Here is a 382,636-nt window from a genome sequence, read left to right as displayed (position 1 = left end):
TACCATTCGCAGTTTTTATTTTAAAAGTTTTTGAGAACCTAAACTCTCGCCGCTTTTATCCCCCTTCCTTGCTGAAGGGAGCGCAAAGGTAAGAGATCATTGCTGACTTCCAAACGCTTCACAAATTTTAATTTTTCAATTCTTTTTGAGGATTTTCCCTCATCCCTTTTCGCTGCCGTTCGCCTCGTTTGGGAGTGCAAATATCTACCTTTTTATTTTAGAGACAAGGCAAAACATTAAAATACTTAGAGATTCTACCTAACTCTCTGACTATAACTGATAAAGGTTTTGAAGTGATTAAAAGCCCATCAACACATAAATTCTATAGGTACATTCCGTATTAAACGATTTCCTTGAACCAATATACCATGTCAACATGCAAAAACTTAGTATCTAAAGGTAGGGAGGGCGGGATAATGCTTTTCACGGGGGTTTTGAGAAGAAAAAACATACCTCACAGAAACTTCATGCGCACCACCAGAAACCTGCTGTCCAAGCTTTGAAATAGAATAATCAAAGCTATACCCAAAGTCTAAACCAGCGTCTAATTCAATTCCGATCAAACCAATCAAAGATTCGTTATTAGGTAAATTATACTTAGTAGGGAGACCTCTATACCAAAGACCAAGGATCAATGGCTCAAAATAAAACTCTGCTCCAACATCTAGCTGGTCAAATACTCCTTGGGTTTTGTAATTAAAAGCAAATGCTAATGACCTTTCTTGATCCGTGTTATTAAAGTAATCATTGATATTCCCCGGCGCCAGATTAAAACGCACCCCTCCTTGTACTGAATATTTGATTGGCAGTCTATTTGAATTTAATTCCAAATAGCTGATCTGAGGTTTTAACAAATGGAACGCCGAGAAACCAAACCAAAATTTATCTTCATAATATAGGAGTCCTGCATTCATGTCTATTGCTCGCAGTTTGCTATCCCCAGAAAAACCTATACCAGGCTCACCTATAATTACACCTTTATCTATATCTAACTGTGTTCCTAATATCAATTGGTCGAAAAGAACATCTCTTGAGATTAAACTTCCTTGGGTTCCAACGTGAAGAAAACGCTTTTCCCCAAGCTGCAACCTGTAGCTATACACCAATCCTATCTCATCTGTCCTACTTTGATTGAATGATTCTCTAGCTCCAGAAACTATTATCCCTAAACCAGAATTATACTTTTCAGAAAAGTGATCTGCATACGCGCTATAGGCAACGAAACTTTGATCTAAAGCCGGCCATTGATTTCGGAAGTTAACTCCCACCCTAGTTAATCCTGTACTTCCAGCTAGCGCTGGATTAAGATAAAAAGGATTGGCATAAAATTGAGAATACTGCACATCTTGACTGAAAGCTTGAGAAGCAGAAAGTAAAAGGAATACAAAAACAAAGTATCTCCGCATCATCTAATCAATTTGAATTTACCTGCCTTCGTAACTTTTTCTCCATCGGTGGCTACTCCATTATATCTATACACATAAAATCCTGCATCAAGTAGCTTTCCCTCTAGCTTCCCATCCCAGCCAGCGGAGTTTATATCATCCGATTCAAAAATCAAATTTCCCCAAGTATTGAAAATTAAAAGTTGCGCCGAAACTAGTCCTTTGGATTTCGGAACGAAAAATTGATTTTCATTATCTAAAGGAGTGAAGCCGGTAGGAAACATGACTCTATAACTTCGGATAATTGAAACTCTTTTAACCAAAGTAGCTTCACAACCCCACATGTTAGTAAACGTAAGCGCAACATCGAAATCACCCTTCTTCCCATAACTTTGTGTTGGGTTTTTATCTGTAGAACTTGAGCCATCCCCAAAATCCCAGCTCCAGCTCTGAGCTCCATTTGGGGATAAATCTCTAAACTGAAACACATCGTCTGGAAAAAAGCCTCCATCATCCTCTCCTTTTACACCAGTACCTTGAATTTCAAAATCGAAATCTGCCAATAGTTTTTCCTCCGGAATTACAATCTGAAGTGGTTCAGGGGAAGAATAACAATCCAAATCCGCATGCTTAATCTGAATTTCATACGCTCCTGATGAAGAAACCTCTTTCATTTCATCATCCAAATAGATTTTTCCTGCTCCAGTCAACTTATAATCATACCTCACCGGATCGTAATTGGAAATACTTTCAGTCACATCCACTGACTGATCAGGAGTACAAGCTACTACTGGTGAAATTATGTCAAAGTCTGGAAATTCAGGAAAGCTCACCAAAATCGAATTTGAAATAGCCGGGCAATTCTTTCGATTGTATGCTTTGACCAAATAATCTCCGACAGCATTTACGGAGAGTTCATTTGACTCAGCCCCAAGGATGAGTTTATCATCCTTATACCATTCGTAACGTTCGTAGATCTCCCCTCCTTTAGAAATCAACCTCACAGCTTCTCCTCCACATAATCTTATTTCCTCAATTGAGTCAGAATTTCCTTCTTCAAAAATACGTACAGGCTCAGGGGATTCTATAATTTTCAAAGTCATTGCATTTCCAGTGGAGCTTTTACCATAGGTATCCGTGATGGTATAGTAAACAGTGACATTTTGATCGGTAAATCCCTCATTTGGAAAAAAAGTAAAGTCTCCCGCATTTGTGCCTGCTCTAAAAGTGCCTTGTGGCAATATTAATTCTCTATTTTCTTCACGACATTTTCCCTGAGTACAGATGTCATCACTTTCCTCCTCTATATCACTAAATGATGCATAAAATTGCAAACAACGAATCTCACTGTTCTCATTTGGGAGAATCACTTCTTCATCTGTTATGAAGTATGTATTCTCCTGCCCTTCGCAGGAAGCAAAATCAAAAAAATCCACTCCTGAAGGATTTTCCAATCCCTCATCATTAGATACCTCCACTTGCAAATTCCTTATTTCATGGATATTTGTTTCTCCGCCTGTGGAAGCTGCAAAGCCTATTTTCAAATTCTTTGATGCAACATACGGAAATGGAATGCCTGGAAAAATAGTGATAGTTCTTGGTTCATTCGTTACTGTGGTGACCACCATTTCCATTTTCAAAATATACCCGACCCCTGACGGGTTAGGCTCCAATTCCATAAAAACTTTGCGATAGCCTGGTTTAGCAGGGTCAGTAACTCTGGTAGTACCCGCCCCTCCCGAACTCAATGGAAACTGATATTGAACATCAAGTGACAAACCAAGTGAGCCTGATGGTGGATCCAAGGTCATTTTACCATCGACAAACTGATAGCCACTGAGACCTGCCCCATTTTTCCTTATCGAAATACTGTTTGGATATCTTCCATTTGGAGACCCAGAGAAGCCTCCAATTTTACCTTCATTAGAATTACTATAATTCCCAAAAGCATCGAAACCAATTCCTAAATAACCGCCAGTCATTCCAGGCATATTGTCTCTCTGCGTATATCCTAATGCTCCACCAAATCCTCCTGGCCTGAAATTCTGCACATCTGCATCAAAAAGAAATACGGTAAGCCCATCGGCTCCACTACCTCCATACATGAAGTATTCAAAGGACGCTTTTATACCATATGATGGCGAAAATGGAATATCTATATATACGTACCCATTTTGCTCTCTCTGCGCATCAGTCAACCGAAGTACTCCATCCACTAATGTTGCACTCCCCCCAAAAACAGTTTTGGAACTAACTGATCCCTGATCTGCAAAAGTTTCGCAGTAAGGAAAACCTACCTGAGAATAGGTGCTAAATGACACAAAATAAAGTGCCGTTAAGAGGATTAAAAATCTCAATTTTTAGGTAGGTTTATTTAGGGAAAGCTGAAATTCAGCATAAATCTCTAGAAATAAAAAAGCCCTAGATTAAAATAATCAAGGGCTTCTACTAATATATCAATTTGTTTAACGCAGTATTGTTTGTGTACGATCTGGGCCTACAGAAACAAGTTTGATCGGAACATTTAATTCAATTTCCAAATATTCCACATAAGCTCTCAGCTCAGCTGGGAACTCCTCATAGGAATTCATGTTCTCCAAAGAGCAATTCCAGCCTTTAAGAGTTTTGTAAACAGGAATCACTTCCTGCTCCGTAATCTCAAAGCTCAATTTGTCAATTCTTTCACCCGAAGGAAGTTCGTAATGTGTACACACCTTGATTTCCTTGAAGATATTCAAAACATCCCCTTTCATCATAAACAGTTGTGTGACCCCATTAATCATAATCGAATATCGAAGTGCTGGTAAGTCCAACCAACCGCATCTTCTTGGGCGACCAGTTGTGCTTCCAAATTCGTTTCCTTCTTTTCTCATGTCCTCTCCATCCTGATCAAATAGCTCAGTTGGAAATGGCCCACTCCCGACACGGGTGCAGTAGGCTTTGAAAATCCCGAATACTTCTCCAATTTTAGAAGGAGCAACTCCTAATCCCGTACAAGCGCCCGCAGCCATTGTGCTGCTACTTGTTACGTACGGATAACTGCCAAAATCAACATCCAAAAGAGACCCTTGGGCTCCTTCTGCAAGAATTCTTTTATTAGAATCCAGCGCTTCATTTACCACATATTCGCTGTCGATCAAATTCAATGTCTTGAAAAATTCTACTGCAGAGAAGAATTGTTCTTCCATTTCTCCTAAAGCATCCAGAGGATGGTTGTAGAAAGAGAGTGTAGTTTTATGTTTGGCAACAAGTGATTCATATTTCTCCCTGAAATCAGGACTCAAAATATCACCTACTCTAAGTGCGGTTCTACCTATCTTATCCTGATAGGTGGGACCGATTCCTTTTAAAGTAGATCCAATTTTCTTGTCGCCTTTAGCTTGCTCTGAAGCTGCATCTAACAATTTATGTGTCGGAATGATAATCGTCGCCTTCTTAGAGATTACAAGATTTTTCATGTAATCAATAGAGAATTTCCCCAATCCGTCAATCTCCCTCTTGAGGACGATTGGATCAAGAACGACACCATTTCCAATAATATTGAGTATCTGTGAGCGAAATATCCCTGAAGGGATCTGATGCAAAACGTGCTTTATTCCGTCAAATTCTAAGGTATGCCCAGCATTCGGACCTCCTTGGAAACGGGCTACGATTTCATATTCAGGCGCTAATACGTCTACTATTTTTCCTTTTCCTTCGTCTCCCCACTGGAGACCTAGAAGTACATCCATCTTCATTTGATGTGCGATCTTATCTGTTACACTTGACTTTTTGAAGCGTGAAATTTGCGATAAGCCCATAGAAAACCAAGGGATCGAAGGTAAATATTTCGAATCAATCAGATTGACGCGCTAATAATACTCACTTCTTCATGAGCTAAGTCTTTGCCTACTACCTTCTAACTATCGGATTGCATCGCTAATTTCCCTTAAGAAAATTATCGATCTTAATCTACCTGAAATCTCAAACTATTTACTCGAAGAATGTACAGGGAAGCTAAAGCATCACAAACTAGCACACAATTTGGCTAGGAAGCCGCTTGTAATACATCTACTATTCGAATTTTAATACATCTTTAAGAACCTGCATTCCGTTTTATAAACAAAGTTGATCACAAAACAGAAAACCTCCCTTATATTTCCCTAAGAGAGGTTTTCTTCAATTCATATCAAGTTCTCTAAACTCGAAGTAACCGAAGCTAAATCAACAAGTATTAATTTAACTGGACTTATGCCGGCTCCAAACTTTTCTTAGTTTTCCGATATACGTAATTTGAATAAATCGTTCGTTTGAAAAAACGAGTTAGCTTATCACTATTGATCATTTTCTGATAAATAGGTGGTGTGACACCAAAGTATTCGTAAGTCGATCCATCTACAAAAGTGATTTCAAGTACCAAGCCTTTGTGATGATAATCTGCTATACCTTCATTAATAGTCTCATTATAAGCTTCCAAATTTGCTGCTAAAGTTTCTGGAGCTATACTTACCAAAAAATGATATCCATCAATTACTCGACGGCTTTGAACTTCTGCTTCTACTTTCAAAGCATCCCCATCTTGAAATTTATCAGGATGCCACTGCTTTACTAAATCTCGGTAAGTCTTTTTTAAGATCGTTAAGTCGATTTCCTTTTCAACACCAAAGAGTTTCTTGTATTCGTTTATTCGCTTCATGAGACGTATTATTTGCGGGCGCAAAAGTACAGCTTAATTTGAATTTATTTACTATAAGGACTAGGCTTTATACTCACGAGCACTCCAAATCACTTCAAAGCATATTTTAAACTGCTTCTCCAAGAAGATCTCAAAAATTTCAGAAACTAATCATCCGGTCTCTAGGCTTTAACTCACTTTTATCTAGCTGCTTTGCTAGACAAAAATTAGCTTATGTATTTCCTATTTCCATGCCAAAAACTTTCTTTAACGGTAGATTATTTTGAAAGCCTTTTGAGTGAATTACATTTTCTGTTTCAGGTTGGATCTTAATTTCTGGCAATCAGCAAGGCCAATAAGTAGTTATCGTATAAACTTTTAAATCAAAACATGAAGCTCAATAACATACTCCTTGCCATCATCTTTTAGCTGTATCTCATTGCCTTCACCTTGCTCATCACCAATTTTCCACCAGGATGATTCAATATTTCTATTTTGAAATACTTGAATACAAAAGGTAGATGTTTTGTAGCGGTAGTTGATTGTAACAGAAGGCCATTGCTCAGGAAAACAGGGTGTGAATTTAAGCTTATCTATTTGCAGCTCCATTCCCAACAGGGAACCAATGATAAATTGATTCATCCATCCTGCAGACCCCGTGTACCAAGTCCATCCCCCACGTCCTCGGTGGGTTTCATTTGCATATACGTCAGCAGCCATCACATATGGCTCGACCTTATATATTTGCACATCTTCATGATTTAATGCGTGATTGACTGGCTGTATCATACTAAATAATTCGTATGTTCTCTCTCTGTCACCAAGTGCAGCAAAGGCCATCAAGGTCCATATTGCGGCATGTGAATATTGGCCTCCATTTTCCCTTACACCAGGGACATAGCCTTTTATATATCCTGGATTCAAATCAGATTTATCAAATGGTGGGTCCAGAAGCTGGATAATTTTCATATCTCTGTTTACCAAATACTTATATAAGGAATCCATGGCTTGATTTCTCCTATCCTCCGGGGCGGCATTTGTCAAAACTGCCCAGCTTTGAGAGATTGCATCTATGCTACATTCTTCATTTACTTTTGAACCGAGGGGTGTTCCATCATCGAACCAAGCACGTTGATACCATTCACCGTCCCAAGCGGATTTTTCGATGTTTGCTTGTAATTGTATCGCCTCTTGTTTACAAGTTGTAGCAAATTCTAAATCACCATAGTTATTGGCTACTTCCTCAAAATTCAACAGAATATCATAAAAGAAGAATGCTAGCCAAACACTTTCTCCTTTGCCTTCATTCCCTACCAGATCCATTCCATCATTCCAATCACCAGAACCCATGAAAGGTAAACCATGCTCTCCGAAACGAAGGCTATGTTTTATTGCCAAGCGGCAGTGATGGTACAAATCAGCAATTAAACTTCCACTCATTGGCAAATCATAGAGGGAGTCTTCTCCTTCATGCAAGGGTCTAGACTCTAAAAAGCCCGTTTGCTCTTTCAAAATCCCCGTGTCACCAGTCGCATTCAAGTACCTATATAATACAAATGGAAGCCACAAAAGATCGTCTGAACACTTCGTCCGAACACCTCTACCCTCAGGAGGATGCCACCAATGTTGTACATCTCCTTCTTTAAACTGTCGGGATGCATTTAGTAGTATTTGTTCTCTGGCAAGTTCTGGCTTATTGTGCAATAAGGATAACACATCCTGGATCTGATCTCTGAAGCCAAAAGCTCCTCCAGATTGATAAAATCCACTTCTGGCAAATAGCCTTGATGCTATAGTTTGATAAGTAAGCCAACCATTTGCTAAAACATTTAACGCTTCGTCAGGGGTTTGAACTTGTACCTTGTCGATAATCTCGTTCCAGTATTCTTTAATTTCATCAAAAGAATGATTAATAGTTTTTAGGTCCGAAAATTTTTGAATCAATTGATTTACAGCATTCGTGTCTTCACCGCTACCTATCAGGAAAGCAATCTCTCTTTCCTCACCTGGTAACAAATCGAATTTCCCCTGCAAGGCTGCACAGGTATCATGGCCCGCTCCAATTCTCCCTCTGAGATCTACACGAGATAGGGCCTGAGGGTTAGAAAGATTTCTATTTCTCCCAATAAATTTTGACCTGTCAGTGGAGTAACTGTATTTACTTGCTCCTATCAGTTTGAAGAATGCCACTCGATTAGCAAATGCATCATTATACCTATTTCTAAATAATAGCGATTCGTTATGGACGCTGTGCTCTGAAAGAATATGCATATTTGTTTTCGAACGCACATTCCCTAATACTATTTCCATGTATCCAGTACTGGAAATTTTCCTTAATCGATTTGATTTATTTTTCAGAGTAATCACTACAAACTTTATAGGCTCCACTTTGTCCACAAAAACTTTCATGGTAGAGGCAATTCCGTTTTCTATATGTCCATAGCAGGTATATCCATAGCCATGAGTAGTGATATAATTAGCTTCACCTCTCGCAGGAAATGGAGATGGCGACCAAAATACTCCACTTTCTTCGTCACGAAGATAAAAAGCTTCCCCACTGTTATCAGTTACCGGATCATTATGCCAAGGTGAAATTCGGTACTCATGAGCATTCACAGCCCAAGTGTAAGCTGATCCACTTTCTGAAACTACAGTTCCAATTATAGAGTTTGCTATGATGTTTACCCAAGGAGCTGGTGTTGATGAATTCCTATCAGTTTGAATTTTGTATTCCTTTCCATCCGCTGTGAATCCTCCAGTTCCGTTATAGAACTTCATATCACTTGGGAGCAATACGTTTTCAACACCTATTTCAGCATTCACTTGCGGCTTGACTTCTAATAAGGGGGATGAGCCAATCTCTCTGAATCTTCCTGAAACTTGATCTGATAAAGAACCATAACTATCATTAATAATTATTTTGGCAACACTTTCAAAGAGAATTCTGTCCTCTGAGGATATTTGATCCGTAGATTTTACATATATTTTTCCGGGAATATGCCCAGTAATTGTATTTAAGGCTGAGATCATTCCAACAATTTGATCTTGTAATTCATGCCTGTAGGAGCCATGATCTTCGTTCCAGATCATCAGATCTACTGTCAACCCTTTCAGCTGCCAGTATCCATGAGCTTTTATCATTTGGGACACCAAACTCAGATTTTCTTGGTCAAAAATTTGCAACAATACAATTGGAAGATCTCCAGACACGGAATGGCTCCAAAGACTGGATTGCCCTTTGAAATTACTTCTTATTACAGATTCATTTGCGCGCAAGGCTGGATTCGAATAAATAACAGATGCCGCCAGTCTACCAAATAATTGCGCATCAGCCTCTGAAGCGTCAATTTGTCTCAGCAAAACCTGACTATGTGTCCAGGAAAGATCCAGCGCTCGTTTTTTTAAATTTTTATCCCTGTACTTGTTCATTAGCGCTTCACTTGCATCACGACTCTCACCAATCCCATAAATAAGATCTATTGTACCTGTCTTAAAGGGTTTAATAGTAATCCGATACTTGATGGCCATAATTGGGTCTAGCACCGCACCTTCATTACCAGCTAGTTGTCTCGAATCCAGCGCTAAGGGATGCTCTAAAGTTCTTCCTCTACCAATAAACTGCATCCTATCGGTTTCATAAGAAATTTCCTCCACTTCGCATCCATATACATCCATTAAATGGAAAAGATGAGGCGGAATTTCATCTTTGGAGCGGGGTCTCCTTGTACCAAAAATGGCGTTGTATTCACGCTTGATTTCCGTCTGAACGAACAGGTTACTAAAAGCAGGATGTGCCTCATCTGAGGCTTGAGTGGCTAAAACAATCTCGGTGTAACTTGTAATTTCCAACACTTTGTCTACCTGCGATCTATTAGTAATCTTAATTTTCCTTATCTCTACATTATCTTCGGGAGATACTACGATTTGCGTCTTGGTCTCAAACCCAAAATCTTGTCTATGAAACTCTATAGTTCCCTGTGAAAATATTGTTTCATAAGTTTTTGCTGGCTTAAGGGTCGGATGGTGAGTATTTGACCAGAAATGCCCACTATTTACATCTTTGATGTAGCAATAGATCCCATAATTATCTTTAATGGCATCTTCCCTCCATCTAGTTACCGCGATATTTCTCCAGCGACTGTATCCTCCCCCAGAGTTGGTGACCATCACTTGATAATTACCATTACTCAACAATTGTAATTCTGGAGCAGAGGTGTTTGGTGTATTTATAATTCGCAACTGAGAATCTGTTTTTGATGTCAGTAGTTCAGTCACCTTAGCTGTGTGAGCTTGGAAAATGGAGGTCCTTGGAATACGCTCTTGTAAAAGCAATAGTGTAGCTTGAAAGCGTAGCTCTGCAGCAAAACGATGTTGCATTGGCTTGTTCACTAAAACATAGGCAATAGATAAAAATCCCATCCCTTGGTGATGAGCCATATAGGAGTTAATGACTACATGATTTTCCCCACGAGGAACTCGTGTTTTGGTATAATCTATAGCTTCATAAAACCCATATTCGCCTTCAAAACCTAGTTCGGTTAAAAGCTTTAAATTAGAAGTTGCTTTTTTGGGAGAGACCATTAGTGCAAGCATAGTTGCATAGGGTGCTATCACTACATCATCCTCCAATCCACGCTTTAGACCCAATCCAGGGACACCAAAGGCTTGATATTGATAATTTAAACTTGTGTCCACACTGTTGTAGCCGGATTCTGATATTCCCCATGGCACATCTCGTTTTGCAGCATACTCTATCTGCCTTTTTACCATGGCCCTATTTGTCGCATGCAGCAGCGTATTCTCATACGTTGGCATTACTAACTGAGGCATCAAATATTCAAACATAGACCCACTCCATGATAGGAGTACAGGGCCATTTTTTGATTCAGTCAATAAACGTCCTAAAGAGAACCAGCTTTCCTGCGGCAATAATCCTTGCGCTATACCTACAAAGATCCCCAGTCTAGCTTCTGAGGCAAGCATATCATAATAGCTATCATCTCTTCTCAGCTCGTCCACATTATAGCCAATTGAAAGATGACTAGTGTCCTTGTTTAATAGAAAATCATATTCTACTATACTTAACTGCTCTAGTTCCTCCGCTATTACCTCAAATCTTCTAAGTTTTTCCGGAATATAGTGTAGACCTTTTTGTAAGGTAGATTCTACTCTAATCAACCATTCAACGTCTTCCTCTTGGTTTGTCTCTTTTTTATATTGTTCAATCAGTGGAACAAGCTCCACACTTATTTCATGGAGTTGGATAATAGATGGATTTTCATCCATTTTCGACAGAGTAGCAAATGTGTCTGGCACAGGTAACATCTCCAGCCAAGGAATATGACTATATAAATCTTCGCGTATATTTTTAATTTGGCTTTTAAAATTAGTCGCCCACTTACCTATTTCAGTGTGGTTATCAAACTCGGTTATTTTATTGCTTAGCGTAGCTATTTCATCCAAGTTTGCCTTTATCATTGTTAAAGAATTACTTTTTTTGCGAATCGCATCAACAAGTAAAATCTCCAAATCTTCTATTTCTTTACTATTTTGATTTTTGAGTAAATCTTGAAATATTCCTAAAGTAGCATGTATCCCTTTATAGCTTTCTACATTGAAAATAGGTTTGGATTTAAAAGCTAGAATTCCTTGGCGTAAAATCAGAAGATGACCCACTAAGTTTCCGCTATCTACCGTAGATACATAAGCAGGCTTTAGAATTGATAAAGTTCGAGTATCATACCAATTGTAAAAGTGCCCCCTGAAGCGCTCCATCTTATGCAAAGTGCCTATCGTGTTGCTACATCTTAAAAGCACTTCATCCATCACAATATAACCGAAGTCATAGGCTGTCAGATTTGAAAGCAGAGACAATCCGATATTAGTAGGCGAAGTTCGATGTGCAACTACAGGATCTGGGTGTTTTTGGAAATTATCAGGAGGAAGCCAGTTTTCTCCCTCATTTACGAAGTGTTCGAAAAAACTCCATGTTTTTCTTGCCGTTTTGCGCAGAAATATTTTTTCATCTAGGTTGAGATTTGAGGCTCTTTCCTTTTCTGACAGACTTAATCTCCAAGCAAGCGAGGGAGAGAGAAACCATAAAATGAGTATAGGTATGGAAACAAAAAATGCAGGTGAGTTGGAATTTAGAAATAGTATAAGACACAGAAATGCTAAAACCGGCCCTATCCACATTTTCTTAGCAATGAACCATAAGCTATTTTTCGATTGACTGGAAGCCGTGGCAGAGGGTGTCCATTCTAATAGTTTTTTACCACTTACAAGCATTCTCCAGTGGGTCCGAAATATAGCGTCTGTGAAGCGAAAAGCTTCATAGGGCAATACTGCTATACCAAACATAAAGCGTAATAACACATCTTTAACAGAATTACCTACATCTGTAATATGAGCCTTAAAATCTAAATCTTCAGGACGGCGGAATAATTGCAGAAAGGCTGCAGCCATCACAGGCAACAATATTATAATGGTTACGCCAAGTGTCCAGAACCAAGGCTTGGGTAATATAGACCATCCAAGAACCAAGATTAACAGCAGAGAAATAGGCAATAAACTCCTACGAAGATTATCGGCTATTTTCCACCGAGAAATTATAGAGAGATTATTTGCAACCAATTTTCCACTTGCATTTCTTACAAAAGGAAGTACCCATGAGGCTATTTGCCAATCTCCCCTGATCCATCGATGATGTCGCTTTATATCGGCCTCATAATTGGAAGGATTATTTTCATATAACACTACATCGCTTACCAAACCTGATCTTGTATAACACCCCTCTAACAGGTCATGACTCAAAATACGGTTTTGAGGAAATCGATTGCCGAGCACATTTTCAAATATATCTACATCGTAAATACCCTTTCCAATAAAAGAACCTTCTTCAAAAATGTCCTGATAAACATCAGAAGAAGCTCTGGTGTAAGGATCAATACCTTTCATATCCCCCTGCAAACGCAAATAGAGAGAGGTTTGATTCTTTGGGAAATCGGATGCTACTCTGGGTTGAAGAATTCCATATCCCTCCACGACACGTTTTCTACGCACGTCATAGACGGCATGATTGAGAGGATGGGCCATGGTAGCGATCAATTTCCAAGCTGCTTCTCTGGGAAGTTGTGTGTCTGAATCAAGAGATAGTACATACTTTATACTTTTCAGGACTCTAAAATCTCCAACAGTGTGACTGAAATCATCACTCACACCTTCTCTTAAAAGTGCATTTAGGGCAGAAAGTTTTCCTCTCTTACGCTCATATCCCATCCACTTGTTCTCTTTGGGATTCCACTTTCTAGGTCGATGAAATAGATAAAAAATATCCGGACTTCCGTCCAGTTTATATTTCACATTCAATTGCTGAATTTTTTCCTTGACAATATTGACAAACAGATGATCATTGGGCATAGTCTCAGAGTCCGCATCTGTGAAATCCGTCAGAAAACTGAAGTATAAATTCTTCTCTCGATTTGCTAAAAATCGAATTTCAAGAGCTTCAATATTCTCTTCAATTTCATTTTTGCTCGAGAGCATGGTTGGAATAGTCACCAGAGTGCTATACTCGACAGGAATTCCTTTTGAAAAATCCAGCCTTGGAAGAATTCTTGGTTTAACCCAAATAGTTGCTAACCAGTTAGTGAAGGAAATAGCTAGATGTATGCCGCCTGCTAAACATAATGCACCAACCAAAAGCAGAATTGAAACGCTGAAATCTCCATAAATCCAGGCCACTGAAAGCATCCCAAATGAGATGCAAAGTGTTAGAATTGATATTGAAAAAAGGTAAATGAACACTGGCCTTCTCTCCATGAAGCTGGTCAATGTTTGTCTAAAAGTTGGGCGCATTTGCGATTCTTTCCGCAATTGGTCTAATCCTTTACCTATAAGAAAATACCCTACATGCTGTTCTCTAGAAAATCGATCCTTACTTAAAGGATATTGATTAGTTAACTCAATAGTTTTCTCAGCGATTTCAGTTTCGGAAAACGAACTATGAGCAGCTATAGATTCTATCACATGCCTGTACCTATCTCTAGTAGCAAAATCTAATTTGGTATAAATGCCTGTGATATCCTTTCTTAAGGTTTGCTCAACTTTACTTGTAACTTCTACAAATTTGCGCCAATCAGCAGAACCTATAAATCTTAAGGTGACTATACTGTTTTTTACAGATACCTGATCAGCAGCTTGTTTCTGATTTTCATTCCAAACTAAGTCTGCCCCGGCTATGCCTTCTTTGGATAGCTGTTGTTCTAGCCAGCTGATTGGCAATGCAAATGTGGGACCTTTGCCTTGTAGCTTGCGAGTAAATCCAGCAACAAATGGACTGTTCAAAACAGGCTTTGATCTCGCCATATCTGAGATAGTCAATACTAGATCGGCAGGATCCTTCTTGACTGTTTCTATCATTTGCTCACTCCAATAATCTGCTAGATTATTGTCAATCATATCTAAGGCTGTATTTTCTGCTATCCTTCTAAGATTTTCTATTACAGCAAGCTTAAGCATGATCGGGATAGCCCATAATTCTCCCAGCGTGAGAAATTTTTCAGTTTGATAGGAAGACACAAAGCTTCTCAAGCCGTTTGAATCAACATGACCATCACTGTGTGAAATTATCTCTATTGCGATGTCATATACTCTGGGCATCCCTCTAGAATCTCCATTTGCCAAATACGGCAAACCCTCACTATATTTTTTCGGTAAGTGTTTTTTAGCAATTACTATTTGTTCTTCTATTAAATAAAAGTTATCTAAAAGCCACTCTGCAGCAGGTGTAATGGATTGTCCGGATTGAATACTTTCAACCAAGAGATTTCGTACCTCCACCAAAATTTTCTCATTATCATCTAATCTTTTCAGAAGTTTATCCTCCCTTTTGCCTTTCCATATCTGATGAGAACCTGCTACGATTACCGCGTGAGCTTTCATTTGATTGAAATTGTATAACTCTGAGCGTATGGGGTCTGATGAATTTGAATTCAGAAAGGAATTACCTTTCTGAAAATACTCACGCATACTGGATAGCATTTCAAAAACTGTATTGCTTTTAAGCTTCATAGTCAATAAATAATTTATTTCTAGGGAGGTATTAAAAGGTAGTCAAAAAATATATAAAATCTGATAATCATAAGAGAAGCAGTAAAAATTACTACTTAATTAGTTTTTTTCTAAATTTGAGTTGGATTTGCAATGATAGCATCATGATATCATCCCAGAATTCTCATCTAATAGAAAGCTATTTATATAGTGAGTTCGAGGATTGCACAGGTTAACTGCCAAATAGATTATTTTTCCAAGGAAGGAATATAATCGGCAATACTTCCTTATGTTTTGAATCTGAGGAAGGGGAAATATTATTGTAATTTGGACAATGCCAATTAATTGAATATGATCATGTAAACTGGCTGTGTAGAATAATAATTAATAAATACATGTTTTATGAAGATCGGAATAATCCTCATTTCTTATTTTTTATGTTTTCTGAGTATAAACGATCTCAAAGCACAAAGCATAAGAATCATCCCTCAGCCTAATGAGCTGATCACAAAAAATGCAAGTTTCACGCTAAATTCAGAAGTAAGCATAATTGCGTCCTCAATAAGCAACGCAACTGCCCTGACCCTTCAAAAATACCTCCAAGAGGAGTTTGGTTTTCAAAATGAAATCATAGAAGCAAAACTTGCTAACGAAAAAGCCATTGTTTTTAGAATGAAAGCTGACCTTCCAAAAGAAGGATATGAATTGATTATCGACGATGAAAAGCTAGAAATAACAGCTTCCAATTCTACCGGATGGTTTTATGGAGTGCAAAGTCTAAAGCAGCTGCTACCTCAAGCATCTGATGTAAAAAGCAACTCCTCCTCGCTGAAAATTCCCGCAGTAAGTATTACTGATTCACCAAGGTTTGCGTGGAGAGCATTTATGCTGGATGAAGCCCGTTATTTTAAGGGAATGGAACAGGTAAAGATGCTATTGGATGAGATGGCCTTACTAAAAATGAATGTTTTTCATTGGCATTTAGTCGATGATCAAGGTTGGAGAATTGAAATAAAGAAATATCCTCTACTGACTGAAGTAGGATCCAAAAGAAAAAGTACCCAGGTAGGGCCTCTCAAGTGGGCCAGCCCTATTCAATCTGCTGAACCACATGAAGGTTTTTATACGCAGGAGCAAATCAAAGAAATAATCAAGTATGCTCAAGAGAGGCATATTACTATAGTTCCTGAAATAGAAATGCCTGGCCACTCAAGCGCAGCAATTGCGGCCTACCCATGGTTAGGCACCGTGAAAAAGGAAATTGAAGTACCTATCCTATTTGGGGTTGGGACAGATGTATATGATGTTTCTGATCCAAAAGTTTATAAGTTTTTAACGGATGTACTTGATGAAGTGATTGCTCTTTTTCCTTCAAAAGTAATTCATATAGGAGGCGATGAAGTGAAGTATAATCACTGGAAAGAATCAGACGCAATTAACGCTTACATGAAAGAGAAGAACCTATCTACTCCAGCTGATTTACAGATATTTTTCACCAACAGTATATCTCGTTATTTGAATAACAAAGGAAATCGTATGATGGGCTGGAATGAAATAATGGGGCATAACCTACATGAGTATCAAGATGAAGGTGATACAGAATCGAATCAGAGATTGGCTGAAGGCACCATTGTACATTTTTGGAAAGGAGATGAGGAGTTGGTCAACCAAGCTGTCAGCAGCGGATATGAAATTGTCAACTCACTTCATACCAATACTTACCTTGATTATGACTATGGAAGTATACCATTGTCCAAAGCTTATGCCTTTGATCCGATCCCAAAAAATCTTGATGCTAAGTATCACAGTAAAGTAATCGGTACTGGCTCGCAAATGTGGGGAGAGTGGATTCCAACTAATGGACATATGCATTTTTTAGTATTCCCAAGAATCGCAGCATTTGCTGAAGTTGGATGGACTGAAACTGAAAATAAAAATTATGATGCCTTCAAAATCGCTTTGAAGAAGCTTCAAAAGAGCTGGGAGAAAAAAGGAATTTACTACGCACCAGATTCTGCTGTCGGCAAATAATTGATTGAAATATTCAGCGTGATTCTAGCGACCCAAGGGTTAAAATTTAGACTAAAGTTGGCAATCCTTAGTCTCCAATAACGTCGCCTTTCTTATCAGAAAATTCTTTCATTAAACTTGACTATCAATCAAACAATTGACTTTTGGAACCCATAACCCGACTGTATTTATTTCTAGGGCGGAATGTTGAGACCAGAAGAATCCGTGAATGATTCACAATGTTCAGTTTTATTGCTACTCACTATTGCATAGCTAGTTAATGTAGCTTGAATTTGGGAAATTGGCGTAGAATTAGCTAACAGAATTTTACATTTTAAAATAGATCGCTTCCTCCTCTCAATTGATATGATGAACACTAAAACATTTCTTTTCTTCATCCTTTTCATGATTTCAGCATCATTTGGCCATGCCCAAACAGAAATAACTGAGCAAATAAAAACAGACCGAGATAATCAACTCAAGGAACTGAATGAAAAATTGAAAAATAATGAGGAAATAGTTAATCGACTTACGGAGAAACTCGCAGCAACGGACAACAAAACAGCATCCGATAAAGAGAAAATCGAGGACATGGAAAAACTGCAAATTGCCCTTGACACACGATTGAAAATCTTGGAAGAAGCTCCTAAAACGAAGATAAATCTCAACGGCCAATTGGCATTCACTGAACTACTTAGCATACAGCGTGATATTCAGCCACTCGAACTATTTCTTACCTCTCAATCATTTTTTGATCAGCTGGGGAGCATTGGAAAAATCCAACAGTACAAAAGCTTTGCAAACTGGAAAACTGACTTTGACAAATGGTATGAAAAAGATGGCAAAACTGATCCAATGACCGGTTTACTTCAAAACTCCCTGACATTAATATCTTCAGCATCTTCAATCGTCCCACTTTATGGGACCATGGTCAACACCGCAATTTCAGGTGTCACAAGTTTAATGGGTACACTAGGGAAAAAAGAAAAAGACCTCTACGACAAAACTCCAGAAATGCTGAGAATCCTGACTATTTCCAGTCAATTTGAGCAACAAAAATCTATCATAGACCACGAATGGACGCTGATCAATCAAGAACTAGAACAACTTCAAAAGGAAAACACAAGCTTACTTGATGAGCAGATGAGCTATTTTGGAATTGATAAACAACAATTCGAAAGGAGGTATTTAAAAGCTACCTTGGATTCGGAGCGCGAGCAATTTAAAAACGAGAGCCGCAAATCGATTTCTGATAAAATCGCAACTCTTGACAGGTCTGCTGATACTAGGGGGAAATGGCTTGGGCAAGTAGAGACTTATATGTATAAAGTACAGTCCTTGAGATTGAGATTTGGACAGCTGACCACTCGTATGTTGGCAAATATTGACCAATATGATGCACTTTTGAAAAACTATTCTGATTCAGGGAAATTCCCTATAGAGTTTACCTCAAAAATCATCGCGATGAATAGCCCATTAAACAACCTGCGGAATAAATTCTACTCAAGCTTCAATCCTGCTAAATATATAGAAGACTCCGCGGTCATGTACATTGAGAGGCAATAACCTAAATAATTGGATGTAATCACAAGGAATGTAACGGTTAAAATCTGTAATTTCCGCTTACTTCTCATGAACACATATTCGCACCTGATCATTTATTTGAGAATTTCATGCTTTCAGAAACGTGAAAAAATTTATCATACCAGCCATCGCTTTCATTGTTCTTATCATAGGAATGGTTTTTCTATTTATTCCCTTTATACCAATTGGCTGGCTATTAGTAGCCATAGCCTCCTTACTAATGGCACCCTATTTTAAATTCATGCGGAACTTTATAGGCTGGCTTACAAAAATTGACAAGACAGGATTTGTAAAAAAAGCGGGGGAAAAGGCATCGGGTTTATATGAATGGGCTGGAGATCCTAAAGGAGCTGAAAAACTTGAAGCGATTATCGAAGAGAACACTCAAACAGATGAGGATTAAAAAACACAGTTAATTTTCAATACTTCTGACTACTAAACACATCACATGAGATGAGAGTCAAAACTCTATTTTTAAATTTACAGACTACTTTAATTGAATGATATTTGATCCCGCAAAATATCATTAAGCCATTAGTAGGCACAAAAATATCAAACTACATTTCCATATGATCTTGATGTTATTCATCGGACAAATCTTTCACCCAAAATGGCAAAAATAAATTTGTGAAGAAGGTAATTCAGATATCTTCATCCACTGTAGTCTTTCTATAATTTATAAGTTGGGCAGATTAGCATGGGTGGAAATGTAGTCCTTGTCCTAGGCCAAAAAACATTACAATCGTTATTTGGAAGAAGTAAAAGTCACGCTTTGTGTTCTTAATACTGAAACTGGTATCGGTACTTTGGGAACAAATGGAAATGCTGTAGGCAAAAAGCCACATCTGCACTTTGATATTATGACAATGATTCCAAATCTATGGTGTATTAGATCCTTTGAATACAGAATCTATATAGCCATATATTTAAATCCCATCGAATTCCTTAAGAATTAGGTAGGGGAAATTGCTCTTAAAGTTTTACCGCCTACTTTCTATTCTTATCTCTCTCTTCATTATCTACTGTCTCTTCTTGAGGATCAGTCTCGCGATCATTTTCTCGTTGAATTTTTCTGTAATCTTCTTTAGTTGGCGGTTTTGAGTCTCCCGAATCCCCAGGTGTTTTACGAGTTGATCCTTTGTCTACGCCTTCATCTGTTTTTCCAAAAAGACCGAAAGGCAAAATCGCTTCTGAGCTATAATTTGTAAGTAACATATTGGTTTAGTTTTAATTATTAGGTGAAAGCCAAATATCACGCCATCCGCTCACAACAGATTCAAACTCACATTTCTCATTAAATACATCTAGGAATTTCAACAATTAGCATACTTTCATCCCCAAACCGAACAATAAATTCGAGATCGTATAAATAATTAATCAATGCTCAGCTATTGTCCAATTTCTGAAAATAGCCTGTAAAAAAATGCTTAGTGGCCCTCATCAGCACCGTAAAGGAATTCTATAAATTCCTCCTTATCAATTGCTCCAAAATAATTGCTTAAATCAACAGTCTCCAAAGCATTTTCTATTGAAGGTTTATCATAGGGTAAACCTTCTAGTTTTCCTTCTAACTCCGTGACAGAATCTTTACCGAAAAAATCCCCATAGATTTTCAAATCTTCAATTAGACCATGCTCCACAAGTATCCGTACATCGAGTTCACCTACAACAAAGCGCTTATTGCGCTTAACATTGAATTTAGGAGCACGGCCATAGTTCCAGTCCCATGTGTCATACTTTTCAGCCTTTAGCTCTTGCACTCCTTTCCATTCTTCGGGAGTAAGGTGGTAAGTTTCGAATGCTTCGTCTTCGGCATAAAGACCTTTAAGCAGCAATTCTCTAAAATCCTGAATGCTGATTTTCTGCTGAAGAAACTCGCTGATGTTTGCTACCCTGCTTCGAACAGATTTATGGCCTTTGGACTCAATCTTACTCATTTTGACATTCAGTGCATTGGCAACTTCACCCAGATCCGTATCAAACAATAAGGTGCCGTGACTGATCATGCGTTTTCCCGTAGAAAATTGGGCCGCTCCAGAGATCTTCTTCCCTTTCACTAAAATATCATTTCGACCGATCATCTCAGCATCAAGTCCCAGCTCCTTCAGCACATCCACCACTGGCCGTGTAAACTCCTTGAAGTTGTGCAGTTTGGTGACGTCATGCATATTGATAAAACTGAAATTTAGATTACCGTGATCATGATACACCGCTCCTCCTCCACTCACGCGACGGACAACATGGATATTATTATCCTCGATGTATTCTTGATTTACCTCCTCTATGGTGATCTGATTTCTGCCTATGATGATGGAAGGTTCATTGATATAAAAAAGTAAATAATCATGATCAGTATTGAATTTTCTGGCAATATATTCCTCCAATGCGAGGTTCAGACGGGGATCTGTATTCCCCTCATTTTCTACAAAAATCATATGGTAAAGGCAATTTGTGAAGCGTTAAAGTTATTCAACTTAGAGGGAATTGATAGATGTTTGGGCTAAAAAACCATGCTTTCCACCATCAATTCCCTATAAATATTACTTCTACTCCATTCCCTCAATTTCCTCTATCGGTACTCTCTTGATAAATTCATCATAGTAAGGATTATCCTGATCTGAGTATGTTCCATAAGCATTTAAAAGAAAACCTTTTTCATCTGCGTCTCCATGAAGCAAATAGATCACTGCCATATCAGCTGGATCTGATTCTCCCTCGAATCGGTACACCTTAACGATTTTAAGTTGCTCTGGCTGATATATCTTCTCTGAATCATCGAAGCTAGCTCCTGCTCTTTTTATATTTAACTCCTTACCATAGCCTCTTCCTGGGAGGATATTCAATACTTGTGAATAGGTAGTCATTGATTTAGATGTGCTCATGATTTCTATTTTTAGATACAATTAAACAGGAATAGACTCTCTGCTTGCAACGGTAGAGCAAGACCAAGTCCATCTAGCATTTATTCACTAAACAATCCTGCGTACATTCTACCAGAGCCATTCTCTTATTCAAATAGCAGTTTATTTAATCATACATTTAAAAGCGAATGTGGCGAATTTTCCTCTATGTGGGCAGCGTGGCAACTATTTCCACCATAAATATTAGATCAAAATTAGTACGAATTAGGCTTCCTCATCCTTCGTTATTTTATCCACCACCAGTGCAATTGCTCCATCACCAGTCACATTACAAGCCGTACCAAAACTGTCCATTGCGATATAAAGGGCGATCATCAAGCCTATCATCTCCTCACTAAAACCTAGCATAGATTGCAAAACTCCAATAGCCGCCATGATCGCGCCTCCTGGAACTCCAGGCGCGGCCACCATTGCTACTCCTAGCATAAATATAAAGCCGGCAAACATCCCAAAGTCAAAAGGAACGCCTTGAAGTATCATCAAAGCGACTGCACAAGCAGTGATTTTCATAATGCTCCCTGAAAGGTGAATAGTAGCGCAAAGTGGAATCACAAATCCAGCAATTTTTGGCGATACCCCATTTTTCTCTGCTTGCTCCAAAGTAACTGGAATAGTGGCTGCAGAGGATTGTGTTCCCAAGGCGGTGAAGTAAGCAGGCATCATTGTCGCCAGCAACTTAAATGGGTTTTTGTGCACGATGGCTCCTGTAATTACATACTGCAAAATCAGCAGGAAAATATGCATTGCGAAGATTACTCCAATGATATTTAGGAATACCGAAAGGATGGAATATACCTGTCCACTGTAAGCCATATTAGCAAAAATTCCCAAGATAAATAGCGGCAATAATGGCACAATCACATTCTCAATTACCTGCATGATAATCGTTTCAAAATTCTTCACCACTTTCTTCAGCATGGAATTCTCCTGATAAGAAAGTCCTAAACCTATCACAAATGCCAATACCAAAGCCGACATCACATCAATCACCGCAGGAATGACAATACTGAAATAAGGAATTAGATCTTTCCCTCCCTCTGAAATCTCCGCTGCATTATTGATATGCGAAGAAAGGAGTGACGGGAAAATCGTAGATGAAGTGAAATAACTCATGAATCCTGAAAAGATCGTTGATCCATAGGCAATAGCTGCGGTAATCAATAGCATTTTCCCAGCTCCCTTTCCTAGATCAGAAATTGCTGGCATGATCAGACCGAGAATAATTAATGGAATGGCGAAGTTCAGAAACTGACCAAAAAATGAATTAAAGGTTGCGAAAACTCTATTGATGGACTCCGGCAAGTAAAGGCCGAAAACTATGCCCAATACTATGGCAACAAATACTTTAAATAGGAGGTTGGAAAATAGACTCTTCATAGTTATTAACTGTAATTCTGGATTCGCTAGGCTGCTTCGCCTTTTTAATCATTTTGAGTTCGCTAAGATATAAGAATAGGGTTTTAGAAATTAATGGAATTGAATTATTTGATAACTTGTCTTCCTTTATTCTTTACCAAATAATTTTCCTTGAGTGTAAAAAAAACTGCTCAATGGCTAAGTGTTGAGCTAACTACTTCACACCAATCTCACTATAACACGCTATTCATGATTAGACTATTACAGAAAGTTACGCTTGCGCTATCCATCTTAATTATCCCGATTGGGAGTTACTCACAAACCATAAGCTTAAAGTCTGACAATCAACACTTGGAAGAAACCTTTAATTGGGCAGTAGAGAAAGCGTTGAGTTGGAAAATGTCAGGGAAATATGGTGAAATAAATAGACATGAACGAAGTGAAGGCTTAGGATTCAAAGTTGAAGTCCCTTACCTACCATCCTATTGGGCTGGCTATGCGCATCGATCTGCATATTACATTCGAGACTTTGCACATCAGATTGCCGGTGCTCATTTAGTAGGCATGGATGAGGAAAACTATGCGATGATGGAAAAATTCGCTGAATACACTACTACCGATAAGCAATGGTATTCCTGGTGGGCTCTCAATTTTGACGGCAGCGTTTTCACTTTGGACGCTCCAAATCCTCCCGGTACTGAAAGTTACACTGGCTATCCTGCTCACTTTATAAATAAACCCGGCGAATCCTTTGTGAGGGAGATCCCAGCCATGTTCGAATTGGTGGAGAAGGCATGGAAAAGTTATTTATGGACGGGAGATATAAGGTATATTGAGAATAGCGCGCTATGGAATATGTACGAAAAAGTTGTAACTGACTTTGTGACTCTGCACGATGCTAATAAAAATGGTATTCCCGAAGGGCATGGAAATATTTTCGAAGGATCATCCACTTACAACGAAGCTGACATTTATCCTTTAGAAGCTGGCGATGCCATAGGTGCTCAATATCAGGCCTATTTGGCCTACGCTGCGTTTTTGTCAGAAAGAAACCTAAATAAGCAAGCGAATGAACAAGTGGAAAGAGCAGTTACGCTAAAGAAGTATTTTAACACTAACTGGTCCATCGCAGACGGTACAGATTTATATTCTTGCGCACTCACTTCTTCTGGAGAAAAATATCCTCTTTTCAATAAGGAAACGAGTTGGTTTATGCCAATGAAACTTTTGACAGAGCCTGGTAAAAGGAATGACGCTTACTTGGACTTTATCTCTGAACAGCTTGGAGATGGTGTGGGCACAGCCAATCCTAAGGAAGGTTCTCCCGCAAATATCGAAGCCTATACTTATTTGCCCGACACTTATTTCCCTTATGGAAGAGTAGAGGAAGCTTGGAAGTGGATGCAATATATTATTGATCAAAAAGACAAACCTCATGTAGTCAAGCAGCAAGGTAAAAACGGCGATTATCCTGAGGTTTCATTTACCCTAGTAAGCCAAGTGGTAGAGGGACTGATGGGTGTAGAACCAGATGCTGCCAACCATATGATTTCTACTCTTCCAAGAATGCCAAATGAAATTGGTCATTTGGATTTGGATAGGTTGAAAATTGGAGATCATACAATTGCTGTATATCAATCAAACAGGAAAACAGAAATAACACATTCCGTGGGAGATCAACCGTTGACCGCGAAGATCAGATTCTATGGAAACCATGATGCAATCTTGGTAAACAACAAAAAAACTAAAGCCAAGAAAGCATCCCTCAATGGAATAAATTTCAGCTACATAACCGTAAAATTACAAGCTGGAGAAAAGGTGGAAGCTTCCATCTAATCTAAAAAATGCTTTAGAACTTGTAGCGAGGGTTTTCAAAAAATATACGATTCTCCTAGCTACTTAGCTTTCTGAAAAACCATATAATGTTGGATGGGCAGATAAGTCCCGTTTTGGACCAAGTCAAAACCATTAATCTTCAACTCCTTTACAGCTTGTTTCTCAGTCATTTTGTGGAGTGGTTTAATCGCTATACTCGGATCCTCACCTTTGTATTCCAATAGCAAAATCTTTCCATCTGGTTTTAGTGACTTATAAATTGCTGTCAGCATTTCCCGCGGATAAGCCAATTCGTGATATACATCGACCATTATAACCAAGTCAATTTCTCCTTCAGGAAGATTTGGAGATTTCTCTGTTCCTTTGATGGATACTACATTTTTTACTCCCAACACCTCACTTCTCTTTTTGATATAGGATACAGCATCTTCCTGAATATCTACCGCATAGATTTTTCCCTCGGGAATAAGTGGTGAAATACGGAACGTGTAATACCCAGATCCTGCACCAATATCCGCTACTACACTTGAGGAGTTTATCGGTAGATTTTTCAAAGCGGCTGCAATCCCTTCCTCCCGCTCCCGTTCGGCTCGTTCTAGCCACTCTTTTCCCGCAAAACCCATGACTTGAGAGATTTCTCTGCCCTGATAGACTTTACCCGTTCCATCTCTGCTTGGAGTTATATAAGTGTAAGTATCTTCAACGCTTGACTGAGTCTGACAGGAGGAATTAATACTAAAGAACGAAAATAGCAGGAAAGGAAGGATTAATTTTTTCATAGAGTCTTTATATATAACTCGTTTATAACAGGCTTGTTTCAATTTCAATCTCTATACTTTTTCATGAAATAACTCTATAAACCCAAAGTAAACGGAATATAAATTATAGCAGTATTTCAAGATTCAATAATCTACCAAAGAATATCATTATAAGTAAAGCTCTGACTCGACTTTCCCTATTCCCAACTAGAAACTACTTATTTAAGTAACTCATTATCAATTAGATAGTTGTTTCATTAAGTTTTAAAAGTTATATTAAAGAATCGTTTTTTAATTATCCTTATTTCAACTAGTAAATTATTTAACTTAAAATATTTTTATATGAAAGACCTAAATAGTAATTCTCGAAGAAATTTTATCGGAAAAATTGCTCTTGGATCAGCGATCGGAGGGTTTGCTGGGATGGGTAATCCAGCTATTGCCATTCCAATAAATGAAGAAAAAATCTCAATGCATGAAGCAGATGAATGGTTTGAAAATGTGAAAGGTTCTCATCGTATAGTTTATGATGGATCCACTCCTCATGATGGTTTTGCAATTATCTGGAATTGGGTATTTTACCTAACTAATAATCAAACCGATAGTCCCGATTCGGACATTACAGCAATGACAGTTCTTCGTCATAGTGGTGTTGGTTTTGCATTGGAAGACAGGCTTTGGTCAAAATACAAGCTTGGAGAGGCTCTTGGAGTGAAAGATCCAGCAACAGGAACAGCCTCATTAAGAAATCCATATTATGATCCAAAGCCAGGTGATTTTCCAATGCCACAGATACAAGGGATAAAGGATTTGATTGGAAGAGGTGCTATGTTCTGTGTTTGTGACCTAGCATTACAAGTTAATAGTGGAGCGATAGCTAAGAAGATGAATTTGAAAATGGAGGATGTTTACCAAGATATGTTGAGCGGAGTCCTACCTGGCATACAACTAGTACCATCTGGAGTTTGGGCTTTGGAAAGAGCTCAGAAGCATGGATGTGCCTATGTATTTGCTGGTGGATAATAGAAAAACAATTTAATATCTATTCTAAATAATTTAGGTTAGACATCAGTCATGTTATTAAACATGAATTTATCAAAGCTCGAATACAAACAAATCCAGACTCTTCTCAGAATCGGGATTTGTTTTTAGTAAGTTTTTGCCCCGATCTGTGAAGACACAGATCGGAACTACAAGTTGAGAACAAGTGGTCTGTGAGACACAGACCAAGGCTAAGGGCGAAGATTAGTGGTTTGTGGAGAAACAAACCACGGCTGCATGGAAGCAGGACAACAATGGTTCGACAAGCCTGTTCGGCGACTGACGGGCTCACCAACCGTGTCCTCCGCGATCCCGATAGCTCGGTACTCCGCGTCCACTGCGGTTAAAAAAAAATCATTTCCTCATTTTCTTATACGCATTGATCAAGCCATTCGTAGATCCATCATGAGCAGTGATTTCTTCATCTCCACTGAGCTCAGGAAGAATGCCAGAAGCCAAAACCTTACCTAGCTCCACTCCCCACTGATCGAAGCTGAATATATCCCAAACCACACCTTGCACGAATATTTTGTGTTCGTACATCGCAAGTAGTTGACCAAGTGTGTATGGTGTAATCTCCTTCACCAAAATTGAATTTGTAGGTCGATTTCCTTCGAAAACTCTATGTGGAGCAATCTCCTCTATCTGCTCATCAGACTTACCCGCAGCTTTCATTTCTACTTTCACATCTTCCAAAGACTTCCCTTTCATTAAGGCCTCAGTCTGTGCAAAAAAGTTGGAAAGCAGCTTCTGGTGATGGTCCCCTATAGGATTTTGAGAGATCGCAGGAGCGATAAAATCACAAGGAATCAAATGTGTGCCTTGATGGATCAACTGATAAAAAGCATGCTGTCCGTTGGTTCCAGGCTCTCCCCAGATAATCGGGCCGGTTGTATAATTCACTTTTTCACCAGAGCGGCTAACGTACTTACCATTGCTTTCCATATTTCCCTGCTGGAAATACGCTGCAAATCTATGCATGTACTGATCGTATGGAAGGATCGCCTCAGAACTTGCTCCGAGGAAATTGGTATTCCAAATACCGATCATCGCTAGGATAACAGGGATATTTTGATCAAACTCACTTTGACGGAAGTGCTTATCCATTGAATGCGCTCCTTGTAGGAGTTTATCGAAATTATCGAATCCGATGGTGCAGGCAATCGGCAAACCAATCGCAGACCAAAGAGAATACCTTCCTCCTACCCAATCCCAGAACTCAAACATATTGTCGGTATCAATCCCGAATTCAGAAACTGACTTGGCATTGGTAGAAAGTGCTACGAAGTGCTTGGCAACCGCTGCATCATCCTTAGCATGATCCAAGAACCAATCTCTCGCAGAATGCGCATTGGTCATAGTTTCCTGTGTAGTGAACGTCTTGGAAGCGATAAAGAACAAAGTCGTTTCGGGATCTACTTTCTTCAAAGTCTCTGCTATATGCGTCCCATCTACATTTGACACAAAGTAGATTTCAATATCTGGATTCTTAAATGGCTTCAATGCCTCAGTCACCATCACCGGACCAAGATCAGATCCACCAATACCGATGTTTACGAGTGATTTGATTGGTTTTCCAGTATAACCTACCCACTCTTTATTTTGAATTTTGTCTGCAAAAGTCTTCATCTTTTTCAAGACAGCAGAGATATCCTCCATGATATTATGCCCATCCAGATAGACTGATTCATCAGCTGGATTTCTCAGTGCGGTGTGCAATACAGCTCTTCCCTCGGTGACATTAATAGGCTTTCCTGTAAACATATCCTCAATAGCGACATGCAGTTTGCACTCACGCGCCAGATCAAAAAGTGCATCCAGAATATCAGGATTCAGCCTATTTTTAGAAAAATCAACCAAGATATCTTCCGTCGTAATGCTCAATCTATCAAAGCGCTCCCGCTCATCGAATTGAGAAAGAATGGTCATGTCTTTAGTATCTTCAGCAAGTTGCTGTAATCTTGCCCAGGCTGGAGTGGTTGTAGGATTAATTGCGTTCATTGGTTTGTTTTGATAGGAATGAGTCACAAAAATAAGGTTTATCTTCTGGGATGAAAGGCTTTTATACTTCTTACCTATTAGCGCTCCTGAATGCTTGAATACAGAAAAACTATTTCAATTTATAAAAAGATTAATTAGTTTCGAGAAACATACTATTCAAGCCCCAATCATGGTTTTCAAGTGTAAAATACTAATAAGCCTATTCTTTTATACGTCTCTAGTGACGGAATGCCTTATCGCTCAAGAAAGGGTAATCATCAAATTAGATGGAGGAATGACTCCAGTTCTTAATGAAAACTTTGGAACACATAAATACAATCAAATTCTAACCACAGGAAAGGACAGCTCCTCCATTTCCAAAATTTATGATCTCAAAAACCGACTGTACAGTCAAACCACAGAGAAATATAATGAGGAGCTGGGCTATAATGAGGCTATTATATCTAAGTATGACACGCTACAGAATTTAATTTCCAGCGAAATAAAAAATGTGGACAATGGGAGTTTTGTCAGGGTTTTCTTGGATGAAGAGAAAGTAGTTTCGCGATTAGAATATATCTCAGGTCAAGATTATAAATTCTATCTGGCTGATTCGGAAACTCCATTGATTGAGAGCAAGAAAGACCCAATGCAGCTCCAAACTAATTATGAGATGAGTGAATACCATAGATTTCTAGCTCAAAACCTAAAGTACCCTCAACAAGCGAGAGATAGAAGAGAAATGGGTACGGTAATACTTAAGCTCGATGTCAACGAAGCAGGGGAAGTTGTGGAGATTTCCTGCCTCAATGAAGATGATCTTTATAAGCCATTGATTAAAGAAGCCATTCGAGTGGTCGAAGCATATAACCCAAGTTTCATCGCGCCAATTGACATGCATGGAAACAAAACAACATCCATGGTGAGAGTGCCTATTGGTTTCAAATTGAGCTAAATTAAAAAAACCCGTCATTTCTGACGGGTTTTGCATATAAATTCTTCAAAACTAAAGCAGGGAAACTAACACCAGCGATTTCGCTACTCCGGTCTTCGGTCTCCCGTCTTCCAGCTCATTAGTCCTTCAAGAAATCCCTCAACACATAATTCAGAATTCCTCCATGCTTGTAGTAAGCATTCTCTACCTGTGAATCCAATCTGGAAAGCACTTGGATTTTCTTCTCCTGAGAATCAGAAGTGACAATTACCTCGAATTTCTGACCTGGAGTTAACCCTGATTCAATTCCAACAATGCTGAATTCTTCCTTGCCTGTTAAGCCTAAACTCTCGGCTGTTTCTCCAGGCAAGAACTGAAGTGGCAATACGCCCATTCCAACCAAGTTGCTACGGTGAATACGCTCATAACTCTCGGCAATCACAGCTTTAATACCCAACAATGTGGTTCCTTTTGCCGCCCAGTCACGGGAAGATCCTGATCCATATTCTTTGCCCGCCAAGACTACAAGCGGAACACAGGCTGACATATATTTCTCAGAAGCTTCGAATACGCTCATTTCTTCTCCAGAAGGAATATAGGTTGTAAAGCCTCCCTCTTGTTTACTGAGTTGGTTTTTGATCCGCACATTTGCAAAGGTACCGCGAACCATCACTTCGTCATTTCCCCTTCTCGAACCGTAGGAGTTGAAATCTGGTCGCTCCACACCTCTTCCATTCAGGTATTTGCCTGCCGCAGAATCAGGTCTAAATGATCCCGCCGGCGAAATATGATCTGTAGTAATAGAATCACCCAATTTCAACAGAACTCTCGCATTCAAAATGTCTTTTGCGGTTGGCACTTCAGTAGAAATATCTTTGAAGAATGGCGCTTCCTTGATGTACGTACTGCTTTCATCCCAAGGATAAATCTCCCCTTCACCAGATTGCAATTCTTTCCAGATGTCATTGCCTTCGAAGATCTCTCCGTAACTTTTTTGATAGTCATCAGGAGAAAGAACTTTCTTCGCCACCTCGGCGATTTCCTCGTCCGTAGGCCAAATATCTTTCATAAATACCGGTGCCAAGTTTGGATCATAACCGATTGGCTCGTTATATAAATCCACATCCACTCGACCTGCAATGGCATACACCACCACCAGCATTGGCGACATGAGGTAATTCATTTTCACCTGAGGATGAACTCTAGCTTCAAAATTTCTATTTCCTGAAAGCACCGAAGCCACCACTAAGTCATTCTCCTCTACTGCTTGTGCAATGTGTCTGGGAAGCGGGCCTGAATTACCGATACAGGAAGTACAACCATAACCTACGGTATGGAATTTTAGCGCTTCCAAATCTTCCAGCAATTCAGCTTTTTCCAAGTAATCTGTTACTACTTTAGACCCTGGCGCCAAGGAAGTTTTCACCCAAGGTTTCACATCCACACCTAATTCCCGAGCTTTTCTAGCGACCAGACCAGCTCCTATCATAACTGATGGATTGGATGTATTAGTACACGAAGTGATCGCGGCGATGACAATAGAGCCATCATACAGCTCAAACTTATCGTTATGCAGGGATACTGAAACAGTCTTCAAACCATTCTTAATCTTAGTTTTAATCTCTGTATCAGATGGAGCTTTAGTACCAGATTGATCTTCAGTTTGTCCCCCACCTTCTTCTACAAATCGAGCAACCTCTTCTCTTTTATCAATAGGAATATATTCTCTTCCGTGAACTGATTGAAGTAGCTCTCCAAATTTCGGTTTGAAATCACGTACTAAAATTTTATCCTGAGGTCGTTTTGGACCAGAAACGGTAGCTTCAACGGTCCCCAAATCCAATTCAACCACAGAACTATAGTTGATTAGATCTTCGTCTTTTCTCCAAAGCATATTTGCTTTGCAATACTCCTCAACTAGTTTGATCTGATCGGCGGAGCGATTAGTTTTGCCCATGTAATCTAGGGTTCGATCATCTATAGGAAAATAGGTAATAGTACAACCAAACTCTGGTGACATATTGGCAATCGTAGCTCGATCCGGTACTGATAAATGATCCAGACCTGGGCCAAATACCTCCACAAACTTCCCAACCACACTATTTCTTCTGAGTAATTCGGTAATGGTCAAGACCATATCTGTAGCCGTTGTTCCTGCTGGCAACTTGCCTGTCAGTTTTAAGCCCACTACCTCTGGCATAATGAAGTAAATCGGCTGGCCTAAGATTGCAGCTTCTGCTTCGATTCCCCCAACTCCCCAGCCTACTACTCCGATCCCATTTACCATCGGCGTATGGGAATCCGTGCCGACTAGTGAATCCGGGAAAACCAAACCATCGCGCTCGATTACCCCTTGGGCTAAGTATTCTAAATTAACCTGATGGCAAATCCCCATTCCCGGAGGTACTACGGAGAAATTATCAAACGTCTTTTGAGCCCATTTCAGGAACTTATAGCGCTCTGAGTTTCTCTCATATTCCTTCTCTACGTTTTTCTGATAACTGTAATTTGTCCCAAAATAATCTACTTGAACCGAGTGATCTATAACAAGATCTACTGGAATGAGAGGATTGATCGTACTTGCATCCTTACCTTTTCGATGAGCCTCAGATCGCAGCGATGCAATATCCACTACAGCTGGAACTCCTGTGAAGTCCTGCATCAATACTCTGGCAGGTTTAAAAGGGATATCTTTATCAGATGCTTCAGGTGACCAATTGATCAGCGTATCCAAGTGTTCCTTAGTAATCGCGAAATCATCGAAATTCCTTAAGGCATTTTCCAATAATATTCGGATAGAAAAAGGTAAATGCTTTACTGGGTGACCACTTGCTTCTAGTTTCTCTAAACTCCAGTAGGCATGTTCTCCTTTTGAAGTTTTTAGGGTAGTTTTGATCTGGTATGGGTCTTGTTTCATAATAAAAAGGGTCTTTGGTGAAAAAAAGTGCTCTAATATTTAACCTGAATTTTCTGCTTAACATTCCATTTTTGGTATTTGATCTCCAAAGTCTTGCCATTAAACAGGTAAATTCTTCATCTTTAATATAACTTAAGAAAATCAAACTTTTACATGGGCTACATTATACTACGGATATTCAGTGTGTTTTTCATCTTCGCAACATTTTTTCCATTGGTCAAGCTTGACTATTGGTGGGTTCGGATCTTTGATTATCCCAGACTCCAAAAGTTTATCATCATTGTAATTCTAATTTCACTATGGCTTGCGCCTTTTGTACGCTCTCTAAATATAAAAAACTACGTATGGGCCGGACTATTAGGTATATGCGCATTATACCTAGTCGGAAAAGTCCTGCCATTTACAGTATTGAGTAAGAAAATGATTGACACAGTTCCTTATTCTGAAGAAGCTGGTATTAATATTTTAGTTGGCAATGTTTATCAGTATAATACAAATTATCACAAGGCGGTTGCTCTGGTGAAATCTGTAGATCCTGATTTAGTATTCTTTGTAGAGACGGACAAAGCATGGGAAAAAGGCCTCTCGGAAATAGAAAAGGATTACCCAACCCAGATAAAACTCCCATTAGACAATACCTATGGTTTGTTACTTTACACCCGATTGGAAATAGTCCGTCAGGAAATAAATTACCTTATAGATGATGAAATTCCATCACTTGAGATCGATATAAAGCTTCGGAATGGGGAAATAATTACGATTTACGCGATTCATCCTACACCTCCAGTTCCTGGTGAAAATGAAAAAAGTACAGAAAGAGATGCGGAAATATTACTAGTTGGGAAAAAGTCAAAGGAAAACTCTAAGCCTTCGTTAGTGATAGGAGATCTGAACGATGTAGCATGGAGCTATACCACGGAGTTGTTTTTGAAAAACTCGGAGATGGCTGATCCTCGACGTGGCCGAGGGCTTTTTAATACGTTCCATGCAAAAGTGCCTCTTTTCAGATGGCCATTAGATCATATCTTTTTGAGCAAGCATTTCGGTGTCGCTAGCTTAAAGGTACAAGACGGGATAGGTTCAGACCATTTCCCGATTTCTCTCAAAGCAGTTCTCACCCGCGCCAATGATACAGATACGATGAAGGCAAACGGAGATGAAAAACAAGAAGCCCGCGAAAAAATTTCCCGCGGGCTTGAAGATGAAGATTAATCTTAACATAGAATCGGCATTCTTGACAAACACCTTGATTATTTTATTTGAGTAGACAGGCGAGCGTAGACACGTGATTGAAATATCCTAAAACCAAAAGTCTAACTTATTTCTTGCTGCTTTTATATTTCAAGAGACAGATAATTTGCTATTTGTATAGCGTAAGTACTCTTAATTGTTAGCCTTTTCTTCTGCCTTCTGCTTACGTTTAAATCCTTTATTGAAAGGCCAAGTATATTCCAAAGCATCCATTCCACGATTCAAATTATACGTAGCTGAATCAGCATTTTCAAGCGTACTTTTAAGACTTTGAGCAAACTCTGGATCGTTTAAAAGCATTCCTACTGAATTTTTAGGATCGTTAAACTTGTCAGTGATTGCACTCAGCTTTTGAGTCATTTCTTCCGAGTTAGCTGCAGCTTCTTTGAGGCTCTCCATAGATTGTCTCAAATCGGCAGCCATGGTAGTGTCTGTTACCAAATCATTGAATAGATTTCCTTTTTGATTCAACTTAGAGGTAAAACTATTGAGCTCCCTAATCATACGATTGCTATTGACAGAGGCTTGATCAAGATTTCTCACTATAGCTTTAAAGCTTTCTGCAAGTAAAGAATCAGTCAAAGCAGCACCAACCATCCCCTCACCCTCGGCAAGCTTGCTAGTCAGATTTTTAAGGTTACCAGTGATTTCTACTAGATTCTCGTTGTTAACCTGAAGAGTTTCCATCATTTTGTCGGTATCCAGTGGCATTACCGATTCTAGTCTATCACCATCGACTACTGGAGGGGCCAATGTTGTTCCACCGTAAATCACAATGATTTTATTTCCGATAAGACCATCAGAGCTGATAGTAGCTTTGGAATCCTTTCTGATGAATTCTACCACTTCTTGCTCCACGTTCATTTCTATCTCTACTTGAGAATCTCCGTAGAAGTTAATTTTCCGAACTGTACCGATTTTCACACCTGAAAACCAGATGTTATTTCCCGTCTGCAATCCTCCTATGTCATCAAAGACAGCCTTAAGCTGGATCGCTTTTACAAACTTTTTCTGCTGACCCCCTAGAGTCAACACCCCCGTAACGAGGATTGCTATGCCTACAAGGACAAATATGCCTACTAGCACTGATCTTTTATTTTCGCCTCTCATGAGTTGATAAAATTATAATCGTAAAATGATTTTATTCTTGGATCCTCTGCGTTAGGAAATATCTCTTCGAAAGTTCCTACTGCATTAAATTCGCCGTCCAGCAATACAGCTACACGGTCACCTGTATCCTTTGCACAAGTCAAATCGTGCGTAATAACTATAGAGGAAGTGTTATACTCATCTTTTACTTGGTTAATAAGTGCATTAAGTTCTCCACAGGTTATCGGATCCAATCCAGCTGTAGGTTCATCATAAAGCATTATTTCTGGCTCCAAGATTAAAGTGCGTGCTACGCCAATCCTCTTTTTCTGACCCCCAGATAGTTCAGAAGGCATTTGATTAATGGACTGAGGCAAACCTACACTGTCAAGCAAGCCTTCTATTTTCATCGTAATTTCTTTCTTTGACAGATTCTTTACGTTTCTAACTAACGGAAATTCCATATTCTCACGAACTGTCATACTATCGTAAAGTGCTGAGTTCTGAAATGAGAATCCTATCCGCAATCTTAATTCGTTCAGTTCTTTTGTCTTAAGAGTGGAAATTTCTCTCCCCAAAACATTCATTGAACCAGAGTCTTGTTTAAGTAATCCAACCATGATTTTTATCAAAACAGATTTACCCGAACCTGACTTCCCTAAGACAACCAAATTCTCTCCCTTGTACAGCTCAAGATTTACATCTTTCAGTACATCCAAGTCTCCAAAAGACTTCTCCAAACCACGGATTTCTACAACCTTTTCTCTCATAATTAAAATGCTCGAATTGCGTTCACGATTTGAAGTACCAAGAGCTCTTCAATAAATATCAAGAACATGGCCATTACTACTGCAGCGTTGGCCGCACGACCTACTCCTTCTGTTCCTTTGGAAGAATGATATCCCTTGTAGCAACCAACGATTCCAATAGTGAAACCGAATAACAGCGATTTCAGAATTGAAGAAGTAATATCAAGAAATGATATAGATTCAAAAACCTGAACAAAGAAAGTAGTCATACTCACCATTTCATTAGCGTTCACACTTAGAAAAGACCCTATCAATGCAACAAAGTCAGTGTACATTACCAGTAAGGGTATCATAAGGGTAGTAGCAATCACGCGAGAAACTACTAGAAATTTGAATGGATTAGTAGCCGAAACCTCCATTGCGTCGATTTGCTCGGTTACCTTCATAGAAGCTATTTCTGCGCCGATACTTGAACCTACCTTACCCGCTGCAATCAAGGCTGTAACCAAAGGTCCCATAGCTCTCACGACTGCAATGGAAATCAATGATGGTAACCATGATGTCGCTCCGAATTCTGCCAAGGATGGCCTAGATTGATTTGTAAATACAATACCTACAATGAAACCTGTAAGAGAAATCAGTGGTAAGGACTCCACACCAATACGATAGCATTGATGTATGACCTCCTTAAATTCATAAGGAGGAACAAATAATTCTTTGAAGAATCGTAACACAAAATTCCAAGCATCTGCCAGTCCGGCAAAAAACTTATCTATTTTCTTTGAAAGCAGGGGCTTTCTGTCTGCTGCTTTTTCAGTCATATATTCATTCTGATGGCTCGAAATTAATTAATTTATTGTTAAGGATAGGATATTAAACCTCAAAGTCCAAGGATTGATTTAAAGTCAGATTCACTCAGGGGTTTTTCAAAAATATAACTGATTCTTGGATCTGAATTAACGCGCTCAATATGGACTCTTTCGACAGATGCGGATTGCAAAATTATTATGGAATTTGGACTCATTTTCACTACTTCATTTACAAATTCCCATCCACTCATTTCAGGTAAATTTAAATCAACCAAAAGTAAATCAACCGACTCTGAATTCAGAAATTCCAATGCCTTACTAGGAGTATCGAAATAAACAAATTCGAGACCAGAGTCAATTTTTAAAAGTCTTTTCTCAACCAAAATTTTTTGGATTCTATCATCGTCGAGCAGAAGGATTTTTTGAACGCTACTAGCTTTCATTGGGTAAATTTTGATGATAAAAAGGATGAATTGATTTTGCTAAGTTTAAAAAATTCTGAATCAAAAATTCAATCTTCATCAAAGAGGATTCTAGATATTGCTATTCAACTCAGGTGCTGAAAGCCTGAGCAATCGCTAAACTCTTTAAATCAGAAACTAAAAAGTGAATTATAATCGTCAAATAGATCAATTGTCATTTAACTAATTTTTAGACTAGGCTAATTTTTTTAGTCTAATCAAATTATGACAACCCTAAACCAACTTTATAATACACTAAATCAACTAGTTACAACACAAACAATAAAGCTTAGATTACTAATAATAGTGGTGATAAATGAGTCCTCAGCTTAGCTCTAGTAAAACTCAAAATTACACCCTCCATAGAATATTCTGGTAATTAAATAGGCTTGTAGCACCTCAAAACAATTGGGGATTTTGGCTATTTTGCCGCGATTTATTTTTCACTCAGACATGACGGAGCCAAAAGCTAGAAAGAAAAACAAAAACCAATTTATCCGATTTCTACTTTATATCGGAGATCGATTTGACCTACATGAGGGCAAAGAAGACGAACTGGAAACCATAGAATATGTAAGGAAGAACGTAGAATTTAAAGGTGCTAATCTTTGGATTTTGATCTTTGCTATTCTTGTTGCTTCGGTAGGATTGAACGTCAACTCAACGGCAGTCATCATTGGAGCCATGCTCATTTCGCCCCTGATGGGTCCCATTATGGGAATCGGGATGGCAGCGGGAATCAATGATTTCGAACTGCTAAAACGCTCCCTCAGAAACCTCGCAGTAGCTGTATTTATAGCAATTTTAACATCCTCAATTTACTTCGCTTTCACTCCGCTAGATGATGCTCAATCTGAGCTCTTGGCGAGAACTGAACCTACAATTTGGGATGTCTTAATTGCACTCTTCGGAGGACTTGCTGGAATCATCGCTGGCTCCAGAAAAGAGAAAAGTAATGCCATTCCAGGCGTGGCGATTGCCACTGCTCTAATGCCTCCACTCTGCACGGCGGGCTATGGCTTAGCCACGATGAATCCCTATTATTTCTTAGGTGCATTCTACCTGTTTTTCATTAACTCTGTTTTCATCTCTCTATCGACTTACCTCATCGTCCGCTTCATGAAATATCCGAAAAAGGAATTCATGGACAACAAACAAGAAAAGCGAGTTCAGACCTACATTACCATTTTCACTATATTAACAATAGTTCCTAGTGTATACCTAGCCTATGGGATAGTGGTGCGATCATTTTGGGAAGAGCAGGCAAAAACCTTTGTTCAAAGTGAAATGATATTTCCAAAAACTCAGGTACTTAGCTCCGAATTTACCTATTACTCCGATCCTCGAGTGATCAAAATTAATCTGATCGGAGAAGTTCTAGCGGATGAGAGTATAGAGTCCCTGCGGGAAAAAGTAAAAATTCAAGGCTTTGATAATACCCAACTGCAGATCAATCAAAGTGGCAGCCGGGGAACAGACATGAACATCCTTCGCTCAGAAATCCTTAAAGATCTTTATGAACGCAATGAGATGCTTATTCAGAATAAGGATGAAAAAATAGCCATACTGGAAGCTGAAGTAGCAAACTATTCTCAAGTTCGGGCCTTGGGCAATGAAATAGCACAAGAAGCGAAGATCAATCACCCTAGCTTGAAAAAATTTACTCTGAACCGCTCGCTAGTAAGTAATCTAGATTCAAAGACTACTGATACGCTATTAGTGGCGTATGCCGAGTTTACCAAAAAACCAAGCGCTGCCGACACCAATAAATTACTTACCTGGCTAAAATTGCGTACCAAGTCAGATACAGTCGCTTTAATTTTACAGTAACCAAAGCCCCTATCTAATGAGCTAAAGTGAAAATTTAGAATAAAGAAAATTCCAATTTATTAGTCAAAAGCTCCAAGGCTTTAATTGATTTGACGGAATTGCCCTTTTCATTCAGTTCAGGGCTCCAAACTGCAATGCTGAACTTATGTGGCATCACAGCGGCCACCCCTCCTCCTACTCCACTTTTACCAGGAAGACCTACTCTAAAGGCAAACTCCCCTGCTTCATCATAAAACCCACAGGTCAGCATCAGCGCATTAATCCGTCTGGCGTTGCTTTCTGATAGAATCTGCCTTTCGGCAAAAATAGAATAGCCGTCATTGGCAAGAAATGAGAATGATTTAGCTAGATCTACACAACTCATCGCAATAGCACATTGCGAAAAATAAACTTCTAGTACCTCTTCGATGGGATTGTTGAAATTCTTAAAGGACTTTAGAAAATAGGCCAAGGCCGTATTGCGTTCACCATGATTCTTTTCTGAATTTTTGACATCAGGGTTGATTTTCACACAGGTATCGCCAGCTATCTCATTTATAAACTCGGTCAGTTGAGCTATAGGTTTCTCAAATTTGCTGCACAATGCATCTGTAATCACTAATGCTCCTGCATTTATAAAAGGATTTCTCGGAATCCCCTTTTCGTACTCCAGCTGCGCTATGGAGTTGAATGGATCACCACTCGGCTCCACATTCACACGTGACCAAAGTTTTGTATCGAAGGCCTTGAACACCATCGTGAGCGTATGAACCTTGCTGATACTTTGAATGGAAAACTGTTCCTTATAATCTCCTGCTCCAAAAACATTTCCTTTGAGATCCACCAATGCTATTCCAAACTTGTTCGGATCTACGTTGGCAATTTCAGGAATGTAGTCGGCAACTTTTCCTCTAAGGTTCTCTTCTTGTACTTCCTGGTACACTTCTTCAATAAGGTGTTGGTAATCCATTCTAGAAAAGTGCGGAAATTTGGGTGGGAATGAAAGAGTTTGTTTAGATAATTGGCACGATGTCCGATGTCGGGTGACCGTTGAGTGCCGCATCGGACATCAAACATCAGGCATCGGACATCGGGCATCAAACATGCATTAAATCCCTAATACACTCCTCTCTAAAAAACTCCAGTAAAAATAATACCTAAAATTCTTATGTATATAATTTTTCTATATATTTGGTTTAGCTAGGTAATTCAGCGAAACTATGTCAAACAATAATTTAATCAAAGGCTCTCTACAAACGATCATTCTAAAGCTCTTGGAAGAGAATGAACGTATGTATGGGTATGAAATAACCCAACGTGTTAAAGAACTGACTGCAGGTGAAATCAAAATCACCGAAGGCGCGCTCTACCCTGCGTTGCACAAACTGGAAGCAGAAGGGTTATTGAGTACAGAAATCGAGCAAGTGGACAACCGAGTCAGAAAGTATTATAGCCTGACTAAGGATGGACAGAAGGAAGTCACCAGCAAAATGTCTGAGTTGCAAGGCTTCGTAGAAAACCTCCAACGAATCCTGACTCCAGACCTTAAACCAGGTTTCAACATCTAATTTTTTTAATCAAGAAGCTATGAGAAAACTTACAGAACAGGAACTCGAATGGATACATACTCGACTCAAAAGTCTTCATATACGCTATACAGAAGTGTACGAGGAGACCTTTGATCATTACCATAGTGCGCTTGAAAGATGTTCAGTGGCTGACTCAGCAGAGGTTTTCCGAAAATTGAATAAAGATTTCTCTAGAGATGCAGTGAAAAAAATGGAAAAAGAGTTGCGAAAAACATCTCAAAAACAAGTGACTAAGATGCAAATCGAGAGTTTCATGTTTTGGAAATATGATGTTCGGACTTCCATTTCCTTTATCGCTCTTTCAACAGTATCAGTTCTAATCTCAATTCTATTTGGCAAATATCTATTGAGTGCATGGCTCGGGATAGTTATCGTGACAGGTTTAGTATTCATGTTTTCCAAAGACAAATCCTTATTTCACTTCAATCTAGTCTTTTGGAAAAAAAGCTATGTTCGGGCAGTAACCCAAGAAATTTATGGTCGATTTGCGATTTTATCTGGGGTAGGCATATCTTCCATACTGAATATTCCAAATATGAGATTAGAAATTATTTTCCATCAAGCCGGTTTCTTTGACATCAGCAACATTTTCCTTCTGATCGTGCTCATCTATGGTCTTTCATTATTTAGAATTGTACTTTCCCTAGGCTTTTCTACTACAACCAAACTTCACTCAATTTGATACTCTCCCCATCACAAATTACCCAAATTCAATCCTCTCTCTCTAATGGAAAGATCTATTACGAAGATATTAGAGCCGAATTGGTAGACCACTTTGCTTCTGAGATTGAAGGCAAACTAGCGCAAGGAAGGTCTTTCGATTCACTGCTACAGGAAAAATTACGCAGCCTCGAAAAAAGTAAGTACCAGCGAAGTCTTCTACTTCAAACACATGTAGGAATGCTGAAGGCAATTTTCAACAAGATGCTTTCTTTTTGGCTGCTTTTTAAAGTTGTCATTATGACTTGCCTAATTGGCTTTTGGATAAATGTTTTTTCTCACACCACTCCTGATTTTGCAGAGATGGTCTTGAAGATTTCATTTATCATAGCATTCTCATCTGTTGCACTATTGGGACTAATCAGAACTAGACTGCTCAAAAACTCTCAAATCGTAGCTGCTGGCAATACGCTATTCATGATCGCCATATTAAGTCAATTTGTATTGCAACTAGACTGGCTGCAGTGGACTGGACATACCGATCAAACCTTGCTTTATGCGTTTACTTTCTGGTTCTGCTTACTTCTTGTAGCTGGATTCAGAGTGCTTTCTAGCACTGTAAAAAGAGCTCAATTGGCATGAAACTCTCTCCTTCTCAAATCACTACTCTCAAAAAGCTTATCTCCTATAAAGGCTATCCGGAGATCGATCTGCAATATGAGATCTTGGATCATGTGGCCTGTAAGGTGGAAGTGCTGTTGGACGAAAATCCAAATCTACCACTGGAGGATGCATTCCGCAAAGTTCATGGGGAGTTCGGGATTTTTGGGTTTTCAGATTTGGCTGAGTCTTATACCAAAAGTATAGAAAGGCGTTATCGAAGATTTTTCTGGGAAGAGTTTAAAACCATCTTTAAAAGCCTTAGAATCATCTACCCTTTGGCAGTGGGGTATATTCTCTATTGGCTGAGCACGAACAGCAGCCTTTTTGGAGAGCAAGTGAGTTTACCTGTTTGGGGAGGAGCGTTCACTTTAATCGCTATAATCTTCACCATTATTAGATATTGGAACACCAACAAGAATCTTAAAAACTATGTATCCTATAGAAGCTCAACAAATTCATTTGGCTTTTTCAATGTAATGTTACAGTTCAACCTTCATAGTCTGCTGTATTTCGAAAACCCAGATTACACCTTTGCATTTACCGCTCAAAGCATATTTACATGGTTTGGCATTATCATTATGCTCGCGTGCTTTATCTCTATCTTTTTAATCCCCCGTGTACTAAATAAATCAGTCGAAGAAACCAAAAAACTACAAGCAATCTACGAGCTCGCGTAATTGATGATTGCAGTAATCTCAGCGATTATTGAAAGCCTTTTTCATAAAACCCAAAAGTATCGCGCAATTCAAACCATACTTTATAGATCTAAATCCAAGCTTTGAGATACATAACACTAAACTTCACAGGTAGATAACCTTACTCCAAAATTTTATTTGTACTTTTGCAGCCTCAATAAGCAAACCATGCAGAACATTAGGAATATTGCGATTATCGCACACGTTGACCACGGCAAGACCACACTCGTGGATAAAATCATTCATGCTTCTCAGATTTTCAGAGAGAACCAGCAGTTTCAAGATTTGATTCTTGACAGCAACGACCTGGAGCGTGAAAGAGGAATTACAATTCTTTCAAAGAATGTATCCGTTCGTTACAAAGACGCTAAAATCAACATTATCGATACCCCTGGTCACGCCGATTTCGGTGGTGAAGTAGAGCGAGTATTGAAGATGGCTGATGGAGTGATCCTTTTGGTGGATGCTTTCGAAGGCCCTATGCCTCAGACCCGATTTGTATTGGGCAAAGCATTGGATCTTGGATTGACTCCTATTGTCGTTGTAAACAAAGTTGATAAAGAAAACTGTCGCCCAGACGAAGTTCAGGAGTCAGTATTCGAATTGATGTTCAACTTGGACGCAACTGAAGAGCAGCTGGAATTCCAGACGCTTTACGGTTCGGCTAAGCAAAACTGGATGGGTCCAGATTGGAAAAACCCTACAGAAGACATCTTCCCTCTCTTGGACGCTATTTTAGAACACATTCCAGCTCCAAAAATCGACGAAGGTACACTTCAGATGCAGATCACGTCATTGGATTACTCCAATTTCGTAGGTAGAATTGCTATCGGTCGTGTAAAAAGAGGCGTGATCAAAGAAGGTCAGCAGATCGCTTTGATGAAGGCTGATGGTACAGTCAAAAAGATGAAAGTAAAAGAGCTTCATACTTTTGAAGGTCTAGGTAAACTTAGAGTTACTGAAGTACCGGCTGGTGATATCTGCGCAGTGACCGGCATCGAAGATTTCGAGATTGGAGATACTATCTCTGATGTTGAAAATCAGGAAGCCCTTCCTCGTATCTCTATCGATGAGCCTACCATGAATATGCTCTTCACAATCAATAACTCTCCTTTCTTCGGTAAAGAAGGAAAATTTGTGACTTCCCGTCACCTTAGAGACCGTCTGATGAAAGAGACTGAGAAAAACCTTGCACTTCGTGTAGAATCAACTGATTCTGAAGATAAGTTCTTGGTTTACGGTCGTGGTATTCTTCACTTGTCGGTTTTGATTGAAACGATGAGGAGAGAAGGTTACGAGCTTCAAGTAGGTCAACCACAGGTGATTTTCAAAGAAATCGATGGCACTAAATGTGAGCCTATTGAGACCTTGGTAGTTGACGTACCTCAGGAAACTGCTGGTAAAGTGATCGAACTAGCAACTCAGCGTAAAGGTGAATTGGTAATCATGGAGCCAAAGGGTGATCTTCAGCATTTGGAATTCAACATCCCATCAAGAGGATTGATCGGTTTGAGAAACAATATGCTTACTGCTACTCAAGGTGAAGCGATCATGAACCACAGATTTACTTCCTACGAGCCTTTCAAAGGCCCGATCCCAGGTCGTACTAACGGTTCATTGATTTCTATGGATGGCGGGCAGTGTACTGCTTACGCGATCGATAAACTTCAGGACAGAGGAACATTCTTCGTAGAGCCAGGTGACGATCTTTACACAGGTCAGGTAATCGGTGAAAATTCTCGTGACAATGATATCGTGGTGAACGTGCAGAAAGGCAAGAAATTGACCAACATGCGTGCTTCAGGTTCTGATGACAACGCGCGTATCACTCCAGCTAAGAAATTCTCTCTAGAAGAATCTATGGAATACATCCAAAAGGATGAGTACCTAGAGATCACTCCTAAGTCTATCCGAATGAGAAAAATCTATTTGGACGAAGGCGAAAGAACTAGAAACGCTAAGAAAGATTCTTAAGTAAATCTTAGAATCAAGAATATATTGAAATCCCTCAAGCGATAGTTTGAGGGATTTTTTATTGTTTTGACCGTAAATGCCAGAGAGTTCTCGCAGAGAGCCCATTAATTTATTTCATGTAGAGCTAATAGCTTGTCATAACTAGGCGCAGGTCTATTTGCTAGGGCAATAGAGTGAGAATCCAAAAACTAAAACCGTGAAGGAGAATTATTAATAGTTTAGTTTCTCCGTAGTTTCTTAACATGAGAAATGCATTGGAATTAAGAAATGACGAGTGATACTCTTGCCGCTGTTCGGGTTTTAAAGAACAATAATAATATAAGATCCATATCTCTTGAAACTTACCTTCCGCTGTAGCCTTCTCCAGTTTACCACTGCCCATGAACTTCCTCACGGATGTATTTATCATAGATAGATTTAACTCCCTTCATTTGCTCGTCTGACAAACGTGCTAGTTCCCCAGCTAATACATTCGCTTCCAATTGTGATGCTTTCGATGCTCCGGGGATTACAACACTTACCTCATCGTACATCAAAATCCAGCGAAGGGCTATCGCAGCCAAAGCTCCGTCACCTTTGAAAATCTCCCGCAATTCCTCTACTGCCGGAAATGCTTTAACCAACGGCACGCCTGAAAAGGTCTCTCCTTTATCAAAAGCCTTCCCTTCCCGGTTAAAAAACCTGTGATCATCATGACAAAAATTAGTGTCTTTTGTGATTTTTCCTGAAAGCAAACCACTAGCCAAGGGAACACGGATAATTAATCCGACATTTTTTGCGGCAGCAATACCAAAAAGCTCTTCTGCAGGCTTCTGCCGAAACATATTAAAAATCACCTGAACACAGGAAACAATCTCATATTCCATTGCAGATTTGGCCTCCTCCACCTGCTCCACACTTACTCCCATAGCAGCGATTTTACCTTCAGTCTTCAGCTTTTCAAACAATCCGAAAATCTCATCTCGTTGATACACCGAAGTCGGTGGGCAATGCAATTGGATTAAATCCAACCGATTCAGCCCCGTATTGCGAAGACTGTCTTCCACATGACGACGTAGTTTCTCTACGGAGTAGGTTTCGTCTATGTGCGGATGAATCCTTCTTCCGCATTTGGTTGCTACATAGATCTTTTCAGATCTTTCTCTCACAGCTTTACCTACCGCAGCTTCACTTGCCCCAGCATCATATACATCTGCAGTATCAACAAAATTCACACCCTTATCGAATGCCTTATGTAGTATTTCTGAAGCAATTTTAGGGTTAAAGGGATTTCCCCAACCACCTCCTATTTGCCATGTCCCTAGACCTATTTCAGCTACTTCCCAATCGGTCTTACCTAAGCTTCTATATTTCATCGTCTGATGGTTTATTGAAAAAAAGAGAGTTGAGATTTAAAATGAAAGCTAAAAACTGCCTGATTATCTAAAAGTAATTTAAATTTTTATCTTTAGAATCACAGTTAATCCTGATTTTTGTCCGTTAGTAAAAGCCAATAAAAGCCTCATACCAATAATATATTTTCATGAAATCAAGAAGACAATTTATCAAAACCATCGGCGTGGCGAGTGCTACCGCTGTCCTACCTATAACCGCAATCGCTAAAGATATGGCAAAACAAAAAATGATTCATCAAGTATACTTCTGGCTACACGACACCGCCAATACAAAAGAATTCCTCAACGAAGCAGTGCCTATGTTAGGCAGATGTAAGACCGTGGGCAAATTTATCGCTGGCACTCCCGCGGCAACAGAGGACAGAGAAGTGGTCGACCATAGCTTTCAAGTCTCCTGTACGGCTTTCTTTGATAGCTTAGAAGATCAATTGGTTTATCAAACAGATCCGCTTCATTTGGAGTTTATTGAGAAGTATTCTCACATGTGGAAAAAAGTCCAAGTATACGACATCGCCATCTAATACATCTAAAAGCACCTTTCACTCGTAGTTAGTTACAGCTAAGCCTGAATATATGAACAACTCAAAGTGGATTTTCGGATTGTTACTAGTTCTCATCTGGTCTTGTGACCCTAAGGAAGAGATCATTCCCGATCCACAATCTGACAAAGTGAAAGGTGCAATTTTTGAAGCCATGCAAGAATGGTACTTCTGGAACAAGGAACTACCGGCTAACTTGAATACTGCTGATTTTTCCACCAATGAAGACTTCCTTGAAGCCCTTAAATTCAAACCCCTAGATCGATTTTCTTATCTAACAACCCAGGAAGCCTTCAACAACGCGTTTGTCGGAAGAAATGCAGGTCACGGCTTTGGATTCGCCTTTGATGCTACGGAAAGATTGTATTTAACATTTGTCTACGATGATTCCCCTGCGGGAAAAGATGGCTGGAAACGAGGTTGGGAGATCACTGGAATAAACGGAAAAGCAATCGCTCAATATAAAACCAGCACGGGAGGATATGATTTTCAGCTAGGAGCTGCTGATCCCGGCATAAGCAACTCCTTTAGTTTCAAATTACCTGACGGCACCATTACCATGCGTACCAATGTAAAGGCTGAATATCAGTCAAACTCAGTGTTGCATCAGGAAGTCATTGACTTAGCTGGCAAAAAAGTTGGTTACTGGGTCTATCAAAGTTTCAAAGCTACAGCTGGCCAATCCCCCACCAAAAGTTTGGAAGTGGATGAATCTATGAAGTTTTTCGAAGCTGCTGGAATACAGAAACTGATCATAGATCTCCGTTACAATGGCGGAGGATCTGTTGCCGTAGCTGAACAAATTAACAACTACATCATCCAAGCTGCTAACACCAATAAACTGATGTACACTAACAAGCTGAATTCCCTTAAAGCGGAAACTCAAAAAAGCGTGAACTTCAAAAAGCTGGGAAACCTAAACTTGGACAAGCTGATTTTTATTACATCTAGAGGAACAGCCTCTGCATCGGAATTAGTAATCAATTCACTGGATCCTTATATAGCCATCACTTTAGTCGGTGACAATACCTTTGGAAAGCCGGTGGGTTCATTTCCACTTTCCAGCTTTAACAGTACCCTCAAGAATAATAATGTAGAGTTAGTACCCATCACTTTTGCTATTGCAAATTCGGAAGGGAAAGCAGACTACTTCGATGGATTTCCAGCTGACTTTGCTGTAGGTGACACACCACAATTTGACTGGGGAAATCAAAATGATCTTCGCCTAGCTGCTGCTCTTAATGTCCTAGAAAATGGTTCGGTTGGCGGCAGAATTCTAAATACCTTCTATAGACCCAAATGGGAAATGATCGATCAGTTCAAAGGATTGAAACAGGAGTTTCCTGCTTATTGAAAAGTATTCTGAGTTAGATGTTCATTTAAAAAGAATGATTAGCATTAAAAAAATCCTGCTTCTGGAGAAGCAGGACAATTTTTACAATGCTTCCTCTGCATTATTCTCTGGGTGCTCTGCTGTTAAAACTATTCTTACTTTTTCTTCTGAAAGGTAGATTCCATCAAAACCCACGAATCTGGATCCAACAACACTTTTGTAGGTTCAAAGTCAACTGGAAGAGACAATGTATTTTTCTCTTTATCAATTGTAAACGTAGCAAGCAGAGGTTTTTTATCTTCAGACTGATAAATAGCGACCTGAATAGGCATTTCGAATAAACTGCCATCCTCTTGAGTTTGATTCAGTGAGATGTTAACTGCTTTTTTATTCTTATCGTAAGTCCATGATCCATCCAAAATAAGAGCTCCCGGCTTGTACAGCCATTGCTCAAAAAATGCTCCAAGATCCATACCTGACACTTCTTCCATTTCTCTTCTGAAATCAGCTGTGGTTGCATTTAAATCTTGGTATTTCGCATAGTAATTTCGGATACCTTTCCAGAAAACCTCATTGCCAAGCTGGCCACGTAGCATATGCAAAACCCATGATCCCTTATGATAAGTTTGAGAAGTAGTCACCTTACTCATATCTTCCAAGTTGTCATGAATAATTGTATATCCTGGGTTTTCGGCATGGAAAGAGTCGACACGCTTCTTACTCGATGACATTTGCTCTTTGAAAGCATCTTGTCCGTAATGATGCTCGATAAACAGCGATGTGAAGTAAGTAGCAAACCCTTCGCTCAGCCATACATCATCCCAATCGTGCTCAGTCACAGCATTACCAAACCATTGGTGGGCAATCTCGTGAATAACCACATTTCTCCAGCGCTCATTTCTATCTCCTACTACTGATCCTTCAGAATACAAAATCGCTGAAGCTGCTTCCATTCCGCCACTTACACTATTAGATTGAATATTCGCTAGTTTCTCATAGGAAAAAGGACCTACATAATCACTGTAGAATTCAAGTGCTTTTTTGGTAGGCTCTGCAAAATCATAAAATCCTGCATCTCTATCCTGACGATAAACCCACGTCTCAATAGCTTTTCCTTCAAAATTATCTACATGTTGCATCGCAAATTCGGCTACTCCAAGCACATATAACCAAGATGCAATCGGAATGGACTGCTTCCAATGCGTCAAACGATTCCCATTTCCTAGATTCGTTTCTTCGACCCTCAGTCCATTGGACACTACTTGGTAATGATCTGGCGCTGTCACCACGAACTCACTCGTAGCTTTATCATAAGGATGATCTACTACCGCCAACCAATTTCGCGCTTTGTCGGGCCAGTTATCACTGAAGAAAGTGCGATCACCATGCTTATTATTCGCAATCTTGAGCCCTGTAGCAGGAATTCCCGAGTAGGTAATTGTGTATTGAGCTCTTTGATTCATAGTGGATACTACAGGAAGCTTGATTTTCAACGCGTCATCCTCGTGCGTAAAAACCAATTTGTGCTCACCAAGTTTAACTTGGTGAACTGTCATTCCTTTATTCTCAAGTGCTGCAGAAGCTTTTGTCAAATCCAGCCTAAGATAGTCCACACCGGCACCCAGGTAGCGAACATCCACAGTCATGTCGACTTTGATCTCATCACTCGTATCTGACAAATCAATGTTAAACAGGTAATTCAACACATCAACCTTTAGATTTTTGGGATATTTATCCGCAAAAGCGCTGGTAACACTAACAAGCAGAAAGGAAAAAATTAGCAATCCGTATTTGAAATAACTCATTTCAATGGAAGTTTAGTAGCTGGTAAAAAATCAATAAGACCTTTTTCTGAAATAGTTTTTTCAATATCCTCGATGCTGGAGGGCACAAAGGCACTCATATTTTCTACACCATCTTCGGTAACTAAGGCCACATCCTCTACGCGAATGTAAAGTCTTTCTTCACGAATCCAGATCATTGGATCTATCGTGAAGACCATTCCAGGCTGTAATTTCACACCATGAACTTGACCCACATCATGCACAATCATTCCCACAGGATGCTGAAAATGACCGCGAAACTTGATTCCCTCTTCTACTGCTTTTAGGTGGGCTGCCTTCACGAAAGACTTTCCAACCATATACGCTTTCATATCTGTTGCAGCTCGGTCAAGCACTTCATTAGAAGTCACACCAGGTTTGATGTATCGAAAAAGCGCATCTCGGTATTCAATGATAAAGTCATACAATGCACGCTGCTCTTCCGTGAATTTGCCATTCACTGGCCAGATACGAGTCACATCGCTCGAGTAATACTTGTAATCAGGCGCATAGTCCATAAGCACCAAATCTCCATCTACTAGCTTATCTGTCTTTTGGAAATAATGCCCCATATATGCGTTTGTACCTCCACCGATGATCGCAGGGTAAGAATCGCCCATGGAACCATGAAGGGAAAATATGTACTTTGCCACAGCGCCTAACTGATATTCATAGACTCCAGCTTGTGTCGCTTTCATCGCTTCGATGATCGCCAAACCTGCGATCTGAGTTGCTTCTCTGATAATCTCAATCTCTCTTTCACTTTTGATCAAGCGCATTCCATCTAGGATTGGCGACAAGTTTTTTATCTCAAATTGAGGAAAGCGAGAAGTAAGCTTTTGGATAAAATCTGCTTCACGAGAAGCTGACCCATCCCAAGGATCCGACGAGGCCATAATCTGCTTAGCTAGAAGCTCGTCACGACTATCATTTCCACTTTCAACCGGGCTAAATTCTGTGTATAACGATGGAGCCGGAGGCCTTATCAACCCAGACCCAGACAAATCTCTAGCTAGATCTTCAATTCCCTTTACCAGATCGACGCCAGTCAGTTCCTGTACCAATTCAGCATCTTCTGCTGACAGCACCTTCCCCTGACTTCTCTCGGCACCCTCATCTCTGTGAGTTAGGTAGAGCGTCGCTTGCTTATTTTTCCCATTTAGTAATAAGTACGAATGAGGGGATTCTAATCCTGTCAGATAATAAAAGGAATTAGACTGTCGAAATAAGCTCACTCCTGGGATTCCACCTGAGCCTTGAATCACCGCGATAGATTGATTGCCTATCGCTTCAAAAATCTTTGCTCGTCTGGTGGCAAATTCTTCTTTTGTGAAATCGGTTTGGTAGTAGTTTTTTTCTTGTGCAATTGCTGGCAACATAGCGAGCAAAAACAAGAGGACTGTTAGGGTGTTCTTATATTTCATAAACTAGTTGTTGCTAAATTTTAAGCTTAATATAGGCGGTAACATTTATCATTAGAGATCTCGGTCAATATTGTGTTGATATTGGTCAATTAGGTTTCACTATCAATAATGGCACTTTTCGTTCAGCTGAGATTAATCGTTCAGCCACACTTCCTATCAGTAGATCATCTTCATCGGCAATCCCTTTATTTCCGATAATGATCAAATTAGCTTCTTGCATAGCAGCAAAATCATGTATAGATCGACTGATATGATTTCCGCTATCTTCTATGCAAATCAATTCCTCATCCAAGCCTGCCTTCTTTTGAATCTTTTTATAAGTAGCTTCTGCTTTGGTGCGTAGCCTTTTTTGGTATTCCTCCTGATTTTTGAAATAGGGGAAATACTGAAAACCAGCTTTAAGCACATGTACAGGCATCAATTTCGAAAAAAGATTCTTAGACAAGTTCAAGCCTCGCACAATTACCTTCTCTGAATAGTCTGAAAAATCCAGCGCCAATACGATGCTTTTAAATTCTGTCTTGGCACCTTCCGGCACAAACAAGCAATCAGAGTCAGTCAGTCGAATTACTTTGCTGCTAAATACGCCCGTACCTTCTTCCTTGGCTTTTTTCCCGAGCACCAACATATTGAAAGTCTGCGAATCCACCCACTTGATGAGTGCATCCAATTTTCCACCCAGAGCTATTTTAATGTGAATACTGGATTTCTTACCACCAAAAACTTTTTCGACTAACTCCATAACCTCATCTTCCAAGACTTCCTCAAGTGGCTTGGGGAGCTGCTGAGTCAAAGCTGCTAGATCTGCAGAATCGCTGTCTAAGGCTACAAAATGTATTAACGTGAGTGAATCAAATTCAAATACGTCATCCAGCTTTTTGAAATAGTTCAATAGAAACTCATCGGTCTCGCTTAGATCCAGAAAAATTCCAATGTTCTTTAATGGCTTCATGGCTTTTTATCTTTATCGATTTGCTTCATTATTACTTTGGTCAGGCGGTTGGCATAGGATTTTTGGTCAATATCATCTGCCAGTTGCTTCTCCATAGCATATTCCTTTTTCACGCCTTTCAGTAGCGAATAGCACATGACTGTTAATATCACCAGAAAGGGCAAGCCTGTAGAAATAGTCGCCGTCTGCAATGCAGTGAGACCACCTCCGATTAACAGAACTGCTGCTACAGCTCCTTCGGTGGTTGCCCAAAATACGCGCTGAAGTGTAGGTGTGTTTAATTTTCCTCCTGAAGTAATGCTATCGATCACCAAAGAACCTGAATCGGCTGAAGTAACAAAGAAACTTGCCACCAATAAAATCCCTAAAACAGAGCCTACCATTCTCAATGGAAATTTCTCTAGAAAGACAAACAAGGCGGTGGATTCGTCAGATATGATCGCCTTAGCAAATTCGTGATTTCCGCCAGCTAAGGTGTCCTGCATGTCCAAAAAGATAGCAGAACCGCCTAAAGTCGTCATCCAGAAGAAAGTCAAAATACTTGGTGCTAACAAAACCCCAAATATAAACTCACGAATAGTTCTTCCTTTTGAAATTCGGGCAATGAACATTCCTACAAAAGGTGACCAGGATATCCACCAAGCCCAATAAAACACCGTCCAGTCTCCCTGCCATTCTTTATTTACAAAAGCTTCAGTCCAAGTTGACAATTCTACCAGTTCATTGGCATAAACACCCATATTTTGTATAAATGACTTAAACACAAAAAGGCTTGGGCCGAAAATCAACACGAATAATAAGAGTAACCCTGCAATTCGCACGTTCCATTCACTTAGGAACTTCACCCCTTTATCTACTCCCGATACGACCGATATGGTAGCTACGGCAGTGATTCCTGCAATTAAGGCTACTTGAACCCATACATTATTTGGGGTACCAAAGACATGTGAAAGTCCACCACTAACTTGCCGGACTCCGACTCCTAGAGATGTGGCCAATCCAAAAATTGTTGCCATAACAGAGAAAACATCAATTACATCTCCCATCCATCCGTGAATTCTATCACCCAATAAAGGGTAGAAAACCGATCTGATAGTCAAAGGCATATTTCTATTGAAGGCAAAGAAAGCTAGCGATAGGGCGACAACCGCATATATTGCCCAAGCGTGAATTCCCCAATGTAGAAAAGTAAAGTTCATCGCCTGCTGAGCAGATTCTACTGTAAAAGGATCCCCTACAGGAGGTTTTGCATAATGCGAAACAGGCTCTGCTACACCGTAGAAAAGCAGTCCAATCCCCATTCCTGCGCTGAACAGCATAGCAAACCATGCAGAGGTAGAGAAATCAGGCTTGGCATCTTTCCCTCCCAATCGTATCGAACCATATTTGCTAAAGCCCAGATAAAGGCAGAAAATTATAAAAAAGTTAACAGCTAAAATGAATAGCCATCCCGTCTTTTCTGTAACAAATGTTTTGAAAGTATCGAACAACACTAGCATGGGATCGCCGACTAGTATCGTAACCGCCATAAATACAACCAGCAAAATGACCGCTGGGAAAAATACAGGATTATGGATGTCTACGTACTTGTTTTTCATAAGCTGAAAATTCTAATAGTTTAAAAAGCACTTTTAAGTGAATATTGTGCTTATCGATTTATGTAATTATGTATAGCCGATATTGTAAAAGTAAATGTTTAAGGCGACATAGAATCCGGTAAAACCTAGCGAAATCGCTTCTTCGATCTCCCTAGAATTATCGGGACGTCATCGGTCTACCTGCCCGATAAGCAAAGAAATTTTGGGGACTGGCATCATTGCGGATAATCATATCTGTAACTATCTCGATCTAGGGAATGAAATAAAAAGTTAAGGAATTCTACTTAGCACAAAGAAAAAGGGTTGAAATATCTTCAACCCTAGAGCTTTTATAACCTTTACCAAGCTGGCCTTTATCAACAACGACCAGTAAGTATGCTTACTTTTTTTTATGCCTATCGATCAGCACATCCATCACCTCATCCAGCTCATAGCCTTTTGCTTCCAGCAACACTAAATAGTGGTAAAACAAATCTGCCGCTTCACCCATAAACAATTCCTTATTGTCATCCTTAGCTTCGATCACAATCTCTATCGCTTCCTCTCCGACTTTCTGAGCTACTTTATTGATGCCTTTGGCAAAAAGTGAAGCGGTATAAGAAGTGTCTGTAGGATTGTTTTTCCTATCCTTAATGATAGCTCTCAATTGATCGATAAAACCAGTTTTGGAGGAATTTACCTCATCAAAGCAGGTATCTGAACCTGTATGGCAAACTGGTCCGCGAGGATTGGCTTTGATCAAAATCGCATCATCATCACAATCCGAAGCCATGCTTACCAACTCCATAAAATTGCCAGAAGTCTCGCCTTTCGTCCAAAGTCTGTTTTTGCTTCGGCTAAAGAAAGTCACCATCCCGGATTCTTTGGTTTTTGCTACAGCTTCTTCATTCATATAGCCCTGCATCAGTACTTTTCCGCTGATCGCATCCTGCACAATTGCCGGCACCAAACCATCCATTTTCTTAAAATCTATATTCATGTCTATGATAACCTTTGAGGTTTTCAAAACCTCGAAGGTTTTGTATCCTAATTCCTAACCTTTGGGGTTTCTAAACCCCGAAGGTTTTATCTTTATATATCTACTTACTTTAAATTCAACGCTTAGCAAAATCTACTACTCACTTATTAAACCTTCGAGGAGATTTTTAAGTCATTCTACATTTTCTATCGAAACCTTCGAGGTTTAAAAAAACCTCAAAGGTTACTTCCTAATACTCACTCCCTCATTACCCAAATATCCTTTTAACTCAGGAATGCCTATTTCCTTAAAGTGAAAAATACTTGCCGCCAAGGCCGCATCTGCTTTCCCGAAGGTAAACACATCTTTGAAATGTTCCATACTTCCTGCTCCACCAGAGGCAATTACCGGAATCGATAGTGCGGAAGAAATCTCCGCCAAAAGCTCATTGAAGAATCCAGCCTTAGTGCCATCATGATCCATTGACGTCAATAAGATCTCTCCAGCTCCTCGATCGCAAACTTCATGAGCCCAAGCTTGAGTTCTCAGCAAGGTAGCTTTTCTGCCTCCATGCGTATGAACAAAGTCAATTCCATCTACATTTCTGGTATCGATCGCTACCACGATACACTGCGAACCGAATTCAGCAGCCATATCATTGATGATTTGGGGGTTGTGGACAGCGGCCGAATTGATGGAAATTTTATCCGCACCAGCAGCCAAAAGGAATTTGACATCCTCTATAGTCGATATCCCTCCACCAACAGTAAATGGGATATTGATAGCTTTAGCCACTTTTGTTACCAGTTCGGCTAAGGTCTTACGCTTGTCCACCGTAGCAGTGATATCCAAAAACACCAATTCGTCAGCGCCTTCGTCTGAGTAGATTTTCGCTAACTCCACTGGATCACCAGCATCCCGAAGTTCTACAAAGTTCACTCCTTTCACTGTACGACCATCTTTTATATCCAGACAGGGGATTATTCTTTTGGTTAACATGGTATTGTATTCAAAACTTCATTATTCATTATTCGACATTCTTCATTCATTATTATTAATTACGATTTACGATATTGGATTTACGGGTACAATTGAAGTGTCAACCATTTTAGAAAATTTAGCTTTTCATTTTTTTTTCAGAATATGATTATACGCAATGATCCACCAGTAGCCAAATATTCTATAACGAAGAAGATCCGAAGGATTAAGACCATTCATAACCCTCGGCATTGCCGGGGGTAAGGAAAACACTTGGTTAATAAGCCCCGAAGGAGTGCCACTTTAAAGTTTCGCCCTTTCAGGGCTCGAAATGATATCGAATCCCTTTACCCTGCACTTCGTACAGGGTCATGAATAGTTTGGCTCCTTCGGAGCTAATCATGGAATTCTGCGGTTTTAGTTGCGAAAATCAACTATTCTTTTGATTGTTTTTCTGCTGTCAGATTAGCTTATAATCAGATCTCAGAATGTAATGACGATTGAAGTTCAGCTAAATCTCGTAAATCCAAAATCGTAAATCGTAATTTGCAAATCACCCAAACGCTGCTAATTCCTCCAACGTAACTCTCCCCTCATAGTACGCCTTCCCTACAATCGTCCCACACACACCGATTTTCTCCAACTCTTCCAAGTCTGCAACCGAAGAAACTCCACCACTTGCGATCAATTTCACGCCAGGAATTTCTTGTAAAATTTCCTTATATAAATCAACAGAAGCTCCTTGAAGCAAACCGTCTTTAGCTACATCAGTGCAAATCACATAGCTAATTCCTTTGGCTACGTAGTCTTTGATAAAAGGGATCAAATCCACCGAGGTAGTTTCCTCCCAACCTCCAACAGCTATTTTCTTGTTTTTAGCATCAGCCCCAAGGATGATTTTCTCCGAACCGTACTTCGCAATCCAAGCTTCAAACAGTACAGGATTTTTTACCGCTATACTTCCCCCAGTCACTTGATTGGCTCCCAAGCTGAATGCCTTCTCGATTTCCTCGTCCGCCTGAATACCTCCACCAAAGTCAACATGCAGAGAAGTTCCGGCACAAATACGCTCCAAAACTTCTGCATTCACGATCTTTTTAGCTTTGGCACCATCAAGATCTACTAAATGTAAGCGTCGAATCCCAACTCCTTCAAAGCGCTTAGCCATTTCCAATGGATCGTCATGGTATTCTTTTTTACTGCTGTAATCGCCCTGACTAAGTCGGACACATTTGCCTCCGATGAGGTCGATTGCTGGGATGATTTGCATTTTTTGAATTGGAAAATTTGAAAATTGAAAGATTGGAAAATTACGATTTACGATTTTTGAATTACGACATCAAAATGAACTTCAATCGTCAATTCAATTAGGTAAACCTTTGAAGATTTCATTTGAAGTTCCGAATAAGCTCGTAAATCGTACTTCATAAATCGTAAATAACTTGAATTATAGGCTTAGAAAATTCTCCAATATCTTCTCCCCTACTAAACCACTTTTCTCCGGATGTGCCTGAATGGCATAATAATTATCCCGATGTAGAATCCCTGAGAAATCATGAATATAATGAGTTTGGGCAATTGTGAACTCGCTCAACTCAGCATAAAAGCTATGGACGTAATACACAAAAGGATTTGCGGGTAGGTCTTTCAATATTGGATTATCAGCAAGATTCTCCAATTCATTCCAACCTACATGAGGAACCTTAAATTCTTGGGAGTTCTCAGGCACAAAGCGTTTTACTTTCACAGGAAAGATTCCCAAACATTCCGTATCATTTTCCTCAGTATGTTCGCAAAGCAACTGCAAACCCAGGCAAACACCAAGAAAAGGTTGTTTGATATCAGAGATCACTTGATCAAGCTTCCGTTCTTTCAAGTACCTCATGGCAGAACTTGCCTCGCCTTGACCGGGAAATATCACTTTATCTGCGGCTCGGATGAGTTCCGGATCATCCGTCAGTTCTGCATCAGCCCCTAGCCTTTCCAAAGCGTAGAGAACCGACTGCACATTGCCGGAATTATATTTGATTACTGCTATTTTCATTTTGTTGTCGGGTGTTAGATGTCCGATGCCCGATGTAAACACCCAGCATCGGACATCCGTCATCCTACATTTATATTTTCACTTCCTACTTTTCACCTATTAACTCTCACCTACTACTACTTACTTCTCATCCTTCATCAACATCTCCTCCAGCACTTCCTCTATTTCAGGCAATGACTCATAAAGTTGCTCGTAACTCTCGATCACAAAGTACTTATCCTGAAAGCGATCTTTCCAGTATTCCTGGTTCATTATTTTTCGCACATCGTATTCCAGATGCGCCGGTTCATTTGAAAGGCTGAATTTAGTCTCTCCAGCCGAACTTAGGATCCCCGCACCGTATATTTTTAACTCTCCATCTTCTCGAATAAGACCAAACTCAATCGTAAACCAGTAAATTCTGCTTAGCAACTGAACTGCATAAGGGTTGTCAATATGCTTCAGTGCGATTCCAGAAAGGTTTTCCAGAAAGTCCACATAAGGCTGATTAGTCAGAAGCGGCATGTGAGCAAATGCATCATGAAACATGTCTGGTTCCTCCAAATAATCGAGCTGTTCCATCGTGCGAAGCCAAGTCGAGGAAGGAAACTTTCTATTATTCAACAAGCCAAAGAATAGATCATCATCTATAAGCCCTGGAACTACCTGTACTTCCCAACCAGTAGTTTCCATCAAAACCTTATTCAATTCTTCAAAATTGGCGATTCTATCCGCTGAGAACTTAACTAGTTCCACACCTTCCAAATAGGCTACAGAAGCAGCCTTGGGTAGATTTGGCATCTGTCGCTCGAAGAGAATTTTCCAAACACCGAAATCTTCCTTAGTGTAATTTTCATACTCTTGCCTCAGATGTTGCAATCGTTGGTCACTGAAGACCCAGTTTTTTTGTTTTGTGCTCATGGTATTTGGGTATATATCTGTATTCTGGTAACTCTTATGTTCTACTTATGTTGTCCTGCTTGTCCAGAAGTTGGACGATTATAAACTCTTTGGATACTGCTTCTGGAGAAACAGCATATAGGAAATCGATACAAAAAAAGCCTACCCCGATTAGGAGTAGGCCTCTATATTCTTTTTACCAAAAAACCATAGTTATCCTACTCCTTCAACAAAGATGGTAGTGAGAATGATGTACAAAGGTTCTTGGGGTTGGATTCATTTTAATCTTTAGAAATAATGTTTAAAATCATTTCGTGATGCTAAGATAGGCAATGAACTGTCAAAAACAATTTCCCCCAAAAATCTCTCTATATTTTGCGAAGCATCCAAAAAAAAAGAGCCCCCGATTGATCGAAGGCTCCTGCAAGCAAAGAGTGAAGATTATATTACCTCCAAAAATACTAATTATCCCGAATGATAAAAATCATCCACATACTATTTACCATTTACTCCATCCTACTATTCTTCGTGCTACTGTTGATACTTGGGCTTTTTATCGTAATTCCTTTAAGTATTGGCCCAGCGGGTGGCAAAGTCTCATTTTTCCTCATTCGCGTTTGGGCAAGGGTTTGGTCTTTTGGCTCGGGAATACGCTACGAATTCCATGACAGAGTCCTTATTGATCGCGCGCAGACCTACATCTATATTTTCAACCATCGCTCTTTTTTGGATGCAGCCATCATCCCGCTTGCTATTCCTCAGCAAGTAAGAGCTTTGGGTAAAAAGGAACTATCAAATATTCCATTTTTCGGTTGGGTAGTAGGAAAAGTAGCTATCTGGGTGGATAGAACAGATGCCGAAGCTAGGGGAAAAAGTATTGGCAAATTAGTAAGCTTTCTGAATCAAGGGATATCAGCAGTGGTTGCACCAGAAGGAACGAGAAATGACAGTCAAGCCACTCTATTGCCATTCAAATCAGGTGCGTTTCGACTTGCTGTAGAGACAGGTATACCCATCCTTCCTATAGCGGTGATTGGAGCAAATAAAATCATGAAAAAGGGATCGTTTTTGATCAGTCCGGGCAAAGTGAAAATCTATTTTTCTAACCCGATCTACCCTCCTAAGCCATCGGAAATAGCTGTAAATAAACTCTCAGAGAAGTGCCAATCTAGACTAGAAGCTATGCTTCTCACTCATGAATAACTGTCACTTTCGGCTCCTCCACCGCATCGATGGTTAGGTCCTCAAAAAGAATGTAAACCGACAGGTAAGTCATAGGAACAGTGACCAAAAGACCAACCATCAACAAAAGAAACCCAACTATATTAAGTGCCAACAAGGCTAGTCCAAATAGGAAGAATTTCTGCCAATTCGTATGAACTAATCTGCGGCTAAGCTCCATGGAAGTCCAAAAATCAAAACCTCCAAAAATCACAAAAAGCAGGCAGAACATGTAGCCAATCAGCAAGTAAATGCCAGGAAGGATAAAGCATATAACTCCAAGTACGATCACTATAGAGCTAATGAGATTTGTTGATACCAGATTCCACCAATACTTGAACCCTTCAAGATAATTCTGAAATTCAACGTGCTCATTTTGACTTTGGCGATTGGCTACCAAGTAAAATCCACAAACGATTGGAGGAGCTAACAAGATGCTATAGATAAAGGTATAATCAGGTAAATACAACGTGAAACCAGCCTGAATCGCACCAACCAAAACCATGTAACCCACGTGAAACAAAGCCCGGGATTTGAACATCTCCCAAGCTTTTGTAAGTATTTCTTTTATATCAAAATCTACTCCCAAATCAATGATTCGCTGTATTTTAGCTTGATCCATTTAGTTTTTTAATAGTTTTCCTCATTGATGCTATTCAGTTTGCACTCGTTGGTTTTGTGGGCTGGAAGACGGGAGACCGAAGACAGAAGCAACCACAAAATCAATATTGACCTTAGATTATATCGGTTTTCTGTAATAATGGCAAAATAGAAGTGATATAAAATCTTGACTATTTATTGTAAGTATAAAGCCTTATTTATTTCTCGCCTAGCTGAAAGACTTCTCGATATTCTATTAGGAGATGGCAGACCAAAATAGCCTCAAAACTATATTTGAAGCCTCTTCGGTCTCCCGTCTCCCGTCTTCCCGCCTGTAACTCACGGAATTCAAGATACTGATAGAAAATCTATTACCCGTGGCAAAACTACTTCGTGAAAGCCTCCAAAATATCGTGCTTGGTAATGATATGGATTTGATTGTTGGTATCTCGTACGAGTACAGCTTTCTCTTTTTCTACCATTGAGGAAAGTACATCTAACGTACTATCAAGCGCTACGAATTTCATAGAAGCTTCCATCACTTCCGCAACCGTTGCATCTTTCAGCGTTGGCTTATCGATAATTCTGGCAAGTAATTTATTGTCTGTCAGACACCCAACTACTTCTCCATTCTCCATCACTGGAATCTGCGAAACACTGGTCTTATTCATCAAACCGATTGCATCCTTCACCGAGTCAGTTTTCAGAGTAGAAACCAACGTATAAGCACCACTTCGCTGTGCGATAATATCTCTAGCGGTGGAGAACGTCTTGTCTTCCAAGAAGCCGTGGTTTCTCATCCACTCATCATTATAGACTTTGCCCAAATATCGAGTACCGTGATCTGGCAAAATAATAACCATCTGATCACCTTCTTTCAGGTTGTCTTTTGCCCACTCCAACGCGCCATGCACAGCAGACCCACAAGACCAACCAACAAATAAGCCTTCTTCTTTAGCTAATCTTCTCGTCATCACAGCAGAGTCTTTGTCAGTCACTTTGACAAAATGATCGATCATATCGAAGTTCACATTCTTTGGAAGAATGTCCTCACCAATTCCCTCTGTCAGGTATGGGTAAACTTCCTTCTCGTCAAAAACTCCTGTCTCCTTATACTTTTTGAAAACAGATCCATAAGTATCTATTCCCACAGTCACCACATTTGGATTCTGCTCTTTCAGATACATCGCCGTTCCGCACATGGAACCTCCAGTTCCTACCCCAGCTGCATAATGCGTGATTTTCCCATCGGTGTCATTCCAGATCTCAGGTCCAGTGGTCTCGTAATGAGCCGCGGTATTGGACATGTTATCATATTGATTTGGGTAAAAAGAATTTGGGATATCCTCATTCAATTTCTTAGCAACTGAATAATAAGATCTTGGATCTTCTGGAGAAACGTTTGTTGGACAAACTATCACTTCTGCTCCAACTGCTTTTAGAATATCTATTTTCTCCTTAGACTGCTTATCAGCCATGGTGAAAATACACTTGTAGCCTTTTGCAATAGCTGCAAGAGCTAGTCCCATTCCGGTGTTCCCACTGGTACCTTCAATTAGTGTTCCGCCGGGCTTGAGTAAACCTGCTTTTTCTGCATCCTCCACCATTTTGATCGCCATACGATCTTTCATGGAGTTGCCTGGATTAAAGTATTCTACTTTTACCAGTACATCTCCCTTGATGTGTTTGGCAAGTTTATTAAGTCTGATCATCGGTGTATTTCCGATGGTTTCAATTATTGAGTTATAGATCATGGTTGGTCATATTTGGAAGCTCAAAATTACAGGAATTTTCTTGGTGAAGCGACTGAGGCGAAGTTAAAACAGAATAAAATTTGGCTTTTATGCCAACAGTCCTGATCACAAAGACTGTCTTTTGCAACTGCTTTTACATCTCTTTAAATTCCAAGCGCTTCAGTACATCCAGCGTCACATGCATCAGGATAGCTGCTACGAAAAATAAACCAAAAGTTCCGCCAAACAGTGCCCACACGAATTGTTTGGACGCAATAAATGCAACTACGCTGAATGTAAAGGCAGGCACAAATCCGAATAGCACAATTCCTCCAATCATAAATGGCTTAATCAATTTCCTATCCCATCCTTCATCAAGTGCAATTTGAGGAATTATATTAATCCCAAAACCAACCAGATATATCTCTATTGTTGCGAACAAAAACAGCGGAATGATGTACCAATTCAAACCCGCAATCAATACGGATGGTACAATCAGTGCTATGCAAAACAAGGTGATTTGCAATAAATCCAGCTTGATCATATTCCAGAATTTGGAAGCCCATGTAGCGGGAATCAAAATGAAAAAGGGCTTTTTTAAATCACCTACATTGGCCCTACCTATTCCTGCAAAGAAATATAGAAACAACATGATCAATAGATATCCATATAGGAAGTAATGTGAGAACCATTCGAACAAGGAAAGTATAGAAAGCACTATCCCAATTCCAACCATAATCAATGAGTACAATCCAAAGAGTGGATGAAAATCCTGTCTGGAACTGTGCACATAATTTCTCCAATAAAAGGCTTTTGCTCCAGTCCCAAAATCAGGCAAGGCAAGCTTCTTCTTTGTATTCAGACTATATGAACTCTCGCCAACTTGCTTTTTGCCTTTTACTTTCTCCAGCTGCTCTTCATTAGACTTAGTAGCTTCCAGTACGTCTTCATAGTAATAGCCGGCAAAGCGAATCACAAGCTTAAGAATAACGAAATATGAAATTCCATAGAGCGCCACAAACCCAATCGATAAGATCGCATTCTGGTGTAAGATGTAAGTACCTATTCCGCGACTCCATCCTACTATTGGAAAGAAATCAAACCATGGAGAGGTAATCCAAGCAGACATTCCCTGCCAGAATTTCTCTGCCATTAGGCCTGGAATAATAATCATTCCCGAAAGTAAAACAGCCAATATGACCACTCCCATACGAATATATCCCATCACCTCATACTTGGAGTTCAGTGTATAAACCAAGAATTTAATAGGCGAAATAATAAAAAAGAACAAAGCCGCTGCCAGCACTAGAAATATGAAATTCCCAATTGAGATATCATACGTATCTATGGCTTGGCTAGAAAAATAGGCCACAAAAATAATTGCACCTCCCAAGGAAGGTAAAATAGACCTTGCCATGTAGTAAATCAAGATGTTCTCTGGCTTTACCGGTGCGGTGAATAGCAAATTGACATCAGCCATTTTAAAAAAGCTGACATTCTTTTTCGTAGCATTAAAAAGCTGATAAATCAGAACACCCAAAGCCAGAATAGTAACAGCTCCGACGATATTTTGCATCGCAAAATTCACTTCAGGGAGGCCATTAAGGTCTAATTCGGGAATTTCTGCAGCAGGCGCATCATCGTCCCTATTCTTGAGACGCAAGTAATACATGAAAAATATGTAGCCGCCAATTCCCGCATAAGGCAATAAACGCACAGGATTTCTGAGAATTAGCTTAAGGTTATTTATCAGGATTAAAATATCCTTCCTGAACAACAGACGGATTTCATTCATCTTTAGTCATTTCTAAGAATAGGTCCTCTAGCGAAGTGCCTTCTTCCTGTACAAACTGTTGCTTCAGATTTGAAATGGTGTCATTGCCGACGATATTACCATTTTTCAGAATCATCACTCGATCTGCTATAGATTCTATACCATCGATCAGGTGTGTACTCACTAAAATAGTCTTCCCAGCATCTTTCAATTCCTTGAAAATCTTCTTGGTGTTTTTAATCGCTTTTGGATCCAAACCGATCATCGGTTCATCGAAAAATAGAACTTGAGGATCGGGCAGTAATGCGCAGCAGATGGATACTTTTTGTCGCATGCCTTTAGAGAGATCTCTGCCGAGCTTATCTCTTTTATCAGCTAATTCAAATAACTCAAGGTATTCCTCAGCTTTCCCTCTCCAGTCTTTCACCCCATACGCCTGGGCTACAAACTGCATGTGTTCCTGCACCGTCAGCAGGTCATACACGTAAGGCGTCTCTGGGATGTAACTAAAAAGTCGCTTTGCCTCCACGCTCAAATGATCGTGCCCACCTAGTGTGATTTCACCTGAAGTTTTGCGAAGCAAGCCTACGATACATTTCATCGTCGTACTTTTTCCCGCTCCATTTGGCCCAAGTAGTCCGACTACCTCTCCTCCCTGAAGTTCGAAAGATATGTCGTTGACAGCATTCTGCTTGCCATAGGTTTTTACCAGGTTGGTTACACTTAGCATAAAAGTATTTTGAGATTTAACGTGAAGTAATATGAAATCTCAAATTTGAAATTTCAAACCAATTACCCTTTTGTTCCTGCAAGCAAATAGAGTACAGCCATCCTAACGGCGACTCCATTCTGCACCTGTTCTAGAATGATGGAGTGCTCGGAATCAGCTACGTCTGAGCTTAATTCCACACCTCTGTTGATAGGTCCTGGATGCATAATGACGATCTCCTTATCCAGTTCGCTCAATAGCTTCTTATTGATGCCGTAGTATAAAGAGTATTCGCGCAAGCTCGGGAAATATTTGATTTGCTGTCTTTCGAGTTGAATTCTAAGAACGTTTGCGACATCGCACCATTGCAGGGCTTTTTTCACGTCCAGTTCCACTTTCACTCCTAGGCTAGCAATGTATTTTGGAAGCAAGGTAATCGGCCCGCAGACCATCACTTCTGCGCCAAGCTTTTGCAGACAAAAAATATTGGAAAGAGCTACTCTAGAGTGTAAAATATCTCCAATGATCGCAACTTTTTTGCCGGCCACATCTCCTAGCTTTTCCTTGATAGAAAAAGAATCGAGCAAAGCCTGAGTTGGATGCTCATGGGTTCCATCTCCAGCATTGATTATGTTAGCATCTACATTTCGGGAAAGGAAGTGTGGTGCTCCGGGACTTGAATGTCTCATCACCACCATATCCACTTTCATGGAGAGTATGTTATTGACAGTATCCACAAGCGTTTCTCCTTTTTTGACAGAGCTATTGGAAGAAGAAAAATTAACTACGTCAGCAGAAAGCCGTTTTTCCGCAAGCTCAAAGGAGAGTCTAGTCCGGGTAGAATTCTCAAAAAAGACATTGGCAATGGTGATGTCTCGCAGAGAAGGGACTTTTTTGATCGGTCGATTGATCACTTCTTTGAAATTTGCCGCCGTGTCAAGGATAAGTTGGATATCTGTCTCGGTGAGGTTTTTGATTCCAAGAAGGTGTTTTGTGCTAAGTTGCGACATGGTTAAGGGTTAACTTTCTCTATGATCCAAATTGCGTCTTTTTCACTTCCGTTTTCCGCCCATTCCACTAACACATGCTGGCTTTCCAGCGTATGCACACGAATACCATAATAATCCGGCATAATGGGATAATCCCGAGTGAGTTTCCGATCTACCAATACCATAAGCTCTACTTTCTGAGGTCTGCCAAAAGCAATCATAGCATCCATAGCTGCCCGAACCGACCTGCCTTTGTAGAGCACGTCATCAACCAAGATTACTTTTTTACCTTCAATCAGAAAGTTGATTTTGGTTTCATTTGCTTTCAGGGGAAAATCTCTTCTTCGAAAATCATCTCGGTGAAAAGTAGCATCGAGATATCCTGATGGAACTTTCACTCCAGAAATTTCTTCTAGGAGTTTTACGATTTTATCTAACAATATGGGTCCTCTAGGTTGTAAACCCAAAAGTACGGTGGTCTCAAAATCATCATGATTTTCGATCAGTTGGTGACAGAAACGCCTGAGGATGATTTCAATCTGTTCTTCGTCTAAGACAAGCCTTTTTTGCATGGGGTAGATTTGCCGTAAATATAAAAATAAAATCTAGTCCGGGAGGTCTTCTGGTCGATACAAATCCCCATCCACCGCTATTTTGGATAGAAAGTAAACCTCACGAACCTCATCGACTCCCTTATCATTCATAAAACGAACTCGCTGCGTGCCCGAAAGTAAGTAATATCTATCGTACCAATGGATCAATCGCAAACTCTCCCGATTGGTATCTCGGATCCGCTCACCATCATTAACCAAGCCCAAGTCAAACTCCTGATTTTCGAAGATTCTCTCTCCATTTCTGAAAAAACTCAACTTAATTGTCTCATCTTCTACAAACATGTGGTACAGGTCATCTCCCACCACAGCCACTTCCCCAAAGGCCTCAGGGTAATTGGTTACCATCTCATCATAGGAAATAGCATTATCCCAAATCACCTGACCGGTTTTGGCGATTTTAGCAAAATGTGCAGAGACATATCGGTATTCAGGCACGGTCTGATAGCTGCCCGCCATAGGGAATCGATTTGCCAAATAAGGGTCATTAATAATGGTGGTTCCCATCCTACTCCATCGATCATACCGATAGCCCCCAGCTGTCGAATATATCCCATTTTGGTATCCAGATCTGCTATTAGAGATTGTATATTGATCGAAGTAAACGTAGTATGCATCAGGAGTCTGACGCACATCACGGATAGAATATTTACTATTAATTACCGGCACCTTATTTTTATCCAGGTCCTTTTGGATATACCTATCTCGTTTAGCTTTGTTTTTCTCGTTTAGGTAATTATAAAAATTAGGGAAATCCTGAAGCGTGTACAGTTTGAAATCATATTCTCCGAATTCATTAATATTCATGATATACATTCCTTGGTAGTCGTTGCGGCGTGCTAGACCGAAAGCTCCAACCATTGCTTCTTGGTAAGCGCCAGTAGAAACTAAAAGCCCGTCCATTATTTCTTGGCCAGGGTCTGCAAACTCATCTACTTTCAATTCTCGGATTAGATTGCCTGCCATATCATAGGTATTAATGAACAGATCACGGCTTCTATACAATCCCTTTCTGCTCAATACTACTTCCAGTGTCTTCGTTTCAGGCATTTTTCGGATCTGTAAAATTTGGGTATCATTTCCATAAATCCCTTGAAGAGTATGAACGCTCTTGGTTACCAAATCATGGATTTGGAGTACAGGCCTAGTTTCAGAAGTGCCCATGAACATGGCCTTTTGATCTTGAACCAAAAATTCCACCAACTCCATATCCAATACATTATCAACTACAAATTCTTTTCCTTGCTTGGTCTCCAAATTCACCTGAAGCAAATACTTGGGCGCATTCATAGCGAATCCCTTTGTCATAAGAGCAAACAAAAGTTTACCATCCGTATCATATCCCAGCATATCATACCCTTCTTTGACAGGAAACACTACCAATCCTTCTTTGGAATTGAGAGAGGAATCAGTCACAAAATATTGAAAATTACGTCTCAAATTCAGCCCTTTTTCAGGCAAAGTTCTAAACGATACTAAGCCAACATCTGAATCAATCATCTCAAAAAGCGGGTCATTCATATCTGAGGCAACTTCATAGCGCTCGATGAACCTGACCTGAGCGAAGACTTGCTGCCCAAGGGTGAAAAGTATAAGAAGTAAAATATATTTCTTCATGTGATTATAATTTTTTCCTTATGGCGATTTCCTGTTCCCGACCTTGTTTCTGGAGAGTTTCGTATTTAAAATCAAACTTCTGTGATTTGAACTTCTCCAAGCTCGATTTCATGAACCCATCTTGAGGAGTAAGTCAAACTCTTCCTTCCCAACATTCGACACAGATAACCGGGATTGTTTCAGCATAGGCAAACCCGTAAGTCTATCTTCAGCCTTCATTGCTGCCAAAGAAACAGGGTTTTTCAAAGGACGATTTACTCGCAACTTCACAGCAGTCCACTTTTCATCTGTCGGATCGGGAAACTTCTCTTGACTGACTTCAGCTATTCCTACAATGGCCTTTTCCTTTCCACTATGATAGAAAAAGACCAGATCCCCCATTTGCATTTCTCTTAGAAAATTGCGAGCCTGATAGTTTCTAACTCCATCCCATACGTCTTCCTTGATCGCTACGAAATCATCCCAAGAATAGGATTCTGGCTCAGATTTTACCACCCAATAGTTCATACTTTTGATTAGTTCACCGTTAAAAATCTATTCAATTCAAATAACGCAAATACATTCCTACTGTTCAAAAACCAAATAAGGATAATGAATGTCAGCCTATTGCATGACTGCTAAACGTGAAAACTCAATTTTCAATTTTAAGTTAAGCTATAGCCCCTTAAATTGAAACATTATTTCAAGACATTTGTCTGAATAGACTCACACAACCCCAGAAATTTTGGATCACAAGACTCTTCTGAAAAAAATAAAGCTCAGCATTCAGCTGATGGAACTTCACGACGAAAATCCGTTCAAAATTCGCAACTATCAAAGCGCGCTGATTTCTTTGGAACGCGAAGATCAGGATATCATGACGCTGAACGAATCAGAACTGGCAAGTCTTCAAGGTGTGGGAAAAAGTATGGTGGAAGCCATCCAGCAGCTGAAAGAGACCGATACATTCCCTTTTCTAGAAGAATTACTTGTCAAAACTCCTGAGGGAATATTAGAAGTTCTGCAGATCAAAGGCTTGGGGCCAAAGAAAGTGAAAACGCTCTGGGAAAGCCTTGGCATTACTTCCACCCATGAATTGATGGAGGCATGTCAATCTGGAAAAGTCGCCAAAATCAAAGGTTTTGGAGAAAAAACTCAGAACACGATCATTCAAAACCTAGAGTTTATTGCCTCCAATTCAGGCAAGTGGCTCTATGCAGATATAGAAGAAATGTTTGGGCAATTTGAAGACACTTTGCGTGTAATTGCTCCGGACGCTGAACTGGCAATTGTGGGAGATTTTTCTAGGCAGATGGAAATCATCACCGAAGCTGAGTTCCTACTCGCTTCAGATGAACTATCAGCTGCTAAAACTACCATCAAAGCGATGGAATCCATCGAATGGATTATGCTCGAATCAGGTCCGAGAACGCTCAGAGGCAAACTAAAAGAAATCGATCTAAGCGTAAGTATTCACTTTTGCTCCAAAGAGGACTTCCTTTGGAAAAAGCTCTCACTTATTGCTTCTCCCATGCACATGGAAGCTATGGTGGATGAAAAAGAAAGCATTGCCAAAAAGCTCCAAAAAAAGAATTACTCAAGCGAGGAAGAGTTTTTCAGCATCAATAAGCTCCAATTCATCCCAGCGGAAATGCGAGAAGGTTACGGCGAAGTGGAGCTAGCGAAAGAAAACAAAATCCCCGAATTGCTCGGCGAAAATGATCTGAAGGGTATTCTACACAATCACTCCACATACAGCGACGGTAAGCATAGCCTGAGACAAATGGCAGAGTATTGCAAAGAATTAGGTTATGAATACCTAGGAATCTCCGATCACAGCAAGACGGCTTTTTACGCAGGGGGATTGACGGAAGATCAAATAGTAAAACAACACCAGGAAATCGATGCCTTGAATCAAGAAATGGCGCCTTTCCGAATTTTTAAAGGAATAGAAAGTGATATACTTTCTGATGGAAAACTCGATTACGCAAATGAAGTGCTGGCTAGCTTTGACTTTATCGTCGCCTCCGTTCATTCCATTTTGAATATGGAAATTAAGCGAGCGACAACTCGCTTGATCACAGCGATAGAGAATCCTTATACCACTATCTTGGGACATCCAACGGGTAGACTGTTACTTCGAAGACAAGGATATCCGCTCGATCATAAAGCGATCATCGATGCCTGTGCGGCAAATAATGTAGTGATAGAAATCAATGCAAATCCCTGGAGACTGGATCTCGACTGGAGGCATGTTCGCTATGCGATAGCGCAAGGCGTGATGCTATCTATCAATCCAGATGCTCATGCGATGGAGGGATATTCAGACATGAAATATGGCGTACTGGTTGGCAGAAAAGGTGGGCTTACAAAAGAAATGACGCTGAATGCCATGAGTGGTGAGGAGATAGGAAGTTATTTTGATGCTAGGCTGAAGAAGATAAATTGAAAAGACTGTATAATCAGTGACCGATGTCCGATGGACCTTTTCGGCAGAATTAGGAATCAATTTTAGAGATTCTTTAACATGCCAATTATCTAAAAGTAAATCAGAGGCAGTAATACCTAAGACTTGTAACTTGCGACCAAATTATAGATTTAGAAAAAATGAAATGGACTGACCATTCCGACAAGACCTTACTTCAGCGTTCCTTTTTATTTGGAATTACTGGCTTCGTCTTGTGTATGCTTTCGCTTTTAAACACACAATTTCAAGTGCTACAAGCTCCCATGGGACCATTAAATGGCGTTGGACTAGCTTTACAATTTGTGGGCCTGAGCTTGGCGGTGTTGGTAATTCGTAAGCGAAAATTAGATCCTGAAATCAAGGAAAAGGCTAAAAAGATGATTTTGATATTGGCTGTAGGATTGCTGTTTTTCATATTGACTCTGTAAAGTCTAAAACCTAAACTTAAGAGATTCGTTGCACCTTAAACACAAGATCTAGGTAATCAATGAAACCAATGCTATTTGTTTTTCCATTTCTAATAGCCTTAGTATGTTCTACTGCACAGGCCCAGACAAACAGTCAAAAGTCAGAATTTAAAATAATTACTATCATCGAATCAGTTATGCCTAACGACCGCGGAGAATCAAGGATAATCGACTCCGAGACAGTAGTGGATTCGGTTGCCTATGCAACTTATAAAACTGACGGTTCGAAAAGTAGAAACAAAGAAATCGAACGCGAAAAGCTCAGACTGGAGAAATTAGATCAAATAAAGTTACTGGAGCTATACGATGGAATAGACGTAAGTTTTCGAAACGTTGCCTCAAACGATGCCATGATTACATCAAAGATTAATAGCATGCTAAAAGAAGGATGGAGCTTAACTTTTGTCACCACCGCTATCGAGTCAGATGCCGGCAATGATGATTATAACGGTATAGTTATAACTCGTTTATTTTTCTCTAAGTAAAACTTTCATTCGAGAAAGAACTCTTTAAATATACTAATTGAAATATCAATAAAAATAGAGATGGGCGAAGGTTAATTGGTAATTATAGGTTCTAACTTTTCATAGTCTTTAATCTGAACTAGCATCTCTTGCGCTTTCATAATCGGAGTCCACTCATAGCTCCCAAATAAGAATTTGAACCAAGGCTTGTCTCTATTTTCGTATCGGATATTTATAAAGAGCCAGATGGATACTGCTGCAAAAGCAAGTGTAATCAGGGCTTGGATTCCCCAGAAGAAAGGATTTGCTGATCCAATCCATGAGGAATTCAGGAAAAAGGTAGTCCAAAATGGCAGTTGCAACATAAGAATACGTGTGACCCAAAGGGTAGAAGTTGTTAATCCAGCAATTTTCTTCTGAGTACTCATCACAGGTCGATTTATGTTGACTACATAAATAAGGATTAACTGATAAAGGTAGATTCCAACCGCTATTTTGTTTACTAGGGAAATAAAACCAGCAGAAATCAGAAAGAAAAGATTGCCTATAGGTAATAGGTTAATTACTAAAACGTCCAGAAAAATAATCCAAAGTATCCCTAATAAGACCGTAAAAATTTTGATCGGACGCATAGATGTCAACTCACTTTTCACCTTCATTTTAGTAATGTCTGAAGCATTTTTTCGATTGAAGACTAATTGTTCTTCCAGCTTTCGATCGTAGGATTTCCATATTTCTTGAAGTTGTATGTCTTGCATGATTTCTGTTAATAAGATGTGATTTTCTGTTTCAATTGTTGTTTGATGCGAGAGAGTTTTGTTGCCACGTTGCTTTCTGAAATCCCAAGAATTTCGCCTATCTCGGAATATAAATAGCCATCGAGGTAAAGAAGTATTAACGCTTTGTCCACTTCCTTAAGCTCTCTGATGAGACTTTGGAGAAGGTCCCGATTGTCATTTGCCAAGCTTTTATCTTCTGCTAGATATATTGCTGTTTCAGATAGTGGCTGATAAATTTGGCAGCGATTACTTGCTTTGCGGTAAGCAGAAATAGCCACATTCAGAGCAATCCTATACATCCAAGTGCTCAGTTTGTAGTCTGGTTGGAAACTCGGAAAAGCTTTCCAAAGCTGGAGAATAATTTCTTGAACTAAATCGGCTCGATCATCAGCATCCTTGCAGTAGGAATTTGCCACCTTGTAGATGATCCCTTTATTGGACTCAATACTGGAAAGAAATGATTCATTTTCTTTAGACAAGGATTCGCTGGTATATTATAAAACTCTTTCAAGCTATTAATCGCATAGCTTGCTAAAAAAATCACAGACTATGAAAATTAAATGTAAAACATTGAGGAATCGGCATTATACGGAAATAGAATAAAACCTATTTTACTCCTTCGGAGCTCAGATTTCGGCATGTTCACTATTAGACCCAACCTTAGCGAACTGGGTTATGATAAGTCGGACTTTCAGTCCTTCCATGTGATCAAATATAACGTCTTCATTTGCATGGTCCCATAATAATCAACTGACAAAATCTACTCACAACTATTGAAGAGCCTAAACAATCAAAGTATCGAATTGGTCTATGTGGACATAGACTATGGTGGAAAAATAATGAATGGTCCTGCTTCTGCAGAAGCTGGAAAATTGTTATAATTCAAATTAATTCTTTGCGCTTTCTCTGCGAAAAACTCAGCGTACCCTGCGGTTTAAAAAAAAAGCCCCGAACTCATCGCTCGGGGCCTCCAATCTATTCACAATAGCTAACTTCTAATCAGCTTTTTCTTTCTTTTTCACAGCAATGGTAAGTTCTGTGCCTTCACCGTGATAATCTGCAGTGATGACATCTCCTTCCGATAGATCACCTTTCAGGATCTCTTCGGCTATCGCATCTTCCAGATATTTCTGGATCGCTCTGTTCAGTGGTCTAGCTCCATATTGCTGATCATAACCTTTCTCAGCCAAGAATTCCTTCGCTTTTTCGGTCAACTCGATCTTGTAACCTAAGTCAGTGATTCTAGCAAATAACTTACCTAAACTGATATCGATAATCTTATAGATATGCTCTCTGGTAAGTGAGTTGAAAACAACTACATCATCCAATCTATTTAGGAATTCTGGGCTAAATGCCTTCTTCAAAGCAGATTGAATCGTTGACTTCATCACCTCATCCATGTTGTCTGACTTAGCCTGACTGGCAAAACCAATCCCAGCTCCGAAATCCTTCAAATCACGAACTCCAATATTCGAAGTCATTATAATGATAGTATTTCTGAAATCCACTTTTCTACCCAAACCATCTGTCAAGATACCATCATCCAACACCTGCAAAAGAATGTTGAACACGTCCGGGTGAGCTTTCTCGATCTCATCCAGTAATACCACAGAGTAAGGTTTTCTTCTGACTTTTTCTGTCAACTGTCCACCTTCTTCATAGCCCACATAGCCAGGAGGTGCTCCTACCAATCTGGACACAGAAAATTTTTCCATGTATTCAGACATATCTATTCTGATCAACGCATCGTCTTTGTCGAAAAGATAGTTTGCCAGCATCTTGGCTAATTCAGTTTTACCAACTCCCGTAGGACCCAGGAAAATAAATGAACCAATAGGCTTTTTAGGATCTTTTAAACCAACTCTAGTTCTCTGAATAGCTTTAGTTAATTTCTTAATCGCTTCATCCTGACCGATTACTTTACCGGATAAGTCTCCATTCATACTCAAAAGCTTAGCACCTTCTTTCTGAGCGATTCTCTTAGCAGGAATACCAGTCATCATCGCGATCACTTCAGCTACATTATCTTCTTCTACAGTAAATCTCTTAGACTTACTTTCTTCCTCCCACTTGGTTTTTGCTGTTTCCAGCTGCTCAAGTAGTTTCTTTTCCTTATCTCTAAGCTGGGCAGCTTCTTCATATTTCTGAGATTTCACCACCCGGTTTTTCTCAATTTTAATATCTTCTACTTCAGCTTCTAGCCTAAGAATATCCTCAGGCACATGAATATTGTTGATATGGACTCTGGCTCCTGCCTCATCCAATATATCTATCGCCTTATCTGGAAGAAATCTATCGGAAATGTATCTGTCGGAAAGTTTAACACATGCGATTATGGCCTCATCGGTATAATTTACATTGTGGTGATCCTCGTATTTATCCTTGATATTGTTCAATATTTGAACTGTCTCCTCAGGTGTGGTGGCATCTACCATCACCATTTGAAATCTACGGGCCAATGCGCCATCCTTTTCTATGTATTGACGATACTCATCGAGTGTAGTAGCTCCGATACATTGGATTTCTCCACGCGCCAAAGCTGGCTTGAACATATTGGATGCATCCAAAGATCCTGAAGCACCACCTGCGCCAACTATAGTATGTAGCTCATCGATAAACAGAATGACACTTGGAGATTTCTCCAGCTCGTTCATCACGGCTTTCATTCTCTCCTCAAACTGTCCTCTATACTTGGTGCCTGCCACTAGAGAAGCAAGATCAAGCGTCACTACTCGCTTATTGAAAAGCACACGGGAAACTTTCTTCTGAATAATTCTAAGTGCAAGTCCTTCCGCTATTGCAGTCTTACCTACACCTGGCTCACCGATCAAAATCGGATTATTTTTCTTTCTTCTGGAAAGGATCTGTGCTACACGTTCGATTTCTTTCTCTCGGCCTATGATTGGATCAAGTTTGTCATCTTCAGCCATTTTAGTCAAATCTCGACCGAAATTATCTAAAACTGGAGTTCTAGACTTTTCTGCACCCGGCTTAGCTGCTCCAGATCCACTTCCTGAAGAACCGAAAAGTTTGGATCCGTCGTCATCACCATCTTCTGCCTCTGCTTTTGAGCGAGGAGGAGTATCGGAAGACATTTCCAGCATCTCTTTTACCGAATCATAATTGATTTCAAATTTGTTTAGTATTTGAGTAGCTATATTATCCTCATCTCTCAAGACGGACAGAAGTAAATGCTCTGTACCTATCAATTGACTCTTGAATATTTTAGCCTCCAAATATGTGATTTTCAACACTTTCTCTGACTGTCTAGTCAGAGGTATATTTGCCATATTTTTCACATTGTGATTTGCGGTTCCTTTTACAGCACGTTCTATCGCGTTCCGCAACTCATCCATTGGCACTCCCAATTTCTTAAGAATAGATACAGCAACACCTTCTCCCTCGCGAATCATCCCTAGCAAGAGGTGCTCTGTGCCAATGTAATCATGTCCCAGGCGAAGTGCTTCTTCGCGGCTAAGAGAGATCACCTCTTTGACTCTGTTCGAAAATTTTGCTTCCATTAAATTCTTATCTGATTGTTAAATAAACCTGTACGTATGTTACCGAATTTGTTTTGAAAACACAATCCTTTAGTGGATTGTTCATTGTTTTTTTACAGACTTTAAGAGGATACCTTTAGATGCAGGGCCTTCGCAAAACAACAAATCCAGAATGCTGAGGTTAGGATCAAAGTCTAAGCCAAAAAGTTGAAAATAAGACTCTGGGGTATAGAAGTTTCGTTCCGAAAATGGGACTGAGGGCATTAGTTGCCCTCTTATGTCATCAGTATAGGACTGATCTTGCGATGAACTCTGTACCCGCATCTTGACAGGCACACCAAGTAGCTTGAGACAAATTGTCAGCATTTCCCAATTCAACTCCCATAAACTTTCAATATTTTTCTCGAAGACCTTTTCAAAATATGGGAAGTAATATTCGTAGAAAGGTGCTTTTCCATAGGCGCTTTGAATGCCACGCAAGTGAATATTTACCCAACTTTGATCATAGTCGACCTTAATCTTTTCCTGCGAAATTCTAGGTCTCCGACCTTGAATAGGCACACTTAGCGTGCCTACTTTATTAGCAAGTCGAATTTGAGTTCGGTTGAAGAAAGACTGTCTTTGGTACCTGAGTTCAGGAAAAAAAACTAATTCATCAGCTCCTAGGATAGCCGCAAAAAACTCCAGATTCGGGAAATAATGTAGATCAACCGCAATGCTCTTTGTCATTCTACTCTAAGTCCTCCAGTTTACCCAAACCTTCTCTTAAAACTTCTATTTCATCTCTGGTACAGTCCAAAATAGTAGAACCAACATTCTGACCGTATCCACCATCAATCACAATATCGACGAGATGCTGATATTTTTCAAATATTAATTCGGGATCAGTACTATATTCTATCACTTCATCTTCATCATTTATTGAAGTAGTGAGGATGGGATGCCCCAATTCCTCCACCAGCATTCGGGGCACATTATGGTCAGGAACTCTGATTCCCACTGTTTTCTTTTTGCTGTGCAAGATTTTTGGAACCTGATGACTTGCGTCTAAAATGAAAGTAAATGGCCCTGGCAAACCTTTTTTCATCATTTTAAAAACCGGCTTACTTATCATCTTGGTGAACTGCGAAATGTTGCTCAAATCCGCGCATATGATCGAAAAATTGTGTTTTTTAGGATTGATCCCTTTGATTTTGCAAATCCGCTCTACCGCTCGTAAGTTCATGATATCGCAACCCATCCCATAAACTGTATCCGTAGGATAGATCACCACACCTCCATCACGTAGTGTATGAGCGATTTGCCTGATTTTATCTGGATCAGGATTTTCCTCGTATAATCGAATTAATTCAGCTGCCATATCTTATTCTTTTCTCGTGTATCCAACTAGTTGTCTCTGAATATTGTTCCAATTCTCCAACAGCTCATTAACTATTGGGATATCAGCAGGAGCCCAGTTTAATGTTTCCAACTCATCCTTATTCAGCCATTTCACTTCTTTATGTTCAAGCAATGAAATCTCCCCAGACCTCCATATACAGACAAAAGGAATCAATCGAATCACTTTACCCTGAATATAGGAATGTTCATTTGGAAGCAAAGTACTAACCAAACTGATCGAAATAGCCAATTCTTCTTTGATTTCACGAATTAAACAGGCTTCTGGACTTTCTCCTTCTTCAATTTTTCCACCTGGAAATTCCCATAATTCGGGAAGCGTCATAGTCTCAGATCGCTGAGCACAAAGTACTTTTTCATTAGCAAAAATAAGGGCACAGGTGACGGAAATGACCTCCATTAATACCAAGTTTAGACAGAAAGGTATAATTACCTTGTCTGAAGCACAAACTCCTCCTTAGATTTTTCCTTATTTTTGGCCTAAATATGGAAACGGATAAAAAAAGAAAAATAGCACTCACACTGGTCATCAGCTTTTCGGTACTAGCAATTTCCTTCAGCTTTTACTTCTATCAGGTGTTTTTCAGCCCAAATACACTGGTAGATTCCGATCAAAACTACATGCTCAAAATAAGCAGTAATGACACATACAAATCAGTTTCGAACAAGTTATATGATGATTTTGTAGTAAATGATCTGGTTAGCTTTGGCTTCGTTTCTAGAATTACAGGTTATCAGGAATCTGTAAAGCCAGGACTCTATACCATAACCCCAAAAATGACCAATCTCCAATTGGTTAAATTACTTCGATCAGGAAAACAGACTCCTATTCGGGTTACTTTTAATAATGTGAGAACCAAGGAGGATTTGGCTGAAAAAATTACGGCCAATATGGAAATTTCAGAAGATCAGTTTTTAACACTTGTGAAAGACTCTGTTTATATCCGAAAGTTTGATTTTGACGAGGAGACCATCATGAGCATGTTTATACCAAACACTTATGAACTTTGGTGGAATACTAGCTCAGAAGCACTTTTCGACAGAATGTATAAAGAATACAATGCATTCTGGACTGACGAGCGAAAGCAGAAGGCAGCAGCTCTTGGCTTAAACCAAAAACAAGTGAGCACTCTCGCAAGTATAGTGCAAGCGGAAAGTCAGCAAAAAGCCGACGAACGACCAGTAATCGCCGGTCTCTACTTAAACCGTCTCAACATAGGAATGCCTCTTCAGGCGGATCCTACCTTGGTTTTTGCTTCGGGAGATTTTGAATTAAAACGTGTATTGAATGTCCACAAAGAAATTGAAAGTCCCTACAATACGTATAAATACACTGGTTTGCCTCCAGGACCTATCAATCTCCCAGACATCAAATCTCTTGATGCAGTTCTAGACGCGGACAATAATTCCTATTTGTACATGTGCGCCAAAGAAGATTTTTCAGGGTATCATTCTTTTGCCAGCTCTTTGGCAGAGCATAATGCAAATGCTAGACGCTATCAGGCTGCTTTGAACAAAGCAAAAATATTCTAACATGTATACGACCGAAACACAAATACGAGTTCGCTACGCAGAGACTGACCAGATGAGTTACGTCTACTATGGCAATTACGCGATGTATTTTGAAGTAGCTAGGGTCGAAGCGATGCGGAGCATTGGTTTTTCTTATAAGGAAATGGAAGACGAAGGAGTGATGATGCCTGTACTGGAAAGTTATTTCAGATACTTAAAACCAGGCAAGTACGATGAATTACTCACGATCAAAACGACTATACCTACTCTTCCCAGTGCACGAATTCGATTTGAGTATGAAGTCTTTAATGAGCAGCAAGAACTGATCACCGAAGGATGGACCACACTTACCTTCCTTAAAAAAGACAGTCATCGTCCGACTAGACCTCCACAGAATTTGTTAGCTTTATTAAACCAGTATTTTCACTAAGAAGGATAAAGTGATCAAAACAAAAATTCTCAGGTTAGAAGTAAAACTACTTTGGCAAGCTCGGAAGCTGAAGAAAATTCACTTTGGTGACCCTGACAAGAACCTCTTTGATTTAGGTAGGATTTTTTTGATTCAGCTCAAAAAAGATGATATCATTGAGCGTGCTGGATCCATGGCCTTTAATTTCACAATTGCACTTTTTCCGTTAATACTCTTCCTTTTAAATCTTATCCCTTATTTACAGGATATTTTTCCCTATATCACTACACAAAACATCTTGAGCTTTATCCAGGAAATACTGCCTCTAGAAGTATATAGTCAATCCGAGAACACCATTATGGACATTGTTTCAAAACCACGGCAAAGCATGCTTTCTTTGGGTTTTTTCTTCGCTTTGTTTGCTTCGACACAGGGAGTAATGTCCATGATGAATTCCTTCAATTCTGTCTATCAGACTAAGGATAATAGAGGTTTTATGATGAGCCGGGGAATAGCCGTAAGCATCGTGATGGTGCTCGCATTGACAGTAATCACCGCGAGCATAGTTATGATTGTCGGGGGTGTTGTGATTCGCAGGTTAGATGAGATGCAGGTTTTTAATTCTGGCTTTATGATTTTTTTATTCTCTAGCCTTAAGTTTCTGATTCTATTGCTGATGTTTTATATCACCACTGCTTTTATTTTCCGATTTGCGCCAGCTGTCCATGACAAGTGGAATTTCTTCTCTACAGGAGCCAAATTAGCTGGCCTCTTAATCACTTTAGGGTTTTATGGCTTCTCATTTTACCTAAATAATTTTGCCAGCTATAATAAACTTTATGGTTCCATCGGAACGTTGATCGCCCTGATGCTGTGGCTGCTAATCACGTCAATTATAGTGATCGTGTGCTTTGAAGTAAATGTAAGTTTGGACTTGGTAGAGGAGAATAAAAAACGGAAGAACAATAAAAGAATTGAAGATTTGATACAAGAGGAGAAAAAAAGTATAGCCAGCTGAACTTACTTTTTGTAGCTATTTTTCGCATCAATAACACTTCAATTGACTGATCAAGACGTTGAATTTAATTCCTTATATTTCCACGATATAAACTTTCCCTCCATATGAAAACAGGTCTATTAAAGAATTCTTTTGTTCTCTTTCTATGCTGTATTTTTCTCATTAGCTGCACAAAACCTGAAGAGGCTAAAGATTCCACAGCAGAAATAAACAGTTGGTTTGACCAGCAGTATGAGGAATTGCTTCAGATGAGTCCTCTTCAACTTACTACACAAGGCAGAAAAGATCATTACTCAGAAATAGATGACCTCAGCGAGGCGGGAGAAAAGAAGCGCCTTGACTGGATGGAAGCTAGTGTCGCGGAGATGAAGGAAAAATTTGATGAGAAAACTAGTGATCATCAAGCTCAATTGTCATGGAGACTTTGGGAATACCAGTATGAGCAAGCCAAATCAGAGTATGCATTCAGGAATTCTGGCTATGAGTTCAACCAGATGAGTGGTTCACATACTTCCCTACCGAATATGCTGATCAACTATCATAAGGTGGATTCATTAGGAGATATGGAAGCGCTTATTTCTCGCTATTCCGAGCTAGGCAGGGCAATTGGTCAACTTATGGATAGAGCTAAAGCACAGGCTATCGAAGGAAATAAGCCTCCAAAGTTTGCTTATGAATATGTGATCCAGCAAGCAGAAGCACTGATTAAAGGTCAGCCTTTTAGCGATACTGGTAAAAAATCACCGCTTTGGAGCGATGCTCTTTCCAAAATTCAGAAACTCGAAGATGAAGGTAAAATCACGAGTGAAGAGGCAGGAACTCTGAGATCAGAAGCCAAAGAATCTCTTAGCAACTCAGTCAAACCAGCCTATGCCGCATTGGTGGCTTGGCTAAAAGAAGAATTACCCGCCCTAGAAGCTACACCAACAGGCCTCAGTCGACATGAAAATGGAAATAAGTACTATGCTTTCAAGCTAAAAAGTGCTACTACAACTGAACTATCAGCAGACGAAATTCATGAAATAGGCCTCAAAGAAGTTGAAAGAATACAAAAGGAGATGCTTGCTATAAAAGAGCAAGTGGGATTTGAAGGTGACTTAAAGGCATTTTTTAAATTCATCAACAGCGATCCTCAATTTTATTTCCCGAATACAGACGAAGGTAGAAAAGCTTACTTGGATGAATCCACAGCATATCTGGATACTTTGACTAAGCGAGCTCCCGAATTCTTTGGCATACTTCCAAAAGCAAAACTTGAAGTAAGGCGTGTTGAGGCCTTCCGTGAGCAAGATGGCGCACCGCAGCATTATGCTCAGGGCACTCCAGATGGCAGCCGACCAGGCACTTATTATGTGCATCTTTCGGACATGACAGCCATGCCCAAATCCACATTGGAAGGCGTAGCTTATCATGAAGGCACTCCAGGTCACCATATGCAGATTTCTATTCAACAGGAACTTCAGGACATTCCCAAATTCAGAACTCAACTATTCTTCAACGCATACGTGGAAGGATGGGCCTTGTACTCTGAGGCTTTGGCAAAGGAAATGGGTGGGTATAAGAATCCTTACTATGATTTTGGCAGGTTGGTAAATGAGGTTTGGAGAGCAATACGTCTCGTGACTGATACAGGACTTCACTCGAAAGGATGGACCGAGGCAGATGCCATTGCTTATTTCGAAGAGAACTCATCCATCTCGGCTGGTGCAATACAGTCCGAAGTAAGACGGTACATGGTAATGCCTGGACAGGCTACAGGATACAAGATTGGGATGCTCAAAATTCAAGAATTGAGAGCGAAGTCTGAGAAGGAACTTGGAGAAAAGTTTGATCTAAAAGCTTTCCATGATTTAGTTCTTGGACAAGGTGCGCTTCCTTTGAATATCTTAGAGGAGGAAGTTAATCTTTGGATTGCTGAAAAATCAGGTAAAGAGAATAAGAATTCAAAATAATCAAAAAATTAATTACAATACAATCAGAAGGTTAGCAGAAAAAGAGCAGAAGTGCTTTGCAAAAGTTTACTTTTATCTTACTTTTGCAATCCTAATCAGAGATTAAAATCTGGTGAGGACCTAGAGGAATGGCAGAGCGGTCGAATGCGGCGGTCTTGAAAACCGTTGTACTGTGAGGTACCGGGGGTTCGAATCCCTCTTCCTCTGCATAGCGCTAAAGTTTAACGACTTTAGCGCTTTTTTTATGCCTGTTTTTTTGATGGACACCCCGCTCTAACTCTTAACTGAAAAAAATCTCCTTCCTCGGACTCTAGCATTGAATCAGTTTGTAGCTCTCTACTTTTTAAATCATTAACATCTCCCATTGATGCAAGTAAGTCATCCTTCAACTGAATCATTGAACGTAAGACCGACTTCAAACACTCTAATACTGATGTTTCCAATGCAGTTATTATAAGTTCAATCTACTAAAAGGCTAGATTACTTATCACTATTTACAGGCCCATAGTAGATTTTCGCACTCAACAAAGATTAGTTCCTCGACAGATTCCTGCAATTCAACGATAGGTAATCAGCCCTCAACTGCTTTTTTAATTTTTTGTATCGAAAAGCCCCGACATTTATAAAAAAACAAGTTGCAGATTTTACTAATAGAAGATGATTTACTCGAACAAGCCAGATTTAGTCAAACACTAGCACTCCTGGATTTTAAGATCATAATAATTCACGCGGAGGATGGACAGGTAGCATTAGACATCCTAATAACAGCTAAAACCCTCCCTAATTTGATTTTGCTGGACCTCAATATGCCGAGGCTTAATGGAATTAAATTCCTTAAAAAAATAAAAACAATGCCAAACTTAAAATTAATACCAGTGGTAGTATTCAGTACCTCTACTAATCTATCAGACATTAATTCCTGCTATGAATTAGGAATAGCTAGTTTGATTCAAAAGCCATTCAATCATGTACAATATAAAGAAACTATAAAATCTTTGATTAATTATTGGAGTATTAGAACACTTCACACAATAACACCTAAGTAGAAGAGTAAGTTGTTTAACACCCAAGCCTTGCCCCATTATAATGACTTTAAAACCAATCACTAGTATGATCAATACAAATGACATATATACATCTTTTGCACTTCTAGATAACGAAGAGCGAATTATAGATAGCTACGAATTTTTGAAAAGCTTGATAATTGATTTGGAGGGGCAAGGCACTATTCGTTTTAAGCTAAACACCACTTTGCCATTCATTAAAGGCAACCCAAACTATATAAAAAAGACTTTCAAGCAGTTCCTTGCTCAAGTATCTAATAAGCTACAAGAGGAAACTGGAACTATTGAGATCATACATATAAGAGATCGCAACTCATGGATCTTCGGCTTATTAATTCAGAATATAACCGCTGGTCAGATGAGTGAAGAAATAAATAAAAAACACATTGTATCAAAATTCAAACTTATCATTTCTAAGAAAGCAAACACGCAAATCGAAACCTTTCTACCAGAATAAAATCTACTGTAAACAAATGGAACGTCCTTCACTCAAGTATCTTAAGACCCTATCTAACGGCAATGAAAAATTTGAAGTAAAGATACTTCGGATCTTAATCACCGAACTACCGGAGGAATTAGACAATTACAAGAATGCACTGAAAGCAGAAAATTATTTTTGGGCAGCAGAAATAGTCCATAAAATCAATCACAAAATTGCCTTTTTTCAAATGGAGCAAGGTTTTATACTAGCAAACCAGCATGAATTAGATTTAAGAGATGGAAAACTAAATAATCAAGAAGAATTTCTGGAAATCGTCACAAAAATTCTTAATTTTCTCCCAGAATATCCGGAGGAACCACATGAACTGCATAGTAGTTGACGACGAGAGTGTGTCAAGAGAAATTTTAACTTTTTTATGCAACCAAGAACCTAATCTTGAGGTGGTGGGCGCTTTTAACAATGCAATGGATGCATTTATTTTTCTTAACAAGGAACAAGTGGATTTAATTTTTCTAGACATTCACATGCCAGGCTTTTCTGGATTTGATTTCATACAGACCCTAAAAAGTTCTTCACAAATTATCCTAACTACATCTGATAAAGAATCCGCCCTAAAAGCCTTTGAATACGACAATATTGTTGCCTTTCTTATTAAACCAATCGACCCTGAAAGATTTAAAAAAGCTGTTCAAAAAGCAAGAAAAAATCTCCCACATTCTCATAATTTATCGCCTAATATTCCAAATGTAAGTAGTCAATTTTACATTAATATTGATAAAAGATTAATTAAACTTAATTCTGAGGAGGTTAATATGATTGAGGCTAAAGGAGATTACATTTTAATCCACCTTGACAACACAGAATATAGAGTACACACGACCCTGTCCAAAATCAAATCCAAGCTTCCTCACAAATCTTTTTTCCAAGTTCATCGATCATACATTATCAACCTTAGCAAAATCATAGACATCCAAGACAATACGATTTTAATTCAAAAATTTGTTATTCCTATAAGTAGATCGAGGCGCCCGGAATTAATGAAAAAATTAAACCTCGTTTGATCACACTCAATGAGTTGAAGCCTAAAGATCTGGTAGCTAGAGTTTATTGTCGAAAACACTATTCTCTGTAGACGAGTAAGCTATTGTTCTCATACAAAATGTCAACTAATATCCATTTGAAGAAGGTAGAGAATCCTAAAAAAATCATGAAACTGAACTTCCAATCTGGGATGCAGGTCCAAATATACTGCTAAGGACAAAAATCTCAAATAGTGCGCCTACTGAAACACGTTTCATAAATAGCAGCATCCTTTTTTAAATCAAAATTCCGCGAATTTCAGAATCAGTTTTAGCTGAAAAGTTATCAGGAGAAACAGAGTCTAGCAGTTCATCTGTAATTGCAGGATCTGAAAAAACTCCGTAGTTTATGAGCAAAGCACTACTGAAGCATGTACAAACTCTCTAGTATTGGATTCAGGAACCATGGAAAAATCAAAAATATAAAACGTGCAATCATGGTTCTTGACGACTCAAAGGAGGGTCCAAATCTGTTGACCACGAAAATTCGCGAGTATAGCAAAATGGAGATATAACTTTATTTTAACGCTGATTCTATTAAAACAAAGTTAGAAGAACATTAAGCGTCATTAGTGCGATGATTTCCTATCCTTTAATTTTAGGCATACAGTCTATGCAGCAAGAGCGAAAGGCGCTTCCTTAAAAAAAATTTAACGAGTTAGACTTCCTTCTCCCAATATCTCAACTTTCCCTTATTACCTGACTTTACCAATCGGTAACAGTCAGGTATTTCTCTTGCGTCCCCACAGTAGGTTACGATCCTGGTGCCAGCTGGCAAACTTTCAAATTTCTCTCGGATCAATTTGATATAAGTATGATAGAGCTCTAAATTAATGCTCGTGTCTTTATCCAGCTTATCTGTGAGATTTATATTTTCCTCAAATGCATTAAAGAAATAAAAGGCATCATAGCACCCAAAGTCTAGATTTTGAAGATCATCATGAATGAAATTCACATTTTGAAGTTGGTGATTTGCGGCTAGTTTCCTTGATAGCTGTACGAGATTCTCTCGTTGTTCCACGCCTGTGATTTTTGACTTAGAAATTGAGCCGGCAATTAGACAAAATTTCCCAGCTCCAGAACCTAGATCTAATACTGCTTCAACTCCATCCGTATCTAAAAACTGTATAGCTTTTCTCGCTACATCTACTGGGGTCCAATGCGTACCCGAGAGCTTTTTCATTTTGATAGGATAGAGAGAATCAAACTCCTCATCTGTCAGACCCTTTAATTCCATAATAAAATGTCTACAAGCATAGCTTAAATAAAATGTCTCATTAACCACGTGTGTTCTAGTGGTTCTTTTATTGCAAACTGCAATTTACCTCAAAAACGCACGTTTGCCTTTATCAATATTAACAATTCATTCACTTAGAATAATCGCAAGGCTAATTAGCTGACTATTTGAAAACAAGCTAAACCAAAATGCTATTTATCAGTAGATTAACTCACAGTTCTTGAATATTCATTCACCAAAACCCTATTTATGTCAGCTTTTGCGCAAGCTAAAAAAAGCAAGAAGATCAGCCATAAAAGAATTCATTTTGCTTAATATTGAGGTTAAATTACTCTTCTATTAACACCATGGGAAAAATCATTGCCATAGCCAATCAAAAAGGCGGAGTAGGCAAAACTACTACAGCGATGAACTTGGCAGCTAGTTTGGCTGTCTTGGAACATAAGACCCTGGTGATTGACGCTGATCCGCAGGCCAATACAACCTCCGGGCTGGGTCATGATCCCAAATCTATCAACACCAGCATTTACGAATGCATGGTGGACGGAGTGGATGTCAAAGAGATCATTCATAAAACCGACCTTGAATTCTTGGATTTGGTACCATCTCACATCGATCTAGTCGGTGCGGAGGTGGAGATGATTAATTTAGACAATCGGGAAGAGAAGATGAAAGAGGTCATTCATGAATTGAAAGACATGTATGATTTCATCATTATTGATTGCTCGCCTTCCTTGGGATTGATTACGATCAATGCTCTCACTGCAGCCAATTCAGTAATTATCCCTGTACAATGCGAGTATTTTGCTTTAGAAGGCTTGGGTAAATTATTGAATACGATAAAAATCATACAAACCAGGCTAAACCCTGATTTAGAAATCGAAGGCATTCTGCTTACCATGTATGATATGAGGCTTCGCCTTTCTAATCAGGTGGTAGAAGAAGTTAGGTTACATTTCAAAAATATGGTTTTTCAAACGATCATTCCTCGAAATGTGAGACTAAGTGAAGCACCAAGCTTTGGTCTACCAGCTATTTCTTTCGATGCTGATGGAAAAGGTGCAGTTGCCTATATGAACCTGGCAAGTGAAATAGCTCAGAAAAATGACCCTCAAAAAGTGACCACATAACTATGTCAGACCAAAAACCGAATCGTAAAAAAAGTGTCTTAGGAAGAGGTCTTGGTGCCTTGCTAGAAGATAGCCCTGCCAAACACAAATCTGAGGATATTTTGCCTGAGGTAGTTAAAACAGGGATTTTCGGAATTCCACTTGAGCAAATTCAAGTTAATCCCTTTCAGCCTAGAGTTCATTTTGACAAGGACGCACTGGCAGAATTGGCAGAATCCATCCGAGTTCAAGGGATAATTCAGCCTATCACTGTGCGCAAGCTCGACACAAATGAATATCAATTAATCTCGGGTGAGCGAAGGTTTCAAGCGTCAAAAATCGCTGGATTAACAGAAATCCCTGCCTACGTCCGTACTGCTAATGACCAGCAAATGCTGGAGATGGCGCTGATTGAAAACATTCAACGTGAAAATCTGAATGCCCTGGAAATTGCTCACTCTTATCAGCGATTGCTGGCAGAATGTGATTTAAAACAAGAAGAATTAGGGGATCGCGTTGGGAAAAACAGAACTACTGTAAACAATTACTTGCGACTACTCAAGCTCCCTCCTACAATACAAGGTGCTATCCGTGATCAACAGCTCTCAATGGGACATGCTCGGGCATTGATAAATGTAGAAGATGTAGATGTACAACTGGCTATTTTCAAAAAAGCAGTAGAGGAAGAATTAAGCGTAAGAAAAGTGGAAGCCCTGGTAAAAGCCTTGAGTGAAGGCCAGCCAGAGAAGCCAATTAAAGATCAACTTGATCCAGTAAAGAAATATGAGATCAATAAACTTCAACAGAAATTAGCCTCTCATTTTGGGACCAAGGTAGCTTTAAAGTCAAACCCCAAGAATAAAGGAGAAATTAAAATCCCATTTAACTCCACATCTGATCTTAATCGGATTCTAGAAATTCTGGAAATCATCTAACCGTGATGCGGCTCCATTCTCATAACACATGCTACCGTAAAGCCCCACTGATTCTTGTGGGTCTTTTACTTTTATATTTGAACATGAGTAGTGTGTCATTTGCTCAAGAATCGAAACCTCCCCCACCTCCAGTAGAGAAACCTAAGATTCCAAAATCAAAACCTGATTATTCCTTACTTCCTAAGAACCCGAAAAAAGCCACCATCCTTTCAGCTATTTTGCCAGGTGCAGGACAGATTTATAATGGTAAATCATGGAAGGTTCCATTGATATATGGTGGTTTGATCACAGACGTTTACTTTATTAATTTTAACAATCGCCGCTACCAAATTTTCAAACAAGCTTTAGCTGATTTCGACGATGAACTGCCAAATGATTTCCCAAGTTTGAACCGGGATGGATTAGTCCGAAATGTGAATTATTGGCGAAAAAGCCGAGATCTTACCTATCTCGTTTTAGTCGGGATCTATGCTTTGAATCTAATCGATGCAAACGTGGATGCACATCTTTCAGGCTTTGATGTATCAGATGATATTGCATTGAAAATAGAACCTCATTATGAAAGTTTCTCTTCAAACAACAAATCAGTTGGACTCTCATTAAAACTCAATTTTTAAATATGAATATATTACTTCTAGGCTATGGGAAAATGGGACAACTGATCGGTCAGTTGTCTGAAAGCCGTGGTCATAGCATTGCTGGTAAAATCAATATAGAAAATCGTAAGGATTTGGATGTACTGGACCCTGCTACTATTGATGTGGCTATTGAATTCAGTCAACCTGAAGCTGCAGTAGAAAATATCAAGTGGGCTATTGAGCGTGGAATCCCTATCCTCTCTGGCACAACTGGGTGGCTTAATCAAAAGCCAGAGATCGAGCAGCTAACACTTATGAATAACGGTGCATTTTTCTATGCATCCAACTATAGTATTGGTGTAAATATCTTTTTTAAAGTCAATGAATTTCTAGCTAAGCAGATGAATGAAACTACTGGTTATAAAAGCTCGGTAGAAGAGATTCATCATACCGCCAAAAAAGACGCCCCTTCTGGAACAGCAATTACTTTGGCCGAAGGCATCATCAAAAACATAACCGGGTTGAGCAACTGGAATCTGTCCGAGGAAGCGAACGAAATCGAACATTCACTTCCTATTACTTCCAAACGTATAGATCCGGCTCCAGGAACGCATATAATACGCTATTCGTCTGAAATAGACGACATTGAAATCACACACACCGCACATAGCAGACAGGGCTTCGCCCTTGGCGCAATTTTGGTAGCGGAGTGGATTCAAGGCAAGAAGGGCGTGCTTTCTATGGATGATTTTCTATCTTTCTGAACTTAAAAACCAATCATGAGTAAGTCAACAACAAAAAAATCAGCAGCCCGCGAATGGGGCGATGCCTTGATTTTTGCAGTAGTAGCAGCGAGTTTGATCCGTTGGTTACTTCTTGAACCATTCACCATCCCCACAGCGTCTATGGAAAAGTCACTTTTGGTGGGGGATTTCCTTTTCGTTAGTAAGATGCACTATGGGACACGTTTCCCAATTACACCTTTGCAGGTTCCTCTCACGCATCAAAAAGTTTGGGGAACAGATATCCCTTCCTATTCCGACGCTATTGAAATCCCATATTTCAGATTACCGGGCTTTTCAGATGTCAAAAACAATGATGTGGTCGTATTTAATTATCCAGTTGAATTCCAATATCCAACGGATCTGAAGACAAATTATATTAAGCGAGCAATAGGAATAGCTGGAGATGTGATAGAAGTGCGAGAAGGTGACGCCTATATTAATAATGAACTTGCTGATAAGCCAGAAGGAATGCAGTATTCATACGACGTGATTTCAAATCGCCCGCTTACTGCAGATTTCTTTAAAGATTACGATGTTAATGTAGACAGTTATGTGTCATTTAGTGATGGCTCAGGCTACATGGTGTTCGCTACTGATGAAGTAATCAAGAGATTAGAATCAACTTCAGTAGTCACTTCTGTCACGAAGCGAATTGAAAAAAGCGTTGGAAATCTAGATATTTTTCCAGCTGGAATGTCAAAAAGTTGGAATAGAGATAACTACGGACCACTTCAAATTCCCGCGGAAGGCTTGACAATCGAAATGACTAGTGAAAATGTAATGAAATACAGCTTTACCATTGAGAAATATGAAGGTCTTGAGAACGTTGAAGTAAAAGATGGACAGTTATTTATTGATGGTCAAAAAGTAGATAACTATACATTTCAACAGAATTATTACTTTATGATGGGTGACAATCGACACGATTCTTTGGATTCTCGCTATTGGGGCTTTGTCCCTGAAGACCATATTGTAGGTAAAGCTTGGTTTCTGTGGCTTTCACTGGATAAGCATGAATCTATGTTCAGCAAGATTCGCTGGAGCAGAATATTTAACGGAATTGATTAAGGAAAAAGCCCTGAGATTTAATTTCAGGGCTTTTTTTCTCTTAGAAACCCCAAGAAGTTTTGCTTAGAGATGAAATTTATTTGGAAGAAACATATTATTGGAGTTGCTCTTGCGACAAGAAATAAAGTGTAAGGAATTGCGACTGATCACTGACCACTCCTCAGTCCCTCCTAAATTCCCACTTCTTACTTTTTACCACTTACTCCTCACAAAAGCTTCGACTTCTTTACACACTCGTCTGCAAACTAATCTCTGCGACTGATCACTAAGTACGCTTTTTCACCATTCGATCGGTTTCTCCCCATTAGCCTCTAAGTATTCATTTGCCTTGGAAAAATGTTTGCAACCAAAAAAACCACGGTAGGAAGAAAGTGGGCTGGGATGAGGTGCCATCAAGACTAAATGTTTATGTGAATCAATCAGCATTGATTTTTTTTGGGCATAAGCTCCCCATAGCAAAAAGACCACATTTTCACGTTTTTCACTGATCATGCGGATTACTTCATCAGTAAATTCTTCCCAACCTCTTTTCTGATGCGAACCAGCCTCATGAGCTCGTACGGTCAAAGTAGCATTTAATAGGAAAACTCCTTGGTCAGCCCAGCCTGTCAGATCACCAGACCGCGGCTTAGACTTCCCCAGATCAGTTTCTAATTCTTTGAAAATATTTGCAAGACTAGGCGGAAATGGAACTCCTGGCTTCACTGAAAATGATAAGCCATGAGCCTGCTCTGGACCGTGATATGGATCTTGCCCGAGGATCACAACCTTCACTGAATTTATAGGACAGTGATTGAATGCATTAAAAATCTCTTTGGCAGGTGGGTAAACAATTGTAGTGGCATACTCGTTTTTGACAAAGGCAACTAGGTCTTCAAAGCATTTCTGGTTAAACAATTGATTTAAAGCACTTTTCCAGCTTGGTTCTATTTTGACTTCCATATAGATTTATTGATATTCAAACTATAGATTGTATATTTACAGACTTTTAAAATGTTTAATACATGGTAATTGCAGTAACATCAGGGATTCAAGTGAGTGTAGAAGTCACCTACCAATCTGAATTTTCCAGCCCACATCAGCATCATTTCGTATTTACTTACAAGGTAACTATTGAAAACAAAAGCAACCAAACTGTGCAGCTATTGCGGAGAAGGTGGGAAATATCTGATGCCGCAGAGGTAAGGAAAATTGTAGAAGGTGATGGTGTAGTAGGCCAACAACCAATTTTGGAGCCAGGAGAATCTCATAGCTATGTATCTGGGTGCAATTTGAAATCTGGATTGGGAAAGATGAAAGGTATTTATTACATGGAGAAATTATTTGATGGTAATAAATTCGACGTAGTTATACCGGAATTCCAATTGATAGCTAGCTACTTCCAAAATTGATTTGCTAAACAAAGTTTTTCCCCTTCTCTCCTACCTAAGATACTGGCTAAGGCAAGAGGATAAATATTCACTTCAGTCACCTTCACTCTTCCGAACTTATCGAGAGCTTTTCAGCTACATAAAGGCAAGAAATGAAGAAGATTTGGAAATAGAAACTTTTAGAAAAGTACTACTTTCTTCCGATGAAGTGATTGAAGTGGAAGATTTTGGCGCTGGATCAAAAAGCGTGAACACTGCGAAAAGGAAAGTTTCAGATATCACCAAATTCAGCACTAGTAATCGTAAATACACTCAACTCTATCAGTTTTTCTGTTCTTTAACACCTTCGCAAAATGTCCTAGAGTTGGGCACATGTATGGGGATCAGCAGCAGATACCTTTCCAAAGTAACCAAAGGAAAAGTTTATTCCTTCGAAGGATCAAAAGAAATCGCCCGGATCGCTAAACCATTAGAGGGGTTTGAAAACCTCAATCTAATAGTAGGAGAACTCAGCCAGACACTTGTTCCCATGCTCACCAAATTAGACAAAATAGATTTTGCTTTAATTGATGCGACTCATACTTATGAAGGAACTACAACCTATTTTGAGCAACTTCTACCTAAAACTCACGCCAACTCCATTATTGCGATAGGCGACATTCATTGGTCAAGAGAAATGGAAAAGGCTTGGGATGATATTAAAAACAAATCCGAAGTCAAGCTCAGTTTAGATTTCTACGAATGCGGAATTGTGTTCTTTGATTACCCAGGGGAAAAAGCTGAATACATACTAGATTTTTGAATTCTCTAAAATCATAAAAACTTCAGCCCCTAATCGCTCAGGAATCGAATTGTAACAGGGCGCAAATGTTTTGATCACAAAATACTTTTCAAACAAGCTCCTGTATTCTTCAGCATCTCCACCGAATGGTGGGCCTTGGAATTCAAACTCTCTATCAAACCAAACGCCCACCAGTTTACCACCTGGCTTTAAGAGCGATTGCATTTTACTAGCATAATCAGCTCTAAGAATAGGATCAAGGGCGCAAAAGAAAGTCTGCTCCAAAATCAGATCATATTTTCCTTGATGGAGGAAAAAATCTTCCTGGTGAATATTATCAGCCGGAAAATCTGGATTGGAGGCTTTGAACCTATTCAATGGCTCTTCTGAAAAGTCAAGTAAATGGAAATTACACAAACCAGAATGCTTAGCGTAACCTGCTTCATAACCCGAGCCTGCGCCAGGAATTAACCCTTCAAGATCTCTATTTGCAATTTGGTCTAAATATTGCACAAGTGGTGGAGAAGCAAAACCTATATCCCATCCAGTTTTGCCATTAGAATACCTTTCAGTCCAATAATTTTCGCCTAAAAAAGCCATTTTAACTCCATAATTGAATGAATACTGAATTTGAAAAACACACGCCTGAAAAGAAAGACCAAGGTAAAAATATAATTATTATAGTCTTGGTACTGTTAGTGATAATCAGTGGAATTAAACTTTACACAGATTACGTAGATCGCACCAAGAAGTCTGAAGAAATCCTGCTTCTGTCCACAGAAAATAATGATTTGAACAAAAGAATAGACTCTGTAACCTACCAACTCGACCTGAGAATTCAAGAAATTGAAAAGCTTGGTGGTGATGTGAAGTCTTTAGAGGAGGTTCGTGATCAATTAATAGCCGAAAGAAATACCTCGAGGCAGAGAAGTTCTTCGGAAATAGTAGCATTGAACGAAAAAATCAAAAGCTACAATGGCATGATCGTAGAAAAAGATCAGGAAATCCTTGAATTGCGGGCTATGAACCAGCAGCTTTTTACAGAAAATCAAGATCTGAAAACCACCCAAGCAGAAATAGAAGAAGAAGTGGCTCAACTGAATATTCAGAAGGAAGATCTCCAAGCGAAAGTCACTGTTGCTTCTATGCTGAAAGTTGAAAATATAGAAGTATCAGCTGTGAATTCTAAAGGGAAGGAACGCGTAGAAACCACGAAAGACTTCAGGAATCGTCAAATCGAACGTATTAAAGTAAGCTTTAACATTGCGGACAATAAAGTTGCCGAGAAAGGTCCACGAAATATATATGTGCAGGTTTTAGCTCCAAATGCTCAACCAATTTTTGATGTAGCAAAAGGATCTGGCACATTTATGATGCAGGGAGCGGAGCAATTCTATACCGTAAAGCAAGATGTGATTTTTGACAACACAGAGCAGGTGTTAACCTTCTTTTACGAAAAAGGCTCGGATTATGTGTCTGGTGAGCATCAAGTGAAGATCTACGTGGATAATTATGAAGTCGGGTCCAAGACATTCACAGTGAAATAATTAAAGCCTCCTTCGGGAGGTTTTTTTTTGATAATAATCGAATAGAAACGGGTATTTAAGCAGATGAAGCACTGGCACAATTCCTAGTTACTTCAGAGAAAATTAGCTTACCTTCTCTAGTCATCAAACTGGATCTAACAAATACATTCTACAGATAGACAACACTTATTTCTTACCACATTTTAACTTACACGAAGTTACTACTCGGATTTTGTTTCCATTTAAGCTAGGAGCTAAGTAATTTTTCATTCACTACCACTTTTGCTTTAGCTATTTGTTTGGAATACAGTGAGATTTCTTCTACTTTTGCAACCTGTTTATTAAATTCCTTAAACACATTAAAAAAATGTTCCAAAGAAATTACGAGACGGTATTCATTTTAACTCCCGTTTTATCTGATGTTCAGATAAAGGATACTGTCGACAAGTTTGTGAACTTGTTAAAAGAACTGGGGGCAGACGTTATTAATGTGGAAAATTGGGGTCTTAAGAAGATGGCTTACGCTATCGAGAAGAAGACTACAGGTTTCTATGTTATGGTTGAATTCAAGGCCGATCCAACGCTCATCCGCAAATTCGAAGTAGAATTGAGAAGAGAAGAGAAAGTAATGCGATTCTTGACCACTGTTTTGGATAAACATTCAATTGTTTATGCCGAAAGAAGAAGAAAAGGAGAGTTTAACAAAAAAGTTGAAGCTAAGGAGGAAGCCACCAAATGACATTAGTTAACGAGCCAATCAATAGAGGCGAAATCAGAAAAAAGTATTGCCGATTCAAAAAGCACGGCATTAAGTACATCGACTACAAGGATCCTAATTTCTTGTTGAAGTTCGTCAATGAGCAAGGTAAAATTCTTCCAAGAAGACTTACTGGTAACTCAGCGAAATTCCAGAGAAAAGTAGCTCAGGCTATCAAAAAAGCAAGACATTTGGCTTTGTTGCCATTCGTAACCGATGGGTTGAAATAATTCGGTCTTGTATCGTCCAATCACAAAAGATCATTACAAATGGAAATCATACTAAAAACAGACATCAAAGGTCTTGGCTATAAGAATGACTTGGTAGCTGTAAAGTCAGGCTACGGAAGAAACTACTTAATCCCTCAGGGTTTTGCAGTTCTTGCAACTGGCTCTAACAAGAAAATTCTTGCTGAGAATATCAAGCAAGCTGCTCACAAAGCAGAAAAGATTAAAACTGAAGCTCAGAATATCGCTGAAAAACTTGAAGCTCTAACATTAGAGATCAAAGCGAAAATTGGTGAGTCAGGTAAAATCTTCGGTAAAGTAACTACTCTTCAGATTGCCGACGCATTGGCAGTTCAAGGTATCGACATAGACAGAAAGAAAATCTCTATCAATACGCCAGTTGATGGCGCTGGAGAATTCCTTGCTGAAGTTGACCTTCATAGAGAAGTGAAAACTAACGTGAAATTCAACGTGTCAGGAGAATAATCCTAACAAACTGATAAAAATAAAAACCCCGATTAATCGGGGTTTTTTTATGCTTAATTCAATGCATTTTCGAAGCTTTCTACCAATTTCTTAGCTACTGCTTTTGGATTCTTTTCTCTAGCCTCTTTGAAAAGAACTAAAGCTTGCTGACTTTTTTCTATCAGTCCCACTGGATTCTTATCATTCTGGAAGCTCACCCAGCACCAAGAAAGTTCTTCTGCTAATTTCTCCCCCGACTTTAACTTTGATAACTTCTGTATCACCTCAGGTACAATCTTTTCTAATTTCTCAACTTGCATAACAATTAACGGTTTGGTAGTTTTTTCAATAATTTGACAAAAATGATTAAATATTTCTAATATATCAACTTAAAAGCCTCACTGTTAACAATATCACAATTTCAAACCCTCTGAATACACAAATTATAAATATGACCTTTGATACAAATTAAAGAAATCAACAACTAGACTTGGTTTATTTTCTACTATTTTCAGCTGATTCAAAGGCAATTAGCACAAAATGACAAAAATGTTTACAGGCTAGTTTGGAAAAAATAAAGCAAGACTTTACCTTTGTGACACTTTAAGAGAGACCCCCGGGCAATCTTAAACTAAACTGGCTTATGGTGTAACTGGCAACACGTCTGATTTTGGTTCAGAAGAGTCCAGGTTCGAGCCCTGGTAAGCCAACAACTCGTAAAAAAACCGCTGAGCAATCAGCGGTTTTTTTTATGCCTATTTTTCAAAGCTTCAAAAATCAATTCTATCGCCTACTTGCCTCTAATGTCTTTATCAACTTCTCAATATCCGCAGAAGTATTAAACACGTTCACAGACACTCTTAAATTACCTCCACGAATAGAAACAGAAATCTTATCATTCTCCAAATTACTTTTTAACAGATCTGCATCAATATTCTCAGGTAGCTTCAACCCTATGAGATGGTAGGAGGTTTGTTGTTCTTCCTCAATAACAAAATCCCGACTTTTCAAATAGCTATAAAGGGGAACCGTTAAGGCACGACAGTAGCTCTCTATTTCTGGTACAGTCCATTCGTTGATTTGCTTCAAGGATTCATTCAGCATAGGCAAAAGGATAAAATTGCTCATCTCCCCTACATTGTACCGGCCTGACTCTTCAGTATATTCATGATCGTAGTTGGTCAAATTCGAGAAATCCTGTGAGTTAGTTCGATTCATCCACGATTCCTCCAAAGGATAACCCCCGTCAAAGGCAGGCCCGTAATAGGCGATCCCAACTCCGTAGGGCCCCAAAAGCCATTTATAACTCGCACAGATCAAAGCATCAATCTTAAAGCGCTTAACATCCATCTCAGCGGCTCCTGTGGATTGAGTTCCGTCCACTACGAATATTGCCCCGACGGTTTTACATTTTTGACCTATACTTTCCAGATCAAACTTTAATCCATTCATCCAATGTACAGAAGACATCAGTACCACAGCGGTCTCAGCGGTTATACTTTCAAGCAACTTCTTATTCCAGCTCTCACCTGGCGTCACTGCATCTTTATCCGGCCCGACCACTTTTAAAATTGCAGTATTCGCATCACACCATGTTTTCAGAGAAAAGTACCCACTGGGAAATTCATCTTCTAGCACAATCGCATGCTGACCTGGTTCGCAAGTGATATTTCCTAGGGCGGTAGCAAATCCGTATGAACTAGAAGGGATCAAAGCAACTTGAAGCGGATCACAATTCACCAACTCAGCAAATCGTGCTTTAACCTCTTTTGGTAAATTGAAAAAATCTTCAGGTTTGATATTAGTAGGGTTTCTTTCCCGTATCAGCGCATCCATACCAGCTTGCTCTGCTGATTTCAAAAGAGGTCCTTTGTAGCCGCAATTGAGGTAATGAATATCTGGATCAAGGCTGAAAAGGTGTTTCTGAGAATCCATAGCGTTTGATTTTATACGATTTATTTAAAGACTTTCTATAATCAGAAAGGGCACAAAGGTATCGCAAAGTTCACAGTGTTAATTATTGCACCTCCATTTCTTTGCCATAAAGGTAAATTCTATGGCCTGCCTGTCAGGATCATACCAACATCACTCTATCACACGTAATCTATACGCATTCATCGCGTATTTCCCCAAATGGGCCGTTAAGCGGTAGTTTGCAATTGCCCCTACCCCTGCCCCTATGACTGGGATCAGCTGTGCTAGTTTCGCGAGGTCTATATAGTCTCTGTAATCCAGCTGAAAAGTCTTCCAATCAAACTCGTTCAGATCTTTGGGGAGAGTCTCCTTATACTCCTCCCAGTTTTCTATTAGGCCAATCAAATCATTCCTTCTTTGCTGAGAAGAAAAACTAAGCTGGAAAACATACATTAGAAAAAGACGCTCATGGTAATCCTTTGTATCAAAACCATAAAGCGCAGCTATATCAAAAAGCATTTTCATCTTGATCGTCAGAAAAGCGGGGAAATCGGCAAAGCCTAACAAAATCCCACCAGCACCCGTGACTGCGCCTTCCGCAGAAGCCGTATTCCTATACCACTTAATCCTACTTCTTACTTTGATCTCCCGCTCCTTGAATGATAGGCTTACATCTGGCTTTGGCACTATCCAACTGGAACCCGTAATCACTGCTTTTACCATATTCTCTACGGCCATCGTGATGGCTTTGTGAACTTTATCGGGAATCCAGCTATTAATTTTACTCTGCACTCCATTCGTAATTCGTCCGCCTAAACTTGGCTTTTTCTTAAGTTGATATTGCCAAAGCGCAAGCTCTGCATGAGCATAATGTAAATAAGATTCCATCTATTAAATTTAGTTTACCATACTGTCAAACGAATTTCGGCGTAATAGTTCTTGAGCTCATCTTAACCTCTGCTTATTCATCAAAGCCAGGCCGAATGAACAAGGCATAATTAGGAACTAATGCAGCCAGCATTTTTCTAGATTTATCCAAAAGCACCAACAAATTCAAAATTGAATCCTGCTCATCTTCTAGTAAATCGAAGAGTAATTTCCACGCTTGCATACTTCGCTCCATCGAGATCATAGCGATCTTGGCTGAACCGTTATAGCTTTTCTCTTCTTCAGGAAATTCATCCCAGAAGTCACCCAAAAGATCATTTAGAACTCTTTTGGATTTCACATGAACAAAGAACAAATACCAGTGAATCACTTCAAGTGCTTCCTCAATTTTTGCTTTTTGAATCTCAACTTTAGAAACCTCCATCAAACCTAGATTTAATTGGTGAACTAATCCTTCAAAATAATTTTTGATCCTGAGGGACTCCAACCAATCCTTCCCCTCAAATAAATACTGATCAGTAATCACACTGAGTGGATGCTCATCCAGCAATTTATCCTCTTCTTCCAAAGAAGTCTCCTTCTTAGTGTCAGCTAAAATCTGATCCATATCAATCCCTTGCTCCTCAGCCATAGCATGTAGCATCTCCAACGTCTCCTTGAAGTTCTCCGACAAGGAATTCCAAAAATCATCCGGAGAATTAATATCTCTTTCCTGCTCTCGTTCAAAAACTCGACACCGCGCCGTGAAAGAACAACGCTCGCACCATCGATCACACCAATTGTGTATTCCTGAAATAAAAGTAGACTCTTCGTTATCCATGGTTCTATGAAAAAGGGTGAAAAATAGGAATAGGTTTAAGTTAAAAAAGATTTGTGAAATATGGATTGTTCGATTTGGGTAATGAGGACAAGAACCATGAAACTAAAAAGACGGACAACATAAATCCTATAGTGTCCTCTGCGAAAAATTCTCTGTCCAATTAGGTGAAAACAAAAAAACCGCCTCTCTCAAGGCGGTTTTTAATTACTCGAACACAACAAATTTATTTATACAATCCATTGAACAACATTTTAAATGTTCCATGTGATTGCCCTCTGAAAGTAATCTCTGGCCCAAAAGCATAGAATTTACCTTTCCCAATTTGAGCTTCAAAAGCAGTCACTCCATTTTTCAAATAAGACTGACCAAAAGCCCAGCCACTTTTCAAGGGCTCTTCCTCACCAAACCATGCGATTGGTTTCACTCCTTTATTCGCTGCACTTGGAGCCAGTTTAAATACTGGACTTCTATTGAACATGATGTAAGCATTGTCTCCCATACCGTAGTTAATAGGCACAGAATTGTCCACATGCATTTCTAGCACAGAGCCTGGTACATAGTATTTCTCACCACTTAGTGAAGTAGCTTTTCCATCAGCTCCTATTTCTACTAACGCATCTTCAACAGGAAGTTCAAGATGGAAGGCAAGATCTGTAGCTGATCCTACCGAAATAACTTCGCCTCCAGCTTCAATAAAGCTTCTAATCTGAGGCACAGACTCCTTTGCTGAGAAATTGCCTAACATAGCATGATACTTATCATCGATTTCTTCAGCCTTGGGCTGGGAGCGAGAAAACCCATTTGAACCAACTGATGGGATACCGGAACTGATAAACAACATTACATCATATTTATCCTTCAGATTACCTGCATCAATCTCTTCAGGGAAAATAAGTTGATACTCAAAATGGAACTGCTCCAGCATCCAGCGAACCCAACCAGAAGGCATAGATCCGCCATAGTAATCATACAAAGCAATTCGAGCTGGTTGAATCTGTGTAGCTCCTTTAGGCATGGATGCTGGCACTGCATAGACTCCATATTCATTTGCCGCAATTTCCAGTTCTTTTTTGCCCCCACTTACGTAGAATGAACCAACTGGCAGGCCATCTACAGAAGTACTCGTTCTATAAACCTTAACTTTTGCCTTGAGCAAATCATTCACAGCCATGAAGCTGTTATTATTTCTCACATCAAGCAAATAACCAGAACCGTTGGCAAGGTTTTTTGAAGGTGGAGTCTGGATCTCGCCATATGGAATCCGCTCAAAAGGACCTTCAAAGCCTTCGTACAACTTATCAACTTCTACTCCCATCTGCAATGCTAATGTCCAGCCTGCTGCATCATATGGACGAATAGGAGGTCCTCCAGGATAAAGAAAATCATTTGGATGATCTTGTGGCTCAAACATATCTATCACGTGAGGACGGAATGCCTGAGCTGTTTTCACTACAAATGAGTTAGCTGGGTACGTCTTCCCGTTCACAGTAAATTCCGCAGTAGCTTTTTCCACTAAAATTCCTGATTTGATCAAAGCATTCATGAATTTGACAGCAGAAGAGAAATCAGGCTGATCTGCAGAAAGAATATAACCACGAGGGTCTCTATTTGCAGGTGCATTATAGATAGAATCATATAACTCAGTAGGCATCCCACCTCTGGAACCTCCTCCTCCTTTGTTAGATGCTCTGAATGCATCTTCTACAGCCTGAGCATATTTTGGATACATCGTCACATTATCCTGGCTTCCTTTTTCGATGGATTTTCTACCCATCAGGTAGATGTTATATAACAATTCATCACCATGTCGGAGCGCATGGTTGAAGACTGCATAGTTGAGAGAAACAGAATAATCAATAGACCTACGGAAAGGCCAAGCTTGAGGAGTTACAGGATACGGCGTACCGTTATTTGGAATCAATCGACTCGGCACCAAAGGCACGCTGTAAGGAGTTGGATTCCCAACGATCTCTGTCAAAATCCCAATAATATTGTGGTAGTAAGGGGTGGTTCTTAAGCCACCGTTCCACCAAGTAGAGAACACAGAACCATCAAGTCTTGTATAGCCGGGCTTATCTTCCTGATTCATTCTGTTAATCATCGCAGCACCTACCGCATCAAGGCTGGTAATAATCAACGGATCAAACACGTGGTTAAAAGGGTCACGATAAGGAGGCCCAGCTACTACAGCACCCGCAGGTGCGGTCTGATGATGGTTGTAAATAACCTGAGGAATCCACTCCACGTACTGCTGAAGAGACATATTAGCCGCCTCACTCATGTTGTTCATGTAGAAATCACGGTTATTATCATGGCCTACATATTTCTGATAAAGAATCGGAATGTTTTGATTACGTTTTTTCGGATCTTCATTGCTCATGTACCAATCAGACATGATTTCCATCCCATCAGGATTGGCATGAACAAGCAAAATGATCACGTTGTCCAAGATTTTCAGTGTCTCCGCATCATCTCTGGATGCTAATTGATACAAGGTTTCGATGAGCTGATGCGGCCCTACTACTTCGTTTGCATGCAAGCCTCCATCGATCCAAATTACTGGCTTACCTTCGATTGAGAGCTTTTGAGCTTCTTCTTTGGTGATCTCAGCATGAGCCAGCTTCTGAGATATTTCTTTGTATTGTTCTAGCTTCGCAAAATTAGCAGGAGCAGTAACGATCATCATAGGCTGAGACCTACCATATTCTGTTTTACCTATTTCGACCATTTGCACACGATCACTCGCTTCAGCTACTTTCTTGAAATAAGCTTCAGTCTGTGAGAAATTGGCAAGCTGATAATCATCCCCTATATCAAAGCCAAAGTGAGCTTTTGGGGTGGGCACATTCTGGGCAAATACTCCTATGGAAAAGGATATAAGCAGAACAACTAGTGTAATTTTTAATCTCATGAGTATCCGGGTTGGTTTTTCGTGGTCTAAAATAGCACGAAATAAGAGGGTTCCTTTGATAGAAAGTTTCTTTTATTAAAATTTTACAGGACTGGGAAATTAGATAAATAAACTACCTATAACCTAGAGGGGGATTAATGTAAGGCTACAGAAATTATTGCCCGAGGCATTTAGGAAGCATGTGACAATGTGTGACATTACCCACACAAGTACCTCATATAGACATATCAAATTTGTCTTGACATTAGTCATGAATTAGGTACCGGGATCAATAATCCTTTTAGGGCTTCTCCTTCTATTCTGCCTGAAAAGATGAATTTCTACTATTTTTTTAATACCCATTACTATTTTCTGAATTGGTTAAATGCTTTTAGAAATAAATTTTATCTACTGATTCAATACAATTCACCGTAGCCATCCATTCAAAAATCATTACTTTTGGACTTAAATCCATTCCTCATCTTTCCCGAAAAAAACCACTAACCATGTCCGAGGTTAAAATATTTTCAGGCACTAATAGCCAATCACTTGCAGAGAAAGTCGCCAAAAATTATGGTAAAAAGCTAGGCGATCTTACATTATCCAAATTTAGTGACGGTGAATTATCGCCAAGTTTCGATGAATCTATCAGAGGATGTACTGTCTTTTTGGTACAGAGTACTACGCCTCCGGGTGACAATCTTCTGGAGCTTTGTCTGATGATAGATGCGGCCAAAAGAGCCAGTGCTTACAAAGTATGTGCAGTCATCCCCTATTTTGGTTATGCTCGTCAGGACAGAAAAGACAAACCAAGAGTATCAATAGCAGCCAAGGCTATTGCCAATATGATCACTTCCGCAGGAGCGGATAGAATCATGACATGCGACCTTCATGCCGGACAAATTCAAGGTTTTTTTGATATACCTTTGGATCATTTGAATGGATCAGCTATTTTTGTGCCCTATTTGAATTCGCTCAGGCTTCCAAATATGATTTTCGCAGCACCAGATGTGGGAGGAGTAGCTAGAGCCAGGTCTTATGCCAAGCATTTTGAAGTAGAAATGGTCGTCTGTGACAAGCACAGAAAAAGAGCCAACGAGATTGCTTCTATGCAAGTAATCGGGGATGTAGAGGGAAAAGACGTTATTCTTGTGGATGATTTGGTGGATACCGCTGGTACGCTTTATAAAGCTGCTCAGATCGTCATGGAAAAAGGAGCTAATTCAGTAAGAGCCATTGCAACACATGGTGTACTTTCTGGAAAAGCATACGAAAACATCGAAAACTCAGCTTTAGAAGAGTTGGTAATCACTGATACCATTACGCTAAAACAACAATCTTCAAAAATCAAAGTATTGACAGTCGCTGACCTATTTGCAAAGGCAATTCATGCCGTGACAGGAAACACTTCTATCAGTTCTTTATTTATTTAAGAATCAATTTTATAAAAATACAATATGAAATCGAGCCTGGTGAAATTATCTCATAATGGGAATACTAACCAATACGCAAGATTGCATATGACAATTCAAACACAATTAAGCATATGAAAACACTAGAGGTTATAGGGTTTAAAAGAGCAAATCTCGACAGTGCCAGTCTTTCAGAAGTGAGAGAATCAGGTAATGTTCCCTGCGTGGTTTACGGACCTGGTATCAAAGAGCAGATTCACTTCTACTCACCAATCATCCTTTTCAGAGCATTGATTTACACTCCTGAAGTTCACTTAGTAGAGTTGAACATAGAAGGAACAATCATCAAAGCAGTATTAAAAGAAGCTCAATTTCACCCAGTAAGTGAAGCAATTCTTCACGCTGACTTTGTAGCTTATTCTGAAGATAAGCCTATCAAGTTTGAAATCCCGGTGAAAATAGTAGGAAACTCTCCTGGTATCGCTGTAGGTGGTAAATTAGAAATGAAAACAAGAGTCTTGAAAGTTAAAGGTCTTGCAAATGACTTCCCTGATTTCATTACTGTTGACATCTCTAAACTTGAGCTTGGCAAATCATTCAAAGTTGAAGATCTTTCTGTTGAAGGATTTGAGATCCTTACTAGTCCAAACGTTTCTATCGTGACTGTTGGTGTACCAAGAGCACTTAGAGGCAAAAAAGGCGGAGAAGAATAAATTTACTCTTCTATTCATTCAAAATCCTGCCCTTAATCGGGCAGGATTTTTTTATTTTCAGTCTTATACCGCTACCCTAATATGAAATACTTAATCATAGGCCTCGGAAATATTGGGCCTGAGTACGAACTCACTAGACATAATATCGGGTTTTTGACCGTGGATAGACTAGCTGATGCGAATGGCTGCTCCTGGAAAAGCGATAGACTTGCCTTTAAAACAGAATTCAAACACAAAGGCAGAACCATTCATTTGATCAAACCTACCACCTACATGAATCTAAGTGGCAAGGCAATGAATTATTGGATGAAAGAGCTACAGGTAACTAAAGAAAATACCTTAGTGATTGTAGATGATGTTGCTATACCCTTCGGGAAACTACGAATGAAACCTAAAGGAAGCGCTGCTGGTCACAATGGCCTGAAAAACATAGAGGAACTCACTGGAGGTCAAAATTATGCCAGACTCAGAATGGGAATTGGAGATGATTTTCCACAGGGAAGGCTGATCGATTACGTGCTGGGCAAATTCACCCAAGATGAATTCATTGACCTGCCCACACTTATGGACAAAGCTATAGAAATGAGTCTAAGTTTTTGCTCCATAGGAATAGAACGAACCATGAATCAATACAACGATTGATCGAATAAGATTTGGAATTACACAAATCCCGTTCTTTATTTGCATCAATTCAGGCGACTGATTTATAAAGAAGAGGCGAGAGATTAGGCTCTATGAACCTCTGGCAACCATCCCGAAACGGAGAACGGTGCCAATTCCTACCCTTTGTGGAACGATAAATAGGTTTACCTCACAAATAATCCCTTTTTAGTTCATTTAACGACTTTGGGTTTGATTTTCTCAAATCTGCTTGATTAGTATTTTCTAAATCTAAACTGATCTATAAATGAACAAGCACTTCGAAACAGATTCTGTACGGATCGCCTCTTCCAAATCCAGTCAGCGTGAGCATTCCGCTGCAATCTACCTTACTTCCAGTTTTACCTTTGATTCGGCAGAAGAAGCTAGAGCTACTTTTGCAGATGAAATTCAGGGAAATATCTATTCCCGATATGCCAACCCAAATTCAAGCGACCTAATCGAAAAAGTCTGCGCTGCTGAGGGAACGGAAGATGGTTTTGCAACTGCTTCAGGAATGGCTGCCATGTTTGGAAGTATTGCCGCGCTACTTCAGCAAGGAGATCATGTGCTTGCTGCACGTGCACTTTTTGGATCTACACATCAGCTGTTGACACGAGTACTACCAAAGTGGGGCATCACTTCAACCTACGGTGATATTTCGGATTATATGAACTGGGAGAAGCTGGTAAAACCTAACACTAAAATGCTTTTCATCGAGACGCCATCCAATCCAGGGTTGGAGATCATAGATTTAGAATGGGCGGGAAAATTTGCAGCTGCACATAATTTAATCTTGGTTGTCGATAATTGCTTTGCGTCACCTTACCTTCAACAACCCGCCAAATGGGGCGCTCATATCGTGACTCATAGCGCGACCAAATACATTGACGGACAAGGAAGAGTTCTAGGTGGATTGATTTTAGGAAAAGCTGATTTGATGAAAGAAGTTCATTTTTTCGCAAGACACACAGGCCCAGCCATATCTCCCTTTAATGCTTGGATCCTAGCCAAAAGTATGGAAACGCTGGGAGTAAGAATGGATAGACACTGTAGTAATGCATTGAAAGTTGCCGAATATTTCGAAGGGAATGCAGAATTACTTGGAGTAAAATATCCTTTTCTAACATCTCATCCACAATATGAAATCGCTAAAAAGCAAATGAGTCAGGGCGGTGGGGTAATCACCCTAGATCTGAAAGGAGGAGGACAACGCGCTCAGCGTTTTATCGATCAACTTCAGATGATCTCCATCACTGCTAATCTAGGCGATAGTCGCAGTATCATTACCCACCCAGCTTCTACTACGCATAGCAAGCTCTCTGTTGATGAAAGAACCCAGGTCGGGATTACTGATGGACTAGTAAGGTTATCTGTTGGCTTAGAGCATTATGACGACATTATTCTCGATGTAGAAAGAGCGATTGAAGGGTCGAAATGAAGATGAAATAAAAAGTGGTCAGTTGATCAGCCGCATTGATCAATGACAATAGGACTTCGGTTTCCCTAAGTCATACCACTATCAAACCTCTGACAACTGCCCTCTCTGCGAAAAAAAAGTATACTCTTAAGCTAATAAACCAATAAAATGCCCCTTTAAGATTCTCATCTTCTAGGGGCATTCACACTTTTAAAGAAATATTACCAAGTGGTATGTTTCATCGTAGGAAATGCCCGAATTACATCACTCAAGCTGATTTGCCCCAGCAATTTCCCGTCTTTCATTACAGGGAATCTTCGGATTTTATGTTCTAAAAATTGAGACGCAGCATCGAATATTGATAAGTCCGGAGAAAGTGTCAGCACATCGGAAGACATGTGCTCACTCACTTTAGCAGGGAATTTCGGGGTGTTAGTATATTTCCCTTTGATAATCTCTTTGAGGCAGTCCACTTCTGAAATAATCCCAATCAAGGCACCTGAAGCATCAATCACAGGACCACCAGATATTTTTTTCTTCGTAAGCACCTCCATCACCTGATCGATAGTATCGTCAGGTTTAAAGGTGGTAAGGCTTTTACTCATGTACTCTTTGACGAGAATTTGAGGAATTGGGGCTTTTTTTGGCTCTGCCATTTTTACCCCTTGAAAACTTTTTACCATAGATTAAAAATAAAAGGTGAACGAATAATTTACTGAATTTACTTCAATATAAAAAATTATAAACTACTAAATAACCTTATAATACACTATAATTTTAATAAAACTTTGATTTCAGAATTTAATTCGTTCTGTTTTCTAAAAAAATAAATGGTTTCCAATGCTTGGTTGCCCCATTGAATAAATCTTCAAATTCAAAAGATCCTATGAACACATCCAAATCCCCATCCCCATCAATATCTCCAGAAGTTAAGGTCATCATCCCTGTGTCAAAGTTTTGGTTCAATATAAATGGATCAAATCCCCCTGTACTTTTCTGTCTGAAATAAACCAAATCCTGTGTTGACTCTTGAGAACCCTCTGGGTAAAACGCCAATACAAATAAATCTAGATCTTCATCTCCATCAAAGTCTGCAATCTCTATACTGCTAGCTCCGTGTAGAGGATAGAACCAAGATTCTTTAAATTCATTACTTCCATTGTTGAGATAAACACGTACACCATGGTAATTTTTAGGTATGATAGACAGATCAGCATTATCTCCATTTACTATTATGATATCCTTGTGTCCATCTCCATTTATGTCTTCATATTTAAAATCACTTACACCAAATACGGGACTAAAGGTTAATAAAGTCACCTTTTTAAACTGATTTTCCCCTTGATTCAACCAAACATAAACTCCTTCTCTTGCTTGAGCCATTAACCCGAGCACATCCAAATCTCCATCTCCATCGAAATCCACAGCCATAGCTCTTCTAGCTCCAGGTTCTGCGCTCAAGATCACTTCTTTAGGATCAGAAGAGCTGGTTAAAAAAACACTCATTTTCCCGACATGATCTCCAAACTGCGACACTGCTTTATCTTGCAATCCATCTCCATTCCAATCAGCAATAGCAAAGTGAACTGGCCTAATTAAGCGCGACAAAAGTTCTTCATTATGCCAAATTTGACCTTCCTTCCAAAATCTTGAAATCACACCTAAACTATCATTAGAAGGATCCATTACCCCCATCGTAAGCAAATCAAAGCTTCTGTCAGCATGCCAAAAGATATCCACTGGAGCTACGTCTGTGAGAATAGAATCTTTAATTTTGAAACCATTTTTAGAATCTAAAACATACACCCGATTCAGGCGATCCCCGATCCACAAGTTACCAGACTCTGACTCTACCCGTATCATGGTTGTCAAAGTGCTTTTAATGTTGGGGAATTCAGGTCTTGACACCACAAAGCCTGGAATTCCTATGCTAGGCAATTCTTTACTCGATTGAGGCAAGGGACTATCTGGCGAATTCACGATGTAATAGGTCAATATTTTCTCCCAATCCGCTACTTTAATCAAGGGTGTTGCCGAATAAACTCCCTTAGGAAAGCCCATATCCTCCGGAAGCGGCTGCCCAAAATCTTCTGGCAATAGAAGTCCCATCCTTTTTCTCATGTCAGGAAGCACTTTATTTTTCCAAGTCTTTTTATCCAACAGTTCAGGCTCAGGTTTCAAATGACATGAGCCACAATAAACATCAGCCAATTTTTCACCATCTAACTTTAAATTCATACTGGCCAGCCGCTCTAATGATGGAGGCGGCTGCTTTCGCTCTGAAATTGGGTTACAGGAATGCAACAGTACTACTGTCAACATAAAAATTAGGGATCTAAACTTCATTCCCCCAACGCCTCTAAAAACTGATTAACAATCTCCCGATCTATTCTAAGGTGATGCGTAAAGGATTTCGGGTCATCTGAAAATGATACATCCGGGTTGACATATTCATTACTAGTAGCTTTCCAAGTTTTGCAGGAAGCATGAATTTCTTTCAAAAATTTCGTCTTTTTCAATTCCAATATATGCTCTGGCTTAGTCCCGCCACCTGGCATTATGCTAATTCTATTTTCACCTTTCAATAATAGTTCTTTCAAAGTGTCTATTCCTTCAGTCACTGAGTTCTTGCCTCCAGAAGTCAAAACACGAGCAAAGCCACAGGAAATAATTTTCTCCAAAGAATCAAAATAATCAGCGGAGACATCAAAGGCGCGGTGAAAAGTACAGGGCTTTCCAGAGGCTGTTCGCACTAGAGATTTACAAGAATCTATATCCACAAATCCTTGACGGTCCAATGCCCCAAACACAAACCCATCTGCACCCTGCTCTCCCAGCAATTCTATATCTCGCTTCATCACCATCAATTCCTTCTGAGAATAAAAGAAGTCACCGCCTCTTGGCCGAATCATTACGAATATTGGAATATCAATTTCAGCTTTCAAAAATTTAAGCATCCCAGCACTTGGTGTCTCTCCGCCCTCTGGAAAATTGGCACATAGTTCCAATCGATGAACTCCATACTCAGCCGCATCAATCGCTGCTGCCACATTGAATACAGGAGATTCTAAGGTTATTTTGCTCATTTTTTGAAATGTGAACCAGAATCAATCATCTGATTATTTTGTGACGTCGCCTGCGCGAAGTTAAAGCCTGGATGAACCGCAAAAGCCCCAACTTCTCCATCTTTATTCATGGCAAGAAATCCCGCCTGGATATCCTTTATATTAGTATTGTTTTTTGCTATCAAACGCTTCACTGCTTCTTCACACGCTTCTTGCGGTGTGCGTCCCTGACGCATCAATTCGACTATCAAAAAGCTTCCACAGATACGAATGATAGACTCTCCCAAACCAGTTGCCGTAGCGGCTCCAACTTCATTATCTACAAATAAGCCAGCTCCGATAATTGGGCTATCTCCCACTCTACCGTGCATTTTATAAGAAAGGCCACTTGTAGTGCAGCTTCCTGCCATATTCCCTTTCGCATCCATCCCGATCATTCCGATGGTGTCGTGATTCTCGATGTTGATGATAGGTTTATACTGACTGGTTTCTTTCCATTTTAAATAGGCCTTTTTGGCTTCGGGACTGAGCTCTTCTTTTTCTATAGGAAAACCTTCGGCGATTGCCAATTGCTTGGCACCTTCCCCCACGATCAGTACGTGTGGTGTTTTTTCCATAACTACGCGTGCCAAAGAAATCGGATGCTTCACCTGTCTTACGAAAGCTACAGCTCCACAGGAACCATCACCTGACATAATAGATGCATCAAGCGTGGTAATCCCTTCTCGGTCTGGTAAGCCTTGCAAGCCTACAGATAAATTACTCAAATCCAGCTCTGTGTCTTTCACACCAGCTTCTACCGCATCAATAATGCTTCCTCCTGATTTTAGTTTCTCCACAGCAGCAGTATTTGCTGGCAAGCCGTGATTCCAAGTGGAAAGAAATAGAGGTTTCTCTCCTTTGTACAATAACTCTGCTTTTGGTGAAGCAATGCTAGAAACTCCTGGAATAAATAAGGCAGAGCCCATAAGGGATTGCTTAATAAATTTTCTTCTTTGTGACATTCGAGCTAATTTAGAATCAAGTCTCAAATTATTAAAAACGGGGCTATTTTGACCTATTTTCCTTCGTTTCCTTCAAAATCTATTATTTAAATGCGAATGAATGACGGCCTAATTGAGATTTAAAGCCATGTATCGTAATATCATTAAAGCGCAAACAAAATCATCTAACAAAATGAAACCCTACCTATTAGCAGAATCCAACTGGAAAAAACTCGAAAATCACCGCTTTGAGCTTGCCGTATTGCCTTGGGGCGCCACAGAAGCTCATAATTATCATATGCCATACGGCACTGATGTGTATGAAGCTGATGCAGCAGCTAGCGAATCAGGAAGGAAAGCATGGGGAAAAGGTGCTAATATCACCATCATGCCTACTATACCTTTTGGAGTGAATACTGGGCAATCAGATATTTACTTGGACATCAATTTAAATCCAAGCACCCAGATGCTTATCCTTCAGGACATCATCACAGTACTTGATCGACAAGGAACTAAAAAGCTTTTGATCGTAAACAGTCATGGAGGAAATGACTTCAAAACTATGCTGAGAGAGCTAGGCTTGAAGTTTCCAGAGATGATGCTGTTCACATGTAACTGGTTTCAAGCCTTGGACAAAACGAAATACTTTGAAGAAGCGGGCGATCATGCTGACGAAATGGAAACATCGATCATGATGTACCTGCATCCCGAATTAATTTTGCCACTGGATCAGGCTGGAGATGGTGCTGAGAAAAAATCCGTGATAAAAGGTGTGCAAGAAAAATGGGCTTGGGCTGAGCGCAAATGGTCGGAAGTATCCGAAGACACAGGAATAGGCAATCCAAAAAAATCCTCTGCTGAAAAAGGAAAGAGGTTTTTTGAAGATGTTACAGATAAACTTGCTGATCTAATGGTGGACATTTGTAATGCAAAGCCAAGGGAAATGTATAAGTAAGTTAAAAACATTTCAATTTCCCGCAGATTTTCGGAGATCAAAGGCACCGATTCACACAGTTTCCAACGGATATAGTTGGACTCACGCAGCTAGCATCTCAAACTTTCTTCATCGTAAATCTGCGGGACTAATTTTCAAAATATATCAATCCAGCGTATTCATATCCACAGCCTTCACATTCCCTTTGTAATCTTGCAATTGAATCCCTTTAACTCCTTTTGGAAGTACGATTTGTCTTCCAGATTGAGATAAGAACCCTGAACCAAGGCTGGCTTCAATTCGCTGTTTCTTGCCATTTTCAAGCTCTAAGATCACAGCCATCACTTCCTGACCCGGAGTAATTGTTTTGCTTCCTTGGCTAGTTTGAAGCTGAAACATCAGAAGTTTTCCACGGTTTTGGGAGGCAATGATTAAAGGCTCTCCTTGAGCAGAAGCTATTTTCACCAAAGCTTTTCCGTCTCCAGGAACCATAAATCCGCTCTCTTGAGGACTCATTGGCGCAAACCCTCCCTTTCCATCTCCCAATAAGACTAAACCAACATGAGCATCAAGGCGACCGATGAAAATCTCATTTCCGTAGTCATTCCCTACCATCACGACATCAAGATTACCATCGCCATTTACATCTTCTGCTACGAGACCATTCACTGGCGCAACCTGAGCTAATGTTGGCAATCTTTTAACCTTGAATTTCCCGCCTCCGAGATTTTCTATGTAAGCTGTCTTATCATAATTGCCAGTTAGAATCAGCGCATCTTTTTTCTCTTCGTCTGAAAAAATACTCGTTTCGGTACTTAATGCATAAAGCTTATACCGTTCAAATTTCCTCCTGAACATCGTGCTCTGTCCATAGAGGTCTCCCCAAAAATGACTTGGAAAAGAGTTGTAATTACCTTCACTATCCTTATAGTAAGCAAAAGTGATCGGATCAATGCTCCCATTAGAATCAAAATCCTTTGCATAAACCTTCACAGGTCTTTCAGCAGTCGGATGATGTGAGTTATTCTCACCAAGATTCCCCACAATAAAATCAGTATCTCCATCTTGATCATAGTCGCCAGCAGTGATGGAGTTCCACCAACCAAAATGATTTTCAAGACCTGTATTTTCTAGCTTGGTCAGTTTAGCACCCATGTTTTTGAAAATTGAGATCTCCATCATCTCCCCGACTATAACCAGGTCAACCAAACCATCTGTGTCAATATCAGACCAGATAGCATCCGTCACCATTCCTACATTGCGAAGACCAGGAGCAATTTCATCCGTCACATCCTGAAGTTGACCATCGACGTTTTTCAAAAGAAAGCTATTTTCAGGAAGTGGGTATTGTGCTACTGGCGTCCTACCTCCCACGAACAAATCGACAAATCCATCTCCATCGAAATCTGCCCCACGTACAGTTGATCCACTTGCTTTTACGGCTGAAAAATTCTTGTCCAAGGTGAAATTCCCTTGCCCATCATTTAAATACAACCGATCTGAATATTCTTTAGCATTCGCTAGAAATTCGTTACTCCCTCCGACCAGATACATATCTAGATCTTTATCATTGTCAACATCAAAAAGGAGAATCCCCATTTCCTCAAAGGAGTTATATTCTTCATCAATAAATCTCCGAGAAGTAAACATTCCATCCCCATCCTGAATAAACAGTTGAGGTGCAAAGCCAGCGGCAGATCCTACCACCAAATCTTCCAGCCCATCTTTATTCACATCACCAACCGCTAGACTTGGTCCATACTGGCTCAGCTTGTGTGGAATTGTACGCTGAATATTGAAATCAACTTTATCATTTTCTTCATGAAAGTAATCCAAACCTTTGGCAGTGGAAACTTCTGCGAACATAGAGTTGATCGATTCTTTGTTAAGTATAGCTCGGCTGTTCTTTCCTTGCTTAGCCTCCATATAAGCAAATTCCAATAGCTGATTTGGCTTCACATTAGACAGTATGCTTTCTTTACCATCTGGCCAAATCACCTGGATAGAAGTGATTTCAGAAATGTCACCTATACCGAAATGCATCACTTCATCGATTGAGGACATATAGCCCCTTACTACCTGCTGCTCCTGATATAATTGGCTACCATCTGGAAGTGTTAGCAACACTTTTGTACCTAAGCCCTGAGAATTTAGCTGGCTTCCTATCAGTTTAAGTCGGATGAAATTATTCTTAGCTTCTAAATCTGTAAGGGTATTTTCAAAGACGAATGCTGGATCATTTATATTGTTTACTACGTAATCTAGATCCCCATCCCCATCCAAATCCACGAATGCAGCGCCATTTGAAAACGATGGTTTATCTAACCCCCAAGATTTTCCCTGATCAGAAAAAGTCAGATCACCCTTATTCTTGAATGCATAATTTGGAATTTTGACAATTGGGATAGAATCTAAGAGCTGTCTAATAGATGCTAAGCTTCCAACATCTGCTCTATAGTTAGCAAAATCCTTATCAGTAATGTCTCGAGGAAATCCGTTGGTTATCAGTAAATCCCGGTACCCATCATTATCCACATCACCAAATAACGGCGCCCAGCTCCAGTCTGTTTGGTAAATCCCAGCCATCATCCCTATTTCACTAAAGGGGATACCGGATCCATTATTCATGTGAAGCATATTTCGCACATACTGATACTCATATCCCCACTGCTCGTTGCTGATATAGGTTTGGTATGAATTATTTCCTATCGTTGTTTTCTTACGGTAATTAGCCTCCCCTAGCATATCCAAGGTGATGATATCCGGTTTTGCGTCATTATTGAAATCAGAAATATCCGCTCCCATTGAGAACTGACTTTGGTGTCGCAAGATTACTTTGGATTGGTTGGAATATGTACCATCCTGATTATTGATGTATAGTATATCATTAGTCACATAGTCATTACTGATATGGATATCTGGCCAGCCGTCATTATTCAAATCAGCAACCAGCACTCCTAATCCGTAGCCTTCTGTGGTAATACCTGCTTCAATTGTCACATCTGTAAATGTTCCATCGCCATTATTCCGATAGAATCTATCGTTATTGATCGCAGATCCATCAGTGATTTTCTCCCGATAATTACTTGGAACACTTGCTTTTTGTTCATTATTAAGTACATACAAATCCAAATCTCCATCTAGGTCATAATCCACAAAAGCTGCCCACATAGAGTTTCCAGAATCTGCAATTCCATATTCTGAAGCCATTTCTTTGAATGAGATATTTCCTGAAGCATCCTTCCCTTGATTGACAAAAAGCAGATTATTCCGTTCTCCCTCCCCTAGCTTCATCGCTGAAGCAACATATAAGTCCATCCAACCATCACCATTGATATCCACTACTACTGCTCCTGTGCACCATTGATTTGCAGCAGATACACCAGCAGATTCAGTCACATCTGTAAAATTGAATCCTCCAGAATTTAGATACAGTTTATTAGACACTTGGTTTCCTGTAAAATACAGATCAGGAAATCCGTTATTATCGAAATCAGCTACTGCCAATCCAGCACCATTGAAGATATATTCATCGGTAAGAATATTGAATGAGTCAGATTCAACAATTGTATTGTTAAAATCTATCCCTGTCTCACTGGCAGGTAATAATTCAAATAAAGTAGTCTCTTTGTGGCAAGCGGAAAAAATAAAAAGTAAAATAAGTAAAAGGCCAAAATAGGAGAATTTCATAATGTATTGTTTGGGTGCTTGAATTGGTTTGAAATTACCACATTTAGGTCATATGGGAAAAAATAAGGCGCTGTAATAAATTTTTTCAAAAAAAAAGGGAGGCAAAAGCCTCCCTTTTAAATTAAATAACTCAAGAAATTAAAATCCAGGATTCTGGATTAGAATTTCAGGGCCAACTAGATCTATTTGATCTTGTGGGATTGGAACGAATTTATACTTGTCAGTATATTTAGCTCCACCAAGTGCTGCGGTAAGAATAGATCCATCCAAAGCAAAATATGCATCCATTTCTGACTGAATAATATCCCATCTAACCAAGTCATAAAATCTATGACCTTCCATTCCAAGTTCTAATTTTCTTTCGAAACGCACTGCACTTCTAGCTGCCGCAGCACTAGCAAAAGGTGTTGTGTAAAGACCGATTTTATAGTTTGCCGCATCAACACCACCTGTTTTCAGGTTAGAATTCATAGCACGTGTTCTGATCATATTGACATAATCACGCGCTTTTTCTAAGCTTCCAACTTCTACTTCTACCTCAGCAGCCATCAAAAGAACATCCGCAAAACGTATCATCATGAAGTTCATTCCAGTGTAACCAGCAGTCCAGCTAGATCCATCTTGAAACTTACCGATTTCTGCTCTTTGATAGATATACTTTTTAGGAGTATATGGTCCACCGTTCGGCTGATTTCTGATCCATGCAGCTCCTGGATGATTACCCCAATCTAGGTAAGGAAGGTCTCTTCTACCTATAGTATGATCTATACGTGGATCAAGTGGACCTGCGTCAGGAGTAAATACATTCTCTGATGGCTTTAATGGATCAAATGATAGGATACCCATATCATTCTTCACTCGATTAGCCGGAGCATTGTAAGATCCATCAAGTAATGGAAGACCATTCGCATCAGTTCTGAACGAATTTGCAAACGTAAAGCTTGGCTGGAAGAATCCGCAGCATCCTGCAGGACCACCATTGTATGGATAGTTCAAATCAAACTCAGGATTTGCATTCGCTGTTGAACCTGTATTTGCAGCTGCCTGGTAGACCCACACTGACTCCTTGTGGTTATCATTGGCACCTCTATACATATCACCATAATTAGCTACTAAGCCGTATTTATCACCTTTACTTGTCACACCATTTGCGATTACATCATCAAATAATGTTTTAGCCTCAGCATACTTCTTTTGGTATAGATAAACTTTGGCCAATAATGCTTTGGCACCCCATGAATTAATTCTACCTACCTGAGAAGGAACAGCTGGAAGATTAGCTATAGCGAACTTCAGATCAGCTTCAATGAAAGGATATAAATCCTGTGTATTACTGACCTCTTCTAAACCGGAGCCATAATCTACCGTCTCATCTACATAAGGAGTATTTCCATAGTCTCTTTTCAATTCAAAGTAATAATGAGCTCTTAGGAATTTAGCCTGTGCGGAGATTCTTGCCTCGTCGGCAACCGTCACATCAGCAGCTTTATTAGCCATCAATCTAAGGACGTTATTTGCTCTTGCTATACCCTCATAGTCGGCATTCCATTTCGAGCCAACTTCACCTGATGCAGCATTAATTTCAAAGCGCTGAATAGGGTTAATTGTGCTGAAATCTCCTGGATCTGTCCCTTTATTGGCATCACCACCTCTGATACTTCCCCATACCCAATTGGATGGAGAGGCTAATCTATTACCTCTACCGTTCACTTGAGAGTAAGCAGCTATCAAAGATGCCTCAAGTCCCGCTAGGGTTGTTAACTGAGCTTCCGCAAGAGCACCAGTGGCTGGCACATCTAGAAACTCATCGCTACAGCTCACTGCCACCATCATTAAGGCTGATGACAAAAGAACTCCGACTTTTAATTTATAATTCTTCATATTTTTTATAATCAATTATAGTTTCTATAACTCGATTTATCTATTTATCAATACTTAGAAGCTAAGATTAACTCCAAAAGTATAACCCTGAGTAACTGGGTAGTTACCTACATCAATACCGAAAGTTGTATCAGCATTTCCACCTACTGCTGGATCTAGTCCGCTATAGCCTGTGATAGTGAACAAGTTGTTTGCAGAAGCAAATACTCTAAGTCTTTCTAATCTCCACTTCTCTAGCAAGCTAGCAGGAAGAGTGTAACCTAGTGTAACGTTCTGTAACCTCAAGTAAGAACCATTTTCTACATAGAATGAATTCGCCACATCAGAAGTTGAGAAGTTAGCTGTCTTTTCTACAATTGGAATCTCAGCTCCAAGATTCTGTGGAGTCCACGCATCTTTCAAACGCTCAGAGATTGCAGCACCTTCAAATGTCTGATAGAAATCAGTAAACCATCTTGACTGGTTGAAAATCTCATTACCAAGAGAAGTATATAGATAAACAGATAAGTCTAATCCTTTATAACCTACTGTAAAGTTTACACCACCTGTGAAATCAGGTACTGGGCTACCTATGAAAGTTCTGTCATCTGGAGTTATTTGTCCATCTGGCATACCAGTTAGCTCACCATCTGCATCCCTACCTTGAATATCAGCATACTTGAATCGACCTGGAGCTGCTCCTGATTGAGTTGCATGATTGTCTACATCTTGAGCAGAACTAAATAAACCTTCGACCTGGTATCCATAAAAAGAAGAAAGTGACTGACCTACTTGATTTCTGATTGGCTGAATACCTCTATAACTTGGATTAATATCAGTGATGATATCCAAACCTGGAGCTAAAGCTACTATCTCATTATGCAAAGTAGAAGCAGTAACCGTCAAATCGTAAGTAAAGTCACTAGAAAGATTACCTTTTACAGCTACCAAAAGATCCAAACCTGCGTTTTTCATTTGACCAATATTTACGAATGGAGGAGTAGCATTGCTACCAGCCGTCTGTGGGATTGGAAGTCGGAACAACAAATCCTTAGTATCTTTCTGCCAAACATCAAAAATAACGTCTAACCTACCGTTAAAGAAAGTACCATCAAAACCAATGTTTTTGGTTTCAGCAGTTTCCCACTGTGTATTTGGGTTACCAATACTAGTTCTTCTAAATCCTATTAATGCGGAAGAGTTAGATCCGGTTACATCATAAGATGATGCACCAACATTTCCTGCAAAAAGAGAGTATTGATTGGTAGGAGGTACTGGGTTAGAGTTACCCATTTGTCCCCATCCACCACGAATTTTCAATTCATCTATCCACGTAGCTCCTGCAAGGAAGCTCTCAGATGAAACTCTCCATGCTGCAGAGAAAGCTGGGAACGTACCAAACCTAGAGTTTGTACCAAATACAGATGCTCCATCACGTCTAACTACAGCACTAAACAGATATTTGTCATTGTACGTATAGTTCAATCTACCAAAGTAAGAAGAGAAATTTACTCCTTTATATTGAGAAGAATTCACTTGTCTAGTGGACACTGGTAAGTTAGTGATCGTCACGTAGTTTGGATCCGTAGAAAACGGATTTTGACCACCCGCACTAATATTTCTACCTGATCCATTATTCAATGCTTCCTGACCTACGAGCACATCAAACGCATGTTTTTCGAATTGCTTCTTCCAGCTAAGCGTATTTGTAAACGTCCAACCGAAATTAAATCCTGATCCTTCACCATATCCAAATGACGAGTTGTTTTCAGAGTTCTCATACTGCAATCTGCTGTAGTCCCAATAGTAATAGTTATTGTACTGACCACCAATAGAAGTTCTGAATTTTAGGTTGTCAATAATGTCATATTCCGCATACACATTCCCGAAAATATTGGCATTAAAGTTTCTATTGTTAACTAATCCATCTCTGTTTGCAACAGGATTTCTAGGGTTGTTAAACCCTTTTGCAGCAGTACCAGCATAACCACCGAATTCATCATAAACAGGAATTATAGATGGCATACGGAAAGCTTGCAAGATATCATTTTCATCCTGAGCTACACCTTGTCCGCCAGTACCACCTGTTTGACCTAATACCTGACGGTAAGTCGCTTGGAAGTTTTCACCAATTCTGAATTTCTTTGCAACATCAAACTCAGAGTTTGCACGGAAGGTCATCCTTTTGAAACTGTTATTCAACATAATACCCGCCTGATCCTGATAGCCTAATCCTATGAAAAATCTGCTAGTTTCAGATCCACCATTTAAACCGAGTGAATGTCTATTCAATGGGGCATTTCTGGTGAGTGCTTTATACCAGTCAGTTCCTTCGCCAGTTGCAGCTCTTACTACCTGATATACACCACCTTTGGTTCTATCTACGTTGTATTTCTCTCTCTCGGCAGCCAATTGGGCCTCCGTAAATGGCCCAGAAACACCGGATGCACCACCTACATTTATATAGTACGGTAAAACAGGAGAAGTTCCCTTGCCAAATTGTGCATGCTCATACTTAGGCGCTCTGCCGTCCTGCATAGCTTGATTAGTCTCTGCAAGCCAAGTGTATTCAGCAAAATCCTGAGGATTCATCATATCAAGACCATCACCGGGAGTAGTTACACCGAACATACCACTGTAATCGACTCTTAATTTCTGATCTCCTTTACGGCCTCTCTTTGTGGTGTAAATAATTACACCATTTGATGCTCTAGCACCATAGATAGAAGCAGCTGCAGCATCTTTCAATACTGTAGTTGATTCGATATCATCTGGATTCAAGAAATCTGTAGATCCTACAGGAAGTCCATCAACAATATACAATGGCTGATTTCCTCCAAAGGAACCAAAACCACGCACACGAATAATCGATGTTGTACCTGGCTGTCCGTTTGTGATTACCGTAACACCAGAAACACGACCTTGAAGAGCCTGCTCTACGTTACCAGTAGGGATCACTGTCAAATCTTTAGGATCAACAGTTGCAATAGCTCCAGTTGTTTCTCTTCTGCTATCAATGGTATAACCAGTGACAATCATTTCAGTAAGAGATGTCTCATCTGGAGAAAGTTTCACATTAATGATGCTTCTGTTTCCTACAGCCTGCTCATTTTTGGTGTAACCAATAAAAGAGAAAACTAGGACAGCTTGATCATTGGGAACATTTAAAGAATAATTCCCATCAATATCGGTAGCTACTCCTGTAGTAGTACCTTTCACTAGGATTGATACACCCGGAAGACCGGTATCAAATTCATCTAGTACTTTACCAGTGACTGTTCGTTGCGCAAAGGCAGCAGCACTGGTTAGGACTAAGAGCAGTAAAATTGCGCTTAGATTTTTGTAAATATTTTTCATAAACATAGATAGATTGGGTAACAAGATTAATTTCAAAGCTTGTCTTTTATTATGTCATCGCAATCGTTTGCGACATTACTCAAAATAATAGCAAAAGCATATTCCCTGAATTACAGGATACTTTTGCGACTATACCGCGGTTCTGTATAAACCAACTAATTAAAAACCTTTAGGTTTGAGAGCATCTGTAAGTGACGCTGTGAGAGGTAGGCACACTTCTTCTAAAAGGAGTAGGTCATAGGCGTGTATTTTGGGTTACAATAATTGTATTTAAGCTTCAATGTTAAAGATTCTAAAACAGAATTCAAATTTAAATACTAAAATTTTATTTGGAATATTTTAGGCTATACGCACTAATATTGATCTTTTTCGAATAATTCCTCCTAATAATATAATGTCTATAACTTAACCCAAATCTTGCTAAAGTCCAATTAAGTGATTTTACTATCGGTAATTGACTACTTATTAAGAGATTGCTTCTCTTCTATGGTTACAGAAGTTCTGAAAATCTGAAAGAATTCTTCAGAGTCTCTGATTTCTTCAAAAATAGGATCTACTAAGGCCTTCTGATAAATTAATTCACTAGCATGTATTGCTTTGTCTAACTGTAATAATGCAACCTCAATTTGAGCACTTTCTGCAGCGACCATTGCCAGTCCATAAAATCCATATCCATAATTTCTACCTGCCATCACCGACTCCTCAAAAGACAAGCTTGCATTGGCATAATCTCCTGATAGAAAATACGCCAAACCCTTGTTGAAAAAGTCTTTAGGTTCGGTATAAGGATAATCAAATCGTAAAGTTGCAAGCTTGTAATCTCCTCTCATGATATCCAACGCACCACGCAAACTTTCGTTGTATTTCAGGAAATCCTGATTCCGAGTGAGCACTGATGCGTCTGAGAGTTTCTTATACGCTCCCCAAGTATCCCCTTGCAAAACCAAAATCTGTCCTTGATTGTGTAACACGTAGGAATCTGAATCAATTTTGGCTGCCTGTAAAAGTAAAGCATTGGCTTCCTCCCATAGAGCCTCCTTTGACGCTTGATCAAGCGTTCGCTGGGCAAGCCGCATTTTTACTACAGCCAAATTATTATAAGGAATGACAGATCTGAAAAACTCCGTCATTTTACTGTAGATTTTAGCTTTGTCTTCTAGTCTAGGAGTGACTTCCCCTGCAATGGCCCAATCTGCCAAATCCAGACCAGAATTTGAGGTGCTTTCCTGCAATGCCTTTTGAAGTAAGGCAGACTGCGACTGGTTAAGCCCTGGAAGTGGCTTTGCTACTACTTCAATTTTGGCAGCTCTCAGACTTGAAAACAAATCAACAGCTACTTGGTTGAAACCCGGTATCTTTTTTAAGGCTTGCGTTTGGCTTTGGTAGTCTGATCCATCAAGCAGAACTGCATAGTATTGATCCTTTCGCTGAGTGGAGATTTTTTCATAGCCTCGAAGTTGCAATCGAAAATCAAACCAATCGTTCCACCTTGACTTTACTTCCACCAAGTCATCTCTAAGTGAAATATTGGATTGGTGCAAAAGCTGCATAACTGCCTCTGATCTGTCCATTCCCAGTTTACTGCTTTTCCCTTCTGCAGTTTCTGGAGATTGTGTCCCTATGATTTTAAATGATATCAATGAGGAGTTCTCGGTCAAAAATGTTTTTAAATCAGCTATGGTTTGCTTATTTGAAGTGTTCATTTTGACCGAGGACGATCCTGCATCAAATCTGATCAGAAACTCTTTTGACCTTGAAAGATCTGCGTCTATCACTCCTGTAGAAATAAAAAGTCCAATTTGAGGAATTGGCTCATCAGGATTTACATTTCCTATTTTGGCCAATAAGGGGGTAGTGATAACTCCTCTAGCTAAAACTTTCTTCTGAGTCGGTTGTACAAGCTCTTTTTTCCCCTGAAAGAACTGAACTTCTAAATACGAGCCTTCCATCCATGGCTCATAGGCTACTACAAAAGATTTTTTATAAGAATATTCAGCAACACTCTTGATCAGTTCAAAATCATCAAATAGAATTGAATTCTCTGAAGACTTCAAAAGCAATTTGATCGTAGGATTTCTTGGGCTTAGGGCCGATTCAATAGGAATTGTCCCTTTTACCTCAAAGCGAACCGAATCTCTAAAGAATACTAGTTTGCCTGGGTCAACTTTGGAATCGTGCAAAAAATCTGTTTCGGGCACCATTATTGAACTCCCAAAAAGAGGCAATAATAGGAATAGAAATAAAACTGGTATATTCTTAAACAATTGGTCTATCATTCTTATTTGTTAATTCACGAGACTTTTACCTAAATTTACCGCAACGTACTCATCTACTATTATGGAAAAGCTGAAAATATTTTTTGAAGAAAGGGCTTTTGGAGTATGCTCAAAATTGGGAGAAAGGCTCAATTTCCCTATCGACAGCATTCGCTTATTCTTTATATATGCTTCATTCGTCACAATGGGTTCTCCAGTCATTTTGTATGTAAGTATGGCAATGACCATGAAGATTAGAAAGTTTTTTAGGAAAAAGAATAATCCAGTTCTTTTTGATTAAAGCTGATTGAAGCTTTTTTTACCTAAAATCTTCCAATTCCAAAACACAAGATCCACTTTACCCTTCCTACTCACTTCTTCTCGGCCTTCTAATGACGGTTCGAATTTTTCAATTGAATTCTTTTTCATTCTAAAGTCTCGATAGGCATCTAAAACTGCCTTCGAAAACTCCTTCTCTCCTTTACTTGCAAAGCTCAATGCCGCCAAATGCTCTAATAAATATTTGACCGCATAAATCCTGTAGAATCTGTGCCTAGTCTCATTCTTGAAAATCATGCTGAGACTATTCCGGATATTAAGATACATTTTCTTAGAACTTGCTCTATCCAGCGTAGCTCCTCCTAGATGATAAACGACGGAGCTACCATTGTAGCCTATTTTCCAACCAGACTTTCTCATCCGCCAACAGAGATCTATCTCCTCCATGTGTGCGAAAAAATCTGAATCAAAGCCCTGTAATTGATGGAAAACTGATGACTTCACCACCATACAGGCTCCAGAGGCCCAATCCACATCAATAATATCGTTATAGCTACCTATATCCTTTTCAATGCTATCCCAAATCCTCCCCCGACAATAGGGATACCCATAGCCATCTAAAAACCCACCACCTGCTCCTGCATAGTCAAAGCTGTCTTTCTCCTTCCATGAGAGAATCTTAGGTTGGAGAGCAACATAAGCTGGATGAGCTTGCATCCAATTGATCAGAACCGAGTCCCATCTTGCAGTCACCTCCACGTCAGAATTCAAAAGGATATAATAGTCATATTGACCCCTGAGCTTAGCTAGCCCTTCATTATATCCACCAGCATAACCAAAATTCTCATTGAGTTTGATTTGTTGAATCTGAGGATAATTACCCTTTAAAAAATTTAGAGAATTGTCTGTGCTCAAGTTGTCCACCACCCATATATCATGGATGCTATGCATACAAACAGAAGGAAGAAATGTCTTTAACATTTCTTCCCCATTGTAATTCAATATGACGATGGCGCAGGATTTCATTTGATTATAATCGTATTTCAGCGGTTATTTAAAATATCGCATGAATTATTGTCACCTATGTGTAACGGAACTACTCTGCTCATTTTCACCCAAACATACTTCCTAGATCCATTCCAGGGATATTTGGCATCATGCCTTCTGTAGCTGATTTCATTTCTGCTTTGATCTTTATTTCCATTTCTGTCATGGCAATGTTTGTAGCCGCCACAATTAGATCGCTCAGCATTTCTTTGTCTTTAGGAGAAAGTAGCGATTCATCAAAATCTATTTTCACTACTTTCCTATCTCCATTTACAGTCACTTTCACCAGCCCAGCTCCCGCCTCACCAGTTTCAGTGAGATAGACCATTTTTGACTGTGCCTCTTTAATTTTTGCCTGGGCTTCTTTCACTTTACCCATCATCCCCATTATATCAAACATATTTTCAGTATTAAGATCTTATTGATCGTGAGTTTACTTTATTTCAATCGCTCGATTGCCTCTTCTAAGGTTACAGACTCTTGGGCACCGGTCTCCAAATTTTTTAATGCAATAACATTTGCATCTATCTCTGAGTCGCCACATATTCCCACAAATGGTATTGCTTTTTTAGAAGCAAAATCAAGTTGCTTTTTCATCTTAGTCACATCAGGATAGAGTTCTGCTTTAATTCCCGCAGCTCTAAATTTCTTCAACAAACCTAAGGCATATATAAATGCTTTCTGATCAAAGTGAGTTAAGAGAACCTTTGTGCTCTGAACACTATCCTCTGGAAATAAATCCAATTCCTCTAAAACATCATAAAGTCTATCTACGCCAAATGAAAATCCGACGCCCGACATTCTCTCCTTGAGCCCGAAATTCTCAGTCAAGTTATCATAGCGACCACCTCCACTGACGGATCCTATCGACACATGGTTTACTTTCACTTCGAAAATAGCTCCGGTATAATACGAGAGTCCACGAGCTAACATGATGTCCAGATCAACAAAATCTAAGTTTTCACCCATGCTAGTAAGTAGCTGGAAAACCTCTTCCAATTCACTCACACCCTGAAGTCCAATCTCACTCGCCGCCAAGAACTCTTTTAGGTATTCCAGCTTACCGGCTTGATCAGTTTCTAATTTCACTAATGGAGCTAATTTTTCTATAGAACTGTCGGCAAAACCACGCTCGCTCAATTCTTCTTTTACTTTCTCCCAACCAATCTTGTCGAGCTTATCTATCGCCACGCAAAGCGGACCTTCTTTTCCAGCTTCCCCGATAGCTTCGGAGATTCCAGTAAGAACTTTTCGATTATTCAGTTTGATGCTATAATCTGTCAATTTCAATTTCTCAAATACAGAGCGGATCATCAAGATTATTTCTGCTTCGCAAAGTAAGCTATCCGTCCCTACCACATCTGCATCACACTGATAAAATTCGCGGTACCTACCCTTTTGAGGTCGATCTGCTCGCCAAACTGGCTGAATCTGGAAGCGCTTGAAAGGAAAAGTCAAATCATTCTTATTCATTACCACAAAGCGAGCAAAAGGCACCGTCAAATCGTAACGTAGTCCCTTCTCAGAAACCTTAGTCAAAGTCTGTTTTGAACCACCTTGAAAATCTTCAGCAGTGACACTCTTAAGATAATCCCCACTATTCAATATCTTAAATAGCAGCTGATCTCCTTCATCGCCATACTTACCTGTCAACGTATTGAGATTCTCCATCGCAGGAGTTTCAATCTGATTGTAGCCAAAAAGCTGAAAAGTACCTTTGATGGTATCTAGGATATAATTTCTTCTGGCCATCTGAATCGTCCCGAAATCCCGGGTTCCTTTTGGCAGACTTGGCTTTTGCATCGGTAGTTCTTTGGTGATTAGCTGCCAAATTTATTCAAAAAAAAGGAAATGCTCCCTCCATATGGAAAAGTCCAATAATTAAATCTCAAATTATTTTAGGCTGAAAAGAAATGTTTATTTACTTTTGCGACTCGTTTCGAAACAATACTATTAAAAATATACGACCATGGCAGTTACTACACTGAAGAGAAAACTTAAAAGAAAAAGACAATCTCAGACCACACGTGTGATTAAGATCAAGCAATTGACTGCTCAGCCTGTAATCAGAAACGTGGACGTTGAAGAGCTTAAGAAGTCTTTCGCGAAATAATATTTATTTCTGCAAAAACATTAAGGCGATCATTTGATCGCCTTTTTTTTGTGTATGCTTGTTATTTTTTTAACGCGGGGAACGCAGAGTTTCACGCAGAGAACGCAGTTTTTTTCAGCCACTTGGTTAAAGTATAATTTAATTTACACCAGTCAAAGGCCACTTTTCACATCTCACCATTTACGACTTAGATTAAACTCTTCGTCGAAACTGAGTAAACCTTCCGCTTCTTACCTCTTACAAGACTTATAACACCTTCCCCCTTTTACCCAATTCCACCACACGCAGATTCTGCACCTTTCCCCCATCTAAGTCAAAAAGTAGCATCGTTCGCATCACATGAAATCCATGCTGACCAATCGCCCCTGGATTCATATAGAGACAGTTTACCGTTTTATCAAATTCCACCTTGCAAATATGTGAGTGCCCGCAAATAAATAGATCGGGTGCTGCAGACTTGATTTTAGTTTTTACTCCAATAGCGTAGCGGGGAGGTTTGCCTCCGATGTGCGTCATAAGCACCTTCACTCCCTCTAGCGAGAACTCCTGCCACTCAGGATATTCTTGTTGCATAGCCTTATCATCAATATTGCCAAAAACAGCCCGCACAAGTTTTCCTTTTGGTAAGGCATCCATGACATCAAAACTCCCGATATCACCGGCATGCCATACCTCATCCACATCATCTAAGTATTTGATGGTTTTTTGATCTATGTAACTATGAGAATCAGATATGAGTGCGATTTTACTAGGCATTTGAATTTAATCTTGTTTAATTTTCATTTCAATATGGAATAGCAAACTTTCACATCAAACTCATAGTTCATGAAAATTCTAAATATTTTAATTCTTGTACTGACTCTCATCATGGTCAAAATCGATTTTAATTATGCACAAACCTCTCCAGTCAAAAACATTAGCGTAGCAGAATTTGAAGGTTTGATGAAAAACAAAGGGGCAGTGAGAGTACTTGACGTCCGTTCTCCCGGAGAAGTGTCAGAAGGTCATCTGATCGGAGCCATTAACATGGATTTTCAAAATGAGAATTTTAAAACGGAGATTGCAAAGCTTGACAAAAAAAGAACGTACCTAGTTTATTGCAAAGCAGGCACAAGATCTGATCAAGCAGCTAAACTTATGAAAAAAGCTGGCTTTACACATGTCTATGCACTCGAAGGCGGCATTGACGCTTGGAAAGAAGCTGACAAGCCGATAGAAAAATAACTATCGTTAGTCATAACAATTTGCCCAAGTGGAGTATTAATCATTTAGATAAGTACTCTAAGTAGAACTAGAGAAATAGACCGGAATTGAAATATGGGCTTGACTAGGCTAAAAAAGAAACATGTATGAGAGAATGCATGGAATACACCTGTTAAATCAAGTGCAAATGAGTAGCCTTGAATCCGCAGTCAGCCCTCCTTTCCAACTCCCTTGGGACGAGATGAGAAAAGCTTGTTTCAAAATACAATTGGGAGAAAAAAGGATTTTAGGCTTAGTTAATTCAAAAACCGTGTATTTAAGCTAATCAATTAGGCATAAAGCAGTCTTAATTTTTGGTTTTGGGCAATTCCTTTCTATTTTTACGATCCTAAATTTTGTCATAAACTAATGAGAGAAATACAGTTTCGAGAGGCCTTAAGAGAGGCGATGTCTGAAGAAATGAGACGTGATAAAGACGTTTTTCTGATGGGCGAAGAAGTTGCTGAATATAACGGAGCATACAAAGTATCACAAGGAATGCTGGAAGAATTCGGCCCTGAACGTGTCTATGACACTCCGATCGCCGAACTTGGATTTTCCGGTTTGGCAGTAGGTGCAGCAATGAATGGCTTGAAACCAATCGTTGAATTCATGACTTTCAACTTCTCTCTAGTAGCAATAGATCAGATAATTAACTCTGCTGCCAAAATGCTAGCGATGTCTGGTGGAGCTTACAGCGTTCCAGTTGTTTTCAGAGGCCCTACGGGAAATGCTGGACAGTTGGGTGCAACTCACTCTTCCAACTTTGAGAACTGGTTTGCAAATACGCCAGGTCTAAAAGTAATCGTACCTTCCAATCCTTACGATGCTAAAGGCTTGATGAAAGCTGCAATTCGTGATCCAGACCCAGTGATCTTCATGGAATCTGAAGTAATGTATTCCGATAAAGGCGAAGTCCCTGAAGGTGAATATCTGCTTCCAATCGGCGTAGCTGACGTGAAGAGAAAAGGGAAAGACGTAACAGTAATATCCTTTGGGAAAATGATGAAAGTAGCCTTAGAAGCAGCCGAAGAAATGGCCAAAGAAGGCATCGAAGCTGAAGTTATTGACCTTCGTACAGTGAGACCTATAGATTATGCTACTTGCATGGAGTCTTTAAAGAAAACCAATCGCGTAGTAATCGTGGAAGAAGCTAACCCAATCGCAGGTATTTCGTCTGAATTGACATACCACTTCCAACGTTATGCCTTTGACTACCTAGACTCACCTGTGATCCGTGTAAACTCCATGGATATCCCACTTAGTTACTCTCCTGCTTACATTGAAGCAACTCTGCCAAATGTGAAGCGAACTATTGAAGCAATTAAGAAAGTCTGCTACAAGTAGTCCTTTCTCATTTATAGAAAAGCCCGATTTCATTGATTTGAAGTCGGGCTTTTTCTTTTTCAATTGTAGTCGTTCTTCTACACAAATGGAGGATCGAAAACCATTAGGAGACTTCATTGATTATCTCCAAGTCTGAAGACTTCAAACACCTAAGCATCTGTTTATCATTGGACACGAGAGGCGTAGCGTGGCTTCGACTTCTCAAAGTCTAACAAAATAAAAAATCAACATTAGTAATAACAGACATTAAAAAAATTAAATTGAAGCACTTCCGTACTTTGCTCAACGTCCTCGCTCTTTGTGGTTAAAATCATCATGCAAAAAAAACCCACCCTCATACGAAGGTGGGATTTTCTCTTGTAACCCAATCTACTTTATTTTTTTCTATAATTACTTGTTCTGAGTCATCTCACTTGCTCCACCTTCGCTTCCACTCTTCAAGTCATCATTAGTAACAGATTTCTTTTTTCTAGTCTTCTGATCTACGCTTAGCTTACCGATTCTATAGCTAAAGTTGATCTTGAAGTTCATGTTACGCATGATATTGGTGCTATTCTGAACAATTGTTGGTGTAATGATTTCGTTTTTGATTTTAAATTCTTTAGTAAGGAAGTTATCTGCTCCGAAGCCAATGCTACCTCTTTTCTCGTCAAATTGCTTGTTAAGTCCTAATCCATATGCAGCAAATCCTCCAGAAGAACCTTGCAATTGAACTTGACGTCCTCTAGCAAAAGTGAATGCTTGTACCTGCCAATCTTTAGGTAGCGTGTAGTTACCGAATAGTCGACCACTGATCACAAAGCCTTCATTAGAAGCAGCATAAAGAGGGTTTGTAAGTCCATTATCAAGGAATGCGTAATAAGCATCTACACTTCCGTTCAATGAAAATTTATTTCCTATGCTGATATTAGTGAAAACGTTAGTGCCATAGGCTCTCTCATTCCCTATATTGTCATATCCAGTGTAGATCACACCATCCTCCTCCACAGTTCTCACAGATTGAATAGATCCAGTAGTGTTTCTGAAGAATCCACTGAAACTCACCATCGTGCTTTTAAAGAAAGTGCTGTAACCTAACTCATAATTGTCTGTAAATTCTGGATCCAACTCTGGATTACCTTGAGATATCTGAAGAGGATTAGATGCGTTAATATTTGGATTTAAATATCTAAGTGATGGACGAGAAATCCTTCTGTTGTAAGAAGCTTTGATCAAGTTGCCATTAGAAAGCTTTCTGCTCAAGTTCAAACTTGGGACAAACGTACCATAAGAAGGAATATCAGCTACAGAAGATTCTGTTTTGAAATCCGCTGCGATCGTTGTGTACTCGTATCGAATCCCTGGCTTGATCGTATAGTTTTTTAACAAAGTTGCAGTGTACGAAACGTAACCCGCAGTTACATTTTGGTCATAACTAAAGGCATTGGATAAATTTGGGTTTTCACTTTCAACATACGCTCCATCTGCCCCATCTGCTGCGAAGTAAGCGAAATCTGAATATGCCTTTCTTAAGATATTTTTAGCACCGTATTCTAAAATCGATTTCCCATCTTTTCCTAGTGGTTCTACAAAATCAAGCTGAACAGTAAACTCTTCATTTTTGCTTGGATTATCATTCTTCAATCTTGAATTAATAGTGGATAAATCCTCTTCAAAGAGCGTATTCACAAATGAATTTTCACCGTTGTTTCTACTATACAAAGTCAACAAGGATATATCTTTCCCTTTTTTCTCAAAGGTTTTGGTGTAATTCAGACTGATGTCCACAGAATTTGAATTGTCTTTCGTGTCTGTTTCTCTAAGTGCATTTCTGATTAGACTACCATCGATAAAATTCTGAGTAATGAAGTTATCCTGGTCACTGCTTCTATTTCTTATTCCGAAATTAACTGCACCAGTCAAAAAGTTGTATTTGTCGATCTCATAATCCACTCCAAAGTTATATCTACCGAAAAGCATGTTACTTTTAGTGTCAGCAGACTGAATTACTGTAGAGGTAGTACCATCTTCATTCAAAGTCATTTGTGTATTTTCAAAGCTACCAAGAGTATTATAGCCCGCTCTTCCATGTCCACCAAGAGTAAAACCAAACTTACCTTTTCTCGCACTGGCGTTTAAACCCAAATCAGAGCCTCTTAAACCAACTCCTGTACGAATATTTGCGGACATTCCCTGTAAATTATTCTTTTTGGTAATGATGTTGATTACTCCTGAAGTTCCTTCAGCATCGTATTTGGCCGATGGAGAAGTGATTACTTCTACCTCCTTGATTTCGTCAGCAGGAATCTGCTTCAATGCATCCGTGATACTACTTGCAGCGATAGCTGAAGGTCTTCCATCAATCAATACTGTTATATTGCTAGATCCTCTCATGGAAACGTTACCGTCCAAATCTACAGAAAGCATAGGCACTCTTCTAAGCACGTCTGTACCGTCACCTCCTGCTGTGGTTTTGTCATTTTCCGCTTTATATATTGTGCGATCCACACGCTCCTCAATCAAATCTCGCTGACCTTGTACCGTCACCTCTTCAAGCGCCAGTCCTTCGTCAGTCATTTGGATCTCTCCGATATTTACCTCTCCAGTCTTTGAGACAACTTGGATACTGTTGACAGTTTTGGTTTCAAAACCAAGAAAGCTAACTTTCAAATCATAGGTTCCTAGGTCCATACCAGTTATAAAAAATTTACCATCGCCATCTGCAACAGCACCAGCAATATTTGTCTCACTACCCGCTACATATAGTGCGGCAGTAGCATAAGCTACAGGATCTCCTGTTTTTGAATCCATGGCCACACCAACAATTCTAGAAGGAGTAGCTTCTTTCCCTGAAGTCTGCTGGGCCACTACGGCGCTGGAGCTGATTAGAAGAAAAACTGCGATAATGTTAAATAATTTTTTCATTTGTAGTAGATAGTTACTCTGTTGGGCTGATGATACATGGGTTACTTTTAATCTTTGGGAAGTCCTGTAATTGATCACCAGATAATCTCGATTAAGGGCCTCGTGCTATTTGATACCCCAAAACAACGGGGTTTGTTTCGCAGTTTTTCAGTAAATAGACGGTTGGGGTAATTTTATCGACAGACCCCTCATTTGGCCAGACCAAACAAGGTAATTTATCTGTGAATCGATTTATCCGTTTATATAGGCTATTGGTAGTCAGAATTACCCAATTCGTAGATTACATTTTATATAGAGAAGTGGATTGCTTTAGTTTGGTTACTGAAAATCATATTTATGATCAACCTCAATCCCAAAAGTAGAGTTTCTATTCTAGTGCATATACTAGGTTGGGCTATGCTTAGTACCGTGCTCCTTCTCCTTTCACCGCTTTCTTGGCGAGTAGATATCCCATTAGAATTTTGGTTTAGACAGGTACTAATGGCAATATTTCTGATTAGCCTATTCTATGTGAATATGCTTTGGTTTGTGCCGAATGTGCTGTTAAAGGGAAAGCATGCTATATATCTGCTCACAATTATTCTGGGGGGAGTGCTATTCGTAGGCTTACTCATATACGCTGAAAACTTCCTGAATTTGCCTGAGCTAATGCATAAAGCATTCAATCCAGATAAACCATATGTAAATAAAGGGAGAAGAATTTCTGGAGATGTATTTAATATTATGATCTACCTGTTGACTATTGGTATAAGTACATCGGTAGCTTCAGTTCAGAAGTGGCAGAAGGACGAGCTATTGCGTAGAGAACTTGATGAGCAGAGAATAAACACAGAACTCTCATATTTAAAGGCTCAGATCAATCCCCATTTCTTTTTTAACACCCTTAACAACATCTATGCACTGACAAATTTGGATGTTAAAAAGGCTCAGGAAGCACTTTTGAAACTGTCCCGAATGATGCGTTATGTCCTCTATGAGAATCAAAAAAATGAAACGCTGCTTAGCCGTGAGGTAGGCTTCATTAATGATTATATAGAATTGATGAAAATGAGATTAACTGAAAAAGTGACACTCAATATTTCTGTGGAAGAGCCAAAAGATGATCTGGTTATTGCTCCCATGCTTTTACTTCCTTTTTTAGAGAATTCATTCAAACATGGCGTAAGTAGTCAGCACCCAAGTGAGATAATGATCAAATTGGAAGTAATGGGAAGTACCGTGTTTTTTGAAACAAAAAACCATATTTTCCCAGCGTACTCAGATAGTCCTGAAGCCAATGAAAATGGTATCGGACTCGTGAATACGCAAAGAAGATTGAGCCTGCTCTATCCAGACAAGTACCGATTGAAATTTGGAAAAGATGAAGACAAACAGGAGTATTGGGTAAATCTTACGATCAATTTAGAATGAAATCGAGCATGACAACTAGGTCACAAACTGGGATTGCAATTTCCCAAGCAAGATTCTCCCGAAGAAAAATCGGGACAGGCTATCTGACAATCGAAAAATAATAAACAGATGAAACTTAACTGCGTAGCCATTGACGACGAACCTCTAGCCCTGGAGTTATTGGGCAAGTTCATCGAGCAAACCTCATTTTTGAACTTGATTGGTAAGTTCTCCAATGCTATTGAAGCGCTGGGTTTTATCAACCAAAACGAGGTTCAACTCGCTTTTATGGATATACAGATGCCAGATCTATCAGGCATGGAACTAGCGCGGGTGTTAGAAGGAAAAAAAAATTCAGATAAAACTCGAATTATTTTTGCGACAGCCTATCATCAATTTGCCATCGAAGGGTACAAAGTGGAAGCCTTAGATTATCTTCTTAAACCGTATAGTTACGAAGATTTTTTAAAGGCGGCTACTAAGGCTTTTTCCTACTTCGAAAGACAAGCACTAAACAAAACGGAAGTCGTTAAGATCGAAAGCGGTACACCTGAATATATTTTCCTCAAGGTAGAATATCAACTCGTCAAGGTAAATCTGAAGGACATTGCTTATGTGGAAGCATACAAAGATTATGTAAAAGTACATTTACTTTCCAGGCCAAATCCGCTTCTATCTTTGACTAGCTTGAAAAGCATGGAAGAATTACTTCCTTCAGATAAGTTTATGAGAGTTCATCGTTCGTATATCGTGGCCTTGGATCACATAGATTCTGTTTCTAAAAACGTCATACAAATCGGGAAAAACCACATCAGTGTTAGTGACAACTACAAGGAAGCTTTCTTAGAGTTTATGAGCCGGTGGATGAATTGATTGGATTCTTGAAGCCATAAAAAAGCCTGTTTTCGAATATGAAAACAGGCTTTTTCAATAAAGTTATCATTTCAATTAATTTTATTGAAAATAGGTAAAGTAGTGCAAAATGCATTTGATGGGCAAATAAATGAAAGTGCAGAATAATCCTCCGCAATACTAAAATCAGAATAATAGTCATCTACTGATGAAAGTGTTAGATCCGCTTTCGGTAGGTAATTAACATCTTCAATATTCATGTGATATGATTCTTGATAAGTGATAGTGACTTTTCCATTAACGATAGAATAAGTACCTGAAAAATAACCTCTATAACCTAAAATTTTATCCGATCCTAAGTCAGTGGTGTAGCTCTCTCCAGTCACAGTACCATCAGACTTAAACTCCATCACGTCCACAAAATTGAAAGTTTTATCTATCCATGACATATTCCCCTCAGAACTATACCTATACTTCCCTTCTATTTTTGCATTAGGAGAAATTTCATCGTCATCTTTACAGCTAAACAAGATGAAGAACAAGGCGAACAACGGAAACAGTTTTGTTTTCATCTGAAAATTGGTTTTGTGAAATTAAAGTTTTTGCTGAAAAGAATAAAATCAAAATCTTAAACTTTACGTCAACGATCTTCCAAACGCTACTATTTTGGTCCAATATTTTAAGAATTAGTTGAAAACAACTAATTAAGTCTAGCTTCTGGAGAAGCAGGACAACTGCGTTCTCTGCGAAAACTCTGTGTCCACTGCGGTTAAAAAAGTTAAAAAACAAAAAACCCGATCTCTCGACCGGGTTTCAATTTCTATCTTCTTCCTCCTTTTCCCTGTGGAAGCATCTTGCTCATAGCAGCTTTAGCACCGCCCATTTTATTCATTTGCTTCATCATCTTGCGCATATCTGAAAATTGCTTCATGAGATTATTCACCTCCACGATCGTTCTACCAGATCCCGCAGCAAGTCTCTTTCTTCTATTTCCATCGATAATATCTGGTTGCTCACGCTCGGCTGGAGTCATAGATCTAATGATAGCTTCGATAGGTTTGAAAGAATCATCGTCGATATCCATTCCTTTCATGGCTTTGCCCATACCAGGAATCATTCCTAACAAGTCCTTGATGTTACCCATTTTCTTCACCTGCTCTAGTTGAGAAAGGAAATCATCAAAGTTGAAATTATTGGTACGGATCTTCGAGTTGATTCGCTTGGCTTCATCTTCGTCAAAGGACTGCTGTGCTCTTTCCACCAAGGAAATCACATCACCCATGCCTAGGATTCTCTGAGCCATACGATCTGGGTGGAACACATCCAGATCTTCCATTTTCTCACCTGTAGAGATAAACTTGATCGGCTTATTCACTACGTGACGAATAGAAATCGCTGCACCACCTCGGGTATCGCCATCTAGTTTCGTCAGTACGACTCCGTCGAAATTCAATCGCTCGTCAAAGGTCTTCGCAGTATTCACCGCATCCTGACCAGTCATGGAATCGACTACAAAAAGTGTCTCAGATGGATTCAAGGCTTTTTTCAAGGCCTCAATTTCCTTCATCATCACGTCATCCACAGCCAGACGACCTGCAGTATCCACTACGACAGTTTTCTTACCTGTCTTCTTTGCATAAGCGATCGCATTAGTAGCAATCTCCAGTGCATTCTTATTCTCAGGTTCAGCGTAAACCTCTACTCCGATTTGCTGACCCAATACTTTCAGCTGATCTATCGCAGCTGGTCGGTAGATATCACAAGCCACCAACAATACCTGTCTTCCTTGCTTCTTCAAGTGAGCTCCAAGCTTTCCTGTAAAGGTAGTTTTACCAGAACCCTGAAGACCGGAAATCAAAATAACGGCAGGATCGCCAGAGATATTGATATCCTCTTTCTTGCCGCCCATGAGCTTGGTCAGCTCTTCTTGGGTGATTTTGATCAGCAATTGACCTGGAGAAACAGAGATCAAAACATCACGACCAAGGGCTTCGGTCTTGATGGTATCCGTGACTTCTTTGGCTACTTTATAGTTAACATCGGCATCAATCAAAGCTCTTCTAATCTCTTTGACGGTCGTTGCGACGTTTATTTCGGTGATTGTCCCGGTTCCTTTCAGCGTTTTGAAAGCACGGTCTAATTTTAAACTTAAATTATCAAACATTCCTTTGTGTGGCTATTTGGTGCAAAAGTAATGATTTTCATCAGCTAAGGAAAGGAGAAATTCATCTATTCCAGCCAGAGCCTGCCTATTTTTGTAGATGAGGTTTGCCTATAAATACCTAATTTGCGCCCGCATCCATTATCCAAAGTAAAATACTTTTCATGCAGTTGAATTTTAAAAAAGACGTACTTCCCCATTTGGTGGGAATCGCAATTTTCTATGCTATTGTAGTCGTTTACTTCGCTCCTGTAGTACTTCAGGATCAAGTAATCATGCAAGGAGATATTCTAAAATGGGAAGGATCCGCCAAAGAAGCATTGGATTTCCGGGAAGCGACTGGCGAAGAAGCACTTTGGACTAACAGCGTTTTCGGTGGTATGCCAGCCTACTTTGTCAGCTTGGAATTTGCAGGTGACATTACAAATGCATTGGTTTCTGTTATCACGCTAGGACTTCCACACCCTGTAAATAGCCTTTTTCTAGGGATGGTCGCCATGTATGTGTTGATGCTGACTTTCGGAGTCAGGCCAGCTTTCGCCATCATCGCCAGCGTTGCTTTTGCGCTGAGTTCTTATAACCTACTGAGCTTGGCAGCAGGTCACAATGCGAAGATCTGGGCGATCAGCTTGATGCCATTGATACTTCTCGGAATTCACTTGGCTTTCAAAAACAAATTAATTCTCGGCGCGGCTATTTTAGCCCTCGGGCTTCTGCTTCAGTTAAAGTTTAACCACGTGCAGATCACCTACTACACCTTGATCATTTCGGTGATTTATGTGATTGTAAGACTTATCTATGACTGGAAAAGAAAAGGTATTGCTCAGTTAGGGAAAGTTATAGCATTTCTAGCTTTAGGAGCAGCTTTGGCCGTTGGGGGGAATATCGGGCGTTTAGCAACTGCACTCGAATATGCTCCTTATTCCACCAGAGGTGAGGCAACGCTAGAATCTGCATCAGCAGGTCTTGACAAGGATTATGCGTTTTCCTGGTCAAATGGCAAGCTGGAAACCTTGACCTTATTAGTTCCAAATTTCTATGGCGGTGGAAGTAGTACTCCATTAGGAGAAAACACTGCATCCGAAAAGGCGTTGCGAAGTAATGGACTTGACCCTGCTCAAATCAGCGGATTTCTACGAGGCGCTCCGACTTACTGGGGAGATCAGCCTTTTACAGGCGGGCCAATTTATGGAGGAGTAATCTTGGTATTCCTTGCTTTCATTGGGATTTGGGCTGCGCCAAAAGAGAGTCTATACACCTTTGGGGCGATCATAATTCTTTCAATTTTACTTTCTTGGGGAAAAAACTTAAGCTGGTTTAATTACCTGCTTTTCGATATTCTACCGGGTTACAATAAATTCCGAGCAGTTTCCATGGCGCTAGGAATGACTCTATTTGCCATCCCAGCTTTAGCTGCTATTTCTCTGGAAAGAATATACCGAAGCAAAGATTTCAAACCGCTTTACATCGCTGGAGCGTCCATAGGTGGATTATTGTTATTACTTGCCGTTGGCGCTGGAGTCTTCAGATTTGAAGGAGCCGCTGATGCTGGCTTGCCAGACTGGTTGATGGGTGCAATTCGAGAAGATCGCAAGGCAATGCTTTCTGCTAGTGCTTGGAGAAGTCTAGGCTTGATTGCAGCTACTTTTGCCTTAATTTACTTCGCCCTGAAAAACAAAATCTCTGACCTAATCTTGGGCCTTGGGATTTTTGCCTTAGTCACCATAGATCTCTGGACAGTCAATAAGCAATACTTAAACGATACATCATTTCAAGCTAACCCTACCACAGCTTATTTCGCAGAAACTCCGGCCGATCAAGAAATCGCCAAAGATTCAGATTATTTCAGAGTATTAGACCTCACAGAAGGACTAACCTCCACGGGTAAGTCACCTTACAGATTTCACAGTCTTGGCGGATATCATGGTGCCAAAATGCGTAGATATCAGGATTTACTGGATAACAGATTAAACTTTGAGCTGAATGATTTTGTAAAAAAAGCTCAGGAAGGCAATTTTGATTTTGCAGGGATTCAGACAATCAACATGATGAATACGAAGTACGTCATCGCAGGAACTGCCGCCAATTCAGTATTTGAAAACCCTGAAGCTAATGGCCCAGCTTGGATCCCTTCGCAAGTGGTATCTGTGGAGACCAATCAGCAAGAAATGGATGAATTGGGAAGAATTGACACCAAAGCTCAGGCTACTGTAAATACATCAGAGTATGGTGTGATCACAGCTGGGACGGGACAAATTTTTCATACTTCCTATGCGCCTAATGAATTGAAGTATCAGGCAGAGATTACTCAAGAAGGCCTTGCTGTCTTCTCAGAAATCTACTATCCTGAAGGTTGGACCGCTACGATCGATGGCAGAGAAACTGATATTTTACGTACGAATTACCTACTTCGTGGCTTGATAATCCCAGCAGGAACTCATGAGATTGTTTTCAAGTTTGAACCAAAAAGCTACACAGCCACCAAAACACCCATGATCATTTTTCAATATCTTATTGTATTGTCATTGATTGCAGGTGTGTTTTTCACGATCAAAGAAAAGAATGAAAGAGGATAAAGATAAAGTCGTTAGTTTTTATGATCAGTTTGCTGAAAAACAGGAAAAGACAGGGATCAACTCCCGTCACTTAAATATCCTGGACAAGGTCAAAGCTGCTGGCCTTACTGCCAATCATAGTATTCTGGAGGTAGGATGCGGGATCGGTACAGTTAGTCATTTACTTGCCAATCAAGTGCGGTCAGGAGAAGTGTTAGCGGTGGATATTTCTCCAGAAAGCATAGCGAAAGCTAAACTGCTTTGGAAAGAGCAATCCAATCTGAAATTTGAAGTTTCGGATATGTCTGACTTTGATAAAAAAGGAAAGACTTTTGATTTCTTTGTTTTTCCAGACGTATTGGAACACATTCCTGTTGATCAGCACAACCTCCTTTTCCAGAACATCTATAAGCACGCTCACCAAGATTCTGTGATTTTCATCCACATCCCAGCACCTAGATACTTGCAGTGGATGATAGAAAATGAACCACAAAAATTACAGGTTATTGACCAGCCCTTAGACTCTGGTGATCTGATAAAAAGCATCACTTCTAATGGTTTTTACTTAGAAAAAATGGAAACCTATCCGATCTTTTACGAAGAGAAGGATTATCAATATTTTGTGTTTAGAGCTACCAAACCGCTATTTAAATCTACTCCAAGAAGTAAATGGGAAGTTTTAAAAGAGCGTGTAAGCATCCGATTAAAACACGGAATTATTAAGTAAAGCAGGTGTGGGTGTTATTGTCAGCTGACCAATGTCTGATGCTCGATTTAGCCTAAAGCTTCAATAAAATCTACTTGAAAATATTGAAGTCTCTTTTAATCGTCGAAAAATAGAAATAATAATGATTATGAAAATAGCAGAAAACACAGTTGTCGGACTCACCTACGAACTCAAAGTAAGTAAAGAAGCTGACGAGATCGAGTCAGCACCCTTTAGTGTGGAAGTTCGTGATACAGAAGACCCTTTTTACTTTCTTTTTGGAGCTAGTGATTTACCAGCAAAATTCGAGGAGTTACTTATAGGTAAAGAACGAGGGGAAGACTTTTCTTTCATTGTTCCAGTAGCTGAAGCTTACGGAGAGATTGATGAGGATCTGATTGTAACTTTACCCAAATCGCAATTTTCGGGAGAAAATGGCTTTAATCCTGAAATGCTCGAAGAAGGAAACTTTCTGCCTCTAATGGACGAGGATGGCTACCCAATGCAGGCAAAAATTTTAAAGGATATGGGTGAAGATGTTCTTCTTGATTTCAACCATCCATTGGTTGGATTTGATTTACATTTTGAAGGAAACATCGAAGAAGTAAGAGAAGCTACCGAAGACGAATTAGCTCATGGACACGTACATGGCGCTCATGGAGCACATGATGAGGAATAATTTGTAAAAAGTAACTAGTGTAAGAGGTAAGAAGTTAAAAGTTTGACTTCTTACCTCTTTATTTTTTGTTCAATTTTTAATCCTTTCCGATTTGAATAGAAATCTTGTCTTCATATTACTAGCATTTGCTGCCTGCACACAGAAGCCGGTGCAGGAGAACATTAATACTTCCGAAGCCAAAGAGCGAGAATACATTCGCGCTATTGAAGGCGAGGATGAGGATTTAAATCTTGAAGAAATCACGAGAGGTGAAGTTTTGATATCCTATTCTGACTGTGCAGAATGTCACAAAGAGGATAAAAGAGCTAAAGGCCCGGCCTTCCAAAACATCGCAAAGAGATACCCGAATACTCAAGCTTATATTGATTTATTGACGCGGAAAGTAATCTCAGGAGGCACAGGATCTTGGGGTAGTCCGATCATGTCACCCCATCCAGAACTGAAAGAAGAGGATGCAAAAGCGATGGTATCTTATATACTTTCTTTGGAAAAGTAAACGTTAGACTTGCGCATTCTCAACCTCATCTTTTACTTTATCCTTCGCTATTTCCGCCAAATCCTCTTCTAGTACCCAACCCTTATCAAGCGCATATTGAGAAGCTTCTAAGGTATTTTTCACTAAAAGCATTTCCACTCCATGCTCTGCTAACTCTACCCTAATTTTCTCTACCATATCATGCCGGGAAGAATGCACATCACGGATAAAAATCATTAGAATTCGCCCCGGAAACTCACGTACTACCTGAAGATAGATCGTAGGGTCCTCCTGCCCGCTGTCACCGAAAAGCATGAAAGGAAGCTGAGAATAGGTGGAGAGAATCTGTCTGATTTGTGTCAATTTATGCTCAGAATGATCTCCAGATATCAGCTCAGTTCTAGACAGTCCAATATCACGAAGCATCAATGGGCCATTAGGAATATGATGAATCTGAAGAAGCTCGTGGAGGAAGTCATACAAATTCCAAGGACTGCTGGATACGTAAAAAAATGGATTACTCTCGATGCCATCACTGCCTTTTTGGAGCGCTTTATAAAATGCAGAGACTCCAGGAAATGGTACTCGAGTATATGCATTTTTGGCAAAAGTAGTCTTCAACATCTCCGTCATCCGCATTGCTCCAGTTGGAATGATTGTATCATCCACATCGGAAATAATACCATAATCTATATTTCCTACCGGTAAAAATACATCAGCATAAGCGCTGACTTCACCTTGTTTTCGAATTACCTGATCTACCAAAGTCAGCTCTATCTGTTGCCAGCGAGAAGGGAATTCTATCTCCTTTTTAGGATGTATTTTAAACTCAAAATAACCTTCCTCATCAGTTTGAACTAGGTATTCCTCCCCCTGAAATTCGGCTTTCACATTTACCCCTGGTATCACCACGCTCATGAATCTCCTGCGCATTTTACCAATATTCTGCCACACACTGTCCTCGGGTGTTGAATCTCCGATTCTATTATCACGAATTACTCTCCCGACAAGAAGAATTTCTTTCTCATTCCCAAAACCTGCATAGGGAACGATCATGATAGATTTGACCCAGCCAAGTTTGATCCACAACCAAAGTACCGCTTGATTTAGGGCAAGTTTAGTTTCGTAGAGGATGGTGAGTGGTATATTTCTTTTTTGGTTCATTGAAAAAAAGCTAAGGGATCAAAGGCTCATCAATTTTTTCTCATCCCAACTCAGATAGACTCGATCACCTAGATTGTATTTTCGCTGAGTATCATCCACTTCCCAAGTAAGCTCAGTATCTCTTAGTTTCACTTGAAGAGAATTGTAGTGTACCAAAAAGCGTAAGTCAGTGACATGAGCAAGTATTCCTCCTTTGGTACGCAACTTCACATCCGCAGGTCTTATATAGCTGTTTTTTGTGTTTGGAAGCTTATTTATTGGGCTAAAAAGCTGAGCAACATATTTGGTTTTTGGTTTCTCACAGAGCTGTTGAGAAGTACCAGTTTGAGCTACTTTCCCTTTCTGCAAGATGATCAGATTGTCTGTCAATCTAAGTGCGTCATCCAAATCATGTGTCACGAAAATAACGGTGGTTCCCAGCTCAGAGAAAATCTCTTTCAACTCAGAAATCAACCGATGCGTCTGAATCGTATCTAGAGATGAAAATGGCTCATCAAGCAAGAGAATATCCGGCTCTACTGCCATTGCTTTACCTATGGCTACTTTTTGCTTTTGTCCTCCAGATAACTGGCGAGGAAAGCGATCGCGGAAGTCGGTAAGACCCAGAAGTTTCAGCAAATTCTCCACCCTACTTTTAGCGTACTCCTTTTCATAATGAAGAAGTTGCCTGGAGATATTTTCCTCCACGGTAGAATTTGGATACAAGTGAAAATTCTGATGAATTAGCCGTATCTCATCGTAGCCAGAAACTATCTTCTGATTTGGATTGAGAATGGGTAAACTTTCCAAGAAAACTTCGCCTGAATCCTGAACCTCGAGTCCAGCCATTATTTTCAGCAAGGTGCTTTTCCCTGAACCGCTTTCTCCTACTATTGCAAGGAATTTACCCTTCTCCATTTCCAGTGAAAAGGGATGTAAAGCGGGTTGATCATCGTAAGATTTGGAAACATCGGTAATGGAAAAATAACTCATAGGCGGATTTCAGCTTGTAGTTTTTTGGTCAAGCTGTCAAATATAAGGGCGTAAGAATGATCCGCCAATTCCAAAATCAATCGATCGGGAACATTCCCGGTCATACTTACCGAATTCCATTGCTTTTTATGCATATGATAACCAGGAGTAATGCCATCATACTGCTCGCGCAACTCCACAGCTCGCTCGGGATCACATTTCAGATTTACATATTGAAACTCAGAAATGGAGAAAATTGAAAAAATCTTATTCCCTACACGCATACAAAGTGTATCTTGATCAAAGGGGGTATCTTCTGTAGCCCCAGGCTTGGAAAGGCAGTAGTCGCGGAAATATTTTAAGGTCATGGCATTTATATAGGAGTACAGGAATTTAGGAAAAAGTGCGGGGAGAAAAAAGTTGGGTCCAGATGTCAGATGGTACAAATTTGCTAAAGAAGATCTAATCCTAAAAAACTATGATCTTGATTGAAATTGACTTTTAATAAGATTAAAACTGTCATTAGCCTCATTTCTACTGTTAGTACAATGAATGTAGCGCCCTCTAGGAAACATCACGCCTATGTAATTGAAAAACTTTTCTCAATCCTCATAATTCAGTAATTTCCTCGCAAATAATAACTTATGAAGATAAATCTACTTGCAATCACCTTACTCCTATTACTTGCTGGCTGTCATTCCATGACCAAATCAAAAATTAGTAAAAAAGATTTCAAGAAGGACATTGAGCTAGTTACAACAGAAGGAACCATTGTACTTCGTTTGTATGATGACACTCCCCTAAGTCGCAATAATTTCCTCAGGTTGGTCAAAACAGGAATGTATGATAGCATACAATTTCATCGGGTGATTGAGAAATTTATGATTCAGGCAGGTGAACGTGTGAATGAAGCAGCGTTTAAAAAAAATAAGGATTTGCATGAGTTTAATGATCTAATCCCAGCAGAATTCACTACTTCTTATTTCCATAAAAGAGGTGCCCTCGGAGCAGCCAGAGAAGGTGATGATGTAAATCCAAAGCAGCAGGGCAGTTTCATACAATTCTACATCGTTCAGGGCCGAACCTATACAGACAGCACATTAAACCTTGCAGAAAAAAGGATAAATAAATCGATTGCTTATAACCATGTCATCAATGATCCCGCTAACGAAACAACTTTTAATAATTATCAGGAATTGGCAAAAAAGCGTAAGCCAAGCGACGAGGAAGCCATTAGACAGTTAAAGAGCGAGTTAGACTCCTTAGCTGAAATCCAACTGAAAAACATGTCTCTTTTTAGTTATCCAGAAGCACATCGTGAAACCTATAAGACGGTGGGCGGAGCTGCACATTTAGACCAGAATTACACTGTTTTTGGAGAAGTGGTGTCAGGGATGGATATCGTGGATAAAATTGCTGCAGCAGAGACTGGGAATCGTGACAAACCAGTAAAAGACATACTGATCCTTTCAACCAGCTTAATCGATAGAAAGGCGCCTTAAGTAAGTTTTCCACTGAAATTACTCTATTAAACCTTCAGATTTTACACCAATTTTCGCAAAAACCTTCCCTTAGCATAGTGATTGTATAAGATTAGACTTAACCCTAATTTTCATTAAAACCACTAAAACCATGGGAATAGTAAAAGTATTAGAGGTAATTTCTTCCTCGGAAAACAGCATAGAAGACGCGATCCAAAATGCAGTTAACGAAGTATCCAAAACTGTCCACAACATAGACTCTGTCTATATAAAGGATATCAAAGCTCACGTAAAAGATGGTAAAGTCACGAGTTACGGCTGTGTCTGCAAGGTTTCTTTCCGTGTGGATCAATCCAAAGACGTTTAAAAATCAAGAAAGAGTGTGGCAGATGTTACACTCTTTTTTTTATTCTTGGTAAACTAAATATTTTTCATTCGGGTTAGTGATTTGAAGTTAAGCCTAATTTTGAATCCATAGAATTATAATCTTCAACTCACTTACTCATGAAGCTTTTAACCTACCTGCTATTTTTCTCAGCTATCAGTCTATTCAGTTGCACACCCAAAGAGAATGCGACAGATGCAGATGCAAATCCAACTTATCGTACAAACACCCAAAGTGACACGCTGACCAAGCATTTGAAGCCCTTCCGTGAAGATTTGCCTACGATAGGATTGCTGATGTATAATGGTGTACTGACAACGGAGGTAACCGCTGCGGCTGATGTGTTTACCAAGGCTACAGAAGGTGGCGAACAACTTTTCAACGTCATCACCATCACAGAAACCAATGCTTCAATAATTACCGAAGAGGGACTTACTATAATTGGTGACTATACATTCAAAAACTGTCCAAAGCTCGATGTGCTTTTTGTGCCAAGCGCTTATGATATGTATGCGCAAGTTCACAATGAGAATATCGTGACTTTCATCCGTGAAAAAGACAAGGAAACAGAATACACCGTAAGCAACTGCGCTGGTGCTCAGCTAATCGGCGAATCAGGTATAGCTGATGGTAAAAAAATCGTTACTTGGATAGGAGGGGGTGAACAGCTTCAAAAAGATTACCCGAAACTTCTGGTACAGGATGAGAACAAAGTCACCTACATGGAAGACGGCAAGTATTTATCATCCAATGGTAACTTAGCTAGTTACATTTCGGCCTTGGAACTAGTGGAGAAAATGACTAGTCCAGAACATAGGAAATTTGTAGAGTCTTACCTTTATTTAGGCCGACTGCAAAACTGGAAAAAGGTTGAGTGAGAAAATTAGTTCGGCTTACTTCATTGTCTAATATATATTCATTACCACTATTACCTGTCCACCAATTCTAAATAATTGGACTACATACTATTCTACGCTAGTAGACTAATAAGTAATAGAACAAATACATGTTTCAGATTCATTTCATAGACTTTAAGAGAATTTGTCACGTAACTCTAGTCACTTAAATGCAGTTAATCCATATTCACTCTGTGACTAAATTCACATAGTCACACCTTTAAACCACTCATCTTTGCACCATGGAAAAATATTTTAAAGCAATTGCTGACGGCTATTATGGCTACTGGAATTACTTTACTGGAGAGATCCTAAATCCGCATTGGGGTAATTATTTCTACTGGTTAGTGGGGATATCATTGGTGATTTTCAGCTTGGAAATTCTTTTTCCATGGAGGAAAAATCAACCGGTTCTACGTGAGCATTTTTGGCTGGACATCTTCTATATTTTCTGGAATTACTTTCTATTCGCCTTAGTTGCCTACAATGCTTTGTCAATGGTGGCAGTAGAAGGGTTTAATGACTTCCTTGGACTTTTTGGCATCACCAATACTATAGCGATCAAGGTAGATGAGCTACCTGACTGGTTACAATTGTTCATTATATTTATCCTTCGAGATTTTATGCAATGGGCGATTCACCGCATGTATCATCATGTAGGTTGGATGTGGGAGTTTCACAAAGTGCATCACAGCACTCGTGAGATGGGCTTTGCAGCCTTGCTGCGTTACCATTGGATGGAAAATATTCTATATCGCACGCTCGAGTACATTCCGCTAGCGATGATTGGCTTTGGGATTACTGACTTCTTTATCGTGCATATGTTCACATTAATGGTCGGACAACTTGGTCATGCAAACCTTAATATCCCACTTGGCCCGTTTAAGTACATTTTAAATGGCCCTCAAATGCACCTTTGGCATCATGCTAAAGAAATGCCAGCTAGCCATCCCTATGGATTTAATTTTGGAATTTCACTGAGTTTATGGGATTTCCTCTTCCGTACTAACTATTGGCCTTCTGACGATGAAAACCTCCCTATAGGCTTGCCTGATAAAGAAAATTATCCTGAAGATTTTATAGGGCAAACAACCGAGCCTTTTAAACGGATTTTTCGGAAAAAATAGCATTTGAAAAGCCAGTGAGCATATTCTCACTGGCTTTTATTCTTTCATAAAAGGAGTAGTTAAATCACATCGGTCATGTGACATTGGTCAATTTCTAATTTTATCTCCACAAACTTTGTGTGAACAGTTTCATTGTTGAATTAAACTATTTTACGACCGAATGATTTTACTTCCGTGTTTTATCGAGCCACATGAACCAATCCTTTGACGGTTGCTTTTAGACCAATAAGTTCTGAGGCAGAATAGGTTGTTGAAGTAGATTTTGCTTCTTAAATAACTGTGGTCTTACCATCAGAAATCAGCCAGAGAATAATAGCCCTATGACTGCCGTAAGGTCAACATGACCCGAGCTACAGGAGGAAAAACGAGTGCCGTTCCCAAAAATAATGTTCAAAGAGTTGGGTTAAGAGTTTTCATGATTTATGAAGATTATAATTACACTTCAAAAATAGCACAGCTGTCAACCTCACACCGTAAAGCGTAAATCTGATGGATTCCACCGCCATCGATAATAACTCAGTTCATTTCCTGCAGGGAGAAGATTTATATACCTTCGCAACTTCAAATTTAAAATAGATCAACACCTATCCGTGGAAAACTTTCTTGCCTTTACCCTCTCGGTTTTTACAGGTTTTTTTGCGATTATGAACCCGATCGCCAATGTGCCTATTTTTGCGTCGCTAACAGATGACCTAGACAAGGCAACAAAAAGAAGCATAAGTAAAAGAGCTACGCTTACAGCATTTGTGATTGTAGTCGTATTTGTAGTACTGGGAAAATTTATTTTTGAAATCTTCGGAATCACCATTCCTGCTTTCAAAATCACAGGTGGTATTTTGATTTTCTTTGTGGGATTTGAGATGCTTCAGTCCAAGAAATCCAGCGTAAAACACATTAAAGATCCTGAGACCGAAGAAAACATTGCTATTTCACCCCTCGCAATCCCGATTCTAGCTGGCCCAGGCACGATAGTGACCGCTATGAACTTTGCTTCACAAGGCAATTATATCAATATCCTCATTGTCATCGGGGTGTTTGCTGTGATGTGCTTGATGACGCACATCGCTTTCGAACTGGGAGACAAAATTGTAAAAAGATTGGGGAAAAATTTGATCGTAGTGATCGGCAAAATCATGGGTTTGATCATTGCCATCATTGGTACGAATATGATTATCACTGGGATAAAGGCAGCATTTTTCGAATAAAAACTCCTAGTAGTCCATCTTACTTCTTTCGTAGGATATAAAACAAATCAAGCCCTTTTGTTGGGTCATCGACAAGTGGATAGTCTACGTGTGAAATATCGACTACGCTATTCCCCTGCTGCTGATGCAATTTATTTCTATTTCTGCGATTGAGAATTTCATAAGGCATTCTCAGGATCGATGCAGGCAGTTTGTACTGCAAATCAAAAATATCGAAGCGCATGATTTTCTGAACCGACTTGCGGTTAGCCTCGTGATATGCCCAGACTTTGTCATTTCCGCCTACACCTTTTGCCTCCACTGAGTCAAAAATAGAGGAACACAAATCAATCAATTGCTGAGGAGTATATTCTCGTTCATGCCAAGGATTGCGAGAAAGTGTATGATTGATATTTGGAGTAGAGATCACTGCTTTCCCTCCAGGTTTTAGCACACGATAGATTTCTTTTAAAAACAAGCTATCATTAGGAATGTGCTCTATCACTTGAAAACTCACAATTGTATCGAAAGAATTATCAGCAATCCCCTTGAAAGGAGGAATCACAGCTTGCTGAAATTCAACTTTCGGATATTTAACTTTCAGCTCGTCGATTACTTCTTGGATTTTATCCAGACCAAGATAGCTGTCAGCGAGTGGCAAAAGAGTCTCGACTCCACGGCCCTCACCACAGCCTACTTCCAGCAATTTGCCAGAAATCCAAGGCTGAGCAGCAATGTATGCTTTCAGTAAGCGTTGATGAATAGGATTGTCACTGACCAACTTGTCAGAGGCGATTTCCGTAGTATAGGTAGCCATACAAAAATTTACTATTTTGGCAAAAGTAAGGTTAATTTTCAAAACCAGAGATCAACACCCAATGAACTGTAAAACAAGCCGACTCCTGATTTTTTTAATCCTCTTCGCAGGCACAACTTTACAATCAATTGCTCAGAAAACCTTAAGCAGTCTAAATCAGACCCTTCGCTACTCTAGGTACTCTAGACTTTCGCTGAAAATAATCCCTATTAAAGTTTCAGAGACGAGTTATAAAATTCAACTTCAGGTAGAAAAAATCGAAGAAAATCCTGATTATAATTCATTTAGCTTCACCTATTCCATCTTGAATAGCTACGATGAAGAGATTCTTTCAGATAATACGTCTATTCTCACCACCGATGATCTAAAATATGATACGGACAGACATTGGGTGTTTGAAAAGACTATAGAAATCCCCAAGAGCACAGAAACTTCTATTGCTTTTTTCACAGCATTAGACACTAGGCAGGGTGATGAATATTTTTATTCCATAGACATCAAAAGCAAATTTGTTTTTGATCAGCCCAACTTCGGAGCATACTATGCGAATAATGTAGGCTTCGACCAAAACTATTTGAATGTAGGGGAATCTTTACTTTTCAAGTCTTACGGCGGACCAAATCTTCATGGCTTTTATTATCCAATCAGCTTGGAAGTGCCTTATCCACCTATGGAAACCAAACCTTCGTCAGTTCCAAAAGAATTACAAGTGATAGATCAAGGCGATTTTCTAGAATTAATCCCAAAGTCCTTTGATGAAATCGGTTACTATTTCATCCAAAGTGACACAACTGCCGGAGCAGGATTTGTGCTAAAAACGGCTCATGAAGCTTTTCCGAAGGTGAAAGATTGGGACGAAATGGTGGACATGGTCACTTATATTTCTACTAGAAAAGAGCATGAAATGCTACTGGAGGCCGAAGACAAAAAGAAGGCGCTTGACTCATATTGGATCAGTTTGACCAGAAACGCTGATACTGCAAAAGAACTAATCCGTGAATACTTCCGTCAGGTGGAATTTGCAAACCTTTTATTCACCGACTTCAAAGAAGGATGGAAAACAGACAAGGGGATGATCTACATCGTAATGGGTCCTCCACAGGAAGTAAACTTTTATTTGGACAGAGAAGTGTGGAGTTATGGAGGAACTAATGAGAGTTCGAGAATTCGCTTTACCTTTGCGCGGGTTAAAAACATACTTAGCCCACACTATTACACCTTGAACCGCTCCCGTGCTTACCAGCCGGTTTGGTTCAAAAACATATCCATATGGAGAAGCGGAAAGATGGCTTTTTGATTGAAAAAGGCGAACACGAAAAAGATTTTATTTTTGGTACACGAGCAGTTATGGAATCCATCCATGCTGGCAAAGACATTGACAAAGTCCTAGTTCAAAAGGAAATCAACAATGATCTGATCAAGGAATTACTTAAGCTTTGTAAAGCAGAAAAAATCCCAGTAGTCCGGGTACCTGACGCGAAACTAAACAGAATCACCAGAAAGAATCATCAGGGAGTAGTTGCTCAGATGTCTTCCATAGAATATGCTTCTTTGGATCATGTGATCGAGAGCTGCTTCAATGTAGGTAAAGCTCCTTTAATCTTAATTCTCGACCGAATAACTGATGTAAGAAACTTTGGTGCTATCGCCAGAACTGCAGAATGCGCGGGAGTGGATGCGATTGTAATTCCTGAAAAAGGCAGTGCACAGATCAACTCTGACGCAATCAAAACTTCTGTTGGAGCATTGAATTTCCTTCCTGTGGTGCGTGTAAGAAACCTGTTCTATACCTGTAGAGATCTTCAGAAATCAGGCTTAGTCCTCGTAGCAATCACGGAGAAAACAGAGAAAACCATGTACGATGTTGACTTCTCAGTGCCTGTAGCGCTCGTGATAGGATCTGAAGAGGATGGTATCTCTACCGAACTGATGGGAATCGTAGACGAAAAAGTTAAAATCCCAATGGCTGGAAGAATTGAGAGTTTGAATGTCTCTGTATCTGCGGGAGTAGCTATTTACGAAGCTATCCGACAGCGAAAATAATTACAGAAAAAAAAATAAATAAGGGGGAAACTTAGATAAAGTCTTCCCCTTTCTTTTTTGCATTTGATACAAACTCACGAAACTTTTTCTCAGCGTCGAGCTTACAGATTAACAGTACATTATCAGTTTCATTTACTATATAATTATCAAGTCCCTGAACGACCACAAGCTTATCACCATCTACCTTGATAAAACTGTTTTTGGTATCATAAAGGATAGCATTTGCCTGCACCACATTATTATCCTCATCCTTTTCCCTCAAGTCATAAAGGCTATGCCAAGACCCCAAATCAGACCATCCGAAATCTCCAAGAATTACATAAACCTGGCTTGATTTCTCCATGACCCCATAATCAATAGAAATGTTTTTCAGTTGAGCGTAGGCTGTCACCACAAATCCTGCCTCACGGTCTGTACCATAGATACCATTACCCTCTTCAAAAACCTCTGCCAAATCCGGCATATGCTTTTCGAATGCCTTAATTAAGCTCTTCGCCTTCCACACAAACATTCCTGAGTTCCAGACAAAATCCCCACTCTCCAAAAATGTTTTGGCCAGTTTTGCATTAGGCTTTTCGATAAAGGTTTTTACTCTAAAAACGTGTGTATCTGGCTTTTCTATGTATTGAATATAACCATAACCTGTTTCTGGCCTATTTGGCTTGATCCCTAGCGTGATTAATCTACCTTCATCGGCAGCTTCCACAGCCTTTATCAATGTTCGATTAAATTTTTTCTCCTTCAAAATCAGTTGATCTGCAGGAGTGACTATTATGGTAGCTTCAGGATCTAAAGAATAAATCTTATACGTGGCGTAGGCGATGCAAGGCGCAGTATTTTTGCGCATTGGCTCTGTGAGAATTTGATGATCCTTCAGTTCTGGCAATTGCTCTTTGACCAGTGCCAAGTATTTCCTATAAGTAATCACTACAAACTGATCAGGTTTTGCGATTTCTGTAAAACGATCGTAGGTCATCTGCAGAAGTGTGCGACCAGTACCTAAAATATCTAAAAATTGTTTTGGTCGCTTCCTTCGACTATAGGGCCAAAATCTGGCACCTATACCGCCAGCCATAATAAGAATATAAGGTTTATTGTGCATGCTGAAAATTAAACGATTCCTTCTTTCATCAATTCATGAATATGAACAAAACCTGCGATTTTTTCTCCATTCATCGCTACAAGTTGCGTGATATTGTGATCTTTCATCATATTCAGTGCACGAATGGCGTATTCTTGGGTTGAAATTGATTTTGGATTTACAGTCATAATATCCGATGCACTAAGTGATTGTATATCTAAGGATTTCTGAAGCATTCTTCGTAAATCACCATCGGTGATAATTCCTTTCAGATTCCCCGCAGCATCTATTACGGAAGTCGCTCCTAGTCTTTTCCCAGATATTTCCAGAATAACCTCAGCTAATCCGGCATTTTCAGAAACAACAGGTATTTCATTCCCTCCCAACACATCGCCTACTCTTAAATATAATTGCTTGCCCAACGACCCTCCCGGATGATACTTCGCAAAATCAGCTGAAGTAAAACCTCTAGCTTCAAGAAGACATACTGCCAAAGCATCTCCCAGTGCCAGATGGGCAGTGGTACTTGTAGTTGGGGCCAAATTATTTGGACAGGCTTCCTCCCCTATAGTGGCATTCAGGACAAAATCAGCCTGCTCAGCAAGATAACTAGTAGTATTGCTGACTAGAGCCACGAGCTTGGAGCCTAGACTTTTCATCATAGGTACCAGCACTTTAATCTCGGGTGTATTACCACTTTTTGATATACAGATGACAATATCCTCCTCCATGATCATTCCTAGATCACCATGAATCGCATCTGCCGCATGCATGAAAAGCGCTGGTGTCCCGGTAGAATTGAGTGTAGCCACGATCTTATTGGCGATAATTGCGCTTTTCCCGATACCAGTAATCACAACACGACCTTTGGAAGTTAAAATATGCGCTACACAGGCTTCAAAATCACCATCTAAAAAATCAACAAGTTTTAACACCGCCTGCGCCTCGTTTTGCAATACTCTCGTGGCTGTATTTCTAATATTTTTAGCTAAATTCAATTTTACCTGGGTTTATAACTAATTTTGGACCTTGGTATAAATGTAATAAATCATTCCTGTTTACAGGCTTTAGTTACCCTTTTAGCCCCCTAACAAGTGGAAGAAAATGTAAAAGCAGATCTTAAAAAAATCTTTGGATTCAGTCAGTTTCGTGGAAATCAGGAATTGATCGTCGACAACTTGCTTAATAAACGAAATACTTTTGTCATAATGCCTACGGGCGCTGGCAAATCCCTATGCTATCAATTACCTGCTGTAATTCAAGAAGGTACTGCTATAGTAATCTCACCTTTGATTGCTTTGATGAAAAATCAGGTGGATCAATTGCAGGCATTGGGAATCAACGCTCACTTCCTTAACTCTACTCTGAATAAATCGGAAGCAATACGCGTAAAAAATGAAGTGTTAAAGCAGAAAACTAAACTTCTTTATGTTGCGCCAGAATCATTGACTAAAGAAGAAAATGTAGCTTTCCTGAAATCTGCAAAGCTTTCCTTTGTCGCTATAGATGAAGCGCATTGTATTTCAGAGTGGGGACACGATTTCCGCCCAGAATATCGGAGGATCAAATCTATAATAGCGCAGATTGCTCCTGATTTACCTATTATCGCGCTCACCGCCACTGCAACTCCAAAAGTGCAGCAAGACATACAGCGTAATCTTCAGATGGAAGAAGCGGATTTATTCAAGTCTTCTTTTAATAGGACCAATCTTTTCTATGAGATTCGCCCCAAAGTGAAGAATGATTCGAAGAAAGATTTGATCAAATTCATCAAAGGTCATAAAGGAAAATCCGGAATCATCTATTGCCTCAGCCGTAAAAAGGTAGAGGAAATCGCTCAACTCCTGGTAGTAAACCAAGTCAATGCAGCTCCATATCATGCTGGACTGGATTCCTCCGTTAGAATTAAGACCCAAGACGATTTCCTGAATGAAGAACTAGATGTGATCGTAGCGACTATTGCATTTGGGATGGGAATCGACAAGCCGGATGTACGCTATGTGATCCATTACGATGTGCCAAAATCCCTAGAAGGATACTATCAGGAAACTGGCCGAGCAGGTCGTGACGGCTTGGAGGGCCATTGCCTCTTGTTTTATCGCTATGAGGACATCGTCAAACTTGATAAATTCAACAAAGACAAACCTGTCACTGAACGAGAAAATGCTAGAATTCTCTTACAGGAAATGGCCGCATATTCCGAAACAGGGGTGTGCAGAAGGAAATTTATCCTGAATTATTTCGGGGAAACAATGAATGATGATTGTGGCTTTTGCGATAATTGCAAGCGTGAACGTGAGACATTCGAAGGAATGAAGCTAGTGAGCATGGTGCTGGAAGCAGCACAACAAACCAACGAACGCTTTGGACTTGATCACCTTGTAAAAGTGCTTGTAGGTGAAAAAACAGATTATGTTTTGAGCTATGGGCATGATAAACTACCTGTTTTTGGAAAGGGTAAAGAACAATCCGAAAAAACATGGATAGGCGTGATACGTCAGGTGATGATTCTAAACATGCTAGATAAGGATATCGAAAGTTATGGAGTGCTTAAACTCACTCCAAAAGGCAAAGATTATCTTGAATTCCCTTTTAAACTTGATCTACATCATGATCACGATTTCGCCAAAGAAGTGCAGTCAGGACAGGCAGAAATAATCCTCAGTCAGGGCATTGCTTATGATGAGAGGCTTTTCGAACTTCTAAAAGCAGAGCGAAAAAAAGTAGCACGCTCAAAAAACCTTCCACCCTATGTGATCTTTCAAGATCCTTCGCTGGAAGAAATGGCGACTGTATATCCTACCACCCGAGAAGAGCTAGCGCAAATCATAGGCGTAGGTATGGGAAAAGTCGTTAAATTCGGGGCTCCATTCCTGAAATTGATTGCGAATTACGTTGAAGAGAATGAGATCGAGACCGCATCAGATGTAGTAGTTAAATCTTCTGGCACGAGATCAAAAGTGAAAATTTCAATAATCCAGCAGATCGACCGCAAGGTAGGCTTGGATGAGGTAGCTGAAAACCTCAACATGAGTATAAGTGATCTACTCCACGAAATAGAACAGATCATTTATAGCGGAACTAAACTAAATATAGATTACTACATAGAAGCCATCATGGATGAAGATCGGGAGGACATGCTCCACGATTACTTCATGAATGCTACAAGTGATCAAATCAAAGCAGCTTTAGATGAGCTTGAGGATGAAGACTTTGCAGAAGATGAATTGCGAGTCTATCGGATAAAATTCATCTCTGAGCATGCAAATTAACTTGAATTGAGTCAATGAATATACTCTTATTAGGGAGTGGAGGCAGAGAACATGCTTTCGCTTGGAAGATCGTACAAAGCACCAATTGTACCCAACTATATGTAGCTCCAGGCAACGCCGGCACAGAAACCATAGCTTTGAACGTCAACATTAGTATCACTGATTTTGTTGCTATCAGAGATTTTATCATAGAAAAGAACATAGGTCTAGTAATAGTAGGCCCTGAAGAACCATTAGTCAAAGGCATAGTTGATTACCTTCAGACTCAACCTGAGACAGCAGATATTCCAGTGGTCGGCCCATCTCAACTTGGCGCCACTCTCGAAGGCAGTAAGGATTTTTCGAAGCGCTTTATGCAACGAAATAATGTCCCTACAGCGGCTTACGAAACCTTCACCGTTGATCAATTGGATGCTGGCCTGGCCTATTTGGACAAACAAAGCCTCCCTATCGTACTGAAAGCAGATGGTCTTGCAGCAGGCAAAGGTGTGCTTATTTGTTTGACGCTGGAGGAAGCAAAAACTTCATTGAAGGAGATGCTTTTGGACCAGAAATTTGGAGAAGCCTCCTCAAAGGTTGTGATTGAAGAATTTCTTGAGGGAATAGAGTTATCTGTTTTTGTGGCTACCGATGGAAAAAACTACAAGATTTTGCCGGAGGCAAAAGACTACAAACGCATAGGCGAAGGCGATACAGGACTGAATACTGGAGGAATGGGAGCAGTAAGCCCCGTGGTTTTTGCCGACGAAGCTTTTATGGCTAAAGTGGAAGAATTGGTCGTGAAGCCCACTGTTGAAGGACTAGCTAAGGAAAACATTCCTTACAAAGGCTTCTTATTCATCGGGCTGATGAATAAAGATGGTGAGCCGCAAGTGATTGAATACAATGTACGAATGGGCGATCCAGAAACAGAAGTAGTTCTTCCTCGAATTGAAAGTGATTTCTTATCCTTGCTAACTAGCATTGGTACGGGAACACTGGATTCCTATGAACTAGAAATCTCCCCAAATTTCGCCACTACAGTAGTAATGGTGAGCGGTGGATATCCTGGTTCGTATGAAAAAGGGAAAATAATTTCACTTCCTGAAACCATCACTGGTGCAGAGATTTTCCACTCTGGAACAGGAAGAAATGATAAGGGTGAATTAGTTAACCAAGGTGGAAGAGTAATTGCCGTTACCGGAACAGGAGAGTCAATGCAAGAAGCGCTAAGCAATGCATATACCGTGGTGAAAGAGATCAACTGGGATCTGGCTTACTACCGTAAGGATATCGGAATGGATATTCTGAATTTAATGTAATTAAACCCAAAACTAATCAGGGCCAATCCCCTGTCTATATATTATGTCTGGATGTAGCACATGCTCAACCTCCTCAGGAGGTACTGGAGGCTGCCAAAGTAACGGCACTTGCGGCACGAGTGATTGTAATAAAATGAATGTCTTTGACTGGCTTTCTCATATGGGAATTCCTGAAGTAGACAACTTTGATATAGTCGAAATCAAATTCAAAGGAGGCAGAAAAGAATACTACAGAAATGTGGACTTTCTTGCCTTAAATACGGGTGATCCTGTTGTAGTGGACGTTCCAAGTGGGCACCACATCGGTTATGTATCACTTCAAGGCGAACTCGTTCGTCTTCAAATGCAAAAAAGAAAAATCAGGGATGACGATGAGATCCTGAGAATATACCGTGTCGCCAATCAAAAAGACATGGAAAAATGGGGAGAAGCGCAGAACAGAGAAATTCCTACGCTTTACAGATGCCGTCAGATCGTAGAAGAATATGGCCTTAAAATGAAAATGTCTGACATTGAATATCAGGCAGATAACTCCAAAGCCACGTTTTACTACTCAGCAGATGATCGAGTAGATTTCCGTGAATTGATCAAGGCCCTAGCGGGAGAATTCCGGATCCGTGTAGAGATGCGCCAAATAAGTCTTCGTCAAGAAGCTGGAAGAATTGGTGGAATAGGAGTTTGCGGTAGAGAGCTATGCTGCTCTACTTGGCTGGTGGACTTCAAAAATGTAAGTACCTCAGCGGCTAGATATCAGAATCTTTCTCTAAATCCTGGAAAACTTAGTGGGCAATGCGGCAGGTTAAAATGCTGTCTAAACTACGAGTTGGACACCTACATGGATGCGATCAAAGATATCCCAGCCGTGGAACGACCATTGCAAACTGAGTCTGGCCCAGCCAAACTTCAGAAAACGGATATTTTCCGGAGACTCATGTGGTTCAGTTATAATAACGACAACGATTGGCATAGCATCACCTGTGACCGAGTGAAGGAGATTCTCGCAATTAATGAGACCGGTAAGAAAGTTTTCACTCTTACCTATAATGAATCTTCCGACATAGAAGATTTAGCGGCCAAGTCCACGAGAGAATTGGAACTTTTGGATAAGAAGTTTGCGACTGCTGCTCCTAAACGTAAGAAAAAGCCACGTCCTCAAAACAAAAATACGGGCGAAAATAGACCTCAACAAGCTGCTAATAAGCCGACTCCTAGACAAAATCAGTCTGACACTCCACCAAATGCTCCTCAGAACCAAAGAGCGGCTGGAGATCCGCCGAAAAAGCGCAGAAACAATAAAAATAGAAATAAGCTTAGAAAACCAGACGCAAATGCTGGACAGGCCTCGGCTACAAAACCACAGTCTCCTCAGCAACCTAAAGCAGAGAATGCTCCTCCCAAAAGGCAGAATGTTCAAAAGCCAAAAGGGAACGAAGGTAATACAGGAAATGTAAATTCTGGGGATCCTAAGCCAAAACAAGAAGGGAAGAAGAGATTTCCTCCAAGAAAAAATCAAGGGCCAAATCCTAATAATCCTGGAAATGAATAAGGTACAACAATGCCTTTTAGCACTATCAATCCTCGTAGTAAGCGCCTGTACAGATGGGCGCATCTACGAGGATTTTCACAGCCTTCCAAATCAAAGTTGGGGGGCTCATGATAGCCTTATTTTCGATTTACAGGATGTGAAACTGGCTAATTCTCCCAACTTAGTAGCGGTGAAATTCAACGAGGAATACAGCTTTTCAAATTGCTATCTGAGAGTAATCAGCAAAGATTCTGCAGGGATGATTTTGGAAAATAAACTGGTGAATATGATACTTTTCGACCCTAAATCCGGCGAACCGCTTGGAGAAGGATTTGGAAATTCCTACACCCGATATGACACACTCCCATTCTTATTTGATCAGAACACCAAAAGTGTGACGCTCTTGCAATATATGCGGCAAGATCAATTACCTGGGGTAGAAGCTGTTGGGATTAAAATTCTGAATTAACATTTTGCTGGAATTCAGGAGTCTGAAGTGGCTATCCAGTCTTAACCTCCAGTGATTGAGAATGATCTAATCTTTTGTAAAAAGTTAAAAGTGTTAGGTAAAAATAAGCTGGCATTAAATAGCGGTGTTTTCTTTGTGAACCTACACTTATCCAGAGGTTAAAGAACCTTCTTAAAGCAAATACTATTATCCATCCCCCTGTATTGCCCGTAGTTTGGAATTAAGGAATAATCTTGCTTTTTATATAGCGCTACAGCTTCAACCTGTCGTTTTCCTGTTTCCAAAACGCAACTTTTATAACCTAATTCTGCGGCCCATTTTTCCAGCTCCGCCAAAACTTGTGAAGCCAAACCTTTTCCTCTAGCCTCTGGCTTGGTAAACATTCGCTTTACCTCCATAGAGTCAGCATCAAATTGTTTGATCGCGCCGCATGCAATAGGAATCCCACTCTCATAGCAAACCACGACATGTTTTAGCTTATCTATTGTATTGAATTGATTGTAATAGTCATGGTCTCTCCCATCTTTTTCAGCCAAATAAGCATCGAGTAGCGTTACCAAAGCAATAAAATCAGGATTGGAGGAATCAGTGCGGGTAAGTGTGATCATGGAATGAAGATTAATATGTAAGATTATCAGCAATGATGACAGTAGCCTTATTTTCTTTGGTTTACAGGCATGAAGATGGGTGACCGATGTGGGCTCAATATTCAAATTCACCAAATATTATGATGCATTTGTCACCATACTGGAAGAAAAGCAAAAATACAGATAAATGAAAAAGACTAGTTCTCCAGAAATCTGAATTCAGCCTTTTTCAAAATAATTAACTAGAAAAAATACAGCCTGTGACTCCATTATCGATGGGGAAAAACAAGAACTACTTTATATTGCAGGAAGATGAAAAACATGACTAAAAGACGAATCCTATTTACCGGCGGAACAGGAAAAGCAGGAAAGCATGTAGTATCCTACTTACTCGATCAAGGACATCGTGTGATGAATGTGGATCTAAAACCGCTGGATCATCCCGGTGTAGATAATCTAATCGCAGATATTACAGATTCTGGACAGATGTTCAATGCCATGAGTTCCTATGCTGGCTTAGATGAGTTGGAAGCAGGCCATGGCGTGCCAGCATTTGATGCAGTAGTACATTTTGCTGCTGTGCCCAGGATATTAATCAATCCTGATAATGAAACTTTTCGCGTCAACACCATAGGTACTTACAATGTGATTGAAGCAGCTGTTAAGCTTGGAATTAAGAAGATTATTATTGCTTCCTCTGAGACTACTTATGGCATTTGCTTTTCTGATGGCAAAACTGATCCTCAGTCTTTGCCTTTAGAGGAAAACTATGATGTGGATCCTATGGATAGCTACGGATTATCAAAGGTGGTCAACGAGAATACAGCACGTAGCTTCCAGCGACGATCGGGTGGTGATATCTACGCGCTACGCATTGGAAATGTGATTGAACCGCATGAGTACGCCGAACTTTTTCCATACTATTTCAAAAACCCTGAAGTGCGGCGCAGAAATGCCTTCTGTTATATTGATGCACGTGACTTGGGACAAATCGTGGATTTATGTCTGCAAAAAGACGGGCTTGGTTATCAGGTTTTTAATGCTGGAAACGATCACAACGGCGCGATTATCCCAAGCAAAGAACTGGCAGAACAATTTTTCCCTGGCGTGCCAATCACGCGCGAATTGGAAGAGCATGAAGCATTATTTTCGAATCGAAAAATCCGTGAAGTTCTAGGTTTTAAAGAGCAGCATAATTGGAGGAAGTATGTGGAAGGGGAATAAAACGGAAAATAAATAAGTCAATCTTAGAGGTAAGCTCCTTTGCTACTTGTCTAAGAAGACTTTTCAAATCACCCAAGTTAAAACACCTTTTATTATGGTAATTCTCCAGTGTAAAGATCTTTCATTACGAGAATTTTATCGGGGTCTTCGAGTAAAGACTGATCTGAGAACATCATTATTCCTGAGGAAGGAAACTTTGATCCTTCAATCATTACCTTACGAAATTCCTCAGCGCTAACACTTCCAGGATTATTATGAGATTGAACTATAGGCCAAATTTTCAATTTGCCACTTTCCCCTACTCCGAGCGTCTGACCAAGCCAAGACACATACTCTCCTACCCAGCTCGTAGGCCTTCCTTTCATATGATGGAAAAGCATGGGGCTTAGAACATCTACGCGTTCAGCCAAAGCAATCAGATCCAAACCCATGGTTTTGTATAAGGCAGAATCATAGTCGGTCGGATACCATGCACAGTGAAACACTCCTAATTTCGCAGCAGGCTGTTGTGATTTGAGAATCTCGCCCATATCCTCCACCCAACCATTCAGTACACCCACTCTCCACTTTCTCCACTCAGGATCAACATTTTTCAAAATCCACGCTGCTCGCTCTGACACTGTTTCAAATGGAATCTGAATACTTCGAGCTTTTTCGAAAGCTCCTGTACATCGATCACAAAAACAGGTTTCTGGTAAGATCGGCTCTGGAGTTTCAAATTGAGCATGCCAATGCACATAATCCAGAAAAACTCCATCTACCTCATAGTCCCGTAGAATATTTTTTAATTGCTCGGAACGAAAGGCTTTAAATCCGGGATGAGTAGGGCAAATTCCCATAAACCAATCAGCAGGTGGTGATTTCTGCCCTTTTTCATCGGTTGGCCAAGCATCGGGATTTTCGGTCAAATATTCTTTTCCATTCAGCATTGCAAACTCCACAAAAACTTGTACTCCTTGATTTTTGGAATTATTATAAAATTCTTGGTTAAGCGAACCGCTCCGTACAAAAACAGCATTCATCCCAAGAGAATCGAAGGAATAGCCTGCTTTCAATAAGGTTTCCGGATTACCATAAACTCCTTTGATAAACTCTTCTGGAGCATCTTGAGAAGAAGACTTGCATGCAAAAGCGTTAAGAATTAACAGGATTAAAATAATATTACGCATGAATTTATGAGATATTGGAAGTAACTATTTGCAAGCAAAAGAAAACAATCTAATTCAAGAAATTAGATCCACCAAAGTTTAAATGTTCCGCTGAGTGCAAAGTGTATCACTATTCAATTCTTCATGTCTCGCAAAACAATATTTATACAATCGTGAAATTTGATCATAAGAATTAAAATCTTGAGACTAAAACTCGCACCATCCATCTATTAAACTATAACTCCAAATAATAACGCGTTTTATTAGGTACAAATCCTGACTAAATTGAGTTACAATAACTTCGCCTAGATGTATTTACTATCTTGAACTATCAATCTTAATTACCATCCAAAATGATCAAAAAACACCTGCTAGAATCAGCTCTTACAGTTATTCTTTTTTTATCCTCTTTCACCTATATCCTTGCACAGTCTCCAGCCAAACCCTTTGTCTATGGAGATCCTTTGCCAGATGCTCCTGAATTGGCTGCTAGAGGAGTATATGCTGTTGGAGTTCAAACCTTAGATTTGATCAACAAAAATCAGCTTGACATCCTTAACTATGGAAAAGGTATTGACTCCCTTTACAATAGACCGCTTAAAGTAGAAGTTTGGTATCCTGCAGAAGCCGGATCTGACAAATTGATTTCTTATGATGAGGTAATGGGTCAAAACGGATCTCCAAACAGACCGCTTGTCCCTTTCACTTTTCTAGGCAGAGCTACTAGAGATGCTAAACCTGCCTATTCTAAAGGCTCTTTTCCATTGGTAATCGTATCTCATGGATACACTGGTTCACGGTATTTGATGACTTATCTTACAGAAAATCTTGCCTCCAAAGGTTACGTCGTTGTAGCTATAGATCATACAGAAGCAACTTTCAAAGATGCTGCTGGCTTCCAGAGCACTCTACTAAATCGATCACTTGATGATCTTTTTGTGCTAAATGAAATGGCACGTCTAGGCGAGCAAAAAGACTCTTTTTTAAATAACTTGGTTGATGCAGACAACACAGCGCTAATTGGTTACTCTATGGGTGGCTATGGCGCAGTGAACGTTGCGGGAGCTGGTTACAGTCCACAGGCTGCACAGCTTTTTGGTTCAATGGCAGGTGGAAGTACCGCCTTGAAAAAACGAAGTATGGGTAATACAGAATACGAGGCTTCAATCGATCCTAGAATAAAGGTTATAGTAGCTTTTGCACCGTGGGGGATGCAAAGAGGAGTTTGGAACGCCGAAGGTTTAGCTGGAATTAAAATACCTTCCCTATTTGTAGCCGGAAGCAAAGATGATATCTCTGGCTATGAGACGGGCACTAAAGCTATTTATGAAGGTGCAGTAAACTCTGAAAGATATTTACTCACTTATATCGATGCTAGACATAACACCGCTCCTAACCCTCCGCCAGCAGAAGCGCTTGAATCAGGAAGACCTATCGATGAGTACTTGAGATATGCGGATTCTGTCTGGGATATGCGTAGAATCAACAATATAAATCAGCATTTTGTGACAGCTTTTCTAGGCTTTTACCTCAAAGACATGAAGGACTACAAAGCCTATTTAGATGTAAATGCAAATCCAGAAGCTAAAGAATGGCCTGGTTTTAAGCCTAGAACTACTATAGGATTAGAAATGGATCACAAAATGGCTAATTAAAAAAAATAGCCCAGGGTTTATGCCTTGGGCTATTTCATTTTTCTATAAACCGTATTTTTCTCCCATTCCTCGAATTAGCTCATAGCCATTTTCAGCCATATCCCATGGCTCTGAGAAATTCCTCCACACGCCAATGGAATTAGCGAAAGCCGGATCATTTCTGGTAAAGCCCTCAATAGTCAACCAGCCTTTATATTGGATGTCGGCTAGTGCTTTGAACGTTTCGTCAAAGTTCACATGGCCCGAACCTGGCGTGCCTCGGTCATTTTCCGAGATATGAAAATGTCCTAATTGAGGAGCAATAAATTTAATGGATTCAGATAGACTTTTCTCTTCGATATTCGCATGATGGGTGTCAAACATCGCTTGCACATTCGAATGATTAACTTTCTTCAGCAAGTAAGAAAGTTGCTCCATGGTATTGCAGAGGTAGCATTCAAATCTATTTAAAGCTTCTGGAGTCAGTAAAATTCCAGCTTGCTGAGCATAATCTCCCATTGCGTGCAGATATTCTGCTGACCAATTGTACTCTTCTTCTTTTGGCTCGCGCGATGCAAACACAGTGAATCCAGAATGATAGGGTCCACACAGCACCTGAGCATTTAGATCAGCCGCACGGTCGATTACCCATTTGAGTTGCTCACCAGCTGCTGCACGGATTTTAGCATTTTGAGAAATCGGGTTGTGATCTGCTCCCATTACAGTTACTGCAGTCACTTCCAGTCCTATGTCGGCACAATGCTTGCCAACCAGTTTGAACGATTCTTCTGGAGAACCTCCAATGAAAAATTCTGCTCCATCGTATCCGATCTTTTTCAGGCGGTCTAGCACGGGCAATAATTCGGCTGACATCTCTGCCGACCATGCCAGCACATTAAATCCTATTTTGTTCATGAATTTCTCACTCAATTAATTACTTATATCATTCAGAAATTCATTATCCAACATTCATCATTTGATATTCGATATTTTAATGACGAATGATGAACACTGAATGAAGAATAATGAAGTTGTTATCTGCTACTTGAAATCTTCTACTTTCATCCCCTTCCGGAAGCTATCAAAACCAAACATCGTAGGCTCATAGCTCCCTACGATTTCAACAGGAAGTTCTGCGGTAATCACCTCTGACATATCGAGTAGCCAAAAGGTAGAGTTCACGATCAAGCGACGCATATCTTCCACTTCGAAATCAATCGAAGAACCTAGCGTACTACCCATTACCTTTCCTTTTTTTCCTCCATCTAATGAATAGTCTTTTGTCCAAGCGATTGGCATAATGGATTTATCCCACATTAATGGCGCATCAGCAGTCATACCAGCAGTTGACTGGCCAAACAAAAGCACATTGGCTGTTGCTGGCAAATTCTTAATCGAGTAAACGTCCGTAGGTGCCCAGATATCATCCACACCCCTCAAAATTGGGTGATCTGAATCTCGATCCACTCCGTCTATCAAAACTCTGGTTCCTTCAAACTTGTGTTTGCCGTGATGAGCAACCCACGTTTCCCCTACAATCTGCTGACCAAAGCCACCTTCCCAACCTGGCACTTTACTACTCCAAGTCCATTTAGCATAGGGAGACTCTTTGTCCTTTATAGAAAAAGGGTGTGTAGAAGTACGCAGCGCGATCAAAGGTCTTCCAGATTTGAAATAATCTTCCAAATACTTCATTTGATCCATGGGTAAATCACGAAAACGAATCAACATAATGACCAAATCAGCCTTCTTCAAATGCTTCAACCCTGGGATATTATTCTGAAAGCTAGGCACAACTTCACCAGTTTCTGGTTCGATAGGGAAAAGTACGGTTGTATTAAAACCATAATGTGTGGACAGAATTTTTGCCATCATCGGCATGGATTCTTCAGATCTGTATTCGTCATCTCCTGCTATCAGCACGACATTTTTCCCTTTTCCAGGCCCTTCTTTCCCTTCAAATTGAAGGAAGGTTTTTCCATTTTGTGCTGAAACACAGGAAATTGAAAAAACTGCTAACAAAATCAACAAGGCCGTTGATTTTTTTGTGGATGTATTCTTCATGGTTTTTTAGAGAATGAATTGGGAAAATAGTAAAAGTTTTAAGGGTTTTCGTCCTGTAAGCAAAATTCTCTTTCGGTATCGATTCCGTTAATTCTTTGGTCTTTCCACAGAAAAACGGAAAGACAAGCAGTAAAAATTCCCTACTTTCTCACTCCAATACAATTAGTACTCCCAAAAATCCGAACAATTATGAAAACAGATAGAAGAAACTTTCTAAAAACAGGCTCACTAGCTGCACTTGGGCTTAGTGGGATTTCTATAATTCCTTCTACTGCCTTAGGTAAAGCCACAGGACATATCGCTCCAAGTGACAAAGTAAACCTTGCTTGCTGCGGGATCGGAAACCGAGGTGCTCAAATTATCAATGACCTGTACAAGACTGGCCTCTGTAATATAGTAGCACTTTGTGATGTGGACATGGGTGCTCCACACACTACTGCTATCATGAACAAGTTTCCTAAAGCTAAGCGCTTTCAGGACTTTAGAAAAATGTTTGACGAGTTTGGAAACGGTTTTGAAGCGATTACTGTAGGAACACCTGACTTTTCTCACTTCCCAATTACTATGCTCGCTATGTCTGAAGGCAAGCATGTCTATACAGAAAAACCAATGGGTCGTACCTTCAATGAGGTTTCCCTTATGATGGATAGTGCCAAAAGACATAATGTAGTAACCCAAATGGGTAATCAAGGACACTCAGAGGCAAACTATTTCCAGTTTAAAGCTTGGAAAGAAGCTGGCATCATCAAAGATGTAACTGCAGTTACTGCCCACATGAATAGCCCAAGAAGATGGCATGGATGGGATGTGAATATGCAAAGCTTCCCCAAAGCAGAACCAATTCCATCCACTATGAATTGGGATGCTTGGCTTACAACCAGAAGTGCTCACGATTATAATAAAGACTTCATCAATGGACAATGGAGATCCTGGTATGATTTCGGAATGGGCGCGTTGGGCGACTGGGGAGCGCATACGATGGACACTGTTCACAGGTTCCTCGACTTAGGCTTACCCTACGAAGTTGATCCGGTAATGCTAAAAGGACACAACCCATTCTTCTTTCCTATGTCTTCAACCATAGCTTTCAAATTCCCTAAAAGAGGTGATATGCCAGCTTTGGATTTGACTTGGTACGATGGTGTGGACAATGTACCACCAGTTCCTGCAGACTATGGTGTATCTGAATTGGACTCAAATATCCCTGCGGCCAGCACAGGACAAATTCAACCTGCAAAATTAAACCCCGGCAAAATTATTTATAGCAAGGATCTAACTTTCAAAGGAGGATCTCACGGCAGCACACTATCTATTCTTGGTGAGGAAAAAGCTAAGGAAATGGCAAGCAAACTTCCTGAAGTACCAGATAGCCCATCTGATCACTTTGCAAACTTCCTTAAAGGTTGCAAAGGAGAGGAAGAAACTCGCTCAAGATTTGAAATTACAGGGCCACTTAGTCAAGTATTCTGTTTGGGCGTTTTGGCTCAGCAATTAAATACAACTCTAAAATTTGATAGAGAAACTCAAATAATAACCAACAATCCACTTGCGAATCAATTACTCGGTGGTGAGGTACCAAGAAAAGGATGGGAGGAATTCTATACTTTATAATCTTAACTCTTTAAAAAAAACAGATTAAAAAAGCTGGAATGAGAAATCATTTCAGCTTTTTTATTTTCAAACCACGAAGCTCACAAAAGTTTTGCAAAGACTACAGTCCTACTTCCCATAAGATAGACCTCAATTCTTTCCTTTCTATTTAATCAAAAGGATTGAATAGAAAGGAGACTTTGTCAATTCGGGAGCCTCGTCAATCGTAATTCTAAAATCGTAGATTAAAATTTAGGGCAAGGTAGAAGCGTATCTCTTCGCTGTGGCTTGCCTTGATTATTATTAGGCAAAGTCCAAGACAAGCTCAATTCGTGAGCTCCACCAGATTGTATTCCCAACTGTGAAACGGTATAATCAAAACTGTAACCTACATTAAGACCGGAAAGCAGATTAAGGCCTACCATCATCACGATAGCGTCGCGATTACTTTGTTCCTCCACTTTTTTGTAAGGAAGGCCTCTATACCAAAGTCCGAACACAATAGGTTCCACGTAAAAATAAGCACCCACATCGAGTTGTTCAAAGGGCCCTTGCTTTTTGAAATTAATGGTTGGGGTTAAATATCGTTGTTTTCTAATGTGGGTAAAATCTCCTCGCATGGACCCTTCCCCTAATGAAATTCTATAGCCTGCATGTGCAGAGAATTTCACTGGTAAAGGACTGTCTCCATCTATAAAAGACTGATTGGGCTGATTAACATGATGCGCAGATCCTCCTATCCAAAAGTCCTCGGTGAAAAACAAGCCTCCAAAAGAAAGTGAAAGCATATTGACGGGGTCACCTAAGCCTGCGATATCTGAACCTGGGAATATTGGACCGAATGGATCATTAGGATTGATTTGATTGGCGAAAATCAGGTTTTCGTAGAAACCAATTTCTCTCCGTATATAACTAGCCTGAAAACCAGGACGGAAAAACATTTTATCTCCCAATTTCAATTCATAAGAATACAATGCTGAAATAGTAGTGGACCGAAGTTTTGACGCTCCTTCTGTATCCTGCATAACCATTACACCTATCCCCGAGTTGTAATCATTGAGGTAGGTATCGTAATAAGCAGAAAATGTAGTGAACTGCGCATCGATACTTGGCCATTGATTCCTGTAATTGAAACCTACCCGCCCAGTCAGTTCAGATCCTGCAAAAGCTGGATTTAAGTAAAGGGGTGCCGCGTAATATTGGCTATATTGCGGATCTTGCGCGAAGGCATTAGTTCCCAGAAATAGTCCAACCACACAAAGAAAAACAACGTAAAACTGAGACCGTAACAAGTATTTGTTCGTTTATTTGAATATTCAGTAGGCTTCTTCAACGGTACAGAACGTATGTTGTTTTAGAAGCAGTTCGAAAATTATGAAAAGCAGCCCTAATTCCATAAGGTTACCCAACATTTTTACTCTTGCCCTCCTATTTACAACTTTTGTAATTAATACTACGGTCTATTCACAGGGATTTAATGACAATGAGTGGATTTTTGGATATTGTGGTGGAGCTACCGCAAACAATTATTTATCCTTTGGAAAAGGAAATACAGCTACAGTTCAGTCAATTCCAGGTTCGGCAGTATATACCAAATACAATTCTGCCTTAGCCATTGACCCTATAACGGGTCAGCCGCTCTTTGTCACTAATGGCGAGCTGGTGTATGACAATAGTCAAAGACCAATTCAAGGTGTAGAATCTGGGTTGAATGGAAATATCGATGGCATACAGCAAGTAGCAACAGGTTTTTTGGAATATGATCCTGACGGTGCTAGGAGTTTTTACATCTTTTATATCTCACTAAGTGGCGAGCTTCAATACGCGCACTTGGACATGAATGCCGCCGGGCAGGCGACAAGTCAACAACCCGCACTTGGTGAAGTCGTATCCAAAGACATATCCATGGGGTCCGCGTCTGGTGGCCTATTGGTAGTTAAAACATCCGCCTCCCCTTCTTATCTAATTAGTTTCAACGCGGGAAATTTAATTTCCAAAAGTTTGGATTCAGGAGTTGGCAATTTCAGCAACACTGATTCTCAAGCCTTACCGTTTACTCCTGAAAGAATAATTTTCGATGAAGAATCGGGAAAGCTGATCCTTCTCCCCGAAGACAGCAGCGATTTATTTGTTGTAATGGATTTTGACACGAGCAATGGCACTTTCTCTAATTCAACTTCAATAGCTACGCTTCCTGGATCGGGAGATTACGGGGGAACAGAATTTTCTCCTGATGGAAATTTCATCTATTACTCCTTAGGAAATCAACTGTATCGCATCCCATCAAATAGCTTAGATGCCGCTTCAGAATTAATCCCGATCACTGGCCCAGGCACTCCACCTGTAGATCTTTTTGCTATTTATGATATCAAAGTCGGTCCTGATGAAAGCCTATATTATATCTATGAGGAAGTAGACGGTGGTCCTCAATTGATGGGTAAAATCACCAATCCAAATGAGGCAGACATAGCTTTGATCGAAGTGGAAGAAGATCCATTTGCAGGTGTAGATTTTTGCGGAACAATCTTTCCCACATTTGCCCCAAATGCAGATATCACTTCCACAGTAGATTTTACCTGGGCACCGGATGAACCTTGCGCAAATAATCCAGTGCAACTCACCTCTCAATTAACGCCAGAAAACTATAGACCTTTAAGCTTTCAATGGGAGTTTGATCCACCACTTGTAGATTCTGCGGGCAATGAGCTTGCGGTCGATTACTCACAGGAGCATTTCCTGATCCCTGCAGACGCTGCACAAGAAACCACTGTAAACGTGACACTGACGGTGACTTTTGCCGATGGTGAAACTAAAGTCGTTAATCACATTATTCCGCTCACAGAAAATGATCTTACGGCCAACTTTTCTCCTCAAGACACTACACTTTGCGAATCCTGTATTGATATCGGCCCACTACTTAGTGCGCAATCCGGAGAGGAAGATGGCGGTGCCGGAGGTGGTGGCGGAGTCGGAAGTGGCCAGGGTGGAGATGACAATTATGAGTATTTCTGGTCAAACTATCGAGACGAAGGTTGGGGAACAAGAAAAGACAACCTAGTATGTAAGCCGGGATTGTACTGGGCACTTGTGCGTGAGCCGGGTTCATCTTGCTACGCCTACGCAGAGATCCGCATTAAAATGTGGGACATAGATGATCAGACTAATAACATCTGGTACTTCGGTGATGGAGCAGGACTTGACTTCAACCCTGACCCTGACGATCCTGATGCTCCTACCCCAAGGCCAATAGCATCTCGACATCCACAAAATATCCCTGCTGGCACTACGACTATTTCGAGTCAGGACGGTGAAGTACTCTTCTTCACTGATGGACAATCCGTTTGGGATCTCAATGGAAATTTGATGGCAAATGGGGATGATATTGGAGGTGACAATGGAAGCAGCCAGGCAGTTTTGGCAGTACCAGTCCCTCAAGAAGAAACGCTTTTCTACCTCTTCACAAGCCAACTTTCCGTGAATGGCACCCATGAGGCTAAATTTTCGCTAGTGGACATAAAAGCAGAAAATCCGACTGGCGTAGGAAATGTAGTGACCAAGGATAATTTCCTCTTTAGTCCATCTACAGAACACACTGCTGCATTAGATGCCGGTGATACTACCTGGGTGATGTATCATGAGCTAGGTAATAACACCTTCAGGGCTTATCCTGTTTCTGCTAATGGTATTGGATCACCAATATTAAGTTCGGTAGGATCAAACCATTCGTATGGGTCTGGTGCAGGTACGATGAAATTTAATTCAGACGGAGACAAAGTTGCCGTTACGATATCGGAAGGCGGATGTAATAAATTAGAGATTTTCGACTTCGACAGCGATACTGGGCAGATGAGCGAATATGCTCTTATTGACTTAGGCTGTGACGGGGATGTTTATGGATTAGAATTTTCCGAGGACGGAGAGCGCGTACTGGTTTCTTATAGAAATGGAGGACCAGGAATAGAGGAGTTCATCATCAAAGCAAATGAAAATAATGATGCATCTTCCGCCGTTTGCCCAACTTGTTTCAATGGAGCGAGTACAAGATCACAAATAGAATCCTGTATCATCAGCACCAAAAAACAGATCAGCGATACGGCAGGGAAAGACCTTGGTGCATTACAAATTGGACCTAATGGTCAAATCTATGTGGCTGTTGTAGGTGACAATAGAATTGGGCAAATCAATGTAGGTTCGGGCTGTAATTCACAAAGCAGCTTTACTCAAGAGGGCGTAGATGCCATGCCAGGGACATCCAATTTGGGATTGCCATCCTTTGTGCAGAATTCAGGAAGTTCGATACCAGAACCTAGCCTCACTGCTCCATTAAGACTTTGTCTAGACCCTGAACTCGGAGCTGGAGCCTTACTCGAAGGTGGAGGAGAGCCTGATATTGACAGTTATTTCTGGACTATCACCAATAAGGACGATGGCACTATCATACGAAGTAATTACGGTGGGCCTGGAGATGAATTCCAAAACTTAGATCAGATCTTCAATACCCCAGGAACTTATACGGTAGAGCTTAGAGTGGACCGTTGCGGTGATCCTGAGTATTTTCGCTCTAGTACTGAAATTTTAGTAGAAGCGCCACCTGAGCTCACTTTAGCTGATGATGCTACACTTTGTGCCGGAAACCCTGTCACGCTTATCGCGATAGATGGATATGATCCTGCTGAGGGATTATATGATTTTGAATGGACAAATGCTGCTGGTCAAATTTTTGGAAATGAAAACTCGAACGAAATCACTGTTGATGAAGAAAGTATTTACACGGTAAGAGTAAGTTATAGATTGCCAGCCGGACTTTCGGATGACGAAGCGTTGCTTTATGAAACTTGTCCGTCAACTGCAGAAATTTTCGTGGGACCAGCCTTTGAATTTGATCTTGATCAAACGGCTACTGAAGTATGCTATGAAGAGACAGTAGTGACATTCGCTCCTAACACGCCAATTTCAGGTGGTTGGTTCTATGAGCTAAATGGTGATCCAACTCGTGTAGCATTAGGAGAATTCTTTGAATTAGAGCTTTTCATAAACACACTTCCAGGCCCAGGAGATTACGAGATTATATTTGTGACCCAAGATCCTATTTTGGAAGGATGCGTGGTAGAGAAAAAAGTGAATTTGTTTGTGAATGAATTACCCCTTTTCACCACAGTTCAGTTAATTTCTGCCACTGATTGTGCCACAGCCGATGGTTCATTTGAAATCACAATGCAATCGCCTGCAAGTCTTGTTACTATTGTGGGTGAAGGAATTTCTTTTACCAATGTTAATCAAGGCGATGTATTTCCCGTCACTGGCTTACTCCCTGGAGTGTATGCTATTGAAGCTGAAAACAGCTCAGGTTGCTTCTATACAGCTACGGCAACAATAGAGAATAGCAATCCTCCAGTTGGTTTTGAATACACAGTCACGAGCACAGATGAGGTTTGTGGGATTTCAGGTGTTGAAAACGGCTTGCTAACAATAAACTTTACGAATTCTCCACAGTCTGGCTCTTACACAGCGATACGGCAAGGAGACGGGCAAGTGTTCCAAGGATCGTTTGCTAACACCAACCAATTTGACATTACTGTACCACATGGAGAATATGCCATAGAAATACAGGATCCTAGTGGCTGTGCGATACCAGACCCTACCATTTATTCCATAGTTCAGAAATTCGAAGTCATATTCTCTGTGCCTTCAGTATTGACAGCCTGTGAAAGCTTCACATTCACACCTACTTCACCAAGTGCATTGAATTATACGGTGACCAATGCTTCAGGAACTCTCCTCACCCCAGATGCAAATGGAGATTTTACTTTAACTCAATCTGGCACTTACACTGTTCGAGGAGAAGACCCAGCGGGAGTAAATTGTCTGAAGGAAAAAACCATTATTGCTAACATAACACAGGTCATTGATTTTGACATTTCTCCACCCAAAGTAGATTGTCAGGTTGGTATTCAATATGAGGCGATTTTAACTAATGTAGGTCCAGCAGATGTAATTTTCCTTTGGAAAGACAATGCTGGAGTGATTGTGGGTAGAAGGCAAACATTTGTCCCAAGCAGGTCAGGAGATTACACCTTGGAAGTGCAGCCAATAGCAGGGGGCTTATGTCCAGTGGACAAAAAATCTTTTACGGCAGTAGTCATTTCCCAAAAGGTTGAAGTAAGTCTAGACATAGTGCCCTTTTGCATAGACCAAACAAGCACGACCATCACGGTAGTAGCAGATATGACTAATGTGGCAGATATAGAGTGGTATTCAGTGGTCAATGGCACCAGAACAAGAATTCCTGCTTTCAATGGATTACCTATCATCGAAATATCTCAAGAAGGAACATACGAGGCATTACTCAGAAGTGGTGCTGGCTGTGATCTAGGCAGAGCAAACGGTATAGTAATCAAATCAGTAATAATCCCTCCAGTAGTCCCTGACGAATTCATTATCTGTGCAGTAGAAGGTGTAACTCAAACGATAGACCCAGGAGTCTATGACAACTACTCTTGGAAATTAAATGGCGTAGAGGTTTCTACCTCACCCACCTTCACTCCTACCACTGGAGGCAACTACGAGCTGAATGTTTCAGACAATGTTGGCTGTGAATATGTAGCAAACTTTGTTGTAGTCGAAGATTGTTCCTTGAAAATAATCTTCCCAAATGGCGTAATTTTGAATGATCCTAATCGAAACTTCATCCTCTATGCGAATGAATACATTGACGATGTTGAAGTATATATTTACAATCGTTGGGGTGAACTGATTTTCTATTGCTCCCATGAAAACATTGAACCAAATCAAGCTTTCTGTCCATGGGACGGACAATATAGAGGACAATTCGTGATAAACGGAACATATGCTGTGGTAGTCAAGTTTACCAGTCAGGACCAGAATAAATCAGAAAAATTAACCAAAGCGATTACAGTAATTCAATAACATGCTCATCCTCATTTCTCCAGCTAAAACGCTGGATTACAGCACTCCAAATTACAATGCATCTACTCAGCCCGATTTCAAGACTGACACGTTATCTTTAGTTAGGCTTATGAAAAAGAAGTCTGCCAAAGAAATAGGCGAATTGATGCATATCTCTGATAATTTGGCGGAACTGAATGATCAGCGATTCAAAACCTTCCATAAGGATTTTACATCAGAAAATTCTAAGCAAGCACTATTGGCTTTCAAGGGTGACGTCTACACCAAAATTGATGTAGACAATTATGGTAAAGAGGATTTTGAGTTCGCACAGATTCATCTAAGAATCCTCTCAGGTTTGTATGGCCTACTAAAGCCTTTAGATTTGATACAGCCTTATCGTTTAGAAATGGGGATTCGACTGGAGAATAAAAAAGGTAAAAATCTATACGAATTTTGGGACAAAAAAATCACAAGAGCCATCAATGAAGCTGCCCAAGGCCAAACGGTGGTTAATCTGGCTTCTCAAGAATACTTCAAATCTGTTCATTTAAAGACTTTAAAAAGCCCTTTGATCACTATTGAGTTCAAAGAATATAAGGAGGATAGCTACAAAATTATCGGATTCTTTGCGAAGCAAGCAAGAGGAATGATGAGTAATTTCGCGATTAAGAACAGAGTCACCGATCCTGAAATGTTAAAAACTTTCAATGAGGGCGGATATGAATATTCTGAAAAGATGAGTGAAGAAAACAATTGGATTTTTGTAAGATAAGAGGCTTATTAGTGCAAACTTGTTACTTCTATCCTATTTAATTTTTTGGTGGTCGGTTAAATTGGTAGATTGCCCTACTATCTGTACTTCAGATCATAAAAAATGCTGTTAAATCACAACTCACCCGTGAAGAGTGTAAAACGTTTCCCTATATTCATTGCTATAGGCTTAGTATTTCTATTGTTTTTTTCTGGTGGAAAAATCTTTTCCAAGACGGCTAAAACTAATTTACCCACCCTTAATTCCAACGCCTTAATTTCACCAAACCTTATAGGCCCTGAATTCCTTTGTTTTTCATATGGGGGAAAAAGTGTAATAGGTGTATTTTCTGGAGAAGGAGAGCCGGATCTGGATGTTTATACTTGGAAAATATTTGCACCAGACGGAAGCCTGATATCTACATTCACAGGAGGGGGATTACTCCAAAATATTAATTATACATTTTCCTTACCGGGCGTTCACAAAGTTGAGTTGGAGGTAAAACGAGGAGTGATGGTTTTCCCTGCTCAAATATTAAATGTAAGAGTTCAAGATAGACCACAGACTACCTTAAATCCAAGATATTCACTCTGTGGTGATGATCCATTAGTACTTGAGGCTATCTCGTCCAGCACACCTTTCTTTTCTGATTATGTAATAGAATGGAAAAATCAGGCAGGGGTGGTGATAGGCTCCCAAAACAAAATAGAGATTAGCCAGCCAGGAAATTATTCTGCTACTATTGTCATCACAAGCTCTAATGGGATTCAAGAGTGTTCAACAGTACTAACAACTCAAGTCGATGATTCTAACAACGTAATTCTTAAATCAAACAGAAATTCACTTTGTTCTGATCAATCAATTCAATTCGAGACCAATCCTTCTTCCAATGGAAAATGGTTTGTGAAAAAAGTTGGAAGCTCGAATGAAAAAGTATTGAACAATAATGCACCTGGAATTACAATTTCTCCTTCTAATCTTACTGATGGTTATGGAAGTTATGATGTGATTTATGAAGTAATTAATCCAGACGCAGTAAACTGTTTAGTTAGAAAATCTCAGATTATCACTTACAATCCTCAGCCAGATTTTATCCTATTAGAACCAATACCTTCAAGTGGTTGTGAAATAGCAGATGGGGGAATTGTGGTTCAAGCACTTACTGCCATCGATTACATCTACATAAAAGACTCAAAGATATCAACTCCTCCTTTGAGCCCAGGGCAAACGTATACCATAACAGGAGTAGCGTCTGGAGCCTATAACCTGATTTCGGTATTAGGAGAATGTATAAATACCTATGCCTCTGTTGTTCCATTAGGAAACCCTCCACCTGAGTTAGAATTTAACCTAGGTACTATTAATGGAGAAACCTGTACCACGGACGGAAGGTTAAACGGAGATTTTTTAATTGACCTCATCAATGGGCCAGTGGATGGAATTTATAGGGTCCTGGATGAAAAAGGCGGAACGATTTTGGGTGAAACTTTTACAAATAAATCTGAACTCTTAATTTCGGTCCCTGGAGGGAAATACGTTTTCGAACTTTATAATTTAGACAGTTGCTCCCTACCAAAAGAAGAGCTTATAGAAATTCCAGGTAAGTTTCTTGTTGATTACTCCATACCGGGAGATCTTTTAGTTTGTCAATCTTCTGAAATCACGCCACAATCAATCCATAATTTGGAATATGAACTGATCTCCCCATCAGGAAAATCAGATTTTAAAAATTCAAATGAGCCTTTTATCATCACAGAGCAGGGTGAACACAAAATAATAGGCAGAAATCCTGTTGATGATGATTTCTGCCCAGTATCAAAGCTTTTTGAGGTGACTTTAGTAAACCCTGTTGATTTCGATATTGTCTTAATCCAAGAGGATTGTCTTGGTAACAGAATCTATAAGGCAGATTTGATGGGGAAGGACACTACTTCTGTACTTTTCAAATGGTATAATGAAAAAGATGAAGTTGTGGGAACCAGTCAGTTTTTGAACCCCATCAGCACTGGTGAATTTAAGCTGGAAGTACAACCTTCAAATAGTTCTTCATGTCCCATCCCTCCAAAAAGCTTTTTAATTAGTGAGCCAATACTACGTATGGATGTATCTCTAAGTGCGACACAACTCTGCGAGGTGGGCCCTAAAGCAATCATTACCGCAGTCTTAGAATACCCTGACGAGGCCACAGATATTGAATGGAGAAGATTTGATGAAAATGGTGCTATTGAAGAACTTCCACAGTTCGATAACCAAACAGAAATAGAAGTTGATCAGGGAGGCACCTATGAATCAGCCGTGTATAGTATCAAACCTGAAATAGGTAAAAACTGTGATTTGGGCAGAAAATCAATAGTAATTCTTTTGAATACTGATCGCGTGGACTTTACCGTTCCATCGGAAATTTCATTTTGTGAAGAAACAAGCATTACACCAGAATTTGGCCAAGCCCTAGTTTTTGAGGTATTAGCTCCTGACGGCACAACAGCAACATTCAATAGTGGCTCGAGTTTCACTTTAAATCAATCTGGTGATTATGAAGTTTATGCATACGATACCAATCCGAATCCAACCTTATGCCCAGATATTCAAGTAATCCAAGCGACAAGAAATGAGAAGATAATCTTTGAACCAAAGTTTTTAAATCAATCTTGTATGGGAGAGATCACTTACACTGCTGAAATTGGAGCCATAGACCTTAATGACATTACTTTTCAATGGACTAATTCCGTAGGAGATATTGTAGGGACTGATCAGACTTTTACAACTCTGATCCCTGGAACCTATTACCTCAATGTTCAACCTGCGGGGGGTATGCCTTGCGAACAGACACCAATATCTTTTGAAGTTTTATCGCCTGTACTGGCAATTGACGTTGCTTTATTGGCTGATGCGCTTTGCCCAGGCTCTCCCTCGGCTGCGGTTCGAATAAATGCTGACTTAAGCGATGTCACTACTATAGAGTGGTGGTTTGCTTCACCTACAGGTGAACAATCACAATTGGTAGGGCTGCAAAACAAAAAAGAAATCTTGGTAATAAATGAAGGAACTTACGAAGCCCGCCTTTTTAACAAAACCTCTTGTCTACTTGGCTCTGATAAAGTTCTAATTCTCAGAAGTACGGACGACAATCGGCCTCAGGTGAATAAAAGCTATCAAATCTGCACAAAATACGATATTGGACCAACCATTAACCCCGGAAGTTTTGCTAGATATGAATGGTACTATGGAGATCAGCTATTATCAACAAATCCTGTGTACAAACCTGAGTTTTTGGGAAGTTACCAATTGACCGTATATAGTCAAGAAGGTTGTGCTTATCAGGTAGATTTTAGCGCAGAACAAGAATGTGATCTGAAGGTAATGTATCCAAATGCAGTGCAACCTGGAAATCCTACTAAGGAATTTTTGCTATATACAAATTACTTAATCGATGAAGTAAATCTGGCCATATTAAATAAGTGGGGACAAGTGGTTTTTGAATGCTCCCAAACCAATCTTATTTCAGAAGAATCCACCTGCGCTTGGAATGGCCTATATAATGGGAAAGCTATTCCAAACGGAAACTATGCAGTCCGCGTTAATTTCAAAAATCGTGAAAGAAACATTTCCAAGACAGAATTTGGCAGCATTCTTATCATTGAATAATATAGGTTGCAAGACCCAAAGTGGTTCATGACATTTTTTGAATTTGAATTAATAAGTCTAATATTTAATAATTCAGTGCAAACATAGTTTCCATTACATCCTCTATTTTAATTTCATTGAACCTTCAATACCAATTTCCTAGTGGTAAGATTGGGATGATTTTAGTTTGGATTATTTTTAGTCTGACTCCTTTGGCTACACTTGGGAGACAGGTTAAAAATCCACAAACACCTGAAACCACCTATTCGATAGATGCAATCCAAGATTTTACAGGTGATAAAAACCTATGCATTGTAATAGGTGGCGTAATAGGCACGTATACTGGTGGAGGATCCCTGGGTGATGTATATGAGTGGAAAATCACCAATTCAACCGGAGAGGAAGTACTCAACAAAAGTGGCGGCGACCAATTTGAGACAATTCAATTTTTATACTCTGCGGTTGGAGAATACGTAGTGACTTTAAAAATAAGAAGAGGTACAAACACTGATTTTTTTAGCGGAAATTTAACCGTAAAAGTTCAGAAAGGTCCTAATCTAATTCTGAAGTCGGATTATTTGCTTTGCGGTGATGATCCAGTCTTACTTACAGCCTTATCTCCTAACACCCCAAATCTTTCCGATTACACAATTACTTGGAAATCTCTAGATGAAGATGGAAATCAGGTGGTTATTGGAACAGGCAATGAATTCCTAACCTATTCAGCTGGATATCATTTTGTGGAACTATACCTCACCAATCCCGATGGCACAGAGGCTTGTTCTATACAGGGAACAACTTTTGTTGGCCCTCCAATTGATTTTCAAATAATTCAAAGTGCGGAGCAAATTTGTGAGGGGAATAGCATACTAATTGGTACCGACACGCCATTGACCGGTGAATGGTTCATTAAGAAAAGTACAGAGTTAATTAAAAAAAGTCTTGGAAATGCATTTGAAATCACGGTAGTATCAAGTGAACTTACCGGTCCTGGACTTTATGAAGTCTTTTTCAGCGCGGAGGACGAGGAATACCCTAACTGTTCTTCAGTAAGAAAAATCACATTTGAACTATTAGGTTCTCCTAATGTCGACATACAGGTATTAGTATCTCCAGACGATTGTATTTCAGATAATGGCAGCTTCCAAATAACTGTCAACACAGAGGTGGATTCAATTGAAATCCCAGAGCTTGGCATTGTTGAAAGTCCTTTATCATCAGGACAGGTTTTAACATATTCAAATCTAACATCAAAAGTCTACTCTGTAATAATTACCCAAAACAGTTGTAAAACAATCCAATTTGTACAGCTTGATTCTAGTAACGCTCCAGTCGGTTCTAATAATCCAAATCAGATTAAACCTGAAATAACGACTTTTCCTGAAACATGCACCGAAGATGGGGTAGCAAAAGGCAGAATCAAAGTGGACTTTGGGCAAGCAATTGGAGTTGGAGAATATAGATTACTATCAAGTACAAAAGGTCAAATTGAATCAGGAAATATTCCTACTAATGGCCTTTTGACGCTAGACGTGCCATTTGGGAAATATCTTCTCGAGCTGGTCATAGATGGATGCTCCTATCCCACTGAAACTTTCACTATTACCGATCAACCACATGTAAAGTACAGTATACCCGGAGATTTTCTCATTTGTGAAACTTTCGACTTTACTCCAGAAACTGAAGAAAATCTGCTCTTCACACTTACCTATCCAGATGGAAGAACTCAAGCGTTAAGCTCAGGGAACGCATTCACTATTACACAAGGAGGCAATTACATACTCAGCGGAGCGCCGGTCGAGGCCTCTTCCAGTTTATGTTCTCTAGTCGAAAAATTTAACGTATCCGTATTACAAACGTTCACCTTTGAGCCTATTAAAGAAGAAAGAGGATGTTTCGCACCAATTCTATTTGTGGCAAATATTAATGGCTTGCTGCCCGAAGAGACAAGGATACGGTGGATCAATTCAGGAGGCGAAATTGTAGGTCGTGGGGTTGAGTTTTATCCAGCAACAATAGGATTTTTCTCGTTGCTTGTTCAGCCATTATCCAGTGGATTTTGCGACGTACTTCCTGTCATATTTGAGGTAGTTCCTCCTGTAATTTCTGTTCCAGTAGACCTAGAAACTACCAAAATTTGTCCTGAACCCGGATCAGTGCTAGTAACATTGACTACAGATGAACTTGAGGTATTCCAAACAGAGTGGATTTACTTTGATCTAAATAATCAGCGTAAGGAATTGCCTGAATTTGGCGGCCAGTTTGAAATCACTGTATCTGAACCAGGAACTTATGAAGTTGTCGTCTACAATAAACTGCTCTGTGAGATTGGGAGAAATCTGATTTTAGTTGAAGAGAGCACTTTACTCACTCTTCCCGAACTAGTTGAGAGATATCCAATGTGCTCAAAGAAAAACAACTTATCACCAATTGATCCTGGAAATTTCGCAAAATACGAGTGGTTTTTCCAAAATAAATTAGTATCCACTGAACGTCTATATAAACCTGCCCAGATAGGGGAATATCAGTTGCTAGTAACCACAGAGGATGGTTGCGAATTCAGGGATAGCTTTACAGCCTATGATGTATGCGATTATAAGGTAGTCTATCCAAATGCAATGATTCTTGGCAATCCTGATCAGGACTTTAGAGTTTTGATGAGTGAAGAAATCACAGAAGCAGAATTATTTATTTTAAATCGGCAAGGAGAACTAATTTATCACGCAACTGCAAATGATATTAAAATGGAAGTGCCGGTTCTAAATTGGAATGGGAAAGCACACGGAAAAAATGTCCAAACGGGGAATTACGTGGTCGTAATTTTTCTTCGTAATCCGCTTTACGGCATCGAAGAAAAGTTAATTGGAACTCTACTCATATTGGATTGATGACGCAATTCAGAATAATATATTTTATTAGCGGGAAAGTTGAATGCAATATATTTCCTATTTTTCAGTCTTTACAATCGATCGTTCAAAACCCCAAATTCTAAAACCTATCAAATGAATCAAACCATCAACAAAAGTGCGCTTTTCAACGCAAGTTGTTTTGCCCTCATTACCACCGCCTTTACCTTCGCTATTCGTGCGGGAATTTTGCCACAACTAGGCGATACATTTGGACTCAGCGCTGAGCAGCTAGGTTTCATCAACTCCATGTGGTTTTTGGGATTTCCGATCTCAATGATTTTAGGAGGCATTTTTTATCATAAGGTAGGCCCTGCCAATATTATGCGAATCGCTTTTTTGACTCACACCTTAGGTATTTTACTGACTATTTTTGCAGATGGATATACCACACTTCTAATCTCCACACTATTTATAGGTTTTGGAAATGGTTGTACTGAAGCAGCCTGTAACCCTATGATTGCCGATATGTACACGGGAAATAAAATGAACAAAATGCTTAATCGCTTTCACATGTGGTTCCCTGGTGGCATAGTCTTAGGAAGTTTGATTTCAAAATTCATGACAGATCTCAATATGGGATGGGAAGCCCAGATTTGGATCATGATGATTCCTACTGTCATCTATGCAGTACTGTTCTTTGGAAAGACTTTTCCAAAACCATTGGTAGAAGGTGCTTCCTCACTTCAGGAAAACCTCAAAGCAATGTTCAGTCCTGTATTTATATTCCTTTTTATCGCCATGGCTTTCACTGCTATCTCTGAGTTTGGTCCACAGCAATGGGTAGGCTTGATCATGGGTTCAAGTGGAGCTAGTCCTATGTTAATTCTTGCATTAACTACAGGAGTGATGGCTACAGCACGTTTCTTTGCAGGCCCAGTTGTAGCCACTTTAGGTCAAACAGGAGTGTTGTTGGGAGGGGCTATTTTAGCTACTCTAGGAATCTACATGTTTAGTACGGTTACAGGACCGATGGCTTATGTCGCTGCGGTAGTATTTGCACTTGGTGTAGGTTATTTCTGGCCTGTGATGGTGGGTGCAGTAGCACAACGAGTTCCTTTGAGTGGAGCACTCGGAATGTCCATTATTGGTGGAGTTGGTATGTTTTCTACAGCCATTTTCCAGCCGATTATTGGCGGATGGATAGATGGATCAAATGCAGCAATGTCTGCAGCAGGCCTATCTGGTGCTGAACTTGAATTGGCAGCAGGTCAAGAAACTTTACAAAAAATCATGATATTCCCAATAATTCTAATAGTCCTTTTCACAATTTTCTTCTTCTGGCAGAAAAATTCCAAATCCACTAAAGAAGTCCCTGCAACGTCGTATTAATCATAAATTTAAAAAGCAGCCTTAGGGCTGCTTTTTTTATGTCATATATTTGAGTGGCTTTTGGACTATCACCTATGGTAATGAAAATGATTTTTTTGTCAACCAAATAGGTCAGAACTTAAATACCGATCTCCTCTATCACAGGTGATGCAAACGATCACTCCCTCTTTCAAGGTTTTGGATAGCTCTATTGCAGCATGCAATGCTCCTCCACTACTCATTCCTGCAAGTATGCCTTCTTCTCTGGCCATTCTGCGTGTCATCTCAGTGGCTTGTTGCTCACTGACGTCAATAACTTGATCTATTCTGCTTGGATCGAATATCTTAGGCAAGAACTCAGGTGACCATCTTCGGATCCCTGGAATACTTGACCCATCGGTTGGTTGAGTACCTACAATCTGAATAGCAGAGTTTCTTTCTTTCAAATATTTAGAAACTCCCATGATTGTACCAGTAGTGCCCATGGCTGACACAAAATGCGTAACTGCACCATCCGTAGCATCCCATATTTCTGGGCCGGTAGTTTTATAATGAGCTAGGTAGTTGTCGGGGTTGCCAAACTGGTCAAGCATGAAGTAGCCTTCTCTACTCATCTGCTCCGCGAGTGTTCTGGAGTACTCTATTGTCTTGGCTGCGGGAGTTAAAATAACTTTTGCACCATAAGCCTCCATTGAGATCACTCGCTCTCTGGTGGAATTGTCAGGCATGATCAGTGTCATGTCCAATCCTAGAACTTTAGCAACCATCGCCAAAGCAATGCCAGTATTGCCACTCGTCGCCTCCACCAGCTTATCGCCAGATTTGATTTCACCACGCTCTATGGCACTCCTAAGCATATTATAAGCTGCGCGATCTTTTACACTGCCTCCTGGATTTTGCCCTTCAAGCTTACAAAAAATCTTAACCTTCTCGTTTACAGAAATATGTCCCAGTTCTATCAATGGGGTATTTCCAATTAGTTCAAATAACTTCATCTTGATCGTTTTTGAAAACATACATATCAGTCACATCAGAACCTGCATGATACATTTGTGTTTGATAATAGACTTTACTTCCTGCAGCAACACTTTTAGTGAGCCAGACATTTCCACCGATTACACTACCTTTTCCGATTACTGTATTTCCGCCCAAAATGGTTGCTCCTGCATAAATTACCACGTCATTTTCTATGGTAGGATGTCTCTTAATATCCGCATCTGCTTTATCCACACTTAAGGCTCCAAGTGTAACTCCTTGATATACTTTCACGCGATCTCCGATGATAGTTGTTTCGCCTATCACAACGCCAGTTCCATGATCTATACAGAAGTACTGACCAATCGTAGCACCGGGATGAATGTCAATACCTGTGCGACTGTGCGCAAACTCGGTAATCATTCTTGGTATCAGATGAATTCCCTGCCCATGTAATGCATGCGCGAACCTATAGGCTGATATGGCATAGAACCCTGGGTAACTTCTTAGAATTTCTGTCCGAGACTTAGCTGCAGGATCACCTGCATACATAGCATCAACATCTTGATGAATCCAATCAAAAATTTGTTCTAAATTTTGAAAAAAAGCTTCTGCCAATTTCGAACCTACCCCACTATGCAAGTGCGGGTTCTTCTCTAAAATAATGGCTAGCTCAGCTTTCAATCGATCCAATGAAGCCTCTATCTGTGATTTACTATTGATTTTCTCAACTGTAAATTCTGGAAAAAGTAAGCCTAGCAAATCTTCAAAAAACCGCTGGATTACTTTTGGGGAAGGGCATTCAGTGCAATCTTGATGTGCTTTATGAAGTTTTGAAACAAAAGAATCCATGAAAATATGTTTGTTATATCTACAGCACAAAACCAACACGGATCACGTATGGTTCACCATAGGGAGAGCGAAGATTGTCATGAAGCACATTGTATAGAAATGTGAAATTAGCTCCTCCTCTACGTCCGAAAGGGGCAAAATACCCTCCACCGAGAAACAATGCATTTGACCAAATACGTTCAAACTCATTCGTGCCGAAAATATTATTGTCAAAATTTATGCTTTCAAATTCTGCATGAGCAAAAATATTTGGCAGAATATTGTAGCGAGAAAAGACTCTACCACCATAAGACGTAGACTCACCTTCATAGTAATAATTAGTCTTAAAGTATTGGTAGGTAATCCCTACACCTGAAGAAAACTTTGGAGTGATCATAACGCCAACAATAGGAGAAATTTCTATTAAGGTCGTTGATCCAAATTGCATCCCAAAATTACCTCCATAATACAAGCGATCTTTGAATGGAACGGAATCTTCAGCGTATATTTCTCTCTGCGCAAATGAGGAAGTTTGTGACAGGCCTAAAGCAAGTAAAAAAAAGAGCAGGTATTTACTTTTTAACAATGACATAGAGGTCTTCAGTGTTTTTTTTCATTAGGTACTTTTCACGCGCAAATTTCTCCAAGAGTTCTGGATTACTCATTAATTCCTCCCGTTCAACTTTGATTTTCTCTTTTCTCTCCAGATAAAATTCCTTTTGGTCTTGGAGTTGACCTAGCTTACTGCTCAGTTTCACTTGATTAACCACATTGTTAGAATCAATGAAAATCATCCAAAACAAGAAAAAGACAAATCCGAGAAAGTAGAAATTCTTAGTGTACTTAAGGTATTTGCTCATAATCCGATTGTATTTATGCTTCAAGGTACAAAAATGATGCAAAAAAAAGACAGCCCGCTGATGCGAGCTGTACCTTTTACATATAACTTTTATAAAGTTCTACTTAGAACTTACCGTTGAAAATAGCAGCATCACCTAATTGCTCTTCTATTCTAAGCAATTGATTGTACTTAGCCATACGATCAGATCTGGAAGCTGAACCTGTCTTGATTTGTCCACAGTTCAATGCAACAGCTAGATCAGCGATAGTTGAATCTTCAGTTTCACCAGATCTATGTGACATTACCGCTGTAAATCCTGCTTTGTGAGCAAGATTCACTGCATTAATCGTTTCTGTCAATGTTCCGATTTGGTTTACTTTGATCAGGATAGAATTTGCAGACTTCTCTTCGATTCCTCTTTTAAGGAACTTTACATTCGTTACGAAAAGATCATCACCTACCAACTGGATTTTATCACCGATTTTGGCAGTAAGCATAGCCCATCCTTGCCAATCTTCCTCAGCGAAACCATCTTCGATAGAGTCGATAGGATATTTCTCAGTAAGCTCAGTAAGGTAAGCAACTTGCTCTTCTCTACTTCTAATCACACCAGTAGCACCTTCGAATTTAGTGTAGTCGTATTTTCCATCTACAAAGAACTCAGATGCAGCACAATCCAATGCGATAGTAACATCATCGCCAGCTTTGTATCCAGCTTTTTCAATAGCATCTAAAATGCTTCCAAGGGCTTCTTCAGTTCCTCCAGAGAAATTAGGTGCAAATCCACCTTCATCACCTACTGCAGTGCTAAGACCTTTGTCATGAAGAATTTTCTTAAGGTTGTGGAAGATCTCCGTACCCATTCTCATAGCTTCTGAGAAAGTTGGAGCTCCAACTGGACGGATCATAAACTCTTGGAATGCGATAGGCGCATCGGAGTGAGAACCACCATTAATGATATTCATCATCGGCACAGGCAATGTGTTTGCATTTACACCACCGATATATCTATATAGAGGCTGGTTAGACTCCATCGCTGCAGCTTTTGCTACTGCCAAAGAAACACCTAGGATTGCATTTGCTCCTAAGTTTCCTTTATTTGGAGTACCATCAAGGTCGATCATAATCTGATCGATCATATTTTGTTCGAACACGTCAAAGCCAACAAGTTCAGAAGCGATGATGTCATTTACATTAGCAACAGCTTTCATAACACCTTTACCCATGTAGGCACCCTTGTCACCATCGCGAAGCTCTACTGCCTCGTTGATGCCTGTAGATGCGCCGCTAGGTACAGCTGCACGACCGAAAGCTCCATTTTCGGTGTAAACATCTACTTCTATAGTAGGATTTCCTCTTGAATCGAGGATTTGTCTTGCATGAATTGATTGAATCAAGGTCATAGTTTTAAAAGGTTTAAGGGTATTAATTTTTTTTGATTAAAGAAATAAAATCGTCAAACAAGTAACGTGAATCATGAGGTCCTGGAGACGACTCGGGGTGGTATTGAACAGAGAAGGCTGGCTTGTTTTTGAGACGAATACCTGCGACAGTATTATCATTCAGGTGAACATGAGTGATTTCAACATCTGGGTTTTGTTCCGTGTCCTCACGAGAGATATTAAATCCGTGATTTTGTGAAGTAATTTCACTTTTTCCTGTGACAAGATTTTTAATTGGATGGTTCAGACCTCTATGTCCATGGTGCATTTTATAGGTAGAAATACCGCAAGATTCCGCCATAAGCTGATGTCCTAAGCAGATTCCAAATACTGGCTTACCTGTTGCTAGAATATCCGTAGTTGTCTTTACCGCATAGTCCATGACTGCAGGGTCGCCGGGGCCATTAGAGAGAAAATAAGCATTAGGTGCCCATTCTTCCATTTCAGCAAGAGTTGCTTTTGCAGGAAAAACCTTACAATACACACCACGATCAGACAGATTTCTTAGGATATTCTTTTTGATCCCAAAATCCATACAGGCCACTTTGATTAACGCATTCTCATCTCCATAGAAATAGGGGACTTGAGTACAGATAGTGGAAGATAGTTCCAAGCCATCCATATTTGGAACTTTATCTAAACGTGCTTGCAAGCCATCCAGATCATCTTCAAATTCAGAGCTGATAATAGCATTCATGGCACCTTTCGAGCGAAGATGTCGTACTAGTTGCCTAGTATCTATATCTGCAATCCCTGTGACACCATTTTTCACTAGATAATCCTGAAGAGATCCTGCTGCATCGAGCCGTGAAAAAACATCTGAAAAGGTATTTACTACAATACCTCCGATAGTTGGGTGATCAGATTCCACCTCTTCGTCGATCACACCATAATTTCCGATGTGAGAAGTAGTATTCACAATGATTTGTCCAGTATAGGATGGATCTGTGTAGATCTCCTGATAGCCAGTCATTCCGGTGTTGAAGCAAATCTCACCACCATTTGTACCTGGATTACCGATTAAGGAACCGTGAAAAACAGTTCCATCTGCTAAGAGTAAAGTTGCTTTTTGTTTGATCATTTTGCTTAGTAATTGCCCAAAGTTAAAAATTTATTGGGAAGGAAGTTTAATGAAAAGGGTATAAAAAAAGGATTGAACAAATGTCCAATCCTTTCAATATCGTGAAGTGACTGATCAACTTATTTGTTATCAGTTTCTTCCTCAGCAGAATCAGCTGAAGCTTCAGGAGCTTTAGGCTCTTCAGCATCCTTTGCAGGAGCTTCTTCTTTAGCTGGAGCAACTTCTGCTTTTGCGGTTTCTTCAGACTCTGCAGCCTTACCAGTGCCTCTACGAGATCTTCTGGTAGTTTTCTTAGCAGGTTTAGCGTCTTTCAACATCAATTCGTTGAAGTCTACCAATTCGATGATACACATTTCAGCGTTATCACCTAATCTAAAACCAGTTTTAATAATCCTGGTGTATCCACCTGGACGAGTAGCTACTTTAGAGATTACTTCACCAAATAGTTCGATTATCGCTTCCTTATTTTTCAAATAAGCAAACGCCATACGTCTATTGTGTGTAGTATCTTCCTTAGCTCTAGTCACTAGTGGCTCCAAGTACTTCTTCAATTCTTTAGCCTTGGCAAGCGTGGTTGAGATACGCTTGTGAAGAATCAGCGAAGTTGCCATATTAGAAAGCATTGCTTTTCTATGAGCGGCCTTCCTTCCAAGGTGGTTAAATTTCTTACCGTGTCTCATTATTATTTATTCTTCATCAAGTTTATACTTAGAAATATCCATCCCGAAAGTCAGGTTTTTTTCTTGGATCAGTTGCTCTAGTTCAGCAAGGGATTTCTTTCCAAAGTTTCTGAATTTCATCATGTCAGAAATTTCAAGTTTGGCAAGGTCACCTAAAGTCTTCACATCAGCGGCTTTAAGACAATTGAACGCTCTAACCGATAGGTCAAGATCACTCAAAGAAGTCTTAAGAAGCTTTCTCATATGCAAGAATTCTTCGTCAATTGGCTCCGGCTCTGCTACTCCAGTTGAATCAAGGACCATCGTTTGGTCAGAGAATAACATAAAGTGTTGGATAAGGATTTTGGCAGATTCCTGAAGGGCTTTCTCTGGGTGGATAGAGCCATCAGTGGAAACTTCCATGATCAATTTTTCAAAGTCAGTCTTCTGTTCTACACGCGTATTTTCAACACTGTATTTCACATTTTTAATAGGTGTGAAAACTGCGTCAATAGCGATAGTACCGAAAATTTGTTCTTTTGGTTTGGATTCTTCAGCTGGTAGATACCCTCTTCCTTTTTCCATCGTCAATTCGATCTCAAAGTTTTTGGTTTCGTCAATATGACATATAACCAACTCTGGGTTCAAGATTTCGAAAGAAGAAGTGAACTTAGCAATGTCCCCGGCAGTGAAAACAGATTGATTCTTGATTTCCACAGTGATTTTCCCGTCAAATGCGTCATGCACTTTCTTGAATCTCACCTGCTTAAGGTTCAAAATAATATCTGTAACGTCTTCAACTACACCTTCGATGGTCGAAAACTCATGCACTATACCAGGAATTTTGATGGCAGTGATGGCATAACCTTCCAAAGAAGAAAGCAATATTCTTCTCAGGGCGTTACCAATTGTAACTCCATAGCCTTTTTCAAGTGGCTTGAATGTGAATAGGCCATGAAAATCATCGGCTTTTTCCATCACCACTTTCTCGGGCATTTGAAATGCTAGTATGGACATATATCTCGTTCTTTTTTAAAAGCTGAAAATATTAAAATATTACTTAGAGTATAGTTCGACAATGAGCTGCTCCTTGATATTCTCAGGAATATCATCTCTGCCTGGAACACTGACGAATTTGCCGGTCAATGATGTGCCATCCCACTCTAACCAGGAATATTTATTAGCACCTCTACCTGCTAAGCTATTAGTGATTGCTTCTAGAGACTTTGATCTTTCTCTTACAGAAACTACATCACCTGGCTTAAGTGTAAACGAAGGAATATTAACCACCTCACCGTTTACAAGCACATGCTTGTGAGAAACTAGTTGTCTAGCACCTCTTCTGGTAGGGGAGATTCCCATTCTATATACCGTGTTATCCAATCTTGCTTCTAGAAGCTGAAGAAGGTTTTCACCGGTGATTCCAGATTTTCTGGAAGCAATATCAAACATCTTAGCGAACTGTCTCTCCAATACACCGTAGATGTATTTTGCTTTTTGCTTCTCAGCAAGTTGGATTGCATATTCAGACTGCTTTTTTCTTCTACCTCTACCATGTTGACCAGGAGGGTAATTTTTCTTTGCAAGTGCTTTGCTATGTCCTTCAATAGCCTCGCCAAATTTTCTGGCAATCTTTGCTTTAGGACCTCTATATCTAGCCATTGTATTACAATTTTATGATTAAACTCTTCTACGCTTAGGTGGACGACAGCCGTTGTGCGGCATCGGAGTCACATCGATGATCGTAGTCACATCCAATCCTACATTTTGCAATGTTCTGATCGCTGATTCACGACCAGATCCTGGACCTTTTACAAATACTTCGATTTTTCTCAAACCTAAGTCATATGCTACTTGTCCACAGTTTTGCGCCGCCATCTGTGCTGCGTAAGGAGTATTTTTCTTTGAACCTCTGAAACCCATTTTACCGGCAGAAGCCCAAGATATTACTTGACCTGCATTGTTGGTAAGAGAGATAATAATGTTGTTGAAGGACGCTCTGATGTGAGCCTGCCCTACAGCTTCAACCTTTACTACTCTTTTTTTACCCTTTGCTTTATCGTTTCTTTTCTGAGCCATAATCTAAATCAGGTTTTATTTAGTTGCTTTTTTCTTGTTTGCAACTGTTTTTCTCTTACCCTTCCTTGTTCTGGCGTTGTTCTTGGTATGTTGACCACGAACTGGAAGTCCTTTTCTGTGTCTCAAACCTCTATAGCAACCAATATCTTGTAGTCGCTTGATGTTCAATTGGATCTCTGACTTTAATACACCTTCGGTTCTGAACTCTTCCGCGATAATATTACGGATGGAGGTTGACTCATCGTCATCCCACTCACCTGCTTTTTTATCGAAAGAGATACCGGCCTTGGTCAGGATAGCTTTGGCTGCAGATCTACCTAATCCGAAGATGTAGGTAAGTCCGATTACGCCACGCTTATTGTCTGGTATGTCTACACCTGCAATTCTAGCCATAATTTAACCTTGTCTTTGTTTAAACTTAGGATTCTTCTTATTGATGACATACAAAACTCCTTTTCTACGGATTAGCTTGCAGTCAACACTTCTTTTCTTGATGGATGTTTTTACTTTCATCTCAGTCTTATTTATATCGATATACAATTCTGCCTTTACTCAAATCATAGGGAGACAGTTCCAACTTAACTCGATCACCAGGAAGAATCTTTATATAATTCATCCTCATCTTACCAGATATATGGGCGATCAATTGATGCCCATTCTCTAGTTCCACTTTGAACATCGCATTAGACAATGCTTCCTTAATCGTACCGTCTTGCTCTATTGATGTTTGCTTGGCCATATTAGAATTTAAAATTCTCTTCTATGTATTTATGAGAGGTAAGTACCTCTGTTCTATCTTCAAATATCGCTACTGTATGCTCATAATGTGCTGAAGGTTTTCTATCCGCTGTACGAATAGTCCATCCATCCCGCTCTTGGACAATATTTCGTGTACCAAGATTAATCATGGGTTCAATAGCGATCACCATTCCATCTTTCAGCAAAGGTCCGCTTCCTTTCTTTCCATAATTGGGAACCTCAGGACCTTCATGTAGATTTCTGCCTAATCCATGTCCAACAAGCTCTCTGACTACAGTATAGCCTCTCGCTTCTACGAACTTCTGAATGGCATTACCCACATCACCGATCCTATTTCCAAAAACAGCTTGCTCAATTCCAACGTAAAGTGAATCTTTGGTGGCTTTCAATAAAGCTTTAATAGCAGGAGAGACCTCACCAATAGGATATGTATAAGCGGAATCGCTATGAAAACCTTGGTGAAAGACTCCACAATCTATTGAGATTATATCGCCATCTTTCAATTCATATTTACTGGGAAAACCATGTACTACTACTTCATTCACAGAAATACATAGTGAAGCAGGAAACCCATTGTAGCCCTTAAAAGAAGGTACTCCATCATGATCCCTGATAAACTCCTCAGCAATTTTATCTAGAAAAGAGGTCTTTACCCCTTCCTTGACATGTTTCGCTACTTCCCCGTGGGCTTTGGCTAGTATGTCGGCACTTTCTTTTATTAACTTAACTTCCTCAGAAGTCTTGTAATTGATCATCTTAGGCAACTTGGTAATTTGAAGGATTATTCTTCACATTACCACTCTTCATCATGCCTTCGTAATGTCTCATCAACAAGTAACTTTCAATCTGTCTAAGTGTATCCATGATAACACCTACCATAATCAGTAGAGATGTGCCACCATAGAATTGAGCAAATTCACCACCTACTCCAGATATAATAGCAAGAGCAGGAAGTATAGCTACCGCAGCTAAGAGTATAGATCCAGGAAGTGTAATCTTAGAAATAATTCCATCGATAAATTCCGAAGTAGGAGCTCCTGGCTTTATACCTGGAACGAATCCTCCATTTCTCTTCATATCTTCAGCTATCTGCTCAGGATTAACTGTAATAGCAGTGTAGAAGAAGGTAAATAAGATGATCATTAGTGCGAACAGCAGATTGTATTGCCATGATGTGAAATCACTGAAAGTAGCTCCAATGTAGTTAGCAATATCATTCTCGGAAGCCCAGATCTGCGCAATAAGTGCAGGGACGAACATCAAAGATTGAGCAAAGATAATTGGCATAACACCAGAAGCATTCACCTTTATAGGGATATACTGTCTTTGTCCACCATAAACTTTGCCACCCACTACTTGCTTGGCGTACTGTACAGGGATTCTTCTTGTAGCTTCAGTTAAGGCAATAACCCCAACTACCACGAAGAACAGTACAGCTGCCTCGATAATAAGAAGCAACATTCCTGAAGTACCTTTCTCTAAACCTTCAGCTATAATAGCACCAGGGAACCTAGAAATGATACCAATCATGATTAACATAGAGATACCATTACCAATGCCTTTCTCCGTGATCTTCTCTCCAAGCCACATGCAAAACATGGTACCTGCAGAAAGTAAAACCAAAGAACTAAACATAAATAAGACAGGATCTACCATTACTGCTCCTGTAGGCATGATAGTAGCGGAAACATAACCGATACCTTGTGCAACTGTAATCAGGATAGTCAAAACTCGAGTGATCTGGTTGATTCTCTTTCTCCCAGACTCACCCTCTTTCTGCATTTTCTGAAAATATGGTACTCCGACAGTCAATAACTGCAACACAATGGAAGCAGAAATATATGGCATAATGCCTAGCCCGAAGATAGATGCGTTACTGAACGCTCCACCAAGGAATGTATCGATCAATCCAAAGATACCTTCAGGAGCTTCTCCTAAACGAGAAGGGTCCACACCTGGAAGAACTATGAACGACCCCAATCTGAATATGATCAAAAAACCGATCGTATTCATGATTCTAACTCTAAGGTCTTCGATAGAGAAAATGTTCTTAACTGTCGAAATAAACTTTTTCATTAAATTAAATTGTGTTTACCGTTCCGCCCGCTTTCTCAATAGCTGCTGTTGCAGTTCCAGAAAATTTATGAGCAGTTACGTCTAATTTGGAATTCAATTCACCTCCACCGAGGATTTTGATTTTGTCATTCTTAGAAGCGATACCATGAGAAATCAAAGTCTCCATGTTTACTGCTTCAAGATTGTACTGCTCGGCAAGGCCTTGCAATGTATCCAAATTTACTGGTTTGAACTCAACTCTATTCAAGCTTTTGAATCCAAACTTAGGAACTCTTCTCTGAAGAGGCATTTGACCGCCTTCAAAACCTAATTTAGACTTATAGCCTGATCTTGATTTAGCTCCTTTGTGACCTCTTGTAGAAGTTCCACCTCTACCTGAACCTGTACCTCTACCAATTCTCTTTCGATTTTTGGTAGATCCTTCAGCTGGTGTTAATGTATGCAGTTTCATAATTAAGCTTCCTCCACTTTTACAAGGTGATTAACTTTATTTACCATACCGGCAATCTGAGGCGTGTTTTCAACGACAACTGATTTGCTGATACGACCAAGACCTAGAGCAGTAATAGTTGCTTTTTGATCTTTCGGTCTATCGATGGTACTTTTGGTTTGCGTGATTTTGATCTTAGCCATGATGATTATCCGTTAAATACTTTTGACATTTTAACGCCTCTCTGTTGTGAAACAGCGATCGCATCTCTAAGCTGTACCAAAGCTTCTATTGTAGCTTTTACCACGTTGTGAGGATTAGATGATCCTTTGGATTTTGCCAAAACGTCTGTAACGCCAGCACTCTCCAAAACTGCACGCATAGCACCACCAGCGAGAACGCCTGTACCTGGTGCAGCTGGTTTGATCAAAACAAACCCTCCACCGAATTTACCAATTTGCTCGTGAGGTATTGTGCCTTTCAAAATTGGTACTTTGACCAAGTTCTTCTTTGCATCTTCAATGCCCTTAGTAATTGCATCAGTTACTTCACTGGCTTTACCCAATCCGTAACCAACAACACCTTGGCCATCACCCACTACAACAATTGCTGAAAAAGAGAATCTTCTACCACCTTTTACCACTTTGGCTACTCGGTTGATAGCTACTACTTTTTCCTTTAAATCTGTATCTGTAGCCCTGATAGGCTTTCTTCTTAGTTGAGACATAGCTTATTAAAATTTAAGGCCTCCTTCTCTGGCACCTTCTGCCAAAGCTTTCACATTCCCATGATACAAGTAGCCATTTCTGTCAAATACTACGGAGTCTACTCCGTTTGCAACAGCTCTTTCAGCAAGTTTTTTACCTACTTCTTTGGATACTGATACATTAGCGTTAGCCTTTGCTCCCAATTCTTTGGAAGAAGCCTGTGCCACGGTCTGACCTTTAAGGTCATCGATAAGCTGAGCGTATATGCCAGTATTACTTTTGAAAACTGACAAACGAGGTCTGGAATCAGTACCAGAAATTTTTCTTCTGATACCCTGCTTGATTCTAAGTCTTCTGGAATTCTTATTAAATGCCATAACCTATTATTTTTTAGCGGCAGTTTTACCAGCCTTACGTCTAACTTGTTCACCAACGAAGCGCACACCTTTTCCTTTGTAAGGTTCAACCTTACGCAATGATCTGATTTTTGCGGCAACTTGTCCAATCAATTCTTTATCTATCGATTCTAAGGTAATGATTGGATTCTTACCTTTTGCAGTCTCAGCTTTAATCGCAACCTCTTCAGGAAGCAACATAAAGATGTTGTGAGAGTAACCAAGATTCAATTCAAGAATCTGACCCTGGTTAGACGCCTTATAACCTACACCCACAAGCTCCAAATCTTTCTTGTATCCTTCAGACACACCTATCACCATATTGTTGATAAGTGATCTGTAAAGACCGTGAATAGACTTGTGTCTTTTGGAATCTGTAGGTCTAGTGACAACGATCTCGTTATCTTCTACTTTCACTGTGATATCAGGATTAACATCCTGCACCAGTGTACCCTTTGGACCTTTAACAGTCACAGTACCTTTGTCTGTGACGTCTACAGTAACACCGCCGGGTATATTTATTGGTTTTTTACCTATTCTAGACATGATAGTAAATTAGTATACGTAGCAAAGAACTTCTCCACCAACACCTTCAGTTCGGGCTTCTTTGTCTGTCATCACACCTTTAGAGGTGGATACGATTGCTATCCCAAGACCATTAATTACTCTAGGAAGCTCTGGGTGTTTCACATATTTTCTCAAACCTGGCGTACTAACTCTCTTCAGGCTTACAATAGCATTTTGCTTAGTAACAGGATTGAATTTCAGAGCAATTTTGATTGATCCCTGAGGACCATTTTCTTCAAACTTGTAATTCTGAATGTATCCTTTGTCATGCAATACTTTTGTAATCTCTTTCTTGATGTTAGAAGCAGGAATTTCTACGATTCGGTGAGATGCCTTGATGGCATTTCTCAACCTAGTCAGATAATCAGCTATTGGATCAGTCATTGTATATTATAGTCTAGCTACACCCGATTTGGGCGTGCAAAGTTACGAATTGATTTTTAGAATAAAAACTACTGTCGTTTTTTTACCAGCTGGACTTTGTCACTCCAGGGATCTTGCCTGCTGAGGCCATTTCTCTGAAGGTTACCCTGTTGATACCGAACTTTCTCATGTAGCCTTTAGGGCGACCAGTAAGCTTACATCTATTATGAAGTCTTACAGGAGATGCGTTCTTAGGCAATTTGTCAAGAGCTTCATAATCACCGGCTGCTTTCAGCGCGGCTCTTCTATCAGCATACTTGGCTACCAGACGCTCTCTTTTTCTCTCACGAGCTTTGATTGACTCTTTTGCCATGACTATTCTTCTTTAGTTTTTTTAACGAAAGGCATTCCGAAAGCCTTAAACAATTCCAAACTCTCCTCATCTGTCTTAGAAGATGTCACAAAAGTGATATCCATACCAGAGATTCTGTTTACTTTCTCGATGCTAATCTCTGGGAAAATAATTTGCTCCTGCACACCAAGTGTGTAATTGCCTCTTCCGTCAAAACCTTTATCTGAAATGCCTTTGAAATCTCTCACACGTGGAAGTGCGATAGTAATAAGACGATCAAGAAATTCATACATCGTCCGACCTCTCAAAGTAACTTTAGCTCCGATAGGCATTCCTTCTCTCAACTTAAAGTTGGAAACAGAAGTCTTTGCGATAGTCGAAACAGCTCTCTGACCAGTGATCAAAGATAACTCTTCTACACCTTGGTCAACCAATTTCTTATCTGCTACAGCAGCGCCGATACCTTTGTTAAGAACAATTTTTTCCAACTTAGGTACTTGCATTATAGAAGAGTATTGAAACTTCTCTTTCATAGCAGGGACGATTTCGTCCACATACTTTTGCTTGATTCTTGGATTAGCCATTGATTACCTCCCCTGATTTCTTAGAGTATCTTACTAATTTACCATTTTCGCCTGCTTTGCGACCAGTCCTAGTGGCTTCACCAGTTTTTGGATCTACAAGTTTCAGGTTACTAATATGCATTGAAGCTTCTTTCTTATCGATACCGCCTTGTGGCTTAGATGCTGTAGGCTTCACATGTTTTGTGATCATATTAAGACCCTCAACGATTGCTCTGCTTTTTAGCTTATCGACGGAAAGTACTTTTCCTGTCTTGCCTTTATCATCCCCTGCGATCACTTTTACAGTGTCCCCAGTTTTGATATGCAGCTTTGTTTGTTTCTTCACTTTTTTTACCATGATTACAATACTTCAGGAGCCAATGAAACGATTTTCATAAACTGCTTCTCTCTCAACTCTCTAGCAACTGGGCCGAAGATACGCGTGCCTCTAGGCTCGTCGTTGTTGTTCAATAAAACAGCTGCATTATCCTCGAAACGAATATAAGAACCATCTTTTCTTCTTATTTCTTTACGAGTACGTACGATTACCGCTCTTGACACGGTACCTTTTTTCATGCTGCTGGAAGATAAAGCAGATTTTACTGTCACAACGACTTTATCGCCGATTGAAGCATATCTCTTTTTTGTTCCTCCCAATACGCGGATTACTAGTACCTCTTTGGCACCTGAATTGTCCGCTACGCTTAGTCTAGATTCTTGTTGGATCATGATTACTTAGCCCTTTCAATAATTTCAACTACTCTCCAACGCTTGTTCTTACTCAGCGGACGAGTTTCGCTGATTTTAACCAAGTCACCTGGGTTGCAATCATTAGTCTCGTCATGAGCCATAAATTTGGTTGTTTTGGTAACGTACTTACCATAGATAGCGTGCTTTACACGACGTTCTATTAGTACAGTGATGGACTTGTCCATCTTGTTACTTACCACCTTACCAACTCTTTCTTTTCGAAGATTTCTCTCTATCGTAGCCATATTCTTTTTGTTAGCTAGTTATTTGGCAGCCAATGCAGTCTTTAATCTTGCGATAAAGCGCTTGGTCTCGCGGATTCTGTTAGGATTCTCTATAGGAGATATCGAGTGCGCAAACCTAAGTTTGGTTAGATTCTCCTGTTCTGCGACTAGTCGCTCGGCGATTTCACTGTTTGAAAGTGAATTGATTTCTGTATTTTTCATAGTGCTTATAATTCAGCGTAATCTCTACGAACAACAAATCTGGTACTTACAGGCAGTTTCTGCTGTGCAAGTCTCAACGCTTCCTGAGCTGTCTCCAGGCTTACGCCTGTAGCTTCGAAAAGGATCGTTCCTGGCTTGATAACGGCCACCCAATACTCAGGAGCTCCCTTACCTTTACCCATACGAACCTCAGCGGGCTTTTTAGTGATAGGCTTATCAGGGAAAATTCTGATCCAAACCTGTCCTTCTCTTTTCATTGCTCTCGTCATTGCGATACGAGCTGCCTCGATCTGACGGGATGTTATCCATCCTGGCTCAAGGGACTTGATGCCAAAGTTGCCAAAAGAAAGCGTATGCCCTCTTTGTGCAATGCCTTTGACACGGCCCTTTTGCATTTTCCTATATTTAGTTCTTTTTGGCTGTAACATGCGTTCTCACTTATGGGTGAAAATTAGTTATTTCTTTTTCTTCGTCTTGGACCGTCATTTCTCTTAGGACCTGCATTACGAGCGCCTTTAGGCTCATTTGCAGCTCCCTGATTAGGAGAAAGATCTCTTTTACCGTACACTTCACCTTTGAAGATCCAAACTTTGATTCCGATCAATCCATAAACCGTAAGGGCTTCTGAAAGTGCGTAATCAATATCTGCTCTCAATGTGTGAAGAGGAATTCTTCCTTCTTTGTACATTTCAGAACGGGCCATTTCAGCTCCGCCTAGACGTCCAGAAAGTTTAACTTTGATTCCTTCCGCTCCCACTCTCATGGATGCTGCTATAGCTTGCTTCATAGCTCTTCTAAAAGAAATTCTTGCTTGAAGCTGCTGAGCGATTGATTCACCTACCAATTTCGCATCCAATTCAGGACGCTTGATTTCGAAGATATTAATTTGAATATCCTTATTCGTGATATTCTTAAGCTCTTCTTTCAGTTTATCTACTTCGGCTCCACCTTTACCAATTACAACACCTGGACGGGCAGTATGAATCGTAAGAGTGATTCTCTTAAGCGTACGCTCGATAATCACTTTAGAAATACCTCCCTTAGGAATTCTGGCAAGGACGTACTTACGGATCTTCTGATCTTCGTATAGTTTTTCAGCAAAGTCTTTCCCACCATACCAGTTGGAATCCCAGCCTTTGACTACACCAAGTCTAAATCCTATTGGGTTGATCTTTTGTCCCATAGTCTGTTCTTAATTTGCCTTTTCGTTTGTTTCTACTACATCAGCGGTAACAGCTTGGTCGTTGAATGAATCAACTATAAGGGTTACATGATTTGATCTCTTGCGGATTCTGTGACCTCTACCTTGAGGAGCTGGTCTTAATCTCTTAAGCATTCTACCTTCATCTACCATTACAGTTTTGATGAAAAGGTCAGCCTCTTCTAGTTTGGCATCAGGGTTTTTCGCTTGCCAGTTGGCTACAGCGGAAAGCAACAACTTCTCAAGTCGAATAGCTCCATGGTTAGGAGTGAATTTCAATATGCTAAGTGCCAATCCTACTCTCTTGCCTCTGACAAGGTCAGCCACAAGGCGCATCTTACGCGGAGATGTAGGTACATTATTTAATTTTGCTAATGCTTCCATGGTTATCTCTTTCCTTTATCTTTTTTGGCAACGTGGCCTCTGAAATTTCTGGTAGGAGCAAATTCACCTAGCTTATGACCTACCATATTGTCTGTAACAAATACAGGGATGAATTTATTCCCATTATGCACAGCGAAGGTATGTCCTACGAAATCTGGAGAAATCATTGATTTTCTTGACCAAGTCTTGATTACCGATTTCTTTCCTGATTCGTTCTGAGCATCCACTTTCTTCACAAGATGGTGCTCGATATAAGGACCTTTTTTTAATGAACGTGCCATAATTATTTAGATCTTTTTACGATGAACTTGTTTGAATACTTCTTAGGAGATCTTGTTTTCTTGCCTTTAGACAATAGACCTTTTCTTGATCTAGGGTGTCCTCCAGAAGAACGACCTTCACCACCACCCATTGGGTGATCTACTGGGTTCATTGCAACACCTCTTACACGAGGTCTTGATCCGAGCCATCTCTTACGACCGGCTTTACCCAATACTACGTTCATGTGATCACCATTGGAAACAGTTCCAACAGTTGCCATACATGTGTTAAGTATAAGTCTCATCTCACCAGATGGAAGTTTTACAGTCACGTATTTCCCATCACGGGCTACGATCTGCGCATATCCTCCAGCACTTCTTACCATTGCTGCACCTTTACCTGGCTTCAACTCCAAACAATGTACAATTGTACCCATTGGAATATTAACAACTGGCATGGCGTTACCCACTTCTGGAGCAACTTGCTCACCGGAAATCACTGTTTGTCCTACTGACAAACCTTCCGGGGCGATAATGTAGGCCTTAGCACCATCTGCGTAATATAGTAGAGCAAGACGTGCCGTTCTGTTTGGATCATACTCAATAGCTTTCACTACTGCAGGTATACCGAACTTTCTTCTTTTGAAGTCTACTATTCGTAGTCTTCTCTTATGACCGCCACCAATATTTCGGACAGTCATTTTGCCTTCATTATTTCGTCCACCTGACTTCTTCAATGGAGCAAGAAGAGATTTTTCCGGCTTCGACGCTGTAATCTCGTCAAACGCTGGAGCTACTCTGAATCTTGTCCCTGGAGTTACAGGCTTCATCTTTTTAATTGCCATGATATAGATTCAATTAAATTTCTCCGTAAAAATCAATCACTTCACCATCGGCTACTTGCACGATTGCTTTCTTGAAAGCATTGGTAAAGCCTGAAACCACTTTAGCTTTAGTGTATCTAGACTTATGCTTTGCAGCATATCTAATGGTTCTGATAGAAACCACTTTCACACCAAACGTTTTCTCTACAGCATGTTTGATTTCTGGTTTCTTCGCGGTTTTCTCCACGATGAATCCATAAACGCCTCTTTCGTTCATGGCAGAAATCTTTTCTGTAATTAAAGGCTGCTTTAGAATATCCATTGTCTTATTTCGATAAAATGGTTTCCAACTTACTGATAGAACCTTCACAGATCACAAGGTGATCCGCATTAAGAACTTGGTAAGTATTTACATCATTTACAGTTACAACTTTCGCCTTTGGAAGGTTTCTGCTGGAAAGGAACACGTTCGTATTTTCCTCAGGAAGTACTAATAACGTCTTCTTATCTCCTAGAGACAAACCATCAAGCAATGCCATATAGCTCTTAGTCTTTGGAGAGTCAAATGAAATGCTTTCCAATACTGACAAGCAGTTATCTTTCACTTTATAAGCAAGTGCAGATTTTCTGGCTAGTTGTTTTACCTTTTTATTCAATTTGAAAGAATAATCTCTTGGCTGTGGGCCAAAAACTCTTCCTCCTCCTCGGAATAGTGGCGACTTGATAGATCCAGCACGTGCACTACCAGTGCCCTTTTGCTTCTTGATCTTACGAGTAGAACCAGCTATCTCATTTCTCTCTTTAGACTTGTGCGTACCTTGTCTTTGGTTAGCCAAGTACTGCTTTACATCAAGGTAGATCGCGTGATCGTTAGGTACCATTGCGAAGATCTCATCAGACAAGCTGATTTTTCTACCTGTGTCTTCTCCTTTTTGATTAATTACTGCTAATTCCATGGCTTACTTCTCTAGAATAACGAAAGAATTTTTAGGACCAGGTACAGAACCAGAAACCAATAGTAGGTTTTTGTCAGCATAGATTCTCAACACTTTAAGGTTGACAACCTTCACTCTGTCTCCGCCCATTCTACCAGCCATTCTCATTCCTTTGAATACTCTGGATGGCCAAGAACATGCACCAATTGAACCTGGGTGTCTGCCTCTGTTATGCTGACCGTGAGTTTGTCCACCCACACCAGCAAAACCATGACGCTTTACTACACCCTGGAATCCTTTACCTTTTGAAGTTCCGATTGCATCTATGAAGTCACCTTCAATAAATACTTCATCAGCCTTCACAGTAGCTCCTAAATTAACCTGGCCTTCAAACTCAACCCGGAAATCTCTGAACTCAACAACTTTGCGCTTTGGAGTTGTACCAGCCTTTTTAAAATGGCCGATTAATGGCTTAGGCGTATTTTTCTCTTTACGCTCACCATAACCCAACTGCACGGCATTGTACCCGTCTGTCTCAATGTTTTTTACTTGCGTCACTACACAAGGACCAGCTTCTATTAGCGTGCATGCGACATTACGTCCATCGGCACTGAAGATGCTAGTCATTCCAACTTTTCTACCTATTATACCAGACATCTTTTATAAGATAATATAATAACCACGAGCATTTGTCTGCCGGGGCTCCTTTTAAAGGACTGCAAAGTTACGGAAATAAAATTCTGCAACAAATGTGAAATCCTAAATTTTAACTGTTATACAAAATATTTCAATTGTGAGTCAGGCATTTATGACCCTAATCCCCCTTGATGAACATCCTAGAGCAAAAAAAACCTGCTCCGTAAAGCAGGTTTTTAATATATTAATCCAGTTCGATCAAACTTTAATTTCTACATCAACTCCACTTGGAAGCTCGATTTTCATCAATGCATCCACAGTTTTAGAAGAGTTAGAATAGATATCAACCAATCTTTTGTATGTACAAAGTTGGTATTGATCTCTTGCTTTCTTACTTACGTGAGGAGACTTTAATACTGTGAATTTCTCCTTTTTAGTAGGCAATGGTATTGGCCCTACTACTACTGCACCAGTGGCTTTCACTGCCTTTACAATCTTCTCTGATGACTTATCCACCAAGCTGTGATCGTATGATTTTAGTTTTATTCTGATTTTCTGATTCATCGCAAATATTATTTAGTCCTTCTGACCTTTTACTGTAGCAATTACACCTTCGGCAATGTTGTTAGGCACTGGCTCATAGTGAGAGAATGTCAATGAAGCCGTAGCTCTACCTGACGTGATCGTTCTTAGGTCTGTAATGTAACCAAACAACTCAGACAATGGTACGGCAGCCCTAACTACGCTTGATGTACCTTTGGTATCCATACCTCTCATCACACCTCTTCTTCTGTTTAAATCACCTGTGATAGGTCCAGTGTATTCATCTGGAGCCACTACGTCCACAGACATAATTGGCTCAAGCAACTTAGGTTGACACCTTTTAGCCGCATCTCTGAATCCAATTCTAGCTGCTAGTTCGAATGAAAGAGCATCTGAATCGACATCGTGGAAGGAACCGTGAAATAATCTTACTTTCATTGACTCAATAGGATATCCAGCCAAAGGTCCATTTTTCATAGACTCAGCAAAACCTTTCTGAATGGAAGGGATGAATTCTTTTGGAATAACACCACCAACAATTCCATTTACAAAGTCTAATCCAGGTTTAATTTCACCGGTTTCAGGATCTGGATCTTTAGCGCTTAGTTCGAATGAAATATCCGCAAATTTACCTTTACCACCTGTTTGCTTCTTGTAAACTTCTTTGTGCTCAACAGAACCAAATAACGCTTCTTTGTAAGCAACCTGAGGAGCACCTTGATTGATCTCAACCTTGAACTCTCTTTTCATACGATCGATGATGATGTCCAAGTGAAGCTCACCCATACCTCTTAAGATAGTCTGTCCAGTTTCGTGGTCAGTATTTACTACAAGAGTAGGATCTTCTTCAACGAGTTTGGCGATAGCCATACCTAGTTTATCAACGTCAGCTTGAGTTTTAGGCTCAATAGCGTAGCCAATAACTGGCTCAGGGAACACCATAGACTCCAACACAACCTTACGGCTTTCGTCACAAAGTGTATCTCCTGTTTTGATATCTTTAAAGCCTACCACTGCACCAATATCTCCAGCTCTTAGAGCATCGATTTGGTTTTGCTTATTCGCATGCATTTGGAAAACTCTTGAAATACGCTCCTTATTTCCAGAACGGCTATTGAAAATGTAAGAACCAGAATTCAAGATTCCAGAATATGCTCTTACGAAACAAAGACGACCTACAAATGGATCTGTTGCAATTTTGAATGCTAGACCAGTGAAAGGCTCAGATTCATCAGGAGAGATATGCACCTCTAATTCCTCATCGTCAATATCATGAGCAATGATATCGTCCTTATCCATTGGAGAAGGAAGCAATTCCATTACTAGATCAAGCATAGTCTGAACTCCTTTATTCTTGAATGAAGAACCACATACCATAGGTACAATCTTCATATCAATCGTAGCTTTTCTCAAAGCGGCAAGGATTTCTTCAGCAGAGATAGATTCTGGATCATCAAAGAATTTCTCCATCAACGACTCGTCATAATCTGCTACTGCCTCTAAAAGATGCTCTCTCCATTCAGCTACTTCTTCAAGCATGTCTTCTGGAATAGGAACTTCTTCGAAAGTCATTCCGAAATCATCCTCATTCCATACGATCGCACGGTTGTTGATCAAATCAACTACACCTTTGAAGGTTTCTTCTGCACCGATAGGGATCTGCAAAGGAACTGCGTAACTGCCAAGCATTTCTTTTACCTGCTTACAAACCTCAAGGAAGTTTGCTCCAGCACGGTCCATTTTATTTACGAAGCCAATACGAGCAACTTTATAGTTATCCGCAAGTCTCCAGTTAGTTTCTGATTGAGGCTCTACGCCATCTACAGCACTGAAAAGGAATACCAATCCATCGAGAATACGAAGGGATCTATTTACTTCTACAGTAAAATCAACGTGACCGGGAGTATCGATGATATTGATTTGGTATTTTTTCTCTTTGTAATCCCAAAAAACGGTTGTTGCAGCAGAAGTAATTGTAATACCTCTTTCCTGCTCCTGAGCCATCCAGTCCATTGTGGCCGCCCCGTCGTGTACTTCACCTAATTTGTGAGATACACCCGAATAAAAAAGTATCCGCTCTGTCGTAGTCGTCTTGCCCGCATCGATGTGGGCAGCAATTCCAATGTTTCTGGTAAATCTTAAATCTCGTTTAGCCATCTAATTAAAATCTAAAGTGAGAGAATGCTTTGTTGGCTTCTGCCATTCTGTGCGTATCATCTTTCTTCTTCACACCGGCACCTTCGCCTTTGGAAGCAGCGATAATTTCGCCAGCTAGTCTGTCCATCATTGTCTTCTCACCTCTTCTTCTGGCGTAGTTGATCATCCATTTCATTCCTAAGGCAACCTTCCTGTCAGGACGGACCTCCATTGGAACCTGGAATGTAGCACCACCAACTCTACGACTCTTCACCTCAACGGATGGAGAAATATTGGTTAGCGCTTTTTTCCAAATCTCAAGACCATTCTCACCTACTTTTTCTTCAACTTTTTCTACTGCATCGTAGAAAATTCTGTAAGCAATACTCTTCTTCCCATCTACCATTAGATTGTTCACAAACCTAGTTACTAGGGTGTCATTGAACTTTGGATCAGGAAGAATATATCTCTTCTTTGGTTTCGCTTTTCTCATTTTTTCTAAATATTAGATTATTTTTTCTTTGCTGGAGCACCTTTACCCGCAGCTACTGGAGCACCTTTTCCAGCTTTAGGTCTTTTAGCACCATACTTAGAGCGACCTTGCTTACGATCTTTAACTCCTGCGGTATCTAGTGCACCACGGATGATGTGATATCTCACACCTGGTAGATCTTTCACACGACCACCTCTGATCAAAACGATCGAGTGCTCTTGTAGATTGTGACCTTCACCAGGAATGTAAGCGTTCACTTCTTTTCCGTTGGTCAATCTTACCCTCGCCACTTTTCTCATTGCAGAGTTTGGCTTCTTTGGGGTTGTAGTGTATACTCTGGTACAAACTCCTCTACGCTGTGGACATGAATCCAAAGCTCTAGATTTTGATTTGGTCTCCAGTGTTACTCTACCTTTTCGTACTAATTGTTGAATAGTAGGCATTAACTGATAAAATTTAGTTTTCCCGTAAACTGTTAAATTTTGGACTGCAAAGGTAAACAAAGTAATAAGAGTAACAAAGCTAAGCAGTTATATTTTCGCTATGCTTCTCCTGGTGTCCCGAAACTAATCGGAAACTGCGGCGCTCCACCCGATTGATTAATCTGTCCAAATGCTGCTTCATACTTCTCGATGTTATCTTTAAGTGCTGAAAGCAATCGTTTCGCATGGTCTGGGGTCACAATTATCCGTGCCTTTACTTTGGCTTTTGGCACACCTGGCATTAAGCGAATGAAATCAATCACAAATTCTGAATTGGAATGAGCGATCATCGCCAAATTAGAATAAACTCCTTCAGCTACTTCTTCTGAAAGTTCTACGTTGATTTGCTGATCTCCTTTTATTTTTTGATTGTCGTCTTGCATAATTGATATGGATTAAAAAAAGGCCTGTCGTGAAACAGGCCTTTTAAATAAAATTACTCAAATATTAAAGGATTGCTTCGCTAGATCTCTTAGCGTTTCGCTCCATATTTTCAGAAAGCTTGTCATACTCATCTTGAGATCCGACAATTACATGCTCCAATCTTCTCTGACCAGTACCGGCAGGAATCAAGTGACCAACGATTACGTTCTCTTTTAGACCTTTCAACATATCTCTCTTACCTCTAATGGCTGCTTCAGAAAGCACCTTAGTAGTTTCCTGGAAGGACGCAGCAGAGATAAAGGACTCAGTGCCCAAAGATGCGGCAGTAATACCCTGTAGCGTAGGTTTAGAAACCGCAGTCTCTGCATCACGTACTTGTACCAACTTAAGATCTTTACGCTTCAAGCTAGAGTTCTCATCTCTCAGTCTTCTAGCTGACAGAATCATACCTGGCTTCAACGTAGAAGAATCTCCAGCATCCATTACTACCTTACGGTCAAGAATATTATCATTCTCTTCTCTGAAAGCCCACTTATCAACTACTTGATTTTGTAAGAATCCAGTGTCACCTGCATCAAGGATTTCAACTTTCTGCATCATCTGACTTACAATCACCTCGATGTGCTTATCGTTGATCTTTACACCCTGAAGACGGTAAACTTCCTGAATCTCATTCACTAAGTATTCCTGAACAGCAGTAGGACCTTTGATCGCCAAGATATCATTTGGAGTGATAGCTCCATCAGAAAGTGGCTCGCCAGCTCTAATAAAGTCATTCTCCTGAACCAAGATATGCTTAGATAAGGAAACCATATACTTTTTGATCACACCATCTTTCGATTCAATGATGATCTCTCTGTTACCTCTTTTGATACCTCCGTATGTTACTACACCGTCGATCTCAGAAACTACAGCCGGGTTGGATGGATTTCTTGCTTCAAATAGTTCAGTAACTCGTGGAAGACCACCGGTAATATCTCTTGTTTTACCTACAGACCTTGGGATTTTGACCAAAATCTGACCAGATCTAACTTTATCACCTGATTCAATTGCCAAGTGAGCACCTACTGGAATATTGTATGATTTGGACTCTTCACCATAATTTACAATAATCGCAGGGTTCCTAGTTCTATCTTTTGTATCGATGATTACTTTCTCACGGAAACCAGTCTGATCATCGGACACTTCCTTGTATGTAATACCTTCTACGATTGCTTCGAATTCAATTTTACCGTCGAATTCCGACAAAATTACTGCATTGTATGGATCCCATTTACAAAGAGTCTGACCCTTAGTAACTTTCTCGCCATCCTTTACATTAATGATAGAACCGTAAGGTGCGTGATTAGAAATCAACGCTTTGCCAGTCTTCGCATCATTAACTTTGATCTCACCAGATCTACCCATGACAACAGTAATACTCTCACCGTCTTTATTGGTAGTCTCGATCAATCGTAATTCGTCGTCAAATTCAACTAAACCGTCGAACTTCGCTATCACACTAGCCTCAACAGCCATGTTAGATGCAGTACCACCCACGTGGAATGTTCTCAATGTAAGCTGTGTACCCGGCTCACCAATAGACTGTGCTGCAATAACACCTACAGACTCACCTGTCTGTACCATATGGCCAGATGAAGTAAGATTTTTTCCGTAGCATTTGCCACAAACTCCTCTACGAGTTTCACAAGTCAATACAGATCTAATTTCGATTTCGTCAATGCCAGATTGATCGATCAAATCAGCTACTTCATCAGAGATCATCACGCCTGATTCAATGATCAACTCATCCGTTGTTGGATGGTAAATATCATGAACAGAAACTCGACCAACAACTCTCTCAGAAAGTGGCTCTACGATATCGTCATTATCTCTAAGTGGCTGAACCATCAATCCTCTTAAACTACCACAATCATCTTCTGTGATAATCATATCCTGAGCTACATCTACAAGACGTCTTGTTAGGTAACCAGCATCGGCAGTTTTCAATGCAGTATCGGCAAGACCTTTACGAGCACCGTGAGTAGAGATAAAGTACTCTAATACATCCAGACCTTCTTTGAAGTTAGAAAGAATTGGGTTTTCGATGATTTCGCCGACAGAACCTTGAAGGTTTTTCTGTGGCTTAGCCATCAATCCTCTCATACCACCTAATTGTCGAATTTGTTCTCTAGAACCTCGGGCTCCTGAGTGCATCATCATATAGATCGCATTGAATCCTTGCTTATCCTCTTCCATCTGTCTCATGAGATCATTAGTCAAATGAGAGTTAGTACGAGTCCAGATATCAATTACTTGATTGTATCGTTCGTTATCCGTGATTAGACCCATTAAGTAGTTGTTCCAAACTTGGTCAACTTCTTCTTTAGCCTTGGCAATCATCGGCTCTTTTTGTACAGGGATAATAACATCATTCAATCCCATTGACAGACCACCTTTGTAGGCCATCTGGAATCCAAGATTCTTAATATCATCCAAGAACAGTGCTGTACGTGCCATTCCACATACCTTAACCACCTTAGCAATAATCTGCTGAAGTTTTTTCTTGGTCAAAAGCTCATTTACATAACCTACTTCTTTTGGCACAAACTGGTTGAAAATCAAACGACCTGCAACAGTCTCAACGATCTCATCCTTGTAACCTCCATCTTCGGTTCTAAGCTGCACTTTACACTTAATATTCGCATGTTTGGAGATTTTCTCTTCATTCATTGCGATAATCACTTCTTCTACACTATAGAAAGTCATGCCTTCACCAGCAACGATTTCTTCAGGAGTAGACATCTTACCCTTAGTCACATAGTATAGACCCAACACCATATCCTGAGAAGGTACAGTAATCGGAGCTCCATTGGCTGGGTTAAGAATATTGTGTGACGAAAGCATCAAAGTAGAAGCTTCCAAGATGGCCTCATGTCCTAGAGGTACGTGTACGGCCATCTGATCACCGTCAAAATCGGCGTTGAATGCAGTACATACCAACGGGTGAAGCTGGATAGCTTTTCCTTCTATTAGTTTTGGCTGGAAAGCTTGGATACCTAGTCTGTGAAGAGTAGGAGCACGGTTAAGGAGCACTGGGTGACCTTTAAGTACATTTTCCAAAATGTCCCAAACCACTGGATCTTTACGATCCACGATTTTCTTAGCTGACTTTACTGTCTTTACAATGCCTCTCTCGATCAATTTTCTGATGATGAAAGGCTTGAAAAGCTCAGCAGCCATATTTTTAGGAAGACCACACTCGTGAAGCTTTAACTCAGGACCTACCACAATCACAGAACGACCAGAGTAATCCACACGCTTACCAAGCAAGTTTTGACGGAATCGACCTTGCTTACCTTTCAACATATCGGAAAGAGATTTCAAGGCACGGTTTCCATCGGATCTTACCGCATTAACTTTTCTAGAGTTATCGAATAGAGAATCTACAGCTTCCTGCAGCATTCTTTTTTCATTTCTCAAAATCACCTCTGGAGCTTTGATATCTATCAATCTCTTCAGACGGTTATTTCTGATAATAACTCTTCTATAAAGGTCATTTAAATCGGAAGTCGCAAAACGACCACCATCCAAAGGTACCAATGGACGCAATTCCGGTGGAATAACTGGAACCATACGAACGACCATCCACTCTGGGCGGTTTTCGATTCTAGTTCTAGCATCACGGAATGCTTCTACTACCTTCAGTCTTTTCAATGCTTCTGCTTTTCTCTGCTGAGAAGTATCAGTAGCTGCCTGATGACGAAGTGAGTAAGAAAGATCATCCAAATCGATTCTTGCCAATAACATCTCCAATGCTTCAGCACCCATTTTGGCGATGAATTTGTTTGGATCTGCATCGTCAAGCATGTGGTTTTCCTTAGGAAGCTTGTCCATGATATCCAGGTATTCATCTTCAGTAAGGAAGTCCAGGTATTGAACTCCTTCTTCTGCTTTGACACCTGCCTGAACAACCGCATAACGCTCGTAATAGACAATTTGATCAAGCTTCTTAGTAGGAAGACCAAGAAGGTAACCGATTTTATTTGGAAGAGATTTGAAATACCAAATGTGCGCAACTGGAACTACCAGTTCAATGTGGCCCATTCGCTCTCTTCTTACTTTCTTCTCTGTAACCTCTACACCGCAGCGATCACAGATAATACCTTTATACCTGATGCGCTTGTACTTGCCACAATGACACTCCCAGTCTTTGACCGGACCAAAGATTCTCTCACAGAACAAGCCGCCCATTTCAGGCTTATAAGTTCTATAGTTGATCGTCTCGGGCTGGGTCACCTCACCGTTTGAGCTATCCAGAATAGATTCTGGGGAAGCCAAACTAATGGTGACTCTGGAAAAATCATTGTTAAGTTTTTTATTTTTTCTGAACGCCATAGTTTTTTGAAAGATATGTAAAGGGCTCTTGCGAGCCCATTCGCTTTATTAATCTAGGGTAATCTCAAGAGCCAAACCTCTCAATTCATGAACCAATACGTTGAATGATTCAGGAATATTAGGCTTAGGAAGGTTTTCACCTTTCACAATAGCTTCATAAGCTTTTGCTCTACCGACTACGTCATCAGACTTCACTGTCAGGATCTCCTGCAGTACGTGAGATGCACCGAATGCCTCTAGTGCCCAAACTTCCATCTCTCCGAAACGCTGACCACCAAATTGAGCTTTACCACCCAATGGTTGCTGCGTAATCAATGAGTATGGCCCGATTGAACGTGCGTGCATCTTATCATCTACCAAGTGACCAAGTTTCAGCATGTATGCAATACCTACGGTAATTGGTTGATCGAATTTCACACCCGATAGACCATCATATAGGTAAGTACGTCCGTAAGCTGGCAAACCTGCCAATTCCAATTCATGAGCTACTTCTTCCATAGAAGCACCGTCAAAGATTGGTGTAGCATATTTCTTATCGAGTACCTGTCCAGCCCAAGCCAATACAGTTTCGAATATCTGACCAATGTTCATACGAGAAGGTACACCTAGTGGATTCAATACGATATCCATTGGAGTTCCATCCTCAAGGAATGGCATATCCTCGTCTCTTACAATTCTTGCTACGATACCTTTATTACCGTGACGACCAGCCATTTTATCACCTACTTTAAGCTTACGCTTCTTAGCGATGTACACTTTGGCAAGCTGAACGATACCCGCAGGAAGTTCATCACCCACTTCAAGTGTGAATCTCTCTCGCTTGAACGTACCCGCAATCTCATTTCTTGAATTGATGAAGTTTTTCACCAAATGAACAATCAACTGATTGATATGAGCATCGTTTGTCCAATCATCAAGAACGATATCTGATATTAAATTAGCCTCTTCCGGAACATTGTAGTTACTCTCATCTCTGTAAGGATTCTTAGCAGGGAAAAGGTTATTTTCAATGTTTTTCAAATTAAACTTCTGCCCTTTAGTGATGATCTCATCACCAAACTTGTGCTTAACGCCCTGAGAAGTTTTTCCATCCAAGATCGTAACCATTTTATTGATCATTCGAGCTCTTAGACCCAAAAGATCTTTAGAGTATCTGCCCTTCAGTTTTTCAACATCCGCTTTAGATTTTGCTCTAATATCCTTGTCTTTCTTAGGTCTTGCGAAAAGCTTAGTCTCGATTACTACACCATTCAATGAAGGTGAAGCTTTCAATGACGCATCTTTCACATCACCAGCTTTATCGCCGAAGATTGCTCTAAGCAATTTCTCTTCTGGAGTCGGATCAGTTTCACCTTTTGGAGTGATCTTACCGATAATGATATCGCCTTCTTTTACTTCAGCACCAATCGCGATGATACCATGCTCATCAAGATTTTTAACAGCCTCTTCAGAGACGTTAGGAATTTCAGAAGTCAGTTCTTCTTCTCCCCTTTTCGTGTCACGAACTTCCAATTGGAATTCTTCCACGTGAATAGAAGTAAAGACATCTTCTCTCACTACTCGCTCAGAGATTACTATAGCATCCTCAAAGTTGTATCCTTGCCATGGCATGTATGCCACTTTCAAGTTTTTACCTAGAGCTAGCTCACCGTTATTAGTAGAATAACCCTCAACTAATACCTGACCTTTTTTCACTTTTTGGCCTTTCAGCACCAAAGGAGTAAGGTTGATCGTAGTGTCCTGGTTAGTTCTTCTGAATTTGATCAAGTTGTAAGACTTGTACTCATCTGTGAAATTCACTAATAATTCATCATCAGTAAGATCATACTTAATGGTGATACGCTTAGCATCCACATAATCTACCACACCACTTGCTTCAGCAATGATGAGAGATCGAGAATCTACAGCAGCTTTTGCCTCAAGTCCAGTACCTACGATAGGTGCTTCGGCTTTCAACAAAGGAACTGCCTGACGTTGCATGTTGGATCCCATCAATGCACGGTTGGCATCATCATGCTCCAAGAAAGGAATCAAAGATGCTGCAACAGATACAATCTGATTAGGAGCTACGTCCATATAAGTGATTTCAGATGGCTCCAATACTGGGAAGTCACCTTCAAATCTTGCCTTTACTTTTTCATTAATAAACTTGCCATTCTCATCCAAAGGCGCATTTGCCTGAGCAATGTTATGATCATCTTCCTCTTCAGCAGTTAGGAATAAAACATCCTCAGCTTTCATACTTGCCTTGCCGTCCTTTACCTTACGGTATGGAGTCTCAAGGAAGCCCATAGAATTCACTTTAGCATGAACACATAGAGAAGAAATCAAGCCGATGTTTGGACCTTCTGGAGTTTCAATAGTACACAAACGACCGTAGTGCGTGTAGTGAACATCTCGAACCTCAAATCCTGCTCTTTCTCTTGATAGACCCCCTGGACCCAAAGCTGAAAGTCTTCTCTTGTGAGTCAACTCCGCCAATGGATTGGTTTGATCCATGAACTGAGAAAGTTGGTTTGTTCCAAAGAAGGAATTGATCACTGAAGAAAGTGTACGTGCGTTGATCAAATCGACTGGTTTAAAGTCTTCATTGTCTCGAACGTTCATTCTCTCACGGATCGTTCTGGACATTCTAGCCAGACCAACACCGAACTGGCTATAAAGCTGTTCTCCTACAGTTCTTACTCGTCTATTGCTTAAGTGATCAATATCATCGACCACAGCCTTAGAGTTAATAAGTCCGATTAGGTATTTTACGATATGAATAATATCTTCCTTGGTAAGGACGATTTTAGTCGAATCGATGTCAAGACCTAGTTTTTTATTGATTCTATAACGACCAACCTCACCAAGATCATAACGTTTGTCAGAGAAAAATAAACTATGAATAACCTCACGAGCGGTTGACTCATCAGGAGCTTCAGTATTTCTCAATTGACGATAGATAACTTCCACAGCTTCTTTCTCGGAATTGGAGCTATCTTTTTGTAATGTATTATAGATGATAGAGTAATCAGCCACGTTCACATCTTCTCTATGGAGAATGATGCTCTTCGAACCTGAATCCAAGATCATTTCAATGTCTTCGTCTGAAAGAACGGTATCACGCTCTAGCAATACCTCATTTCGATCGATGGAAACTACTTCACCAGTATCTTCATCTACGAAATCTTCTACCCATGTTCTTAGAACCCTTGCAGCAAGCTTACGACCAGCTACCTTCTTCATTGCTGTCTTAGTAGCATTGACTTCTTCAGATAACCCGAACAAATCGAGGATATCTTTATCAGAGCCATAGCCTATAGATCTTAGCAAGGTAGTTACAGGGAACTTTTTCTTACGATCGATGTAAGCATACATGACATTGTTTATATCAGTAGCAAATTCAATCCAAGATCCTTTGAAAGGAATAATTCTGGCAGAGTAAAGTTTCGTACCGTTCGTGTGCTTGCTTTGCGCAAAGAACACACCTGGAGAACGGTGAAGTTGTGAAACAATAACTCTTTCAGCACCATTAATTACAAATGACCCTTTCTCGGTCATATACGGAAGATTACCTAAGAATACTTCTTGCTCAATCGTTTCGAAATCTTCATTATCCTCATCATGGCAAAGTAATCTCAACTTTGCTTTCAACGGTACAGAGTAGGTCAAGCCACGGTCAATGCACTCGCTCACCGAATATTTCGGTGGATCTACTGCGTAATCAATAAATTCAAGAGTAAAATTCTCTCTAGAATCACTGATAGGGAAGTTTTCTGCGAATACTTTAAATAAACCGTCTGCCCGGCGTTTTTCAGCTGGTGTATCCAATTGGAAAAAGTCTTTGAAAGACTGCAATTGAATATCGAGAAAATCCGGATAGCTTTTGACCACCTTAATGGAGGAGAAACTTTTCCTTTCGGTTTGATTCTTGATAGCCAAGGTAGTGTATGTTTATGGTGAAATATTAATAGCGATAAATTACAATTTTCGCTTAGAATAATGCAATTTTGAACCTGTGCATAAACAGGAAAAGACCTGACTAAAATAGTCAGGTCTTAGGTGTGAACCCCAACCTAGAAGTTGCGGTTCAGCAAATTATTTGATCTCTACTTCAGCACCAGCTTCTTCCAAAGACTTCTTCAAGCCTTCAGCTTCGTCCTTAGATACACCTTCTTTCAATGCTTTAGGAGCAGAGTCAACTAGTTCTTTAGCCTCTTTAAGACCAAGACCTGTCAATTCTTTTACAAGCTTAACAACTGCCAGCTTTGATCCACCAGCAGCTTTCAAGATAACGTCAAAAGTCGTTTTCTCTTCTTCAGCTGCAGCTTCACCAGCACCGCCACCTGCTACAACTACTGCGCCTGCAGCAGCTGGCTCGATGCCATACTGATCCTTAAGGATGTCTGTCAATTCTTTAACCTCTTTTACAGTCAAGTTCACCAACTGATCTGCAAGTTGCGTAAGATCTGCCATTGTATTTGAAATTTAATATTTGTTTGAATTATTTTTTTAACTTATTTTTCTTCTCTATCAGCAAGCGTTTTAAGCACACCAGTAATATTGTTCTGGCCACTTTGCAATGCTGAGATAAGATTCATCGCTGGAGACTGTAGCAAGCCGATAAGATCGCCTAACAATTCCTCCCTTGACTTCAACTTAGATAGCAATTCAAGATTCTCTTCACCGATGAAAATATCTGCATCGATAGAAGCGCCTTTGAATGCTGGCTTCGATGCTTTTTTACCTAATTTTTTTCTGAAATCCAGCAATACATTTGCTGGAAGATTACTCGTCTCTTTTGAGAAGATAATTCCAGAGAATCCTTTCAATGCTTTATCAGATAACTCCGAAAAGTCAGCTTCTAAATTTTCCAGGGCTTTAGCCACCAAGGTGTTTTTGTACACTTTGTACTCTACTCCTTTTTCGTAACAAGCTCTTCTGAATGCATTCACTTGAGCTACAGAGAAACCTGATGCGTCAGTGATATAGAAGAAAGGGTTTTCTTTAAATTTCTCAGTAAGACCGTCGATTATTACTTTCTTTTCGTCTCTAGTCATGATTAAATTCCTTGAATGCTACCCTTGTCCACTGCAATTCCAGGAGACATTGTACTGGATAAATGAATACTCTTGAAATACGTTCCTTTAGATGATGACGGCTTCAGCTTAGAAATAGTAAGGATAAGTTCTTTTACATTTTCTTCAATCTGCGCTGCAGTGAAGGATGCCTTACCGATACCTGCGTGAATGATCCCAAATTTATCTACTTTGAAATCAATTTTACCCGCTTTTACTTCTCTTACTGCCTTAGCTACATCCAGAGTAACAGTTCCTGATTTAGGATTTGGCATAAGACCTCTTGGTCCTAATACTCTACCCAATCTACCTACTTTCGCCATTACATTAGGCATAGTGATAATGACATCAATGTCAGTCCATCCGCCTTCAATTTTTGCTATGTAGTCGTCCAAGCCTGCGTAATCTGCACCTGCTTCGGTCGCTTCTGCTATTTTGTCAGGAGTACAAAGCACCAATACTTTGATGTCTTTGCCTGTACCATGAGGAAGCGCAACAACGCCTCTTACCATTTGATCAGCCTTACGTGGATCTACACCCAAACGGATGTCAAGATCTACGGAAGCGTCAAACTTCGTCATAGTAATATCCTTCACGATAGTAGAAGCTGCCTCCAGGGAGTACACTTGGCTTGGGTCGTACTTAGAAAGAGCTTCTTTTTGCTTTTTTGTTAACTTAGCCATTGTTTTTTATTTATACTTCCCAAGGGGCTTTTCCAGATACTGTGATTCCCATGCTTCTTGCTGTACCGGCCACCATTTTCATAGCAGACTCAACTTTGAAAGCATTAAGGTCAGGCATTTTGACCGCCGCTATTTCTCTTACCTGATCCCAGGTAACTGATCCAACCTTCTTACGGTTTGGCTCAGCAGATCCGCTCTTAACTTTAGCAGCCTCAAGCAACAGATTTGCTGCAGGAGGAGTTTTTACTACGAAGTCAAAAGTTTTGTCTGAGTAGATCGTAATCAATACAGGTAACACTTGACCAATTTTCTCTTGGGTACGTGCATTGTACTGCTTACAAAACTCCATTATGTTCAGACCCTTGGAACCAAGAGCTGGACCTACTGGAGGCGACGGGTTTGCCTGGCCACCTTTCACTTGTAGTTTTAAATAACCAGTGATTTCCTTAGCCATTGCTTAGTCTTGTTTTTCTACTTGTATAAAGTTTAATTCGACAGGAGTATTTCGGCCGAAGATCTTAACCATAACATTAAGTTTTTTCTTCTCCTCAAAAATCTCCTCTATAATTCCGGTAAAACCGCTGAAAGGGCCGTCCATTACTTTGACAGTCTCTCCAACAATAAATGGCGTATCCAGTTTCTCTGCAAACTCATCAATCTCTTCAACCTTACCTAAAATACGGTTGATTTCTGACTGACGAAGCGGCTCAGGGGTTTTGGAAGCCCCACCTGAGTTAGATCCTAAGAAACCGATTACTCCCGGAATACTTGTAATTACGTGATTGGCCTCACCGTTTGAAAGATCCGCATTGACTAGAACGTAGCCAGGAAAGAAATTTCTTTCTCTAACACGCTTTTTACCGTTACGCATCTCATATACTTTCTCTGAGGGTATTAAGACTTCAGGAATAAAACTACCAATATCCTCTCTAGCAATTTCATTGTCCAGATAGGTCTTAGTTTTTTTCTCCTGTCCTGCTACTACTCTGAGGACGTACCATTTATGTTCAGCCATTCTGTAATGTCAATTCAATTAGAATAAATCATAAAACCATTTCATGATGTTTTCGAATCCCAAATCTACTACCCCTATAAAAAGGGCGAAGATCAAAGATGCTACTAGCACCAATACTGCACTATTCTGAAGAAATGAATACTTAGGCCATGTGACCTTATTCACCATTTCATCATAAGATTCTAGAACAAAGTTTTTCAGATTCATAGTGTACTTAACTTACTTGGCACGGGCAGAGAGATTCGAACTCCCATCAACGGTTTTGGAGACCGCTATTCTGCCGTTGAACTATGCCCGTGTAAATGAACGCTCCGCTAATGGGAACGCAAAATTAGGTATTGATTGCTTAAGAAACAAATGCGATCCCAAAATAATTCGGGATCGCATTGTATAAATAGTCAATCAGTGATTGAAGATTAGTCAAGGATTTCAGTAACCTGACCAGCTCCAACAGTTCTACCACCCTCACGGATAGCGAAACGAAGACCTTTCTCAAGTGCTACTGCAGATAGAAGAGTTACTTCAATAGTAACGTTATCACCTGGCATTACCATTTCAACATTTTCTGGAAGAGTGATCTCACCAGTTACGTCAGTAGTTCTAAGATAGAACTGTGGACGGTATCTGTTGAAGAATGGCGTGTGACGTCCACCTTCTTCTTTCGAAAGAACGTAAACTTCAGCATTGAAGTGAGAGTGAGGCTTCACCGATCCTGGCTTACAGATAATCATACCACGTTTGATTTGTGATTTTTCAATACCTCTTAGCAATAGACCTACGTTATCACCTGCTTCACCTCTGTCAAGGATCTTGCGGAACATCTCAACACCAGTTACTGTAGACTTAAGGCCTTCAGCACCCATACCGATAATGTCAACTCCTTCACCAGAATTCACAACACCTCTTTCAATTCTACCAGTAGCTACAGTACCACGACCAGTGATCGAGAATACATCCTCTACAGGCATCAAGAAATCTTTATCAACTGCTCTTTCTGGGATTGGAATAAAGCTATCAACAGCATTCATCAATTCCATTACAGTATCAACCCACTTTTCTTCACCGTTCAATGCACCAAGTGCAGAACCTGCGATTACTGGGATATTATCGCCGTCGAAATCATAGAAAGAAAGAAGCTCTCTGATCTCCATCTCCACAAGCTCAAGAAGCTCAGGATCGTCAACCATATCAACTTTATTCATAAATACCACGAGCTGAGGTACACCTACTTGGCGAGCCAAAAGGATGTGCTCTCTAGTTTGAGGCATTGGTCCGTCAGTAGCAGCTACTACTAGGATGGCGCCGTCCATTTGGGCAGCACCCGTTACCATGTTCTTAACGTAGTCAGCGTGACCTGGACAATCTACGTGAGCGTAGTGTCTGTTTTCAGTTGCGTACTCTACGTGAGAGGTGTTAATGGTAATACCTCTTTCTTTTTCCTCCGGTGCGTTATCGATAGAAGAAAAGTCTCTTAATTCAGATAGACCCTTACTAGCCAGAACGGTAGTGATGGCAGCAGTCAAAGTGGTCTTTCCATGATCTACGTGACCAATCGTACCGATATTAACGTGCGGCTTGGAACGGTCGAATTGTGCTTTTGCCATGCGTGAAAATCCTCAGTTTAAGTTTAAAGATATATTTAATTTTTTTTCAATTTAATCGAAATGAGCCAACGAGGGGATTTGAACCCCTGACCCCTTCCTTACCAAGGAAGTACTCTACCCCTGAGCTACGTCGGCTTTAGACTCTATTGCTTCCCCAAGATTTCCTTGGGAAAACAAAGAGCGGGAGACGAGGCTCGAACCCGCGACCTGCAGCTTGGAAGGCTGCCGCTCTACCAACTGAGCTACTCCCGCTTGTAATCTTTCGAGATGAAATCATCTCTGGCCGCTCTACCTCTAAGTATTTATTCTTTCGACAAATACCTTGGAGAGCTACTTCCATTTGGATAGGGAATTAACCTTATCCACTTTCGTCCTGCAAAATTAGAAAAAAATTTTGCATTCCGGCAATGGTGTGGGGGAAATAGGATTCGAACCTATGAAGACTTAAGTCAACGGATTTACAGTCCGTCCCAGTTGGCCGCTTTGGTATTCCCCCAACTAGTGTTACTTTTCCTGCCCATTCTCTTGGGCTTTCCTATCGTAACGGATGGCAAAATTAGAAGCTTTTATTAAAGATTCAAAACATGCTTTTCAAATTTGATGGAGTTTTACCATATTTATTTCCAAACAATTATAAATCAATGAATTAATTTTCTACTTCTAGGGTCTCCAAGAAATACTCATAGTAAATTATCAGCTCACTATCCTTTTCTCGGGACGCTACCTCATTGATTCTCTTCAAAATCTCAGCCTCATCTGTAAATCCCAATAAACTCTGAAAAGCACCCAATCGAATATAACTTCGAGAATCACTTTCCATTTTCCCCAACAGATATTTTACCGCATTCTCTTCACCTTCTTCTGGAAAACGTATAAAATACTCTGCTAGGTAACCAAGATAATAATACAAGCCTTCACCTGACAGGTTATTCGCTTGATCTAAAAACCAATTTCCTTTTTCAGAAATTGAATTCGTTATGTAATAATCTGCAACAGGTATAATCATTCGATAGTTGATTTCACCTGCATAACTTTCTATCACCTGAGGGTCTACCTTTCCTGATTCCACACTTACAAGGCCCATCAAAGCTGATCCAGCAACTAAATAGGATGAGTCTTCTGACAATTTTAAAAACGTAGCATAATAATCATCGGGAGAAAAAGCCGATAGCACATCCAGAGCACCTGCCCTCACTGAATTTCTCTGATCACCCTCTGCCATCCTTTGAACTTTTTGAGCTAATTCAGGCGCATCAGTTAGCCATTCTGGATAACCTTGCAAAATAGATAATGCTGATTCTCTTACAGACCAAAACTCATCCTCCAAAGCCTTAGGAATAATAGATTCTAATTCTGTGACAGCTTCCCATGCAGCCAAACTATCTAATGCCTCATATCTGGCTATCCCAAACTTGGATGTCATGAATTGCTGACGCATTTGACTTGGAGATATTTGCATACTCTTTTCCGCTAACAAGTTTTTCTCTTCATCGATGAATACTAGCTCAACTGGAGTTATGTTTTCCAATTCTAACTTTTGCTTAGCTTTTGAAATGACAAACTGCTTACGCTTTCGTTCACCACCTTCGTACCAGCTCACATCCAGAGAAAGCTGATAAAGTGGTGTAGTATCCAAATCTTGAAGCTGCGATACAGAAATTGTGATGTTTGTAGGATCTGAATAATCAACTTCAAAATGAAGTTGTGGATGGCCTTTAGCTAAAAACCATTGGTTGAAAAACCAATTCAAATCCTCTCCGCTCACTTTTTCAAGCGCTAAACGAAGGTCATTTACCTCTACATTTTCAAATGCATGCTCCGTCAAATAGTATCTCAATCCTTCGTAAAACGCATCCACACCTAAATATTCTCTGAGCATGTGCATAATAGCCCCACCTTTGGAATAACTGTGTGAATCAAACATGTCTTCAGCATTTTCATACTCAAATCGAATCAGGTCAACCTGAGTAATTGCTGCTTCTGAAAAGTAATTCTCTGTCTCTGCAATCAGCTTCAGCTTAGCTTCATCTACACCATATTTGTACTCATTCCATAGGAACTCACTGTAATTAGCAAATCCTTCATTTAGAGTTAAATTTGACCAAGATTCGGTGGTTACATAATCTCCAAACCACTGATGAAAAAGCTCATGAGCTATAATATAATCCATCTCAGAGTCAATTGCCTCGCGCTCCGTCATTCTTAATTCTTCCATAAATATGGAAGCAGTAGTATTTTCCATCGCACCTGACACGAAATCCCGAACTACTATCTGATCATACTTGGGCCAAGGATATCTCACTCCTGTTAGCTCAGAAAAGAATCCAATCATTTCAGGCGTATTCTTGAACACTAGCTCAGCTCCTTTTTCGTATCCTTTTTCCACAAAATAACCTAAGGGAATATCTTCCCAATTTGCTTCCACTTTAGCAAAATCTCCAATAGCAAAAGCTGCTAAATAGGCCGCATGTGGAAGCTTCATCTCCCAATAATCTTTCCTCAAGCCATTTCCCAAATCTTCTTGTTTGACTAACTCACCATTCCCTATAGACACCAACGTGTCGGATACCGTGAGCTTGATCAGCTGAGTGAATTTTTCATTTGGAGAGTCAATTGTAGGAAACCACTTGGAATTATGTGCTGTCTCCCCTTGTGTCCAAATCATTGTTGGTTTCCCTGTAACCGTGTCTAGTGGATCAATAAAATAAAGCCCTTTTGTATCAGTGATAGCTCCGCTCCCACCTCCAGAATTTCGCTCGGGAAAAGCAGTGTAATCGAATTCAATTTGAAAAGTATCTGATCTTGTTAATTCTCTCGGTAAATAAATACGGATTTTTCCCTCCTCATACGCATAGTTCACCGATTCATAACTTCCTTTTTGGGTGAAAAAAATTTCATTAAACTCGAAATCCTGTGCATCAAGGATCAATTCTCTAGTTGGATAAAAATATGGTTTGATAGTCAGCTCAGCTTTCCCGCTGACCGTCTGATTCTCATAATTAAAGGACAGATCCAACTCTGTATGCAGGATGTCGAAACTTTTCTTTAATGAAGGCCTATAACTAGCAATTTCTTGCTCTTTATCGGCAATATGTTTTTGCAAAGCTTCACTGGTTACCTTTTTTAATGGAATTTCTACAGTTTCGTTTTTCATCTTCGCCTGATTAGGCGCTAGGCTTGACTTACAGGAAGTAGCAAAAAGGGATAAAAAAACAATTGAAATTGTCAGCGAGGACTTCCGGAAATCAAGGTTCTTTAAGGTCAATTGATTCATATTTAAAGCGTAAAAAAGTTTCTGTTTTAAGGGAAATTGTATATTCGGCTTCAAATTAATAGGAATGTTTACAGTTACCATCCAAAACAAAAGCTATTCGGTAGAAAAAACCGACGACGCTATCCAAGTTGACAGCAAAATAATCAAATGGGATCTTAAATGGATTTCAGATCGAAAAATCCATCTAATCCATGATAATAAGTCGCTGGAAGCTGAATTGATTTCCATAGATAAAGAGACTAAAACTATTCAAATAAAGCTTGGAAATAAAATCTCAAGCCTGCAGCTTAAGGATAGATTTGATGTGCTCCTGGAACAAATGGGAATGAATAATTCTGCTTCCCAAACATTGAAAGAGATCAAAGCTCCTATGCCTGGACTGATCCTTAATTTAAATGTCACTCCTGGGGATGAGGTCAAAAAAGGAGATGTAATCCTAATTTTGGAGGCGATGAAAATGGAGAATATAATCAAATCACCTGGAGACGGCGTCGTGAAGGCAGTGAAAGTTTCGCTCAATCAAAGTGTGGAAAAAAATCAAGTCTTGATTCAATTTTAACTTTTAAGCCTAGCTTAATGAATTGAAGAAATTATATTTGTCGGATTATTTTGTGCAATTCGGACTAAGTCCGATCCTCTTTCAGTCAATTTGCTAAAGTTTTTTAGCGCCAATCTGAGAATTGTACGCCTCAAATTATTACAACAACAGCGAAAACAACCTCTGAAATTCAATACCAAACATTTGAAATCGAGCATGACGCAGAACGTTACACAGGGGTATGATTTCCCGACATGCGAGATTCCATCTGACCTTCATAACCAATAACTAACAGATGAAATACAAGAGAATATTGCTCAAACTCAGTGGAGAAGCACTTATGGGTGACAAGAATTATGGCATCGACCCAGTAAGACTTCAGCAATACACGGAGGAGATCAAAAAAGTACGTGACATGGGAGTGGAAGTTGCGATTGTAATTGGAGGTGGCAATATTTTCAGAGGCGTGCAGGCGGAGTCATCAGGAATGGACAGAGTACAAGGTGACTATATGGGCATGCTCGCTACTTTGATAAACGCCATGGCATTGCAAAGTGCACTCGAGCAAGGTGGAATGTACACACGCCTGATGTCTGGAATCAAAATCGAAAGTGTTTGCGAGCCTTTTATTAGAAGAAGAGCAATCCGTCACTTAGAAAAAGGCCGCATCGTGATTTTCGGAGCTGGTATTGGAAATCCTTATTTCACTACGGACTCTACTGCAAGTTTGAGAGCTATCGAAGTAGAAGCTGATATCGTTTTGAAAGGAACTCGAGTGGACGGAGTCTATACTGCCGATCCAGAAAAAGATCCAACAGCCACAAAATATAGAACAATTTCATTTCAGGAAGTGTACGAAAAAAACCTCAACGTCATGGATATGACGGCCTTCACCCTTTGCCAAGAAAATAATCTACCAATTATTGTATTCGATATGAATGTAGAAGGAAACCTTAAAAAACTGGTTGAGGGAGAAGAAATAGGAACTTTGATCACTTCACTTTAAGCTTATAAATCATGGAAGAAATCGAATTATACTTAGACGAAGCAAAAGAACTCATGCAGAAAGCGGTAACTCATACCTCTGCTGAACTTTTAAAAATTCGTGCCGGTAAAGCCATGCCAAACCTCCTTGACGGAATTATGGTGCAATATTATGGAGCTAACACTCCACTCAGTCAGGTATCATCTGTCAACACGCCTGATGCTCGAACTCTCTCTATCAAACCGTTTGAGCGCACGATGATCTCTGAGATCGAGAAAGCTATAATCAATTCAGATCTTGGTCTTGCTCCTCAAAACAACGGAGAAGTAATCATTTTGACCATTCCGGCGCTTACTGAAGAGAGGCGTATTAACTTGGTAAAACAAGCCAAGCATGAATGTGATGGTGGGAAAATATCACTTAGAACTGTGCGCAAGGATATCAATGACGAGTTGAAAAAACTACAGAAAGATGGCGCTGCTGATGATGAAATAAAAAGAGCTGAAGATGTAGTACAAAAGTTAACTGATCAGTTTTCGACTAAAATTGATGAGATTCTAGCGAAAAAAGAAATAGAAATCATGAAAGTATAATCAATAAAAAACCCGGTTTTAAACCGGGTTTTTTATTATCTCAATTTTTTCAAATTAGTTGATTTGGATAAAAGTGGCTACTCCAAATCTTACCCCCCCTCTTAGGAATTTTGTGTCCTCAAACCCTGCACCCATTTCCACACGGAACACTCTAAACAGATTATCCAACGAATAACCAACTTCCCAATAATTTGGCGAATTTTCTGTCTTCAAATAGTTAAAGAAAATATTCTCCCTTACTCCAGAAAATCTTAGCATAGGCAATTGTGTGAAAATGAATTTCCTAAACTGATAATGCACTATTCCGGAGAAGTACTTCGAATTCGTACTGTACTTGTAATAGTCCATAAAGCGATAGTTAGACGCTGGCCCAAAGTTGGAGAAAATTGTTCTGTTTCCTCCGAAATGCTGGAAATCCGGAAAATATACCTGCTCATTTGTCAGAAATGCACCTGCAGAAAGATTGAAATCCAGCTTTCCACTGACTCCAAATGTATAACTGTGCTGGACACTAAGTTCCAAATGGTCGAAATCGGCAGCTTTCCCATCACTACTTATCCCTCCAAATGCCTTGTTATAAGCCAGTTTAATTAAAGGAGATCGCTCATTTATAGGATATTTCCTGCCATTACGAATCCCGTATTTGATTCCTGGCCGCCATTCCAATTCAGCATTCAATTTCAATATATCATGATCCCCAAATGAGCCTGGATCAGTATCTACATTCTCTGGTTGATTGGAAGTATATACTCTTTCAGGCTTAGTATACAAGCTGTAATTATTGGTATTGAAAAGCTCTTTGCGATGAGCATAAGTCATATTCACACGATAAGTAATTCCTCCGTTGATACGATGTGCCCAATAGGCTTGCGCAAAGTCCTGCTCATAGAGCTTCATGTAATTTTGTCTGAAAAGCAAGGAGTACAGTGCATTCACTTGCTCATTAATTGGCTCACCACCGTTGAATTGATAAATGTATCTTCCTCCTTTCAGCCCAAAAGTCGTCCCCGAAATAGGCAAGGTGCTAGACCATCTAAAATCAACTTTTCCATAAAAGCGATCACTCGAGAATCCATACCGAAGTTCCGGTTCAATATTGAAACTTTTCCGATTAATACTTACACTATCAGCCAGTTTAACCGATGATTCCTTTCTATAAAACAAACCCATTCCGAGCTTAAACCCCTCCACGGTATTAAATGAAATCTTGGTCCAATTTTGTGTAAAACCCAACGAAACTCCATTACCCATATTATAGGTGCCACCATTCATGATATCTAATGGTTTCAACTTTCGACTCGCCTTTTTAGCTATAGAGTCCACATCGCTCATTTTGGCGGCATCTACCATCGCTACACTATCGTCTCGCTGATATCCCTGAATCTCACTTTCAGTCAACGGAACGGGACGAACACTATCCCAATAAGCTTGATTATACTTTTTGGCTAATGAATCTACTTCATAATAGCTTTCTTGAATCACGTCTGGCTCTGTCTGTTCCTTCTGAGACTCCTTCTCATATTCATTCAGCAACTTACGGTACTCTTTTCGGGTTTTTGGTTCTTCAGACGCTAGTTGCTCCAAGGCAGATACTGACTTACTGTACTTCACCGCATCTTCCGGCACTTCTTGCACTTTCTCGTCAATAATTTCCGGCACCAATTCTAAATCAGGATTCAACTCTATTTCGTATTCTCTAGTAGAAGCTAGGTATTTAAAATCACCCTCAAAGCCCAACATTTTCCCTCCGAAATCATAGGTGTGGGTAAGCGGCATCCATACATTATCAGCGACAGGGGCATATTGTTGCTTGGCTTGAATCTGAAATCCCAAGAGAGAAGTTTGCAGATTCAAGCTATGTATTGCCCACAGATCTTCTATGATGTAGATAAACCCTTCAAAAACCTGCTCACCGCGAGACCTTGGAGTGACTTTAATCTTGCTGACCATTACGTTCTGGTCAAAAAAGCTTCCTTCATATTTAAACTTATAGTACTGAAAAGCTAATCGAGAAAGTGGCGAAATGATTCCGTTTATTTTCTCTTGATAAAAAGTCGTCTGGATATAAGGGGCTGGTGAAGTTGATTGATTATCACCATTTGTACGAATAGAGAGCACTTTTTCCTCCACTTTATTGGGCTGTGTGAAAGTGATTCTAGATACCGATTCAGAGGTGTATGCTTCATTTAGCTTCAAACCTTCTTTTGCTAAGGTTTTCTCAAGAAAAAACGGAGCATTAGTAAGCTTGCCAGTTCCCTTGAGGTAGACCGTCATGCTGTATTTCTGGATCTGAAGCCTATGGTATTTGGCTTTTGCTATCGCTTTGCGCATAATAGTCAACGCGGGATCTTCCGCTCCTGCCCTCACTTCTACTTCATTCAGCGTGTATATTTGAGGCTCTAGAACAAAGTTCATAGTAATCCATTCATCTCCCACTATAATCGTCTCGAGTTGGGATTTGTATCCAAGGTATTGCACCAACACATCATAAACGCCTTTAGGAAGTTTGTATTCGTAATTACCTTCCTCATTGGTAGGTACTCCATCACCAAGATTTCTTACATAGACAGAGGCAAATGCTAGAGGCTCACCATCAGCTGACTTCACAATTCCTTTGATACCTTGAGCTGCGGAGAAATGGCTATTAAATACTGCTATTAATGAAATGCCTATGAAAATAATTAAGCGTACACGTTTTTTCATAAAAGTCGGTTAGTGCCTCAAGTTAAACAGCTTTTCAAAAACGACCTTTTTATACCATTTGTTTTAAGTTGATTTAGTATATATCTGCTAAAATTTAATAGCTAGAAAATGAGAAAATCGAAATGAAATGTCAGCCTAAAATGGATGATTTAGAGCGTTTTTAGCATATAAACCTTGTTACTAATTTTCGGGATCAAAGGCAACTTTAATGAATTTTTCAAAAATGTATTTAAGGAGAAAAAGTTTGCTGGAACCAAAAGAATATTTTTTCGGATTTTTTAAAAAAAAGACGATTTCGTGACTTTTCGAAAAAGGAAAACGATTTCCATTAGCAATTTAACATTGAATGATTAATTCTATTGCTTAATCAGTAAATAAAACATTATTCTGTTAAACCGATTTTTTTAATAACCTAATGACTCAAATGTTAACTTTTGCAAAATTAAAAATATTAGTTCATTTTCGGTACGAGATACTTTTCGGAATTTGTATTTCACTCATATCAAACAATCAAATCCTATGAGAAACTATTTACTAAAACAAAAAACGTTTCTACTTGCCTTGGCGCTAATTTTCTGCGCCACTCTCGTAGCTAACGCCCAAAGTAGAACTGTGACTGGTACAGTCATGGATCCTATCCTTGGAGAATCTGTACCAGGAGCTACTGTCCTGATCAAAGGTACTACTCGTGGAACTTCCACAGATTTAGATGGGAAGTTTTCCCTCGACCTACAGCCAAATGATCAGGTACTTGTCATTTCTTTCGTTGGATATATTGTCCAGGAAGTAGAAATCGGAAATCAAACTGAAATTACTATAAATCTAGAAGAGGATATTCAAAGTCTAGAGGAAGCTGTGGTTATTGGCTACGGATCTCAAGATAAAAAGGAATTGACCTCCGCTGTGATATCAGTAAAACCAGAAGATTTTAACAAAGGTAACATCTCTAATCCGGCTCAATTACTACAGGGTAAAGTTGCTGGTCTTTCAGTAACTAGACCAGGAGGTAATCCTAACGGGGGCTTTAATGTAAGATTGCGAGGTCTTTCTACCTTCGGAGCTAACTCTTCTCCTCTTATTGTATTAGATGGAGTAATCGGAGCAAATCTGGACAACGTAGATCCGAATGACATTCAATCCATCGACGTATTGAAGGATGGTTCCGCTGCCGCAATCTACGGAGCTAGAGGTTCATCTGGGGTAATTTTAATTACAACCACAAAAAAGGGTAGTAAGCAAGGGAGAGCTGACGTATCCATCAATGCTTTTGGTACAATGAACCAAGCGACTAATCTAATCCCGATTCTTTCTGCAGACGAGTTTGTAGCAAGGGGTGGCACAGACTTCGGTAGTGATACTGATTGGAGGCAAGAATTGATCGATGATGCCTACTCATATACCACCAATGCTAGTGTTTCTGGAGGATTCGAAAACACTAATTATATGGCATCAGTCAATTATCGTGATAATCAAGGTATCGTGAATGGCGTATCGAATAAGAGACTAAATACAAGAATCAATCTTTCTCAAGGCGCATTTAACAACAAATTGAGATTCAACGTCAATCTATCATTCACAAATGTAGATTACGAAAACATCAACGATGCAGCTTTCAGATACGCTACACTTTATAATCCTACAGCACCAGTTTTTGAAAACACTCCAGCTGCAAACGAGAGATTTGGCGGTTACTTCCAGCGAGATTTGTTTGATTTCTATAATCCAGTAGCATTAGCTAATCAGCAGAAATTCAATGGTACGAATAAATCATCTTTGACTTCTTACAGAGCTGAGTATGACATCCTTACTAACTTGACTATCTCAGCACAGTATTCAGAAGACAGAAATAACAATCTTTCAGGTGACTTCTGGTCCAGACAGGATTTCCAAGTAGGTTTGGGAGCCGGTGGATCAGCTCAAAGAAGAACTTTTGACCGTTCGCAGAAGATTTTCGAAACTACCTTGAGATATGAGTTAGACGTATCAGACAAATTGAACATGACGCTATTGGGTGGAGCAGCTACCCAAAAATCCTTTTCTCAAGGATTCAATGCTAGAGTGAGACAATATCTATTTGACTTAGGATGGAACAATCTAGGTGCAGGTGCTATCCGATTAGGTAATAATACGGATGTAGCTTCTTTCGCAAATGAAGATCAGCTTAATTCTCTTTTTGGTAGAGCGAATTTCAATTGGGACAACAAAATATTTTTCTCTGCATCTGTAAGAGCGGAGACTTACTCTGGATTTGGTGAAAACAATCAAACTGGTGTTTTCCCTGGATTAAGTGTGGGTGCTGATTTTACTCAGCTATTTGACATGGGAGTCTTTAGCACGTTCAAACCTAGAGCATCATTCGGTATCACAGGTAACCTTCCTCCATCACCTACATTGGCGTTGGGAGCTTATGGAAACGGAAATAGAATAGATCTAGATGGAGATCCACTTACACAGAATGATGTGTTTGTAGGTATTGTGCAGAATTCTAATCCTAACAAAGACCTAAAGTGGGAGACTAAGCAAGAAATTAACTTCGGTGTGGATTTCGGCATGTGGAACAACAAAGTGACTGGAGCTATAGATTACTATGTTAGAAACATTTCTGATCTTCTTTTTAACGTACCAGTAGCTACAGGAGCACCAAATCCATTTGACCCAGGAAGATTCAACACTGCATCATCCACTTGGGTAAACTTGGCAGACCTTAGAGCTGCAGGATTTGAATTTGCTGTTAATGCAAACAACATCAAATTGGGCCCTCTTTCCTGGAGTCCAGGAATGAACTTCACCATCTATGACAAGACTACTATCGAAAGCTTATCTGCTGGAGAATTGGGATTTGATGAATTAAGATTTGCTACACCAGGATCTCCTGGTCAAAATAACAATCCTATCATCTACAACAGAGTTGGTCAAACATTGGGTGATTTCTACGGTCCTAAGCTACTTGGTTATACGGAAGATGGGCAATATATCCTATCTACTGATGATCCAAACGAATACGAGAAATTAGGTAATGGCCTTCCAAAGGGTGAATTTGGACTTGCCAACAACTTTGGATGGGGTGGATGGAATCTTAGCTTCTTCTTCAGAGGAGCTTGGGGATATGATTTGTACAACTCCTATAGAGGATTCTACGAAAATGCTGATGGAGCATCTAACACTTGGAACTCAGTCGTAACTGACAAAACTCCAACGTCACCATTGGTAACATCTACTCCTACCTTCAACAGTTCTTATCTTGAGAACGGTTCGTTCATCAGATTGGACAACTTAGAATTGGGTTATAAATTTAATACCCCAGGCAGTAATTTGAATTCATTCAGAGTTTATTTTGCAGCCCAAAATCTATTCACCATCACAGATTACACCGGTATTGATCCCGAAATCAGACTTACAGATGCTGAAAACGGGAATGGGTTTACGACATCTTTATCTCCGGGTATTGAAAGAAGAAACACATATTTCCAGACTAGATCATTCACGCTAGGAGTAACTGCCAATTTCAAATAATAAATTTAACTACAGAGATATGTTAAAATATATAAGTAAAATTTGTGTCATGGTACCAGCTTTATTGCTGCTGGGATCATGCTGGGAACTAGACCAGGAAGTCCTGGATGGAGTAACCCCCCAAGATGTAGCCAATAGCACTAATCCTCAATTGATTAACGTGTTGAAAGCTTCAGCATATTCTAGAATTGTAGGAGGTTGGGGTGCACACAACGGTATATGGGCAATCCATGAAGTAGCGTCTGACGAAATGGCAATCCCTCAAAAAGGTGCTGACTGGGAAGATGGAGGCCTTTGGCTAAGAATTCACAGACATACATGGGGGCCTTCAGAAGAAGCGTTCAATAACAGCTGGAACTATTGCTTCACTGCAGTGGGTGAAATTAATAACTTGATCATATCATTCCCTGATGTAGAATTATTGGTAGCTGAGCTTAAAGTATTGCGTGCATTACCTTATCTATGGTTGATTGATGCCTTTGGAAATGTTCCTATCATAACTGAAACATCAACAGGAGGAAACCCAACTAATAATACTCGTAAGGAAGTATTCGCTTTTATTGAGAGTTCTATTTTAGACAACATTGATTTGTTAGAGAAAAAAGACTCCAAGACTACAATGAATTATTACACCGCCAAAGCGATGCTTGCTAAGCTGTACATAAATGCAGAAGTCTATACTGGTACTCCAAGATGGGCCGATGCAGAAGCAGCAGCTAATGAGGTAATCAACAGCGGTGTGTATTCTCTATCATTCAATTTTTTCAGTAATTTCTCTACCAGAAATGGGGGTTCTACTGAAAATATTTTGACACTTCCTTATGATCAAAATAATGCGGGAGGATTTAATTTAGCGCAAATGACTTTACATTACTTAAGTCAGAACACGTTTAATCTACAAGAGCAGCCATGGAATGGATACGCTTCATTGGAAGAGTTCTATAACAAGTTCGATGATAATGACGTGCGTAAAGCAAGTTTCTTGGTAGGCCCACAATTCGCCGCAGACGGCACTCGTCTAAATGACATCTCTGCTGAACCAGGTGATCCCGATGGACAACCACTTACGTTCACTCCTAAAATAAATGAGCTCAGTCCAAATGCATTCAGACAAGCTGGAGCAAGAGTAGCCAAGTACGAATATGCTACAGGTGCTGGATCTAGCCTAAGTAATGATTATGTGCTGATCAGATTAGCAGATATCATCTTGATCAAAGCTGAGGCAGCGTTCAGACAAGGTAAAAATTCAGAAGCTTTGGCTGCATTGAACCAAGTCAGAACAAGAGCTTCCTTGCCTGCACTTGCATCAATCAGCGCGGATGATATTTACAATGAAAGAGGTTTCGAATTCTTTGCAGAAGGAATAAGAAGATCAGATCAGATTAGATTTGGTAAATTCAATCAACCTTGGTGGGAAAAGGGTGCATCTCAACCTTTCAGAGGACTGTTCCCAATTCCATTACAGCAAATCAACGCTAACCCTAACCTGACCCAGAATCCTGGTTATTAATAGGTTTTAAATTAAAATTATTGACAGGAAGTGCGCTTAGGTGCACTTCCTTTTTTGTCAAATAATCATGAAAATTAGGAACTATTTCCTACTGCTTACCCTAATCTTTTCCTCTTGTACCAAGGAGGATACAAGTCCAAGTACACTTTTCAAACTGCTGACACCAGAAGAGACAGGCATATTTTTTAAAAATGACCTTGCCTATACAGAGAAAATCAATCCTTATACGTTTCGGAATTTCTATAATGGCGCGGGAGTAGCATTGGGAGATATTAATCAAGATGGTTTGCTGGATATATTCCTGGCAGGAAATCAAACCTCCAACAAACTTTACCTCAATGAGGGAAACCTCAAGTTCAAAGACATTACCGAAGCAGCTGGAGTAGAAAGCAATGACATCTGGTCCACAGGAGTAAGCATAGCAGATGTTAACGGAGATGGACTTCCCGATATTTTTGTTTGCAAATCTGGTCCGTTGGAAGGCGAAAAAAGACACAACGAGCTATTTATTAACCAGGGAAATACCACATTCAAAGAAGAATCTAAGAAGTATGGATTGGATCAAATTGGTCTTTCTCAGCATGCCATTTTTTTTGATTATGATAAAGATGGTGACCTTGATCTCTATCTTTTAAGCAATTCCCCCCGTTCCGTCGGCATATATGATCTGCGCTTGGGGCAGCGCGAAATACGAGATCCAGAAGGAGGTAACCGATTATTCAGAAATGATACAGACCATTTTACGGATGTAAGTGAAGCGGCTGGGATTTTTGGTAGTGCGATTGGCTATGGACTTGGAGTCACTGTGGCTGATCTCAATGATGACTCTTGGCAAGATCTCTACGTTTCCAATGATTTTTTTGAGCGTGATTATCTCTACATAAATAATCAAGACGGAACCTTTACAGAAAAACTTCCTGATTTACTATCTGAGATTTCTATGGGATCCATGGGCGCAGACATTGCTGATCTGGACAATGATTCCAGACCCGATATCTTTGTCACCGAAATGCTACCGAATACCTTAGCACGAATAAAAACCAAAACTCCTTTGGAAGAATGGGACAAATACCAAGCAAACATCAAAGCTGGCTATCATCAACAATTTACCCGGAATACCTTACAGCGGAATCTTGGCTTAAGTCCTATAGATGGTCAACCAATCTTTGCTGAGATTTCCAGACAAACAGAAATGGAAGCCACTGATTGGAGTTGGGGAGCTTTGATCTTTGATGCAGACAATGACGGTTTGAAGGATGTCTTTGTAGCAAATGGAATAGTGAAGGATTTAACGGATTTTGACTTCGTAGATTTCTACGTCAACAATCAAGAAAAAATAGAGGGATTCAGAAAGGACTCTATCCTACTCACTTCCATGATTGATGCTTTTCCATCAAATCCCCAACAAAATTATTGGTTCAAAAACCTTGGAAATTGGAGTTTTGACAATCAAGCTTCTGCCCAGGGATTAACCCAAACTACCTTCAGCACAGGATCTGCATACGGAGATTTGGATAATGATGGCGACCTGGATTTGGTCATCAATAATCTAAATGATTTTGCTTTCATCTATCAAAACACGACTATAGACACTAAAAAAGGGAATTTCTTACAATTGGATCTGGGACAGGCGTTCGGAACTCAGGTAACTTGCTATTCAGGATCACTGGAATTTTATCAAGAATTTCAGCCTGTCAAAGGCTACATGTCATCTGTGGATCCAAAGCTCCATTTTGGACTGGGCCAGATTCAGGTATTGGATTCGGTCACTATAAAATGGCCGGATGGAAATGTCACTACTTTGGAAAAAGTTACGACAAATACCCTTTTGAAACCCACAAAAATCAACACTACTCCCAAGCTAGCTCAAAAGCAGAGCGTCGAAGCCACCTTCTCCACTTCCAACTATCGCCTAGGCTATTCGCATCACGAAAGTAACTTTATAGATTTTGATAGGGATAGATTGCGTTTTTGGATGATCAGTGACGAGGGACCAAAAGGTGCACGGGCAGACCTCAACTCCAATGGGAATGACGAATTATTTATGCCTGGCGCCAAGGGTCAACCTTCTCAATTATTTGGACTTAAGAATGATGGAGACTTTATAAGACTTCAAAAAGAGCTATTTGCAATCGACTCGCTTTCGGAAGATATTACCGGTCTATTCTTTGATGCAAATGGCGATGGTTTTAAGGATTTGATCATTGGAGCTGGGGGAATAGAATTTCCCGCTGGAGCCACACAATACCAAGATCGCCTCTATCTCAATGATGGCAGAGGAAATTTGAACAAAATAGAAACTTATTTTCCAGCTACTCCTACCGCATTTATTCTTGCTGAGGACCTTGACTCAGATGGCGATAAAGATTTGATTTTAGGACAGCGATCTATTCCGTTTGCATATGGCATCCCTGTGGGGATTGTAGTGATGATAAATGACGGATCAGGCAATTATAAAGATATTACAGAAACCCTCAATCCGATTGTCAAAAGTCTGGGAATGCTTACAGATGGAAAATGGGCAGATCTTGACCAAGATGGAAATCCAGAATTAATAGTAGCAGGGGAATGGATGCCCATCCGGATTTTTACCTGGAGCAACATGAATTTTGTAGAAAAAACAGAAGCGTTTGGTTTTGCAAATACGAGTGGACTTTGGAATACCCTGCTCGTCGAGGACATCAATGCAGATGGAAAACCTGATATAATCGGCGGGAATTGGGGATTGAATTCAAGAATTAGATCAACTCCTGAGAAACAACTGGAACTCTATGTCAATGATTTTGATCAGAATGCGACCATTGATCACATCCTCGTAAACACTTCCTCCACTGGAGCTACACCACTCCTAATGAAAAACACCCTAGTCAAGCAAATACCTTCGCTGCGCAAGCAATTACCAACTTATGCCTCCTACCAAGACAAAACTCTGCAAGACTTATTCCCACCTGAGGTTTTGGAGAAATCAATAATTTTGACAGCAGAAACCCTTCAAACCACATGCTGGATCAATGGCGAAGATTCCCGCTTTTCAATACAAGCCTTACCCAAGGAAATACAGTACGCTCCAGTCTATGCCATTGCCCTGATTAAAAACAAAAACGGAGAACCAATCCTTATATTTGGTGGAAATAAAAGTAGAATAAAACCAGAATTAGGAAGTCAGATGGGGAGTTTTGGGTGGAGTCTCAAACAGGACTCATCCAAAAATTGGCAACTCATGTTGCCTAAAGAAAGTGGCCTATTTGTCTCAGGTGAAATCAGAACTATCCTGCCTTTCACCATCCATTCTTCCGACCAACTACTCATATTAAAAAATGATGACAACGCAATTATCTATGAAGTTCATTAATAAATCAATCTTAGTAGTTTTTGCATTGCTTCTATTTTCTTGTAAATCTGATTATCAGAAGATGGAGTCAAAAGCGCTAGAATCTGGAGAAATTCATAATGACTTGTTCTTGGGTCTAGAACTAGGTATGGATAAGAAATCTTTCTATGAAGTCTGCTGGGACTTGAATAAAGAGGGCATTCTTTCAAATGGACCAACAGAGCTTTCGGTAGAATACAACGTGGAGATGCCCTCAGGCAATTCAGCAAAAATGCGTTTTTATCCAAAATTTAAGGAGGAGAAAATATATCTGATGCCTGTGGAATTCAACTATGAAAGTTGGGCGCTATGGAATGAAGAATTAAGTGTTGAAAAATTGAGGATCGATGTTGTCGCGCTTTTTGAAAAATGGTATGGCGCAGGGTTTATAGAAGTAGCCAGTGAAGACCGTTCTCAGATTGCCTATATCAAAATGGATGGTAATAGGAGAATTCGCTTATTTAATAAATCTATTTCTAGCGTCAGAGCAGAAATCGTGGATCTCCCCATCCAAAAAAGTTTAGATCCAAACGAGTTATGAGAATCTTACTAGCATTGGGACTTAGTATTGTTTTATTCTCCTGTCAGGACAATTCCAAGCCTAAGACTCCTACTCTCTTCCAATCATTACCCACAGATTCGACAGGGGTAGCTTTTCGAAATGATCTTGTATTTGATGAAGCTTTTAATGTCTTTACATATCGCAACTTTTATAACGGCGGTGGAGTAGCGATTGGTGATGTAAATGGTGATGGGCTCGCAGATATTTACTTAACTGCCAATCTCCTTCCTAATAAACTTTACCTGAACAAAGGTAATTTCAAATTTGAAGACGTCACAGAAGCAGCTGGAGTAGCAGGCACACGCGCTTGGAGCACAGGTGTGGCAATGGCAGATGTAAATGGCGACGGTTATCTCGATATATATGTATGTAACTCTGGAGATATCTCGGGGGACAACAAACAAAATGAGCTTTTCATCAATAAAGGAGATGGTACGTTCTCCGAAGAAGCCGAAGCTTTTGGCTTAGCTGATCAGGGATTTTCTACCCACGCCGTATTTTTCGACTATGACAAAGACGGAGATTTGGACGTCTATCTGCTCAACAATAGCTATACGGCAATTGGAAGCTTTAATAAAATGCAGAATGAGCGCCCAAAGCGAGATCCTGTCGGAGGTGATAAGTTATACAAAAATGAAGGAGGTCATTTTGTTGACGTAAGTGAAGAAGCCGGTATTTATGGATCTATCATAGGATTTGGCTTAGGGATCACCATCGGAGATATCAATCAGGATTCTTGGCCAGATATCTTTATTTCCAACGACTTTTTCGAAAGAGACTATTTGTACATCAATAACCAAGACGGCACATTTTCCGAGTCATTGGAAACTGCTATGCGATCCACAAGCGCAGCTTCCATGGGCGCAGATATCGGCGACATGAATGGCGATGGGCTTTTGGACATCTTCGTCACTGACATGCTTCCTCGATCAGAAACGAGATTAAAGCAGGTAACCACCTTTGAAAATTGGGATAAATTTCAATTCAACAAATCCCACGGTTATCACTACCAGTATTCCCGAAATGCACTTCATATCAACAATGGAGATGGAACTTTCAGTGAAATGGGAAGACTCGCCAATGTAGAAGCAACTGACTGGAGCTGGGGCGCTTTACTGTTTGACATGGACAATGATGGCAAGCGGGATATTTTCGTAGCCAATGGAATCTATCAGGATATCACAGATTTGGATTACTTGAATTTCATCAATGATGAAGAGACTAAGCGAAAGATCATCACCGAGGAAGGGGTAAACTACAAAGCCCTCATAGACCCCATTCCGGTCAATCCAATTTCAAATTTTGCATTTCAGAATCAAGGAGATTTACAGTTTACTGACAAAGCGGAGGAATGGGGAATCGGAGAAAAAATCCATTCCAACGGAGCTGCTTATGGGGATCTGAACAACGACGGTCAGCTAGATTTGGTGGTAAATAATGTAAATAATACAGCACAAATATTTAGAAATAACGGGCGAAGCCTTCATTCTGATAGACACTTTATTCAGCTAGCACTTCAAGGCAAAGGTTTAAATACAAATGCCATCGGTACCCAAGTTCGGATCATCTCAGGTGATCAGCTATTCTATCAAGAGCAAATGCCTAATAGAGGATTCCAATCTTCGGTTGACCCTAAGCTTACGGTTGGGCTGGGCGAGGCAAAACAGATAGACGAGTTAGCTGTACTCTGGCCGGATGGCTTGGTGACCAGGATATACAACCCTTCACTGGACCAATTATTGACCTTGAAATGGCAAGACGCCACGGCTCCTGAAGCAGATTTCGAGTTTTTCTCCAAACCCAAAAAACCCTTCTTTTCCAAAGAGGAAAATTCTTCCATTTCATTTACCCATGAAGAAAACTTGATGGTGGACTTTGATCGAGATCGTCTGACCTTCCACATGTATTCTACAGAAGGTCCTGCTTTTGTCAGAGGAGATGTAAATGGGGATGGGATAGCAGATTTGTTTTTTGGCGGAGCCAAAGGATTTGAAGCACAACTCTACTTGGGTACTGTGGGTGGAAAATACCAACTAACTACCCAACCTGATTTTGCTCAGGATGCGATCTCAGAAGATACTGACGCTGTTTTTTTCGATGCTAATTCAGATGGGAAACTGGATTTATTAGTAGTTTCCGGTGGAAATGAATCAGGCTTGGCATCATCAGATCTGATCAATAGATTATACCTCAATGATGGTAATGGACATCTGACCAAAAGCATGAATTCTGGCTTAGATTCGGATAGAGGAAGCAGTTCCGTAGTTCAGGTTTTGGATTTGAATAAGGACGGTGCTCCGGATTTATTTGTGGGAGGAAGACTTGTCCCATTCGTATATGGAGCTCCTGCCAGCAGCAGTATCTGGATCAATGATGGTAAAGGAAAATTTACGGATCAAACAGCCACTTTGGCACCTGAACTGACAGAAATCGGGATGATCACCGATGCCAAAGTGGTAGATTGGGACAATGACGGGACACAAGACCTAGTGCTTGTTGGTGAATGGTTGGCTCCTATTTTCATGAGAAACACCGATGGCAAGCTTCAAAGAATTGAAATGCCTGAACTGCAGAACCTCAAAGGCTGGTATCGAACAATAGAGATAGCAGACCTAGACGGAAATGGTTTGCCAGATTTGATACTTGGAAATAACGGATTGAACTCACGATTCAAAGTTTCTGAAACAAATCCAGTCAAAATGTTCCTGAACGACTTTGACCAGAATGGATCTGTAGAGCATATTTTCACACGAACAGAAGGTGAAGTAGAAATACCCTACACGCTAAAGCATGAACTAGAGCGTCAAATTCCTTCAATCAAAAAGAAGTACATGCGCTACAGCAATTACAACAACGAAAAACTCACGGATATTTTCCCAAAGGAGGTATTAGATAAATCGATAGTGAGCGAAGTGAACAATCTTGCTTCTGGTGTTTTAATGAATGAGGGTAACGGCAAATTCACCTGGAAAGCTTTTCCTACGATGGCTCAGCGTTCCTATATTTTTGCTATTGAGGTTTTGGATTTGAACGCCGATGGAAAGCTTGACCTCATTCTTGGCGGAAATCTATTTCAGGCCAAGCCAGAAGTAGGCAAATACGACGCGAGCTATGGTGATGTGCTTTTGGGCAAGGGTGACGGCACCTTCGACTATTGGCCAAATGCTCAACACGGACTTCGGTTAGATGGTGATATCAGAGCGTTCGAATCGTTGGGCAAAGGGAAGCTATTAGTCGTGAAAAACTCTGCTGCTGCTGAAATTTGGAAATACTAAAATGAAAAGATTTTCTACTGCTTTTCTGATTGGAATTGGGCTTCTTTTTTCCTGCAAAGAGAAAAAAATAGCTGACACACTTTTTGAGTTAATGCCATCGGAAAAGACTGGTGTAGCATTTGAAAACACCCTCATCTCTTCAGATTCACTGAATATCCTGGAATACCTCTATTTCTATAATGGCGGTGGAGTCGCTGCTGGTGATATTAACAACGATGGTTTGGTGGATTTGTATTTCGCAGGAAATCAAGTATCCAATCGACTATATTTAAATAAAGGCAATTTCCAGTTTGAAGACATTTCCGAATCTGCAGGAGTGAGCGGCGAAGGTGGCTGGTCCTCAGGAGTCACGATGGCGGATGTGAATGGAGATGGATTGTTGGATATCTACGTTTCTCAGGTAGGTAATTACAAAGGGTTAGTCGGAAAAAATCGTCTCTATATAAATCAGGGAGAGAATAAGTTTGAAGATCAAGCCAGCGTTTATGGAGTAGATTTTTTTGGTTTTGGCACCCAAGCAGCATTTCTGGACTATGATCGTGATGGGGATTTAGATATGTATTTGCTAAATCATTCCGTGAAATCTCCAGAGGTTTTTGCACGAGCAAATCAAAGAAATGAGCCAAATCAATTGGGCGATAAATTATTTAAAAACCTACTTTCTGAAGGTAAAACTGGTTTTGAAGACGTCACAGAATCCTCCGGAATTTACTCGAGCATACTAGGTTTCGGTCTAGGCGTAGGAGTTGAAGACGTGAACGGTGACGGTTGGCCTGATATCTATGTATCCAATGACTTCACGGAGAACGATTACCTCTACCTGAATCTGCAAGACGGCACATTTAAAGAATCTCTGGAAAGCTTGGTCTCCAGCACTTCCCGATACAGTATGGGAAATGACTTGGCAGATTTGAACGGAGATGGTTTACCTGAGATTTTCACCACTGATATGCTTCCACGAGATCCTGAAATTTGGATGAAATCTGTGGGAGAAGACAAAGCCGAAGTTTATGAGATAAAAAAACAATTTGGCTATGCTGATCAATATGTACGAAACCACCTTCAACTTAATCAGGGTGAAAATGGCTTTTCTGAAATCGCATTATTTTCCGAGGTTTACGCTTCTGACTGGAGTTGGTCACCTTTGATTTTTGATATGGACAATGATGGCTTGGCGGACATCCACATCACCAATGGCATAGAGAAACGTCCAAACGACCTGGACTTTATTCAGTACAGTCAGCAGGCCGATCCTAAACTCACTAGAAAAGAGCTCCTCGAGAATCAAATCAACCTACTGCCAACCGTCAAGCTACCAAATCTTAGCTTTCAAAATCAGGGCAACTTACAGTTCTCTGATCAGGCGATAAACTGGGGATTGGATCAACCAAGTTACTCCAACGGCTCCACCTATGCAGATCTTGACAATGACGGAGATTTAGACTTGATCATCAATAACCTAAATCAACCCGCATTTATCTATCAAAATCACTCGGAGAAATCAGGCAATTCGTTCCTCCGAATTAATCTCAAAGCTAAAGGCAATAATACCTTCGGAATGGGTGCCAAAGTCGGCGTATATTTCGCAGGGAAATCTTTATTCCAGCAGTATTCCGGTACTAGAGGATTTCTTTCCGGCACTGCCTCCACGCTGGTTTTTGGGTTGGGAAAAGCACTTGCACTAGACTCAATCTCTGTAAACTGGCCAGATGGAACGGAAGAGGTTTTCCTTAAAAAATCCATTAACCAAACATTCACCCTTAATCAAGGGGAAGGAAAAACAGCTAGTAAAACCGCCATCAGAAGTAAAGAGGCAACTTTTTATCCAGAAATCTCTTGGACACATCAGGAGACAAATACACTGGATGAAACGAAGCGAGAGTATTTGATCCCAAAAAGCTTTGCAAGCATGGGCCCAGCTGTAGCTGTGGGAGATGTGAATGGAGATGGACTCGATGATATTTATCTAGGCGGAGCGAAGGATCAAAGTGGGACCTTATTTCTGCAAAACATAGATGGGACCTTTCTAGAGAAAAAGAGTGAGATTTTCGCACAATTTGCGCGAGCAGAAGACGTGATCGCTGCCTTTGCTGACCTCAATGGAGACGGGCATCTTGACCTCTATGTAGGGAGTGGAGGAAATGAACATTTGAGCGGTGCGCTTTTCAAATTTGATAGAATTTTCTTTGGGAATGGAAAAGGAGACTTCCTATTCAGCCCTATGTCACTTCCTCGATTAGGTGAAAACACCTCTACTCTTGCTATTCACGATGTAGATGGAGATGGTGATTTGGATATTTTCGTAGGAAGCTCAGTAGTAAGTGGAGACTATGGGGCAAGCCCAAAAAGTGTATTGTTAATCAATCAAGGCAATGGAACATTTCAGGATAAAACCAAGGAATGGTTTGGAACTGATATTGACTTCGGTATGGTCAATTCTGCCGTCTGGGCAGATTTGAATGGCAATAGAATAAGCAGTTTAATCTTCACAGGAGATTGGCAGGGAATCAGAATATTTGAAATTATCAATGGAAAAAAACTTCAAGAGCAAGCGATGTCAGGTCTGGAATATTCGGCCGGATGGATTCAAAGTCTTGCAGTTGCCGACGTCAACGGTGATGGGAAATTGGACATTCTAACAGGAAACCTCGGACTAAATAGTAAATTAAAAGCATCACAGGAAAAGCCAGTTTGGCTTTATCATGGAGATTTCGATGAAAATGGCCAGGCAGATCCTATCATCTTTCATTACATGGGAGATCAGCTGGTTCCGTTTGCATCCAGAGATGAACTGATTAAGCAAATCCCCGCAATCAAAAGAAAGCATTCTTCTTACCAGATTTATGCTGAGAAAGCTCGCCCAACAGATTTATTTGAAGATGCCACCTTAGCGAAGATAACCAAACAAGCTGCCTACGAATTCCGGTCCGGCGCCTATCTCCAACAGACAGATGGAAGTTATGTTTATGAGCCTTTTCCCGATCAATCACAACTCTCCCCTATTTTCTCTGTGAGCTGGGATGAATCCAAAAAGTCAGTTTTTCTTGGAGGAAATTTCTCAGGCTTTCGGGTTGACCTTGGAACAAATTTGGCTTCTGCTTTTGGCTCATTTCATTGGAAAGAAAATGCCTGGACTTCGATCAATTTTGGCAATACTATTCCTTCCAAATCTGAAATAAGAAATCTCTCTACAATTAGAGTAAATGGCAACAATTACAGAGTAGCTGCAAGCAACTCAGGACCTCTTTACTGGATCAAACTTGACTAATATCATTGGATACTTGCTTAATTTCCAATAGCTTTAGGCTCCAAATACAAGGGACTTGAAATCCGCTCCCATTAGCATCGCCTCTATTTCAAGCTCAAAACATTAAAAATCACACCATAGCTATGCGTAACCTCAAATTCATGCTTTTTTCAGGAATTCTCCTGATTGCTGTTTCTTGTGCAGAACCCGTAGATTATTCCGAAGCCATCACTGATGGTCAATACATTAACGAAGCACAGGACAGAATCACGGAAGTGATCATTCACGATATTTTCTCCCCACCTGTGGCTGCGAGAATCTATACTTATGCATCCCTTGCTGCCTATGAAGTAGCAGCTTCTGTCGATCCAAATTACGTATCTCTTATGGGGCAGTTAAATGGATCGGAGAAAACCAGCTTCAAACCTTCCGAAAAAGTATATCCACCTCTCGCCTCACTAGCAGCCTATTATTATGTGGGTACAGCAATGATCTTTTCCGAAGAAATGATGAATGAGCATAGAGATGCTACGTTTGCTACTTTGAAAAAGAAGGGGATTCCAAGTGAAGTATTCGAGGCATCAGTGGCCTTCGGCAAAGAAGTAGGTGATGCGATCAAAGCTTATTCTTCCAAAGACAATTATCATCAAAGTCGCTCTTTTCCTAAATTCACCGTGACAGGTGAAGAAGGAACTTGGCAACCTACGCCGCCGGCGTACATGGAAGCAATAGAACCACACTGGAATAAAATCAGAACTTTTGTACTTGATTCAGCCTCTCAATTCAAGCCACTACCTCCTCCTCCATTCTCCACAGATCCTAACAGTAAGTTTTTCAAAGTTGCCAAAGAAGTTTATGATATGGACATCGCGGCTACTAAGGAGCAAAAAGAGACTGCATTATTCTGGGATTGCAATCCATATAAAATGAATGTGAAAGGACATGTCATGTTCGCTGAAAAGAAAATCACGCCTGGTGGACACTGGATGAGTATCGCCGCGATAGTCTCTAAGGCAGATGGAAGAGATTGGAAAGGAGTCGCAGAAGTTTTCGCTTTGACTGGGATCTCACTTAATGAAGCCTTCATTTCTTGTTGGGATGAGAAATACCGAAGCAAGCTTATTCGACCTGAAACTTATATCAATCAACACATCGATGAGCAGTGGGTGCCACTATTGCAGACACCTCCTTTTCCTGAACATACAAGTGGGCATAGCGTCGCTTCTGCAGCAGCAGCTTATACATTAGCTCAACTCTTTGGAGACGAGTTTCATATCGTAGATAGTTCGGAAGTTGCTTATGGACTGCCAATTCGGGAGTTTGATTCATTTTCTCAAGCCGCTGAAGAAGCTGCACTTAGCAGATTCTATGGCGGAATCCACTATCGGCCTGCTATTGAATATGGCATCACAGGAGGTAGAGATATAGCTGCTTACATCTGGACAAAGGTGGATACCAAACCCAAAAACGTAGCTACAAACTAAACCTAAAAGCACTCGACAATTCGAGTGCTTTTTTTATTACTTATAGAATGAGATTTGGCTGAAGTTGGAACTCATAACCCTTGCGTAGGTTTTTTTTTCTAGAGATATTCTGTACCTTCTCATGTCACCTTTTTGATTGGGATTATTCCTTTTCTTGTTTTCAAACCTATTATTTTATGTCAAAAACCATTATCGTTTCCAACCGCCTCCCTATCAGTTTAAGACATCGGAACGGCCGATTTGAGTTCAAACCAAGTGCTGGAGGTTTAGCCACAGGGCTGGGTTCTATTTATAAAGAAGGAGAGAATATCTGGATAGGATGGCCTGGAAATACCGTAGATGATCCTGAGCAACGAGCCGAAATCATCCTTGAACTTCATGAGCTTAAAATGGCTCCGGTATTCCTTTCCAAGGAAGATGTGGAAGAATTTTACGAGGGGTTTAGCAATGAAACTCTGTGGCCAGCATTCCACTACTTCACCCAATACATGGTCTATAATCCGGAGCATTGGGAAGCTTATGTACGCGTAAATAGAAAGTTTTGCGAAGCCATCTTGAAAAAAGCAGGACCTGACGACACAATCTGGGTTCATGATTACCAGTTGCTATTGCTTCCGCAAATGCTACGCGAAGTTCTTCCAAATGCTACCATCGCATTTTTTCAACATATCCCATTCCCTTCCTACGAGATCATCCGTATGATCCCATGGAGAAAAGAGCTTTTGGCAGGAATGTGCGGAGCAGATCTACTAGGCTTCCATACCTATGACGATATGCGTCACTTCCTCAGTGCCGTGGGCAGAATAAATGGCTTGTCTAATGAAAGCGGCTACATCCAGGCAGAAAACAGAATAATTAACGTGGATTCTTTCCCTATGGGAATTGATTACGACAAGTTTGCAAACCAGGCTAAAAGCAAGAAAACGCTGCAATTTGTAGAAGAATTTGGCAAGCAAGTGGAAGGTCAAAAACTGCTTCTCACCATAGATCGTTTGGATTATTCCAAAGGAATTCCTCAGCGGATTCAGGCTTTCAACCAATTGTTGGAGCAAAATAAAGACCTGCATGGTAAAGTATCAATGATCATGATCGTGGTGCCGAGCCGAGACAAAGTGCAGTCTTACAAAGAATTGAAAGAAGAAATTGACCTTCTGGTAGGTAGAATAAATAGTGAGTACTCCACGCTGAACTGGGTGCCTGTACATTATTTCTATAGAAGCTTCCCTTTCGAAGAACTGAGCGCCTTCTACAACATGTCTGACATCGCATTGGTCACTCCACTTCGTGACGGCATGAACTTGGTCTGCAAGGAATTTGTAGCAAGTAAAACTGATCAGACAGGCGTTCTGATCCTGTCAGAAATGGCTGGAGCTTCCAAAGAACTTCAAGATGCTATTCTCGTCAATCCTTACGACCGACAAGGAGTAGTCGATGCGATCTATAATGCACTTTCCATGCCTCATGAGGAGCAAGTTGCTCGAATGAAAAGCATGCAGGCAAGTCTGAAAAAGTATGATGTGTTCCAATGGGTGAAAGTATTCATGGATCGATTAGATCACGTGAAGACCAAGCAGGAGGAACTGACTTCAAAGGATGTGGACGCCAAAGTGATGAACGAGATTCAAGCAAGTTTCAACAAAGCTAAGAAGGCTATTCTATTTCTGGATTACGACGGCACTCTGACAGGTTTTCATACAGATCCCCAAAAAGCTGTTCCTGATGATGAGTTGCGAGAAATAGTGAAAGACCTCAGCAAACTCGCACAAGTAGTAATCATCTCCGGGAGAGATAAGGATACATTGGGCAGATGGTTTGAAGGTCAGAATATAGACATGATTGCAGAGCATGGTGTATGGGTGAAAAAGAAAGAAGATAAGGGCGACTGGGAACTCTATGCAGATGTAGAAGATGGCTGGAAAGATGACATTCGAAAAGTAATGGAGTATTATGTACTCAGAACTCCTGGAGCATTTATCGAAGAGAAGCACCATTCCTTAGTTTGGCATTACAGAAAAGTAGAGAGCGGCTTGGGAGATCTCAGAATGCGCGAACTCTTTAGCCATTTGAAATACATGGCAAGAGGTCACAATTTACAGGTTTTGGAAGGGAATATGGTGCTGGAAATCAAGCGCCCTGACATTAATAAGGGCCGTGCAGCTACTGCAATGATGAAAGGTGTGGAATATGATTTCATCCTAGCTATCGGTGATGACTGGACAGATGAAGACACGTTTAAGGCAATGCCTAAAAACGCATATTCTATCCGTGTAGGCTATGCATACACACAAGCCAATTTTAACATCAAGTCGGTGAAGCAAGTGAGGCAATTGCTTCAAAAGTTAACTTCTTGATCTAAGAAAATCATTTATAATTGATGGAGGGGCGAAAGATTTTTCGCCCCTTTTTTGTTCGACACCCTTCAGGGTCGCTCAAGGATATAAGTTCGAGAACCCATGGTTATTCATGATTTAACCACTTCGTGGTTTTCTGTTTTGCGTATCTCCGAACTAATGATCCCGAAAGGATCAAACAGTGATTATCTTGTCCGTCGTGGCGGAGCCCCGTATGAAATGCGGGGAGCTAAGTGAATTAGAAAAATTGAAATGCAACCGTGAAAGGGTTGAACAATTGGGAAACTTCGAAGGCAACTCAGATCATCAAGGGTCTATTGGGCGAAAGATTTTTCACCCTTACGTCTCGAATAATCCTAATTTTCGTCCTCCGCGTTACCCTCTGCGCGCTCCGCTGCAAATAATCACAAATACTTTTTATAAAGATTATCCAGGATTCTCTTATCCGTTTCCGTCAGTTCTGATTCTATGTCCCGCTGGATAAAATGCAGTTTAAAAGCACGAATAGCAGCTTTTGGATCACTTACATTATAACCTATGATTCTCAAGGCCAGCACCAGGTCTAAGAATTCTTGGGGTAAATCATCTGTACTTTCTATAGGAATAGAAGTGTATTCATGTGCAGAGAGAACAGGAAAAATAGCTTCCTCATCATACCAAATTCCATAGCCTTCCTGAGCTAATTTCCTCCAAGGAAAATAGGTGCTTGGATCAACTTTGCGTGAAGGAGCAATATCAGAATGTCCTATAAAATTAGCTGCAGGAATTCCGAATTTCCACTTCAGCCTTTTTAGCAAAAGCAACAAACTCTCAATCTGTGCTTCTGTGAATGGCTCACTGCCATTATTATCCAACTCAATCCCGATGGAAGCAGAGTTCAAATCTGTGTCGTTTCCCCAACGACCATTTCCAGCATGCCAAGAACGAAGGTAATCATTGAGCATCTGCACGATCTCGCCATCTCTGCCCACTACATAGTGTGAACTTACCTGGGTCCTGCTAAGGGTAAAAGTATTAATCGTCTGCTTCAGGGAATCCTGAGCAGTGTGATGGATGATCACGTAATTGGGTTTTCTGATACTAAAATTGGTCGTCCCAACCCACTCATCGGTGATGCTAAGCGTGTCGTAGTTCAGCTCAGCCTTGGTCTTAGGGATCTCTCGGATTGATGCAGTGGCTTCTTTCACCGCTTTTTCATGGGCTTTATTATTGTCTCGGTAGATGTCTTTGGAGCAGGAGACAAAAGCGAGTGAGAAGATAATTAGTATAAGGGAGGAGAGATAGTGTTGGAACTTCATAGACAGGAGTGATTAATCAGGATTTGAAGCTACAAGTATTGTACTACTTCCTAAATAATATATTGCAAAGATGAATCGCATTTTCCAAATATGGATAGAATTTATATTTCGCTCTTTCAGAGCTTTAAAAAAACTGAATCCATTTTAAACCCCAGCCCTTTTGAGCTGGGCTATGGTATTTAAGGCTTTCAGCCCTAAACTTAAATACCTCATCACCTAAGTCCGAGTAGTAGACTTTATACCTGTTTTCATTAAAAGAAAAAAAACTTGTAGGAGACTCTCCGACTTCGCTCATGGTGACACCTTAAAGGTTTTAGATATTTGACCTCGTATGTTAATGAAAAAAGTCCTGCTTCTGGAGAAGCAGGACAACACTAGTTTTAGTAAATACATTGACCTCAATATCTGCGGAGATCTGCGCTAGTTATCCGCGAATATCTGCGGTAAATTTATTTGAAATCAGCAGGAAATCTACAAGAAATTAGGTCTATCAAGCTTCTTCCCGATACGGAAAGCGGCATTCATCAGTCCTACATGTGAATAGGCCTGCGGGAAATTCCCCCATTGACTTCCTGTCTTATGATCCACATCTTCGGAGAATAGCTGCAAGTGATTGCAATATTTTACCAGCGTTTCGAAGCCTTCCACAGCCTCATCCAATCTCCCTACACAGGCCAAGGCCTCAATGTACCAGAAAGCACAGATCAAAAATGTCGTCTCAGGAACACCAAAATCATCCATATGTTTGTAGCGATAGAAGAGATAATCCTTAGCCAATAGCTCGTCCTCCAATGCTTTCAGATGGTCATTTGCTCGCTCTAGGTCATCTCCAAAATAACCCATCGTGATCAACTGCAATGTAGAAGCATCCATGTACGTCGAGCCAATTGCCTGACCATATGCCTTACGATCTGGAAGATAACATTCCTCTATTTTCCCGATGGCTAAATCTCGAAGGACGATGGCTTTCTGATACATACTATCATCCTTCAGACGAAGACCAATTTTTGCGGCAGCACAGGCTCCAGCCCAGTGAAACAAGAAGGTATAGCAATGCTGCTGTGCCAAATTCCTAAACTCCCAGAGCCCAGCGTCTTTTTCATTCATTGTCGCTTCGATCTTATTCAGCAGATTCATGATCATCGGCTTCGAGCTACTTCTCTCCTCTTCGGTAAATCGCTGATCAGAATAAAGTGGCAGTAAAGACACCAACACTTGGCCGTAAAGATCATTCTGAATATGTGTGTAAGCCTGGTTTCCAAAGCGAACTGGTTTCTCTCCCAGATAACCATCCAAATCTGAAATCTCTTCTGTCAAAAGCGAATCTCCAGTGATGGAATAAAGTGGCTGATAGCGCCCGTCAGGTCCAGGTTTCAGATTATGAATAAATTCGAAGTACTTCTCCAACTCTTCAAAGTGACCCAAACTGTTAAAACAAGTCAAAGTATAATAGCTGTCACGTATCCAGCAGTAGCGGTAATCCCAATTCCGGGTAGATCCTGGAGATTCCGGTAAACTAGTCGTGGATGCAGCGATAATAGCCCCTGTATCCTCATATTGATGAATTTTCAATATTAAAGCAGATCGGAGGACCAATTTTTGGTGAAAGTTGTAAATACTCGTGGACTTCACCCACTCGTGCCAATAGCTTGTAGTTGCTTGGAGGAAATGCTCTGAAGTAGTCTCAATAGCTGCTTCAAGAGGTCGCCCAAAAGTCAGTACCAAATACACTGGCTTAGTCAAAAGAAATGCTTTTTCATCCATGACATAGCTGAGAGGAGCATTAGTGGACAGACGCAGCTCTTGGTCTATCCCTCCAAAACTAATATGATTGGAACCCATGCTGGCCGTCAAACCTCTAGACCCCCGATCTGCTCTAGGTTTGCAGCATATTTTAATCTTTGGAGAGCCTGATACTGCTTCGATCTTACGGATAAGCATCAACGGCTTGTAGTATCGATCAAAGTTTTTGAATCGTGGAGCATAGTCAGTGACTGCATAACTATCCTCACCGGACACCACAGTAGTCTTGAGTACGTTCGTATTTTCCAGATAGACTTGGCTAGACTTGAATTCTCCGGATTCTGGATGAATGGTGAATTCTCCACCCTTCTCCCGGTCCAGCATTCCCCCAAAAATAAAATCAGAATCAAATCTTGGCAGACACATCCAACTGATGTTCGTATCCAGTTCCACATGGGCGATATAGGCACAATTGCCGATCACCCCACTTCCGTAGGTATGTTTTTTCATTAAGGTCAGGTTTGATTTGAAAAGTCAGGCTTCTGGGTCGACTATCAAGAAAGCAAAAAGGACTACCTAATCCAAAGAATAAGGAGTATTTCAAAATTGAAATACTACAAATACAACTTCTTATCCCGGATATAATCTGCCACTCCGTCGGGAAGCAGGTACTTCACAGACTTGCCAGCCAGGATGGATTTACGGATAAAAGTGGCTGAGATATCTAAAAGCGGCGCATCGATTAGCTTGATATTCGGATGCTCAGAAGTCGTAGCATCGCCTGGTCGTGGATAGACGAAGATCTCATAGTTGTCCAAGATGGTCTGATAGTTTTTCCAGCGCTTCAACTGAGTCAGATTATCCGAACCTAAAAATAAGCAAAACTGATGCTGTGGATATTGGTCAGTCAGATAAGCGAGGGTATCTATGGTGTAGCTTGGCTTGGGCATGGAAAATTCAACATCCGAAGCCTTGAACTGATAATTGTCTTCGATTGCAAGTTCTACCATTCTCAGCCTGTCGAATTCATGAATCAAAGACTGCCGTTTTTTTAATGGATTCTGTGGACTCACCACAAACCAAATTTGATCTAAGTCCGTACGGTCCTGCAGCGTATCAGCGATGATCAGATGACCAATATGTATGGGATTGAAGGAACCGAAGTAAAGACCAATTTTCATAAGATCATTTATTGTTTTCCAATCGCCATGAGCAACCTATTTGGCTAGAAATTTACTAACCAAGCCCTCGGCTTCAGCAGATGAATGGGCAAAGTCATCATTGACTACCGTGACGTCAAACTGCGGTTCAAACTTGGATTCAAATTCTGCTTTGAACAAGCGACGGGAAAGCGATTCTTCAGATTCCGTTCCTCGGTCATTAAGCCTCGCTGCAAGTACTTCCAGACTTGGCACTTTCACGAAAATTGCCAAGGCCTGCTCTCCAAAGTATTTCTTCAAAGCTAATCCACCTTTCACGTCCACATCGAAAATGACTGCTTTACCGGAATCCCAGATGCGCTGGATTTCTTCTTTAAGTGTGCCGTAGAAGTTGCCTGCATAGACTTCTTCCCACTCTATAAACGCGTCCTCGTCTATTTTTTTGATGAAATCTTCCTGAGAGAGAAAATAGTAATCCGTGCCATGTACCTCATGACGTCCTCGCTTATCTCGAGTACAGGCAGAAATAGAAAACCCCAGATTTGGGATAGTTTGAATCAAATGCTTCACTAAAGAAGTCTTGCCTGATCCTGATGGAGCAGAAAAAATAATCGCTTTACCCTGAGTCATAACTATTTGATATCCTGAATCTGCTGACGGATAAGATCCGCTAATTCAGTTGGCACAGCTTGTTTGGTGCATTTTGTTTTCAAAACATCACGGATAGCCTGCTCTAGGTGATAATGCTCAAAGCAAGGTTGGCACTTGGCTAGTTTCTCTGACAAGACCTCTTTGCTAGAATCTTGCAGTTCTCCATCCAAAATACTCTCTAACAACTCGAAGCATTTGCTTTCGTCACCGCATTTCATCTTGCGGTCACCAGATTTTTCTTCGTTCATTTCCATGGGTAATTAATCTATATTTTCCTCATCTGCGTCAGTTTTATATCCCATATTCTGGGCATAACCTTGAAGCTTTTCTTTCAAAAGATTTCTGGCTCGATGCAATCTAGACCTCACTGTCCCAATAGGGATATCGAGGATCTTAGCCATCTCCTCATAAGTGAATCCTTCCAAATCACACAAAATGATAACAGTTCTGAAATCTACTGCCAAACTATTCAATGCATTGGAAATCTCATCACCAAGCATATCCTTGACGGATTCTGCCCTGAGATCACTAGTGCTTTGGTAGTGAACGTCATCAGAGTTGTAATAAGTTTCAACTTCCTGATAATCTACCTTCGTAGGCTGCTTGGATTTCTTTCTGTACTCATTGATAAAGCTGTTTTTCAGGATTCTGAAAAGCCAAGCTTTGGCATTGGTGCCCTGCTCAAATGAATTGATGAACCGATAGGCTTTCAGGTAAGTATCCTGCACAAGGTCTTTGGCATCATCTCCATCGAAGGTGAGCCTGTAACCAAAATTGTACATTGAGTCTATGTGCGGCATAAACTCCCCATCGAAGATGGCATTTTTCTCTTCCTGAGAATATTTTCTGCGCTGAACTTCCGACATATGTCTCAAAAGTAATGATCACGTCAATTTATAACTAGGAATTGGGAAGAATTCGGGTGATTTCATTTATTTTGTTGAATGATTTGGCTCATTTCGGCCTAAAATCCTCCAGCATTTTACAAGTATGTTTTTCATTAGATTGCTCTCCAGACTCCCATTGTCTGTATTATACGTGTTTTCATATTTGCTTTATCTGGTAGCCAGGTATGTGATTCGCTACCGCAAAAAAGTGATCGATGAAAACTTACTTCATGCTTTTCCAGAGAAAACGCCGAGGGAAAGAAAGGATATTCGGAATAAATTCTATAGAAACTTCACCGATGCATTTTTCGCAGAAACGATAAAGATGCTGACGATCTCCGAGAAAGAGTTGCGCCAAAGATTCCATGTAGTCAATCAAGAGGTGGTTGATGACGCCGTGAAAGCGGGCAAAAGCACACTGATGATGGCCGGACATGTGTTCAACTGGGAAATGGCAATCCTGGGAGTTGCGCTGAATACAGAAGTTACCGCAGAGACAGTCTATCTGAAACTGAACAATCCTTTCTTTAATGAGTTGATGCTCAAGATCAGGACGCACTTCGGTGGAGTGATGACTGAGAAAAAAGAATTCAGAAGAAGCATGATTACTATGAGGAGTGAGCCAAGAATTGTGCACCTTGCAGCCGATCAGAGACCTCCAGTATCAGATAGCCGATACACACGCGAGTTTATGAATCGTCCCGCTTTGTTTTTCGAAGGGGGAGAATTTATGGCAAAGAAAATGGGACTACCTGTTTTCTTCGGTCAGATCACCAAAGAAAAACGAGGGCACTACCGTTTTGAATTTACAGAACTCGCCCGACCTCCCTACACAGAACATGTGGCACATAGCATCACAGATGAATTTTGCCGCAGGCTGGAGGAAAATATTCGCAGACAACCTGAATTGTATCTATGGAGTCACAAACGGTGGAGGATATAGATTAGGTGATTATCGGCAATAACACCTTTAACCTATCTTTCTTCGCTTATCTGGCAGGAAGACCGATGACGGGTGACCGAAGTACCGACAATGCTAGCGTTCAGCAACTATTAAGTCGCTTTTGTCTTAATACTTGTTCAATTGAGGATATAGATATAAATTATTAATTGGAAAATTTAAAATTCGGAAGAGCTTATCCTCCGTGGAACATTGGAAGATTTCCCACAACCATCTTCATTTCTTTTTAAGAAACATAGTTTCTTAAAACCTAACCATATGAGTCATGATGCTCAATCTTGCTTCTTGGCTCTTGAATCTAAAATCTTGATACTTGCGACTTATGTCTAGAGACTTGTTTCTAAAAATTAATGGAATACTTAGATAGTTTAAATCCTGAGCAGCGACTGGCTGTAGAGCATACGGATGGCCCCGTGATGATCATCGCTGGTGCCGGATCCGGTAAAACCCGTGTGCTTACCTACCGCATTGCGCATCTGATTTATGAAAAAGGCGTAGATGCCTTTAATATTTTGTCTTTGACCTTTACGAATAAGGCTGCGGCAGAGATGCGTCACCGGATTGAAACGCTGGCAGGACTAGAAGCCAGAAATACCTGGATGGGAACGTTTCACTCTGTATTTGCAAAAATCCTGAGAGTAGAAGCTCCCAAAATCGGCTACCCTTCCAACTTCACCATTTACGATTCGGACGATTCCAAATCCCTTATTCGAACTATAGTAAAGGAAATGCGTCTGGACGATAAAGTCTATAAAGCTAACGCTGTTTTATCTAGAATATCTGGTGCCAAAAACCGCTTAATTTCCTGGAAAGTCTATCAGGATGATCCTTATGTGAAAGCGGATGATGAAGCTGCCATGAAACCTAAAATGGGCGAAATCTACCAGCGCTATCAGGATCGCCTTTTCAAAGCCGGTGCGATGGACTTTGATGATTTGCTTTTTAACACCAATATACTTTTCCGAGATCACCTCGATGTGCTGAACAAATATCAGCAGCGCTTCAGATACGTAATGGTGGATGAGTTTCAGGATACCAATCTTTCCCAATACCTCATCACCAAAAAACTTGCGGCTGTCCATCAAAACATCTGCGTGGTAGGTGACGACGCACAAAGTATTTACGCCTTTCGGGGAGCGGACATTCAAAACATCCTGAATTTTGAGAAGGATTATCCTGATCTTTTTGTAGTGAAACTGGAGCAAAACTATCGCTCAACCAAGACCATTGTGGATGCTGCGAATTCTATTATTGAGAAAAATAAAGCGCAGCTTAAGAAAAATGTCTGGACATCAAACGGAGATGGTGACCTCATCGAACTCATCAAAGCAGGAACAGACAGTGAGGAAGGAAGAATTGTAGCCTCCACGATTTTCGAAGAGAGAAATCTTAAAAAACTCAATAACAGCGATTTTGCAATCCTCTACAGAACCAACTCCCAATCCCGAGCGATGGAGGAAGCTTTGCGTAAGCTCAATCTGACCTATAAGATTGTTGGCGGGCTTTCATTCTATCAGAGAAAAGAGATTAAGGATCTGATGGCGTACATGCGATTCACGGTGAACCCTGTGGACGAGGAAGCATTTAAGCGAATCGTGAATTATCCCAAAAGAGGGATCGGTGACACTTCGGTGGATAAGATTTTGGTTGCGGCATTTGATCATGACATGCAGCTTTGGGAAGTGGTACAAAATGCTCACAGCTTCATCGGAGGCAGAGCAGCAAGTCAGTTGGATGACTTTGCCACAATGATCAAAGCTTTTCAGATCGAAGTGGAGCGAAAAGATGCATTTGAAGCAGCCAGTAGCATTGCGAAGCAAAGCGGGCTTTTGCGCGAGCTTTATGAGGACAAAACTATAGAAGGCCTCAACCGCTATGAAAACGTGCAGGAATTGCTCAACGGTATCAAAGAGTATGTGGATAACGAGGAGAATGAGGACAAAAGCTTAGGTTCTTTTCTACAGGAAATCGCTTTGCTCACGGATAATGATAGAGACAAAGACACCACTGATGCCATCACACTAATGACGATTCACTCCTCAAAAGGATTGGAATTTAAGCAGGTATTTGTAGTAGGCATGGAAGAGGATTTGTTTCCATCTCAAATGATGATGCAGAGCCGTGAAGATCTTGAGGAGGAAAGAAGATTGTTCTATGTGGCTACAACTCGTGCGATGGACAAATTGTATTTCACCTATGCACTCACTCGATACCGCTACGGCAGATTGCTGAATTGTGAACCGAGTAGATTCCTAGAAGAAGTATCGCCAGATTGCATAAAGGTGAGTAAAAAAGTATCTTCGAAGGAAATGTCCGGAGCATTCCGAAAAGAAGGATTGCCTGGAACATCAGAATCATCTTCTGGCTATATTGGAATCAAAAAGAAACCTGAGACTCGGATGCCCACAGCGATGAAACTTCATACGCCAAGCCCGGATTTTAAACCTTCCAACACCAACAATTTACAGGCTGAGCAACTGATCGAGCATCCGAAGTTTGGGTTCGGTAAAGTTCAAAAGATTGAAACAGAAGGAATTAACCGGAAAGCCACTATTCAATTTGAGCATTTTGGTGAGAAAACATTATTACTTAGCTTTGCGAAGCTCAGAATTATAGACTAATGATCTGCTCCCCTGCCTTTTGGTAATTTTTTCATTACCTTAATTAGCGCAAAATAGGGATGCATTACGGAGCACTTTGAACCAGACAAACAAAAACTCATTTTGAAAGAATACGGCAAAAACATACAGCGCCTCGTTGATTATATCACGGCGATAGAAGATCGTGATAAGCGTACACAAAGCGCATATACGGTCATTGAAATCATCAAACAGCTAAATCCTACAGTTAAGCAGGAGACCGACCAAAAACTTTGGGACGACTTGTTCATCATGACAGATTTCAAGCTTGACGTGGACGCACCTTTCCCTATGCCTGAGGCGGAATTGCTAGGCAAAAAACCACTTCCTATTGGCTATCCAAAGGGTGAAGTTAGATTCAAGCACTATGGCAGGAACATTGAGAAACTAATCGAAGGCGCAATCCTTCTTGAAGATGATGAAGAGCAGGAATCTGCGATTATCTTCATCGGCCAACTGATGAGAAGCTTTCATTCTACTTGGAACAGAGAAAATTTCGATGATGCCATAATCTTGGACGACATCAAGACGTTGTCTAAAGGTAAATTGCATATCGATCTGGAGAAGGTGAAAGAAAACGGCTTGTTTGAATCCAACACGCATCGTGATTTCAAATTACCTCTACAGGAGGAAAGAAGAACGACTAAGAACAAGCGCACAGTAAGTCAGAGCAATAATAACAACAATAAACGCCGTCCAAATACGGGTGGTCATAACAAAAAACGAAGAAATTAATGAGCTCATTTCGAGTCAATGGTGGCATAAAACTCAAAGGCGAGATTATTCCTCAGGGAGCAAAAAACGAAGCACTTCAAATTCTTTGCGCTGTCCTCCTCACATCGGAGAAAGTTACTATTCAAAAAGTCCCAAACATTGTAGATGTCAATAAGCTTATCGAGCTTTTGAGCGATATGGGCGTGAAAGTAACAAAGGAAGGCCCTGAGATATATACCTTCCAAGCTGATGAAGTCAATCTTGACTTCATGGAAACAGAAGAATATTTAAAAAAAGCATCAGGACTGAGAGGTTCAGTTATGCTTCTGGGTCCTCTGCTGGCAAGATTCGGTGTTGGAAAATTATCCAAGCCTGGAGGAGACAAAATAGGCCGTAGACGAATGGACACCCACTTTACAGGTTTCCAAAAACTCGGAGCGAAATTCAATTACGATTCAAAAAATGAGATCTTCCACATCGATGGAAAAAATCTAATCGGTTGTTACATGCTTCTCGATGAAGCTTCAGTGACCGGAACAGCTAATATCGTAATGGCCGCCGCAATGGCAGAAGGCACAACTACGATTTACAATGCAGCTTGTGAACCATACCTACAGCAGCTTTGCGATATGCTTAACCGCATGGGCGCAAAAATCTCTGGGGTTGGATCGAACTTGTTGACTATCGAAGGAGTAAAAAAATTGGGTGGAACAACCCATAAAATGCTTCCTGACATGATTGAGATTGGATCTTTCATTGGCCTTGCAGCGATGACCCAATCGGAAATCACTATCAAAGACTGTCAAATTCCTCGTCTTGGTATCATTCCAGATACTTTTAGAAGAATGGGCATAAAGCTAGAATTCAGAGGAGACGATATCTTCGTCCCTGCTCAGAAGCACTACGAAATCGAGACATTCATCGATGGTTCCATCCTGACGGTAGCAGATGCTATCTGGCCAGGATTTACACCAGATTTGCTCAGTATCGTATTGGTAACAGCGACTCAGGCAAAAGGAACTGTATTAGTTCACCAGAAGATGTTTGAATCTAGGCTATTCTTTGTGGACAAACTCATAGAAATGGGAGCTCAGATCATCTTGTGCGATCCACATAGAGCCACAGTAATTGGCATAGATAGAAAAACTGAACTACGAGGAATCAGAATGACGTCCCCGGATATTCGTGCAGGTGTAGCTTTACTTATAGCCGCTTTATCTGCAAACGGTACATCTATCATCGATAACATCGAACAGATTGATCGAGGCTATCAAAACATAGATGAGCGACTTAGAGCACTTGGTGCAGATATCGAAAGAATCTAATAAAACACCTTAAGAATAATTGAAAGAGGGCTTTGAAGAAATTCAAGGCTCTCTTTTTTTTATGACTATCCACAATACTTCGATTCACCGTATTTCCCTGGTTGATCAAGTGGATTGTCTAAATCGACAGATATACAGAATCTTTTGATTCGTTTAATTTCTTTCTGGCAAAGGAGGGGAAAATCCTAATTTTATTTTTTTGAATCATTAAGCAGAATGCACGCAAAATCCCCAGTAAATCCTTCCAAGTAAAAATCTGATAAAACGACGATCCTCCACTTTACCAGATAGATAACCCACTTTTCAACTCCTATAGCGGCAGAGGTATTGTTCTCATTTACATCAAAGCCTACTATTTGATCTGATAATAAATACCTGTTCATTATTCTATCAACCCGTACCTTCTCGGAATTTTTGGTAAATTCTAGCTCGATTAGCCAAAATAACCTATATGTCAAAGAAAAAACTCCGGAGCCAAGACTGGTACGGACGCACAGGAAAAGACGGATTTATCTATCGCTCTTGGATGAAAAACCAAGGATTTCCCCACCACTTATTCGAAGGAGACAAGCCCGTCATCGGGATCTGCAATACCTGGTCAGAACTCACGCCTTGCAACGGACATTTTAGAGATCTCGCTGAAGCGCTAAAACGCGGAATTTGGGAAGCTGGAGGTTTCCCTTTAGAGTTCCCCGTCATGTCTCTTGGAGAATGCTCCATCAAGCCTACAGCGATGCTTTTTCGCAATCTCGCCAGTATGGATGTGGAAGAAAGTATCCGCGCCAATCCTATGGACGGAGTAGTTCTGATGTGCGGTTGTGACAAAACCACCCCTTCCCTAGTGATGGGTGCAGCTTCTGTAGATCTACCGTCAATAGTACTTTCTGGCGGACCTATGCTGGTTGGTAGATTCAAGGGAAAAAAAATCGGAACATCAGATATTTGGAGATTTGCTGAGGACTTCAAGCTTGGCAAAATCACACAAGCGGAAATGATAGAAGCTGAAGCGGCCATGTCCCGCTCGGTTGGTCACTGTGCTCCTATGGGGACAGCATCTACTATGGCAGCCATGGTTGAGTCACTTGGCCTTTCTTTGCCTGATAACGCTACAATCCCTGCGGCAGATTCCAGACGAAAAGTTTTGGCTCATATGACAGGCATGCGTATCGTCGAAATGGTGAATGAGGACTTGAAAATGAGTAAAATCCTGACTCGAAAAGCATTTGAAAATTCCATTATGGTCAATGCAGCTTTGGGTGGATCTACAAATTTCATTCTTCACCTCACAGCTATTGCTAAGCGAATCGGCGTGGATATCGACCTTACTGACTTTGATAAGTTCTCATCCATGATTCCGCTGATTGCAAACGTACAGCCTTCGGGAGAACATTGGGTTGAAGACTTGTTTTATGCTGGCGGACTACCGGCAGTCATGAAGGAAATAGAGAAATACTTACATCGGGATTCTATTACAGCAAATGGTAAACCTATAGGTGAGAATTTCGAAAAAGCAGAATGCTACGATAGAAATCTTATCGGAACCTTTGAAAATCCCATCAAACCAGATTCGGGTATAGCTGTACTGAAAGGCAACCTCTGTCCAAACGGAGCAGTGATCAAGCCATCAGCAGCTACTCCGAGTTTATTAATTCATACAGGGCGGGCAGTTGTCTTTGAAAATATTGACGACTACAAAGCGCGAATTGATACTCCGGAACTGGATATCGATGAGACCTGTGTGATGGTGATGAAGAATGTAGGACCAAAAGGCTATCCAGGAATGCCGGAAGTAGGCAACATGGGTTTACCAGAAAAACTCCTCAAAAAAGGCGTCAAAGATATGGTTCGAATCTCTGACGGAAGAATGAGTGGAACAGGCTACGGCACTGTTGTATTGCACGTCTCTCCTGAATCAGCGATCGGTGGGCCTCTGGCTTTTGTCCAAAGTGGTGACATGATCGAATTAAACGTTCCTGCGAGAACTTTGAATTTGATGATTTCGGAGGAAGAATTCGCAAAAAGAAGGGCCAATTTCCAGCCGCTCAAACTCCCTTATGAGCGCGGATATGTCAATCTTTTCCTAGATAAAGTAAATCAGGCGCATGATGGAGTGGATTTTGACTTCCTCCAAGGCGGTTCAGGATCAGATGTAAAACGAGATTCGCATTAAGCATGAAACCCAAAAAAACCGCCATCATCACCGGAGCAGGACAGGGAATTGGTTTAGCAATCGCCGAAAAACTTGCCGCACAAAGTGTTAATCTAATCTTAAACGACCTCGAAGAAGGCTTGATCACAGAAGCCTGCAAACGTATCAGCCATGTTCATGGCGTATCTGCGCTTGCGGTCCCTGGTGATGCCAGTTCCGAACAAGTGATTGATGAAATGATCAATACGGCTCTTTCTAATTTTGGTACAGTCGATATTGTTATTGCGAACTCAGGAATCACGCTGTTCGGAGCTTTCTTAGATTACAATAGAGCGGACTTTATGGAAGTGACACGTGTCAATCAGGCAGGAACTTTCTTTCTAGCTCAGGCAGCAGCCAGGGTGATGAAAGATCAGTCATCTGGAGGAGCGTTGCTTTTCACCTCCTCTGTAACCGCCCATCAAAGTCATGAAAATCTAGCTGCTTATGCCATGAGCAAAGCAGCGCTGGAAATGCTTGCAAAAAATCTAGTACTCGAACTTGCACCTTTTAAAATCCGAGTAAATACTATTGCTCCCGGTGCAACAGTAACCAATAGAACAACGATGGATCCAGATTATGAAAAAACTTGGTCGAAAATCACTCCGCTGGGAACACCTGCTGTGGCGCAAGATATCGCTAACGCTGCGGCATTCTTGGTTTCCGACGAAGCAAGGCATATAACTGGACAAACACTCATCATAGACGGAGGCTGGACAAGTGTCAGTCCATCACCTTATGCCTGAAAATCACCAAATCATCCTGAAAGACATGAAAATGTATAAGCAGGCTCCCGCTCCTTGGAAACTCAAGGGAGAAGGAATTATGTTGATATACAAATTTTCAAGAGACTGGGTGGAGAATCATGGGAATTTGCCCGAACATTTAAAAGGGAAATTCAAAGGTGGATTAGGCTACTTGATGCTTGTGAACTACGAGTCATCTCCCGTCGGTCCATATAAGGAACTACTTTTCATCCCCGGGAAATTTGGCCCCTATGGCAAGCAGGCTATCACCAAAATCTATGTGAGCACGGAAGTTAGCACCCAGAATGGACATGTTAACTGGGGTATTCCCAAAGAGACTTTAGCTATTTCCTGGGAGAAAGTAGGAGGTAAAGAATCCATACAAGTAAAAAATGGAGAGGACAATATTTTCTCATGTGAAACAACTCCGGGAACTATCCCTTTTCCTATTTCCACTAGCCTTCTCCCAATCAATTTACATCAGTCATGGGATGGGGTAGATTTTTTCACTAGGCCAGCAGGTTTTGGTTGGGCTAAGCGCACCAAAATCGAAAACCTACAAATAAATGCTACTTACTTTCCAGACTTAATCTCTCAAAAGCCTCTTTTCGCGATCAAAATAGACCCTTTCCGAATCAAATTCCCTAAAGCAACCTATGCTGTATAAACCGTTCACAGAAGCTTATGTCATCATCACTGGTGCTGCTTCTGGAATCGGAGAAGAGTTAGTAAGACAATTAAGTCCTTCAAAAACACAGATTTTAGCCGTTGATTTTGATTTGGCAGGCTTGGAAAAATTGATGATTCAATTTCCAGCTATTCACATAATGGAAGCAGATCTGAGCAAGAAATCTGGAAATAACCTGGTTCTAGCTTGGGTTAAAACAAATTGGAAAAAAGTGGATTTTTGTTTTGCAAATGCTGGAAAAGCAGAATTTGGACCAGCTGAAGATCAAGACTGGAAGAATATGGATCAGCTTTTCCAACTGAATGTTTTTAGCCCTATTCAACTTGGCTTGGCAATCAAAGAGCTATTTCCTAATGCTTCTTTTCGATTAGTCATCACTGCGTCAGCCATGTCATTTTGGACCATTCCTGGTTACAGTTTATATGCTGCTACCAAGGCTGCTTTGCTGCAATGGGCAAGAACAGTTTGGCTGGAGAAAACAGGAAACTGGCTGACCTTAGTTTTTCCAATTGCAACACAAACCAAGTTTTTTGAAAGCGCAGGAAAGGATATTCCCAAACCCTATCCAATCCAAACTCCCAGCTGGGTCGCAACAGCTATCCTACGAGGAACGGCTAAGAAAAAGAAGAAAATCTTCCCTTCCCCTCTCTTTCTGAGCATGTTGGTGGTGAACCGGTTCTTCAGAATTATTAAAAGGTTTTACCTCCTGCTAGAATATCAGAAGTATAAAAATTGGGTTAAAAAAAAATATAAATCCTAAGTCTGTTAACTTTAGAGAAAACCGAAATTATGAAAAACCTAATACTTGTTTTGCTAGCTGCCTGTACTTTGCAAGCTTGTCAACCTAAAGACACTACGCCTGACACCTTGCCTATGAAAGTAGCAAAAGCTTATGGCTTTGATAAGTTTGACGAAGTCAATTCCATCGCATACACTTGGAATGTACAGCGAGACTCTGTGAATGTGATGACCAGAGATTGGAAATGGAACATCAAGGATCGCACGGTGTATTATGCTACTCCGGACACCAGCTACACGTACAGCATAGACATGTCTGCAGACTCTCTACCGCCGGCGGATAAGGGTTTCATCAACGACAAGTATTGGCTGATGATGCCATTTCAGTTGGCTTGGGATTCTGGCTATACTTATGAAACGGAAGAAAATGTGCCAACTCCTATAGCAGGAACAAACTCCACAAAATTAACGATTGTGTACGGTGGAGCTGACGGCTACACTCCAGGCGATGCATATGACCTTTATTTAGATAATAATCACATGATTTTGGAATGGGTGTTCCGTAGAGGAAATGGAGCTGAAGGCAGACCTACTACTTGGGAAGATGTGGAGCAATTTGGTCCAATCAAGATGGCAACTTCTCATGCCAATCAAGCAGGTCAGAAGTTTATCTGGTTTTCCAACATAAAAGTGGATTAATAAAATTTAAACCCCAGTTCTAAGCCGTTTGTATTAAGCAAGCGGCTTTTTTTAGTATTACTCCATTTACATTTCAATCAAATAATGTCAATACCTCTATCTTGATAACCCCTAGATCGACTTATCAACCAATTTCCGAAATGAAACCAAACAGAAGAAAATTCATTAAAAAATCCAGTCTCCTGATTGGCACTGGATTACTAGCCAATCCTTTTGCTGCTTTTTCAACTTTGGTTGAAGGCTATACTGTTGGCGAAATCATGGATCTATTCATTGCCCAAGTTCCTAAGTCACCCTTCCCGCAGACTGTAGATACATTGAAAACAGGTTCCAGAGAACTAAAAGTCACCGGAATAGTAACCACTATGTTTGCAACTATCACAGTGATCCGAAAAGCCATTGAGCTGAAAGCAAATTTTATCATCGCCCACGAGCCTACTTTTTACAATCATCTGGATGAAACGTCATGGCTTGATACTGATCCTGTATATGAATTCAAAAGAAAATTGCTCGATGAACATGGCATAGCTGTCTGGAGAAATCACGATTATGTACATGGTCTAGCAATCGATGGAGTTCAGGCAGGCGTGGTGAAGGAACTAGGTTGGGATAGCTACTACAAACAAAATGCAGTCTTGAACCTACCTGAAACCACATTAGGAGAACTGATCTCACACATCAAAACCAAGATGAATGTACCAGCCCTTCGTTATGTCGGTGACCTTTCCCAAAAGACAAGCAAAATTCTCTTGATGCCTGGAGCCGCTGGAGGAAGAAGGCAGATGGAAATGATCATGAAGGAAAAACCGGATGTTTTGATTTGTGGTGAAAGCCCAGAATGGGAAACTCCGGAATATGTTCGGAATGCAAATGAAATGGGCCAAAAGCTAGGTTTGATTGTGATAGGTCACTCAGCGAGTGAGGAAGGCGGATCTGAATTTATGGCTGAATGGATTAAGAAAAATGTATCAGGAATGCCGGTATTTCATGTCCCATCAGGAAATTCTCTCTCTGTAAGGTGACATATTCACCGAATTAATTTCCTGAGGATTCTTAAAAAACCATGCAGGAAAACCATCTTTAACCGCCTTTCAAAAACAAACGCTATTCAACTTCATTTATATTATATTTGAATATATAGTTGCTAAAAAGCGCATATTAGCTTACCCCAAAAAATGATGATCGTAGGACGCATTAAACTCTTATTAGCTGATGATGACGAAGATGATCGTTTCTTTTTCAAAGATTCCCTTTCAAAATTACCCTTCGAAACTGATCTCACTACGGTAACTAATGGTGTAGAGTTGATGTCGATGTTACTGACTGGAGGGAAAAATATTCCAGACGTGATATTTTTAGATCTGAATATGCCCATGAAATCGGGCTTCGAGTGCCTCTCTGAAATAATGAGACATGACAAATTAAAACAATTGCCAATCATCATTTATTCCACCTCCATGGACGAGCCAGTAGTAAACACGCTCTATGAACAGGGTGCATTTCACTATATTCGAAAGCCTGGAGAATACTCGAAATTAAAAGATGTGATTTTTAAGGGACTTAGCAGTTTGATGAATAAACCTGTAAAGCCAACTAAGGAAAATTTTGTAATCCAATCATCTTAATTAAATATATGTCAGATCAAAATTCAGCTAATGCTTCCTTCCCAATAGGAGGTGGTGAAATGGGTCAGTTGATTCGAGAAAAGGATTGGAGTAAGACGTCCATTGGAATTCCCAAAGAATGGCAACAGAGTTTAAAAACTACTCTAAATATTCTCTTGTCTTGCAAATTTCCGATGTTTCTATGGTGGGGACCGGAATTAACTTGTTTTTACAATGATGCATATAGACCAAGTTTAGGAGTAGATGGAAAGCATCCATCCATACTTGGTATGGCTGGAGAAGAGGCTTGGCCTGAAATATGGGCTATGATAAAACCTTTAATTGATCAGGTTTTAGAGGGAGGAGAGTCTGTTTACTTTGAAAACCTCCTTATTCCATTCTACCGAAATGGACACATAGAAGATATCTATTGGACATTTAGTTACAGTCCTGCTAGAGACAATGATGGCAACATTGTCGGAGTTTTAACTACCTGCGTAGAAACCACTACCGATGTATATCTTAAGAGAAATCTGGAAACCAGTGAACGTAAAATTAGACTCCTTCTCCAACAGGCTCCGGCATCAATAGCAACATTCAAGGGCCCCAATTACGTGACAGATGTCGTAAATGAAAATGTTCTTAAACTGTGGGGAAGAAAGGCAGAGGAGGTGGTCAATAAACCAATTTTAGAAGCTCTACCGGAGTTGAAGAATCAAGGGATTAAGCAATTACTAGACGACGTGTACAACACTGGTAACCGCTTTTCAGCTTCAGAATTACCAATGCAGTTTATTCGGAATGGAAACCTTGAAACCATCTATATCAATTTTAGCTATGAAGCCCTTCATAATGCAAATGGCTTAATAGATGGTATAATCGCTATTGGTCATGAGGTCACAGATCAAGTACTTGCACATAAAAAAATAGTGGCCAACGAGGAAAAACTCTCAATGGTCATCGATGCATCAGAACTTGGAACTTTTGAATTCCAATTCAAAAACAAAAAGCTAGATGGTTCAAAGAGACTTCATGAGATTTTTGGGTTGGCAGAGGGTGAAAGTATAAACCATGAGAACTTTGTAAGCAGTATCCATCCAAATGATCTGGGAATACGAAAATCTGCTTTTGAACAGTCCTTCGAAAATGGAATCCTAGAATACACCAGTCGGGTGATCTTACCAGAAAATCTGGTTCGCTGGATAGAAGTGAAAGGCAAAGTTCATTTTGATGAAGAAAACAACCCACAAAAAGTTCTTGGGACTGTCAGGGACATTAGTTCTTTTAAAAGAAACATTCAAAAACTTGAAGAGAGCGAGCAGAAATTCAGACTTTTGGCTGACTCTCTACCCCAACACATCTGGACAGCTGATACGGAAGGAAATCTAAATTATTTTAATCAATCTGTTTATGACTTTTCTGGCTACACCTCAAAACGCCTAAGTGAAGAAGGCTGGCTTTCTATAGTGCACCCAGATGATAGGCAAAAGAATGTGCAAGCTTGGAACAAATCTATCATAACCGGCAGAGACTTTCTAATAGAGCATAGATTCCGCAAACATGACGGTACATATCGTTGGCAACTTAGCCGAGCAAAGCCTCAGCTAAATCAAGATGGAGAAATACAAATGTGGGTGGGCTCCAGTATGGACATTCATGATCAAAAGGAATTTGCGAATGAGCTAGAGCGATTGGTCATAGAGCGCACCAATGAGCTGGCCCAAAACATGAAGGATCTGGCTAACATGAATAAAGAACTTCAGTCTTTCGCTTATATATCCAGTCATGACCTGCAAGAGCCTCTCCGCAAGATTCAAACTTTCTCCTCACTCCTTCTGGAAAATGAATACGATAATCTGACAGATGATGGAAAAGAACAATTTAAAAGAATGCAAAACGCTGCCAAGCGAATGCAAGCTTTAATCAATGACTTACTCGCATACTCTAGAACTACTATCTCGGACCGGAAATATGAGCCTACGGATCTCAATAAATTAATCGCTGAGGTGAAGATGGATCTCAAGGAAGAGCTAAAATCTCATCAGGCTGTGTTAGAATCAGATATACTTTGCACACTGAATATTATTCCATTTCAATTCCGGCAGCTACTCCTAAATTTAATTAGCAATTCTCTAAAGTTTGCCGTCAAAGATCGTAAGCCCCATATCGAAATCTCAAGCGTGAAAGGACTGGGCAGCGACTTTGAAATGAAACGATTATCACCTTCTACACATTATTGTCATATCAAGATAACTGACAATGGGATAGGCTTTGAAGAAAAGTACAGCGAGCGGATTTTTGAGCTATTTCAACGACTGCACGGAAAAGACAAATTTCAAGGAACGGGAATAGGTTTGGCTATCGTGAAGAAAATAGTCGAAAACCATAATGGCTTTATAGCCGCTCACGGTAAGCCTGATCAAGGCGCCACCTTCGATATTTATTTGCCGGAAAATTAGAGACAGCAAAGCATATAGAAATAGCTTATTATCTTCCAATTATTGCTCATATTCAACAACCATGAAGATCACTTATCTAACTATCACATTCTTACTGTTTTCCACTGCGCTTTTTTCGCAAAAAATCTCAAGTACTGAGGAGCGATTGATCGCTGAAGTGGAAAAGAACTACAAGGAAACTTTGGCACTGCTAGAAGAGGTAACCAACATCAACTCTGGCTCGCTAAATCTGGAAGGCGTAGAAGCCGTAGCGAGGGTTTTCGAGCGAGAATTTAAAAGCATAGGCTTCGATACTGAGTGGTATAAACTTCCTGCTGAGGCAAAAAGGGCAGGTCATTTCATTGCTACCAGAAAAGGTAGCAAAGGGAAAAAAATATTTCTAATTGGGCATTTGGATACGGTATTCGAAAAAGACATGCCATTTACACCGTTCACCTACCTTAACGACAGCATTGCCACTGGCCAAGGAGTCAATGACATGAAAGGTGGCGATGTGATGATTTTTGCAAGCTTGAAAGCCCTACATGACTTAGGGCAATTGGAAGACCGCTCGATTACAGTTTACTTCACTGGTGACGAGGAAAGTTCGGCTGATGAAGAACTGTCCCGAAAGGACTTTATTGAAAGAGCCAAAGCTCATGACATAGCACTTGCCTATGAGACTACTCAGAGTTTGGGGATCACCACTGTAGCCCGAAGAGGCAGTAGTGGATGGACATTGAAGACTAGTGGAAAGCAATCACATTCCAGTGGGGTTTTTAGAGAATCTGTAGGCTACGGAGCTATCTATGAGGCAGCACGTATCCTCACACAATTCCAGGAAGAACTGGCTGGCGAGGAATATTTAACTTTCAATCCAGGTCAATTTATCGGAGGTTCAGATATTAGTTATAATGCTGATACCGGCAAAGCTGAAGCACTAGGCAAAACCAATATTGTAGCGCGTGAAGCTATGGTAACTGGAGATTTGAGGTTTTTGGGTGAGGAGCAAAAGGAAAAAGCGAGAGTGAAAATGCAGGCTATCGTGGATAAGCATCTTAACCAAACAGATGCAGAAATTATCTTCGAAGACGGTTTGCCTTCTATGATTCCTACTGAGGGAAATTATGCATTGGCAAAAACGCTAAGTGAATTGAGTGTAGATATGGGCTTAGGAGAAGTGAAGCCAGGAGACCCGGGAAGTCGTGGAGCTGGCGATATTTCATTTGTGGCAAATTACCTGGATTGCTTGGATGGTCTTGGCGCATCTGGGACCGGTGCACATGCCCCAGGCGAAACGATCAATATGAAAGAGTACCCAGAGCTGATCAAGCGAAGCACCTTATTCCTTTATCGCCTCTCTAGGTAAAAACATCTTTTGTATATTTTCAGTCATGATCTTGTATGTTTTCAAACCCTCTTCAAGCTTTGCAAGCTGCGTCAGAAAGTCTATGAGCTTTACTATAATGTCAACTATTCTAAAAAGGAAATCATCAGAGAATTAACCTGAAATAAAGACAACTAAAAATGAGATTACAAGGAAAAACTGCCATCATCACCGGAGCTACAAGTGGCATGGGAAAAGCTATGGCGGAGCGATTTGTCAGCGAAGGAGCTTCAGTTATTTTGAGCGGTCGTGATGAGCTTCGAGGCAAGGAATTAGAGAAAGATCTAATGCAAAAAGGCGGAAAAGTGATTTTTGTTGCTGGAGATGTCTCTGAAATAGCCGTGAATGAAAAACTCGTTCAGGAAGCAGTTCATCATTTTGGAAAGCTAGACATCATAGTGACCAATGCCGGAAAGCTAGGTTTGGGATCGGTGACGGACATTTCCATTGAAGATTGGAACGAAACATTCAATACCAATCTGAATTCTGTATTCTACCTGAGCCGCTATGCGATTCCGGAGATGCAAAAAAATGGAAAGGGCGTCATTCTCGCTACTAGTTCGATAGCAGCGGTAAAAAGCTTTCCAAACCATGCTGCCTATTGCGGGAGCAAAGCAGCCTTAGTAGCACTCGTGAAAGAAATGGCGCTAGATTATAGCCCAACTATCCGCGTGAACACAATTTGTCCCGGCCCAGTTGACACCCCCATGATATGGGATTCAGCCAAAGCATTTGATGACCCGGACACCATCGTACAGCAAACAGCCAATAATACCTTAATGAAGCGCCTTGGAAAACCTGAAGATATCGCTTCGTTGGCTTTGTTTCTGGTTTCCGATGAAGCATCCTGGATCACTGGTGCCGCTTATACGATTGATGGCGGGATTTTAGTGGGTTAAGAGTGTAGAGTCTTAAACTTTCTTTCATGCCTATCAATTACTATGTTTATACGCATGCTGTCAAAGCAACAACTTCTCATGAAAAGAATTATCCTTTTATCTCTTTTATTGATTGTGACTTCAGCCGCCTTTTGCCAAAACCAATCCAAATCAGACTTAAAAAACCACATTAAACTATTTAATGGAAAAAATCTTGATGGCTGGTACACTTTTTTGCAAAATCGGGGGCGTGATATCGATCCGAAAAATGTCTTCACTGTAAATGATGGGATGATCCGGATTTCTGGTGAGGAATGGGGAGGCATTACTACTAATCAGGAATTTGAGAATTATCGGCTCATCGTTGAATTCAAATGGGGTGGAAAGACTTTTGCTCCCAGATTGGAAAATGCCAGAGACTCAGGCATTCTATTGCATTCTGTGGGTGAAGATGGAGCTTCGGATGGAATTTGGATGCACTCCATCGAGTGTCAAGTAATAGAAGGCGGTACCGGTGATTTTATTGTGGTAGGAGATGGAAGTAAAGATTTCAGTATAACTAGTCCAGTGGCTTCGGAAAAGCAGGGCAGCTCTTATGTTTTTCAATCTAAAGGTGAACTTGCAACTATTAATCTGGGCAGAATCAATTGGTATGGACGTGATCCAAACTGGAAAGACGAGATTAATTTTCGTGGTTCACAGGACGTGGAAAAACCAGTAGGTGAGTGGAATAAAGTAGAATGTGTAGTTGATGGGAATGAGATCACTATTTACTTAAATGGTGTGTTGGTAAATTACACTTCAAATGTCAAACCGAGTAAAGGTCGCATTCAAATTCAATCGGAAGGTGCAGAAATATTTTTTAGAAAAGTGGAAATACGACAGTTAGCAAAGAAGTAATACTCAACTAATAGGGATTGTAACAGCTAAAAAGCCATTATGGCTCCTCAATTTATTAGTCAAAAACAGCTCTTCGAGAAGCACTCTTGAAGTATTATCAACAGGTTTACAACCCTACATTCCTATTCTAAATGGATTAGAAATCCTCTGATAAATGCGCGTGGATTGCATATCGCGAACAGCATACAAAATTACAAACTCCCGAAAAAACATGCTACTTCAGTATCAAAGCATCCTTGCTAGGTTCATACCCAATTCGATGCGCAAGCACATAAAGTGAATCCCCAGCCTTCATCTCAAATGGAACTTGATAAACTGACCATACATCAGTAGTACTTTTTTTGAAGCCGATTGAAGCACCTTTTGTTGCTGAAGAAAGTGAAACTCTCCCCTCCTCGTAACGCATTTGCACTGGCTCAGTAATAGGTGCATGATCTGCTCCGCCCCACCATTCATTTACCATCTCCATTTCTGGCATTGCTGCTAGATCCCCATAGTCATCTATCCATTTCAGATGAGCTTGACGCAGCTCAGAGAGCTTATCTGCAAAGTCAGGATTTCCAGCCAAATTATTGAATTCATAGGAATCTGATTGGGTATCATAAAGCTCTTCATCTGGTTTTGTTTCATCAAACCATCGCTCTTGATTTGCATCCAATTTGCCTTGCTCATGCAATTCTAACAAATGTACCATCAGAGGATTACTTAACCTGTAGCGTATATTTTGATAATTGGGCTTTTCGGGCATGTAGTTTTTGATGTACTTATATCGGCCATCGCTAACAGCACGCACACGATCAACTTCAGAATCCATCCTATCCCGCGCAGCATAGATGTACTTTCTAGGCGCTGATTTCTGCTTCCCCATGAAAGCTTGCCCCTGCATGTTATCCGGTATTTTCACTCCTGCGAGAGACAGAACTGTCGGTCCAAAATCCACAAAGCTCACCAGCTGTTCATCCACTGACCCAGCTTTGATAAAAGGAGCTTTGATAAAAAGAGGAACTCTCAACCCTCTATCATACAGCTCACGCTTGTAATAAGGCATTCCATCGCCATGATCTGAGTAATAGAAAATAATCGTGTTCTCATATAATCCATCATCCTTTAACTGCTGGAGGAGCTCACCCACTTGGGCATCAAAACGCATCACATTTGTGATAAACCGAGCTAAAGTCCTGCGAGTAATTGAATCGTCAGGATATACAGGAGGCACAGTTACGTCTGCAGGATCTATCAATAACTCCTCTTTTTCCCTCGCCCAAACTTGAGATTCATGTGTTATAGTATAATTGAATATTGAGAAAAAAGGCTGATTTGGATCTTTGCGATTTCTCCAGTGCGCCGTATTGCTGCTCTCATCCCACATCGTTCCGGGTGCGACAAACTGGAAATCCTCCTTTACATTATTACTTGTATAGTATCCCGCCATTCGTAAATACTCAGGATAACCATGCATTCCTTCAGGGATCATAGCAGAATAGGACTTGTGATCCGGAGGGTATGCAGACTCATTACCTTTTGACATGCCGACTGTCCTCATATGCATCGCACCTATCGACGTCTGATAAGCTCCCGTGATTAGTGCAGCTCGACTAGGTGCACAAACTCCCGCTGTAGAGAAAGCATTTGTGAACATCACGCCTGCTTTTGCTAAGGAATCCAGAACTGGAGTTTTGCCTCCTGTTCCGCCATATGCTCCCAAATGCTCTGGAGACATATCCTCATTCACGATCCAAAGGATATTAGGTCGCTCGGGGTATGCTACTTCTGTAGGTGAAGCTGATTCCTTTTGACAGGAAAAACACAAAAATGAAAGAAGAAAAATGGAAAGTATATGCTTCATAGGTATAGTGATTTGAGCAATTCAAGTTGTTCCTTTTACAATAAAAGCCAAAACCTGACAATTATCATCCTGACCAGGAGGTTTTAAACAATTCACTTATCTGTCTTTAAAGCAAGTCTCTTTGGAATCAAGTTCAGCTTTGGTAACTTAAAAGTCTAACTCGCTGAATCCAATTATGGCCCCAATAAAGAATTTGAACCGAAGAGAATTTCTCGGCTCGGCAGCAACAGTAGCGGCTTCTATATCCATCGTCCCATCGAATGTAATTGCTGGGCTTGGAAAGACCCCTCCTTCTGATCAAATCGCAGTTGCAAATATTGGTTGTGGTACTCAAGGATTAAGAGAAATGGGAGAGCTTTTACAAAACCCAAAAGTCCGTGTAGTTGCAGTTTGTGATGTGAATAAATACTCGGAGGATTACATTGACTGGTCTCCTCATGGAATCAGAAACGACATGCGGAAAACACTTGGAGATGACACCTGGTGGAGTAATGTGAAAGGAATTGCGGGAGGAAGAGATGCAGGACAAGCGTATGTGGAAAAATATTATGCAAAACACAAACCTTCCGGAAGGTATAAAGGCTGCACATCCTACGAGGATTATCGGGAGCTATTTGCAAAAGAAACAGAAATAGATGCAGTAAAAATCATGACTCCGGACCATACTCATGCTTCTATTGCTATCGCAGCAATGGATCAAGAAATTCATGTTGTCACTCATAAGCCTATTTCCAACAGACTTCTCGAAGGAAGAAAAGTGATAGAAAAGGCAAAATCAAGTGGAGTTATCACTCACTTATTGGCTTGGTCCGATCGCCCAGAATATAGCCAAATCAAAACTTGGATGGATGCTGGATTTATCGGCGAATTGAAAGAAATCCACAATTGGTCTTATAGACCGGCTTGGCAGCAATGGACCAAGAGACCAGCTGGTGTCGAAACTATACCTGAAGGATTTAACTGGGATCTGTGGTTGGGACCTGTTCCAGAAATGGATTATCACAAAAACTACACACACAATGTCTTCCGTGGCTGGTATGATTTCGGCGGAGGTTCGGTGGCAGATATGGGACATTACAGTCTTTTTCCCCTATTTGAAACGCTGGGAATCACAAACTCCCCTACAAGTGCCCGAGCATTTGGAACCACCACGCGTGAAGAGGTAAACTCTGTGTATCAATGGGTGGAGAACGATGTGGCTTTCCCAGCAAGCTGTATGATCAAATGGAAATTTCCTGACCAAGCTTCGCTGCCTGCTTTTGATCTATTCTGGTATGATGGCGGAATGAAGCCTTTTGCTCCTGAGGAATTGGAAATAGATGGCAAAGACACGCCAAAGGAAGGATTGATGTTCGTAGGCACAAAAGGTAAAATTTTAGGAGGATTCAGAGGAGAGGACCCAGTGCTTCTTCCAGAAAGTAAAATGGCTACTCGTGCAACGTCCGAACGAATCGATTCTGATAAGGTAGAGCGGAATACTTCTGCTTGGGTAGAAGCTATCCAATCTGGAAAGCAAACACCGGGTAGTTTTATCCGGGCCCAAACGATCACTGACTCGATCAATCTCGGCGCTGTAGCTTTGAGAGCAGGAAAAAAAGTGGATTTCGATTCGCCTACCTTGAAAATTACAAATGACGCTGAAGCAAATAAATTTCTAACTAGAGACTATAGAAAAGGCTGGGAAATGTGAACTTGTACGCAGTGTTCAGTTTTCAACACCCAGTAGACACTTTAAAATTTCATCAAAAATCTCAACACAATACGTAACCCATTTACCCAATCGTATCATGAATAACAGAAGAAACTTTCTCAAAACTGCTGGTCTTGCTACAGCAGCAATAGGCCTAGGGATGCCTCAAATGGCTTTTTCATCATTAAAGGCTGATCACTTATTTAAAATCTCTCTTGCAGAATGGTCTCTGAACAAACAACTTTTCGCTGGAAAAATGGATCACTTGGACTTTGCGAAGCTCACCAAAAAAGCTGGAATAGACGCAGTAGAATATGTCAATCAGTTCTTTAAAGATAAAGCCAAAGACATGGCTTACCTGAAGGAAATGAAAACCCGGGCTGACGGTGAAGGAGTAAGATCCGTCCTTATTATGTGCGACGGTGAAGGTATGCTAGGTGCAGCTACTGCTGAAGAACGGACGCAAACTGTGGAAAATCATAAAAAATGGGTAGAAGCTGCAAAGTTCTTAGGTTGTCATTCTGTCCGAGTGAATGCCTACTCAGCTATACCTTGGAGTACTTCGGAGCAAGACTATAAAACTTCAAGAGACTACGCTAGTGCTGGCTTACATGAGCTATGTGAATTTGCAGATGATTATGATATCAATGTCTTGATCGAGAATCATGGTGGTTTCTCAAGTAATGGCAAATGGCTTGCTGAGATGATCAATAATGCAGATCACCAGAGAGCTGGAACTTTGCCTGATTTCGGGAATTTTCAAATTTCTAAAAAAGACGGAAAAGCTATTTCTTACGATTCCTATCGCGGAATAGATGAACTGATGCCTAAGGCAAAAGGCGTAAGTCTAAAGCCAGTTGTTTGGGATGATCAAGGAAATGAATCTCCTTTGGACTATACGAAAATGATGAAACTCGTGCTTTCTCACGACTTCCACGAGTATGTTGGGATTGAGCATGGAGACAAGGATAGAGAGTGGGAAAGCATAATTGAGATCAGAGAGAAGCTGGAGGAGGTGAGAAATTCACTTGCCTAATAAAGTTCACTTTTGGCTCCATGCATATGATCGGAGCCAAATTTCACTTTTCTCTATGATAAAGATTTAATAAGCAGATGAAACAACAACTTGGGCAGATCGCAATTTTAGTAAAAGATTACGATGAGGCAATAGAATATTATACTGAAAAATTGGGGTTTGAATTGATCGAAGATACCCATCTCAGTGATGTAAAGCGCTGGGTACGAGTTTGTCCTCCAGGCTCTTCTTGCCAGCTTTTACTTGCAAAAGCTGCGGATGAATTACAGCGAAATCAAATTGGCTTCCAATCTGGAGGCAGAGTTTTTCTCTTTTTATATACGGACAATTTCTATCGAGACTATCATAACTACACTGCCAAAGGCGTAGAATTTATTCGAGAACCTTCGGAGGAAGCCTTTGGAACAGTTTCAGTTTTCAAAGACCTGTATGGTAACCTTTGGGATTTTATAGAAAGAAAATAAAAATTGTTTGATGTACGATGTTAGATGACCGGTGTAGCTTTCCCGCTTTATTTAAGCATATACTAGGACGTTTAGCTCCTACTTCCAAACCTCATAACCGAATTATACAAAACAATTCATAATTTTAGATTCACCCATTTTAAATTCCCTTTTGGAAACGCAACCCAACAATCCTCTTCACGGAATCAAACTCGCAGATATAGTTGCGCATCTTGTAGAAGTCTATGGTTGGCCGGAACTTGGCGAGCGCATAACCATCAGATGCTTTACGCATGAACCTTCAGTTAATTCAAGTTTGAAATTCCTTAGAAAAACACCTTGGGCAAGAGAAAGAGTGGAGGGATTGTACCTAAAATCCTTAAGAGACGCGAAGAAAAAACAAGACGAATAAGGATGAAATTTTGGCGATAGTGTTTTTTTTTAAATTGATAGTTCAAAACACTCATTCTACTATGTCAAAGTTTTTATTCCTAATTACGCCGCTCTTAATCCTGTCACAAATTGGCCATAGTCAACAGCGTGAAAAGATAAATATATCAATTGCAACCGGACACAACGAAGGGTTTAATCTGGGAGTAAGATATCAACTCAATCAAATGCAGGTTGGCTTGGCGTTTGGAACAGATTTTAATAAAAAAAAGGAAATCAACAAACCTGAAATTTACACTGGAGAATTCTTTTATCACTTTGCTGGTACAGCTGATCTAAGCCAAAGAAAGCCTTGGTACCTTCGAAATGGAATCGTCCTTCGAAAGGAAGATTATAACCACACTGACCTGAGAACTTTCAATTGGTCGTACAACCTTAGAATCGGAAGAGAATTTAACATTTCGAGAAAAATTGGGATCAGCCTCGATGGAGGGATAATAACGAGATTAGGAACCAAATATAAAAAAACTGGGCCTAACCCTTCTTATCCGGATTATGTAGAACATCCTATAGACCCTAGTCTCGGACTAGGTCTTTACTATCGTTTTTTTTAGAAATTTCAGTCCTATAATTTCTGTCTCTGCTCTAATTTTTACGATAAAATAAACAACTCTATAAATTGCCCCCTCAGCAAAATTCTCCGTGTACTCAGCGGTTAAAAAAAGTCACAAAAAAAACCCGAAGGAATCTCCGGGCTTTTCGCTTTATGGATTGTGGTTGTTATACGTAGTTATTGAGCATCACTGGCATTACTAGCATCAGGATGTCTTCGTTTTCGTCTTGCTCAGCCGGAAGAATCAAACCTGCACGGTTCGGCGCAGAGAACTTCAAGCTTACTTCTTTACAAGACAGGTTATTCAGCATTTCTACCAAGAATTTCGCATTGAATCCGATTTCGATATCCTCTCCATCGTGCTCGCAAGAAAGTCTTTCATTCGCTTCATTAGAGAAATCAAGATCCTCAGCAGAAATCATCAATTCACTACCAGTCAATTTCAATCTTACCTGATGCGTAGTCTTATTCGCATAGATCGCAATTCTTCTCAAAGAACTTAGGATCTCTTGACGATTAATTGTCATCACGTTAGGATTTTCTGAAGGAATCACATTTTCGTAATCAGGGAATCGCTCGTCGATCAGACGACAGATCATCTTGATGTTGTTGAAATTGAAATAGGCATTTGACTGATTGAATTCTACCGTTACAGGAAGGTTTTCAGAAGACAAAGTTGACTTCAACAAGTTCAACGCTTTGCGAGGTATGATCAAGGTTGCTGACTCCTGAGAAGCGATATCAACTCTTCTATACCTTACCAAACGATGTCCGTCAGTTGCGACAAACGTAGTATTAGTAGGACTCAAGTTGATGTACACACCCGTCATCGCCGGACGAAGTTCGTCTGAGCTAGTTGCAAAAATAGTATTAGAAACTGCGGAAGAAAGAACTTCAGTAGACATGTCCACAGAAGTTGCGTTAGTTACAGTTGGGATTTTTGGGAAATCCGTAGCATTCTCACCTGCAAGTCTGTAGCGACCGTTATCTGAGCTGATTTCTACAGCATAGGTGTCATGATCAATGCTAAAAGTCACCGGTTGCTCTGGTAGATTTTTCAATGTTTCTATCAAAATCTTTGCAGGCACTGCGATATTTCCATCTTCTTTGGCCTCCACGTTGATTTCTGTGATCATCGAAGTCTGCAAATCAGATGCAGTAATGGTCAAAAGACTCTCTTTAATCTCAAAAAGAAAATTCTCCAAAATTGGCACCACGGGATTGGTTGTCACCACACCGTTGATTGCCGAAAGCTGCTTTAGTAAGGCAGAAGAGGAAACAATAAATTTCATATAGTAGGGCTTAATTAAATTTTACTTTTCAATGGGGGTAAATTTATAAATAAATTCTAATTCGACCCCTCTATAAATGATTCTGAACAAAATTATTGCAATAGATGCAGCTAATTTAGCCTAGTTTAATTTCCGAGTGTATTTATTATTTCGAATCCACCAGACCATCCCACCTAAAACTAACAACACAAACACTGGAGCTAGCACATTCAATCCTTGCCAAAATGTCTTTTGCTGCGCAATCTTCATTTTATTTAAAGGGCGAATCTGAAATGTACGTGTGCGAGAAGCTATGATACCCTCTGGATCACTAAGATACTGGACTAGATTTTTCAAGAAAAGCTTATTGGCATAGGTGGTTTGGGAAAATTGATCTTCACCAAGTGCCAGTGGAGCGCCATCTTCTAGGTTTGTTTGAGCTTGAAAAACATCCCCATCTCCGATTACTACTACCTTCCCTTTCCCACTTTCTTTGAAATCTGCTTTCGCAAAACCATCCGGAATAAAGCGGTTTTTATACAAGGAAGTAAACTCTCCTTCGAGCAAATACGCCAAAGGCAAATTTTTCAGATCAAACATCGCCACATCTGGCTGCTGATCCATGTCTGCGAAAGCCACACGAGCAGGAGCGGGTAAAATCTGAGAATAATCTGAGCTGAAAATCAGAGGAGTTTTAATGACTCCATCAGCTTTTACGGTATCTAAACTGCTCGCGAATCTAAATTGCACCACATCCAAGCCTTTGGTAATTGGATGATCCTGGACTCGTCCCGCAAGAATATAGAAAGGCCAAGGCAAAGGAACCATCTGCTGCTGATCCCCAAAATTCCCACCCATCACAGGAATGTATCCAAAGTTCAGATCTTTAACCAAATCCTTATTTACGCGGATTCCATAGCGAAAAAGCAAATTGTCTAAACCCAGCTCAATAGGCATCGCAATAGTTCCTTCTCCACCAGCATTTTCAATTTCTACCGCTACTCCATCTAGTAATACGACTAGATTTCCGCCTCCCATCACATACTGATCAAGGAGGTAAATCTCTCGCTCGGTATAGCTTTGTTTTGGGCCTTGAATGAAAATCATCTTGAAGTTTGCCAAATCTGCTGGCTTTTCTGCTTGCTCCAAGGGAACTTTGAACAATTCAAAATCACCATCCAAAGCTTCTACCATGCCAAAACCTTCATCAGAACTCATTTCCCCATGACCCATAACCATCGCTATGGTTGAGGACTCAGGAGAAATCAACTTACGAATTGCATTACTCAACTCAAATTCGAGATTTTCGATAGACTGGTTGAGGATCTGATCTTGTCCCATTCCACGTTCCCCACTGAGCACCAAAGCACCCGTCTCATATTCGGCATTGCTAACCAAGATTCCTGGAAAAATCAGCTGCTCCTGCTGTCCAGAATTCCTCATCACAGATAAGTTGACTGGGTTGATGCCGTAATCCGCCAAAGATAAAATGAAATCTAACCTATCATCTTCTGGCAAAGTCAATGGATCAAAATAGGAGTAAGTGATCTTTTCAGGACTATAAGCATTGAATGTTCGAACGGTTTCTTCTACTGACTTCTGAAGTCTCCGCATTCCACCCGGAAGATTTTCTCCCATCAAAAGAATTTCTACATGAAGTGGTTCAGTGATTTCCTCTAAAACTTCTTCTGTTGCTGGATGCAAAGAATACCGTTTTTCTTCGGTCAGGTCAATTCTGAAATTTAGGAATTGAGCCAGCAACGCAAAAAGAAGTATTCCTCCAAAAAGGAATACCCAAGGCTTTGCAATATTTCCAATTGACTTTCTCATTTATATGTACATCCGCTTATTATCCATCAAAAGACCAAAGTATATCCGGCTTTGTTGAAAACTAGAATCAAGGCCACTTCGGTCTCCCGTCTTCGGTCTTCCATCCTCTAAATCTAGGACACTATGTCTAATTGCATCATGGTGGATTATCATCTTCATTTATTTCTCAAAACCAAAACTGCCCCACCCAAAAACAACCAAATCATACCAAGCATAAAGAATAAATCTGAGGAATCAATCACGCCCCTACTCAGATTGATGTAATGAAAACTCAAGCTCAGATCCGAAGCCCAATAGGAAAGATTTCCAAGTTGCATATCTGCCAATGCTGAAAACCCAAAATACAATACAAAGCACAAGAACACGCCTAAAACAAAGGCAACTACCTGCTGTGATGTCAGAGAACTTGCAAACAAACCCACCGCAGCGAATACTGCTCCAATCATAATCAAGCCAATCCAAGATCCAAAAAAGCCTGCCTGATCGATATTTCCAACTGGATCTCCTAATTGGATAATGCTATAGAGATAAAGTAAAGTAGGCAGGACTGCCACCAGAACCAGGCAAAGTAATGCGAGGTATTTGGCTAGAATAATCTGAACTAGCGACAGTGGCGAAGTTCTCAAAAGCTCCCAAGTTCCTGTTTTCCGCTCATCCGCAATGGCCCGCATAGAAAGCGCCGGCACAAGAAATGTAAATACATAAGGAGTGTATGTAAACAATGCCTCCAAATCTGCGAAACCATATTCAAGGACACTACTTTCTGGGAAAACCCAGACGATCAGACCGATCGCCACAAGAAACAAGGCCAAAACCAGATAGCCTAAAAGGCTTCCGAAAAAGGCATTGATTTCTTTTAGAAAAAGGCTTTTCATGTAGTTTATAATTAATTTTTTTTGACCACTACCTGTCCCGTTATTCGGGATGAAATCTCGCAGATAAAATAACACTGGCTGTGAGTCGCTTTCGTAATGCTCGATTTCATACTTAGGCCTTGGTAATTTCTCGGAAAATTACTTCCAGATTTTTTTTGCTTTGATTGAGGCTGATCAGATTTAATGAACGCTCATGGAGTATTTGCATAATAGCTTTTCTCGCCGTAGTTGGATCTGATATAGAAATAAGTAATTCCATTTTTCCTTTTAGCCCATATTCAACCTTACCTACATTTTTGAACCAATCTAGAGCCATTTCTTCTTCGGTCTCCAGAATCAAAATCGTCTCATCAGAATTAGATTTAAGGTTGGAGAGAGAGTCTGCAGCGAGTATTTTGCCCTTATTGATGATGACCACATCCTGGCAAATTGCCTCCACTTCCTGCATAATATGCGTGGAAAGGATTAACGTCTTGTCCTTGGCTACTTCTTGAATCAGGTTTCTGATTTCCAACAATTGATTGGGATCCAAACCTGTGGTGGGTTCATCCAAAATAATCACTTTCGGATCATGGATTAATGCTCTTGCCAAGCCTACACGCTGGCGATAGCCTTTGGAAAGCTGTCCAATCTTTTTGTGCTGCTCTGGCTCCAGCCCTGTGCGATGAAGCATTTCTTTGGCTCTGGATTTTAAGTGATTTCCAGAAAGCCCATACAATCCGCCTGAGAATTCCAAGAATTCCCGCACATACATATCAAGGTAAAGTGGATTATGCTCAGGTAAATAACCTATCAATCGGCTAACTTCCTTTATTGAATTTAGAGCATCTATTCCCATCACTTTCACATCGCCTGAGTCTGCTGACAAAAACCCGGTTATGATTTTCATCGTGGTGGATTTCCCCGCACCATTTGGCCCCAAAAAACCAAGAATCCTTCCCGGCTTTGCCGAAAAAGACACTTCATCAAGCGCTTTTTGATTTCCGTACAGTTTAGTGAGATTGGAGACTTCTAAGGACATGTAGCTATTTTAGTCAGTCAAAAGTAAGAAAAATATGGAGCTTCCCTTAGTAGAGGTGCATTTGAAAATGATTGTTGTAGGCATGATTTTGCTTTTCCGCTCCTACTAAAAGAGTAAAGCTTGTATTCCAACTACACGCTATGGTGTATTTGAAATACAAGCTTATATAAACACCTAATTTACAATACACTAATTAGGCAAAATGCTTTATCTATTATTTTAAGAAATTCTAGCTTCCCAACTTTTCAAGCAAAAGATCAACTTCTGTAGTACCTACGTACTGTCCAACTAATTGCTGTTTACCGTCATAAACAAAAATGGAGGGAACGCTTCGGATCTGATAGAAACTAGCCACTTCCATTCTAGGATCAAGCAAGAAATTCACATAGCTTTTGTCTTTAATTCCAAGGCCATTTACAAATCCAATCATTTCTTCTACTGGCTCTACCGTCGTAAATATCAAGTTGTATTCTTTAAACTCCGCTATTCTTTTAGAAATCGCAGCTAGTTCATCCTGACAAAGGTGGCAAGTAGAGTTGAAGTAGATGTATAGTGTAGGCTTATTTTCAGCCAACTTGTGAATTGACTTTGGCTCCCCATTTATATTATTTAAAGTAAAGTTAGGAAGGGCATTTGGCGCCGTCAAGCTCGAAGCTTCTGCTGTAGTTCCAATCTGTGATAGATAACCCAAATATGTTCCGCCACCTATAAGGACGACAAGAAGGATAATTAAATTTGTCTTTTTCATTGCTTTGGTCTGTTGAATAATCTTGCGCAAATTTAACACTTAACTCACTCAAAACAATTCTAGGTCTGCGAAAACGCTGACACACGAATTAGAATGAATTACGTACAATAGCCTGAAACTTCTTCAAGCATAATAGTAGTAGCTCCTAAAAGATACGATTGCACTACTTGGCCTACTTCTTCCCTTTTGGTCTCAATGGTCTGCATTCTACATCTGCCACGAAGTAATTAGGATGTGTCTCTAAAGTTTGAACCATCGTCGTGGCCACATCTACAGGTCGCATCATATTCTCGTTTGCATTCGTCCCTTCTATCTCATCAAAGAAACTTGTTTGAACAGACCCTGGGTAAATTGTGGATACTTTGATTCCAAAATCTCTTAGCTCCATATAAAATGAATGAGAAATTCCACGCACGGCATGCTTAGTACCAACATATCCAGCCATACTCGACACTCCATTCAGTCCAGCTATCGAAGCCACATTCAAAATATGTCCTTCATCAGCAGCTTTCATCCCGGGAATAAGTCTTTTGGTTGTGTAGAAAATCCCATGCACATTAGTATCAAACATGGCTTTCCAATCCTCCGAAGAAAATGACTCCGTATCTCCAGCCACTCCAAATCCTGCGTTGTTTACTAATATCCTGATATCAGTACCTAGTTTGCTTGTGGTTTGCTGAAAAGCATTTTCCACAGATTCTTCTTTTGCCACATCACACGTGAAAAAATGAAAGTTTTGATGTGCTAAGTCTGGCTTATTTCTTCCCCAGCCAGCTACGACAGTTCCTTTATCTAATAAAAGCTTAACTAGCTCTAGTCCAATTCCTTTGCTGACGCCAGTGACGACAGCTATTTGATTATTGAGTTGCATACTTTTTTATGTTATGATTTATAGTACAAAAGCAATTGGGCTCAAATAGTTCTTTTCGAAAAGAGTTTTCAGCCTAACGGAGATAAAAAGCTTGAGCATTAATACATTTTTCTAAATTTGAATAACAACAAATGAAACCACCGACCATGAAAAAATTTTTACTCCCCCTAATCCTAGTACCGATGATAATCGGATCGGGAACGCTTATGGCACAATCCTCACTTCGCCCCACTATAGATACAAAGGCTAAAGCCATAGAATCAAAGGTAATTGAGTGGCGAAGAGATTTTCACATGCATCCTGAGTTGGGAAATGAAGAAACCAGAACAGCAAAAATCGTCGCAGATCATCTTCGCTCGCTAGGAATGGATGTTACTGAAAATGTAGCTGTCACAGGTGTAGTTGGTGTATTGAAAGGCGGTAAGCCAGGTCCAATGGTTGCTCTTCGAGCAGATATGGATGCACTTCCTGTGACAGAACGAAATGATCTTCCTTTCAAATCAGTCAATACTGCAACATACAATGGTCAAGAAACAGGCGTAATGCATGCTTGCGGACATGATACGCACGTAGCTATTCTTATGGGTGTCGCTGAGGTGTTGGCAGGAATGAAAAATGACCTAAGTGGCAGTGTGAAGTTTATCTTTCAGCCTGCGGAGGAGGGAGTAGATGGAGATGATATCGCAGGTGCAGAACTTATGGTAAAAGAGGGGGTAATGAAAGACGTAGACGCAGTCTTCGGCTTACACATCGCTTCACAAATGGAAGTTGGAAAAATCGGATACCGCTCCGGTCCAGCTATGGCTGCGGTGGATATCCTGAATATTAAAGTAAATGGACGCCAGGCACATGGTGCATCTCCCTGGTCAAGTGTCGATCCAATTGTCACGAGTGCTCAGATCGTCATGGGACTTCAGACTATACTTTCAAGAAACGTGAATATCACCAAAGACCCAGCAGTGGTGACCATCGGCGCAATTCATGGTGGCATCCGTCAGAATATCATACCTGAAGATGTAGAGATGATCGGTACCATCAGAACCTTCGGAGATGAACAGCAAACCTTGGTACACAAAAGGATAAATGAAATTGCTACGAATATCGCAAAGAGTGCCGGAGCAACCGCGGATGTGACGATCAAAAAACTTTATCCATCTACAGTAAATAATCCGGAGCTTACCGCTGAGATGATTCCAACTCTCAAGGCAGCAGCAGGTGAGGCCAATGTGATATACAATGACCCAGTCACTGGAGCAGAGGATTTCAGCTTTTTTCAAAAAGAAAAGCCGGGTCTATTCATCAATCTCGGCGGCATGAAAAAGGGCGGTGATCCAGTAACAACTCCGTCACACCATACGCCTGGTTTCTTTATAGATGAAGGTGGATTTACACTGGGTGTTCGAGTGATGAGCTACTTTGTGGTGGATTATATGGGGATGAAAAAGTAAGAAAATTAATACAGTAGTATTAAGAAATAAGTATTTAGAAAATGAAAAACCCGGTTCTTAATGAATCGGGTTTTGTGTTTCTACTCAATTTTGAATCAAAAAAGGGGAGGAACTTTAAACGCTCCCTCATGATATTTTTCGAAGATGAAGTTCTTATCAGAAATTATTTTGTAGGCAGAAATCTTCCCCGCAGTGTCATTTGAAATGAATGCGTTTAACAATTCCTTGAAACCGGGCAAACCCAAAGCTTGTTGCAGCCCATGACCGTCTCTGAGCAACAACAACGTGCAATTAGAATAATACTCTGCAAGCACATCGTAAGATTTGGGATAAATTAATTGATCAAAAGCTGCTCCGATTAAGGTCATTTTTCCCTCAAATTCCAATAATCGATCGTAGTTGGTTCCATAGAAATCAAAGTTACTAGTATGATAAGCCTCCCAGATTGGACTACTCCCTTTTTTCATTGCTTCTAGACTTGAGTTGGACTTTTGCTCAGAATCTTGAAAACCAGAAAGCGCGATTCCATGCTCAAACAACCTCACCATTAAAGGAATATTGCTGGCTATATCCTGATTTGTACTTAGTCCAGTCAATACTTTCTGAAAAGTCAAAAAATCGATTATGTGCTCTTTGGGTAAGGAATTTCCACTCTGATTTTCTCTATCGAAATTTGCATAATAACTGAAATCAACCTGCTGCTCACCACTGAGTTGTAAATCTGAGAACGACAATCCTGAGGAAGGAAAGCTCAAGTTCTTCTGGATATCAAAAACCAAAGGATTGACGCTGATCATCCTACTGACATGATTCGGATATAGAGACAAATAATGCTGTAACACCATGGCTGAAGAAGAATATCCCAGCAAAATTACCTGCTCGTCCCCGATTAGTTCCTGCCTGATCACTTCGATATCGCGTGCGACTTGATCCTGATTGTAAAGCTTGTACGCCAATTGATAATCTGGACTTCCAGAAAGCATCACGCCTCTTTTTAGCTCCTCATTATCCTTTCTCCCCTTGATCAAAACAAAATTGCTGGACTCAGAGAAATCCAGCAATTCATAAAAAGGCAAATAAATGTCATCAAACGCATCCTCTAAGAAAAACACAGTTTCCTTCTCCGCATCAAACTCATTTAAAAACTCAACTTGAATTTCGATTTTCCTTGAATCGGGTAGATGATGGTCGTAAGGGACCAAAAATTGCCCCGCATGTATCTTAAAAATAAAAAAGACAAAATTCAGAGCTAGTCTCATGCCCTGAATTTTGCCTTTTCAGCTGAATCATCAACTGATTAATAATTGTATTTACGGAAAATTAACTGAATACTATTTTCCCTTATTCTTCTGATTCTTAGTTTTTAGCTGATTTCTATTGGTCTTGGCTTTCGAATTTTTATTTCCACGCTTCTTCTCCTCTTCTTTTTCTTTATGTGGGTGAGCATGAGGCAGCGCCTTTTTCTCATGGAAAGCTCCCTTGTAATCAGGATTGTCACGCTGCATCAAGCGGTCTAATTCACGAGCATAGGCTTGTTTCTCCTCATAAGGTGTTGGAGTGATTTCAACTTCAGCAGGGATTTCTGCTTCTTCCACAGTCATCCGAATTATCTCTTCTATCTTTTCGAAGTGATACGTCTCAGCAGGATTCACAAAACTGATTGCTTTGCCCTCCTTTTCAGCTCTTCCTGTTCGACCGATTCGGTGTACATAATCTTCATAGATCAAAGGCACATCAAAATTGATCACATGGGACACCATCGTCACATCCAAACCTCTGGAGGCAACATCCGTAGCAACAAGAATCCGCACATCGCCTCCTTTGAAATCCTCAATAGAATTAATTCTCGTATTCTGCCCTTTATTCGCATGGATCACACGAACTTCACCATAACTGCGATGACTAAGAAAGGCAAAAACCTCTTCCGCATTTCTTCTAGATCGGGTAAATATGATCGCTCTATTGATCTCCTCATTCTTAAACAGCTGAGCAAGTAGACTGAGTTTGGTCTTAATATTTGGCACTAGGTACTTAACCTGTCCAATAGTTTCAGCAGTAGTTGCCTGAGGAGTAACTTCCACGCGCTCCGGAAACTCTAAAAATTCAGCAGCAAAACGATCTATTCTTTCGCCGAAAGTGGCTGAGAACAGTAAGTTCTGTCTCTTCACTGGAATAACTTCCAAAATCGATCGAATTTGAGGCATAAAGCCCATATCCATCATTTTGTCAGCTTCATCCAAAACCAAGGTTTTAATTTCCTTCGTCAGGATTTTTCCTTTTCTATAGATATCCAGAAATCTCCCTGGAGTAGTCACTATGATATCAACTCCCTTTTCCAGGATTTCAATCTGAGTCTTTGGACCCAATCCTCCATAAAGTGCTACCATTCTTAGGTCAGTGTTTGCTGACAGCTGAACTACTACTTCTTCGATCTGCATCACCAATTCACGTGTAGGCGCCATAATCACTGCTCTAGCGTGATCTCCTTGGGCATATTTCACTTTCATGAGCAGCGGCAAAACATAGGCAGCTGTCTTTCCAGTACCCGTCTGAGCAATTCCCAATACATCATGACCGGCAAGGGCAAGCGGAATTGCTTTCTCTTGTATTGGTGTAGGATGAACATATCCAGCATCTGCTATGGCATTTAATAGCTGTCGATTTAGCTTAAATGCTTCAAAAGTTGAGGCCTCATTGCTCATGATTCGTTAATTTTGGTTGAATTAGTAAAACCTTAAAAGGAGTAAATGATGAAAAGTATTCTGATCACCGGTGCAAATATAGTCAATGAAGGCCGGATAAGTCTTGGCGATGTGTTAGTAGTAAATGGAAGAATTTCAAAATTGGGAGAAGACCTCAATGGAGAGAAGGCTGACATTCATATTGACGCGAAGGGAAAACACTTGTTTCCAGGACTAATTGATGATCAGGTACACTTCAGAGAACCAGGACTTACACACAAGGCGGAAATCTATACTGAGGCAAAAGCGGGAGTAGCAGGAGGCACTACTTCCTATATGGAAATGCCGAATACAATTCCACAAGCGACTACCATGAAATTGCTTGAGCAAAAGTATGCTAGAGCTGCAGAAGTTTCCTTGGCGAACTACTCTTTTTTCATGGGAGCTACCAATAGCAATTTGGATGAAATCATGAAGGTAGATTTCAAAGAAGTCTGTGGTTTAAAAATTTTCCAGGGCTCATCCACCGGAAATATGGTGGTAGATAATATAGAATCTCTAGAAGGAATATTCAAAGAATGTAAAGCGCTTATCGCAATTCACTCTGAAAACGACGACATCATCAAAGCTAATTTCGAAGAGATGAAAGCTATTTACGGCGATGAAATCCCAGTAAAACTTCATCCGAAAATCAGATCCGAAGAGGCTTGCTACGATGCTTCTAGCCGGGCTGTGGCAATGGCTAAAAAGCACGGCACACGACTGCACATTCTGCACGTTAGTACAGCGAAAGAATTAGAGCTATTCACCAATACTATACCTCTGGCAGAGAAAAAAATCACTGCAGAGGCCTGCATTCATCATATGTGGTTTGCTGAGGAAGATTATGAAGCCAAAGGAAACCTGATCAAGTGGAATCCTGCAATAAAAACATCCAAGGATAGAGATGCTATTTTCAATGCTGTACTTGACGGAAGGATAGATGTAGTAGCTACAGACCATGCTCCACACACTATTGAAGAAAAAGCCCAGACCTACACCAAAGCTCCGTCAGGCGGGCCGCTCAATCAACACAGCTTAGTTGCGATGCTTGACTTTTATCATCAAGGCAAAATAACCTTGGAAAAGATCGCGTTGAAAATGTCTCATAACGTTGCCACCCTGTTCAGAATGGAAGAAAGAGGATTCATAAGGGAAGGCTATTATGCTGATTTGGTCCTCGTGGATCTAAATAATCCATGGAAAGTAGAAAAAGAAAATATATTATCTAAGTGTGGTTGGTCACCATTTGAAGGTCATACTTTCCAGTCAAAGGTCACACATACAGTTGTTTCTGGACATTTGGCGTTTGAAAATGGAACGTTCCATGAAGAAAGAAATGGAGAACGTCTTAAATTTTCAGGAAAATTTTAGGAATCGTCTTGCACTGATTCAGCATAATTATTACTTTTGCAGACCATTTGGAAGAAACCTATCCAAAAGGATTACATGGTGATTGTAGCTCAGTTGGTTAGAGCGCTGGTTTGTGGATCCAGAGGTCGCCGGTTCGAACCCGGTCTTTCACCCATAAAAGCCCCTCATAATGAGGGGCTTTATTTTTAAAAGGGAGTCTATTGGCACAACATTTGACCATTTCTGCCAGACCTAAACCAACTTCAGATGTTTACTTTGTTCAAAACTTCGCCAAAATTCCCTCAGGTAAAGCCAATCAATATCAGATTGGCAAAAAGTTACTTGTTGAAGTTTGAAGAATCGCTAAGAAATTTCGAAGAAATCCAAAAAGAGGCGATTCATTCTTAAAAATTCGATTAAAAACAGAAGGTTATGAAAACATAACCTTTATTTTTTAGTGATTCGTTTTTCTTGTCCGCCCAAAATTCTATTTTTAGCAACATAGAAATTTTGGACATGAGTTATATACACTTCGATAAAGCACAGCTTATCAATCTCAATTACTCTTTGGATAGAGAGACTATTCGAACGAATCGGTCGGGCACTTACACCAGCACCAGTATTATTGGTTGCAATACGCGCAAATACCATGGTCTCCTAGTTGCCCCTCAGCCTCAAATCAACACTGAAAACCATGTAATGCTCTCGACTGTTCACGAGACTGTTATTCAACATGGCGCAAGTTTCAATCTGGGCATTAGTAAGTTCCCCGGTAATTATTCTCCTAGAGGACATAAATACCTCAAGGATTTTGACTCAGAACCGATTCCGAAACTAACTTACCGAGTTGGTGGTGTCCTTTTGCAAAAGGAATTGATCCTCGACACAAATAGAGACCGTGTGATGATTCGCTATACCTTGCTGGAAGCCCACTCTCCTACTACACTTAGAATCTCACCATTTTTAGCTTTCAGAGGATATCACTCACTATGCAAAGAAAATGATGATATAAATAAGGAGTTTAATAAAGTACCAAACGGCGTATCATTTCAACTCTATGATGTATATGACCCACTTTTTTTACAAGTGTCGAAAGAAGCAGAATTTGTATCCAATCCAGACTGGTTCCGCAATGTAGAATATATACTAGAGCGAGAAAGAGGTTACGATTACCAAGAAGACCTCTTTGTACCTGGATATTTTGAATTTTCAATTGAGAAAGGTGAGTCTGTAATTTTCTCAGCCGGATTGACAGAAGCTGACCCTACAACCAGGCAATCAGCTTTTCAAAAAGAAATAAAGAGAAGAATTCCACGTAATAATTTTGAAAACTGTCTTAAAAACTCTGCCGGACAATTTATCAGATTACGCGATGGGGAAACAAGGGTAATAGCTGGATATCCATGGTTTGGATGGTGGGGAAGGGACACATTTATCGCTTTACCTGGTCTTACCTTATCTACTGGAAACTACAAGACATTTTTGGCAGTCATGGACACTATGTCCAAAGATTTGCAAGGCCCCCTATTTCCAAATGTTGGAAGTGGGGTAAATTTCAACATGAATTCGATTGATGCGCCTCTTTGGTATTTCTGGGCGATGCAACAGTACATCTTGTACACCAAGGATACTAAAACTATCAAAACTCGATATCTAGAGAAAATGAAAGGTATCATTGATGGTTTTAGAAATGGAACCGATTTTAATATTCATGTCCAAAATAACGGCTTAGTGTATGGTGGAGAAGAAGGCAAGGCACTCACTTGGATGGATGCCGTCACGCCCGACGGCCCGGTAACACCACGAATTGGATGTCCTGTGGAGATTCAAGCGCTTTGGTATAACGCCTTGTGCTTTTATCACGAACTGACAGGAGATGAAGAGGTAGCTGCTATGGCAGCTAAGACCAAAGAAACATTTGCAGTAGAATTTTGGTCTGATGAATATAGATATTTGGCTGATTACATTAATGGAGAAGAAAAAAACTGGGATATCAGATCCAACATGGTATTTGCCACATCTCTTCCTTACACTATGCTGGATGAAGAAAAAAATGATGCCATCCTAGAAACAGTCAAGTCAAAACTACTCACCACTAGAGGGCTAAGATCTCTTTCTCCAGATGACCCTGGCTATAAAGGATATTATTTTGGAGATCAGATAAGTCGAGATGAAGCCTATCACAACGGTACAGTTTGGGTGTGGCCTTTGGGGCATTTTGTAGAAGGATATTTGAAAATCCACGGAAAATCAGGCCTTAATATGGTCAATAAGCTAATAAAAGGATTTGATGAAGTGATGACCCAATACGGCATTGGAACAGTAGCCGAAATATATGACGGAGATCCTCCTCATAGATCTAAAGGTGCGGTATCCCAAGCATGGAGCGTAGCAGAGTTGTTGAGAATGATGGATTTGGTTAAAAAAATTAATTAAGGAATCATGAAGGTATTAATGTTTGGGTGGGAATTTCCACCACATATTTCCGGAGGATTGGGCACAGCCTGTTATGGGTTAGTAAAAGGAATGGTCCATCACAATCAGGAAATAATCTTTGTTGTTCCTAAACTATGGGGAGATGAGGAGCCGATGGCTGATTTTGTAAATGCCAGCGATATCACTATTGATTATAAGGAGAAAAAATTCAAATCCATTTGGAAAAACCTCACCTACCTCGAAGTTAGTAGCTTTCTAGTGCCTTATTTAGGCCCAGAAGAATATCAGAAGTTTACGGACTACGCAATTCATGATCGTACAGATGTGGATGAAAGTATTTTCTCCAGCAAGTATGAATTTAGCGGGAAATACGGTAAAAATTTGATGGAGGAAGTTTCCAGATATGCCATTACAGGTGCTCAAATAGCTAGAGACCGAAGTGATTTTGATATTATTCATGCCCATGATTGGCTTTCTTTTCCTGCCGGAATTGCAGCAAAAGAAATCAGTGGCAAGCCATTGGTTGCGCATGTCCATGCCACTGAATATGATAGATCGGGAGATTCTGTCAATAAGCCAGTGTACGATATAGAGCGTGCAGGAATGCATGCTGCAGATCACATCTGCGCAGTTAGTCAGCTCACCAAAAACACGATAATAAAGAAATATGGAGTACCTGCACATAAAATCAGCGTACTGCATAATGCAGTATTAGATGCTTCAATAATCAAATCAACCTATAACAAAAGAGTGCCTGAAAAGATAGTAACCTTCTTAGGAAGAATTACTTTTCAGAAAGGCCCAGAATACTTTGTGGAAGCTGCCAAGAAAGTGTTGGAAAGAGATCCTAATGTTCGCTTTGTGATGGCTGGAAACGGCGATTTACTGAATCGTATGATTGATCGTGTCGCTGAACTCAGAATGGCTGATAAATTCCACTTTACTGGATTTCTCAAAGGAGATGACGTAGATCACATGTACGCTATCTCAGATGTGTACGTGATGCCATCCGTATCTGAGCCTTTCGGTATTTCTCCTTTGGAAGCTGTGCGACACAATACACCAGTGATTATCTCTAAGCAATCAGGGGTAGCAGAAGTTCTTGATAATGCTATTAAAGTAGACTTTTGGGATATAGATGCAATGGCAGATGCCACTTTTGCCTTACTCCACTATGAAGGGATTTCCAAAATGTTTAAGGAGTTGGGAACAGAAGAATTGAAGAAATTAAAATGGGAGCATGTGGCTGCCAAACTTGTCACAGTCTATCAAAATATATTAGCTACAAAATCATGAGAACCATTTGTTTTTACTTTCAGGTACATCAGCCGTTTCGCTTGAAGCCATATAGATTTTTCGATATCGGCGATGATCATCACTACTGGGATGACTTTTCTAACAAAAGTATCATGCGAAAAGTAGCCCAGAAATGCTATCTGCCAATGAATGCCCTATTATTGGAGCTCATTCATAAGTATAACGGGGCATTCAAAGTAAGTTTTTCCATGTCAGGAGTCTTTCTTGATCAGATGCAAGCTTATGCTCCCGATGTGCTGGAAAGCTTCCAGAAATTGGTTGCGACTGGCAACGTGGAACTGCTAGATGAAACCTATGGACACTCATTGGTTGCACTTAAAAGTAAAGAAGCCTTTAAAGAGACAGTAGCTAAGCACACTAAAAAGATTCAAGAATTATTCAACGGCTATACTCCAAAGGTTTTTAGAAATACAGAGCTCATTTACTCAGATGAGATTGGTGCTATGATCGCAGAGCTTGGCTATGACGCTACCTTGACAGAAGGCGCAAAACATATATTGGGATGGAAAAGCCCCAATTATATGTACACTAATAGCATTGATCCAAATCTAAAGGTACTGTTGAAAAACTTTCAATTAAGTGATGATATCGCTTTTAGATTTGGAAATAAAACTTGGGCAGATTATCCACTTACTACTGATAAATTTGTGAAATGGATATCTGCAGTACCACAGGAAGAAGAAGTGATCAATCTCTTCATGGATTATGAAACTTTTGGTGAACATCAATGGGCCGAGACAGGAATTTTCGATTTCATGAGACATCTTCCGGATGCAGTACTTAGCAGGACTAATTTTAGATTCTCCACTCCTTCTGAAGTAGTTGCTAATGCCAAAGCTGTTGGGAAAATTCATGTTCCAATTCCTATTTCATGGGCAGATGAAGAGCGAGATCTGACTGCTTGGCTTGGTAATGATCTTCAAGATGAAGCATTTGACAAACTATACGCTTTGGAATCTTTGGTCAAAGAGTGTAAGGATTCTGACATCAAAAGAGATTGGGTTTATCTTCAGACATCAGATCATTTTTATTACATGTGCACAAAATTCTTCTCTGATGGAGATATACACTCATATTTCAGCCCATACGATTCCCCGTACGATGCATTCATCAATTATATGAATGTGTTGAGTGACTTTAAACTTAGGTTAAAAGAAATTACAACTGCCAAGTAATTTACCTTTTTAGTAATCAAATCTGAAATGAAAAAAGACCGGGACTTCGGTCTTTTTTCATTTCAGATTGTCAATCTTCTTTCACTTAGAATACCTATCTGTGAACTTGCTTTTTAGAAGAATTGCAGAAAAATATTCCAAACTCGGAGAATGTCAATCTTTCAAAACTTATTTCATTACCTCGTTAAATTTTTGCTTAAACTGAGTAGGCTTTTTTCATACTAAGAGTATGTTAACATAAAACATTGACCTAGTATTTACTCCTACCAAACGCTTTATGCCTTATATCGCAGCAAAAAAAAAGAGCCACTAAGGCTCTAAATTGTTAACTGAATCAATAACTCTCCTTCTCATTTGGAAAGTCTTTGTTCTTCACGTCTTTGATGTATTGCCCAAATGCCTCCATCATGATCCCTTCGAGGTCGGCATATTGCCTTAAAAATCTCGGCTTAAATTCCTGAGTTATCCCAAGCATATCATGCATCACTAGGACCTGACCATCCACGCCTCCACCCGCACCAATTCCAATCACAGGAATTGCTACAGTCTCAGCTACTTGTTTCGCAAGATCAGCGGGAATTTTCTCTACTACTATCGCAAAGCATCCCAATTCCTCCAAAAGCTTTGCATCTTCCAGAAGTTTCAAAGCCTCTGATTCCTCCTTGGCCCGAACGGTATACGTTCCAAACTTATAAATCGACTGAGGAGTCAATCCCAAATGCCCCATGACTGGAACACCCGCACTAAGAATTCTGGCTACAGATTCTTTGATCTCTGATCCTCCTTCTACCTTCACCGCATGAGCGCCAGATTCCTTCATGATTCTGATCGTAGAGCGGAGCGCCTCAGAGCTATTGCCCTGATAGCTTCCAAAGGGAATATCCACCACCACAAATGATCTGCTTACCGCTCTCACTACAGAGGAGGCGTGGTAGATCATCTGATCTAATGTGATAGGTAACGTAGTCTCATGACCAGCCATGACATTGGAAGCAGAATCACCAACCAGGATTATATCAATTCCAGCAGCATCTACGATTTTGGCCATTGAATAATCGTAAGCTGTGAGCATGGAAATCTTCTCTCCACGGTCTTTCATCTCTTGAAGGATGTGCGTGGTAATTCGTTTGACGTTTGCAGACGAGTGTACAGACATATTTTTAATGTAGGTGAACGAAGTAGTTGTCTCCTGAGAAATCTACTTTGATGTGTTCATTAAGTGTAGTAGAAAGTTCGAAGCCTGTGTAATCAGGCCTAACTGGAAATAGACCATGACTGCGATTCACCAGCACAGCGATTTCCATTTTGTATAGCTCCTCATCCAAAAATGGCTTCATAGCATATACCAATGTTTTTCCAGTGTTGAGTACATCGTCCACTAAGATCAATGTTTTTCCTTGTAAGTCTATATCTCGAGTTAGCTTTACCTCTTCCGAAGCTATATGTACTTTGTCCAGTATAACTTCAGTTTGCTCTATAGATAGTGGTGATATTGCTTTTAGTTCGGCGGCTAGCAGGTCGGAAAGAATTCTTCCCATCCCAGAAATCCCCGCAAGTACAACACCTTTTGAGTTGAGATTTCTCTCATAAATCTCATAGGCCATTCGGGTGATTTTCTTTTTTATCTGTTGGTGATTGAGTACTTCGCTCATGGTGTCTTTCATATGATTATAATTTGATTTTATAGGCCATATGGAATCTCGCTTGGTTTATAACCATCCAAATTTGTGAAGTATTCCGTCATGCTCGATTTCAAAAATGAAAATTAGGCCAATTCTACTTGGATTCAAAATCAAGGACTAGCCTTATCTATAGTCATCTTCCTCATTGAGTATATTGATATAGCTTTCGTAGCGATAGGGATGGATATAACCCGCCTCCACTTTCTCCAAAACCACACAACCTGGCTCATTCAAGTGCTGGCAATTATTGTATTTGCATTGACCTAGGTATTTTCTCATTTCTGGAAAATAATGTGAAAGCTCATTATCCTCAATTTCCAAAATCCCAAACTCCTTGATCCCGGGAGTATCGATCAGGTCTCCGCCATTTTCTAAAGCAAATAGCTCCGCAAATGTGGTGGTATGTACTCCTTTGGATGTAAATCCAGAAACCTCTTTAGTATGTTGGTCAGCTTCTGGAACCAGCGCATTGAGCAAGGTGGATTTTCCTACTCCGGAATGCCCGGAAATCAAGGTTGATTTCCCTGCTAGAACTGAATCGAATTTATCCTTCAAATTCTCTTCTTTCAATGCAGACACTTCTAGCACTTTGTATCCGAGCGGCTCATATATTTCATGAATATCGAGAAGCCAATCGTCTGCTTTTTCACCCGACATTTGATCCATTTTATTCACTACCAAAATGGCTGGTATCCTAAAACTCTCTGTACTTACCAAAAACCTATCAATGAAACCCAGAGATGTTCTCGGGCTTTTCATAGTGATCACTAAGATTGCTTGATCTAGATTACTTGCGATAATATGGGAAAAATGCTGCTTTCGAGTGGACTTTCGAATCACATAGTTTTCTCGGGGAAGTATATCTGAAATCACCGCAGTATCCTGATTCAACTCTTTCTCCAACTCAACCCAATCCCCCACGGCAATAGGATTAGTCAACTTCATGTCATCCAGCTTAAATTTCCCTTTCAAACGGGAAGCTACAACTTCTCCATCTGTCTGTACCAAATACCAACTTCCGGTAGATTTTATGACTCTTCCTTTCATATTATTAATTTTTTCCGAAGATCTTCCCCTCGATAGTTACCGAAGCTATCGGCTGGAATCCCGTATGTCTTGAAATCAATTCTACTCATGCCTTCGGCCATTTTCTTGAGTTAGACACTAGTTCCTCCACTTTATTCACAATTCTTTCAGCTGCTCCTATGTTCATATTAACCCACGTTTTTGCAGCTTCCGCACTTTTGTAGTAAAAATCTGGATGTTCTAATTTCTCGAATATTAACTTCAAATTCGCTTCGTCGCTCACTTCAAATCCACAACCGTTTTTTTGACTTTCTGCTGCCTCAGGGAATTTCGCTGTTTTTTCCAGTTTACCAAAGATCACGGGAATTCCAAATCCCAAAGGCTCCAAAATATTATGCAGTCCTTTGCCTAAACCTCCACCCACATAGGCAACCTTAGCAAATTGATACAATGAACTTAGCATTCCTATATTGTCGATAAAAATCACATCCGGTGATAGATCAGAATCCCACTGAGAATACCTGGAAGATTTTAATTCCAAGAGATCAGACCATCGCATCATCGGCTCAGGACTGATATCATGCGGCGCGATGATCCATCGATATTCTGGGTTGGCATTCATTACCGGAATTAACAATTCCATGTCTTCCTGCCATACCGATCCAGCTACAAGGGTTGGCTTTTCTCCTACCCATTTTGCCAAGGCAGGAAATTCCTTGAAATTATTTGCTGTCTCCGCTACTCGATCAAATCGAGTATCCCCTGCTACACAAGTTTGCTGATAATTAATTGATTTTAGCAGGTCGACCGTAGGTTGATTTTGAGTGAAAATATAATCGAATTGAAATACGATCTGCCTGAAAAAACCATCTCTTTTAAAGTAAATCTGATCTGGTCGAAATGCTGCTGAAAATAAAAAAAGTAGCGTATTTCTGGCTTTCACAGCCATAATATGATGATACCAAAGATCATATTTTACAAAAAAAACAAGATCAGGATTAAGTGTTCTGACAAATTCCTCTGCCTGGTGCTTACTATCCAGAGGTAAATAGGTGATAAAATCTACTTGAGCCTGTGGCTTCTTAATAGCGTGATCATAACCTGATGGGCTGAAAAAACTTACAGCTATAAGTTTGGCAGGGTTCTCTCTCTTCAATTCCGCGATGACTGGTCTGGCTTGCTCATATTCTCCTAAAGATGCGACGTGAAACCACGCCAAACTCCCAGGATATTTTACTCTAAACGCCTTTAAACTCTGAAATAGATTTTTCCTGCTTGAAGTGAAATGCCGTATTTTGGGAATAAAAAGAGCCCCTAAGAGCAAAAGCATTCTTGCAAAAAATATCCCTACTCTATAAATCCATTTCATTCCTCAAAAGTAGCTATTTGACTGGAATTTGTTTTATTCGCAATTAATTCCGCTGGAGGAGACTTGAAAAAAATCAGGTTTTATGGATATTTGGAAAAAACACCAACGCTGCTGTGTATTTCCATACAAATTTTGGTACTTTCAAATCCATCGTTTTTTTATTAAGGTAGTGTGTTTGGTAAAGCGCTTAAGTGATATGATTAGAGTTTTATTTGTTTGTCTTGGCAATATTTGCCGTTCGCCTTTAGCTGAAGCTATTTTTACTCAAAAGGTGAAAACAGCTAATATGCAAACTAGATTTAAGACTGATAGTGCTGGCACTTCTGACTTCCATATTGGTGAATTGCCTGATGACCGCACTATAAAATGCGCTACCAAATACAGTCTCCCACTGAAGCATCGTGCAAGGCAAGTTAATCGTACAGATTTTAGAGATTTCGATTATATCATAGCGATGGATGAAAATAATCTGCGAACCCTAAATAACCTGAAAGTTCGCTATGGTTTTGCAGATAAAGAGATTCACCTGATGCGGGATTTTATAGCTGAAACAATGGGAATGCCAGTTCCTGACCCTTATTACGGAGGTGAAGAAGGCTTCGAAGAAATTTATCATATTTTAGATGAAGCACTTGAAAGCTTCTTGACGCAGGTGAAATCCACTCACCAGATTTATGTTTGATTTGCAAATCATCACATAACAGGTACTTTTTTAAAATGTGAATCAAATACTTTATTTAGCTAGCCACAGCAACAACAAAGACATTCATTCTTATAATAAAAGAGATTTTCATCTAAGGCTTTGTGGCAAGGCCTACTTCACTAAGAAATATATTTATCTTCAATTAGTAAAATAGGCCCGCTACCAGCTATAATTAGCCGAGGTTCAACGATACTTTCTCTCCAGTTTTTACTGCTTTAAATATCGCATCGATGATTTTCATATCTTTCACTCCTTCTTCGCCATTTACTGGCACTTCCGGTTTTTTCCCGTCAAAAATAATCGCCGCCATCTCATCCATCTGAACAGTCTGATGAGTAACAATTGGCTCAGAAAGAGGCCCTTTATGGGTTTCTCCTTTGATAGGTCCGTAACCTGTTGATGGCTGCATTTCTGCCCAACCTTTGCTCCCATTCAGATAAAACTTATCCAGGTTATTCATGTAATACGTCGATAGACATGAAGCTGTAGCTCCACTTGCAAAACCAAATTGGAAAGTGATGGTCTCGTCAATACCTTCTATGAATTTGTCAGGATTGCTTTTTGTCTCTTGCGCTGTCACCCAGATAGGCTCTTCCCCAATCATATACCTTGCCCCATTGATCGCATATATACCAATATCCATCATTGCTCCTCCTCCTGATAGCGCTGGGTTTAATCTCCACTGCGTGGGGTCACCTATCACAAATCCGCACAAACCCTGAAAAAATCGAATATCTCCAAATTCTCCGGCTTTCCTCATTCTTATCACTTCCAGTGTATTTGGTTCGAAGTGCATTCGGTAACCTATCAGCAGCTGGACGCCTGCAGCTTTGCAGGCATCTACCATTGCCTGTCCATCTGCCGCGTTGACAGCCATAGGTTTCTCGCAGATCGCATGCTTCCCTGCTTTGGCCACCCGAATCACCTGATCTTTGTGCTGCGCATTTGGCGTGATCACATACACGGCATCAATATCTGGGTTATCTTTTATAGCATCAAAATTTTCGTAGTTGTAGCAATTTTTGGCAGGTATATTATACTTCGATTTCCAATCTTCTACTTTAGAAGGCGTTCCACTGATTACTCCTACTAGTTTGGTTCGAGCGCACTTCTGTATCGCTTCAGCAACTCGTGTACCATAGCTTCCCAAGCCCATGATGGCCACTCGAAGCGTTTTTGTGTCTTTGGATAAAGTTAATGAATCGGTCATAGCAGCAAGTGGGTTAAAAGCAGGAACGGATAATGCTATAGCAGAAAGACTGGCCTTTTGCAAAAATATTCTTCTGGTCTTCATAAGGAAAGGATTAGGTATTGAGAGCTTGTATGCCTGAAAATATTCATTTTTTATTTAATGTCATTACTAGATCCGGTAGAACTTTCTGTCAACATGCTATTTTACGCGGCGAACTATCTGTATGGTATTTCTTGTATTTTGCTCGATCAAAACTTCAAACCCATCCAGCAAAGCTGGAATAGTATCATGATCTGGATGAAGAACGGTAAGTAGTTCGAGCCCTTCATTGTATCGAACTTCGAAATCTCCTTTTAGATGCTCCAGCAATTGCTCCAATTTGAACAATTGGGAATCGATAACTATAGAAATCGTGATTGCAGAAGTCTGAAGCATATTCACTCGCAATTTCAACCCTTGCAACTGCTCATAGACGAGGTGAATATGTTTTTCTTCTATAAACGTAAAGTCTGTCACTTTCAAACTCACAAGAATCTGGTCTTTCTTCAAAATGAAAGTAGGGATGGATTCTGTCTTTGCTAAGGAATGAATCTTCGTTCCAGATTCATTTGGATTAAGAAAAGACTTGACAAAAAGAGGAATGCCAGCATTTGCTAAGGGTTTGATAGTCTTGGGGTGAATCACTGAGGCCCCATAAAATGTCATTTGAGCAGCTTGCTCATAATCTAGCTCCTGAAAAAGAGTGGTATCCTTGAAAATCTTGGGATCAGCATTCAAAACTCCTGGCACATCTTTCCAGATGGTTACCGAGCCTGCATCGAGGCTAGCTGCCAAAATCGCAGCAGTGAAATCCGACCCTTCTCTTCCCAATGTAGTTGGTCTACCCGTACTATCTGCTCCAATAAATCCCTGAGTCAACACAGGGAATTGCTCGAGCTTAGGCTTGAGTTGAGATTGGCAATTCCGACGTGTTCTCACCCAATCAATTTTTGCGAAGCGAAAATCGCTATCGGTACTTATTAGCTCCCGGGCATCCTGCCATAAGATTAGCATGCCCTGAGAGCATAAAAACTCCATCACAATGCGCGAAGAGAGCAATTCCCCAAAACCAATTATCCGATCGTAATACTCATCGTAGTTATGCTTGGAAATAGGCTTGTTGAGTTCATGATGGAGAAGGATGAAGTAGTTCTCTATTTTAGGGAAAATCACATGTTCATCCGGGAAAAGTGCTCTGCAAATCTCCAAATGAAACTCCTTTAAAATTGCACTATTTTCAGAATATTCCTGTCCATTTAATTTTAATGAAAGTAAAGTTTCCAGCTGATTTGTAGTTTTCCCCATCGCAGAAACCACTATTACAAAATTATTTCGCAATCGATTACGAAGAATTTCAGCTAGGTTTTGTATTGCAAGCGCATCTTTTACTGATGCACCCCCAAATTTGTAAATCTGAGTTTTTGTCATGAAAATATTTACCTATTTTTCAAAAGTGTTAAACCATCAATTGAACTATTCCAATACATGAAAATCTTACCTTATCAGCCAGATCACAGAGGACTGGCTTACTCCGTCGGCACTACCTTAGACCGATTTATCAAGCTCAAACAAAGCGACTTTCCTTTTGCCTCTGGTGAACTCTCCCAACTTCTCCGAGATATAGCTCTCGCTGCCAAGATAGTAAATCGTGAAACCACTCGTGCTGGACTTTCTAATATCGGAGGAGCTATTGGCCAAGTCAATGTCCAAGGTGAAGAGCAGCAAAAGCTGGACGTCATTGCCAACATTCGATTTATGCGAGCATTAAGCAAAGGAGGCGAAGTCTGTGCCATTGTTTCGGAAGAAGAGGATTCTGTCATTGATTTGCAAAATAGCTTTGGCAAATATGTAGTAGCTATAGACCCGCTAGATGGAAGCTCGAATATCGATGTAAACATCAGTATCGGTACAATTTTCTCGATCTACCGAAGAATAACCCCAGCTGGTAGCCCAATTCAGCTAGAAGACATCATGCAGGCTGGAACGGAGCAAGTAGCAGCCGGATATGTGCTCTACGGCTCCTCCACTATGCTAGTTTACACCACTGGATGCGGTGTGAATGGCTTCACATATGAGCCATCACTAGGGGAGTTTTTCCTATCACATCCGGACATCAAAGCACCCAAAAATGGGGAAATCTACTCGGTAAATGAAGGAACTCAAAGAGAATGGGAGCAAGGAATATTAGCATATGTTGATCAATGCAAGGACAGGGGATATTCTGCTCGATATATTGGATCCCTAGTCGCTGATTTTCACAGAAACCTACTGAAAGGTGGAATCTACCTATATCCAGCAACCAAAAAGAACCCGTCTGGCAAACTTCGACTTCTTTACGAGGCAAATGCTTTGGCACTGATAGCTGAGCAAGCAGGCGCACTTGCTACAGATGGAACTCAACGGATTTTGGAAATCTTACCTACCGACCTTCACCAGAGAACTCCACTATTTATCGGCTCTGCTGATATGGTGAAAGAAGCAGAATCTATGATCTCCGCCTCAGTATAAAAAGCTATTCCTAATGTAGCTCGTGTAAAAAAGTTTAAGAATTGACAGATGTGCTTTATCTTGTGCCCAGATTTTAAACAAACTATGAAAAATATCAATCGCTACCTACTTCTCGCAGTTGGAGCTTCCGCTTGGGCCTCTTGTACTCCAAAAGAAACAGAAGTTGCTGTCGAACCTATCGATGAGACGTATGCTGTTCAGACGGAGTCAATGCTGATCAATGTGGACACGTTATACACTGAATTTGAAAACCCTTGGGGAATGACTTGGCTTTCTGACGGTAAAATGCTTGTTACGGAGAAAAAAGGAGAAGTCCTTATTTTCAAAGACGATCAATTCACGGGTGAAAAAATCCAAGGTCTTCCTGAGTTCTGGACTAAAGGTCAATCTGGACTTTTGGATATTATCGCTCACCCTAAGTATGCTGAAAATGGCTGGATTTATATTTCTTATGGAAAACCAATGCCAGACAGTACTTCTACTACTGTTGTGATGAGGTTCAAACTTGACGGAAATAATGCTGTCAATCAAGAAGAAATTATCCAATCAATTCCTGCCTGGAAAAGTAACCAACACTACGGTAGCCGAATTGTATTTGATAATGACGGCTACCTATACTATTCTAGCGGAGAGCGAGGAAATAAGCCTACTAATGCACAGGATTTGACAAACTCTCATGGCAAAATCCATCGTATCCACGACGATGGAAAAATTCCGTCAGACAATCCTTTTGTAGGCACCGAAGGAGCTGTTGCTTCGATTTGGACTTATGGTAACAGAAACCCTCAAGGCTTGTATTTCGACAAAGAAAACAACCTTCTTTACGAAAGCGAACATGGTCCACAAGGCGGTGATGAGCTCAACTTACTAGAAAAAGGCAAAAACTACGGTTGGCCAGTGATCACTTGGGGTATTGGATACGACGATAAGCCGGTTTCTGACATTCAGGAAAAAGAAGGAATGGAGCAACCGTTGACTTATTACGTTCCTTCTATTGCTACTGCAGGAATGACAATGGTCACTTCAGATAAGTATCCAGCTTGGAAAGGCGATATCCTTATTGGCGCCTTGAAAAAGATGCACATTAATCGCGTAGATATGAATGGTGCAGTTGCTGGAAATCAAGAAGTGATGCTTCAGGATATTGGACGTGTGCGTCAGGTTTCACAGAGTCCTGATGGTTATATCTATGCCATCACAGAAGGTACAGGATTGATGGTGAAATTGATTCCGATTAGATAAAACCTGGGTAAAATAAAGTAAAAGCCACTTTTGATCATTCAAAAGTGGCTTTTACTTTTTGTACACCTTAGCAATCTTCCATCTAGATCTGAGAAATAAATATTTGGAATAAAGTAATGTTACCAATCCTGCTTCGCGAGAAGCAGGATAACTCTGTATTTTCTGCGTTAAACTCCCCGTGCTTTGCGGTTAAAAAAACCTAAACAAAATCCACATCCACATTGAAGGGATATTTCATCAAAAACTGCAGGGCATCTTCTATTTCTAAATCCTCGAAAAGCACGCGATACAGATTTTCTGTGATTGGAGCTCGCAGATCGGCAGTTTCCAGAAATGCTTTGATAATTCTCACCGTATTGATACCCTCTGCCACTTCGTCCATGTCTGCTAGAATTGCAGTAAGTGTTTCTCCTTTGGCTAGTCTATATCCCACCGTGAAATTCCTAGAGTGAATCGAGTTACACGTAGTAACCAAATCACCAATACCCGCTAGCCCCATTACAGATTTAATGCTTCCTCCAAGGGCATTACCTAAGTGAATCATCTCTACCATTCCGCGGCTGATCAATAACCCTTTTGCATTTTCGCCCAGGCCTAATCCTGCCAACGCTCCTGAAGCAATGGCAATGATATTTTTGAGCACACCACTGATTTCTACCCCAATAATGTCCGAATTTCCATAAACTTGGAATTTCTCAGATCTCAGTAAACTTTGTCCTTCCATAATCACCTCATTGTACTTACTGGCGATTACGGTAGCTGCTGGCTGACCTTGTGCTAGTTCTTTAGAAATATTTGGCCCCGCTAAACAACCTACTCTAACAGCGACAGTTTCTTGCAGAATCACTTCGCTCATGGTCAGAATTTGACTTCGCTTAATTTTCTTGACGTTTTCGAGCGTTTCTCCAGATTCCAGATTAAGACAAAGTCCTTTTGTGCCATGTATAATCAAATGATATGGAAAGAGAAAAGGCGCAAAAATCTTAACCACTTGTTGAAAACCCGATGAAGGAATCATGAAAAACAATACGTCACAGCTTTTACAAAGGTGTTCAGGATCATTTGAAGCGATTATATTTTCACTCAATGCTTTCCCTTGAGCTGAATGATTAGAATTAATCTCATCCACCACTTCTTGCTTTCGAGCATATACCATTACAGGGTTTTTGGCTGCAAGAATATTCGCTATTGCTGCACCAAAACTTCCTACTCCGACAACTCCGATATACTTGGGTTTAGAAGAGTTTTTCGAGTCCATATCCTGTTAATCTATTGTGATAAAAATAAAGTAAACTCATGTCGTCCGTGCCTATATCTCCACTATTATCCTGAATAATTGGTCGCTTTGAATGATACATCCCCACATTGTCAATTCCATTCTTGATGATTTCATCCATTCCCTTCGAAAGATGTGGCGCAGTATTAATTAAACCTTGAGACTTTAGCTCATGGATTTTATCCAAAACTAGCTGGCAATTCTCTTTAAATTCCTCGTATGGAATAGTGATATCTTCCTGTGGAGTCCTGAGCAAATCAAATAGATCAAGTTTTCTATTTTGTTTTTTGATGATTTCAAATGCAGTAAATGCTACCAAATGGGAATTAAAAACACGGTTGATAATATGGAATTCCTCAACGATACGCTTGCCAAGCATATTCGTGTATTCCTCCTCCCGCTGATTATCTATGGTCACTTTTCCTCCAGACACAAAGTAATCCCGCGTATTGATCAAACGACCTTTCTTATCCAAACTATTTCCAACCACATCGACATAATTCCCAAGCACATCCATCGCTTTTCCTACAGATACTGAGATGTCTGAACCCTTGGTGAAAAATTTGACAAGGAATTTTGAAATCTTATACGAATTCGAAAACTCATCATTTTCCTTATAATATCGCTCTTGGCCAGTGATACTCAAATGGTCCCGGATCAAACTTGGTGCCTCTAGCACAAAATGATAATTGATTGTAACCGGCACAATAAAAATCTTCCCCGAAATATCATTTAATCCATTTTCAAAATTTGCACGCTGAGCCTCTATTGCGGTACTGAGTAGTCCTAGCTTCAGTCTCGATTCGATCATTCCGCTTCGAGATCTTGTCCCTCCGGGAAAAAACAAAGAATGGCATCCAAACTGAATTGCTTCCTTGGAATAGGTTTTCAGAGTCTCGAGATACATCAGGTTCTTCTTTCTTCTATCCACCTTATATGCCCCAAGGGAATTCATGAAGTAAGCGAATATGGAAATATTGAACAGATTTAATCCCGCGCCATAGATAAACGGAGGTAAACCCAATACGGAAATCACCCAACCGATCAAGATGCTATCAAGATTGCTGAAGTGTGTAGGAACCATCACCACTGTGCCTTTGGTAGCCAGATCACGCAAATGATCCGTTTCTCCAGTGATTTGGATTTTATCCTGCAGCGTGTACTGATTGCTAAAAATAGATTTGAAACCTTTCACTCGAGCAGCATTCAGCAAGCGTGAAAACCCGTAAGTGACTACAGACCTTGTGAATTTATAATGCGTTGCCTTGAAATTACTGGCGATCTCCTCTGCATATCGAGCTGTGATACTATTTAAAATTGACTTGTATTCCTGAAGTTTCTTGATTTTATTTCTTCCAGCTTCAGTACTTATCTGAACCAAGGATGATTTCACACCACTCCAAAAGGACTCATCATCATCTGGATCAACAACCCAGGGATTCTGCTTGATTCGGAGTTTTTCCCTATAAAGTGTCGTCTCTAATTCTTCTTTAAGAATATCAGGGTTGTTGCTAGTGAGCTTGAGAATCCTGTCTTCTGAAAGATCAGCGACTTTTTTCACAAACTCCTTCCGCTCTCTTGCCAGCTTCACTACTGGCCATTCGTCTTTGCTAGGATGAATTGGCTCGTACTTATGTTTGATATATTTCTCCTCCAAGTGGATGTTTTTTATTAGAAGTCAGTTCAAAGATAGTGAAAAAGCCCCTCTCTCAAGAAACCAGTCACCACGAAGAATCAATCAACTTTAACCTTTTTCTTAACCAAAACAGCCACAACAGCCGATGTAGCAATCCCCATAATCAATGCTCCAGCCACGGATTGTATTATATAGCTTTTCAGATTAAAGTATGACTCTGCATCCTCGCGTGTCATTTCTCCCTGATCTACAGCATAGTTAATAATATTGGTAAAATAGTCCGGCGTGATAAATTCGCTGATGATGTATTGGGAAAGTGGACTTAGGATAGCAACAATAAGCGTTATACCCAGGCCGGACATGAACCCTTGGTAATAGCTGATCACTCCATGATAGAAATTTTTTCGCTTGTCGAGCAACGCAAAAACATAAATTGCAATAGAAGGAATCGCTACCAAATTAGTCATCGTGGCATGATCAGCGATCTTATCATCATGCCATCCCATAGCTTTTTCAAACACCATCCATACCATCATCATGCCCACAAAGATCAATGCCCACTTGATTTCAATCTTTATGTTTTTCATAAGTTCTTGGCTTTGTTGTTCATAATCATATCTACAAAATACATAATTCTATAAAATCGACAGCATTTTCGACAGATTGAATCACCTAGCTCCTCAATCCCTTGTCCATGAGAGAAAGGGTAGTATTTTTACAGCATCAAAGACCGAATGAAACCAGACCTTAAGCAAATACAAGTTCCCATAGAAAACGAAATGGCTCAGTTTGAACTGAAATTTCGAGACTCTATGAAATCTAAGGTCAAACTCCTCGACCATATTACCAATTACATTGTCAAGCGCAAAGGAAAACAGATGCGTCCAATGTTTGTATTCTTGACGGCGGGAGTTTGTGGGGGAATCAATGATGCTACACATCGAGGTGCCGCCCTGATAGAATTACTGCACACAGCTACGCTTGTACATGACGATGTAGTGGATGACGCCAACTACCGACGTGGATTTTTCTCGGTCAACGCACTTTGGAAAAATAAAATCTCAGTACTGGTTGGAGATTACCTCCTATCACGCGGCCTACTTTTAAGTGTGGAAAACGGGGACTTCAGCTTGCTAAAAATAGTATCAAATGCAGTAAAGGAAATGTCTGAAGGCGAATTACTGCAAATCGCAAAAGCGAGAAAACTCGACATCACAGAGGAAGTTTATTACGATATTATCCGACAAAAAACTGCCAGTTTACTAGCTTCATGTTGTGCCGTAGGTGCTTCAAGTACCGATAGTAACCTCGAAACAATCGAAAAAATGCGCGAGTTTGGAGAAAAAGTCGGCATGGCATTTCAGATCAAAGATGACCTTTTTGACTACGGTGAAGATGAAATTGGCAAACCTGTTGGTATTGACATCAAAGAGAAGAAAATGACACTCCCTCTTATTTTTGCTTTGCAAAAAGCCGAATGGTTGGAGAAAAAGAAGATCATTAACTTGATCCGAAATCACAGCGAAAACAAGAAGGCTGTCAATCAAGTGATCAGTTTTGTAAAGAAAAGTGGGGGGCTTGAATATGCTAAAACTATCATGGACAGCTATTACGAGGAAGCACTCGATATTCTAAAAACCTTCCCGGAATCTGCCTACAAAACATCTCTGGAAGGATTGGTGAGCTATACGATTGAGAGGAAGAAGTAGAGTCCTTTGATGGGCAGATGCTTTAAATTAGTCGAGTAAATCTCGTTGATATATGGGGTGGGGCTGGAAGACGGGAGACCGATGTAATTTCAATGCTTGTGTTCAGCGATAAATAAATTGCTCTCCAACAATTAACAATAAAGTTCGACACCTTTCAGGGTCGCTGTGCTAATTGTCACTGCTTTTTCCCATGGGTTGCACCCATGGCTATTCAAGGTTTGATCCTTTCAGGATCAAAATAAATAATGTTATACGATTCCAATAGATTTTTATTTGATCGACCACAAAGTGGTCAAACCATGAATAGCCCCGTATGAAATGCGGGGTAGGAATTAAATAGAAAATAACCCCACGACGGCGAAGCTGTCGAACTTTTGGTTTAAAGAATTACAGATTCCAGCTCGCTCCACTAAAGAAGTTCTTCCAACTAGCCCTCAAAATCATTTTGTAGCCATCACTTTTTCACAAGTACAAACCTCCATACATACCCTTCCTAATCTCAATTATGATATCTTTGATAGTATCAAATGATACTATCAATGAGACCACCATATGATATTACGCCGAAGATTCTGCAGTTAGTCAGCTCGATCTCAGAAAAAATCGGTGAAGCAAATACACTTTTTTTAGACAAGCAATCTCCTCAGCTTCGCAAGCAAAATAAGATTAAGACCATCCATTCTTCTCTTCAGATTGAAGGAAATACACTCTCAGAAGATCAGATTACGGCTTTGATTGAAAACAAACGTATCATTGGTCCACAGAAAGACATTACTGAAGTCTTGAATGCGATAGAAGTTTATGAAAATCTAAATGCCTACAAATCCTCCTCTGAGAAATCATTCTTATCCGCACACGCAACTTTGATGGAAGAATTGATTGATCAATATGGCTGTTATCGAACGCGAGGGGTTGGAGTAGTTAAAGGATCACAAGTTGCACATTTGGCTCCGCCTGCCTCCAATGTTCCTGGACTCATGAAGGATCTTTTCCAGTATCTAAAAAATGATAATGAGCTTGCTTTGATCAAAAGCTGTGTTTTTCACTACGAAATGGAGTTCATCCATCCCTTTATGGATGGAAACGGAAGAATGGGAAGGCTTTGGCAAACTATAATTCTTAAGGAAAAATATGCTGTATTCGAATTTCTACCCTTTGAAACGCTCATTAGTCAAACTCAAGATGAATATTATCAGTCCTTGTCAGCAAGTGATAAATCTGGGAATTCAACGATTTTTATCGAGTATATGCTTAGAATTATCGACGCTTCTCTTGCTAACTTATTAAATGTCAACAGCCAAACTTTAACCTCAGAGCAGCGTATCGCTCACTTTATTTCTTTAGGGAAAATTAAGTTTAGCCGAAAAGATTACATGGATGTCTTCAAGACAATTTCCTCTGCTACCGCAAGTCGGGATTTGAAAAAAGCGGTGGAATCAAGCTTTATTCTGGCTGAAGGAAAAGGAAATCAGATGAGGTATTTTGTAAAGTAAATTTTCAAAAGTTTTTTCATTGAATCCCTATGCTGTATTTACACTGAACATCAATGTAAACATCCTTTTTTGCTCAAAACCCCACTTGGATGTATATTCTCTATATTAACACCCCTCTTACATTATGTTAATGCATTGATTTTATATTTACATTTTAATCTGTATGTTTACACTACACATAGTTTTACTGAAAAAATATACAAAATGTCAATAAAAATTTACTCAGGACCTATGCTTAAGCAGTGGATAGAAAAAAATAAGTTAAGCAAAACGGATGTCGCGAAGCAGCTTGGAGTAACTAGGCAGCAAGTTCACAGTTATTTCAATACAACTAACCTTCAACATAAGACAGTTAAAACTATAATTTCCAAATTTAATGTTGAGGAGGAAGACATTTGGGAAAGCGTAAATGAAAATTCAAACACTGTAAATACTCATTTTATATCAGAGCCTAGCATAATCATTGAGAAAGGTATAAATGATTACATCCCCTTGAAAAATGGAAATTGTTTATTAATTACGTTTTTGGTTGAAGAATATGCACATGCAGGATTTATTTCAAGATTTACCGATCAGGAATTTTTGGAGAAAATGCCAAACCATTCTATAGTTGTGGACAGGTTTCCTTTAGCAAAACATTATTCATTTCGAGTTATTGGGGAAAGCATGAATAATGGGACTTCTGAATCTATAATATCAGGCGCAATTGTTACCGCTAGGGAAATTAATAAGAATCTATGGAATTCCAGATTCCACATCAACAGACTCAAGGATTATGTGATTGTTCACAAGAAAGGAATAATAGTGAACAGAATAACTGAACATGACACCAACGATATGACTATTATCTGTATGTCTCTTAATGGAGACAAAAAGACATATCCTGAATTCCCTGTGAATTTAGATGAATGTATAATGTTACTCCAAATTGTAAACGTATACACTTCAAGATGATACAATTCTAATAAATAGCATCCAGTAAATTTGAACCCGAATGCCTCCTACTTTCAATGGGAACGCTAATTTTCTAGGCTCTCCAAATACCCCTTAAACTCCTCAAAGTCATTTCCCAATGCCTCCACTTTTTTCTCTCCATCCATAAAAGAAGCAAGTCTTTCTGGAAGTTCAAGCTTCAAATCCAGCGCTCTTTCTACCGTTTCTCGGAACTTGCCTGGATGGGCAGTTTCTAAGAATACTCCTTGGTAATCGGCGTTTTCTGCCATAAAATCCTTCAAACCCAAATACCCCACTGCTCCGTGAGGATCCATTGTGTAACCAGATTTTTTCACTTCCTGCATTACCTTTACCGTATCTTCATCAGAATAGGAATACCCTCTAACGTTGTCCTTAAGAACTTTTGAATCTCCACCGTATAGCGCAACAAGTCTAGGAAAATTACTCGGGTTCCCTACATCCATGCTATTACTGATAGTTGCAACGGAAGATATCGCATTGAACTCAGCTCCATTTAAGTAGTCAGGCACAACCTTATTAGCGTTAGTAGCTGCTACAAATTGATCAATTGGTAAACCCATTCTCTGAGCAAGAATACCTGCAGCAATATTCCCGAAATTCCCAGAGGGAACCGCAAATGCTACTTTCTTTTCGCTTTTTGGTAGTCTGGAATAAGCGTAGAAATAATATAAACACTGCGGAATCCAGCGAGCCACGTTTATTGAATTCGCGGAAGTCAGTAACAGTTTTGTATTCAGTTCAGCATCCAAAAATGCTTCTTTCACTAACTTCTGACAATCATCAAAAACCCCATCCACTTCCAGTGCAGTGATATTTTGTCCCAAAGTTGTAAACTGTTTTTCTTGAAGCTCACTAACTTTCCCCTTTGGAAAAAGAATAATCACTTCCACTCCATCTACACCCAAAAATCCATTAGCGACGGCAGATCCTGTATCTCCAGAAGTAGCTACCAGCACTCGCACGGTGCGATCAGATTTCTCCATCAGCATGCTCATCAGTTTGGAACAAAAGCGTGCTCCAAAATCCTTAAACGCAAGCGTTGGTCCATGAAAAAGCTCCAAGCTGTAGACATCTTCCTCCACCTTCACCAGCGGCGCATCAAAAGTCAGCGTGTGATCTACCAACTCTTTGATTTGCTCCTGACTCAACGAGGAAGCGAACAATGCTCCAATCACTTCGTAGCCTATTTCCTGAAAGCTCATTTCAGGAAATTTATCCAGAGTAGTATTCGATAGAACAGGAATATCCATCGGTATATAAAGCCCTTGGTCTGGCGCCAAACCTTTGATCACTGCCTCAGCAAGGCCAACTTGATGGGCTGAATTATTTGTGCTATAAAACTTCATACGCTTATTTCTCTTCGATGATGTAGGCTCCTCTAGTGTTAATTTCAGAGAAATAAACATCAACCTCTAAGCCTATTTTTGAAAATATTTCTTTGCCTGCCTCGCCCACTGCTTCTGCAATTTCTTTTCCTTTAGAAAGAGCGAAAAGTGTAGGTCCTGATCCTGAAATCCCCATCCCTAAAGCTCCAGCGGATTTCAGAGCTTCTCTTACTTCGTAAAACCCTGGAAGCAATACAGCCCGATAAGGTTCGGCTATCACATCACGAAGCGATCTGGAGATCAATTCAAAATCACTTTCATATAAACCTGCAATCAGTCCTGCCACATTCCCTGACTGTATTGTAGCATACTTCATAGGGATCATATCTCTAAGGACTGATCTGGAATCGGCCGTTTTCAACTCAAAATGAGGGTGCAGAAGTGTGCAATAAAGCCCTTCAGGTACTGGCAACTTAATCACATCCAATGGGTGATAATCTCGAATCAATGCAAATCCACCTAATAAACTTGGAGCTACGTTATCTGCATGCCCAGCTCCGCAAGCGACTTTCTCTGCTGCTATCGCAAAAGGCAACAGATCTTTTTTCTCAAAAGGATCTCCCAAAAGTCTATTTGCAGCAGCCAAGGCAGCCACAGCACTTGCAGCACTTGAACCCATCCCAGATCCTAAAGGCAGCCCTTTAGTCAGGTAAATATTCATCCCTACATTAGAACCTAATTCATCCAACATGGCTTGAATAGCAACTGCACAAGTATTTTTCTCAGCTTCAAGCGGAAGTTTCCCCTCATCTCCTTCAATAGAAACGACCTGCAAACCTGGTTCATCTTTCAGAACTAGCTCAACTGTATCGCCCATAGCGTCAATTGCGAATCCTAGGATGTCAAACCCACAGGAAACATTCGCGACAGTCGCAGGGGCAAATGCTTTGACCGAGCGCATTACTCTCTAGTGTAGTTACCGATTCGAATCACATCTGCAAACACGCCCGCAGCAGTCACATCAGCTCCAGCTCCTGGCCCTCTGATGATCATCGGTCTGTCTTTATATCTATCTGTAGTCAAAAGAATCATGTTATCAGATCCCCCCAAACCACTAAATGGGTGCGCAATTGGTAGAGAATTTAATCCCACTTTAGCTTTTCCATTTTCCAAAGTAGCCATGAAGCGAAGTCTTTCTCCTTTTGCTTCAGCTACTTTAAGCATTTCTGCAAAGTCTATGTCATGCGTTCTCAGCACTTCAAAAAACTCAGGAACAGAACCGAGATTCTGACAATCTTCTGGCACCATGCTTTGAATTTCTATAGAATCAAATTCCAAATCTTGCTCTGCTTCACGACCCAAAATCAAAATCTTCCTCGCCACATCCATTCCACTTAAATCATCTCTTGGGTCTGGCTCTGTGAATCCTAATTCTTTTGCTTTTTTAACCACTTCGGAGAAAGGATCACCCTTTTCCAATTCGGAGAAAATATAATTCATTGAGCCAGAAAGCACTGCTTCGATACGAATCACCCGATCTCCACTTAGCATCAAATCCTGTAAAGTATTGATCACTGGAAGTCCAGCTGCCACATTGGTTTCATATAAGAATTTCACACCACGCTTTTTCGCCAACTTCTTTAATGCTCTATATTGATCCATTGAGCCTGAATTGGCTTTCTTATTCGGAGTCACTATGGCAACTTTCGCTTCTAGAATTTTAGTATAAAGCTCTGCCACATCCTGACTTGCAGTACAATCCACAAATACAGTATTGGAGAAGTTCATCTCCTCCATTGTTCTAATAAACTTATTCAAGTCGGTTTTTTCGTCCGAGTCACTCAATTCGTAAGGATTGCTTAGGTCAAAACCATCCTCATGGAATGCCATGAATCGGCTATTTGCCATCCCATGAATCTGGATGTCAAGTTCATTGTCACCACGTAATTTTTGCTGTTGATTTGCGATCATCTTGATCAATGCCTGACCTATAAGTCCAACTCCTACTAAAAACACGTGTAGGACTTTATTTTCAGAAAGGAAGAATGCTTCATGCAGCGCATTCAGTGCTTTCTGCAAATCTGGCTGAGGAATTACAGCCGAGATATTCAGCTCTGAACTTCCCTGTGCGATTGCACCTACGTTGATGTTATTTCTTCCCAAGGCACGGAACATTCTTCCAGATGCACCCGGATTATGCTTCATGTTTTCACCCACTACTGCCACTGTAGCTAAGTCATGCAATAAGATCACCTTATCCATTTCACCGGATTTGATTTCGTAGAAAAACTCTTTTTCCACTGCCTCTTTTGCCAGATAAGATTCTTGCGTTTTGATAGCTAGACAAATGCTATGCTCGGAAGAAGCTTGGGAGATCAATAAGACATTGACTTTCGCCTCTGCCAATGCTTTAAAAACTCGACTAGTGCCAACCGTAGAATCTAGCATTCCTGCTCCTTGCACGGTCACAATAGAAACGTTTGGAATAGAGCTAATTCCTTTGATCAAAGCCCCTGGGCTTACCTCACCATTTATAAGTGTCCCTGGATTTTCAGGCTCAAATGTGTTTTTGATATAAATAGGGATGCTTTTGCGCATCGCCGGCTGCATAGTTGCTGGAAAAATAACCTTGGCACCGAAATGCGAAAGCTCCATTGCCTCATTGTAACTCAACTGAGGAATAGTGAAAGCGGTATATACTAATTTTGGGTCCGAAGTCAACACTCCAGAAACATCAGTCCAAATCTCGAGATTCTCAGCATCCAGTGCTGCCGCAAAAATAGCTGCGGTATAATCAGAGCCTGACCTACCGAGTGTAGTGGTTTCTCCTTTGGCAGTGGATGAAATGAAACCTGTGATTACTTTGATGCCGTCATACTTCGCAAAGTAGTTTTTGATTGCCTCATTGGTTACTTCAAAATCAACTTTTGCCTGTCCAAATCTATCATTGGTACGAATCACATCCCTAGCATCAAGAAACTGTGTTTTCAATCCCTGACCCTGCATAGATTCTGCAAGAATAAATGCCGAAAGTCTTTCTCCGAAACTCGCCACATAATCCAATGTGCGAGGAGAGTTCTCTTTGATCAGATAAATCCCATGAAAAAGATCTTCCAGCTCTTTGAATCTTACCTTCACAAAAGTCATCACAGTAGATTGACTTTGTACAGAAATAAGTTGACGCACGATCGCCAGATGCTTTTCTTCAAGCGTCTGAAGCACTTCGCGATAAGCTTCATCCCCTTCTCTGGCTAGCTGTGCGATTTTCAACAAACTCTCGGTGACACCACCAAAAGCAGAAAAAACTACCGCTAATTCGTGCTCTTTAAGCTTCTCTTTGATAATAGAGAAAACTCGCTGTATATTTTCTGGGTTCGCTACGGATGAGCCACCAAACTTGATGATTTTCATAGGTTATGAATATTTTTTAATGATCAGTACCTGACCCGATATCTTGGGATGAAATCTCGCATAATTGATAATCGTACCTCTGTGTGAACTTTCGGCCATGCTGGACTTCATAAATACTACTTCTGAATTAATTACTGGGAAATTAAAATAGGCCTATATAAAAGGCCACGGGGGCGGGTAATTTAATGATTGTGACGGGATCAACCCGTAATCGTGGTACCCATCCATGTCGTCAAAGAAAAAGTGGCGCAGGTTCTAGCTTCCATAGCTGGAAGAAGATTTAAGTCTGAAGAGATTTTTTCTGCAAATACCATAACTGGACTATTGACAGGACAATCTTACTGCCAAAATTTTTATTAGCCAAACAAACCATTGTAGTTTTTTGAAAAAAATAGAAATTCTATTAGAAATACAGCAACAATTTCAAAGAAAATTAAGAATCTAGTATAATCAATGCCAAGACGCTTAAAACGCAAAATTGAATTTGGTGTCAATTTGTGTATTTTAGAATACACTAAACACGTGAAAGAATGAAAGCTTTTAAAACTCTATCCTATGGACTAATTTTCTTTCTCTTAGTATGTTGTGGGAGCTCCAAATCAATACATCCCTTAAAACTACTGACAAGTAATAGCTGGACACTATCATCACTCATGGGTAGAGGGCTAGATATAAATCAATTCCCTGGCGGCTTCCCTTCCCTGGCATTTCTTACTGAGGGAAAGTTGTCAGGATTTTCCGGCTGCAATAATTTCTCAGGAAGCTTTTTATTAGAAAGCACTGGACTAGAACTTGATCCAGGAGCAATGACCAAAAAAATGTGCCCTGGCCTAGGTGAGCAGGATTTCATTACGGCTTTGAACAAAGTTGGGAATCTGAAAATAAGCAAAGAAAAACTCATCCTACTCGATGGAAGCACCGAGCTGATGAGTTTTGTGCCTAAAAAGACTAATTAAAATTTAAAGCAACTCGGTGATCAGGATGGATTTTCCACGAAACTCTACTTGATCATTTTTTTTGTTGCCAACCAAGATCTCTCCAAGTGGGGAGTTTTTGCTTAACATAAAGAGCTTTTCACCATCGACCGTGATTTGACCTAGGCTGATAGAAATTAAATACGTATCTGCTCCTAATTTAACTAGACTACCTTCCTGTATAGTGGCAGATGGCTGCTTGATCGCCTGGAATCTGCACAATTCATCGAATTCGAAATTCGCCTGCTTGAGCTGATTTTCGACAGTCATGAGATCACGGGACATAGTTTCTCTGCCCGTCTCAAACTTATCTCCTGCACTACTTTTCGTATCCTCCAAAATCCCATCATTGATTGCCTTTCGCTCGGCTTTCAATAGGTTGATTTTCTCTTTCACCTGCGTGATCGCAGTCTGATAAACTTTTTCTTTAAACGTATTCATATATGATCAATTGCAGCCGTCTTTTCGGCGAGTATCGATGATGTAAACTATTTTCCAGCCTTCGGCCATTTTTACTAATTGAAATGAATTCACGCCACAGTGGCTGAATTTATTATTGGCATAAAATTCATATGGAGTCCACGCAGTTGCCATGGGCCCATCTATATTGATCTTATAATCGGTAATTCGTTCGTCAAGGTTCATTTCAGCAGGAAGACTTCCAATCCCTTTAATAAAATCAACTACCGAACCAGCTTTTACCATGCCAATATCTCCACTTGTCTCTATGGTTTGCATAATTGCATTTTCTGAAAAAGTAGCCTCAATTTGACTTGAATTTTTAGCTCTCATGCCATCAAATAGTGATTCGATCACAGCTTTTACGGCAGCCTCTTCTGACTGCGCCCAAACAGGAGCTGCTATCATAAAGGCAAACACTAAGAGTAATGCTGATTTATTGATCATAACGAATTATACCTCCCCATAAAGTTTGAATGTCATATTGCGCAAAGCATGTGTGTTGACCGCATAATGCATAGCCTCTGCAATTTCGTCTGCGCTTACCCATTTACTAAAATCTGCATCTGGCATTGATTCTCTATTTGGAGGTGTATCTATAATACTTGGTACAAAAACATGCGATCTGATTGGGGTATTTTTGGTCTCCTCGCCCACTATTTCAGCTAATGATATGACTAGTTTTTTACTCAAGGCATATGCCAAAGTTTCTCCGGCAGCTTCCATTTGCAAGGCTGGTCTAGCTCCTACAAATAGGAAAGTACCTTTTTCTTCTTTCTTCATAAAGGGTAAAAAGCCTTTTACCAAATGAAAAGCGGAGAAGAAGTTAAGGGTAAACATTTTCTCCAGGTCTGCTTGGTTAGTTTTTGATATATCTCCACTTGTATAGCCCCCTACGAGAAATGCAAGTGCATCTACCTCCCCATATTGTAGAAAATATTCTTTGATAAAGTCTGAAACAGAATTTTCATTAGTCACATCTACCTCATAGAAATCATCTGCCTCTTCAACTTCTTCATCCTTGCCTGGCTGTAAAAGTGCAATGACGTGATAGCCCTCACGCTTAAACTTCTCTACGACTGCTGACCCTAGATTCCCTGCTGCTCCTGTGATTATTATATTTCTGCTCATACTACTCCAAGATTCTTTCTGATATTTGTTAAAAATAGGCTTAATTTTTCAAAACAGATATGAATCAACTTAAATCCATAATCAAAGATCAGGAAAACAAACGTAGGAGAAACTTCTTTTTAAAGCTCATTCTACTAGTGATATTGGTGATAAGTTTTGAGTCAAATAGTCGACTTAGCCCATTTTTCGACACGTATTTGATCGCTTCTAACCTTATTAGAGCAGTCATATTTTTATTAAGTGGGAATTTGATAATCTCCTTGGCCAGAATAATTACGCTACAATTTTATCTAAAGAAAAGAGAAGATATTCGTGTTCAACCCAATTTTGTAATTGGCATTGATAGACTTTCCTCCTTGTTCAATATCATCGTGTTTTTAATCACCTTGATGTTGGCATTTGGTGTTCGCCCATTGGAGTTCCTCACCAGTATTACCATAGTGGCAGCAGCAATCGCTTTGCTCACTAAGGACTACATCACTAATATCGTGAATGGTTTAATAATGATGTTTTCGGATCAGTTGGAAATAGGTGACAAGATAAAAATTGGGAATAGTTTGGGGTTTATACGGGATATCACGCTGATTAATATGGAGCTAAAAAGTGAGACAGGAGAAATTATCATCATCCCAAACACACTGGCGCTGACCTCAGAAGTGGTGAATTACTCTAAGAATAATTCTCATCAAGTCATCATGGACTCAGAGATTCCATTTTATTCAGCGATTCAGTTAAGCGACCTGGAAAAAGTATTGAACGCATCCCTATCAGAATTCTCTGACTACATATATATAGAAGGTTCGCAATTAAACATACTAGATCACAAGCCAGAAAGTATCATCATTCGATATCAATTCCCTATTAAATCAGGAGAAAAAATCGTCGAAAGAAATGTCAAGAAAACCATCAACCAAGCCTTAATCAACTGGTCAAATGAAACCCGAAAAGCCTAATTATTTTGATCTAGTTTATCAGGTAGTTCGCCTGATCCCAAGTGGAAGAGTTACTAATTATGGAGCGATTGCACATTATTTAGGGATAAAAAGCGGAGCAAGAATGGTTGGCTATGCGATGAATGCAGCGCATACCATGGCCGATGTACCAGCACATCGCGTGGTGAACAGCCAGGGATTATTGACAGGCAAAGGGCATTTTTCCACACCAACTGAGATGCAGGAGTTACTGGAGAAAGAAGGAGTAAAAGTCTTGAAAGACAAGGTCCAGAATTTCGATAAGGTATTTTGGAATCCAGAGGTGGAGTTGGTGGTATGAAAAATTGAGAAGAATCTATCCAATTAATTTACTCTTAAAACCCTTCTGACTCTATCAGGATATCTACTATACATTCCAAAGCAAGTTGAAACTAAACCTAGAATAAGCAAAAACATAAATATTCCAGAATTCTCTGTCTTTACATCATCGAAAGCCAAAATCGTTTGTCCATTTACATCAATTTGATAAACCTTAGGCTCAAAATTTTCCATTTGATTTCTATTTACCCAAACAGTAACCGATTCTGAGTTTTTAAGAAAATCTGAAATTCGATAATACTCCTGCTTAGAATATTCTTCTCCGATATTTTCTCTCAAAATAAATTGCTTAGCAAATTCATCAAGACTAAAGGATAAAGTTGCCCGACGGCTTTTATCTTCATGACCAAATCTCCCTCTAGTTGAGACATTTTCAATAAATACTTTAGATGTAAAAATTGTCCCATCTAATCTTTCAAGAGATGACTTGAAAGTTGTCATAGTCTGAAAATTAAGAAGTAATGCAGAAATCAAACATATTATTCCAAACCCAATTATTCTAAGTTCATATTTGCTTTTGTGAGCTGGATTAATATTTCTTTCCAGAACCCAAGGTAGATTTTTTGTGGTACTTTTGATTTTGGGATTGTAATTCACTTTTACACCTTTTTCATCAAGCAGCCATTTGGCTGCCATTTTAGCTTCCTCTACATAGCCATCACTTCCTATTATTTGCTCTAATTTTTGAGTGGTTTTATTTGATAATTTTTCAGTAAACTTATTCCTTTTACCCATATGGTTTAGTTAGACTCAAGTATCCAAATCACTTCCTCCTCAACAAATACAAGCCAACAAACATAATCAACCCATTCAAAATCAGCGCTTCGAAACCAAACTTGTAACCCCAGAATAGTTCTTCTGAATTGGATGCTATCGCAAAAGTCAGCAAGGGTGCAAAGACAGCTAGGTAAGGGACGAATTTATCTTTGACCTGCCACTTGGTGAATAAGCCAAACGCATATAATCCAAGCAAAGGTCCGTATGTATATCCCGCGATCACAAAAACTGAATTAATCACGCTCTGATTATTGATCCAGTAAAAAGCCATAATCACCAAGAACATAATAAATGTGAAAGCGATGTGGACTTTCTTTCTTACTGCAACCCGCTTTTCCGCAGGATATCTTTTCTCTATCTCTAGAAAATCAATGCAGAATGAAGTGGTCAAAGCTGTAAGCGTGGAATCTGCACTGGAATACGCCGCTGCCGTAATGCCTAACACAAATACAATTCCTGCAAAAGGCGTGAAATATTCTGTAGCCAGAAGAGGAAAAAGCTCATCTGTTTTAGTTGGCATTGGAACGCCATTAGTTTCTGCATATAAATAAAGCAATACGCCCAAAGCCAAGAAGAGCAAATTTACAAAAACCAAAATCGTTGTAAACCAGAACATATTTTTCTGTGCTTCACCGATATTTTTACAAGTCAAATTCTTTTGCATCATATCCTGATCCAAGCCTGTCATGACTATAGTGATAAAAGCTCCAGAGATAAATTGCTTGAAGAAATTTGTCCCAGATTTCCAATCCCAGTCGAATATCTTGGAGCGGGGATCATCTGACACGGACTTGACATAATCGCTTACTCCATCAAAATTCAATGCATTACCGACGGTAATCACACACACCACAACAGCTGCTAGCATAAAAAATGTCTGAAGTGTATCCGTCCAAACCACCGTTTTGATACCTCCGCGATGGGTATAAAGCCAAATTAACCCGACCGTAATTAACACAGATACCCAAAATGGAATACCTAGGGAATCAAATAGAATAAGCTGAAGTACACTTGCAACTAGAAATACCCGTATGGAAGAGCCTAAAGTTCTAGAAAGAATAAAGAAAAAAGCCCCAGTCTTATAGGACCAAAAGCCAAATCTATCATCTAGGTATGAATAGATAGAAACAAGATTCAACCGGTAATAAAGCGGCAGCAAGACTTTTGCAATAACGAAATACCCCAAGGTGTAACCCAAAACAACTTGGAAGTAAAAGAAGTTAGAATTACCAACTTCCCCAGGAACGGATATGAAGGTCACTCCTGAAAGTGAGGCTCCTATCATACCAAATGCTACCAAGAACCAGGGTGACTGCCGGTCTCCAGTGAAGAACGTATCAGCCGAAACCTTGCGTGAAGTGAAGTAAGAAATTAGAAATAGCAGTAAAAAATAACAACAGATTACAATGAGTACTACTTGGGAATTCATAATTCGTATTGAAGTGGGTGCGCTAAGTTGTTCAATATTCTTAATTTTGCAAAATGAATCATTCAAACGACCCATTTCCGTATAGCGAAGAATCCGAAGTTTTGGTGGAGGACATGATAGATGTTGAATCCAACGACCTGATTGTTTACAATGACGAATTCAACACATTCGACCATGTGATCAAGATTCTCATGAAAGTCTGCAAGCATACGAATGAACAAGCAGAACAATGTGCTATCACCATTCATTACAGAGGAAAATGTGCGGTAAAAAAAGGTAGTATCACAGAGCTAAAACCTATGTGTGAAGCTATCTTAGATGCCGGAATCCAAGCCGAAATCGTTTAAATCCACCCACAATTGAATTTCCCTTCCAAACTGATAGAAGATGCTGTCATCGAAATATCCCGACTTCCTGGGATAGGAAAGAAGACCGCTCTTCGACTAGCACTTCATCTTCTCAAGCAGCACGAGGCAAACACCGAAGCACTGGCATTGGCGATCACCCGTATGCGAACTGAGATCCAGTATTGCAAAAACTGCCATAATATTTCAGATTCAGAAGAATGCAGTATCTGCATTAGTCATCGCCGTGATGGATCAATTATTTGCGTGGTCGAAGATATTCGTGATGTTTTAGCAATCGAAAACACCAATCAGTTTCAAGGTAAATACCACGTGCTCGGGGGAGTGATCTCGCCTATCCAAGGCATCGGCCCAGAGGAACTGAAGATCGAATCATTGCTTTCTCGAGTAGATGCCGCTGTGCAAGTTGAGCCTATTCAAGAAGTGATTTTAGCGCTCAGCGCGACCATGGAAGGAGATACAACATCTTTCTATCTGGCAAAAAAGCTGAAAGAAAAAGGCGTTATGGTCAGTTCTATAGCCCGGGGAATACCTGTGGGAGGTGAATTGGAATTCACAGACGAAGTTACCCTAGGTAGAAGCATCATGACTCGAATTAATTACTCTACCGAGTAAAATTTCCTTTGCACAGCAAAAACCTAGGTCTATATTTGCAAACCAAAAGGGGGATTAGCTCAGTTGGCTAGAGCACTTCGCTGGCAGTGAAGGGGTCAACGGTTCGAATCCGTTATTCTCCACAACAATTAAACCCTAACTATCTGAAATATTGAAAGTTAGGGTTTTTGTTTTTTGGCTTGGTGCAATTAGTGGTGCAAATCTTTCCTTTTCAGCTAAGGATTTTAAAAACTGATATTGTAGAGGTGCTTTTTAATTAAGAAGCCAGATCATTAGAATTAAAAAAAGAATTCCCATAATAATTAAAAGTATTACGCCTCCCGTAGTATCGGCCTCTTTTCTCAGTTTTTCCATTTTTAACGTCAAATCAAAATTATCTGGTGTATTTGGAACATTATTTAGGTACAATTTTCTTGCTTCCTCAATATTTCCTGAATCGTACGCTTTAATGACTGACTTTTTCCACATCATTTCAATTATGTCAGCATGGCTCTTTTCTTTACTTGCTTGCGCTTTAGGATCCCATGTATGACCACATGACAAACAAAAAACTTTGATCTTACCGCTTCCATGGGTTCCGGCTATAGCTCCTAAAGGACCAGCTAACACGGCTCCTGCCAAAGCTTTGCCCCCGCTAAATCCTTTCTTTTGAGCTGTTACTTGATCGGATGAACAATTAGGGCATTTTACCATAGTTATCATTGTTAGTTTCCACAATCTCAGTAATTTATCATTGGAATACATACCCTATACAGGGCATTTTTATTGAAACGATTATCGTTTGGCTGCATTTAAAATATCTGCAAGCTCTTCATTAATCTTGGCCATTTGTTCCAGCTGTACAGGCGTAAAAGAGTATGATCCTGATGGATGCTTAAATTCTATTGGTTCGTCTTCATTTTTTATCACGTGCATAAAGTAAGATAATAAGGAAATGATTACCCCAGAATGCACACTAATAATAGTGTCAGACAAAGAAGAAAAAACCCCTGTTTGCTTAGATCTTTTCAGTAGGTGCCTAGCCATAGCATGGTTTATACCTACGATTTTATTTAATTGGACTCGAAGAAATTCCAAGTCTGGATTATTTAGTAATGCCATTATATCAATACTTTAAATGTGAAATTGTTACAATTCTATAGATTCTTCAAAGATGTCAATTCTACTGCTTAAAATACTTAACCAATCAAACAAGAATTGATCATCTTTAAAAAGGCTCTCTGATAGCCTAATCTTTTCTAGTCCGGATCTCATTTCTAAAAGTCCGTTTTGCAATTGGGCTTTCAAGTCCGCTTGCTGTGTAGGTTCTGCAGCCTGTAAATTGGCCTCTCTGATTCCTTCGCGAATCTGATCAAATGCAATTGCCTTTCCTGTAGTCTGTGTCTGTGTTGTCATGATGTTAGTTTTTAAGTGATGCTTGATATTTTGAGTATGATAGATAAAGTTTCCAAAGCTGCTTTTTTATTGGATCTGGCAAAAGCTCTTGATTGTCCAGGAGGGTAAAAAGCTTTTCAGAATTGGTCTGTAATTCGACTATTGTTTGTTTGCCCTTTGTCCTTTCTAGGTTGCTCAAAAGCTCTGTAATTGCTTCGCTATTCATTGATATTTTCGCTTTGTTTTCTCAATGATAAAGGCAAAAAAAACACCATGCAAGAAAAACTTTATTTATTTAACTACCTGTAAATAAGTTACTTACACCTCTAAATACTATGCTTACACTCGAAAAATTACCTAATCACATTTCTTGAAACATTCTCTTTCATTGACTTTTCAGGATTCCAACTTAGGTATGGTATTCCAATGAAAACCAGTATTTTTTTGCAGCCTAATTCCTTCAAAGCCTTTGCCCGGTGATTTCCATCTATTATTTTCTTATTGTACTGATCAAAAATTATAGGAGGTGACCATCCCGATTTTAAAAACAGAGCTTTGTACGTTTTGATTTTGACTTTTGCAGCTTCATGAAACTCCTTTTTGAATGGCCAAAAATCATCTGAAATTGGGAGCTTACTAGTTTCAATTTCTACCAAAACAAACCTTTCATATTGTATTAGGCTCATTTCAATGTAGGAGGCTTTTATCCAGCTCCGATAATTGCATAGTGCTTGTATGTACTCTTTCATGTCATTCTTTGACATTTCCCGTCCTGCTTTCCAGGTCTTGACCTCATTGAAAACATTATCTTTTTTCCGTTGTGATTGGATTTCAGTTTCTGTCAAAACGGGTGCTTTTTTGAATAAATTAAACATAGTTAGCGTTTTATAGCTTTGAAAACTGTTATCATTTTATACCCTAATTCCTGCAAAGCTTTGGCGCGGTGGTTTCCATCCAATATGATATTTTCTTCTTCGTAATAAATTAAAGGTGGATACATTCCCGTTTGCTGGGTAAGAGCCTTATATTTTTCAACTAAGTCCCTATATTCCTTTTTCACCTCTTCTTTTAAAAGGTCTATGTCAACAATTGGAAGCTTACTAGTTTCGATCTCGACTAGAACAAATTCTTTAATTTCACCTAAATTCAATTCAGGACATTGAATCCTTAGCCAAAAATCATAGTTGCGACTAGCGTATATTAATTCATTAGCTGCCATTCCATCAGTCATTCTCGCATAGTCATAAACATCATTCTTAGACATTATGGATCCAAAAGGTTTTTGACTGATTAGAAACATTAATACCCTGTTTTGTAACTCATTTGAAAAGTTAAGTCCAGTAGTTTCGCGCGGGTCGGTAAAATCAAGATTATTAAACATTTTGCTTTTCGTTTAGGATTGAATCAATCAAATTATTTAGCTGGCTATCTGTCAGGCCGTCTAATTTCTGAGTAACTGAAATATTGCCATCTACACTCTTAAGCCTTGGAAGTACAAAGGATAAAAGCTTTTCATAGATCTGGACACGTGCATATGGATCAAGCTTGTTAATGTCCCTTTCAATCTTTACCCAATTTTTCTCAAGAAAAGCGGTTACATTTTCTTTTAATGGCCTGTTCGCCTTGTTCGAAATTCCCTTAGGTCGTCCGGCTGGATTGTTGGTTTGTCCCTTTTTAGGCATGGTTTGTATATTTTGATCTTTTCAAAAGAAGGAAGGGACTAAACCCCTCCTTCAATAACTGATTTAAAGCCTTCTCTTAACTCAGTTGCTTCTATCGCTACAATCTCATTGCCTTCAATAGATGATACCTGTATGAGGTCTAAAACTGTCTCACAATAAAAGAACTGCTTACCCTCCACCTCCTGCAATTGCTCCAATAGTTGATAGTCCCTGCCTACGATCGCTTTGGCCTTCAATGCTCTTGCCTCTTCTGAATTTGGCTGTATAAGTTGCATTACAGTAGTATTCCAAGGTTTAACACATATCCTTTATCCTGAAAGTCGAATAAGGGACTCTGTTCAATCAAAGGATTTGAATAGGCACTAAATACGCCCGTTTCCTCTAAAAGCCTTGTTGCCTCTGTTAATGCCTTTGCAGCTTCATTTAACTTTTCGAATGCTTCTATTTTTTCGGGGCTGTCTCCTAGGATCTGGAATTGTGGTTTTGTCAATCCCTCTATGTTTGGCACAATTGAAACAATGCCTTCCTTTACTTGGAAGTAGCTAACATTCACTTCAAAGGATCTTGTCCCACCGCTTGAAGGTATGCGACACCAACTATTCCCGTTTCTATACAATGCCTCTAATTGCAAGATCAAATCTGTATAGGTTTCTGATTCAATTGAGTCAGCAAAAATCCTTTCTTTTAAAGCCTTAGGTAAATCAATTTTGTCGACCTTAACCTGCACTATTCCTGCATACTTGTTTTTGAAATAATCAATGTCATAGATCTTCTCTAAGCTTTCTTGGTCAAACTTTCCCACCTCCAAAGCATTCCAGGCTTGAGCTACTTTATTCATTCCCTTTTCTGCTGCTTTTAGGCCTGCTTGATATTGACTGTATGCATGTGTGTGCTCATGTAGTACAGAAAATGATTCGTTTTGATTTTTGGTGATTTTCATGGTGTGTGATTTAATTTTTAAATTTTAGTTCTAAATATTCTCTGAGCATGTTTATTGCATGTCCTTCATTTTCAATCCTTGGATTGTTGGCTTTCATCCATGCTTCCCAATTGTCCGCAAATTTTACAGTCCAATTTTCAAGGCTTACACCGTATTCATTTATGAGTTTTTCTAAATAGTCATCGTATGTATAGACTTTTTGTAAAATCCTTTCATACTTCCTAGGGGCTACTCTATAGTCAACCATATTTTTAATATTCATAAAATTCAAGAAGGTATTTTTTAAATGATCTTCGCTTTCAAATTCTTTGTCACTACTCAAGCGACAAAACCTATCAATATCTCTTTTTACCTCATATTGAATAAATCCTTTCAATTCCAATTCCTGTAGATATTTTTCATTTTTCAAAATCTCATGAAAACGTGTAATCCCTATTTTACATGTTTCCTTTTTTAATTCTTTAAATGTTTCATTCTTTACCTCTTTACTCTTTACATCTTTAGAGGTAGTCAATGGATAGGCTATCAATAGGCTATTAATAGAGTCTTGTAATTGAATAAATCCACTTTCATTTTTAGTCCTAAGCAACTGTTTTACAGGATCTTCTAATTCTGAAAATCTTATCTCTATTGATCTTACCATTTTTGGATTCCACTTTTGATTCTTAATCCAATTGACAATCCAAATCCATCCATCAGTAAAATAGATTTTGCCGTTTTCCTCAAATTTTAAAAGCATCTCTTTCACCTCCTTTTCAGGTATTCGAGTATCTATAGAAATTCGTCTTGGTGTGTGATCGTAAATGCCTAATAGGTTTGTTTTCTGATTTGTGATCAGATAAATGAAAAGAAGTTTTTCAACTGGCTCCAACTCATCAAACCAAACATCTGTCCACATGGCTGTATTGATTGACCTTCTAACATCCATTTTCAACCCCTTTCCAGTAGATAGGATTTGTTGAATAAAACCCAACCTTACGCCTTGTCAATGGGTCAATTCCCGTCTTAACACGCTGTATGGATTTAGATTTTAGCCAATCATTGACATACCAAGTAATGTTACTTCGCATTATTCCCGTTTCTAAGGCTACCTGAAGCATTGACTTTGGAGTAGTCCAAAAGCCTCTAAAAACTGCCTTTGTTTGAATTAGGAATCTGCTATCTTTGGATTGATTATAAGAGTTGCTACACTCCAAGCCTTTGCCCTCCTGGGGGCTTAGGCTTTCTTTTTTTGAAAGTCCCATGCTTTAGCTCCCTTTCTTTTCGATAGCTTCAAGGACTTTGCCCCAATCGTAACGGATGTTAGTTCCTATTCTAAGGCATGGAATTTTGCCTTTATCCCTCCACCGAACTATCGTAGGTTCTGACAAATTGAGCCTTTGGCAAATCTCATTTGTGTCAATTATTTCGGCTTGTTTTCCTGCTCTTGACTGAGAAATTCCAGCAAATGCAATACTTATAGCCTTCGTGACTGATTCAGAAATTAACAGTGCTATCTGATCCGGTGTGATTACAACTATGGGCTTATCCAACCTTACCCCCCTTCTTAAAAGCTTTCTGTATTTCAGATTTTTCAAAAAAGTATTTTCTTCCTATTTGATAATAGGGGATTTTTCCGTCAGTAAGAAGTTTTTTTGAAGTTGGGATTGAGGTCCCTGTATATTTGCCTAGTTCTGCTAGGCCTTGAATGTATTCACCTTGAGGCAATACGGCGGGTGTGTTTTTTGCTTCCATAACTTAGAGGTTTTAAAATCCGTTGTGTTATGCATTACACAACGTAGTAGATTTTTTTTAAAACCCCTTTGTTCGGGAGTGACACTAAAGTAAAGAAAGATTTATAAAGTTAAAAAACTTCTTTGTTTTTTTTTAACTATTCATTTACAGCAACCTTTAGAACTGGTTTACCCCATGCTTTAGCCATTTCATTTCGTTTCCTTTCCTCTGTTACTTTTACATATCGCTGGAATGAAGCATAAGAAGTATGTCCAGTTGTAGACATGACAGTTTCCGCTGGTACTCCCTTTTCTAAACTTAATGTGGCAAAACTCTTTCTTCCAGCGTGTACACTAATTAGCTCCCATTTTTGAAAAATCTTGACAATCTTATTATTTCCCCTAAACCTTATTATTTCCGTAGGCTCGTTAATCTCTGCTAGCTTAGCCAATTCCTTTAAATAATCATTCATCTTCTGATTACTTATCACTGGCAATGGAATTAACATATCCTTGTATTTAACAAGTATATCATAGGCCTGGGGTGTTAGCGGAACGGTTAGAAGTTTAGTAGTTTTCTGTACCCTTATATTAAGCTCCATGCCTTTAACGTTTTCCCAGCGAAGATTTTTAAGATCTGAATATCTGAGTCCGGAGGCACAAGAGAAACAAAATACATCACGAACCTGATCCAGTCTTTTATTATCTGATAAATCTAAATCAAGTAAACTTTGAAATTCTCTTTCTGTCAATGCGATAACCTCAAGATCATCTTTCTTTAAGTTGAACCCCTTATAGTTCTGATTAACTTCTATACCATGCTTTTGAGCATATCCAAGAAAGGTTTTTAAGGTGCTTATTTGTTTGGCAATCGTAATATTATTTAACGTGCGAACTGTTCCTTTTTTTGTCACTTCCTGCCAATCCACTAAAAAGCTTCTGAAGCCTTGCATAAACTGGTAATCTATTTTCTCAAACCTTACTTTATTTTCCCGTTTAGCTGATTCATAATTTTTCAAATGTTTTCGAAGTGATTTATAAACACCCAAACTTCCTTGTACCCTGGTATTTTTATGATCTTCGATATACCGCTCGATAAAATCAAACACTACCCCTTTAGGCTCTTCTTTTTTGGTTACTTCAGTCTTACTTTTCAAATAGGATTCAACCAGCATTTCCACTGAGAAAGTAATCTTATTTCCTCTGAATTGATCATCTAATTCGGTTAATTTTAATTCGATTTTATCAAGCTCGGTATTTATAGACTTTACCTCTGACTCCATAAGGGGAGGGAACGCCTTTCTTTCTATTCCTAGCTTTTTGAGTTCTCGATCATTTAGGTAGATAGCTTTTCTAGGTTTTGCTTCATTGTCCCAATTCCAAGGATAAACAACCTGATCCGTTGATAGCCTTTTTCTTTTCCCTTTAACTGAAACAATGGCAGATATAGGACTTTTGCCTTCACTGCTTAAAACCTCTTTCCTCAATTCAAATCTTAAAGTATGTGCCATAGCCTTTTTGTGGTGCAACCTGTGGTGCAATATCCTTTATCAATGGTGCAACCTGTGGTGCAATTTAATTGATATTCAGATTTTGTAATCTTTGGCAATTTACGACAAAAAAGCGCATTTAATTAATTTAAAGTACATAATCACTAAAAATAATAATCAAAAATAATCTATAGGTTCAAGTCCGTTATTCTCCACTTTTCAAAAGCTTCACAGAAATGTGAGGCTTTTTGTTTTTTAATACGAACTTAACGAGTAGCACTTCCTTCCTCAAATAAAAATGCAAGTGGGATTGCTGATTTGTTTTCTACTCAGATTATACTGTGAAATTGATAGATGCGACTCCTTATCCAGACATTAACAATCCTCACAAACCTGAAGACAAATGTGCAATTTTAATCATCTCGAAGACATCTACTTAAGATTGTTTAAATTCGCATGACTTTATTTCTAATTGGAAATCAACATGCGAAATCGAATTTTTATCCTTCTATTTTTTCTTGCAACAATCAGTTCTTGCTCATGTAATCCAGAGAACATTGCAAAGTTTGCTTTCAAAGGAATGGAAGCTATGATGGGTAAAGGATTTATGCCTTCTGAAGAAATCCGAATGCTGGGGAATTTCCAGGGAATGAATGTCAACCTCAGCAAATCAACATCAAATGATAGTACAACTTCTACGATTTATTTAAAACTGGAAAATGGCGATCCGCTTATTTTAGGGAATCAGCCTGAAATTCTAGCGCGTAAATGTGCGGAACTATATCTAAGAGATTTTGAAAATGCTGAAGATTATCAACAAATTACCGTACAATTTATCCAAACAGATCCTTCTAATCCTGAGAATGTTGCTATGCAGGAATACCTGTTTGACACGGCAGATTTTAACTAAACCTATTTAATCCATGGAATTATCAAATGAATACAAAAAACCACCAACCTCCTTAGGGGAATGGATAATTGCAGTTCTTATCAAGCGTATTCCATTGATCGGTCTGATCATGCTCATCATCTGGGCGACGGATAAAAACACCGATCCAGAAAAAGCAACTTGGGCCAAGGCTGAATTGATAGTAAAACTTATCATCTTCGCTGCAGTAATAATTTTTATAGCTGTTATTGGATTTGGCGTCTTCGTCAACTTTGCTGAGGATGTAAACTGGTCCGACTTCGACTAATGGAAATAAAAGCTTTTTGCTCTGACATTGACGGCACGCTCCTTAATTCGGTGCGTGATCTATCTCCTCGCCTCAAAGCAGTGGTTGCAGATTTACCCGTAAATTTTCCTGTGATTCTTGCCAGTTCTCGCATGCCCGATGCGATGCGGCATTTGCTTCATGACATGAATCGCTATCCTCAACCTTTGATCAGCTACAATGGGGGCTATGTGCTCAGTGCTGAGGGAGAAGTGCTTGAAGACGTGAGTATTTCTGTGAATTTGGTTGCCAAAATTCTTCAACTCACACATAAAACAGACATCCATGTGAGCTTGTATCAGGGAGAAAATTGGTACGAGGAAAAAGATGATTACTGGTCTCAGCGTGAAGTGAAAAACACGAAAGTAGCGTGTACTTGGCTTCCGGGCCAGGACGTGTTAGACCTTTGGTCAAAAGGTAATTCCGGCGCTCATAAAGTAATGTGCATGGGAGAATCTAATGAGATGGCTTGGCTTTTTGGAGAATTACACTCAGAACATTCGCTTGACTTGCACCTATATAGATCAAGTGAAACCTATCTGGAAATTGCTCCGAAAGCTATTTCCAAAGCCACAGGTTTAAAGAAGATCTTAAAACATGCCTACGATTTTGGAATGGAATCCGTGGTCGCCTTTGGAGACAATTACAACGACATCGACCTGCTACAATCCGTAGGCTGGGGAGTGGCTGTGGACAATGCGCGAATGGAAGTCAAGGCTGTTGCAAAAGAAATCACCCATCACAACAAGGAAGACGGTGTGGCTGCTACGATGGAGAAAATTCGAGATTTGAAATTCGAGATCAACTCAGGAGTCTAAACTCTTTATTCTTGAACCCAAACTCTTGACGCTACAATATTCCTGATCCGCCTTCTACATCTTCGATCGCCTGAGTCAAAAACTCCTGAAGTGGCCTCATTCTCTGAAAACCGTCCAAAGCAATATTCAGAAATGCACCAGATTCAATGTCACGATCAGAGATTTTGGAAGAAACAGTATAGCTCTTCAATCTCAAATATTCAATAAACTCATGATCAGCCTCGTAATCTCGGGGACTGGTCTTAAGTTTTTCTCCCTCGATTTGACCAAATAAAGATTTGAATTCTGAGTTACCTTCAATTTTCGTAAGTTCTGCTCCAGAATAGTCAATTTCCTTTCTTATTTTTTTCAGCGTCTCAGCTTGAGGCATCCAGATTCCACCTGCCATAAATGAATTTCCCGGTTGAATTTGAAGATAATATCCTGGGCCTTCTGACTTCTTTCCTTTTGGAGAAAAATAAGCTCCAAAGTTATTCTTGTAAGGCATTTTATTAGCCGAAAAACGAACATCCCGATTCTGTCTAAAGACACAATCTTTGGGTTTGAACACCAAAAGTTCGGGCTCCCATTCTCCAATTCCTTTCAGCAAAACAGCCACATCTTCCAGAAATTCGGCTTTCGTTTCCAAGTACCATTTCTTGTTAGCATCCATCCATTCTTTGGAGTTATGTTCGGCAAGGGCAGCTAGAAAAGGTAAGTATGGACGCATTATTTTTGTTTTTTTGAAACGAATGAAATCTTAAAATCGTCAATGCTCTGACATGGGAGTAAACTTTATTGAAGCAAAATTGATTTCAATAAAGAAAGAAATCTTCTTAAATTATATCGAATAATCCAGAAGTCATGACAACGAAGGTAACATTAGACATCAACGAAAGACTTGCCGAAAAAGCAAAAATGTATGCCGAAGAGCAAGGACAAAGTTTATCTGCTTTGGTAGAAACACTTTTATCGGATGTGACTGAACCTAAGGAAAAAGTTTTAGAGAAAATAACGCCCAAGAACCCTGAACTTGTGAAGAGGATATTAGTTGGGACTGAGCCGATCCCAAAGAATTTGGAGGCTTTTTTTTCACGTAAGGCAAAAGTTAATCCTGAATTAGAGTATTCCGAATTGTCAGAAGACATAAAGACTCTTACAGAGGAATTATGGAAAAAATATGGCTCCTAATATATTTGTTGATTCGGATGTTTTCTTGGATACTTTATTAACGCGAGATCCATTTGCAGAAAAATCAAACACTATATTTCTCTTGGCTGCAAAAGGAGAAGTTTCAATTTTTCTTTCAAGCCTCATGATTTCCAATTCCTTTTACGTGGCTAGAAAAGAAATTGGGAAAGAGATAACGATAAAGTCCATAAAACAGATTTTAGAGTATTGCCAAATCCTTCCTGTTGGAGATGCGGAAATTAGAAACGCCTTCCGAAATGGGTTCACGGATTTTGAAGACGCTAATCAATTTGAAACAGCCAATTAAAACTCGAGTATTGAAGCTATTATTACCCGAAATAAAAAAGATTATAAATTATCCACACTTCCAGTGTTTACTCCACAAGAATTCCTCGCCCTCTTTAAATAAAATCAACCAAACCTTCCAGCTTCATCCCACGACTCCCTTTGATCAGAATAAGGTAATCTTCTAACTTGCTATCCTGAAGCCAAACGCGGAACGAAAAAGGATCAGGGAAATACAATGCCTTTGGGTATTTAGCTAAGGCAGATACGATTAACTGCCCGGTGAAACACACTTTGTCGATTTCGTATTCGCTAATAATCTCTCCTAATCGTGCATGCTCAGCTTCCGCATGATCCCCTAACTCAAACATATCTCCGATGATCAGCATCTTTTGTTGTTTTCCAGTCATCTCTCCAAAAGTCCGAATTGCTACTTCCATACTTGAAGGATTTGCATTGTAAGCATCGAGAATGATCAGATTACTACGTTTCTCTACCAATTGAGATCGCATATTCGAAGGCTGATATTCAACAAGCGCTTCCACAGCTTTATCCATTTCTACTCCAAAAAATTTACCTATCGTCAGTGCTGTGGCGATATTTCCAAAATTATACGCTCCAATCAAGTGGCTTAAATACAATTCATCCTTTCCTTCCACTGAGAATTTCACAAATGGATTCGCATCCTCGAAAGTCACCTCACAAAAGTCTCCTTCAGAAGGATAAAGTACTGGCATCTCAAATCGCTTAGCCAGATTCGACAAAATCGGATCCTGAGAATTTATGAATACTGTTCCATCATTTGCTTTCAAAAACTGGAACAATTCGGTCTTGGTTTTCAGCACACCTTCAGGCCCGCCCATACCTTCCAGATGTGCTCTGCCGATGTTGGTGATCAGTCCATGGGTTGGCTCGGCGATCAGACAAAGCTCTTCAATATCGCCTTGTTTGTTGGCTCCCATTTCCACGATAGCGATTTCATGCGTTTCATTGATAGCCAGCAAAGTCAGCGGCACTCCTATGTGATTATTGAGGTTTCCGACCGTCGCTGCAGTTTTAAACTTCTTGTTTAAAACTGTTTTCATCAGCTCCTTAGAGGTCGTTTTACCATTTGAGCCTGTCATGCCGATGACTGGAATTGTTAGTTGCCTACGATGATGATTGGCTAAATTCTGAAGCATTTTCAAACCATCCTCAGCCAAAAAATAACGCTGATCATCCTCCACAAAATGAGCAACGTCATCGATCACCACTACCGCGGCTCCCATTTCCAAGGCTTTGGGCGCAAAAGCATTTGCATCGAAGTTAGGACCTTTGAGAGCAAAAAAGATATTGCCTTTTTCAATCTTTCTGGTATCCGTGCTGACTCCTGTGCTATTTTTGAAGAGGGTATATAAAATTGAAATATTCATCGTTTTCGAAGGAATTAATTCCCAAAATAAAGGAATCATTCACATCTTTGAACCGAGACTACCGTATTAATTTGTCTTACCTATTACCATTCATGCGCAAATTCTGGATTTTCATTTTTCTTATCAGTAGTTTTCAGCTAAGCGCACAAGAAATTTTTCGAATTGATCAGCAGCCACAAGTTGAGATTAATAAAGCTTTTTTATCAGCTCCTTTTACAGGAGGCATCAATGCGGCACAAATAGGAACCATTGACCTCACTGGAGATGGAATCGAAGAATGGGTCACTTGGGACATCAATTCGCGACAGCTTTTGGTTCTCAAAAAAGACGGAGAAAAGTTCATTCATTTACCCGAATTAAGCTACTCATTTCCAGCTGACATCAGCGGATTTCTTGTGTTGGTAGATTTTGACGGAGATGGGAAGAAAGATTTATTCACTTCGACTGCTTTAGGAATAAAGGCTTATAAAAACACGTCGAGCGGAAACCAGATTTCATGGCAAATAGCTCAAAACTTTCTCAAAATTGATGGTTCTGGAAATATCCAAACCAACAATCTTGATACACCCTTACTCCAAGATTTGGATGGGGATGGTGATCTTGACTTGGTTATTTTCAATTTTGCAGGAGGTGACTACATGGAGTTTTACAAAAACACCAGCGTGGAGCGGAAAGGATCTGCCGATATAGATGGTTTTGCTTTTGCAAAAAATCACTGGGGAAATTTTGAGTTTTGTGGCTGTGGAGATATTGCCTTTGGAAAGACATGTACAGGCACTCCGCTTGCGAAATTAGAAGTAGAAGCAGAAAATATGAAACTACAGCACTCAGGAGGCCACTCTATCTTGTATCAAGATTTTGATGGAGACGGAATAGAAGACTTGCTTTTGGGTCGTGATGAATGTAGTATTTTATACTTTCTCCCAAATTCTGGAACTTCAGCTGAACCAGTGTTCGATAGCTTCAGCAATACCCTTCCGGCTTATGGGGATTTACCGACTTTCCCAATTTTCCATATCGGACAGCTAATAGACGAAAGCCTTATTATCAGCCTCAACAGCAACGAAACTTCATTTAATTACAAGATTGATTTCGCCAATTCAATCGTGAGAATCGATGCCCAAGGAAATACAGACTATGAATTTCTACAGAATCAGATGATTGATTTAGGAGAAAATTCACGTCCATTTTTCTCTGGAAATAAAAGTCAGGGAGAGCTGAGCGTCACATCCAATACGCTAATGGAAGGAGGGCAAGTAAAATCCATTCTAACCAAATTTGAATTACTGGACGGGAAATTAACCAAGAAAAATAACGTTCAAATCGATCTTTCTGCGCTTGAATTGGTTGATGCGCAATATATCCGTTACCGAGATAAGTCTGGCCGAGCTCATGAATTGATTTCTGGAATTAAATACACGAATAATTTTCCTTCACAAATTCTTTTTCAGCTTGCTGGTACAGTATTTTCTCCGGTTTCTTTTACAGGCTATACACCGATGCGCGGAGATTACTTTCAGTTTTTTAACTATGAAAGTAAAGACATGATGCTAGTAGCTTCGCAAAATGGAAGTTTAGATTTATACACCGTTGATTTCTCAAATTTCACAGCATCACTTGTAAAAGCTGATTTTTTAGAATTTATCGACAATCCCGCTAATAGAAACCTGAGCATCGCGGTACTTCAAAAGTCAAATCCCGACCTTTATACAATAGACCAAAACGGCATTCTTAGCAAGATCAATGACTTTATGAAGTCATCAACTCGCACGGAAGTTTTGGTTCAAATCGGCAATCAAAATCTTCCTACACGATTGGGTAGAAACACATGGATTGCCCCAATCAGTCCAGCATTTGACAGTGCGATTGATTTGATTCTAGGTACTAGAGGCGGCGGATTGATTTATCTGAGCTCAACTGAAGACCCAAATCCTGACACAGGAGACTACAAAGTTAAAATCTATCCCAATCCAAGCGATGGCCCGATAAAAGTGTTTTCCAACAAAGCCTCCACAGGCACTTTGATAAATTCACTTGGTCAGGAATTGTTGAGCAAGATCCAAATCCCAGCTAACACAGAGGTAGAAATCCAAGCAAGTTTCCTAGCTCCTGCTTTGTATATTCTCATCCTCGAATCAGAAGGAAAATTTAGGGAAAGCCGTAAAATCTGGATTCGGTAATTACAGGATTGGCTTTTTGGATTGTTTGAAAAAAGGTACTTTCGAGGAGAATTATAAATCCATGAAAAACATCTTCTTACTCGCAATCTTGGGGATATTCCTCATTTCTTGCTCCTCAGAAAAGGCAGAACCAGCTGATCTGATATTTACCAACGGAATTATTTACACAGTAAATGAAGCCCAACCTACAGCAGAAGCTGTCGCTGTCAAAGACGGAATAATCCTCGCAGTAGGGTCCGTCGAAGAAATTGAGAAGCATAAAGGAGATAACACCGAAGTAATTGATCTCCAAGGAGAAACTATGACTCCAGGCTTAATCGAGTCCCACGCTCACTTGATGGGGATTGGCTACAACAAACTGGAACTCGATCTCATGTATGTCAAATCTTACGATGAACTAGTCGAGAAAGTAGCAGAGGCTGTTGCCAAAGCAGAACCTGGTGACTGGATCACCGGTCGCGGATGGCATCAGGACAAGTGGATAGAAATGCCGGAAAAAATGGTGAAAGGTTTCCAAACCAACGATCAGCTGAACGAAATTTCTCCAGATAATCCCGTTTATCTTTCTCATGCTAGCGGACATGCAGCCTTTGCCAACGGGAAAGCACTTGAACTAGCTGGCATAAACAACTTGAAAGGTGAGAGACCGGGGGAAGTTGAAGGTGGAGAAATCATAAGAGATGAGTTGGGAAATCCAACGGGAATTCTTGCAGAAAAGGCTGCCGGTTTAGTAGCAAGATTGATCCCTGCTGATACTCCTGAAAGAGCTGAAGAGGCCTTGACATTAGCACTAAAAGAATTAAATGAAAAGGGAATCACGAGTTTTCATGATGCTGGAAGCGGACAAAATACTATAGATTTAATTCAGAAATTCAAAAACGAAGGAAAGCTCACAGTTCGCCAATACGTGATGCTCACAGGCACTCAGCCTGCACTTTTAGAGGAATGGTATAAGCGAGGTCCTATGATCGACTCCGCAGATCACATGCTGACAGTTCGCTCGATTAAATTGAATTGTGATGGAGCTTTAGGTTCTCGCGGTGCATGGCTATTGGAAGATTATACAGATAGGGCAGGACATCGTGGTCATGAGACTTTGCCTATGTCGGTAGTATCCGAAGTTTCGGAGAAAGCTATTCCTGCAGGATTTCAAGTTTGTGCTCACGCAATTGGTGATCGTGCTAATCAGGAAATTCTTGATCGATATGAAGCAGCTTTTGCTAACCATGCAGATTCAAAACAGCTTCGATTCCGTATTGAGCATGCACAGCACATTCATCCTGATGACATTCCACGATTTGGTGAAATGGGCGTAATCGCCGCCATGCAGGCAATTCACCTAAGTTCAGATCGACCATGGGCTATTGACAGATTGGGCGAAAAAAGAATCATTGATGGTGCTTATGTTTGGCAGAAACTAATGAAGTCAGGCGCCGTAGTTACCAACGGAACAGATGCTCCGGTAGAGCCTGTAGATCCTCTACCGTCATTTTATGCATCTGTGACGCGTAAGACTTTGCAGGGATTGCCTGATGGAGGCTACGAAGGAGATCAAAAAATGACGCGTGCAGAGGCGCTAAAATCTTATACATTGGACGGAGCATTTGCCGAGTTTGAAGAGAATTATAAAGGTTCTATCGAGGTAGGAAAAGTAGCTGATTTCACTGTATTCGATAAGAACATTATGGAAGTTCCAGAGGATGAAATATTGGAAACCAAAGTGGCAATGACAGTAGTTGGTGGTAAAGTGGTGTATAAGAAATAGTTATTGGTTATTAGTTATTGGTTGTTGGGTGTTGGTTGTTGGTTAACTAAATTAGTAATTAACAGTTTATGATTTTAAAAAAGTCTCAGATCGGAAGATTTGGGACTTTTTATTTTTATCCCAAATCAACATTTTTACCATCTGGCCTGGACCAAACCGATATGATTAATTTTCCCTAATTTCAAATCTGAAAAACACGTAATATGAAATCAAGCAAGTAGTAGTTCCGACATCTATCATGACTATTAACAATGCGAGATTTCATCTGATCTTTTAAAATTAAATTATAAACAGATGAAAAAACTCTACACATTTTTCTGGCTTTTTTGCCTGATCTGCAATCTTGCAATTGCCCAAGACGATGCTCCCAAACCCATGGCATGGAAAGATATTCCATCTTGGAAATACATGAACTCTGGCACTTTCAAAATCTCTCCAGATGGCAAATGGGTAGCCTACGGCATGGTAGCTTTGGAAGCTGATGGCGAAGTGATCCTTCAATACGTAAGCGATCCGGATTCTACACAGACTTTCAAAATCGGATTTACTTCCTACCCTTCTATCGAATTCAGCGAGGACAGCAAGTGGATTGCCTTCAAAGAATATCCGACTTTTAAGGAAAAAGAAGCCAATGACAAGTCTAAAGGCAAGCCGCTTCACGACAAGGTCACGCTAATGAAACTTGGTTCAACTGATAAGGAGGACAAAAAAACCTTCGAAAACGTGAGCAATTTCTCTTTCAACGGAGATGCTGCTTCTCACCTTGCTATTAATCTAACCAAGGACGGAGGCGGAGACGCCAAAGGTTCGGACTTGTTGATTTATCACCTCAACACCAAAAAAGCACAGAACCTTGGTAATGTGGCAGAATTCTCTTTCAACAAAAGCGGTAATTACTTAGCCTATACTGTAGATGCGGCCAATCAATCTGGAAATGGCATTTACTTATTAAATATGACCACGAACAGCACAAGCGTGCTAGACTCAGATGATGCATCCTACAAGTCCATCAACTGGACAGAAAAAGGCGAAGCATTTGCAGCTTTGAAAATGGTCAAGGACAAAAAATACAAGCAAGATCAAGGGAAATTAGTTGGCGTGAAAAACCTAACTAGTCCTCAGGTGATTGTTTATGATCCATTAAAAGATTCTATCGGTTTTTCCAAAGAATATACAATCAGCCCAAATCGCCGCCCAATGTGGTCAGAAGATTTGACCAGACTTTTCTACGGAATTCATCCCTTGGTTATAGCCAAAAAAGAAGAGGAAAAGAAAGAGCTTGACAAGGACTCTGTAAAATTAGCGGAGTCTGAGGCGATGAAAAGAATCATGGCTGACACTTCTATGAACTCGATTGCTGATCTAAAGAAAGCACTTACGAAATTAGACTCTGGAAAAGTAAGCCCTAAAAATAACGATGCAGATAAGCCTGACATGACTATCTGGCACTGGAACGACTGTCGCCTGCAATCCCGTCAGCAAGTGCTGGAAAATCAGGATAAAAATTTCAGCTTTTATGCCATGTACAATGTGGCTACCAAAAAGCATATTCAACTTCAGGACAGCACAATGCTTAGCCTAAATATCCTTGATAAAGAAAAATATGCTGTAGGCTCCGACAATCAAGCCTACGAACTTCAGAGCAATCTTGATGGCCAGAATTACCAGGATTTTTTCATCGTAGATCTTATGACCGGTGAGAAAAAGCCACTTTTCACCAACTTTTATATGCCAGGTTATTCTTCCTATCCTCGCGGATCTACTGATGGGACCAAGTTGATTTATGGATACGATGGAGATTTCTATAGCTATGATATCGCGTCAGGTGAGGAAATGAATCTAACCGCTAGTTTGCCAGTGACTTTTGTGGATGAAGAGGATGATCACAATGTGAAAAAACCATTGCAAGGAGCATTAGGCTGGAGCAGCGACAGTCAATATGTACTTTTAAATGATGGCTGGGACATCTGGCAGGTCCCGGTGACTGGCAAAGCCAAAGCTGTGAATTTGACTCAAAATGGAAGAACAGATCAAATCAGATATCAGTATCGTTTCAAACTTGATCCAGAGGAAAAAGGCATTAATCTAAGCAAACCACTATACCTCAGGACATACGGCGAGTGGACCAAGAAAAGTGGCGTATCTATCATTAATGCATCTAAAAAAGGATTAGAAACAGGGGCGAAAGCATTGGTTTGGGAAGATGCCAGCATAGGATCTTTGCGAAAAGCTGAGAAAGCTGATGTGTATTTCTTTAGTAAGCAAACCTTCAACGAGCCGGATCAAATATATGCAGCAAGTGCAGCTCTTACGTCTCCAGTAAAAGTAACTCAAAATGCCCCTGAAGCAGAAAAATATGCTTGGTCTTCAGGGACACGCTTAGTTGATTATGTATCAGACAAAGGAGTCAAACTTCAAGGCGCACTTTTCCTTCCAGCCAATTACGTAGAGGGAGAAAAATACCCTACAGTAGTTTATTATTACGAAAAGCTATCACAAACTCTTCACAACTGGTCAAATCCAGGATATAGTGGAACAGGCTGGAATCCTAGCGTATATACCAGCAACGGTTTTGCTGTGTTTATTCCAGACATCGTCTATACGATGGATGATCCAGGAATGTCAGCCGTTTGGTGTGTCATTCCTGGAGTAAATGCAGCCATTGCTACAGGTGTAATTGACGAGGAAAACATAGGAATCCACGGGCACTCATGGGGTGGCTATCAGACAGCGTTTTTGATCACTCAAACAGATATGTTCAAAGCATCAGCTGCTGGAGCACCCTTAACTAACATGATCTCCATGTATGATTTAATCTATTGGAATTCTGGTGGAGGAAATATGTCAATTTTTGAAGCTTCACAGGGTAGATTCACTGGTGCTCCTTGGGAGAACTGGGAATCTTACGAAAGAAACAGCCCAGTTTATCATGTGAAAAATGTGAATACACCACTTCTTTTGCTTCACAATGACAAAGATGGTGCAGTGGATTTCACGCAAGGGATTGAGTTTTATTCAGCCTTGAGAAGGTTGAAGAAACCTGTGATAATGGTTCAGTATAAAGGAGAAAATCACGGACTGGGCAAGCTCGAAAACCGAAAAGATTACTCTGTGAGAATGATGGAATTCTTTGACCATCATCTGAAAGGTACTGATGCCCCAGATTGGATGTCAAAAGGAATTGACAAAATTGATCTTGAGGAACATCTTGAGAAAAGAGCATTTTAATAGTGAGAGGAGCTGGAAAAGGCTCCTCTTTTTTTTGGTTTATTTAGCATGCAAACAAAATCTGGTGCACTAACGCAATCTTGCAAATTATCGGTAAATGATAGGTGATTCGATTCACATTCACTTTATTTAAATACCCAATCTGCAAAAGCGACAAAAATCATCCATGCAAATCCAGACCAAAGAGTCCAGCCCGACTTCCGAATTTGATTTCTCACAGCTAAAGTCACTGTGCTATAAATCTAATGACTCGTCATATCATGAGCATCTAGAAACCTATATTTATGAAGAAAATTTTGACACAGTCTGGGACGCTTATTACTTTATATCTCCAGAAAAAGCATGGAGTGGGAAAATGCTTCATTTTCATAGACAGTATTGTAGACAATCTGGTGAAGAGGTGTTTCCTGGACAATCTTATACTGCTGGCTTGGATCAAGGACAAGTAATTATCCTCAATCTCCATGTGTTTGCTGGCCTCATCAAACTCCAGGTTGGCCATGAAATAGTAGAGATTAATAAGGATAAAAAAATGATTAAAATCTGCTATCTGGAAAATTCCAAGTCCGAAGGTTCACAATATATTTTATTTAAAACGCTGCCTAACGGAAGCACTGAAGTCGAACATAAAACTTACTATAAGAGTGGCTCCATCTTTAGAGATAAATTCATCTATCCTTATTTTCATACAAAAGCGATCAATGAATTTCATGGTAATGTCCGGGATTTGATAGTCTCAAAAATTTGAGTGCTTAAATTACTGAATGAGTAAAAAAGGAGTCTGGTTATCAGGCTCCTTTTTTTTGTCTTTGGCTTTCTGTTTGTATCTTCTATAGAAATAATTTAAAATAAATATATTTTTAAAGCTCATGAATGACTCTAAAACAGAGACTTTTGATGCCATAATTATTGGTTCTGGGCAAGCCGGAAATCCTCTTGCGTTTGCGCTAGCTAAGGAAAATTGGAAGGTAGCCCTAGTAGAAAAAGAGGCGTGGGGTGGAACATGTGTAAATACAGGTTGTACGCCGACCAAAGCCTATGTCGCAAGTGCTAGAGCAGCGTGGGTTATAGCAAACGCTCATAACTTGGGAATAGAAGTACCCAAATCGGCCGTAGTTAACTTGAAAGCCGTAAAAAAGAGAAAGGACAAATTGGTCAATGATTCTAGAAATAGCATTAAAAAATCCCTTTCTGATTCTCCGCAGATCACTACGATCCGAGGCACAGCAACTTTTGCAGATCAGTCGACCATTCGAGTGGGCTCTCAAACGCTGCGTTCCAAGAAGATCTTCTTGAATGTAGGTGCGAGAGCAAGAATCCCTGATGGATTTGAAGACCTAGAATATCTCACCAACATATCGATTCTTCAGCTTGAAAAAGTACCTGAACATTTAATCGTTGTGGGGGGAAGTTACATTGGTTTGGAATTCGCCCAAATCTTTAAGCGATTTGGCTCAAAAGTTACCGTTTTAGAGATGGGCGAATATTTGATTTCTAAGGAGGATCAAGATACTTCTGCGCTGGTTCAACAAATTCTAGAAGCGGAAGGCATAAAAGTTATCTGTGGCACGAAAAACCTAAAAGGCAATCCCAAAAAACTTGGTGGAGTCACCGTAAACTTTCAACAAAAAGATAAAGACAAGCAAGTCAGTGGCACACATGTATTGCTAGCTACAGGAAGAATCCCAAATTCGGATTTGCTCATGGCCGAGAATGCTGGTTTGGAAATTAACGAGCACGGGTATTTCGAAGTAAATGAAAAACTGGAAACGAACGTCTCTGGAATATATGCCTTGGGAGATTGCAATGGAAAAGGAGCTTTCACCCACACTGCTTACAATGACTTTGAGATAATGGAGAATCAACTTTTCGGAGACAAAAAACGAACATTGGGCGACCGAATAAGCAATTATGGGCTATATACCGATCCTCCGCTCGGAAGAGCTGGTATGACACTTGTCCAAGCAAAAGCTTCTGGTAGAAAGTTGCTATTTGCTCAGATGCCAATGAGCAAAATTTCTAGAGCTAAGGAAAAGGGAGAAACTCAGGGAAAAATGGAAGTGATCGTGGATGCCGACTGTGAACAAATAATTGGTGCGGCAGTTCTCGGAACTGGAGGAGACGAAATAATAGGGGTTTTTCTGACTGCCATGTATGGTAAAATGAGTTATAAAACCCTGATGAACTCTGTGCAGACCCACCCTACCGTCACGGAACTAATCCCTACTCTACTCCAGCAACTCAAACCGGTTGACAACTAATTCTATGAAAAAGTCACATAAAATATATGCTATCCTAAATATGATAGTTTTGGCCTTTATCATCTTTTGGAATTACTGGGTTAATGTTGATGGAATCAATGGAAACACTGTAAGTTCATTGAGCTCTGAATATGAGAATTTATTTACTCCTGCTGGTTACGCATTTTCAATCTGGGGACTGATCTATTTAGCTCTTTTTGCACAAGCTATATTCTTTATCTCTAGGGCATTTAATCCAGTCAAAGATTCAGATTTTCTTTCTCAAATCGGCCCATATCTAATCATGGCAAATATCGGAAATGGTCTATGGCTTTATATGTGGCTAATGGAATATACAGGATTAAGTGTTATTGTAATGCTTGGCATATTATGCTCACTTGTTATCGTAATTCTGAACACGAATATGGAAAGGTGGGATGCGCCGCGAACGATAATCTTTTGGCTTTGGTGGCCAATAGCAATTTATATCGGATGGATTGCCGTGGCAACTATCGCAAATATCTCTGCCAATTTGGCTAAAACTGGATGGACTGGCGGAGCATCTGAAATAAGCTGGACCGTGGTCATGATCATCGTAGCGGTAATTCTTTATCTTTTCCTTATCGCTGCCCGAAATCTTCGAGAGTCAGCTTGTGTAGGTGTTTGGGCATTAGTCGCAATCTCCGTGAGACATTGGAATGCTATCCCAGAACTGCAATGGACAGCATTAATAGGAGCCATAGTTTTATTCGTAGCCATCAGTTACCATGGCTATAAAAACAGAGAAACCGCGCCATTTAAACTTTAATAAACCAACTAACCATGAGAACTTTAAAACGATCAGAAAAATTTGCACTCGCCATGCCTATAATAGCCGCAGCAGGCATAATGCTTTTATCCTCTACTAGAGCAAAAGCTCAAGACCTAGAAACGGTACCATATGTAGATCTTGATAAATATGCTGGAGATTGGTATGAGATTGCTTCATTTCCTCAATCATTTCAAAAAGGGTGCACTTATACCAAAGCAACCTATTCAGCGAATGAGGATGGAACAATTAAAGTGGTAAACAGCTGCTATCTTCCTGAGAAAGGAAGCACCAAAACTTCAACTGCCAAAGCTTGGGTGGAAGATGGTTCAGGAAATGCAAAGTTGAAAGTTCAGTTCTTTTGGCCATTCAAAGGGAAGTATTGGATCATCGACTTGGCGAAAGATTACTCCTATGCGGTAGTCGGACATCCAAATCGAAAATACTTATGGATTTTGTCCAGAACACCTGAGATGGACGCCAAACTATATTCATATATTATTGAAAGAGCAGAGGATAAAGGATTTGATCTAAGCAAACTCGTAAAGACTGTTCAAAATGAAGATTAAATAATTATTCGTTTGGGTTAATCAAAATCCCCCTTCTTATATAAATGGTGAAGCTCTATACGAACCTCCCAAAAAGAAAGAGGGGCCAAAAGCTGAGGAGGAATTACATAAAAATAGGCTGTCAAATGTGATGATAGCCTATTTTCATTTCACCTTTTTCAATTAATCTTCACTCACATTGAGATAAGAATAACCCATTTGATCTAGCGTGACAAAAGCGGTTTTGGCTGAAACTGCCACTTTCACAAAAGGGGTAATTTTATCGGCTGCAATATTATTAAACCGCATGCTTTGATTGCATACGTAGAACTTTACACCTACTTCTTCTAGAGCTTTTATCGCCACTAGGTTAGGATTGGTTGCCTGATATTTTGTTTGATAATTTTCCTCTGAGAGAATTGCTTTCACTATTCCTCCATGAATGACAGCTGCAATCTGTATTTTTTCAGCAGGAACCCCATTTGCAATATTCAGATTATATGTACGGGCGACTTCAAGAAAAACTGGATGAATCTCTGTGGAGTCATTCATTTTGCCATACAGATCAAGGACAATTTTATAGTCTAAGGTAGGATCAAAAGGCAAAGCAGCATTTTCCGTAGGCATCACTCCTACCCATGGATGAAAATCCAACACCGGATAAGTGATATGATCTTTGATATGAGGAGGCATACCATCCTGCGCAAACGTAAAAGAAAGATTAAATAAAAGCATCACAGCCAGAGAATAGAAAAAGCGTTTCATAATATTTTGGGTTAAAGAATTATATGGAAATGTAAAAATTATTGATCGTTTATTCTCGTAAAAAGATGAATGATAGAGGTCTGAAATTACGCCAGAAAATAATTGTTGCTCAAGCGATATCAGCAGCACAACTTTCAATCTACTTTTGATTGATTTTTGTGCGCTGCGGCATTTATCACAAAAATCAAATCTTATATGATTCTTCAGATTATCATTTTGATCGCTGGGCTACTTCTATTAGTGAAAGGGGCTGATTGGCTAGTAGATGGTGCCTCTGTTTTAGCCAAAAAGCATAAAATTTCCGACCTTGCTATCGGTCTTACTATTGTCGCTTTTGGCACCTCTGCTCCTGAGCTTGTGGTGAATTCAGTGGCTTCTATGGGCGGCTATCCAGATATAGTCTTTGGCAATGTGATCGGCTCCAATAACTTCAATTTGTTTATCATACTTGGGATTGCAGGAATTATCACGCCACTCGCTGTACAATCCAGTTCAGTTTGGAAGGAAATCCCCTTCTCACTACTAGCTGCAATTATCCTTCTCTTTCTTGTTAACAATTATTTTAGCTCGGCAGAACCAGGACTTTCCTTTATAGATGGGATTATTTTACTTGTGCTATTTGCTGCCTTTCTATACTACGTTTTTACCCAACTCAAATCCGAACCAAGCACTGAGGTAGCCGAGCAGAAAGATTATTCGAACTTGAAAATCTGGGGATTAATTTTAATTGGATTGGCAGGTTTAGTGATCGGCGGCAAACTCGTAGTTGATAATGCGGTAGCGATGGCTCAGTCCTTGGGAGTAAGCGAAAAAATTATAGGTTTAACCATAGTAGCTGCTGGCACATCATTGCCAGAACTTGCTACTTCCGTGGTTGCTTCCATGAAAAAGAATAATGACATAGCCATCGGAAACATCATAGGTTCTAATATTTTCAATATTTTCTTAATTCTTGGAGTTAGTTCGATGATCAATCCCTTACCATTCAATTTATCTTTTACTACAGATATTTATATTCTGATTGGGGGCACAATATTCTTACTTCTTGCCATGTTCACTGGTAAAAAGAAAACTCTTGATCGATGGGAAGCCGCATTACTTTTGATTACTTATTTGGGTTATACTACCTACTTGGTCAGTTTAGAAGTATAGCCCTTAAACTCCTACTTATATGATTTTGGAATTGATATTTTCTACCGATTTGCCCATAACCAATCCGGTGCTCAAATTCCTATTGATCTTACTGATCATTCTTTTAGCTCCATTGTTGCTCAATAAGGTGAAAATCCCACCCCTTCTCGGACTTATTATAGCAGGTGCTATAGCGGGGCCAAATGGATTGGGGCTGATAGAGCGAGACAGCAGTATTATACTTTCGGGGACAGCAGGATTGCTTTACATTATGTTTTTGGCAGGCTTGGAAATTGATTTCCTTGACTTTAAGAAAAACAGTAAGAAAAGTCTCATTTTCGGAATGTACACTTTCTTGATTCCTATGGGATTAGGGATTTTTTCGGGCTTATATCTATTAGGTTTCGGTTGGGCCACATCAATATTACTAGCCAGTATGTTTGCCTCCCACACCTTGATCGCCTATCCCATGATTTCGAAAATGGGGGTTTCAAAAAACCGTGCGGTAAATGTTGCCGTGGGTGGCACCCTGATTACTGACACACTTGCCTTATTAGTTTTAGCTATTGTAGTAGGCATGGCTAATGGAGAAGTCAATGCAGTATTCTGGATAAAACTCGGCGTTTCACTTTCTCTTTTTGTCCTCATCGTCTGGTTTGTTTTACTCCCTATCGGCCGTTGGTTTTTTAAAAAATATGAAGACAATGTATCTCAATACATTTTCGTGTTGGTATTGTTGTTCTCAGGAGCTGCATTGGCAGAATGGGCTGGAGTAGAAGCAATCATTGGTGCATTCTTAGTAGGATTGGCACTGAACCCTTTAATCTCCCAAGCTTCTCCTCTGATGAACAGAATCGAGTTTGTTGGTAATGCGATTTTTATCCCCTTTTTCTTAATAGGAGTAGGGATGTTGGTCGATTTCCGAGCATTTATTCAGGGATGGGAAACGATCACAGTTGCATTAGTAATGACCATTGTGGCAACCACTGCAAAGTATCTCGCTGCCTTTGCTACTCAAAAGACCTTGGGTTTTTCAAAGGACGAACGAAAAATGATTTTCGGCTTAAGCAATGCTCAAGCCGCTGCAACTTTGGCTGCTGTGCTAGTGGGTTACAATACCATTATCGGGACTGATGAAAGTGGAGAACCTATCCGCCTACTCTCCGAATATGTGCTGAACGGCACCATTATCATGATTCTGGTGACTTGCACAATTGCATCTTTGGAAGCACAAAAAGCTGCGAAACGAATTGCTATGTCTGAATCCCCACTCGCAGAAGATGTAGATGAAGAAAGTGCAGAACGTATTTTAATCCCAGTGAGAAATCAGGAAACTTCAGAGGCCCTAATTCATCTTAGCATGATGCTGAAGTCACCACAGAAACAAAATCGGCTTTATGCGTTGAGTATCATTAATCCAAACTTGGAGGATGAAGGTGCTGAAATGAAGGCACAAAAAACCTTGAACCAAGCCAGTAAAGTGGCGGCATCCACTGATCAATTTCTTCATGAACTTCTACGATACGATACGAATGTAGAGCATGGAATCTCAAGTGTGATTCGCGAAAATAAGGTAACCACTCTTGTTCTTGGGCTTCACGAGAAGCAAGGCATGGAGGATAGTTTTCTTGGGAATCTAACCGAAGGACTGCTTAGCAAGTGCAATACAACAACATTCATCTATAAACCATATCAGCCCTTTGATACACACAAGCGGCATTTGGTCTTCATTCCCCCAAGAGCAGAAAAAGAATTAGGCTTTCCATTTTGGCTAGTTAAAGTCTGGAATATCGCTCGAAATACAGGTACTAGAATGATATTTTATACTGAAGATGAAACCAAAGAATACCTTGTGGAGATTCTTAGAAAATATCCGATTCGGGTGGATTTCCGACCTTTCCCTACGTGGGAAGAGTTGGGAAATCTGAATATTTTGCTTAAACCAGATGATAATCTGATCATGGTGCTCAGTCGCCGAGGTGAAGAATCCTACCATCCAAAATTGGAACAGGTTCCTCAATTAATCAACATCTGGCTGAAAAATCACAGTTTCATTCTAATCTATCCAAATCAACCAAAAGCGTTGGGAATGCCTTTGATGGATATGATGCATGGGTCACTGATAGGTCCTATCGAAAAATTGGATTGGATCGGGAGAACCCTCGCACAATTGCTCAGGAGAAAATAACGCTACTTCGAAAAAAAGGGAAAATCTAAAGTTAGAATAGCCAAGAAGTTTCGAGCTATTTATATACTCCTTAAACCGCAAAAGGAGCATGGGTTTGGCACATCCAGAGTTCATCATCCTTTAACTTCTTGAAAAGAAATACAATCACACGGGTTGAAATCAAAGGATATGCAGATGAACGAGGTCAAGAAGATTATAATATAAAGCTTTCAGAAAAGAGAGCTTAAGTTGTTTATGTCATACTAGTTGCCTCTGGAGTAAAATCATCTAGGTAATCTCTAAAAGGGATATGGTGAATATTCCAGTGGAAACAAGTCTTCGTCTAATGCTAGGCAGTGGGCTAGAAAAGCCAGTTTTGAAGTGAAATAACTCATATTTCTTCCTAAAGAAAAAAACCCGGTTCCGAAGAGCCAGGTTTTTATTTTAACTTCGCAGGATGTTTATTCTATCTGAAACACCCTCATTAGCAAATCATTTTCTCCGCGAAATGAGAGATATCCGTATTCAAAATGACAGAATGCGCTTTCGTAGAAACTTGGAAAGAATGGGTGAATTAATGGCCTATGAGATTTCCAAATCATTTGAATACGCTTCAGAAGAAATAGAAACTCCACTTACCTCAACTATTGCACTAGTCCCAACAGATCAGCCGGTAGTCATCTCAGTGATGAGGGCCTCTTTACCATTTTACAATGGGATTTTGAATTACTTCGATCAGGCTGATAGTGGTTTTATTGGAGCCTTTCGAGATGAAAGTAATCCCGGTGAGATCACAGTAAAACTGGGCTACCATGCTAGTCCAAGCGTGGAAGGCAGAATTCTTATTCTGGCAGACCCTATGTTGGCTACTGGAAAATCATTGGTTGAATCGATCCAGACCATACTTTCCCATGGCACACCCAAGCATATTCACATCGCAGCAATCATTGCAGCTCCAGAGGGCATACAATACCTCAAAGAAAACATCTCTTGCTCTTATTCCCTGTGGATAGGTGCGATTGATGAGAAATTAAATCACCAATCCTACATCGTCCCGGGACTAGGTGATGCTGGAGATCTTGCTTTTGGCCCAAAACTTTAATTACTACATGCTTCCTTATTTTCTTTTATTTCTTGGTTTGGTTATTCTCCTTTATGGGGGAAAAATATTAGTAGATGGCGCTTCTGCAATGGCGGTAAAACTAGGCATGAGTGCTGGTTTAATTGGGATGACTGTCGTGGCATTTGGCACCTCTGCCCCAGAGCTATTAGTAAGTGTAAATGCTGCTTTGAAAGGGAATAGCGACATTTCAATTGGAAATGTTATTGGTTCCAACATAGCAAATATTGCATTAGTACTAGGCATAACAGGCCTCTTTTATCCAATTCTAATCCGTAAGAGCCATATCAGGTTTGATTATGTGGTTACCCTATTGGTCACTATTCTATTCTATGGCCTAGCATACAATGGGCTCATAGGATTTTGGGAAGGCATTCTGCTGTTCGCAACATTCATTGCTTTCAACGTGTACCTTTTCAAAAGCCCTGGCGCGGACTTAGTGGACAACACAGAAGTAGAAGAGGAAATAGAGCAGGTAAAAGATTACTCATGGGTAGCATCTATCGGATTATTTCTAGGTGGAGTTGCAGGCTTGTATCTGGGATCAGAATTATTGGTAACCAATGCTGTGAAGATCTCTAGAGAATTCGGCATTTCAGAACGGATAATAGGCGTGACAATTATTGCTATTGGCACCAGCTTACCAGAGCTAATCACCTCTATTATAGCAGCATTATCTAAGCGAACTGATTTGGCACTAGGAAATATCCTTGGCAGCAACATTATGAATATCCTATCCATAATCGGCCTCACAGCGATCATTATGCCGATAGGGGTATCTCAGGAATTTATCGATTCTGATTTCCTCTGGATGATTGGGATTACAGTTTTCCTATTCATCCTAATGCGTTCGAAGATGCGAGTTTCTAGAGTGGAAGGCTCTCTTCTTCTTTTTAGCTACTTTGCCTACTTGTATTTCCTGCTATGACAGAACACATTCTAACCTTGTTGGGAATTTATTTTCTGTGTTGGTTTAAGTTTATAGCAGGCCCAGTTTTAGGTTCTGCAGCTGGTTATAGCGTGTTAAAAACTGTTTTGGTGACTGTTGCCGGCATGATGACAAGTGTGATGATTTCCACACTCGTCGGAAGAAAATTTAAAAAATTATATGAGAGTTATTTCACCGCCAAACCTAAACTTATATTCTCTAAGAAAAACAGAAGGATAGTTCAGGTTTGGAGAAGATATGGTGCAATTGGTATTGCATTTTTTACTCCTTTGCTATTTACACCTATAGGCGGGACGTTACTCATGGTTTCATTTGGTATGAAAAAACGTAACATCTATCTACATATGATGTGGAGTGCCTGCCTTTGGGCAGTAGTTTTCAGTTTGACGATTGACCAAATTCTGGCTACCCCTTTTATCCAAAACTTATTCCTCTAATTCTTCATCAGGAAGAATCTCTATATCTTTTATCAGAACCCGCTCAGCTATTGCTTGTCCAGTCAAGGTAGCAGCAAGACCTCCCATAGCAGTTTCTTTATAGCGACTTTCCATTGAAGCCCCTACCTCTCCCATCGCATCAATACATTCATCTACGGGTATCACGGCACTCACATTAGCCAAGGCAATCTGCGCAGAACTGAATGCAATCGCTGCAGCACTAGCATTTCGAACCACACATGGTACTTCTACGAGTCCCGCCACAGGATCACAAACTAATCCAAGCATACATTGAATAGTGATCGCCACTGCATTAAAAATCTGATCTGTATCTCCTCCTAGGCTGTACACAATCGCACCTGAAGCCATTGCAGCGGCAGAGCCAGTTTCTGCCTGACATCCCCCCACAGCTCCAGCCAAACTCGCTTTATCTTCAATGATCAAAGCAATACCCGCTCCTACTAGGAGCCCATCTACGATTTGATCATCACTCAATCCATGGATTTCTTGTAGCGTAACCAGCGTACCAGGGAGAATCCCACTTGCCCCGGCAGTCGGTGCAGCAACCACTCTTCCCATGCATGAATTAACTTCTTTGGCGGCTAAAGCACGAGAGATTAATTTTTGGAATTCTGGAGAAAGTACAGTCAGCGGATGATTGTACACTTTTTTCGCTCCGTTATTGATCATTCCAGAACGAGAGGTCATTTCCTCTTCCAAACCTGTTTTAACAGCATCTTTCATCACACCATATGCCTGAAGAAGACCCGCTTTAATTTTCTCTCCTTCTCCATTCTTTTGATCTACTTCATATTCGATCACAGATTCTGGTAGGGAAAGATCGTTCTCTTCGCAGTAGCTTTTCCAGCCCTTGAAGGATTCAAATAAATAGCTCATACTATGTGGGTTTATATACTTTTAATTTGCTTATCCGCAATAATGCCAATTAGCATATTTTAATGGATTGAAAGGCAGGATGACCTCCTAATAGCTATTGGGAGACGGGTGACCAAAGTCACCGCAACCTTGGAGTTTTCAAATTCCTAGCATAGTTTCGTCCTAGACTATTTCTCTCAAAAGTCAAAATTCAATGTCTGCTTAATGGCAGGATCCAAACTCAACGCAACTGGACAAGTCTTGGCTGCGTTCTTTAATTTTTGGATCGTTGCAGCATCATTTATTGGCTTCTCCCAATGAAAATCAATTACAATTTCACTTATTTTTCTTGGAGTCGCTTGCATTATTTTGGTTACTTCCCAAGTTAGGCCTTCCAATGAAATAGAATCACGATTTGCAACAATTCCCATAATCGTAATCATGCAACTTCCTAAGGCACTCGCTACCAAGTCAGTCGGAGAAAAGGCTTCACCTTTTCCATTGTTATCTACAGGAGCATCCGAAAGTATTTTTACTCCAGATTGCAGGTGTACAGATTCAGTTCTCAAATTCCCTAAATACGAACTTTTTATAGTGGGCATAAACTCTTAGATTTAAAATCAGTTAAACTACTTACACCCAAAAATAGGGCTATATTCTCGACCAATTCGAATGAACAAGCTGAAATTCATTTTACCGCTTCTAATACTTTCCTTTTCTATAGAATCTTTTGCACAAAGAGAAGATGTAGGTAACTATGAATATGACAAGGAATACATGTTTGGCGTCAACAAAAACACTAATGGAGGACTTATTGGTGGTTTTGTGTTTAAAGCAGGAACACGAATTGACGACACTCAGTTTAGCTTTTGGGCACTGGAATTCTCCAATGTCAAAAACCCTAAAGAAACTCGTTACACTACAGCACTTGGCAATAGCTATATTTTCGGAAAGTCTAATTACCTCTATTCAATTAGACCACAATATGGTAGAGAGATCATTCTTTTCAAAAAAGCTCCCAATCAAGGCGTGCAAGTATCAGCTCTAGCTGCGGTCGGACCGTCTTTTGGACTTATCGCTCCTTATTATATTGAATATGCTATAAATCGAGTAGAAACGGTAAATGAGCAGTATAATTCCGAAACTCATCAAGTTCCAAGTTATATAATAGGTACAGGACATCTATTCGAAGGATTGGGGCAGTCTGAATTTGCTATTGGAGGAAATTTAAAAGCAGCTTTAAACTTTGAATTTGGCGTTTTCCGCTCAAATGCAACTGGATTGGAACTTGGATACATGCTCGAAGGGTTTACCAAAAAAATACCGCTGATCCCTACTACAGAAAATAGACAGCTGTTCCAATCAGTTTATTTCACGTTTTTCTATGGGTTCAGACAGTAAGTCAACTTGGGTTTTGCCCTTTGCTAACTTACCTTTGCATCAAATCAGAAATCAATGATCGAATTACCTGTAATTTCCCAAGAAGCTACTCGAAGAAAAAAGCCAGATTGGCTTAGAGTGAAACTCCCTGTTGGAAAAGAATACGCCAAAGTCCGAAAACTGGTAGATGAGCACAAGCTTCATACTATATGTGAAAGTGGCAACTGCCCAAATATGGGAGAATGTTGGGGTGCTGGCACAGCTACTTTTATGATTTTGGGAAATGTGTGTACACGCTCCTGCTCATTTTGTGCAGTTGCTACTGGCCGACCACCTGAGTATGATACAGACGAACCTAGAAGAGTAGCTGAGGCAATCAAACTGATGGGCGTAAAGCATGCTGTATTGACTTCTGTGAACAGAGATGAGCTGAAGGATAAAGGTGCTGAAATCTGGTATCAAACCGTCGTTCAGACTAAAGAGCTTTCTCCGGAGACTACTATAGAAACTTTAATACCAGATGTGAAAGCAAACTGGGATGCACTTTACAGAATGATTAGTGCTGGTCAAGAAGTCGTTTCTCATAATATGGAAACTGTGGAAAGCCTATATAGAAGAGTTCGCCCTCAGGCAAAATATGCCCGTTCCTTGGAGCAAACCAAATTGACGAAAGAGTTTGGTAAAAGAACCAAAACAGGCATGATGTTAGGTTTGGGAGAGAAAAAAGAAGAAGTTTTAAAAGCGATGGACGATCTAGCTGAGCATGGCTGTGATATCCTGACTCTTGGACAATACCTGCAGCCGACCAAGATGCACATCGAAGTTGCAGAATTTATACATCCCGATCTTTTTGCAGAATACAGAGAAGAAGGACTGGCAAGAGGGTTAAAATACGTAGAATCAGGACCATTAGTGAGATCTTCGTATCACGCAGAACGTCACGTAAACGTATAAAATTTATACAAAAAATAACAAGCACACTTTCGGGTGTGCTTTTTTTATGCCTAATTATTTAATATTTTAAAGCTATTTATAATATTCACTAAACTTTTAACCAAATGGTAAAAATTGAAAAAATCGGAGTAGCCTCTGCTTCCAAAATTTATGGTTTGACACTTGGCATTCTTGGCTTTGTGATCGGTATATTCTATGCATTATTCCTATCTGCATTCTCTGGTCTTATAGATGATTTCCCTATCGCTGGCGCAGGTGGAATAGGACTAATAATGGTAATCGTGTTCCCTATAATGTATGGAATCTTTGGCTTTATCATAGGAGCTTTGGGATCCGTAGTTTACAATTTCGTAGCCTCGAAAGTCGGTGGATTGGAAATTCAGCTTTCGAAAGAGGATGAGATTCCGTTAATGTGAGGATTTTCTTATTTATTTAAACTTGAACACACAGGGTGAAACGTGATGCCATTAGTTAATGAGCTTTCCAAACTTTGGTGACATCCGCATGTACTTTGTGACATCCGCGGATAAAAAGAAAAGGGCTACCAAATCGGCAGCCCTTTCTCAAATATTATAAAAGCTAATTAAGCTTCTTCGCTAGCGTAATCTTCCACTGGAATACAGCTACAGATCAAATTTCTATCTCCGAAAGCAGAATCAATTCTTCGTACACTTGGCCAGAATTTATTTCCTTTCACAAAGGCAAGCGGATAAACTGCTTTTTCTCTGGAGTAAGGTAAATCCCAAGTATCCGTAAGAACCATCATCGCTGTGTGTGGCGCATTTTTCAATACGTTCTCTACTTTGTCTGCAGTTCCATCTTCGATCTCCTGGATCTCAGCACGAATAGAAAGCAATGCATCACAGAATTTATCAAGTTCAGCTTTGGTCTCAGATTCAGTTGGCTCGATCATCAAAGTACCTGCTACTGGGAATGAAACTGTTGGCGCATGGTATCCATAATCCATCAATCGCTTTGCGATATCTTCTACTTCCACTCCTACTTCCTTGAAAGCTCTGCAATCTACGATCATCTCGTGCGCCGCTCGTCCTTGAGTTCCTGTATATAAAATAGGGAAATGATCTTTCAATCTTTCCTTAATGTAATTAGCATTCAGGATGGCCATCTTCGTAGCATTGGTCAAGCCATCTGCTCCCATCATTGCGATATATGCATATGATATTGGCAAGATACTCGCACTACCATAAGGTGCTGAAGAAATCGATGATACTGCTTGCTCTCCGCCAGCTTTCACTAGTGGATTGCCTGGAAGGAAAGGTGCCAAATGACTCGCTACGCAAATCGGCCCCATACCTGGTCCACCTCCACCATGAGGAATACAGAAAGTCTTATGAAGGTTCAGGTGACAAACATCTGCTCCGATTCTTCCTGGACTAGTTAATCCTACTTGTGCATTCATGTTAGCCCCATCCATGTAAACCTGTCCACCATTGTCGTGGATGATTTGGCAGATTTCCTGAATCGCTACTTCAAATACTCCGTGAGTAGAAGGATAAGTTACCATCAGTGATGAAAGATCCTTGGAATGAGCTGTTGCTTTCCCTCTTAGATCTTCCAGATCAATGTTTCCTTTCTCATCACATTTCACTAACACGACCTTCATGCCTGCCATGACAGCGGAAGCAGGATTAGTACCGTGAGCAGATGTTGGAATCAATGCTACATTTCTATGATGATCTCCTCTGCTTTGGTGATAGGCACGGATTACCATAAGACCAGCATATTCCCCTTGTGCACCAGAGTTTGGCTGAAGAGAAGTGTCTGCAAAGCCAGTAATTTCATTCAACCAATGTCTCAAGTTTGCAAAAAGCTCTTGATATCCAGCAGTCTGATCGGTAGGCGCAAATGGGTGCATTTGTCCAAACTCAGGCCATGTCACTGGAATCATTTCTGCGGTAGCATTAAGCTTCATCGTACAAGAACCCAAAGAAATCATTGAGTGAACTAAGGACAAATCCTTATTCTCTAAGCGCTTGATATAACGAAGCATCTCATGCTCACTTTGGAAATCATTGAAAACTGGATGCGTCAAATACTCAGAAGTTCTTACCAAACCTACTGGCAAATCAAAATCTATCTCAGAAGCCAAAGCTGAAAGGTCAGGAACTTCCATTCCTTTTGCTTTTGCAAAAACAGCAACTACCGTAGCCACATCTTCCAGTGTCTTTGCCTCGTCAAAAGACAAAAACACAGTATCGTAATCGTATCGGAAATTCATCTCCGAAGAAAGAGCTAGCGATTGAACAGCATGAATTGCCTTGGCTTCGATAGTCACCTTAATGGTATCAAAATAATTCTTTGAAGATACTTCGTAGCCTAACTGCTCAAGAGATCTTGCTGTAAGTTTTGCTAGTCCGTGCGTTCTAAGCGCAATATTCTTCAATCCTTTTGGCCCATGGTAAACAGCATAAAAACCAGCCATTACAGCCAAGAGCACTTGTGCAGTACAAATATTTGAAGTTGCTTTTTCTCTTTTAATATGTTGCTCACGTGTTTGCAAAGCCATTCTGTATGCTTTGTTACCTTCACGATCCTGAGAAACACCAATGATTCTACCTGGAATCTGACGTTTGTATGCTTCCTTAGTAGCGAAGAAACCAGCATGTGGTCCGCCGTATCCCATTGGCACTCCAAAGCGCTGAGAAGAACCAACCACCACATCAGCTCCCATTTCTCCTGGAGAGGTTAAGAGCGTCAAAGCCAGAAGATCTGCTGCAAAAGCAGTGGTTACGTTGTTTTCTTTGGCTGCAGCCACGATCGCTGAGTAATCACGGGCTTCACCATCAGCATCAGGATATTGGAACAACACCCCGTATAAATTCTCATCTGTCAAATCCAAGGAATCAATTGACCCGAAAACCAACTCAATCCCTACAGGCTCAGCTCTAGTTTCTAGAACAGCTTTGGTCTGAGGGAATACTTTCTCGTCAACAAAAAACTTCGTAGCGTTCTTTTTCTCTCTTGGCTTGATCGCGAAAAGCATATTCATCGCTTCAGCAGCGGCAGTTCCCTCGTCTAGAAGAGATGCATTTGCAAGCTCCATTCCAGTCAACTCCATAATAACTGTCTGGAAATTGATCAAAGCTTCAAGACGTCCTTGGGCGATTTCTGCCTGGTAAGGAGTGTATGCAGTATACCATCCTGGATTTTCAAGAACATTTCTCAAAATCACTCCCGGTACCAACGTATCATAATAACCTAAGCCGATAAATGACTTGAATACTTTGTTTTTAGAAGCTAATTTTTTGAAATCCTTCAAAAACTCCGATTCCAACTTCGCCGCCGGAAGATCCATTGGACGCTCCAATTGGATGGATTGCGGAACAGTTTGGTTGATTAATTCCTCTAAAGATGAGGCTCCGATTTTCTCCAGCATTGCTGATATCTCTGCATCTGTCGGGCCATTGTGTCTGCTCTCAAATTTGACAGCGTTAGAAAGATTGATCTTCATATAAGAACGTTAAAGACGATGAACTATTTGGGTATGAAATGGCTATTTTTTCAAGGCGCAAAGGTACAATATATTGAAAGATAATGCTTTCAAGAAACTCATTTTTTCCTCATAATTACATCATAATATATAAGCGGTTTATTGAAGGGGAGAAAAATTCTCTAGTTTAGCGCCAGAATAATAAAAAGATTGAAATTGATCAATAGTTCATAAGCTAAATAAGTAAGTGAATCAAAGATCAGTCCCATTCTCAATTAAAAAACCTAACTATAAACTGATGAATAAAAGTCTGTTATTGACGGGCGCAATGGCTCTTGGCCTAGCGTTACCGTCGTTGGCACAGCAACCTGCACAGGTGAAATATGCCAACACTATCACCGCTGGAGACCTGAAAGAGCGTCTTACTTATCTTGCGTCTGACGAAATGAAAGGTAGGGATACTGGTTCTGAGGAGGCAAAAATAGCTGCAAATTATTTGGCAGACTTTTATAAAAAAATTGGCTTGGCAGCTCCAGTAGCAGGAAGCTATCATCAGGCTGTAGAGCTTGTAAGTACTTCTTTTGGAGATATTTCTTTGAAAATAGGGAAAACCAAATTGGTAAATAATAAAGATTTTGTTTTCACTGGAGACGGCAACATGAAGAAAGCTACAAAAGCTGATCTTGTGTTCCTAGGCTTGGTGACTGACGAAAACTTGGCTAAAGTTGACGTAAAAGAGAAGCTAGTCGGGATCTGGGCAGTAGGCCTAAGATCAAACGACCTCGTGAAAAAAGTGATGGACGCTGGAGCTGCTGGAATTGTAATTGTAAGCATGGAAGGTCAGGCAAACTTTGACCGTATAGCTGGCCGTTACCAAAGTTTAGCTGGAAAAGGACGCGTTGGTTTTGATAAGCCTATTGAGCAGAAACCATTATTTATGGTAAGCTCTGATAAAATGGCTGAGTTATTCAATACGCCAGTTGAGCAATTGAAAGAAGCTGCAAAAGCAAATCCTGAGTCTATCAAATCTCAAAAAGCTACTTATCAAATCCAAAAGAAGGTAGAGAAAGTAGAAAGCTCTAACGTAATGGGCTACCTAGAAGGAACTGACAAGAAGGACGAATTAATCGTTATTTCATCACATTACGACCACGTAGGTGTGAGCAGCACTGGCGAAGTATTCAATGGCGCAGATGACGATGGATCTGGAACTGTGGCAGTTACTGAGATTGCTGAGGCATTTGCTGCAGCAGTAAAAGACGGCATCAAACCAAGAAGATCTATCCTTTTCCTTAATGTAACTGGTGAAGAAAAAGGTCTTTTGGGATCTGAGTATTACTCTGACCACCCAATCTTCCCATTGGAAAACACCGTAGTGAACTTCAACATAGACATGGTTGGTAGAATTGACTATGAATATGATAAAGAAGAAAATAAGGATTTCATCTATGTTATCGGATCTGAAATGCTATCAACAGATTTGAAAAAAATCCTAGAATACAATAACATCACCTATTCTGACTTGATCTTGGACTACAGATATGATGCTGAAGATGACCCAAACAGGTTCTACTACAGGTCTGATCATTACAACTTTGCAAAGCACAACATTCCAGTTGCATTCTTCTTCAATGGCGTACACGATGATTATCACCAGGTAACTGATACGGTTGATAAAATCGAATTCCCACTTATGGAGAAAAGATCTAAGCTGATATTTTATACAATTTGGGATATCGCCAACAGAGAAAACAAGCCTAGAGTTGACGGAACAAACAACAGACCAGAGAGATAAATTTTCTCTTCAAAATAAATTACGAAGGCTACTGGAGAAATCCAGTAGCCTTTTTTGGTTAAGGTAAGTGGCACAAAAAATGAAAATACATGTCGTTCTTTCAGAGCTTTGCGATGAATCATTGCAGTAATTACCTAACCTGATCGAGCTATCTCAGCTTTTATAGTCTTTCAATCTTGCACCACTAAAAAACATGGTTTTAAGGTTGACAATTGCGCTTTTGGTAAAAATTAATCTCAATATTAACTCATACCATGCTTTTCAGCCTCAATTTCTAGGCAGTTTGAAGGATGCATAATTAATGATCTAAGTCAGGAGACTTAAATCAAATTAAGAGATTTTTTGTGCACATGGTATGTAACTGCAGTGGAGTCCGAGATTTGACAGCTATGTGGACTTCAATGGACTTAAAAATAAATTGATTACACTTTTGCAGTCGTCAGTTTTTATAAAACGATATCTTTGCCAATCGAACGCAATCCAGATCTCCGTGTACAAGTCACTTCTAAAGCCAATATTTTTTCTAAAAAAACCTGAAGATGCTCACCATTTTACGGTGGACTTAACTAAGTTGACTTTTAATCTCCCAATTATTGGTTCGATAGTAGAATCAACTTTTGCTTTGGAAGACAAGAAATTGGAAAGGGAAGTTTTTGGGTTGAAATTTAAAAATCCTGTTGGCTTAGCTGCTGGTTTTGATAAAGATGCCAAGCTTATCGATGAAATGGCGATGCTCGGATTTGGGTTTATCGAAATAGGCACATTAACGCCAAAACCTCAAGAAGGCAATCCACAACCAAGGCTTTTCAGACTTCCCCAAGACGAATCTTTAATCAATCGCATGGGGTTTAATAATGGCGGTGTAGATGAAGCTGTCGAACGACTTAAAAAACGTAAGTCTAATGTATTAGTCGGTGGAAATATTGGCAAAAACAAGTTGACTCCGAACGAAAATGCAGTTGACGATTACTTAATTTGCCTGGAAGCGCTTCATGAACACGTAGATTATTTCGTGGTGAATGTAAGTTCCCCGAATACGCCGAACCTTCGTGATTTACAAGAAAAAGAACCCTTGAAAGCATTATTACAGGCTGTCAAAGCTGCAAATGACCTTAAGCCAAATTCGAAACCTATTCTTCTAAAAATTGCTCCTGATTTGACAGACGGACAATTAGATGACATCATCGAAATCGTACAGGAAACGAAAATTGATGGCGTAATAGCGACCAATACTACCATAGATCGTTCACAATTGAGCACACCACAAGGAGAAGTAGAAGCAATAGGAGCTGGAGGTGTAAGTGGAAAAGTTCTGCGCAAAAGAAGTACTGAAGTAATCAGATATCTTTCGGAGAAGTCAAATCATTCATTTCCAATCATTGGTGTGGGCGGAATCTTTTCTGCAGAGGATGCAATAGAAAAATTGGAAGCTGGAGCCAGCCTGATTCAAGTGTACTCGGGCATGATTTATGAGGGGCCTAGCTTGATCAAAAAGATCAAAAAAGGATTATTGGCTTATTTTTCGCAGTAATTTGTCAATCAAAATTCATTACGCTTACCTTAAATCGGATTTGAATCGAATACATGGCCAATTCACCTAGGACCAATACTTTTAGAAAAAAAGCAGAACCAACCAAAAAGAAAGGCGCAGGCTTGAAAGCTCCGAGTTTTTCTTTTGGGAAGTTTAATTACACCAAGCTAGTCTTGACGCTCGGTATTTTGCTTATGTCTATCGCTGTTTTCCTTTTTATAGCATTTGTTAGTTACCTATTAAATGGCCCTGCGGATCAGAGCTTGGTCATGAACAACCCCGATGAGGCAATTCGCGATACTGCTCGTGAATCTACCAATTGGCTTGGATATCTTGGAGCACAGGCTGGCAACTGGTTAATCTACCGTTGGTTTGGGATTGCAGCTTTTCTATTTCCTCCATTATTATTTTTATTAGGGTTCAAATGGGCATTCAAGATCTCATTGGTTTCACTTACCCGCTACAGCACATTTGCTCTTTTCTTCACATTCTGGCTTGGTTTACTCACTGGATACATTGTGATTTTAGTACAAGGCTATTCTTACTGGAGCTTCCTTTCCGGTGGGTTTGGCTATGAATTGGCTAAGCTTTCTGCGGATTTTTTAAGCTGGGGCACCTTTATTTTGCTAGGTGGATCGATGCTTATTTTCGTGATTTTCTTCTTTGATATTGACAAATTAGACTGGTTTAGCAGCAAAACTTCCGATTCAGATTTGGCAGATGATGATTTGGAAAATGATGCAACTTCACCTGTAGAAAATCCTTTTGTAGCTAAGGACGAAATTGAGGAGGAGGAAGAAGAAGAACTAGATGACGATGGAAGCTCATGGACTATCAAAGAAGATAGCGTAGATGAACCTATAGCGCTCAAGCCGGAGTCAAAGCCGAAGAGAGATGAGATCGCATTTGATGTACCTCAGTTAAATATTTTAGACCCAATAGTAGAGCGTGAGGAAGAAAAGAAATATGAGGAAAAAAACTTCTCCGTTGTTAAAACTGCTGGAGAAGAGAAAACCGCTGAGGAAGTCGAAAATCTAGATGCTTATGACCCAACACTGGATCTCCCACATTATAAATACCCTACGCTTGATCTGCTAAATGAATACGACGTCCAAAAAGTTACGGTAAGCAGACAGGAATTAGAAGATAATAAAAACAAGATTGTAGAGACGTTAATAAACTTTAAGATTGGAATTCAAGAGATCAAAGCTACGATTGGACCGACGGTCACCTTGTATGAAATCGTTCCGGAGCCCGGAGTAAAGATCTCTAAAATCAAGAATTTAGAAGATGATATTGCCTTGAGTTTAGCAGCTTTAGGAATTAGAATTATAGCTCCTATTCCTGGAAAAGGCACAATTGGTATAGAAGTTCCAAATAAAAATAGAGAGCTCGTCCCAGCACGTGCTGTTTTGGGCACAGAGAAATTCATGCGCTCGGACAAGGACCTTCCTATAGCTTTGGGCAAGACAATTACAAACGAGATATTTGTAGTTGATTTGGCAAAAATGCCTCACTTACTCATGGCTGGAGCCACCGGCCAAGGTAAATCTGTCGGCTTGAACATGATTTTGGCTTCTTTGATCTATAAGAAACACCCATCTCAATTGAAGTTTGTTCTGATAGATCCAAAGAAGGTAGAATTAACGCTTTTCAATAAGATCGAAAGACACTTTCTAGCTAAACTCCCTGGAGCTGAAGAAGCTATTATTACCGATACCAAAAAAGTAATTTACACGCTAAATTCACTTTGTATCGAAATGGATAATCGTTACAATCTACTAAAGGATGCTGGGACTAGAAATCTAAAGGAATACAACGCAAAATTTGTTGCACGCAAGCTCAATCCAGAAAATGGCCACCGCTTTATGCCATACATTGTCTTGGTGATTGATGAGTTGGCTGATTTGATGATGACTGCTGGTAAGGAAATAGAAGGGCCAATTGCACGATTAGCGCAGCTTGCTAGAGCCATTGGTATTCACTTGGTAGTAGCTACACAAAGACCTTCGGTAAACGTAATTACTGGTATTATTAAAGCTAATTTCCCTGCGCGATTATCTTTCCGTGTAACTTCTAAAATTGACAGCAGGACCATACTTGATACTGGTGGAGCCGATCAATTGATAGGAATGGGAGATATGCTCTTATCCCACGGATCTGAAATAACCCGAATCCAATGCGCATTCTTGGACACGCCTGAAGTAGATGCTATCTGTGATTGGGTTGGAGAGCAAAAAGGTTATTCTGATGCTTATTTACTTCCTGAATTTGAAGGAGAAGATACTGACAATTCGATTGGAAGTGTTGATTTTTCTGATCTGGACCCGCTTTTCAATGACGCTGCAAGATTACTTGTAATGCATCAGCAAGGAAGTACTTCCTTAATTCAGAGAAAGCTAAAACTAGGATACAATCGTGCAGGAAGAATCATTGATCAGTTAGAAGCTGCAGGAATTGTAGGAGCATTCGAAGGATCTAAAGCACGAGAGGTGCTCGTTCAGGACGAAGCCAGTTTGGAACGGTTATTGAATAGTTTGTAAAAGCTGTGAAATTCGTTCAAACAGCCTAATTACATGAAAAAATTCACCTTAGTTTATACATTATTTCTTGCTCTTTTCTTCTCATTTGACGCTACCGCGCAAAAAGACCCAAAAGCAAAAACTGTTTTAGATGCCATGAGCCAAAAATTTCAGGCAATGAATGGTTTTACGGCAAACTTCGATTTTACTTTTCAAGATGCTAAAGGCTCTGGAGACAGACAAACTGGCGAAATAGCAGTTAAAGGAGAACAGTACCGTCTGAAACTTCCAGATCAAGAGATCTATAACGATGGTAAGACTGTTTGGACATTTATCCAATCTGACAATTACAAAGAAGTGACTGTCAACGATGCGAGCCAAATGGAAGGCGAGCTGACTCCTTCCAACATATATCGACTATATGAGTCAGGCTATAGCTACAAGCTGTTGGGAGAAAAGCAATTCCAAGGCAAAACTGCTCAGGTTATTGAATTATTTGCAGAGAAAAATAATGCGCCATTCGAGCAGGTTAAACTTATAATTGACAAAAGCAGCTCTAATCTTCTGGGCTGGGAAATGTTTGATGGTCAAGGAGGCGTATTTTCCTATACTTTCAAAAACCTTAAACTTGATGCAAATCTGCCTGCTATCTACTTTGTATTTGATGCTAAGCAGTATCCTGGTATTGAAGTAATTGATTTGAGGTAAACTGATATATTTTTTCTTTATACTAGTAGTCTTTAAACTACCACTATGAAGATCCAAGTCCTCTCACTTTTTCTACTCATTTTTATAGTCTCATGCCAGACGAAGAATAATCAAGCCGAAAACAGCACGAATGAATTGTCCAGCTATAAACTTGAAATAGTAGATTCTTTAACGGTTCAGAATATACTTGCCAGAGTTTTTATGTTCCAAACAGCAGACAAGGATCACGTCATCTTCAGGGATGGGGCTAGCTCTGATGTTTACCTTTTCGACAGAGATGGAAATCTTATTGATAAATGGGACAAGACTGGTGACGTACCGGGAGCTTTCTCCATGTCTGCGGGGAATTTCGCCCGAGACAAAGCCGGGAATTTGGTGATTTTGGACATCATGAATGGCCTGAAGGTCTTGAAGAAAAACGGAGACATAGTCAAGAATTTTGGGATTTATCAGAACCAATATAGTCTAGGAGGAGCATTTTCACTTTTCAAAACCTACGAAGTCATCCAAAAAGATGGCAAGGAATACCTACTTTATTCTCTTGATGTAATCGAAGAGCCAAGAGGTGATTATAGCTCTGAATTTCTACAAACAAGAAAGAACTTACTTCTTACTAACCTCGAAACTGAGGAGACTCAGACATTTTTACCCTTCCCAGAAGGCTCCCAATTCCTAAATGGAAATGTGTATTACTTCAGTGATTTTAGACCAGTCTTCTCGTATGACGAAAAATCACAGGTTCTCTATCTGGCTTTTCAGAATGAGCCAATCCTTTATACCTATGATTGGTCTGGAACTGAACCTGTTTTGAAAGAGAGAACAGCCTTGAATCTTGATGGATTTTTAACAGGGATAGGATATGAAAAAGGAGCTGTGGATTTTGCGAAAATTGCAGACTATAAAATCAACCCCTACCCTTCACAAATTTTAAATATAGAAAAGCATGAAAAAGACTTGTTAATTACATTCAAGCCAACTCCAGCGGACAAGAGCGATATAGCCCTCGTAGCGGCGGGAGAAGCATCAAAAGAACTAAAAGCAAAACTATCTGAAGAAGTAAAAAAACGAACGGTTGTACTTACACAGGCAGGGGATATTATCCCTTTAATATTGCCAGAAATGAACTCCTATGATTTCGCAGTAATCGGCGAAGATATCTGGTGGATGAAAAAACACACCGGAGAAGAAGAACAGGAGGATTTTACGGTGTATCGAGGGAGATTGTTGAAGTAGTAAGAAGTTCTAAGCAAATCTGGAAAAACTAAGCGATTCATGCTGATTAAATATAGAAAATAAAATACGCATGAGAGATCGATTTGCGTATTTAGCTTGCCTTAAGAAATAGAACACACTAGATCGACGTTTCATTAATTCTCAAGTTCACTTTTGGTTAAAAAAATTCTAACACATTTAACATTATCCTTAGAAAAATTTGGCCAAAAAAAAACCGATCATTTCTGATCGGCTTTGTAGCGGGAACTGGACTCGAACCAGTGACCTTCGGGTTATGAGCCCGACGAGCTACCAACTGCTCCATCCCGCGATATATCTTTGAAGCATAAAAGCTTCGTTTTTTCTTTTCTAAATCTGCCCTTGTGGCTAATTGTGATACAAAAGTAGTCGTTTAATTTTACAATGCAAATCTGAGAACAAAAATAAAATTAATATATCAGAAAAATAACCACTGTACAGCTATGTTTTACAACAAAGACTTCCCCCTCTAATTGAGCAGGCATTTGTCTATCAACAGGTTAACTCGAGCCCTAATAAAGCCAAATTTTATTCCGCCAAATCACTTAAAACGTCTGGAGTGTCTAAAAATCAAGTACCTTTGTAAAAAATTTCTATAATGGATACATTAAAACATCAAGCAGGCTTCGTCAACATCATAGGAAAACCAAATGTGGGCAAGTCTACATTGATGAATATCCTTGTGGGAGAGCGGCTTTCGATTATTACTTCCAAATCTCAAACTACTAGGCATAGAATTATTGGCTTGACAAATGCCGATAACTACCAAATAGTTTTTTCAGATACACCTGGAATGCTAAAGCCTCAATATGAGCTTCAGAAGAATATGATGAGCTTCGTCAATATCTCTCTGGAAGATGCTGACATAATTCTTTTCGTAACAGATCTATTCGAAACAGATGCAGACATTGAGCATGTCATAGAGAAAATTAATGCATCAGGGGCACCTGTATTATTGATTGTTAACAAAATTGATTTGGCAAAACCTGGCCAATTAGAAGAGATAACCACCTATTGGACCTCTAGACTTAACTGCGAACTCGTTATTCCGATATCTGCAGGAGAAAAATTCAATACTGAAAAAATCATGCAGGAGATTTTAGATAGGCTTCCAGAACATCCTGCATTTTACGATAAAGCGGAACTTTCTGATCGTTCAGAGCGGTTCTTTGCCTCTGAGATCATCCGTGAGAAGATCTTTGAGAATTATAAAAAGGAGATTCCCTACAGCTCTGAAGTATCAATAGAAGATTTCAAAGTGAAGAAAAATATTATCAGTGTCCGTGCGATCATTTATGTGGAACGCGATAGCCAAAAAGGAATCATTATTGGTGACAAAGGCGCTGCACTCAAAAAAGTGGGAATACAAGCCCGTGAAGAATTGGAAAAGTTCTTCGGCAAGAAAGTCTTTCTAGAAACCTTCGTAAAGGTGGAGCAAGACTGGAGAAAAAATAAATTGAAACTGAAAAAATTTGGGTACGACCCAACCTAAACATGGCAAATATAGTAGCGATAGTAGGACGGCCTAATGTGGGCAAATCCACTCTTTTTAACCGTCTGGTAGAAGAAAGAAAGGCCATTGAAGATAATATGAGCGGAGTGACACGTGATCGCCATTATGGTCATGCGCAGTGGGCTGGCAAATTCTTCTCCGTGATTGATACTGGAGGTTATGTGACTGGCTCCACAGATATGTATGAGGCGGAAATCAGAAAGCAGGTTAAGCTTGCGATCGAAGAAGCTGATGTGATCCTTTTCATTGTGGATTGCCACACTGGAATGACCGATTTAGATAGCGAATTCGCCAAAGAACTTCGCAGCAGCAAAAAACCAATCTATGTTGTAGCTAATAAAGCCGACAATCAGGAAAAAAGCTTTGCAGCTCATGAGTTTTACGCGTTGGGAGTAACAGACTTTGAAGTTTACCCTATCGCTTCTGCTAGTGGTAGTGGTACTGGAGAACTCTTGGATGCTGTGATCACACATTTCGAAGAAGAGGGAGACGAAGACCCAGATGCAAATACTCCAAAGATCTCGATTCTTGGAAGACCAAATGTGGGGAAATCTTCCTTCCTGAATGCTTTGATCGGAAAAGATCGCTCTATCGTAACAGATGAAGCAGGAACTACGCGAGATTCTATTCACACGAGGTACCAGCTGTTTGGCCAAGATTTCATCATCACAGATACTGCAGGAATTAGAAAAAAATCCAAGGTAACAGAAGATGTAGAATTCTATTCTGTAATGCGCTCTCTAAGGACGCTTGAGGAATCAGACGTAGTAATAGTAATGGTAGATGCTACCAGAGGTCTTGAGTCTCAGGACATGAACTTAATTTCCCTTGCTATCAAAAACAACAAGGGAGTCATGATCATGGTAAACAAATGGGATTTGATAGAAAAAGATCATAAAACCATGGGTAAAATCAAGGAGGATATGATGGAAAAACTGGGTGAAAATAAGTGGATCCCGATCATCTTTACTTCAGTAATAGAAAAACAGAGAATCTTACAAGCAATTGAGTTGGCAGTGAAGGTGTACGAAAACAAAACTCGTCGCATCTCTACTTCTAAATTGAATGATTTAATGCTCGCCGAAATTGAAAGATACCCTCCTCCAGCATGGAAAGGAAAATATATCAAGATCAAATACACTACTCAACTGCCAACCAAAAATCCTGTGTTTGCCTTCTTCTGCAACCTTCCACAGTACATTAAATCACCATACACGAGGTATTTAGAGAATCGTCTTCGTGAACATTTTGATTTCGAAGGCGTACCAGTGAAAATTATTTATAAAAACAAATAAATATATTTGAACGGTTATAGCTTTTATAATCAAAAGTGTAATACATTTGCACCGTAATTAAGAAAACCACAAAAAATGAAAAAAGTATTTGCAATTTTCGCAATCGCTAGCATGTTCGCTGTAGCTTCATGCGGTAACAAAGAAGTAACAGAAGAGACTGAGACTATCGAGGTAGTTGAAGAGCCTGTTATTGAGCAAGAAATCATCATCGAAGAGGCTGACACTACTGTAGTAGAAGAGGTTATCGAAGTAGTTGAGCCAGCTCAATAATTCTTACTTCTCCAAAAGAATTGAGTCCCGAGAAATCGGGACTTTTTTTTTGTACTTTTCGCCATGAGTAGTTCAGAAAACATGAAGCTTATTTTTAATCAAAAGCTTCCCGTCTCTACGGTCGACTATGCGATGACACTGTGGCAGAGAGAGCCTTTTTCTTTTAAAATTACAGCTACTCGAAAATCGAAACTTGGAGATTTCAGATACCGAAGAGACAGACAAGTCCAAACGATTACTATAAATGCGGACCTGAATCCTTACCAGTTCCTACTCACTTACATACATGAAGTAGCGCATCTCCATGCATTTGTGAGATTTGGATTCGAGATAGCGCCTCATGGTGCTGAATGGAAATCAACCTTTCAGGAATTGATGTTCCCATTACTTTCTACTGCTTTCTTACCTATTGATTTACTTATCCCGTTGCGCCAGCATATGAGAAACCCGAAAGCTAGCTCATCGACTGATCTTTTTCTTATGAAAGAAATGAGCAAATATGATGACAAGAGCATTCAACAAGAATATGTGTTTCTTTCCGACTTAACGCCTGGGTTTCGTTTTCTACTTTCCGGAAGAGAATTTGAAAAGGGAGAAACCAGAAGAACGCGGGTTTTGTGTAAAGAAGTAAAATCTGGAAGAAAGTATTTAATCGCTCAACTAGCGAAGGTAAAGTTGATAACCTAATCTCGCTCCTCTCCTATCTGGTTTTCTGGCTGTGAAAAATCTTTTGGCTGTGGCAACTCTGAAAGTGCATTGATGCCAAAATACTCCATAAACTTAGAGGAAGTTCCATACAGAATAGGCCGACCCAACCCTTCGGATTTTCCTTTGATATCAACTAACTCCTTTTCCAACAGTTTCTGAACCGAGTAATCGCTGTTTACTCCTCTGATTTGCTCGATATCACCTTTTGTTACAGGTTGCTTATAAGCGATAATTGACAAGGTTTCCAACTGTGACGTAGAAAGCCTTTTCTGGGATTGCTGCCGCAACAGAATACCAATTGAAGTTTGATAGGCTGGCTTGGTCAAAAATTGATATCCTCCACCCGAGTACTCTAACTGGAAAGAATAATCTTCGGATTGATACTTTTCGCTCAAATGATTTATTGCCCCCTCCACGTGTTGGTCAGGAATCTCCGCTTCAAACATTTCACTAAGACATTTGACAATCTCCACCTTAGACAAAGGTGTGAGTGCACAAAAAATCAATGCTTCAATATGCCGGTGGAGAAAATCCAAAATCTATTTTTTAGCCAACTTTGCTTCAATAGAATGCATGGTATGAGGTACGGCCATCAATCTTTCTTTTGAAATAAGCTTGCCTGTATCTACGCATACACCATAGGTGCCATTCTTAATCCTGATAAGCGCATTCTCTAAGTTGAAGATAAACTTCTGCTGCCTAGCCGCCAATTGATTTTGGCTTTCACGCTCAAGCGTATCAGCACCATCCTCTAGTAATTTGGAAGTAGATGCAGTGAAATCTGTACCACTATCGTTCTTTTTACTCAATGATTCTTTGAGCGAAAGCAACTCCTCTTTGGCACTGACAAGTTTCTTCAAGATTATGCCTTCGAATTCTTTCAATTCTTCTTGAGAGTATGCTGACTTTTCTTCCTTGCTCATAGCTTGGTAAAATTTATTAATAGTATTGGGACGAATAATTTTAGAATTAGTTCCCTAAAATACATCTAGGTGTTGGATTTCCAAAAATAATAGACCTAGGGTTTACATGAAAATTGTGTCAATTTGATGATTACGAGCAATTTTCTATGATAAATCTTAAGTAAAAAAACGACAGCTAATCTCTATAATTCTTAGCTATTGATCAAGACTAGTTATTTGCCTCTTTCAAAAAGCTGATAATCAAAACTCTAAGCTTAGAACTTTGAAAGTCATCTGTCATTTTAAATGAAAAACCACGCTATTTCGTGAATGAAGCTTCTGTGTTAACCTTAGCAATTCTATTGAAAAAATATTTTTAAATCTGCTCACTTGTGGTTTGAATACTACACTTCAACCTCGACTGGAATTATCTATCGCTTCTCTACTATTACTTCATTCTAGTAATTGAGATCCTCTGGAAAAAACAATTGATTAATCCCGCTTATTAAAACCTCAGGAGTTGTATAAGACCCTCTTAGAGGGATGTATTCTAAAACAATCCCACAGAATCATTCCAAACTCCATCTGTTGAGTACGGCCCTAATTTAACTATTCTATGGCCTAGAGGTATTCCTTAGAACTGATCGCTTAGGAAGACCCGAACATGGAACTTGATGGACTCACATGACTTAGAAAGTATACACAGGATCAAACTTTAGAAACAGAAGAACAATAATAACAGCTATGCCGCTTTTCATGCAAACGCATATAAGTCCACGGAAAGAGACAATGTTTTTCTATGAGTTATAAATTTCAGTAAATTGATCAAAATCTATAGGGTAAACCTTATTTTCCAATCACCTTAGTTTCTTTGAGTACCCGGCTAGAACACGTCTCGAAATCGGGACACCCAATTGGCCACAATCAATCGGTATACCATACCTATGAAAACAATTGACTTCATGTTGTTAGAAAAGCGGATAAACATATAAATCTAAAAGACAATGCTTAAATACTCAATTTTCTTAATTCTCCTGATTACTTCTTTTTCACTTATTGCTCAGGTCCCAGATGGAACGTCGAGTGAGCTAATTATTATCAATGTAATCTCTGGAGAACAAAAAACTATCTTGAAGGAGGCTCGTCATTTCGAAGCACCCAATTGGTCTAGAGATGGAAAATTCCTACTTATTAACTCGGGAGGATTCCTTGAGAAAGTTGATTTGGATGGCAATAAACTTGGGCAAATTCTACCTGATAAGATCTCGCGCGCTAACAATGATCATGGGATAAGTTTTGACGGGAAATTGCTTGTAATTAGTAAAAGTGATGAGGGTACAAGTTCCCGCATTTATACTATGTCACTAGCTGGAGGTGAGCCAAAATTAATCACTCCCAACCATCCAAGCTACTGGCATGGCATCAGTCCTGACGGCAAAACGCTAGTTTACTGTGCAGAGCGAAATGGACTTTGGGATATATATTCCATACCAACGATTGGAGGAGCTGAGAAAAGACTCACAGATGCTGAAGGGCTAGATGATGGACCGGAATACTCCTATGATGGAAAGTGGATATATTTCAACTCAAATCGTACAGGGAGAATGCAAGCGTATAGAATGAATCCAAATGGGACTGGTGCCGAGCAACTCACCGATGATGCTTTAGACAACTGGTTTCCACATCCATCTCCAGACAATAAATCAGCAGTAATTATTTCCTACTTAGAAGATCAAAAAGGATCTCACCCCTATGGTAAAGATGTCAAGCTTAGATTGCTAGATGTTGAAACCAAAGAGATCAAAGATCTCACTGAAGTTTTCTATGGCGGTCAAGGCACGATCAATGTACATAGCTGGTCACCGGATGGGAAATGGTTGGCTTTTGTGAAGTATCATAAGCCATAGATCAAACGAGAGGTGAAACACCACCTGACACCATAAACTTCATCACATCAGAGCTTTTTACGCCTACCAGTGGCGTCACTTTATCCTTTGGTACCAGAAATACATTCCCAGATACGTTATAGCTATGCGGGAAATAAACGGCTACCATGTCAGGCTCTCCGACGATGGACATGTCTTCCTGAGTGACAAAGCCCAAGCGAATAAAAGTATCACTAAGCTGAACTTTAACAGGTGCAGAAAACTTCTTTTTGTCTCCAACGAATGCTCCCATCAAATCTTTGATACTTGTATAGATTAGATTAACCAAAGGAATCTTGATAAGACCTCGCTCAAACCATTCAAAAATAGGCTGAGCAAAAAATTGGCTTGCTAGATATCCCACAAATGTGATTAGAGCCAAAACCATCAATATACCGATTCCCGGCAAAGGCACAGGAATCAAATTATCCAAAAACTGGATCGTTTGATAGATGATATAAAGGGTTACTACTACTGGAGTGACAAATAATAGTCCTCTAAGAAAATAGGAGATAATTCGCTTGTAAGTAAATGACATGGCTTGAAAATAAAAATCCTGATTATTTCTCAATAATAATCAGGATTTGTAGGTGATGATACTTTATAAAGAAATTTCTCTTCGATTAATCTGGGAGTATTTTCACTTTTACGCTTTTGTAATAGATCACTGATTTTGGATCGTGAGCCTGTAGTGCAATAGTTCCGCGATCGAGTTTTTTAGTCCCTAAGCCATCCTTACGATTTTCATCCTTAGACTGGTCATATACATTGATTGTTTCCCCATTGATTTTCACAGTGACTACATCACCTTGTACGATAATGTGCTCTGTGTACCATTCTCCATCTTGCACATAAACTTCTTTTACATCTTGGAAGGAATATACACTCCCGGTTTTTCTCCAGTCACTATGGCTTTGATTCACTTGGATTTCATATCCTACATTTGGCCAGCCATCTTCTTGATATTGAGTATGGATAAAAATACCAGAATTTGCTCCAGGCATAGTCTTCACTTCAACGATTAGTTCGAAATTATTGAAGTCATGATTGGCGACATCACCCGCATAAAATGCATGACCACGAGGGCCTGCTACTTTGATCACCCCTTCTTCCACTTGAAAGGATTGAGACTTTTCAGAGATCTTCCAGCCTTCAAGATTTTTGCCGTTGAAGAGCTCAATCCAGTCACCTGACTGAGCAGAGACGGAGAATGTAAGTGCTAAGAAGCAACATAACGCTACTAGGTTTTTCATAGGAAAGGGGGTTACCGTATAATTAGATTACAGCACCAAAGTAACTATGTAAAAGATAAATATCAATTACCATTAAAAACAAAAGCTCTGAGATACGATCCCAGAGCTTTCAAATATTTTTCAAAACAACTTTGATTACAAGTCAATACCCATAAAGGACATAAACGCCATTCCCATCAAGCCAGTCAAAAGCATGGTAATTCCCAAACCTTTCAGACCGTTTGGGACATGCGAATATTTCAATTTTTCACGGATTGCAGCCAAAGCTACAATAGCTAAAAAGAAACCTGAACCTGAACCAAAACCATATACGGCTGATTCTGCTAAGGTATAATCTCTCTGCGCCATGAAAAGTGAGCCACCCAAGATTGCACAGTTTACTGCGATAAGAGGAAGGAAGATACCCAACGCTCCATAGAGAGCAGGAGCAAATTTCTCTACAACCATTTCCACCAATTGAACCATCGCTGCGATAATCGCAATAAACATGATGAATCTAAGGAATGAAAGATCAATATCTGCTAAGCCTGCATTGACCCATGTCAACGCACCTTCTTTTAACACAAACTCATTCAACATCCAGTTAACTGGCACAGTCACAGTCAATACAAAGATTACTGCAGCACCTAGTCCGATAGCCGTACTTACCTTTTTGGAAACAGCCAAAAAAGAACACATTCCAAGGAAGTAAGCGAAAACCATATTGTCGATAAAGATCGACCGAATACCTAAATTAAATAATTCCATTTCTTCAGCTTGTTTTAGTGTTCAACATATCCTGTTTTGGTACGCTGTACCCAAATTATTAACCCCAGGATGATAAAAGCACCTACTGGAGAAACCATTAATCCGTTGGTAGCCAATTTGAAATCAGGACCAAAAATGCTAGACGCATATTCAAATACAGGAATCCCGAATACAGCTCCTGAACCCCATAACTCTCTGAAGAATGCTACGGCAAGTATAATCCAAGAATAACCCAATGCAGACCCGAAACCATCTAATACTGAATCGTAAGGTTTATTTCCCAAAGCAAAAGCTTCCAGACGCCCCATTACAATACAGTTTGTAATAATCAATCCGACGAATACCGAAAGTTCCTTGTACATGTCATAGGCAAAAGCCTTCAACACTTCACTTACCAACGTCACCAAAGTAGCAACTACAGCAAGCTGCACAATAATTCTAACCCGACTAGGGATAGTATTTCTCATTAAAGAGATCACCAAGTTGGACATTACAATAACGAAGATTACCGAGATAGCCATTACCAAGGTAGGCTTCATCTGGGTCGTAACCGCCAATGCCGAACAAATACCAAGTACCTGTATGGTAATTGGATTATCATCCACTAACGGATCAGATACTAATTTTTTCCGGCGTTTTGAGAACAAGGCCTCAGCAGGCTTTTTCGCAATCGCGTTTTCTACAGTTTCAGCACTCATGTTTATAATATTCTTGAGTTGATAGTTCGATTAAAGTGCAGCTACCGCAGTAGATGACTTTTTAGTTTCAATGTACGCTTTGTAATAACCAAGATAATTTCTAAGCATATTATTAACGCCTTTAGCAGTAATAGTAGCACCAGACAATCCATCCACTTCATGTGGATTATCAGAGTAGTTATAACCCTCACCTTTTTGCATCTCTACCGCTACTAGTTCCCCAGATTCGTCAAAGATAGTTTTACCTTCATACCTAGCCTGAACACCTGGCTCGGTGATTCTTGCTCCAAGACCTGGTGTTTCACCTGCGTGAGCTAAGGTAATACCACCTACAGTATTCATATCTGTATCCAAAGAAATATAGCCCCAAATAGCATCCCAAAGACCTGCGCCGTAAAGTGGCAACACATAGTTAGCTACATCATCAGGATTCCCTTCGCTATGAAATACATAAACAGGATACAATCTCTCTTCAGCTGGCTTTTTATAGTTCTTCGCAATATCTACCGTCTCAGCAGTTACTGCAACACCATTTTGCTCAGTCACTTCTTTTCCATTGATATCCACGACTACTGATGCTATTCTGTTGGCGTAGTACGTATTTACTTGCTCTGGAGTCATCGCAGCGATTTCTTCACCAGGGATGACTGCCCCCAAAATCTGCTTTTTGTTATCCAAAGCGATTGCCTCTTTCTGCAAGGGCCCTAAAATCTGAGAAGTACCTGAAAGTAGTAACCCTAGAACTACCGTCAAAATGACGGAGAACGTAATAATATAAGTGTTAGACTGTTGCACGTTGTATCCTCCTTGTTTTGTTTGCCTTAACTACATAATAATCGATCAATGGAGCGAACACGTTCATGAAAAGAACCGCAAGCATGATTCCCTCAGGATATGCTGGGTTTGTCACTCGAATGATAACTGTAAGAACTCCAATCAAAAGACCGTAAATCCATTTTCCTGTTTCTGTTTGAGCTGCAGACACTGGATCAGTTGCCATAAAGACAATACCGAACGCCAAACCACCCATTACCCAGTGATACTGAGGAGGCACAGCCATGTATTCATTTACAGCAAGAAGATTCATCACAAGTCCCATAAGATAAGCTCCTGCAAATCCAGAAACTATAATTTTCCAGCTTGCAACTCCAGTACCTATTAATATCAAAGCTCCAATCAAAGCCATCAACGTAGATGTCTCACCAATAGAACCTGGAATCCATCCAATAAACAAGTTTGCAAATTCATACAAACCTGAGCCCAGAACAGTATTATGTCCTGCCAAAGCCTCGACGGCTGATTGTGTACCTTCCACTCCTGCATTGTAAACAACTGAAAGTGCGGTAGCTCCTGAGAAGCCATCTACTGGCATTTTATCACCTAAATAAGTCCAAACCTGATCACCTGAAATCTGAGCTGGATAGGCGAAGTATAAGAAAGCTCTAGCCGTCATTGCGACGTTAAGGACGTTCATACCTGTTCCACCAAACACCTCTTTTGCGATCACCACTGCAAACACTGTTGCCAAGGCTACTTGCCAAAGGGGCGTAGTAGCTGGCACGATCAACGGAATTAGCATGCCTGTCACCAGGAAGCCTTCGTTGATTGGGTGCTTTCGAACTACTGCGAAAATTGCTTCAACAATACCACCAGCCGTATAAGCTACCAGTACGATAGGAAGAACAAGCATAACACCTATCCAGGCTTTGTCTCCAAAGTCTTCCCAAAGCCCTGCAGTACCACCAGTAGCTAGAAAATGCTGGTGACCTGTATTATATATACCAAATAATAAACATGGGATCATAGCGATAACCACCGTGATCATCATTCGCTTTAGATCAATAGCATCTTTTACTTGTGCTCCTTTGATACCTGTTGTATGATTAGGGCTAAACATAAAGGTTTCGCCCGCTTCAAATGCGTAATATAATTTTTCAAGCTTTCCACCTTTTTCGAAAAGTGGCTTCTGCTTGTCCAATAAATCTCTTAGAAACTTCATATGGATTAACTGTATTGGATTAATTCAATTCCTTTTCTCACCAACTCCTGCACAGGATGCTTTGACACATCCACAAACTCACAAAGAGCTAAATCTTCTTCCACGATCTCATAGATCCCCAATTCTTCGATTTCGTCAAAGTCCTCTGCCATGATGGCTTTCAAAAGATAAACTGGAAAAATATCCATTGGAGTAACTGACTCAAAAACACCAGTCTGAACGAAAGCTCTCTCTTCACCTCTACCATTCGAATCCAAAACGAATTCTTTATTTGGTGTAAGGAAGGATAACAAGCCTAACGCTCTATGATAGCTCAACCTTGTAGTAGGCTTTGCCCAACCCATAAACTCATAGTAATCACCTTCTGGAATAACTGTGATCTGGTTGTGATAAAAACCAAGGAAACCTTCCAAAGCTATTTTCTCACCTGTAAGCACGTTTCCAGAGACCACTCTTACATGACCTGAATTTAGATTGCCTTTCACAAAAGTAGAAACAGAAGCTCCACTGTAAGTCTTTACATAAGCGGCTTTGGTCAATTCAGATCCGGTAACTGCGATAACTTTAGAAGCATCGTAAATACCTTCCAAAATGAATTTACCGATCTGAACTACTCCGGTAGGAGACACAGTCCAAGCTATTTCGCCTTTGTTGATAGGATCAAGGTGGTGAATCTGAACTCCTACGTTACCTGCAGGGTGTGGACCTGAAAACTTGTTCACTTGTGCGCCTTTCAAATTTGAAAAAACCGCTGGAACAGCCTTAGAACCATCTACATTCAAATGAACCTTGCCACTGGTCAATTTCGCCAATGCATCGATCCCTGCTTGAAGAAATCTCTCTTGACCTTGCAATGAAAATGCGTAATCAGGAGCCAAAGGATGTGTATCAAAACCAGAAATGAAAATACTCTTTGGAGTATCTGCTGGATTTGCCACTATACCGAAAGGTCTTTGGATGATATTTGGCCAAACACCACTAGCTGCCAGTTTAGCTGCTAAAGCATCTCTATCCAGAGAAGCGATATCAACTTGACCAAACTGCTCGTATAAGACGGTAGAATCTGCCAAAATCTTGACTTCAAGCAACTTACGACGATCTCCTCTCTTTATCTCGACAATTTTGCCGGAAACAGGAGACGCATAAATTATTTGATCCAATGCTTTGTCGATCAAGATTGGAGTACCTGCCTTTACGGTATCTCCTTCATTGACAAGTACTTTAGGGCGTTGGAGCCCGATAAAGTCTGTCGGCTTAATTGCGAAGGTTTGCGCCGAGGCGAAATCAGCCAGCTCTTGCTTAGCTTTTCCCACCATGTTGATGTCAAAACCTTTCTTAAGCTTCACTATTTTAGACATATCTGTTTTTGAACTATGAGCTTTTGAAAAACGCCCCAAATCTAATAAATAACCTTTTTAATTTGAGGGTATATGAACTTTAATGTTTGAACTTTTGGAAGAATGGCTCCCTGAGTTTCTAAATTCTTGCATTTTAGACTGAAATCACTCCTTCTTCGAGTGATTCCACATAATTCTTGACTTGCTCCATCAGCCACATTGGGGTAGAAGTCGCTCCACAAATTCCTACTTTTTCATCTTTTTGTATCCAATCTGGATCTATCTCGGTCTCGTTCTCTATGAAATAACTCCTATCGTTTTGCGCTAGACAAACTTGATACAATGCCTTACCATTGGAGCTTTTTTTCCCAGAGACAAATAAAATCACATCATTCTCCTGAGAAAAGCGATGCAACTGCGGCTCCCGATTAGAGACCTGACGACAAATCGAATCATTTGGATTGAATGTCTCTCTATTAACTTCCTGCTTCGCCGCTTGGATTCGCTCTTCTATTTTCTGAGAAATCTCATAAAAGCCTTTCGTGCTCTTAGTAGTCTGACTGAAGAGTGTCACTGGTCTGGTAAAATCGATCTTTTCCAAATCGGCATCCTCCATCACCACAATAGCTTTTTCCAGCGTCTGGCCAGTCAAACCTATTACTTCAGCGTGGCCTTTTTTGCCGTAAATGACAATTTGCCCTTCTTCACGCTCCATCTTATCAAAAGCCGTCTTCACTCTATGCTGAAGTTTCAGCACCACAGGGCAAGAAGCATCGATCAACTCAATGTTGTTTTCTATGGCCGTTCTATAGGTTTCAGGCGGCTCACCGTGCGCACGGATCAACACTTTGCAGTCGCGTAAATTAGACAACTGCTCACGGTCAATCACCACCAAGCCTTTTGCACTCAAGCGAGAAACCTCCATATCATTGTGGACGATATCACCTAGGCAATACAGCTGGTCGCTTTGCTCCATCTCATCCTCTGCCATCTTGATGGCAAACTCAACTCCGAAGCAATACCCAGAGTTTTTATCAATGGTTACCTCCATAGCTCTCTTATTTATCAATGATTTGTCTTGCTACCTGGACTATCTCTGCCACTTGCTCCTCAAATGAAATTTCACTTGTATCGATTTCGATCGCATCGTCCATCTTTTTCAAGGGACTTTCAGACCGTGAAGAATCTATTCTATCTCGTTCTGCCAAGTTGTTTCTTATAACCTCAAACTTGACCATTTCTTTCTTTTCCAACAGCTCTTGCTGTCTTCTCTCAGTACGTGTATCCAAATTGGCTGTCATGAAAACTTTTAATTCTGCATCTGGGAATACTACCGAACCAATATCTCTCCCATCCATGACGACGCCTTTTTTCTTACCAAGCTTTTGTTGCTGCGCAACCAAGGCTTTACGAATAGCAGCTATCGTAGCGATCTCACTTACTTTCTCTGTGACACGCATCGACCGGATTTTTTTCTCCACATTTAGCCCATTCAGACAAGTTTCTTGTTGGCCAGAATCTGGATTGGTGTGAAAAGAAACCTCAAATGACCCTAAAGCTTTTTCTACGTCGTGTGGATTGGTAGGAGAAAGGAAATTGTCCAAAAAATATAAAGTCGCCGCTCTGTACATGGCTCCGGAATCGATATAGGTATATCCCAGATCCTTTGCAACTGCTTTGGCAGTGGAGCTCTTCCCACATCCAGAATATCCATCGATGGCGATGACGATTTTATTCATTCAAAAAACCCGCTTAATTCGTTTTTTTATTACTGCGCAAATATAGTAGTTTTAATCTAAACCTATCTCCAACTCATGGAATCGAATCGCTAATACAGATTCTCTCCAATTAATTTTTCCCTCATTTTCATGCTGATCCAAGGTCAATTCGTCGATATTCCAAACCGTAAAATTTATTCCGTATCACTCACATTTCTAGATGGTAAAATATCTAAGCTTGAGAAAATCGAAACGAATACCACCTTGCCATATTTTGTGCCTGGCTTTATCGATGCGCACGTGCATGTGGAATCTTCTATGCTTGTTCCTTCAGAATTCGCAAGACTAGCAGTAGTTCATGGCACGGTGGCGACAGTCTCCGATCCGCATGAGATCGCCAATGTCTGCGGAATGGAAGGTGTGGAATACATGATCGAAAATGGAAAGCAGGTTCCTTTCAAGTTCTACTTCGGCGCACCATCGTGCGTTCCAGCCACGCCTTTCGAAACTGCCGGTGGGGAAATCAATGCGGCAGATATTGAAGATCTCATGTCTCGCCCGGAGATCCATTACCTGGCAGAAATGATGAACTGGCCGGGAACGGTGAATCGGGACGACTTTGTGATGGAGAAAATCCGAATCTCAAAGAAATATGGCAAACCCATCGACGGACATGCGCCGGGACTGAAGGGAGAATTGGCAGAGAAATACGTTTCTGCTGGCCCAAGTACAGATCATGAGTGTTTCACGGCTGAGGAAGCCTTAGGGAAATTAAAACTCGGGATGAAAATCGCTATCCGCGAGGGATCCGCTGCCAAAAACTTCGAGGCACTCATCGACCTGATTGATGACTATCCTGAAATGATTATGTTTTGCTCGGATGATAAGCATCCCGACAATCTGGCCGTTTCTCATATCAACGACCTTGCTGCCCGAGCTGTCGCAAAAGGAAAAGATATATTTCATGTGCTTCAGGCAGCTTGTTTGAACCCGATCGCTCATTATTCTTTAAATGTGGGGCAACTCAAAGTGGATGATCCAGCTGATTTTATTCTGGTGAAAGACTTGAAGGATTTTCAAGTCATCAGCACTTATATAGATGGAGAGAAAGTAGCTGAGAATGGAAAGACGCTGATTCAGCCGATTAAAAACAACATTATCAACAACTTCAATTGCTCCCCAAAACAGCCAGAAGACTTCCAAATCAAAGCAAATGGCTCAAAGGTCAGAGTCATCGAAGCTTTGGATGGACAATTGATTACTCCAGAAATCTCAGGTGAGATTCTGATCAAAAACGGTTTTGCGGAATCAAACCCAGATGAAGACATACTCAAAATCACGGTTGTCAATCGCTACGAAGATGCTCCGCCAGCAGTGGCCTTCATTAAGAACTTCGGGTTGAAAACTGGAGCGATTGCTTCCTCTGTCGGACATGACTCACATAATATTATAGCGGTAGGAATCGATGATGAATCCATTTGCCGTGCTGTCAATCTGATCATCGCTGCTAAAGGCGGCGTTTCGGCAGTTTCAGGAGAGAACGAAGAAATCCTTCCGCTTCCCGTCGGAGGAATCATGTCAGCTTCAGATGGCTACGAAGTCGCAGCTGCCTACACAAGCATCGATAAACTAGCCAAAGAAATGGGAGCCTCGCTGAACTCTCCTTTTATGACACTAAGCTTTATGGCTTTGCTAGTGATTCCTGATCTGAAGTTGAGTGATAAGGGCTTGTTTAATGGACAGCGATTTGAGTTTGAGGAGGTGTTTTTAGAGAGACCGAAGACGGAAGACGGGAGACAGGAGTAGCGTAAATCCTAGAATGAAACTTATTGTAAAACGCTTTTTCTCCTTTTTGTTAAAAATCACTCCTCCTATTTTGAAAAATCCAGACATCCATATTTTATCTCAAATCCAAAAAGCCCAGTCCATTGGATCTGTGGTGACGGTGATTTCTTTTATCCTAAATGTATTCGTGAGTAGAATGAAGTCCCTGGAATTTCTCCTCATTCCATTGATCATCCTTGTTTCCTTGACGATTATTGGTTCAGCTTTTTACCTTTTTCAGACGATAAAGCACAAAGAAGAAATTGAAAACTTGCGTAAAAACATAACTGCTTTCGTGATCAGAATTGTCATTAACGTTGTGCTACTCGTGCTTATGCTGCTTTGAAAAGGTTCATTATTATAAATCAGGAAAATTCAGAATTGGATTCCGAATTATTGCATTGATATTAAACACCTTAAGACTTAATTATTTGTATGCCCTTTCATAGTCAGTTTTATAAACTTTATACTGCGGTTAAAGCTTATAAAAATGCTGAATACTAAATTTTTAAAAAAAATATTAGATTTTAGTTGGATTTTATCACCCCCCCCACCTATATTGCTAGTGATCTTTTGGCCAAGTGATTAGGAAAACGAATCCGCCTACTCAAAGGGATTTTTTAATGCAAATTATTTAATATGACAAAGTTAAAATTAATAGTTTGTGGACTATTCCTATCTGGAATAGTTGGGTTAGGAATTTCCTATGTTGGATCATCTGATGCAGATGCTCAACAGATGATGAATTGTGATTGGGATGGGAGCTATTGTAAAAAACCTATTGATAAAGCCCCTTGCGGATGTGAAGACCCTCAAGTTGATTGATTAAAATATCTGTAAGGCCGTTTCTAACTATGCTTATTCATTTTAGATAACGGCCTTTCTCTCTTTAAACTAATTTTGATGAAACTATTTATCAACATAATGACATTGCTTTTTGCAATAGGTTGTTCCCCTAAAAAATCAGAAAAATCAACTATTCTTTCTGCTCAAAAATATGCTCAATTAAAAATTTCTGTAGATGAAAATTTCTCCCAAGACAGAACCAGAATTCAATATTTCGAATCTGACTCGGGTGAATATCTTGCTATCCTTAATAAAATAGGGCCTGCAATCGAAATAATCAGCTTAAGTGATAAATTATCTAAAGCGCGTATTCCGATATTTAAAGATGGCCCTAACAGAGTCGGCGTGGACAATGGGTTTTTCATTGCTGCGAAGGATAGCATTCTTTTGGCATCAATCCCTCCATCTGTCCTTATATTAGATTTTCAAGGAAACGTAAAAAAAAGAACATCAATTAATAACCCTGAAAATGTCGTCAATTATCTTTCTTCCACAAATGAAACTCCCTTTTTATTTAATGGCTCAACACTTTTTGGGGCTCAACCATTTTTCAAGAATATCTATCAAACTACTGAGCCAGAGGTAACCAGAACGAAGGTAATTTATAAAATCAATCTTGAAAATAATTCAACAGACACCTCTGAATGGCTTCCTGTATTTCGCCCAAAAGATGTTTGGAAGGATGGAAAGAAAAGTCTAGACTTCACTTGGACTGATCGTGGAGACAGTATAATAGTCTCACCTCATACCGACCATCGCCTTTGGATTATTTCTAAAAAAACTGGTGAACTATTAAAATATAAGGAAGCAATTTCTAGTCATGTTAAGGAGTTTAGAATTATTAAAGGATACCCTGTTGGAGATCAAGGAATAATTGAAACTCTTGTGACAGGTCAATATGATCTTCTATTACACGATTCTTATCGTGATATTTTTTATCGGTTTTTTTACATTGGAATTGATTGGGAATCATACGGAAAAAGCCCGAGAGAACTCTATGCAAATCGACCAAAAGTTGGAGTCCTTGTTCTAGACCATGATCTAGACATTATAGGCGAGCATGTGTTCGATGATCATTCTGTAGAAAACTGGAATTACTTCGTTGGTAAAAAAGGGCTCTATGTCTCAACCAACAATCCCAACCGGGATGACTTTGATGAGAATTTTTTACGCTATGACATCATTAGATTTGAAGGATTAGAATATGAGGATTAAAGGAATTTTCTTTTTTTCTGCCTTCTTATTAACATTGGGATGTACTGGTGACAATAAAAATAGAGTTGCTGAGATTTTGGAAATTTCTCAACCAACAGATTGGATTTTAGTCATTCATCCAGAAGGCTGTAAAACATGTCTGGATCAACTCTATCAGGAATTGAGTGAATTTAAGACGACCAGAGGAGCAATAGTTATCGTGGCAAAAAACAATAAAATCATGCGATTGAATCCTTTGTTTGAGCAATCCCCTGTCCCTGTTTACTTGGATGAGGAAAAAAAATTGGTACAGGAAGGTATTGTTGATCTTCAAGATCAGATTCTTCTTTTTAAAGCCGACGGAGTTGAGACGTTTGAAATCTTGAATTATGAGTCACTTTTCAACCGTATTGGCAACTTGTAAACCAAACCTCCCAGGTTTTTGAAACCTGGAAGGTTTCGTCTTTTAGTTCTGAGAAGTAAAATGGAATAATTCGGAATTCAATTCCGAATTATTCCATAAAAACCAAATCCCATAAGACCCTTTCATTCGCATCTCTTTCATCGACAGTTTTATCCTCTCAACTCTGCAGTTAAAATGCGTATAAATGCTGATTACTAAGTTCTTAAAAAAAATATT

At 40.0% G+C, this 382,636-nt stretch carries 343 protein-coding genes, 9 tRNA genes and 1 riboswitch; of the genes, 159 read left to right on the top strand and 193 right to left on the bottom strand.

Annotated features, from left to right (window positions below; genetic code table 11):
- Positions 1 to 386 precede the first annotated feature (386 nt).
- From BVH02_RS07155 to BVH02_RS07135, 5 genes are all read right to left on the bottom strand, one after another.
- Positions 387 to 1,406, bottom strand: coding sequence for a PorP/SprF family type IX secretion system membrane protein (locus BVH02_RS07155; RefSeq protein WP_317045419.1), 1,020 nt, complete (start codon positions 1,404 to 1,406; stop codon positions 387 to 389).
- Positions 1,406 to 3,742, bottom strand: a complete 2,337-nt coding sequence (locus BVH02_RS07150; RefSeq protein ID WP_086500657.1) for a PKD domain-containing protein — start codon at positions 3,740 to 3,742, stop codon at positions 1,406 to 1,408. Before BVH02_RS07150 ends, BVH02_RS07155 begins: the two co-directional genes overlap by 1 nt.
- A 108-nt stretch (positions 3,743 to 3,850) precedes the next feature.
- The gene (locus BVH02_RS07145; RefSeq protein ID WP_086500692.1) at positions 3,851 to 5,122 is read right to left on the bottom strand and encodes an adenylosuccinate synthase; all 1,272 of its coding nucleotides are present in this window, start codon (positions 5,120 to 5,122) and stop codon (positions 3,851 to 3,853) included.
- A gap of 491 nt (positions 5,123 to 5,613) precedes the next feature.
- Entirely contained in the window at positions 5,614 to 6,060 is a 447-nt protein-coding gene (locus BVH02_RS07140; RefSeq protein ID WP_086500656.1) for a KTSC domain-containing protein, read from the bottom strand.
- A 357-nt stretch (positions 6,061 to 6,417) separates the two neighbouring features.
- Positions 6,418 to 15,111 (bottom strand): GH36-type glycosyl hydrolase domain-containing protein, encoded by an 8,694-nt coding sequence (locus BVH02_RS07135; RefSeq protein ID WP_086500654.1) that lies wholly within the window; start codon positions 15,109 to 15,111, stop codon positions 6,418 to 6,420.
- A gap of 381 nt (positions 15,112 to 15,492) precedes the next feature.
- On the opposite strand from BVH02_RS07135, the gene BVH02_RS07130 reads away from it, so the two are divergent.
- From BVH02_RS07130 to BVH02_RS07120, 3 genes are all read left to right on the top strand, one after another.
- Entirely contained in the window at positions 15,493 to 17,121 is a 1,629-nt protein-coding gene (locus BVH02_RS07130; RefSeq protein WP_086500651.1) for a beta-N-acetylhexosaminidase, read from the top strand.
- Between the two features lie 345 nt (positions 17,122 to 17,466).
- Positions 17,467 to 18,666, top strand: coding sequence for a coiled-coil domain-containing protein (locus BVH02_RS07125; protein ID WP_086500649.1), 1,200 nt, complete (start codon positions 17,467 to 17,469; stop codon positions 18,664 to 18,666).
- Positions 18,667 to 18,787: 121 nt separating this feature from the next.
- Positions 18,788 to 19,087: a hypothetical protein gene (locus tag BVH02_RS07120; protein ID WP_086500646.1), complete on the top strand. Its 300-nt coding sequence runs from the start codon at positions 18,788 to 18,790 to the stop codon at positions 19,085 to 19,087.
- 584 nt (positions 19,088 to 19,671) lie between these two features.
- Here BVH02_RS07120 and BVH02_RS07110 read toward each other — a convergent pair.
- From BVH02_RS07110 to BVH02_RS07095, 4 genes are all read right to left on the bottom strand, one after another.
- Positions 19,672 to 19,899, bottom strand: a complete 228-nt coding sequence (locus tag BVH02_RS07110) for a hypothetical protein (RefSeq protein WP_086500642.1) — start codon at positions 19,897 to 19,899, stop codon at positions 19,672 to 19,674.
- 212 nt (positions 19,900 to 20,111) lie between these two features.
- The gene (locus tag BVH02_RS07105; protein ID WP_086500640.1) at positions 20,112 to 21,119 is read right to left on the bottom strand and encodes a lipoate--protein ligase; all 1,008 of its coding nucleotides are present in this window, start codon (positions 21,117 to 21,119) and stop codon (positions 20,112 to 20,114) included.
- A 111-nt stretch (positions 21,120 to 21,230) separates the two neighbouring features.
- Complete coding sequence (locus tag BVH02_RS07100) at positions 21,231 to 21,566, bottom strand: hypothetical protein (protein ID WP_143244188.1); 336 nt, start codon at positions 21,564 to 21,566, stop codon at positions 21,231 to 21,233.
- A gap of 243 nt (positions 21,567 to 21,809) precedes the next feature.
- On the bottom strand, positions 21,810 to 22,982 hold the full coding sequence (locus BVH02_RS07095; protein ID WP_086500634.1) for a dicarboxylate/amino acid:cation symporter: 1,173 nt from the start codon (positions 22,980 to 22,982) through the stop codon (positions 21,810 to 21,812).
- A 228-nt stretch (positions 22,983 to 23,210) separates the two neighbouring features.
- Between BVH02_RS07095 and BVH02_RS07090 the strand changes: the two genes are divergently transcribed.
- A complete protein-coding gene (locus BVH02_RS07090) occupies positions 23,211 to 24,797 on the top strand; it encodes a hypothetical protein (RefSeq protein WP_086500632.1) in 1,587 nt (528 codons plus the stop codon).
- A gap of 59 nt (positions 24,798 to 24,856) precedes the next feature.
- Here the strand turns inward: BVH02_RS07090 and BVH02_RS07085 are convergent, their stop codons facing one another.
- Positions 24,857 to 25,576: a class I SAM-dependent methyltransferase gene (locus BVH02_RS07085; protein ID WP_086500630.1), complete on the bottom strand. Its 720-nt coding sequence runs from the start codon at positions 25,574 to 25,576 to the stop codon at positions 24,857 to 24,859.
- A gap of 321 nt (positions 25,577 to 25,897) precedes the next feature.
- Between BVH02_RS07085 and BVH02_RS07080 the strand changes: the two genes are divergently transcribed.
- Positions 25,898 to 26,578, top strand: a complete 681-nt coding sequence (locus BVH02_RS07080; protein ID WP_086500627.1) for a Tat (twin-arginine translocation) pathway signal sequence containing protein — start codon at positions 25,898 to 25,900, stop codon at positions 26,576 to 26,578.
- 372 nt (positions 26,579 to 26,950) lie between these two features.
- Here BVH02_RS07080 and pgi read toward each other — a convergent pair whose 3' ends face one another.
- Positions 26,951 to 28,597: a glucose-6-phosphate isomerase gene (gene pgi / locus BVH02_RS07075; RefSeq protein ID WP_086500625.1), complete on the bottom strand. Its 1,647-nt coding sequence runs from the start codon at positions 28,595 to 28,597 to the stop codon at positions 26,951 to 26,953.
- Positions 28,598 to 28,871: 274 nt separating this feature from the next.
- Between pgi and BVH02_RS07070 the strand changes: the two genes are divergently transcribed.
- A complete protein-coding gene (locus BVH02_RS07070) occupies positions 28,872 to 29,531 on the top strand; it encodes an energy transducer TonB (protein WP_158093862.1) in 660 nt (219 codons plus the stop codon).
- 118 nt (positions 29,532 to 29,649) lie between these two features.
- On the opposite strand, the gene acnA is transcribed toward BVH02_RS07070, so the two are convergent.
- Entirely contained in the window at positions 29,650 to 32,427 is a 2,778-nt protein-coding gene (gene acnA, locus BVH02_RS07065; RefSeq protein WP_086500620.1) for an aconitate hydratase AcnA, read from the bottom strand.
- 153 nt (positions 32,428 to 32,580) lie between these two features.
- On the opposite strand from acnA, the gene BVH02_RS07060 reads away from it, so the two are divergent.
- Positions 32,581 to 33,639 carry an endonuclease/exonuclease/phosphatase family protein gene (locus BVH02_RS07060; RefSeq protein ID WP_086500618.1) on the top strand — a complete coding sequence of 353 codons (1,059 nt, stop codon included), beginning with the start codon at positions 32,581 to 32,583 and terminating at the stop codon, positions 33,637 to 33,639.
- A 171-nt stretch (positions 33,640 to 33,810) separates the two neighbouring features.
- Here the strand turns inward: BVH02_RS07060 and BVH02_RS07055 are convergent, their stop codons facing one another.
- The 4 genes from BVH02_RS07055 to BVH02_RS07040 are packed head-to-tail and all read right to left on the bottom strand — an operon-like array spanning position 33,811 to position 36,768.
- The gene (locus BVH02_RS07055; RefSeq protein ID WP_086500615.1) at positions 33,811 to 34,788 is read right to left on the bottom strand and encodes an MlaD family protein; all 978 of its coding nucleotides are present in this window, start codon (positions 34,786 to 34,788) and stop codon (positions 33,811 to 33,813) included.
- Positions 34,785 to 35,537, bottom strand: coding sequence for an ABC transporter ATP-binding protein (locus BVH02_RS07050; RefSeq protein ID WP_086500613.1), 753 nt, complete (start codon positions 35,535 to 35,537; stop codon positions 34,785 to 34,787). The genes BVH02_RS07055 and BVH02_RS07050 overlap by 4 nt, the downstream gene beginning before the upstream one ends.
- 2 nt (positions 35,538 to 35,539) lie before the next feature.
- Entirely contained in the window at positions 35,540 to 36,337 is a 798-nt protein-coding gene (locus BVH02_RS07045; RefSeq protein ID WP_086500611.1) for an MlaE family ABC transporter permease, read from the bottom strand.
- Positions 36,338 to 36,396: 59 nt separating this feature from the next.
- A complete protein-coding gene (locus BVH02_RS07040) occupies positions 36,397 to 36,768 on the bottom strand; it encodes a response regulator (protein ID WP_086500605.1) in 372 nt (123 codons plus the stop codon).
- A gap of 471 nt (positions 36,769 to 37,239) precedes the next feature.
- Between BVH02_RS07040 and BVH02_RS07035 the strand changes: the two genes are divergently transcribed.
- Positions 37,240 to 38,616, top strand: a complete 1,377-nt coding sequence (locus tag BVH02_RS07035) for a TIGR00341 family protein (RefSeq protein WP_086500604.1) — start codon at positions 37,240 to 37,242, stop codon at positions 38,614 to 38,616.
- A 34-nt stretch (positions 38,617 to 38,650) separates the two neighbouring features.
- Here BVH02_RS07035 and BVH02_RS07030 read toward each other — a convergent pair whose 3' ends face one another.
- Positions 38,651 to 39,565, bottom strand: a complete 915-nt coding sequence (locus BVH02_RS07030; RefSeq protein WP_086500601.1) for a glutaminase — start codon at positions 39,563 to 39,565, stop codon at positions 38,651 to 38,653.
- A 250-nt stretch (positions 39,566 to 39,815) separates the two neighbouring features.
- Between BVH02_RS07030 and BVH02_RS07025 the strand changes: the two genes are divergently transcribed.
- The 5 genes from BVH02_RS07025 (at position 39,816) to typA (ending at position 44,176) form a co-directional block, all read left to right on the top strand.
- On the top strand, positions 39,816 to 40,163 hold the full coding sequence (locus BVH02_RS07025; RefSeq protein ID WP_086500599.1) for a PadR family transcriptional regulator: 348 nt from the start codon (positions 39,816 to 39,818) through the stop codon (positions 40,161 to 40,163).
- 19 nt (positions 40,164 to 40,182) lie between these two features.
- Positions 40,183 to 40,866 (top strand): hypothetical protein, encoded by a 684-nt coding sequence (locus BVH02_RS07020; RefSeq protein ID WP_086500597.1) that lies wholly within the window; start codon positions 40,183 to 40,185, stop codon positions 40,864 to 40,866.
- Positions 40,863 to 41,486: a hypothetical protein gene (locus BVH02_RS07015; protein ID WP_086500595.1), complete on the top strand. Its 624-nt coding sequence runs from the start codon at positions 40,863 to 40,865 to the stop codon at positions 41,484 to 41,486. The genes BVH02_RS07020 and BVH02_RS07015 overlap by 4 nt, the downstream gene beginning before the upstream one ends.
- Complete coding sequence (locus BVH02_RS07010; RefSeq protein WP_086500593.1) at positions 41,483 to 42,184, top strand: hypothetical protein; 702 nt, start codon at positions 41,483 to 41,485, stop codon at positions 42,182 to 42,184. Before BVH02_RS07015 ends, BVH02_RS07010 begins: the two co-directional genes overlap by 4 nt.
- A 186-nt stretch (positions 42,185 to 42,370) precedes the next feature.
- On the top strand, positions 42,371 to 44,176 hold the full coding sequence (gene typA / locus BVH02_RS07005; protein WP_086500591.1) for a translational GTPase TypA: 1,806 nt from the start codon (positions 42,371 to 42,373) through the stop codon (positions 44,174 to 44,176).
- Between the two features lie 368 nt (positions 44,177 to 44,544).
- Here the strand turns inward: typA and BVH02_RS07000 are convergent, their stop codons facing one another.
- Positions 44,545 to 45,531: an aldo/keto reductase gene (locus BVH02_RS07000; RefSeq protein ID WP_086500589.1), complete on the bottom strand. Its 987-nt coding sequence runs from the start codon at positions 45,529 to 45,531 to the stop codon at positions 44,545 to 44,547.
- A gap of 251 nt (positions 45,532 to 45,782) precedes the next feature.
- On the opposite strand from BVH02_RS07000, the gene BVH02_RS06995 reads away from it, so the two are divergent.
- The gene (locus tag BVH02_RS06995) at positions 45,783 to 46,091 is read left to right on the top strand and encodes a Dabb family protein (protein ID WP_223271825.1); all 309 of its coding nucleotides are present in this window, start codon (positions 45,783 to 45,785) and stop codon (positions 46,089 to 46,091) included.
- A gap of 52 nt (positions 46,092 to 46,143) precedes the next feature.
- The gene (locus BVH02_RS06990; RefSeq protein WP_086500585.1) at positions 46,144 to 47,463 is read left to right on the top strand and encodes a S41 family peptidase; all 1,320 of its coding nucleotides are present in this window, start codon (positions 46,144 to 46,146) and stop codon (positions 47,461 to 47,463) included.
- A gap of 134 nt (positions 47,464 to 47,597) precedes the next feature.
- On the opposite strand, the gene BVH02_RS06985 is transcribed toward BVH02_RS06990, so the two are convergent.
- The 9 genes from BVH02_RS06985 to BVH02_RS06945 form a co-directional block, all read right to left on the bottom strand.
- On the bottom strand, positions 47,598 to 49,247 hold the full coding sequence (locus BVH02_RS06985; RefSeq protein ID WP_086500580.1) for a M1 family metallopeptidase: 1,650 nt from the start codon (positions 49,245 to 49,247) through the stop codon (positions 47,598 to 47,600).
- Positions 49,244 to 50,689 (bottom strand): M24 family metallopeptidase, encoded by a 1,446-nt coding sequence (locus BVH02_RS06980; RefSeq protein WP_086500578.1) that lies wholly within the window; start codon positions 50,687 to 50,689, stop codon positions 49,244 to 49,246. Before BVH02_RS06980 ends, BVH02_RS06985 begins: the two co-directional genes overlap by 4 nt.
- An 85-nt stretch (positions 50,690 to 50,774) precedes the next feature.
- On the bottom strand, positions 50,775 to 51,641 hold the full coding sequence (locus BVH02_RS06975; protein WP_086500576.1) for a universal stress protein: 867 nt from the start codon (positions 51,639 to 51,641) through the stop codon (positions 50,775 to 50,777).
- Positions 51,638 to 53,239 carry a BCCT family transporter gene (locus BVH02_RS06970; protein WP_086500574.1) on the bottom strand — a complete coding sequence of 534 codons (1,602 nt, stop codon included), beginning with the start codon at positions 53,237 to 53,239 and terminating at the stop codon, positions 51,638 to 51,640. Before BVH02_RS06970 ends, BVH02_RS06975 begins: the two co-directional genes overlap by 4 nt.
- A 379-nt stretch (positions 53,240 to 53,618) precedes the next feature.
- Positions 53,619 to 54,218: a bifunctional phosphoribosyl-AMP cyclohydrolase/phosphoribosyl-ATP diphosphatase HisIE gene (gene hisIE / locus BVH02_RS06965; protein ID WP_394363981.1), complete on the bottom strand. Its 600-nt coding sequence runs from the start codon at positions 54,216 to 54,218 to the stop codon at positions 53,619 to 53,621.
- A 222-nt stretch (positions 54,219 to 54,440) separates the two neighbouring features.
- Positions 54,441 to 55,196: an imidazole glycerol phosphate synthase subunit HisF gene (hisF, locus tag BVH02_RS06960; RefSeq protein WP_086500571.1), complete on the bottom strand. Its 756-nt coding sequence runs from the start codon at positions 55,194 to 55,196 to the stop codon at positions 54,441 to 54,443.
- Between the two features lie 532 nt (positions 55,197 to 55,728).
- Positions 55,729 to 56,445, bottom strand: a complete 717-nt coding sequence (hisA, locus tag BVH02_RS06955) for a 1-(5-phosphoribosyl)-5-[(5-phosphoribosylamino)methylideneamino]imidazole-4-carboxamide isomerase (protein WP_086500568.1) — start codon at positions 56,443 to 56,445, stop codon at positions 55,729 to 55,731.
- 177 nt (positions 56,446 to 56,622) lie between these two features.
- Complete coding sequence (gene hisH, locus BVH02_RS06950) at positions 56,623 to 57,219, bottom strand: imidazole glycerol phosphate synthase subunit HisH (RefSeq protein WP_086500565.1); 597 nt, start codon at positions 57,217 to 57,219, stop codon at positions 56,623 to 56,625.
- Between the two features lie 120 nt (positions 57,220 to 57,339).
- Positions 57,340 to 58,119, bottom strand: coding sequence for a phenylalanine 4-monooxygenase (locus tag BVH02_RS06945; RefSeq protein WP_086500562.1), 780 nt, complete (start codon positions 58,117 to 58,119; stop codon positions 57,340 to 57,342).
- A 453-nt stretch (positions 58,120 to 58,572) separates the two neighbouring features.
- On the opposite strand from BVH02_RS06945, the gene BVH02_RS06940 reads away from it, so the two are divergent.
- A complete protein-coding gene (locus tag BVH02_RS06940; protein ID WP_317045418.1) occupies positions 58,573 to 59,301 on the top strand; it encodes a lysophospholipid acyltransferase family protein in 729 nt (242 codons plus the stop codon).
- On the opposite strand, the gene BVH02_RS06935 is transcribed toward BVH02_RS06940, so the two are convergent.
- The 8 genes from BVH02_RS06935 to BVH02_RS06900 all read right to left on the bottom strand — a co-directional run bounded on the left by BVH02_RS06935 (position 59,288) and on the right by BVH02_RS06900 (position 67,859).
- Positions 59,288 to 59,941 (bottom strand): hypothetical protein, encoded by a 654-nt coding sequence (locus BVH02_RS06935; RefSeq protein ID WP_086500559.1) that lies wholly within the window; start codon positions 59,939 to 59,941, stop codon positions 59,288 to 59,290. The two genes, BVH02_RS06940 and BVH02_RS06935, sit on opposite strands and share 14 nt — an antisense overlap.
- A gap of 364 nt (positions 59,942 to 60,305) precedes the next feature.
- Entirely contained in the window at positions 60,306 to 61,673 is a 1,368-nt protein-coding gene (locus BVH02_RS06930) for a pyridoxal-phosphate dependent enzyme (protein WP_086500557.1), read from the bottom strand.
- A 133-nt stretch (positions 61,674 to 61,806) separates the two neighbouring features.
- Entirely contained in the window at positions 61,807 to 63,447 is a 1,641-nt protein-coding gene (locus tag BVH02_RS06925) for a putative ABC exporter domain-containing protein (RefSeq protein WP_086500554.1), read from the bottom strand.
- On the bottom strand, positions 63,440 to 64,156 hold the full coding sequence (locus tag BVH02_RS06920) for an ABC transporter ATP-binding protein (protein WP_086500552.1): 717 nt from the start codon (positions 64,154 to 64,156) through the stop codon (positions 63,440 to 63,442). Before BVH02_RS06920 ends, BVH02_RS06925 begins: the two co-directional genes overlap by 8 nt.
- A 62-nt stretch (positions 64,157 to 64,218) precedes the next feature.
- A complete protein-coding gene (locus BVH02_RS06915; RefSeq protein ID WP_086500548.1) occupies positions 64,219 to 65,145 on the bottom strand; it encodes an aspartate carbamoyltransferase catalytic subunit in 927 nt (308 codons plus the stop codon).
- Between the two features lie 2 nt (positions 65,146 to 65,147).
- On the bottom strand, positions 65,148 to 65,696 hold the full coding sequence (pyrR, locus tag BVH02_RS06910; protein ID WP_086500546.1) for a bifunctional pyr operon transcriptional regulator/uracil phosphoribosyltransferase PyrR: 549 nt from the start codon (positions 65,694 to 65,696) through the stop codon (positions 65,148 to 65,150).
- 33 nt (positions 65,697 to 65,729) lie between these two features.
- Positions 65,730 to 67,352: a hypothetical protein gene (locus tag BVH02_RS06905; RefSeq protein WP_086500544.1), complete on the bottom strand. Its 1,623-nt coding sequence runs from the start codon at positions 67,350 to 67,352 to the stop codon at positions 65,730 to 65,732.
- Positions 67,353 to 67,460: 108 nt separating this feature from the next.
- Positions 67,461 to 67,859, bottom strand: a complete 399-nt coding sequence (locus tag BVH02_RS06900) for an EVE domain-containing protein (protein WP_086500542.1) — start codon at positions 67,857 to 67,859, stop codon at positions 67,461 to 67,463.
- A gap of 217 nt (positions 67,860 to 68,076) precedes the next feature.
- Between BVH02_RS06900 and BVH02_RS06895 the strand changes: the two genes are divergently transcribed.
- From BVH02_RS06895 to BVH02_RS06885, 3 genes are all read left to right on the top strand, one after another.
- Positions 68,077 to 69,780 carry a helix-hairpin-helix domain-containing protein gene (locus BVH02_RS06895; protein WP_317045417.1) on the top strand — a complete coding sequence of 568 codons (1,704 nt, stop codon included), beginning with the start codon at positions 68,077 to 68,079 and terminating at the stop codon, positions 69,778 to 69,780.
- 158 nt (positions 69,781 to 69,938) lie between these two features.
- Positions 69,939 to 70,226, top strand: a complete 288-nt coding sequence (locus tag BVH02_RS06890) for a hypothetical protein (RefSeq protein WP_086500539.1) — start codon at positions 69,939 to 69,941, stop codon at positions 70,224 to 70,226.
- A 176-nt stretch (positions 70,227 to 70,402) separates the two neighbouring features.
- Positions 70,403 to 70,750, top strand: a complete 348-nt coding sequence (locus BVH02_RS06885; RefSeq protein ID WP_223271824.1) for a hypothetical protein — start codon at positions 70,403 to 70,405, stop codon at positions 70,748 to 70,750.
- Positions 70,751 to 70,821: 71 nt separating this feature from the next.
- Here BVH02_RS06885 and BVH02_RS06880 read toward each other — a convergent pair whose 3' ends face one another.
- The 6 genes from BVH02_RS06880 to BVH02_RS06855 form a co-directional block, all read right to left on the bottom strand.
- Positions 70,822 to 71,487: a hypothetical protein gene (locus BVH02_RS06880; RefSeq protein WP_086500537.1), complete on the bottom strand. Its 666-nt coding sequence runs from the start codon at positions 71,485 to 71,487 to the stop codon at positions 70,822 to 70,824.
- 8 nt (positions 71,488 to 71,495) lie between these two features.
- Positions 71,496 to 71,987, bottom strand: a complete 492-nt coding sequence (locus BVH02_RS06875) for an RNA polymerase sigma factor (protein WP_086500534.1) — start codon at positions 71,985 to 71,987, stop codon at positions 71,496 to 71,498.
- Positions 71,988 to 72,503: 516 nt separating this feature from the next.
- Positions 72,504 to 75,029 (bottom strand): ATP-dependent Clp protease ATP-binding subunit, encoded by a 2,526-nt coding sequence (locus BVH02_RS06870; RefSeq protein WP_086500531.1) that lies wholly within the window; start codon positions 75,027 to 75,029, stop codon positions 72,504 to 72,506.
- A gap of 81 nt (positions 75,030 to 75,110) precedes the next feature.
- Entirely contained in the window at positions 75,111 to 75,737 is a 627-nt protein-coding gene (locus tag BVH02_RS06865; RefSeq protein WP_086500529.1) for a WbqC family protein, read from the bottom strand.
- Between the two features lies 1 nt (position 75,738).
- Positions 75,739 to 76,368, bottom strand: coding sequence for an L-threonylcarbamoyladenylate synthase (locus BVH02_RS06860; RefSeq protein ID WP_086500526.1), 630 nt, complete (start codon positions 76,366 to 76,368; stop codon positions 75,739 to 75,741).
- A 3-nt stretch (positions 76,369 to 76,371) separates the two neighbouring features.
- On the bottom strand, positions 76,372 to 76,806 hold the full coding sequence (locus BVH02_RS06855) for a (deoxy)nucleoside triphosphate pyrophosphohydrolase (RefSeq protein ID WP_086500524.1): 435 nt from the start codon (positions 76,804 to 76,806) through the stop codon (positions 76,372 to 76,374).
- An 86-nt stretch (positions 76,807 to 76,892) separates the two neighbouring features.
- Here BVH02_RS06855 and mltG point away from each other — a divergent pair, with 86 nt between their 5' ends.
- The 9 genes from mltG (at position 76,893) to BVH02_RS06810 (ending at position 83,864) form a co-directional block, all read left to right on the top strand.
- Positions 76,893 to 77,939: an endolytic transglycosylase MltG gene (gene mltG, locus BVH02_RS06850; protein ID WP_086500522.1), complete on the top strand. Its 1,047-nt coding sequence runs from the start codon at positions 76,893 to 76,895 to the stop codon at positions 77,937 to 77,939.
- Between the two features lies 1 nt (position 77,940).
- Positions 77,941 to 78,348 carry an acyl-CoA thioesterase gene (locus BVH02_RS06845; protein WP_086500520.1) on the top strand — a complete coding sequence of 136 codons (408 nt, stop codon included), beginning with the start codon at positions 77,941 to 77,943 and terminating at the stop codon, positions 78,346 to 78,348.
- Positions 78,349 to 78,361: 13 nt separating this feature from the next.
- Positions 78,362 to 79,345: a YihY/virulence factor BrkB family protein gene (locus BVH02_RS06840; protein WP_086500683.1), complete on the top strand. Its 984-nt coding sequence runs from the start codon at positions 78,362 to 78,364 to the stop codon at positions 79,343 to 79,345.
- 104 nt (positions 79,346 to 79,449) lie between these two features.
- Positions 79,450 to 81,297: a DUF885 domain-containing protein gene (locus BVH02_RS06835; protein WP_086500515.1), complete on the top strand. Its 1,848-nt coding sequence runs from the start codon at positions 79,450 to 79,452 to the stop codon at positions 81,295 to 81,297.
- A gap of 122 nt (positions 81,298 to 81,419) precedes the next feature.
- Positions 81,420 to 81,504: transfer RNA gene (locus tag BVH02_RS06830), tRNA-Ser, on the top strand.
- A gap of 428 nt (positions 81,505 to 81,932) precedes the next feature.
- A complete protein-coding gene (locus BVH02_RS22015) occupies positions 81,933 to 82,343 on the top strand; it encodes a response regulator (protein ID WP_086500512.1) in 411 nt (136 codons plus the stop codon).
- Positions 82,344 to 82,407: 64 nt separating this feature from the next.
- On the top strand, positions 82,408 to 82,818 hold the full coding sequence (locus BVH02_RS06820) for a hypothetical protein (protein WP_111357098.1): 411 nt from the start codon (positions 82,408 to 82,410) through the stop codon (positions 82,816 to 82,818).
- A gap of 16 nt (positions 82,819 to 82,834) precedes the next feature.
- On the top strand, positions 82,835 to 83,182 hold the full coding sequence (locus BVH02_RS06815) for a hypothetical protein (protein ID WP_086500500.1): 348 nt from the start codon (positions 82,835 to 82,837) through the stop codon (positions 83,180 to 83,182).
- On the top strand, positions 83,163 to 83,864 hold the full coding sequence (locus BVH02_RS06810; RefSeq protein ID WP_086500498.1) for a LytR/AlgR family response regulator transcription factor: 702 nt from the start codon (positions 83,163 to 83,165) through the stop codon (positions 83,862 to 83,864). Before BVH02_RS06815 ends, BVH02_RS06810 begins: the two co-directional genes overlap by 20 nt.
- A gap of 676 nt (positions 83,865 to 84,540) precedes the next feature.
- Here BVH02_RS06810 and BVH02_RS06805 read toward each other — a convergent pair.
- A complete protein-coding gene (locus tag BVH02_RS06805; RefSeq protein ID WP_086500496.1) occupies positions 84,541 to 85,119 on the bottom strand; it encodes a class I SAM-dependent methyltransferase in 579 nt (192 codons plus the stop codon).
- A 347-nt stretch (positions 85,120 to 85,466) separates the two neighbouring features.
- On the opposite strand from BVH02_RS06805, the gene BVH02_RS06800 reads away from it, so the two are divergent.
- The 5 genes from BVH02_RS06800 (at position 85,467) to lepB (ending at position 89,594) form a co-directional block, all read left to right on the top strand.
- Entirely contained in the window at positions 85,467 to 86,249 is a 783-nt protein-coding gene (locus BVH02_RS06800) for a ParA family protein (protein WP_086500493.1), read from the top strand.
- Positions 86,250 to 86,251: 2 nt separating this feature from the next.
- Positions 86,252 to 87,163, top strand: coding sequence for a ParB/RepB/Spo0J family partition protein (locus tag BVH02_RS06795; protein WP_086500492.1), 912 nt, complete (start codon positions 86,252 to 86,254; stop codon positions 87,161 to 87,163).
- A gap of 83 nt (positions 87,164 to 87,246) precedes the next feature.
- Positions 87,247 to 87,780 carry a DUF5683 domain-containing protein gene (locus BVH02_RS06790; RefSeq protein WP_223271823.1) on the top strand — a complete coding sequence of 178 codons (534 nt, stop codon included), beginning with the start codon at positions 87,247 to 87,249 and terminating at the stop codon, positions 87,778 to 87,780.
- Between the two features lie 2 nt (positions 87,781 to 87,782).
- Positions 87,783 to 88,505, top strand: coding sequence for a 4-hydroxy-tetrahydrodipicolinate reductase (dapB, locus tag BVH02_RS06785; protein ID WP_086500489.1), 723 nt, complete (start codon positions 87,783 to 87,785; stop codon positions 88,503 to 88,505).
- Positions 88,506 to 88,520: 15 nt separating this feature from the next.
- A complete protein-coding gene (gene lepB, locus BVH02_RS06780) occupies positions 88,521 to 89,594 on the top strand; it encodes a signal peptidase I (RefSeq protein WP_086500486.1) in 1,074 nt (357 codons plus the stop codon).
- A gap of 279 nt (positions 89,595 to 89,873) precedes the next feature.
- On the opposite strand, the gene ung is transcribed toward lepB, so the two are convergent.
- Positions 89,874 to 90,536, bottom strand: a complete 663-nt coding sequence (ung, locus tag BVH02_RS06775) for a uracil-DNA glycosylase (protein ID WP_086500484.1) — start codon at positions 90,534 to 90,536, stop codon at positions 89,874 to 89,876.
- A 62-nt stretch (positions 90,537 to 90,598) separates the two neighbouring features.
- Between ung and apaG the strand changes: the two genes are divergently transcribed.
- Both apaG and BVH02_RS06765 read left to right on the top strand, forming a co-directional pair.
- Entirely contained in the window at positions 90,599 to 90,985 is a 387-nt protein-coding gene (gene apaG, locus BVH02_RS06770; RefSeq protein ID WP_086500482.1) for a Co2+/Mg2+ efflux protein ApaG, read from the top strand.
- A 1-nt stretch (position 90,986) separates the two neighbouring features.
- Complete coding sequence (locus BVH02_RS06765; protein ID WP_086500480.1) at positions 90,987 to 91,766, top strand: O-methyltransferase; 780 nt, start codon at positions 90,987 to 90,989, stop codon at positions 91,764 to 91,766.
- Here BVH02_RS06765 and BVH02_RS06760 read toward each other — a convergent pair.
- Positions 91,755 to 92,345 (bottom strand): methyltransferase domain-containing protein, encoded by a 591-nt coding sequence (locus BVH02_RS06760; RefSeq protein ID WP_086500477.1) that lies wholly within the window; start codon positions 92,343 to 92,345, stop codon positions 91,755 to 91,757. The two genes, BVH02_RS06765 and BVH02_RS06760, sit on opposite strands and share 12 nt — an antisense overlap.
- A 17-nt stretch (positions 92,346 to 92,362) precedes the next feature.
- On the opposite strand from BVH02_RS06760, the gene BVH02_RS06755 reads away from it, so the two are divergent.
- The 4 genes from BVH02_RS06755 to rplI all read left to right on the top strand — a co-directional run bounded on the left by BVH02_RS06755 (position 92,363) and on the right by rplI (position 94,741).
- On the top strand, positions 92,363 to 93,292 hold the full coding sequence (locus tag BVH02_RS06755; protein ID WP_086500475.1) for a coiled-coil domain-containing protein: 930 nt from the start codon (positions 92,363 to 92,365) through the stop codon (positions 93,290 to 93,292).
- A 346-nt stretch (positions 93,293 to 93,638) separates the two neighbouring features.
- Positions 93,639 to 94,010: a 30S ribosomal protein S6 gene (gene rpsF / locus BVH02_RS06750; protein WP_086500474.1), complete on the top strand. Its 372-nt coding sequence runs from the start codon at positions 93,639 to 93,641 to the stop codon at positions 94,008 to 94,010.
- Positions 94,007 to 94,258 carry a 30S ribosomal protein S18 gene (gene rpsR / locus BVH02_RS06745; protein WP_057937597.1) on the top strand — a complete coding sequence of 84 codons (252 nt, stop codon included), beginning with the start codon at positions 94,007 to 94,009 and terminating at the stop codon, positions 94,256 to 94,258. Before rpsF ends, rpsR begins: the two co-directional genes overlap by 4 nt.
- Before the next feature lie 39 nt (positions 94,259 to 94,297).
- On the top strand, positions 94,298 to 94,741 hold the full coding sequence (rplI, locus tag BVH02_RS06740) for a 50S ribosomal protein L9 (RefSeq protein ID WP_086500472.1): 444 nt from the start codon (positions 94,298 to 94,300) through the stop codon (positions 94,739 to 94,741).
- A 53-nt stretch (positions 94,742 to 94,794) separates the two neighbouring features.
- Here the strand turns inward: rplI and BVH02_RS06735 are convergent, their stop codons facing one another.
- A complete protein-coding gene (locus BVH02_RS06735; RefSeq protein WP_086500471.1) occupies positions 94,795 to 95,040 on the bottom strand; it encodes a hypothetical protein in 246 nt (81 codons plus the stop codon).
- 317 nt (positions 95,041 to 95,357) lie between these two features.
- Here BVH02_RS06735 and BVH02_RS06730 point away from each other — a divergent pair.
- A tRNA-Gln gene (locus BVH02_RS06730) sits at positions 95,358 to 95,430 on the top strand.
- 73 nt (positions 95,431 to 95,503) lie between these two features.
- Here the strand turns inward: BVH02_RS06730 and BVH02_RS06725 are convergent.
- The 4 genes from BVH02_RS06725 to BVH02_RS06710 form a co-directional block, all read right to left on the bottom strand.
- Complete coding sequence (locus BVH02_RS06725) at positions 95,504 to 96,655, bottom strand: aminotransferase class V-fold PLP-dependent enzyme (RefSeq protein WP_086500469.1); 1,152 nt, start codon at positions 96,653 to 96,655, stop codon at positions 95,504 to 95,506.
- A 150-nt stretch (positions 96,656 to 96,805) separates the two neighbouring features.
- Positions 96,806 to 97,522, bottom strand: coding sequence for an EcsC family protein (locus BVH02_RS06720; RefSeq protein WP_086500468.1), 717 nt, complete (start codon positions 97,520 to 97,522; stop codon positions 96,806 to 96,808).
- A gap of 73 nt (positions 97,523 to 97,595) precedes the next feature.
- Positions 97,596 to 98,342 carry a hypothetical protein gene (locus BVH02_RS06715; RefSeq protein ID WP_086500466.1) on the bottom strand — a complete coding sequence of 249 codons (747 nt, stop codon included), beginning with the start codon at positions 98,340 to 98,342 and terminating at the stop codon, positions 97,596 to 97,598.
- A 223-nt stretch (positions 98,343 to 98,565) separates the two neighbouring features.
- A complete protein-coding gene (locus tag BVH02_RS06710) occupies positions 98,566 to 101,253 on the bottom strand; it encodes a M14 family metallopeptidase (RefSeq protein ID WP_086500464.1) in 2,688 nt (895 codons plus the stop codon).
- A gap of 485 nt (positions 101,254 to 101,738) precedes the next feature.
- Between BVH02_RS06710 and BVH02_RS06705 the strand changes: the two genes are divergently transcribed.
- From BVH02_RS06705 to BVH02_RS06690, 4 genes are all read left to right on the top strand, one after another.
- Positions 101,739 to 102,665 carry a ribose-phosphate pyrophosphokinase gene (locus BVH02_RS06705; RefSeq protein WP_086500463.1) on the top strand — a complete coding sequence of 309 codons (927 nt, stop codon included), beginning with the start codon at positions 101,739 to 101,741 and terminating at the stop codon, positions 102,663 to 102,665.
- Between the two features lie 113 nt (positions 102,666 to 102,778).
- Positions 102,779 to 103,357: a 50S ribosomal protein L25/general stress protein Ctc gene (locus BVH02_RS06700; protein ID WP_086500461.1), complete on the top strand. Its 579-nt coding sequence runs from the start codon at positions 102,779 to 102,781 to the stop codon at positions 103,355 to 103,357.
- Between the two features lie 81 nt (positions 103,358 to 103,438).
- Positions 103,439 to 103,999 (top strand): aminoacyl-tRNA hydrolase, encoded by a 561-nt coding sequence (pth, locus tag BVH02_RS06695; RefSeq protein WP_086500459.1) that lies wholly within the window; start codon positions 103,439 to 103,441, stop codon positions 103,997 to 103,999.
- A 59-nt stretch (positions 104,000 to 104,058) separates the two neighbouring features.
- Positions 104,059 to 104,160, top strand: a riboswitch (SAM riboswitch).
- Positions 104,161 to 104,264: 104 nt separating this feature from the next.
- Positions 104,265 to 105,437: a trans-sulfuration enzyme family protein gene (locus BVH02_RS06690; protein WP_086500458.1), complete on the top strand. Its 1,173-nt coding sequence runs from the start codon at positions 104,265 to 104,267 to the stop codon at positions 105,435 to 105,437.
- A gap of 200 nt (positions 105,438 to 105,637) precedes the next feature.
- Here BVH02_RS06690 and BVH02_RS06685 read toward each other — a convergent pair whose 3' ends face one another.
- The 4 genes from BVH02_RS06685 to BVH02_RS06670 all read right to left on the bottom strand — a co-directional run bounded on the left by BVH02_RS06685 (position 105,638) and on the right by BVH02_RS06670 (position 109,485).
- Positions 105,638 to 106,099, bottom strand: a complete 462-nt coding sequence (locus BVH02_RS06685) for a CBS domain-containing protein (protein WP_086500456.1) — start codon at positions 106,097 to 106,099, stop codon at positions 105,638 to 105,640.
- Between the two features lie 118 nt (positions 106,100 to 106,217).
- Positions 106,218 to 107,738 (bottom strand): FG-GAP repeat domain-containing protein, encoded by a 1,521-nt coding sequence (locus tag BVH02_RS06680; protein ID WP_205635712.1) that lies wholly within the window; start codon positions 107,736 to 107,738, stop codon positions 106,218 to 106,220.
- 20 nt (positions 107,739 to 107,758) lie between these two features.
- The gene (locus BVH02_RS06675) at positions 107,759 to 108,502 is read right to left on the bottom strand and encodes a copper homeostasis protein CutC (RefSeq protein WP_086500453.1); all 744 of its coding nucleotides are present in this window, start codon (positions 108,500 to 108,502) and stop codon (positions 107,759 to 107,761) included.
- A complete protein-coding gene (locus BVH02_RS06670) occupies positions 108,499 to 109,485 on the bottom strand; it encodes an isoaspartyl peptidase/L-asparaginase family protein (protein ID WP_086500451.1) in 987 nt (328 codons plus the stop codon). Before BVH02_RS06670 ends, BVH02_RS06675 begins: the two co-directional genes overlap by 4 nt.
- 172 nt (positions 109,486 to 109,657) lie before the next feature.
- On the opposite strand from BVH02_RS06670, the gene BVH02_RS06665 reads away from it, so the two are divergent.
- Positions 109,658 to 110,419, top strand: coding sequence for a creatininase family protein (locus BVH02_RS06665; protein WP_086500679.1), 762 nt, complete (start codon positions 109,658 to 109,660; stop codon positions 110,417 to 110,419).
- A gap of 144 nt (positions 110,420 to 110,563) precedes the next feature.
- Here BVH02_RS06665 and BVH02_RS06660 read toward each other — a convergent pair whose 3' ends face one another.
- The 4 genes from BVH02_RS06660 to BVH02_RS06645 form a co-directional block, all read right to left on the bottom strand.
- On the bottom strand, positions 110,564 to 114,088 hold the full coding sequence (locus BVH02_RS06660) for a VCBS repeat-containing protein (RefSeq protein WP_086500449.1): 3,525 nt from the start codon (positions 114,086 to 114,088) through the stop codon (positions 110,564 to 110,566).
- Positions 114,089 to 114,226: 138 nt separating this feature from the next.
- Positions 114,227 to 115,969: a RagB/SusD family nutrient uptake outer membrane protein gene (locus BVH02_RS06655; protein ID WP_086500447.1), complete on the bottom strand. Its 1,743-nt coding sequence runs from the start codon at positions 115,967 to 115,969 to the stop codon at positions 114,227 to 114,229.
- A 54-nt stretch (positions 115,970 to 116,023) separates the two neighbouring features.
- Positions 116,024 to 119,311: a SusC/RagA family TonB-linked outer membrane protein gene (locus BVH02_RS06650; RefSeq protein WP_086500443.1), complete on the bottom strand. Its 3,288-nt coding sequence runs from the start codon at positions 119,309 to 119,311 to the stop codon at positions 116,024 to 116,026.
- Between the two features lie 452 nt (positions 119,312 to 119,763).
- Positions 119,764 to 121,581, bottom strand: coding sequence for a tetratricopeptide repeat protein (locus tag BVH02_RS06645; protein WP_143244186.1), 1,818 nt, complete (start codon positions 121,579 to 121,581; stop codon positions 119,764 to 119,766).
- Positions 121,582 to 121,642: 61 nt separating this feature from the next.
- Here BVH02_RS06645 and BVH02_RS21740 point away from each other — a divergent pair, with 61 nt between their 5' ends.
- On the top strand, positions 121,643 to 121,861 hold the full coding sequence (locus tag BVH02_RS21740; protein ID WP_086500440.1) for a PspC domain-containing protein: 219 nt from the start codon (positions 121,643 to 121,645) through the stop codon (positions 121,859 to 121,861).
- Here the strand turns inward: BVH02_RS21740 and BVH02_RS06635 are convergent.
- From BVH02_RS06635 to hisS, 3 genes are all read right to left on the bottom strand, one after another.
- Positions 121,858 to 122,865 carry a glycosyltransferase family 2 protein gene (locus BVH02_RS06635; protein ID WP_086500438.1) on the bottom strand — a complete coding sequence of 336 codons (1,008 nt, stop codon included), beginning with the start codon at positions 122,863 to 122,865 and terminating at the stop codon, positions 121,858 to 121,860. The two genes, BVH02_RS21740 and BVH02_RS06635, sit on opposite strands and share 4 nt — an antisense overlap.
- Before the next feature lie 85 nt (positions 122,866 to 122,950).
- Positions 122,951 to 123,286: a YbaB/EbfC family nucleoid-associated protein gene (locus BVH02_RS06630; protein WP_086500437.1), complete on the bottom strand. Its 336-nt coding sequence runs from the start codon at positions 123,284 to 123,286 to the stop codon at positions 122,951 to 122,953.
- A 38-nt stretch (positions 123,287 to 123,324) separates the two neighbouring features.
- Positions 123,325 to 124,689 (bottom strand): histidine--tRNA ligase, encoded by a 1,365-nt coding sequence (gene hisS / locus BVH02_RS06625; protein ID WP_086500434.1) that lies wholly within the window; start codon positions 124,687 to 124,689, stop codon positions 123,325 to 123,327.
- 166 nt (positions 124,690 to 124,855) lie between these two features.
- Here hisS and BVH02_RS21565 point away from each other — a divergent pair, with 166 nt between their 5' ends.
- Entirely contained in the window at positions 124,856 to 124,999 is a 144-nt protein-coding gene (locus tag BVH02_RS21565; RefSeq protein ID WP_169712834.1) for a hypothetical protein, read from the top strand.
- 246 nt (positions 125,000 to 125,245) lie between these two features.
- On the opposite strand, the gene BVH02_RS06620 is transcribed toward BVH02_RS21565, so the two are convergent.
- Positions 125,246 to 125,755: a metallophosphoesterase family protein gene (locus BVH02_RS06620; RefSeq protein WP_086500432.1), complete on the bottom strand. Its 510-nt coding sequence runs from the start codon at positions 125,753 to 125,755 to the stop codon at positions 125,246 to 125,248.
- A gap of 69 nt (positions 125,756 to 125,824) precedes the next feature.
- On the opposite strand from BVH02_RS06620, the gene BVH02_RS06615 reads away from it, so the two are divergent.
- The gene (locus BVH02_RS06615; RefSeq protein ID WP_086500429.1) at positions 125,825 to 126,223 is read left to right on the top strand and encodes a rhodanese-like domain-containing protein; all 399 of its coding nucleotides are present in this window, start codon (positions 125,825 to 125,827) and stop codon (positions 126,221 to 126,223) included.
- Positions 126,224 to 126,610: 387 nt separating this feature from the next.
- Positions 126,611 to 127,588, top strand: a complete 978-nt coding sequence (locus tag BVH02_RS06605; RefSeq protein ID WP_086500421.1) for a pyruvate dehydrogenase complex E1 component subunit beta — start codon at positions 126,611 to 126,613, stop codon at positions 127,586 to 127,588.
- Between the two features lie 390 nt (positions 127,589 to 127,978).
- On the opposite strand, the gene BVH02_RS06600 is transcribed toward BVH02_RS06605, so the two are convergent.
- Positions 127,979 to 130,492 (bottom strand): TonB-dependent receptor domain-containing protein, encoded by a 2,514-nt coding sequence (locus BVH02_RS06600; RefSeq protein WP_086500419.1) that lies wholly within the window; start codon positions 130,490 to 130,492, stop codon positions 127,979 to 127,981.
- A gap of 336 nt (positions 130,493 to 130,828) precedes the next feature.
- On the opposite strand from BVH02_RS06600, the gene BVH02_RS06595 reads away from it, so the two are divergent.
- Complete coding sequence (locus BVH02_RS06595) at positions 130,829 to 131,902, top strand: sensor histidine kinase (protein WP_223271822.1); 1,074 nt, start codon at positions 130,829 to 130,831, stop codon at positions 131,900 to 131,902.
- A gap of 108 nt (positions 131,903 to 132,010) precedes the next feature.
- Entirely contained in the window at positions 132,011 to 132,754 is a 744-nt protein-coding gene (locus BVH02_RS06590) for a LytR/AlgR family response regulator transcription factor (protein WP_086500417.1), read from the top strand.
- A gap of 71 nt (positions 132,755 to 132,825) precedes the next feature.
- Here the strand turns inward: BVH02_RS06590 and BVH02_RS06585 are convergent, their stop codons facing one another.
- On the bottom strand, positions 132,826 to 133,305 hold the full coding sequence (locus BVH02_RS06585) for a hypothetical protein (protein WP_086500415.1): 480 nt from the start codon (positions 133,303 to 133,305) through the stop codon (positions 132,826 to 132,828).
- 248 nt (positions 133,306 to 133,553) lie between these two features.
- Entirely contained in the window at positions 133,554 to 134,897 is a 1,344-nt protein-coding gene (gene ffh / locus BVH02_RS06580) for a signal recognition particle protein (protein WP_086500413.1), read from the bottom strand.
- A 161-nt stretch (positions 134,898 to 135,058) separates the two neighbouring features.
- Between ffh and BVH02_RS06575 the strand changes: the two genes are divergently transcribed.
- From BVH02_RS06575 to BVH02_RS06560, 4 genes are all read left to right on the top strand, one after another.
- On the top strand, positions 135,059 to 137,470 hold the full coding sequence (locus BVH02_RS06575; RefSeq protein WP_086500411.1) for a YfhO family protein: 2,412 nt from the start codon (positions 135,059 to 135,061) through the stop codon (positions 137,468 to 137,470).
- Positions 137,457 to 138,176, top strand: coding sequence for a class I SAM-dependent methyltransferase (locus BVH02_RS06570; protein ID WP_086500409.1), 720 nt, complete (start codon positions 137,457 to 137,459; stop codon positions 138,174 to 138,176). Before BVH02_RS06575 ends, BVH02_RS06570 begins: the two co-directional genes overlap by 14 nt.
- 127 nt (positions 138,177 to 138,303) lie before the next feature.
- The gene (locus tag BVH02_RS06565; protein ID WP_086500677.1) at positions 138,304 to 138,834 is read left to right on the top strand and encodes an FKBP-type peptidyl-prolyl cis-trans isomerase; all 531 of its coding nucleotides are present in this window, start codon (positions 138,304 to 138,306) and stop codon (positions 138,832 to 138,834) included.
- Between the two features lie 91 nt (positions 138,835 to 138,925).
- On the top strand, positions 138,926 to 139,330 hold the full coding sequence (locus BVH02_RS06560; protein WP_223271821.1) for a c-type cytochrome: 405 nt from the start codon (positions 138,926 to 138,928) through the stop codon (positions 139,328 to 139,330).
- Positions 139,331 to 139,333: 3 nt separating this feature from the next.
- Here BVH02_RS06560 and BVH02_RS06555 read toward each other — a convergent pair whose 3' ends face one another.
- From BVH02_RS06555 to BVH02_RS06545, 3 genes are read right to left on the bottom strand one after another with little or no spacing between them, the layout of a single operon-like run.
- Positions 139,334 to 140,473 carry an App1 family protein gene (locus BVH02_RS06555; protein ID WP_086500407.1) on the bottom strand — a complete coding sequence of 380 codons (1,140 nt, stop codon included), beginning with the start codon at positions 140,471 to 140,473 and terminating at the stop codon, positions 139,334 to 139,336.
- 18 nt (positions 140,474 to 140,491) lie between these two features.
- Entirely contained in the window at positions 140,492 to 141,445 is a 954-nt protein-coding gene (locus tag BVH02_RS06550) for an ABC transporter ATP-binding protein (protein WP_086500404.1), read from the bottom strand.
- Positions 141,442 to 141,792: an MmcQ/YjbR family DNA-binding protein gene (locus tag BVH02_RS06545; protein ID WP_086500402.1), complete on the bottom strand. Its 351-nt coding sequence runs from the start codon at positions 141,790 to 141,792 to the stop codon at positions 141,442 to 141,444. The genes BVH02_RS06550 and BVH02_RS06545 overlap by 4 nt, the downstream gene beginning before the upstream one ends.
- Before the next feature lie 276 nt (positions 141,793 to 142,068).
- Between BVH02_RS06545 and BVH02_RS06540 the strand changes: the two genes are divergently transcribed.
- The 5 genes from BVH02_RS06540 to BVH02_RS06520 all read left to right on the top strand — a co-directional run bounded on the left by BVH02_RS06540 (position 142,069) and on the right by BVH02_RS06520 (position 146,518).
- The gene (locus BVH02_RS06540) at positions 142,069 to 142,926 is read left to right on the top strand and encodes a peptidylprolyl isomerase (RefSeq protein WP_086500400.1); all 858 of its coding nucleotides are present in this window, start codon (positions 142,069 to 142,071) and stop codon (positions 142,924 to 142,926) included.
- Between the two features lie 130 nt (positions 142,927 to 143,056).
- Positions 143,057 to 143,272, top strand: coding sequence for a dodecin family protein (locus tag BVH02_RS06535; protein WP_086500398.1), 216 nt, complete (start codon positions 143,057 to 143,059; stop codon positions 143,270 to 143,272).
- A 137-nt stretch (positions 143,273 to 143,409) separates the two neighbouring features.
- Complete coding sequence (locus BVH02_RS06530) at positions 143,410 to 144,168, top strand: DJ-1/PfpI family protein (protein WP_086500395.1); 759 nt, start codon at positions 143,410 to 143,412, stop codon at positions 144,166 to 144,168.
- Positions 144,169 to 144,428: 260 nt separating this feature from the next.
- Positions 144,429 to 145,313, top strand: coding sequence for a sterol desaturase family protein (locus tag BVH02_RS06525; RefSeq protein WP_086500392.1), 885 nt, complete (start codon positions 144,429 to 144,431; stop codon positions 145,311 to 145,313).
- 590 nt (positions 145,314 to 145,903) lie between these two features.
- Positions 145,904 to 146,518: a MarC family protein gene (locus tag BVH02_RS06520; protein ID WP_086500389.1), complete on the top strand. Its 615-nt coding sequence runs from the start codon at positions 145,904 to 145,906 to the stop codon at positions 146,516 to 146,518.
- A 19-nt stretch (positions 146,519 to 146,537) separates the two neighbouring features.
- Here the strand turns inward: BVH02_RS06520 and BVH02_RS06515 are convergent, their stop codons facing one another.
- The gene (locus BVH02_RS06515) at positions 146,538 to 147,314 is read right to left on the bottom strand and encodes a class I SAM-dependent methyltransferase (RefSeq protein ID WP_086500387.1); all 777 of its coding nucleotides are present in this window, start codon (positions 147,312 to 147,314) and stop codon (positions 146,538 to 146,540) included.
- Positions 147,315 to 147,375: 61 nt separating this feature from the next.
- On the opposite strand from BVH02_RS06515, the gene BVH02_RS06510 reads away from it, so the two are divergent.
- Both BVH02_RS06510 and rlmB read left to right on the top strand, forming a co-directional pair.
- A complete protein-coding gene (locus tag BVH02_RS06510) occupies positions 147,376 to 148,611 on the top strand; it encodes a GWxTD domain-containing protein (RefSeq protein WP_086500385.1) in 1,236 nt (411 codons plus the stop codon).
- On the top strand, positions 148,584 to 149,357 hold the full coding sequence (gene rlmB, locus BVH02_RS06505; protein ID WP_086500383.1) for a 23S rRNA (guanosine(2251)-2'-O)-methyltransferase RlmB: 774 nt from the start codon (positions 148,584 to 148,586) through the stop codon (positions 149,355 to 149,357). The genes BVH02_RS06510 and rlmB overlap by 28 nt, the downstream gene beginning before the upstream one ends.
- A gap of 31 nt (positions 149,358 to 149,388) precedes the next feature.
- Here the strand turns inward: rlmB and BVH02_RS06500 are convergent, their stop codons facing one another.
- Together BVH02_RS06500 and BVH02_RS06495 are read right to left on the bottom strand one after the other, a co-directional pair.
- Positions 149,389 to 150,459 (bottom strand): mannose-1-phosphate guanylyltransferase, encoded by a 1,071-nt coding sequence (locus BVH02_RS06500; RefSeq protein WP_086500380.1) that lies wholly within the window; start codon positions 150,457 to 150,459, stop codon positions 149,389 to 149,391.
- A gap of 8 nt (positions 150,460 to 150,467) precedes the next feature.
- Complete coding sequence (locus BVH02_RS06495; protein ID WP_086500378.1) at positions 150,468 to 151,436, bottom strand: KpsF/GutQ family sugar-phosphate isomerase; 969 nt, start codon at positions 151,434 to 151,436, stop codon at positions 150,468 to 150,470.
- Between the two features lie 96 nt (positions 151,437 to 151,532).
- On the opposite strand from BVH02_RS06495, the gene recQ reads away from it, so the two are divergent.
- The 4 genes from recQ to BVH02_RS06475 all read left to right on the top strand — a co-directional run bounded on the left by recQ (position 151,533) and on the right by BVH02_RS06475 (position 157,005).
- The gene (gene recQ, locus BVH02_RS06490; RefSeq protein ID WP_086500375.1) at positions 151,533 to 153,710 is read left to right on the top strand and encodes a DNA helicase RecQ; all 2,178 of its coding nucleotides are present in this window, start codon (positions 151,533 to 151,535) and stop codon (positions 153,708 to 153,710) included.
- 14 nt (positions 153,711 to 153,724) lie between these two features.
- A complete protein-coding gene (gene purD, locus BVH02_RS06485) occupies positions 153,725 to 155,011 on the top strand; it encodes a phosphoribosylamine--glycine ligase (RefSeq protein ID WP_086500372.1) in 1,287 nt (428 codons plus the stop codon).
- Between the two features lie 133 nt (positions 155,012 to 155,144).
- The gene (gene ricT, locus BVH02_RS06480; RefSeq protein WP_086500369.1) at positions 155,145 to 156,557 is read left to right on the top strand and encodes a regulatory iron-sulfur-containing complex subunit RicT; all 1,413 of its coding nucleotides are present in this window, start codon (positions 155,145 to 155,147) and stop codon (positions 156,555 to 156,557) included.
- The gene (locus tag BVH02_RS06475; RefSeq protein ID WP_086500367.1) at positions 156,550 to 157,005 is read left to right on the top strand and encodes a gliding motility lipoprotein GldH; all 456 of its coding nucleotides are present in this window, start codon (positions 156,550 to 156,552) and stop codon (positions 157,003 to 157,005) included. Before ricT ends, BVH02_RS06475 begins: the two co-directional genes overlap by 8 nt.
- A 158-nt stretch (positions 157,006 to 157,163) precedes the next feature.
- Here the strand turns inward: BVH02_RS06475 and BVH02_RS06470 are convergent, their stop codons facing one another.
- The gene (locus tag BVH02_RS06470; RefSeq protein ID WP_086500361.1) at positions 157,164 to 157,613 is read right to left on the bottom strand and encodes a GNAT family N-acetyltransferase; all 450 of its coding nucleotides are present in this window, start codon (positions 157,611 to 157,613) and stop codon (positions 157,164 to 157,166) included.
- A 300-nt stretch (positions 157,614 to 157,913) separates the two neighbouring features.
- On the opposite strand from BVH02_RS06470, the gene BVH02_RS06465 reads away from it, so the two are divergent.
- Entirely contained in the window at positions 157,914 to 158,816 is a 903-nt protein-coding gene (locus BVH02_RS06465; RefSeq protein WP_086500674.1) for an NAD-dependent epimerase/dehydratase family protein, read from the top strand.
- Between the two features lie 92 nt (positions 158,817 to 158,908).
- Here the strand turns inward: BVH02_RS06465 and BVH02_RS06460 are convergent, their stop codons facing one another.
- Positions 158,909 to 159,985, bottom strand: coding sequence for a hypothetical protein (locus BVH02_RS06460; protein ID WP_086500359.1), 1,077 nt, complete (start codon positions 159,983 to 159,985; stop codon positions 158,909 to 158,911).
- 332 nt (positions 159,986 to 160,317) lie between these two features.
- On the opposite strand from BVH02_RS06460, the gene BVH02_RS06455 reads away from it, so the two are divergent.
- A complete protein-coding gene (locus tag BVH02_RS06455; RefSeq protein WP_086500356.1) occupies positions 160,318 to 161,619 on the top strand; it encodes an alpha/beta hydrolase family protein in 1,302 nt (433 codons plus the stop codon).
- A gap of 42 nt (positions 161,620 to 161,661) precedes the next feature.
- Here the strand turns inward: BVH02_RS06455 and BVH02_RS06450 are convergent, their stop codons facing one another.
- Both BVH02_RS06450 and BVH02_RS06445 read right to left on the bottom strand, forming a co-directional pair.
- Positions 161,662 to 162,513: a sugar phosphate isomerase/epimerase family protein gene (locus BVH02_RS06450; protein ID WP_086500354.1), complete on the bottom strand. Its 852-nt coding sequence runs from the start codon at positions 162,511 to 162,513 to the stop codon at positions 161,662 to 161,664.
- 126 nt (positions 162,514 to 162,639) lie between these two features.
- Entirely contained in the window at positions 162,640 to 163,662 is a 1,023-nt protein-coding gene (locus BVH02_RS06445) for a ThuA domain-containing protein (RefSeq protein ID WP_086500350.1), read from the bottom strand.
- A gap of 189 nt (positions 163,663 to 163,851) precedes the next feature.
- On the opposite strand from BVH02_RS06445, the gene BVH02_RS06440 reads away from it, so the two are divergent.
- Entirely contained in the window at positions 163,852 to 165,273 is a 1,422-nt protein-coding gene (locus tag BVH02_RS06440) for a Gfo/Idh/MocA family oxidoreductase (RefSeq protein WP_086500348.1), read from the top strand.
- Positions 165,274 to 165,497: 224 nt separating this feature from the next.
- Here BVH02_RS06440 and BVH02_RS06435 read toward each other — a convergent pair whose 3' ends face one another.
- Positions 165,498 to 166,544: a PorP/SprF family type IX secretion system membrane protein gene (locus tag BVH02_RS06435; protein ID WP_086500345.1), complete on the bottom strand. Its 1,047-nt coding sequence runs from the start codon at positions 166,542 to 166,544 to the stop codon at positions 165,498 to 165,500.
- Positions 166,545 to 166,626: 82 nt separating this feature from the next.
- Between BVH02_RS06435 and BVH02_RS06430 the strand changes: the two genes are divergently transcribed.
- The 5 genes from BVH02_RS06430 (at position 166,627) to BVH02_RS06410 (ending at position 180,774) form a co-directional block, all read left to right on the top strand.
- On the top strand, positions 166,627 to 172,179 hold the full coding sequence (locus tag BVH02_RS06430; protein ID WP_086500342.1) for a T9SS type B sorting domain-containing protein: 5,553 nt from the start codon (positions 166,627 to 166,629) through the stop codon (positions 172,177 to 172,179).
- A 1-nt stretch (position 172,180) separates the two neighbouring features.
- Positions 172,181 to 172,933: a peroxide stress protein YaaA gene (yaaA, locus tag BVH02_RS06425; RefSeq protein WP_086500340.1), complete on the top strand. Its 753-nt coding sequence runs from the start codon at positions 172,181 to 172,183 to the stop codon at positions 172,931 to 172,933.
- A 126-nt stretch (positions 172,934 to 173,059) separates the two neighbouring features.
- Positions 173,060 to 176,557 carry a gliding motility-associated C-terminal domain-containing protein gene (locus BVH02_RS06420; protein ID WP_158093860.1) on the top strand — a complete coding sequence of 1,166 codons (3,498 nt, stop codon included), beginning with the start codon at positions 173,060 to 173,062 and terminating at the stop codon, positions 176,555 to 176,557.
- 116 nt (positions 176,558 to 176,673) lie between these two features.
- A complete protein-coding gene (locus tag BVH02_RS06415; RefSeq protein WP_143244185.1) occupies positions 176,674 to 179,424 on the top strand; it encodes a hypothetical protein in 2,751 nt (916 codons plus the stop codon).
- Between the two features lie 114 nt (positions 179,425 to 179,538).
- Positions 179,539 to 180,774: an MFS transporter gene (locus BVH02_RS06410; protein ID WP_086500333.1), complete on the top strand. Its 1,236-nt coding sequence runs from the start codon at positions 179,539 to 179,541 to the stop codon at positions 180,772 to 180,774.
- Positions 180,775 to 180,872: 98 nt separating this feature from the next.
- Here BVH02_RS06410 and cysM read toward each other — a convergent pair whose 3' ends face one another.
- The 54 genes from cysM to BVH02_RS06140 all read right to left on the bottom strand — a co-directional run bounded on the left by cysM (position 180,873) and on the right by BVH02_RS06140 (position 220,240).
- Positions 180,873 to 181,748: a cysteine synthase CysM gene (gene cysM / locus BVH02_RS06405; protein WP_086500331.1), complete on the bottom strand. Its 876-nt coding sequence runs from the start codon at positions 181,746 to 181,748 to the stop codon at positions 180,873 to 180,875.
- Entirely contained in the window at positions 181,735 to 182,580 is an 846-nt protein-coding gene (locus BVH02_RS06400) for a serine O-acetyltransferase (RefSeq protein ID WP_086500329.1), read from the bottom strand. The genes cysM and BVH02_RS06400 overlap by 14 nt, the downstream gene beginning before the upstream one ends.
- Positions 182,581 to 182,599: 19 nt before the next feature.
- Positions 182,600 to 183,151: a hypothetical protein gene (locus BVH02_RS06395; RefSeq protein WP_086500327.1), complete on the bottom strand. Its 552-nt coding sequence runs from the start codon at positions 183,149 to 183,151 to the stop codon at positions 182,600 to 182,602.
- A complete protein-coding gene (locus BVH02_RS06390; protein ID WP_086500325.1) occupies positions 183,132 to 183,419 on the bottom strand; it encodes an FtsB family cell division protein in 288 nt (95 codons plus the stop codon). The genes BVH02_RS06395 and BVH02_RS06390 overlap by 20 nt, the downstream gene beginning before the upstream one ends.
- A gap of 103 nt (positions 183,420 to 183,522) precedes the next feature.
- Positions 183,523 to 184,803 carry a phosphopyruvate hydratase gene (gene eno, locus BVH02_RS06385; RefSeq protein ID WP_086500323.1) on the bottom strand — a complete coding sequence of 427 codons (1,281 nt, stop codon included), beginning with the start codon at positions 184,801 to 184,803 and terminating at the stop codon, positions 183,523 to 183,525.
- A gap of 22 nt (positions 184,804 to 184,825) precedes the next feature.
- On the bottom strand, positions 184,826 to 185,923 hold the full coding sequence (carA, locus tag BVH02_RS06380; protein WP_086500321.1) for a glutamine-hydrolyzing carbamoyl-phosphate synthase small subunit: 1,098 nt from the start codon (positions 185,921 to 185,923) through the stop codon (positions 184,826 to 184,828).
- Positions 185,924 to 186,042: 119 nt separating this feature from the next.
- On the bottom strand, positions 186,043 to 186,603 hold the full coding sequence (gene rplQ / locus BVH02_RS06375; RefSeq protein ID WP_086500319.1) for a 50S ribosomal protein L17: 561 nt from the start codon (positions 186,601 to 186,603) through the stop codon (positions 186,043 to 186,045).
- Positions 186,604 to 186,609: 6 nt separating this feature from the next.
- The gene (locus BVH02_RS06370; RefSeq protein ID WP_086500317.1) at positions 186,610 to 187,599 is read right to left on the bottom strand and encodes a DNA-directed RNA polymerase subunit alpha; all 990 of its coding nucleotides are present in this window, start codon (positions 187,597 to 187,599) and stop codon (positions 186,610 to 186,612) included.
- Between the two features lie 39 nt (positions 187,600 to 187,638).
- Positions 187,639 to 188,244 (bottom strand): 30S ribosomal protein S4, encoded by a 606-nt coding sequence (rpsD, locus tag BVH02_RS06365; RefSeq protein WP_086500314.1) that lies wholly within the window; start codon positions 188,242 to 188,244, stop codon positions 187,639 to 187,641.
- Positions 188,245 to 188,262: 18 nt separating this feature from the next.
- Positions 188,263 to 188,661, bottom strand: a complete 399-nt coding sequence (rpsK, locus tag BVH02_RS06360; RefSeq protein ID WP_057939435.1) for a 30S ribosomal protein S11 — start codon at positions 188,659 to 188,661, stop codon at positions 188,263 to 188,265.
- 15 nt (positions 188,662 to 188,676) lie between these two features.
- Positions 188,677 to 189,054, bottom strand: a complete 378-nt coding sequence (gene rpsM, locus BVH02_RS06355; RefSeq protein ID WP_086500312.1) for a 30S ribosomal protein S13 — start codon at positions 189,052 to 189,054, stop codon at positions 188,677 to 188,679.
- Positions 189,055 to 189,057: 3 nt separating this feature from the next.
- Positions 189,058 to 189,174, bottom strand: a complete 117-nt coding sequence (rpmJ, locus tag BVH02_RS06350) for a 50S ribosomal protein L36 (protein WP_075349342.1) — start codon at positions 189,172 to 189,174, stop codon at positions 189,058 to 189,060.
- A 7-nt stretch (positions 189,175 to 189,181) separates the two neighbouring features.
- Positions 189,182 to 189,400, bottom strand: coding sequence for a translation initiation factor IF-1 (gene infA / locus BVH02_RS06345; protein WP_057939437.1), 219 nt, complete (start codon positions 189,398 to 189,400; stop codon positions 189,182 to 189,184).
- Position 189,401: 1 nt separating this feature from the next.
- Positions 189,402 to 190,175, bottom strand: coding sequence for a type I methionyl aminopeptidase (gene map, locus BVH02_RS06340; RefSeq protein ID WP_086500310.1), 774 nt, complete (start codon positions 190,173 to 190,175; stop codon positions 189,402 to 189,404).
- A 1-nt stretch (position 190,176) separates the two neighbouring features.
- On the bottom strand, positions 190,177 to 191,496 hold the full coding sequence (secY, locus tag BVH02_RS06335; RefSeq protein WP_086500307.1) for a preprotein translocase subunit SecY: 1,320 nt from the start codon (positions 191,494 to 191,496) through the stop codon (positions 190,177 to 190,179).
- Positions 191,497 to 191,500: 4 nt separating this feature from the next.
- Positions 191,501 to 191,947, bottom strand: coding sequence for a 50S ribosomal protein L15 (gene rplO, locus BVH02_RS06330; protein WP_086500305.1), 447 nt, complete (start codon positions 191,945 to 191,947; stop codon positions 191,501 to 191,503).
- A 2-nt stretch (positions 191,948 to 191,949) separates the two neighbouring features.
- Positions 191,950 to 192,129: a 50S ribosomal protein L30 gene (gene rpmD / locus BVH02_RS06325; RefSeq protein ID WP_086500303.1), complete on the bottom strand. Its 180-nt coding sequence runs from the start codon at positions 192,127 to 192,129 to the stop codon at positions 191,950 to 191,952.
- 5 nt (positions 192,130 to 192,134) lie between these two features.
- Positions 192,135 to 192,653, bottom strand: a complete 519-nt coding sequence (gene rpsE / locus BVH02_RS06320) for a 30S ribosomal protein S5 (protein WP_086500300.1) — start codon at positions 192,651 to 192,653, stop codon at positions 192,135 to 192,137.
- A 6-nt stretch (positions 192,654 to 192,659) separates the two neighbouring features.
- Positions 192,660 to 193,010 (bottom strand): 50S ribosomal protein L18, encoded by a 351-nt coding sequence (rplR, locus tag BVH02_RS06315; protein ID WP_086500298.1) that lies wholly within the window; start codon positions 193,008 to 193,010, stop codon positions 192,660 to 192,662.
- A 6-nt stretch (positions 193,011 to 193,016) separates the two neighbouring features.
- A complete protein-coding gene (gene rplF / locus BVH02_RS06310; protein ID WP_086500295.1) occupies positions 193,017 to 193,574 on the bottom strand; it encodes a 50S ribosomal protein L6 in 558 nt (185 codons plus the stop codon).
- 9 nt (positions 193,575 to 193,583) lie between these two features.
- Complete coding sequence (gene rpsH / locus BVH02_RS06305; RefSeq protein WP_086500293.1) at positions 193,584 to 193,979, bottom strand: 30S ribosomal protein S8; 396 nt, start codon at positions 193,977 to 193,979, stop codon at positions 193,584 to 193,586.
- A gap of 82 nt (positions 193,980 to 194,061) precedes the next feature.
- A complete protein-coding gene (gene rpsN, locus BVH02_RS06300) occupies positions 194,062 to 194,331 on the bottom strand; it encodes a 30S ribosomal protein S14 (RefSeq protein WP_057939446.1) in 270 nt (89 codons plus the stop codon).
- Between the two features lie 2 nt (positions 194,332 to 194,333).
- On the bottom strand, positions 194,334 to 194,894 hold the full coding sequence (gene rplE / locus BVH02_RS06295; protein WP_086500291.1) for a 50S ribosomal protein L5: 561 nt from the start codon (positions 194,892 to 194,894) through the stop codon (positions 194,334 to 194,336).
- Complete coding sequence (gene rplX, locus BVH02_RS06290; protein WP_086500288.1) at positions 194,887 to 195,231, bottom strand: 50S ribosomal protein L24; 345 nt, start codon at positions 195,229 to 195,231, stop codon at positions 194,887 to 194,889. The genes rplE and rplX overlap by 8 nt, the downstream gene beginning before the upstream one ends.
- A 2-nt stretch (positions 195,232 to 195,233) precedes the next feature.
- Positions 195,234 to 195,602 carry a 50S ribosomal protein L14 gene (rplN, locus tag BVH02_RS06285; protein WP_086500285.1) on the bottom strand — a complete coding sequence of 123 codons (369 nt, stop codon included), beginning with the start codon at positions 195,600 to 195,602 and terminating at the stop codon, positions 195,234 to 195,236.
- Between the two features lie 2 nt (positions 195,603 to 195,604).
- Positions 195,605 to 195,868: a 30S ribosomal protein S17 gene (rpsQ, locus tag BVH02_RS06280; RefSeq protein WP_086500281.1), complete on the bottom strand. Its 264-nt coding sequence runs from the start codon at positions 195,866 to 195,868 to the stop codon at positions 195,605 to 195,607.
- Between the two features lie 18 nt (positions 195,869 to 195,886).
- Complete coding sequence (gene rpmC / locus BVH02_RS06275; RefSeq protein WP_086500279.1) at positions 195,887 to 196,069, bottom strand: 50S ribosomal protein L29; 183 nt, start codon at positions 196,067 to 196,069, stop codon at positions 195,887 to 195,889.
- Positions 196,070 to 196,074: 5 nt separating this feature from the next.
- Positions 196,075 to 196,497 (bottom strand): 50S ribosomal protein L16, encoded by a 423-nt coding sequence (rplP, locus tag BVH02_RS06270; protein ID WP_086500277.1) that lies wholly within the window; start codon positions 196,495 to 196,497, stop codon positions 196,075 to 196,077.
- Between the two features lie 23 nt (positions 196,498 to 196,520).
- Positions 196,521 to 197,252 carry a 30S ribosomal protein S3 gene (gene rpsC, locus BVH02_RS06265; RefSeq protein ID WP_086500275.1) on the bottom strand — a complete coding sequence of 244 codons (732 nt, stop codon included), beginning with the start codon at positions 197,250 to 197,252 and terminating at the stop codon, positions 196,521 to 196,523.
- A gap of 9 nt (positions 197,253 to 197,261) precedes the next feature.
- On the bottom strand, positions 197,262 to 197,654 hold the full coding sequence (rplV, locus tag BVH02_RS06260) for a 50S ribosomal protein L22 (RefSeq protein WP_086500271.1): 393 nt from the start codon (positions 197,652 to 197,654) through the stop codon (positions 197,262 to 197,264).
- Between the two features lie 2 nt (positions 197,655 to 197,656).
- A complete protein-coding gene (gene rpsS / locus BVH02_RS06255) occupies positions 197,657 to 197,935 on the bottom strand; it encodes a 30S ribosomal protein S19 (protein ID WP_086500269.1) in 279 nt (92 codons plus the stop codon).
- Positions 197,936 to 197,937: 2 nt separating this feature from the next.
- Positions 197,938 to 198,759 (bottom strand): 50S ribosomal protein L2, encoded by an 822-nt coding sequence (rplB, locus tag BVH02_RS06250; RefSeq protein WP_086500266.1) that lies wholly within the window; start codon positions 198,757 to 198,759, stop codon positions 197,938 to 197,940.
- A 13-nt stretch (positions 198,760 to 198,772) separates the two neighbouring features.
- Positions 198,773 to 199,060 (bottom strand): 50S ribosomal protein L23, encoded by a 288-nt coding sequence (rplW, locus tag BVH02_RS06245; protein WP_086500264.1) that lies wholly within the window; start codon positions 199,058 to 199,060, stop codon positions 198,773 to 198,775.
- Positions 199,061 to 199,064: 4 nt separating this feature from the next.
- Entirely contained in the window at positions 199,065 to 199,694 is a 630-nt protein-coding gene (rplD, locus tag BVH02_RS06240) for a 50S ribosomal protein L4 (RefSeq protein ID WP_086500261.1), read from the bottom strand.
- Between the two features lie 3 nt (positions 199,695 to 199,697).
- Complete coding sequence (gene rplC / locus BVH02_RS06235; protein ID WP_086500258.1) at positions 199,698 to 200,330, bottom strand: 50S ribosomal protein L3; 633 nt, start codon at positions 200,328 to 200,330, stop codon at positions 199,698 to 199,700.
- 237 nt (positions 200,331 to 200,567) lie between these two features.
- Positions 200,568 to 200,873, bottom strand: coding sequence for a 30S ribosomal protein S10 (gene rpsJ, locus BVH02_RS06230; RefSeq protein ID WP_008203035.1), 306 nt, complete (start codon positions 200,871 to 200,873; stop codon positions 200,568 to 200,570).
- A 12-nt stretch (positions 200,874 to 200,885) separates the two neighbouring features.
- Positions 200,886 to 203,009, bottom strand: a complete 2,124-nt coding sequence (fusA, locus tag BVH02_RS06225; RefSeq protein ID WP_086500256.1) for an elongation factor G — start codon at positions 203,007 to 203,009, stop codon at positions 200,886 to 200,888.
- Positions 203,010 to 203,013: 4 nt separating this feature from the next.
- Complete coding sequence (rpsG, locus tag BVH02_RS06220; protein WP_086500254.1) at positions 203,014 to 203,481, bottom strand: 30S ribosomal protein S7; 468 nt, start codon at positions 203,479 to 203,481, stop codon at positions 203,014 to 203,016.
- Positions 203,482 to 203,498: 17 nt separating this feature from the next.
- On the bottom strand, positions 203,499 to 203,924 hold the full coding sequence (gene rpsL, locus BVH02_RS06215) for a 30S ribosomal protein S12 (protein ID WP_086500252.1): 426 nt from the start codon (positions 203,922 to 203,924) through the stop codon (positions 203,499 to 203,501).
- Between the two features lie 98 nt (positions 203,925 to 204,022).
- Entirely contained in the window at positions 204,023 to 204,346 is a 324-nt protein-coding gene (locus BVH02_RS06210; RefSeq protein ID WP_086500251.1) for a DUF3467 domain-containing protein, read from the bottom strand.
- A gap of 64 nt (positions 204,347 to 204,410) precedes the next feature.
- Positions 204,411 to 208,724 (bottom strand): DNA-directed RNA polymerase subunit beta', encoded by a 4,314-nt coding sequence (gene rpoC / locus BVH02_RS06205; RefSeq protein ID WP_086500249.1) that lies wholly within the window; start codon positions 208,722 to 208,724, stop codon positions 204,411 to 204,413.
- 48 nt (positions 208,725 to 208,772) lie between these two features.
- Positions 208,773 to 212,648, bottom strand: coding sequence for a DNA-directed RNA polymerase subunit beta (rpoB, locus tag BVH02_RS06200; RefSeq protein ID WP_086500246.1), 3,876 nt, complete (start codon positions 212,646 to 212,648; stop codon positions 208,773 to 208,775).
- A 156-nt stretch (positions 212,649 to 212,804) separates the two neighbouring features.
- Positions 212,805 to 213,182: a 50S ribosomal protein L7/L12 gene (gene rplL / locus BVH02_RS06195; protein ID WP_086500244.1), complete on the bottom strand. Its 378-nt coding sequence runs from the start codon at positions 213,180 to 213,182 to the stop codon at positions 212,805 to 212,807.
- A gap of 41 nt (positions 213,183 to 213,223) precedes the next feature.
- The gene (rplJ, locus tag BVH02_RS06190; RefSeq protein WP_086500242.1) at positions 213,224 to 213,766 is read right to left on the bottom strand and encodes a 50S ribosomal protein L10; all 543 of its coding nucleotides are present in this window, start codon (positions 213,764 to 213,766) and stop codon (positions 213,224 to 213,226) included.
- Between the two features lie 2 nt (positions 213,767 to 213,768).
- On the bottom strand, positions 213,769 to 214,467 hold the full coding sequence (gene rplA, locus BVH02_RS06185; RefSeq protein WP_086500240.1) for a 50S ribosomal protein L1: 699 nt from the start codon (positions 214,465 to 214,467) through the stop codon (positions 213,769 to 213,771).
- Between the two features lie 10 nt (positions 214,468 to 214,477).
- The gene (gene rplK, locus BVH02_RS06180) at positions 214,478 to 214,921 is read right to left on the bottom strand and encodes a 50S ribosomal protein L11 (RefSeq protein WP_086500239.1); all 444 of its coding nucleotides are present in this window, start codon (positions 214,919 to 214,921) and stop codon (positions 214,478 to 214,480) included.
- 3 nt (positions 214,922 to 214,924) lie between these two features.
- Positions 214,925 to 215,482, bottom strand: coding sequence for a transcription termination/antitermination protein NusG (gene nusG / locus BVH02_RS06175; RefSeq protein ID WP_086500236.1), 558 nt, complete (start codon positions 215,480 to 215,482; stop codon positions 214,925 to 214,927).
- Positions 215,483 to 215,500: 18 nt separating this feature from the next.
- Positions 215,501 to 215,689 carry a preprotein translocase subunit SecE gene (secE, locus tag BVH02_RS06170; protein WP_086500235.1) on the bottom strand — a complete coding sequence of 63 codons (189 nt, stop codon included), beginning with the start codon at positions 215,687 to 215,689 and terminating at the stop codon, positions 215,501 to 215,503.
- 17 nt (positions 215,690 to 215,706) lie between these two features.
- Positions 215,707 to 215,780 (bottom strand) — tRNA-Trp (locus BVH02_RS06165).
- A gap of 118 nt (positions 215,781 to 215,898) precedes the next feature.
- Complete coding sequence (tuf, locus tag BVH02_RS06160; RefSeq protein WP_086500234.1) at positions 215,899 to 217,086, bottom strand: elongation factor Tu; 1,188 nt, start codon at positions 217,084 to 217,086, stop codon at positions 215,899 to 215,901.
- A 63-nt stretch (positions 217,087 to 217,149) separates the two neighbouring features.
- Positions 217,150 to 217,221 (bottom strand) — tRNA-Thr (locus BVH02_RS06155).
- A gap of 44 nt (positions 217,222 to 217,265) precedes the next feature.
- Positions 217,266 to 217,338: transfer RNA gene (locus BVH02_RS06150), tRNA-Gly, on the bottom strand.
- Positions 217,339 to 217,499: 161 nt separating this feature from the next.
- A tRNA-Tyr gene (locus BVH02_RS06145) sits at positions 217,500 to 217,582 on the bottom strand.
- 150 nt (positions 217,583 to 217,732) lie between these two features.
- Complete coding sequence (locus tag BVH02_RS06140) at positions 217,733 to 220,240, bottom strand: M1 family metallopeptidase (protein ID WP_223271820.1); 2,508 nt, start codon at positions 220,238 to 220,240, stop codon at positions 217,733 to 217,735.
- Positions 220,241 to 220,424: 184 nt separating this feature from the next.
- Between BVH02_RS06140 and BVH02_RS06135 the strand changes: the two genes are divergently transcribed.
- The 3 genes from BVH02_RS06135 (at position 220,425) to frr (ending at position 222,476) form a co-directional block, all read left to right on the top strand.
- Positions 220,425 to 220,919 (top strand): biotin/lipoyl-containing protein, encoded by a 495-nt coding sequence (locus tag BVH02_RS06135; RefSeq protein WP_086500232.1) that lies wholly within the window; start codon positions 220,425 to 220,427, stop codon positions 220,917 to 220,919.
- A gap of 274 nt (positions 220,920 to 221,193) precedes the next feature.
- A complete protein-coding gene (gene pyrH / locus BVH02_RS06130; RefSeq protein ID WP_086500231.1) occupies positions 221,194 to 221,904 on the top strand; it encodes a UMP kinase in 711 nt (236 codons plus the stop codon).
- A gap of 11 nt (positions 221,905 to 221,915) precedes the next feature.
- The gene (frr, locus tag BVH02_RS06125; protein WP_086500230.1) at positions 221,916 to 222,476 is read left to right on the top strand and encodes a ribosome recycling factor; all 561 of its coding nucleotides are present in this window, start codon (positions 221,916 to 221,918) and stop codon (positions 222,474 to 222,476) included.
- 54 nt (positions 222,477 to 222,530) lie between these two features.
- Here the strand turns inward: frr and BVH02_RS06120 are convergent, their stop codons facing one another.
- On the bottom strand, positions 222,531 to 225,179 hold the full coding sequence (locus BVH02_RS06120) for a DUF5686 and carboxypeptidase regulatory-like domain-containing protein (RefSeq protein WP_086500229.1): 2,649 nt from the start codon (positions 225,177 to 225,179) through the stop codon (positions 222,531 to 222,533).
- Positions 225,180 to 225,698: 519 nt separating this feature from the next.
- Here BVH02_RS06120 and BVH02_RS06115 point away from each other — a divergent pair.
- From BVH02_RS06115 to BVH02_RS06080, 8 genes are all read left to right on the top strand, one after another.
- Positions 225,699 to 228,692 (top strand): SusC/RagA family TonB-linked outer membrane protein, encoded by a 2,994-nt coding sequence (locus BVH02_RS06115; RefSeq protein WP_086500226.1) that lies wholly within the window; start codon positions 225,699 to 225,701, stop codon positions 228,690 to 228,692.
- A gap of 49 nt (positions 228,693 to 228,741) precedes the next feature.
- Positions 228,742 to 230,202 carry a RagB/SusD family nutrient uptake outer membrane protein gene (locus tag BVH02_RS06110; protein WP_223271819.1) on the top strand — a complete coding sequence of 487 codons (1,461 nt, stop codon included), beginning with the start codon at positions 228,742 to 228,744 and terminating at the stop codon, positions 230,200 to 230,202.
- 67 nt (positions 230,203 to 230,269) lie between these two features.
- Positions 230,270 to 233,554 carry a VCBS repeat-containing protein gene (locus BVH02_RS06105; RefSeq protein ID WP_086500223.1) on the top strand — a complete coding sequence of 1,095 codons (3,285 nt, stop codon included), beginning with the start codon at positions 230,270 to 230,272 and terminating at the stop codon, positions 233,552 to 233,554.
- Positions 233,541 to 234,113, top strand: a complete 573-nt coding sequence (locus tag BVH02_RS06100) for a hypothetical protein (protein ID WP_086500222.1) — start codon at positions 233,541 to 233,543, stop codon at positions 234,111 to 234,113. The genes BVH02_RS06105 and BVH02_RS06100 overlap by 14 nt, the downstream gene beginning before the upstream one ends.
- Positions 234,110 to 237,409 (top strand): VCBS repeat-containing protein, encoded by a 3,300-nt coding sequence (locus tag BVH02_RS06095; RefSeq protein WP_086500220.1) that lies wholly within the window; start codon positions 234,110 to 234,112, stop codon positions 237,407 to 237,409. The genes BVH02_RS06100 and BVH02_RS06095 overlap by 4 nt, the downstream gene beginning before the upstream one ends.
- 1 nt (position 237,410) lies before the next feature.
- On the top strand, positions 237,411 to 240,677 hold the full coding sequence (locus BVH02_RS06090; RefSeq protein ID WP_086500217.1) for an FG-GAP-like repeat-containing protein: 3,267 nt from the start codon (positions 237,411 to 237,413) through the stop codon (positions 240,675 to 240,677).
- A 122-nt stretch (positions 240,678 to 240,799) separates the two neighbouring features.
- Positions 240,800 to 242,140, top strand: coding sequence for a vanadium-dependent haloperoxidase (locus tag BVH02_RS06085; RefSeq protein ID WP_086500215.1), 1,341 nt, complete (start codon positions 240,800 to 240,802; stop codon positions 242,138 to 242,140).
- A 176-nt stretch (positions 242,141 to 242,316) separates the two neighbouring features.
- Positions 242,317 to 244,491 carry a bifunctional alpha,alpha-trehalose-phosphate synthase (UDP-forming)/trehalose-phosphatase gene (locus BVH02_RS06080; RefSeq protein WP_086500213.1) on the top strand — a complete coding sequence of 725 codons (2,175 nt, stop codon included), beginning with the start codon at positions 242,317 to 242,319 and terminating at the stop codon, positions 244,489 to 244,491.
- Positions 244,492 to 244,895: 404 nt separating this feature from the next.
- Here BVH02_RS06080 and BVH02_RS06075 read toward each other — a convergent pair whose 3' ends face one another.
- The 6 genes from BVH02_RS06075 to BVH02_RS06050 form a co-directional block, all read right to left on the bottom strand.
- The gene (locus tag BVH02_RS06075) at positions 244,896 to 245,789 is read right to left on the bottom strand and encodes an N-acetylmuramoyl-L-alanine amidase (protein WP_086500211.1); all 894 of its coding nucleotides are present in this window, start codon (positions 245,787 to 245,789) and stop codon (positions 244,896 to 244,898) included.
- A gap of 471 nt (positions 245,790 to 246,260) precedes the next feature.
- Complete coding sequence (locus BVH02_RS06070) at positions 246,261 to 248,042, bottom strand: glycoside hydrolase family 15 protein (protein ID WP_086500209.1); 1,782 nt, start codon at positions 248,040 to 248,042, stop codon at positions 246,261 to 246,263.
- Positions 248,043 to 248,146: 104 nt separating this feature from the next.
- Positions 248,147 to 248,713, bottom strand: coding sequence for a nicotinate (nicotinamide) nucleotide adenylyltransferase (gene nadD, locus BVH02_RS06065; RefSeq protein ID WP_086500207.1), 567 nt, complete (start codon positions 248,711 to 248,713; stop codon positions 248,147 to 248,149).
- 36 nt (positions 248,714 to 248,749) lie between these two features.
- Positions 248,750 to 249,322 (bottom strand): guanylate kinase, encoded by a 573-nt coding sequence (gene gmk / locus BVH02_RS06060; protein ID WP_086500202.1) that lies wholly within the window; start codon positions 249,320 to 249,322, stop codon positions 248,750 to 248,752.
- A gap of 2 nt (positions 249,323 to 249,324) precedes the next feature.
- Positions 249,325 to 249,597, bottom strand: a complete 273-nt coding sequence (locus BVH02_RS06055; RefSeq protein WP_086500200.1) for a mycothiol system anti-sigma-R factor — start codon at positions 249,595 to 249,597, stop codon at positions 249,325 to 249,327.
- 6 nt (positions 249,598 to 249,603) lie between these two features.
- Positions 249,604 to 250,209, bottom strand: a complete 606-nt coding sequence (locus BVH02_RS06050; protein ID WP_086500198.1) for a sigma-70 family RNA polymerase sigma factor — start codon at positions 250,207 to 250,209, stop codon at positions 249,604 to 249,606.
- 103 nt (positions 250,210 to 250,312) lie between these two features.
- On the opposite strand from BVH02_RS06050, the gene BVH02_RS06045 reads away from it, so the two are divergent.
- The 15 genes from BVH02_RS06045 to BVH02_RS05970 all read left to right on the top strand — a co-directional run bounded on the left by BVH02_RS06045 (position 250,313) and on the right by BVH02_RS05970 (position 268,135).
- Positions 250,313 to 251,173, top strand: a complete 861-nt coding sequence (locus BVH02_RS06045) for a lysophospholipid acyltransferase family protein (RefSeq protein ID WP_342352508.1) — start codon at positions 250,313 to 250,315, stop codon at positions 251,171 to 251,173.
- Between the two features lie 368 nt (positions 251,174 to 251,541).
- Positions 251,542 to 253,812, top strand: coding sequence for an ATP-dependent helicase (locus tag BVH02_RS06040; RefSeq protein ID WP_086500194.1), 2,271 nt, complete (start codon positions 251,542 to 251,544; stop codon positions 253,810 to 253,812).
- Positions 253,813 to 253,914: 102 nt separating this feature from the next.
- Positions 253,915 to 254,565: a DUF4290 domain-containing protein gene (locus BVH02_RS06035; RefSeq protein ID WP_240507395.1), complete on the top strand. Its 651-nt coding sequence runs from the start codon at positions 253,915 to 253,917 to the stop codon at positions 254,563 to 254,565.
- Positions 254,565 to 255,869 carry a UDP-N-acetylglucosamine 1-carboxyvinyltransferase gene (gene murA / locus BVH02_RS06030; RefSeq protein ID WP_086500189.1) on the top strand — a complete coding sequence of 435 codons (1,305 nt, stop codon included), beginning with the start codon at positions 254,565 to 254,567 and terminating at the stop codon, positions 255,867 to 255,869. The genes BVH02_RS06035 and murA overlap by 1 nt, the downstream gene beginning before the upstream one ends.
- Before the next feature lie 451 nt (positions 255,870 to 256,320).
- Positions 256,321 to 258,039: an IlvD/Edd family dehydratase gene (locus tag BVH02_RS06020; RefSeq protein WP_086500186.1), complete on the top strand. Its 1,719-nt coding sequence runs from the start codon at positions 256,321 to 256,323 to the stop codon at positions 258,037 to 258,039.
- A gap of 2 nt (positions 258,040 to 258,041) precedes the next feature.
- The gene (locus tag BVH02_RS06015) at positions 258,042 to 258,803 is read left to right on the top strand and encodes an SDR family NAD(P)-dependent oxidoreductase (RefSeq protein ID WP_086500182.1); all 762 of its coding nucleotides are present in this window, start codon (positions 258,042 to 258,044) and stop codon (positions 258,801 to 258,803) included.
- Positions 258,796 to 259,470 (top strand): acetoacetate decarboxylase family protein, encoded by a 675-nt coding sequence (locus tag BVH02_RS06010; RefSeq protein ID WP_223271818.1) that lies wholly within the window; start codon positions 258,796 to 258,798, stop codon positions 259,468 to 259,470. Before BVH02_RS06015 ends, BVH02_RS06010 begins: the two co-directional genes overlap by 8 nt.
- Positions 259,460 to 260,251: an SDR family NAD(P)-dependent oxidoreductase gene (locus BVH02_RS06005; RefSeq protein ID WP_086500180.1), complete on the top strand. Its 792-nt coding sequence runs from the start codon at positions 259,460 to 259,462 to the stop codon at positions 260,249 to 260,251. Before BVH02_RS06010 ends, BVH02_RS06005 begins: the two co-directional genes overlap by 11 nt.
- 29 nt (positions 260,252 to 260,280) lie before the next feature.
- Positions 260,281 to 260,928, top strand: a complete 648-nt coding sequence (locus BVH02_RS06000) for a hypothetical protein (protein ID WP_086500177.1) — start codon at positions 260,281 to 260,283, stop codon at positions 260,926 to 260,928.
- A gap of 140 nt (positions 260,929 to 261,068) precedes the next feature.
- The gene (locus BVH02_RS05995; protein WP_223271817.1) at positions 261,069 to 261,950 is read left to right on the top strand and encodes a Nif3-like dinuclear metal center hexameric protein; all 882 of its coding nucleotides are present in this window, start codon (positions 261,069 to 261,071) and stop codon (positions 261,948 to 261,950) included.
- Positions 261,951 to 262,103: 153 nt separating this feature from the next.
- Positions 262,104 to 262,553 carry a response regulator gene (locus BVH02_RS05990; RefSeq protein WP_223271816.1) on the top strand — a complete coding sequence of 150 codons (450 nt, stop codon included), beginning with the start codon at positions 262,104 to 262,106 and terminating at the stop codon, positions 262,551 to 262,553.
- Between the two features lie 8 nt (positions 262,554 to 262,561).
- Positions 262,562 to 264,991, top strand: a complete 2,430-nt coding sequence (locus BVH02_RS05985) for a PAS domain-containing protein (RefSeq protein WP_086500175.1) — start codon at positions 262,562 to 262,564, stop codon at positions 264,989 to 264,991.
- 61 nt (positions 264,992 to 265,052) lie between these two features.
- Positions 265,053 to 266,339: a M20/M25/M40 family metallo-hydrolase gene (locus tag BVH02_RS05980; protein WP_086500173.1), complete on the top strand. Its 1,287-nt coding sequence runs from the start codon at positions 265,053 to 265,055 to the stop codon at positions 266,337 to 266,339.
- Positions 266,340 to 266,497: 158 nt separating this feature from the next.
- Complete coding sequence (locus tag BVH02_RS05975) at positions 266,498 to 267,256, top strand: SDR family NAD(P)-dependent oxidoreductase (RefSeq protein ID WP_086500171.1); 759 nt, start codon at positions 266,498 to 266,500, stop codon at positions 267,254 to 267,256.
- A 78-nt stretch (positions 267,257 to 267,334) separates the two neighbouring features.
- Complete coding sequence (locus BVH02_RS05970; protein WP_086500666.1) at positions 267,335 to 268,135, top strand: 3-keto-disaccharide hydrolase; 801 nt, start codon at positions 267,335 to 267,337, stop codon at positions 268,133 to 268,135.
- A 214-nt stretch (positions 268,136 to 268,349) separates the two neighbouring features.
- Here the strand turns inward: BVH02_RS05970 and BVH02_RS05965 are convergent, their stop codons facing one another.
- Complete coding sequence (locus BVH02_RS05965; protein WP_086500169.1) at positions 268,350 to 269,981, bottom strand: sulfatase family protein; 1,632 nt, start codon at positions 269,979 to 269,981, stop codon at positions 268,350 to 268,352.
- A gap of 175 nt (positions 269,982 to 270,156) precedes the next feature.
- Here BVH02_RS05965 and BVH02_RS05960 point away from each other — a divergent pair, with 175 nt between their 5' ends.
- The 5 genes from BVH02_RS05960 to BVH02_RS05940 all read left to right on the top strand — a co-directional run bounded on the left by BVH02_RS05960 (position 270,157) and on the right by BVH02_RS05940 (position 274,154).
- Positions 270,157 to 271,671, top strand: coding sequence for a Gfo/Idh/MocA family protein (locus tag BVH02_RS05960; protein ID WP_086500167.1), 1,515 nt, complete (start codon positions 270,157 to 270,159; stop codon positions 271,669 to 271,671).
- Between the two features lie 97 nt (positions 271,672 to 271,768).
- Entirely contained in the window at positions 271,769 to 272,707 is a 939-nt protein-coding gene (locus BVH02_RS05955) for a TIM barrel protein (protein ID WP_086500165.1), read from the top strand.
- Between the two features lie 77 nt (positions 272,708 to 272,784).
- Positions 272,785 to 273,171 carry a VOC family protein gene (locus BVH02_RS05950; RefSeq protein ID WP_086500162.1) on the top strand — a complete coding sequence of 129 codons (387 nt, stop codon included), beginning with the start codon at positions 272,785 to 272,787 and terminating at the stop codon, positions 273,169 to 273,171.
- A gap of 151 nt (positions 273,172 to 273,322) precedes the next feature.
- Positions 273,323 to 273,562, top strand: a complete 240-nt coding sequence (locus BVH02_RS05945) for a VF530 family protein (RefSeq protein WP_086500160.1) — start codon at positions 273,323 to 273,325, stop codon at positions 273,560 to 273,562.
- A gap of 61 nt (positions 273,563 to 273,623) precedes the next feature.
- On the top strand, positions 273,624 to 274,154 hold the full coding sequence (locus BVH02_RS05940) for a hypothetical protein (RefSeq protein WP_086500158.1): 531 nt from the start codon (positions 273,624 to 273,626) through the stop codon (positions 274,152 to 274,154).
- Positions 274,155 to 274,320: 166 nt separating this feature from the next.
- Here BVH02_RS05940 and dnaN read toward each other — a convergent pair whose 3' ends face one another.
- The 6 genes from dnaN to BVH02_RS05910 form a co-directional block, all read right to left on the bottom strand.
- Positions 274,321 to 275,445 (bottom strand): DNA polymerase III subunit beta, encoded by a 1,125-nt coding sequence (gene dnaN / locus BVH02_RS05935; protein ID WP_086500156.1) that lies wholly within the window; start codon positions 275,443 to 275,445, stop codon positions 274,321 to 274,323.
- A 120-nt stretch (positions 275,446 to 275,565) separates the two neighbouring features.
- Positions 275,566 to 277,254 carry a gliding motility-associated ABC transporter substrate-binding protein GldG gene (gene gldG / locus BVH02_RS05930; RefSeq protein ID WP_086500153.1) on the bottom strand — a complete coding sequence of 563 codons (1,689 nt, stop codon included), beginning with the start codon at positions 277,252 to 277,254 and terminating at the stop codon, positions 275,566 to 275,568.
- A gap of 155 nt (positions 277,255 to 277,409) precedes the next feature.
- On the bottom strand, positions 277,410 to 278,129 hold the full coding sequence (gene gldF, locus BVH02_RS05925) for a gliding motility-associated ABC transporter permease subunit GldF (RefSeq protein ID WP_086500151.1): 720 nt from the start codon (positions 278,127 to 278,129) through the stop codon (positions 277,410 to 277,412).
- Positions 278,130 to 278,241: 112 nt separating this feature from the next.
- Complete coding sequence (gene gldA / locus BVH02_RS05920) at positions 278,242 to 279,150, bottom strand: gliding motility-associated ABC transporter ATP-binding subunit GldA (protein WP_086500149.1); 909 nt, start codon at positions 279,148 to 279,150, stop codon at positions 278,242 to 278,244.
- Positions 279,151 to 279,379: 229 nt separating this feature from the next.
- Positions 279,380 to 279,898: a peroxiredoxin family protein gene (locus BVH02_RS05915; protein ID WP_086500145.1), complete on the bottom strand. Its 519-nt coding sequence runs from the start codon at positions 279,896 to 279,898 to the stop codon at positions 279,380 to 279,382.
- Positions 279,899 to 280,070: 172 nt separating this feature from the next.
- Positions 280,071 to 280,769: an SDR family oxidoreductase gene (locus BVH02_RS05910; protein WP_086500142.1), complete on the bottom strand. Its 699-nt coding sequence runs from the start codon at positions 280,767 to 280,769 to the stop codon at positions 280,071 to 280,073.
- A 146-nt stretch (positions 280,770 to 280,915) separates the two neighbouring features.
- Between BVH02_RS05910 and BVH02_RS05905 the strand changes: the two genes are divergently transcribed.
- Positions 280,916 to 282,217: an amidohydrolase gene (locus BVH02_RS05905; RefSeq protein ID WP_086500133.1), complete on the top strand. Its 1,302-nt coding sequence runs from the start codon at positions 280,916 to 280,918 to the stop codon at positions 282,215 to 282,217.
- 95 nt (positions 282,218 to 282,312) lie between these two features.
- Here the strand turns inward: BVH02_RS05905 and BVH02_RS05900 are convergent, their stop codons facing one another.
- Complete coding sequence (locus tag BVH02_RS05900) at positions 282,313 to 283,476, bottom strand: alpha/beta fold hydrolase (protein WP_086500131.1); 1,164 nt, start codon at positions 283,474 to 283,476, stop codon at positions 282,313 to 282,315.
- Positions 283,477 to 283,548: 72 nt separating this feature from the next.
- Positions 283,549 to 284,919, bottom strand: coding sequence for a DEAD/DEAH box helicase (locus BVH02_RS05895; RefSeq protein WP_086500128.1), 1,371 nt, complete (start codon positions 284,917 to 284,919; stop codon positions 283,549 to 283,551).
- A gap of 48 nt (positions 284,920 to 284,967) precedes the next feature.
- On the opposite strand from BVH02_RS05895, the gene BVH02_RS05890 reads away from it, so the two are divergent.
- The 6 genes from BVH02_RS05890 to BVH02_RS05870 all read left to right on the top strand — a co-directional run bounded on the left by BVH02_RS05890 (position 284,968) and on the right by BVH02_RS05870 (position 291,218).
- Positions 284,968 to 286,311, top strand: a complete 1,344-nt coding sequence (locus BVH02_RS05890) for a dihydroorotase (protein ID WP_086500665.1) — start codon at positions 284,968 to 284,970, stop codon at positions 286,309 to 286,311.
- A 77-nt stretch (positions 286,312 to 286,388) separates the two neighbouring features.
- Positions 286,389 to 286,464: transfer RNA gene (locus BVH02_RS05885), tRNA-His, on the top strand.
- A 93-nt stretch (positions 286,465 to 286,557) separates the two neighbouring features.
- Positions 286,558 to 286,698, top strand: coding sequence for a hypothetical protein (locus BVH02_RS21630; protein WP_205635711.1), 141 nt, complete (start codon positions 286,558 to 286,560; stop codon positions 286,696 to 286,698).
- 108 nt (positions 286,699 to 286,806) lie between these two features.
- A complete protein-coding gene (locus tag BVH02_RS05880; RefSeq protein ID WP_086500126.1) occupies positions 286,807 to 288,726 on the top strand; it encodes an amylo-alpha-1,6-glucosidase in 1,920 nt (639 codons plus the stop codon).
- 6 nt (positions 288,727 to 288,732) lie between these two features.
- Complete coding sequence (locus BVH02_RS05875) at positions 288,733 to 290,022, top strand: glycosyltransferase family 4 protein (protein WP_086500124.1); 1,290 nt, start codon at positions 288,733 to 288,735, stop codon at positions 290,020 to 290,022.
- Positions 290,019 to 291,218, top strand: a complete 1,200-nt coding sequence (locus tag BVH02_RS05870; protein ID WP_086500122.1) for a glycoside hydrolase family 57 protein — start codon at positions 290,019 to 290,021, stop codon at positions 291,216 to 291,218. Before BVH02_RS05875 ends, BVH02_RS05870 begins: the two co-directional genes overlap by 4 nt.
- Positions 291,219 to 291,552: 334 nt before the next feature.
- Here BVH02_RS05870 and panB read toward each other — a convergent pair whose 3' ends face one another.
- The 4 genes from panB to BVH02_RS05850 form a co-directional block, all read right to left on the bottom strand.
- On the bottom strand, positions 291,553 to 292,374 hold the full coding sequence (panB, locus tag BVH02_RS05865; RefSeq protein WP_086500120.1) for a 3-methyl-2-oxobutanoate hydroxymethyltransferase: 822 nt from the start codon (positions 292,372 to 292,374) through the stop codon (positions 291,553 to 291,555).
- Positions 292,375 to 292,378: 4 nt separating this feature from the next.
- On the bottom strand, positions 292,379 to 292,882 hold the full coding sequence (locus BVH02_RS05860) for a phosphoribosyltransferase family protein (RefSeq protein WP_086500117.1): 504 nt from the start codon (positions 292,880 to 292,882) through the stop codon (positions 292,379 to 292,381).
- Positions 292,883 to 293,023: 141 nt separating this feature from the next.
- A complete protein-coding gene (gene rsgA / locus BVH02_RS05855; RefSeq protein ID WP_086500111.1) occupies positions 293,024 to 293,947 on the bottom strand; it encodes a ribosome small subunit-dependent GTPase A in 924 nt (307 codons plus the stop codon).
- Between the two features lie 85 nt (positions 293,948 to 294,032).
- Entirely contained in the window at positions 294,033 to 295,295 is a 1,263-nt protein-coding gene (locus tag BVH02_RS05850) for a 3-deoxy-D-manno-octulosonic acid transferase (RefSeq protein ID WP_086500109.1), read from the bottom strand.
- Between the two features lie 82 nt (positions 295,296 to 295,377).
- On the opposite strand from BVH02_RS05850, the gene BVH02_RS05845 reads away from it, so the two are divergent.
- Positions 295,378 to 295,977 (top strand): low molecular weight protein-tyrosine-phosphatase, encoded by a 600-nt coding sequence (locus BVH02_RS05845; RefSeq protein WP_317045416.1) that lies wholly within the window; start codon positions 295,378 to 295,380, stop codon positions 295,975 to 295,977.
- A 193-nt stretch (positions 295,978 to 296,170) separates the two neighbouring features.
- Here the strand turns inward: BVH02_RS05845 and BVH02_RS05840 are convergent, their stop codons facing one another.
- Positions 296,171 to 297,292 (bottom strand): Gfo/Idh/MocA family protein, encoded by a 1,122-nt coding sequence (locus tag BVH02_RS05840; protein ID WP_086500105.1) that lies wholly within the window; start codon positions 297,290 to 297,292, stop codon positions 296,171 to 296,173.
- Positions 297,293 to 297,388: 96 nt separating this feature from the next.
- A complete protein-coding gene (locus BVH02_RS05835; protein WP_086500103.1) occupies positions 297,389 to 298,657 on the bottom strand; it encodes an aspartate kinase in 1,269 nt (422 codons plus the stop codon).
- Between the two features lie 57 nt (positions 298,658 to 298,714).
- Here BVH02_RS05835 and fbp point away from each other — a divergent pair, with 57 nt between their 5' ends.
- Together fbp and BVH02_RS05825 are read left to right on the top strand one after the other, a co-directional pair.
- Positions 298,715 to 299,737, top strand: a complete 1,023-nt coding sequence (gene fbp, locus BVH02_RS05830; protein WP_086500100.1) for a class 1 fructose-bisphosphatase — start codon at positions 298,715 to 298,717, stop codon at positions 299,735 to 299,737.
- Between the two features lie 84 nt (positions 299,738 to 299,821).
- The gene (locus BVH02_RS05825; protein WP_086500098.1) at positions 299,822 to 300,979 is read left to right on the top strand and encodes a PQQ-dependent sugar dehydrogenase; all 1,158 of its coding nucleotides are present in this window, start codon (positions 299,822 to 299,824) and stop codon (positions 300,977 to 300,979) included.
- A 199-nt stretch (positions 300,980 to 301,178) separates the two neighbouring features.
- Here the strand turns inward: BVH02_RS05825 and BVH02_RS05820 are convergent, their stop codons facing one another.
- The 3 genes from BVH02_RS05820 to BVH02_RS05810 all read right to left on the bottom strand — a co-directional run bounded on the left by BVH02_RS05820 (position 301,179) and on the right by BVH02_RS05810 (position 304,478).
- Positions 301,179 to 302,237 (bottom strand): NAD(P)H-dependent glycerol-3-phosphate dehydrogenase, encoded by a 1,059-nt coding sequence (locus BVH02_RS05820; RefSeq protein ID WP_086500093.1) that lies wholly within the window; start codon positions 302,235 to 302,237, stop codon positions 301,179 to 301,181.
- Positions 302,215 to 303,912: a 1-acyl-sn-glycerol-3-phosphate acyltransferase gene (locus BVH02_RS05815; protein ID WP_086500091.1), complete on the bottom strand. Its 1,698-nt coding sequence runs from the start codon at positions 303,910 to 303,912 to the stop codon at positions 302,215 to 302,217. Before BVH02_RS05815 ends, BVH02_RS05820 begins: the two co-directional genes overlap by 23 nt.
- A gap of 77 nt (positions 303,913 to 303,989) precedes the next feature.
- Positions 303,990 to 304,478 carry a DUF4199 domain-containing protein gene (locus BVH02_RS05810; protein ID WP_086500087.1) on the bottom strand — a complete coding sequence of 163 codons (489 nt, stop codon included), beginning with the start codon at positions 304,476 to 304,478 and terminating at the stop codon, positions 303,990 to 303,992.
- A 147-nt stretch (positions 304,479 to 304,625) separates the two neighbouring features.
- Here BVH02_RS05810 and BVH02_RS05805 point away from each other — a divergent pair, with 147 nt between their 5' ends.
- From BVH02_RS05805 to BVH02_RS05795, 3 genes are all read left to right on the top strand, one after another.
- Positions 304,626 to 305,600, top strand: a complete 975-nt coding sequence (locus BVH02_RS05805; protein ID WP_086500083.1) for a polyprenyl synthetase family protein — start codon at positions 304,626 to 304,628, stop codon at positions 305,598 to 305,600.
- A 539-nt stretch (positions 305,601 to 306,139) separates the two neighbouring features.
- The gene (locus BVH02_RS05800) at positions 306,140 to 307,093 is read left to right on the top strand and encodes a Fic family protein (RefSeq protein WP_086500081.1); all 954 of its coding nucleotides are present in this window, start codon (positions 306,140 to 306,142) and stop codon (positions 307,091 to 307,093) included.
- A 204-nt stretch (positions 307,094 to 307,297) separates the two neighbouring features.
- A complete protein-coding gene (locus BVH02_RS05795; protein WP_086500079.1) occupies positions 307,298 to 308,047 on the top strand; it encodes an XRE family transcriptional regulator in 750 nt (249 codons plus the stop codon).
- 65 nt (positions 308,048 to 308,112) lie between these two features.
- Here the strand turns inward: BVH02_RS05795 and thrC are convergent, their stop codons facing one another.
- Genes thrC through thrA form a run of 3 tightly spaced genes read right to left on the bottom strand, consistent with a single transcriptional unit; the run spans position 308,113 to position 312,804 of the window.
- Complete coding sequence (thrC, locus tag BVH02_RS05790; RefSeq protein WP_086500663.1) at positions 308,113 to 309,414, bottom strand: threonine synthase; 1,302 nt, start codon at positions 309,412 to 309,414, stop codon at positions 308,113 to 308,115.
- Positions 309,415 to 309,418: 4 nt separating this feature from the next.
- On the bottom strand, positions 309,419 to 310,354 hold the full coding sequence (locus BVH02_RS05785; RefSeq protein WP_086500077.1) for a homoserine kinase: 936 nt from the start codon (positions 310,352 to 310,354) through the stop codon (positions 309,419 to 309,421).
- Positions 310,354 to 312,804, bottom strand: a complete 2,451-nt coding sequence (gene thrA, locus BVH02_RS05780; RefSeq protein WP_086500075.1) for a bifunctional aspartate kinase/homoserine dehydrogenase I — start codon at positions 312,802 to 312,804, stop codon at positions 310,354 to 310,356. Before thrA ends, BVH02_RS05785 begins: the two co-directional genes overlap by 1 nt.
- A 530-nt stretch (positions 312,805 to 313,334) precedes the next feature.
- On the opposite strand from thrA, the gene BVH02_RS05775 reads away from it, so the two are divergent.
- Entirely contained in the window at positions 313,335 to 313,760 is a 426-nt protein-coding gene (locus BVH02_RS05775; RefSeq protein WP_086500073.1) for an META domain-containing protein, read from the top strand.
- A gap of 3 nt (positions 313,761 to 313,763) precedes the next feature.
- On the opposite strand, the gene BVH02_RS05770 is transcribed toward BVH02_RS05775, so the two are convergent.
- From BVH02_RS05770 to BVH02_RS05760, 3 genes are read right to left on the bottom strand one after another with little or no spacing between them, the layout of a single operon-like run.
- A complete protein-coding gene (locus tag BVH02_RS05770; RefSeq protein ID WP_086500070.1) occupies positions 313,764 to 314,219 on the bottom strand; it encodes a hypothetical protein in 456 nt (151 codons plus the stop codon).
- Positions 314,220 to 314,225: 6 nt separating this feature from the next.
- Positions 314,226 to 314,684, bottom strand: a complete 459-nt coding sequence (locus tag BVH02_RS05765) for a nuclear transport factor 2 family protein (RefSeq protein ID WP_086500068.1) — start codon at positions 314,682 to 314,684, stop codon at positions 314,226 to 314,228.
- 6 nt (positions 314,685 to 314,690) lie between these two features.
- Entirely contained in the window at positions 314,691 to 315,368 is a 678-nt protein-coding gene (locus BVH02_RS05760) for an SDR family NAD(P)-dependent oxidoreductase (RefSeq protein WP_086500066.1), read from the bottom strand.
- 59 nt (positions 315,369 to 315,427) lie between these two features.
- Here BVH02_RS05760 and BVH02_RS05755 point away from each other — a divergent pair, with 59 nt between their 5' ends.
- Both BVH02_RS05755 and BVH02_RS05750 read left to right on the top strand, forming a co-directional pair.
- Positions 315,428 to 316,321, top strand: a complete 894-nt coding sequence (locus BVH02_RS05755) for a mechanosensitive ion channel family protein (RefSeq protein ID WP_086500064.1) — start codon at positions 315,428 to 315,430, stop codon at positions 316,319 to 316,321.
- Entirely contained in the window at positions 316,302 to 316,640 is a 339-nt protein-coding gene (locus BVH02_RS05750; protein WP_086500062.1) for an MGMT family protein, read from the top strand. The genes BVH02_RS05755 and BVH02_RS05750 overlap by 20 nt, the downstream gene beginning before the upstream one ends.
- Positions 316,641 to 316,663: 23 nt before the next feature.
- Here BVH02_RS05750 and BVH02_RS05745 read toward each other — a convergent pair whose 3' ends face one another.
- The gene (locus BVH02_RS05745) at positions 316,664 to 317,413 is read right to left on the bottom strand and encodes a hypothetical protein (RefSeq protein WP_086500060.1); all 750 of its coding nucleotides are present in this window, start codon (positions 317,411 to 317,413) and stop codon (positions 316,664 to 316,666) included.
- Between the two features lie 28 nt (positions 317,414 to 317,441).
- Positions 317,442 to 318,884: a sodium:solute symporter gene (locus tag BVH02_RS05740; protein WP_086500058.1), complete on the bottom strand. Its 1,443-nt coding sequence runs from the start codon at positions 318,882 to 318,884 to the stop codon at positions 317,442 to 317,444.
- Between the two features lie 53 nt (positions 318,885 to 318,937).
- On the opposite strand from BVH02_RS05740, the gene BVH02_RS05735 reads away from it, so the two are divergent.
- The 3 genes from BVH02_RS05735 (at position 318,938) to BVH02_RS05725 (ending at position 319,986) form a co-directional block, all read left to right on the top strand.
- Positions 318,938 to 319,231, top strand: a complete 294-nt coding sequence (locus tag BVH02_RS05735; RefSeq protein ID WP_086500054.1) for an ATP-dependent Clp protease adaptor ClpS — start codon at positions 318,938 to 318,940, stop codon at positions 319,229 to 319,231.
- A gap of 12 nt (positions 319,232 to 319,243) precedes the next feature.
- Positions 319,244 to 319,864: a recombination mediator RecR gene (recR, locus tag BVH02_RS05730; RefSeq protein WP_086500051.1), complete on the top strand. Its 621-nt coding sequence runs from the start codon at positions 319,244 to 319,246 to the stop codon at positions 319,862 to 319,864.
- Positions 319,865 to 319,912: 48 nt separating this feature from the next.
- Positions 319,913 to 319,986 (top strand) — tRNA-Ala (locus BVH02_RS05725).
- Between the two features lie 130 nt (positions 319,987 to 320,116).
- On the opposite strand, the gene BVH02_RS05720 is transcribed toward BVH02_RS05725, so the two are convergent.
- From BVH02_RS05720 to BVH02_RS05655, 13 genes are all read right to left on the bottom strand, one after another.
- Positions 320,117 to 320,581: a hypothetical protein gene (locus BVH02_RS05720; RefSeq protein ID WP_146260380.1), complete on the bottom strand. Its 465-nt coding sequence runs from the start codon at positions 320,579 to 320,581 to the stop codon at positions 320,117 to 320,119.
- A gap of 57 nt (positions 320,582 to 320,638) precedes the next feature.
- A complete protein-coding gene (locus tag BVH02_RS05715; protein WP_086500047.1) occupies positions 320,639 to 320,965 on the bottom strand; it encodes a hypothetical protein in 327 nt (108 codons plus the stop codon).
- Positions 320,966 to 320,992: 27 nt separating this feature from the next.
- Positions 320,993 to 321,259 carry a hypothetical protein gene (locus BVH02_RS05710; protein WP_086500044.1) on the bottom strand — a complete coding sequence of 89 codons (267 nt, stop codon included), beginning with the start codon at positions 321,257 to 321,259 and terminating at the stop codon, positions 320,993 to 320,995.
- 332 nt (positions 321,260 to 321,591) lie between these two features.
- A complete protein-coding gene (locus tag BVH02_RS05700; protein WP_086500039.1) occupies positions 321,592 to 322,113 on the bottom strand; it encodes a ParB N-terminal domain-containing protein in 522 nt (173 codons plus the stop codon).
- 2 nt (positions 322,114 to 322,115) lie between these two features.
- Entirely contained in the window at positions 322,116 to 322,619 is a 504-nt protein-coding gene (locus tag BVH02_RS05695; RefSeq protein WP_086500037.1) for a ParB N-terminal domain-containing protein, read from the bottom strand.
- On the bottom strand, positions 322,612 to 322,920 hold the full coding sequence (locus BVH02_RS05690) for a hypothetical protein (protein WP_086500035.1): 309 nt from the start codon (positions 322,918 to 322,920) through the stop codon (positions 322,612 to 322,614). Before BVH02_RS05690 ends, BVH02_RS05695 begins: the two co-directional genes overlap by 8 nt.
- 38 nt (positions 322,921 to 322,958) lie before the next feature.
- Positions 322,959 to 323,195, bottom strand: coding sequence for a hypothetical protein (locus BVH02_RS05685; protein ID WP_086500034.1), 237 nt, complete (start codon positions 323,193 to 323,195; stop codon positions 322,959 to 322,961).
- Positions 323,195 to 323,860, bottom strand: a complete 666-nt coding sequence (locus BVH02_RS05680; protein ID WP_086500032.1) for a hypothetical protein — start codon at positions 323,858 to 323,860, stop codon at positions 323,195 to 323,197. The genes BVH02_RS05685 and BVH02_RS05680 overlap by 1 nt, the downstream gene beginning before the upstream one ends.
- Positions 323,861 to 323,870: 10 nt before the next feature.
- The gene (locus tag BVH02_RS05675) at positions 323,871 to 324,758 is read right to left on the bottom strand and encodes a hypothetical protein (RefSeq protein WP_143244183.1); all 888 of its coding nucleotides are present in this window, start codon (positions 324,756 to 324,758) and stop codon (positions 323,871 to 323,873) included.
- A 19-nt stretch (positions 324,759 to 324,777) separates the two neighbouring features.
- On the bottom strand, positions 324,778 to 325,104 hold the full coding sequence (locus BVH02_RS05670) for a hypothetical protein (RefSeq protein ID WP_086500029.1): 327 nt from the start codon (positions 325,102 to 325,104) through the stop codon (positions 324,778 to 324,780).
- 3 nt (positions 325,105 to 325,107) lie between these two features.
- Entirely contained in the window at positions 325,108 to 325,392 is a 285-nt protein-coding gene (locus tag BVH02_RS05665) for a helix-turn-helix domain-containing protein (RefSeq protein WP_158093858.1), read from the bottom strand.
- Positions 325,385 to 325,594: an excisionase family DNA-binding protein gene (locus BVH02_RS05660; RefSeq protein WP_086500026.1), complete on the bottom strand. Its 210-nt coding sequence runs from the start codon at positions 325,592 to 325,594 to the stop codon at positions 325,385 to 325,387. The genes BVH02_RS05665 and BVH02_RS05660 overlap by 8 nt, the downstream gene beginning before the upstream one ends.
- Positions 325,595 to 325,730: 136 nt before the next feature.
- Positions 325,731 to 327,083, bottom strand: a complete 1,353-nt coding sequence (locus tag BVH02_RS05655) for a site-specific integrase (protein WP_086500025.1) — start codon at positions 327,081 to 327,083, stop codon at positions 325,731 to 325,733.
- Between the two features lie 463 nt (positions 327,084 to 327,546).
- On the opposite strand from BVH02_RS05655, the gene BVH02_RS05650 reads away from it, so the two are divergent.
- Genes BVH02_RS05650 through BVH02_RS05640 form a run of 3 tightly spaced genes read left to right on the top strand, consistent with a single transcriptional unit; the run spans position 327,547 to position 329,094 of the window.
- Positions 327,547 to 327,972, top strand: a complete 426-nt coding sequence (locus tag BVH02_RS05650) for a hypothetical protein (protein WP_086500023.1) — start codon at positions 327,547 to 327,549, stop codon at positions 327,970 to 327,972.
- A 13-nt stretch (positions 327,973 to 327,985) separates the two neighbouring features.
- Complete coding sequence (locus BVH02_RS05645) at positions 327,986 to 328,258, top strand: hypothetical protein (protein WP_086500021.1); 273 nt, start codon at positions 327,986 to 327,988, stop codon at positions 328,256 to 328,258.
- Positions 328,258 to 329,094 carry a Cof-type HAD-IIB family hydrolase gene (locus BVH02_RS05640; protein ID WP_086500019.1) on the top strand — a complete coding sequence of 279 codons (837 nt, stop codon included), beginning with the start codon at positions 328,258 to 328,260 and terminating at the stop codon, positions 329,092 to 329,094. Before BVH02_RS05645 ends, BVH02_RS05640 begins: the two co-directional genes overlap by 1 nt.
- Positions 329,095 to 329,125: 31 nt before the next feature.
- Here BVH02_RS05640 and BVH02_RS05635 read toward each other — a convergent pair whose 3' ends face one another.
- Complete coding sequence (locus BVH02_RS05635; protein ID WP_086500017.1) at positions 329,126 to 329,803, bottom strand: DUF2461 domain-containing protein; 678 nt, start codon at positions 329,801 to 329,803, stop codon at positions 329,126 to 329,128.
- Positions 329,804 to 329,937: 134 nt separating this feature from the next.
- On the opposite strand from BVH02_RS05635, the gene BVH02_RS05630 reads away from it, so the two are divergent.
- Positions 329,938 to 330,264: a DUF6364 family protein gene (locus tag BVH02_RS05630; protein WP_086500015.1), complete on the top strand. Its 327-nt coding sequence runs from the start codon at positions 329,938 to 329,940 to the stop codon at positions 330,262 to 330,264.
- Positions 330,254 to 330,571: a type II toxin-antitoxin system VapC family toxin gene (locus BVH02_RS05625; protein WP_086500014.1), complete on the top strand. Its 318-nt coding sequence runs from the start codon at positions 330,254 to 330,256 to the stop codon at positions 330,569 to 330,571. The genes BVH02_RS05630 and BVH02_RS05625 overlap by 11 nt, the downstream gene beginning before the upstream one ends.
- A 94-nt stretch (positions 330,572 to 330,665) precedes the next feature.
- On the opposite strand, the gene BVH02_RS05620 is transcribed toward BVH02_RS05625, so the two are convergent.
- Complete coding sequence (locus BVH02_RS05620) at positions 330,666 to 331,961, bottom strand: UDP-N-acetylmuramoyl-tripeptide--D-alanyl-D-alanine ligase (protein WP_086500661.1); 1,296 nt, start codon at positions 331,959 to 331,961, stop codon at positions 330,666 to 330,668.
- Positions 331,962 to 332,053: 92 nt separating this feature from the next.
- On the opposite strand from BVH02_RS05620, the gene BVH02_RS05615 reads away from it, so the two are divergent.
- From BVH02_RS05615 to BVH02_RS05585, 7 genes are all read left to right on the top strand, one after another.
- A complete protein-coding gene (locus BVH02_RS05615) occupies positions 332,054 to 334,141 on the top strand; it encodes an FG-GAP-like repeat-containing protein (protein WP_086500012.1) in 2,088 nt (695 codons plus the stop codon).
- 61 nt (positions 334,142 to 334,202) lie between these two features.
- Complete coding sequence (locus BVH02_RS05610; protein WP_086500660.1) at positions 334,203 to 335,906, top strand: amidohydrolase; 1,704 nt, start codon at positions 334,203 to 334,205, stop codon at positions 335,904 to 335,906.
- A gap of 294 nt (positions 335,907 to 336,200) precedes the next feature.
- Positions 336,201 to 339,134, top strand: a complete 2,934-nt coding sequence (locus BVH02_RS05605) for a S9 family peptidase (protein WP_086500011.1) — start codon at positions 336,201 to 336,203, stop codon at positions 339,132 to 339,134.
- A gap of 166 nt (positions 339,135 to 339,300) precedes the next feature.
- Positions 339,301 to 339,882, top strand: coding sequence for a hypothetical protein (locus tag BVH02_RS05600; RefSeq protein ID WP_086500009.1), 582 nt, complete (start codon positions 339,301 to 339,303; stop codon positions 339,880 to 339,882).
- A gap of 121 nt (positions 339,883 to 340,003) precedes the next feature.
- Positions 340,004 to 341,395 (top strand): mercuric reductase, encoded by a 1,392-nt coding sequence (locus BVH02_RS05595; protein WP_086500008.1) that lies wholly within the window; start codon positions 340,004 to 340,006, stop codon positions 341,393 to 341,395.
- A gap of 4 nt (positions 341,396 to 341,399) precedes the next feature.
- The gene (locus BVH02_RS05590; protein WP_086500006.1) at positions 341,400 to 342,182 is read left to right on the top strand and encodes a hypothetical protein; all 783 of its coding nucleotides are present in this window, start codon (positions 341,400 to 341,402) and stop codon (positions 342,180 to 342,182) included.
- Positions 342,183 to 342,196: 14 nt separating this feature from the next.
- A complete protein-coding gene (locus BVH02_RS05585) occupies positions 342,197 to 342,751 on the top strand; it encodes a lipocalin family protein (protein ID WP_086500005.1) in 555 nt (184 codons plus the stop codon).
- Positions 342,752 to 342,913: 162 nt separating this feature from the next.
- Here BVH02_RS05585 and BVH02_RS05580 read toward each other — a convergent pair whose 3' ends face one another.
- Positions 342,914 to 343,495, bottom strand: coding sequence for a DsrE family protein (locus BVH02_RS05580; RefSeq protein WP_086500003.1), 582 nt, complete (start codon positions 343,493 to 343,495; stop codon positions 342,914 to 342,916).
- A gap of 195 nt (positions 343,496 to 343,690) precedes the next feature.
- Between BVH02_RS05580 and BVH02_RS05575 the strand changes: the two genes are divergently transcribed.
- The 5 genes from BVH02_RS05575 (at position 343,691) to BVH02_RS05555 (ending at position 349,299) form a co-directional block, all read left to right on the top strand.
- Positions 343,691 to 344,647 (top strand): calcium/sodium antiporter, encoded by a 957-nt coding sequence (locus BVH02_RS05575; RefSeq protein WP_086500001.1) that lies wholly within the window; start codon positions 343,691 to 343,693, stop codon positions 344,645 to 344,647.
- Positions 344,648 to 344,666: 19 nt separating this feature from the next.
- On the top strand, positions 344,667 to 346,814 hold the full coding sequence (locus BVH02_RS05570; protein WP_086499999.1) for a cation:proton antiporter: 2,148 nt from the start codon (positions 344,667 to 344,669) through the stop codon (positions 346,812 to 346,814).
- Positions 346,815 to 347,250: 436 nt separating this feature from the next.
- Positions 347,251 to 347,895: a uracil phosphoribosyltransferase gene (gene upp / locus BVH02_RS05565; protein WP_086499998.1), complete on the top strand. Its 645-nt coding sequence runs from the start codon at positions 347,251 to 347,253 to the stop codon at positions 347,893 to 347,895.
- A 7-nt stretch (positions 347,896 to 347,902) separates the two neighbouring features.
- Positions 347,903 to 348,841: a calcium/sodium antiporter gene (locus tag BVH02_RS05560; protein WP_086500659.1), complete on the top strand. Its 939-nt coding sequence runs from the start codon at positions 347,903 to 347,905 to the stop codon at positions 348,839 to 348,841.
- Complete coding sequence (locus tag BVH02_RS05555) at positions 348,838 to 349,299, top strand: hypothetical protein (protein ID WP_086499996.1); 462 nt, start codon at positions 348,838 to 348,840, stop codon at positions 349,297 to 349,299. Before BVH02_RS05560 ends, BVH02_RS05555 begins: the two co-directional genes overlap by 4 nt.
- On the opposite strand, the gene sdaAA is transcribed toward BVH02_RS05555, so the two are convergent.
- Both sdaAA and BVH02_RS05545 read right to left on the bottom strand, forming a co-directional pair.
- Positions 349,288 to 350,196: an L-serine ammonia-lyase, iron-sulfur-dependent, subunit alpha gene (gene sdaAA / locus BVH02_RS05550; protein ID WP_086499995.1), complete on the bottom strand. Its 909-nt coding sequence runs from the start codon at positions 350,194 to 350,196 to the stop codon at positions 349,288 to 349,290. The two genes, BVH02_RS05555 and sdaAA, sit on opposite strands and share 12 nt — an antisense overlap.
- 176 nt (positions 350,197 to 350,372) lie before the next feature.
- A complete protein-coding gene (locus tag BVH02_RS05545) occupies positions 350,373 to 350,777 on the bottom strand; it encodes an OsmC family protein (RefSeq protein WP_086499993.1) in 405 nt (134 codons plus the stop codon).
- Between the two features lie 70 nt (positions 350,778 to 350,847).
- Here BVH02_RS05545 and BVH02_RS05540 point away from each other — a divergent pair, with 70 nt between their 5' ends.
- From BVH02_RS05540 to BVH02_RS05530, 3 genes are all read left to right on the top strand, one after another.
- A complete protein-coding gene (locus BVH02_RS05540; RefSeq protein WP_086499991.1) occupies positions 350,848 to 351,576 on the top strand; it encodes a hypothetical protein in 729 nt (242 codons plus the stop codon).
- Between the two features lie 54 nt (positions 351,577 to 351,630).
- The gene (lipA, locus tag BVH02_RS05535; protein WP_086499989.1) at positions 351,631 to 352,509 is read left to right on the top strand and encodes a lipoyl synthase; all 879 of its coding nucleotides are present in this window, start codon (positions 351,631 to 351,633) and stop codon (positions 352,507 to 352,509) included.
- Positions 352,510 to 352,613: 104 nt separating this feature from the next.
- The gene (locus BVH02_RS05530; RefSeq protein WP_086499987.1) at positions 352,614 to 352,925 is read left to right on the top strand and encodes a hypothetical protein; all 312 of its coding nucleotides are present in this window, start codon (positions 352,614 to 352,616) and stop codon (positions 352,923 to 352,925) included.
- A gap of 167 nt (positions 352,926 to 353,092) precedes the next feature.
- Here BVH02_RS05530 and gcvP read toward each other — a convergent pair whose 3' ends face one another.
- Complete coding sequence (gcvP, locus tag BVH02_RS05525) at positions 353,093 to 355,981, bottom strand: aminomethyl-transferring glycine dehydrogenase (protein WP_086499985.1); 2,889 nt, start codon at positions 355,979 to 355,981, stop codon at positions 353,093 to 353,095.
- Positions 355,982 to 356,258: 277 nt separating this feature from the next.
- Between gcvP and BVH02_RS05520 the strand changes: the two genes are divergently transcribed.
- The 5 genes from BVH02_RS05520 (at position 356,259) to BVH02_RS05500 (ending at position 363,749) form a co-directional block, all read left to right on the top strand.
- A complete protein-coding gene (locus BVH02_RS05520; RefSeq protein WP_086499979.1) occupies positions 356,259 to 357,755 on the top strand; it encodes a M28 family peptidase in 1,497 nt (498 codons plus the stop codon).
- 490 nt (positions 357,756 to 358,245) lie between these two features.
- A complete protein-coding gene (locus tag BVH02_RS05515) occupies positions 358,246 to 359,286 on the top strand; it encodes a quinone-dependent dihydroorotate dehydrogenase (RefSeq protein WP_086499977.1) in 1,041 nt (346 codons plus the stop codon).
- A 53-nt stretch (positions 359,287 to 359,339) separates the two neighbouring features.
- Positions 359,340 to 361,829 carry an FtsK/SpoIIIE family DNA translocase gene (locus BVH02_RS05510; RefSeq protein WP_086499974.1) on the top strand — a complete coding sequence of 830 codons (2,490 nt, stop codon included), beginning with the start codon at positions 359,340 to 359,342 and terminating at the stop codon, positions 361,827 to 361,829.
- A gap of 33 nt (positions 361,830 to 361,862) precedes the next feature.
- Entirely contained in the window at positions 361,863 to 362,516 is a 654-nt protein-coding gene (locus tag BVH02_RS05505; RefSeq protein WP_086499972.1) for a LolA family protein, read from the top strand.
- A 45-nt stretch (positions 362,517 to 362,561) separates the two neighbouring features.
- Positions 362,562 to 363,749, top strand: coding sequence for an NHL repeat-containing protein (locus BVH02_RS05500; RefSeq protein WP_086499970.1), 1,188 nt, complete (start codon positions 362,562 to 362,564; stop codon positions 363,747 to 363,749).
- 237 nt (positions 363,750 to 363,986) lie between these two features.
- On the opposite strand, the gene BVH02_RS05495 is transcribed toward BVH02_RS05500, so the two are convergent.
- Positions 363,987 to 364,059 (bottom strand) — tRNA-Met (locus BVH02_RS05495).
- A gap of 306 nt (positions 364,060 to 364,365) precedes the next feature.
- On the opposite strand from BVH02_RS05495, the gene era reads away from it, so the two are divergent.
- The 4 genes from era to BVH02_RS05475 all read left to right on the top strand — a co-directional run bounded on the left by era (position 364,366) and on the right by BVH02_RS05475 (position 367,532).
- Positions 364,366 to 365,259: a GTPase Era gene (gene era, locus BVH02_RS05490; protein ID WP_086499968.1), complete on the top strand. Its 894-nt coding sequence runs from the start codon at positions 364,366 to 364,368 to the stop codon at positions 365,257 to 365,259.
- 2 nt (positions 365,260 to 365,261) lie between these two features.
- Positions 365,262 to 366,575 carry a ribosome biogenesis GTPase Der gene (gene der / locus BVH02_RS05485; protein WP_086499966.1) on the top strand — a complete coding sequence of 438 codons (1,314 nt, stop codon included), beginning with the start codon at positions 365,262 to 365,264 and terminating at the stop codon, positions 366,573 to 366,575.
- A 75-nt stretch (positions 366,576 to 366,650) separates the two neighbouring features.
- The gene (locus tag BVH02_RS05480) at positions 366,651 to 366,845 is read left to right on the top strand and encodes a hypothetical protein (RefSeq protein WP_086499964.1); all 195 of its coding nucleotides are present in this window, start codon (positions 366,651 to 366,653) and stop codon (positions 366,843 to 366,845) included.
- A gap of 81 nt (positions 366,846 to 366,926) precedes the next feature.
- Entirely contained in the window at positions 366,927 to 367,532 is a 606-nt protein-coding gene (locus tag BVH02_RS05475) for a SprT-like domain-containing protein (RefSeq protein WP_223271815.1), read from the top strand.
- Here BVH02_RS05475 and scpB read toward each other — a convergent pair.
- Positions 367,529 to 368,089, bottom strand: coding sequence for an SMC-Scp complex subunit ScpB (scpB, locus tag BVH02_RS05470; RefSeq protein WP_086499962.1), 561 nt, complete (start codon positions 368,087 to 368,089; stop codon positions 367,529 to 367,531). The two genes, BVH02_RS05475 and scpB, sit on opposite strands and share 4 nt — an antisense overlap.
- A gap of 3 nt (positions 368,090 to 368,092) precedes the next feature.
- Positions 368,093 to 368,476 (bottom strand): TraR/DksA family transcriptional regulator, encoded by a 384-nt coding sequence (locus BVH02_RS05465; protein WP_086499961.1) that lies wholly within the window; start codon positions 368,474 to 368,476, stop codon positions 368,093 to 368,095.
- A 983-nt stretch (positions 368,477 to 369,459) separates the two neighbouring features.
- Between BVH02_RS05465 and BVH02_RS05460 the strand changes: the two genes are divergently transcribed.
- Positions 369,460 to 370,362 (top strand): TolB family protein, encoded by a 903-nt coding sequence (locus tag BVH02_RS05460; RefSeq protein WP_086499960.1) that lies wholly within the window; start codon positions 369,460 to 369,462, stop codon positions 370,360 to 370,362.
- Between the two features lies 1 nt (position 370,363).
- Here the strand turns inward: BVH02_RS05460 and BVH02_RS05455 are convergent, their stop codons facing one another.
- The 9 genes from BVH02_RS05455 to cmk form a co-directional block, all read right to left on the bottom strand.
- On the bottom strand, positions 370,364 to 370,918 hold the full coding sequence (locus BVH02_RS05455) for a DUF502 domain-containing protein (RefSeq protein WP_086499959.1): 555 nt from the start codon (positions 370,916 to 370,918) through the stop codon (positions 370,364 to 370,366).
- A gap of 85 nt (positions 370,919 to 371,003) precedes the next feature.
- The gene (locus BVH02_RS05450; RefSeq protein ID WP_086499958.1) at positions 371,004 to 371,633 is read right to left on the bottom strand and encodes a 3-keto-disaccharide hydrolase; all 630 of its coding nucleotides are present in this window, start codon (positions 371,631 to 371,633) and stop codon (positions 371,004 to 371,006) included.
- 135 nt (positions 371,634 to 371,768) lie between these two features.
- The gene (gene nqrE, locus BVH02_RS05445) at positions 371,769 to 372,380 is read right to left on the bottom strand and encodes an NADH:ubiquinone reductase (Na(+)-transporting) subunit E (protein WP_086499957.1); all 612 of its coding nucleotides are present in this window, start codon (positions 372,378 to 372,380) and stop codon (positions 371,769 to 371,771) included.
- Positions 372,381 to 372,394: 14 nt separating this feature from the next.
- Complete coding sequence (locus BVH02_RS05440; protein ID WP_086499956.1) at positions 372,395 to 373,078, bottom strand: NADH:ubiquinone reductase (Na(+)-transporting) subunit D; 684 nt, start codon at positions 373,076 to 373,078, stop codon at positions 372,395 to 372,397.
- Positions 373,079 to 373,108: 30 nt separating this feature from the next.
- Positions 373,109 to 373,873: an NADH:ubiquinone reductase (Na(+)-transporting) subunit C gene (nqrC, locus tag BVH02_RS05435; RefSeq protein ID WP_086499955.1), complete on the bottom strand. Its 765-nt coding sequence runs from the start codon at positions 373,871 to 373,873 to the stop codon at positions 373,109 to 373,111.
- Positions 373,860 to 375,077 carry an NADH:ubiquinone reductase (Na(+)-transporting) subunit B gene (locus BVH02_RS05430; RefSeq protein ID WP_086499954.1) on the bottom strand — a complete coding sequence of 406 codons (1,218 nt, stop codon included), beginning with the start codon at positions 375,075 to 375,077 and terminating at the stop codon, positions 373,860 to 373,862. Before BVH02_RS05430 ends, nqrC begins: the two co-directional genes overlap by 14 nt.
- Before the next feature lie 5 nt (positions 375,078 to 375,082).
- On the bottom strand, positions 375,083 to 376,435 hold the full coding sequence (locus BVH02_RS05425; protein ID WP_086499953.1) for a Na(+)-translocating NADH-quinone reductase subunit A: 1,353 nt from the start codon (positions 376,433 to 376,435) through the stop codon (positions 375,083 to 375,085).
- Positions 376,436 to 376,568: 133 nt separating this feature from the next.
- The gene (locus tag BVH02_RS05420; protein WP_086499951.1) at positions 376,569 to 377,465 is read right to left on the bottom strand and encodes a 4-hydroxy-3-methylbut-2-enyl diphosphate reductase; all 897 of its coding nucleotides are present in this window, start codon (positions 377,463 to 377,465) and stop codon (positions 376,569 to 376,571) included.
- Between the two features lie 7 nt (positions 377,466 to 377,472).
- Positions 377,473 to 378,153 carry a (d)CMP kinase gene (cmk, locus tag BVH02_RS05415; RefSeq protein ID WP_086499948.1) on the bottom strand — a complete coding sequence of 227 codons (681 nt, stop codon included), beginning with the start codon at positions 378,151 to 378,153 and terminating at the stop codon, positions 377,473 to 377,475.
- 129 nt (positions 378,154 to 378,282) lie between these two features.
- Here cmk and ade point away from each other — a divergent pair, with 129 nt between their 5' ends.
- The 5 genes from ade (at position 378,283) to BVH02_RS05390 (ending at position 382,420) form a co-directional block, all read left to right on the top strand.
- Entirely contained in the window at positions 378,283 to 379,938 is a 1,656-nt protein-coding gene (gene ade / locus BVH02_RS05410) for an adenine deaminase (RefSeq protein WP_086499946.1), read from the top strand.
- Positions 379,939 to 379,951: 13 nt separating this feature from the next.
- A complete protein-coding gene (locus BVH02_RS05405; RefSeq protein ID WP_086499944.1) occupies positions 379,952 to 380,302 on the top strand; it encodes a hypothetical protein in 351 nt (116 codons plus the stop codon).
- 293 nt (positions 380,303 to 380,595) lie between these two features.
- The gene (locus BVH02_RS05400) at positions 380,596 to 380,781 is read left to right on the top strand and encodes a hypothetical protein (protein WP_086499942.1); all 186 of its coding nucleotides are present in this window, start codon (positions 380,596 to 380,598) and stop codon (positions 380,779 to 380,781) included.
- Positions 380,782 to 380,859: 78 nt separating this feature from the next.
- Complete coding sequence (locus tag BVH02_RS05395; protein ID WP_086499940.1) at positions 380,860 to 382,017, top strand: DUF4221 family protein; 1,158 nt, start codon at positions 380,860 to 380,862, stop codon at positions 382,015 to 382,017.
- Positions 382,007 to 382,420 (top strand): hypothetical protein, encoded by a 414-nt coding sequence (locus BVH02_RS05390; protein WP_086499938.1) that lies wholly within the window; start codon positions 382,007 to 382,009, stop codon positions 382,418 to 382,420. Before BVH02_RS05395 ends, BVH02_RS05390 begins: the two co-directional genes overlap by 11 nt.
- The last annotated feature ends 216 nt before the right edge of the window (positions 382,421 to 382,636 follow it).

The sequence above is a fragment of the Algoriphagus ratkowskyi genome (genome assembly GCF_002150505.1).
Lineage (GTDB): Bacteria > Bacteroidota > Bacteroidia > Cytophagales > Cyclobacteriaceae > Algoriphagus > Algoriphagus ratkowskyi.
The sequence above is the reverse complement of the archived record's forward strand: the minus strand, read 5'-3'. Positions and strand labels throughout refer to the sequence as shown.

What these genes read in the sequence shown, in the direction of transcription:
- BVH02_RS05405 (WP_086499944.1), top strand. Translation starts at nt 379,952, where the DNA reads ATGAAACTTATTGTAAAACGCTTTTTCTCCTTTTTGTTAAAAATCACT.
- BVH02_RS06925 (WP_086500554.1), bottom strand. Translation starts at nt 63,447, where the DNA reads ATGAATGAAATCCGTCTGTTGTTCAGGAAGGATATTTTAATCCTGATA.
- pyrR (WP_086500546.1), bottom strand. Translation starts at nt 65,696, where the DNA reads ATGCAAAAAAGGCTTGTCTTAGACGAAGAACAGATTGAAATCATCCTC.
- rpsG (WP_086500254.1), bottom strand. Translation starts at nt 203,481, where the DNA reads ATGAGAAAAGCGAAACCAAAGAAGAGATATATTCTTCCTGATCCAAAG.
- BVH02_RS05850 (WP_086500109.1), bottom strand. Translation starts at nt 295,295, where the DNA reads ATGAAATGGATTTATAGAGTAGGGATATTTTTTGCAAGAATGCTTTTG.
- BVH02_RS05900 (WP_086500131.1), bottom strand. Translation starts at nt 283,476, where the DNA reads ATGAGACTAGCTCTGAATTTTGTCTTTTTTATTTTTAAGATACATGCG.
- BVH02_RS05600 (WP_086500009.1), top strand. Translation starts at nt 339,301, where the DNA reads ATGCAAATCCAGACCAAAGAGTCCAGCCCGACTTCCGAATTTGATTTC.
- BVH02_RS06465 (WP_086500674.1), top strand. Translation starts at nt 157,914, where the DNA reads ATGACTAAAAGACGAATCCTATTTACCGGCGGAACAGGAAAAGCAGGA.
- BVH02_RS05685 (WP_086500034.1), bottom strand. Translation starts at nt 323,195, where the DNA reads ATGCAACTTATACAGCCAAATTCAGAAGAGGCAAGAGCATTGAAGGCC.
- BVH02_RS05975 (WP_086500171.1), top strand. Translation starts at nt 266,498, where the DNA reads ATGAGATTACAAGGAAAAACTGCCATCATCACCGGAGCTACAAGTGGC.
- BVH02_RS06685 (WP_086500456.1), bottom strand. Translation starts at nt 106,099, where the DNA reads ATGGTAAAAAGTTTTCAAGGGGTAAAAATGGCAGAGCCAAAAAAAGCC.
- BVH02_RS06985 (WP_086500580.1), bottom strand. Translation starts at nt 49,247, where the DNA reads ATGAGTTATTTCAAATACGGATTGCTAATTTTTTCCTTTCTGCTTGTT.
- BVH02_RS05480 (WP_086499964.1), top strand. Translation starts at nt 366,651, where the DNA reads ATGAAAAAAGTATTTGCAATTTTCGCAATCGCTAGCATGTTCGCTGTA.
- BVH02_RS06470 (WP_086500361.1), bottom strand. Translation starts at nt 157,613, where the DNA reads ATGATCACACTTACCCGCACTGATTCCTCCAATCCTGATTTTATTGCT.
- BVH02_RS05990 (WP_223271816.1), top strand. Translation starts at nt 262,104, where the DNA reads ATGATGATCGTAGGACGCATTAAACTCTTATTAGCTGATGATGACGAA.
- BVH02_RS05700 (WP_086500039.1), bottom strand. Translation starts at nt 322,113, where the DNA reads ATGTTTAATTTATTCAAAAAAGCACCCGTTTTGACAGAAACTGAAATC.
- BVH02_RS07070 (WP_158093862.1), top strand. Translation starts at nt 28,872, where the DNA reads ATGACTCCAGTTCTTAATGAAAACTTTGGAACACATAAATACAATCAA.
- BVH02_RS07060 (WP_086500618.1), top strand. Translation starts at nt 32,581, where the DNA reads ATGGGCTACATTATACTACGGATATTCAGTGTGTTTTTCATCTTCGCA.
- rplJ (WP_086500242.1), bottom strand. Translation starts at nt 213,766, where the DNA reads ATGACTAGAGACGAAAAGAAAGTAATAATCGACGGTCTTACTGAGAAA.
- BVH02_RS06070 (WP_086500209.1), bottom strand. Translation starts at nt 248,042, where the DNA reads ATGAAAAAACATACCTACGGAAGTGGGGTGATCGGCAATTGTGCCTAT.
- BVH02_RS07095 (WP_086500634.1), bottom strand. Translation starts at nt 22,982, where the DNA reads ATGAAGAGTCTATTTTCCAACCTCCTATTTAAAGTATTTGTTGCCATA.
- gmk (WP_086500202.1), bottom strand. Translation starts at nt 249,322, where the DNA reads ATGACTCAGGGTAAAGCGATTATTTTTTCTGCTCCATCAGGATCAGGC.
- BVH02_RS06565 (WP_086500677.1), top strand. Translation starts at nt 138,304, where the DNA reads ATGAAAATAGCAGAAAACACAGTTGTCGGACTCACCTACGAACTCAAA.
- panB (WP_086500120.1), bottom strand. Translation starts at nt 292,374, where the DNA reads ATGTCTGTACACTCGTCTGCAAACGTCAAACGAATTACCACGCACATC.
- BVH02_RS05570 (WP_086499999.1), top strand. Translation starts at nt 344,667, where the DNA reads ATGATTTTGGAATTGATATTTTCTACCGATTTGCCCATAACCAATCCG.
- rplE (WP_086500291.1), bottom strand. Translation starts at nt 194,894, where the DNA reads ATGGCTAATCCAAGAATCAAGCAAAAGTATGTGGACGAAATCGTCCCT.
- BVH02_RS05460 (WP_086499960.1), top strand. Translation starts at nt 369,460, where the DNA reads ATGCTTAAATACTCAATTTTCTTAATTCTCCTGATTACTTCTTTTTCA.
- rpsK (WP_057939435.1), bottom strand. Translation starts at nt 188,661, where the DNA reads ATGGCTCAGAAAAGAAACGATAAAGCAAAGGGTAAAAAAAGAGTAGTA.
- rpsD (WP_086500314.1), bottom strand. Translation starts at nt 188,244, where the DNA reads ATGGCTAGATATAGAGGTCCTAAAGCAAAGATTGCCAGAAAATTTGGC.
- apaG (WP_086500482.1), top strand. Translation starts at nt 90,599, where the DNA reads ATGGTAATTGCAGTAACATCAGGGATTCAAGTGAGTGTAGAAGTCACC.
- BVH02_RS05660 (WP_086500026.1), bottom strand. Translation starts at nt 325,594, where the DNA reads ATGGAAGCAAAAAACACACCCGCCGTATTGCCTCAAGGTGAATACATT.
- BVH02_RS05820 (WP_086500093.1), bottom strand. Translation starts at nt 302,237, where the DNA reads ATGGACTCGAAAAACTCTTCTAAACCCAAGTATATCGGAGTTGTCGGA.
- BVH02_RS06650 (WP_086500443.1), bottom strand. Translation starts at nt 119,311, where the DNA reads ATGTTTATGAAAAATATTTACAAAAATCTAAGCGCAATTTTACTGCTC.
- BVH02_RS05985 (WP_086500175.1), top strand. Translation starts at nt 262,562, where the DNA reads ATGTCAGATCAAAATTCAGCTAATGCTTCCTTCCCAATAGGAGGTGGT.
- BVH02_RS06800 (WP_086500493.1), top strand. Translation starts at nt 85,467, where the DNA reads ATGGGAAAAATCATTGCCATAGCCAATCAAAAAGGCGGAGTAGGCAAA.
- BVH02_RS05620 (WP_086500661.1), bottom strand. Translation starts at nt 331,961, where the DNA reads ATGAATATTTCAATTTTATATACCCTCTTCAAAAATAGCACAGGAGTC.
- BVH02_RS05605 (WP_086500011.1), top strand. Translation starts at nt 336,201, where the DNA reads ATGAAAAAACTCTACACATTTTTCTGGCTTTTTTGCCTGATCTGCAAT.
- BVH02_RS06935 (WP_086500559.1), bottom strand. Translation starts at nt 59,941, where the DNA reads ATGGATCAAGCTAAAATACAGCGAATCATTGATTTGGGAGTAGATTTT.
- BVH02_RS06590 (WP_086500417.1), top strand. Translation starts at nt 132,011, where the DNA reads ATGAAACTTAACTGCGTAGCCATTGACGACGAACCTCTAGCCCTGGAG.
- dapB (WP_086500489.1), top strand. Translation starts at nt 87,783, where the DNA reads ATGAATATATTACTTCTAGGCTATGGGAAAATGGGACAACTGATCGGT.
- BVH02_RS06835 (WP_086500515.1), top strand. Translation starts at nt 79,450, where the DNA reads ATGAAAACAGGTCTATTAAAGAATTCTTTTGTTCTCTTTCTATGCTGT.
- BVH02_RS06390 (WP_086500325.1), bottom strand. Translation starts at nt 183,419, where the DNA reads ATGAGCAAATACCTTAAGTACACTAAGAATTTCTACTTTCTCGGATTT.
- pgi (WP_086500625.1), bottom strand. Translation starts at nt 28,597, where the DNA reads ATGAACGCAATTAATCCTACAACCACTCCAGCCTGGGCAAGATTACAG.
- BVH02_RS07080 (WP_086500627.1), top strand. Translation starts at nt 25,898, where the DNA reads ATGAAAGACCTAAATAGTAATTCTCGAAGAAATTTTATCGGAAAAATT.
- BVH02_RS21740 (WP_086500440.1), top strand. Translation starts at nt 121,643, where the DNA reads ATGGAAAAGCTGAAAATATTTTTTGAAGAAAGGGCTTTTGGAGTATGC.
- gldG (WP_086500153.1), bottom strand. Translation starts at nt 277,254, where the DNA reads ATGAGAAAGTCAATTGGAAATATTGCAAAGCCTTGGGTATTCCTTTTT.
- BVH02_RS07100 (WP_143244188.1), bottom strand. Translation starts at nt 21,566, where the DNA reads ATGAGCACATCTAAATCAATGACTACCTATTCACAAGTATTGAATATC.
- BVH02_RS07155 (WP_317045419.1), bottom strand. Translation starts at nt 1,406, where the DNA reads ATGCGGAGATACTTTGTTTTTGTATTCCTTTTACTTTCTGCTTCTCAA.
- BVH02_RS05745 (WP_086500060.1), bottom strand. Translation starts at nt 317,413, where the DNA reads ATGGGTAAAAGGAATAAGTTTACTGAAAAATTATCAAATAAAACCACT.
- BVH02_RS06705 (WP_086500463.1), top strand. Translation starts at nt 101,739, where the DNA reads ATGTCCGAGGTTAAAATATTTTCAGGCACTAATAGCCAATCACTTGCA.
- BVH02_RS06050 (WP_086500198.1), bottom strand. Translation starts at nt 250,209, where the DNA reads ATGTCGGAAGTTCAGCGCAGAAAATATTCTCAGGAAGAGAAAAATGCC.
- BVH02_RS06995 (WP_223271825.1), top strand. Translation starts at nt 45,783, where the DNA reads ATGGCAAAACAAAAAATGATTCATCAAGTATACTTCTGGCTACACGAC.
- BVH02_RS21630 (WP_205635711.1), top strand. Translation starts at nt 286,558, where the DNA reads ATGTTTACTTTGTTCAAAACTTCGCCAAAATTCCCTCAGGTAAAGCCA.
- ade (WP_086499946.1), top strand. Translation starts at nt 378,283, where the DNA reads ATGCTGATCCAAGGTCAATTCGTCGATATTCCAAACCGTAAAATTTAT.
- BVH02_RS06020 (WP_086500186.1), top strand. Translation starts at nt 256,321, where the DNA reads ATGTCAAAGAAAAAACTCCGGAGCCAAGACTGGTACGGACGCACAGGA.
- BVH02_RS06940 (WP_317045418.1), top strand. Translation starts at nt 58,573, where the DNA reads ATGATAAAAATCATCCACATACTATTTACCATTTACTCCATCCTACTA.
- BVH02_RS06805 (WP_086500496.1), bottom strand. Translation starts at nt 85,119, where the DNA reads ATGGAATTAAAGGGTCTGACAGATGAGGAGTTTGATTCTCTCTATCCT.
- BVH02_RS07130 (WP_086500651.1), top strand. Translation starts at nt 15,493, where the DNA reads ATGAAGATCGGAATAATCCTCATTTCTTATTTTTTATGTTTTCTGAGT.
- nqrE (WP_086499957.1), bottom strand. Translation starts at nt 372,380, where the DNA reads ATGGAATTATTTAATTTAGGTATTCGGTCGATCTTTATCGACAATATG.
- rplC (WP_086500258.1), bottom strand. Translation starts at nt 200,330, where the DNA reads ATGTCTGGTATAATAGGTAGAAAAGTTGGAATGACTAGCATCTTCAGT.
- BVH02_RS06605 (WP_086500421.1), top strand. Translation starts at nt 126,611, where the DNA reads ATGAGAGAAATACAGTTTCGAGAGGCCTTAAGAGAGGCGATGTCTGAA.
- rplK (WP_086500239.1), bottom strand. Translation starts at nt 214,921, where the DNA reads ATGGCTAAGGAAATCACTGGTTATTTAAAACTACAAGTGAAAGGTGGC.
- BVH02_RS05420 (WP_086499951.1), bottom strand. Translation starts at nt 377,465, where the DNA reads ATGGAGGTAACCATTGATAAAAACTCTGGGTATTGCTTCGGAGTTGAG.
- BVH02_RS06550 (WP_086500404.1), bottom strand. Translation starts at nt 141,445, where the DNA reads ATGAGTTATTTTTCCATTACCGATGTTTCCAAATCTTACGATGATCAA.
- BVH02_RS05770 (WP_086500070.1), bottom strand. Translation starts at nt 314,219, where the DNA reads ATGAATACGTTTAAAGAAAAAGTTTATCAGACTGCGATCACGCAGGTG.
- BVH02_RS06635 (WP_086500438.1), bottom strand. Translation starts at nt 122,865, where the DNA reads ATGAAATCCTGCGCCATCGTCATATTGAATTACAATGGGGAAGAAATG.
- BVH02_RS05615 (WP_086500012.1), top strand. Translation starts at nt 332,054, where the DNA reads ATGCGCAAATTCTGGATTTTCATTTTTCTTATCAGTAGTTTTCAGCTA.
- nusG (WP_086500236.1), bottom strand. Translation starts at nt 215,482, where the DNA reads ATGGCTGAACATAAATGGTACGTCCTCAGAGTAGTAGCAGGACAGGAG.
- upp (WP_086499998.1), top strand. Translation starts at nt 347,251, where the DNA reads ATGTTTATTCTATCTGAAACACCCTCATTAGCAAATCATTTTCTCCGC.
- rpsJ (WP_008203035.1), bottom strand. Translation starts at nt 200,873, where the DNA reads ATGAATCAGAAAATCAGAATAAAACTAAAATCATACGATCACAGCTTG.
- rpsN (WP_057939446.1), bottom strand. Translation starts at nt 194,331, where the DNA reads ATGGCAAAAGAGTCAATCAAAGCTCGTGAGAGAAAAAGAGAGCGTCTG.
- fbp (WP_086500100.1), top strand. Translation starts at nt 298,715, where the DNA reads ATGAAAATCTTACCTTATCAGCCAGATCACAGAGGACTGGCTTACTCC.
- BVH02_RS05585 (WP_086500005.1), top strand. Translation starts at nt 342,197, where the DNA reads ATGAGAACTTTAAAACGATCAGAAAAATTTGCACTCGCCATGCCTATA.
- fusA (WP_086500256.1), bottom strand. Translation starts at nt 203,009, where the DNA reads ATGGCTAAACGAGATTTAAGATTTACCAGAAACATTGGAATTGCTGCC.
- BVH02_RS05430 (WP_086499954.1), bottom strand. Translation starts at nt 375,077, where the DNA reads ATGAAGTTTCTAAGAGATTTATTGGACAAGCAGAAGCCACTTTTCGAA.
- BVH02_RS05800 (WP_086500081.1), top strand. Translation starts at nt 306,140, where the DNA reads ATGAGACCACCATATGATATTACGCCGAAGATTCTGCAGTTAGTCAGC.
- BVH02_RS06445 (WP_086500350.1), bottom strand. Translation starts at nt 163,662, where the DNA reads ATGAAGAATACATCCACAAAAAAATCAACGGCCTTGTTGATTTTGTTA.
- BVH02_RS05520 (WP_086499979.1), top strand. Translation starts at nt 356,259, where the DNA reads ATGAATAAAAGTCTGTTATTGACGGGCGCAATGGCTCTTGGCCTAGCG.
- BVH02_RS06845 (WP_086500520.1), top strand. Translation starts at nt 77,941, where the DNA reads ATGTATACGACCGAAACACAAATACGAGTTCGCTACGCAGAGACTGAC.
- BVH02_RS06760 (WP_086500477.1), bottom strand. Translation starts at nt 92,345, where the DNA reads ATGGCTTTTTTAGGCGAAAATTATTGGACTGAAAGGTATTCTAATGGC.
- BVH02_RS06870 (WP_086500531.1), bottom strand. Translation starts at nt 75,029, where the DNA reads ATGGAAGCAAAATTTTCGAACAGAGTCAAAGAGGTGATCTCTCTTAGC.
- lepB (WP_086500486.1), top strand. Translation starts at nt 88,521, where the DNA reads ATGAGTAAGTCAACAACAAAAAAATCAGCAGCCCGCGAATGGGGCGAT.
- BVH02_RS06015 (WP_086500182.1), top strand. Translation starts at nt 258,042, where the DNA reads ATGAAACCCAAAAAAACCGCCATCATCACCGGAGCAGGACAGGGAATT.
- BVH02_RS06865 (WP_086500529.1), bottom strand. Translation starts at nt 75,737, where the DNA reads ATGACAAAGAGCATTGCGGTTGATCTACATTATTTCCCGAATCTGGAG.
- eno (WP_086500323.1), bottom strand. Translation starts at nt 184,803, where the DNA reads ATGACCTTGATTCAATCAATTCATGCAAGACAAATCCTCGATTCAAGA.
- BVH02_RS06815 (WP_086500500.1), top strand. Translation starts at nt 82,835, where the DNA reads ATGGAACGTCCTTCACTCAAGTATCTTAAGACCCTATCTAACGGCAAT.
- murA (WP_086500189.1), top strand. Translation starts at nt 254,565, where the DNA reads ATGAGCTCATTTCGAGTCAATGGTGGCATAAAACTCAAAGGCGAGATT.
- BVH02_RS05530 (WP_086499987.1), top strand. Translation starts at nt 352,614, where the DNA reads ATGGTAAAAATTGAAAAAATCGGAGTAGCCTCTGCTTCCAAAATTTAT.
- BVH02_RS05650 (WP_086500023.1), top strand. Translation starts at nt 327,547, where the DNA reads ATGCGAAATCGAATTTTTATCCTTCTATTTTTTCTTGCAACAATCAGT.
- hisS (WP_086500434.1), bottom strand. Translation starts at nt 124,689, where the DNA reads ATGCAAAAGCCAAGTCTGCCAAAAGGAACCCGGGATTTCGGGACGATT.
- BVH02_RS06555 (WP_086500407.1), bottom strand. Translation starts at nt 140,473, where the DNA reads ATGAACCAAAAAAGAAATATACCACTCACCATCCTCTACGAAACTAAA.
- BVH02_RS06670 (WP_086500451.1), bottom strand. Translation starts at nt 109,485, where the DNA reads ATGTCACAAAGAAGAAAATTTATTAAGCAATCCCTTATGGGCTCTGCC.
- BVH02_RS05510 (WP_086499974.1), top strand. Translation starts at nt 359,340, where the DNA reads ATGGCCAATTCACCTAGGACCAATACTTTTAGAAAAAAAGCAGAACCA.
- BVH02_RS05635 (WP_086500017.1), bottom strand. Translation starts at nt 329,803, where the DNA reads ATGCGTCCATACTTACCTTTTCTAGCTGCCCTTGCCGAACATAACTCC.
- BVH02_RS05450 (WP_086499958.1), bottom strand. Translation starts at nt 371,633, where the DNA reads ATGAAAAACCTAGTAGCGTTATGTTGCTTCTTAGCACTTACATTCTCC.
- BVH02_RS05465 (WP_086499961.1), bottom strand. Translation starts at nt 368,476, where the DNA reads ATGAGCAAGGAAGAAAAGTCAGCATACTCTCAAGAAGAATTGAAAGAA.
- thrA (WP_086500075.1), bottom strand. Translation starts at nt 312,804, where the DNA reads ATGAAAATCATCAAGTTTGGTGGCTCATCCGTAGCGAACCCAGAAAAT.
- BVH02_RS05840 (WP_086500105.1), bottom strand. Translation starts at nt 297,292, where the DNA reads ATGAAGACCAGAAGAATATTTTTGCAAAAGGCCAGTCTTTCTGCTATA.
- BVH02_RS06115 (WP_086500226.1), top strand. Translation starts at nt 225,699, where the DNA reads ATGAGAAACTATTTACTAAAACAAAAAACGTTTCTACTTGCCTTGGCG.
- BVH02_RS05775 (WP_086500073.1), top strand. Translation starts at nt 313,335, where the DNA reads ATGAAAGCTTTTAAAACTCTATCCTATGGACTAATTTTCTTTCTCTTA.
- BVH02_RS05425 (WP_086499953.1), bottom strand. Translation starts at nt 376,435, where the DNA reads ATGTCTAAAATAGTGAAGCTTAAGAAAGGTTTTGACATCAACATGGTG.
- BVH02_RS06105 (WP_086500223.1), top strand. Translation starts at nt 230,270, where the DNA reads ATGAAAATTAGGAACTATTTCCTACTGCTTACCCTAATCTTTTCCTCT.
- rplB (WP_086500266.1), bottom strand. Translation starts at nt 198,759, where the DNA reads ATGGCAATTAAAAAGATGAAGCCTGTAACTCCAGGGACAAGATTCAGA.
- BVH02_RS06120 (WP_086500229.1), bottom strand. Translation starts at nt 225,179, where the DNA reads ATGAAAAAACGTGTACGCTTAATTATTTTCATAGGCATTTCATTAATA.
- tuf (WP_086500234.1), bottom strand. Translation starts at nt 217,086, where the DNA reads ATGGCAAAAGCACAATTCGACCGTTCCAAGCCGCACGTTAATATCGGT.
- BVH02_RS07050 (WP_086500613.1), bottom strand. Translation starts at nt 35,537, where the DNA reads ATGAGAGAAAAGGTTGTAGAAATCCGTGGTTTGGAGAAGTCTTTTGGA.
- BVH02_RS06510 (WP_086500385.1), top strand. Translation starts at nt 147,376, where the DNA reads ATGAACTGTAAAACAAGCCGACTCCTGATTTTTTTAATCCTCTTCGCA.
- rpmD (WP_086500303.1), bottom strand. Translation starts at nt 192,129, where the DNA reads ATGGCTAAGATCAAAATCACGCAAACCAAAAGTACCATCGATAGACCG.
- pyrH (WP_086500231.1), top strand. Translation starts at nt 221,194, where the DNA reads ATGAAATACAAGAGAATATTGCTCAAACTCAGTGGAGAAGCACTTATG.
- rplL (WP_086500244.1), bottom strand. Translation starts at nt 213,182, where the DNA reads ATGGCAGATCTTACGCAACTTGCAGATCAGTTGGTGAACTTGACTGTA.
- hisH (WP_086500565.1), bottom strand. Translation starts at nt 57,219, where the DNA reads ATGAAAATAGCAGTAATCAAATATAATTCCGGCAATGTGCAGTCGGTT.
- BVH02_RS06735 (WP_086500471.1), bottom strand. Translation starts at nt 95,040, where the DNA reads ATGCAAGTTGAGAAATTAGAAAAGATTGTACCTGAGGTGATACAGAAG.
- BVH02_RS06460 (WP_086500359.1), bottom strand. Translation starts at nt 159,985, where the DNA reads ATGCGTAATATTATTTTAATCCTGTTAATTCTTAACGCTTTTGCATGC.
- BVH02_RS06475 (WP_086500367.1), top strand. Translation starts at nt 156,550, where the DNA reads ATGAATAAGGTACAACAATGCCTTTTAGCACTATCAATCCTCGTAGTA.
- BVH02_RS06085 (WP_086500215.1), top strand. Translation starts at nt 240,800, where the DNA reads ATGCGTAACCTCAAATTCATGCTTTTTTCAGGAATTCTCCTGATTGCT.
- BVH02_RS06720 (WP_086500468.1), bottom strand. Translation starts at nt 97,522, where the DNA reads ATGGAATCTTATTTACATTATGCTCATGCAGAGCTTGCGCTTTGGCAA.
- BVH02_RS05995 (WP_223271817.1), top strand. Translation starts at nt 261,069, where the DNA reads ATGAAACCAAACAGAAGAAAATTCATTAAAAAATCCAGTCTCCTGATT.
- gldF (WP_086500151.1), bottom strand. Translation starts at nt 278,129, where the DNA reads ATGAAAAGCCTTTTTCTAAAAGAAATCAATGCCTTTTTCGGAAGCCTT.
- BVH02_RS06690 (WP_086500458.1), top strand. Translation starts at nt 104,265, where the DNA reads ATGAACAAGCACTTCGAAACAGATTCTGTACGGATCGCCTCTTCCAAA.
- BVH02_RS06570 (WP_086500409.1), top strand. Translation starts at nt 137,457, where the DNA reads ATGAAAGAGGATAAAGATAAAGTCGTTAGTTTTTATGATCAGTTTGCT.
- rplA (WP_086500240.1), bottom strand. Translation starts at nt 214,467, where the DNA reads ATGGCTAAGTTAACAAAAAAGCAAAAAGAAGCTCTTTCTAAGTACGAC.
- BVH02_RS06755 (WP_086500475.1), top strand. Translation starts at nt 92,363, where the DNA reads ATGAATACTGAATTTGAAAAACACACGCCTGAAAAGAAAGACCAAGGT.
- BVH02_RS06645 (WP_143244186.1), bottom strand. Translation starts at nt 121,581, where the DNA reads ATGATAGACCAATTGTTTAAGAATATACCAGTTTTATTTCTATTCCTA.
- BVH02_RS05395 (WP_086499940.1), top strand. Translation starts at nt 380,860, where the DNA reads ATGAAACTATTTATCAACATAATGACATTGCTTTTTGCAATAGGTTGT.
- BVH02_RS06545 (WP_086500402.1), bottom strand. Translation starts at nt 141,792, where the DNA reads ATGACCTTAAAATATTTCCGCGACTACTGCCTTTCCAAGCCTGGGGCT.
- BVH02_RS06430 (WP_086500342.1), top strand. Translation starts at nt 166,627, where the DNA reads ATGAAAAGCAGCCCTAATTCCATAAGGTTACCCAACATTTTTACTCTT.
- BVH02_RS06945 (WP_086500562.1), bottom strand. Translation starts at nt 58,119, where the DNA reads ATGAGCACAAAACAAAAAAACTGGGTCTTCAGTGACCAACGATTGCAA.
- rpsS (WP_086500269.1), bottom strand. Translation starts at nt 197,935, where the DNA reads ATGGCACGTTCATTAAAAAAAGGTCCTTATATCGAGCACCATCTTGTG.
- BVH02_RS06790 (WP_223271823.1), top strand. Translation starts at nt 87,247, where the DNA reads ATGAGTAGTGTGTCATTTGCTCAAGAATCGAAACCTCCCCCACCTCCA.
- BVH02_RS07025 (WP_086500599.1), top strand. Translation starts at nt 39,816, where the DNA reads ATGTCAAACAATAATTTAATCAAAGGCTCTCTACAAACGATCATTCTA.
- BVH02_RS06975 (WP_086500576.1), bottom strand. Translation starts at nt 51,641, where the DNA reads ATGAAGCCATTAAAGAACATTGGAATTTTTCTGGATCTAAGCGAGACC.
- BVH02_RS06660 (WP_086500449.1), bottom strand. Translation starts at nt 114,088, where the DNA reads ATGAAATTCTCCTATTTTGGCCTTTTACTTATTTTACTTTTTATTTTT.
- rpsQ (WP_086500281.1), bottom strand. Translation starts at nt 195,868, where the DNA reads ATGGCTACGATAGAGAGAAATCTTCGAAAAGAAAGAGTTGGTAAGGTG.
- BVH02_RS05575 (WP_086500001.1), top strand. Translation starts at nt 343,691, where the DNA reads ATGATTCTTCAGATTATCATTTTGATCGCTGGGCTACTTCTATTAGTG.
- BVH02_RS06675 (WP_086500453.1), bottom strand. Translation starts at nt 108,502, where the DNA reads ATGAGCAAAATAACCTTAGAATCTCCTGTATTCAATGTGGCAGCAGCG.
- BVH02_RS05400 (WP_086499942.1), top strand. Translation starts at nt 380,596, where the DNA reads ATGACAAAGTTAAAATTAATAGTTTGTGGACTATTCCTATCTGGAATA.
- BVH02_RS05695 (WP_086500037.1), bottom strand. Translation starts at nt 322,619, where the DNA reads ATGTTTAATAATCTTGATTTTACCGACCCGCGCGAAACTACTGGACTT.
- acnA (WP_086500620.1), bottom strand. Translation starts at nt 32,427, where the DNA reads ATGAAACAAGACCCATACCAGATCAAAACTACCCTAAAAACTTCAAAA.
- BVH02_RS05390 (WP_086499938.1), top strand. Translation starts at nt 382,007, where the DNA reads ATGAGGATTAAAGGAATTTTCTTTTTTTCTGCCTTCTTATTAACATTG.
- cmk (WP_086499948.1), bottom strand. Translation starts at nt 378,153, where the DNA reads ATGAATAAAATCGTCATCGCCATCGATGGATATTCTGGATGTGGGAAG.
- BVH02_RS06855 (WP_086500524.1), bottom strand. Translation starts at nt 76,806, where the DNA reads ATGGAGGTCATTTCCGTCACCTGTGCCCTTATTTTTGCTAATGAAAAA.
- BVH02_RS05645 (WP_086500021.1), top strand. Translation starts at nt 327,986, where the DNA reads ATGGAATTATCAAATGAATACAAAAAACCACCAACCTCCTTAGGGGAA.
- rpmC (WP_086500279.1), bottom strand. Translation starts at nt 196,069, where the DNA reads ATGAAAAATACAGAAATCAATTCACTTTCAAACAGTGAAATCGCCGAG.
- BVH02_RS05940 (WP_086500158.1), top strand. Translation starts at nt 273,624, where the DNA reads ATGTCAAAGTTTTTATTCCTAATTACGCCGCTCTTAATCCTGTCACAA.
- rplX (WP_086500288.1), bottom strand. Translation starts at nt 195,231, where the DNA reads ATGGTAAAAAAAGTGAAGAAACAAACAAAGCTGCATATCAAAACTGGG.
- rplV (WP_086500271.1), bottom strand. Translation starts at nt 197,654, where the DNA reads ATGGAAGCATTAGCAAAATTAAATAATGTACCTACATCTCCGCGTAAG.
- rlmB (WP_086500383.1), top strand. Translation starts at nt 148,584, where the DNA reads ATGGAGAAGCGGAAAGATGGCTTTTTGATTGAAAAAGGCGAACACGAA.
- BVH02_RS07020 (WP_086500597.1), top strand. Translation starts at nt 40,183, where the DNA reads ATGAGAAAACTTACAGAACAGGAACTCGAATGGATACATACTCGACTC.
- BVH02_RS05835 (WP_086500103.1), bottom strand. Translation starts at nt 298,657, where the DNA reads ATGACAAAAACTCAGATTTACAAATTTGGGGGTGCATCAGTAAAAGAT.
- BVH02_RS21565 (WP_169712834.1), top strand. Translation starts at nt 124,856, where the DNA reads ATGGCAGTTACTACACTGAAGAGAAAACTTAAAAGAAAAAGACAATCT.
- BVH02_RS06860 (WP_086500526.1), bottom strand. Translation starts at nt 76,368, where the DNA reads ATGGCAGCTGAATTAATTCGATTATACGAGGAAAATCCTGATCCAGAT.
- BVH02_RS06930 (WP_086500557.1), bottom strand. Translation starts at nt 61,673, where the DNA reads ATGATCTATAACTCAATAATTGAAACCATCGGAAATACACCGATGATC.
- rpsF (WP_086500474.1), top strand. Translation starts at nt 93,639, where the DNA reads ATGTTCCAAAGAAATTACGAGACGGTATTCATTTTAACTCCCGTTTTA.
- rplW (WP_086500264.1), bottom strand. Translation starts at nt 199,060, where the DNA reads ATGGATATTCTAAAGCAGCCTTTAATTACAGAAAAGATTTCTGCCATG.
- BVH02_RS06725 (WP_086500469.1), bottom strand. Translation starts at nt 96,655, where the DNA reads ATGGATTCTCAGAAACACCTTTTCAGCCTTGATCCAGATATTCATTAC.
- BVH02_RS07085 (WP_086500630.1), bottom strand. Translation starts at nt 25,576, where the DNA reads ATGAAAAAATTAATCCTTCCTTTCCTGCTATTTTCGTTCTTTAGTATT.
- BVH02_RS05455 (WP_086499959.1), bottom strand. Translation starts at nt 370,918, where the DNA reads ATGTCATTTACTTACAAGCGAATTATCTCCTATTTTCTTAGAGGACTA.
- rplO (WP_086500305.1), bottom strand. Translation starts at nt 191,947, where the DNA reads ATGAAACTGCATACATTAACACCAGCTGAAGGATCTACCAAAAATCGA.
- BVH02_RS07030 (WP_086500601.1), bottom strand. Translation starts at nt 39,565, where the DNA reads ATGGATTACCAACACCTTATTGAAGAAGTGTACCAGGAAGTACAAGAA.
- pth (WP_086500459.1), top strand. Translation starts at nt 103,439, where the DNA reads ATGAAATACTTAATCATAGGCCTCGGAAATATTGGGCCTGAGTACGAA.
- BVH02_RS06005 (WP_086500180.1), top strand. Translation starts at nt 259,460, where the DNA reads ATGCTGTATAAACCGTTCACAGAAGCTTATGTCATCATCACTGGTGCT.
- BVH02_RS06000 (WP_086500177.1), top strand. Translation starts at nt 260,281, where the DNA reads ATGAAAAACCTAATACTTGTTTTGCTAGCTGCCTGTACTTTGCAAGCT.
- BVH02_RS05670 (WP_086500029.1), bottom strand. Translation starts at nt 325,104, where the DNA reads ATGGGACTTTCAAAAAAAGAAAGCCTAAGCCCCCAGGAGGGCAAAGGC.
- typA (WP_086500591.1), top strand. Translation starts at nt 42,371, where the DNA reads ATGCAGAACATTAGGAATATTGCGATTATCGCACACGTTGACCACGGC.
- mltG (WP_086500522.1), top strand. Translation starts at nt 76,893, where the DNA reads ATGGAAACGGATAAAAAAAGAAAAATAGCACTCACACTGGTCATCAGC.
- rplQ (WP_086500319.1), bottom strand. Translation starts at nt 186,603, where the DNA reads ATGAGACACGGTAAGAAATTTAACCACCTTGGAAGGAAGGCCGCTCAT.
- BVH02_RS06110 (WP_223271819.1), top strand. Translation starts at nt 228,742, where the DNA reads ATGGTACCAGCTTTATTGCTGCTGGGATCATGCTGGGAACTAGACCAG.
- hisIE (WP_394363981.1), bottom strand. Translation starts at nt 54,218, where the DNA reads ATGAATATAGATTTTAAGAAAATGGATGGTTTGGTGCCGGCAATTGTG.
- ffh (WP_086500413.1), bottom strand. Translation starts at nt 134,897, where the DNA reads ATGTTTGATAATTTAAGTTTAAAATTAGACCGTGCTTTCAAAACGCTG.
- BVH02_RS06620 (WP_086500432.1), bottom strand. Translation starts at nt 125,755, where the DNA reads ATGCCTAGTAAAATCGCACTCATATCTGATTCTCATAGTTACATAGAT.
- BVH02_RS06795 (WP_086500492.1), top strand. Translation starts at nt 86,252, where the DNA reads ATGTCAGACCAAAAACCGAATCGTAAAAAAAGTGTCTTAGGAAGAGGT.
- ricT (WP_086500369.1), top strand. Translation starts at nt 155,145, where the DNA reads ATGAATGTCTTTGACTGGCTTTCTCATATGGGAATTCCTGAAGTAGAC.
- nadD (WP_086500207.1), bottom strand. Translation starts at nt 248,713, where the DNA reads ATGAAAATTGGTCTTTACTTCGGTTCCTTCAATCCCATACATATTGGT.
- BVH02_RS06680 (WP_205635712.1), bottom strand. Translation starts at nt 107,738, where the DNA reads ATGTTGACAGTAGTACTGTTGCATTCCTGTAACCCAATTTCAGAGCGA.
- rpsH (WP_086500293.1), bottom strand. Translation starts at nt 193,979, where the DNA reads ATGACTGATCCAATAGCTGATTATCTGACTAGGTTGAGAAATGCCATC.
- BVH02_RS06140 (WP_223271820.1), bottom strand. Translation starts at nt 220,240, where the DNA reads ATGAAAAACGAAACTGTAGAAATTCCATTAAAAAAGGTAACCAGTGAA.
- BVH02_RS05805 (WP_086500083.1), top strand. Translation starts at nt 304,626, where the DNA reads ATGAAACCAGACCTTAAGCAAATACAAGTTCCCATAGAAAACGAAATG.
- BVH02_RS06090 (WP_086500217.1), top strand. Translation starts at nt 237,411, where the DNA reads ATGAAAAGATTTTCTACTGCTTTTCTGATTGGAATTGGGCTTCTTTTT.
- BVH02_RS05610 (WP_086500660.1), top strand. Translation starts at nt 334,203, where the DNA reads ATGAAAAACATCTTCTTACTCGCAATCTTGGGGATATTCCTCATTTCT.
- sdaAA (WP_086499995.1), bottom strand. Translation starts at nt 350,196, where the DNA reads ATGAGCTATTTATTTGAATCCTTCAAGGGCTGGAAAAGCTACTGCGAA.
- BVH02_RS06990 (WP_086500585.1), top strand. Translation starts at nt 46,144, where the DNA reads ATGAACAACTCAAAGTGGATTTTCGGATTGTTACTAGTTCTCATCTGG.
- BVH02_RS06700 (WP_086500461.1), top strand. Translation starts at nt 102,779, where the DNA reads ATGAAAACACTAGAGGTTATAGGGTTTAAAAGAGCAAATCTCGACAGT.
- BVH02_RS05870 (WP_086500122.1), top strand. Translation starts at nt 290,019, where the DNA reads ATGAGAACCATTTGTTTTTACTTTCAGGTACATCAGCCGTTTCGCTTG.
- BVH02_RS06525 (WP_086500392.1), top strand. Translation starts at nt 144,429, where the DNA reads ATGGAAAAATATTTTAAAGCAATTGCTGACGGCTATTATGGCTACTGG.
- BVH02_RS05655 (WP_086500025.1), bottom strand. Translation starts at nt 327,083, where the DNA reads ATGGCACATACTTTAAGATTTGAATTGAGGAAAGAGGTTTTAAGCAGT.
- purD (WP_086500372.1), top strand. Translation starts at nt 153,725, where the DNA reads ATGAATATACTCTTATTAGGGAGTGGAGGCAGAGAACATGCTTTCGCT.
- BVH02_RS07105 (WP_086500640.1), bottom strand. Translation starts at nt 21,119, where the DNA reads ATGATTTTTGTAGAAAATGAGGGGAATACAGATCCCCGTCTGAACCTC.
- BVH02_RS05630 (WP_086500015.1), top strand. Translation starts at nt 329,938, where the DNA reads ATGACAACGAAGGTAACATTAGACATCAACGAAAGACTTGCCGAAAAA.
- BVH02_RS06920 (WP_086500552.1), bottom strand. Translation starts at nt 64,156, where the DNA reads ATGCTAAGTGTAACCAACCTGGTAAAAACCTATGGCAAGCAGAATGCT.
- BVH02_RS06810 (WP_086500498.1), top strand. Translation starts at nt 83,163, where the DNA reads ATGAACTGCATAGTAGTTGACGACGAGAGTGTGTCAAGAGAAATTTTA.
- BVH02_RS06210 (WP_086500251.1), bottom strand. Translation starts at nt 204,346, where the DNA reads ATGCAAGACGACAATCAAAAAATAAAAGGAGATCAGCAAATCAACGTA.
- BVH02_RS05590 (WP_086500006.1), top strand. Translation starts at nt 341,400, where the DNA reads ATGAAAAAGTCACATAAAATATATGCTATCCTAAATATGATAGTTTTG.
- rplP (WP_086500277.1), bottom strand. Translation starts at nt 196,497, where the DNA reads ATGTTACAGCCAAAAAGAACTAAATATAGGAAAATGCAAAAGGGCCGT.
- BVH02_RS05740 (WP_086500058.1), bottom strand. Translation starts at nt 318,884, where the DNA reads ATGAATTCCCAAGTAGTACTCATTGTAATCTGTTGTTATTTTTTACTG.
- BVH02_RS06655 (WP_086500447.1), bottom strand. Translation starts at nt 115,969, where the DNA reads ATGAAGAATTATAAATTAAAAGTCGGAGTTCTTTTGTCATCAGCCTTA.
- BVH02_RS06095 (WP_086500220.1), top strand. Translation starts at nt 234,110, where the DNA reads ATGAGAATCTTACTAGCATTGGGACTTAGTATTGTTTTATTCTCCTGT.
- BVH02_RS05755 (WP_086500064.1), top strand. Translation starts at nt 315,428, where the DNA reads ATGAATCAACTTAAATCCATAATCAAAGATCAGGAAAACAAACGTAGG.
- BVH02_RS05845 (WP_317045416.1), top strand. Translation starts at nt 295,378, where the DNA reads ATGGATATTTGGAAAAAACACCAACGCTGCTGTGTATTTCCATACAAA.
- cysM (WP_086500331.1), bottom strand. Translation starts at nt 181,748, where the DNA reads ATGAAGTTATTTGAACTAATTGGAAATACCCCATTGATAGAACTGGGA.
- BVH02_RS06075 (WP_086500211.1), bottom strand. Translation starts at nt 245,789, where the DNA reads ATGAAGTTCCAACACTATCTCTCCTCCCTTATACTAATTATCTTCTCA.
- BVH02_RS07045 (WP_086500611.1), bottom strand. Translation starts at nt 36,337, where the DNA reads ATGACTGAAAAAGCAGCAGACAGAAAGCCCCTGCTTTCAAAGAAAATA.
- BVH02_RS05905 (WP_086500133.1), top strand. Translation starts at nt 280,916, where the DNA reads ATGAAAAAATTTTTACTCCCCCTAATCCTAGTACCGATGATAATCGGA.
- BVH02_RS06980 (WP_086500578.1), bottom strand. Translation starts at nt 50,689, where the DNA reads ATGAAATATAAGAACACCCTAACAGTCCTCTTGTTTTTGCTCGCTATG.
- rpoC (WP_086500249.1), bottom strand. Translation starts at nt 208,724, where the DNA reads ATGGCGTTCAGAAAAAATAAAAAACTTAACAATGATTTTTCCAGAGTC.
- BVH02_RS07055 (WP_086500615.1), bottom strand. Translation starts at nt 34,788, where the DNA reads ATGAGAGGCGAAAATAAAAGATCAGTGCTAGTAGGCATATTTGTCCTT.
- BVH02_RS05890 (WP_086500665.1), top strand. Translation starts at nt 284,968, where the DNA reads ATGAAAAGTATTCTGATCACCGGTGCAAATATAGTCAATGAAGGCCGG.
- secE (WP_086500235.1), bottom strand. Translation starts at nt 215,689, where the DNA reads ATGAATCTGAAAAACTTTGTTCTAGAATCTTATGATGAAATGGTGAAT.
- BVH02_RS05795 (WP_086500079.1), top strand. Translation starts at nt 307,298, where the DNA reads ATGTCAATAAAAATTTACTCAGGACCTATGCTTAAGCAGTGGATAGAA.
- BVH02_RS05960 (WP_086500167.1), top strand. Translation starts at nt 270,157, where the DNA reads ATGGCCCCAATAAAGAATTTGAACCGAAGAGAATTTCTCGGCTCGGCA.
- gcvP (WP_086499985.1), bottom strand. Translation starts at nt 355,981, where the DNA reads ATGAAGATCAATCTTTCTAACGCTGTCAAATTTGAGAGCAGACACAAT.
- BVH02_RS06370 (WP_086500317.1), bottom strand. Translation starts at nt 187,599, where the DNA reads ATGTCCATACTAGCATTTCAAATGCCCGAGAAAGTGGTGATGGAAAAA.
- BVH02_RS06905 (WP_086500544.1), bottom strand. Translation starts at nt 67,352, where the DNA reads ATGAAGAAATATATTTTACTTCTTATACTTTTCACCCTTGGGCAGCAA.
- BVH02_RS05760 (WP_086500066.1), bottom strand. Translation starts at nt 315,368, where the DNA reads ATGAGCAGAAATATAATAATCACAGGAGCAGCAGGGAATCTAGGGTCA.
- BVH02_RS05880 (WP_086500126.1), top strand. Translation starts at nt 286,807, where the DNA reads ATGAGTTATATACACTTCGATAAAGCACAGCTTATCAATCTCAATTAC.
- rplI (WP_086500472.1), top strand. Translation starts at nt 94,298, where the DNA reads ATGGAAATCATACTAAAAACAGACATCAAAGGTCTTGGCTATAAGAAT.
- BVH02_RS05825 (WP_086500098.1), top strand. Translation starts at nt 299,822, where the DNA reads ATGAAAAATATCAATCGCTACCTACTTCTCGCAGTTGGAGCTTCCGCT.
- rplD (WP_086500261.1), bottom strand. Translation starts at nt 199,694, where the DNA reads ATGGAATTAGCAGTAATTAATCAAAAAGGAGAAGACACAGGTAGAAAA.
- BVH02_RS05765 (WP_086500068.1), bottom strand. Translation starts at nt 314,684, where the DNA reads ATGATCAATAAATCAGCATTACTCTTAGTGTTTGCCTTTATGATAGCA.
- BVH02_RS06575 (WP_086500411.1), top strand. Translation starts at nt 135,059, where the DNA reads ATGCAGTTGAATTTTAAAAAAGACGTACTTCCCCATTTGGTGGGAATC.
- BVH02_RS05540 (WP_086499991.1), top strand. Translation starts at nt 350,848, where the DNA reads ATGAACAAGCTGAAATTCATTTTACCGCTTCTAATACTTTCCTTTTCT.
- BVH02_RS05475 (WP_223271815.1), top strand. Translation starts at nt 366,927, where the DNA reads ATGAAGCTTATTTTTAATCAAAAGCTTCCCGTCTCTACGGTCGACTAT.
- BVH02_RS05440 (WP_086499956.1), bottom strand. Translation starts at nt 373,078, where the DNA reads ATGAGTGCTGAAACTGTAGAAAACGCGATTGCGAAAAAGCCTGCTGAG.
- secY (WP_086500307.1), bottom strand. Translation starts at nt 191,496, where the DNA reads ATGAAAAAGTTTATTTCGACAGTTAAGAACATTTTCTCTATCGAAGAC.
- BVH02_RS06100 (WP_086500222.1), top strand. Translation starts at nt 233,541, where the DNA reads ATGAAGTTCATTAATAAATCAATCTTAGTAGTTTTTGCATTGCTTCTA.
- BVH02_RS06585 (WP_086500415.1), bottom strand. Translation starts at nt 133,305, where the DNA reads ATGAAAACAAAACTGTTTCCGTTGTTCGCCTTGTTCTTCATCTTGTTT.
- BVH02_RS05875 (WP_086500124.1), top strand. Translation starts at nt 288,733, where the DNA reads ATGAAGGTATTAATGTTTGGGTGGGAATTTCCACCACATATTTCCGGA.
- BVH02_RS06900 (WP_086500542.1), bottom strand. Translation starts at nt 67,859, where the DNA reads ATGAACTATTGGGTGGTAAAATCTGAGCCAGAATCCTATTCTTGGGAT.
- BVH02_RS06595 (WP_223271822.1), top strand. Translation starts at nt 130,829, where the DNA reads ATGATCAACCTCAATCCCAAAAGTAGAGTTTCTATTCTAGTGCATATA.
- BVH02_RS06600 (WP_086500419.1), bottom strand. Translation starts at nt 130,492, where the DNA reads ATGAAAAAATTATTTAACATTATCGCAGTTTTTCTTCTAATCAGCTCC.
- BVH02_RS05690 (WP_086500035.1), bottom strand. Translation starts at nt 322,920, where the DNA reads ATGCCTAAAAAGGGACAAACCAACAATCCAGCCGGACGACCTAAGGGA.
- BVH02_RS06530 (WP_086500395.1), top strand. Translation starts at nt 143,410, where the DNA reads ATGAAGCTTTTAACCTACCTGCTATTTTTCTCAGCTATCAGTCTATTC.
- rplN (WP_086500285.1), bottom strand. Translation starts at nt 195,602, where the DNA reads ATGATCCAACAAGAATCTAGACTAAGCGTAGCGGACAATTCAGGTGCC.
- BVH02_RS05915 (WP_086500145.1), bottom strand. Translation starts at nt 279,898, where the DNA reads ATGAAAAAGACAAATTTAATTATCCTTCTTGTCGTCCTTATAGGTGGC.
- BVH02_RS05735 (WP_086500054.1), top strand. Translation starts at nt 318,938, where the DNA reads ATGAATCATTCAAACGACCCATTTCCGTATAGCGAAGAATCCGAAGTT.
- BVH02_RS05860 (WP_086500117.1), bottom strand. Translation starts at nt 292,882, where the DNA reads ATGAAAGACACCATGAGCGAAGTACTCAATCACCAACAGATAAAAAAG.
- hisF (WP_086500571.1), bottom strand. Translation starts at nt 55,196, where the DNA reads ATGTTAACCAAAAGAATAATCCCCTGTCTGGATATAAAAGATGGTCGT.
- rplF (WP_086500295.1), bottom strand. Translation starts at nt 193,574, where the DNA reads ATGTCTAGAATAGGTAAAAAACCAATAAATATACCCGGCGGTGTTACT.
- BVH02_RS07135 (WP_086500654.1), bottom strand. Translation starts at nt 15,111, where the DNA reads ATGAAGCTTAAAAGCAATACAGTTTTTGAAATGCTATCCAGTATGCGT.
- BVH02_RS06395 (WP_086500327.1), bottom strand. Translation starts at nt 183,151, where the DNA reads ATGTCATTGTTAAAAAGTAAATACCTGCTCTTTTTTTTACTTGCTTTA.
- ung (WP_086500484.1), bottom strand. Translation starts at nt 90,536, where the DNA reads ATGGAAGTCAAAATAGAACCAAGCTGGAAAAGTGCTTTAAATCAATTG.
- BVH02_RS05640 (WP_086500019.1), top strand. Translation starts at nt 328,258, where the DNA reads ATGGAAATAAAAGCTTTTTGCTCTGACATTGACGGCACGCTCCTTAAT.
- BVH02_RS05595 (WP_086500008.1), top strand. Translation starts at nt 340,004, where the DNA reads ATGAATGACTCTAAAACAGAGACTTTTGATGCCATAATTATTGGTTCT.
- BVH02_RS05955 (WP_086500165.1), top strand. Translation starts at nt 271,769, where the DNA reads ATGAATAACAGAAGAAACTTTCTCAAAACTGCTGGTCTTGCTACAGCA.
- BVH02_RS05625 (WP_086500014.1), top strand. Translation starts at nt 330,254, where the DNA reads ATGGCTCCTAATATATTTGTTGATTCGGATGTTTTCTTGGATACTTTA.
- BVH02_RS05545 (WP_086499993.1), bottom strand. Translation starts at nt 350,777, where the DNA reads ATGCCCACTATAAAAAGTTCGTATTTAGGGAATTTGAGAACTGAATCT.
- BVH02_RS06455 (WP_086500356.1), top strand. Translation starts at nt 160,318, where the DNA reads ATGATCAAAAAACACCTGCTAGAATCAGCTCTTACAGTTATTCTTTTT.
- BVH02_RS07110 (WP_086500642.1), bottom strand. Translation starts at nt 19,899, where the DNA reads ATGTTACTTACAAATTATAGCTCAGAAGCGATTTTGCCTTTCGGTCTT.
- BVH02_RS06135 (WP_086500232.1), top strand. Translation starts at nt 220,425, where the DNA reads ATGTTTACAGTTACCATCCAAAACAAAAGCTATTCGGTAGAAAAAACC.
- BVH02_RS07125 (WP_086500649.1), top strand. Translation starts at nt 17,467, where the DNA reads ATGATGAACACTAAAACATTTCTTTTCTTCATCCTTTTCATGATTTCA.
- BVH02_RS07040 (WP_086500605.1), bottom strand. Translation starts at nt 36,768, where the DNA reads ATGAAAGCTAGTAGCGTTCAAAAAATCCTTCTGCTCGACGATGATAGA.
- BVH02_RS06515 (WP_086500387.1), bottom strand. Translation starts at nt 147,314, where the DNA reads ATGGCTACCTATACTACGGAAATCGCCTCTGACAAGTTGGTCAGTGAC.
- BVH02_RS06540 (WP_086500400.1), top strand. Translation starts at nt 142,069, where the DNA reads ATGAAGATAAATCTACTTGCAATCACCTTACTCCTATTACTTGCTGGC.
- BVH02_RS05965 (WP_086500169.1), bottom strand. Translation starts at nt 269,981, where the DNA reads ATGAAGCATATACTTTCCATTTTTCTTCTTTCATTTTTGTGTTTTTCC.
- dnaN (WP_086500156.1), bottom strand. Translation starts at nt 275,445, where the DNA reads ATGAAATTTATTGTTTCCTCTTCTGCCTTACTAAAGCAGCTTTCGGCA.
- BVH02_RS05505 (WP_086499972.1), top strand. Translation starts at nt 361,863, where the DNA reads ATGAAAAAATTCACCTTAGTTTATACATTATTTCTTGCTCTTTTCTTC.
- BVH02_RS05980 (WP_086500173.1), top strand. Translation starts at nt 265,053, where the DNA reads ATGAAGATCACTTATCTAACTATCACATTCTTACTGTTTTCCACTGCG.
- gldA (WP_086500149.1), bottom strand. Translation starts at nt 279,150, where the DNA reads ATGTCCTTAGAAGTCTCCAATCTCACTAAACTGTACGGAAATCAAAAA.
- yaaA (WP_086500340.1), top strand. Translation starts at nt 172,181, where the DNA reads ATGCTCATCCTCATTTCTCCAGCTAAAACGCTGGATTACAGCACTCCA.
- BVH02_RS05555 (WP_086499996.1), top strand. Translation starts at nt 348,838, where the DNA reads ATGACAGAACACATTCTAACCTTGTTGGGAATTTATTTTCTGTGTTGG.
- era (WP_086499968.1), top strand. Translation starts at nt 364,366, where the DNA reads ATGGATACATTAAAACATCAAGCAGGCTTCGTCAACATCATAGGAAAA.
- rsgA (WP_086500111.1), bottom strand. Translation starts at nt 293,947, where the DNA reads ATGAAAGGAAGAGTCATAAAATCTACCGGAAGTTGGTATTTGGTACAG.
- BVH02_RS05715 (WP_086500047.1), bottom strand. Translation starts at nt 320,965, where the DNA reads ATGGCATTACTAAATAATCCAGACTTGGAATTTCTTCGAGTCCAATTA.
- carA (WP_086500321.1), bottom strand. Translation starts at nt 185,923, where the DNA reads ATGATCAAACAAAAAGCAACTTTACTCTTAGCAGATGGAACTGTTTTT.
- BVH02_RS05675 (WP_143244183.1), bottom strand. Translation starts at nt 324,758, where the DNA reads ATGTGGACAGATGTTTGGTTTGATGAGTTGGAGCCAGTTGAAAAACTT.
- frr (WP_086500230.1), top strand. Translation starts at nt 221,916, where the DNA reads ATGGAAGAAATCGAATTATACTTAGACGAAGCAAAAGAACTCATGCAG.
- BVH02_RS07000 (WP_086500589.1), bottom strand. Translation starts at nt 45,531, where the DNA reads ATGAAATATAGAAGCTTAGGTAAGACCGATTGGGAAGTAGCTGAAATA.
- rplR (WP_086500298.1), bottom strand. Translation starts at nt 193,010, where the DNA reads ATGGCATTTAATAAGAATTCCAGAAGACTTAGAATCAAGCAGGGTATC.
- infA (WP_057939437.1), bottom strand. Translation starts at nt 189,400, where the DNA reads ATGGCCAAGCAAACATCAATAGAGCAAGACGGTACGATTAAGGAAGCA.
- BVH02_RS05970 (WP_086500666.1), top strand. Translation starts at nt 267,335, where the DNA reads ATGAAAAGAATTATCCTTTTATCTCTTTTATTGATTGTGACTTCAGCC.
- BVH02_RS05750 (WP_086500062.1), top strand. Translation starts at nt 316,302, where the DNA reads ATGAAACCCGAAAAGCCTAATTATTTTGATCTAGTTTATCAGGTAGTT.
- lipA (WP_086499989.1), top strand. Translation starts at nt 351,631, where the DNA reads ATGATCGAATTACCTGTAATTTCCCAAGAAGCTACTCGAAGAAAAAAG.
- BVH02_RS06080 (WP_086500213.1), top strand. Translation starts at nt 242,317, where the DNA reads ATGTCAAAAACCATTATCGTTTCCAACCGCCTCCCTATCAGTTTAAGA.
- BVH02_RS06400 (WP_086500329.1), bottom strand. Translation starts at nt 182,580, where the DNA reads ATGGATTCTTTTGTTTCAAAACTTCATAAAGCACATCAAGATTGCACT.
- BVH02_RS07140 (WP_086500656.1), bottom strand. Translation starts at nt 6,060, where the DNA reads ATGAAGCGAATAAACGAATACAAGAAACTCTTTGGTGTTGAAAAGGAA.
- BVH02_RS06880 (WP_086500537.1), bottom strand. Translation starts at nt 71,487, where the DNA reads ATGCAAGACATACAACTTCAAGAAATATGGAAATCCTACGATCGAAAG.
- rpmJ (WP_075349342.1), bottom strand. Translation starts at nt 189,174, where the DNA reads ATGAAAGTAAAAACATCCATCAAGAAAAGAAGTGTTGACTGCAAGCTA.
- BVH02_RS06970 (WP_086500574.1), bottom strand. Translation starts at nt 53,239, where the DNA reads ATGAAAAACAAGTACGTAGACATCCATAATCCTGTATTTTTCCCAGCG.
- BVH02_RS07035 (WP_086500604.1), top strand. Translation starts at nt 37,240, where the DNA reads ATGACGGAGCCAAAAGCTAGAAAGAAAAACAAAAACCAATTTATCCGA.
- der (WP_086499966.1), top strand. Translation starts at nt 365,262, where the DNA reads ATGGCAAATATAGTAGCGATAGTAGGACGGCCTAATGTGGGCAAATCC.
- rpsC (WP_086500275.1), bottom strand. Translation starts at nt 197,252, where the DNA reads ATGGGACAAAAGATCAACCCAATAGGATTTAGACTTGGTGTAGTCAAA.
- BVH02_RS06440 (WP_086500348.1), top strand. Translation starts at nt 163,852, where the DNA reads ATGAAAACAGATAGAAGAAACTTTCTAAAAACAGGCTCACTAGCTGCA.
- BVH02_RS06890 (WP_086500539.1), top strand. Translation starts at nt 69,939, where the DNA reads ATGAAATGGACTGACCATTCCGACAAGACCTTACTTCAGCGTTCCTTT.
- rpsM (WP_086500312.1), bottom strand. Translation starts at nt 189,054, where the DNA reads ATGGCTAGAATTGCAGGTGTAGACATACCAGACAATAAGCGTGGCGTA.
- BVH02_RS07010 (WP_086500593.1), top strand. Translation starts at nt 41,483, where the DNA reads ATGAAACTCTCTCCTTCTCAAATCACTACTCTCAAAAAGCTTATCTCC.
- thrC (WP_086500663.1), bottom strand. Translation starts at nt 309,414, where the DNA reads ATGAAGTTTTATAGCACAAATAATTCAGCCCATCAAGTTGGCCTTGCT.
- BVH02_RS05680 (WP_086500032.1), bottom strand. Translation starts at nt 323,860, where the DNA reads ATGAAAATCACCAAAAATCAAAACGAATCATTTTCTGTACTACATGAG.
- map (WP_086500310.1), bottom strand. Translation starts at nt 190,175, where the DNA reads ATGATCAATTACAAGACTTCTGAGGAAGTTAAGTTAATAAAAGAAAGT.
- BVH02_RS05500 (WP_086499970.1), top strand. Translation starts at nt 362,562, where the DNA reads ATGAAGATCCAAGTCCTCTCACTTTTTCTACTCATTTTTATAGTCTCA.
- BVH02_RS06040 (WP_086500194.1), top strand. Translation starts at nt 251,542, where the DNA reads ATGGAATACTTAGATAGTTTAAATCCTGAGCAGCGACTGGCTGTAGAG.
- BVH02_RS06715 (WP_086500466.1), bottom strand. Translation starts at nt 98,342, where the DNA reads ATGGATAACGAAGAGTCTACTTTTATTTCAGGAATACACAATTGGTGT.
- BVH02_RS06535 (WP_086500398.1), top strand. Translation starts at nt 143,057, where the DNA reads ATGGGAATAGTAAAAGTATTAGAGGTAATTTCTTCCTCGGAAAACAGC.
- rpsR (WP_057937597.1), top strand. Translation starts at nt 94,007, where the DNA reads ATGACATTAGTTAACGAGCCAATCAATAGAGGCGAAATCAGAAAAAAG.
- BVH02_RS05580 (WP_086500003.1), bottom strand. Translation starts at nt 343,495, where the DNA reads ATGAAACGCTTTTTCTATTCTCTGGCTGTGATGCTTTTATTTAATCTT.
- BVH02_RS06710 (WP_086500464.1), bottom strand. Translation starts at nt 101,253, where the DNA reads ATGAGATTAAAAATTACACTAGTTGTTCTGCTTATATCCTTTTCCATA.
- hisA (WP_086500568.1), bottom strand. Translation starts at nt 56,445, where the DNA reads ATGCAAATCATCCCAGCAATCGACCTCATCGGAGGCAAATGTGTCCGA.
- BVH02_RS06820 (WP_111357098.1), top strand. Translation starts at nt 82,408, where the DNA reads ATGATCAATACAAATGACATATATACATCTTTTGCACTTCTAGATAAC.
- BVH02_RS05710 (WP_086500044.1), bottom strand. Translation starts at nt 321,259, where the DNA reads ATGACAACACAGACACAGACTACAGGAAAGGCAATTGCATTTGATCAG.
- BVH02_RS05910 (WP_086500142.1), bottom strand. Translation starts at nt 280,769, where the DNA reads ATGCAACTCAATAATCAAATAGCTGTCGTCACTGGCGTCAGCAAAGGA.
- BVH02_RS06665 (WP_086500679.1), top strand. Translation starts at nt 109,658, where the DNA reads ATGAAACCCTACCTATTAGCAGAATCCAACTGGAAAAAACTCGAAAAT.
- BVH02_RS07145 (WP_086500692.1), bottom strand. Translation starts at nt 5,122, where the DNA reads ATGAAGATGGATGTACTTCTAGGTCTCCAGTGGGGAGACGAAGGAAAA.
- BVH02_RS05895 (WP_086500128.1), bottom strand. Translation starts at nt 284,919, where the DNA reads ATGAGCAATGAGGCCTCAACTTTTGAAGCATTTAAGCTAAATCGACAG.
- BVH02_RS05950 (WP_086500162.1), top strand. Translation starts at nt 272,785, where the DNA reads ATGAAACAACAACTTGGGCAGATCGCAATTTTAGTAAAAGATTACGAT.
- BVH02_RS05810 (WP_086500087.1), bottom strand. Translation starts at nt 304,478, where the DNA reads ATGAAAAACATAAAGATTGAAATCAAGTGGGCATTGATCTTTGTGGGC.
- BVH02_RS06450 (WP_086500354.1), bottom strand. Translation starts at nt 162,513, where the DNA reads ATGAACAAAATAGGATTTAATGTGCTGGCATGGTCGGCAGAGATGTCA.
- BVH02_RS05785 (WP_086500077.1), bottom strand. Translation starts at nt 310,354, where the DNA reads ATGCGCTCGGTCAAAGCATTTGCCCCTGCGACTGTCGCGAATGTTTCC.
- rpsE (WP_086500300.1), bottom strand. Translation starts at nt 192,653, where the DNA reads ATGTCTCAACTAAGAAGAAAGCCTATCAGGGCTACAGATACAGATTTA.
- BVH02_RS06410 (WP_086500333.1), top strand. Translation starts at nt 179,539, where the DNA reads ATGAATCAAACCATCAACAAAAGTGCGCTTTTCAACGCAAGTTGTTTT.
- BVH02_RS06500 (WP_086500380.1), bottom strand. Translation starts at nt 150,459, where the DNA reads ATGCACAATAAACCTTATATTCTTATTATGGCTGGCGGTATAGGTGCC.
- BVH02_RS07090 (WP_086500632.1), top strand. Translation starts at nt 23,211, where the DNA reads ATGATTAGACTATTACAGAAAGTTACGCTTGCGCTATCCATCTTAATT.
- BVH02_RS06055 (WP_086500200.1), bottom strand. Translation starts at nt 249,597, where the DNA reads ATGGAAATGAACGAAGAAAAATCTGGTGACCGCAAGATGAAATGCGGT.
- BVH02_RS06915 (WP_086500548.1), bottom strand. Translation starts at nt 65,145, where the DNA reads ATGTCGCAACTTAGCACAAAACACCTTCTTGGAATCAAAAACCTCACC.
- BVH02_RS06615 (WP_086500429.1), top strand. Translation starts at nt 125,825, where the DNA reads ATGAAAATTCTAAATATTTTAATTCTTGTACTGACTCTCATCATGGTC.
- BVH02_RS06630 (WP_086500437.1), bottom strand. Translation starts at nt 123,286, where the DNA reads ATGTTTGATATAATGGGGATGATGGGTAAAGTGAAAGAAGCCCAGGCA.
- rpsL (WP_086500252.1), bottom strand. Translation starts at nt 203,924, where the DNA reads ATGCCTACTATTCAACAATTAGTACGAAAAGGTAGAGTAACACTGGAG.
- BVH02_RS06010 (WP_223271818.1), top strand. Translation starts at nt 258,796, where the DNA reads ATGCCTGAAAATCACCAAATCATCCTGAAAGACATGAAAATGTATAAG.
- BVH02_RS06885 (WP_223271824.1), top strand. Translation starts at nt 70,403, where the DNA reads ATGCCTAACGACCGCGGAGAATCAAGGATAATCGACTCCGAGACAGTA.
- BVH02_RS05560 (WP_086500659.1), top strand. Translation starts at nt 347,903, where the DNA reads ATGCTTCCTTATTTTCTTTTATTTCTTGGTTTGGTTATTCTCCTTTAT.